This is a genomic window from Streptomyces sp. NBC_01261 (genome assembly GCF_036226385.1).
Lineage (GTDB): Bacteria > Actinomycetota > Actinomycetes > Streptomycetales > Streptomycetaceae > Streptomyces.
In genome coordinates, this window is the sequence record NZ_CP108463.1 from 7,403,827 (window position 1) to 7,861,714 (window position 457,888).

A 457,888-nucleotide genomic window follows, 5' to 3' on the forward strand; every position below is an offset into this window, starting at 1 on the left:
GAGCACAACATGTTGACACTGGTGACAGGCTCGACGGGCCAGGTCGGACGCCGCTTCGTACCGAGGCTGCTGGCGCAGTCCCGGCCGGGGGAGCGGGTACGGGTACTGGTGCGGGACGCGGCCCGGGGCGAGCGATTCGCCGACCTGGGCGCGGAAGTCGTACTCGGCGATCTGCGCGACCCGGACGCCCTCGGCAAGGCGGTCTCCGGCGCCGACGCGGTCGTGAACGTCGCCGCGTCCTTCCGCGGCGTACCGGACGACGAGGCCTGGGCCGTCAACCACGAAGCGGCGGTGGCCCTCGGCCGAGCAGCCCTGACCTCCGGCGTACGCCGCTTCGTCCAGGTGAGCACCGGGATCGTCTACGGCGCCGGTCGCGGCCGACCCCTGACCGAGGAGGACGAGAGCAGGCCGGGCGGCGAGATGTGGGGCGCCTACGGCGAGTCGAAGGTGGCCGCGGAACGGGAGCTGCTGGCCCTCACCGACATGGACGTCCGTGTGGCCCGGCTCCCCTTCGTCTACGGCGAGGGCGACCCCCACCTGGTCAACTCCCTCCAGTGGGCGGCACATTGGGCCTCGAACCAACGCCTCCACATGGGCCACCACGCCGACGTCGCCCAGGGCCTCCTCCGCATCCTGCACGCCCCGGGAATCGCCGGCCGCGTCTACAACATCGCCGACGACGCCCCAGTCACCGCGGTCGACCTGCACCTGCTCAACGGCGTCGAGATCCCCGCCGAACTCGCCCGGCACACCGACCCGGACCCCTGGTTCGGCATCATGTCCACGGAACGCATCCGCCGCGAACTGGGCTACCGCCCGATGTTCCCGACGGCATGGTCGGCACGGGACGCGGGCGTGCTCTGACCCCGCCCCCACACCTGCTCAGTCCACCCCCCGAATCCGCCGGACCAACAACGCCCCCGCCATCCCGATCACCGCGGACACCAGATACAGCACCCGGTACCCGCCCAGATACGTCACGATCGGCGCGGCGAGGGCGGGGGCCGCGACCTGGGGCAACGCGTTCGCCACGTTGATGACGCCGAGGTCCTTGCCGCGGTCCACGGCCTTCGGGAGTACGTCGGTCATCAGGGCGAAGTCGACCGACGTGAAGACGCCGAAGCCGATGCCCAGGACCGCCGCCGCGACGACCGCGCCCGGCCAGGTCTGCCAGCCCGCGAGGACCGCCGTCGCCACCGCCATCAGGACGCCGGACCAGAGCACGAACGGCTTGCGGCGGCCGACGCGGTCCGACCAGACCCCGCCGACCACCACCGTGGCCAGCAGTGTCAGGCCGTTCACCGCCGTGAGGATCAGGACGCCCTGGTCGGGGTCGTGGTAGTGCAGGCGGTCGCGCAGGTAGTAGAGGAGGTACAGCAGCACCAGCGCGTTGCTCAGGTTGATCAGGAAGCGGGTCAGCCACGCCCAGCCCAGGTCGGGATAGCGGCGCGGGCTCAGCCAGAAGCCCCGCAGGAAACCCTGCCAGGACCACGGCGGGCGGGTCTCCGGCGGCAGTCGGAGGTCCTTGTGGCGCAGTACGTACGGCAGCACGCCCACCGCCGTGAACACCGCGCACGCCACATAGCCCGCCCCGATGCCCCCGGCCGCCGTCGCCAGACCCGTACCGCCGACCACGCCCAGGATCTGCGCGGCGCCCAACCAGCCGCCCACAGAACCCCGTTGGAGCCTCGGCACCCGGTCAGGCACGGCCGCCGTGACCGCCGCGAAGGCCGCGTTCAGGGTGAGTTGGACCAGGCACCAGCCGGCCGCCATCGTCCACACCCCGCCGGCACCCGCGAGCAGCAGCAACGACAGCGCCCCGCCCGCGGCCCCGCCCACGATCCACGGCGTACGGCGGCCCCACCGCGCCGTCGTGCGGTCGGACAGCGCGCCGAACAGCGGATTGGCGACCAGCGACACCAGCGCGCCCGCGCCCGTCACCCACGCCAGCATCGACTCCTTGGACATGCCGGTGCCCGGCGCGAAGTCCTTGGCCTGTGACGCCAGCAGGATCTGCAGCGGGCCGTACCAGCCCACCCAGATCGCCCCGTTGGCCAGCGACAGCGCGGACGTCCAGCCCCGGCCCACGCGCTCGACAGGTTCAGCCAGGGCATCCACGGAAGAACGTCCCGTCGTCGTCATCTCTGAGCCCGGAGCATGCCCTGGAACCAGCCGTACGACGCCTTCGGAGTGCGCGCCTGTGTCGCGTAGTCCACGTGTACGAGGCCGAAGCGGCGCTCGTAGCCCTCCGCCCACTCGAAGTTGTCCAGCAGCGACCACACGAAGTACCCGCGGACGTCCACGCCCGCCTCCAACGCCCCGTGCAGCGCCCGGACATGGCCGTCGAGGTAGGCGATCCGGTCCTGGTCGTCGACGCCGTCGTAGGAGCAGCCGTTCTCGGTGATGACGACGGGTGGGAGGCGGTCGCCGTAGCGGTCGCGGAAGGTGGTGAGGAGTTCCGTGAGGCCCTCGGGGACCACCGGCCAGCCGAAGTCCGTCACCGGGACGTTCTCGATCTCCCGCACGGAGAAGGGGAGTTCGGCGGGGAGTGTCAGGCCGCCGAACTCGATCTCCGCGCCCTGGGGTGCCCCGACCCTGCTCGGGGCGTAGTAGTTGATCCCGTACCAGTCGATCGGTTCGGAGATCACCTTCAGGTCGGACTCGACGTCGCCCGGCATCAACTCGCCCAGTCCGGACGGGTATTCGCCGAGCAGGAGCGGATCGGCGAACAGGCGGTTCAGGAGGAGGTCGTAGAAGTTGGCCGCCTCGATGTCCTCCGGCTCCTGCGAGGCGGGCCAGGTCGGGCCGTGGGAGTTGGCGATCCCGATGTCGGTGGCACCGGCCGCGCGCAGCGCCCGTACCGCCAGGCCGTGGGCCAGGAGCTGGTGGTGGGCCACCGGCAGCGCGTCGAACAGGAGCGTCCTGCCAGGGGCGTGGGCGCCCAGCGCGTGGCCCAACAGGGTGTGTTCCGCAGGCTCGTTGAGGGTGATCCACTTCTTCACGCGGTCGCCGAGGCGGTCGGCGACCACCGACACGTACTCCGCGAAGCGGGACGCCGTGTCCCTGTTCAACCAGTCCTGCGTGACCGGGAGATCCCAGTGGAACAGGGTCGGGACCGGACGGACGCCCGCCTCGCCCAGTTCGTCGACGAGACGGTCGTAGAAGTCGAGGCCGCCGGGGGAGTTCACCCGCGGCCAGGAGATCGAGAAGCGGTACGCGTCCACGCCCAGGTCGGCCAGGAGGGCCACGTCCTCGCGGTGGCGGTGGTAGTGGTCGCAGGCCACCGCCGCCGTCGAGCCGTCCTTGATCCGGCCCGGCTCGGCCTCGAACCGGTCCCAGACGGACGGTTCGCGTTCGTTTGCGGCGCCCTCGATCTGGTGGGCCGAAGTCGACACGCCCCAGAGGAAATCGGCCGGGAACCGAGGTATCGGATTGCCTGCATCAGTCGCCATGCGCCGGATCATGGGTACCGGCGGTAACGGGTGTCAACGGGCGGGCGTGAACAAGCAGTTACGCCCGCCCGGGGACATCGGCTCACGCGCCTTCCTTCAACACCCTTGAGATCAGCTCCCGTTGATCGTCGGTGAGCCGGGGGTCGGCCGTGTGCACCGTTTTTCCGTCCACCGTGATCTCGTAGTGGAAGCCGTCCGGGACCCCCGTCGTGGGAACGCTGTGGCCGGCGGCGACCGCCCGTTCGGCCAGCGCGTGCCACTCATGGGCGTCGGGCCGCGTCGAGGTGTCGACCTCGCCGCGGCGCTGGATGCCGCCGAACCCGCCCGTGCGCCGTACTTGAATACGCATGGTCCCTGTCTAGTACGGATCGGGTGCGGTGACGAGGCGAGGAATCCCTAGGTGGTGGGCACTCCGACCTGCTCCCAGGCCTTCTGTACCGCCTGCAACTCCTCGCCGCCGTCCCCGAACCGTGTCTTCGCGGCGGCCACGGTGAGGGTCGCGAAGTCCGCGAACAGGGCGTCCTTCTTCAGCTCGCCGCCGGTCAGGACGTCGTACCAGATCTGGCCCGCCTTCTCCCAGGCGTGCCCGCCGAGCGCGTCGGCGACCAGGTAGAACGCGTGGTTGGGGATGCCGGAGTTGATGTGCACGCCGCCGTTGTCGCTGCCCGTGTTGACGAAGTCGTCCATCGTCGCGGGCTGCGGGTCCTTGCCGAGGGCGGCGTCGTCGTAGGCCGTGCCCGGGGCCTTCATGGAGCGCAGGGCGACGCCGGAGACGCGCGGGGCGAGGAGGCCCGCGCCGATCAGCCAGTCGGCGTCGGCGGCGGTCTGGCCGAGTGTGTACTGCTTGATGAGCGAGCCGAAGACGTCCGAGATCGACTCGTTCAGGGCGCCGGACTGGCCGAAGTAGGTCAGGTTCGCGGTGTACTGCGTGACGCCGTGGGTGAGTTCGTGGCCGATGACGTCGACCGGGATGGTGAAGTCGAGGAACAGCTCGCCGTCGCCGTCGCCGAACACCATCTGCTCGCCGTTCCAGAACGCGTTGTCGTACTTCACGTCGTAGTGGACGGACGCGTTGAGCGGCAGGCCCTCGCCGTCGATGGAGTGCCGGTTGAAGGCGTTGAGGTACAGCTCGAAGGTGGCGCCGAGCCCGGCGAAGGCGCGGTTGACGGTGGCGTCCTTGCCGGGGTCGGAGCCCTCGGCACGCACCTTCTTCCCCGGCAGGTCCTGCTTGTGCTTCGCGTCGTAGATCGTCCGCCGCGGCTTGTCGGACACGGTCGGCGCGGCGAGGGTCGGGGCACCGATGACCGTGGTCAGCCGGCGGTGGGTGCGCTCGTAGGCGTCGCGCTCCAGGGTCTCGCGGGCGGGACCGGAGAGCGCGGGGTCCTCGTGCTGGGCGAGCTTGTCGAGGACATGCGGTGGCACGATCGTGCAGAAGACGGGCTCGAAGCCCCCGTGAGTCGTCATGTCCGGCACGATTGCACTCCGTTAGAGCCATGTCACTACGCGCGACCTTGATTGGTGAAATGTGCGGATGCTCCACTCAAGAGTGGTCGCTCTGTGTTATCGAGTGACGGCCGAGTGTGGCTGGTCGCGCCCACGCGGCGGAGCCGCATATCGATACGGCCCCGCGCCCCTGGGGGGGTGTGGTCCCGCATGTTGATACGGGGCCGCGTGTCCGCGGCGGCTCGGCTAGCATGCTTCGCATCATGCGTATCGGGCTGCTTCTCCTTAGCTGCCGCGGCGAGGGCCTGTAGTCGAGGCCGACCCCCTCCCCGCGGAGTCTGGCGTTGCGCCGTCGGCCGTCCTTCAGGACACCACGAGGAGCCCCCGCATCATGGCAACCAGCCACAGCCGCGCCAATCGCCAGCAGCCCAGTTCCATGCCGATCCAGAAGTACGGCCGGTACGAGCAGGTCGACATCCCCGACCGCACCTGGCCCTCGCAGCGGATCACCGTCGCCCCCCGCTGGCTCTCCACGGACCTGCGCGACGGCAACCAGGCCCTGATCGACCCCATGTCACCGGCGCGCAAGCGCGCGATGTTCGACCTGCTGGTCACGATGGGCTACAAGGAGATCGAGGTCGGCTTCCCGGCCTCCGGCCAGACCGACTTCGACTTCGTGCGCTCGATCGTCGAGGAAGAGGGCGCGATCCCGGACGACGTCACGATCTCCGTGCTGACGCAGGCCCGCGAGGACCTGATCGAGCGGACCGTGGAGTCCCTGAAGGGCGCCAAGCGCGCGACCCTGCACCTCTACAACGCGACCGCGCCCGTCTTCCGCCGCGTGGTCTTCCGCGGCTCCAAGGACGACATCAAGCAGATCGCCGTCGACGGCACCCGCCTGGTGATGGAGTACGCCGAGAAGCTGCTGGGCCCCGAGACCGTGTTCGGGTACCAGTACTCGCCGGAGATCTTCACGGACACCGAGCTGGACTTCGCGCTGGAGGTCTGCGAGGCGGTCATGGACGTCTGGCAGCCCGGCCCGGACCGCGAGATCATCCTCAACCTGCCTGCCACCGTCGAGCGTTCGACCCCCTCCACCCACGCGGACCGCTTCGAGTGGATGGGCCGTCACCTGTCCCGCCGCGAGCACGTGGTGCTGTCGATCCACCCGCACAACGACCGCGGTACGGCCGTCGCCGCCGCCGAGCTCGCGCTGATGGCCGGCGCCGACCGCGTCGAGGGCTGCCTGTTCGGCCAGGGCGAGCGCACCGGCAACGTCGACCTGGTCACCCTGGGCATGAACCTGTTCTCGCAGGGCGTCGACCCGCAGATCGACTTCTCCGACATCGACGAGATCCGTCGTACGTGGGAGTACTGCAACCAGATGGAGGTCCACCCGCGCCACCCGTACGTGGGCGACCTGGTCTACACGTCCTTCTCCGGCTCCCACCAGGACGCCATCAAGAAGGGCTTCGACGCCATGGAGGCCGACGCCGCCGCCAAGGGCGTCACCGTCGACGACATCGAGTGGGCGGTCCCGTACCTGCCGATCGACCCGAAGGACGTCGGCCGGTCCTACGAGGCCGTCATCCGGGTCAACTCGCAGTCGGGCAAGGGCGGTATCGCGTACGTCCTGAAGAACGACCACAAGCTGGACCTGCCGCGCCGGATGCAGATCGAGTTCTCCAAGCTCATTCAGGCCAAGACGGACGCCGAGGGCGGCGAGGTCACCCCGAAGCAGATCTGGGCGACCTTCGAGGACGAGTACCTGCCGAACCCGGACAACCCCTGGGGCCGTATCCAGGTGAAGACCGGCCAGTCGACCACCGGCACCGACGGCGTGGACACGCTCAAGGTGGAGGCGAGCGTCGACGGCGTCGACACCGTCCTGACGGGCACCGGCAACGGCCCGATCTCCGCGTTCTTCGACGCCCTGCAGTCCGTCGGCATCGACGTACGGCTCCTGGACTACCAGGAGCACACGATGAGCGAGGGAGCCTCCGCGCAGGCCGCCTCGTACATCGAGTGCGCGATCGACGACAAGATCCTGTGGGGAATCGGCATTGACGCGAATACGACACGTGCGTCCCTGAAGGCGGTCGTCTCCGCCGTCAACCGCGCTACCCGCTGAACCATCCTGACCGGCGGTTTACTCGTCGTCGAAGGGCCCCGTACGCCGGTCTCCGGTGGGCGGGGCCCCGTCGTTTCCCGGCCATTCCATGTGCAGGTCACGGAGAGGTCTCGTCCGGGGTACTGACTCCGGCTCGACAATGTGGCTAACATCACGCCAGCGCGGCGATGTTGCCGCGGCGTTACGGAGGTGCGACGTGCTGCCTGAACGGGGACGAGACGGCCGAGTTGTCCATGAGGGCCGAGCGGCGCGCGTGCTGGGCATCCGTACCGCGTGGACCAGCGTCGGAGACGGCGAGTTCTTCTGCCCCGGATGCGGGGGCGACCGCAACTACCAGCGGCTCACCGGGCGCCGCCGCTTCACCCTGCTCGGCATGCCGGTGCTGCCGCGCGGCGACACCGGCCCCGTCGTCGAGTGCGCGGCCTGTCAGGGCCACTACGGCACCGACGTCCTCGACCACCCCACCACCACCCGCTTCTCCGCGATGCTCCGCGACGCCGTGCACACGGTCGCCCTCGCGGTCCTCGCGGCGGGCGGCAGCTGCGCCCGTACGTCCCTGGAGGCCGCCGCGGGCACCGTCCGGGCCGCCGGCTTCCAGGACTGCACGGAGGACCAGCTCGGCGCCCTCGTCGAGGCGCTGGCCGCCGACACCGGCCGGGTCTACGGCGAACCCAGCGGCGCGGGCCTCGCCATAGAGCTGCACGAGGCCCTGGACCCGCTCGCCCCCCACCTCGCCCCCGCCGGCCGCGAGTCGATCCTGCTCCAGGGCGCCCGCATCGCCCTCGCCGACGGCCCCTACACGCCGGCGGAACGCGACGCCCTCGCCACGGTCGGCGCCGCCCTCACCATCGGCTCGGACGACGTGACCCGGCTGCTGGCGGCGGCGCGCACGCCCTCATGACCCCGGCCAGTACTCCCCAGGGAGTAACACGGCCGCGCGGACACCCCTGGCAGTAGTCCCGAACTCGCCCTCCCGCGCGACGATTCGCCCCTCCCGCGCCGGAAGTCTGGAGAGCGCAACCAGACATCCGCGCCGGAGGGGGGCCCGTTCCATGGGGGCCGAACAGAGGAACAGCACACGCCGACGAGCCATCCCCTGGGTGATGCTCGCGCTCTGGATCGGGGTGCTCGCGCTCGCCTCGCCGTTCGCGTCGAAGCTCGGCGACGTCACGCACGACAGAGTGACCGACTATCTGCCCGCGAGCGCCGACTCCACCCAAGTCGCCAGGATCCAGCAGGAGTTGCCGGGCGGCCAGAGCACCGAACTGGTCCTCGTCTACCACCGCGACACCGGACTCACGGCCACCGACAAGGCCACGGCGGCCCAACAGCTCGCGCGGATCGGCACGTTGCACCCGCCGGCCGCCACACCCCACGGCGTCCCCTCCGCCGACGGCACCACGCTCATGTACCCGGTCACCAGCAACTGGCCCGGCACCGACGAGAAGAGGCGCACCGCCCTTGTCGACGACATCCGCCAAGTCGCCCACGGCACCGGCGGGTTGACGGTCGACGTCGGCGGCCCCGGCGCCCTGGCCACCGACTCCGGCAAGGTCTTCGACTCGCTCGGCGGCCCCCTGCTCTACACGACCGTCGCCGTCGTCGCCGTCCTCCTGATCATCATCTACCGCAGCCCGGTCCTCTGGCTGGTCCCGCTCGCGGTCGCCGGAGTGGGCGACTTCCTCTCCATGGGCATCTCCTACGGCCTCAACCACGCCTTCGGGACCACCATTTCGGGCCAGAGCACGGGCGTGATGACCATCCTCGTCTTCGGCGCGGGCACCGACTACGCCCTCCTGCTCATCTCCCGCTACCGCGAGGAACTCCGCCGCGTCGAGCGCCCCTACGACGCGATGCGCGCCGCCCTGCGCGGCTGCGGCCCCGCCGTGCTCGCCTCCTCCGGCACGGTCGCCGCGGGCCTGCTCTGCCTGCTCGCCGCCGACCTCAACTCCAGCCGCGGAATGGGCCCGTTGGGCACGGTCGGGGTTCTGTCCGCGCTGGCCGCGATGCTCACCCTTCTCCCCGCGCTCCTCGTCCTCCTGGGCCGCCGCGTCTTCTGGCCGCTCGTCCCGGCGCACGGCTCCACGCCCAAGGCCCGCCGGTCCCCTTTCACCGCGATGGGCAGATCGGCCGGACGCCGTCCGCTGCTCGTCCTCGTGGCCGGCGCCGCCGTACTGGGCGCACTCGCCCTGGGCACCCTGAACCTCCCCGGCTCCCTCAAGCAGGACGACTCCTTCGTCGACCGCCCCGACTCCGTCACCGCGATGCGCACCCTCGCCGCGGCCTACCCCGAACGCTCCGCGCAGCCCATCGACGTCGTCACCCCGGCCGCCCGCGCCGACGCGACCCTCGCCACGATCCGGGCCACGCACGGTGTCGCGGGCGCCCAGGAGGGCCGTAGCGGAAAGGGGTGGACGGAGATCTCCGTCACCGCCGTGGGCGTGCCGCAGTCGGCGGCCGAGACGCGCACGATCACCGACCTGCGGCACACGCTCAAGGGGTCGTATGTCGGTGGGCCGAGCGCTCAGCAGTTGGACCTCCGGGACACCAACGCGCGGGACCGGATGGTCGTCGTGCCGATCGTGCTCGTGTCCGTGCTGCTGATCCTGATCGTGCTGCTGCGGTCGCTGGTCGCGCCGTTGATGCTGGTGGCCGCCGTGATCGCGGTGTGGGGCGCGGCACTTGGCATCGGCGGGCTGGTGTTCGGGCCGGTGTTCGGCTTCGCCGGGACCGATCCGGGGCTTGGGCTGCTGTCCTTCGTCTTCCTGGTGGCCTTGGGCGTCGACTACGGCATCTTCCTCATGCACCGGATGCGGGAGGAGGCGAGCCGGGGCGCCGAACCGGTCGCCGCCGCCCTGACCGCCCTGCGGACCACGGGCGGGGTCATCGCCTCCGCCGGGCTGGTCCTGGCGGCGACCTTCGCGGTGCTGACGAACATGGGGCTCGTGCAACTCGTCGAGCTGGGCTTCGTGATCGCGGTGGGCGTGCTGCTGGACACCTTCCTCGTGCGGACGTACCTGGTGACCAGCGCGAGTGTGCTGCTGCGGCGGAAGGTGTGGTGGCCGGGGCGGCTGTCGAGGGAGCCCGAGGCCGTACGTCCGGAGCGGCAGCCGGAGCCGGTGTGAGGGGCTCGTACGGGACCGGTGGAGGATGAACCCCGTGCAGGCGACGAGACTGAGTGCCCGGCGGCAGGACGTGTTCCTCGCCGTCGGGCTCGCCGTGCTCGCGTCCGTCGTCGCCGTCAGTTTCGGCAGCGGACGGCGGCCGGACGCGCTCGGCTGGACGCTGCTGCTCGCGCTGCACGTCCCGCTGGCGTGGCGGCGCCGGGCCCCGCTGACGGTGCTGTGCCTGATGATCCCGCTGATCGCGTTCTATCACCAGCAGGAGTACGACCACTCGGCGCCGACCGCCGCCTCCATGGTTCTCCTGTACACGGTGGCCGTCACGGGGAGCACCCGGCGGACGGTGACCATCGGCTGTGCGGTGGTCGCGCTGATGCTGGTGCTGAAGGCGGGCCACGGTATGGCGGGGGTCGCCGTGAGCTTCCAGATCACCGGGTGGATCGTGTCGATGCTCGTCCTCGGCGGCTACCTCCGCGTCCACCGTCAGCTGACGGAGGCGGCCCTGGAACGCGCCGAGCGCGCCGAACGCACCCGCGAGGAGGAGGCCCGCCGCCGCGTCGCCGAGGAACGCCTGCGCATCGCCCGCGACCTGCACGACCTGCTCGCGCACAGCATCACCCTCATCGGCGTCCAGACGTCGGTGGCCGCGCACGTGCTGGCCGAGGACCCCGGCCGCCTGGACCGGGCCGCGGTAGCGAAAGCCCTCGACGACATCGCCGACACCTGCCGCAGCGCACGCGGTGAACTGCGCACCACGCTGGAGGTGCTCCGCGACCGCGGTCCCCTCGACGACGAACACGGTCCACCCGACCAGCGCGGCCCACTGCCCGGCCTCGACGGACTGCCCGACCTCGCCGCAACGGCCCGTGCGGCGGGGGCGAGGGTGGACCTGTCGGTGGGGACCGGGGCGGGCATCCCGGCGGCGGTGGGCGCGGCGGCGTACCGGATAGTCCAGGAGGCACTCACCAATGCCGTACGACATGGCGGGCGCGCGGATCTCACGGTCCGGGTCGGTGTGCACGAGCGCGACGGCGCCCTCCGCGTGGACGTCACGGACGACGGCGCGGGCACCGGTGACGGCACCCCCGGCTTCGGTCTTGTCGGCATGCGGGAACGGGTCCGCAGCGTCGGCGGCACGCTGGACGCCGGGCCGCTGGACGAACGGGCGGGCTTCGCGGTGAGCGCCGTACTGCCGCTGCGGGCGCGGGAAGAGGAGGAGGCACGATGACCGCCACCGCCATCCGGGTGCTCCTCGCCGACGACCAGACCCTCGTACGGGCCGCGTTCGCGATGCTCGTCGAGTCGGCGCGGGACATGGAGGTCGTGGGGCAGGCCGCGACCGGACGCGAGGCGGTCGCGCTCGCCCGTACGACGCGCGCCGACCTCGTCCTGATGGACATCCGCATGCCGGACCTGGACGGCATCGAGGCGACCCGTCTGATCGCGGCCGACGAGGACCTCGCCGGGGTGCGGATCCTCGTCCTGACGACCTACGACACGGACGAGAACGTCGTGGACGCGCTGCGTGCCGGCGCGTCCGGATTCCTGGTCAAGGACACCCGTCCGGCCGAACTCCTCGACGCGATCCGCACGGTGGCGGCCGGAGAGGCGCTGCTGTCGCCGGGCCCCACGTCCCGGCTGATCGCCCGCTTCCTGCGCACCCCCGTCGCGCCCGCCACCGGCGGCCCCGCATGCCTCTCCGCACGCGAACGCGGAGTCCTCGCGCTGGTCGCGCGCGGCCTCAACAACACCGAGGTGGCCGAAGCGTTGGGCCTGAGTCCGCTCACCGCGAAGACGCACGTCAGCCGCATCATGGGCAAGCTGGGGGCGCGCGACCGGGCGCAATTGGTGATCGTGGCGTACGAGTCCGGGATGGTGACGCCGGGGAGGCTGTGACGGACAGACAGGTCGGCGTCGTTCGGCGGGCGCGACCTCCGTGAGGCGACGTCCGTGAGGGGGACCTTCATGGGGGAGACCTCCATGAGAGCGACCTCCATGAGGGAGAGCGATGACCATCCTGAGCCGCACGCTCCTCGTAGCAGCCGTCCTGGTCGCTCCGATCACCTTCGCCGCGAACGCCTCCGCGCGCTCCGGCTGCACGTCCTCCGTGCCCTACGTCTCCGGAAGCGGCGGCTACGACACCTACCGCATCCCGGCGACCGTCGTCACCGGCCGGGGCACCGTCCTCGCCTTCGCCGAGGGACGCCACAACAGCGCGGGCGACACCGGCAACATCGACGTCGTCCTACGGCGCTCCACCGACGGGGGCTGCACGTGGGGTCCGTTGTCGGTGGTGGCGGCGGGGGACGGGGACACCCGGGGCAACCCGGCGCCCGTCGTCGACCCGCGCACCGGCGCGATCGTGCTCGTCACCTCGTACAACAGCGGCGCTGTCACCGAGGGCCAGATCATGCGGGGCGAGGTCACGGCAGAACAGAGCCGCCGGGTGTTCGTACAGCGGAGCTGGGACGACGGACGGACCTTCACGGCTCCTCGGGACATCACGGGGGAGGTGAAGCTGCCGAGTTGGCGGTGGTACGCGACGGGGCCGGGGCACGCGGTCGCGCTTACGCGAGGTGCTCATGCGGGGCGTTTGGTGATCCCGGCGAACCACTCCGCCGCGCCTACCGCCGGGTCGAGTGACACGGGGCAGGAGGCGAAGTACTACGGAGGGCATGCCCTCTACAGCGACGACGGGGGTGAGACGTGGCGGGTGGGGTTCGTGGACGCCACGTACGACGGGGTCGACAACGCGAACGAGTCGTCGGCGGCCGAACTCCCTGACGGCAGGCTGTACTTCAGCTCCCGTGACCAACTGGGGACGAGTGCGGGGAATCGGCTCGACACGTACTCCAGTGACGGGGGTGTGACCCTCGATCGGCCCTACGCGGTCCAGCCCACGTTGGACGACGTGCCTGTGGTGGAGGGGAGCGTTCTTCAACTGCCGGGGGATGGGGCCCCGTTGTTGTTCTCGGCGCCCTCTGTTCCCCATGTGCGGGAGGGGATGGCGATTTGGCGGAGCGGGGATGGTGGGGGGCGTTTTGTGAAGGCGGTTACGTTGTCGGGGGAGTGGGCGGGGTATTCGGATTTGGTGGCTGTGGGTGGGGGCGCTGTTGGGGTGCTTTATGAGACGGGGGTGGGGAGTGCGTACGACACGATCGAGTTCCGGCGGGTGGGGGTGGCTGAGCTGGGTGAGTGGGTGGGTGGGAAACCCCGCTACAGCAACCCCGCCCCCGCCAAAAACTTCCCCACCCGCTCCACCTCACCCGCGGACAACCCCACCTGAGGCTCCGCAGTCGCCGCGCACTCGATCACCCCCCGCAAACACAGCGCGGCCTTGAACGCCCCCAGCGCCGACGAACTGCCCCCCATCCGCGCCGGGTCACCAACACCGACCAGTCCGAACAACGCGCACAGCCGCTCCTGTTCGGCACGGGCCCGATCCCAGTCCCCGGCCCGGCACAGCGCGTCGAGACGGACGTACCCGTGCGGATCGACGTTGGCGAGACCGGGCACCGCCCCGTCCGCGCCCAGCGCCAACGCGGAGTCGACGAACAGTTCGGACCCGGTGAGGACGCTGAACCCGGTGATGTCCGGATGGACACGCGCGCCGGTGACGACCGTACGAAAGCCCCCAAGATCCCCGCTGGAGTCCTTGAGGCCGGCCAGAACCCCCTCGGCGGCGAGTTCGAGGACGAGGTCGGACGGCAGCTTCGTATGGACGGAGGCGGGAAGGTCGTAGGCGACCACGGGGACCGAGGACGCGGCGGCGATCAGGCGATAGTGGCGGGCGATCTCGGCGGGATGGGTGCGCGTGTAGAAGGGCGCGGTCACTACCACCGCGTCCGCCCCCGCGTCCGTCACAGCGGCCACATGGTCCAGAACCCGAGGCGTGGTCATGTCGATCGCCCCTGCCAGCACGGGGAGTTGACCGCCGACATGAGCCACCACCGCCTCAACGACATACCTCCGTTGACGATCCGTCAGATACGCCACCTCCGACGTCGACCCGAGCAGAAACAGCCCGTGCACCCCCGCCCCGACCAGATGATCGACAAGCCTGAGGAGGGAACGGACGTCCACCTCGCGGTCCGGTGTCAGGGGCGTGCAGACGGGCGGTACGACACCGGTGAGCGGGGCGGGGAAGGTCATGAAGGCTCCAGGGGGCGGCTTTGGCGAACGAGGTCGCGGGTCGACAGGTCCTCCTCCACAGGATGGTGGCAGCGGTAGCGATGTCCTGGCGTCGACGCGGGCGAAAAGTCCGGCATGGCGGAGGCGCAGACGTCGTCCGCCTTCCAGCAGCGGGTGCGGAACGGGCAGCCGCTCGGCGGTCGCGTGGCCGACGGCACCGGTCCGATCAGCGGGATCGGGTCGATGGGGTGGAGCAGACCCGGGGTCGCCGAGAACAGGGCCCGGGTGTACGGGTGCCGCGCCCGGTCGGTGACCTGGTCGGCCGGGGTCTCCTCGACGATCCGGCCCAGGTACATGGTGATCACCCGGTCGCTCATCCGCCGCACCGTCTGGATGTCGTGGGACACGAACACCAGCGCCAGACCGAGCCGTTCCTTCAGGTCCAGGAGGAGGTTGAGGATCTGGGCCCGGACCGACACGTCCAGCGCGCTGGTCGGTTCGTCGGCCACCACCAGGTCGGGGTCGAGTGCCAACGCCCGTGCGATGGCCACTCGTTGGCGCTGGCCGCCCGAGAGCTGCCCCGGGAGGCCGTCCGCCAGCGCGCGCGGGAGGCCCACCAGCGACATCAACTCCCTTACCCGGTCCTCCCGTTCGGCCTTCGTCCCGCGTCGGTGCACGTCCAGCGGATCCCGCAGTATCTGCCGGATCGTCAGCCGCCGGTTCAGCGCGGTCGACGGGTCCTGGAAGATCATGCCGATGCCGGTGCCCACCGCGGCCCGGCGTTCGCCGTCCGGCATCGACCACAGGTCCCGGCCCCGGAAGGACACCGTGCCGGACGTCGGCCGCTGTACGCCCACCAACACCTTGGCCAGCGTGGACTTTCCGCAGCCGGACTCACCGACCACCCCGACCGTCTCACCGGGCGCGATCGTGAGATCGGCGCCGGTCAGGGCGTAGACCCGGTCACGGCTGAACAGCCCACCGCTGCGCGCCTTGTGCACGACATGGGCATCCGCCAACTCGACCAGCACACCGCTCACTTGACCACCCTCCAACTCAACACCCGTGCCACTCACCCGCCCACCTCCCGCACCTCTCACCCCGCCCACCCTCATGTCCTTGGGGGCGCGGAGCCGCATCGATACACGGCTCCCCCGCGCGACCGGCCCCACCCACCCGCACCTTTCACCCCGCCCCACCCCAACCCCCCAAGGGGCGCGGGGAACTGCGCGACCAGCCCCCACGAACCCGCACCCCGCACACAACCCGAACCACCCACTCCCAACCCGCCCCCCAACCCACCCGCACCGCTCACTCGGCCCCCCTCAACCGCCACCCCGCTCACGTGACCGCCCCGCTCGTCGTGACCAGGTCGACCGCCGGGTGATGGCACGCCGCCGTATGCGTACGCGGACCGACCAGATCCGGCGCCGTCGTACGGCAGAGCTTGCTCGCCAGCGGGCAGCGGTCCGCGAAGCGGCAGCCGGCCGGGAAGTCGGCGGGAGAGGGGACGACGCCCTTGATCTGGGTCATCCGCTCGGCCGCCGACTCCAGGGACAGCACGCTGCCGAGCAGGCCGCGCGTGTAGTGGTGGGCCGGTGACTCGACCAGGTCGGCGGTCACGCCCGTCTCCACGATCTGGCCGCCGTACATCACCACCACCCGGTCGGTGACGTCGGCGATCAGCGCGAGGTCGTGCGAGACGAGGATCAGCGCGAAGCCCAACTCCGCACGCAGGCGCAGCAGTAGCTCTATGACCTGCGCCTGCACGGTGACGTCGAGAGCGGTCGTCGGTTCGTCGGCGACGATCAGTTTCGGGTCGCGGGACAACGCCATGGCGATCAGGACGCGTTGGCGCTGGCCGCCGGAGAGTTCGTGCGGGTAGCTGCGCAGCGTGCGGTCCGGGTCGAGGCCGACCATCGTCAGCAACTCGCCCGCCCCACGGCGCCCTCCGCGCCGTATCACCTGCTTGAGCTGGGCGCGGATCGTCATCGCCGGGTTCAGGGACGACAACGCGTCCTGGTACACCATCGCCATCTCGTGGCCCAGCAGTCTGCGGCGGACACGCATCGGCTCGCCCACCAACTGCCGCTGGTTGAAACGGACATGGCCGCGTACCCGCGCGCCCTTCGGTTCCAGGCCCATCACCGCGAGCGCGGTGAGCGACTTGCCGCAGCCCGACTCGCCCACCAGGCCCAGGACTTCGCCCGCCTGTACCTCGAAGCTGATGCCGTCGACGATGTCCACGCCGTGGTGCCGGCCCTCGAAGCCGATCGCCAAGTTCTCGACCGCCAGGACCGGTTGGCCGTCGGGGTCGGGCAACGGCCGTGCGCGGGACCGGAGTCGTAGTGCCGCCTCCGTCAGGCCGGGGAGCGGGAGCACCTCGCCGCTGCCGGGCTCGGGCGCGTCCAGCGGGTCCTCGTCGTGCCGTACGTCCACCTCGCGCGGCGCCGGTGCCGCCCACGCGTCGGAGACGCCCTCGGACAGTATGTTCAGCGACAGGACCGTGACCAGCATCAGCAGGCCGGGGAAGACCGTCGCCCACCAACCCCCGGTCAGCACCATGTTCTTGCCGTCCGCGATGACACTGCCCCAGGAAGGGTCCGGGGGCCGTACGCCCGCGCCGATGAACGACAGCGACGCCTCGAAGACGATCGCCTCGGCGACCTGCACCGTGCAGAACACCAGGATCGGAGCGGCGCAGTTGACGGCCACGTGCCGCGCCACGATGTGCGGGGTCCGGGCCCCGATCACGCGCTCAGCCGTCACATAGTCCTCGCCGTACTGGTCAAGTACGTTGGCCCGTACGACCCTTGCGACGGGCGGCGTGAACAGGAACGCGATCGCGCAGATCAGCACGGTGATCCCGCCGCCGAAGACCGCGACCAGTACGGCCGCCAGCGCGATGCCGGGGAACGCCATCACCACGTCCAGGCAGCGCATCAGCGTCTCGTCGACGCCCTTGCGGGAGGTCGCCGCGACGGCCCCGAGCAGCGCGCCGACGACGAGGGCCAGCGCGGTCGCCCCGAGTCCGATCGCGAGGGACCAACGGGCGCCGTACATCAGCCTGCTGAGGATGTCCCGGCCCAGGCTGTCCTGGCCCATCCAGTGGCCGGCGGAGGGGTGTCCGGTGCCGTCGACGGGGAGCTGCTGGTCGAGCGGGTCGTCCGGCGCGAGGAGCGGGGCGAACAGCGCGACGAGGACGACGACCGCCAGGAAGCACACCGCGACCTTCGACAGCAGCGGCAGCCGGTGCCGGCCGCGCAGCCGGATGCCGGGCCGGGACAACGTCTCGGCGAGGCCCTTGCGGGAGAACCGGGAGAACTGAGTGAACATCAGGACGCATCCCTCAGGCGGGGGTTGACCAGCAGATAGAGGATGTCGATGACGAGGTTCACGACGACGAACCCGGTCGCCGTCGTGAGCGCCACGCCCTGGACGACGGCCGGGTCGCCGTTCTGCACGGCGTCGATCATCAACTTGCCCATCCCGGGGAGGGAGAAGATGGTCTCGATGACGACCGCACCGCCGAGCAGGTATCCAACGCGCAGGCCCAGTACGGTCAGTGGGTTCATGAGGGCGTTGCGGAGCACGTTCCGGCCGACCACCACCCGCGGTGGCAGGCCGCTGCCGATCGCCGTCCGGACGTAGTCCTTGTCCAGCTCCTCGACCACCGACGTCCTTACGATGCGCGTGAGTTGGGCCGCCACGGGAAGCGACAACGCCAGCGCCGGGAGGGCCATCGTCCTGAGCCAGCCGGTGAGGGAGTCCGCCGGGTTGATGTAGCCGCCGGTCGGGAACCAGCCCCGGTCCACGGCCAGGTACTGGATCATCAGCAGCGCCAGCCAGAAGCCGGGCGCCGCGACCCCGGTCAGCGACACGATCCGGATGATCTGGTCGGGCAGCCGGTCCCGGTAGATGGCCGCCGTCACCCCGCCGAGCAGCGACAGCACCACCGCGATCACCAGCCCCAGGAAGGTGAGTTGGAGGGTGAGCGGCAGTGCGGTGGTGACCTGCTCGACGACCGGTGCCCGGGTCAGCGCGCTGGTGCCCATGTCGCCGTGCAGGAGGGCGCCCACGAAATGGACGTAGCGCAGGGGCAGGGGATCGAGCAGGCCGTTCCGCTCACGGAAGTCGTGCAGCTGCCGCGGTGTCGGGTTGGCGCCCTGGAAGAACGCGGACGCCGGGTCGACGTCCGAGAAGCGCATCACCAGGAACACGAACAGCACGATGCCGAGCATCAGCGGAACGAGCAGCACGATCCGGCGGGCCAGAATCCGGAGGACGGTGACCATGGTCCAACTCCCGAGCTGCTAGACCCACTTGGCCTGGAGGACATTGATGCCGGGGTAGGGCTGCGCCCTTATGCCCGCCAGCTTCTTGGGATCCCAGGCGGTCATCAGCTCGTTGTGGACGACCGGGTAGAGCACGGCCTGTTCGGCGACGGTGTCGATGTAGTCCTGGATCATCGTCTTCTTCTTCGCCGCGTCCGGTTCCCGCGTGGCCAGGTCCATGTCCCTGAAGAGCTGTTCGGCGACGGAGTTCCCGGCCCAACGGGCGTACCCCATCCAGAGGTTCCGCGGGCCGTAGTTGTAGTGCATGATCAGGTCCGCGTCGAGGCCGAACTGGTTGGGGTTCGAGGCTGCGGCGACCACTTGGTAGTCCTGCTTCTGGTCCATCTTGGTGAAGACGGCCGTGGTCTCCTGCGGGGAGAGCGTCGTCCTCACGCCGATCGCGTCCCAGGACGCCTTGATGGTCGGCAGGCAGTCGACGATCCAACTCACGTTCACCGCAAGGATGTTGACCTTCAGTCCCTTGACCCCGGCCGCCTTCAGCAGCGCCCTCGCCTTGTCGGGGTCGTAGTCGTAGACCGTCTTCGCGCGCCGGTAGGCGGGGTTGCCCGTGTCGAGGAACGACGAGGACGGCTTTCCGTGCCCGCGCAGGGCGACTTGGACCATCTTGCCGGTGTCGACGGCGTAGCGGAGTGCCTGGCGCACCCGTACGTCGTCGAAGGGCTTGTGCCGCGTGTTGAACATCAGGAACAGGTTGTTCATCCCGGCCCCGCCCGCGACCGTCATCCCGCCGCCGCGCAGCCGCTGGATGTTGGCGTAGGGGATGTTGTCGGCGATCTGCGCGCCCGCGCTCGACCCGGAGATCTTGGCGACGCGCGGCGCCGCGTCCACGATCGTCAGCCAGTTCATCGTCTTGAAGGCGGGCGGGCGCGGACCGTTGTAGTCGGCGAACGCGGCGAAGGTCGTGTTCGACTTCGGGTGGTGCGCGGTCTGCCGGTACGGTCCCGAGCCGACCGCCTTGCCCTGGATCGCGTCGTCCCAGGCGCCCGGCTTCGAGAAGACGTGCCTCGGCATGATCTTCGCGAGCGTCAGGCGTGAAACCCCTTCAGGGAAGGGGAATTTGAGGACCAGCTCGACGTTCCGCGCGTCGATCTTCCTGACCTCCTTCAGCCAGCTCGCGAAGAAGCCCTGCGCGAGGGTCGTCGTCTTCGGGTCGAGGATGCGGTCGAAGACGAAGACGACGTCGTCGGCGGTGACCGGCTGGCCGTCGTGGAACTTGGCGCCCGCCCGCAGCGTGAACTTCCACGAGGTGCCGCCGGTGTCCTTCGGCACGGCGGTGGCCAGCGCCGGGTAGGGCGCGCGGGTGATCGGGTCGGTGTCGATCAGCCCCTCGTAGATGTGGTTGTTGCCGGCCATGGCGAACGCGGACGCCGTCTGCGTCGGATCCCAGCTGCCGTCGTTGCCGTAGCCGATCACCGCGGTCAGCGTCCGGTTCTTTCCGGTGCCCCCGCCGCTGGTGTCGTTCGTCGACTGCGGCCCCGACGAACAGGCCGTCAGGGACGAGGAGATCGCCGCCGCCGCGCCCAGCGCGCCGGAGTACTTCAGGAACGCCCGGCGGTGCAGCGCGGGCACGTTCTGGGTCACGTCTTCGCGCATGGTTACTCCAGGAGGTACGACGTCCTACGTCCTGCGGTCAGCGCGACGATAAGAGCGGCCGTGGGGGCGGTCAAGGCATCACACACGAATGGCGTAGCCGTCAGAGGTCGGACCAATGGCTGTTTGAAATGGCACATGAAATGGCGCGAGTTGGCTCCTCCTGAGGGCGGCCTCACCTTCCGCGCCCTCACCCGGCACGAGGACGACGTGGACGCGCCGGGCGGCCCTCCTCGAACTCGACCGCGAGATCCACGAACTCGACCGTGAGGTCCACCATCTCGGAGGTGAGAGACCGCCGGTCGGGGGCGCCGAGCGTCCCGCCATCTCTACGCTGGCCGCATGACCGAGCTCTGGAACCCGACCGCCACCGGTGTCCTACGACTGCCTTCCGGCCGCCTGGTCCGGGGCCGCGGCCTGCGCCGGCCGCTCCCGGCCGACAGCCCGGACCCGACGTACGGCGTGTATCTGCTCGGGAAGCGACCGCCCGAAGTCCCGTGGCAGGCGCGGTGGTTGCGCTGGCCGGACTTTCGATTGCCCGCCGATCGCGTCGAGACGCGCGCGATCCTGACGGAGGCCTGGCAGCGGTCGCTCACCGAGCGCGTCGAGCTCGCCTGCGGCGGTGGCCGGGGCCGCACCGGTACGGCGCTCGCCTGCCTCGCGGTCCTCGACGGGGTGCCGCCGGGGGAGGCGGTCGGCTACGTCCGCGCCCACTACGACCGGCACGCGGTGGAGACGCCGTGGCAGCGGCGGTACGTAGCGGGGTTCGGGCCGGTATCAGGCGCGGCGGGCACGGAAGCGTAGGCCGCCGCTCTCCGGGTGCAGATCGACCGTCGCATCCGTGAAGCCGGCCCGCTCCAGCCGGGCCGGGAGGGTCGCCGGATCGAGGGTGTTCATCGTGTCCCGGAAGTGCAACACCCGGAAACGGAAGCTGGGTTGGCTGTCACTGCCCGCGAACGTGCCGCCGGGGCGCAGTACGCGGAACGCCTCGGCGAAGATGCGGTCCTGGTGGGCGGTCGTGGGCACGTGGTGCAGCATCGTGAAGCAGACGACGGAGTGTAACGACGCGTCGGGCAGCGGCAGTTCGGCACCGTCCGCGTGCAGGACGGCCGCCCGGTCGCCCCACCGGGACTGGAGCAGCCGTGCGGTCTCGGCGTCGATCTCGGCGGCGGTGAGGTGCTCGACCCGCTCGACGAGGACGCGGAGGTTGGCGCCGTAGCCGGGGCCGATCTCCAGTACGTCCGCGCCGAGTTCGACGTGTTCGAGGGCCCAGGGCAGGATGCGGTCCTTCGTCGTCTGCGCCCATTCCTCGGAGCTGCACAGCTTGCGGTGGGCTCGGTTCATCGGCATACGTCGACGCTAGGCGGGGCGGGTGGTTGTCCGCCACGGGCTAGGCTGCCGTGTCATGTCGCGGAACGGACAGCGCGGGTGGCACGGGGGCCGTGGGGACAGTGCGGGCCGCGTGTTCGACACGGCGATCCTCGTCGGCCAGTTCACGATGCCACGCGGGACGGCCTTCGCCACGCACTGGCATCCCGTCCACCAACTCGCCTGCTCCGAACGGGGGTTGCTCCGGATCCGCGGCGAACACGGGACCTGGCTGCTGCCGCCGTCGCTGGCCCTGTGGATCCCGGCGGACGTCCCGCACGCCACGGAGTCGGAGGGCGACGCCGTCATGCGCGGCGCGTACGTCGACCCGGTGAGCTGCCCGCACATCGACTGGCGGAACCCCACCGTCGTCGCGGTCACCCCGCTTCTCCGGGCGCTCGTCGAGCACCTGGACCGTACCGACCTGACACCGGACGCCCGTTCGCGCGCCGAGCTGGTGCTCCTCGACGAGCTGCGTCCGGTGCCGGTGACCAGCGTGTCCGTGCCCCAACCGCGCGATCCCCGGGCGCGGTCGGTGGCCGAGGTGCTCCGGGCCCACCCGGCGGACGGGCGGACCCTGGCGGAGTACGGCGGTCAAGTCGGCTCCAGCGCAAGGACGTTGGCCCGCCTCTTCGTCGCGGAGACGGGCCTCGGGTTCGGCCAGTGGCGGGAACGGCTGCGGATGCAGGCCGCGTTGCCGTTCCTCGCCGAGGGCTTGCCGGTGGAGTCCGTGGCGCGACGGGTGGGGTACGCCTCGGCGAGTTCCTTCACGGCGGCGTTCCACCGGGTGGTCGGGGTGACGCCGAGGCAGTACTTCCCGCGCTAGAAACGGTACTTGCCGCGCCAGCGGTGGTGTTGGCTCCGTACTAGCTGATCGCTTCCGCCACCAACTTGGCCGTGCTCGCCACCAGTTGGTTGTCGTACGGGGCGTCGGGCAGGGTCGGCTTGGTCGTCAGGACCGCTAGAACGACCGGGTCACCGGCCTCCGTCCAGGCGATGCCCACGTCGTTGGCGGTGCCGTAGGCGCCGCTGCCCGTCTTGTCGGCGATCGTCCAGGTCGCGGGGAGCCCGGCGCGGAAACGGGCGGCGCTCGTCGTGTTGTTGAGCAGCCACGCGGTGAGCCGGTCGCGGTCGGGGCGGCGCAGGGCGTCGCCGAGGACGAGTTCGCGGTACAGGCCGGCGATCGCGCGCGGGCTGGTGGTGTCCGTGATCCGGTCCGGCTCGGCCGAGTTCAGTTCGGTCTCCCAGCGGTCGAGCCGGGTGACCGGGTCGCCGAGAGAACGGGCGAAGCGGGTGACGGCGGTGGGGCCGCCGAGTTCGCGCAGGATCAGGTTGCCCGCGCCGTTGTCGCTGAACCGGACGGCCACGTCGGCGAGTTGCTCGACCGTCATGCCGTCGGCCAGATGCGCCCGGGTCTGGTCGGAACCGTCGACCAGATCGGCCTCCGTGTAGTGCACGACCTTGTAGAGCACCTCGCCGTGCCGGTCCAGGTCCCGCAGGACGGCCGCGGCGGCGAGCGTCTTGAACGTCGAGCACATCGGGAAGAGTTCGTCGGCACGGTGTACGACGGTCTTCCTCGTACCGAGGTGATGCGCGAACACGCCTACGCGGGCGGTGTGTTGTTCCTCAAGGGCGCGCAGGCCCGCCGTGACGTCGGTGCTGGTGCTGGTGCTGGTGCTGTCCGCTGCCTGGGCCGAGGAGGCACCGGCGAGGAGGGTAGCGGCGGTGGCGGCACTGGCGGTGAGCAGGGTGCGGCGGGTGGTCGTAGGGGTCGTAGGGGACTGTTCGGAGCCTGAGATCGTGCTCTCCTTTGTTCGGTCTCCGTCGACGAACGGTCGATCTCCGTCAACGATCTCTTCAGTGACCGACGCAGGGCGTCATTCCTTGGTTGCGCCGCCATAGACCATCGGCGGACACCGCGACGGGCCCGCGCTCGGCACAGTGGGCGCATGGCGAACTCACAGGGGATCACTCGGGGCCAGTTCCTGACGGGGGCGCTGGCCCTAGGAGCGGCGGGCGCGCTGCTGCCGTCAGGACAGGCGACGGCGCGACCGCGGACGCGACCGCACGCGACACGTGGCCGCCGCCCAGGGCTACGCCACCACGGCGTCGTCTACACGGTCGGCGAGGGCGAGACCCCCGCCACCGCCTGGAACCCGCGCCGGATGCGCGCCGACCTCCGCGCGATCCGGGACGAGTTGCACGCCGACACGGTCGACGTCACCGGCGACGGCGTCGACCGCCTCACCGCGACGGCCGCCGAGGCCGCCGAACTGGGCCTGCACATCTGGCTCCAGCCCACCCTCGCCGACGTCCCGGAGCGGGACATCCTCGAACACCTCGCGGAGACGGGCCGGTTCGCGGAACGCCTCCGGCGCCAGGGCGCGAGCGTCGACTTCAGTGTGGGCTGCGAGTTCTGGCTGTTCGTGCCCGGGATCGTGCCCGGCGCGACGGTCCTGGACCGCGTCCAGAACATCCTGAACGGCACGTTCGACCCGGCCAAGATGCAACGCAGGCTGAATGCCTTCACCAAGAAGGCGGCGGCGACGGGCCGTTCGGTCTTCCACGGCGACCTGAGCTACGCCGCCGCCCAGGACGACGAGGTCGACTGGACCCTCTTCGACATCGTGGGTATCGACTACTACTCCTACTTCCGCCAACCGGCCGACTATGTCCGGGAGTTGAGCGCCTACCAACGCTGGGGCAAGCCCGTCACCATCACCGAGTTCGGCACCTGCGCGTACAAGGGCGCCGAGAAGACCGCCGGCATGGGCTGGAACGTCGTCGACTACGACAAGGACCCGGAGGAGATCAAGGGCCATCTCGTCCGCAGCGAACACACCCAAGCGGCGTACGTGGTCGACCTGTTGGAGGTCTTCGAGTCGATGAACCTCTACGGCGCGATGGCCTTCGAGTTCGTCACCCCGGACGCCCCCCACCGCGCCCACGACCCCCGCCACGACCTCGACATGGCGAGCTACGCCATCACCAGGACCGTCAAGTCGCGCCCGTACGACCCGAGTTCACCGTGGCACTGGGAGCCGAAGGAGGCGTTCCACGCGCTGGCCCGGCACTACGGTCACAGGGCGAGTGTCATGAGGAGGCGGTGCTCGCCCGGCCCGAAGTAGTCCTTGAGCACTCCCTGCTCGGACGAGAACCCCAGCGAGCGGTACAGCATGATCGCGGCGGCGTTCGTCGGTTCCACGGTCAGGCGGACCTGGCGGACGCTCTCCGTGCGCAGCCGGCGCAGGGCCTCGACCATCAGACGTCGGCCCAGCCCGTGGCCCTGCTGGTGGGGTATGACGGCCAGGCTCATGATCCAACTCACGTAGCCGTCCGAGGTGTTGACGAAGAGGATGTAGCCGAGAAGGCCCTCGCCGTCGTCGAGGACGAGGACGCGGTCGCCGTGGATGTCGCAGAACTGCCGGAGCACGAAGGCGGGGTACGGCTCCTCGGGGAAGGCTTCCCTGTCCACGCGGAGGAGTTCGGGCAGGTCGGCCTCGGTGATGCCCCTCAGGGTCAGGTGCCGGTCGGCGCGGTCGGCGAAGAAAGCCTGGTCAGTGCGGCGCCCCACAGAAGGGAAACGTTCCTCCGGAAAGGGCGTCATACTGCCTCCAGGGGGTAGGAAGTCAATTGCGCGTTGACGGCTCGGGCGACTCGTACGGGTGGTACGGGCGAGACGTGTGCGTCCTGCCTTTCTGGTGTGTTCAGCAGGGTTCCACCCATCTTGGGTGGGGCAATCCGGCAGTTCAAGGCCGAATCAGGTCGCATGAATGCATTCGCCACGATGCGCCCCCCGTGCGCCCCAGCAGTGGCTGTGACTTGACGTAGATTGCCCTACGAAATTGACGATCAGGTGTACGTCGCGCCTGTGATGTTGTTAGTGTGGACTGGTGAAAAACGCGGAAGTCGCCTGGAGCGCGTTCGATTCGATCGCATATGTAGATCACAACTATCGTGACCTACAGGCGGAGGACGCCGAGATCCTTCCCATTCTCCGGGATCATTTCGCGGGCCATTTCCGGAATCAGGGCGTCGGCCCGGTATACGGTATCGACGTGGGCGCCGGCGCCAATCTCTATCCCGCGCTGTCCATGCTTCCGTGGTGCGACGAGATCACCCTCTATGAGCGCTCGCCCTCGAACGTGGCCTATCTGCGGAGCCAGGTCGACTCGTACGCGGAGAACTGGGACCAGTTCTGGGACGCCCTCTGCGGGAACAAGGCCTACGACACCTTCGACGCCGACCCCCGCGAGAGATTCCGCAAGGTCGTCAAGGTCCAGCAGGGCAATATCTTCGATCTTGAGCGGTCCGTCGGCCAGTGGTCGGTGGGGACGATGTTCTTCGTCGCCGAGTCGATGACCTCCTCGTACCAGGAGTTCACCCTGGGTGTGGAGCGTTTCATGCGCGCCCTGGCCCCCGGTGCTCCCTTTGCCGCCGCTTTTATGGAACACTCCACGGGTTATCACACGGGTGAGCAGTTCTTCCCCGCGTGCGACGTGGGGGAGAATGAGGTGCGGGAGAGCCTCGAACCATTCGCGGACGAGCTCAAGGTGCAGCGGCTCAAAACCGAGCCCGCGGTACGGGACGGATATTCGGGAATGATCCTCGCGTACGGCTGGCGCGGAAATTCGGACCCACAGATTCCGGTCTGCTGACAGGGCGGCCGACCGGTGAATCTTCACAACAGAAGAGGGATATTCCTCGGCTGAGGGCAGTGCGGTCTGTGTGAGGGGCATGGAATGGAGATCAAGCCGCGGCAGCACCTGCTGGACATCTGGCAGGCGGTGGCCCGCCACTCCTTCGACGGAGGGGAGTGGGCGTGGGGAAAATGGGGCGGTGAGAGCAGCGTCGCCGACGCCGAGCGACTGCTCTGCCTGCTGTATCCGGCGACGGAGCTGCCGTCGTTCCGGCTGGACGACCCCGACACCACGCTGACCGACGTACAGCAGACGCTGAAGCGGGCCGGCGGGCGGCTGGAGATTCCGGCCAATCTCGTCATGGCCGCGGTCGAGTTCATGCGCACCCACACCGACGACAAGAGGCCCACCTTCGCGGGCGGTTACTACTTCCAGTCCCGGGACAAGGAGCAGGACCTCACCGAGGAGCAGCGCCAACTCGGCGTCACCGACTCGTTCTCGATGTCGATCACCCTCTGTCTCGCGCTGCTCGGCTTCCTCAAGGTCTACGAGTCCAAGACCCGCCGCGGCGACATGCAGGAGACGATCAAAGAGCTGAAGGTCGCGACCAGCAACCGGCTCACCGCCGCCATGGTCAGTCTGCTGCGGTCGTTCACGGTCAACGTCTACGACACCGACTCCTCCCAGGGCCAGACGCTCTGCGAACTCCTCGGCCAGGGGCAGTTGTCGCAGCGTCAGGTACTGGAGCAGTTCCAGCGCCGGTTCCGCCCGCTGCGCGCCGCCATCATCGAGAGCTTCATCCTCGGCCTCGACGTCCAGGAGGCCCTCAAGGACGAGAGCCAGCTGTTCGAGTGCGGCTGGGCCTGGAGCCTGGTGCGGGACGCGCCCGAGGTGGAGACCGAGGAGACCATCGGCGTGCAGCCCGTCGGCGTCGCCAACCCGGTGCCGTACCTCTACTTCACGGTGGTCGCGCTCGACGGCATCCAGGACCTGTTCTCGGACCGCACCCTGACCCTGGGCCTGCTCAACGCCGAACAGCAGAAGCTCGCCGAGGCGTTACGACTGCGCTGGGAGATCACGCAGCAGTACTGGTCGCGCATCGCCCGTTTCGACGGCGACCGCTGGCCCCTGGAGGACATCCCCTGGCGTACGACGGGACAGCGGCTGGAGTCCGAGTACTTCTCGCTCTCGGTCGCCGCGATCCTCGTGCACGACCTGATGCGCCGCCGGGCCACCGACGACGACCTGACCCGCACCGTCCGCGTCATGGAGCGGCTCGCCGAACGCGGCCGTATCACCAGCCGGATGACGCGCGACGACCCGATGATCCAGCTGCACAACCCCGGCGTCACCCTGCCCCTCCAGGGCGGCGGCACCATCGGCCCGCCGATGGACTGGACGATGAGCGACTTCTCCGCCCAACTCCTCAAACGTACCGTCCAGTTGTGCACTCTCTCCCGCAACCTCTCCGCGCACGACCGGCTGCTGAGGCTGGCCGAGGACATCTTCGGCCATGTGTGGCGGCGCCGGATGGGCGAGGGCGAGGGCGTCGGCCTGTGGGACAACGTGCACGCCATCTACCCGGAGACCGCCCTCACCGAGGGGCCGGTGTCCTGGAGCATCACCGAGCGGGTCACCGAGGTGATGGTCCAGGTCCACAACATGTACGCGCAGCCCCCGATCCGCAGCCTCGAACTCACCGAGCTGGCACGGGCGTTGCTCAGCGAGTCCACGCACCTCCTGGGCAACGAACAGATGGCGCCCGCGCCCAACGCCGACGGCAAACGCGGCATGCAACTCCGGGGAATCGAGGTCAAGTTGCGCCGCGCCCGCGCGCTCGTCGACGAACAGCCGGGCACCGCCTACTCGTTGACCCTCGACGTACTGGGCCAGCTCGACGCACTCGCCCGGGCCCGCCAGGCCGCCGCGGTCCAGGGAGTGTGACCCGTGCTGATCTTCGCGGCCTCCGACAAGGGAGGCACGGGCCGTTCCGTCACCAGCGCCAACCTCGCCTACCAGCGCGCGCTGACCGGGGACGACGTCTGCTACCTGGACTTCGACTTCGGCTCGCCCACCGCCTCGGCCGTCTTCGACGTGCCCGACGCCCGGCAGGCCGCCGAGGACCGCGGACTGCACTCGTACCTGATAGGCGAGATCAGCGAACCCGTCCGCATCGACGTCTGGGCGGACACCGAACACCCCGTCCTGCGCAACCAGCCGCCCGGAGCAGGCCGGTTGATCCTCATGCCGGGTGACCTCAGCGGCGGCGAGTTCGCCACCTCCGGCGACAACCTGCGCCGCTGCGTGGACCTTCTCCTGCGCCTCAACGGCGAGTTCGACCTGATCGTCGTCGACCTCAGCGCCGGCCGCAGCTACGCCGTCGACATGGTCCTCGCGGCCACCTCGCAGCGGGCGATGAGCGGCGTCCTGGCCCGCTGGCTGGTCTTCCACCGCTGGACCCGGCAGCACGTGGAGGCCGCGGCCAGCCTGGTCTACGGCAAGCGCGGCATCATCGCCGGCGGTGTCGCCCGCGGCCACGACGAGGACGCGCTGCGCGGCGCCATCCGCTTCGTACGGGCCGCCGTACCCGATCCCGACTCGGCCCTGTGGTCGCAGGCCACGCCCACCCAGTCGGCGTGGATGGAGCAGTGCGACACCGAGCTGAAGCATCTCGCCTCGCACCACGGCATCGGCTACAGCCAGGTGCTGGGCTCGGTGCCGCTGGAGCCGGTGCTGCAGTGGCGGGAGCAACTCATCACCGACGAGGACGTGTTGGACAGCCAGATCGCCACCATGGAGACCTGGCAGGCGCTGAGCGACCTCGCCGCGCGGCTGACCGACGACAAGTACTGGGAGGAGGCATGACGGAGGCCGTCTTCCGGGAGACCACCGCGGACCCGCGCACCCAGTCCGTGCCGCTGGCCCATCTCTCGCTGGAGCTGGGCCACCTCTACATGGAGGACTTCGAGGCGGGCCCCGAGCGGCTGCGCGAGCACTTCGCCGAGGTCCGCATCTGGGTGGACGCGGCCCGCGCCTCCGCCGCCCGTCGCACCGGCGGCAAACGCCCCCGCATCAGCACCTGTTTCCTGATCGACGACTACTTCAGCCGCTTCTCCACCCCGGCCGAACTCGTCCCGCTGGTCCTCGAAGAGGCCGAGAAGGCCGGCCTCGTCATCGACTACCTCGCCCGCGAATCGGGCTGCGCGGTCGCCGACCGCATCGAACTGGCCGAGTCCGTCATGCACCGCCTCGTCGAGTCACCACCTCCCGGCAGCCACGGCTCCCGCCCCCCGGTCAGCCAGACCGGCTGGCTCGCCAACGGCGAGCGCACCACCCCAACGCGCAGCGCCCTGGCGGAGATCGTCACCTGGCAGCCACCGCACGAGACCGCGGCCCGCAACCACTCCGTCTTCATGGACGTCGAGCTGTGGTCCGAGACGGACAGGGGCCGCCTGTGGTCCTGCCCGTTCCTGGCCGCCGTATGGCAGTTGGCCCGCCTGGGTCTGCTACGGCACCTGGGCGAGCCCGTGTTGGTCCCGCAGCCGTGGACCGGCGGGGACTTCCCGCGCGACTGGGACCGGCTGCCGCCGCTGCTCCAACTCAGCGACACCCGGGTCCCGTTCAGCGCGTACCGCACCTGCACGCTGATGGCGAACCGCTTCGTCGCCGTAGAGGACGCCGTACGGCTCATCCTCGACCAGGTGGACGTGGACTCCGTCGCGCTCGAACAGGTCGCCAAGCGGTCCGCGGGTGAAGGCGTCGCGGTACCGGAGGCGGTGGCCCAGCGCGCCACCTACGTGTTCTACGAGGAGCCCCCCAACTCGGTTTCACCCGACGGGACATGACATGACGACACCCGGACGGCGGACGCGCTCGGTCCTCGCCTGCGGCGAGGTGCGCACCGGCCTGCTGCCGTCCTTCCAGGCACTGGACGGCCGCGCCGCCGCCCAACTCCTGCGGCTGCGTGCCGACGAGCACGTCCGCGTCTCCGAGCGACCCAATCTCTACGCCCTCTCACCCGAGGTCCTCACTGGCGTGGACTGCCGACTCCCCACCTCGAACGGCGCGAAGGTCAGGGCCGTGGGTACGGTGGCCGCCCGCGCCGCGCTCACCGAGGGCCGGGTCATCCAGTCCACCGCGTACTTCAGCGCCCCGGCCGCCGGACCCGACGTACGCCGGCCCTGGGGGCATTACCTGGTCCGCCCCGGGGTTGTCGAGCCGTTCGGGAAACTGCCCGAACAGGCCACCGCGGAAGGCGTGTTGCGCGGTGGCGGCCGTGGCGAACTGGACCTGGGGATGATCGCCGAAGGCCTGCTGGCGCAGCTGGTGCGCCACCCCCTCCTCGACCACAAGGCGCCGTTCAAGTCCCGCCGTACACAGCTGCGTTGGGCCGCACGGCAGGCGTCGGAGGGCGAAGGACCATCACTGGACCGCTTCACGCTGGCCGAAGACGGCCTGCGGACGGTCGAGTTGAGAGTTCCTGAGGGCGTCGAGGCGGTCGCGGTCGCGGGGCTCTGCGAGGACCTCGCGTTGCACGACTGGCTTTTGACGACGGTGGTGCACATGCTGGAGAACAGCCGGCTCGGTGCGGCCGACGGGCCCGCGGCGGTCCTGGCGCTGCGTCCGGCCGTGGATCACCTGCTGCATCTGTGGATGCCGCGCGCGCACGTGGACCGCACGCTGGGGCACCTGTGGGACGTGCTGGAGCGGGAACCGGGCTTCAGCCGCCAATGGGAGAACCTTCGCCAGCGTATCCGGGACCAACTGGCCATACAGGCCATTCCGTTGCTGCACCAGGCGCTGAGCACGCGCTGACGGGGCGGCACGAACCGCATATCCGACGGGGGAGAGGCTCACATGAACGGAGTGACGACAACAGGGGCGGGACCAGGGGCCGTTCCACAGCAGGATCAGCCCCAGCGCGGGTCGAGGCTGTTCATCAGGACCGGGTTCGCGGTCTTAGCGGGAGTGGCCGCGTTCTTCGTGACCAACGTCCTCAACGAGAACGACGGCGACCTGTGGCAGTGGACGATGTCCATCGTCCTGGGCTGCGCGACCCTGATCGTGCAACTGCTCGTGGACTTTGGCGAGCGGCTTGAGGCCGTCCAGGAGAGCCAGAAGCGGCGCATCCGGGACATGAAGGACAGCCTGTCCAGCCATCACACCGAGATGCGCGCGGCGGTCGACGAGAGCTTCGCGAAGATCAACGCGGCGACCGAGCTGTACAGCAAGGTCGACGGCTCGGTGCTCCGCTCCGACGAGGTGACCCGCCTGGTGCTGGGCTACACAAAAGTCGGCGAGCAGGGCGCGGACATCGTAAAAGCCTTCGCCGAGGAGGAGTTGGGCCGCCTTGCCCTCCTCATGGAGAACCTCGGCAACGGCACGGCGGACTGCCCCGGCGAGAACCACGAGTGGCTGATCGACCTCACCAAGTGCGTCAAGCGCACGCTCTACGCCACCAGCACGTCGGTCGACCGCGACTTCTGGTCGAGCGAGCCGGCCCGCCGCTATCTCGCGGCCCAGGAATCGGCCATCAAGTCCCGCAGGGTCCAGATCCGACGCGTGTTCCTGGTGGACGAGGAGTCGGAAGTCACCGCCAGCCTCCGCCAACTCTGCGAAAGACACCGCAAGTTCGGGATCGACGCGCGTATCGCGGTCCGCTCCCTCCTCGAACCGACCGCCCAGATGAACTCGCTGAACGACTTCATCGTCTTCGACGGCGAACTCTGCTACGAGACCGAGCCCGACATCCGCGTCATGCCGGCCAAGACGACCCTGAAGATGACCCGCGAGCACGTGGAGGAACGCATCAACCGCTTCAACGTCCTGTGGGAGGCGACGCCTCCGGACCGGGACCGGGACCCGGAGCCTCAGCAGGGCTCCACCTCGGCGGCCACGTCGGGTTGACGGTCGGCTTCACCGGTGCGGCGGGCGGGCGGGCCGTCGGCGAGCGCGATCGTCGTCGTTCCGGAAAACACTTCGACCGTGCTCAAATCGTCCAGTACGGTCGCGAGGTTGTTTTCACTGCTGGGAGCCCCTGAGAGCAGGTTTTTTCATGGCGAGTCGTATCGGTGAGCTGGTGCTCGGGTGTCGTGACCCCGAACTGCTGGCGCGGTTCTGGTGCGCGGTCCTGGACTTCGTCGTGCTCGAACGCGAGGAAGGGCAGTGGGTCGAGATCGGGACGCCGGAAGGGTTCGGCGGGCCGCATCCGACGCTCTTCTTCAGTCGGCGGGACGAGCCCGAGCCGGGGAAGTCCCGGTTGCACATCGACGTCAATCCCACGGATCGGGATCAGGACGCCGAGCTCGAACGGCTGTTGGCGCTCGGTGCGCGGCGGGCCGACGTCGGTCAGACGGGGGAGGAGCAGTGGCATGTGCTGGCCGACCCCGAGGGCAATGAGTTCTGCCTGCTGAAGACTCGTATCAACCCGCTCTGACGCGGCGGAGAGCGGCGCGCCTGCCCCCGCCTCCAGGCCCGAGGCCGTCGTCCGTGAAGTCGATGAACCATGTTCCGGCGCCGGCCCCGGCAATGCCGTCGGTTTTCCCGATCTCGTCAAACCTGATGGAAAGATTCATTTGCGGTTTCCGAATTTCCCGTTCGAATTCGCCGATGTGACTGCCGGGGGCAAAACCCCGAGCCCCAAACCTCAAGCCGCGGGTCGTGAACCGTTGGCCATAGCCAACCCCCCTGTTCTGCACCGCAGTTGAAGTCGACAGACTCCTGCCGAGTGTAGGGGGAGGAGGGGCCCTCGGGAGACGGGAAGCGTGAAAGTCGAAAAGGCGGGGGAGCCAGGTGTGGGCACACTGCTTGGAGGTGGGGGGAAACCTTGATGGAATTCCGGATTCGGGTGCGAGGAGAGCGATGAAGCCGCCTGTCGGATCGGTCGCCGTGGACATCCGTAACGGGAGAGTGGGCATCGTCATGGGGCATGAGGGGCCCTATGTTCAGCTGCGCCCGTACGGCGGCGGGCGGGAGTGGGACGCCGAGCCGGCCGCCGTACGGGACGCGACCCCGGCCGAGCGGCTGAGCGCGGCGACCGCGTATGCGAACGCCCGCAGTCGCGGTGAGGTGCCTTGAAGCGTCGTGGCGCCACAGGGCCGTAGGGGACAATGGGCGGCATGAGTCTGTTCCGCGACGACGGCATCGTGCTGCGCACCCAGAAGCTGGGTGAGGCGGACCGGATCATCACGCTGCTCACCCGGGGGCACGGGCGGGTACGGGCCGTGGCGCGTGGGGTGCGGCGGACCAAGTCGAAGTTCGGTGCCCGGCTGGAACCCTTCTCCCATGTGGACGTGCAGTTCTTCGCGCGGGGCAGTGAACTGATCGGCCGCGGGCTGCCGTTGTGCACCCAGAGTGAGACCATCGCTCCGTACGGTGGCGGGATCGTCGCCGACTATGCGCGGTACACCGCCGGTACGGCCATGCTGGAGACGGCCGAGCGCTTCACCGATCACGAGGGCGAGCCCGCCGTGCAGCAGTATCTGCTGCTCGTGGGCGGGCTGCGGACGCTGGCCGGCGGGGAGCACGCTCCGCATCTCATCCTCGACGCGTTCCTGCTGCGTTCGCTCGCCGTCAACGGATACGCGCCGAGCTTCGGTGACTGCGCGAAGTGCGGGATGCCGGGACCGAACCGGTTCTTCTCCGTGGCGTCGGGCGGGGTCGTCTGCGTGGACTGCCGGGTGGCGGGGAGCGTCGTACCCTCACCGCAGGCCCTGGAACTCCTCGGTGCGCTGCTTACGGGAGACTGGGGGACGGCGGACGCGTGCGAGGCGCGGCATGTGCGGGAGGGCAGCGGGCTGGTGTCCGCCTATCTGCACTGGCACCTTGAGCGCGGGCTCCGTTCACTGCGGTACGTAGAGAAGTCGTAGCAGGTCGTAGAAAGAGGAGACGAGAAGCACATGGCCGTACGCGGGATCCTGGGGCGCCAGCGGCGCGAGTACAAGGCGCCGGAGCCGCACCCGTCGGGGGCCACCGCACCGAAGCTGCCCGGTGAGCTGATCCCGAAGCACGTGGCGATCGTCATGGACGGGAACGGGCGATGGGCGAAGCAGCGGGGGCTGCCGCGCACCGAGGGTCACAAGGTCGGCGCCGAGCGGGTGTTGGACGTGCTGCAGGGTGGCGTCGAGATGGGTGTCGGCGCGATCTCGCTGTACGCCTTCTCCACCGAGAACTGGAAGCGGTCGCCCGACGAGGTGCGCTTCCTCATGAACTTCAACCGCGACTTCATCCGCAAGTCCCGCGACACCCTCGACGAACTCGGCATCCGGGTGCGGTGGGTGGGCCGTATGCCGAAGCTGTGGCGGTCGGTGGCCAAGGAGCTCCAGATCGCGCAGGAGCAGACCAAGGACAACGACGCGCTCACGCTGTACTTCTGCATGAACTACGGCGGGCGGGCCGAAATCGCCGACGCGGCAAGGGCGTTGGCCGAGGACGTGCGGGCGGGGCGGCTCGATCCGGCCAAGGTCGACGAGAAGACCCTCGCCAAGTACATGTACTACCCGGACATGCCCGAGGTCGACCTCTTCCTCCGGCCCAGCGGGGAACAGCGCACCTCCAACTACCTGATCTGGCAGAGCGCTTACGCCGAGATGGTCTTCCAGGATGTGCTCTGGCCGGACTTCGACCGGCGTGACCTGTGGCGCGCCTGCGTCGAGTTCGCCCAGCGGGACCGGCGGTTCGGCGGCGCGGTACCGAACGAGAAGCTGCTCGCGATGGAGCAGGCGATGCGGGGGCGGCCCGAGGAGGGCTGACCACTACGGCTAGCATCCCGCCTCATGGACATGGGGCGGGATGACGTGACGGGGCGCGTGGTCGAGCTGGAGTACCGGCCGGTCGTCGAGGACTTCGCGGCGGCGCTGAGAGCGCGCAGGGGCCTGATCCCTTCGACGCGAAGACAGCTCTGGCTGCTGGGGATCGGGGCCTTCTTCGCCGTGCTGGCGATCGCGAGCGCGCTGGCCAAGGGCAAGTCGGTACCGGTCCCGCTGATCATCGGTGTGTGCGCCGTGGTGGTGGTCCTGGTGTTCCTGCCGCGGATCCAGGCGCGCCAGTTCCAGCGCCTCGCGGAGCGGCGGGGGGTGATCCGGGTGACCGTGACGGATGCCGGGGTGACGGTGGCCACCGACGACTCGTTCACCTCGCTCAACTGGACCGTGCAGCCTCGCTACCGCGAGACGGCGGACGGCTTCTACATGTTCAGCCCCGAGAAGAACGCCCTCAACTTCACGCTGCTGCCCCGGCGCGGCCTGCGGGACCCCGCCGACGTGGACCGGCTGCGGGCGATCCTCGACGCCCATCTGAGCCGGGTCTAGGGCCTCAGCCGGCCGCCGCCGCGCACTCCGCACACGTCCCGAAGATCTCCACCGTGTGCGCCACGTTCACATACCCGTGCTCCGCCGCGATCGCCTCCGCCCACTTCTCCACGGCCGGGCCCTCCACCTCGACCGCCTTGCCGCAAACCCGGCACACCAGGTGGTGGTGATGGTCGCCGGTGGAGCAGCGGCGGTACACGGACTCGCCCTCGTCCGTGCGCAGGACGTCGACCTCGCCGGCGTCGGCGAGGTTCTGGAGGGTGCGGTAGACCGTGGTCAGGCCCACCGAGTCACCCTTGTGCTTGAGCATGTCGTGGAGTTCCTGGGCGCTGCGGAACTCGTCGACCTCGTTGAGCGCCGCCGACACGGCGGCGCGCTGGCGGGTGGAGCGTCCCTTTACGGGCGGGCCGGCCGTCGTCACCGTTGCCTCCTCACGTCTGCACTTTGCCGCGCCATTGTGCCAGCCCGGGCTGTGCCTGGTCAGACGCCGATCTCGTCGGCGGCCTCCCGGGTGGCCGGAATCGCGCACTCCGCCGGGTCCCCGGCAGGTCGCGCGGCGGCCGCGGCCCGCGCCCGGCGCCTCGCCAGCGGGGTCGCCAGGGCCGTGAGCGCGATGAACGCGGCGATCGTCAGGAGCACGATCGTCGCACCGGGCGGGACGTCCTGGTAGTACGAGGTGACGGTGCCGCTGACCGTCACGGTCACGCCGATCACGCCCGCGATCGCCAGCGTCGCCCCGAAACTGCGGGTGAGCTGCTGCGCCGCGGCGACCGGCACCACCATCAGCGCGGACACCAGGATCAGGCCCACGACCCGCATCGCGACGGTGACGGTGACGGCCGCGGTGACCGCCGTCAGCAGGTTCAAGGCGCGGACGGGCAGGCCGGTGACCCGAGCGAACTCCTCGTCGTGGTTCACGGCGAACAGCTGCCGCCGTAGACCCAGGGTGACCACGATCACGAACGCGGCCAGCATGGCGATCGCCGTCACGTCGGACTGCGAGACCGTCGAGAGGGAGCCGAAGAGGTACGAGCTGAGGTTGGCGTTCGAGCCGCCCGGCGCGAGGTTGACGAACATCACGCCGCCCGCCATACCGCCGTAGAAGAGCATCGCGAGGGCGATGTCGCCGCGGGTCTTGCCGTACCAGCGGATCAGTTCCATCAGGACCGAGCCGAGCACGGAGACGGCGGTGGCCATCCACACCGGGGAGGCGTTCAGCAGGAAGCCGAGGCCCACGCCGGTCATCGCGACGTGGCCGATGCCGTCGCCCATGAGGGGCTGGCGGCGCTGGACGAGGTAGATGCCGATCGCGGGGGCGGTGATGCCGACGAGGACGGCGGCGATGAGTGCCCGCTGCATGAAGGCGTAGTCGAGGAGGTCCATCAGCTCAGCAGTCCCGTGCGGATCGGTTCGGCGTCCGCCGAGTGCGGGTGTACGTGGTCGTGGCCGGGCAGCGCGTGCTGGCCCAGGGCGCGCGGCGGCGGGCCGTCGTGCTGGACGCAGCCGTCGCGCAGGACGACCGCGCGGTCGATCAGCGGTTCCAGCGGGCCGAGTTCGTGCAGGACGAGCAACACCGTTGTGCCTTCGGCGACTTGACGGGTCAGGGTGTCCGCCAGCACCTTCTGGCTGGCCAGGTCCACGCCCGCCATCGGCTCGTCCATGATGAGGAGTTCGGGCTCGGCGGCGAGCGCGCGGGCGATCAGCACACGCTGGTGCTGGCCGCCCGAGAGCGCGTCGACCGAGTCCTTGGCCCGGTCTTCCATCCCGACCAGCTCCAGGGCGTGCCGTACGGCCTCGTGGTCCGCCTTGCGCAGCAGGCCGAAGCGGGCGCGGGAGAGACGGCCGGACGCGACGATCTCGGTCACCGTGGCGGGCACCCCGCCCCCGGCCGTCGTGCGCTGCGGTACGTAACCCACGCGCCGCCAGTCCTTGAAGGCGCGGCGCGGGGTGCCGAACAGCTCGATCTCACCCGCGGACAACGGGACTTGGCCGATGATCGTGCGGATCGCGGTCGACTTGCCGGAGCCGTTGGCGCCGAGCAGCGCGACCACCTCACCGCGGCGCACGGTGAGGTCGATGCCACGCAGGACGGGGCGCGAGCCCAGCTCGGCGCGGACTCCGCGCAGCGATATGACGGGCTCGCTCATCAAGTCGCTCATCAACTCGTCCTCCGTGCTGGTCATTTACTTCCCAGGGCCGTCTGCAGGGCCTTGAGGTTGGCCTGCTGGACCGAGAAGTAGTCCTTGCCGCGGGACTTCTTGGTGATGCCCTCGATCGGGTCGAGGACGTCGGTCTTCAGGTTCGCGTCCGCGGCGATGGTCTTCGCGGTCCTGTCGCTGACGAGCGTCTCGTAGAACACCGTGGTGACGCCGTCGGCCTTCGCCATCTTCTCAAGGTCCTTCACGCGCTCGGCACTCGGCTCCGACTCGGGGTCGAGGCCGTTGATGGCCTCCTCGGTGAGGCCGTAGCGCTCGGCGAGGTAGCCGAAGGCGGCGTGTGTGGTGATGAACACCTTGGTCTTGGTGTTCGCGAGGCCGGCCTTGAACTCGGTGTTGAGCGCGTCCAGCTTCTTGACCAGGGCCGCGGTGTTGGTCCTGTAGTCGGCCGCGTTCTTCGGGTCGGCCTTCTCGAAGGCCTTGCCGACGCCCGCGGCGACCTGGGCGTAGCGCACCGGGTCGAGCCAGATGTGGGGGTCGAGGCCGGCCAGCTCGTCGTTCTTCGAGGTGTCGTGCGAGGCCGCGTGGCCGCCGACCTCGTTGCCGTGCTTCTCCTCCGTGGTCAGGGAAGCGGCGTCGATCTTCGTCCTGACCTCGGACTGGCTCACGGCGTCGTCGACGGCGGGCTGGAGGTTCTTGAGGTAGAGCACCGCGTCGGACTCCCCGAGCGTGGCCGTCTGCCGCGCGCTGATCTCCAGGTCGTGCGGTTCCTGGCCGGGCTTCGTCAGGCTGGTGACGTGCACGTGGTCGCCGCCGATCTGCTCGGCGAGGTACTGGAGTGGGTAGAACGCCGCGACGACGTCGAACTTGTCCGTGTTGGCCGCGGCGGCGCTGTCGGAGCAGGCGGAGAGGGTCCCGAGACCGAGGGCGGTGGCCGCGGCGATGGCGATCCCGGATATGTGGCGTCGTCGTACGTTCATGACAGTCATTTTCAACTGACATGGAAACCGTTGTCAACAAGCTCCGGGTGTGGAACCGATTTGATACGGGGGTGGGAGGCGCCGGTAACCTAAGTCATTCGCCCGACCGTCTCCCGACCACCACCCCCCATCGAGGCGCTTCGCGCCGCCCCTCCTTACCGTCCATTCGTCATGAAGAGAGCATCGTGGCCGCCGACAAGATCGACACCATCGTCAGCCTGAGCAAGCGCCGTGGCTTCGTATTCCCCAGTAGTGAGATCTACGGCGGCCAGCGCGCCGCTTGGGACTACGGGCCCCTGGGTGTCGAGCTAAAGGAGAACCTGAAGCGCCAGTGGTGGCGCTACATGGTGACGTCGCGCGAGGACGTGGTCGGTCTCGACTCGTCCGTGATCCTGGCCCCCGATGTCTGGGTCGCCTCCGGCCATGTCGCCACTTTCTCGGACCCGTTGACCGAGTGCACCTCGTGCCACAAGCGGTTCCGCGCGGACCACCTGGAGGAGGCGTACGAGGCCAAGCACGGCCGCGCCCCCGAGAAGGGCCTCGCCGACATCAACTGCCCCAACTGCGGCAACAAGGGCCAGTTCACCGAGCCCAAGGAGTTCTCCGGCCTGCTCTCCACCCACCTGGGCCCGACGCAGGACACCGGCTCCGTCGCCTACCTGCGCCCCGAGACCGCCCAGGGCATCTTCACCAACTTCGCCCAGGTGCAGACCGCTTCGCGGAAGAAGCCGCCGTTCGGCATCGCGCAGATGGGCAAGTCCTTCCGCAACGAGATCACGCCCGGCAACTTCATCTTCCGGACCCGCGAGTTCGAGCAGATGGAGATGGAGTTCTTCGTCAAGCCGGGCGAGGACGAGAAGTGGCAGGAGTACTGGATGGAGCAGCGCTGGAACTGGTACACCGGTCTGGGCCTGCGCGAGGAGAACATGCGGTGGTACGACCACCCCAAGGAGAAGCTCTCCCACTACTCCAAGCGCACCGCTGACATCGAGTACCGCTTCCAGTTCGGCGGCAACGAGTGGGGCGAGCTGGAAGGCGTCGCCAACCGCACCGACTACGACCTGAACGCCCACTCCAAGGCCTCCGGCCAGGACCTCTCCTTCTTCGACCAGGAGGCCCAGGAGCGCTGGACGCCGTACGTCATCGAGCCCGCCGCCGGTGTCGGCCGCGCGATGCTGGCGTTCCTGCTCGACGCGTACGTCGAGGACGAAGCGCCCAACGCCAAGGGCAAGTTGGAGAAGCGCACGGTGCTGCGCCTGGACCACCGGCTCGCCCCGGTGAAGGTCGCGGTGCTTCCGCTGTCCCGCAACCCGGAGCTGTCCCCGAAGGCCAAGGGCCTTGCCGCCGCGCTGCGTCAGAACTGGAACATCGAGTTCGACGACGCGGGTGCGATCGGCCGTCGTTACCGGCGTCAGGACGAGATCGGTACGCCGTACTGCGTGACGGTCGACTTCGACACGCTTGAGGACAACGCGGTGACGGTGCGTGAGCGCGACTCCATGAAGCAGGAGCGCATCTCGCTGGACCAGATCGAGGGCTACCTCGCGGGTCGCCTGATCGGTGCCTAGGGTCTGAGTTCTGAACGGGACTGCGGGCGGGCTGAGTTGATCAGCCCGCCCGCGGTTTTTTGTGCGCTGCTCTCAACGCCCTTGCAGGGACTTCACGTTGTCGCCGAAGGTCCAGTTCTTCGAGCCGTCCCAGTTGATGGACCAGGTCATCAGGCCCTTGAGGGACGTGCCGTAGTGCCTCCACGCCTGGGAGACCAGCGACGGTGACAGGTAGCCGCCGCCCGCGCCCGACTGGGCGGGCAGGCCCGGTACTTGCTTGTCGTACGGCACCTTGATCGTCGTACCCTGCACGACCAGGCCCTTGTTGAGGCAGTCGGTCTGGGCGGTGAAGCCCGCGACCGTGCCCGCCGAGTACGAGTCGCCGGAGCAGCCGTACATGCTGCCGTTGTAGTACTGCATGTTGAGCCACCACAGGCGGCCGTTGTCCGCGTACTTCTTCACGATCGGGAGATACGCGCCCCAGATCGAGCCGTACGTGATGCTGCCGCCGGTGACGTACGCGGTCTCCGGGGCCATCGTCAGGCCGAAGTTGGACGGCATCTGGGCGAGGATGCCGTCGATGATGCGGATCAAGTTGGCCTGGGACGTGGAGAGTTGGCCGATGTTGCCGCTGCCGACCAGGCCCGTCTCGATGTCGATGTCCATGCCGTCGAAGTTGTACTTCTTCAGGATCGGCACGATCGTCGAGACGAACTTGTCGGCCACGGTGGTCGAGCTGAGGTCGATGCCCGCGGCGGCGCCGCCGATCGACATCAGGATCGTCTGGCCGGAGGCCTTCGCCGCGCACATCTCGGCGGGTGTGGCCACCTTCACGCCCGCGTCCATGCCGTCCTCCCACAGGGCCGTTCCGTCGGAACGGATCACCGGGAAGGCCGCGTTGATCACGTTGTAGCCGTGGGTGGCGATCGCGGAGTTGGTGATCGGGGTCCAACCGAAGGGCGGATGAACGCCGTTGGAGGAGCCGTCCCAGTTCTCCCAGTACCCCTGCAGGACCTTGCCGGCGGGGCGGGACTTCACGGCGCAGGTGTCGGCCGCGGACGCCGTGGAGGCGGTGGCGATCGAGAGGGGGACGAGGAGCGTGGCCGTCGTGAGGGCGGCGGTGAGGAGTCGACGGAGCATACGGGCCTCCCGGTGGGGGTGCGGTGAGGTGTCGTGTGTCGTAGGCATGACAGTGCTCGTGGTCCAGACCTTTCGTCAAGAGGTCTGTACCACTCGATCGGGCCGGCGTGCGGTCGGCTGACAAATATGGAATGACAGATATTGAAATCTGTCAGCTGTCATGCCAAGGTGGGACGCATGACGATCCCCACGCGCACTCTCGGAACCACCGGCCCCCAGGTCTCCGCCCTCGGCCTCGGCTGCATGGGCATGTCCGCGTTGTACGGCGACGCCGACCGGGCCGAGTCCGTCGCCACCATCCACGCCGCCCTCGAAGCGGGCGTCACGCTCCTCGACACCGGCGACTTCTACGCCATGGGTCACAACGAGATGCTGATCGGCGAGGCCCTGCGCACCGCCCCGGCCGCCCGGCGCGAACAGGCGCTCACCAGCGTCAAGTTCGGGGCGCTGCGCGGTCCGGACGGCGGCTGGTCCGGCTACGACGGCCGGCCCGCCGCGGTCAAGAACTTCGCCGCGTACTCCCTCCAGCGCCTCGGCGTCGACCACATCGACGTGTACCGGATCGCCCGGGTCGATCCCGACGTACCGATCGAGGAGACGGTCGGCGCGATCGCCGAACTGGTCGAGCAGGGTTACGTCCGGCACATCGGCCTCAGCGAGGTCGGCGCCGACACGATCCGCCGGGCCGCCGCGACCGCCCCGATCGCGGACGTGCAGCTGGAGTACGCGCTGATCACGCGCGGCATCGAGGACCGGATCCTGCCGGTCACCCGGGAGTTGGGGATCTCCGTCACGGCGTACGGCGTGCTGTCGCGCGGACTGATCTCCGGGCACTTCACGTCCGACCGGCAGCTCGGCGCGAGCGACTTCCGGACGCACTCGCCGCGCTTCCAGGGCGAGAACCTCCAGCACAACCTGACCCTGGTCGAGCAGTTGCGGAAGCTCGCCGAGCAGAAGGGCGTCTCCGTCGCCCAACTCGCCATCGCCTGGGTGCTGTCGCGGGGCGAGGACATCGTGCCCCTGGTCGGCGCGCGCACCCGGGAGCGGCTGGCGGAGTCGCTGGGCGCGCTGGACGTCGTACTGGACGCGGCGGACCTGGCGGCGATCGAGGCGGCCGTACCGGCGGACTCGGCGGTGGGCGACCGCTACCCGTCGGCGATGATGGCGCACCTCGACAGCGAGCGCTGATCCGGCCTGCGGGTACGGTCTTCGTCATGGCACCGAGCGAGACCCTGACCGCCGAGCGCATCCTCGAAGCGACCGAGGAGGTGCTGCGCCGCCACGGCCCGGCGAAGGCCACCGTGGTGGACGTGGCCCGCGCGCTCGGCGTCAGCCATGGCACCGTCTACCGGCACTTCCGGACGAAGGCCGCGCTGCGCGAGGCGGTCACCAAGCGCTGGCTGGACCGGACTTCGCGGATGCTGTCCCGTTTCGTGACGGAGGACCGCGACCCGGAGACCCGGCTGCGGCACTGGCTGGCGGGACTGTTCGACGCCAAGCGGAAGAAGGCCGGCGGCGATCCCGAGCTGTTCGCCACGTACTCGGTCCTCGCCGAGGAGGCGGGCGAGGCGGTCAGCGAGCACATCGCCGAACTCACCGGTCAGCTGACGGAGATCGTGCGGGCGGGCGTCGACAGCGGCGCCTTCACGGTGACCGACCCGGCCGTCGCCGCCCGCGTCGTCTTCCAGGCCACCGGCCGCTTTCATGACCCCTCGTACGCGCGGGAGTGGCTGAAGCCGGGCGTGGAGGGGGAGTTCGGGGCGATGGTGGAGTTGTTGGTGCGCGGGTTGCGGTGAACTGGCAGTGGATTCCGGTCAGTTCACCTTGACGGTGACGGTGACGGTGACGGTCGGGGAGCAGGCCGTGCCGGTGGGGCGAGAGGGTCAGTGCCCCGCCGCGCACCCCCAGAACTCCCGCATCAGCGCTGTCGGTGTGGGGCCGGTCATCGCCACCTGGGTCAGCAGGACCGTCACCGTGCCCGTGGGCGGGACCACGTGGGCCGTGGTGCCGGTGCCGCCGACCCAGCCGTAGCGGCCGGGGACGTTCCACGGGTCGACCGGAGCGACGTCGACCTGGCCGCCGTAGCCCCAGCCCTGGCCCTCCAGGAAGAGGGTGGCGGCCTCGCGCTGGGCCGCGGTGAGGTGGTTGGTGGTCATGCGGCTCACGGAGGTGGGGGAGAGGACCGGGGTGCCGTCCGGTGCGGCGCCGGCGTTCGCGAGCATGCGGCCGAAGGCCAGCAGGTCGTCGGCCGTCGAGACCAGGCCGCCGGCGCCGGACGGGAAGGCCGGGGGCCGGCTGAAGCCGCCGTCCGGGGTGTCGGCCCGCTCCAGGGCGCCCGGCTCGCCCGGGGTGTAGGCGGTGGTGAAGCGGGTCCGCTTCGACTCCGGCACCGCGAACGCCGTGTCCGGCATGCCCAGCGGCCCGAAGAACCGCTCCGCCAGGAAGTCGGGGAAGGACGAGCCCGAGGCGCGGGCGACCAGGACGCCCTGGATGTCCGAGCAGGTGTTGTAGAGCCACGCGGCGCCCGGCTGGCGCACCATCGGGATCCGGGACAGGGCGGCGAGCCACTCGTCGGGCCCTGGCTGGAGGTAGGGCGCGCGACCGTCCTGCTGGAACGCGAGCAGCTCCTGGACGGCCGCCAGGAAGAAGTCGTCCGGGAAGCCCCAGCCGGCCCGGAAGCTCAGCAGGTCCTCGACCGTGACCGGGCGCTCCGCCGGGACCACGTCGTCGACCGGCGAGGACGGCGTGCGGACCACCGTCGGCTTCGCCAGCTCCGGCAGCCACTCCGCCACCGGGGCGTCCAGCGCGAGCCGCCCGTCCTCCACCAGCGCCAGCACCGCCGCCGCCGTGACCGGCTTGCTGACCGACGCGATCCGGAAGATCGAGTCGCGGGCCATCGGGGCGGTGCCCTCGACGTCGACGGAGCCGACGGCGACCACCTCGACGTCGTCGCCGCGGGCCACCAGGCCCACCGCCCCCGGCACGGTGCCGTCGTCGACGCGTCGGCGCAGGGTGTCGTGGAGAGAGCTCATCGGTCGGCCTTCCGGTCCGGGGAGTCGTATCGGATACGACTCTCCTCGCCTCGCGAACTCATCGCTCCCCGGTCTCCGCTCCCCGGTCAGTCGGTGGTCGGATCCACCGTCGCCTGGTGCTCCTCGGCCAGATGCTCCTCCGCCTTCAGCCAGGGCAGGAACTGCGCGTTCTTCTTCCAGCCGCAGGTGTCGCACACGATCGTGCGCTGCGCGCCCTTGCGCTGCACGCGGACGACATGTTCCCGCCCGTGCTGGTCCCAGCGGCTCACTTTGCTCGTGTTGATCTGCAACATGCGCCTCGCCTCCGTTCAGGAGTCTCCGGCAAGGAGTGTGCAGCAAGACCAACATCAACAGGGCTCAATTCACGCCGAGTTGTCCAAGCTGTGAACATGACATCCCGGGTGCCGTCCGGAATGTCGTCCGGAATGTCAGCCGATCGTGCGCGGCAGCCGCAGGCTGAGCAGGCCGGTCAGGACGACCCCGGCCAGCTGCACCACCAGGGTTGTCGCCAGGGCGTCCCGCATGCCCATCCCCGGGACCAGGGAGAGGAAGAGGGTGCCGAGCGTGGCCACGCCCAGTGCCAGCGCGGACTGCTGGGTGGTGACCATGACGCCGGCGCCCACACCGGCACGGGCGGCCGGGACCTCGGACAGGATGATCCGGTAGATGATGGGGAGTTGGAGCGCCTGACCGGCACCGGCGACGGCCGCGCCGGGGAGCAGCTCGACGAACCCGAGATGCGGCCACGAACGCAACACGGCCAGCACGATCAGCCCGAGGCCCACCGCCTGGATGACCGCACCCGCCGTCACGACGCGCGTGCCGTACCGGGTCACCAGCCGCGGCCCGGCGAGCGAGGCGAGGAAGAAGGTCACCGCCAGCGGGACGAGCGCCAGGCCCGCCGCGACCGGGCCGAGACCCGCGCCGCTCTGCAACGCCACCGCGATCACGAACATGAACCCGCTGAAGCCGATCGCGAACGGCAGGATCATCACCAGCCCGCGCCGCAGCGAGGTCAGCGCCAGCAGACTCGGCGGCACCAGCGGCGTACGGCCCTGCCGGTCCGCCCTGCGCTCCACCGCGTAGAACGCCGACGCGAGCCCCGGGAACGCGGCCAGCGACAGCCACGTCCACAGCGGCCAGCCCGCCGCCCGGCCCTCGGTCAGCGGCACCAGCAGCGCCAGCAGGGACGCGCCGAGCAGGAAGGTGCCGGGCACGTCCACCGGCTCCGGGTGCTGGGAACGCGTCTCCGGTACGACCTTGGCGGCCAGGAACAGGCCGATGACGACGACCGGCACGTTCACCAGGAACACCGCGCGCCAGCCGGTACCGGCGATGTCCGCGGCGACCAGGATCCCGCCGAGGATCTGGCCGGCGACCATGGCGAGGCCGGCGGTCGCGCCGTACAGGCCCATCGCCTTGGCGCGGCGCGGGCCCTGGGTCGCGGACTGGATGGTGGCGAGGACCTGCGGGAGCATCGCCGCGGACGCCGCGCCCTGCGCGATCCGCGCGGCGACCAGCGTCCACGCGGTGGGTGCGAGCCCGCACGCGAGCGAGGTGACACCGAACGCGGCCATCCCGCCCAGGAACAGCCGCCGGCGCCCGAACAGGTCACCGAGCCGGCCGCCGAGGACGAGCAGCACGGCGTACGAGACTCCGTAGCCGGCGACGACGAGTTCGAGCACGGCCTCGCTCGCCGAGAGGTCCCTGCCGATGGTCGGCAGGGCCACGTTCACGATGAAGAAGTCGATGAGGGGCAGCGCCGCGGCCAGCAGCACCGTGAACAGTCCGAGGGCGCTGAGCACGGGTGCCGCCGCCGGGGATCGGACGGTGCGGGAAGCGATGGTTTCGGTCACGCTGACGAGCGTGCGCCTCTCGCGAGACTGGTACCAGAGTGTCCTTATCCTGGTAGCAGGACTACCTGGAAACAGGCTCCGCAGAGCGGCAGACTGGAGCGATGACGACGATGGCACAGGAGACGGTGACCGAGGCAGCGGTGACAGAGGAAGCGGTGACCGAGGCGGCGGTGACGGAGGCGACGGTCGAGGCCGCAGGTGCTCCGCAGACCGCGTCGACGGTCCGGCGGCATGAACTCGCCGCGTTCCTGCGTCACCGCCGGGAGCACATCGCCCCCGAGCAGGTCGGCCTGCCGCGCGGCACCCGGCGCCGTACGCCCGGCCTGCGCCGGGAGGAGATCGCGCAGCTCGCCGCGGTCGGGGTCACCTGGTACACGTGGCTCGAACAGGCCCGGGACATTCAGGTGTCCGTACAGGTCCTCGACGCCCTCGCCCGCACCCTGTTCCTGGACAGCAGCGAACGCGCCCACCTCTTCCAGCTGGCCGGTGCGATCGACCCCCGGCCGGCCACGAGCTGCGCGGTCGTCACGCCCGCCCTGCAGACGATGCTGGACCAACTGGACCCGATCCCGGCCTGTCTGCAGAACAGCCGGTACGACATCCTCGCCTACAACCGCACCTACGGGATGCTGCTCTGCGACCTGGACGCGGTGCCGCCCGAGGACCGCAACTGCATGATCCTCTCCTACACGCACGAGGAGTGGCAGTCGTCGATCGTGCACCTGGAGAAGTCCCAGCGCCTCATGGCCGCCCGCTTCCGCGGCTCGATGGCCGACCACCTCGCCGACCCCACCTGGAAGACCCTCCTCAAGCGCCTCCGCACGTCCCCCGAGTTCTGCGAGGTCTGGGACCGCCACGAGGTCATGGGCGCCAGCCCGCGCCGCAAGGAGTTCCGCAACACCCACGTGGGCCGCATCACGGTCGACCACACAGACCTGTGGCTGGGCCCGGCGAGGGGTCCGAGGATGGTGACCTATGCTCCCGCGGACGAGGAGTCGCGAGCACGCCTGGAGAAGCTGCACGAACTGGCGCAGGCAAGGTAAGTCACCCCAGGGGCGCACGGCTGTATCTGATGTGCGGCTACCGCCGCGCGGGCGCGACCAGTCACAGCGGACCCGCACCCGCACAACTAGGCGTTGATCCCAGCGGCTTCGCGTACTTCGACAGACTGCAACCGCTCAGCCGTACGGTCAGCAGTCCGACGTGCCCAAACCCCACTGGTCACCGCACCGAGCACCAGCACAGCCAACCCGCACGCCACCAAAATCCACCACCCGGGCCGAGCCGCAGACACAAACGTCTCCTTGTACGACGACGCCACCACCCCGGAAGCCAACACCGCCCCGACCACCGCGACCCCGAGCGTCTGCCCCAACTGCCGACTCGTGGACGCCACGGCCGCCGCGACCCCCGCTTGAGCGCGAGGCATCCCGGACACCGCCGTATTCGTGATCGGCGCGTTCACGAACCCGAACCCGATCCCGAACAACGCGTACCCGATGAACCGCGAGACCCCGGACGTCTCCGCCTCGAACCCGGCGAACAGCACCGCGCTCGCCGTCATCGCCGTCCCCGCGATCAGCAGGGATATTCGCGGCCCGTGACTACCGACCAGCCGCCCGGAGATCGGCGCGCAGAGGAACGTGGGCACAGCCATCGGCAGCATCCACAGACCGGCGTGCAGCGCGTCGAGACCGACCACGTTCTGCAGATACAGCGTGGAGAGGAACAGGAAGCCGCCCAGCGCCGAGAACGCGCTGATCGCGATCACCGTCGCCCCACTGAACGGCGCCGAACGGAAGAAGCGCAGGTCGATGAGGGGTTCGTCGCGCCGCGGCTCGTACCAGAGGAGCCCGGCGAGGGCGGCCAGCGCGAGGATCGCGAAGGGCAGGATCGAGGTGAACCCGGAGCTCGGCGCCTCGATGATCGCGTACGTCAGGGAGCCGAACAGGGCGATCACCATGAGCTGACCGACCGGGTCGGCACGGCGGGCCTTGGGCGCGCGGGACTCGGGGATGAACTTCAGGGTGAGCAGCAGCGCGGCCAGCCCCACCGGCAGGTTGATCCAGAAGATCGAGCGCCAGCCGACCGAGTCCACGAGCAGCCCGCCGATCAGTGGACCGGCGGCCATCGATATGCCGACGACCGCGCCCCACACACCGATCGCCCGGGCCCGCTCGCGCGGCTCGGTGAAGGTGTTGGTGATGATCGACATGGCGACCGGGTTGAGCATCGAGCCGCCGACCGCCTGGATCATGCGGAACCAGATCAGCGCGTCCAGATCCGGCGCGAGGGAGCAGAGCAGTGAGCCGAGGCTGAAGACCACCAGGCCGGCGATGAAGACCCGTTTGCGGCCGATCCGGTCGGCCGTGGAGCCCGCCAGCATCAGCAGGGAGGCCAGGACCAGGGTGTACGCGTCGATCGTCCACTGCAGACCGGAGGTCGAGGCGTGGAGATCGGTCTGCATCGCGGGCAGCGCGACGTTCAGGATGGTCACGTCCAGGCTCACGATCAGCAGACTCATGCAGCAGATCGCGAGCACCAGCTGTCGGCGGCGGTGGCTGAGCTCGGGCATGCGCACCATCGTACGCCAAACTCGATAGTGCGGCTAACTAATTACCGATACATGATCCTGGGCAGGGCGAGGGCGCCGGGTGGGGTCGGGCACCCGGCGACGTACGGGACAATGGGGCAATGTCCACGCCCGTCTCCGTGCCTGTCTCCCCGCCCGTGTCCCCGGCTGTGACCCCCTTGCGGGTCGGCCCGTACACCGTCTCGCCGCCCGTCGTCCTGGCCCCCATGGCCGGGATCACCAACGCGCCCTTCCGTACCCTGTGCAGGTCCTTCGCCGAAGGCGAAGCATTCGCCGGAGGCGAGTCAAAGGATGCGGCCAGTGGCGGCAAGGGCCTGTTCGTCAGCGAGATGATCACGACCCGGGCGCTGGTCGAGCGCAACGACAAGACCATGCAGCTGATCCGTTTCGACGAGACCGAGAAGCCTCGCTCGATCCAGCTGTACGGCGTCGACCCCGCGACCGTCGGCAAGGCCGTCCGCATGATCGCGGAGGAGGGGCTCGCCGACCACATCGACCTCAACTTCGGCTGCCCGGTGCCGAAGGTCACCCGCAAGGGCGGCGGCTCCGCGCTGCCCTACAAGCGGAACCTGCTGCGGGCGATCCTGAAGGAGGCCGTCAGCGGGGCCGGTGACCTGCCCGTCACGATGAAGATGCGCAAGGGCATCGACGACGACCACATCACCTTCCTCGACGCCGGCCGCATCGCCGTCGAGGAGGGTGTCACGTCCATCGCGCTGCACGGCCGCACGGCCGCCCAGCACTACGGCGGTACGGCGGACTGGGACGCGATCGCGCGCCTGAAGGAGCATGTGCCGGAGATCCCCGTGCTCGGCAACGGCGACATCTGGTCGGCGCAGGACGCGCTGCGGATGGTGCGGGAGACCGGGTGCGACGGGGTCGTGGTCGGGCGCGGATGTCTCGGGCGCCCGTGGCTGTTCGCCGATCTCGTGGCCGCGTTCGAGGGACGTGAACAGGACGTCCTGGAGCCGTCGTTGCGCGAGGTCGCGGACGTCATGGTGCGGCACGCGACGCTGCTCGGTGAGTGGATCGGGGACGAGGCGCGGGGAGTCATCGACTTCCGTAAGCACGTCGCCTGGTACCTGAAGGGCTTCGCGGTCGGGAGCGAGATGCGCAAGCGGCTCGCGATCACGTCGTCGTTGGAGGAACTCCGGTCCGGGCTCGACGAGTTGGACCTCGACCAGCCCTGGCCGGTGGGCGCCGACGGGCCCCGCGGCCGTACGTCCGGCAACAACCGGGTGGTGTTGCCGGACGGTTGGCTGAAGGACCCGTACGACTGCGCGGGGATCGGCGAGGACGCGGAACTGGACACGTCCGGGGGCTGAACTCCGTTGGGCGGGGGCTCGGTTCTGCTGCTGCCGCTCAGTTCGTCTTCGGGTGGGGCGTCGAGCCGTACGCCGTGAGGAACTTGTCGCGGAAGGAGCTCATCTTCCACACCGGGGCGTCGTGTGCGGGGCGCAGGCCGTCGGACCAGTTCCAACTGTCGATCTTCTGAAGGACCTTGGGGTCCTTGGCGACGATCGAGATCGGGACGTCACGGCTGGCGTGGTTGCCGCTGACGCGGGCGATCGGCTGGTGGTCGCCGAGGAAGACGAGCACGGTGTTGTCGTTGCCGTAGCGCTCCAGCCACTGGGTGAGGGAGTTCACCGAGTACTGGATCGACTTGCCGTACTCCTGGCGGGACTTGGTGGTGTCGGCGATCACGCTGGACGCCTTGTTGCCGGCCTTCTCGATCGAGTCGAAGATCGAACCGTTGCCCAGCTGGTCCCAGGGGACGAGCTTCGGGATCGGTGCCCAGGGCTGGTGGCTGGAGGTCAGGATCAGCAGGGACATCAGCGACTTGCCGTCGGTGCGGGGCTTGCTGTGCACCTGCTTCTGGAACTGCTCCAGCGCGTACTGGTCGGGCATCGTCGACCAGCTGAACTTCGGTCCCTGGTAGCCGAGTTGGAAGGCGTTGTAGACCTTGTCGAGGCCGTAGAAGCTCTGCTCGGGCCAGCCCTTCTGGATGCCCGGCATCACGCCGACGGTGTCGTAGTCGCCGGTCTTCTTGAAGGCGTCGGTCAGGCTCAGGTGGTCGCTGGCCATCACCGTGCGGTAGCGCTGCTGGTTGCTGACCCACAGGCCCGACATGGTGGTGGAGTGACCGAGCCAGCTGCTGCCGCCGTAGGTCGCCGAGGTCAGCCAGCCGCTCTTCGCGGCGAAGCCCGCCTTCGAGAGGGCCTGGGTGTCGGCGGCGAGCGTCGAGTCGACGCCGGGCGCCATGATCGGGTCCTCGATCGCGCTACGGCCGTAGCTCTCGATGAAGGTGAAGATCATGTCCTTGCCGCGGAGGTCCGGGACGAGCTGGCTGCCGGGGGTGTTGCCGAAGGCGTCGACCTTGGCGACCTTCTTGAACTCGGCCTCGTCGCGCAGGGTTTCCTGCACCGCGCGCACCTGGTACTTGATGACGCCGGCGGTGTGGTCGGCGGCGAGCGGGATGCCGTGGAACTCCAGCGCGAACGCGGTGAGGGTGATCCACACCGTGCCGGCGATCAGGGTGCCCTTGGTCGCGATGGCCTTGTAGGTCACCAGGACGTTGCTGAGCCGGACCATCGCCAGTGCGACGAGGACGATCAGCACGACGATGAGGGCGATGACGCCGACCGTGATGACCTGCGTGGCCGTGCCACCGAAGGTGTCCTTCAGATACCCGCGGGCATCCCCGAACAGGCTCCAGTCCAGGATGATGTTGAAGTGCCGGCCCAGGTATTCGTTGAACCCCATGTCGAACATGTTCAACACGGCGATGGTCCCGACGAGAGCGCCGAATCCCGCGGCCACGATGACTCGGGCCCGCCGCGGCAGGCTCAGCAGAATCACCGCCGCCATGATCGCCTCGGCCGGGATCCGCGCGAACTCCATCAGCCTCAACTGGCCCAGCGTGTTGGGCATTTCGAGGCAGATGTAGACCAGCACGGCAGCGAGGAACGTGACGACCCAGGAGAGCGTGAGCGCGGCTACGGGGTGCCTCTCGCGCCAGGCCTGCATACGACGCCGGATGCCGAGCCGGCTGCTCCGGGTGCGGATGCCGGGGCGGGGGGTGGCTGCGGGGGGCTCGGGGGTGGTGCCGGGGGCTGTGGCGGATTCGGTTGAGGTGTCCGTGTCCGCGTCGGTGGCTGAGGCGTCGGGTTCGACTCCGGTGTCCGAGGCGGTCGCGGTGGTGTCCTCGGCGACCTCGGAGTCGGGTGCTTCGGTGCCTGCGACCGCGGTGGCGGCCTCGGTTGCCGGGGGCTTCACGGTGCTGGACGCGGTGTCGGGCGTCGCGGCGGAAACGGTTTCGAGCACGGCTTCCGCCGTGGCCTCGGACGGTGCTTCTACGGCCCGTTCGGGCGCGGGGGCCTCGGCGTGCTCGGTTCCGACGGCGGGAGAGGCGCCGGCTTCGGTCTTGGCGGCGGCAGGGGTTCCGGGCTCGGTTTCGGTGACGGCGGGGGAACCGGTCTTGGCTTTGGCGGTTGTAGAGGTGCCGGTTTCGGTCCTGGGGCTTGTGGGTGAACCGGGCTCGGTTTCGGTGGCGGCGGGGGAACCGGCCTCGGTTTTGGAGGTTGTAGAGGTGCCGGTTTCGGTCCTGGGGCTTGTGGGTGAACCGGGCTCGGTCTCGGTGACGGCGGGGGAACCGGCCTCGGTTTTGGCGGCTGCGGAAGTGCCCGCTTCGGCCTTGGCACTCGTGGGCGAACCAGCCTTGGCCTTGGCGCCTGTGGGGGAGCCGACCTTGGTCGCGGCGCCGGCAGAGGGCCTGGCCTTGCTCTTGACGCTCGCGAGGCGCTCGGCCTTCGTCTCGGCGACTGCGGAGGTTCTGGCCTTGGTCTTGCCGTCGGCGTCCGCCGAAGAGTCGGCCTCGGCGTCCGCGACCATGGAAAGGTCGACCTCGGTGTCGGCAGCTGCGGAGGTTCCGGTCTTGGCTTCGCTACCGGTGCTCGCCGAAGGGGTGGCCTGCGTTTCCGTGCTCCCGTGAAGCCCGGTTTCTGTCTTCGCGCTTGTGGAAGTGCCGGCGTCGGCCTTGCTGTTGGTGCTCGCCGAAGGATTCGCCTGCGTTTCCGCGCCCTCGCGAAGCCCGGCTTCTCTCTCCGCGTTTGTGGAAACGACGGCGTCGGCCTTGCTACCAGTGCCCGCCGAAGCGTTGCCCCGCGTTTTCGCGCCCCCGCGAAGCCCGGCCGCTGTCTCCGCGCCTGCAGAAATGCCGGCCTCGGCCTCGCTGACCGCGGAACTGTCCGCGTCGGCCTCACCCTCGCCGACCGTGGAACTCCCCGCGCCCGCACCGGACTTGGGCCCAGTGCCGGCGGCGCTGTCGGAGGGCCCGGGTGCGGTCTCCGGCGTTGATATCGCGGCCCCCGGCGTCGGTTCGTCGTTCGTGTCCGGCGGCGGTACCTCGCCATCGGCTGCCCCGGCCGTATTCGGTGTCTGGCGTGTGCTCGTGTGCTGAGGCAACCCGAAGGTCCTTCCGTGCGAGGCCCGTGATCGGAGTGGAGGGGCGGTCCGACTGGGGAGGCAGGACCGCCGCTCTTCCGTACGAGTTGCCTCGGGCCCCTGTTCACGGAACTGGGCAAACACCCGGCAAACGGCTTATCACCGTTGTGTCACGCGCCCCCGACCGCCGTGAGCAGCGCCAATGGAGCAGCCGCCGAACGGGACTCCCGTACGCACGCGTGCGGGTACGGAACCGGCTCCGGGTGGGTGTCGCGGCCGTAGCCCGCGAGGACCTCCGGGAGGCGGTGACCGGTCGCCGTCGCCGCGTCGACCAGCGCGTGCGCGACCGTGCGGGCCTCGTCGTGCAGGCCGTAGCGGGCCAGGCCCAGCGTGATCAGCGCGTTGTCGTGCGGCCAGACCGAACCCCGGTGGTACGAGAGAGGGTGGTACGCCGCCTGGCCCGACGCCAGGGTGCGGACTCCCCAGCCCGAGAAGAAGTCCGGGGCCAGCAGCCTGCGGCCGACCAGCTCGCCGTACTCCTTGTCCAGCAGGCCGGACCAGAGCAGATGGCCCGCGTCCGACGCCAGCGCGTCCACCTGGCGGCCCTCGCCGTCCAGCGCCAGCGCCGGGAAGGAGTGCTCCCGCATCCAGAAGTCCCGCTGGAAACGGTCCCGGAGATCGGACGCCGCCTGTTCCAGGAGGGCCGCGTAGGTCTCGTCCTCCCATACCGTGCGGGCGAGTTGAGCCGTGCGGCGCAGCGCGTCGTACGCGTAACCCTGCGCTCCCGCCGCCATCACCGGACCGCTCGCCCGCGTGCCGTCGGCGCCGCAGATCGCGCCGGGGGAGTCCTTCCAGTTCTGGTTGGCCAGGCCGCCCTGGTCGGCGCGGTAGACCAGGTAGCCGCGCGAGGTCAGGCCGCCGTGGTCGAGCATCCAGCCGATCGCGGCACGGGCGTTGGGTTCCAGGCGCCGGGCGAGCGTCGTGTCGCCGGTCTGCTCCACGTACGCGCCCAGCAGCACCAGGAACAGCGGGGTCGCGTCCACCGAGCCGTAGTAACGCCCGTACGGCACCTGCCCGAAGTGCGCCAACTCGCCGTGCCGCACCTCGTGCACGATCTTGCCGGGCTGCGACACCGACTCCGCGCCCACGGCCGTCGCCTGCGTCGCGGCGAGGGCGGGGAGGGTGGCTGCGGCCAGTTGGGGGCGGTACGGGAGCGCGAACAGGGACGTGAGGAGCGCGTCCCTGCCCAGCAGGGTCAGGAACCACGGGGCTCCCGCCGCCGGTACGCGCAACTCCTCGCCGTCCGGGCCCGTCGCCGGGACCTGGAGCGAGGCCAGGTCCGACAGGCCCCGGGCGCAGGCCGCGGCCAACTCCGGCCAGCCGGTGGGGAAGGAGACGCCCTGGACGTACTCGCCCTCCAGCGCGATGAGTTGGTCGTTCAGGGCGGACGGTGAGCGCGGTACCCGCAGGGCGCGCTTGTCGCCGTGCGGGCGGGCCATCACGCGGAGCGCCAACTCGGCGGTGCCGTGCGGTTCGAGGTCCAGGGTCCACACCATGCGGCGGGCGCCGGTGCCGGTCTCCTCGACGCCGTCCGGAGCGGGCTCGGCCGTGACCGTCGTACAGGAACGCCATTCGCCGCGCTGATAGGCGAACTCGACTCCGTCCTCCAGGACTTGGCGGGAGCGGGTGGCGCCGGTCTTCGCGTAGGTGCGGTAGTCGGAGCGGAGTTCGAACTGGTCCGTGAAGTCGGCGTCGGCGGTGACCGCGAGCCGGACCGTCGTCGGGACCGGACGGTTGCTGGTCACCTTCAGCGACTCGACGAACGCGCCGTCGCCCACGGCCTGTTCACGGAAGAGCGTGTGTGCGGGCGGCTCCTGGCGGCCGCCGCGCGGGACGAGGACACAGCGTGCCATGTCCCCGTCGGCCACCGGTGTCAACGCCTCCGGCACCGCGCCGTCGACCGTCAACTGCCAGCGGCTCAGGTGCCGGGCGTCCCGGACGAATAACCCGTCCGGGGAACTGCCGCCCCGTACGCCGCTGATGTCCCCGCCGTCGCCCACGGCCGCGAACGTCCCGCCGTGCACGAGCAGATGATGCCGGTCCGTCATCCCCGGTCCCCTCCCTTGACTCTCTTGGCGACCTTGACTTCTGTGTCACTGACGTCCGTGTCAGTCACGTGTGTCACTCATGTCGAACGTGCCGAGTCCCGCGGCGGACACGCCGTGCCCAGGGGGCTCGTGAAGCAGATCGAGGGTCAGCGCGGCGGTCCAGCTGAAGCCGGTCGCGCCGCACGCCCCGCCGTCGTACGGGTCGACGTACTCGGCGAAGTCGGTGGCGGCGGCGGTCTCCAGGACCGCCGTGCGGAGCGCGTCCGCGCGCGCCCGCTCGCCGTGCAGCCGCAGGCCGCGCTCCAGCAGCCAGCTCGTGTTGAACCAGGCCGGGCCGCGCCAGTACCGGTGCGGATCGAACGCCTCGCCCAACAGGTCGTAGCTGGGCGGGAGTTGAGTGGTCTCGCCGAGCCCGAAGTGCGGGCCGGACGCCGTACGGACGAGGGCGGTGGTGATGTCCCGGGGCAGGTCGGGGAGGAGGAGGGGGATCAGGCCGGAGACGCTCCGCTCGGGGATCAGTCCCTCGCCCCGTACGTCGCGGCAGAAGAACATGCCCTCCGCCGGGTCCCACAGCCGCTCGATCAGCACCCCTGTCAGCCGCTCCGCGCGCGCGTGCCGGGCCGTACCCGTCGCGCCCAACTCCCGGGCGATACGGGCCAGTGCGTGCTCGGAGGCGATCAGCAGCGCGTTGAAGGACGGGTCCTCGACCGCGAACTCGCTTGCCCCGGCCCCGTATCCCCCGCCCGGCCCATCCCTGTAATCACCGTCCCGGTAGTCCGTCGCGAGGCGCACGTACCGGCCGTAGTCCAGATCCGTGGGCCGGTCCTCGGCGGCCCCGTGGTCGAGGTCGGCGCGGCGGAAGGAGCGGGCCGGGGTCGGCGTGACGCGGCCCAACGGGGCGTCCCAGCAAGGGCTGTTGTCCATACCCTGTTCCCAGGGGTGCACGACGGACGCGAGGCCGCCCCCACCCAGGTCCCGCCGGTGCAGCAGATAGCGGTGCCAGGCGGCCAGCCGGGGGTAGACACCGGCGAGGAAGCCACGCGCGCGGGAGAGGCCCGGATCGGCGCAGTGGACCAGCCACGCGGCCAGCGCGTGGACCGGTGGCTGCACGATGCCCGAGGTCTGTACGGTGCGCGGGGCGCCCGCGGTGCGCCCCGCGGTCGAGGAGCGCCAGAAGTCGGGGCTCGGGAAGTACGCGTCGAGGGGTACGGAGGGGTTGAAGACGATGTGCGGGATACGTCCGTCGCCCCACTGGGCGGCGAGCAGCGTCTCCAGCTCCGTCTGCGCCCGCAGCGGTGAGAGGTGCCGTAGGCCGATGGCGATGAACGCGGAGTCCCAGGACCACTGGTGCGGATACAGGCCGCGGGAGGGGACGGTTGAGACACCCGTCCAGTTCCCTTCCAGTACGGCAGCCGCCCTGAGGTGCAGCGAACCTGACAAGGGTGGCGGATCGTATACGAAGGTGCGTTCCACGGGGAGGGCTGTGAGCTGGGCAGTGCGATCCACTCGGGACTCCACGAAACACGTCGTGCCGACCGGTTCGGTCATGGCTACCGTAGGGTTACGTCTATTTAACACGCAAAACTCAATATGTAATGCAGGGTTGAGAAACACAAGGGGGTGCGCATGACTGGACGAGGTCAAGCGAGCGCCGGCGATCTGCTCGAACTGGTACGCACCGGGCGTGCCACGACCCGCGGCGCCCTCCAACAGGTGACCGGGCTCTCCCGCGCGACCGTCGGCCAGCGCCTGGACCGGCTCTTCCGTGCGGGCTGGTTGCGCGAGGGCGCGGGCGGTCCGGTGGACTCCCCGCTGGGCGGCAGGCCGTCGATCACGCTGGAGTTCGACGACGCTCACGCCGTAGTCCTCGCGGCGGACCTGGACACCCGCCACGCGCGCGCGTGCGTCCTCTCGCTCACCGGCGAGCTCCTCGCCGAGCACGGCGGCACGCTCGTCATCGAGGACGGCCCGGACGCCGTACTCGGCGAACTCGGCCGCTGGTTCGCCGAGTTGCTGGAGAAGGCCGGGCATCGGGCGTCCGAGGTCTGCGGGATCGGGCTCGCGGTCCCCGGGCCCGTCGACAGCGAGACCGGCCGGGTCGTCCAGCCGCCGATCATGCCCGGCTGGGACGGCTACGACATAAGAGGCCGTCTGGCCCGCGCCTTCACCGAACACACCGGCGCCCCCCGGGTCCCGGTCCTGGTCGACAACGACGCCAACCTCATGGCCTACGGCGAACAGCGCACCGGACACCCCGACTGCTCGGCCTTCGTCCTGGTCAAGGTGTCCACCGGTATCGGCGCGGGAGTTGTCGTCGGCGGCTCCATCTTCCGGGGGATCGACGGCGGTGCCGGCGACATCGGCCACATCCGCGTCCCGGCGGGCGCGCAGGCGCTGTGCCGTTGCGGGTCCTACGGCTGTCTCGCCGCCGTCGCCAGCGGTGGCGCCGTGGCGCGACGGCTGGCCGAGACCGGGGTGCCGGCGGCGTCCGGCTCGGATGTGCGGGACCTGCTCGCGTCCGGGCATCCGGGAGCCGCCGCCTTCGCCCGCGAGGCGGGACGGCAGGTCGGGGACGTCCTGGCGACCGTGGTGACGCTGCTCAACCCCGGGGTTCTGATGATCGCGGGAGACCTGGCCGGCACCTCCTTCCTCACGGGCGTACGGGAGCTGCTGTACCAGCGGGCGCTGCCGCGCTCCACCGCTCATCTGCACGTGCTGACCTCGCGGCTCGGTGAGCGGGCCGGGCTGGTGGGGGCGGGGGCGCTGGTCGTGGAGCACCTGTACGCGCCGGAGCGGGTCGAGGAACGGCTGCTCGCGCTGGGCATGTGACGCCCGGGTTTCCGTCCCGGGACGTGTCCGGATGGTGAAATCCGGTCGGGTGTGGAAGCGTGATTCTCGCCACCTTTGATAGGGGTGGCGCTCAGGTGAGCGGATCTTGCGCGGCTGCACTTCTCCAAGGGGTGGCACTCCGTGCCACCCCTTGATCGTTCATCGATCGAAAACAGCCGAGCCGTGAACCGCTCATGTGAGCGTAAATGCGCGCCGATGGGCCTTGTCGCGTTCAAGAAGTGAAAACATCCGGCGGTGTTCGCTTGCCGAGCTTTGACTTTCGATCCGCTGGCGGACTACCGGTTACAGACGCATGACATGCAAGTGGACGTACCCAGACGCCTTCGATCTGGGTATGTTCCTGCCCGTCAGGGCAGCCACCCGCGTCCCGAGGAGTCGAGACCCGTGTCGGAAAACAAAGAACCCCACGTAGTGAAGTTCGTCTACGACTTCACCGAGGGAAACAAGGACCTCAAGGACCTCCTCGGCGGCAAGGGTGCCAACCTCGCCGAGATGACCAACCTGGGCCTTCCCGTCCCGCCGGGTTTCACCATCACGACCGAGGCGTGCAAGACCTACCTCGACAGCGGAGACGAACCGGCGGCACTGCGTGACGAGGTGAGTGCACACCTCGAAGCGCTGGAGTCGACGATGGGCAAGAAGCTCGGGCAGGCCGACGACCCCCTCCTCGTATCGGTCCGTTCCGGGGCGAAGTTCTCGATGCCCGGCATGATGGACACGGTCCTGAACATCGGCCTCTCCGACAAGTCCGTGCAGGGCCTGGCGAAGCAGGCCGGCGACGAGCGCTTCGCGTGGGACTCGTACCGCCGTCTGATCCAGATGTTCGGCAAGACCGTCCTCGGTGTCGACGGCGACCTCTTCGAGGAGGCCCTCGACAAGGCCAAGGACGCCAAGAAGGTCGTCGTGGACACCGAGTTGGACGCGGCCGACCTGAAGAAGCTGGTCACCCGGTTCAAGCGGATCGTCAGGACCGAGGCCGGCCGCGACTTCCCTCAGGACCCGCGCGAGCAGATGGACCTCGCCATCCACGCGGTCTTCGACTCCTGGAACACCGACCGCGCCAAGCTCTACCGCCGCCAGGAACGCATCCCGCACGACCTCGGCACGGCGGTCAACATCTGCTCGATGGTCTTCGGCAACCTCGGCCCCGACTCGGGCACCGGCGTCGCCTTCACCCGGGACCCGGCCAGTGGCCACCAGGGCGTCTACGGCGACTACTTGCAGAACGCGCAGGGCGAGGACGTCGTCGCCGGCATCCGAAACACCGTGCCCCTCGCGGAACTTGAGCAGATCGACAAGGCGTCGTACGACCAGCTCATGCAGATCATGAAGACGCTGGAGAACCACTACAAGGATCTCTGCGACATCGAGTTCACCATCGAGCGCGGGCAGTTGTGGATGCTCCAGACGCGGGTGGGGAAGCGGACGGCGGGTGCGGCGTTCCGCATCGCGACCCAACTCGTCGACCAGGGGCTGATCGACGAGGCGGAGGCCCTCCAGCGGGTCACCGGCGCGCAGTTGGCGCAGCTGATGTTCCCGCGCTTCGACGACGAGGCGAAGGTCCAGCAGGTCGGGCGGGGCATCGCGGCCTCGCCGGGCGCGGCGGTCGGCAAGGCGGTCTTCGACTCGTACACGGCGGTGAAGTGGTCGCGTTCGGGCGAGAAGGTGATCCTGGTCCGCCGCGAGACGAACCCGGACGACCTCGACGGCATGATCGCGGCGGAGGGCATCCTCACCAGCAGGGGTGGCAAGACGTCCCACGCGGCCGTCGTGGCGCGGGGCATGGGCAAGACGTGCGTGTGCGGTGCGGAGGAACTGGAGGTCGACACCAAGCGGCGCCGGATGACGGTGCCGGGCGGTCACGTGGTCGAGGAGGGCGACGTGATCTCCATCGACGGCTCCAGCGGCAAGGTGTACCTGGGCGAGGTCCCGGTCGTCCCGTCCCCGGTCGTGGAGTACTTCGAGGGCCGGATGCACGCGGGTGCCGACGACGCCGACGAGCTGGTCGAGGCGGTCCACCGCATCATCGGATACGCGGACCGGGTACGCCGGTTGAGGGTGCGCGCCAACGCCGACAACGCCGAGGACGCGCTGCGCGCCCGCCGCTTCGGGGCACAGGGCATCGGCCTCTGCCGTACGGAGCACATGTTCCTCGGCGACCGCCGCGGGTTGGTGGAACGCCTGATCCTGGCCGACACGGACACCGAACGCGAGGAGTCCCTCAAGGCTCTTCTCCCGCTCCAGAAGGCCGACTTCGTGGAGCTGTTCAAGGCGATGGACGGACTCCCGGTCACCGTCCGCCTGTTGGACCCGCCGCTGCACGAATTCCTGCCGGACATAACGGAGTTGTCGGTCCGAGTAGCGCTCGCGGAGTCCCGTCAGGAGTCCCACGAGAACGACCTCCGCCTCCTCCAGGCGGTCCACCGCCTGCACGAGCAGAACCCGATGCTGGGCCTGCGGGGTGTCCGGTTGGGCTTGGTGATTCCGGGCTTGTTCACGATGCAGGTAAGGGCGATCGCCGAGGCCGCCGCCGAACGCAAGGCGGCGAAGGGCGACCCGCGCGCGGAGATCATGATCCCGCTCGTCGGCACGGTCCAGGAGTTGGAGATCGTCCGCGAGGAGGCCGACCAGGTCGTCGCGGAGGTGGAGGCGGCAACGGGTACATCGCTGAAGCTGTCCATCGGCACGATGATCGAACTCCCGCGTGCCGCCCTGACGGCGGGCCAGATCGCGGAGGCGGCGGAGTTCTTCTCGTTCGGCACGAACGACCTCACGCAGACGGTGTGGGGCTTCAGCCGGGACGACGTGGAGGCCTCCTTCTTCACGGCCTACCTGGAGAAGGGCATCTTCGGCGTCAGCCCCTTCGAGACGATCGACAGGGATGGCGTCGGCTCCCTGGTGAAGCTGGCGGCGAAGGCTGGCCGCGAAACCCGCCCGGACCTCAAGCTCGGCGTCTGCGGCGAACACGGCGGCGACCCCGAGTCGGTCCACTTCTTCCACGAGGTCGGCCTGGACTACGTCTCCTGCTCCCCGTTCCGGATCCCGGTGGCCCGGCTTGAGGCGGGGCGGGCGGCTTCGGTGGCGCAGGGGAGCGATCACCGGTAGGCCGTACGGCGTTCAGTTGTACGGCCTTCAAGAACCCCGGGGCTGCTGTCGGTCATCCTGACCCTCACCGACGCGGCGGTGGTTCCGGATCACGAGGGGAGGGGCGGCCACCCTGTGCGGGGGTGCCGCCCCTCCCCGCTGCCGTTCTGGTGTCACTCGCAGGCGACGCCGTCCCCGTCCCGGTCGAGGTGGGAGTCGTAGCCGGGGTCGCCCCTGTGGAGGGGGGTGACCCCGGCGGCGCGGGCGGCGGTGCAGTTCGTGTAATACGCGCTGCCGCCACCGGAGTCGGAGTCGTCGGAACCCGAGCCGGAACCTGAACCCGAGCCGGTGCCTGCGGCTGCTTCTGCGGTGACCGTCTTGGTGACCTTGACCGTCTTGGTCGTGGTGACCGTAGGCGCGGGGGCCGGGCTCGCCGTCTCGGTCGTCGTCGCCGTGACGGTCATCGTCGGCCGGGGCCTGGCCGCCGCCGGCTTCGCGTCGGCCGTCGTGTCGGTCCTCTTGTCCTGGCCGGAGCCGCCCGCGCCGATGCCGATGAGGAAGGCCAGGGCGAGGGCGGGGAGTACGTACCGCTTGCGGGCCCAGCGGGGGGCCGGTCGGACGGGCTGGAACGGCGGCTGGGGCTGGGGCATGGGTGGTGTGGCGTACGGGTGAGTCATCTCGTCCCCCTGTGTCTGGTGAGACATGGACCGTATTGCCCCGGTGCGAGCGGTGCAGGAGGAGTGACCATCTCGTGATGGACATGTCGCTCGCTGTGAGCGGAGCGGTGGCGGGCCGGCTCTCGTACGCTGAGATCCCAACCGTCGCCGACGCTTGTCCACGCCCACCGAGGGAGCCCGATGATGTCCGGCTGGAACGAGAAGGCCGTCCCCGACCAGCACGGCCGGGTCGCCGTCGTCACCGGGGCCAACAGTGGGCTCGGCTACGTCACCGCGCGCGAGCTGGCCCGCAAGGGTGCCCGGGTGGTGCTCGCCTGCCGTAGTGAGGTGCGGGGGAGTGCGGCCGCCGACCGGATCGTCGCCGAAGTGCCGGGCGCCGAGGCGCAGTTCGGGCGGCTGGATCTCGGGGACCTGGCGTCCGTACGGGAGTTCGCGGACACCTTCCCCTACGAGCGGCTCGATCTGCTCGTCAACAACGCCGGCGTCATGGCGATGCCGTACGGCACGACGGTGGACGGCTTCGAGACGCAGTTCGGGGTCAACCACCTGGGGCACTTCGCGCTCACCGGGCTGTTGCTGCCGGCTCTGCTCGACGCGCCCGACGCCCGGATCGTCACGCTCTCCAGCTTTATGCACGTGCTCGCCAACATCGACATCGACGACCTCAACAGCGAGCTCCGGTACAGACGTTGGACCGCGTACTCCCGTTCCAAGACCGCCAACCTGCTCTTCACGCACGAGCTGGCGCGGCGGCTCGCGGCGGCCGGTTCGAGGGTGATCGCGACCGCCGCCCACCCCGGGTACGCCGCCACCAACCTCCAGACCGCCGGGCCGCAGGCGGAGGGGCGCAGAGGTGCCGAGCGGCTCATGGAGATCGGCAACCGGGTCTTCGCCCAGTCGGCGGAGGCCGGCGCGCTGCCCTCCCTCTACGCGGCCACCGCCCCCGACGTGCGGCCTGATGCGTTCTTCGGCCCCCGTATCGCCATGTGGCGCGGGGCGCCGGCACCGTCCTGGCGGGCACCCTGGACCCTCAACGACGCGATGGGGCAACGTCTTTGGGCCGCTTCGGAGGAGCTGACGGGGGTTGTCTACGACCAACTCAAGGCGTGAGTAGCCGAGTTACCGGAATCCGTCGCCCGGCCCTCACGCCGTCGCGCCGCTGTCCACCACCAGGTCCGTGCCCACCACCGACGCCGCGTCGTCCGAGGCCAGGTAGAGGACGGCGGCTCAGGTGGGCCGGTCCCGCCGCAGTGACGCCACCAGCAGTTCGGTGAACTGTGTCGCCGACCAGGACGGCCGCCGCCCCGTCGCCGTCTGCACCTGCGCCTCGCGCTGCCGGAACACCGGGTGGTCTACGGGGACGTAGGTCACGCCCTCGGTCACGGAGCTCTGCTCTGTGTCGCCGAGGTCACCGACCAGGGCGAGGCCCCCTCCCGCGCGTACGAACTCGTACTGCGGAGCGAGGCCGTCGGAGACCAGCGCGGGACGGACCGTGATCCCCTCCAACTGCGCCCCGATGTCGAAGAGTTCACGCTGACTGGTGCCGGGCGAGGCCAGCGCCAACGGGTACGCGCACAGGTCGGCGAGGCCGATGCGGTCGCGCCCGGCGAGCGGGTGACCGAGGGGGACGATCGCCACCACCGGGACCACGACCGCGCACTCGACGCGGACGTCGTGCTGCGGGCCCATCGTGTAGGTGACGGCGACGTCGGCGAGGCCCTCGACCACGCGCCGGGTCGCCTCCTGGCGGGCGACCACGTCCACACGGAAGGCCACGTCGGGATGGGCGCGCCGGAAGTCGGCGATCGCCCGCGGGACCAGCCGCCGTGCGAACCCCTCCGAACACGCGACGGCGACACTGCGCGCCTCCGCTCCCCGCCCGGTCCTCAACTCCTCGACGAGCGTGGTCGATTCGGTCTCGGTGCTGCGCGCGTGGGCGAGCAGTCGGGAGCCGGCCTCGGTCAGGGTCATCCCGCGCGGATGCCGGGCGAACAGCGGTACCCCGATGCCGGACTCCAGCTTGGCGACCTGCCTGCTGATCGCCGAGGGCGCGACGTTCAGCGCGTGCGCCGCCTCGGTCACCGATCCGGTGCGGGCGACCTCCAGGAAGTAGGCGAGGTTCACCGGCAGGAGTTGCATGGGTCCCCTGTGATCAGACATTCGGCCAGACATTGCGTTGCCGAAAGGAGAACGCATCACGTCACAAACGGCAATGGTCGCAAGCCCGGATCCGCCCTACTCTGCTGGGACGACGAGAGCGCACCACCCGCCCGACCGCCGCCCTCCCTGGAGAGATCATCCCGTGATCCCTGAGAAACTGGCCCGCAAAGCCGAGGAGTTCGTCGACTCGGGCGCCTTCTTCACCGAGCTGGCCACCATGGTCGCGTACGCCACGGAGAGTTCCCGACCGGAGGGTCGCCTTGCCATCGAGGCATACCTCGACGAGTTCCTGACCCCCGCCCTGACCGCCCTCGGCTGCGAGGTCGCGCGCCACGACAACCCCGATCCGGCGGCCGGCCCCTTCCTGATCGGCACCCGCGTCGAGTCCCCCGACCTCCCGACCGTGCTCGTCTACGGCCACGCGGACGTCGTCGAGGGCCAGGCGGGCCGGTGGAGCGAGGGCCGCGACCCGTGGACGCTCACCGCCGAGGGCGAGCGCTGGTACGGGCGCGGCGCCGCCGACAACAAGGGCCAGCACCTGGTCAATCTGGCCGCCCTGCGGCTACTCCTCGCCGATCAGGGCTCGTTGGGCTTCAACCTGACCTTCCTGCTGGAGTCCGGCGAGGAGATCGGCTCACCCGGACTCGCCGAATTCGCGGCGGAACACCGGGAGTTGCTGCGCGCCGACGTGCTCGTCGCCTCGGACGGGCCACGCCTGGACGCCACGACCCCGACGCTGTTCCTCGGCGCGCGCGGCGGCCTCGGGCTTCAACTCACCGCCGATCTAAGGCCGGACGCCTACCACTCCGGCAACTGGGGCGGCCTGCTGCGCAACCCCGCGACCACCATCGCCGGCGCCGTCGCGACCCTGGTCGACGGCCACGGCCGCATCCGGGTACCGGAGTTGCTGCCGCCCGCGATCCCGCCGGAGGTCCGTGAGGCACTCGCCGGTGTCACCGTCGCCGACTCGCCCGGTGACCCGGTACCGGACGAGGGCTGGGGCGAGCCCCAACTGACCGCCGCCGAGCGGCTCTACGCCTGGAACACCCTCGAAGTCCTCGCCCTCGGTTCGGCCGACGCCGACCGGCCGGTCAACGCGATCCCGGGCAGCGCCCGCGCGGTCCTCCAACTCCGGTACGTCGTGGGCACCGACGCCGATCAGGCAGCCGAGGCCGTCGCCCGGCACCTGACCGAGCACGGGTACCCGATGGTCGACGTCCGTGTGCTCGGCAGCTTCGCCGCGAGCCGGACCCCGCTCGACGACCCGTGGGTGCGCTGGACCCGGACCACGCTGGAGGAGATCACGGGCGGCCCGATCGCCGTACTGCCCAACATCGGCGGGTCCCTGCCCAACGCCGTCTTCACCGACGTCCTCGGCCTGCCCACCCTCTGGCTGCCCCACTCCTACCCCGGCTGCCTCCAACACGCCCCCGACGAACACCTGTTGGCGCCCATCGCCCGCGAGGGCCTGGTCCTGGCGACCGGCCTGTTCCACACGCTGGGCCGTCCACCGGCGGACCGACCGCTCCCCGTACAGCCCCGATAGTCCCCAAATCTCGGCACCCGCGCCCCGTCCGGCACCCCCTCCCCAACACCCGCCGGAAGGACCCCCGATGACCGCTCCGTCCCCCCCCAGCCCGTCCAGCCCACCCACCCCGACGACACCCGGGCGCCGAGTCGACCACTGGGGCGGACCGCTGACCGCACGGCGCACGCAGCGCATCCGGTGCGGAACGGTGGCGTACGTCCGGTGTGTCAGCCCGCCCGCACCTCGTACGTCGCCACCCGCACCGACGCGTCGTCCAGACACTCCCCGGAGATCAGGTCGAACCGCTGCTTGAGCAGCGGCGACGCGACGAACGGGCGGCCCTGGTGCGTGCCGGTCAGGCCGCGGGAGAGGACCGCCGCGCCGCTGAACGGGTCGCGGTTGTCGATGCCGTAGAGGGTGCCGGAGCGGTCGCGGAACAGGGCGACCTGGCGGCCGTCGGGCAGCAGGGCCGCCACTCCGCGGCCGGGGGTGAGCCGGTTGAGGTCGCAGACCGTGAACCAGTCCTCGGTGAGCCGGAGTTGGACCTTCAGGTCGGTCGTCTCGGGAGCCAGGGTCATCGCTGGGCGCTTCCTTCCAGGACGTCTGCGGGCTGCTGGGGTCGCATGCCGATGGTGAGCAACGGCAGGTCGGGCTTGATCTGGTCGCGCTCGGGGACGAAGCCGACGACCGGGTCCGGGGTGTCGGGCGCGTTCACGAAGGACACGAACCGGGCCAGTTTCTCGGGGTCGTTGATGGTCGTGGCCCACTCGTCGCGGTACCCGGCGACATACGCGGCCATCAGCGACTCCAACTCCCCGCAGATACCGAGCGAGTCCGCCACGACCACATCCCGTACGTGGTCGAGGCCGCCCGGAATCCGCTCCAGCCACACGCTCGTGCGCTCCAGCCGGTCGGCCGTACGGATGTAGAACATGAGGAACCGGTCGATCAGGCGCACCAGTTCGGCTTCGGAGAGGTCCTTGGCGAGTAGGTCCGCGTGACGCGGAGTCGCGCCGCCGTTGCCGCCGACGTAGAGGTTCCAGCCGGTGGCGGTGGCGATGATCCCGAAGTCCTTCGACTGGGCCTCGGCGCACTCGCGGGCGCAGCCGGAGACCGCCGACTTGAGCTTGTGCGGGGAGCGCAGACCCCGGTAGCGCAGCTCCAGGTCGATCGCCATCCGGACCGAGTCCTGGACGCCGTAGCGGCACCAGGTCTGCCCCACACAGGACTTGACGGTGCGCAGTGCCTTTCCGTACGCATGCCCGGACTCGAAACCGGCGTCCACCAACCGCGCCCAGATCAGCGGGAGTTGTTCCACCCGTGCGCCGAAGAGGTCGATGCGCTGGCCGCCGGTGATCTTCGTGTAGAGGCCGAAGTCGCGGGCCACCTCGCCGATCACGATGAGTTTCTCGGGGGTGATCTCGCCGCCGGGGATACGCGGCACGACCGAATAGGAGCCGTTCTTCTGCAAGTTGGCGAGAAAGTGGTCGTTGCTGTCCTGGAGGGCCGCCTGCTCGCCGTCCAGGACATAGCCGCTCGCGCCGATCGTCGGGGCGAGGGACGCGACGACCGAGGCGACCGTCGGCTTGCAGATCTCGCAGCCGTCGCCACCCCGGGCGCCGTCACGGCCGTAGCGATCCAGCAGATCCTGGTAGGAGTTGATGCGCAACGCGAGGGCGATCTCGTACAACTCCGCGCGCGTCTGCGCGAAGCAGCCGCACAGGCCCTTGTCGACCTCGACGCCGTTCGCCTCCAGCTCGGCGGTGACCAGCTGGCCGAGCACCTTGACGCAACTCCCGCAGCCGGTACCGGCCTTGGTGCACTTCTTCACCTCCGGCACGCTCGCGCAGGAGTGGTCCGTCACCGCGCCGCGGATCGCGCCCTTGCTGACGTTGTGGCAGGAGCAGATGACGGCCGCGTCGGGCAGCGCGGACGGCCCGAGCTGGACGGCGTCCCCGGAACCGGCCGGCAGCACCAACTGCTCGGGGGAGACGGGCGGTACGGACCCGGTGAACGCGCGCAGCGTGCCGTACGCGTCCGCGTCGCCGACCAGGATGCCGCCCAGCAGCTCGCCGCCCCGCCCGATCACCAGCTTCTTGTACGTCCCCGCCCGCGCGTCGGAGTAGACGACGTCGAGGCAGTCCGCGGTCGCGCCGTGCGCGTCGCCGAAGGACGCCACGTCCACACCGAGCAGCTTCAACTTGGTCGACAAGTCGGCGCCGGTGAAGGCGGATTCGTCCCGCGCGATGGTCGCGGCGGCCGTCTCCGCCTGCTCGTAACCGGGCGCCACCAGCCCGTACACCCGGCCGTCCGCCGCCAGCGCGCACTCGCCGATCGCGAACACCTGCGGGTCGGTGACCGTACGGCACTGCTCGTCGACCGCGATGCCACCGCGCTCACCGACGGACAGGCCGGTGTCGCGGGCGAGTTGGTCGCGGGGGCGGACACCGGCGCTGAACACCACGATGTCCGTGGCGAGTTGGGAACCGTCGGACAGCTTCATGCCGGTGACGGCACCGTCCGCGCCGGTCACGATCTCCTGGGTGCCCACGCCCGTGTGGACGGTCAGCCCCATGTCCTCGATGGTCCGCAGCAGGGCCGCCCCGCCGCCCTCGTCGATCTGCACCGGCATCAGGCGCGGCGCGAACTCCACGATGTCCGTGGTCAGTCCGAGCCCCTTGAGCGCCCCGGCGGCCTCCAGCCCGAGCAGTCCACCACCGACCACGGCACCTGTCGTCGCCCGCGTCCTGGCGTACGCCTCGATCGCGAGCAGGTCGTCGATCGTGCGGTAGACGAAACAGCCCTCGGCGTCCTTGCCGGGGACCGGTGGCACGAACGGGTACGAGCCGGTGGCGAGGACGAGCGTGTCGTACTCAACTGACAGTCCAGAGCGGGCGGTTACCGTCCTCGTCGTCCGGTCGATCGTCTCCGCCGGGTCGCCGACGTGCAGCTCGATCCCGTGGTCCGCGATGAACTCCGGGTCCGTGAGCGAGAGTTCCTCGGGCGTGCGGCCCGAGAAGCACGAGGTGAGCCGGACGCGGTCGTAGGCCGGACGCGGTTCCTCGCACAGGACGACCACACGGTGCGTGGCGGTCAGGCCGCGCTCGGCGAGCGCTTCGAGGAAGCGCTGACCGACCATGCCGTGGCCGACGAGCACGATGGTGGGCACGGTGGGCACCACACGCGGATTCGAGGTCATGCCCAGGAGCCTGCGACGCCGGTGTTACCCGACCGCATCCCACCTGTTTCCCGCGGGGAACGCTGCCCTCAGCGGGAGCGCGCGGGGGGTGTGAGGGTTCGGGGCGCGCGCCGGGGGCGGAGTGTGGGGTTCGGTTAACCGAACCCCCGGGTCCCGTGCAGGCACCATCGTGTACAGCGGGCGGCGGCGGAAAGCTGGAGACATCGGTTCACAGCAGTTCACACGGGCTGCGCCGACTCATGTACGCCGACTCATGTGCAGGGGGACGCACCATGACCACCGCCCCGGACCCGACCTCCGTCCACGCCTGGAACCTCGTCCGCGCACCGTTCACCGCCACCACCTGGCGCCGCACCGCCTACGCACTCCTCGCCCTCCCGCTCGGCCTGGCCTGCATCCCGCTCGCCCTCCTCGGCGCACCCGCGGCCCGCTGGCAACGGGGGCTCGTCCACCGCTTCCTGGACACGGGGATTCCGGGCACCGCACGCGCCGGCGGCCTGCCCCACGCCCTCCTCGCCACCCCCCTCAACCTCGTCACGGCGTTCATCACGCTCTACGGCTGGGTGATCGTCCCCATGAACCTCGGCTGGCCGCTCCGCGCCGGCGACGACTACTCCGGCGCCTGGGGCGGGCCCACCTTCGCCGGAGCCTGGGCCTTCCACGCGGTGCTCGGCGGCATCGGCTTCCTGCTGCTGATGCCGTGGGTGGTGCGCGGCCTGACCGCCGTGCAGGTCCGTGTCGCCAGGTCGTTCCTCTCCTAGGTTGATCCCCATGCCGAGCCTCCGCTCCCGCCTCTGGTCCCGCCTCCGCACCCGCGCCGGCGCCACCTTCGGCCGCCGCGCCCTGGCCGCCGTCCTCTACGGCGTGATCGCCCTCCCGCTCGCCCTCGTCGGCTTCTTCCTCACGCTCGTCGGGCTGGCGTTCGGCGGGGCGCTGTCGGTGACCACGCTCGGCCTGTGGCTGCTGGCGGCGACCGTGCGCGGCGCGCTGGCGCTGGGCGCGCTGCAACGGGGCCTCGCCCGACGGCTGCTCGGCCTGGAGATCGAGCAGCCCAGTGCGGGGGATGGGGGCAAGGGGGTGCTCGGCTGGCGTCGCGGCATCCTGCTCGACCGGACCGGCTGGCGGGCCGTCGGCTGCGCCCTGTTGACACCGTTCACAGCGGTTTTCGCGTACGCAGCCGTCGTCATCGGATACATCTACGGCGTCCTGTTCACACTGCACCCGCTGCTCAAGCGCTGGAACTACAACACGGTTCACAGCACCGACGGCTCCACGCACCCCGTGTCCACGGACCACCACGTGTCACTGGAGCTCTTCGGTTACCAGCTCGACTCCTGGCCACGTTGGTTGATTCCGTTCACAGCCGGATTGCTGTTGCTGGCCGTCGCACCCCTCGTCCTCCGTTACGGCCTCGGCCCGCACCGCGCCCTGTTGACCGTGCTGCTCGGCCCCGACGCCGCGACCCGCCGCATCCGCACCCTGGAGGAGACCCGCGCCCGAGCCGTCGACGACGCCGCCGCCACCCTCCGCCGTATCGAACGCGACCTGCACGACGGAACCCAGGCCCGCCTGGTGGCCCTGGCCATGCACCTCACCCTGATCCGTGAACTGGTCACCGCCGGCGCCGAACCCGACCGCGTCCTCACCGTCGTCGACACCGCCCGGGGCAACGCCACCCAGGCCATCACCGACCTGCGCCACCTGGTCAAGGGCATCCACCCGCCCGTACTCGACGAGGGTCTGCACGCCGCCCTCACCACCCTCGCCGCCGACAGCGCCCTCCCCGTCACCCTCACCACCGACATCGGCACCCGCCCCACCCCGGCCGTCGAGACCATCGCGTACTTCTGCGCCGCCGAACTCCTCGCCAACGCCACGAAACACGCCCACGCCACGTCCGCCGCCGTAGACGTCACCACCCGCGACGGACTCCTCCGACTGCGCGTCACCGACGACGGCCAGGGCGGCGCGATGATCGGCGCGGGCTCCGGCCTGACCGGCCTCCTCGCCCGGGTCCGCACGGTCGACGGCACACTGACCTGCGACAGCCCGCCCGGAGGCCCTACGGTGGTCACGGTCGAACTGCCCCACACGTGACCCCGTACATGACCCCCCACCTGAGCGGACCCGATCGGAGCGGTATGCGCGTCGTCATCGCCGAGGACTCGGTCCTGCTGCGCGACGGCCTGGTCCAGTTGCTCCGGCTACGGGACGTGGAAGTCGCCGCGGCGGTGGGCGACGCCGAAGCGCTCCTCGCCGCGGTGGCGGCACACGCCCCGGACGTGGCCGTCGTGGACATCCGCCTCCCACCCACGCAAACGGACGAGGGCGTACGAGCGGCCGTACAACTGCGCGACCGGCACCCCACGACCGGCGTCCTGCTGTTCTCGCAGTACGTCGAGACGACCCACGCGGCCCAACTCCTCGGAAATCCGGCCGGGTTCGGGTACCTCCTCAAAGAACGGGTCGTGGACATCGGGGAGTTCGTCGGCGCGCTGGAACGTGTCGCGGCCGGCGGCACCGCGCTCGACCCCGAGGTGGTCGCCCAACTCTTCGGCGCCGCCCGCCGATCCACCGCCCTCGACACCCTCACCCCCCGCGAACGCGAGGTCCTCGCGCTGATGGCGGAGGGCCGCACGAACCACGCGATCGCCACCACGTTCACGGTCTCGGAACGAGCCGTGGAGAAGCACGTGGCGAACATCTTCGCGAAGCTCGACCTGCCCCCCTCGGACACGGGAAACCGGCGGGTGCTGGCGGTGCTTCGATACCTGGAGAACGGCCGCTGAAGCTCATGCCCGACTCCTGCTGACGGTGGTCTTCGCACTGGTGGCAAACCTGGCGTACCAGCAGTGGCCGGCCTGAGAACGTCCCCGACTACCCGTGCCCCAAAGAGGCGTGAGGAACTGCGCGACCAGCCACGACGAACCCGCGGGCGACGCACGACCCTTCCCCCGAAGCTCCTACCGACTCCCGCTCAGGTGCGCGAAGACGACGACGTTCCCCTGATACCCCGTCGCCCGCGAATACCCGCCCCCACATGTGATCACCCTCAACTCGGGCCGCCGCGCGGCCCCGTACACCTTCCGATCCGGAAAGCGGCTCGCCCGGTACACCTCGACCGCGTCCACCGTGAACAGCGCGACGCTCCCGTCCAAGCGGTCCAGCTCGATCGTGTTGCCCTTCTTCAGGGCGCCGAGGTCGTAGAAGACGGCGGGCCCGTCGGCGTTGTCGACATGGCCCGCGACGACCGCCGTGCCGGTGTCACCGGGGGTGGTCCCGGCCTCGTACCAGCCGGCGAGGTTCTTCTTCGCGGCCGGGGGCACGTCCAGGCTGCCGGTGCCGGTCAGCTTGAGGCCCATCAGCGGGGCGTTCACATGGATGGCCGGGATCCGGATGCGATCGGGTGGCGACGGCGGCAGCGCGCGGGCCGCGGTACGCCCGGCGGCCGGATCGGGCCGGGCCTCGGCGGCGGACGGCTGCGGCGGGGCGTTCGTATCGGAACCGCTGCTCAACAGCCACGCGCCCGCGCACAGGGAGACCACGGTGACGACCCCTATCGCGGTGTTGGCCCCTGTCGCGGTATTGCCGTATCTACGACGGCGCATGCGGAATCAACCCCTCTCCAGCAACTGGCCCCGCGCCCCCCTCCGGGCCACGAGGGGCGTCGGACCCGGAGGGGGAGGGGACGTGCGGTACCGGCGGACGGACAGCGGAGGGTGTCCGTCAGAACCTGTCGCCTCTCGCCCGGCGGTGCAGGAGCCAGGTACCGCCCGCGGCGGCGACGGCGAGAGCCGCCACGCCGGCCGCGGTCTGCACGGGGTCGGGGCCCAAGGCGCCGCCGACCCCCGTCTTCACACTGCCGCGCGGCTGCACCTGCTGCCGCATCGAAGCCAGCGTCACCATCAGATCGCCGCTGACCTCGCGGCCGTCCGTGCACTTCGCGACGATCTCGTACGTCCCCGGCTGCGCACTCGGCGGCACCTTGAACTGCCCGATCGCATCGCCCTCGTGCGTGCTCGGCGCCAGCGTGAACGTGCCGGCGCCCACCGCGCCGGCATCACCGGCGGCCGTACCGTCGTCGCCGCACGCCGCCGTGTTCACGGTGACGTCGCCGCCCGGCACGGCGTTCGACGGGAACACCTCCAGGCTGCCGGTCTCGCCGCCGTACGCCGGCGCGGTCGCGAGACCCGCGGCGGCTACGGCGAGCGCGGTGCCGGTCAGCAGACGGGCGGTACGTCGCATCGGTGCTCCTCCGAGCTGTGGTTGGCTGCCCTTCCGAGGTAAGTGGCACCGGGCCGAGCCCGCTTCCTGAGCGAGCGTCAGAATTGCGGTGAACGGGTGTCAGAAAGGGCCTCCGGCGCGCCTTCTCGGCGCTGTTTCAGCAGGTCATAGGGGTACGACGGGCTACGGCGAAACCCGTCCCGGAGAAGAACCCGAAGAGCGCAAGCCGCGCGTGTGAACGGGTGATGACCTCACTTGACCTCAAGAATGGTTGAGGTACGAGGCTGCCCTTATGGACACCACCACCGCTCCCCTGGCCGTCACCGTCGTGATCGGCAGCAACCGCCACGGCCGTTTCGGCCCGGTCGTCGCCGACTGGCTCCTCACCCACGTCCGCGACCACCCCGAGCTCACCCTCCAGGTCGTCGACGTGGCCGAGACCGGCCACCTGCCCACAAGCCTCGCCCCGACCCCGGAGGCCACCGCCGCACTCGCCGACATCACCCCGAAGCTGGCCGGCGCGGACGCCTTCGTCGTTCTCACCCCCGAGTACAACCACTCCTACCCGGCCGGCCTCAAGAACCTGATCGACTGGCACTTCACCGAGTGGCGCGCCAAACCCGTCGCCCTCGTCTCCTACGGCGGCCTCGCGGGCGGCCTGCGCGCGGTGGAACACCTGCGCCAGGTCTTCGCCGAACTCCACGCCGTGACGGTCCGCGACACCGTCTCCTTCCACAACGCGGGCGCGTCCTTCGACGACCGCGGCCACCTCAAGGACCCCGCGGCACCGGACGCGGCCGCGAAGGCGATGCTGGACCAACTGGTCTGGTGGGGAAGGGCGTTGAAGGAGGCGCGCCAGGTGCGGCCGTTGATCTGACGAAAGAGGATCTGACGAAAGAGGATCTGACGAAAGAGGATCTGACGAAAAAAGGGGGGCGGCCGACGCAGGTCGGCCGCCCCTCTCACACCGTCACCGATGGCCCGGTGCGTTGCCCGGGCTGGTGCGCCGGGCGGACGTGTCAGAAACCGAAGATGCCCTCGAACGTGCCGCGGTCCCACTCGTGGTCGGTCTTGCTGTTCGACGCGTAGACGGGGCCGACGTGGTCGATGACACCGGCGAACATGGTGCTGTCGGTGTGCCCGGAGCCCTGGGAACCGGTGCCCTGGACGACCGCGCCGTCGTCGTGGGGGAACGGGCCGTTGTCGTGGGCGAGGGCGGCACCCGCGCCACCGAGCAGGATGCCGACGGCGAGGACGGACGTGGTCAGGGCGGAACGCATACGCATGACTACTCCCAAAGATCTCTGGATGACGCGCCGGAAACCGGTCACGTCGGGCCGATCAACGCCTAAACGATCACTGGAAAGGCCATGCCTGCTCCATGACGCCACGTGGATCACCCCCTGATTCACTCGAACGGGAACCCGAACCGCGCCATAAGAACCGCACCGCCGGAGCATGCATCCCGGCATGAGTGTGGACAGGGCGTACTTCACCGTCGGGGCCACCGTGTCCACGTACGACATCGACGCGGACGCGGCCGACCCGGCACGGGACTGGCAACTCGGCGCGGCCTGGGGTGGGTTGCCGTCCGGCTGGGAGGAGGGCATCGACGCGGCGGTCGACCTGGGCCAGGCCCACCTGTACGTCTTCCGGGGCACGGAGTACGTCCGCATCCCGTTCGCCACCCAGACCGTGGACGACGGCTACCCCCTCACCACCCGCGACAACTGGACGGGCCTCTCCTTCGACACCGTCGACGCGGTCATGAACTGGTCCGACGGAAAGCTCTACTTCTTCTCCGGCCCGCAGTACGTCCGCTACGACATCGCCGCCGACCGCCAGGACCCGGGTTACCCCAAGCCGATCGCCGACGGCTGGACGGGCGTCACCGCCGACTGGATCGGCGAGGGCATCGACGGCGCGCTCAACCCCGGCAACGGACGCGCGTACCTCTTCAAGGGCACCGAGTACGTGGCCGTCGACTGGCACACCAAGACCCAGGAGGACGGCTACCCGCTCACCATCACCGACCAGTGGCCCGGCCTCACCGGCCCGTACGACGCGATCTGGTCGAACGCGGCCACGGCCCCGCCGACCGGGGGCGGCGGCTCGTCCAAGGCGGCCCGATTCCGGCTCTCCTACGGCGAGTTCGCCACCGCGAGCGAGGCGGCGACCGGTGTGCCCGCGCTGGTCACGCTCGGCCAGGCGGCGCTGGAGTCCGGCTGGGGCACGGCCGCGCCCGGCAACAACTTCTTCGGCATCAAGGCGAAGGCGACCGACCCGCCGGAGACCCGCCAACTCCTCAGGACCCAGGAGGTGTTGGACCGTCCCGACGTGCAGTTCCCCGAGGTCGTCTCGGTGACGCGGCGCCCGGACGGCACGTACCTGTATGTCGTCCGCGACTGGTTCCGCGTCTACGCGACCCCCGAGGAGTCCTTCACGGCCCACGGCAACTACCTGCGGAACAACACCCGTTACGCGCCCGCGTTCGAGCACGCCGACGACCCGTACGCCTTCGCGCGGGCGGTCGCGGACGCGGGCTACGCGACCGCGACGAACTACTACGACTCCCTCGCGTCGGTGATGCGGAACATCGAGGCCGCTGCCTGAGATCACCGGTGATTCACTTATCCGGGTGAACGCGAACATGTCGCCGGATACGAGGCATATGACCCGGGCAGGACGGGGGCATGGGATACCAACTGGGGGATCTGGGGCGGACGTTCCGCGACCAGATGTACAACGTGCTCACCGGCGGCGACGGCAGCGTCCCGCCGGCCAAGTCCAGCTTCATCACCTGGTGCATGCCCGGACTGCCGTACCAGGAAGCGGACTTCGCGTTCGCCGCGCAGGGCATCGGCACCGGTGCCACCGCGGCGGAGGACAAGCTCCTGCTCCAGCAGGCGTACAACTTCTCCTCGCTCATCGACTTCATCCCGGACGTGTCCTCGGCGTACTCGTCGGGCCGCCAGGACGGGGTGTGGCGCAACGCGAGCGGTGCCCGGCTGAGCGAGATCTACGGCCAGATCCTCAAGTTCTCCAAGGTCGTCGACGATCAGCTCACCGACGACCAGAAGGCCGGACTGGACCGGTTCCGCGGCTTGTTGAGGGTCACGCGCACGGTGAAGGACATCGTCACCGAGCAGGAGAAGCAGGTCACCGAGGACAGCCCCATGCTCAAGGCCTACAAGGCGTGCATGCAGGCGTACGTCACCGCCGCGCTGTCGTACAACAACAAGCGCATCGCCGCACAGGCCGCCGTGGGGGAGTCCGGCAAGCAGGCGGTCGCCGACTGGGCGGCCAACGCGCAGCTGTACTCGATGCAGGCCGCCGCCGCGATGGACGACTGGACGTCGAGCGGCTACCGCAACGAGGTCGAGGAGATCAACGCCTACATCGACCAGACCACCGAGAAGTCGATGCTGCTGTGGAAGCGCAACCTTGAGCGCTTCTACGAGGAGGCGAACACCAACGCGCTGGGCCCGGGCCAGTCCTTCTATTACACGAGCGTCGTCCCCGGTGACTTCGCGACCTCGAACGGCTGGACCGCGTACTCGATGTACCACCAGATGGTGGACTCGCACAGCCACTACGAGACGACGTCCTGGTCGGCGGGCGGCGGTCTCAACTTCGGCCTGTGGAGCACGAGCGCGGGCGTCACCACCAACTCCCAGGACTACAGCGAGAACTTCCAGGTCGACGACTTCTCGATGTCCTTCGAGATGGCGCAGGTACAGGTCGTACGGCCGTGGTTCTACCCGGAGTTCCTGGAGAACCGCGGCTGGGACCTGCGCCAGGGGGAGGGCTGGAACTACGACCGGATGCCGTCCGACGGCGGCAACCCGCCCCAGGGCCGCTTCATCGGCTATCCGCTCCAGGCCCTGTTCATCAGGAACCTCACCATCCACTCCGCCTCGCTGGCACAGGCGTTGCAGACCCACCAGAGCTCCGTGTCGGTCAACGCGAGTGTCGGCTGGGGCCCGTTCAGCCTGAAGGGCAGCTACAGCCACTCCGAGTCGGACCAGCACTTCCACTCCGAGAACGACGGCGCCACCATCACGGTCCCCGGCATGCAGATCATCGGCTTCGTCAACCACCTGCTGGACAAGACGCCGAACCTGCTCGACGGCCTCGACCCCGACCAACTCGTCTAGGACGGCGGCCAGTCATGAGCGACACCGAGACGGTGTGGGCCGCGTCCCCCGTGGACGCGGCGGCCATGTTCGGCCTGGGCGCGTACGTCCGCGGCCTGCTCACCGACCCCGACCACCTGGTCGCCGTACCGGTGACGCCGGTGGTCTACCAGGACAGCACGTTCCGCTTCGGCGGCGCCCTGGACGCGCCCCGGTCCACGGTCTGGTCCGAGTTCTGCGAACTGGTCAACAGGATCCCCACCCAGCCCACTTGGGCACCCCCGTCGACCGTCCACCTGTGGGGAATCTACGGCGAGGTACTCGGCGCCGACCTGGCCCGCTCCACCCTCACCCCCGAGGAACACCAGCGCTACGACACGGCAGTCGCCTACCTCTACGACACCGGCGCCGACGGAGTCCTCGTCCCCTCACCGGCCCTGCGCGACTACCGCACGGCCCGCCAGGCCTGGCTCCAGGCCGACACGGACTACCACCAGGCGGAACAGACGGCGACGATGTCGACCGACCCGGCAGCGCGCGACCACTGGACGCACGTGGACGAGCCCCGGCTCCGCCAGGCCAGGGACGACGCCATGGACGCCTGGCAGACCGCAGGCCACAGGGCCGAGGTGGAGGACGCCCTGCGCGAGACCTCCGAACTCGCTTCGAAGGCCCCCTCCAGCATCTGGAAACGACACCGCGACACCTTCAACCCGAACCTCCCCGACCAGTACACGACCGCCCCCAACGGCACGCGTTTCGCGCCGACTTACTACTCGCCGGACGGCGCCCTGGACGACCCCTGGTCGAGGGTCGTGCTCTCGGAGGACATGCTCCGCACCCTGGCCGCGCAGGCCCCCGCGGAACTGAAATCAGCCTTCGGCGACCGAGCCACCGACGACACGGTCTTCTCCCTGGCCTTCGAATACCGGGTCGTGTCGGTCGTCCGCCCCTGGCTGGACCCGCCGATGGAACTCCTCGGCTCCCGGGCCTGGCGCCTCTCGTCAGGCGTCGCCCCGCTGAGTGACGGCGCCACCCCACCCCACGGCCGCTGCCCGTCGTACGTCGAATCGGTCGCCCTGGCCCGCAACATCGAGCTGATCCGCCAGGCCGTCGGCTACACGGAGACCCCGGGCGAGACCACTCTCCACGGCACCTGGACCCTCGACCTCGACAACGGCATCGCGGGCGGCGACATGAACACCGCCGACCTCTGGTGGGAGTGGATGACGGAGACGACCGCCCAGTTGGTCCCCAGCTCCCACGCCGGAATCGTCAACCTCGGCCAGGTCGACTACGACGCCTTCGACGGCCACCGCCTCTCGACCCTCACCTACGGCAGCACCCCCCTCACCGGCAACCCGAACGCGAGCAACCAACTGGTCACCGGGGACGTGTTCGCCGTACGCACGACGGAGGGCCGCTTCGCCAAGGTGCAGGTGGTCCAGTACGGCTACGACCTCCAACTCCGCTGGACCGCCTACCAGCAGGCGACTTCGGCGACGCAGAGCACTGTCACCGGCCCCGACGACGTGTTCCTCGCCGGCTTCGTGTGCAGACAGTTGCCGAAGAGCCCGGACCCCGACCCGGCACTGTCATGGTGAGCACCGTCATGGCGACCCCCGAACTCGCCCTCCACGGCCTGGTGTTGCTGGGCACGGACACCGTCTACGCCGTTCACATGCCCACGTTCACCACGCCCCACGACTTCCAGGCCGTCCTGCGGGTCGATCTGGACACGGACACCTACCGCACGGCCCGCAAGCGCTACGGCACGTCGGCACTGTTCACGCTCAGCCCACGCACCCTCCTCCTCAAGGACCTTGAGCCGGGCGCGTCCTTCCCCGCCGACCTCTACTTCGGCCGCTTCGGGAGGGACGGCGAGTTGTTGGGGGAGGTGGGAGTGGGTATCGAGGAGCGGCTGTACGTCGGCCACCCGACCGATCCCACCATGGAACCGGCACCCCTCCGCTACGTCCTCTTCGGCCGCGAACAGCTCTACCTGGCCCACGTGTTCACCCGCCCCCCGGACTTCGACCAGGTACTGACGGCTCAACTCGCCGGGGAATGGCCGACGTCGGCGGGGGAGCGGTCGGCGAGCACGGTGACGATCCCGGGCCGCCCGGACGACCTGCCGGGCCGCCTGCACCCGGGCGAGCAAGTCGCCACAGAGGGCACGGAGTTGCAGGTACTGGCTGAGGTGTACCTGGAGACGGCCGACCTGGCGGGCGAGGCCTAACGCGCCAGCCGCAGCGACAGCCCGTCGAGGACGACATCGAGGCCGTAGGCGAACTTGCCGTCCCGCAGGGCCACCGGATCGGTCGTCGTGACGGCCGACTCGGCGTAGGTGCCGGCGAGATGGGCATGACCGGCCGCCGCCTGTTGCGCGGCCGGCATCAGACGGGCGATGAACTCGGCCTCGCTCTCGCCGGACCGCGCGACCGTGGTGAGCCAGGCGGCCTCGGTCGTGCTCATCCCGATCGTGTACGACAGCACGGCGTCGATCGCGCCGCTCGGCTCGGGGAAGCCGACGGTGGTGAACAGCGCGGCGAGCCGTTCGGTGAAGGACATGAGGTTGGGGCCGAGGTAGGCGAGCCCGGCCTGCCCGAGCACCGAGGACAGCCAGCGGTGCCGTAGCGCGGTCGTACGGAACGACGCCGCGGCCTCGGTGACGGCGGCGCGCCAGTCGGAGGCGTCGGCGGCCGGGACGTGGATCTCGGCGGCGACCTCGTCGACGGCCAGTTCCATCAGCTCGTCCTTGGTCGCGACATGCCGGTAGAGGGAGGTCGCGCCGGCGTTGAGGCGGGCGCCGAGCTTGCGCATGCTCAGCGCCTCGATGCCGTCGGCGTCCAGCATCGCGATCGCCTCGCGGACGATCGCGTCCCGGCTGAGCGCGGGCAGGTCGGCCGGGCGCCGCTCACGGGCCCACACGGAGGGGATGGGGCTCGGCTTGGTCCTGGGGGGCATGGGCGCTCCTTCGTGCGTACGTCGTTCGCATCAAGCGTACAGAGTTCAAGGATTGCGCACGCTGTTCCGCTGTGCGTACAGTGTGCGCACCGAAGGAACGGTGTACGCAGGCCGATGAGGGAAGAAGAGGAAGCAGCCATGGACAGTCACCCGGAAACGCTCACGGAGACCCGAAACCCCCGGCGCTGGTGGATTCTCGTCGTGCTGTGCCTCAGCTCGTTGGTGCTGGTGGTCGACAGCATGGCGCTGACCGTGGCGGTCCCGTCGATGACCGAGAGCATCGGGGCGAGCGCCCAGGACACCCAGTGGATCCTCGACTCCTACATCCTGGTCTTCGCCGGCCTGCTGCTGACCTCCGGCAGCCTCGGTGACCGCTTCGGCCGCCGGAAGGTGATGCTGATCGGGCTGGTGCTGTTCGGGGCGGCGTCACTGGCGGCGACGTTCTGCACGAACCCCGGTGAGGTGATCGCCGTACGGGTGGCGATGGGGGTGGGCGGCGCGCTGATCATGCCGTCGACGCTCTCGATCCTCATCACGGTCTTCGACGCGGAGGAACGCGGCAAGGCGATGGCGGCCTGGGGTTCGGTGTCGATGCTCGCGCTGGTCGGCAGCCCGGTGCTCGGCGGCGTACTGATCGACCACTTCTCGTGGCACTCCATCTTCTTCCTCAACGTGCCGGTCGTAGCACTCGCGTTGGTGGCCGGGGTGACGCTGATGCCGGAGTCCAAGGGACCCTGGCAGAAGCCGGATCCGCTGGGTGCGGTGCTGTCGGCGGTCGGGATGACGGCGCTGATCTGGTGGATCATCGAGATCCCGCAGCACGGCGCGTTCGAGGGCCGGGGCCTGGTCACCCTCGCGGTGGCGGTGGTGGGGCTGGCCGGATTCGTGGTCTGGGAGAACGTCACGCCGACCCCGATGGTCCCGCTCGTCCTCTTCAAGCACCGTAATTTCAGCGGCGGTTCGCTGTCCCTGACCCTGGTCCAGATAGGCAACGGCGGCCTGCTGCTGGTCCTCACCCAGTACCTGCAGTTCGTGCTCGGCTACTCCCCGGTCAAGGCGGGCCTGGCCTTCGTCCCGCTGGCGGTCACCGCGCTGGTCGGCAACGCGGCGGGCGTCAAGTTCACGGCGCGGTACGGCCACCGGTACCTGATCCTGGCGGGCATGCTGGTGATGGCGTCGTCCTTCGTTCTCCTTACGACGGTCACGGCCGACACCGGCTTCACCGTCCCGGCGGTCGCCCTCGGCCTCCTCGGCCTGGGCGCGGGCCTCGCGATGCCGGCGGCGGTGGGCGCGCTCATGGGCACGATCCCCGAGGGCAAGGCGGGCGTCGGCTCGGCCCTCAACGACACCATCCAGCAAGCCGGTACGGCCCTCGGCATCGCGATCCTCGGCTCCCTCCTGTCGAGCGGCTTCGCCGACGAGATGCCCTCCGGTACGTCCGATGAGGCTCGCCACTCGATCGGCGGGGCGCTGGCCGCGGCGCACGGGAACGCGGGGTTGGTCCGGGCGGCCCGGGAGGCGTTCACGCACGCCATGTCAACGACCTTCACGGTCAGCGCGGTTGGGGTCGTGGCGGCGGGGGTGCTGGCGGCGGTGGTGATGCGGGATTCAGTGAGTGAGGATCAGGAAGTGCTGGAAGAGCGGGAGTTGGCTGCCTGAGTCGGGAACGGGGATGCAAGGCCGCTGCCTCTGAGGGCGGCGGCCTTGTCGTGTCGCCCGCCGTGTGGACTCCCGGGAGAGGTCAGGACCCGTCGGGGCAGGACCAGTTCGAGATTCTCATGGTGCGCGGATCGAAGTCGACCTCGATCGATTCCGGTGGGCTGTCGCTCGTCACGCGTACGCGGACGGTGTCGGCCCCGGCGCTGCGGGCGTCGCCGACGGTGAAGACGGTGGTGGCTTCCACCTGCCCACACGTGGCCGCCAGGTCGTCGGATCCGTTGCCTTCGAGAACGACTTCCCGCTTCAGCGCCGGCTCCGTGAAGTGTGCGGTCATCAGCTTCCACAGCTTCGACTTCGACGTCGTATCCCGTGCGGCAAAGGCATCCGGCAGAGCCGAATAGTAAGTCCGCAGTTTCTCCTGGGCCGCCGATGTTCTGGAGTCCTCCTCGCGGTGGGAGGGATTTTCCACCGATCGGTCCGTGCCCACGGAATTCCAGAGGGCGCCCGCACCGATCGCCGTCACGACAATCGCCGCGACGGCGGCGGAACGGGTACGGCGTTGACGGCGTCGGACGCTTCGGCGTCGCAACTCCGGCGCGGACACCGGCCGGTCGACCCGAACGCTCTCCAACTGGGCGATGCTCTCGGTGAACCAGCCAGGACGCTCGTACTCATCCGACATGGTCCACCTCCTGGTCCGGCAGGGAGGAGAGATGGCGGGCGAGCGAAAGGCGCCCACGGACCAGCCACACCCTGATGCTCCCGGCCGGCCAGCCCGTCTCGGCGCTTATCTGCTCGACGCTGAGATCGCACAAGTGGTGGAGCACAACGACACTTCTGTGCTTCTGCGGAAGCGTGCGAAGCGCCTCTACGAGAGCGACACGTTCGGGGGACGGGCCTTCGACGGGGCGCTGTTCGTGATGACGCTGCATGAGCTGCACACCGCGCCGCACACGCCGGAAGCGGGATACGGCGAGCCGCCAGGCCGTGGTGCGGATCCACGCCTCCTGGGAACCGTCGCTCGTGAATATCCCCCGTCGACCCCAGGCCCTTATGAACGCCTCCTGCACGACATCCTGGGCCTCCGGCAGATCGCCGGTCATCGCGTAGAGCTGCCGAACGAGCCTGGGGTAGGCCAGTGCGTAGAACTCATCGAACTCCTCTTCCGCCGCGCCTCTCGCCACTCGTCCGCCATTCATTTCCGTCCACAGAACGGCCAGGGGTCCTCTATGGGGGAAGTACGAACGGGCACCGACCCTCCGCTACAGCAACTCTCCGTGATCTGAGTCACTGCATCCGGGTGTCGCGTCCGGGCCCCCGCGCTGCGTAGTCCACCTGTCCAAGTCGCACCGACAGCAGAGGAATTCTCATGCGCCATGCAGCACCCCGTAAGCGGAGCAGGATGGGGACGACGTTCAGGACCGCCGCGGTCAGCGCTTTGGCGCTCGGCAGTCTGACGGTGGCGGCGGGGTCGCAGGTCCACGCGGCCACGGCGACCTCGCACTCCACGACGGACGACTCCGCGCGCACGCAGAAGCAGAAGGCGGAAGCGGTCGCCGACGCGGCCAAGGGGCAGGTTTCCCGGCCGGTGACGGACCCCGAAGCGGTGCGCATTCTCAAGATGAAGACGATCGCGATGGCTCACGCGCCGAAGGGCTGATCGGCCTCGTGTTGTTCTGAGGAAATGTGACACTTTGGGGGGTGGGTGTCACATTTTTTCGGTGGGGTGGTCGGGGTTAGTGGGGCAAATCCGCTGCGGGGAGGGAGGATTGGAAGGCCCTCCAGGTGGTGGGGTGGAGCTGGAGGGAGGGGCCGTTGGGATTCTTGGAGTCCCGTACGGCGATGGTGGCGGCGATGTTGGTGGCTATCTCGACGCACTCGGCCGTCTGGTCGCTGTAGCTGGACTTCCGGTACTCGAATGCGCGCACGACTCACAGTTCCTTGCGTAGCTTGTGGAGGAACGTGACCGACTCCCGCTCGCTGAGGGAGCGTTCGGCGATCATCTCGAACAACTCATCGTATGCGGCTGCGGATTCCCCGCCCTCCACCCAGCGCTGAGCGAACGGGGCCTCTGCGTAGACGACGTCCATGGCTCCGGGGGCGGCGAACGAGAGGATGTTGAACGAGCCGTTCAGGCCTGGTTGCGTGCCGCCGCTGAAGGGATAGATCCGAAGCGTGACGCTGGGGAGAGCGGCCATCTCCGCAAGGCTTTCGAGCTGGCCACCCGCTGTCGCCGTACCGCCGGGGAAGTTGCGCAGCGTCGCTTCGTAGATCACCGCTTGCAGGAAGAGGGGCGGAGTGTCGGACAGGCGCTTTTGGCGGGCGAGCCGCGCGGCGATGAAGTCCTCGTCCGGCTCAGGGCCTTTGGCTACCTCGGCCTCGGGGCCCACTCTCAACGCCCGCACGTAGTGAGGTGTTTGGAGGAGCCCGGGGATGAACGCCGGTTGCCACACCTTGATTGACGTCGCCGCGCTCTCCAGGGTGATGTACTCCTGCATCACTCCGTGGATGGAGTAGTCGTTCCACCAGCCTTTGGCCTTACGGCGTTCCCGGTCGACTCTTGCCAGTTCCAGAAGCGCGCCTACGGCGCCGGGATCGTGAACGCCGTACAACTCGCACAGCGCCCGGAGGTCGGGGTCGCGCATCGGAACCCAACCACCCTCCATCTTCGCGACCTTGGTCGTGGACGCGGTGAGCGCCTTGCCCGCCTGGGTCTGGTTGAGGCCGGCCGCCGTGCGCAACCTGGTGAGTTCACCGCCGAGTCGGCGCCCCAGGACGGTCGATGTGCTGTGGCCCTGCGTCGGCGATGTCACGTAGGTCCCCCTTGAGGCGTGTGCGTGTGATCAGTCTGGCGCGGTGTAACGAGGCATCGCAAACACCCTTCGGGGGAATTCCTCCGAGAGTCACTTGCGTGAAATGCTGAGCCACCTCTACCGTCGGTCACGAACCGATCGCAGAGCGGCGCCGGTTGATTCGCGGCGCGGCTCGCCCCTGCCCGGAGGTGAGCGACATGGTCGCCCCCGAAGTCCCCCTCCACCACGACCGCCTCGACTACACCCCGCTCCCCAAGAGCGTCACCCTCGCCCGCCGCCGAGCCCACCGGCTCCTCACCGAGTGGGGTCACCCCGAACTCGCCGCGGACACCGCCCTGTTGGTCTCGGAGCTGGGCGGCAACGCCGTACTGCACGGCTGCCTCCGCGACCGACTCTTCCGCGTCGAACTCACCCTCACCGAACACGCCGTACGCATCGCGGTGTCCGACCCGAGGGGCGAGTTACGGCCGAGCCTCCGCGAGCCCACCGAGGACGACATGTTCGGGCGTGGCCTGCTGATCGTCGGTCGGATCGCGGACCGTTGGGGCGTGCGCGAGCTCACCGTGGGCAAGGCGGTGTGGTGCGAGTTGGACGTCGTACGACACCACTCACAAGGCCCGCTCCATGCAGACCAGTTGATCCCGCTCGTCCCATGACGCGGTGACGGCGAAGCCGAACCGTTCGTAGAGGGCGATGGCCCCGGTCCGCCACTTCCATACCGACAACCGCACGACGCCCGCGCCGCTTTCCGCCGCATGCGCAATCGCCGTACCGAGCAGGTCGGACGCGATGCCCCGGCCCCGGAACGCCGGGTCCGTCCAGAGCCTCTTGATCTCCGACCGCCCGTCGGCGGGGGCGGTCACCACCAGACAACCCACCGCGACGCTCCCGCTCACGGCCACCAGCACGACATCGTCGACGAACGCGGTCCGAGGGTCCGAGATCTCCGCCCGGTACCGGTCCGGCAGCGCGTCCACATCGGCAACGGGCTCCCCTTTCTCGGCCTCCGTCCGCAGGTGGTACGCCGCCAGCAACGCGCCCAGCCCGTCCTCGACGGAAAGAGTCCGGCCCGGTCGACGGACGATGGAAACCTCGCGCTGATCAGCCATGACGTCAAGTATCCAGGGATTCCAGGAACGGCAAGGACGCAACCTGGACCCGCCGGGGATCAGACCCCGAAGTCCTCCAGCGCTTCCCGCACGGCCCGATGCCCCACCTCCGCCAACACCGGATTCCGCCCACCCCGGTAGTACTGCTCCGCCACCGACCCGAAGCACAAGGCCCACCCCCGCCCCCGAGCCCACACCTCGTCCTCGAACTCGCCCGCCTCGCGGAAGACCTCACGTGTCCCGGCGGAGAACAAGGTCCACGCGGGCAGCGCGTCCGCCGCCGGGTCGCCGACCCCGAGGCAGCCGAAGTCGATGACCGCGGTGAGTCGGCCGGCCCCGGTCAGCAGGTTGCCGGGGAGGAGGTCGCCGTGGAGCCAGGCGGGGGCGGCCTCCCACTGGGGAAGGGCGAGGGCGTGCTCCCAGGCCGCCGTCGCGAGGGTCGCGTCGTGGGCGCCGTCCGCGCCCAGTTCCTCGATCGCCTTACGGACGTCCGCGTCCTGCGCACCGACCGGCCCGCCCCGGAAGGAAACGGGCCCGTCCACCGCGTCCACCCGGCGCAGCGCGGCGACGAAACGCCCCAACTCAAATGCCGTGTCGGTGAGTTGGCTCGGCGGCGAGTCGTACGCGTTGTCCCCGTCCAGCCAGCCGTACACCCCCCACCGCAGCCCGTACCCCCGCCCCGGCTCACCCATCGCCAACGGCACTGGCACGGACAGCGGCAACTCCGGTGCCAGCCGCGGCAACCAGCGCTGTTCCGTCTCGATCTGCCGTGCCCCGCCCGGCAGTCGGGGCAGCCGTACGACCATGTCCTCGCCCAGCCGGAACATCGCGTTGTCGGTCCCGGCCGAGGCGACCCGCGTGACGGTCAACTCCGCCCATTCCGGGAACTGTTCGGCGACCAGCCGGCCAACCAGGTCCGCGTCGATGTCGAGTTCGTCGGCGTGCATCTTGGCGTTGGACGACATGGGGCTCCGGGTCTGTGAGGCGGCACCGGAGCCTAGCCAGCGCCGCCCCGCCATCGCCACGGCACTACTCCGCCGAACGGCCGACTCCGGGCCTCAACTCACCCCACACTCACCGCACTCCACGCCGCCGCCACCGCGCCGTACTCCGAACTCCCCACTCCATAGAGGTCCTTGGCCGCGCTGAGCGTCGCCGTCCGCGCCCCCGCGTAGTTCGTCGAGGACGTCATGTAGACCGTCAACGCCCGGTACCAGATCGCCCCGAGCTTGTCCCGGCCGATCCCGCTCACCGAAGAGCTGTTGCACGTGGGCGAGTTGTAGCTGACGCCGTTGATGGTCTTCGATCCGCTGCCCTCCGCGAGGAGATACGCGAAGTGGTTGGCGACCCCCGACGAGTAGTGCACGTCGAGATTCCCCACCGACGAACTCCAGCAGTCCGCCGAATTCCCGTCCTTGGACGGCTGGTCCATGAACCGCAGCGCCGCCTTGCCGAAGCCCGACCGCACGATCTTCTCGCCGATCAAGTAGTCCCCGAGATCGGAGGAGTTGTTCGCATACCACTCCACCAGCGTGCCCATGATGTCCGAGGTCCCTTCATTCAGACCGCCGGACTCGCCCGAGTACGTCAGCGCGGCCGTCTTGGACGTCACACCGTGCGTCATCTCGTGCCCGGCGACATCCAGCGCCACCAGCGGACCGAGCTGCGTTCCGTCACCGTCGCCGTACGTCATGCAGAAGCAACTGTCGTCCCAGAAGGCGTTGTTGTAGCTGTTGCCGTAGTGGACGCGGTTGTACGAGCCCTTGCCGTCGCCCGCGATGCCGTTCCGGCCGTGGACGTTCTTGTAGTAGTCCCAGGTCTCGTTCGTGCCGTACTGCGCGTCCACCGCCGCCGACGAACGGTCCGAACTCACCCCCGTGCCCCAGTGGTTGTCGGCGTCCGTGAACAGCGTGGACGGGGCGCGGCTGATGCAGATGCCGAAGATGCACAGGTCGGTCTTGTTCGCCGCGTCACCGGTGTACGTCCCGCCGCGCGTCGCGTCCTTGAGCTGATACGTCGATCCCGACAGCGTCGTCTCCAACGGCACCGTCCCGCTGTACAGCGACTTCCCGTCACCCGTCGCCGTCTCCACACTGTCCCAGGCGTCGATCTGGGCGCCGGTGCGGGCGTCGGTCAGCACCGTGCGCGCGACCGGGTTGCCGAGCGAGTCCTTGGCGACCACGTTCGTCCGCCAGGCGAGCCTCGGGGCCCCGTGCAGGGCGTCAACCATCAGCTGGGGCTTGGCGGTCACCCCCTTCAGCACCTCACCGAGATTCGCCGCCCGCAGCGCGTTCACCGCCAGGTCCGCCGCCTTCGGAGCGGCCACCTTCGGCGTCACGGACGACAGGGATATGGAGTTCCGGGTCGCGCGGTCGGCGCTCCGGTAGCTGCCGTTGGGGGCGAGATGGACCACGAAGTCGCCGCCGAGTACGGGGAGTTGGTGGTAGGTACGGTCGTAGCGGACATGCTGGGTGCCGTCCGCGTCGACGATCACGTCACGGACCGACGTGTCCTCCGCGGCCGTCAGCCCCAAGCCCGTCGCATGGGCCACCAACGCCGACGCGGCGTTCGCGATCGCGGTGGTCCGGGACGGCCGGTCGGCCGCGTGGGCGGTGGGGGCGAGGGTGGCGGCCAACAGGGCCGCGGCGCCGGCCGCGACTCCGGCCGTGGCGAGACGGGAACCTCGAATGTGCCGTGTCCGACTCATGGCTCTCCTCAAGAACGCAAGTGGGGGGCGTGGGGGCTGCGTTGATGTTGAATGAGATTTAAAGGGCCATGGCATGTCATGTCCATAGCGCATCCACAGACTTCCGGGCTCAAGGAGACCGAGTGACACCGCTCCCCTTCTTCGTCTACGGGACCCTCCGTCCCGGTGAGCCCAACCACGACCGGTTCCTGCGCGGCCGTACGGACTCCGAAGAACGGGCACGACTCCACGGCGCCGCCCTCTACGACGGCCCCGGCTACCCGTACGCCGTCGAGGAACCCGCCGCACCCGGCGCGGTGATCGTCGGCGAACTCGTCACCGCACGCCCCGAGGCCTACCCCCAACTCCTCAGGGAACTGGACCGACTTGAGGACTACGCTCCCGGCGACCCGCACAACCTCTACGAGCGCGTCGAACGCCGGGTGACCCGCGCCACCGACGGCACCGCCGTACGCGCCTGGGTGTACCTCGCCGCCCCCGCCATCACCGCCCGCCTCCGCACCCACGGCAAGCTGATCGAGGGCGGCGACTGGATCAACCGCCGCTGAGGGGGCCGCAGTTGGCGCGGGCTTCAGTCGCCGGAGGCCAGCGCCCGCGTGATGCCCGTCTCCTTCGGCCCGAGGAAGTGCGGATCGGGGTGGAACATCAGGTCCAGCGCCGCCTTGCCCGCCGCGAACACCTCGCGGGTGCCGCCGTAGTACCAGGTCACGTCGTGCGTGTCGTCGACACCCACGCCGTAGGAGTCGACCCCCGCCGCGTCGCACAGCGCGACCGCCCGCCGGATGTGGAAGTTCTGGCTGATGAGTACGGCCTTGTCGACGCCGAAGATCTTCTTGGCGCGGACGCAGGAGTCCCAGGTGTCGAAACCGGCGTAATCGGTCACCACGCGCGCGCGGGGCACCCCGTGCTTCGCCAGGTAGACGCGCATCGCGTCCGGCTCGTCGTAGTCCTCGCGGCTGTTGTCGCCGGTCACCAGGACGACCTTCACCCGGCCCTCCCGGTACAGCGTCGCCGCCGCGTCCAGCCGGTGCGCGAGATACGGAGACGGCTCGCCGTCCCACAGCCCGGCGCCGAACACCACGGCGACATCGGTGCGCGGCGCGTCCTGGAGGGTCCGCAGCCGGTCGGCCGTGGACACCCACAACCAGGTCGCCGGAAGCAGCGCGACGACACACCCGGCGGCCACCACCTGCACGAACTGCCGCCATCCCGCGCGCGTGCGGGGCAGCCGCGGCCGAGGCCGGCGAAGTCTCGGGCGACGCACTGCACGCATCGAACGCATCAAGGGGCCCCTCCCGTACGGGTTCGACAGTCCAGACGCGCCGTGACCCGCCCCGGTTCGCCGTCCGCAGTGTGACCGGCTTCACTGTGAATCCGTAAGGCGCAGGTCACGTCACCTCACACACCCCCCGAACCCCACCGTGAACCCCCGGAAAAGCCCCGTCATCCCCGGGCAACGGGGCGGCAACCTCCTACCGCCACCATCACTCCATGACGGCGTCGAACCACCCTCAGGACGAGTCCACGACCCTCGACAGTACGGCGCATCTCATGAACCGGATCAGCAGCCAACTCGCCGACCAGCTCAGCCTCGTCTCCCTGAACGGCACCAGACGCCCCGTCCCGCCCGCCCTCGTCCTGGTGGCCCACGGCAGCCGCGACCCGCGCGCCCTGAACACCGTACGAGCCCTCATGGACCGCGTCCGCGAGCTCCGCCCGGGCCTTCCCGTCCACGTGGGCCACATCGAACTCAACGAGCCCCGCCTCCCGGACACCCTCGCCCAACTGCCCACCGCGGAAGCCATCTTGGTCCCCCTCCTCCTGTCCCGCGGCTACCACGTGAAGCAGGACATCCCCGAGCTGGCCGCGAAGGCACAGGCACGCACGCGCGTGGCACCCCCTCTGGGCCCACACCCCCTCCTGGTGGAGACCCTCTACGACCGCCTGGTGCAGGCGGGTTGGCGCACAAGGATGGACGACAGGACCCGCAGGGCGAGCGCCGTGGTCCTGGCAGCGGCAGGCTCCCGAGACCCGGAGTCGAAGCTGGACACCAACCGCACGGCCCACCTCCTGGCCGACCGTCTCGGCGTCCCCGTGATCCCGGCCTACGCCTCAGCGGCGACCCCCACGATCCCCGAGGCGATCCACACCCTCACCGCCCGAGGCCACCACAGGGTGGCAGTGGCATCCTGCTTCACGGCCCCGGGCCGCTTCGCGACACAGTGCGCGGAACGGGCCCCCTGGATCGCGTCGGCCCCCCTGGGAGCCCACCCCGCGATGGCCCGCCTGGTCCTCCACCGCTACGACCAGACCCTGGCAGCCAGCGGCGGGGCCATCTCCCCAAGGGGCGCGGGGCTGTATCGATGTGCGGCTCCGCCGCGTGGGCGCGACCAGTCCAACGCACCCGTACCCGCACCCGCCCCCGAACCGCACCCGGCAAACGCATAGGCGCCCCGCAACTCCCGAATTGTCACTACCGCCGCTTACTGTCGAACCATGGAAGGCACCGCAGGCACCGCAGGTACACGCACAGCAGCACCCCACCCCTACGACCCGACGTCAGTCGCCCGCTGGGCGACCGAGCCCGACAAACGCCCCGGCCGCACCGCCTTCCAACGCGACCGCGCCCGAATCCTCCACTCCGCCGCCCTCCGCCGCCTCGCGGGCAAAACCCAGGTGGTCACCCCGGGAACCCGCAGCCAGGCCTGGGACGCCAGCCCCCGCACCCGCCTGACCCACTCCCTGGAGTGCGCCCAGGTAGGCCGAGAGCTGGGCGCGGCCCTGGGTTGCGACCCGGACCTGGTGGAGGCGGCCTGCCTCTCCCACGACCTGGGGCATCCCCCCTTCGGCCACAACGGCGAACAGGCACTCAACGAGTTCGCCGACGACTGCGGCGGCTTCGAGGGCAACGCGCAGTCCCTCAGACTCCTCACCCGCATCGAACCGAAGCGCTTCGTAAGAAGTGACACGACGGGCGAGATGGTGAGCGTCGGCCTCAACCTCACCCGTGCCGCCCTCGACGCGGCCACCAAGTACCCCTGGCCGCGCGGAGGGCACCCCACCGACCCCAAGTCCCCGAAGTTCGGCGTCTACGAGGACGACAGACCCGTCTTCGACTGGGTCCGCGAGGGCGCCCCCGGCACCCGCACGTGCTTCGAGGCCCAGGTGATGGACTGGTCGGACGACGTGGCGTACTCCGTGCACGACGTCGAGGACGGCCTGCACGCGGGCCACATCGACCCCAACTGCCTGCACGCGGAGCCCGAACGGCAGGCGGTCTTCGCGGTCGCCATAGGCCGCTACGTGCCCGCGGACACCGACCCCGCCGAACTCGCCGAAGCCCTCGACCGGCTCCAGGACCAGGACTGGTGGCCGCACGGCTACGACGGTTCGGCCGCGGCTCAGGCCCGCCTCAAGGACGCCACCAGCCAGCTCATCGGCCGCTTCTGCCTGGCCGCCGAGTCCGCCACGCGCGCGGCGTACGGCACCGGCCGCCTCACCCGCTACGAGGCCGAACTCGTCGTACCGCACGAGGCGCGGCTGGAATGCGCGGTCCTCAAGGCGGTCGCCGACCGGTACGTGATGCAGCGCGCGGAGCAGGAGCGCATCCGCGCCGACGAGCGCATCGTGGTCGCCGAACTCGCCGACGTGCTCACGACGCGCGCGCCCGACGGTCTGGAACCGCAGTTCCGCGCCCAGTTCGACGAGGCGCCCGACGACCGCGCCCGCAAGCGGGTGATCGTCGATCAGATCGCGTCACTCACCGACGCGTCGGCGCGGTCTCTTCACGCGCATCTCACATCGCTGGGGCACAGTGACGCGAAACAAGCCCGAATGTGACCCTCCGTGGCCTGATCGGTCCACACCCCCTTCCCGCATCACACTGCGTGCGGGACGCTCGCATATGGCGGCACCCTTACGAGGAGGCATCAAGTGGTCGACGCGGATCAGACGTTCGTCATCATCGGAGGAGGCCTGGCCGGCGCCAAGGCGGCCGAGACGCTCCGAGCGGAGGGCTTCACCGGCCGCGTGATACTGATCTGCGACGAACGCGACCACCCGTACGAGCGCCCGCCGCTGTCCAAGGGCTACCTCCTCGGTAAGGAGGAGCGCGACAGCGTCTTCGTGCACGAACCCGCCTGGTACGCGCAGAACGACATCGAGCTGCACCTGGGCCAGACCGTCGACGCCGTCGACCGTACGGCGAAGACGGTGCGCTTCGGGGACGACGGCACCCTGGTCCGCTACGACAAGTTGCTCATCGCGACCGGCTCCGAGCCCCGCCGCCTGGACATCCCGGGCACGGACCTCGCGGGCGTCCACCACCTGCGCCGCCTCTCGCACGCCGAGCGCCTGAAGAACGTGCTGGCGTCCCTGGGCCGGGACAACGGCCATCTGGTGATCGCCGGCGGCGGCTGGATCGGCCTGGAGGTCGCGGCGGCGGCCCGGGAGTACGGCGCCGAGGTCACCGTCGTGGAACCGTCCCAGACGCCGCTGCACGGCGTCCTCGGCCCCGAACTGGGCCAGCTCTTCGCCGACCTGCACGCCGAGCACGGCGTGCGCTTCCACTTCGGCGCCCGGCTCACCGAGATCGTCGGCCAGGACGGCATGGTGCTCGCCGCCCGCACCGACGACGGCGAGGAGCACCCCGCGCACGACGTCCTCGCGGCGATCGGCGCGGCCCCGCGCACCGGGCTCGCCGAGGCGGCGGGACTGGAGCTGGCCGACCGCGCGCACGGCGGCGGCATAGCCGTCGACGAACGGCTGCGCACCTCCGACCCCGACATCTACGCGGCCGGCGACGTGGCCGCCTTCCACCACGCCCTCTTCGGCACCCGCCTGCGGGTGGAGCACTGGGCGAACGCCCTCAACGGCGGCCCGGCGGCGGCCCGCGCGATGCTCGGCAAGGACGTCACCTACGACCGCGTGCCCTATTTCTTCTCCGACCAGTACGACTTGGGTATGGAGTACTCCGGCTGGGCGCCCCCGGGCTCCTACGACGAAGTGGTGATCCGGGGAGACGCGGGCAAGCGGGAGTTCATCGCGTTCTGGCTCAAGGAGGGCCGTGTGCTGGCCGGGATGAACGTGAATGTGTGGGACGTCACAGAGCCCATCCAGCAGCTCATCCGCTCCCGGGCGCAGGTGGACACCGAGGCCCTTGCGGACCCACACGTTCCACTGGACAGCCTGGGCGTCTGAACGCTCTCGTCGTCACTGGTGTCAGTCCGGCCCCGTAGAATTCACGCGTGGCAGGACGGATCAACGACGAGGACGTGAAGGCGGTTCGGGACGCGGTCCCGATCGACGCCGTGGTGTCCGAGTACCTCCAGCTGCGGAACGCGGGCGGCGGCAACCTCAAGGGTCTCTGCCCGTTCCACGACGAGAAGTCGCCGTCCTTCCAGGTCAGCCCCAGCAAGGGTCTCTTCCACTGCTTCGGCTGCCAGGAGGGCGGCGACACCATCACGTTCGTGATGAAGGTCGACCACCTCACGTTCTCCGAGTCGGTCGAGCGTCTGGCCGCCCAGGCCGGCATCACGCTGCGGTACGAGGAGGGCGGGTACAACCCCGCCAACCAGCGCGGCGAGCGCATCCGCCTGGTCGAGGCCCACAAGGTCGCCGCCGACTACTACGTGGAGCAGCTCGCCGTCAGCCCCGAGGCGGACACCGGCCGCAAGTTCCTCGCCGAGCGCGGCTTCGACCAGTCCGCCGCCGAGCACTTCTCCGTCGGCTACAGCCCGCAGGGCTGGGACCACCTCACCCGCTTCCTCCGCGGCAAGGGCTTCACCGACAAGGAGATCCTCCTCTCCGGCCTCGCCCAGGAGGGCCGCCGCGGCCCCATCGACCGCTTCCGCGGCCGCCTGATGTGGCCCATCCGCGACATCGGCGGCGAGGTCGTCGGCTTCGGCGCCCGCAAGCTCTACGAGTCGGACAACGGCCCGAAGTACCTCAACACGCCCGACACCGCTATCTACAAGAAGTCACAGGTCCTCTACGGCATCGACCTCGCCAAGAAGGACATCGCCAAGTCGTCCCGCGCGGTCGTCGTCGAGGGCTACACCGACGTCATGGCCTGCCACCTCGCCGGAGTCACCACCGCCATCGCCACCTGCGGCACGGCCTTCGGCGGCGACCACATCAAGATCCTCCGCAGGCTGCTGATGGACAACGGCAGCGCGCGCGTGATCTTCACCTTCGACGGCGACGCGGCCGGCCAGAAGGCGGCCCTGCGCGCCTTCGAGGACGACCAGAAGTTCGCCGCCGAGACGTACATCGCGATCGCCCCGGACAACATGGACCCCTGCGAGCTGCGCCTCGCCAAGGGCGACGAGGCGGTCGCCGACCTGGTCCAACCCCGCACCCCGCTCTTCGAGTTCGCGCTCCGCCAGATCGTCGTCCGCTACGACCTCGACACCCCCGCCGGCCGCGCCTCCGCCCTGGACGAGGCCGCCCCGATCGTCGCCCGCATCAAGAACAGCGGCGCCCAGCACGAGGTCGCCGTCCAGCTCGCCGGCATGCTCGGCATCCTGGACACCCAGTTCGTGGTCAAGCGGGTCGCCCAGCTGGCCCGTTGGGCCCGAGACCGCGGCGGCAAGGGCCCGGCACCGGCGAGGGGCGGCGCCGAGCAGCACTACGACACCACCCCCCGCACCCCCACCGGCGGCCCCGCCCTCACCCTGCGCAACCCGGTCTTCGCCACCGAGCGCGAACTCCTCAAACTCGCCCTCCAGCGCCCCGACCTGGTCTCCCCGGCCTTCGACGCGTACGGCGTGGACGAGTTCACCGCGCCGCCCTACGCGGCCGTACGCGAGGCGATCATCGAGGCGGGCGGCGCCGAGTACGGCCTCCAGGACGCGCAGGACTACCTCGTCCGCGTCCGCGAGGCGGCACCGGACGACGCGGTCCGCGCGATGGTCACCGAGCTGGCCGTCGAGGCGATCATGCGCCGCACGGTCGACGAGAACTACGCGGGCGAGCAGCTCGTCACCGTCCGCCGAAGAGCCGTCGTACGCCGCATCGGCGACGTCCAGGGCTCGCTCACCCGCCTCGGCAGCCACGGCGACTCGGCGGAACTGGCCGCCGTACAGAACGAGTTGTGGGTGCTTCAGCAGTACGACCAGGCACTCCAGGTGCACGGCGCCACAGCGCTCTGAGCACGTAGTCACGGCACGGACTCAAAAAGTCACCGCACGCCCCTCGTGGCGGCGATGTGTCGTACTCCACACTGGGTTCCGGTGCCTGAGTCCTCGGAGCGCGGCCGATCCGTCCCCAGCGGGTCCTTCACCCCCGCGGTTCCGCTCATCGAGTACGGGACGGACAGCGGCGAGGCCGCCGACTCCGCCCCTGAAGTACCGCTGCCGTACCCCCTGGCAGCGATCATCCTGGAGGTCGCCCCCGTGCAGACCCAGACCCTCGACCAGACCGAGACCAGCACGACGGACGGCGCGGAACCGGAAGCGGAGACCGATGTCCTCGCGACCGTCCCTCCGCAGAGCCGTGCCGCGCACCATCCCGAGACCGCGGACCCGGAGAGCCCGCCCGAGCTCGAAGAACCGACGGCCGAAGCGGTGGAGACCGCGGAGGCCCCCGAGCCCGCCGTACGGCCCCGCAGCAGGGTCACCGCCGACAACGGCGCACCCTCCTCGGACCTGTTCCGCCAGTACCTGCGCGAGATCGGCCGCATCCCGCTGCTCACCGCGGCCGAGGAGGTCGACCTCGCCCGCCGGGTCGAGGCCGGCCTGTTCGCCGAGGAGAAGCTCGGCGGCGCCACCGACCTGGACAGCCAACTCGCCCTCGACCTGGACAAGTTGGTCGTCATGGGCCGGATGGCCAAGCGCCGTCTGATCGAGGCGAACCTGAGGCTGGTCGTCTCCGTGGCCAAGCGGTACGTCGGGCGCGGGCTGACCATGCTCGACCTCGTCCAGGAGGGAAACCTCGGGCTGATCAGGGCAGTCGAGAAGTTCGACTACGCCCGCGGCTACAAGTTCTCGACGTACGCGACCTGGTGGATCCGCCAGGCCATGTCCCGCGCCCTCGCCGACCAGGCCCGCACGATTCGTGTCCCGGTGCATGTCGTCGAGCTGATCAATCGGGTCGTCCGCGTCCAGCGCCGGATGCTCCAGGAGCGCGGCTACGAACCGACTCCGGAAGAGGTGGCCGACCACCTCGACCTCGCGCCGGAGCGCGTCAGCGAGGTGCTCCGACTGGCTCAGGAGCCGGTGTCGTTGCACGCGCCGGTGGGGGAGGAGGACGACGTCGCCCTCGGCGATCTGATCGAGGACGGCGACGCGACGAGTCCCGTGGAGTCGGCGGCGTTCCTGTTGCTGAGGCAGCACCTTGAAGCTGTGCTGTCGACGCTGGGGGAGCGGGAGCGGAAGGTCGTACAGCTGCGGTACGGCTTGGCGGACGGCCGCCCACGCACGCTGGAGGAGATTGGCCGCATCTTTGGCGTGACGCGGGAGCGGATACGGCAGATCGAGTCCAAGACGCTGAACAAGCTGCGGGATCACGCTTTTGCGGATCAGCTGAGGGGTTATCTGGATTGATCCCGGCTGCGGCCCGGTGGGGGCGGGCCGCGCAGTTCCCCGCGCCCCTCAAACGCACGGTGTGTTTCAGGGGCGCGGGGAACTGCGCGACCAGCCACGACGGACGGTCAGCCGAACAACGAACCGCTAGTCCACCTCCGCCACCGCCTGGGCGAACTGCGCCTTGTACAGGCGCGCATACGCCCCGTCCGCCGCCAACAGATCCGCATGCGCGCCCTGTTCGACGATCGAGCCGTTCTCCATGACCAGGATCGTGTCCGCGTCCCGGATCGTGGAGAGCCGGTGCGCGATCACGAACGACGTACGCCCGTGGGCGAGTTTGGCCATCGCCTTCTGGATCAACACCTCCGTGCGGGTGTCGACTGAAGACGTCGCCTCGTCGAGGACCAGGATCGTCGGGTCGGACAGGAACGCCCGCGCGATGGTGATGAGCTGCTTCTCACCGGCGCTGACCCCCGTGCCCTCGTCGTCGATCACCGTGTCGTAGCCGTCGGGCAGCGTACGGACGAACCGGTCGGCGTGCGCCGCCCGCGCCGCCTCCTCGATCTCGCCCCGGGTGACCTCGCGAGAGGCCCCGTACGCGATGTTGTCCGCGATGGAGCCGCCGAACAGCCAGGTGTCCTGGAGCACCATGCCGATCCCGGACCGGAGTTCGTCCCGGGACATCCGCGCGATGTCGACGCCGTCGAGGGTGATACGCCCGCCGGAGACCTCGTAGAACCGCATGAGGAGGTTGACGAGGGTGGTCTTGCCGGCGCCGGTCGGGCCGACGATCGCGACCGTGTGGCCCGGTTCCACCGTCAGCGAGAGGTCCTCGATGAGCGGCTTGTCGGGGTCGTAGCGGAAGGAGACGTGCTCCAGGGCGACCAGGCCGCGGAGTTCCTCCGGGCGTTCGCTCGGCATCGGGTCGGGCTTCTGCTCCTCGGCGTCGAGGAGTTCGAAGATCCGCTCGGCGGAGGCGACGCCGGACTGGACCAGGTTCGCCATCGACGCGACCTGTGTCAGCGGCATCGAGAACTGGCGCGAGTACTGCACGAAGGCCTGTACGTCACCGATGGACAGGGAGCCCGAGGCGACGCGCAGGCCGCCGACCACGGCCACCAGCACGTAGTTGAGGTTCGACACGAACATCATCAGCGGCTGCATGACACCGCTGTTGAACTGCGCCTTGAAGCCCGCCTCGTACAGCGCGTCGTTCTGCTCGGCGAACAGCTGCGCCGACTCGTCCTGGCGGCCGAACACCTTCACCAGGGTGTGCCCGGTGTACATCTCCTCGACGTGCGCGTTGAGCTTGCCCGTCGAGCGCCACTGCTGCACGAAGTGCGGCTGCGAGCGCTTGCCGATACGGGTGGCGACGAGGAACGACAGCGGCACGGTCACCAGCGCGACCAGGGCGAGCAGCCAGGACACCCAGAACATCATCGCGAGGACGCCGATGATCGTGAGCAGCGAGTTGATCAGCTGGCCCATCGACTGCTGGAGGGTCTGGCCGATGTTGTCGATGTCGTTGGTCGCGCGGGAGAGGACCTCACCGCGCTGGCGCTTGTCGAAGTACGACAGGGGGAGGCGCGACATCTTCGTCTGCACGCTCTCGCGCAGCCGGAACATGGTCCGGTTGACCGCCCGGTTGACCATCCGGGTCGCCACCGCCATCAGCAGCCCGGCCACCATGAACGTGCCCAGCGCGAGCAGCAGCACATGCCCCACCGAGGTGAAGTCGATGCCCTTGCCCGGGGTGAAGTCCGTGCTCTTGAGCATGTCCGCGACCGAACCCTGGCCCCGGTCGCGCATCGCCTGGAGGGCCTGCGCCTTGGTCGTCCCGGCCGGCATCTGCCGCCCGATGATGCCCGCGAAGACCAGGTCGGTGGCGCTGCCGAGGATCTTCGGCCCCACCACGTTCAGCCCGACACTGATCACCACACACACCAGCAGCAGGCCGATGGTCAGCCGCTCCGGCCTGAACTGGCCGATCAGCCGTTTGCCGGACTCCTTGAAGTCCATCGAACGGGCGTCGGGGCCCGTCCCGGCCATCATCCGCCCCATGGGCCCGGCCATCAGGCAGCCTCCGCTTCCGTCAACTGGGAGAGCACGATCTCCCGATACGTCTCGTTGTCCGCCATCAACTCGTGATGGCGCCCCACCCCCACGACCCGCCCCTCGTCGAGTACGACGATCCGGTCGGCGTCCCTGATGGTCGCCACCCGCTGCGCCACGATCACCACGGTCGCCTCGGCGGTCTCCTGCGAGAGCGCCGCCCGCAGCGCCGCGTCGGTCGCGTAGTCGAGGGCGGAGAAGGAGTCGTCGAAGAGGTAGATCTCCGGCCGCTGCACCAGCGTGCGCGCGATCGCGAGCCGCTGCCGCTGACCGCCGGAGACGTTCGTGCCGCCCTGCGCGATGGGGGAGTCCAGCCCGTTCTCCAGCCCCTCGACGAAGCCCTTGGCCTGCGCCACCTCCAGCGCGTGCCACAACTCCTCGTCGGTCGCGTCGGGATTGCCGTAGCGAAGGTTGGTCGCGACCGTGCCCGCGAAGAGGTATGGCTTCTGCGGGACCAGGCCGACCGTCTTGGCGAGCAGCACCGGGTCGATGGTCGAGACGTCGACCCCGTCGACGAGGACCTCGCCGTCGGTCGCGTCAACCAGCCGCGGGACCAGACTCAGAAGGGTGGACTTTCCGCTGCCGGTCGAGCCGATCACGGCCGTCGTCTCGCCCGGGCGGGCCACCAGGTCGATGGACCTCAGCACGGGTTCCTCGGCGCCCGGGTAACAGAAGCCGACCCCGCGGACCTCCAGATGCCCGTGCCGCCGCAGCTCGAAGACGGGGGCCACCGGCGGCACGACACTGCTCTCCGTGTCGAGGACCTCCTCGATGCGCTCGGCACAGACCTCCGCGCGCGGCACCATCATGAACATGAAGGTGGCCATCATCACGGACATCACGATCTGCATCAGATAGGCGAGGAACGCGGTCAGATCGCCGATCTGCATGCCGCCGCTCGCGATGCGATGCGCGCCGAACCACACGACGGCGATGGACGACAGGTTCACCGTGGTCATGACCACCGGGAACATCAGCGCGAGCAGGTTGCCGGTCTTCAACTGCATCTCGGTGAGATCGCTGTTGGCCTTGCGGAACCGGTCCTTCTCGTACTCGTCCCGGACGAAGGCGCGGATCACGCGGTTGCCGGTGATCTGCTCGCGCAGCACCCGGTTCACCGCGTCGAGGCGCACCTGCATCGACCGGAACAGCGGCCGCAGCCGGCGCACGATCAGCGTCACGCAGATCGTCAGCGTCGGCACCACCGCGATCAGCACCCCGGACAGCGGCACGTCCAGACCGAGCGCCAGGATGATCCCGCCGACGCACATGATCGGCGCCGACACGAGCAGGGTGAACGTCATCAGGGTCAGCATCTGGACCTGCTGGACGTCATTGGTCGTCCGGGTGATCAGCGAGGGCGCGCCGAACTGGCCGACCTCGCGGGCCGAGAACGACTGCACCTTGTCGAAGATGGCACCCCGGATGTCCCGGCCGACGGCCGCGGCGGTGCGCGCGCCGTAGTAGACGGCACCCGTGTTGCACACGACCTGGACCAGCGAGATCCCGATCATCAGGGCGCCGAACGACAGGATGTATCCGGTGTCCCCCTTCACCACACCGTTGTCGATGATGTGCGCGTTCAGGGTGGGCAGGTAGAGGGTGGCGCAGGTCTGCAGGAACTGCAGCAGCACCAGCAGGGCGATGGGTTTCCTGTAGGGCCTGAGATAGGTCCGCAGAAGTCGTATGAGCACGCTGGGTCTCTCGGAGTCGGCGGGTGGAGGGCGGGCGGTGTGCCCCTCGCACCCATCGTCGGACACTCCACCCGCGTTACCTCAACCGATTAAGCCAACAGCAGTGCCCTACGGCCGCTTATGCACCCGTAAGTGCCTTATTCGCGTCGACGGCTGTCCCTACCTACGAGCGGAACGCGCCCGGATGGGTCTGTTCCCGTACGGACACGTACTGCTGCCGCACGGCCTGTCCTACGGCCAACTCGTCGCCGGGTTCGAAGACCTGGGCGACCGGTCCCTGCCAGGGCGGCGGGTTGCGCGGGTCGAGGGTGCCCTGGGAGACCCCGAGCGCCCAGGCGGCCTGCCGGGCGGCGCCGATCGCGGCGTAGTCGGCGGGCTGCGGTACGACGATCTGCGTCCCGAAGAGCGCGGGCGCCGCGGCCTGCACGGCGGGCAGCTCGGCGGCCGACCCGAGCAGGAAGAGCCGCCGTACGGCCACACCGCGTCCGCGCAGCACGTCGAGCGCGTCGGCGAGCCCGCACAGCATGCCCTCGAAGGCGGCCCGCGCCAGATGCTCCGCCTTCATCGACTCCCGCCGCAGCCCGGCCAACGTCCCGGCGGTGTGCGGCAGATTGGGCGTCCGCTCACCCTCCAGATACGGCAGGAACACGAGGCCGTGCGCACCGGGCGTCGACTTCATCGCCAGCTCGGACAGACTCTCCAGATCGGGCAGCCCGAGCAGCTCGGCGGCTCCGCGCAGGGTCCGTACGGCGTTGAGTGTGGTGACGACCGGCAGCTGCATCCCGGTCGCGTCGGCCAGCGAGGTGATCATCCCGCTCTGGTCCACGAGCGCCTCGTGGTGCACGGCCATCACGGACCCGGAGGCGCCGAGCGACACGACCGCGTCCCCGAACCCGATCCCGAGCCCGAAGGCGGCAGCCATGGTCTCGCCGGTACCGGCGGAGATCAGCAGGCCCTCCGGGGTCGTACCGGCCGCGTCGGAGGGACCGATGACCTCGGGGAGCATGGCCTGGTGGCCGAGGGCGAGTTCGACGAGATCGGGCCGGTAACCACCGCTGGCGGCGGACCAGTAGCCGGTCCCGGAAGCGCCGCCCCGGTCGGTCGTCCTCCGTACCGGCCGTCCGAGCAACTGCCACACGAGCCAGTCATGGGCCTGCAGCAGCGCGGTCGTTCGGCGGGCGTTGTCGGGCTCGGTCCGGTTCAGCCAGCGGAGCTTGGTGACGGGCTGCGCGGCCTGCGGTACGGAACCCACCGCCTGCGCCCACGCCTCGCGCCCGCCGAGCGCGTCGATCAGATCGGCCGCCGCGACCTGCGCCCGCTTGTCACCGCCGACCATCGCGGGCCGCACGGTGTTGCCCTGCGAGTCCAACGGCACGAGCGCGTTCTGCTGCGCGGACACACCGATGGCCTGCACGCCTTCGAGCAGCCCCCCGCCGGCCGCCTCGCCCAGCGACAGCAGCCAGGCCTGTGGATCGACATCGGAGGGCCGCCCGCCGCCCTCGGTCTCGGTTTCGACCGGATGCGGCGCATATCCCTGCCTGAGCACGGACCCCGTGTCCGTGTCGCAGACGACGATACGAGTGAAATCGGGCGAACTGTCCAACCCGGCGACTATCCCCATGGCGGAAATTCTGCCGCATCGCTCCGCCGGGTTTGGCCGTGAAGCCGTAGGGGTGCGTCCTGCGGGGCGGGTGCGGGTCCGTTGTGGCTGGTCGCGCCACACGGCGGAGCCGCAAATGGACCCGGCCCCGCGCCCCTCAGGGCGTGCACTCGCCCTCCTGGAGACATACGCCGTTACGTATTGCTCGTCCCCCAGTCGTCCCCGGCCGTGCCGTTGGCGTTGCGGTCGCGGAGTGAGCGGACCCGGTCCGCGACGGAGTCGGGGACGCGGTCACCGACCTTCTCGCTGACCGCGTGGTAGGCCTTGCCCGCGTACTGGCGGCCCTGCTGCGCCGCCGTCTCGGCGGTGTTGCGGACGGCCGGGTTCTGCGCGACCTGACGCGCCGACTTCTTCAGCTGCTCGTAGCGCTCGCGTCCGGCCCGCGTGCCGAGCACGTAACCCAGAGCCAGTCCGGCGACGAACGTGAGCTTGTAGCGCATGACGGCCATCCTTCCCTTGCGTAGGTTCCCTTGCGTGGGCTCCGGGGGTCCGGCACGGCGTCGGTGCCGGGGAACCGATTGGCGGAGCACCCCCCTGCTTGCGCTAATGTATGTGTCGCAGCGAGCACACGCCCCCTGGCGAATACCCAGGGAAGTACGTTCGATGCGAGCGAGGCATTCCCCTGTAGCTCAATTGGCAGAGCAGCCGGCTGTTAACCGGCAGGTTACTGGTTCGAGTCCAGTCGGGGGAGCTTCGGTCTTCCGTAGCTCAATTGGCAGAGCAGCCGGCTGTTAACCGGCAGGTTACTGGTTCGAGTCCAGTCGGGAGAGCACAGTGAGGAAGCAGTGAAAAGGACCCCGTTGGGGTCCTTTTTCATGTCCCCCGGAACCGCTCGTGACGTGCCGCAGTCCTCATGGTCGTGCGAAGTCGACCATCCGAAGCAGGAGATCGTATGAGCGGCTATGCTGCGGCAGACGGCGCGTACAAATGTGCGCGACGCGCCGTAATGGGGCGGTAGCTCAGCCGGTTAGAGCAGCGGACTCATAATCCGTCGGCCGTGGGTTCGAGTCCCACCCGCCCCACCTGTGCAGGCTTCTGACCTGCTGAAACGTTCATTTTGTCCTGTTGGATCGTCAACTTTGCCTGAACGGACTGAATCCGCTGCTCGCGAGTTCGGCCTCGTTGCCGGTGTCGGTAGTGCGAATGCTCCTGACCTGCACGAATGTTCCGGTTCGCAGCGGTTGAACTTGCGGTACATGGCTCCTGTGGCTGGTTGGGCATTGGATTCTGGACGCTGGCTGGACGCGGGGAAACCGGAAGCATTCGCTCCGGTGCCGAGTCATCCACTCTGCCCGGCGGGTAGCGGAGTGGGCGTGGTGTGGTGGCAACTGGGCTCGCCTGGATCCTGCCGTTGCCGACGTGGCCCGGTCGGCGTGGGGGAGAAACGGCCCGTACTGAAAACGGCCCCAGATCGCACCACCGAGTCGTCCCCCCCCCGTGTCTCACGGTTTCGGCGGGGCATGTAAGCCAAGGGGTGCCGACGTACCCCGTTCGGCTGCTCGGACTACGGACTGCCGGTAGCTGACCTTGTTCCGGCGCCCGTTCACCGCCTACGGGAGGCGTCTTCCAGGTACGACTTTGCCTGGCGAGGGACTGTCTCAGGTGGTGACGAAAAGGGTGGCCCACGGGGTGTTGCGGGCGGCCTGGCTGAAGGTGCCGTTCTGAAGGAGGGCGCCACGATGTGGTCCTCCCCGCGGCCGTGTCCTGCCATAAGCTTGATCTTTAACCTGTGCGGCGTGGTCGTGAGGTGGTTGACGTCTTCGTTCGTTGTTTCGCCGCCGGCGTTTTGTGGGGTGTGTGGACGTCGTGGCGTGGGGTGGGCCGGGTGTTCTTTCGTCCTGGGGGTCGTCCGGGGCCGGGTCGGGAGGGTTTCGGCGCTTGGGCCTGGCAGGCGGTCTTCGGGCGGATGTGCCGGAAGTCGCGGCGGACTCGGGCGGGGGTGAGCCTGTCCGGCGGAGTTGGTCTCTCCCAGGGCCGACGCCGGTCGGCCGCCAGCGGCCGGGCGAGCCGCAGTTGGGTGTAGGCGGCGAGGATCAGCCAGGTCCATCGGTCGGCTGCCTCGGGGGTGCGGATCTTCGGTGAGGTCCAGCCGAGGGTCTGTTTGAAGAGACGGACGGTGTGCTCGATGTCGAAGCGTCGCAGGTATGCCTGCCAGAGCCGGTCGGCGTCTGCCGCGGTGGCGTCGGTGCCTGACCACCACAGCCGGACCGGCTTCGGTGTTGCTCCGCTGGGCAGGTGGTCGATGTCCAGGCGGATCACCGTCCCTTCGACGATGGGGAGGGTGCCGTAGGCCGCCGCAGGCGTCGAGATCGTCGTCCATGTCGTGGAAGAACCAGGTCTCGCCGGGCAGCCGGCTGGCATCAACGGCTTCGATCCATGCGGGGAGCGTGGGGCCCAGCCGGTGAGCCAGGATCTCACCGAAGCCGCGAACATGTACGACGGTGGCCTGTCCGCGGCGGGCGACCAGCCTCACCAGCCCTGTGTTCTGCTGCTGATTCTCTTTGCTGCTTCACTCTCCAGGCCTTGGCCGAAGGGTGTTCCAGGCGGCGCTGTTGTGGAAGTAGGTGTCGTAGAGTTCCTGGACCTCCAGCAGGCTTTCCGGTGGGACCTTGCCGTGGGCGATGCGTTCCAGGTGGCGGAAGTATTCGAAACGTTCCACGCCGGGGGTGATGACGATGAGGATGTCGGCGTTGAGGCCGGGGGCGGCGGCGAATGCGTGGGCTCTCCCGGGTGGTACAACGATCAGGTCGCCGGTCTGTGCGGTGACGATCTGGTCGCCGGACAGCAGTTGGGCCGTGCCGTCGAGCATGTAGAACAGTTCGGCGGCGTTGGCATGGTGGTGGGGTTTGGCACCGTCGGCTCCGTCGGTGAGGGTGATTCGCTGGGTGGACAGGGCGCCGCCTGTGGAACTGCTGTCGGCCAGCAGGTGCATCGTGATGGGGGCCTGGCCGATGACCTCGGCTTCGCCGCCGCGTACGACAACGGATTCGGCGAAGTCCGCGACGATGAGTGACATGGTGCTGCTCCGTGGGGTTGAGATTGGGGTGGTTGAGGCGGCGAACAGCAGGGTCGTGTTGATCACGACGACGGCTGGGGTGGCGAAGTGGGATGCCGAACGCCACGGTCTTCGTCTCGCCGTTGGGTAGCTTGATCGGGCGTCGCCCAGCGGGAACGCCGTGGGCGACGGCTGCGGGAACGGGCTGCACCAGGAGCCGAACGCCGACGGAGAAGACCAGCAGGTCCAGGACGATGGCCAGTCCATCGGCGAAGAGGTGAACGTCAGCCTGCTCGTTGCCGGCAGCGCCAGGTCCTAGATCAACGGCTTCAGCGCGACGAGAACCTGGGCGCTGGCAAGCACTAGGTCAGAGTGATGATCTTTGGCCACCACGGTCACGACCTGACAGCCGGCCGCAGGTCGGTGGGTCAGGAGGCCTGCGTGTAGGTCTGATGGATCACTCCGGTGGAGAAGGTCTGGGCCGATGCCAGTCGCAGTTCGACGGTGTCGAGGTCGTCGAACCACCGGGCGCCCTTGCCGAGCACGATCGGGTGGACCAACAGTTGCAATTGGTCGAGCAGTCCGGCCGTGAGCAGTGATCGCACGAGGGTGAGGCTGCCGGTCACGGCGATGTCCTTGCCCTCGGAGTTCTTGAGCGCCTGGAGCCCGCCGAGCACGTCGCCGCTGATGATCTCGGTGTTGTTCCAGGTGGCCTCGGTCAGGGTGTTGGTGACGACGTACTTCTTCTGGTTGTTCATGAAGCCGGCGAACTCATCCTCGCTGGAGGGCCAGTACGCCGCGAACTGCTGGTACTGGACGCGGCCGAGCAGCATTGCGTCGGACTCGGCCATGGCCGCGCCGACGGCGTTGCCCATCTCCTCGTTGAAGTAGGGGAAGTGCCAGGTGTCGGGCGCCTCGGCCACGCCGTCAAGGGACACGAACAGGCTCGCGATGATCTTGCGCATGAGGTCCTCCAGGTGTTCGGAACGCATTTAGTTCGATGCCCAGATAGTAAGGCGTCGAACTATCACTCGTCAAATAGTATGATGGCGGCATGCGTGAGAACGATGAGGTCGACAGAGTGATCGAGCAGTGGCGGCGGGAGCGGTCTGACCTGGACTTGTGGCCGGTCGAGGTCCTGGCGCGGGTGACGAGGTTCGCCGCGATCATGAACCGTTCCTTTGACGAGGTTTTCGCCCGCCACGACCTGCGAAACGGAGAGTTCGACGTACTGGCCGCGATCCGCCGGTCCGGGCCGCCCTACGTGGTGACCCCGTCGGCGCTGTCCGAGCAGCTGATGCTGTCCCGGGCAGGGATGACCAACCGCCTCGACCGGCTTGACCGGGCCGGCCTGATCCACCGGCGGTTGGACCCCGAGGACCGCCGCAGCTTCCTGGTGACACTCACCGACAAGGGCATGGCGACCGTCGATGCGGCCATGAGTGACCATGCCGCCAACGAGGCCGCGCTGCTGTCCGGGCTGTCCCAACGGCAGCAGCACCAACTGGACGACGCGATGTACACCCTGCTGCAGGCGGTCAGGAAGCGCGACATCTGAACGGGCTGAGCGGCGGCACGGCGCCGTTGCTCAGCCGGTTCCCCGGGGCAACGGCGTCAAAGGACAGCCCGTCACCTCCGGATGCCGCTTAACTGGCTCTGACAAAAGCGGGTTGATCATGTGACTGTCGGCTTGATCGCTGGTTGGTGTGGTCATGGGGAAGCGTCAGCAGCGGCCGTGGATCGTGTCGGACGAACTGTGGTCGCTCATCGAGCCGTTGCTGCCCGAGCCGCCGCCGAAGCAGGTGGAAGGGCGACCGCGGGTGCCCGACCGCCAGGCCCTGTGCGGCGTCCTGGCCGACCTGTTGTTCCGGAACTTCCTGGCGGACTGGCCCGCCGCTACGGGGAAAGCGGCGGGCCGGCACTCTGTCGCAGGGGTTCCGTGGGAGGCCTACCGCGCTACGCCGCCCGTCATCCACGTTCCGGCCGGGTAGCGGTACCGGTCAGCGGGGTTGAGCGAGCTGGGCGGCGAGGAGGTGGGAGTCGAGCAGGGCGGTGTCGGTCGTGCGGGCGGCCTTCGCGTAGCCGGTGAGCATGCGTTTGGTCAGGACGAGCGCCTGGGGGGAGCGCCGGGCGAGGGGCCTGGTCCAGGCGGTGATGGTGTCGTCCAGCTGGTCGAGGGGCGCGAACTTGTGGAGGAGCCCGAGGCGGTGGGCGGTAGGGGCGTCGAACTCGTCGCAGGTGAGCATGAGTTCGCGGATGCGGGCGGCACCGGCCTCCGTGATCAGGCGGCCCATGGCGCCGCCCCAGGCGGGTGCGAGTCCGAGGCCGATCTCCGGCATACGGAAGCGGCAGGTGTCCGCCCCCGCGCGCAGATCGCAGTAGGCGGCCAGCGCGAGGCCGGCTCCGACGACCTTGCCGTGGAGCCGGGCGATCGTGACGGCATGGGTGTTCTCCAGTGCCTGGCACAGGCGTTGGGCCTTGTCCGCGAGGCGCCGCAGCGTGGCCCCGGTCGGATCGGTGACCAGGGCTTCCTGGTACTCCCGGCGGTCCGCTCCCAGGCAGAAGTCCTCGCCCAGGGAGGAGAGCACCAGGATGCGGACGTCGGGCTGTTCGTGGAGGCCGTCGAGGACGGCGAGCAGCGCGTCCAGGACGGCCGAGCTCAGGACGTCGTCGTCCTGGGCGGACGGATTGAGCCGCACGTGGAGGACGGACCCGGTCCGGGTGAGGCCCACGGCCGCGGCGGGAGGCGCGGGCTCCGCGGGGTCCACGGGCTCCCGGACGGGGACCGGTGCGGCGCTGGGCGATATTGGCGGGTTCATGTCAGTGAAACGTCCAGATTCAGGAGTCGCCTGAACGCCACCCGGGGTGCCAGCGCGGGGCGGCGGACCAGGGTGAGTCTCGGCAGACGGGTGATCATGCGGCGGAGCAGGGTCTGCGCCTCCAGCCGGGCCAGCGGTGCGCCCAGGCAGTAGTGGATGCCTCCACTGAAGGCCAGGTGGGTCGCCTTGCGCCGGGGGGAGAAGGAGTCGGGGTCGGTGAACCGGGCGGGGTCGCGCTGGGCGGCGCCCACCATGAGGTGGGCCATTTCACCGGCCTTGACCTCGGCGCCCTCCAGGAGGCAGTCCTCGGAGGCGATCCGGCTGATGACGTGGGTGGGAGGGTCGTAGCGAAGGGTCTCCTCCACGAACGCGGGGACCAGGTCCGGGTGTTCGGCGAGCAGGCTCCAGCGGTCGGGGTCCTCGACCAGGTGGAGCGTCATGGTCGACAGCAGGGTCGCGGTCGTCTCCAGCGCGGCCAGCAGGACGAACAGGGCGAGGAAGTAGACGGCTTCGTCGGCCTTGTCCTGGTCCGGTTCGAGCTCGTCCCAGGTGCGTATCCACCGGGAGACGGGATCCTCGCCGGGATGTCGGCGCCGGTCGCGCACCAACTCCAGGAAGTAGGCCCGCAGTTCCACCATGGCGGCGTCGGAACGGGCCAGCTGGCTGGCGTTCGGGAGAAGCTCCTGGGTGAAGACCTGGTCGTGGGTCAGTTCCCGCAGCCGGGGCCAGTCCGCGCTGGGCAGCCCCAGCCAGTCGCCGATGGTGGCGACCGGGAGTTCCTCGCCCACCAGTGCCGCGAAGTCGGCCTCCCCCGCGTGCAGGCGCTCTTGCAGGGTGTCGAGGAGCCCGTCGACGACGTGGCTCACCCGGCGGCCGATCTGTTCGATCGTGGTGCGGTCGAAGCTGCCGGCCGACCGGCGCACCCGGGTGTGCTCCGGAGGGTTGAGCGCGGGCATGGTCCGGCTGATCTCACGTGAGGAGGGGGCGCTCCAGCGGGTGCGCGCGCCTTGCTGCGCCCGCCAGTTGGTGTCCGGTTCGAGCCAGAGGCCGTTGCGCAGTACCTGGTCGCAGGTGCCGTAGCCGGTCACGAGGTGACCGCCCCAGGGCGCGGGGCTGACCGAGCCGCGCGCCCTGAGTTCTGCGTAGATGGGGAAGGGATCGGCCTGTCCGTCAGCCGTCCGGAGACGGGAGAACAGGGAGATGGTGGCCCGACGGTCCGATGTCGGAGTCGTGACGCTTCCCACGATGGTGGCTCCTCTCTGCCAGCCGCCATCCGTACCCGTGGGATGTTTGAATCATCCAATAACACAGTGCTTTCGTAGGGTTACCTACGTCACTCGCCATTCACCCAGGCGCGGAAGCGGCTGAACATCCCGCCCTTGGGGCGCGGAGCGGCATGGGACGGCCGGCTGAACGCGTTCGGCTGCGGTACGGCGGCGGGCGACTGGGCGAGCTGAGCGGGAGACGGCCGCCCCGCCGGCCGGGCCCCGGCCGCGGACGGCACGGCGCGGGGGGTGTACCGGATGGGCACGGTCACCAACTGGCGGCTCCACGGCGCCGGTACCCAGGAGAGTTCCTTGAAGGGGACGCGCATCTCGACGTCGGGCAGCCGGTTGAGCAGCGACTCGACGGCCGTGGCCGCGATCATGAACGCCGGGTCCTTGGCCGGGCACGCGTGCGGGCCGGCGCCGAAGGCCAGATGGGCCTTGGAGCTGAGCTGTTCGCGGTGTGCGGTCAGCTTCGGGTCGGTGTTGGCGGTCGCGAAGGATATCAGCACCGGGTCGCCCGTCCGGAGCGTCCGGTCGCCCAACTCGACGTCCTGCGTGGGGTAGTGGGCCGCGTAGTTGGCGATCGGCGCGTAGTTCCACAACGTCTTCACCACCGCGTCCTCGATCGGCAGGCCGCTCGGCCAGTCATCGCTGAGGTACAGCGCGGCGCTGGTGCCGATCGAGGCCGTCAGGGGCGCGGTGCCGCCGGACAGCAGGGTCACCAGCTGGTGCAGCACCTCCTCGTCGGTCAGCCGGGAGGAGTGCACCATCAGCTGGGTGGTGAGGTCCTCGCCGGGCTGCCGCCGCTTGAGCGCGATCAGTTCGGCGAGCGCGCCGCCCAGGGTCTCGTCGGCACCCGGGGTGCCCTGGAAGATCCCGGTGATCCCGGCGATCACGCGGTCGCCGAGTTCGGGCGGACAGCCGAACAGCTCACCGAAGACCAGCAGGGGCAGCGGCTGGGCGTAGGCGGACATCAACTCCGCCTGGCCGAGGGCCTCGGAGCCGAACTGGCTGATCAGGTAGTCGGCCGACTGCTGCGTCAGCCGGACGATCCGGCCCTGGTCGACGGTCGCGAGACTGTCCGTGACCGCCTGCCGCAGCCGGGCGTGCGCCGCGCCGTCGCTGAACAGCGCGTTCGGCCGGTACCCCATCATGGGCAGGGCCGGGCTGTCCGCGGGGACCTCCCCCGCGTTCAGGGCGTTCCAGCGGCGCGAGTCCCGCACGAACAGGGTCGGGTTCTGCAGGATGTACAGACTGGCGTCGTAACTGGTCACCAGCTCGACCTCGACGTCCGGCGCGATGTCGACCGGGGCGCTGGGCCCCAGGGACCGCAGCCGGCCGTACATGCTCTCGGGGTCGGAGCCGAAGTCGGACCCGTACAGCGGGACGTTGCCGTGCGCGGGGCAACCGGCCGGTGCCCCGGACGGGTCGAAGGACTGTTGCATGCTGGCTCCTAGCCGAGTGAGGACAAGAGGTGCTTCACGAGCGTGATGAGTGCCTGCATCGAGGAGTCCTGGTCACGGACGTCGCAGTGGATGACCGGGGTCTCCTCGGAGAGGTTGAGCGCCTCGCACACTTCCGACAGCGGGAACTCGTGCTTCCCCTCGAACGTGTTGACGCCGATGACGTAGGGCAGGCCGAACGCCTCGACCAGGTCGAGGACGGGGAACGTCTCCTCCAGCCGCTCGGGGTCCGCCAGGACCAGCGCCCCCAGCGCTCCCCGGGACAGCCCCTCCCACATCTGCTTGAAGCGTTCCTGCCCGGGCGTGCCGAAGATGTAGAGGACCAGGTCCTCGCCGAGGGTGAGACGCCCGAAGTCCATCGCCACGGTCGTGGTCGTCTTGTCCGGGGTCTCGGAGAGGTCGTCGAGACCCTCGCTGGCTTCGGTGATCTCCTCCTCGGTCTGCAGCGGTTCTATCTCGGAGACACTTCCGATGTACGTGGTCTTCCCGACCGCGAAGTGGCCCACGACCAGGATCTTCACGGAGCGGGAGACGTCGGGATCCAGATACACGGGACTACGCTCCGGTTCGAATTCGCATCAGGCCGTCGAGCACGGCGGTCAGCAGGACGGGGTCGTGGCGTTCGGCGTGGGGCACCGGATTGCGCACATGGATCAGGCCGTCCTCGGCCATCTGCGCCAACAGGATGCGGACGATGCCCAGGGGCAGCCGGGTGTGGGCGGCGACCTCGGCGACCGAGAGGAAGCCGTCCGCGATCAGGTCCATGACCGTGCGGGCCTCGGGGGCCAGCGTGCGCGCCGCCGCCACGGCACCGTCCTGGGCCGTGATGATCGTGGTGTGCTCGTACTCGCTCTCCCGTGGCAGCGCGCGACCCTGCGCGATGACGAAGAGGGGGACTAATGGGGCCGTCAGTTCCAGCTCGCCGTCCAGTTCGTCACTCATCGCCCGTCCTTCCTCCCCGGGCGGCCGACCCGGCGGTCAGCGCCGGCATCGTGTCGCCCAGCCGTACGGTGAACTCCTCTATGTCACAGCCGTGTTCGGCGGCCGCGGCGAGGAACGCGCCCTCGCCGGCCGCGATCAGGAACACCCAGCCGTGCTCGAACTCGATGACCGTCTGCATCCACTCGTCGTCCTGCTGCCCGCCCGCGAACGGCGCGGTCGCCCGGCTGTACGCGTGGATGCCCGTCATGGCCGCCGAGATCGTGTCCGCGAGGTTCCTGCCGATCCCCGCGCTCGCCCCGCGCGGCAGACCGTCCGCGCCGAGCAGCAGGGCGTGCAGGGCGCCCGGAACCGACGCCACCGCCTTGTCCAGTTCGGAGAGAAGGAAGACGCCCCCGCCCCCTCCGTCCCGCAGGGCCCCGGAGGTGTCCCCGGGCTGGGGCACGTCACCGGCGGTCACCCGCGGCGGGGCCGTGAGGTTGTTGCCCAGCCGGGAGACCAGCCGGTTCATCCGGAACGAGAGCTGCTCCATGTCGACGTCGGGCTCCGCGGCGGCGGCCAGGTAGGCACCCTGCCCGGCCCCGATCAGGAAGACCCAGCCGTGCTGGAACTCGATGACCGTCTGGATCCACTGCCGGTCCCGGGCCAGTCCGGCGAAGTGGGCGGTGGCCCGGCTGAGCGACTGCATACCCGCCATGGCGGCGGAGATGGTCCGTACGTCCTGGCCGGTCAGATCGTCGGTGGAGCCGCGTGGTATGCCGTCCGCGGACAACACCACGGCATGCCGTGCTCTCGGCACGTTGTCCACGATGTCCTGGACCATCCAGGACAGGTCTCCTGTACTCATGCGTTTTCGGACCCTCCGGGCGTCGGGGTGTCGAAGGAGGCCGTGTCACGCGCGGACTGCGTACCGCGCTGCAGGGCGGCCAGGCTGCCGGAGCCACGCCGGGCGCTTCGGCGGGGCGACTGCTCCCCACCGGTGCCGACACCGTTGGGCGACATACGGGCACCGCGCTTGGGCAGGCCGCCGGCCGTACGCGCCGACCTGCCGCTCTCCATGGGCCGGATGCTGCTCACGGGCGCCTCGGTGGCCGGCGGCAGGGCTTCCTCCATGGTCCACAGCTCCTCGGGCAGGAGTACGACGGCCCGCACGCCGCCGTAGCGGGAGACACCGGTGACATCCACCGTGAAGCCGTGCTGACGGGCGATCAGGCCGATGACGGGGAAGCCGAACTTCGGCTGGGTGCCCAGCTGGGACAGCCGGGGGAGGCCCTCTCCGGACAGCTGGGCGCTCGCCCGCTGCCGGTCCTCGTCGCCCATGCCGACACCGGCGTCGTCGATGACGATGCACAGGTTCTTCTGGGCCTGCCGGAACGTGACCTCGATCGGTGCGTCCGCCTGGGAGAAACTGGCGGCGTTGTCGAGGAGTTCGGCGACGGCCAGGGCGACCGGCGCGACCGCGGAGGCCTTCAGCGCGATGCCGCTGGGCTGCATGATCTCGACCCGCTGGAAGTTGCGGATCTGGCTCTGGGCACTGCGTACGACGTCGTAGACGCTGGCCGGCTGGTTGCGGCGGCCCAGCGGCGCACCGCACATGACGGCGATGCCCTGTGCCTTGCGGGCCATCTGGGCGTTCGCGTGGGTGATGTCCATCAGGTCGGAGAGGACCGCGTGGCCGCCGTACTCGCGCTGGACCCCGTCCAGGAGCGTGGTCTGCTCGGCCGCGAGGCTCTGCAGGAACCGGGCGGCGCCCTTGAGGACCGCCTTGGTGTTCTCCTCGGCGGCCTGCCCGGCCTCGCGGATGACATCGTCCTGCTCGTCCCGCATCTTCACCAAGGAGGCCTGAACGCGGTCGAGTTCACCCTGGGCATACCGTAGCCGCGCTTCGAGCGCGGCCTCGGATTCCTTCTTCCTCCTCCCCAGGGCTTTGCTGCGGAGCACGAGTGCGACGACTGCGGCTATGGCTATCACCGCTATCGCGACCAGGCACCAAAGAAGCACGTCTTGAGTCATGGAAACCTTTCCCGGCGCGTGGCATGCAGGCGTCGTCGAGTACGCCTTGCAGGGATCCGCAACCCGTCCAGGGGACTGCATGACTGATCTACGCGAGGAGATGAGCGCGTTCGGGCTCGGGGTCCGAACAAAAGTGGATCAAGGTCGCAGACGGCGGAATGCTATCACCGTCAACCGTGGTCCCAGATGTCACTCCATCGGGTTAACACGTAGTCAACATGCGAGCTCCGTAAGGGGTGTTGACCGTGTCGACATGCCGATGTCTCCGGCACCGCGTGGAGAGGTCCCCTTACGTGCCGAGCAGGGTCCACGGACGCGGCTGGGCCGACGCCGGCCGCGGCTTGCGCGCCGCCCGGTGACGTACCGCCGTTTCCATCACCGCCCCCGGATCGTGGACCGTTCGCGTGGGCTCGCAGGGGGACGACATGCTGGTGCGGCTCTGGAACACGGCCGGCATCTCGTGCTCGCCAAGCCGGGCGGCCAAGTCCGAGAAATACTGGACGAGTTCGGCCGCCGTGACGTCGGCCGCCAGGACCGCCCTGGTCGCCTCGTTCTTCCCGGCCCGCCGGGATGCCGGGCCGCGCGGACGCGTCCGGCTGCCGATGAGCGTGATCTGCGAGCTGATGGGCGTACCGAAGGAGGGCCGGCACAGGTTCCGCGCCCCCGCGTCGGCCCTCACCCTCACGCTGGAGATCGCCCCGCCCCCGGAGGCTCCTCGTAACCGGTCACCAGGAGAGTGCCGTCCCCGCTCGGCAGCGGCCGGAACCGTCCGACCGGCATCTCCTGGCCACTGTCCACGTGCCAGGAACGGTTGTGCGTCCGGGACGTGGCGGGTGGTCAGGCCTGGGCGAGCAGCGGGTCGTACGGGGTCGAGCGCTGTCGGCCGGACATGAAGGACAGGAAGTCCTTGACGAACGCGCTACGGGTGTACGCGCCGCCGGTGCCGCCACTGGTGCCGGCACCCGTGGTGTCGCGACGGAACGCGGTCCGGAACAGGGCCCGGTACTCGTCCGCGTCGATGTGCTGGTTGCCGTCCTTGTCGGTGACGTCGAAGAGGACCTCGGCCACGCGGATCAGCGCGGGTCCGGCCAGGGACGGGGCGGCCGCGGCGTACTCCTGGGCGCTGACGCGGCCGTCGCCGTCGGTGTCGAGGGCGCTCTGGAGTTCCCGCCACCAGTCGGCGTAGGCGGTGTAGAGCCTGGTCTCCTCGGGCTCGTCGAGGTCGAGGCGGGTGGACAGTTCGCGGGCCATGGCGGCGAGGTCCGGCCAGTCCAGGTAACCGTCGCCGGTCTGGTCCAGCACCTCCCGGAAGAACTCCTCGGCGTCGCGCCGCATCCCTCCGCGTGCGGCGGGCTCCGGTCCCGCCCCCGGTTCCGGTTCGGGTTCCGTGGCGAAGGGCGTGACGAGCCGGAGGAAGGCTCCGGCTCGCTTCATCTTCTGGTGCAGGGCGCGGACCGTCCGTGCGCGGGGGTCGTCGCTGTCGGGGGTGAGCGCCAGCAGGTCGGCGACGTTCTCGGCCCGGATCCAGCCGTCGGGCAGGAAACGGGCCAGGCCCACGGTCAGGTACGCGCTCTGCATCAGGGTCTGGGCGCCGAGCAGTTCGGGCAGCCCCGCCCGGCGTCGGAACGGCTCGGGCAGCGAGGCCACGGTGATGGCCCCGACGACCGGACCGCCGACCGCGCGGCCGAGCGCCCACAGCGTGGGCAGACCGTTCAGCAGCGGCGGAGCGGGAAGGTGGTCGAAGAGCTTGTAGAGGATGATGCGCATCGCCTCCGTGTTCTCCAGCTCCTCCTCCACCACGCGGTCGTAGTACCGCCAGAACTCGTGCAGCGTGGGCGGCAGTTGACCGGCTTCGTTCCCCAGGGCGACGAGGAACGCCTGGAACTCGGCGTACAGCCTCTCCATGGCCCGCTGTTCCAGGGGCTGTCCGCTCAGCCGGAACATGGTGACGGTGCTCTCGAACAGCGTCGCCACCACCCAGGCGCGCGCCGCCGGGTCCATCGCGTCGTACGGCCGGTCGCGGGCGTCGGTCCCGTTCAGCCGCGCGTGCAGCCGGTTGAGCCGCGCCGCCTCCCGCTGCCGTACGTCGTCGTCGGCGCCGAACATGCGCCGCAGGCTCAGGAAGGTGTTCTGCAGCCTGCGCCAAGGGTGGGCGACGAACGTGGAGTTGTCGATCAGGGCGGCGCCGATCTGCGGATGCGCGGCCTCAAGTACGGTCGCCCGCACCACGGCCAGGGCCCAGCGCGGATCGTTGAAGAACTCGTCGAACTGCGAGCCGGGGCCGAACATGGGCGTCAAGTCGCCAGCCGGGTGCGGCTGTTGGGGGATGCCGGAACCTGCGTCGGTCACGATCGAAGTTCTCCGTTCGGAATGGGCGGGAGGCCGTTCGGGAGGGGCGGGACGCCGCCGAAACGGCGTTCGCGTTGCCGGTAGGCGTGCAGGCACTCCAGGAAGTGCGGTGCGCGGAAGTCGGGCCACAGCACCGGCGGGAAGACCCACTCGGCGTACGCGACCTGCCACAGCATGAAGTTGGAGATGCGCTGTTCCCCCGAGGTACGGATGACCAGGTCCACATCGGGGGTGTCGGGGAAGGGCAGATGGGCGGCGAAGGTCTGCTCGGTCACGCCGTCGGCCGGCACGCCGTCGCGGATCAGCGACCGCGCGGCCTCGACGATGTCCCGGCGCCCGCCGTGATCGAAGGCGACGGTCAGCGTCAGGCCGCGGTTGTCGCCGGTCAGCGTCATCAGGTCGGCGAAGTCCCGGGCCAGCGCCGGGGGAATACGGGGATCGGAGACACCGAGGAAGCGGCAGCGGATGCCCCGCGCGTGCAGCAGCGGGGCGTGCTTGCGCACCACCCGCCGCACCAGCCGCATGAGGAAATCGACCTCGGCACTCGGGCGCCCCCAGTTCTCGGTGGAGAACGCGTACATGCTCAGCCACTCGACGCCGGCCGCCCGCGCCGCCTCGATGACATCGATGGCGGTCGTCTCCGCGGCCCGGTGACCCGACGTACGAGGCAACGACCGCTGAGCCGCCCACCGCCCGTTCCCGTCCATCACACACGCCACATGCCGAGGCACCGCCCGCGGCCCCTCACCGCCCGCCCGCCGAGCGCCGGAACCCCCGACAACCTCCCGAACCGTCACGCCCGCCCCCCGACAGCGCGGCTCACCGAGCTGATCCGACCACCCCGACCAGTGATCACCCCAACCAGCGTGTCAGCGACCGGCGTTGTGCCAGGTGGGAGTTCCGGGACTTCACTCTTGGTACTGCCGTCCGAATCGGTCCCCCGGTAGGCGACTACGGCAATCGGCGTAACTCCCCGCCAACCCCGAGACCGACGGTTCCACGGCGGTCGCGAGGGGCAACTCCCCTCCATCGGTGCCCAATTGGCTCGGCTGTCCGGGGGGATTGCTGGTGGGTGGGAAGACATGGACGTATCCCAATGGGGCGGTTGTCCGGGTGGCTGATTCCAAGGCGCCACGACCTCCGCAACCCGAGGGGAAGACGGCTCCGGCAGTCACGGGCGCAGGCGCGGGCGCGAGTACGGGCGCCGGCGGGAGCGGTGGTGGACGTCGGCGGAAGCGGAAGGCCGCGCGGCGGGCTCAGGTCGTGCAATCCGTGCAATCCGTTCAATCCGCGGAATCCGCGGAATCCGCACAGCGTCAAGCGCGGGAGTCGCGTGCGGCCGACGCCGCGCGGGAAGCGGCCCGCAACGGGGTGACCCGTGGAGCCGGGCGGCGAATCGCCGATCCGTCTTTCGTCCAGGCTCCCGCCCCGGACTCCGCGCCCCGGCCCAAGGTCCGGCAGACAGCCCTCCGGCCGCCCGACCCGGGGCCGCTTCCCGAGCGGGAACGCGAGCGCTACGGCGACGAGTACGCGGACCCCATGAAGCTGCTGCTGGCGAAGGTCTCCAGCGGGCAGCACATAGCCGCCGCGGGTGAGCGGTCCGGGCGTGGGGACCGGGACCCGGTGGAGGAGGAGTGGCGGGCCCATGACCGCCGTGGCCCGTACGGGCAGGAACGGCGTCGGCGGAACTGAGCCCTAGGTCGGCACCGCGACCGCTTGAACAGCCGCCCCACCACCCCCGTACCCCCTGCCATGACCCACCACCAGACACGGCAGGCATCACCCCGCCCAGGACATACCTCCCGCCTGCGCCGAGGTGCCGCGCTCGCCCTGCTCCCGCTGGCCGTGGCCTGCGGCGGAGGCGAAAGCGACGACGCCGCGGATCGAAAGCGCGCGTCGGCCGCGCGGACCGCCGTAACCGCCGCCCCCGAAGCCGGAGTAGTAGCCCCCGCCAAGGTCGAGGTGATCGCCGGCCTGACCGGCTGCACCGCCGAGATCCGGGTCGAGGCGGAGGAACTGCGCGAGGGGCTCTGCCGTACCGAGCAAGGCGAGTACCGGATCACCACCTTCCCCGAGGAACGGTTCAAGGTGACCTGGCTCGACAGTGCCGCCATTTACGGCGGCAAGTACCTCGTCGGCACCCGCTGGGTCGTCAGTGCGGTGCCCGAGTTGCTGGAGGGGTTCCGATCCCGGCTCGGAGGGACCGTCCAGGAGCTCCGGAGCATCGGACCCACGACGGCGCCCTGAGTCAGTCCTCCGTCCTGAGGTGGGCCAGTACCTCCTCCAGCGGCAGGTCGTAGGCGTCCTTGTCGTCCGCCCACCGGCCCAGTACCGCCGCCGCGCCCTCCGCCATGTCGGCCGGCAGCCCCGCCGTACGGAGCGTCGCCGCGATCTCCTCCAACTCCGGTGCCCAGCGCCAGGCTCGGGCCGCGACGCTGGGGAGCTGGTCGGTCTCGGCGAGGATGTTGGACGTCAACGAGCCTGCCTCGCGGGCGAGTTCGGCGGCCACACCGTGGTGGGCGGCGAGGGCGTGCGACACGGCGGCCAGGACGCGGGCCGACTTCTGGTACGAGGCGTACGCCATCTTCAGCGCCGACGCGGCACCGAGCGGGGCGTTCAGCGGGCGGGCCACGACCTGCGTGTCCTCGAACGCCCTTGCCAGCTGGGCGACTTGCTCCTCGTCGCCGCTCAGGTACAGGCGCGGCGCGCTGCCCGGACCGGGCGGGCCGCCGACGATCGCGCCGTCCAGCATCAGTACCCCACGCTCCGCGCACGCCGCCGCGATGCGCCGCGTACGGTCCGGGCTGATCGCGTTGGCCTCGACGTACACGCCCCGGAACGGGTGCGCGAGGACCTCTCGCGCCACGTCCTCCGCCGCGTGCGGCGGGCAGACCGACAGGACGAAGTCGCTTGCGGCCAGGGCGGATTCGAGGGAGTCGGCGGGCTCCAGGCCTGCCTCGCGGGCGCGTTGGAGGCTGGCGGGGCTTCGGCCCGTCGGGACGTACAGGACCCGGGTGCCCGTACGGGTCGCCTCGCCGCCCACTTTCGCGCCCATGGCGCCGGGGTGCAGCAGCGTGAAGGTGGTCGTCATGGGTCTCACCGTACGGACTTGATGTTGTTGGGAGTCGCGAGGGCGAGTGTGGGGCATAGGAGAGGGGCATAGGAGATATGAGCCTCGGGAGGGCGCCATGAACCGACAGATCCGCGTTCGCGTCAGTCGCCGGCCCATCACGCCCCGCGATGACACCATCGACCGCAGGACGCCGTCGGGGCGGATCCTGCCGTACTGACACCCCGTCGCCTGCCCTGCTGCCACCCCTCCGGCGCCGCTCTCACAGCGGCGACTGCCAACGGACCGTCGTGCCGCCACTGTCGCCGTCACCGGTCCTCCCGTCGTCGTACACCCTCAGCCGTACGGCGTCCCTGCCGTCCGGCAGCGATGTCGTCACGTCGATCGTGATCTCCACGCGGGACACGTCGGCGCGGCCGGACGCGGTGGTGAGGGCGCGGCGGAGAGCGGCGACGAGGTGGGTCGCCACCGGGTCGGGGACGACGGTGTCCACCGGGCCCTGGAAGTGGGTGGAGGGCTGGAAGCCCAGGACGGCGGAGGCGGCAGCCGTCTCCCGAAGTACCTTGCCCCGCAGGCTCGTTGGGGCTTCGGCCGGAGGTTGTTGCAGGGCGAAGATCGCCGTGCGGACCTCCTGGATCGTCGACTGGAGTTCGTCCACCGCGCGCCCGAGGAGTTCGTGGGCCTGGTCGGTCCCCTCCGTTCTGCGCTGCGTGGACTCCAGCAACATGCCGGTGGCGAACAGGCGTTGGACGACCAGGTCGTGCAGGTCGCGGGCGATCCGGTCCCGGTCCTCGTAGACCGCGAGACGTTCACGGCTGTGCTGCGCGTCGGCCAGGACCAGCGCGAGCGCGGCCTGGGACGCGAACTGCGTTGCCAGCAGGCGTTCTACGGCCGTGTAGGGCCGGTCGCCCGGGTGGCGGGGGAGGGCCAGGGTGCCGATGAGGCGGCCGTCCGCCTGGAGCGGGAGCATCATGCTGGGGCCGAACCGGTGCCGTACATGCGTCGTCATGCGCGGGTCGGTCGCCGAGTCGTCGATGAACACCGGTTCGCCGCCCAGGAGTTGGACCAGGACGGGGCTGCCGGGCTCGATGGTCGTACCGACGATGTCGCCCGGATCCTCGGGGGCGGACGCGGTGACGATCTCCATGCCGCCCGCCGCCGTGCGCTGGAGGATCACGCCCGCGGCGGCGTCGGCGAGGGCCCGCGCGCCCTCCGCGACCGTCTTCAGCGCGTCGGCCGCGGTCTCGCCGGTGAGCAGCGCGGTGGTGACGGCCGCCGCGCCCTCGATCCAGCGTTCGCGCTGCCGGGCCGTCTCGTACAGACGGGCGTTGCCGATCGCGATGCCGGCCTGGGCGGCGAGGACGTGCAGGAGCTGCTCGTCCTCGGCGGTGAAGGGGACGCAGTGGTGCTTCCCGGCCAGGTGGAGGTGGCCGAACACCTCGTCGTGGACGTGGATCGGCACACTGAGCACCCCGGCGGGCGGCGGCGCGGCCCCGCCCGTACGGATCTCGGTGAGGCCGTCCTGCCCGGGGTCCGTGGTCCCGAGCGCCGCGTACCGCGCACCGGTCAGCTCGGCGGCGCCGTCCACGATGTGCTGGAGCGTGGTGCGCAGTTCGAGCTCGGAACCGACGCTCAGGACGGCTTCGAGGAGGCGCGAGAGGTCGGGGGCGCCGTCGTCCGCCTCGGCCGGGCCGGGGCTCAGGCGGTGGCCAGCGGGTCCAGGACCAGCGGCTCGATCTTGCCCTCCAGCATGTAACCCAGGCCCTGTACGGCACACACGTCCGGCCGCTCGGCGATGTGCACCGGCATCCCGGTCGCCGCGCGCAGCATCTGGTCGAAGCCGGGGAGCAGCGCGCTGCCGCCGACCATCATGATCCCGCGGTCCGCGAGGTCGGCCACCAGGTCGGGCGGGCAGTTGCGCAGCACCCGGCCGATCCCGTCGAGCACGGCGGTCAGCGGGGTCTCGATCGCGTCCCGTACGGCCGCGGTGTCGACCCGTACGGAACGGGCCAGGCCGCTCGCCACGTCCCGCCCGTGGATCTCGGTGGTGGTCGGGCCGTGCGGGGTGAGACCGTTGCCGGACAGGGCCAGCTGCAACGGCCGTACGGACTGGCTCGGCAGCATCAACTCGTGTTCGTGGCGCAGGTGTTGGACGATCGCGTGGTCCACGGCCTCGCCGCCCACCGGGATGCGCTCGGCGGTGACGATCGAGCCGAGGGAGAGCACGGCGACCTGGGTCGCGGCGGCCCCGCACACCATGATCATGGTCGCCTCGGGCCGCTCGACGGGCAGCCCGCAGCCCACGGCGGCGGCGATCAGCGTGTCGACGAGTTCCACCCGGCGCGCCCCGAGCCCGACCAGCGTCTCGATCGCGGCGCGCTGCGCCAGCGGATCGGCGTCGTGCGGGGTGCAGGCGGCGGCCCGCAGCCGGGGCTTGCGGCGCAGCGCGCGGCGGACCTTGTCGCCGATCAGGTGCCGCAGCATGCGTTGCGCCATCTCGATGTCGACGACGGTCCCGCCGGACACCGGCCGGACCACCCGGATGTAGTCGGGCGTACGGCCCGTCATCTTCTCCGCGAACTCTCCTACGGCGATCAGCGCGCCGGTCCGCGTGTTCACGGCGGCGACGGACGGCTGGTCGACGACGAGCCCGGCGCCCTTGACGTAGACACGGGTACGGGCGGCACCCAGGTCGACGGCGAAATGGCAGCGTCGCAACTGCTCCAGACTGACGGTCATGGCAGGTTCTCCCGAGAGCGCGGACCGGGGCTTCGCCGGGCGGCGGGCCTCTTTCGCATCGTGCGGGGGCGGTGCGGCGGGCGCGCCTTGTGGTGGGCCGGGCGGGGTGCGGCTAAATGGGGGTAATTGTCCGTAATGCCCGAGTTAAAGATTAAGTAAGGGGCAGTGGGAGGTGTACTGGTGACGCCGCGTCGGCGGCGCCCGGTGGTTCAGGCGGACCCCGTCCTGATCACCCCCAGCTCCGCCAAGTCCTGTGGCCGGATGCGGAGTTGGTCGGCCGTGGGCTCAGTCTCCTCCGGGGGCCGCTTCAGGATCGCGGCGGCGGCCTCCGGGGCGATCACCGAGAAGTAGCTGTCCGGCGTGGCCCAGGTGTTGCCCGGCGCGGCCAGCGCCAGCGCACCGCCGGAGCCGCCCTCGCCGATCAGCAGCGTGGTGAGCGGCGTCCGGGCGGAGGCCACCGCACCGAACAGGTCGGCGATCGCCGCGCCCGCGCCCTGCCGCTCCGCCTCGGCGTCGTTCGCCGCACCCGGGGTGTCCACCAGCGTCAGCACCGGGATCCCGAGCCGTCCCGCGAGCCGGATCAGCCGGGCGGCGGTCCGATAACCGGCCGGCCGGGTCGCCGTCCCGCCCTGCGCGGCATACGCGATCGCCCGCCCCTCCCGCTCCCCGAACCCACACAGCATCCCCGCGTCGGTCCCTCCGCACCGATCACCACTGACCGTCACCCGATGGCTGAAGTAGGCATCCAAGTAGCGCTCAGCACGCGGCCGTTGGCCCGCCCGGGCACGCTGAACGGCCTCCCAGCCGGTGACCGGGAGATCGGCCGGGGCGAGCCGCCCCGACTGGGCGGGGTGCGCGGACGCCGGTGAGGCTGCCGTGGTGTGCGCAGCCGAACGGGCCTCGCCCGCAGCCTCGGGTGGGTCGGCTGTGGTGTGCCGAGTGGACGGGGCGTCCTGCGCGGTCTCTTGTGCGGCCTCGGGTGGGTCGGCTGTGGTGTGCCGGGCCGGCGGGGCGTCCCGTGTGGTCTCTTGTGCGGCCTCGGGCAGGTCGGCCGCGCTGTGGTGAGTCGGCCCGGCGTCCTGCGTGGCCCTGTCTGCGGGCGGCGGCGGATCTGCCGCCGTGCCCCGAGCCGACAGGCCGCCCCGCGTGGCCTCCCGTGTCGCCGCCGACCGGTCGGGCATGTCGAGGGCGGGTGGCGCACCCTCCCGCTCCGTGGTCGGCGGATCGGTCGCCCCGAGTGCCGTAGGCACCGGCGCCTGCCCCGGCCACGGCGTGGTCAGCAGCCGCAGCCACCTTCCCAGGGTTTCCTTCAGCCGATTCGGTTCTACGATCGCGTCGGCCGCGCCCGCTGCGACCTGGGCCTCCGCCGTGTACGCCGTGGGGTCTGCGTCCGGTGGGCGGACACGGGAGCCCGCGAAGCCGACCTGGGCGCCGGGCAGGGCCAGGATCACATCCGCGCCCGCGCCGAGCGTGGCCCAGCCGCCGCCCGTGGTGGGGTCGCGCAGCACCGCGATCTGGGGGAGACCGGCCTCCCTCGTGAGCGCCGACTGGCGTGCCACGCGCTGGAGTTGGGTGAGGGCGACCATGCCCTCCTGCATCCGGCTGCCACCCGTGGCGATCAACGGCACCACCGGCAACCGGTGTTCACGGGCGTACGTGTACGCCGCCTCCAGACGGTCCCCGGTGCGTTCGCCGAGCGAGCCGCCCAGGAAGCCGAACTCGAACGCGATCAGCACCGCCCGCGTGCCCTCCACCGTCGCCGTGCCGCACACCACCGACTCCGACTCGCCCGTGCGGTCGGCGGCGCGGGCGCGCGAGGCGTCGTAGCCCTGCCAGGCGAGGGGGCCGTCGGGCTTGGACTCCCTTGCCGGGTAAGGGAGTTCGGCGAAGGTGGTGTCGTCCGTGACGAGGGTCAGGGTCTCGCGCGCGGACAGGCGGTCACTCACGGGTCGCTCAGTCATGGGTCGTGGTCAGGGACCGCTTGAGGATCTTCCCCATGTCGTTGCGGGGGAGTGCGGTGATGTGGTGGACGACGCGCGGGCGCTTGTGCGGGGCGAGGCGGCTCGCCACGTGGTCGGCCAACTCGGCGAGCTGTGGCGGGGACTGGGGGTCGCTCGGCACGATCCAGGCCACGACCCGTTCGCCCAGGTCGGGGTCCGGCTCGCCGGTGACGGCGGCCTCGCGGACCCCGGGGTGTTCCAGGAGCGCGTTCTCGATCTCGCCCGCGCCGATCTTGTAACCCCCGCTCTTGATCAGGTCGGTGGCCTTGCGGCCGACGATCCTGACATGGCCGTCGGGGTCGCGCACGGCCATGTCGCCGGTGCGGAACCAGCCGTCGGCGGTGAAGGCGGCGGCCGTGGCGTCGGGCCGGTTGAGGTACTCGGTGAAGAGGTTCGGGCCGCGCACCTGGATCTCGCCCACGCTCTCACCGTCGTACGCGGGAAGAGGCGTGCCGTCCTCCTCGACCAGTCGCAGTTCCACGCCGGGCAGCGGGACCCCCACCGTCCCCGCGCGCGGCTCGCCGTCCGCCCGCACGCCGGGCCGGGGGTCCGGGGGTGTCCACCGGACCGAGCACAGCATCAGGGTCTCCGTCATGCCGTAGCGCTCGATGACGCGGCGGCCGGTCGCCGACGTGATGCGTTCGTGGTCGTGGACCGGGAGCGCGGCCGAACCGGAGACCAACAGGCGTGCGCGGCCGAGGGACTTGACCAGTTCGGGGTCGTCGGGGAGGGTCTCGGCGATGCGGTGGTACATCGTCGGGACGCCGAACACCATGGTCGCGCCGTCGTTCAACTCCCGTGCCACGCCCTCCGTGCTGAACCTGCCGAGGTGTCGCACCGAGCCGCCGCGCCGCAGCGGACCCAGGATGCCCAGCACCAGCCCGTGCACATGGAACAGCGGCAGTCCGTGCACGAGGACGTCGTCGCCGGTCCACTGCCAGGCGTCGGCGAGCGCGTCCAGTGTCGTGGCGATCGCCCGGCGCGGGATGACCGCGCCCTTGGGCGGGCCGGTGGTGCCGGAGGTGTAGACGACGAAGGCCGGGTCTTCGTCGTCGGGGGAGACGTCCGGACCGTCCACCCCGACGCCCCGCACGTCGACGTCGACGCGCTCCAAGTGCCGTAGCGGAGAAGGAAGTTCGTCGCCCGGTGCGGCCAGGATCAGGGTCGGGGTGCTGTCGGCGAGGATGTGGCCGAGTTCCTTCTCGCCCGACTTCGGGTTGAGGGGGACGGCCGCGACTCCCGCCCGCAGTACGGCGGTCACGGCGACGGCCGTCTCCAGCGAGGGGGTGGCCCAGACGGCGACCCGGCCGGTACCCGCGCACCGGGCCGCGAGGGCGTCCGCCGCCGCGCCCAGCTCCGCGTAGGTCAGGGACCGGTCACCGAACCGGAGAGCGGGTTGCTCGCCCGGGTTCGTCAGGGCCGGGAAGAGGGTGGACACGCGGCGCGCTCCTTGGTCGTCGGGGCAACGGTCCCCAACTGCCGGGGACACCCCCGTTCCTACACCACGTCCGCCACCACACAGCTGACGTTGTCCGGACCCCCGGCCTCGTTCGCCGCGTCGACCAGGGCGCGTACCGCCTCCTCCGGTTCCGGGTATGCGGTGAGGAGTTCGCGGATCCGGTGCTCCGGGACGACCGCGGTCAGGCCGTCCGAGCACAGGAGGTAGCGGTCGCCTCGGCGGGTGTCGTGGAGTTTCAGATCGGGGGTGCCGGTCGTCAACGCCTTCAGCAGCATGGCGCGTTGAGGGTGGGAGCCGGCCTCCTCCGGTGTCAGCCGGCCCTCGTCGATCAGCGACTGGACGACCGAGTGGTCGTGCGTGATCCGGAACAGCCCGCCGTCGCGCAGCAGATACGCGCGCGAGTCCCCGATGTGCACGAGCGCCAGTTGCGAGCCGGTCCACAGCAGCGCGGTCAGGGTCGTGCCGTTCTCGCCGGGATCGGCCACGTCACGGACCGCGTCGGTGGCACCCCGTACCGCCTCCTCCAGCAGGTTGAGCACATTGCCCGCAGGCACCTCCTCGGTGTCCAGGAAACGCAGCGCCTCCACCGCCGCGCCGCTCGCGGGCGCGCCCGCCGGGCCGAACCCGTCGGCGACCGCGAGCAGCCGGGTGCCCGCGTAGGCGGTGTCCTGGTTGGAGGGGCGGACCCGGCCGCGGTCCGAGTGGGCGGCGTAACGCAGTTCCAGCATGGTGGTGTCCTTTCCCGGTACGGCCGTCGAGGCCGCGAGATGGTCGACGAGGAACCCGGCGAGATCCCGCCGCACCGCCGTCTCCGCCTCGACCCGCGCCCAGAAGGCACGGATCTCGCGGGCGGCGGCGGCCGGTTCGAGGGCACACACCTCGCGGATCCCGGCCAGCGGCATGCCCAGCCGCCGCAACCACGCGACCAGCCGGGCCCGCTCCAGCTGTGCCACCGCGTAGTACCGGTACCCGCTGTCGGGATCCACCCGCGCCGGCCGCAGCAGCGCCAGCTCGTCGTACAGCCGCAGCGCCTTCGGCGACAGCCTGCACGCCCGCGCGAAGGCCCCGATCGTCAGCATGTCTCCCGTACCGCCCATGTGCGCCTCGACCTCTTCTCGGTTCCGTCACCGATGCTGGGGCTTCACCGAAGGGGAAGGTCAATCCGGTTGCCGCGGTTGCGGGGCAGCCGGTTAACCTGCGGACCTGTCCGCAGTCCGTACGACGATGGAGGCCTCGTGCCCCGAATCGCGCTCGCCACCTACGACCCCGCACCCGCGCCCAGCAAGGACCGTGACCTCCCGGTGCTGGTGGATGCCTTGCGGGCGGCCGGGGCCGAGGCCGTCGCCGCGCCGTGGGACGACGCCGGGACCGACTGGGGCGCGTACGACCTCGTGCTCATCCGCTCCACCTGGGACTACAGCTGGCGCCCCGCCGAGTTCATGGCCTGGGCCGAGCGGACCGCGAAGGCGACACGGCTCGCGAACCCGGTGCGGGTCGTGCGCTGGAACACCGACAAGCGCTACCTCGGCGACCTCGCGGCGGCCGGCGTGCCCGTCGTGCCGACCCGCTATCTCGCCCCCGGCGACCCGGCCGACCTCCCCGACGACCACGAGTACGTCGTCAAGCCGACCTCCGGCGCGGGCGCCCGCTTCGCCGCCCGCTACACGCCCGACGAGCACGAGACGGCCGTACGACAGCTGGAGCGCATGCATGCCGAGGGGCTCACCGCGATGGTGCAGCCGTACCTCACGAACGTGGACGTCAGCGGGGAGCGGGCGCTGCTGTTCTTCGGGGGGCGGTTCGTGCACGCCTCGCGGAAGGGGGCCGTGCTGGCGCGCGGGACGGCGTACGACGACGACAAGGTGTCCCACCCGGACCTGGAGCCGTGGACCGCGACCGAGGCCGAACTCTCCGTCGCCGAGCGGGCGTTGGCCGCCGTACCGGACGCACCGGAGCTGCTGTACGCGCGCGTGGACCTCGTCGACGGGCCCGACGGGCAGCCGTGTGTGATGGAGCTGGAACTCGTCGAGCCGAACCTCTTTCTCGATCTGCATCCGGAGTCCTCGTTGACCGCGGTGGTCGAGGCGATTCTGGGGGTGGCCGTCAGGCGCTGACCGTCAGGCGCTGATCGTCAGTCGTCGACCGCCGTTCGCTGGAGCAGGCCCCAGGTGAACTCGGCCGCGCACTGGTGGCGGACGCCCCGCGCGTCCGGGGCGGTGAAGGCGAGGCCCCAGCGGGTGGGGGCCGTGCCCTCCAGGGGGCGGGCGGGGGCGAAGGCGCGGGCCGCCTCGTCGACCGTGCAGGACCAGGGGGTCAGGTCGTCGAGGGTGTGGAGGGGTGGGGGCGTGGCGCCCGGGGCGCGGACCAGCCATTCGTTCCATACGGCGCCGTTCGGGGCGGTGAGCACCTCGAAGCGGAGGTCGGGCCAGAGCGGGACCGGCCACTGCCAGGCCTCGCAGTCCAGGTCGCCGATCCTGCGCTTGACGGTCGACTCGGGGGTGCCGAGGATCGAGCGGTACCGGGACGCGGCGGCCCGGCCGCGCGGGGAGTGCAGCATGGCCTGCCACCGCTTGTTGGCCTCGCGCATGTCGGCGATCGAGACGCCCAGCTCGTGACGGGCGTTCTCGACCAGGTCCGGGTTGTGGTCCGCCATGCGGCGCAGCAGGACGAGTTGGAAGTCGAGGGGGCTGAAGGGGCGGGCGGGACGGTTCGCGTCGGGCATGCGATCCATCGTCGCGCACGGCACTGACATCGGGCCGGACACCGGGGTGCGGTATCGCCTCCGGCAGATCCGTGAACTGTGGGGGACGAGATCGACCACCCGGACCGCTGGTTCGAGCTCGAACTCGTGCCGCGCGCCCAGCGGTTGTGTGGTGAACCGGGCGATCCCGGGGCCGGTCGGTAGTCACATGGTCACGCGACCATTGCCCGTGCAACCCTGTATGGCTAGCCTGTGTTCGTCATGCCGATCGTCAGTTGAAATTTCGAACACACGACGCTCGGTGCGGCATCCCATGCAGCCACTCGCAGACACCTGGAAGGGGGCCGGTTGTGGGACGACTCGTACCTGCCGTGACCCGGGCTCTCGATATTCTTGAGCTCTTCCTCGACGGGGACGGGACGCTCTCCGCCCCCGACATCGTGCGCAAGCTGCAACTGCCGCGCACGACCGTGCACGAACTGGTCACCACCCTCGCCGCGCGGTCGTACATCGTGCCCGTGCCCGGACAACCGGGACGCTACCGGCTCGGGGTCCGTCCGTACCAGCTCGGGAGCCGATACGCCGAGCAGCTCGACCTCGCCGCCGAGGGGCAGCAGGTCGCCCGGTCCGTCGCCGAGACCTGCGACGAGACCGTGCACGTCGCGATCCTCGAAGGCACCGACGTCATCTACATCGCCAAGGTCGACTCCACGCACGCGGTGCGCATGGTGTCGGCGGCGGGGCGCCGGCTGCCCGCGCACTGCACGTCCGTGGGCAAGATGCTGCTGGCCTCGCTGCCTGAGCCGGAGCTGACCGCGCGCATTCCGGCCGATGTGTCGTTGGTCGCGATGACGCCGAACAGCATTGTCGAGCCGGGGGCGCTGCGGGAGGCTCTCGCCGAGATCCGGTCGCGAGGGGTCGCCGTCGAGAGTCGTGAGTCGAATCCGGATGTGTCGTGCGTGGCGGCGCCGGTGCGGGACCGCACGGGGCAGGTTGTCGCCGCTCTCTCCATCTCCGTTCCCATGATTCGGTGGAGCGACGAGCGGCGGGTGGAGTTGGAACAGCTGGCCGCGAAGGGCGCCGTTGAACTGTCGGAGCGGCTCGGGCACAGGAGTGTGGGATGACGTACGAGGTGGCGGTACGGGCCGAGGCGACGTTGGGCGAGGGGCCGACGTGGGACGCCGCGGCGGGGCGGTTGATCTGGATCGACGTTCTCGGGTCACGGGTGCATACGTACGACCCGTCGTCGGGGCACCGGACGGTGCGGGTGACCGAGCAGCATGTGGGGGCCGCGAAGCCCCGTGTCGGTGGGGGGCTCGTCCTGAATCTGCGGGACGGGGTCGGGCTCGTCGATCCCGACGGGGAGTTCCGGTGGCTGCATCGGGAGCCGGTTGCCGGGCGGCGGGCCAATGACGCGGCCGTGGCGCCTGACGGGGCGTTGTGGGCGGGGACGATGCGGTACGACGAGGCGCCTTGCGGGGGCACGTTGTCGCGGGTTGCCGGGGACGGGTCCGTGCAGCTGATTCTTGATGACGTGGCGGTGAGCAACGGGACGGGGTGGAGTCCTGACGGGCGGTTGATGTACTACGTCGACTCGCCCACTCGTCGGATCGACGTGTTCGAGTACGCGGACGGGCGGGTGTCGAAGCGGCGGCGGTTCGCGGAGGTCGAGGTCGGCGCGGGGTTTCCCGATGGGCTCACCGTCGACGCGGACGGGTGTGTGTGGGTGGCGTTGTGGGGTGGGGGTGCGGTGCGGAGGTACACGCCGGACGGGGAGTTGGAGCGGGTTGTCTCGTTGCCGGCCTCGCTGGTCACGGCGTGCGCGTTCGGGGGTGCGGATCTGACTGACCTGTACGTTACGACCGCTCGGGTGGGGCTTGAGTCGCCGGAGCCTGTCGCTGGGTCGCTGTTGGTTGTGCCGGGGGCCGGTAAGGGAGTGGCGCAGCCTGCGTTTGCCGGGTGACGAGGGTTCGATTTTGGCTGCGGGGCGGTGGGGGCCGGTCGCGCCCGCGCGGCGGAGCCGCACATTGATACAGCCCCGCGCCCCTAAAGGAAAACAACCCTCAAGCCCCTGTGTTGTCCAAGTCGGCCAGCGTTTTGCTTACCGCCGGTGTTGCCGTCGGGCGGGACCGCACCAGGGCCCTTGCCAGTTCGACCAGGCCGCCCGTGTCGGAGACCTCCGTGGCGTAGAGGCGGTACGTGCTCGGGGTGTTGAAGGGTTGTTCCCGGGCGGCGGCTCGGCGGGCCGCGTCGGCGACCATGGCCGCTTCGGCGGTCACGCGGGCCTCGTGGGGGGAGTGGCCCGCGTGGAGGGCGGCGTGGCGGGTGCGTTCGCGGAGGTGGTCGTCGAAGTAGGGGGTGAGGGCCAACAGGCCGTCGTGGATGGAGACTTCGCGCCAGTGGAGGCGCATGCGGGGGAGTTGGCGCAGGGCGCTGGGCGGTTTCGGGGCGATGGACGCGAAGCGGACCTCCGACCACAACGGGCCCAGCCCGCGCAGGTCGTTGAGGTCGCGCCAGTGGGCTCGGGCCATGGGCAGGAGTCGCGGCAGGGCGAAGCCGGCGGAGCAGGTCAGGGCGGCCAGTGAGGCCATCGGCGGGGCGACGCCGGTGGAGAGGAAGTCGAGGTCGTGCCCGGTCCAACGGGCCACCAGCGCCGTGTACTTGACGAGCTGGAAGCCCACCACGTCCAGCAGGGTGCCGAGGAGGATCAGCTGCAGGCCGGTCCTGAGCAGGCCGGTCACCTCGCGGGCCCAGGTGACGCACACGGTGCACAGCGCCAGGGTGGCCGCGCTGTGCCCGAGCAGGTAGAGCACGATCATCTCGCGCATGTACGGCGTCCCGGCGTAGTACGTGTCGAGGTCGGTGAGCCGCTCGGCGCTCGGGTCGGCCAGCGTGAACAGCACGACGATGGCCACGATCAGCGCGCCGTAGGCGGCCATGCTGCGCAGGACCATGCGGCGGATCCGGGCGGGGGAACCGCCCCGCCAGTGGATCAGCAGGACGAGCAGGGAGCAGCTGTACGCGGAGAGCATGCCGTAGGTCAGCGGGGCGCCGAAGTTGGGGATGCCGGTGAGGCGGTTGACCGTGCCCAGGGTCAGCGGTGCCGAGCAGACCAGGGCCAGCGAGCCGAGGACGATCGCGGCGCAGGTGGACACGGTCAGCGGGTCGCGCGGGATCCGCCAGGGGCGGCGCAGCAGCACGGTGCAGGACAGCCCGAAGACACCGGCGGCGAGATACACCATGAGGCTCATGCCCGGGTGCTCCCTTCCGTCGTGCCGGTGCGGACCCGGGCGACGAGCGGGGACCGGGTCAGCGCGTCCGCGATGGACACGAGGAGGGCGGTGCCGGGGGCCCGGTCGGGGAGCCCGCCCGGTTCGTCGGCGGGCGCGGGGCGCGGGGCGCCGTCGCGTTCCTCCGCGTCACCTTGCCGCTCCTCGGCCACGGCCGCCGTCACGACCGCCGCCCACGCCGTCGCCTCGGCCTGCTCAGGGTCGCCGGTGGTCCGTGCCGCGGCCTCCAACGTCCTTTCGTACAGGGCCCGGTCGAAGAACGCGTCCAGGTGGCCGAGCGCGTTGTGGATGCTCGTCTGCCGCCACACCAGCCGGGTCGCGGGGGAGGACCAGCGCGGCCGGGGCAGCCGTAGCGCGCGGCGGGTGAGGAGTTCGGCCAGCTCGTGCTCCAGCGGTTCGAGACAGGCGTACGTCCGCCGGGCCTGCCGCCACTGGGTCAGCCGGGGGCCGGTCAGCGGGATCAGGACGCCCACGACGGTCAGCACCGCGCCCAGTCCGGCGGCGACCGGCGAGACGGTCGTACCGAGCCGCGTCCAGTCCTGGCCGCACCAACGGGCGATCACCGCCGCGAACTTGGTGAGGCTGTACCCGGCGCCGCACAGCGAGCCGACGCCCAGCGTGATCAGGCCCGCGCGGAGCCAGCCGTGCACCTGCCGCGCCCAGCGCAGCGCCGACACCGCGGTGACGCTGACGGCGGCGAGGTGCCCGGCCAGGTAGAGCACGATCATCTCGGCGATGAACGGGGTGGTCGCGTAGTAGGTGTCCAGGTCCGTGCGGCGCTCCACGGGGGTACGGCCCAGCGCGAACGTCACGGCGATGCCGATCAGGATGAAGGTGTACGCCACGATCCAGCGGCGGGCGGTGCGGTGGACGTGCGGTCCGCCCCGCCAGTAGACGATCAGGACCTGCGAGGAGGCGCCGTACGCGGTGACCGACGCGTAGGTCAGCGGGGCGGCGAGGTTCGGGATGCCGCTGAGGTGGTTGATCGCGCCGACGGTGGGCGGCGCCCCGAGGAAGAAACAGGCCCCGGCCAGGCCGAGGAACACACAGATGACCCGGAGATAGGGGTCGTGCCAGTGGCGTATCAGGTCCGGCGCCTTCACCAGCACGCCCAGCCACAGCAGGCCGCAGCTGAGATAGTCGATCAGACTGCTCATTTTCTGGTCCCGCGGTAGTTGAGGGCGGCGCCGATCCGCCCGGCGACACCCTGCGTGCCGTCGTCGGCCGCGGCGGGGTCGTGCGTGGGGTTCGCCGTGGCCGCCGCCTGGAGCCAGGGCCGCAGCCGGCCGCTCATCAACATGCCGAACCTGTCCGCCTCTTGTTCGTCGGCGAGGCTGAAGTCGGTACGGGCGGCGACGGGCCGGGGGCTGCCGTCGGCGGTCGGTTCCGGCGCGGGGGCGGCGGTCCGCTGGTGCATGTGCCACACCTCGTGGCAGAAGATCACGATCTGGTGCCAGGCGGCGGCCCGCTTGTCGATGACGATGACGTCGTAGGTGTCGCCCTCCAGCCACAGCCCGCTGGCGGTGTGCGGCGGGAACACCTCGCGGCGGACGACGATCTCACGCCCCCGCCAGCGCGTGACGGAGTCGACCAGCGCGTCGAACAGGGCCTCGGGATCGGCCGGGACCGGGACGCGCATGGGATCGATGAGGGCACCGGCGAACCGGCGCATCTCCTTCTTCGTGCGCACCGCTGCAATATGCCAGGACATACGCCGACTCAGCCACCTCACCGTCGCCGCGGCAGCAGGAAGCGGGGCGCCTCCGCGGGATGGACAGGGGGAGTACGGCGCACCGGGTCCATCGAACTTGCCGCCGGCGGCCCGGAGTTGGCCTGAGCCGCGGAATTGGCCTGAACGACACCCACCGGCTCCGCCGCGCCGGCCCCCGTTCCCTCGCCCCGCGCCGCCACCCGCACCGCGTCGATCGCGTCGCGGTGGCGCAGGGCGCGGGAGACGGGCCCGATCTCCTGGAGGAGGTCGGCGGTGTCGGGATGTCCGGTGCCGTCGTCGCGGCGGCCGGAGTCGATGGCGTCCAGGATCGCCACCGCCGCCGCGAGGGCCTTCGCACGGCGCGGGGTGCAGCCGAGGCGGAGGGCGGCGCGGTGGGCGCGGGTACGGAGGTCCTCGTCGAGGTGGCGGGCGAGGGGCAGGAGGACGTCACGGATGTACGTCTCCCGCCGGATCAGGCGCAGTTCGGGCGCCGCGCACAGCAGGAAGGGGACGCCGGTGCCGTCGACGGAGCGCATCAGGACGTACAGCGGCCGGAGCCGGTGGTGGGCGAGGCGTACGCGCAGGCGGCCGTGCAGGAACTGGCCGGTGTGCGGCAGGATGAAACCGACGGCGATCAGCACGGCGGCGAGGCAGGCGGCGCACGGAGCGACGTCCGTGCTGAGCGCGTCGAGGTCGTGCCCGGTCCAACGGGCCGTCACCGCCGTGAGTTTGGCGACATCGAAGACCAGGCTCAGCGTGTAACCCGCGCCCAGGAACGTCAGCCCCCAGCGCAGCCAGCCGTGCAGCGCGTCCGCGCGGACCCAGTTCCAGATGAGCCGCATGGTGATCAGCGCGGCCACGGTGTGCGCGAGCAGGTAGAGCAGGATCTCCTCGCGCATGAAGGGCGTGTTCGCGTAGTACGTGTCCAGGTCCCGCACCCGCTCCACCGGCACGTCGGCGAGGGCGAACAGCACCCACAGCGCCACGATCACGCCCGAGTAGACGGAGATGACCCACCGTCTGGCGCGCCGGGTCGTGTCCGAACGCTCGGACAGCCCGAAGCGCCAGGCGACGATGAGCAACAACCCCGCTCCGCTGAACGCGGTGAGCAGCGAATACGCCCACGGCGCCGCGAAGTTGGGCACACCGGTGACCCGGTTGACCCAGCCGATGACCGACGGCGTCACGGACACGAAGAGCGCGCAGGCGAACAGCAGCAGCCCGCCGACCGCCCGCAGCAGCGGGTCCCGCCACATCCGGACGATGGCCGGCAGCTTCAGCGCGAGAGCGGCTCCGAGGACCACCGTGGGGACCCACACGAAGGACGTGTACAGCTCACCGAGGAAGGTCGTCACCACGTCGTACGCTCCCCCTTCCCGCCGTCCGCTGCACAAGCCGGTCCGAGGTTACGCGCCCACAACTGCCAACGTCATGTCCTTCGGTGGCCGTTGTGGGACCGGGAACGACCGCTGTGTCCGGAAATCGCCCCCGAGAATGCACAGTGCAGAGTGGCCGACCCATTGACGCGGAGGCGGTGAGATTTTACGGTCCTGTTCGAGGATACGGCCGATATACGATATTTCGAACAGGGCGGCTTTTGGTCTTCAGGGGCGCGGGGCTGTATCGATATGCGCTTCCGCCGCGTGGGCGCGACCAGCCACAGCGCACCCGCAGTCGCCAACGAAACACGTACCACTCCCCCCGAAAGGCGCACATGAGTACCGCCCGCTTCACTCTCGACCCCGCCTTCACCGTCGGCGAAGTCAACCCCCGCCTCTTCGGCTCGTTCGTGGAACACCTCGGCCGCTGCGTGTACACCGGCATCTTCGAACCGGACCACCCCACCGCAGACGACCAGGGCATCCGCCAGGACGTCCTGGACCTGGTCCGCGAACTCGGCGTCACCACCATCCGCTACCCCGGCGGCAACTTCGTCTCCGGCTACAAGTGGGAGGACTCGGTGGGCCCCGCGGAGACCCGCCCCCGCCGCCTCGACCTGGCCTGGCGCTCGACGGAGTCCAACCGCTTCGGCCTGTCCGAATACATCGCGTTCCTGAAGAAGCTCGGCCCCCAGGCGGAGCCCATGATGGCGATCAACCTCGGCACGCGCGGAGTCGCCGAGGCCCTGGAACTCCAGGAGTACGCCAACCACCCCGCCGGCACGACCCTCGCCGAGCAGCGCATCGCCCACGGCGACAAGGACCCCTTCGGCATCAGGGTCTGGTGTCTCGGCAACGAGATGGACGGCCCCTGGCAGACGGGCCACAAGACCGCCGAGGAGTACGGCAGGATCGCCGCCGAGACGGCCCGCGCGATGCGCCAGATCGACGCCGGTGTCGAACTCGTCGCCTGCGGCTCCTCCTCCCAGGCCATGCCGACCTTCGCCGAGTGGGAGTCGACGGTCCTCCAGGAGACCTACGACCTGGTCGACTACATCTCGCTGCACGCCTACTACCAGCCGACCGACGGCGACCTCGACTCCTTCGTCGCCTCGGCCGTCGACATGGAGTCGTTCATCGAGAACGTGGTCGCGACCGCCGACCACGTGGGCGCCCGCCTCAAGTCGAAGAAGAAGATCAACCTCTCCTTCGACGAGTGGAACGTCTGGTACACGTCGGACTGGGAGGAGCAGACGAAGGACGCGGACCCGGCCGAGTGGCCGGAGGCCCCGCGCCTCCTGGAGGACAACTACAGCGTCATGGACGCGGTGGTCTTCGGCTCGCTCATGATCGCCCTGCTCCGGCACGCCGACCGCGTCACCGTCGCCTGCCTCGCCCAGCTCGTCAACGTCATCGCGCCGATCATGACCGAACCGGGCGGCCCGGCCTGGCGGCAGACGACGTTCTTCCCCTTCGCGCAGGCCTCGCGGTACGGCCGCGGCCAGGTCCTCGACGTCCGCGTCGACTCCCCGAAGCACGAGACGCGCAAGTACGGCGAGGCCGACCTGCTGCACGCCACCGCCGTGCGCGGCGCGGACGGCTCGGTCACGGTGTTCGCCGTCAACCGCGGCCGCACCGAGTCGCTCCCGCTCGAAGTCGGCCTGAACGGCCTCGACTTGACGTCGGTCGTCGAGCACAGCGCCCTCGCGGACGCCGACCCGGACGCCCGCAACACCCTGGCCGACCCGGAGCGGGTGGCCCCGCACGCGGTCGAGGGCACCACCCTCCAGGACGGCACCCTGACCGCCGTGCTGGAGCCGCTGTCCTGGAACATGATCAGGCTGGCCTAGATCCCGAAAGGGGCCGAAGGGACTAGCGGCCGGGCGAGGCCACCGGCGAGACCGGTACTCCTCCGGCCGCACTCCCCAACAGCGTCAGCCGTACGTCCTTCGGGCCCGCCGGTGTGGTGCCGTCGGACAGGACGGCCAGGGCGAGTGTGTTGGTGCCCCGGGTGAGGAGGATCCCGTTCGGCAGGGCGAAGGTGTGCTGCGGGCCCACGTCGTTGATGTACTGGCCCATGTTCCAGCCGTTGAGGAAGATCTGGACGCGGTAGGCGCGCGCCGGGTCGTCGTCGAGGACCAGGCCGATCGAGGCGTCGATGCCGCTGTCCACGGCGAGCTTGAAGCTGGTCCGGTACCAGGCCACGCCCTGCCGCTTGTCGGCGCGGGGGAATGTCACCGCCTCCCAGCCGGCGTCCGCGTACCCCGGCAGGTGCCAGCCCTCCCGCTCGCCGTACAGCCCGCCGTTGTTCTGCGGCCCGCGCACGGGATCGGGTGAGGCCTCGCCCTGGAGTCGCCAACTCACCTTCGGCGAGGCGCCCTTGAAGGTCGCCGCCGTCAGACCCCGGGCCACCTTGTGGGTGTCGAGGGCCTTGCCGTCCTGGTCGTGCTGCATCCGCCGCACCAGCACGGACAGGACATGCGAACCGGCCGCGCGCACCTTCTCCGGGACCGGCAGAGTCGCCTTCGCCGCCCAACTGCCCTGCCGCACACTGCTGTTCGTCGGCACCGGCATCCGGTGGGTGCCGAGCGGTTCGCCGTCGAGCCAGGCCATCAACAGGCCCTGGGTGCCGGTGCTGTAGGCGAGGGTCACCGACTCCAGGTCGTCGGCCGTGGTCGTCGTGAAGCGGCCCCGGTACCAGACGTCCCCGTAGTGGAAGCCGTAGTCGTCCGCGAAGAGCAGCGGCTGCCCGGAGGGGATGGCCGTCGTGCTGAACGTCGAAGTCCTGTCCGCCGCCGTCCACTTGGAGTCGTCGAAGGCGACGGCCGCCTCCTGGTTCCCCACCTTCCGCCGCCAGCCGTCGAGCACGGGCAGCGACACCGCCGGCACCCCGGGCAGCAGCACGTCCGCGCGCAGGCTGCCCGTGTTGGTGACGGTCGCGGGCACGGCCCGCCCGTTCCAGGTGACGTCCGTGATGCCGCGGGGGCCCCACACCTCCAGGCCGGTCTCGCCGATGGTGTCACCGACGAGCTGGGCGGTCGTACCGCTGATCGTGGCCTCGCGCAGCAGCGCCGGGCCGTAGACGAAGGCGGTGCCCGCTCCGGTCTCGTACGGCCACAGGCGTACGGAGGTGGCCTCGTCGGCGAAGAGCAGCAGGAGGGGGTTGGCGACACCGCCGGCCTGGACGAGGACCCGGGTCAGGCCGCCGATGCCGAGCGGGACGGTGACGTGCAGGAGACCGCGGTCCCACACCCAGGCGGCCTCCGCGTCGAGCCGGGTCACCATCGGCTCCACCGGGCACTCGACCACGGCGTGCGCCATCTCGCCGTGCCTCCCGGCGAACACGGCGATGTCCTGCCGGCCGACGGTGAGGAACATCATCGGCGTGACCGTCGAATACCTCAACCTGCGCCCGCCCAGGTCGAGTTGGGTGACGATGAGGCGGGCGTCCTGGGCCGGGACGGTGACCTCGATGTCGTCGGTCGTGGTCGGCAGCGTCGAAGTGACCGCCTTCGTACCGTCGTTGCGCAGGACGTAGACGTGCGCGCCGGTGTCGGCGTTGGTGAGGTGGTAGACCTTCAGGCCGTCCGCCTTGACGTCCGCCGCGCGGTCCAGCTTGGCGAAGTCGGGCACGGTCCGCAGCAGATGGCCGAGTTGGTGCATCGGCACGAGCTTCGCGGTCGCGTTGCGGCCCTCGTCGAAGGCGGCGCCGTAGTCGTACGACGTGTAGACGACCGGCGCGGGCAGCCAGCCCCACGAGGTGCCGCCGAACGTCATGTAGACGTTGTGCAGGGTGAGCCCGTTGGCGAGGTTGGTGAGATAGAAGCGCCGTTCGTACGCCGCGTCACGCGTCCGGCGCGACTCCGCGTACCCCTTGCCGTCGAACCAGGACCCGCCCCACGGATCGAACCAGCCACCACCGAACTCCGGCACGAAACCAGGGGTCTTGGGGCTGGCGGTGGCCCCGCCCTTGGCCCCACCGATCCCGTAGTGCCCCCAGTCCGGAGGGAGTTGGGACGGCGAGGGATACCCGTCGAAGCCGTACAGCCAACCGCCCTTGTCCGCGCCGGTGTCGAACGACCCCGGGGTCCAATAGCCGTTGCGTCCCTTGTCGTTGTGGAACAGGGGGACGTCGATGCCGTCGGCGCGCACCTTCTTGTACAGGTGGGACATGTAGGCGGTGCCGGACGGCTGGGTGGTCTGGGCGTCGTACTCGTTCTCGATCTGGTAGAGCAGGACCGTGCCCGTGCCCTGGGTGAACAGGTGCTTGGAGACGATGGAGTCGACCTGGGTCAGCCACTCGTCGACGTGCGAGAGATAGGTCGGGTCGGCGGTGCGGGCCGTGCCCTTCGTGGCGGTGAGCCAGCCGGGGAAGCCGCCCGCGTCGATCTCCGCGTTGATGTACGGGCCGGGGCGCAGGATGACGTAGAGCCCGGTCTCGGCGGCCATGCGCAGGAACAGGTCGAGGTCCCGGATGCCCGTGAAGTCGTAGCTGCCCTGGGCGGGGGAGTGGTAGTTCCAGGAGACGTAGATGCTGACCGCGTTGTAGCCGAAGGCGCGCATCTTCTGCAGGACGTCGCGCCACAGGGACGGGCTCGGCAGCCGGAAGGGGTGCATCTCGCCCGACCACAGGACCAGGCGCTTCCCGTCGACGATCAGGGAGTAGCGGTCGTACCCGATCGTGTGGGGCTGTCCGTCCGCGGCCGGTGGCGCGGGGGGCGGGCCGGTCGGCACGACATGCGCGGCGTACGCGTCCCCGCTGCCGCCGCTGCCACCCCCCAGCGCGAATCCGAGCGCGGCCGTTCCCGCGAGGGTGCTGAAGGTACGCCTGCTCAGCTCCACTGGAAGCTCCTCCCGGGTCCGGTCCGTCGGCGGCACGTGCGAAGCCATTTTCCGTGGTCGTCCCAGGAGGCCGTCGTGCGGGGCCATTCTCTACGCCAGAACGGACCACAATGGACGCATGAGGATCTCGGCACGGGCGGATTACGCGGTACGGGCGGTACTGGAGCTCGCCGTACGGGGTGACGACGGCCCTGTACCGGACGGTCCGGTGAAGGCCGAGACCATCGCCACCGCGCAGGACATCCCGCACAAATTCCTGGAGGGAATTCTCGGCGACCTCCGGCGCGCCGGGATCGTCGACAGCCGTCGCGGCGGTGGCGGCGGCTACCGGCTGGCCCGCGCGGCCGGCGCGATCACCGTGGCGGACGTCATACGCGCGGTGGACGGCCCGATCGTGTCCGTCCGCGGCGAACGCCCCACCGGCCTCGCCTACACCGGCACCGCCGAACCCCTCCTCCCCCTCTGGATCGCCCTGCGCGCCAACGTCCGCAAGATCCTTGAGGGCGTCACCGTCGCGGACATCGCGGCGGACGCATTGCCGGAGCCGGTACGCGCGCTGGCGGCGGAACCGGCGGCCTGGGAGAACCCCTGACCTCGTCGCCGCGGCGCGCTGAGGACAATGACCGTGATGACGACGATGATGACAACGCGACGCGCGTACACGGCCGTTGCCGCTGCCTGCGTGATCCTCGCGGGCTGCTCCTCCCCGGCGGCGGTCAGCGATGCCGCCCCCGGCGACCCGCTCACCCGGATCTTCGAGGAGGGCCGGCGTCCGGCCGTGGCGGATCTGGCCGGGACCTCGTTGGAGGGGGACGCGATCCGGCTGTCGGACTACCGGGGGAAAGTCGTCGTGATCAACGCCTGGGCGTCCTGGTGCGGGCCCTGCCGGGCGGAGGCGCCCGAGCTGAAGCTGATCCGGGAGACCTGGGGTGACCGGGGGCTGCGGGTGCTGGGGCTCGACAACGACGGCAGTCGGTCCGCCGGGCTCGCGTTCCAGCAGGACCACCACCTGGGCTATCCGTCGCTGCACGATCCTTCGGGCAAGCAGGCCCTACGGCTGCCGCGCGGCCTGGTGAACACGCAGGTGATGCCGTACACGATCGTCGTCGACCCGGCGGGCAGGGTGGCGGCGACCCGGATGGGCGCGGTGACGCGCGACCAGCTCGCGAAGATCGTCGAGCCGTTGCTGCCGACGTAGCACTCCGGTGTACGTCGTGCTGTACGGGATGCGGGCTGTCGCCCTGGCGCACTCGGTCCGTGCCCATCGCCGGGAGAGGGCGCTGGAGACGCGGACCGAGTCCGAGTCCGCCGAAGGGCGGCAGCCGCGCGGGGTGTGATCGGCGATCCCCGATCAGTGGTTCCTGGTCATCCGCCTCCTGGTCAACTCGTGCTCACGCCCACGGTCAGGGTCGCCGTGTAGCCGTCGGACACGTCGGAGCCGAGCGCGGTCAGCGTGAGCAGACCGGACGCGGCGCCTCCGTCGTCGTAGATCGTGTCGTCGCCGAGGGACGTCTCGGCGGTGGTGTTGTCCGCGTACGGGGAGGTGGCCTGCACTTCCTCGTTGAGGTCGGCGTCGAAGAAGAGCTGGCCGGTGTGGACGAGCGTCCCGCCGGTGTACGTGCCGTCGGCGAGCGTCACGTCCGTGTGCACCCGCATGTGGACGTGGACGGCGCGCGAGACGTAGTGCCCCGGCCAGATGGAGACGATGCTCGCCCCGCCGTCGGAGTCGGTGAGGACGCCGCCGCGCAGGAACGTGCCGTCGTCGTCCTCCGTGTGGCCGTTCTTGCCGACGAACCCGGAGTACTCGCCGAGCGCGTCGCAGTGCCAGAGCTCCACGAGGGCGTCGGCGAGCGGCGCGCAGTCGTTGTCCTGGTCGACGACGGTGAACGTGTACTGGACCTCGACGCCCTCCTTCTCCTCCCTGATGTCCTCGCGGATCAGGGCGCCGTCGAGCGAGTACGGCCCCTCGGTGACCTCGGCGGTGAGGGTGCAGACGCCGCTCGTGGCCGACGCGGACGCGTCGCTCGTCACGGTGGTGGCCGAGGGGGTGTCGGCCGAGGCGAAGCCGGCGGCCGCGAGGCCGCCGGCCAGGGCCACGGTGCCGCCGCCGATCAGGATCCGGCGACGCTGGAGGCCCTTGTCCCGCCGATGCCGGGCGGGTTCTTGGTCGTACCGCTGGTCGTTCTCCGCGTTTCCCGTCATGGCAAGGAAGTTAGGGCCGTACCTGAAGGATTCCTTGATGTGCCGCTGTGAAGGACCTGGGGACGGAACGGTCAACGGCCGCTTATTTCAACAGAGTTCACACACTGTGGAGAGAATGTGAAAGACGCGTTTGTGAATGGCCTGAGTTCGCGCTGACCGCTCCCTGTGCGGCTCCCTACGATGCGAGCGCGCCGTCGGTCTTCACAGGAACTTCATTGTTTCTTCAAAGACTTGGGGCGCAGCCACCCCCCCAACCCCAAGGAGAAACCATGCCTGGTGGGCTCCTCCTGAGCGGCGCCGTCGCCGCTCTCCTCACCACCGCGCTGCCCACGCAGCACTCGTCCTCGCCCGTGTTCGACAACCCGCCCCCGGACAAGATCGTCATCAACGTCGCCACCGTGAACGGCTCGGGCTGCCCGCAGGGCACGACGGCGGTCGCCGTCTCCGAGGACAACACCGCCTTCACGGTGACCTACAGCGCGTACCTCGCCCAGGTCGGCGGCAACTCCGACCCCACGGCGTTCCGCAAGAACTGCCAGCTCAACCTGGTCGTCCACGTCCCGCAGGGCTTCACGTACGCCATCGCGAGCGCCGACTACCGGGGCTTCGCCTCGCTCCAGCGCGGCGCGAGCGGTGCGCAGAAGGCCTCGTACTACTTCCAGGGCTCGTCGAACACCGCGAGCAAGAACCACCCGTTCAACGGTCCCTACGACGACAACTGGCAGGCGAACGACACCACGGACGTGGCCCAACTGGTCTGGGCGCCCTGCGGAGTTCAGCGCAACTTCAACATCAACACGGAGCTGCGGGTCAGCGCCGGTTCCTCGTCGGCCAGCGCGGTCAGCTTCATGACGATGGACTCGACGGACGGCGACATCAGCACGGTGTACCACATGGCGTGGGAGCACTGCCCGGGCTCCTGACGTGCGGTGCTGTGAGATGACATGAGGAAGGGGTGGCCCGTGTCGCACCGCGGGCCACCCCTTCTCCGTGGGGGGAGTTCAGCGTCGCGTCAGCTCTGGCTGACGCCCAGCGTCAGGGTGCCCGTGTAGCCGGACGAGGTCGAACTGCCCAGCGCCGTAAGGGTCATGAGCCCGGACGCGGCACCTCCGTCGTCGTAGATCGAGTCCTGCGCGAGGGTGGTGCGGGTGACCGTGTTGGTCGAGTACGGGGAGATCTTGGCGACGGCCGTGGTGATGGTCTCGTCGATGAAGAGCTGACCCGTGTGGAGTTCGCTGCCGCCGGTGAACGAGCCGTCCGAGGTGAGCGTGACGCCGGTGTGCACCTTCACATGGATGTGCACGCAGCGCCCGCGGTACCAACCGGGGTAGATCGTCGTGATGTTGGCGAGTCCGGCGGAGTTGCTGAGGACGCCGCCGCGCAGGAAGGTGCCGTCGTCCGGCTCGCTGTGGCCGTTGTTGCCGACGTAGCCAGAGTACTCGCCGAGCGCGTCGCAGTGCCAGATCTCCACGAGCGCGTTGGGGATGACGGCGCAGGTGCTGTCGTTCACGACCGTGAGGGCGAGCTTGAGCGGGATGCCGGCCTTGCCTTCGGTGACGTCGGCGCGGACCAGGGCGCCGTCGAGGTAGTAGGGGCCTTCGGTCATCTCCTTGGTGAGAGTGCAGACTGCCGCCGCCGCAGCGGGAGTTGCGTCCGCCGCGGTGGTGGTCGTGGGGGAGTGAGGAGCGGCGGCGCCCACGGCCAGTACGGCGGCCGTGGTGCCGGTGGCGATCAGGACGGTACGGCGTCCGACCGGGGTGGGGGTGGCTCCGTTGTTTTCTGTCATGGACACGGCACCGTAGGAGTGGAAGCTGTAGCCCGGCTGTGCGAACGGCAAAGTGACGGCCCGTCAAGTTTATTGCGAGACAGGTGTGTTGGGGCGAGTGCGGTCGGAGGCCCGGCGTCGGGTGCCGGCGAGGTGGGCGGCATGACGCACATGGCCGCGGAACAGGGCGAGTTGGCTCGGCCCGTCAGTACTCGGTAATTCGGACAGTGGTTTCCGGCCGGTGGGGGAAGATCACCCGATGGAGCCCTTCGACCCCCAGCGCGCGGAACCCGGCCGCTACCCGCGACTTGAGGCCGCCCTGGCCACGGTCAACCGTGACTTCGCGGCAACCCTGCCCGACCAGCCGCCACTCAGGCTGATGGTCTGGGAGGAGCAGGTCTACGTCGCCGTGTCCGACGGCTCCTGGCACCACAACGGTCTCCAGGAACCGGACGACGACGCCCCCGACGCCCTCGCCCTCGTCGCGGACGCGGCGCAGGAGACGGTGACCGAGCGGCTCTGGCAGGCGTGGCCGGTGTGTCCGTTCCACAAGATCGGCACGCATCTTCGCCCCGAGGGGACGGCGGTCGACTGGGAGGGGTGGAACGACGGCGACAGCGGGCGTCTGGTGTGGTGGTGCCGGGGCGGCACGGCCGGCGGCTGTCATGACCTCGCACCGGTGGGGGAACTCGGTGTTGCGCTGCCCGGAAAGGAGCGGCGGGCAAGTCGGAGTCGGGAGCGGGGTGGAGGGCGGGGGCGGGCTGGAGAAATGTGACACTCGGGTGGGTGAGTGTCACATTTCTGGGGGGAGGGTGGTGGTCAGGGAGCCAGCCGGCGTTCCGCCGAGACGGAGTACGCGTGGCGGCGGAAGGCCAGCATCTTGTCGTCGGAGGCTTCCACGCCCGGGGCGAGACGCGTCGGGTCGAAGACCTGCTGCTGCCAGTGGTCCTCGCGCGGTGAGCGGGCCGTCACGTGCAGGTGGCCGGCCGGGATCAGCGGGCGCTGTTCCGGCCACGCCTGCGAGGGGTCGTGGGTGGGGTCGTTCGGCTCGGCGAGCTGGTACACCACGGTGAAGGTGACGGGCCCGGTTTCGAGGCGGGAGTCGAGGTCGCCGATGAGAAAGTCGGGGGCGAGCGTCTCGGCGTACGCGGGATCGATCTCGACCTCGCCCAGTTGGGGCACGAGACGGTAGCGGAAGGGGCGGCGCAGGCCCGACTCGTCGACCAGGACGAAGGCGTGCAGGCCGTCGTAACGGGTGGTGGCGAAACTGGCGGGCGCCTGCTGCCCGGCGAACGATTTCAACGCGCCCCGGCTTTCCGGGTGTTGGGCGAGTACGGTGGCGAACTTCCCGGCCGCGGCGAGCTTCCCCTTGGCCCGGTCGGCGAACCCACCCTCCGTACCGGCCATGCCCAGCGCCTCGACGAGGTCGATGAACCCCTCGGGATTGTGACTGGGGAAGACGCGGAAGTTCGCGGCGACGAGGTCCATGACGGCCTTGGCGTCATCGCTACTGCCGTCGCCGTCAAGGAACTTGACCGCCATCCCGCGTACGCCCCGTGCCCGGTCGTCGGCGGCGAAGTCGCCGGACCCGTTCGAGAACCGGATGACCGCGTCCGACTCGGCGGTGAGACAGGCGGCCGTCGTCCACTTCGCGATCTGCCCGGTGGGCACGAACCGCGCGTCGTACACGGCCCCGCGCGCGTGCAGGCGGCGATCGTGCGGGCGTGGACGCGCGGCGGCCTCGATCCGATCGACGGCCTGGGCGGCGGTCATTCCGTCCTCGGTGACCGAGGAGTCGTGGGGTTCCTGCGGTGACTGTGCCATGGCCGCATCATCGCACTCGCGGGTGTCTGGTCCGCGGCGGAGTTCCCGGCGGCGGGCGACCTTCGACTTCGGTGTCCAGGCCCGGCTTCAGGTTCGGCTCAGGTTGGTGCGGGAGGTTGGCCCGTATGCACGGACACCGCCCCCGCACCCCCGAAGCCGACCGCAGCCGCCGCTGGTTCATGAACACGGCACTGCTCACCGGCGGAGTCGCCGCTGTCGCGACCATGACCGGCTGCTCGTCGAACTCCTCCGACACGGCCACCGCGTCCTCGTCCTCCGGCGCCCCGAACGGCGCCCCCTCGGGCGGCCCCGGGGGAGGGGGCAACGGGATGGGCCCCGGGCAGAGCGAGGTCAAGTACGCTGACTTCAAGGGCGTGACCACCGACGGCACGCTCACCGACGGGCTCTACTCGATCCACTCCACGGACGTCTCGACCGACGGCATCGTCAAGGCCGCGCAGGCCTTCCTCGACGGGCTCAGCGCCAAGGAACGCAAGTCCTGCACCTTCGACGTCGACGACGACGAGTGGCTGGCCTGGAGCAACGTCGACGGGTACCAGCGCAAGGGCGTGCGGATGGGCGACATCACCGCCACGAAGCGCAACCTCGGTTACGCGCTGCTCGGCGCCGCCCTGTCCGCCGACGGGCTCACCCGGACCCGCAACATCATGAAGCTCAACGCCTTCCTCGGCGACTACAGCGGCGGCAACCGGGACACCCTCACCGAGGGCGCGTACTTCTTCACCTTCATGGGCACGCCGTCCACCACCAAGCCGTGGGGTTTCCAGTACGAGGGCCACCATGTGGCCATCAACTTCTTCGTGCTCGGCGACCAGGTCGTCATGACACCGACCTTCATGGGGTCCGAGCCGACCTCCGCCACCTACAAGGGCGAGAAGATCACCCTCTTCAAGCCCGAGACCAAGGCCGGTCTCACCCTGCTGCGCTCCCTCACCACCGCTCAGCGCGCCAAGGTCATCTCCGGCACCAAGAAGTCCGGCGACGACATGAAGGCCGGCGCCGGCCAGGACAACGCCGAGCTCGCCTACCAGGGCCTCGTCGCCAAGGGCTTCACCAGTGCCCAGAAGCAGAACCTGCTCGACCTCGTGCGCGTCTACGTCGGCAACATGAACGACGGCCACGCCGAGGTGAAGATGACGGAGGTCGAGGCCCACCTCGACGCGACCCACTTCTACTGGATGGGCGAGACCAAGGACTCCTCCGCCTTCTACTACCGCGTGCACAGCCCGGTCGTCCTCATCGAGTACGACGCCCAGTCGCCGCTCGCCTACGGCACGAAGAGCGGCGGCGGTATGGGGGGTCCCAACGGCACCCCCACCCAGCAGCACATCCACACCGTCATCCGCACCCCCAACGGCGGTGACTACGGCGTTGACCTGCTCAAGCTGCACCTGGACAACGACCACTGACGACCGAGTCAACGGCCAGTGACATATGCCCAGTTGGCCCTTATGGGCTAAGAAGCCGCTTTCGATTCCTCATCATCATGATCTGGCTGATATGAAACCCCTTGGCCGAAAAAGCAAGATCAGGGGTGGATGTGGGGAAACGATTCGACTCCGGAGCGCGCACCGCAGTACGGACCGGGGTGGTGATCGTCGGGGCAGGCCCGGCGGGGCTCGTCCTGGGGAACCTGCTGCTGGACCGGGGCATCGACTGCGTGATCCTGGAACGGCGCGGACGCGAGGCGGTGGAAGGGCGGGCCAGAGCGGGATTCCTGGCCGCCCACTCCGTCCGCGTCCTCACCCAACACGGCCTGGCGGAAGGGGTGTTGGCCAGGGGTCACACCCACCGGACCTGTCTCTTCCGCAGCGGGCAGGGTGAATTCACCCTCGACTACGGCAAGTTGGGGCGCGGCGAGGTCCACACGGTCTACCCCCAGCAGGAGTTGGTACGAGACCTGCTCGCCGAGTACCTCCGACGCGGCGGCGGGATCCGCTTCGACACGGAGGTCGAGGAGATCTCCGAGGGCGGCCGGGTACGGACGTCCGACGGCACGGACTTCGTCGGGAGTTACGTCGCCGGGTGCGACGGGCACCGGGGAGTCGCCCGCGCGACCATGACCGCCCACGGGACGCGTACCGCCCGCTGGGACCACGGCGTGAGCTGGCTCGCGGTCCTCGTCGAGGCCCCGCCGAGCATGGAAGCCGTCGGATACGCCCTGCACGAACGGGGATTCGCCGGGCACATGGCCCGCACGGCGACCGTCACCCGCTACTACCTCCAGTGCCCGCGCGGAACCGATCCGGCCGATTGGAGCGAGGACCGGATCTGGGCCGAGCTGGAAACCCGGTTCCGTACGGACGAGTTCGGCGTGCTCAAGGACGGTCCGGTCCTTGAGAAGGCGGTCGTCGACCTGCGCTCCGACGTCCTCGACACCCCCGGCGAGGGCCGACTCTGGCTGGCGGGCGACGCCGCCGGCCTCATCAGCCCCTCGGCCGCGAAGGGCGCCAATCTCGCCGTACTCCAGGCCGAACGCCTCGCCCAGGCGCTGACGTCGGCGCTGAAGCACGCCGACGAGAGCGACCTCGCCCGCTACACCGCCGACTGCCTGCCGCGCATCTGGCGGGCCCACGAGTTCTCGCACTGGATGAGCGGCCTGCTGCACGGCCCGTCCGCCGAGGACACCGTCGACGCCCACGCCCGCTACGGCCGCGCGCTCCAGTACGCCCGCCTGGACAGCCTGCGGACGTCCCGCACGCACCAGGACTTCTTCGCCGAGAACTACACGGGCATCTGACCCCGTCTCCCGCTCGCTCGTCTCCCGCCTCCCGTCCCCACGATTCACCGGGAACCCCTTCATGAACCTCCCCGTCGTACAGGCACGCCTCGCCGCAGCCGACGTAGCACGCATCGAGCGCGCGGCGGCCTACGTCGAAACCCACGACACGGACAAGGTCCTGGCCGAACTCCTCCCGGCCCTCACGTCGGCCGAACGGGCGGACGTCTCACGCCACTTGGTCTTCGACCACACCGCCGTCCTGGTCTTCCCGGACTCCCTCGACGGCCTCTGCGAGGAACTCCGCCGACTCGGCTTCGAACCGGGCCCGGTCACCCCGAGCGTCGTGGTCCGCGACCGCCTGACCCGCCGCTACGGCCCGGAGCTCGCCGAGATCCCGGTGGGCATCGTGCACGTGGCGGTCGGGGGACGCAGCGTGGAGATCTTCGCGCTCCCGGTAGCCCCGGAGTCCGCACTGGAGGCGGTGGCGGCCGACGAACGCGAGGCGGAACACGAGTCCCACCACGCCTTCGCGGTCACGGCCCCCGGCCCGGTGGTCCCCGCGGGCCTACGGCTCCTCCTCCAGGAGCGGGGTGGGGCGGTCCCCGACGGCGGCGGCTACAACGGCCACGAGAACGTCACCGTCCTCTACCACCGCACCACCACCCACCGCCGTTTCGAACTCCGCCTCCCCGGCCGCCACTTGCCGCTCCCCGACCCGACAACAACCCTGCTCACCGTGATGACCGGAGCCTGGGCCACCCAGGCGGTGGCAACGATGGCCGAGTTGAACATCGCGGACCACTTGACGGACCACCCCGGCATGTCGGCGGAGCGACTGGCAACCCTCACAGCGACGCACCCGGACGCGCTACGCCGCCTGCTCCGCTACTTGACGACGCTGGGCCTCCTGACGGCATCGGACGACACCTACCACCTCACGGCGGCGGGCCAACCCCTGCGCACGGCGACGGAGTTCTCCCTGAAGCCCCTGGCCCAGCTCTACGCGGGCCCGTTCTACGACTCCTTCGCGGGCCTGACCCACTCCGTACGCACCGGCGAGGAAGCCTTCGCCCACCGCAACGGCCGGCACCACTTCGCCTACTTCGCCGAACACCCCGAACTGGGCAGCCTGTTCCACCGTTCGATGGCGGCCAGCGCGGAGATGTTCACCCCGGTTCCCACGCTGATCGACTTCTCGAAGGCCCGGCGAGTGGTGGACGTGGGCGGCGGAAACGGCGCGCTGCTGGGCCGGTTGCTCCGAGCCCACCCCCACCTGGAGGGCGTCCTCTACGAACGTCCCGGCGCCCTGGAAGCCGCCCGCGCCCAACTCACCGAACGCTGCTCCTTCGTCGCCGGCGACTTCACCCGCTCCGTACCGGAGGGAGGAGACGTCTACCTCCTCTCCCGAGTCCTCCACGACTGGGACGACGAACGCTGCCTCACGATCCTCGGCAAGTGCGCGGAGGCGATGCGCCCGGGCACCCAACTCCTGGTCGTGGAACGCCTGTTGCCCACCCCGACGGCAGTGGCCTGGGACGTCCACATGCTCTGCAACGTGGGCGGCCAAGAACGCGACGAGCACCATTACCGACGCCTACTGGAGAAGGCAGGCTTCGAAGTACAGGGTTGCCGGCCGCTACCGCTGGGGGCCTCACTACTGAACGCGGTAAGGGCCAACTCCCTCTAGGGGCACGACCAGCCCCCACGCACCCGCACCCGGCGACGACCCCTCAGCCCGCCTGTCCCATCCCCGCGGCATTGGGCCAACTCTGAGCCTGAGCCTGGGCATTGGGCCACCCGGTCGCAGGCGCCGGCGCGAGGTTCTGCATCCCGTTGGGACTGGTAGCCCCCCGAACCTGCGCCGCCGTAAGCCCATTGCGCGCGGGCACACCGGTAGGCGTGGGCCCCTGCGGGGGCATGGGCGCCGGTGCGGGCGCCGGGACGCCGTAGGGCTGCTGCTGAGGCATCTGCTGAGACATCTGCATCGGCATCTGCTGAACCTGCGCGGCGGCCACCATCGGCTCGAACTGCGGCTGGGGCTGAGGCTGTTGGGGCTGCGGCACAGGCTGCGGCTGAGGCACCTGCATGGGTACCGGCTGAGGCTGCATCGGCATCTGAGCCGCCGCGGGCACCGGCATGGGCACCTGCATGGGCACCGGCATCGGTATGCCGACCCCCGACGTCCCGGTGCCGAGGGCCTGCGCCGCGAGGTTCTGCATCCCCGCCCCGTTCGTCGCCCCGACCAGGCGGTCCACGGCCGCCGTACCCGAGCTGTAGTTGGTCCCTGTACCCAGCTCGGGTACGGCGGCTCCCCTCCTGGTCCCGTAGAGCACCTGTTCCATGCCGGACACCAGGCGACGCACGTCCGTCTGGGGGCGCACCACGAGCCGCAGGAAGCGGCTTGACGAACCGATCTTGTTGCCGCACTCACGGACGAGGATGCGGTGCTCGGTCAGCATCCGGTCCCGCACCACCGTGCCTTCGGCGCCGACGGGGAGGCGTACGAAGAGGAAGTTGCCCTGCGACGGGTAGACCGTCAGGCCGGGCAGCGCGGAGAGATGGCTCGCCATGTCGAGCCGGTCGCGGCGCACCTGCTGGAGGCTCTGCGCGTACTCCGCGCCGTGCTCCTTCAGGATGAACACCACATGCTCGGCAAAGGCGTTGAGGTTCCACTTGGGGAGCATCGAGCGTATGCGGCCGGCCAGGGCGGGGTTCGCGACGAGGTAGCCGAACCGTATGCCGTGCAGGCCGAAGTTCTTGCCGAGGCTGCGCAGGACGACCACGTTGGGACGCAGCATCGCCTCTTGTACGACGCTCGGTTCGACCTCGGCGTCCGCGAACTCCAGGAACGACTCGTCGATGATGATGAGGTCCAGGTCGGCCATCGCGTCCATGAACTGGACGAGCGCCTGCTTGTGGATGAAGCCGCCGTCGGGGTTGTTCGGGTTGCAGATGACCGCGACCTTGGTGTTGCGCTTGCGGATGAACTCCGCGTACTGCGTGAGGTCGAGGGCGAAGCCGCTGGACTCCTGGAGCGGGAACATGTCGACCCGCTTGCCGGTCTCCATGGGCTGGTCGGTCCAGCGGCCGAACGTGGGGACGGGGATGGCGAGGGACTCGCGCACCATCAAGTGGTCGATCCAGGTGATCAGTTCGGTCGAACCGTTGCCCATCGCGACGCAGCTCGGCGGGAGTTGGAGCAGGTTGCAGAGCTCGGCCGTGATGGTGTCGGCGCTGCTCGGGTAGTACGTGATGATCTCGCGCAACCGGGCCGCCATCTCGTCGAACATGGCGGGGGTGGGGAAGTACGGGTTGCACGGAATACAGAAGTCCACCGGCCCGGTGCCGTCGCTCTCACGCGCCAACGCCGCCATCGACGGGCTGTGTGCCGCCGTACTGCGGAACAGCGAGGTGACGTTGGAGTCGACCAATGGAACCTCCGTATGAAGGCGGGCCCGGTGGGGACGACCGGGCCCGTCGTCTTGGGTGGCCCGCGCGGGGGAGCACGGGCCACCCATGGATACGGAGACGCGAGTGGCGCTGTTCAACGGATGTGAAAATGGTGTGTGTTCGGGAACCCCGGGTCCGAACCAGGCGTCAGCTGTGGGACTTCAGGCGCCGAACGAGTGGATCGTCGTCGTGCGGTACGTCTGGCCGGGGCGCAGGACCGTCGTCGGCCACGACGGCTCGTTCGGGGAGTCCGGGAAGTGCTGGGTCTCCAGGCACAGACCGTCGCCTTGACGGTAGGTGCGGCCGGAGGTGCCGACGAGGGTGCCGTCGAGGAAGTTGCCCGAGTAGAACTGCAGGCCCGGCTGGTCCGTGGCGATCTTCAGCGTGCGGCCCGAGCGCGGGTCGTGCAGGGTGGCGATGTGCTCCGGCTTGGCGGTGACGCCCTTGTCGAGTACCCAGTTGTGGTCGAAGCCCTTGGCCTGCACCTGCTGCGGGTGGCCCGCGCGGATGTCCCGGCCGACCGGCTTGCCCTTGCGGAAGTCGAAGGGGGTACCGGAGACCTTCGCCAGTTCGCCGGTGGGGATCAGGCCCGTGTCGGTGGGCGTGTAGCGGCCGGCGGCGATCGTGAGCTCGTGGTTCTCGATCGTGCCGCTGCCCTCGCCGGCGAGGTTGTAGTACGTGTGGTTGGTGAGGTTGACGACCGTCGGCTTGTCGGTGGTGGCCTCGTAGTCGATACGCCAGTCGCCGTGCTTGGTGAGGGTGAAGGTCACCTTCGTCCTGAGGGTGCCGGGGTAGCCCATCTCGCCGTCCACGCTGGTGTAGTGGAGGTGGAGGCCGACGTCGGAGCCCTTGGTGAAGGGCTCGATGTCCCAGACCTTCGTGTTGAAGCCCTTGGCACCGCCGTGCAGGCTGTTCACGCCGTCGTTGACGGAGAGCTGGTACGCCTTGCCGTCGAGGGTGAACTGGCCCTTGGCGATGCGGTTTCCGTACCGGCCGATGGTCGCGCCGAAGAACGTGGTGCCGGCGACGTACGCGGCGAGGTTGTCGTAGCCGAGCGACACGTTGGCGTACTTGCCGTGCCGGTCCGGGAGTTCGAGCGACTGGACGATGCCGCCGTAGGAGAGGACCTTCAGGCGGGTGCCGCCGTTGGCCAGCGACCAGCGGTAGACCTTCGTCCCGTCGGCGAGGGTGCCGAAGAGTTCCTTCACGGGCTTGTTGCCGCCTCCCGGGCTCGCTGCCTGCGCCGTACCCGTACCCAGTGCGCTCGCGGTGATACCGGCTGCCGCGGCGCCTGCAATGACCGTGCGTCTGTTCAGTTCCATTGAGCGGCTCCTGCACATGGAAGGGGCCCCGCCGTGCTGTGCGAATGACAGACGTGCGGGGCCCGGGCTGGACTTACGAACCGGACTTGCGTTTGTTCCACACATCGAAGCCGACCGCGGCCAGCAGGGCGAGGCCCTTGATGACCTGTTGCCAGTCGGTGCCGACACTGAGGAGGTTCATGCCGTTGTTCAGCACGCCGAGGACCAGACCGCCGATGATGGCACCGAGAACGGTGCCGACACCGCCGCTCATGGACGCGCCCCCGATGAACGAGGAGGCGATGGCCTCCAGTTCGAAGCCGTCACCGGCCTTCGGCGAGGCCGCGTTGAGGCGGGAGGTGACCACCAGACCCGCCAGGGCCGCGAGCACGCCCATGTTCAGGAACACCTGGAAGCTGACGCGCTTGTCCTTGACGCCGGACAGCTTCGCGGCCGGCAGATTGCCGCCGATCGCGTAGATGTGGCGGCCGAAGACGGTGTTGCGCATCACGTAGCCGTAACCGACCACCAGGACACCGAGGATGATCAGGATGACCGGCGCGCCGTTGTAGCTGGCGAGCAGCATGGTCAGCCAGACGATCGCGGCGACGATCGCCACCAGCTTGAGCAGGAACAGCTTCACCGGCGGCACGTCGAGCGAGAACTCCAGCTGCCGGCGCCGGTCGCGGACCTCCTGCCACACCACAGCGGCGACCATCGCGAGGCCCAACAGCAGGGTGAGGTTGTGGTAGTTGGTGTTCGGGCCGACCGCGGGCAGGAAGCCGTTGCCGATCTTCTGCAGGCCGTTGGGGAAGGGGCCCAGCGTCTGGCCCTGGAGCAGGATCTCGGTGAGGCCGCGGAAGAGCAGCATGCCGGCGAGGGTGACGATGAACGACGGTATGCCCGCGTAGGCGATCAACAGCCCCTGTACGGAGCCCGCGACGGCGCCCATCAGCAGGCACAGCACCAACGCGACCGGCCACGGCACCTGGTGATTGACCATCAGGACCGCCGCGAAGGCGCCCACGAACGCCGTCAGCGAACCGACCGACAGGTCGATGTGTCCGGCGATGATGACCATCATCATGCCGATCGCGAGGATCAGGATGTAGCTGTTCTGCAGCACCAGGTTGGAGACGTTGCGCGGCAGCAGCAGGTCCCCGCCGGTCCACACCTCGAAGAGGATCACGATCAGACCGAGGGCGATCAGCATGCCGTACTGGCGCATGTTGCGCCGCAGGCCGTCCAGCATCAGCTGCAACAGGCCGCCGCCCGCGGCCGATCCGCTCCCGCCCGGCGGCGCGGGCGCCGGGCTCTTGGCGGTCACGTCCGTGCTCATCGCGTTACCTCTTTGTCCTTCGTCATCTGGCGCATCAGCACTTCCTGCGTGGCCTCGGCCCGGGGCACCTCACCGGTCAGCCGGCCCGCCGCCATCGTGTAGATGCGGTCGCACATGCCGAGCAGTTCCGGCAGTTCGGAGGAGATGAAGACCACCGCCTTGCCCTCTGCGGCGAGTTGGTCGATGACCGTGTAGATCTCGTACTTGGCGCCCACGTCGATACCGCGGGTGGGCTCGTCCAGGATCAGCACCTCGGGACCCGCGAAGATCCACTTGCTGAGGACGACCTTCTGCTGGTTGCCGCCGGACAGCTTGCCCACCGGCTCGAAGACCGTCGGCGCCTTGATGTTCATCGACTTGCGGTACCGCTCGGCGACCTGCCGCTCCTCCTGCTCGTCGACGACTCCGCGCCGGGAGACCTTGTTCAGGGCGGCCAGCGAGATGTTCCGGTTGATCGTGTCGATGAGGTTGAGGCCGTAGTGCTTGCGGTCCTCGGTGACGTACGCGATGCCGTGTCCGACCGCCTCCGCGACGGACTTGGTACGGATCTCCACGCCGTCCTTGAGGACGGTGCCGCCGGCGTACCGGCCGTAGGAGCGGCCGAAGACGCTCATCGCGAGTTCGGTGCGGCCGGCGCCCATGAGTCCGGCGATGCCGACGATCTCGCCCCTGCGCACATTTATTGACACATCGTCAACTACCTTGCGCTGCTGGTCGATCGGGTGGAACACGGTCCAGCCGCGGATCTCCAGGGCCGGTGCCGCCTCGGGCTCGCCCTCGTGCGGGGTGCGTTCGGGGAAGCGGTGGTCGAGGTCGCGGCCGACCATGCCGGAGATGATCCGCTCCTCGGTGGTCTCCGGCGCCTTCACGTCGAGGGTCTCGATGGAGCGGCCGTCGCGCAGGATCGTCACCGAGTCGGCGACCTTGCGGATCTCGTTCAGCTTGTGCGAAATGATGATGCAGGTGATGCCCTGCTTCTTCAACTCCAGGATGAGGTCGAGGAGTTTGCCGCTGTCCTCGTCGTTCAGGGCCGCCGTCGGCTCATCCAGGATGAGCAGTTTCACCTTCTTCGACAGCGCCTTCGCGATCTCCACCAGCTGCTGCTTGCCCACGCCGATGTCGGCGACGCGGGTCTCCGGGTGGTCGCTCAGACCCACCCGGCGCAGCAGTTCGGTGCCGTGCCGCAGCGTCTCGTTCCAGTTGATGAGCCCGCGCGAGGCGTGCTCGTTGCCGAGGAAGATGTTCTCCGCGATGGAGAGGAACGGCACCAGCGCCAGCTCCTGGTGGATGATCACGATGCCGCGCTGCTCGCTCGCCCGGATATCGCGGAAGCGGCACTCCTCCCCTTCGAAGAGGATGTCGCCCTCGTAACTGCCGTGCGGATGGACGCCGGAGAGCACCTTCATCAAGGTGGACTTCCCGGCGCCGTTCTCACCGCAGATGGCGTGGACCTCGCCCTGACGGACCGTCAACGTGACGTCCGACAGCGCCTTGACACCGGGAAAGGTCTTGACGATCGAGCGCATTTCCAGGACGGGTCCCGCCATGGTCGTGCCTACCAATCAAGTGTGGGGTCGGGTAACTGGCAGCGGACTTACTTGAGTTGCGCGTCCGTGTAGTACCCGCCCTTGACCAGCACGTCCTCGTAGTTCGTCTTGTCGACGCTCACCGGCTGCAGCAGGTAGGCGGGGACGACCTTGGTGCCGTTGTCGTAGGTCTTGGTGTCGTTGGTCTGCGGCGTCTTGCCGTTGAGCACGTCGTCGATCATGGTGTCCGCGACCTTGGCGAGCTGCCGGGTGTCCTTGTAGACGGTCTGCGTCTGGTCACCGGCGATGATCGACTTCACCGAGGCCAGCTCGGCGTCCTGGCCGGTGATGACCGGCAGGGGCTTGGCCGAGGTGCCGTAGCCGTCCGACTTCAGTGCGGACAGGATGCCGATGGAGATGCCGTCGTAGGGCGAGAGCACCGCGTCGACCCGGCCGGTCTTGTACGAGCCGGTGAGGATGTCCTCCATGCGGTTCTGCGCGGTGGTGCCGTCCCAGCGCAGGGTGGTGACCTTGTTGAGCGCGGTCTGCCCGGACTTGACGACCAGTTCCTTCTTGTCGATGTACGGCTGGAGCACCTTCATCGCGCCGTCGAAGAAGTACTTGGTGTTGTTGTCGTCGTTCGAGCCGGCGAACAGCTCGATGTTGAAGGGGCCCTTCTTGCCGGTGGTCAGCCCCAACTTCTCGGCGATGTACGTGCCTTGGAGGGTGCCGACCTTCTCGTTGTCGAACGAGGCGTAGTAGTCGACGTTCTTGGTGCCGAGGATGAGGCGGTCGTAGGCGATGACCGGGATCTTCGCGGCCGCGGCTTCCTGGAGCACGTTGTTCAGGGACTTGTTGTCGATCGCCGCGATGATCAGGCCCTTGACGCCCTGGGTGATCATGTTCTCGATCTGCGAGACCTGGGTGTCCGGGTCGTCCTCGCCGTAGACCAGCTTGGTCTTGTAGCCCTTGGTCTTCAGGTCCTTGACCATGTTGTTGCCGTCGGAGATCCAGCGCGCGGAGGACTTCGTCGGCATCGCGATGCCGATCGTGCCGCCCTTGGCACTGCTCTCCTTCTCCTTGCTGCCGCCCGAGCCGCTCTGTCCGCACGCGGACAGGGTCAGCGCGAGGGTGGCGGCGCCGGCTATGAGGGGGAGGGCGCTTCTGTGGATGCGCATGTGAACTGGCCTCATTCTTCTCGTCGTTGAGAGGTGCAGCGAGCTTGGGGGGTGGTTCGGGATGCGGGGTGGTGCCGGTTGTGTTGTGTGGTGCGGGCCCGGTGGGGGCTGGTCGCGCGGTTCCTCGCGCCCCTTCGTAAGCGGGCCTGTGTTGAAGAGGTGCGGGGCCGTTGTGGCTGGTCGCGCGGTTCCCCGCGTCCCTCTGACGCCGGCCCGGGTCTTTGGGTGCGCGGCCAGCCACAGGCGGCCCGCGGCCCCGTCGGTCAGTCAGTGGCACTCTCGACGGGGAAACGGTTGAGGGAACCCGGCAACCTGGAGCCCAGCGGAGCCATGTCCCCGTCCGCGCCGTGCCGCGCGAGCAGGTCCAGGGCCAGCCGGCCCCGGCGGACCCGCTCACGTGCCGTGTCGAGGGTGACGTCGCGCAGATGGGTGCCCCACGGGTAGATGCCGGGGGCCTTGGAGAGGCCGAACTTCAGGTACAGGGGGGCGCCTCGGCGGATCAGTTCCGCGACCTCGTACATCCGGATGTAGCCACCGAGGTCGTCCGGCGCCTCGATGTACATGTCCATGGGGGCGGCCGACACCCGCCGGATCTCCGTCAGGTGCTCCAGCGTCAGATCGCTGGGCACGTTGAGCGAGTCCGCGCCCAGACGTTCGTACACCGCGTACGCCGCCGGGTTGACCGGACCGATCAGCGCCGACACCTTCAGCGTCGTGTCGGCCGGGATGATCCCCGCCACCCGCGCCCGGTGCAACGTCCACAGCACGCCCTCGTCCGCGACGAGCAGGCACTTGACGCCCAACTCCGTCGCGCGCACGGCGTCTTCGACGCACCCGGCGACCGCGTCGTGGCCCCGGGCCCGCAGACCCCCGCCACGCGAGTCGGAACGGACCGAGCCGCCGATGTCCCACGTCCCGCGCGGCCCGGTGAACAGGCAGAGCTCGATGTCGCGTTCGGCGGTCGCCTCGACCATCTCGGTGATCTCGGCGTCGGTCAGCATCCACACTCCGCTGCCCTGGCTGATCCGGTGGATCGGCACGTCCAGGCGCGAGGACTCCTTGAGGATGACCGCCAGCGCCTCGGGCCCCTCGCACGAGGGGATCTCGGTGCGCCAGCGACCGCCGTCCGGGAAGGTGTGGGTGGAGGCGTCGGCGGGGTCGAGGGCGGGCGCGCCCAGGCCGAGCGCGGAGAGGGCCTGCTCCCCGGGCCTGCGGGCTGCCGTGGCGGTGTCGGTCACTTGCTGTCCTTCGCGTTCGGTATTTCGGACGAGGTTCGCGGCTCGGGGTAGAAAAAGACTCTGGTGGTACGCCGGCACGGGGTGGTCAGGTCACCCCGTGCCGGCGTACGGCTGGGGTTTCCTACGGCCGCAGCAGCACCTTGCCGACCTTGGGATCGCCGGACCCCACCAGCTCGATGGCCTGCGGGAACTCGGCCAGCGGCAGCTCGTGGGTGACCAGGGGAAGCGGATCGAGCAACCCCGCCCCGAACACCCGCACCGTGTGCGCCCAGGCGTCCGGCGGTGCCCCGAAGACGGTGTGCACCTCCAGCTGCCGTACGACGAGATCGGTGGGGTCGAGACCCTCGGCGCCCGGCGCCGGGATACCGGTGAGGACCAGGCGTCCGCCGCGCCGGAGCAGGGAGGCAGCGGTGCGCGCGGCGGACGCGGACCCGGCGGTCTCGATCACGACGTCGAAATCGTCGGGCAACTCCTGGTCCCTGGTGAGGAATCGGCTCGCGCCGAAGTCCTTCGACAGCTTCGCGCGGTCGGGCCGGGTGCCCACCACGAGCAGCTCGGCGGGCGAGCCCGCCTTCAGGAACTGCACCGCGAACATCCCGAGCGTGCCGGTACCGACCACCGCGACCCGCTCACCCGGCCGCGCGTTCGCCTTGAGCGCGGCGGCCGCGATGCAGGCAGCGGGCTCAAGCAGTGCCGCGGCCGTCAAGTCGGCCTCGTCCGGGAGGACATGGAGGAGTCGGGCGGGGAGCGTGAGGGTGGCGGCCATCGCGCCCGGCTGGGTGAAGCCGGTCTCCTCGTAGCCCGCCGTGCACAACGTTGTCTCGCCCGCGTGACACCGGTCGCAGACCTGGCAGTTGCGGAAGCCCTCGCCAACCACCTTGCGTCCCACGAGAGTTGCGGGCACACCCGCGCCGACCGCCTCCACGGTGCCGGACCACTCGTGGCCCGGGGTGAGGGGGTAACGGACGTATCCCTCGGGCCTGTTGCCCTGGTACACCTCGCGGTCGCTGCCGCAGATGCCGACCGCGTGGACGCGCACCAGCGCCTCGCCCGCGTCCGGCTGCCGCGGCTCGTGCGAGGCCAGCCGGTGCTCGCCCGGGGCCTCGACGACGACCGCGGTGCTCACTTCGAGCCCTTCGGCTTGCGCTGCTCCCAGCCGTCCGCCCACAGGTCGAACCGGGCCTGCTGCTGCGGGAATTCGGCCGCCGCGTCGACGTCCAGCTCGACACCGAGACCGGGCGCGTCCGAGAGGTGGAAGTAGCCGTCGATCACCTGCGGGGCGCCCTTCACGACCTTCTTGATGTCCGCGTCCGCGAAGTCGTTGAAGTGCTCCAGGATCTTGAAGTTCGGCGAGGAGAAGCCGACTTGGAGCGAGGCGGCGGTCAGGACCGGTCCGCCGACGTTGTGCGGGGCGACGAGGACGTAGTGCGCCTCGGCGGTCGCGGCCAGCTTCCGGGTCTCCCAGATGCCGCCGAGGTGGCCGACGTCGGGCTGGATGATGTCGACGGCCTGGCTCTCGAACAGCTCGCGGAACTCGATCCGGTCGTGGATGCGCTCACCCGTCGCGATGGGGATGTCCACCTTCGCGGCGACCTTCTCCAGCGCCTTCAGGTTCTCCGGCGGAACCGGTTCCTCCAGCCACGCGGGCTTGAACGGCGCGAGTTCGTGCGCCAGCCGTACGGCGGTCGACGGCGAGAACCGGCCGTGCATCTCCAGCATCAGCTCGGCGTCCGGACCGATCGCGTCCCGCACGGCCTCGATCAGGGAGACCGCGTACAGGGTCTGCTCGTGGTCGAGTTCGAAGTGCCCGGTGCCGAAGGGGTCGATCTTCAGCGCCTTGTACCCGCGCTCCATGACCCCCTGGGCGGCCTTGTGATAGGCCTCCGGGGTCCGCTCGGTGGTGTACCAGCCGTTGGCGTACGCCTTCACCTTGTCGGTGACCTTGCCGCCGAGCAGCTGCCACACCGGCACGCCGAGGGCCTTGCCCTTGATGTCCCAGCACGCCATCTCGATCACGGCGATGCCGGACATGACGATTTCACCCGCGCGCCCGTAGTCGCCGTACTTCATCCGGCGTACGAGGTCTTCCACCGCGAACGGGTCGGAACCGAGAATGTGGTTTGCCTGGGCCTCGCGCAGGTAACCGATCAGCGCGTCGGTGTGGCCCAGCATCCGGGTCTCGCCGACGCCGGTGACGCCCTCGTCGGTGTGCACTTGGACGTACGTCAGATTGCGCCATGGCGTCCCGACCACGTGCGTACTGATTCCCGTGATGCGCACGGCAGATGCCCCCTGTGCTTTTCAGTGCTGTTCGAAATATCGGCTCACGTTCGAAATGCTGGGCAGACAGTAAGGACGGCGGGGCGGGGGTGTCAATGGGTCGAACGCGTAACGGTTTCGGCAAGAGACGCGATCGGCGTACCGCTGGGCGGTGTCGGTTCGTGTCGATTCTTGTCGTTTCCCGCCGCGTCCCTACACAACTTTCACAGCCGTGACTATGAACGTCGCCCGTGAGGAACTTAGTCTTCCCGCGTCATGGACTACTGCCACCCCTGCGGCCGGCACCTGAACGGCGCCCTCGCGTGCCCGGGGTGCGGCGCATCAGCCGAAGTACCCGCCGACTCGACTCAGGCCCACGCACGCGGAGTTGAAGCCCACCCGCAAACGGACGGCACCCCGCACGAGGGCCCGGGCGCGCCCGACCCCGGCCACGAGGAAGACGCCGAGGACGCCGAACACCAGGGCCGCGCCGCACGGCGGAGGAATCGCGGGCGCGGGCGGGACGACGGCGCCGGGCACGTGATCGCGGACGGTGACGGGGACACCGGGAGTCCGGATGACGAGGACGCCGGACACCAGGGGCGTGCCGCGCGGCGGGGGAATCGCGGGCGCGGCCGGGATGACGGCGGGCTTGGCGCGGTCGGGGACGACGACGGTGACGCCGGGAGCGCGGACCCGGCGAGCGCGAGCCGTCGCGATCGCAAGGCCGCGGCACACCGGAGGCGCCGGCGCCGGGTGCTTCTCATAACGGCCGGTTTCGTACTGGCGGCGGGCGGCCTGAGCCTGGCGGAGCTGGGCACCGACGCGCCGTTCTCCAACCAGAGGTCCGCGGCGCCGGGCGCCTCGGCGGAGGGCGGGGCGGACGCGGAGGCCGGCAGGACCGCCGAGCCCCTGGACGTCACGAAGACCGTCGGAACCGGCGCGGGTACGGCGTCCCCGGACGCCTCGGCATCACCGTCGGCGTCGCCGTCGAAGTCCGGGAAGGAAACGAAGGACCCCGGGGAGTCGCGCACCCCGACGGCAGGCAGCGGCGGCGGCACCACGTCCCCGGCGTCGACGTCCTCGACGGACCCGACCACCACCCCGTCCTCGGACCCGTCGTCCTCGGACCCGAGCCCGACACCGTCGCCCTCGGAGACCTGCAAGCGGGTCCTGTGGTGGTGTTCCTGAGCCGTCCGGCTCAGACCTCCAGCATCCGCCGGAGCAACCCACGCAACGCCAGCCGCTCCTCGTCCGACAGTCCGGCCAGCGGCTCGCGCGCGAACCGCAGCGATTCCCGCAGGCTACGGGCCACCCGGCGCCCCTCGTCCGTGGCCGCCGCCAGCTTCACGCGCCGGTCGGCGGGGTCGGGGCGGCGCTCCACCAGGCCGCGCGTCTCCAGCCGGTCCACGATGCCCGTGACGTTCGACGGCTCACACTTCAGCTTCCGCGCCAGCTTGCGCATCGGCAGCGGCTCCAGGGACAGCAGGCTGAGCAGCCTGGCCTGCGCCCCGGTCAGCGTGTGGTCGCCCGCCGCCTCCTCGTAGTCCGCGTAGAACCGCGCCACGACATCACCGATCAGCTCGACGACCTCCATGGTCACGGGGTCGGAGCGGCGCGTCTTTTCGGGTGTGGCCATGGGCTCAGAGTACCCCGTTACTTGACATCATGAAATATTCAGGCGCATGGTTGTTTCAGGTACTGAAGTATTTGGCAGTGTGCGAACCACCCCGCACGACCCCCTGCACTACGAAAGGCGCTTGTGATGATCAACCGCGAATGGCACCTGCTCAGCCGTCCGGTCGGCTGGCCGAAGCCCGAGGACTTCGCCCTGGTGGAGACCGAGACCCGGGCCCCGGCCGAGGGCCAGGTGCTGGTGCGGAACAAGTACCTGTCGGTCGACCCGTACATGCGCGGCCGCATGAGCGCCGCCAAGTCGTACACGGCCCCCTTCGAGCTCGGCAAGGTCATGCAGGGCGGCGCGGTCGGCGAGATCGTCGAGTCGAACGCCGAGGGCTTCGCGGCCGGCGACCACGTGCTGCACTTCGGCGGCTGGCGCGAGTACGCGACCATCGACGCCAAGGGCGCCGTCAAGGTCGACCCCGACCTCGCCCCGCTCTCCACCTACCTCGGCGTCCTCGGCATGACCGGCCTCACCGCCTACGCCGGCCTGCTGCGCACCGCGTCCTTCAAGGAGGGCGACTCGGTCTTCGTCTCCGGCGCCGCGGGTGCCGTGGGCAGCCAGGTCGGCCAGATCGCCAAGCTCAAGGGTGCCTCCCGGGTCATCGGCTCCGCCGGTTCCGACGAGAAGGTCAAGCTCCTCGTCGAGGAGTACGGCTTCGACGCGGCCTTCAACTACAAGAACGGCCCGGTCGGCAAGCAGCTCCGCGAGGCCGCCCCGGACGGCGTCGACGTCTACTTCGACAACGTCGGCGGCGACCACCTGGAAGCCGCGATCGGCTCACTGAACGAGCGCGGCCGTATCGCGATCTGCGGCATGATCTCGGTCTACAACAACACCGAGCCCACCCCCGGCCCGAAGAACCTCGGCCGCCTCATCCAGACCCGCGGCCGCATCGAGGGCTTCCTCGTCGGCGACCACTACGACCTGCAGCCGCAGTTCGTCCGGGAGGTCGGCGCGTGGGTGGCCTCCGGCGAACTGAAGTACCGCGAGACGGTCGTCCAGGGCATCGAGAACAACCTGGAGGCGTTCCTCGGCCAGCTGCGCGGCGAGAACACCGGCAAGATGATCGTCAAGCTGTAGTTCTTCCGACAGCAGCAGTTGCTACGACGAGGCCGCACCCCTTGATGCGGGGTGCGGCCTCGACGGTTGTCACTGAGCCAGCGCCGCGCCGTGCACGGCCCGCACCAGCCCCACGTTCTCCGCCGCCGCCCCGCCCGGGAAGGCGAAGCGGCGCCTGGTGTAGCCGTAGGCCAGGCCGCTGCGGGGGTCGGCGAAGGCCTGGGAGCCGGCCGCGCCGCTGTGGCCGATCGTGCCGGCGCCCAGGAACGGGTACACGGCGTCCGCGGTCGCCTGGAAACCCAGGCCGTACGCCCGGTGCGTGCCGGTCACCACGTCGTACCCGACGGAGTGCAACTGCCCGAACTCCGCCGCCGTGTCCGCCTTCAACAGGGCGGCCCGGTCGTCGACTTCGCTGATCGCCGCCGCGTACAGCCCGGCGAGACCGCGCGCCGACGCCACCCCGCCGACCGACGCGGGACCCTTCGCCCGGATCACCCGTTCGTTCGGCAGCGACTCCAGGACGGTCGGCCGCGCCGCGTGTTCGTTGAACGCGATCGCGGCGAGACTGTGCGGCCCGGCCGGCTCCGCCGCACGCGCGGCCTCCTGCTCCGGGGTCGGCAACTGGGGCTGGACGGTGCGGAATCGGGGCTCGTGCACCGCCGGCAGCCCGAGGAAGAAGTCCAGCCCGTACGGCGCCCGCACTCTCTCCTCGTGCACGTCCCGGAGCGAACGGCCCGTGGCCCGCCGTACGATCTCGCCGGTCAACGCGCCGATCACCAGGGCGTGATAGCCGAAGACCGTGCCCGGACGCCAGAACGGCCGCTGGTCGGCGAGACGTTCGGCCACCGCCCGGTCGTCGGCCAGCTCTTCGAGCGTGAAGCCCGTGTCCGTGCCGACCAGACCCGCCCGGTGCGAGAGCAACTCGCGCAGCGTCAGCGCGCCTTTCCCCTCGGACGCGAACTCCGGCCAGTAGTACGTCACTTTGCGGTCCAGCTCCAGCGTGCCGTCCTGCACGAGCAGCGCCACCACGAGATGCGCGGCGCCCTTCGTGGACGAGAACACGCCATAGAGCGAGTCGCCGTCGGTACCAGGTGGCCCCGCCCACAGGTCGACGACCCGCCGACCGTGTACGTATGCGCACAACTGGCCCTCATAATCGGCACGTTCGCCCGCCACCACCGCGGCGAACTCCTCCCGTACCGTCTCGAAGCCGTCGGCTACGGTGCCGTGGATCTCCTGGGTCATCTGCTCTCCTCGACTGATCCGCTGCTCGCGTGTGCCCCTGCGCGTGTGCCGTCGTTCGTGTGTGCCATGGTGAACAACGCCCGCCCGACCTGCGGGAGTTCCCCCTTGGGATGATCCCGGAAGAGGGGCTCCGTGCCGAACAGGACGGCATGTCGGCCACTGACGACCGAGGGCCGCCCCGCCGCGTCCGCGGGACCGCCGGACCCGTCGGCCCGCGTCCGCCAGTGCCCGGCGAGGAGCGGATTCCCGGTCGCGTACGACTGCTCCACGCGCACTCCGGAGCCGAGTCCGGTGAACCACACCGGCGCGTAGACGAAGCCGTAGGGCGGGGCGCCCGCTGTGACCTGGCCCGAATTCACCACCCGTACGACGCCGTTGGCCTCCTGGGTGCCCTCCACGGGCGCGGCCGTCAGCAGGCCGGTCGCGGAGGCGAACGCGGCGCCGGTGACGCCCCGGCCGACGAGTCCGTGCCCGGCGGAGAGGAAGGCGCCCAGGGCGGTGCGGGCGGTCGGGGTCAGGTCGCCGTACTCCAACTCCGCGGACACGAACAGCACATCCGCCCTCGACCAGTCGAAACCGGCGTTCAGGACGTCCGTCGACACGGGTGTCACGTCGAAGTCCATCTCCCGCAGCGCGAACAACTCACCTGGGGTGACGGCGGCGGCGACGCGGACGGGATGAAGTGCCGTGACACCGGGGAGGGTTGTGGCCTCGAATACCACGCCGTACGTCTGGGCCGCCGTGGTCGCCCCCGCCCGCGCCGAGGGCGTGTCCGGCACGATCGCGCTGCCGTCCGCCGCCCGGCGTACCGGAATCCCCTGACGGAGAAGGGAGTTGAGGGCCGCGAACTCGGCCGGGTCGGTGAGGCGCAGGCGGAGGTCGCCGTGCGGGGCGACATGGGCGACGGGGGAGGGGGCGGAGACGGTGGTGAGGGGCGTGGTGGGGAGACCGGGGGCGGGTTCGACCGTGGCGCCCCACAGCCGGCCCAGGCTCCAGGCCGAGATGTCGTACATCGCCGTCACCTTGTCGCTGATGTCCCTGCCGTCGGCCAACAGGGCGTTCGCCAGGCCCCGTTTGGGCTGGTGCATGTCGACGACGTACGGGCCGTTCGCCGCGCGTAGCACGCGGACGTCGTTGGCGACGAGATGCGCGACGAGGCGGGCGCCCGCGGTGTCGGCCGCAATGGTGTAGGCGCGGGGGAATTCGGTCGTGTAGACGTCCTCGGGGCCGATGCCCGGGACCCCCGGGACGGTCCGCGCCGACACGGGTACCTGCTCGGCGCCCGCCGTGCCCCGCCGGAACATCTCGATCTGGTCGGCGATGAGCGAACTGCGGTGCGATCGGGCGAAGTTGAGGGTGGCGCGCATCGCCGCGCCCGCGACGGCCACGTTGATCGCGGCGCGCCGGCGCAGCTCGGCGGTGGGGAGGGTGTCGTAGGCCGTGTTGTCGACCTGGAGGGGGATCTCGACCGTGTGCGCGGCCACCGCGCCCTGGAAGGCCGCGTACTGCGGGGTGAAGACCGGGGGCCAGTCGTCCCAGCCCTCCGCCTGGTCCCGGAAGGGGATCTGGGCGGGCTCGACCCCGTCCTTGGCCGGTGTGTGGCCGAGGCCGTCGACCGCGGCTTCCATGTCCAGGGCGTTGGCGTAGGTGTTCTTGAGGAAGAGGTCGTACTCGTAGTTCTCGCCGTGCGGGGGAGTGGTCGGCTCGATGAGGGTGCCGTTGACGTAACCGTGCAGGTCGAGCAGGACGGCGGGCTGCTTGTCGATCGTGAGCGCGCGGATCGCGCGGGTCTCGGGCTGGGACGCGGTGATCAGGTCCCGGTTCAGATCGAAGCCGTTGGCGTTCGCGCGGGTGCCCGCGATACGGCCGTCGGGGTTCGCGGTGATGTCGAAGTAGAGGCGGCTGTGCGCCAACAGGTCTTTCGTCTGGGTGTCGTTGGCCGTGGCGAGCCGCTGGATGAGGTCGAGGGAGGCGTCGGTGCCCTCGCGTTCGTCGCCGTGGATGTTGTTGTCGAAGAGGACCGGGATCTTGTAACCGGCCTTGATCTCCGGGGACTTGGCCGCGGAGGCGGGCGCGTTCTCGATGAGCTCGCGCATCCGTTCCTGAGCGGTGGCCTGGTCGGCGGTCTCCGGGGCGGTGACCGTGACGAGGTAGAGCCGGTGCCCGCCGGCGGAGACGCCCGCGACCTCGACACTCACCCGGTCGCCCAGCCGCTGAAGGGAGTTCAGACGTGGCGCGAGGGCGTCGTACGGGCTCAGGCCGAGCTTGAGGGACGTGTCGGCGGGGTTCGTCGGATCGGGGGAGAGGACCTGGCGGCGGGGATAGCCGAGGCGGGGGTCGGTGCGCGGGACGGTGGCGGTGAGGGCGCGGCGGGCGGCGGTGGCGGGCGCGAGGCCCGCGTACCGGTCGGGGCCGGAGCCCTCACGGATGGCGGGGTCGGGCGCGGAACCCCGGCGGGGGACGGGCCGGGGGGTGGCGTCCGCGGTGCGGGGCTGGAGCAGGAGCGAACCGGCGGCGGTGGTCAGGGCGACGGCGGTGAGCAGAACAGGTCTCGGGGGGACGGCTCTGGCAATGGTGCGCACGCGTACCTCCTCTTTGGTTCCAGAGATCGGTACGGCGAGCCGCACCTGTTCGACTCAACGGTGAACAGGAAGTTGTCGGTGTCGTCGATGCCCCGTATGGCGCATTCATGGGGCCGGGGAGGGGGCATGCTGAGCACAGGTCACCGGTACCGGGCAGCGGGCGCGGCCGGCGAGGAGGTCCCAGGTCCCATGGCAACGATTCCTTCGATCCCCAGCAGGGACGAGGTGCTGCGGATGGCACGCAGCACCACCGACATCACCGGCCAACTCCTGGACACGGCCGGGAACATCACCAGGATCGCGATCAACACCCTTGATCCACGCGACGGTTCGGGCGCGGAGGCGCTACGGGTGCTGCGCGAGACCACCGCCGAACTGGCCGAGGCGAGCGCGTCGCCGCAGGCCCAGGAGGCGTTCTACCGCATCGTCGACACCCTGACCCGGCTCGGCACGACCGGCGCGCCGCTGGCCGTGCACCCGGTGAGCGCACCGGCGCAGGCGCTGCTGACGGTGCTCGGCGACAGCCTGCTGCCCGTCCTGGACGCGGTGGAACCGGCTGTCGAGGAGTTCGCCACGGCGCTCGGCGACCTGGTCGAGGCGGCGTCCCCGCTGCTGCCCGCGGCGGCGGGCGTGGCCGCGGGCGTCCTGCTGGCCCTCACCCCGCTGATCCGGGCGCTGGCCGACACCCTGGCCGACGCGTCCCCCGAACTCCGGCGCGTGGCCGAGGCGTTGACGGCGGCGCTGGCTCCGCTGCTGCCCTTCCAGGTCGCCCTCGCGCAACGGGCGGCGACCGCGGGCGTGAACGTGGTCCGGGCCGCCCTGCCCCCACTCGCCGACCTCACGGAGGCCGCGGCGGCGACCACGAAGGTGGCCGGCCCGGTCCTGGTCGCCGCCGAGGAACTCCTGGTCTCCGCCCTGGAACGCGTCCAGCCGGCCCTCCTCGCGGCGACCTCCCGCGCGGGCCGGGTGGCCCGGGCGACGGCGGTACGGGTGACGGCGGCGGTGTCGCCGGCGGCGGACCGGGGGGTTGTGGTGGCGGTATCGACCACATAGCACTGACGCTGAGTAAAGTTCACCCTATGCATGATCTTGGCGCGGGATTCGGTTATCTCCTGAAGGGCCAGCGCTGGATGGCGCGGCACGGGAGGCACTACGGTTTCGGGCTGATCCCCGGCCTGATCACGCTGGTCCTGTACGTGGCGGCGCTGGTCGCGCTGGCGCTCTGGGGCCAGGACTTCGTCGGCTGGTCGACGCCCTTCGCGGACGACTGGTCGAGCCCGTGGCAGGGCCTGTTCCGCGGGTTCCTCACGGCGGTGCTGTTCGTACTGGCCCTGCTGCTCTCGGTGTTGACGTTCACGGCCGCCACGCTCCTCATAGGCCAGCCCTTCTACGAGACCCTCTCCGAGAAGGTCGACCGGGACGTCTCCCCGGACGGCACGGCCCCCGAATCGGGCCTCCCCCTCTGGCGCGAACTGTGGATCTCCGCCCGCGACAGCCTCCGCATCCTGGTCCGCGCGGTGCTGTGGGGCGTCCTGCTCTTCGCCCTGGGCTTCGTCCCGTTCATCGGCCAGACGGTCATCCCGGTGATCGGCTTCTTCGTCACCGGCTTCTTCCTCACGGAGGAGCTGACGGCGGTCGCCCTCCAACGCCGAGGCATCGACCTCCGCGCCCGCCTCGCCCTCCTCCGCTCCCGCAAGACCCTCATCTGGGGCTTCGGCACCCCCCTCGGCCTCTCCTTCCTGGTCCCGTTCGTCGCGGTGTTCCTGATGCCGGGGGCGGTGGCGGGGGCGACGATGATGGCGCGGGAGCTGTTGGGGGAGGAGACCGGGGAGGGGGACCAGGAGGGGGACGCGGAAGTCGGGCCGGCGTCAGTCGGCGAGTGATGCCTCCAGGGCCACCGTCACCATCGCCTTCACCTGCGCGATGATGTCCACCCGGTTCCGCACGAACTCCGGATCGGTGATCGTCCCGGTCGCCGGGTCCGTGTTGCCCGCCCCGAACTGCAGTACCGGCGTGTGGATATGCCCACCCGGCAGCGAATCGCGCAGCCCGAGCCGGTCCCGCAGCAGCGTGGCGCGGTAGGCGATCTCGTTGGAGAGGTAGTTGCCGCCGCCCCCGGCACGGGCCGTGGACCCATCGGTGGGCCCGTCCGGCCGTACGACAGGAGCGGTCGCGCCCGCCGGGATCTCCGTCACCTCGGTGTGGTCGTAGACGGGGAACCGCCCGGTGTCGGCGGCCACGATCGCCTTGTACGGCAGGGTCGTTGACGTCCACTGGGGCTGCGCGGCCGGGTCGGCGACGGGCACGGTCCCGGTCTTCGACACGTTGTCGTTGTCCGGATACCCGCCCCGCCAGGCCCCGTTGGTCCGCTCGACGTCGAAACGGCCCACCCGCCCCTGGCTCACGGTCGTGAACAGATCCACCTTCGGCAGATACGGCCGCAACGCCCGCTCCACGGTCCCCTCCGCGAAGTCCGCCCACCGCACGGGGAACATGGCCGTCTCGATCCGCGCCGGCCCGTCCGCGGTCCGGATCACCGTGCCGTCGAGCGCGAGCGCGGTGGCCCCGGACGGATTGGAGATCCGGATGTCCGCGTCGAGCGTGAACGGGTCGAACCCCGTCACGAGAATCCGCTTGACCCCCTTCTCGTGCGGATACCGAATACTGCTCTGCCCGCGCGAGGACATCTCCAACTCGGAGAGCAGCGACGCCCGTTGTCTCTCACTGATCCCGAACCGGGGCTCCCACCCCCGCACTTCCCGGGTCATCCCCAACCGGGCCCAGTACAACGGCCGGTCATCGTCCCGACTCAGATCCCCACCGGTATCCCCCCGCCCCTGAGCCCGCGCCACGGCCCGCCGCCACAACGCGGTCCCCTCGTTTACGACGATGCGCCGCGCCTGCGCGTAACTCCGCGCCCCTTCGAGCGCGCGGGTGAACTCCGGTGCCACGGTGTCGAATCCGGAGTGTTCGAGGATCTCCTGGGGGACCGCCTTGTCGAGCCGCTGCTCCTCGACGGTCGGGGACAGGGTGGTGTCGGCCGCCGCCCCGGTACTGGGAGCGGAGAAACCGGCCAGCAGGGCCAGTCCGAGGATGCTGGTCCGAACTCGTATGACGTTCAAGGTGGTTGAGGCCTTCCGTTCGCAGTGGGGTGCGGTGCCGGACGGCCGCAGTATCGCGTGACGGGAGTGGTCTACGCCACGGGTCCGAGGGATGATCCGAAGTCGTGGCCCCCGCACCCGCGACAGCCTGATCCCCCGCGGGCGATACTGCCGCCCATGACGGCAGCGAAGGCAGTGAAGCCAGTGGACACGGCCAAGGCGGCGAATCTCGGTGTCCTCTTCGCCATCGAGGTCGGTGTCCTCGTGGCCGTCGGCTACTGGGGATTCACGCGGGACATCGCCACGCCGCTGACCTGGCTGCTCGGGATCGGCGGGCCCGTCGTGCTTGCCGTGGTGTGGGGTCTGTGCGGGTCGCCGAAGGCCAGGTACAAGGTGCGGGGGGCCGGGCGGGTCGGGTTCGAGGTGGTGTGGTTCGGGGCCGGGGTCGTCGCGCTGGTCCTCGCCGGGGTCTACGACTGGGCCCTCGTCCTCGCTCTCGTGTGCGTGGTGAGCAAGACGCTGGCCGTCATCTGGCGTCAGTAGCGGGCGGGTTCACGACCCGGCCCTCGACTCACCCCTCGCCCAGCAGCGCCAGGAAGTCCCGGAACGCCCCCGGCATGTCCACCGACTCCGGGTCCAGCAGCCACTGGTACTGCAACCCGTCCATCACCGCGACCAGCAGCGGAGCCGCCCGCTCGGGCGTCAGGCCGTTCGGCAGGTGGTCGCCGTACTCGGCGCGCAGGACCCCCGCCATGCTCCCCCGGACGCGGACGTACCGCTCGGTGAAGTAGTCCCGGGCCGGATGCCCCTCCGTGACGCTCTCGCCGAGGAGCGCCGAGAAGGTCTGGATGATGCCGGGCCGCATCGCGTTGTACTCGACCAGGGACGCCAGCAGGTCGACGCGCCAGCGGCTGTCGGGTACGGCGTCCCACTGGTCCCGTTCCTCCAGGACGGCGACGAGCAGCGCGTCCTTCGTGGGGAAGTAGTGCAGCAGGCCCTGCTGGGTCAGGCCGACCCGCTCCGCCACCGCCGCCAGGCTCGTGCCCCGGTAGCCGCGCTCGGCGATGACCTCCAGGGCCGCCCGCACGATCTCGGCGCGTCGTTCCTCGCGCCGGGTCCTGGAGTTCGTGGCGTTCATGGCGTCACCGTACGACACCCCGCGACCGTTCACATAACAGCAAGGTTACGAAACCTACCGCTCTACAGGTAGCCGATGCACGATGGAGGCACCACACGAACTCAACGAGGAGGCACCGGGATGGCGGGACCCCGTGAAGCGGTCGTCGAGGCGGCGCTCGGCAAGCTCGATCTGGATGCCAAGGCTCGGCTGCTCGCCGGGCAGGACATGTGGTCGCTGCCCGCGCTCCCGGAGATCGGTCTGAAGTCGCTCGTCATGTCCGACGGCCCGATCGGCGTCCGCGGTGTGCGCTGGACCGCCGACGATCCTTCCGTCGCGCTGCCGTCCCCCACCGCCCTCGCCGCCAGCTGGGACCCCGAACTCGCGCACCGGGCGGGCGTGTTGCTCGCCCAGGAGGCCCGGCGCAAGGGCGTCCATGTCCTCCTCGCCCCGACCGTCAACCTCCACCGTTCCCCGCTCGGCGGACGGCACTTCGAGGCCTACAGCGAGGACCCGTACCTCACCGGACGGATCGGCGTCGGGTACGTCGAGGGCGTCCAGTCCGGCGGCGTCGGCACCACCGTCAAGCACTTCGTCGCCAACGACGCCGAGACCGACCGCTTCACCGTCGACAACCTGATCTCCCGACGCACCCTGCGCGAGCTGTACCTGGCCCCCTTCGAGCTCATCGTCGAGAACGCCCACCCCTGGGGCGTCATGACCGCCTACAACACGGTCAACGGCACCACGATGACCGAGCACCGGTACCTCGTGAACGAGATCCTGCGCGGCGAATGGGGCTTCGACGGCTTCAACGTCTCCGACTGGACCGCCGCCCGTTCCACCGTCGGCGCCATCGAGGGCGGCCTCGACGTCGCCATGCCCGGCCCGAAGACCGTCTACGGCGAGGCCCTCGCCCGGGCCGTGCGCGACGGCGAGGTCGAGGAGGCCACCGTCGACACCGCCGTACGGAACGTGCTGCGGCTCGCCGCCCGTGTCGGCATCCTGGACGGCGCCGAGCCCGTCGTCGCCGAGGCCCAACTCCCTTCCCCCGTCGACGGCGAGGCCCTCGCCCGCGAGATCGCCCGCCGCTCCTTCGTCCTCGTCCGGAACGAGAACGACGCCCTCCCGCTGAAGCCGAACGGCACCGTCGCCCTCCTCGGCGCCGCCGCCCGCGACGCCCGCGTCCTCGGCGGCGGCTCCGCCATCGTCTTCCCGCATCACGTCGTCTCCCCGCTCGACGGCCTCACCGCCGCCCTCCCCGAAGGCACCCTCACCTACGCCGTCGGCGCCGACCCGAACACCGAACTCGCCGACGCCGACAAGGGGTTCGAGCTGCGCGCCGTCTGCCGGGACGCGGCGGGCCAGGTCATCGGCAGCGCCTCCGCGCCCAGCGGGCAGGTCCGGTGGATGGGCGCCGACCTCCCCGACGGCGTCACCCACGACACCCTCCACACCGTCGAACTCACCGGCACCTTCACCCCGCGCGACACCGGCCGACACACCTTCGGCATCAAGGGCCTGGGCGCCTTCACCCTCGCCGTCGACGGCACGACGTACTACGACGACGTCCAACGCCCGCTCAAGGACGACCCGTTCAGTTCCTTCTTCGGCGCCCCCGAACCCCGCGCCCGCGTCGACCTCACCGCCGGCACCCCGGTGGAGGTCTCCCTGACCTACGTCGTGAGCTTCTCCGAGAACCGCGACCTCAAGGTCATCGGCTTCACACTCGTCCACCAGGAACCGCGGCGCGACCCCGACGAACTCATCGCCGAGGCAGCCGAGTCGGCCCGCCTCGCCGACACCGCCGTCGTCGTGGTCGCCACCACCGAACGCGTCGAGTCGGAGGGCTACGACCGGACGGACCTCCGACTCCCCGGCCGCCAGGACGACTTGGTGCACGCCGTCGCCGCCGCCAACCCGAACACCGTGGTGATCGTCAACTCCGGCTCCCCGGTCGAACTGCCCTGGCGCGACGAGGTCGCCGCCGTCCTGCTCGGCTGGTTCCCCGGCCAGGAGGCCGGCGCCGCCCTCGCCGACGTCCTCACCGGCACCCATGAACCCGGCGGTCGGCTCCCCACCACCTGGGGCTCCCTCACCGACGCCCCGGTCACCCGGGTCGTCCCGGAGAACGGCGAACTCCCTTACTCCGAAGGCGTCTTCATCGGCTACCGCGCCTGGGAGAAGGAGGGCCGCACCCCGTCGTACCCCTTCGGGCACGGCCTCGGTTACACCGACTGGAGCTATGAGTCGATCGAGGAGGAGACCGAGGCGGAGAGCGAGGGCGGCGGTACGTCCGTCACCGTTCGCGTCACCAACTCCGGTGCCCGGCACGGCCGTGAGGTCGTCCAGGTCTATCTCGCCCCCGCCGACACCGACCCTGTCACCGCTCCGGAGCGTCCGGCCCGCTGGCTGGCCGGTTTCGCGGGGGTCGAGGCCGGCCCGGGCGAGAGCGCCGAGGTGATCGTCGAACTTCCGCGACGGGCTTTCGAGATCTGGGATGAGACGGCGAACTCGTGGGCAGTTGTAAAGGGTTCGTACGAGATCCACGCGGGGCGCTCGATCGCGGACCGCAGGGTCGTCACGACGATTAACGTCTGAGCCGGGACAAGCTCCCCACAGACAGCCCCGGCCCGGGACCTGACCCCTGGGCCGGGGCTCATCACATCCCGGCCGGTCCGGTCAGCGGACCGAGAAGCCGTACACCGTCTCCGAACGGTAGGTCCGGCCAGGGCGCAGTTCCGTGCTCGGGAACTCCGGGCGGTTCGGGGAGTCCGGGAAGTGCTGGGTCTCCAGGGCGATCCCGGCACCCGGGGCGAACGGGTCGGTCAGGTGCTCACCGGTGTAGAGCTGGATGCCGGGCTCGGTGGTCGCCACCGTCAGCACCCGCCCCGAAGCCGGGTCGTACAGCTCGGCGATCTCGACGGCGGTCGGGGTCACCCCCTTGTCCAGCACGAAGTTGTGGTCGTAGCCGGAGCCCACCTTCCGCGCCTCCCGGAAGTCGAAGCGCGTGCCCGCCACCTCGTCGAGCGCGCCGGTCGGGATCAGATCGCCGTCGACCGGCGTGAACCGCGAGGCGGCGAGCCGGAGTTCATGACCGCCCGCGCCGCCCGCGCCGCTCAGGTCGAAGTAGCTGTGGTTGGTGAGGTTCACGACGGTCGGCGCGTCCGTCGTCGCCTCGTAGCCGAAGCGCAGCGCACCCGACTCGTCCAGCGTGTAGGTCGCCGAGACGACGAGCCGCCCCGGGAAGCCCTCCTCGCCGTGCGCGCTGACCCGGCTGAGCCGCAGCCCGTGCTCGATGGGCTCGACGTCCCACACCCGCTTGTCGAAGCCGCGCTCGCCGCCGTGCAGGGAGTTGGGCGCGTTGTTCTGCGCCAGCGAGTAGGTGACGCCCTCCAGCGGGAAACGGCCGCCCGCGATCCGGTTCGCGTACCGCCCCACCAACGCCCCGAGATACGGCTCGGGATGGGCGAGATAGCCGTCCAGATCAGCGAACCCGAGCACCACGTCCGCCGCGTGCCCGTCCCGGTCCGGCACCTCGACCGACTGTACGATCCCGCCGTACGACAGCACCCGCACCCGCACGCCCGCCCGCTCCAACGTCCAGCGGTGCACGGGCGTGCCGTCGGGAAGGGTGCCGAAAAGTTCGCTCATGAGGGAAACCCTAGGTCACGGGTGTGCGCGCGATGACGCGACGGTAGGCGATCTCGGCGAGCCGCGCCTGACCGTCCGTGCTCGGGTGGAACCAGTCCCAGTGGCTCAACTGGTCCGTGCCGAACCGGAAGTCGTAGACCGCGCCCCCGTCGAACCGGCACCGCTCGTCCGTCGCGCACACCTGCTCAAGCACCTTGTTGTACGCCTCCACCCGGTCCAGCACCGTGTCGCGCCGCTCCGTCGCCGCCGAGTCCAGGGCGTCCGCGTCGGCCAGCATCGAGGGGCAGATGCCCAGCTTCCAGATCTCCTTGCCCAGCGGGTTCGTCCGCCCCTGCGACCAGAGCCGCTTGAGATTCGGCACGCTCGCGACGTAGACCTGCGTCTTCGGCAGGGCCCGGCGCAGCGTCTTCAGCGAGGTCTCGAACTCGGCGCGGAAGTCCGCGACGGAGGTCATCGCCGAGGTCGAGGCCCGGCAGGCGTCATTGGCCCCCGCCATCACGGTGACCAACTGAGGCCTGCGCGCGACCGCCTGACCGATCTGCGCGGGCAGGTCGGCCATCCGCGCCCCGGTCTCCGCGTAGTTCCAACTGCGCTCCGCCGCGCCCGTCTTCCCCAGCAGCCGTACGGCGAGACTGTCGACCTCGGCCGAGCTGCCCGTCGCCCAGGACACCTCCGGGCAGTCCGACAGGACCGAACAGGCGTCGAAACCACGGGTGATGGAGTCACCGACCGCCGCGACCGACGACGGGCTGCTGTCCCACACCGGGGCGGGGGAGGGCTTCGCCTTGGCCGCCGTACCGCTCTTGCTGTGCGCGCCGGCGGAGCCGCCTCCGCCGGAGTCGCAGCCGGCGGCTCCCAGGACGGCCGCCGCCACGACGGCGAGCGCGGCGCGTGAACGGTGACGTCGGATTCGCATGCCCTGGCCCAGCCCCTTGGTGTCGTGTCACATCTCAACCCATAACAACGCGCGAGGGTTCCCGAACGTGTGCGATGCAACGGCGCACCCCCGTACAAGCGTCCCCATGGGTGAATGGCGGCGTTTCCTGGTACCGGGAGGGGCGGTACGTCACACTCCGCGTGCCGCCGCACGGTAGCCTCGCCCTCAACGTGGCTGCCCTGCCGCCGCCGTTCGCCAGTCTGCAAGATGCCCCGCTCTGTCCGGAGGTCCCGGTGACGACACGTGGAGTTCTGTACGTGCACTCCGCGCCGCGCGCGCTGTGCCCGCACGTCGAGTGGGCCGTCGCCGGGGTGCTCGGCACACGCGTCAGCCTCGACTGGATCCGACAGCCCGCCGCCCCCGGAACCTGGCGCTCCGAGTTCTCCTGGAAGGCCGAGGCGGGCACGGCCTCCAAACTCGCCTCAGCCCTGCGCGGTTGGCACCTCCTCCGCTTCGAGGTCACCGCCGAGCCCAACCCCACAGCCGAGGGCGAGCGCTACAGCTGCACCCCCGACCTGGGCATCTTCCACGCGGTAACCGGCATCCACGGCGACATCCTCATCCCGGAGGACCGCCTACGCGCGGCGCTGACGAGATCTCAGCAGGGCGAAACAGACCTGGAAGCGGAGATCGCCAAACTCCTGGGCAAGCCGTGGGACGACGAGTTGGAGCCTTTCAGGTATGCGGGCGAGGGAGCCCCGGTCCGCTGGCTGCACCAGGTGGTCTAGAACACCGGTCAGGGGCGCTTTTTTGGGGGCGCGGGGAACTGCGCGCCCAGCCCCCACCGACCGTAAGCCGACAAACGGCGTGTGGCCCGCCCCCAAAACCCAGGGGGCGGGCCACACGCCGTTCAGCAAAGACCTCAGACCGTCCGGAACGCCAACACCACGTTGTGGCCACCAAACCCGAACGAGTCGTTCAGGGCAGCGATACGCCCCTCAACAGGAAGCTTCCGAGCCTCCCCGCGAACGACATCCGCGTTGGCCTCGGCCTCAGGGTCGAGGTTCTCCACATTGATGGTCGGCGGCGCGATCCGGTTGTACAGCGCGAGCACGGTGGCGACCGACTCGACGCCCCCCGCACCACCCAGCAGATGCCCGGTCATCGACTTCGTGGCCGAGACGGCCATGTGGTCCGCGTCGTCACCGAACACCTTGCGCAACGCCTTGAGTTCGGCCACGTCACCCGCCGGCGTGGACGTCGCGTGCGCGTTCACGTGCACGATCTCCGCCGCGTCGAGATCGGTGTTGTCCATCAGGTTCCGCAGGGCCTGCGAGATGCCACGCCCCTCCGGCTCCGGCTGCACGATGTCGTGGCCGTCGGCGGAGATACCCTGCCCGACCGCCTCGGCGTACACCCGGGCACCGCGCTTCGCGGCGTGCTCGGCGGACTCCAGGACGAGGACGCCCGCGCCCTCGCCGAGGACGAAGCCGTCGCGGCCGGTGTCGTAGGGACGCGAGGCGCCCTGCGGGTCGTCGTTGTTCTTGGACATCGCCATCATGTTGCCGAACGCGGCGATGGGGAGGGGGTGGATGGCCGCCTCCGTGCCGCCGGCGACGACGACGTCGGCGCGGCCGGTGCGGATCATCTCGATGGCGTAGCCGATGGCCTCGGCGCCGGAGGCGCACGCGGAGACCGGCGTGTGCACGCCCGCACGGGCGCCCACGAGCAGACCCACGTTGGCGGACGGGCCGTTCGGCATCAGCATGGGGACGGTGTGCGGGGAGACGCGGCGGACGCCCTTCTCCTTCAGCACGTCGTACTGGTCGAGCAGGGTCGTCACACCGCCGATGCCGGAGGCGATGACGGTGCCCAGACGGTCGGGGTCGACCGCCGGGTCCGCACCGGCCTTGTCGGTGAAACCGGCGTCCGCCCAGGCCTCCTTGGCCGCGATCAGCGCGAACTGCGCCGAGCGGTCCAGACGGCGGGCCTGCGGACGCGGGATGACCTCGGAGGGGTCCACAGCGGCCGGCGCGGCGATACGGACGGCCTGCTCGGCGGCCCACTCCTGCTCCAGGGGCTTCACGCCGGACTTGCCGGCGATCATGCCCTCCCAGGTCGAGGCTGCGTCGCCACCCAGCGGTGTGGTTGCGCCGATACCGGTGACGACCACGGTGCGATTGGTCGGGCTCACGGGAATTCTTTCTCCAACGGTACGAGGATTAAGCGGCGCCACCGCCGGGTGGCGGGGCCATGCAGCCGGGCCTATGAGGTGGCTCAGGCCTGGTGCTTGAGGATGTAGTCGGTCGCGTCGCCGACCGTCTTGAGGTTCTTGACGTCCTCGTCGGGGATCTTGACGTCGAAGCGCTCTTCGGCGGCGACGACGACCTCGACCATGGACAGCGAGTCGACGTCCAGGTCGTCGGTGAAGGACTTGTCCAGCTGGACGTCCTCAACCGGGATGCCGGCGATCTCGTTCACGATGTCGGCGAGACCGGCGACGATCTCTTCCTGAGTGGCGGCCATGTCAGGCGCTCCTTCTTTGTGATCCAGAGGGTGTGGCGTTGCCCGCCGCGGCAGCGGCAGGTGAGTACAGCCGTACCGGATCCGATGATGATCCGGCACGGAGTGCCTAGGGGAGGGTAACGACCGTCGCGGCGTACACGAGACCCGCCCCGAAGCCGATGACGAGCGCGGTGTCGCCGCTCTTGGCCTCGCCGGTCGCCAGAAGCCGCTCCATAGCGAGCGGAATCGAGGCGGCCGAGGTGTTGCCGGTGGTGCGTACGTCACGCGCGACCGTGACGTGCTCCGGCAGTTTCAGCGTCTTCACCATCGAGTCGATGATCCGCTCGTTGGCCTGGTGGGGAATGAAGACATCCAGCTCGTCCGGGGTGATCCCGGCCGCGTCCAGCGCCTGCTGGGCGACCTTCGCCATCTCGAACACGGCCCAGCGGAACACCGCCTGGCCCTCCTGCGTGATCGCAGGGAACTTGCCCGTGCTGTCGTACTCGGTCCACGGCACGGTCTGCTTGATGGTGTCGGACTTGTCGCCCTCCGAGCCCCACACGGTCGGACCGATCATCGGCTCCTTGGCGGGGCCGACCACGACGGCGCCGGCGCCGTCACCGAACAGGAAGGCCGTCGCGCGGTCCTCCAGGTCGGTCAGGTCGGACAGCCGCTCCACGCCGATGACGAGAACGTACTCGGCGCTGCCCTCGACGACCATGCCCTTGGCGAGCGTGAGGCCGTAGCCGAAGCCCGCGCAGCCCGCCGAGATGTCGAACGCGGCGGCCTTGTTCGTGCCCAGCTTGTCGGCGATCTCCGTCGCCACGGCCGGGGTCTGCTTGAAGTGCGAGACCGTGGACACGATCACGCCGCCGATCTGCTCGGCGGTGATCCCCGCGTCCGCGATCGCCTTGCCGGACGCCTCGATGGACATCGCGGCGACGGTCTCCTCGTCGTTCGCCCAGTGCCGGGTCTCGATGCCCGAACGGGAGCGGATCCACTCGTCGGACGAGTCGATGGTCTCCAGGATCACCTCGTTCGGGACGACACGGACCGGACGGTAACCGCCCACACCGAGGATGCGCGCGTACGGTGCGCCCTTGCTCGGCTTGATCTTCGACATGTTCGTACGGCTCCTTCTTCAGGCGTTGGCGTGCTCGGAGATGAGCTCGCGGGCCGCGTCGAGGTCGTCCGGGGTCTTCAGGGCCAGCGTCTTCACGCCGGGCAGGGCGCGCTTGGCGAGGCCGGTCAGGGTGCCGCCGGGGGACAGCTCCAGGAGCGCGGTGACGCCGAGCTCCTGGAAGGTCTCCATGCACAGGTCCCAGCGGACCGGGTTGGCTACCTGGCCGACCAGCCGCTCCAGCACCTCGGCACCGGTGGCGACGGCCTTGCCGTCCTTGTTCGAGACGTACGTGATCGTCGGGTCGCCGGGCGTCAGTTCCCGCGCGGCCTTGGCGAGCGTGTCGACCGCCGGGCCCATGTGCCGCGTGTGGAACGCGCCGGCCACCTTCAGCGCCACGACCCGACGCACGCCCTCGGGCTTGTCGGCCTCCAGGGCGGCGAGCTGCTCCAGCGTGCCGGCGGCCACGATCTGGCCCGCGCCGTTCACGTTCGCCGGGGTCAGGCCCAGCTTCTCCAGGTGCGCGACCGTGGTGTCCGGGTCGCCGCCGAGCAGCGCGGACATCCCGGTCGGGGTGATCGCGGCGGCCTCGGCCATCGCCAGACCGCGCTTGCGTACGAGGGTCAGGGCGGCGGTGTCGTCCAGGACGCCCGCGAGGACGGCGGCGGTGATCTCGCCGACGCTGTGACCGGCGACAGCGCCCGGCGACACGTCACCGAGGGCGGCCGCGGAGACCAGTCCGGCGGCGACGAGCAGCGGCTGGGCGACGGCGGTGTCACGGATCTCGTCCGCGTCGGCGTCGGTGCCGTAGTGCACGAGGTCGAGGCCGGCGGCGGCCGAGAGGGCACGCAGACGGTCCTCGACACCGGGGAGGTCGAGCCAGGGGGTCAGGAAGCCGGGCGTCTGGGCGCCCTGGCCGGGAGCGACGAGTACGAGCACTCTCACACTCTCTCTTGGGGACGGGCACGGCCGCCCGTGGGGACAGGGACGAAGAACAGGAAGGGGTTTTGTGGAGCCCCGACAAAAGGCTAGTTCTGGGGATCTCCATCGGCCAGACGTCCCAGGATCAGCGCGATCCGCAGCGTGAACGCCGACCGTACATCCGACGGCGACCAGCCGGTGACGTCAGTCACACGTCGAAGCCGGTAGCGCACGGTGTTGGGATGCACGAACAGCATCCGCGCGGCACCTTCGAGGCTGCTCGCCTGCTCCAGATAGACACTGAGCGTCTCCAGGAGCGCGGACCCGGCCTCCTCCAGCGGTCTGTAGATCTCCTCCACCAACTGGTCCCGGGCGCCGGGGTCACCGGCCATCGCGCGCTCCGGAAGCAGGTCGTCCGCCAGTACCGGGCGCGGGGCGTCCTGCCAGGCGGAGCACGCCTTGAGCCCGGCGGCGGCGGCCTGCGCGGACCGGGTGGCGGCCAGCAGATCGGGCACGATGGGCCCGGCCACGACGGGTCCGGCCGCATAGGGCCCGATCAGCGACTTGGCCACGGCGAGCGGATTGTCGCTCCCGCCGGCGATGACGACGAGCCGGTCCCCGAGCACCCCGGTGAGCACCTGGAGCTTGGCGTGCCGCGCGGCCCGCCGGATCGCCTCCACGGTCAGCTCACTGTCCCCGTCGGGCGCGGTGCCGAGGACGACGCACACATGCTCGGGCGAGTTCCACCCGAGCGCGGCGGCCCTGCTCACCGCCCCCTCGTCGGCTTCCCCGCTCAGCACGGCGTTCACGACGAGAGACTCCAGCCGGGCGTCCCACGCGCCGCGCGCCTCGGCGGCCTGCGCGTACACCTGGGCGGTCGCGAAGGCGATCTCCCGGGCGTACACGAGAAGCGCCTCACGCAGCACGGACTCGTCGCCGGGGGCGGCGACCTCGTCGATGGCGGACTCCATGACCTCGATGGTGGTGCGCACCATCTCGACGGTCTGCCGGAGGGTGATGGCCCGGGTCAGCTCACGGGGAGCGGTCCCGAACACATCGGTGGAGATGGCCTGCGGCGCGTCCGGGTGCCGGAACCACTCGGTGAACGCGGCGATACCGGCCTGCGCGACCAGCCCGATCCAGGAACGGTTCTCCGGTGGCATCGCCCGGTACCACGGCAGCGTCTCGTCCATGCGCGCGATGGCCTGCGCGGCGAGACTCCCGGAGGACTGCTCCAGCCGCTTCAGAGTCGCCGGGTGCGAGTGGGCACGGGGCACGGGGCCTGCGGGTCTGCTGGTTTCGGGTTCGGGCACGGAACAAGACTGCCTTATCCGGGCGGCGGTATGCGGTGCCGGGTCTCGACCGAGGGCTACCGTGGTCCCCGTGATGGACGTACGGCGTTCCGCCGAGCGCTACCCAGGGGGAGACCCGCAGGCCGGGATCCAGTCCTGGCACGCCTTTTCCTTCGGGCCGCACTACGACCCGGACAACCTCCGGTTCGGCGCGGTCATCGCCTGCAACGAGGAACGGCTCGCGCCCGGCGCCGGTTTCGGCGAACACCCGCACAGCCACACCGAGATCATCACCTGGGTCGTGGAAGGGGAGCTGAGCCACCGAGACTCCACGGGGCACCTGACGCGGGTCCGCCCCGGCGACGTCCAGCGCCTCGGCTCGGCGGCCGGCGTCCGGCACGTCGAGCGCAACGACAGCGACTCGCCCCTGACCTTCGTGCAGATGTGGCTCGCCCCGCTGGAGCCGGGTGGCGAACCGTCGTACGAGATCGTCCACGGCATCGCCGACTCCACGCCGTACGCGGTGCCGGAGGCCGGCGCGATGCTGCACGTACGCCGTCTCACGCCCGGTGAGCGCACGGCCGTACCGGACGCGGTGCATGTGTACGTCCATGTGGTGCGCGGTGAAGTGAGCCTGGGCGGGGAGAAGTTGGGGCCGGGGGACGCGGCGCGGATCACGGACGCGCGGGATCTGGTGGTGGAGGCGGCCATCGGGGCCGAGTTGTTGATGTGGGAGATGCTCTAGAGCTCCGCGAGAACCGCGTCCGTGAACGGCGGCCACGCCTCGACCGCCCACGGCCCGAACGCCCGGTCCGTCAACGCCACGCACCCCACGCCCGCCGCCGGGTCGATCCACAGGAACGTACCGGCCTGCCCGAAGTGACCGAACGTGCGGGGCGAGGACGAACTCCCGGTCCAGTGCGGGGACTTGGAGTCGCGGATCTCGAAGCCGAGGCCCCAGTCGTTGGGGTTCTGGTGGCCGTAGCCCGGGAGGACGCCCTTGGTGCCGGGGTACTGGACCGTCATCGCCTCGGCGACCGTGCGGGGGTCGAGGAGGCGGGGGGCCTGGACCTCGGCGGCGAACCGCAGGAGATCCGCGACCGTCGAAACGCCGTCCTTGGCCGGGGAGCCGGCGCCTTCCAGCGTGGTGGCCGTCATGCCCAGGGGGTCGAGGACCGCCTGGTGCAGGTACTCCGCGAACGGGATCTCCGTCGCCTTCGCGAGGTGGTCGCCGAGCTGCTCGAAGCCCGCGTTCGAGTAGAGGCGGCGCTGTCCGGGCGGGGCCGTCACGCGGTGTTCGTCGAAGGCCAACCCCGAGGTGTGGGCGAGGAGATGGCGGACCGTGGAGCCGGGCGGGCCCGCCGGTTCGTCCAGCTCGATCGCGCCCTCCTCGTACGCGACGAGGGCCGCGTACGCCGCGAGCGGCTTGGTGACCGAGGCCAGCGGGAAACGGTGGTCGACCGGGCCGTGGGTCCCGAGAACGGTCCCGTCGGCTCGTACGACGGCTGCCGCGGCGGTCGGTACCGGCCAGTTCTCGATCAGCGCGAGGCTCTGCAAGGACATGCCGTCGAGCCTAAGCCGTTCAGAGCATGAGCCCCATCATGGGGTCGGGCTTGCGGGTGAAGCCGAGGGAGGCGTAGAGCGGCTCGGCGTCGGGGGAGGCGGTGAGGAGGACCTGGCCGGCGCCGCGCTCGCGGAACCACTGGAGCAGCTCCTCCATGCACGCGCGGGCGTACCCCCGGCGCCGCGCGTCCGGATCGGTGGCCACGCTGAAGACGAACCCGGCCTTCCCGTGCGGGTTCTCCGCCTTCCCGATCCGGTAGTCCACCGTGCCGACGACCAGGGCCGCCAGCGACCCCGGCCGCTCGGGATGGTCGACGACGAACGCCCCGAAGTCCTCGTCCGACGCGAGCCGCTCCCGCAGCGTCGGCAGGGACTCCGCGTGCCAGTCCGTGCCCGGGTCCGAACCCGGCATCGAGTCGATCATCACCTGGCGCAGTCGCAGCAGTTCGGCGGTGTCGTCGGGGGTGGCCCGTCGTACGAGACTCATGTCCCGCACGCTATCCACCGCACCCCTGGCCCGTCCTGCCGATTTCTTACCGGTTCCGCTTGCTTCGAGTGCACTCCAAGGCCATAGCGTGGTGGTCATGACGGTGATGGAGACCACGGGTACCAGTACCGACAGCTGCGCGGGCCCGCCGCACGTCGAGCGGCGTCCGGACGGCGAGGACAGCTACACGATCAGCGAGGTCGTCGCCTTCACCGGCCTGACGGCACACACCCTGCGCTGGTACGAGCGCATCGGCCTGATGCCGCACATCGACCGCTCGCACACCGGCCAGCGCCGCTACAGCAACCGCGACCTCGACTGGCTCGACCTCGTCGGCAAGCTCCGCCTGACCGGGATGCCGGTCGCCGACATGGTCCGCTACGCCGAGCTGATGCGCGAGGGCGACCACACCTACGGCGACCGCTTCGAACTCCTGGAGGCGACCCGCCGGGACGTCATCGCCAGGATCGCCGAACTGCAGGACACCCTGGCCGTCCTCGACCGGAAGATCAACTTCTACGCCACGGCCGGCCGCGCCTACGAAAAGGAGAAGGCAGGATGACCGACACCCCGATCCCGACCGCACGACTCGGCGCGGCCGGCCCCGAGGTCGGCGTCCAGGGCCTCGGCTGCATGGGCATGAGCTTCGCCTACGGCCCCTCGGACGCGAAGCAGTCACAGGCCGCCCTGGACCGCGCCTTCGACCTGGGCGTGACCCTGTACGACACGGCGGACGCGTACGGCGTCGGCGAGAACGAGCGGTTCCTGTCACCGTTCTTCAAGGCGCACCGCGACCAGCTCGTCATCGCCACCAAGTTCGCCCTGTCGTTCGCGCCCGGCGAGCCCACCCGCCGCGTCATCCGCAACGACCGCCCGTACATCCGTCAGGCGGTCGAGGCGAGCCTGCAGCGCCTCGGCATCGACGTCATCGACCTCTACTACATGCACCGCCGCGACCCGGCCGTCCCCATCGAGGACACGGTCGGCGCGATGGCGGAGCTGGTGGCCGAGGGCAAGGTGAAACACCTCGGTCTGAGCGAGATCACGGGCGCGGAACTGCGGGCCGCCCACGCGGTCCACCCGATCGCCGCCGTCCAGTCGGAGTGGTCGCTCTTCAGCCGCGACGTCGAGATCAGCCTGGTGGGCGCCGCCGCCGACCTGGGCGTGGCGGTCGTACCGTACTCACCCCTCGGCCGCGGCTTCCTCACCGGTTCCTTCTCGAACGCCGACCAGGACCTGACAGAGGGCGACTTCCGCCGCACGCAACCCCGCTTCACCGGCGAGAACGCCGCGGCCAACGGCGCGCTCCTGGACCCGGTACGGGCGGTGGCCGAGGCGCATGGAGCCTCCCTGGGCCAGATCGCCCTGGCCTGGGTCCAACAGCGCTCCCAGGTCCACGGGCTCCCGGTGATCCCCATCCCGGGCACGACCAAGCCGGGCCGGGTGGAGGAGAACACGGCGGCGACCAGGATCATCCTCACGGAGGAGGAGCTGTCCCTCCTGGAGCCGATCGCGGGGAAGGTGGCGGGAGACCGCTACGCGGACATGTCGTTCGCATCGACGAGCAGGGAGAACTAGACAGCGCCCCAGGGGTCGCGCCCTATAGGGGCTACAACTCCGCCAACAACTCGGCCTTCTTCACGGCGAACTCCTCATCGGTCACCAACCCCGCCTGATGAAGGTCCCCCAGGTGCCGAATCCGCTCGGCGATATCCCCAGGATCACGCCGAGCGACCGGCACCACGACCGCGGACCGCCCGGACCGCACCGCCGCAAGCACCGCCCCGGCGAACGGCAGAGACTCGTGCACAGGCCCGTACCCGAGCCCGAACACCACAGCCGCCGGATCCTGATCGACGGGCAGAAGCGACTCGGCCCCGCGCAACAGCCGTAGATGCCCCTCGAAGACCTCGGGAGACCGCCACTCGACCCCGCTCAGGTCGGCGATCGCGAAGCTCTGGTCGCCGGCCTTCCACTTCGCGGACGACGCCCCCGTCCAGAACCACCGGAACGCCACGGTCTTCCCGTCGAAGGACGCCTTCCCGTCGTACGCCTTGAACCGCAACGGCACCTCGGGCGCGGCCACGAGAAACCGCTCCGCGGGCCCGTCGTCCGGTTTCAGCTGCGCACGCAACTCGTCGGCGTAGTACTCGGCGAGCGTCTCGCGGTCGGCGGGCAGCACCAGCCGATAGGGATCGCAGCTCTCCTTCAGCTGACCCGCGGCCGCGTCCATCAGCGGATCGGCACCCGGCCGGGGCTCGGCGCGGAGCACGACCGTGCCGCGCCGACCGGGGGCGAGCGTCACCGCCTGGATCGCCTCGTAGGGGATCCGGCGTTCACCGAGCGCCTGGAATAGCTTGGGTGTTCGAATGCCGCGTTCGTAGCGGATGACCACGGAGTCGGACTCGAACTCCCAGGCAGCATGAAATCCGGCCAGTACGTCACCCATGCGGCTCATCGTAGGCGGCACATGCTCCTCCGTCCCATCCCCGCGCAGACCGCACTTCCTGCTGTTTCTACGCGCGTCCGGCGGCCGAGCCGCCGGACAAACCCTCTCGGCAGGTGTCACCTTCGTGCGCGCACGTCACCGAGTGGTACGCGCCAACTCCGATGTCGGCGAAGTTGGTGAGGCTGTCGGTGCCCGTGGCGAAGTAACCGGTGTGGCCCTCCGCGTCCTTCGCGGACAGCACGCGCGCGCCGAAGGCGTTCGACACCGGGTCCTCGCCGTGCCCGAGGCCGCCGAGCTCCATGTACGGCACGTCCTGGATCCAGTCGTCGGCGTCCCGCATCGCCCACACCCGCGCGAGCGTGTGCAGGTGGGAGGCCTTCGAGGTCCGCATACCGGGGCTGCCCGCCACCGCGATGTCGGTCACCCGGGCCGGCAGCCCGTGCGCGGCGACCCCGCACACCACCGAGCCGTAGCTGTGGCAGAACAGGGCGACCTGCGAGGTCCCGGGCAGCGCCCGCACCAGTGCGTTCAGTCGTACGGCGCCTGCCTCGGCGCGTCCCGCGGTGGCCGAGTCGATGCCGAGGCCGCCGGGGGAGGTGTAGTCGGCCCAGGCGATGACCGCCGTACGCGTGCCGGTCGTGTCCGTCGCGGACTTCGCCGTGTTCTCGGCCGCGTACAGGTTCTGCGCCATGCCGACCGGTGCCGAGTAGTCCTTGCTCGTCTTCTGGAACGTGAGCAGGTCGGTGTCGACGCCGGGGACGATGACCGAGACGCGCTGCGCGGTGTCCAGGTCGCCGAAGACCTCGGCGATCCGACCCGAACCCTCGGGGTCGAAGGCGAGGATGTGGCGGCCCTTCGTCGTCAGGGCCTCGAAGCGGTGCATGAGGCGTCCCGCCTCCTGCTGGCCCAGCGGCGTGAGGCGGTTGTCGTGCATCCGCTTCTTCTCGACCTCGCGCTGCTGTTCGAGGGCGATCCGGTTGGCGCGGTAGCGCAGCGTGACCGGGGCGCCGTTCATGTTGCCGAGCGCGAGCGGGTAGCGGTGCGCGAGGCGCGTCCGCTGCTGCGCGGTGAGCGAGGCGAAGAAGCGGGCCAGCCGGGTCGGGGACGCGTCCGGGGCGGGCAGCTCGCGCCCGTCGATCCGGCCGTGCTCCCACGCGGAGAGCGAGGTCTGGAGCGCCGTTTTCCCTGGGTGGCTGCGGACCGCGGTCCAACCGGTGGTCGCCAGCATCACGAACACCACGGCCAGCGCGGCCAGTGCGCGCCAGGCGTTCAGCGTGGGGGAGGAGTCGAAGGAAGTCACTGGGAGGACACACTAGGAGAACGAGAGGGTCTCGCGTTAACCGAGTGACGGGGATCACGTTTCAGCGGTACGTGACGAGAAACTCAGTACGACTCACCTTGTGCGGCTCGTGCGCCAGTTCCCGGCGAGCGCCGGTCCCACCCCGTCCAGATAGTCGGCCGTCAGCTCCCGCATCGCCTCGATGCTGAGGTCGTCGCCCGCGATCCACATCCGCTCCACCACCCGCATCACCCCGCCGAACACGGCCACCACGAGGCGCGGCCGGGGGTCCGTGTCCACGCCGAGCCCCTCGCGCTCGGCGACGATCAGCGCCAGCTCCTCCTCCAGCTCCTGCGAGCGCCGGAGATGCGCGGCGAGCAGCGCGGGCGTCGACTCGATCACGCGGTAGGTGCGCAGGTGCAGGTCCAGCGGTACGACCTGCTGGATCGCCTCGTTGATGGTGTCCCAGCTCTCCAGCACGGCCCGGCGCAGCGCCTCCAGCGGGGCCTCGTGCGGCGGGCGGGCGCGGACGGCCTCGACGAAGTGCGTCTCCGTGAGCCGGGGCACGAAGAACGCGGCCTCCTCCTTGCTCGCGAAGTAGCGGAAGAAGGTGCGCTGCGAGACGTCGACGGCCTCGGCGATCTCGTCGACCGTGGTCCGCTCGTAGCCCTTGGTCGTGAACAGTTCCAGGGCGGCGTGCAGCAGCGCGTCCCGCGTGCGGGCCTTCTTGCGCTCGCGCAACGTCTCCATGCCGTTCTCCTCGCCATTGTTGACAGTCGCCGACATCTGAACCTGTTTGTCAACTGTCAGCGGCTGACATTAGCCTCGAACGCATGACTAGTCAGACCACCATCAGTGCGACGGGGCCGGGGGACAAGGCACCGGCCGCCCCGTCCGCGCCGACGCCGTCCACGGGGCTGCGCGGACACCCGTGGTTCACCCTCATAACCGTCGCCGTCGGCGTCATGATGGTGGCCCTCGACGGCACCATCGTCGCCATCGCCAACCCGGCGATCCAGAAGGACCTCGGCGCCAGTTTCGCCGACGTCCAGTGGATCACGAACGGCTACTTCCTCGCCCTCGCGGTCTCCCTCATCACCGCGGGCAAGCTCGGTGACCGCTTCGGCCACCGGCAGACCTTCCTGATCGGCGTGAGCGGCTTCGCCCTCGCGTCCGGCGCGATCGGCCTCTCGCACAGCATCGCGTTCGTCGTCACGTTCCGCGTGCTCCAGGGTCTGTTCGGCGCGCTGTTGATGCCGGCCGCGCTCGGTCTGCTGCGTGCCACCTTCCCGGCCGAGAAGCTCAACATGGCGATCGGCCTGTGGGGCATGGTCATCGGCGCCTCCACCGCGGGCGGCCCGATCCTCGGCGGCGTGCTCGTCGAGCACGTCAACTGGCAGTCGGTGTTCTTCATCAACGTGCCGGTCGGTGCCATCGCGCTGGTCCTCGGTCTGCTGATCCTCCGCGACCACCGCGCGGCCCTAGGGCGGAGCCCGGAAAATGGGTACAGTGCGCCGCGCTCCTTCGACATCCTCGGCATCGTGCTGCTCTCCGGTGCGATGTTCTGCCTCGTCTGGGCCCTCATCAAGGCGCCGACCTGGGGCTGGGGTTCCGGCACGACCTGGGCGTTCCTCGCGGTGTCGGTGCTTGGTTTCGCCCTGTTCGCCTACTGGGAGCAGCGCGTCGCGGAACCCCTCATCCCGCTGGGCCTGTTCCGCTCGGTCCCGCTGTCCGCGGGCGTGGTCCTGATGGTCCTGATGGCGATCGCCTTCATGGGCGGCCTGTTCTTCGTGACGTTCTACCTCCAGAACGTGCACGGCATGAGCCCGATCGACGCCGGTCTCCACCTCCTCCCGCTCACCGGGATGATGATCGTCGGCTCCCCGCTCGCCGGCGCGGCGATCACCAAGCTCGGCCCGCGCATCCCGCTGGCGGGCGGCATGGCGGCCACCGCGATCGCCATGTTCGGGATGTCCACCCTCACCTCGGACACCGGCAGCGCGGTCATGTCGATCTGGTTCGCCCTGCTGGGCCTCGGCCTCGCCCCGGTGATGGTCGGCGCGACCGAGGTCATCGTGGGCAACGCGCCGATGGAGCTCTCCGGCGTCGCCGGCGGTCTCCAGCAGGCCGCGATGCAGATCGGCGGCAGCCTCGGTACGGCCGTCCTCGGCGCGGTGATGGCCTCCCGCGTCGACAACGACCTCGCCGGCAACTGGGCCGACGCGGGCCTGCCCAAGCTCACCCGGCCCCAACTCGACGCGGCCGCCGAGGCGGTCCAGGTCGGCGTGGCCCCGATCGCCCCGAACACCCCGGAGCCGATCGCCGCGAAGATCACGCAGGTAGCCCACGACACCTTCATCTCCGGCATGAGCCTGGCCTGCCTCGTCGCGGCCGGCGTAGCGGTGGTAGCGGTGTTCGTCGCGCTCCTGACCAAGCGCGGCGAGAACGCGGAGGCGGGCGCGGGGGCGGCGCACATCTAACCCTGATTCAGGCCGAGTTCGCCTATCAGGGTGACTCGGCTAAAGATTCCTGGCGTCCGGTACGCGCCGCAGGTCACAGTAAGTCAAGTCCTCCGCAGGGCAGGGGGGACGGGTTGGTCTGCGGCGCGCTGCCGGAGGGGGGCAGCGCGCAAGCAGGCTTTTTTTGCGTGTACGCGGGTATCCGATCGTGGTAACCGAAAGTGGCTGCACCAGCTGATCCGGCCGAACAGGCCCGGACGCCCAGGGAGTTGACGATGACGGGCTTCGGCAACGGAACGCGCAGGAACCCCCGCTCGCGTGGCCGCATGGGGTCAGGGAGCGGGCCGGACCGCGCGACGCTCGGCATCATCGGCCTGGTCTGCGCGATAGCGGGCTTCTTCACCCTGGGAATCATCCTCGGCCCGATCGCGGTGATCTGCGGCTGGCTCTCCATGGGCCGCCGCTGGACGGGCTCCCGCCGAGCGATGGCGCTGGTGGCCCTGGTCCTGGGCGCGATCGACACGCTGGCGGCGGTCATGTGGACATTCTTCTGAGCGGGGTCGAGTGGACCTGCTCCTGAGCGAAGAACGAGGAGATGTCCCTCTGGGCCGAGGCCGGGAGACCGTCGCTCCGGGCCGCGGCCGAGGGGACCTTCTCCTGGGCCACGGCTGAGCGGGCGTCGCTCTGGGGTGAGGTCGCGGGGCCGAGGTTGAGCGGACGTCGCTCTGTGCCGAGGTTCAGCGGATCTTCCTCTGAGTCGCGGCCGATTGGACGTCGCCCTGAGCTGAGGCGAGGCGGAGCTTCTGCTGAGCCGAGGTCGAGTGGGCGTTGCTCGGAGCCGAGCCCAAGTGGACCTTCTCTTGAGCTGCGGCTGAGCGGACCTTCTTTCGACCGGCAGCGAGGTGGAGCTTCTTCTGAGCCGGACTGAGCGGGCATGGCCTTGGGCCGAGGGGGAAGGGACCTACCGCTGGGTCAAGGCCGAGTGGCCGTTGTTCTGAGCCGAGCCCAAGTGGACCTTCTCCTGAGCCGCGACTGAGCCGATGCCGCTCTGAGCCGAAACTGAGCGGACCTTCTTCTGGGTCAAGGCTGAGTGGCCGTTCCTCCGAGCCGAGGGCGAGCAGAACCTTCCCTGAGCCGCAGCCGAGCACCCGTTCCCCTGAGCCGCGCCTGAACGGACGTCCTCCTGAACCGCGGCCAACGGGACAACCCATCCCCGACCGGTAGCGAAACCCCCGCCACCGACACCCCGGACAAGGCCACCACCTCCGCCCCGGAGGTGACTATCGCCCTGCTCCGAAGGGGACCGCTTCCAGCGACCCGGAGAGGGAGTTACCGCCCTGCTCCGAAGGGGACCGTCTTGGACGACCCGGGGAGGTGACTATCGCCCTGCTCCGAAGGGGACCGCTTCCAGCGACCCGGAGAGGGAGTTACCGCCCTGCTCCGAAGGGGACCGTCTCCGATGCCCCGGGGAGGTGACTCCCGCCCTGCCCCGAAGGGAACCGCTTCCGATGCCCCGGAGAGGGAGCTACCGCCCCGCCCCGAGGGGGACCGTCTCGGACGACCCGGGGAGGTGACTACCACTCTGCCCCGAAGGGGACCGCTTCCGATGCCCCGGGGAGGTGACTCCCGCCCTGCCCCGAAGGGAACCGTCTCCGATGCCCCGGAGAGGGAGCTACCGCCCCGCCCCGAGGGGGACCGTCTCCGACGACCCGGAGAGATGACTACCACTCTGCCCCGAAGGGAACCGCTTCCGACGACCCGGGGAGGTGACTCCCGCCCTGCCCCGAAGGGAACCGCTTCTGATGCCCCGGAGAGGGAGCTACCGCCCCGCCCCGAAGGGAACCGTCTCCGACGACCCGGAGGAGTCCACCCCCGACGCCCCGGACAGGCCCGTCACCTCTGCCCCGGATACGACCGCAGCCTCCGCCCCTGAGACGGCCACCACCTCCACCCCTGAGACGGCCACCACCTCTGCCCCGGAGCCGGTCACCGCACCCACCCCGGAGCCGGCCACCACCCCCACCTCCAAGACCCTCGCCCCAGAGACATCCACCCGCACCCCCGCCAACGCCGCCACCTCCGCCCGCAACCCCCGTACCTCCGCCGCCAACGCCTCGATCGCCAGCGTCTGTCGTCTCTCCTCCACGTCGTCCTTCTCGAAGCGGGCGATGAACCACGTGGCGATGTTCGCGGTGACGACGCCGAGCAGGGCGATGCCGGAGAGCATCAGGCCGACGGCGATCATGCGGCCCAGGCCGGTGGTGGGGGCGTGGTCGCCGTAGCCCACGGTCGTCATCGTGGTGAAGGACCACCACACGGCGTCACCCAGCGTCCGGATGTTCCCGTTGGGGGAGTCCCGTTCGACGGAGAGGACCGCCAGCGAACCGAACATCAGGAGGCCGATGACCGCGCCGGCGACATACGTCGTGAGCTGGATCTGTGAGGCCATCCGGGCCCGGCGGCCGACCAGTATCAGCGTCGACACCATGCGCAGCAGCCGTAGCGGCTGCAGTATCGGCAGCACGACCGCGCACAGGTCCATCCAGTGCGTGCGGACGAACCGCCGGCGGTCCCGGGACATCGCGAGCCGCATCAGATAGTCGGCGGCGAAGGCCCCCCACACCACCCACTCGACCACCGTGCACGCCGTCGTCAGCCGATGCCCGGCGGTCGAGTCCACGATCGGTACGGCGTAGGCCACCGCGAAACCCACCGCAAGGCCTAACAGGGGCCGCTGAGTCCGTTGCTCCCAACGGGCTTGCGCCGATGGTTCCTTCATGCCCGCATGTTAGGGCGATGCGCGGCCCCTGACAGGCGCCCCGAAGGGGCCGCCCATCAGGGGCGCGGGGAACTGCGCGACCAGCCCCCACGCACCCGCGGGCAAGAAACTACGCATCCCCTCCGGCAACACCCGGGTCGGCCGAGGAGACATCCAGCAACTGGTACCGATCGATCGCCTGCTTCAGCACCGACCGGTCGACCTTCCCCTCCCGGGCCAGCTCCGTCAGCACGGCCACCACGATCGACTGCGCGTCGATGTGGAAGAACCGCCGAGCCGCCCCGCGCGTGTCCGCGAACCCGAACCCGTCCGCCCCCAGGGACTGGTACGTCCCCGGCACCCACCGCGAGATCTGGTCGGGAACCGACCGCATCCAGTCGGAAACGGCCACGAACGGCCCCTCCGCCCCGCTCAACTTCCGCGTGACGTAAGGAACCCGCTGCTCCTCCTCGGGATGCAGCAGGTTGTGCCGCTCGACCTCGACCGCCTCGCGCCGCAGTTCGTTCCACGAGGTCGCGGACCAGACATCGGCCCGAACGTTCCACTCCTCGGCGAGGATCCGCTGCGCCTCAAGCGCCCACGGCACGGCGACCCCGGACGCCATGATCTGCGCCGGAACCGTCCCCGAAGCCCCCTGGCTGATGCGGTGGACGCCCTTGAGGATGCCCTCCACGTCGACGTCCGCGGGCTCCGCCGGGTGCTGGATCGGCTCGTTGTAGACGGTGAGGTAGTAGAAGACGTCCTCGCCGTGCGGGTGTTCCGCGTCCGAGCCGTACATCCGCCGCAGCCCGTCCTGCACGATGTACGCGATCTCGTACGAGTACGCCGGGTCGTAGGCGACACACCCCGGGTTGGTCGACGCCAGCAACTGCGAGTGCCCGTCCGCGTGTTGCAGACCCTCACCGGTCAGAGTCGTACGCCCCGCGGTCGCGCCCAGCACGAAACCGCGGGCCAACTGGTCGGCCATCTGCCAGAACTGGTCACCGGTGCGCTGGAAACCGAACATCGAGTAGAAGACGTAGACCGGGATGAGCGGCTCGCCGTGCGTCGCGTACGCCGAACCCGCCGCGATCAGCGAGGCCGTACAGCCCGCCTCGGAGATGCCGTCGTGCAGCATCTGGCCGGTCGGCGACTCCTTGTAGGCGAGCAGGAGTTCACGGTCCACCGACTCGTACTGCTGGCCCAGCGGGTTGTAGATCTTCGCGCTCGGGAAGAACGAGTCCATGCCGAACGTGCGGTACTCGTCCGGCGCGATCAGCACGAACCGCCGGCCGATCTCCTTGTCCCGCATGAGGTCCTTGAGCAGCCGTACGAACGCCATGGTGGTGGCGATCGACTGCTGGCCGGAACCCTTCTTCACACTCGCGTACGTCTTGTCCTCGGGCAGCGCCAGAGGCTTCGAGCGGACGACACGCGTCGGGACGTAGCCGCCCAGCGCGTTGCGCCGGTCGTGCATGTACTGGATCTCCTCCGAGTTCCGGCCCGGGTGGAAGTACGGCGGCGCGCCGGACTCCAGCTCCTGGTCGGTGATCGGCAGGTGCAGCCGGTCGCGGAAGCCCTTGAGGTCGGCGACCGTCAGCTTCTTCATCTGGTGCGTGGCGTTGCGGCCCTCGAAGTTGGGGCCCAGCGTCCAGCCCTTGACCGTCTGGGCCAGGACGACGGTCGGCTGGCCCCGGTGCTCCTTGGCCGCCGCGAAGGCCGCGTACACCTTCTGGTGGTCGTGCCCGCCGCGCCCCAGGTGCAGGACCTGGTCGTCGGTCATGTTCTCGACCATCGCGCGCAGCCGGTGGTCGTGCCCGAAGAAGTGCTCGCGGATGTACGCGCCGGTCTCCGTGGCGTACGTCTGGAACTGGCCGTCCGGCGTGGTGTTGAGCTGGTTGACCAGCACACCGTCGCGGTCCTGGGCGAGCAGCGGGTCCCAGGTGCGGTCCCAGACCAGCTTGATGACGTTCCAGCCGGCGCCCCGGAACTGCGACTCCAGCTCCTGGATGATCTTGCCGTTGCCGCGCACCGGGCCGTCGAGCCGCTGGAGGTTGCAGTTGACGACGAAGGTCAGGTTGTCGAGGCCCTCGCGCGCCGCGATCGACAGCTGGCCGAGCGACTCCGGCTCGTCCATCTCGCCGTCGCCGAGGAACGCCCACACGTGCGACCGCGACGTGTCCGCGATCCCGCGCGCCTCCATGTAGCGGTTCATCCGCGCCTGGAAGATCGCACCGAGCGGCCCCAGGCCCATCGACACGGTCGGGAACTCCCAGAAGTCCGGCATCGACCGCGGGTGCGGGTACGAGGACAGTCCGTACGGCGCCTTCGACTTCTCCTGGCGGAACGCGTCGAGCTGCTGCTCGCTGAGCCGGTCCAGGAGGAACGCGCGGGCGTAGATGCCCGGCGAGGCGTGCCCCTGGAAGAAGATCTGGTCGCCGCCGTCGCCCTGGTCCTTGCCCCGGAAGAAGTGGTTGAAGCCCACGTCGTAGAGCGAGGCGGAGGACGCGAACGTGGCGATGTGGCCGCCGACGCCGATGCCCGGCCGCTGCGCCCGGGACACCATCACCGCGGCGTTCCAGCGGGTCGCGTTCAGGATCTTGCGCTCGATCTCCTCGTTGCCGGGGAAGAACGGCTCGTCCTTGGTGGCGATGGTGTTGACGTAGTCCGTGCTGCGCATCTCGGGCACGGCCACGCGCTTCTCGCGGGCCCGCTCGATCAGCCGGAGCATCAGATAGCGGGCCCGCTCGCGGCCACGCTGGTCCACGGCGGCGTCGAGCGAGTCGAGCCACTCCTGGGTCTCTTCGGGATCGAAGTCAGGAACCTGACTCGGAAGGCCGCCAATGATGATCGGATTGCGATCGGATCCGGAAGCCACGCTGTTCCTTACCTGTCAGAGGGAGCTGTGTGAGGGGGCTGTCTGAGGCCGATGGAGGGCTGATGGGGGCTTAATGAGGCTTATCGGCGCTGGATTTCCATGGTTCTGCACCGTTCCCCATGGTCTACCGCAGGAGGGCAATCGTCATCTCTACCGTGAGGTAACCGTGACTCGTTTAGCAAAGTCATTCGAGTCGCGTACCCTCGGAGGGTTCTCAAACGTGCAAACCGGGCAGAACGCTGTGGTGTACGTCACCGGTGGCCGCGATAGCGTGCCTGGAGTTGCGGCGACACGGCCAGGATCGTCACCGTTTCGGCGTTCCGAATCGCCGGGTACTTGCGCGATCCGGCCCGTCCGTGTGGACTACGGCCAATGCTTCGCGCACGCGCGTGGCTGGACATTCATCAAGACATGATCAGGAGGCAACCCGTGAGCGCGACCGCGGACCACGCGGAGGAGCGGACGAACCCTGCCGTAAGGCTGGGGTTCCAGCCCGAGCAGGTGGTCCAGGAGATCGGCTACGACGACGACGTAGACCAGGAACTCCGCGAGGCCATTGAAGAAGTCATCGGCAGCGACCTGGTGGACGAGGACTACGACGACGTCGCCGATGCCGTGGTGCTGTGGTTCCGCGACGAGGACGGCGACCTGACCGACGTGCTGGTGGACGCCATCTCGTACGTCGAGGAGGGCGGCTCGATCCTGCTGCTGACGCCGAAGACCGGCCGTGACGGCTACGTCGAGCCCAGCGACATCTCGGAAGCCGCCACGACCGCGGGCCTTTCCGCGGCCAAGAGCGTCAGCGTGGGCAAGGACTGGAGTGGCAGCCGGCTGGTGACGCCCAAGGCAGCCAAGTCCAAGAGGTAGTCCCCGGAGGTACCTCGATCGTTGAATCCCGGACGGGCTGGCCACGCCAGCCCGTCCGTCCGCATGCGGTGATCGCTGCGTAGGGTGGTCGCAGGGTGGACTCACCCGAACAGCCCCACCGAAGGGATGCAGGACGAGATGGCGATCCAGGTCGGCGACAAGGCCCCCGATTTCGAGCTCAAGGACAACCACGGCGCGACCGTGAAGCTGTCCGACTTCCGCGGCGAGAAGAACGTGGTGCTGCTCTTCTACCCCTTCGCCTTCACCGGCGTCTGCACCGGCGAGCTGTGCTCCCTGCGCGACAACCTGCCGCAGTTCACCGACCGCGACACCCAGGTCCTCGCGGTCTCGAACGACTCCATCCACACCCTGCGCGTCTTCGCCGAGCAGGAGGGCCTGGAGTACCCGCTGCTCTCCGACTTCTGGCCGCACGGCAACACTTCGCGCGCCTACGGCGTCTTCGACGAGGACAAGGGCTGCGCCGTGCGCGGGACCTTCGTCATCGACAAGGAGGGCGTCGTGCGCTGGACGGTCGTCAACGGCCTGCCGGACGCACGCGACCTCAACGAGTACGTGAAGGCGCTCGACAGCCTGTGATTGTTAGGTTCCAGAGCCTGCGAGGGTCGGGAACCCGTCACTAGGATCGAGACGTTGATCCGATACCGACGCACTACGGGGCATCCCCGCCCCTGGACACCAATGGAGGACTCGTGGGAGTCAGCCTCAGCAAGGGCGGCAACGTATCACTGACCAAGGAGGCCCCGGGCCTGACCGCGGTCATCGTCGGTCTGGGGTGGGACGTCCGCACCACCACCGGCACCGACTTCGACCTCGACGCCAGCGCACTGCTGCTGAACAGCGCGGGCAAGGTCGCCAGTGACGCGAACTTCGTCTTCTTCAACAACCTCAAGAGCCCCGACGGCTCCGTCGAGCACACCGGTGACAACACCACCGGTGAGGGCGAGGGCGACGACGAGGCGATCAAGGTGAACCTGGCGGCGGTCCCGGCCGACGTCGACAAGATCACCTTCCCGGTCTCGATCTACGACGCCGAGAACCGCCAGCAGTCCTTCGGCCAGGTCCGCAACGCGTTCATCCGCGTGGTGAACCAGGCGGGCGGCGCCGAGATCGCCCGCTACGACCTCTCCGAGGACGCCTCGACCGAGACCGCGATGGTCTTCGGCGAGCTCTACCGCAACGGCGCGGAGTGGAAGTTCCGCGCCATCGGCCAGGGCTACGCCTCGGGCCTGCGCGGCATCGCCCAGGACTTCGGCGTCAACGTCTGACGTCCGGGCGTCCGACGTCCGGGCGTCAGACGCACGGACGCTCGGCGTACGGAGGCTTCACCGCCCGGGCGCCGCACGGTTCGCGTGCGGCGCCCGGGGGTCTCCCCTCCGGGGGAGCGCAGGACAACCAAAGAAGCATCACCTCGGGGAGGACCAGCACTATGGGCGTCACGCTCGCCAAGGGGGGCAATGTCTCCCTGTCCAAGGCCGCACCGAACCTCACGAACGTCCTGATCGGCCTCGGCTGGGACGCGCGCTCCACCACCGGAGCCGACTTCGACCTCGACGCCAGCGCACTGCTGTGCAACGGCGGCAGGGTGCTGGGCGACGAGTGGTTCATCTTCTACAACCAGCTCACCAGCCCGGACGGTTCGGTGGAGCACACCGGCGACAACCTCACCGGTGAGGGCGAGGGCGACGACGAGTCGATCCTGGTCGACCTCGCCAAGGTGCCGGCCAACGTCGACAAGATCGTCTTCCCGGTCTCCATCCACGACGCCGATGTCCGCGGCCAGACCTTCGGCCAGGTCAGCAACGCCTTCATCCGCGTCGTCAACCAGGCCGACGGCCAGGAGCTGGCCCGCTACGACCTCTCCGAGGACGCCTCCACCGAGACGGCCATGATCTTCGGCGAGCTCTACCGCTACCAGGGGGAGTGGAAGTTCAGGGCGGTCGGACAGGGGTATGCGTCGGGGCTGAGGGGCATCGCCATGGACTTCGGGGTCAACGTCTCGTAAAGGCGTTATCCACACCGGCTGTCCCGGACGGCGGAGTCTCCCTCTAGACTCAGTGCTCGACGTCAAATTTTAAGTAAAGCCGAGTGCGGCGCGGGGGGAGGCCCTCCCCCAGACTCCGTCTGGGGGAACCCCCAACACACGATTGGGTAGCCAGTGCTTCTGAAAACCTTCGGCTGGTCGTTCGCGGTCACCGCGCTCGGCCTTGTCGCAGCGGCGTTCTACGGGGGGTGGGAAGCCTTCGGCATCGTGGCGATCCTGGCCGTCCTGGAGATCTCGCTGTCCTTCGACAACGCGGTGGTCAACGCCGGCATCCTGAAGAAGATGTCCGCCTTCTGGCAGAAGATCTTCCTCACGGTCGGTGTCCTGATCGCCGTCTTCGGCATGCGGCTGGTGTTCCCCGTCGTCATCGTCGCGGTCACCGCCAAGATCGGCCCGATCGACGCGGTCGACCTCGCGCTCAACAACAAGGACCACTACCAGCAGCTGGTCACCGACGCCCACCCGGCGATCGCGGCCTTCGGCGGCATGTTCCTGCTGATGATCTTCCTCGACTTCATCTTCGAGGACCGGGACATCCAGTGGCTGCGCTGGATCGAGCGTCCGCTCGCCAAGCTCGGCAAGGTCGACATGCTGTCGGTCTGCATCGCGCTGATCGTCCTCCTCATCACCTCGTTCACCTTCGCGGCCCACGCCCACCAGCACGGCGGCGCCCACGCGGACAAGGCCCAGACGGTCCTGATCGCCGGTATCTCCGGCCTCATCACGTACATGATCGTCGGCGGACTCTCCGGCTACTTCGAGGACAAGCTCGAAGAGGAGGAGGAGCGGGAGCACGAGGAGGAGGAAGAGGCCGCGCGCACCGGCAAGCAGCGCTCGGCGGTGGTCCTGGCCGGCCAGGCCGCGTTCTTCATGTTCCTGTACCTCGAAGTCCTGGACGCGTCCTTCTCCTTCGACGGCGTGATCGGCGCGTTCGCCATCACCAACGACATCGTCCTCATGGCCCTCGGCCTCGGCATCGGCGCGATGTACGTCCGCTCGCTGACGGTGTACCTGGTCCGCCAGGGCACCCTGGACGACTACGTCTACCTGGAGCACGGCGCGCACTACGCGATCGGCGCCCTGGCCGTGATCCTCATGGTCACCATCCAGTACCAGATCAACGAGGTCATCACCGGCCTGGTCGGCGTCGTCCTGATCGGCTGGTCGTTCTGGTCATCGGTCCGCAGGAACAAGGCCCTCGCGGAAGCCGAGGGAAAAGCAGGCTCGGACGAGAAGACTGAGGTCCCGTCCGGGGTGTGACAAGCTCCCTGGTGAGGGAACGCTTCTGTTCGGGGCGGCCGTCGAGGACATGTCCTCTGTCCGGCCGCCCCGACGGCTTTGTCATACGCAGTGTGGATGCGAACGTGGGGGCGGGAATGGGCTTCTTCGACGGAATCTGGCGGCGCGAGGCCGACTTCGACTCGGGCAGCGCGGCCAGCAACGCGATCGAACTGACCAAACGGCACCACCAGGTCTCGCTCACCAAACAGGGCGCGGCCACCGGCAACCTCCGCGTCAACCTCACCTGGCGGATGCGGACCTCCGACATAGGTGGCCTCCAGCGCGACAGCCTGCTGCGCCACCCCTTCAAGGCGCTGAAGCCCCCCGAGGTCATGGGCCACAGCCAGAGCATGGTCAACGTCGACCTCGACCTGGGCTGCCTCTACGAACTGATGGACGGAACCAAGGGCGTCGTCCAGCCCCTCGGCGGCCTCCTCGGAGACGTCAACTCACCGCCGTACGTCAAACTCAGCGGCGACGACCGCTTCGGCTCCGCGTCCGGCGAGACGATGTACGTCAACCTCGACCACCGCGACCAGATCAAGCGCCTCCTGGTCTTCGTCTACATCTACGACCAGACCCCGGCCTTCGACCGCACCCACGCGATCGTCACCCTCTACCCCAGCAACGGCCCCCGCATCGAGATAGGCCTCGACGAACGCCACCCGCAAGCCCGCTCCTGCGCGGTCGTCATGATCGAGAACGTCAAGGGCGAGCTGGTGGTCCGCCGCGAGGTGAAGTTCGTCTACGGCTTCCAGGCGGAGCTGGACCGGTTGTATGGGTGGGGACTGCAGTGGGGGCGGGGTTACAAGACGAAGGTCGAGCGCTGAAGCGCCCCGAAGGGGCAGCTTCCCCAGGGGCGCGGGGAACTGCGCGCCCAGCCCCCACCGGCCCGCGCCCAAAAAACAACGCACCCACCCTCAGATGAACTGCGGCCCCTGCGGCGGCAGGCGAAAGTCAGGATCCGGCGCAGTAGCAACAGGTACCGGCTGCGGATACCCATACGTCCCCGCCGGAGCCGTCTGCGGATACCCATACGCAGGCTGAGTCACCGGCTCCTGCGGATACCCGTACCCAGACTGCACCGGAACGGCCGGAGGCAACGGCTGCGAAACCTCGGGAACCGCGGCAGCGCCCCCCTCCGACTCGTCCACCGTGATCCCGAAGTCCATCGCCAGCCCACGCAACCCGTTGGCGTACCCCTCGCCGAGCGCCCGGAACTTCCACCCGTCACCCCGCCGGTACAGCTCCCCGCAGATCAGCGCGGTCTCCTCGCCCGTCTCCGGCTTGATGTCGAAATACAGCAGCGGCTCACCCTCGGCGACAGCCGCGTCGTACAGCAGGATGCGCAGCCCCTGTACGCGGTCGAAGGTGACCTCGTCCGCCGAAGCGACCACGAGAATCCGGCCGACTTCGGGCTCGACACCGGCGAGATCTGTCTGGATCGTGTCGGTAGGCCCCTCCGCGACACGCTTCTTGCCGAGCCACCAGACCTTCCCGGAGGGGTGCCGGGGCTGGTTGTAGAAGACGAAGTCCTCGTCGGAACGCACCTGACCGGCGGGGCCGAGGAGCAGCGCGGAGGCATCCACGTCAGGGACCCCCTGCCCGGGAGTCCAGCGCAGCACGGCACGTACCGTGGTGGCTTCCAGCGGGACGTTCGACCCCTTCAGCATCGCGTGCGTCATGCGGTCATCCTGCCCTCTCGGTCCTGGTCACGACAACGTGGGGGTTCGGACACCGACACGGCCGAGTTACCTGAAGTTCATGCCCGGTGGGAACCCCTGACATGGGTTTGTACGTACTATTACCGGCCACCTATCGAAAACAATCACGAACCACATCGGCACCACGGGGGAGCTTTATGCGTCATTTCGGGCACATTGCCCCTGAGGTACGGCAGCACCTCTTCTTCCAGGAGCCGTGCGAGTTCGACGCGGACTCCCCGGCCCGGCTGCTCGCCGCGGCCCTGGGCGCCACGCTCTACAGCCCGGCCACCCGCCCCCACCTCGCCGACGACATCGTCAAGCTGGCGGGGCGCGGTGTCGTGTCGATGGTGCTGTGCCTGGAGGACTCGATCGGCGACGAGGACGTACCGGCCGCCGAGGAGAACCTGGTCCAGCAGTTCACCGACCTGGCCGCCCGCCCGGACACCGAGCTTCCGCTGCTGTTCGTCCGGGTCCGCGTGCCCGAGCAGATCCCCGATCTCGTCCGCCGCATGGGCCCGGCCGTAGAACTGCTCTCCGGCTTCGTGATGCCGAAGTTCACCGAGGAGAGCGGGACGCCCTTCCTGGAGGCGCTGGCCGCCGCGGAGGCGGCGAGCGGGCACCGGCTGTTCGGCATGCCGGTCCTGGAGTCGCCGGAGCTGCTGTACCGCGAGTCGCGCGTCGAGACCCTGGAGGGCATCTCCCGCGCGGTCGACAAGTACCGCGACCGCGTTCTCGCCCTGCGCCTCGGCGTGACGGACTTCTGCTCGTCCTACGGCCTGCGCCGCGCCTCCGACATGACGGCCTACGACGTCCAGATCGTCGCCAACGTGATCGGTGACGTGGTGAACATGCTGGGCCGCGCCGACGGCACCGGCTTCACGGTGACCGGCCCGGTGTGGGAGTACTTCCGGGTCCAGGAGCGCATGTTCAAGCCGCAGCTGCGCCGCAGCCCCTTCCTGGAGGGCCAGGCGGAGGAGCTGCGCGAGGCGCTGATCGAGCACGCCATGGACGGCCTGCTGCGCGAGATCGCCCTCGACCAGGCCAACGGGCTGCTGGGCAAGACCTGCATCCACCCCACCCACGTGCTGCCCGTGCACGCGCTGTCCGTGGTCAGCCACGAGGAGTTCTGCGACGCGCAGGACATCCTGCGGCCGGAGCGGGGCGGCGGGGGCGTGCTGCGCTCGGCGTACACGAACAAGATGAACGAGGTGAAGCCGCACCGCGCCTGGGCCGAGCGGACGATGCTGCGCGCCGAGATCTTCGGGGTCGCACGCGAGGACGTCGGCTTCGTGGAGCTGCTCGCCGCCGGAATCCCCGGCTGAATCGCAAGGGACGTATGAACAAGGCAGTGAACGACGGTGTCCGGTCGGACGGCAACGGGGTCTGGTCGGGCAGTTGGGTCGCGGAGCGGCTCGGGGTCGAACTGCTCGGCGACCCCGAGCTGACCGACCTCCTGGGCCTGGCCCTCCGCCGCAACCCCAAGCGGGCCCACCTGCTGGTGTCGAACGTGCTCGGCAAGCACGTCCCGCAGTCCCCGTCGATCGTGTACGGCTACGGGTTCACCCTGGGCCGTCGGGTACGCGAACTCCTCGGCGCGGAGGAATGCGCCCGGGCGGTGGTCCTCGGTTACGCGGAGACGGCGACGGGGCTCGGCCACGCGGTGGCGGACGGCATCGCCCTCGCGCCCTACCTCCACTCGACCCGTCGCCCGGTCGCCGGCGTCGCCACGGCGGGCGGCTTCGAGGAGTCCCACTCCCACGCGACGTCCCACCTCCTCCTCCCCGAGAACCCCGAACTCCTCTCGGGCGAGGGCCCGTTGATCCTGGTCGACGACGAGTTCTCGACGGGCAACACGGTCCTGAACACCATCCGCGACCTGCACGAGCGCTATCCGAGGAACCGGTACGTGGTGGTCGCCCTGGTCGACATGCGCTCGGCTGCGGACGCGGGTCGTCTGGACGCGTTCGCGGCGGAGATAGGCGCGAGGGTGGACCTGGTGGCGGCGGCGTCGGGCACGGTTCGCCTGCCGGCGGGGGTACTGGAAAAGGGCCAGGAGTTGGTGGCGAGGTACGAGTCAGGAGGCGCCGGTCCGGGTGGTCGGTCGTCTACTGCGCCGTCTGGGCTGGTCGCGCAGTTCCCCGCGCCCCTGAAGGACAAGGGCGATGCCGTTGACCCGAGCCGTGAAGCCACCCCGAATACCGAAACGGGCCCGGGTACCGAAACCGCCCCGAGCCTCGAAGCCACCCCGACCCCCAACTCCCCAGGGGCGCGGGGAACTGCGCGACCGGCCCCCACCGGCCCGCACCCGACCGACAACCGAATCACCCGAGTCGAACTCCGCTGGCCCCGAAACCTTCCCGATGGCGGAAGACACGGCTTCACCCCGCATCACCGAATACGCCTCGAACGCGCCCTCCCCGCAATGGCCGCCCGCCTGGCCGACGCACTCCCGGAAGACGCTCACCGCGTGCACATCCTCGGCTTCGAAGAGCTGATGTACGCCCCGTTGAGACTGGCCCGCGAGCTGGAGCAGGTCGTCGACGCCGGAGTCACCTACTCCACGACCACCCGCTCACCCGTCCTCGCGGTGGACGACCCGGGCTACGCGATACGAACCCGCCTGACCTTCCCGGCCCACGACACCCCCGCGGACGGCCCGGGCGACCGCTACGCCTACAACATCGCCGGCGCCGGTTTCGACGCGGTCGTAGCCGTGCTCGACGACACCGCCGACACCCCCGAACTCCACGCCCCGGACGGCCTGTTGGCGAGGCTCGCCGAACACACCCCGCACGTCGTCCTCGTGGTGCTTCCCTCGTACGTCCCCGAAAGGCCCCCCATGCTCCCCGACCCCCTCCGCGGCCCCGCCTTCTCCTCGTACGCGCCCGAAGAGGTCGGCTGGCTGCTCCAGGACCTCTCGGACGTGACCCTGGAGGCGCCGACCGAGGAGCGCGAGGAGGCCATCCAGAGCGGCGGCGCGCACTACGCGGAGTCGCTGCCGGTGGAGTACCAGCCGAGCGAGCAGTACCAACAGCTCTTCCACACCGCCCTGGACGAGGCCGCCGGACGACTCGCGCTGGCCGTGGGCGCGGTCACCGAACTCGTCCTCGCCGAACGCTCCCCGCACCCCGTGCTCGTCTCCCTCGCCCGCGCCGGCACCCCCGTAGGCGTCCTGATGCGCCGCTGGGCCCAGCACCGCCACGGTCTCGACCTCCCGCACTACGCCGTGTCGATCGTGCGCGGCCGGGGCATCGACGCCAACGCGCTCCGCTGGCTCGCCGCCCACCACGACCCCGCCGACGTCGTGTTCGTCGACGGCTGGACCGGCAAGGGTGCCATCACCCGCGAACTTGCCGACGCGGTCAGGGAGTTCGAGGAGTCCGACGGCATCACCGGCTTCGACCCGGAGATCGCGGTACTCGCCGACCCGGGTTCGTGCGTGAAGACGTACGGCACCCGCGAGGACTTCCTCATTCCCTCCGCCTGCCTCAACTCGACCGTGTCGGGCCTGATTTCGCGTACGGTGCTCCGCTCGGACCTGGTCGGCCCGCACGACTTCCACGGCGCCAAGTTCTACCGCGAACTCGCCGGAGCCGACGTCTCGGTGGACTTCCTGGACGCCGTGGCCGCCCGCTTCCCGGAGGTCTCGGACGCGGTGACGGTCCTCGCGAAGGAACTGCTCGCCGCTGACCGCACCCCGACCTGGGAGGGCTGGGCGGCAGTTGAGCGGATCAGTGAGGAGTACGGCATCCACGACGTGAACCTCGTCAAGCCCGGCGTCGGCGAGACCACCCGGGTGCTGCTGCGCCGGGTGCCCTGGAAGATCCTCGCGCGGGCCGGTGCGGGCGCCGACCTCGACCACGTCAGACTGCTCGCCGAGCAGAGAGGCGTGCCCGTCGAGGAGGTGGCCGAACTGCCGTACACCTGCGTGGGGTTGATCCACCCCAAGTACACGCGCGGTGCGACCGGCGCCGACGGCAAGGCGGTGGCGGTCTGATGCCGGTACTCGTCGCGAGCGACCTCGACCGTACGCTCATCTACTCCGCGGCGGCCCTCGCCCTGACGATGCCGGACGCGCGGGCGCCCCGGCTGCTCTGCGTCGAGGTGCACGAGAGCAAACCGCTGTCCTTCATGACGGAGACCGCGGCCGGACTCCTCACCGAACTCGGCGAACTCGGTGACGCGGCCGTCTTCGTACCGACCACCACCCGCACCCGCAAGCAGTACCAGCGCATCAACCTGCCCGGCCCGGAACCGAAGTTCGCGATCTGCGCCAACGGCGGCCACCTCCTCGTCGACGGCGTCACCGACGAGGACTGGCACGCCCAGGTGCAGTCGAAGCTGGCCGCCGAGTGCGCCCCGCTGGAGGAGGTCCGGCAGTACCTCGCCGACACCGCCGACCCGGCCTGGGTCCGCAAACACCGCGTCGCCGAGGACCTCTTCGCCTACCTCGTGGTCGAGCGCGAACTCCTCCCCGAGGAATGGGTGAAGGAGCTCACGGTCTGGGCGGAGACCCGAGGCTGGACGGTGTCGTTGCAGGGCCGCAAGATCTACGCGGTCCCGAAGCCCCTCACCAAGAGCGCGGCCATGCGGGAGCTGGCCCACCGCACCGGCGCCACCCTCACCCTCGCAGCCGGCGACTCCCTGCTGGACGCCGACCTGCTGCTAGCAGCGGACAAGGCTTGGCGCCCAGGCCACGGGGAGCTGGCAGACGAGGCGTGGACGGCCCCCAACGTCACGGCCCTACCCGAGCGGGGAGCACTGGCGGGGGAGCGCATCCTCCGGGAGTTCCTGAGAGCGGCCCACCCGACGACCCCCTAGGGGCGACCCGCCCCCACGCACCCGCACCCGACAACGCACCGCACAGACGTTGCCTAGCCGCAGCACCCGCCACCACAACAACCGCCGCCCCCGCCGCCCCCTCCGGCCGCGGGTGCGGCGGACGTACCGCCCACGGCCACGGCAGACAGCAGCTTCACGGTGTCGCCGTGCCCCGCGGGGCAATCGGCCGGCGCGGACGACTCCGCCATAGGCCGACTCAGTTCGAACGTAGATCCGCACGTGCGGCAGCGGTACTCGTAACGAGGCATGGCCTCAGGCTAACGCCCACCTCACGTGAGTACGGCACCTTGTTTTTTCATGAAGGTTTCGGCTGTGTCCTGTTCTGTCGTTTTCTTATATGGAGAACTTGCGAAGACCACTGGTAATTTGATGGCGCCGCGTGATCTGTGAGGCCGGGGGGAACCGGGATTTGCAGTCGTGTTCATGGCAACCATTTCAGACCCTCGTACGTCAATGCGTCTGCCTGTGCGAGCAATAGGAGTGCGGAGGGGAGTCGCGTCGTGACCGACGAGGGGGAGGGGGAGGAGCGCCAGGCACCGGACGAGACCATGCAGTTGAAGCTCCCCGCCGGGTTCCGGCCGGACGAGACCATGCAGCTGCGGTTGTCCGATCTGGAGATACCGGAGGCGTCCGAGATACCCGAGGGGGAGACGAAACCGGTACGGCACCGGGGCCGCAAGGCCCACCGGCCGTCCCTGCGCACCCGTCTCTCCCGTCTCGCCACAGCCCTCGGTCCCCGCTTCGCCCCGGTCGTCGCCCGCCTGATTCCGGTGGTGACCTTCCTCACTCCGTACGTCCGCAAGATGCGCCCGATGTACCCGCGCCCGGGCCGTACGGACTGGCGCCGCTGGATACCCTCCTGGCGACAGTCGGTCGGGGGTGTGCTGGCCGCCGTAGGACTCAGCGGACTGTTCCTGGTCGTCGCCTACGCGACCACCGACATCCCCTCGAACCTCAACACGTACGCCACCCAGCAGGACAACGTGTACTTCTGGTCCGACGGGACGCCCATGGCGCGGACCGGCTGGGTGCAGCGGCAGGCGATGCCGCTGAAGGACATCCCGACCGACGTCCGCTGGGCGGTGCTCGCCGCGGAGAACGAGAGCTTCTACAGCGACCCCGGCATCTCCATGAAGGGCATCGCCCGCGCCCTCTACCGCACGGTCGGTGAGGGGGACACCGAGGGCGGCTCGACGATCACCCAGCAGTACGTGAAGAACGTCTATCTGACCCAGAACCAGACGGTGAGCCGCAAGTTCACCGAGGCGATGATCTCCCTCAAGCTCGACAACAAGATGAGCAAGGACAAGATCCTTGAGGGCTATCTCAACACCAGCTGGTTCGGCCGCGGCACCTACGGCCTGCAGCGCGCCTCGCAGGCGTACTACGGCAAGGACGTCAGCCAGCTCAACGCCAGCCAGGGAGCCTTCCTCGCCGCGATGCTGAAGGGCGCGGGCCTCTACGACCCGACGATCAGCAAGGCCAACCACGCCCGGGCGGTGGCCCGTTGGTCCTGGATCCTCGACCGCATGGTGAAGATCGGCAAGCTGTCGCCGGCCGAGCGCGCCACGTACAAGACCTTCCCCGAGCCGATCAAGCAGTCGAAGACCTACGACACGGGAAAGCAGAGCGACTACCTGGTCGAACTGGCCACGCAGTACGCGAAGAAGACCGCGCACATCTCGGACAAGGACTTCGACCTCGGCGGCTACCAGATCTACACGACCTTCGACCGCAAGCGGGAGACCGAGCTGACGGACGCCGTGAACAAGGCCCGCAAGGACGCGCAGAAGAAGAACGCCGACACGGCGAAGACCGCGCACTACGGCGCCTCCTCGGTGGCCTCCGACGGCCGGATACTCGCCGTCTACGGCGGCCCCGACCACCGTACGCAGGGCTACAACGACTCCAACGCCACGACTGTGCCCGCCGGTTCGGCCTTCGAGCCGTTCGTCTACGCGGCGGCCCTGGAGCACGGGGTCACCAAGACCCGTGGCAGACCGCCGACCCCGGTCACCCCGGACACGCTGTACGACGGGGACGACGCCGTGCCGGTGACCACACCGGAGGGGCCGTACTGGGACCGCAGCGGCAAGAAGGTCGCTGCGCACAACGACGGCAACAAGTCCTACGGGCAGATCAGTCTGCGCGAGGCCCTCGCCCAGTCCGTGAACACCCCGTTCATGCAGCTCGGCATGGACACCGGCCTGACGACCGTACGGAAGACCGCCGAGGACGCCGGCCTGCTCTCCTCCAGTTTCGGGGCACAGGTGCCCGCGTTGTCGCTGGGGAACGCGACGCCCAGCGCCTTGCGGATGGCGAGCGCGTACGGCACGTTCGACGCCGGGGGCGTCCACACCGAGCCGTACTCGGTCCGCCGTATCACCCGTAACGGTGCCGCGGTCGCCCTGGCGCGGCCGCAGCCGGTCCGGGCGATGAGCAGGACGACCGCGAGCGAGGTGACGGACGCGCTCACGGCCTCCTTCGGGGAGGCGCATCCCGCCGAGGCCCAGGCCGGAGTCGGTGCGGCGGGCAAGACCGGCACCACGCAGGACGACACCGCGGCCTGGTACGTCGGGACGGCCAAGTCCGTGTCGACCGCCGTCGTCGTCTACCGCATCGACCTGAGCAAGAGCCTCGAACCGCTGCCGCTGAAGGGAGTTTCCGGCACACCAGTCACCGACGTCCCCTACGGCATCTGGTCGAGAGCCATGACCCCGCTCGGCTGACCACCGCAGCGAAACCGCCACCTCCTCGCAGAATGAGCCGCCCATGAAGCCTCGGACGAAGGCACCGTCCGGCCGCCGCCGCAGAGCCCCTGAACCGCGCCGTCGTACTCCGAAGCCGGGGTTCCTCACGCTGGCCGTGTTCCTTGTCGTCGCCTCACTGGTGACCGGGTATCTGGTGTTGAACCGGGACAACACGGCGCCCACCGCGTCGGCCGGCAAGAACGCCACGCCCAAGTCGACGAAGGAACCCGCCTGGGACGGCAAGACGAAGGTGCTGGGGGACGGCTCGACCTCGTACACGGGGCCGCAGAAGGACCAGTTGAAGGCCGTGCCGCTCAAGCCCGGTGAGAAACCACCCCAGTTCGTGGTCTTCTCCTGGGACGGCGCGCTGCAGGGGGACGACAAACTCTTCTCGCATTACCGGGAGATGGCGAAGGAGTACAACGCCCACATGACCTTCTTCCTCACGGGCATCTATCTGCTGCCCAAGAGCAAGAGGGACCTCTACCACCCGCCGATGCACGCGGTGGGCTCGGCGGCGATCGACTTCCCCACCGACCAGCACATCCGCGACACCCTGGAACAACTCCGCCTGGCCTACGAGCAGGGCAACGACATCGGCACCCACTTCAACGGCCACTTCTGCGAGGCCAAGGGCGGCGGTGACTGGAGCGTCGCGCAGTGGAAGAGCGAGATCGACCAGTTCTTCTCCTTCGTCGAGAACTGGAAGACCAACACCGGCTACACCGACATCCCGGCCCTGCCCTTCGACTTCAAGAAGGAGGTCGTCGGCGGACGCGCCCCCTGCCTGGAGGGCCAGCCCAACCTCCTGAAGGCGCTGAAGGGTTACGGCTGGCGCTACGACGCCAGCTCCCCGGGCGACTTCCAGATATGGCCCACCAAGAAGGACGGCCTCTGGGACTTCCCGCTCGAACTGCTCCCCTACGGGAACAACATCCAGGCCCTGTCGATGGACTTCAACTTCCTCTACAACCAGTCGGGCGGCGCCACCCAGGGCGACCCCGCGAAGTTCGCCGACTGGGAGAAGAAGACGGTCGACTCGTACATGGCCGGCTTCAACCGCGTCTACTACGGCAGCCGGGCGCCCCTGTTCATCGGAAACCACTTCGAGAACTGGAACGGCAGCATCTACATGAAGGCCATCGACCAGATCATCCCGAAGATCTGCACGAAGAAGGGCGTCAAGTGCGTCTCGTTCAGGGAACTTTCGGACTGGATGGATGTGCAGTCGCCCCAGACTTTGCAGCAGTTGCGCAGCTTGGACCCCGCTCAGTCGCCCGACTGGTCCACGGTGGTCAAGTGACCTCTCGGGACTGGTGAAGTGACCAAGTGCAACCCCCTTCACAGGAGCCACACATGGCGTGCGAAGATGCCCTCGCCCGGTAGGCGTACCGGCGTAGAGGGGAACACCATTGAAATCCAGAAAACTGAGCCGTAAGCGGAGCCGCACGGCCATAATCTCGGCGGCCGCCGCCTCGGTCGTCGCCGGCGTCGCCCTCGTGCCCAACTGGAGCGCGGGCGCTGCCGTCGTCGACGACCCGACCGTGAACGCCGCGACCAAGGCGACCTTCCAGAAGCTGGCCGACGCGGTCTTCACCGACCGCACCCAGGCGCTCGTCCACGGGGCCACGACGAAGCAGAGCACCTCGCGCTTCTCCGGCGACGTCCGCCTCTCCAGCACCCAGTCGCGCGACGAGAAGTCGGCGCTGAGTCAGCTGCGCGGCCGCCAGAGCAGCATCGCGAAGCTCGGCGAGACGTACAGCACGGGCACCACCAAGGTCACGCTGGACGCGACCCGGGTGACCGGCCGTACCGCGAAGGCCGACGTCACCGAGACGACGACGCTGACGTACGCGAAGGCCAAGGGGAGCGAGCCGAAGACCACCGGCTTCCAGGCCCACCACGAGCTGACCTTCAGGGCCGACCAGCAGGGCACCTGGCAGCTGTCGAAGATCGAGGACACCGACACCGGCGGCCTCGCCGTCAACACGCTGTCCAAGCCCGCGGTCAAGGCGTCGCCCGCCCCGGCCGACGACGGCAACACCACGCCGGACGCGCCGCGCGCGGCCACCACCCGCAACCCGGTGGCGGTCCCGAAGACGAGCACGACGTACGACTACAAGGCGATGGCGGCGTACGCCGAGAAGTACTGGAACGTCTACAACACCGCCTACCCGGACTTCAACGGCCACGCGGACGGCGGCGACTGCACCAACTTCGTCAGCCAGTCCCTGAAGGCCGGCGGCTGGAAGCACGTCCCGGGCTATGTGTACGACTACACGAAGTGGTTCGGCACCGCGGACATCCAGTCGGACTCCTTCGTCGGCGTCAACGAGTGGTCCTGGTTCGCGCAGAACTCCAAGCGCACCACCCCGCTCGCGAACGTCTACCAGCTGGAGGTCGGCGACGTCCTCCAGATGGACTTCGACCGCGACGGCGCCAAGGACCACACGATGATCGTGACGGCCAAGAGCAACGGCGTCCCGTACGTCACGTACCACTCGAACAACACCCTGCGCAGGTCGGTGGCGAGCCTCATCGCGTCGTACCCGAACGCGTACTACTACGCGTACCGCACCTGAGGTTCGTAGTCCTGCACGGCTTCATCGGCCCCCCGTCGCCTCGGTAGCGACGGGGGGCCGATGCGCGTCTACGGCGTGCCGCGGGCGATCCGGTCGAGCCACTCGCGCAGGAGGCTCAGCTCGCCGTCGGTGAGGACGTCGGTCCGCTGGAGTACCGCGCGCAGGGCGACGGCGGCGGGGACCGGGCCGGGGGAGTCGCTCACCGGGGCCCCGGTGGTGATCGCGGAGATCACGGACTCCCTTGCCAGCGTGGACAGTTCGAGGTCGCGGCGGTCCTCGGGCAGGCCGATGAGGCTGATCGCCGTACCGCTGCCGGCCGCGTGCACGAGCTGGGCGGCGCGTTCCTCGCTGACCCGGAGGCGGCCCGCCTCGGCGATGCGGTGGATGTGCCCGGCGAGGATCTCGGCGCCCGCGACGGCGGCCTTCGGCGGGGTCGCGTCGGGCCGGGGCTCGGCGTACATGAGCAGGTACAGCGCCGGGTTCGCGAGTCCGAAGCCGATGTGCAGGTCCCAGCCGGCGCGCAGGTCGGCGACCGGGTCGGCGGTGGGCGCGAGGTCGGTCTTGCTGTCGAGGTAGGCCGCGAAGCCTTCCGTGGCGACCGCGTCGAGCAGCCCCTGTTTGTCGCCGAACAGCCGGTAGATGGTCGGCGCCTGGACCCCGGCCGCGGTGCCGACGGCCCGCGTCGACACGGCCTCCCGACCACCCTCGGTGAGGAGCCGGGCGGTGGCGGCGAGGATGCGGTCGCGGGGGGCGCGGTGGTCGTCGTCGGCAGGCATGAGCGGAACGCTAACAGAATATCGTTAGCGCCTGTTCGGTAGCGGTGCTACTGTCATTGGCGTTAGCGGTTGATGTGCGTTGTTCCTGCGTTGTTCTTCCTGGAGGTAGTCGTCGTGATCGTCGTCACCGGAGCCAATGGGCAACTGGGCAGCGGAGTGGTGGACCGGCTGCTCGCCCGGGTCCCCGCCGAGCGGATCGCCGTGAGCGTCCGCGACCCGGAGCGGGCCAAGGGACTGTCGGAACGGGGCGTCCGGGTCCGCCGGGGCGACTTCGGCGACCCCGCGAGCCTGGCCGACGCCTTCGAGGGCGCCGAGCAGATCCTCCTCGTGTCCGCCGCGAGCACGGGCGACACGGCTCTACGGCAGCACCGTACGGCGATAGCGGCGGCCCGCGAGTCCGGTGCCCGCCGCATCCTCTACACCAGCCACATGGGCGCGAACCCGGCCTCGCCCTTCGCCCCGATGCCGGACCACGCGGAGACGGAGGCCGCGCTGCGGGCATCGGGCGTGCCGTACACGTCGCTGCGCAACGGCTTCTATGCCGCTACGACCGTGATGCTGCTCGGCGCGGCCCTCAAGACCGGCGAGTTGTCCGCGCCGGAGGACGGACCGGTGTCCTGGACGGCGCACGCGGACCTGGCGGAGGCGGCGGCGCTGGCGTTGGTGGAGGAGGACCGGTTCGACGGGGTGACCCCGCCGCTCACCGGTGCGGAGGCGCTCGACCTCGCGGAGGTGGCGGCTCTGGCCTCGTCGATCACGGGCCGCACGATCAAGCGGGTGACGGTGACGGATGAGGAGTATCGGGCGGGGCTGGTCTCGCATGGCGTGCCGACGGAGCAGGCGGATCTGCTTGTGGGGTTGTTCCAGGCAAGCAGGGAGGGGGAGTTCGCGGAGGTGAGTCCGGTGCTGGGGGAGGTTGTTGGGAGGGCGCCGACGTCATTGCGGGAGGTGCTTGAAGCTGCGCTGGCTCGGTAGTTTCGAATGTGCGGGCCGGTGGGGGCTGGTCGCGCCGTTCCGCGCGCCCCTCTGGGCGCTTCAGTGCCCCGGGGTTCCACGTTCCTCGCGGATCTGGGTGACCACCCGGGTCACGGACTGGCGTACCGCTTCCGTTTCTGTCAGGAAGTGCCAGTAGTCGGGGTGGCGGCCCTCCAGCGTGGCGATCGCGCGGTCGAGGCGGGCTACGGCGTCGTCGAGCGGGCGGGCGTGGCGGGGCTCGGGAGTGGTGCGGCCGGACATCGCCAGGCGCTGGGCGTCGCGGATCGCGAAGCGGGTGCGGTCGATCTCCTGCTGGGGGTCCTTCTGCACGGCGTTCAGCCGGCGCAGCCGGTCACCGGCGGCCGACACGGCCTCGTCGGTGGTGTTCAGCAGCGCCCGTACGGTCGACAGCAGGGACGTGGCGTCCGGCCAGCGCTGCGCGTCCCGGGCGGCCTGCGCCTCCTTCAGCTTCAGCTCGGCCTGCCGTACGTTCTCGCCGGCCTGCTGCGGCACCTGCTGGAGGTCCTGCCAGCAGGCGGCGGAGAAGCGCCGCCGCAGCTCGCTGAGCACCGGGTCGACCTGACCGGCGCGGGTGGTGAGCGCCTGGGCGCGGGTGCGCAGGGAGACCAGCCGATGGTCGATCTCGGCGGCCCGCGCGGGCAGTTGCTCCGCCTCGGCCCGGATGGCCTCGGCCTCCCGGGCGGCCTGGGTGGCCCGCTCCAGCGTCTGCGGTACGCCGTGCTGCCCGGCGCCCTGGTTCAGCTTCGTCAGCTCCGGTGCGAGCGCGGCGAGCCGGGCGGCGAGAGCGTCGGCGCGCAGCCCGGATGCCCGTACGGCGTCCAGGGCGTTGCTGGCGGCGAGCAGTGCCTGCCGGGCGCGCTCGACGGCGGGCGCCAGCCGGGCGAGCTGGGTCTCGGCCTTGCCGAGCAGCGGCCCGAGGCCGCTCTCGAACCGGTCCAGTTCCTGCTTGACCTGCCCCAACTGGTCCTTGGCAGCCGTCAGTTCGGTGCGGGCACGGTTCGCGGCGGCGGCTTCCAGGTCGTCGCGGTCGAGGTCGTGCGCGTCGACGGCGTTGATGTACCGGCCGCTGGCCTCGTCGATACGGCGGCCCAGTGCCTCGAAGTCGGTGACCGCGCGGCGGGCGGCCGGCGAGTCGTCGACCGCGGTGATGGTGTCTATCGAGATCCGCAGATCCCGCTGGGCGGTGTCCAGCTCGTAGAACGCCGCTGCCGCGGCGTCCTTCGCCGCCTGTGCCTCGGCCCGCTGGCTCTCCGCCCGCCCGCCGAACCAGCGCCGGGTGCCGCCACCGGCGAAGGCGGCGGGGAGGGTGAGCGCGAGGGCCGCGAGCAGGGGGAGGCTGACCAGGGTGAGGGTGTCGAGGGCGGCGCGAGAGATACCGGCGGGGGGTTCGAGGTGCGGGGCACGGGCGGCGGTGGGACCGCGCCGGGGCCCTGTGAGCGGCGAATACGGCTGTGCTGGTGTCGCCGTCACATCCCTCTCCCGTGTTGTCCGTCCTGACCGTTGTCATTCTCCCACCGGTAGAGGACGAACACACGGGCCGGTCAGTTCGCGTTCCGCACCGTGACTTTCCCGTCGCCGGTGTGGGCGGTCACCACATGAGAACTCGACGAGTCCCGGGGCACCGACACATCCACCGATCCGTCCCCGGTCTTGGTGCTCACGCGGTACTTGGCGGCGCCCGCGGGCAACGCGATCGTCACGGACCCGTCGCCGCTGCTGGACTCCACCAGGTCGGGTACGGCGCCGAGTTCGAGGTGCACCGATCCGTCACCGGTGGTCGTCCGCACCTGCCGGGACGACACCTCGGCGTGCACGGAACCGTCCCCGCTGTGCAGGGTCAGCGGCCCGGTGGAGTCGGTGACATGGACGGACCCGTCGTGCGTACGGATGTTCAGCGCGTCGGCGAACCCGCGGGCCCGCACACTCCCGTCCCCGTCCTCCACCTTCACGGCGACCCCGCCCGGCACCTCGATCCGGTGCTTGACCGAGCAGTCGGCGATCACCCCGGAACACTTCGTCCGCAGCACCAGCCGGTCACCCTTCATCGCCCAGGTCACCTTGGGATCCGACCCGATCGCCACGCTCCCCTGCCACCACCGGGTGACCTCGATCTTCCCGCCCGGATTCGAGTCCGCGGCGACGATTTCCAGCGCGGAGTCGTCGGAGTCGATGGTGAGCGTACGACCGGCCAGGGCGAAGGTGCGGTGATCGGGGTGCTTGTCGTCCCCGGCGGACGCGGTCCCGCAGGCGGTGGCGGTGAGGAGGAGCACGGCGAGGGTGCTGGTGGCGGTGAGGGCGCGGGTGGTGCGGGTGCGGCTACGAGTGTGGCTGTCGGCGCCGGTGCGGGTCACGGTGATTTCCCCCTGGGACGGACGAGGAGTCCCGGTGACTCCTGCGGCTCCCCCCGACCGTAGGGAGCGGCGCTCCGCGGGGGCATCCGGCGCACTCCCGGACTCGGGGTGGGGTAAACCCCCGAGAGTGCCCTGACCTCCCCCGGACCTTCTTCCCCGGCGATACGGGTTTGCAGGACAGGCCCCCCGGCAATGTAGGCTGTCGACTCGTCCTGGGCGCGTAGCTCAGGGGTAGAGCGTCGCCCTTACAAGGCGAATGTCGGCGGTTCGAAACCGTCCGCGCCCACCAGGATGAGCAGCAGGTCAGAGGCCTTCCGGAGAGATCTCCGGGAGGCCTCTTCCCGTGGCCGGGGTCTGCGGGGAATCCCCATCCCATCCCCATCCCCAGCCACATCGCCGTCGAGGAGGCGCCGCACGGCCGGTCGCAACCCGTCGCCCTGTCCCGGACTGACGAGGATCGCGGGAATCCCGAGGGCCTGGGCACCGGCGACATCGGCCACCGCATTGTCACCGACCATCCAGACCCGCCCGGGAGACCCGGCCCGGTCCAACGCCACCTCGAAGATCAGACGGTGCGGCTTCTCCCACCCGACGAGCGGCGTCGCCGATCTCGTTCCAGGTGGTGCCGTGTTCGCGCTCGGCGACCACCGGCTCCCGTACGACGTCGTCCATACGACGCTGAAGGTGCGGGGCGGTTCGGAGCAGGTCGCCCGGTGCGGGGTCCGGCTCGACCGGTACGGCATCCGGTACGGAGTCGGTCAATTGACGGAGCGTCAGGGCCAGGGCCACGCGGGACTCGTCGCGCGGCGACAGCCGGTGCGGCTCGGCTGAGGCCGGTACGGAGGACGCGTCGTCGGCATCGGTCATGCCGTCGGGCCAGCCCGACATTTCCTTGCCGGGGTGGGGAGTTGAGGTGGTGGCGGGTGACCGCGTCGGCCATTTCGGTTCGGTGGTGTCGCGGTTTCCGGGGATCCTGGGCAGGATGGGTTCATGAGCAGACCTCGCACCGGACCCGGCGCTGCCGCAAGCGGCTCCGTGTTGTCCCTCTGGTCCAAGGACTCGGTGTTGTCGATCGGCTCGGTGGGGTCGGTGCTCTCCATCGGGTCCGTCGGGTCGAGCCTCTCCGTGGGGTCGATCGGGAGCGCGTTGTCGGTCGGGTCGATCGGCTCGGCCCTCTCGTTGGTCTCGGCCGGGTCGTGGCTGAGTACGGGGTCGGTGCTGTCCGCGCAGTCGCGGTGGTCGGTGCTGTCGTGGCGGTCCACGCGCGGCTTCCGGGCCGTCGGTGCCGTTGGGGCTGTGGGTGCCGTGGGGGCCGTGACGGTCCTGGTGGTGGCCCAACGGGTGCTGCGGAAGCCGTAGTTGAGGCGGGACCACCCGCACCTGTGATCGCCTCCCCCGCTCCGACGATCCAGCGCTTACGTCAACTCGCCAAGGCTTACGCCAACTCGTGTCGCCCCGGCCGCCCCGGCCGCCCCAATCGTCCTGGTCCCCTCAGTCGCCCTCGCCGTCCGCCGGAGGCGTCTCGTGGGCGCGCTTCAGCCGCATCCGGCCCTCCACGCGCTCCGTCGCCGCGACCTCCGTCCAGAAACGGTGGCCGCTGACGAAGACCGCGAGTTCGTGCTCGCGCTGCCGGAGCTTCTCCACCTCGGCCTGTTCGTCGGGCGTCCAGCCCGGGGACGCGGGGCGCTCCACCTTGCGCCAGCCGCCCACATCGCTGAACCCGTCCAGGGGCTCGACCGACCAGGGCAGCCGCTTCAGCAGGGCCGACAGCTCGTTCCGGACCTGATGCAGCTCCTCCTGACCGGCGAGGAGGTCACTCGGGAAGTCATAGGTCGTAGCCACGCGCTAATGCTACGCCTGTTCGATTTTGGGTCGCGAGTTCCTTGGGGGACTTCACACGATCGGGTTGGGGAAGTCGTTGTTACGGTCGCTGGATGGAGGCCTGGGACGAGGACGGCGTGCGCTCGCGGATGCGGGAGCTGGCGGCGCGGGACCCGGACCGGGCGCGCTTCGGGGCGAATACGCACCGGTACGAGCTGTCGCCTGCGCTGTCGGAGGCGGAGGTCGGGGCGTTCGAGGCGGCCCATGGCATCGATCTGCCGGCGGAGTACCGGTCCTTCGTCATGGAGGTGGGTGACGGACCTGCCGGTCCCGGCCACGGGTTGATGCCGTTGGCCGTCCCTCGTCGCCTGGAGACCGGCGAGGAGCGGGCCGTGGACGACGAGTGGGCCGTGGACGACGAGTGGGAAGAGGACCGGCTGCCGGGCAGGCTCGCCGGACCGTTCCCCCTCGCCGAACCCCTTCCCGGCCGCATCGGCCCCTCGGCCTGTGAGCTGACCCCGGGCACGCTCATGCTGGCCGAGGAGGGCTGCGGCATCTACGTCAGGCTGATCCTGAACGGCCCGCGAAGGGGAGAGGTCTGGCGGCTCGACCCGGACTGGGGTGGCTTCGTCCCGGTGAGCCCGGATTTCCGCACCTGGTACGACGCATGGCTGCGGCGCCCCTGAACGCCCCGCTTGATGGACCGGAGTTGAAGAGGTCGACGAAGCGGGATGTCAGTGGGTCCGCCTAGGGTGCTCGGCATGGACGTGGAACTCGTGAGGCTTCAGCCCTGGGGTGCGGGTGACTTCTGGTTGTTGGAGCGGAACAACAGCCTTGAGATGACCGCGCACTTGGGGGGTCCCGAGAGCGAGGCGCGGCTTGAGGCTCGGCATCGGCGGTATCTCGTGCTGGGGCGGGGGTGCATGTACCGGGTCGAGTTGGCGGGGAGTGGGGAGACCGTCGGCTCGATCGGGTTCTGGGAGCGGGAGTGGCGGGGGGAGTCGGTGTGGGAGACCGGGTGGGGTGTCCTGCCCGAGTTCCAGGGGCGTGGGCTCGCTGCCCGGGCGGCCCGAGCCGTTGTCGATGTGGCGCGGGCCGATGGGCGGCACCGGTATCTGCACGCCTTTCCGAGCGTCGGTCATCCGGCGTCCAACTCGGTGTGCCGGAAAGCCGGGTTCACGCTGGTCGGTGAGGTGGAGTTCGAGTACCCGAAGGGGCACTGGATCACCTCCAACGACTGGCGGGTCGACCTCCAAGGGTGACCCGCCGGTCGGATGGTCACCTGTTTGTCGAAGGGTGACCTGTTTGTCAGTTGGGGCTCGGTGTCTCCAACTCCCTTACCAGCCTTGCCGTTACCGGTACCGCGATTCCCTGTCGCCGTGCCGCCCGGAGCAACGTCCCGCCGATCGCGTCCAGTTCGAGCGGGCGGCCGGCCTCCGCGTCACGTTGCATCGACGACTTGGTCTGCGGAGGGAACGTGTCGTAGCGGGCCAGTGCGCCCGCCGCGTCCGAGGGGCCGCCGTACGAACGGCTCACCGCCGCGGTCTCCTCCAGCAGGGCCGTCAACTCCTCGCGGTGGCGGGTGCGTACGTCGCCCAGGGGGAGGTCGTAGCGGGTGGTGAGCAGGGCGAGGGGGGCCAGGAAGGTCATCTTGGCCCAGAGTGCGGCCGTCTCGTCGGGCAGGACTTGGGTGGCGGGGCCGGCCGCGTTCAGTGCCGCCGCCAGTGTGTCGAGGCGTTCGCGGGGGACCGGGTCGCCTGTCAGGTCGATCTCCGCGAACGGGCTGCCGTGTTCAATCACCCCTGGGGCGGTGCGGGTTGACTCGACCCTGATGATCGCGGGGGCGACCTGGGTGGGGGTGTAACGGGCGCGTAGGTGTGCCGGGTGTTCTACGCCGTTCAGGAACGGGACGAGGAGGCCGTCTCCCAGGGTCTTCGCCGGGACTCGGGTGAGGGCCGCGTCCAGGGTCGTGGCCTTGACCGTGATCAGGCAGGCGTCCACCGGTTCGCGGAGTTCCGTGTCCGCCTCCACCGGGGCGGTGAAGTCGCCGTAGCGGGCGCTGCGGATCTGGATTCCGTTCGTGCGGAGGGTGTCGGCCGTTTCCGCTCCGGCCAGGCAGATCACGCGGTGGCCGGCGCGGGACAGGAGCGCCGCGAGCAGGCCGCCTACGCCGCCGGGGCCCAGTACCGCCACGGTGAGTTCGTTGTTCGCCATGTTGTTGTGTCCTCTCGTCGGTCGGCCCCGTGCGTGGTGACGGTGGCCGCCTCGGAAGGATCATCGCAGGTGTGTTCGGGAGAGGGGCGGCGGTATCGCCGCGGACGCGGGAGACTGGGGGTATGTGCCGCAGTATCAAGACGCTTCGACCGCCTGTCCTGCCTGACGAGGCCACGGAGGAGGAGGTTCGGGCCGCCGCGTTGCAGTTCGTGCGCAAGGTCTCCGGGTTCCGGGCGCCGGCCGCGCACAACCGCGAGGTCTTCGACCACGCGGTTGATGTGATCGCCTCGGCTACGGCTGAATTGCTGGCCGGGCTTGAGGTGAGGGGGGCGTCGAGGGGAGCGTAGTGGTCGAAGCGGGGGTCGGTGGGGGCTGGTCGCGCCCACGCGGCGAAGCCGCACATTGACACAGCCCTGCGCCCCTAAAGACGAACGTGCGCCTCCGGTCCGTGGCGAAGGTGCCGGCCGGTGGGGGCTGGTCGCGCAGTTCCTCGCGCCCCTGAAATGCGGACGCGCGCCCCTGGTCAGTAGCGAAGCCGCGCTCCTGAAAGGCGGACGCGCGGTCCTGATCCAAAGCGGACGCGTGCCCCTAAGAAACGAAACCGTGCCTCCGGTCCGTAGCGAAGCCGCGCCCCCTAAGGGGCGCTCACCTCCGCCGTCACCCCCGGCTGTCGCCGCATCACGAACGCCGCGCCCGCCCCCGCCCCGAACAACGCCAGCAACGAGACCCCCGTCGCCAGCCACGTCGCCCCCAGCCACTGCGCCCCGTAGTACCCGAGAGCCACGCTGTAGGCCGCCCAGGACAGGCCCGCGAGGGCTGACCAGGGGAGGAAGTCTCGGGCTCGGCGGTGGGCGGCGCCTGCGCCGAGGGAGACCACCGAGCGGCCGGCGGGGGCGAAGCGGGCCAGGATGACCAGGGCGCCGCCGCCCCGGGCCAGGGCGAGGCCGAGACGTTCCTGCGCGGTGGTGAGGCGGCGGGAGCGGGAGATCGCGCGGTCCAGGCGGGCGCCGCCGCGCCAGGCCAGCCGGTACGCGACCAGGTCGCCCAGCAGGGACGCGGTCGCGGCGCACGCGATCAGCGCCAGGATGCTGGGGACCTCGTGCGGGACGGGAACGGCGTCCGCCGCCGCGCCGGTGCCCGCTGCCGCCGCCGTCGCGGCCGCGATGACCAGGACACCGCTCGGCAGAACCGGCAGGAACACATCAAGGAGTACGGACAGGGCGACCATGGCGTAGATCCATGGGCTGCCGGTCAGCGACCCCACACTCTCGAACAACGCGTCTCCCCGTGAACTCCCCCGTGGGCCGCGGCAAAGGCGGCCAGTGACAGCCATACAGCGTACGCCTGAGTGGGTACAGGAGATTCACGGGGGGCGCGTGTGATCCGCACAGCGTGTTCACCCGGCTGCCCTGCCCCGAGGGGCGGGGCGGGCTCGCATCCCGTAGCAACGTAAAGGGGATCTAAACGCACCTGAACGTGAGGAACGGTACACATCATGGTGGCAGGCATATGCGTGGGCGCCGTCGTCGCGGCCCTTCTGGCGAGCGGCGGAGGCGGCACCGGGGTCGGCTCCGGCGCCCCTGACGGGTACTGGATGCGGACGGACGCTCGGTTCGCTCCGGTCGGCGCCCTCGTGCCCTCGGCGGCGGTGACGTACGACAGCAAGCTGGTTCCGGCCGCCGCCTGGATCGAGGTCGGTCAGCACACGGCTGTCAGTGGTGCCACGACCGTGCGGCTCAAGGTCGACGGGATGGTGCCGGGGCACGCGTACGGCGTCCATGTGCACCAGAAGCCGTGCGGCGCCGACCCGGCCGCCGCGGGCGGGCACTTCCAGCACAAGCCGTCCACGGACCCGGCCGCCACCAACGCCGACAACGAGGTCTGGCTCGACTTCACGGCCGACGAGCACGGCGCCGCCGAGGCGAGCGCCGGGCACGCCTGGGGCTTCCGGCAGGGCGAGGCGTCCTCCGTCGTCATCCACGACATGCCCGGCAGCCGCACCCGCGCCGCCTGCTTCACGGTGCCGTTCGGCTGGGCTCCCTGACGTGACTGGCCGGTGCCCCTGGGAGGGGGCACCGGCCAGTGGCTCAGCAGGTCAGGCGGCTACCGGTGTCTGGTCCGCCGGCGTCCGCTCGCCGGCCGCCGTAGCGGACCGCTTCGCGAACAGCCGGTCCACGCCCAGCGCGCCGGACCCGGTGAACACCAGCAGCAGGAACGCCCAGCAGAACATCGCCGAGGCCTCGCCGCCGTTCTGGATCGGCCACAGGGCCGCCTGCTGGTGGACGTCGAAGTACGCGTACGCCATCGAGCCCGAGGTGATCAGCGCGGCCACGCGGGTGCCGAGGCCGAGCAGGACGAACGTGCCGCCGACGAGCTGGATCACGGCCGCGTACCAGCCCGGCCAGGTGCCCGCGGCGAGAGTGCCGCCGTCGGTGCCGGCCGCGCCGCCGAGGATGCCGAAGAGCGAGGCCGCTCCGTGGCAGGCGAAGAGCAGGCCGACGACGATCCGGAACAGGCCGACGGCGTACGGCTGGGCCCTGTCGAGGCGGCCGTTGATGTGAGGGGTCACGTGGGGGGTGCTCCTTCGGTCGGGCCGGTCCGGGTCGCGGACCGGTCTGGGGACGAGCCGAGTGAGCGATCAACGTTAGGTGAACCTAATCAATGCTTGCAAGTTCAACATTTGGCCACTGTTCGGCTTCCGTTTGCGGCTCCGGTTCGGTCGTCGCCACACGTAGAACCGCTCTCGCCACCGCGTCGGCGTCCGAAAGCGTGACCGAATCCACCCCTGGACGAGCACCCGCCGCGGTCACCCAGTGCACGCCCTCGGTCGGCACCCCGAACGCGAACCGCCGTGCGTGGACGCCTCCTTGACGGTCGATCAGACGGTACGGACGTGGTGTTACGTCGAGTCCGCCCGTTTCGTAACCGTCCACCGTGTGCGGCCGGCACCGGCCCGTCCTCAACAGCCGGCCGAGCAGTTCGTCGCCGGTACGGCGCAGATCCGGTTCGGGGAGCCGCGCCTCTATGAGGGTTGTCACACGCACCGCCGAGCCCGGCACCTCCGGGGAGCGCGCCACCCAGGCGCCGTCCGCCTCCCGCACCTCAAGCCGCGGCCCGAGCACCTCCACCACACCCGCCGCCACCAGCGCGGCCAACTCCTCGATACGGCGCCGGGGCGGGCCGATCGACAGGAACGCGTTGAGCGGCGTGTACCAACGGTCCAGGTGGTCGCGGCGGGAGGCGCCCGCGAGACCGCCGTGGTCGACGACCAGCCGGAGTTCGTTGCGCAGATCGCGCAGCACGTCCAGGGCCGCCTTGAGCGGACCGTCCACATTGCCGAGCGCCGCGTGCTCGGCGTCCTCGCGCAGATACGCCGACAGCCAGTCCCGCCAGGCCGCCGGGTCCGCCAGATCGCGTTGCGTATACGGCCGCGCCAGCCGGTCCCAGCACCAGCGGTCGGCGGCCACGACCCCGAACTCGTCCAGTATCAGGGCCTCTTGGGGGTCCCGGTGCGGGACGGCGAGGAAGCGCTCGGCGAACTCCGTCGACTCCGGGCGCCGGGAGGGCCGTAGCAGCGCGGTGTAGTAGGTCGTCTCGACCTCCTTCGCCACCAACGGCCATATCTCCGTGAGGAATTCGGGCGGCTCGGCGGAGTCGGCGCGTTTGCGGAAGGCGGATATCGCCTCGGGGGTGAGGAGGAGGGGGGTGTGGCGGCCGTAGGGGCCCTTCGCGTTGTCGCCGCGGGCCTGGTACGGGATGCCTCGGCGTGAACCGGCGTACAGGCGGGGCTCGTTGCCGGAGGGGAGGTAGCGCAGGCCGCCGTTCTCCGTGCGGACGAAACGGCCGCCCCTGCCCGTCGTCAACAGGGCCGTGTGGTCGAAGAAGTTGAGGCCCAGGCCGCGCAACAGGACTGGTTCGCCGGGGCGTACGACGGTCAGGTCGACGTCGGCCGGGTTGGCGGGCGGGATGTGGCGCAGGCCGTGGCGGTCGGCGTAGGAGGTGAGGCGGTGGTCGTAGATGTCCGGGGCTGTCGGGAGGTGGCCCTGGGCCAGGACCACGGCCGAAAGGGCGGACAGGGCACGGCCGTTGTCGAGCGTGAGGCGCTGGTGGCCGTCGGGTGTGTCGTCGAGGCGTACCGCGCGTGCGCTGTGGGTCGCGACGCGGACGGACTCGGGGGCCTCGCGGACCGTGCGGGCGAACACCCACTCCAGGTAGCGGCCGTAGTGGGCGCGGGTGGGGTAGTCGTCCGGGCCCAGTTCGGCGGGCGCCCACTCGTGCAGGCTCGGGCCGGGGCGGACCGGGCCCGCGCAGTCGACGCTGGCGTCGGTGAAGAGGGTCACCTGGGAGGCCACGGTGTTCATCAGCAGCTCGGGGGACTGCGCGGAGCGCCAGACGCGGCCGGGGCCCGGGGGCGCCGGGTCGACGACGTGGACGGTGAGCCGGGTGCCGGGCGGGAGGAGTTCCGGTGCCGAGGCGCAGAGGCGTTCCAGGACGCTGGTGCCGCGCGGACCGGCGCCGACCACGGCGACCGAGACGGAGGCCGGGACGCGGGCCGGTTCGCCGTCGGACGCGTTCACTGCAGACAAAGGGGTGACTCCCGGGCGTGTGGGGGCGCAATGGAGCAGACCGCCCACTGGGAAAGCGGACGGCCCGCCTCATCATGCCCCGGGCGAGGTCACGGGAGTGTCAGCGGGGACTCCTGCACGGTCTTCAGCGTCCCGTCCGCCCGCGCCTGCTCCAGCCGCAGTCGGGCCGAACGGCCTTGCAGCGTAAGGGTCATGAGCTGGTTGCCGAACCAAGGTCCGCCCGTCTTGCGCCACTTGACCGACGGGTGCGGGCAACGGCCGTGCCGGGCCAGGCGGTGGCCCAGACCGCGCGCGACCGCGCTCCAGCCGAAGCGGAAGCCGACGCGTATGTAGGCGGGGATGGAGTTGTGGACGGGGGAGCAGGTGAGCTGGAGGACGCGGGAGTCCACGGGCCCGGCCGGTCCCGAACCACCCGGCCTCGTCCGCCACTTGGGCTCCGCCACGTACGCGTGGTGTACGTCCCCCGACAGCACGAGCACCGATGCCGGTGCCCCGTCTCCCGAGCCCACCTCGGCGATCAGGTCCGCCAGCTTCTCGAAGGACTCCGGGAACGCCGCCCAGTGTTCCAGGTCGGCCGCGCGGCGCAGCTTCTCACCGAACCCGGCCCAGCGGGCGCCTCGTTCGCCCCGGCACAGGGCCGCGTCCCAGGACTCGGCGTCGTGGACGAGGTGCGGCAGCAGCCAGGGGAGTGAGGTGCCGATGAGGAGGTGGTCGTAGGAACCGGGGTCCTTCAGTGCCTCGGTGCGCAGCCAGTCGGCCTCGCCGGGGTCGAGCATCGCGCGGTGCTGCTCGTCGAGGACGCGGGCCGCCCTGCTGTCCACCATCAGCAGGCGGACCCGGCCGAAGTCGCGCCGGTAGCTCCAGCGGACGGTGGCCGGGTCGGCGTCGGCGCGGCAGGCGAAGGCGCGGAGTTCGTCGGTGCCGTCGGGGGTGTCGCGGACCGCCAAGTAGAGGGGATCGGCGGCGAGTTCGGCGGGGGAGAGGTTTCCGAGGTGCTGGTGGACCCAGTACGACATCAGCCCGCTCAGCAGTCGCTCGCGCCACCACGGGGTGGCCCGCATGTCCGCCAGCCAGGCGGCGCTGGTGTTCCAGTCGTCGATGACGTCGTGGTCGTCGAAGATCATGCAACTCGGCACCGTGGACAGCAGCCAGCGGATCTCCGGGTCCAGCCAGGACTCGTAGTAGAGGCGCGTGTACTCCTCGTAGTCCGCGACCTCGCTGCCCGGCGGCTCGCGCAGGTCCCGGCGGGCGGAGAGCCAGCGGCGGGTCGCGTCGGAGACCTCGTCGGCGTAGACCTGGTCGCCCAACAGGACGAGTACGTCCGGCCGTTCGGACTCCGGGTCGCGTGCGATGCGCGAGGCCAGGGTGTCCAGGGCGTCCGGGCCCACCGGGTCGTGGGAGTCGGCGGCCGGCGCGGCCCAGCGGCAGGAGCCGAACGCGACGCGGACCGTGCCGTCGGCGTCCGGGGTGTGGATCACGGACGGCGGGAAGGGCGAGTCCGGCAGCGGCCATACGCGCGCGCCGTCCAGGAACACGTCGTACGGCGTGGAGGTCCCGGGCGTGAGGCCCTCCACCGGCACCAACGCGTAGTGGTGGCCCGCCACTTGGAAGGTCCGGGCGGTGCCCCGGGCGCCGTCCGCGCAGCGCACCTCGGCGGTGCACGGACGGCTCGCCTCGACCCACACGGTCGCGGACGAGCCGTCGGCGTAGCGAAGCAGTGGTCCAAGACTCAGTCCGGCCACGGTTGATCACCTTCCTCCGTCGCCCCGTACGGTACGGAACGACGGAGGTCGGCGCCTAGATCTCCCGGTGGATCTCCCGTGGGATCTCCGTGGGATCAGCAGCCGCTGAGGACCGAGGTGAGCTTGGCCTTCTCGGCGGTGTCGACCGAGAGGTCGTAGTAGTACTTCACCTGGACCCAGGCGCGCACGTAGGTGCAGGCGTACGAGGTGAGCGAGGGCATCCACTCGGCCGGGTCCTTGTCGCCCTTGGACTGGTTGACGTTGTCGGTGACCGCGAGGAGCTGCGGGCGGGTGACGTCGTTGGCGAAGGACTCGCGCTGGGCGGTGGTCCAGTTGCGGGCACCGGAGTCCCAGGCCTCGGCCAGCGGGACGAGGTGGTCGATGTCGACGTCGGAGGCGGCGGTCCAGGTGGCGCCGTCGTAGGGGGAGTACCAGCTGCCGCTGGTGGCGACGCAGGCGGCGGTGGTGACGACGTTCGTACCGTCGCGCTTGAGGATCCACTCACGGGTGTTGCAGGTACCGCTGATGGTGTCCCAGGTCGGGAACAGGTCACGCTCGTAGCCGGTCCTGACCTCGGTCGCCACGGTGAGGGAGGCGAGGTAGGTGCGGGCGGTGGCGGCGCTGACCGGGGTGGGGAGGGCGGCGGAGGCGGTCGGGCCGTTGAAGAGTCCGGCGAAGGCTATGAGTCCGGTGAGTGTCGCGAGTATGCTGAGCCGTCGTCGACGCGCGTAGAACTTCGGCATGCGAACTCCCTTGTGGTGTGGGGGTGTTGGAGTGCGAGCGGGGCAATGCTCGCGGTGCCGTGTTGCGGGGAGGTGTGCGTCCGGTAAGAAGCTAGTGACGTGCTCATGACACAACAAGGGGCGCGACGAGACTTTCCTCACGGGTGGGCAGGGCCGGTCCTCGCGTACAGTGGATGGCGCAGAAGGGGAGTAGCTCTTCGCCGGACCGTCGACATACTGCTCAGCTCGTCTGAGCCGGCGCCCGGAGGCAGGTTCATCCCGCAGGTGGGATGGGTCGGCCAGCGAGACCTTCGGTAAAGCAGTGCACTAGTCGTTTTTCGTGTGCGCTGCCGTGCCGAGGTGTCCGCGGACAGCACACACACTCTCGGTGGGGCAGCCCCGACCGATTGAGGAATTTTGATCAGCATCAGTGTGACGGCGCTCGTTTTCGGCGTCGTCTTTCTCGCCGAACTCCCCGACAAGACCGCGCTCGCCGGGCTCGTCCTCGGCACCCGTTACCGCGCCTCGTACGTCTTCGCCGGTGTGGCCGCCGCGTTCCTTCTGCATGTCGTGCTCGCGGTGGCGGCGGGCAGCGTACTGACGCTGCTGCCGCAGCAGTTGGTGGCCGCGGTGACCGGTGTGCTCTTCCTGGGCGGGGCCGCGGTGCTCCTCTTCAAGAAGGGTGATGACGACGAGGAGGTGCGGAAGCCGAAGGACCAGTCCTTCTGGCGGGTCTCCGGCGCCGGTTTCATGCTCATCCTGGTCGCCGAGTTCGGTGACCTGACCCAGATCATGACGGCCAACCTCGCGGCCCGTTACGACGATCCGTTCTCCGTCGGGCTCGGTGCGGTGCTGGCGCTGTGGGCGGTGGCCGGGCTGGGCATCGTGGGCGGGAAGGCGCTGATGAAGCGGGTGCCGTTGAAGCTGATCACGCAGATCGCGGCGGTGCTGATGCTGGCGCTGGGGGCGTGGAGTCTGTGGGAGGCCGTCGCCGGGTAAGGGGGGGGGCTGATGGGGGCTTTGGTTCGGCGGGGTGAGCTGAACGGTGGGTGAACTGTTCCGGGGGGTGGTGGCGCGATGCCCGTTCGGTTTTGTACCGTAGGGAAACAAAGTGGTTCCCGTCCGTTCTCCCTGACCGGCGGGCGGGGCCACCTTGTCCCTCCGGGGGTTGACCCGCGTTTCCCTCTCCCGTTCCTTGGAGCCTGCCGATGACGGCCACCACCGTGCTCACCGCCCGCGCCCTCCTGCTGGACATGGACGGCACCCTCGTCGACTCGCACGCCGTCGTCGAGCGGATCTGGCGGAACTGGTCCGACCGGCACGGGCTGAACGCGGACGAGGTCATGAAGGTCGTGCACGGGCGGCAGGGGTACGCGTCGATGGCGCTGCTGCTGCCCGGCCGACCCATGGAGCAGAACCACGCGGAGAACGCCCGCATGCTGGCCGAGGAGACCGCCGACGTCGAGGGTGTCGTGCCGATTCTGGGTGCGCCGGAGTTCCTGGCGTCGCTGCGGGGGGTGCCGCACGCGCTCGTCACGTCGGCGGACGTCGCGCTGTCCACGGTGCGGATGGGGGCGGCGGGGTTGGAGTTGCCGGAGGTTCGGATCACCGCGGAATCCGTCGGTGCGAGCAAGCCTGATCCCGAGGGCTTCCTGAAGGGTGCGGCGGAACTGGGTGTCGCGCCCGCGGACTGTGTTGTCTTCGAGGATTCCGGGGCGGGGATTGCGGCGGGGCGGGCGGCCGGGATGCGGGTGGTGGGGGTTGGGCCGCAGGCCGGGTTCCATCGGGCGGATGTGGTGGTGCGGGATTTGCGTGAGGTGCGGGTTGAGGATTTGGGGGGTGGGGGGATTCGGCTGCACGTGGGGTAGGGGTGCGGGTGGCGGGTGGCGCGTCGGTTGTGCCTGATGGGGTTGTTTTACGGGTGCCGCGCCGTGGGGGCTGGTCGCGCAGTTCCCCGCGCCCCTTTGGGGCGATGCCCCTCGGGGGGTTGCCCTGCGGGCCCGTGCATAGCCCCGGCGCTCCCCGCAAACACCGGTGCGTTTCAGTTCCGCCCAACCAAAAACCCGTGCGCCTCTCGGTCCCCCGGCCGCAAACCCGTGCGCCTCTCAATCCCTCAGCCACAACCCCTGTGCCTCTCAGCCCCCAGCCACAACGCCTGTGCCGCTCGGTCCGCCAGCCGCAAACCCGTGTGCCTCTCGGTCCCTCAGCCGCAAACCCCTGTGTCTCTCAGCCCCCCAGCCGCAACGGCTGCGCCTCTCAGCCCCCAGTGACAACCCCTGGGCTCTCAGCCCCCCCCAACCCCCCAGCCAGCGCAGCGTCACGGCTCGGTTGTTTCTGATTCCAGGCTTGCTCGCGTAGCCGTCCCGTACACCCCCAGGGTGTCGGACGTGATGCCTCGGGCCAGCTGGTAGGTGCGTATGGACGTCTGGACCTGTTTGTCGAAGATGCCGTTGTCGGGGCCGGTGTAGAGCCTCAACTGGGTCAGGCGGAGCTGGAGTTCGGTTACCTCGGGGCCTTCGTCGCCGCGTTGGAGGACCGGGTTGGGGGTGCTGCTGCTCTGGCGGTTCGTGGCGGCGGCCGTGGAAGCGGTGGCTGTGGGGGGTGGGGTCTTGCCGGCGTTCGCGGAGCTGGACGCCGTGGCCGACGGGGTCGACGACGCCGTCGGTGACGGGGGCTCGCTGAGGGACGGGGTCGGGGACGCCGACGTGGGCTGTGCGGATGTGGAGCCGGTCGCGGACGGTGTTGCCGGCGCCCCGCTCTTCGATGGCGTCGGGACGCTTGCCCGCACGTCCTGGGGGGCCGCCTCGTCCCGGGACGGTGTCTCGTACGAGAACATGCCGCTCGCGAAACCCGCCACCGCGGCCACCGCCACGACGGCTCCCGTGACGGCGAGGAGGATCGTGCGGCGGTTGCGGCGGCGCGGGGGGTCCTCGTCGGCCGTGGGGTGTTCCGGGGTGCCCGCGCCGCTGCCGCCGTCCGCGAACAGGCTCAGGTCGGTCGGGGTCGGGAGGACCGACGTCTCCTCCTGAGGAGCCGGTGCGGCCGGTGAGGGGGTCACCGCTCGCAGCAGCATCGTCTCCTCCACCGCCGGCAGCCGCTGGGTCTCACCCTCGGGTGCCACCGGTGCGGGCGGCTGCTCCTGCGGGGTGCCGTCCAGTTCCACATACGGCCTGATCCGCAGCGGGTCGAAGTCCTCCGCCGCTGCCGCCTCCGCCGTGCGCGCGTCGCGCAGCGCGTCGGACGCCCGTTGGGTGCAGGCGCAGGACGGGGAGCCGTCGGCTGCCCGGGGTGCCCCGCACTGCGGGCATATGTGGCCCTTCGCCTCGTTCACGTGTTCGTCCCTCCCCGTCGAACTCCAGAGGTTATGCGGATCTCCTTCACGTCGTCTCCTCCGACCCCCGGAATGACAGCTTCCAAACGGACTCAACAGGCCGTAAACGGCCATACCGATCACCATGGATGTGTAACGAGAGCCGCAGGAGGTCTTCATGGCCGACGATGCGCACGGTATGACGGGGAATGTGCAGGACGCGCAGCCACCGGAGAGGCCCCCGCAGCGGGGCAGTTCCGCTCAGGAACACGTGTCGGGCAACGTCCTCGTCTCGATCGGGGCGCTGCTCCTGGGGCTGCTGCTCGCCGCCCTCGACCAGACCATCGTGTCGACCGCGCTGCCGACCATCGTCAGCGATCTCGGCGGGCTGGAGCACCTGTCGTGGGTGGTCACCGCGTATCTGCTCGCGTCGACCGCCGCGACCCCGCTCTGGGGCAAGCTCGGCGACCAGTACGGCCGGAAAAGGCTGTTCCAGATCGCGATCGTGATCTTCCTCATCGGGTCCGCGCTCTGCGGCGCGGCGCAGAACATGCCCCAGCTGATCGGCTTCCGGGCATTGCAAGGACTCGGCGGCGGCGGGCTGATCGTGCTGTCGATGGCGATCGTCGGCGACGTCGTCTCCCCGCGTGAACGCGGGCGCTACCAGGGCCTGTTCGGCGCCGTCTTCGGCGCGACGAGCGTCCTCGGGCCGCTGCTCGGCGGGCTGTTCACCGAGCATCTGAGCTGGCGCTGGGTGTTCTACATCAACCTCCCCGTCGGTGTCGTCGCCCTCGCCGTCATCGCGACCGCCCTGCACATCCCGCGCAAGTCGACCCGGCACGTCATCGACTACCTCGGCACCTTCCTCATCGCCGCGGTCGCGACCTGCCTGGTCCTCGTCGCCTCGCTCGGCGGTACGACGTGGGGCTGGGGCTCGCCGCAGATCATCGGGCTCGCGGTGCTGGGTGTGGTGCTGATCGGGGCGTTCGTCGCCGTGGAGCGCCGGGCCGCCGAACCCGTCCTCCCGCTCAAACTCTTCCGCGTCCGCACCTTCACGCTCGCCGCCGTCATCAGCTTCATCGTCGGCTTCGCGATGTTCGGCGCGATGACCTATCTGCCGACCTTCCTCCAGGTCGTGCAGGGCATCACCCCGACCATGTCCGGCGTCCACATGCTGCCGATGGTGTTCGGCATGCTGATCTCGTCCACCGGCTCCGGCCAGGTCGTCAGCCGCACCGGCCGCTGGAAGGTGTTCCCCATCGCGGGCACCGGCATCACCGCCCTCGGCCTGCTCCTGCTCCACCGCCTCGACGAGGGCAGCTCCACCGCCGAGATGAGCGCGTACTTCTTCGTCTTCGGGCTCGGACTCGGCCTGGTCATGCAGGTGTTGGTGCTGATCGTGCAGAACGCCGTCTCGTACGAGGATCTCGGCGTCGCCACTTCCGGCGCGACCTTCTTCCGGTCCATCGGCGCCTCGTTCGGCGTCGCCATCTTCGGCACGGTCTTCGCGAGCCGCCTGGGCGACAAGCTCACGGATGCTCTCCGGGGCACCTCGCTGCCGCCGGGCGTCACCCCGGACGGCCTGGAGTCCGACCCGCGCGGAATCTCCCAACTCCCGCCCGCCGTACGCCCCGAGGCCCTGCACGCCTACGCCTCCTCCATCACCGACGTCTTCCTCTACGCCGCACCCGTCGCCCTCGTCGGCTTCGTCCTGGCGTGGTTCCTCAAGGAGGACAAGCTGCGCGGCTCGGTCACGGCGCCGGACGTCACCGAGACCCTCGCCAGCAACCCCGTCCAGCGGTCCTCCTACGACGAGGTCTGCCGCGCGCTGTCCGTGCTCGGCACGCGGGAAGGACGCCGCGAGATCTACCAGACGATCACCGCGAAGGCGGGCTACGACCTTCAGCCCGCGGCGAGTTGGCTGCTCCTGCGCGTCAAGCGGGACGGCTGGGCGGAACCGGGTGTGCTCGCCGAGCGCAGCTCCGTGCCGCTGGCCGTCATCCTCGCCGCCGTCCGCCAGATCGAGGGCCGCGGCCTGGCCGTACGCGAGGGCCTCGACCTCCAACTGACCGACCAGGGACGGGAAGTGGCCGAGAGGCTGTCTCAGGCCCGCGAGGAGTCCCTCGCGGAGACCCTGGGGGACTGGTGGGGACCGGACCGGCCCACCGATCTGATCCAGCTGGTGAAGGAACTCAACGGCGAGCTGTGCGGGTCGGACAGCGAGCAGCCGCACAACGGGACGGCTGCGAAGCTCAGTTGAGGCTCCTGCGGAACCAGTGCTCCGCGTACGGGTCGTCGTTGTGCCGCGCGGTCTCCTCGTAGCCGAGCCGCGCGTACAGGGCACGGGCCTCCACCAGGTCGTTCCGGGTGTCGAGGACCATCACCTTGGCGCCCAGCCCGCGGGCGGCGTCCTCGGCGGCCGTCACGAGCCTCGGGGCGCCGCCCCGGCCGCGCATCCCCTCGTGGACGAAGACCCTCGTCAGCTCGGCGGTCGTCGCGTCGAGGAGTCGTACACCCGCGCTTCCCACCGGCTCGCCCCCGACCCGGGCGACCAGCAACAGGCCGCCGGGGAGCGCGAGTTCGGCGCCGGAGCGGGCGGCGATCTCGCGTTCCAGCTCGGCGGGATCGGTGCGGTGGTTCTCGTGCAGCAGGTACCAGCGGTCGCTCACCTCGGTGTAGTACGCCCGCCAGAGCGCGGCGGCGACGGGGGAGTCGTAGGGTTCCGGGGCGATCGTCCAGGTCATGCCGCCATTGTCAGGAGCCGGTGGGGGCGCGGCGCAACCGGATATGGGTCACCTCGGGGGAGTCCAGGACCTGGGTCTTCTTCCACTCGATGTGCGCGTCGCCCACGTTGTCGAACAGTCGGCGCCCACCGCACGCGAGGACCGGCACGACGTGCAGGAGCAGTTCGTCCAGCCACCCGGCGCGGATGAACTGCTGGACCAGATCGGCGCCGCCCGCGAGGGAGACGTCCTTGCCGCCGGCCGCCTCACGGGCCAGCTCCAGGGCGCGGCCGGGGCCTTCGGTGACGAAGTGGTAGGTCGTGCCGCCCTTCTTCACCACCGACTCGCGCGGCTGGTGCGTGACGACGAACACCGGTGCGTGGAACGGCGGTTCGTCACCCCACGGGATCTCCCCGGTGACGAACATCCCGTGCCCCATGACCACCGGCCCCAGCCGCTCGATCCACTCGGCGAGCAACTCGTCGTCCGGGCCGCCCGCCCCGCCCTCCCATCCCTGCATCCTGCGGAAGCTCCGCAGCCCGAACACCCACGCGTGCAGCCGCTCCCCGCCGATGCCCAGCGGATGCTCCGGCCCCGACTCCCGCCCCGCGATGTACCCGTCCAGCGACACGGCCAGCCGTGCGACGACCTCACCCATGACTACCTCCTCGATCGGTTCTCACCCGTGCGTCGAACGGGGCGGGGCGGGATCGACACACCGGCACCACGAATTCCGCCGAGGTGTGGTCGTCGTTTGAAGAGGGCCTTTGCGGCAACCCGGTAGAGGAACCGACCGACTACGAGAGCCGGTTGACCAAGAACCCGGAAGGCACTCATGTCCACAGGCGTGATCATCGTTTTGATCGTGATCGTGGTCGGCGTGGTCGCTGCCGCGGCCGCCCTGGCGCTGCGTGCCCGAGGCGCGACCGGCGGCTCGGGCCTGAAGCGCCGCTTCGGGCCGGAGTACGACCGGACCGTGGCCCGGCACGACGGCGACGCGAAGGCCGCCGAGCAGGAGCTCGGCGCCCGCGTCCAGGAGCACGGTTCGCTGCACGAGCAGCCGTTGGAGCCCGCGGCCCTTGAGCGGTACCAGGCCCGTTGGGCGGCCGCCCAGGAGCGTTTCGTCGACTCGCCCCGCGAGGCCATGTCCGACGTGGACCAGCTGCTCGGCGAGGTAGCCGGAGCCCGGGGCTTCCCCGACGTCCAGGAGTACGACAAGCAGTTCGACGCGCTGTCCGTGCACCACGCGGACCACGTCCACGGCTACCGGCGCGTGCACCGCGTCGTCACCGCGCGGACGAACGGCACACCGGAGAGCCAGGCCGGTACCGAGGAGATGCGTGAGGCCATGCTCGAAGCCCGCGCCCTCTTCGACGACCTGGTGAGCGACGACAGCCGTAACGGGCACGGGCGAGGCGGCCGCCACTCGATCGGCGCATCCAACAAGCAGGCAGTGAAGGGGAGTTGAGCTATATGTCCGACGCGATACGGCCGACCGGCGACAACACGGACGAGAGCAGGAACACGAACGCGGAGCGCGCCGACCGCAAGGAAGCCGACAGGACCATGGACAAGACCGCCGAGCAGCGGGATGCGGAGAAGGCGTCGCGTGAGTCCGGTACCGCGACCGGGTCCGGCACCAAGCCGTTCGGCGGCAGGACCGGCGACGGCAAGTCCACCGACGGCCGGACCGGCGACACCAGGACCACCGACGACAAGTCGGCACCGCGAGGCTCCGAGAAGGTGACGCCGCTCGGCTCGTCCGAGAGGACGCCGACCGCGTCGACCCCGACGACGACATCGACGACCTCGTCACGCGAAGCCGACCGGGCGATCCCGAGCCCGCGCACCGGCGACACGACCGGCACCGACCGCTCCGACCGCACCGACCGCTCCGAGCCGTCGGCCCGCCCCGTGCACGCCCCCGAGCCCGCTCCGGCCGTCAGCACCGGTGCCGCCTCCGGCAACGGACGGCGGGTCCCGCAGGACGCCGAGAACGGCAGCCTGCTGGCGCACGACGAGAGCGACAAGTTCAGCCTGCGGCTCCAGCACGCGGTCACCGGGTTCGTCGACGAGCCCCGGTCCGCCGTCGAGGAGGCCGACCACGTGCTGGAAGAGGTCGCCGCCCGCTTCACGGAGGCCGTCACCAAGCGCCGCGCCACCCTGCACGGCTCCTGGGAGTCCAAGGGCGCCGACGGCTCGGACGACACCGAGCAACTCCGCCTGGCCCTGCGGGACTACCGCGAACTGACGGAGCGGCTGCTCCACATGTGATCGCCGCACAGGTGGCCGGTCGGCTCCACCCGTTCCGTCAACTTCCGTCAGCCGCCCGGCGCTCCCGCCACTCCCGCGCGACCTCTTCGACGTCGTACGGTTTCATTCCCAGCGGGGGGCCGGGCGGCGGCTTGAACATCATGTCGCGGATCTTCACGTTGACTTCGGTGATGATCTGCCGTGCGATCCGCTCCGAAGGGGCCGAGTACGCCGCAACAAGGGCGTCCTCGGCCTCTTTGCGCAGGGCCAGCGTCGGCGGCAGGACGGAGATGCCCTCGCGGGCCATCTTCTGCTTGATCCACCACAGTTCGTCGTACGTCGTGTCGGCGCCGGACGGCAACGGCTTGCCCGCGCCCGGTAGTTGGGCGAACTCTCCGGCTAGCTCGGCTTCCCGGATCTGTCTGTCGACCCAGGACTCGAAGGACACACCCGGTGGCTTTCGCTCGGTCATGACTTCAATTGTGCCGGACGCGGCGGCGCCGGGCGATTTATCATGCGCCCGCTGCTGTAAGGACACTTCATAGGGGAGCGCACGTGCTCGAACTCACCATGGCCTCGGTCTCCGGGACGGACGAGGGTGCCACGGCCGGCATGCTGATGGCCGACGCGCCCAGTGACCCGGGCGCGGTGCTGCGGGTGGGCCGCGACGAGACGGTGTGCCGCCTGGTGACACCGGACGACTGGCTGTTCATCTCGCGGGTCCATCTGGAGTTCCTGTGCGGACCCGAGGGCATCTGGCAGGTGAGCTGGCTGAGAGGCTCCCAGCCCGACCCGTCCTCCGAAGTACGCCTGATCGTCGGCGAGTACGCCCAGACCGTCGGCTACGGCGGCAGTGTGCCGTTGCCGCGCGGCGGGAGCGGCGAGATCGTCATCCAGGACCGCACCGGGCCGCGCAGCGTCAACGTCGGCTTCTATCACGAGGGTTGAGACCCCGGGAGGGCCGAGAGGGCCGCGAGGGCTAGGCCAGCACCCGCGCGAGCGCGAAGCCGTCGTACCCCTTCCTGCCCACCGTCTGGATCGCCGTACCCGACAGGCGCGCGTGCGAGCCGATCAACTCGATCGCGGTGCGCGTGCCTTGGACGTCGGGTGCGCTGTCGTCCGCGTCGGCCACCCGGCCGCCGCGGACCACGTTGTCGATGATGATCAGGCTGCCGGGGCGGGTGAGCTTGAGGGCCCACTCCACGTAGTGCGGGTTGTTGGCCTTGTCGGCGTCGACGAAGACCAGGTCGAAGGGGGCTGGGTTCTCGGCGGTCTCGGCGGTCTCGGCGGCGAGTGCGGCCAGGGACTCCAGGGCCGGGCCCACCCGTACCTCGACGATCTTGTCGAGGCCCGCGCGGGCGAGGTTGCGGGTGGCGACCTCCGCGTGCTTCGGGCTGTACTCCAGGGAGATCAGCCGGCCGTCGGCGGGGAGCGCGCGGGCCAGCCAGATCGTGCTGTAGCCGCCGAGCGTGCCGATCTCCAGGATGCGCGAGGCGCCCTGGATCTGGGCCAGGAGGTGCAGCAGCTTGCCCTCCGAGGCGCTCACGGCGATCTCCGGGAGTCCGGCGGCCTCACTGTCGCGCAGGGTCGCCTCCAACACCTCGTCGTCCGGGGCGAGTTGGCTGATGAAGTAGTCGTCCACGTCGTTCCACACCTGCGACTCGCTCATGTGCTCGTGCCTTTCGTGTGTCCGGTGAGTTGTGCTTACCCCGATGAGCAGCATCGTCAATTGCCCGGTGGCGCGCGCGTCGGCGGCGGTGGAAACGCCGGTGGCGGTGGGATCTCCGGCCGCCGCGTCCGCCGGGACCGCAGTACGGCCAGCAGGACGCCGGTCGTCGTGAGCACGGCGAGGCCCCCGCCGATCGTCAGCAGCCACGCCGGGACGCCCGCGACCCTGCTCAGCCGGTCCTCGTAGATCACCTGCTGGAACGTGGTGTCCGTCGCCGTGCGGCGCAGCAGGTGGTCGCCGGTGATGCGGGACGGGTCGGGGAACTCCTGGTTCACGGCGGTCAGGAACGGGGTGCCCTTGGCGAGGGCGGCCAGCGGGCCGGAGGTGGTGGTGACGCGGCCGGCGTAGGCGACCCGCGGTTGTTCGCCGCCGATCCTGCCGCTGAGTTTCATGCGGTGCGCGGCGAAGATGTACAGGCCGAGCGACTGCGGGGTGCCGGCCAGACGGGACAGGCGCATCGGGTAGACGGGGGACTCGGCGGCGAAGGTGAGGTGCAGGGGGTCGAGGGCGCCGTTCAGGGCCGTGCCGGCGGTCGCGGGGGCCAGGCGGATCGCGACGTACTCCCAGCGCTGGTCGACGTACGGCTGGAGGGCCTGGTCAAGGCGGGGCGGCAGAACGAACCCGTTCGTGTGCAACCAGTCGCCGAGTGCGTTCGGGTCGGTGGCCGTCAGCCGGGCCACGTCGAAGGGGCCGAGCCGCTCACGGCCGACCACACCCACTCCGGGGGCCGTCACGGCGCCGGGCGGGGGGCCGCCGCCGGGGCCGCCGGAGACGAGCGGCCAGTCGCCGTCCTGGGGCCAGAAGTGCGAGCGGGTGCGGTGCGCGGGAGCGGTGAGCGTGTTCAGCGCGTCGAAGAGCGCGGGGTCGGCGAGGGTGGTCGTCGCCCGGTGCGGCACCGGCATGATCCAGGCGGCCCGGCGCGCGTCCCCGGAGACGGTGAGCCGCATCACGATCTGCTCCTGGCGCCCGTCCCAGCGCACCACCGACGCCTCGCGTCCCACCTCCACCTGTTGCGAACCGCCCGGCACCAGCGCGCCGCAGCCGCATGCCCAGGCCGGGGACACCAGCGAGCCGAGCTGCAGGGCGAACAGCGCCAGGACGACGGCCGTCACGCGCGCGCGTGCCCGCCGCCGCCCCTGCCGCCGCAAGGACCTCAGCAGTGACCCCCGCGGCGAAACGATCAGTAAACCGATCATGTCCACAAGTTATCGGGCCGTCGGGCCGGTCGGAAGCGCGTGGATATTTGCCGTGTCCAGGCAACCGGGGGCCGACTATCGTCATCCGGACAAAAGGAGGGCGGACGTCAGGTGAAGGGGGGGGTTGCCTGCGTCTCTCCCGCAGGGGGTGCGAACCTCATAGGGTTCCCAGAGGGAACAACCACGCGCGTGATCGCGTGGGACGAGCGGGGCGGAGGCCTACGAGGCGTGGCGAACGTGGAGCACAGCGGGCGACCGGCGGGAGCCGCGGGAGCATTCGGGTCGAGTGCCGCCCAGACGGCCAGGGCACGGCTGCGCGTGGCGCGCCTGGGTCTGTGGCTGGTCGCCGCGGTCCTCGCCGTACGGCAGGTGGCCGTGGTCCTCAGCACCCCGCAGGGGGACCGGCTGACGGACCTGGAGACCTGGGTCGGACCGGACGGTGTCCTTCATGTGAAGGGCTCGCTGTACGACTCGACGCAGTTCACCGGCACCCCCTTCGGCGGGCTCGTCCTCAAACCGCTCACCCGGGCCGCGGAACAGGCCCTCGGCTGGGGCTGGACCTTCGGCACGCTGCTGCTGGTCGTCGCGCTCGGCCTGGTCGTCTCCCGCGCCCTGCCCAAGCCCGTCACCCGCCGTGCCTCGCTGCTGGCCGCGCCCGTCGCGATCAGCCTGCTCATGCTGTCGCTGCCGGTGCGCAACACGCTCTGGCTCGGCCAGACCAGCATCATCCCGGTCCTGCTCGTGCTGCTCGGCTGCTTCACCGTGCGCGGCGAGCGGGCCGGCGGGGTGCTGATCGGCCTCGCCGCCGCGCTCCAGCCGACCGTGCTGCTGTTCGCGCCGCTGCTGTGGTTCACCGGCCGCCGCCGGGCCGCCGTCACCTCCGTGCTGACGTTCGCCGCGAGCGTGGCGATCGCGTGGGCCGCGATGCCGCACGACTCGTACACCTACTGGGTGCACCACATGGCCGGCGCGGGCCTGGGCGGCGCGGCGGACGGCCTCGGCAACCAGTCGCTGCACGGCGCGCTGCTGCGGCTCGGCCTCACCGGCCCGCTGGAGATCGGCGTCTTCCTGGCGCTCGGCGCGGCCGTCACGTACCTCGGCCTGCGCCGGGCCGTGCGGTACGCGCGCGACGGGCAGTTGCTGCTCGCGGTCGCGGTCACCGGCTGCGCGGCGATCGCCGTGTCGCCGACGACCTGGCAGCACCAGCTGCTGTGGGTGCTGCTCGCCGTGGTCGGCCGGGTCGGCAAGCGGGCCTCGGACCGGTACGTGTGGCCGGTGGCCGTGATCCTCGTGGTCACGCTGCCCGCGAAGATGATGCTGCCGAACATGGCGGCCGTCTATCCGCTGCGTGACAACGTCGTCCTGCTGATGGCGCTCGCCGCCGCGACCGTGGTGCCGTTCCTGTCCCGCACCTCCGAGTACTACCGCCGCCCGATCCCCACGGAGTACGCCGAGCCGGTCCCCACGCGCTGGAAGCACGTCCCGCTGATCCCGCAGTTGCGCCGCGTCCTGACCCGCCCGAACCTCCTCCTCGAACTCCTCCTGATCCGCGTCACCTACGCCGCCTACCAGCAGGTCCGCCTCGCGGCGACCGGCGGCACCAACTCGGGTGGCCGGGCCACGGCGGAACACCACGGCCGCGAGATCCTCTCGATCGAGCGCTTCCTGCACATCGACATCGAGCACGCGATCAACCACTGGGTAGTGAAGGTCGAGTTCCTCAAGGACTTCTTCAACTTCTACTACGAGTCGTTCCACTTCGTGGTGCCGCTGACGGTGATGGCTGTCCTGTACTGGCGTCGGCCGGTCGACTACCGGTGGGCTCGTTCGGCGCTGGGCTTCGCCACGTTGTTGGCCCTGGTCGGCTTTTGGCTTTATCCGCTGGCTCCGCCGCGCCTGCTTCCCGGCCTCGGCGTCATCGACACGGTCCACGGCGTCCAGGACTTCTCCAAGCCGGACTACGGCACGCTCACCGCTCTCACCAACCAGTACGCGGCGATGCCGTCGCTGCACTTCGGCTGGTCGCTGTGGTGCGGTGTCGTGATCTTCGCTCTTGCCCCCAAGTGGTGGATGAAGGCGCTGGGTCTGCTGCATCCCTTCTTCACCGTCTCGGCGATCGTCGCGACCGGCAATCACTGGGTGCTGGACGCGGCGGGCGGTGCGGCGGTCGTCGCCGCGGGCTTCGGTCTGGCGTACGTCTTCCAGGGGCCGCGGGCTCGGTCGCCGCGGCCGAAACCCCTTGAGGTCAACGCCGAGCCGGTGAGTGCTGGTGATGTGCAGCGCCTTTGAGGGGCGCGGGGAAGCAGTAGTGGCCGTGGGGCCCACTCGCTTCTTGGCCAGTGTCGGGCTTCCGCGGCCCGAGTAAAGGGCGCCCAGGTGGGGAGCCCGTCGGGTGGGCTGCGTCGTGGGCCGGGGTGAGGGGGCGCGCTCGCGCCTCGCCGGCACGCCGCCTCGGCTCAGCGGCCAACCCCTGGTGGGTGGTTGCTGGAAGCTGGGGGTAAATCTAACCACCGTCATGAGCTGTTGGTGGTTAGAAATGACCCCGGCTTGGAGAGGTGGGCGGTGCCAGGCATTCGAACCACACCGCCTTTCCCCCTCCGGAAGCCCGTGTCACCCCCCACTTGTCCGTCACCGCGTCCAGGATCACCAGCCCGCGCCCGCTCTCCGACTCGGCGTCGAAGTCGGTGTGCAGGTCCGGGAGTTGGGATGAGCTGTCGCTCACCTCGACCCGTACGCCCGCCGTCCGGCGCAGCAACAGCAGTCCGCAGCGCCGGTCCGGAACGTGCCGTACGACATTGGCGACCAGCTCCGTCACGGCGAGTTCGACGGCGTCGGACAGCTCCGGCATGCCCCATTCCAGGAGGAACGAGCGGACGATACGGCGGATGTGCCGGGCCGAGTGTTCACCCACGGTGAGCTGCATGACGTACTGCTGGCGGTGGGGAACGGCCAGCATGGCGGGGGGAATTGGTTCGTTCACGGCACGAGACTGGCGCCCTGTCGCTACCCTCGGCAATGGCATGAATACAACCCGTTTACGGGTGGGCAGGTCGTGGACTGAACTTGGGAGACAGGGGGCTTCGCGTGCACATCGCCACGCTTGATCCAGGGGCGTCGCCGCTGGACTACTACGGCTACGAACTCCGCCGTTATCGAGAAGCGGCCGGTCTCACGCAACGCCAGCTCGGTGTCATCGTCAACTACACCGGGTCACTGATCGGCCAGATCGAGACCGCGAAGAAGCTCCCCACGCTGGAGTTCAGCAGACAGATCGACGCCGCCCTCAACACGGGTGGGCTCCTAACCCGGTTGCTCGATCTGGTGCTGCGCAGTCAACTCCCCGCCTGGTTCCAGCAGGTGGCTGAACTGCAAGCACGGGCCGTCGAGATCTGTTCCTTCGAGGCGCAGATGATCCACGGTCTCCTCCAGACCGAGGAGTACGCCCGCGCCGTGCTCGGCACGCTGGACAAGAGCAACCTGGATGACCGGACCGCCGTACGAATGGCTCGTCAGCGCATCTTCGAGAAGAATGAGCCGCCGGTCTTCTGGGCGATCCTGAGCGAGGCCGCGCTGTATCTGGAGATCGGCGGCCGGAAGACCATGAGGAACCAACTGGCCCGCCTGTTGACCTATGAGGACGATCCTCGGATCAACATCCAGATCCTGCCGCACTCGGCCGGAGCGCACGCGGGGCTCCAAGGCTCGTACGACCTCTATCGCTTCCCGAGCGACCCGACCATCGTCTACACCGAGAGCTATGGAAGCGGGCATCCCACCGCCAACCCAGACACGGTCAAGGACTGTTCGCTCCGTTACGATCATCTCCAGGCCGCCGCCCTCTCCCTCAGGGATTCGGCGGAGCTGATCCGGCGCGTGATGGAGGAACGTTATGGGGAACAACGCGATGCCGACGGGGACTCAGTGGCGGAAGTCCAGCTACAGCGGTGATCAGGGCGGCAACTGTATAGAGATCGCCGAAACCACCTGCACCACCGCCCCGAACACCACCACCCTCGCCGTCCGCGACTCCAAGACCCCGGCGGGGCCGATCCTCACCCTCGGCCCCGCCGCGTTCACGACCTTCGTCAACTGGTCCGCTACGACGGCTGGTTGACCTCGAAGTAGTAGTCGTGGTCGAGGTCGGCGAGCAGGCCGATCCGGGTCGGGGTCCAGCCGAACCGTTCCCGGGTGACCGTGCTCGTGCCCACCAGGTCGGACGTGTAGAAGTGGCCCAGCCAGCCGAAGTGGGCCCCGGCCTCCTCCACCGGCACGCTCTTCACCGGTAGGTCCAGCCGCCTGCCGATGACCTCGGCGATCTCCCGTACGGGGACACCCTCGTCGTCGACCGCGTGCAGAACCGTGCCCGCGGGGGCGTTCTCCAGGGCCAGCCGGAACAGCCCCGCCGCGTCGTCGCGGTGGACGGCGGCCCAGGCGTTCGTGCCCTCGCCGGGGTACGCGGATACGCCCTTGGAGCGGGCGATCTCGATGACACCGGGGACGAAGGCGTGATCCCCCTCGCCGTGCACCTGTGGCAGCCGGATGACCGAGGAACGGACACCTCGTGCCGCCGCCGTCAGGGCCGTCACCTCGGCCGGGAGGCGGAGGAGGTCGGGGCGGGCGGCGGGGTCGGGTACGTCGTCCTCGGTCCGGCCGTGGCTCATCACGGAGCTGATGACGAGGGGGCGGTCGGAGCCCGCGAGGGTCTCGGTGAGGGTCCGCACCGCGCTGAGGTCGATCGCCACGCAGGCGGCGTAGTTCGAGAAGTCGTGGATGAAACCCGTGTGGATCACGCCGTCTGATGCGGATGCGCCCGCGTGGAGGGCGTCCAGGTCCTCCAGCGAACCCCGGTGCACCTCCGCCCCGGTCGCCGCGAGCCGTTCGGCCGACGCGTCGGAACGCGCCAGGCCCAGTACCTGGTGGCCGTTGTCGAGCAGTTCGCGGACGACCGCGCTGCCTACGAATCCGGTCGCTCCGGTGACGAAAACACGCATGACGAAATCACCCTGATCAAAGTCGGGTCGGAGAATTCGGTGTGCCTTCAGCCTGCGCCCGGCGCACCCCGCCCGTCCAAGACCGACTCCGGAACACGTGATTCATTTCCGGTATCAGCGCAGCTCGTGCAGTCGTAGAGTCAATGTATGAGTGACCTGGACCTGCGCCTCGTCCGCTACTTCACCGTCGTCGCCGAGGAACTGCACTTCGGCCGGGCGGCTGCCGCGCTCCATCTGGCGCAGCCATCGCTGAGCCGTCATGTCCGGCGCCTGGAAGGGGAGTTGGGTGTCCAGCTCTTCGACCGGACCACGCAGGGCACCCAACTCACCGAAGCGGGGCGGGCGTTCCTGCCCCGGGCCCAGGCGCTGTTGCGGTCGGCGGAGGAGGCGGCGGCCGTGGTGCGGGAGGTCGGGCAGCCCAGCCGGGTCGTCGTCGGGTTCATGACCGGGCTCATCATCACCCCGGCGGTGCGTGCGCTGCGTGCCGGGCACCCGGAGGCCGACGTGCACAGCCGTTTTCTCGGCTGGGGCGAGCTGCCGTCCGCCCTGCTGGAGCACCGGGTCGACGTGGTGGTGGGCCGACTCCCGTTCGCCACCGAGGGGTTGAGCGTCAGTGTCCTCTGCGAGGAGCCCCGCGTGCTGCTGATGCCGGTCGGTCACCGGCTGGCCGGCAAGGAGCGCGTCAGCATCGACGACATCGCCGACGAGCCCGTACCCCGGTTCCCCGACGAGGAGTTCAACGCGTTCTGGCGCGTCGACCCCCGTCCGGACGGCCGCCCCGCGCCGGACGGGCCGTTCGTCCGGGAGCTGGAGGACAAACTCGAAGCCATCGCGGCGGGCGAGGCGGTGGCGATCGTTCCGGCGGGCGCCGTCAGAAAGGGCCTGCGGCTCGATCTGACGACGGTCCCGATCGACGGCGTGGCCCCGGTCCCGGTCGTGCTGGCCGTTCGCGCGGGCGAGGAGGGCCGCCCACTCCTCGCGGCCTTCCGCGCCTGCGCCGAGGAGCACCTGCACCCCGCCAACTGGCTCGCTACAGACGCTGGATGATCGTCCCCGTCGCCAGCGCCCCGCCCGCGCACATCGTGATCAGCGCGAACTCCTTGTCGGAACGCTCCAGTTCGTGGAGAGCCGTGGTGATCAGGCGGGCGCCCGTCGCTCCCACCGGATGGCCGAGGGCGATCGCACCGCCGTTCACGTTGACCTTCTCCAGGTCCTGGCCGAAGACCTGCGCCCAGCTCAACACCACCGACGCGAACGCCTCGTTGATCTCGACGATGTCGATGTCCTTGAGCGTCATGCCGGCCTTGCCGAGCACGGCCCGCGTCGCGTCGATCGGCCCGTCGAGGTGGTAGTGCGGGTCCGATCCAACCAGCGCCTGAGCCACTATCCGCGCCCGGGGCCGCAGCTTCAGCGCCCGCGCCATCCGTTTCGACGCCCACATGATCGCCGAGGCGCCGTCGCTGATCTGCGAGGAGTTGCCCGCCGTGTGCACGGCGGTCGGCATGACCGGCTTCAGCCGTGCCAGCGCCTCCATCGACGTGTCGCGCAGGCCCTCGTCGCGGTCGACGAGTCGCCACATGCCGTGGCCCGCGCGCTGTTCGTCCTCCGTCGTCGGTACCTGGACGGCGAACGTCTCCTTCTTGAAGCGTTCCTCGGACCAGGCGATGGCCGCCCGCTCCTGCGAGATGAGGCCGAGCGAGTCGACGTTCTCGCGGGTCAACTGCCGGTTGCGGGCGATCCGTTCGGCGGCCTCGAACTGGTTGGGCAGATCCACGTTCCACTCGTCCGGGAACGGCTTCCCGGGTCCGTGCTTCGACCCCGATCCCAGCGGCACCCGTGACATCGCCTCGACACCACAGCTGATCCCGACGTCGATGACGCCCGCCGCGATCATGTTGGCCGTCATGTGCGAGGCCTGCTGCGAGGAGCCGCACTGACAGTCGACGGTCGTCGCCGCTGTCTCGTACGGCAGCCCCATGGCCAGCCAGGCGTTGCGCGCGGGGTTCATGGACTGTTCGCCGGCGTGGGTCACCGTGCCGCCGACGACCTGCTCGACGCAGTCGGCGTGAATGCCGGTGCGGCCGAGGAGTTCACGGTAGGTCTCGCCCAGGAGATAGGCGGGGTGCAGGTTGGCGAGCGCTCCGCCGCGCCTGCCGATGGGGGTGCGTACGGCTTCCACGATGACGGGTTCCGCGACCATGGGACACGTCCTCTCCTCGTACACCGCGCGGCGCGGGCGTCCCGGCCACCCGCCACGCAAACTAGTACGCGTTCTAGTTCTGTGTGCAGTCTGCTGACAGGCCGTCCACAACCGCAAGGGTCGTGCAGGGAATTCGCCCTGCCGTGCCTCTTGCGACTTGTAGAACCCGTTATTACCTTCACGGGCGTCCTACGTTCCTGATGGACCGTCAGAATCCATCGGAAGCCATCGGTACTCAGCCGGAGTCACTCATGCCCTGTCCAGCTCTCCCCGACGGGTTCGACTTCACCGACCCGGACCTGCTCCACCACCGCGTCCCGCTGCCGGAGTTCGCCGAACTGCGCGCGTCCGAGCCGGTGCGCTGGATACCGCAGCCCCTCAACATCGCCGGGTTCCAGGACGAGGGCTACTGGGCCGTGACCCGGCACGCCGACGTCCGGTACGTCTCCACCCACCCGGAGATCTTCTCCTCGACCGTCAACACGGCGATCATCCGCTTCGGCGAGCACATGACGCGCGACGCGCTCGACGTCCAGCAGTTGATCCTGCTCAACATGGACCCGCCCGAGCACACCCGCGTCCGCCAGATCGTCCAACGCGGCTTCACCCCGAGGGCGATCCGCGCACTGGAGGAACGCCTGCGCGACCGGGCCCACTCGATCGTGGCGGGCGCCCGCGCCCACTCCGGCCCCTTCGACTTCGTCACCGAGGTCGCCTGCGAACTGCCCCTCCAGGCCATCGCCGAACTCATCGGCATCCCGCAGGAGGACCGCGTCAAGATCTTCGAGTGGTCCAACAAGATGATCGCGTACGACGATCCCGAGTACGCCATCACGGAAGAGGTCGGCGCCGAGTCCGCCGCCGAACTCATCGCCTACGCCATGGGAATGGCCGCCGAGCGCAAGCAGTGCCCGGCCCACGACATCGTCAGCACCCTGGTCGCCGCCGAGGACGAGGGCAACCTGAACTCCGACGAGTTCGGCTTCTTCGTGCTGATGCTCTCGGTCGCCGGGAACGAGACGACCCGCAACGCCATCACCCACGGCATGCACGCGTTCCTCACCCACCCCGAGCAGTGGGAGCTGTACAAGCGGGAGCGCCCGTCGACCGCCGCCGAGGAGATCGTCCGCTGGGCCACCCCGGTCAACGCGTTCCAGCGGACGGCGACCCAGGACACCGAGCTGGGCGGCAAGTCGATCAAGAAGGGCGACCGCGTCGGCATCTTCTACGCCTCCGCCAACCACGACCCCGAAGTCTTCGAGAACCCCGACGAGTTCGACGTCATGCGCGACCCGAACCCGCACCTGGGCTTCGGTGGCGGGGGCCCGCACTACTGCCTCGGCAAGTCCCTCGCGGTTCTGGAGATCGACCTGATCTTCAACGCGATCGCGGACGCGATGCCCGACCTGACGCTGACGGGCGACCCGCGCCGGCTGCGCTCGGCATGGATCAACGGGGTCAAAGAGCTTCAGGTGACCGCCGGTTGAGAAACTCGGGCCGGCGGCATCCCGGCGCCGCCGGCCCGTCCTCGATCACCGCCGTGCTTACTTCCGTACGGCGAACTTCATCAGCTCCCGCTCGTCACCCTGCTTGATCTTCCCGGTCTCGTTGATGACCTGGAGCTTCCAACTCCCGCCCTCCCGGACCGCCTTGGCGACCGCGCAGCTGTTGTGGTCGCTGAGCAGGTTGGGCCAGATCTCGGCGACCTGCTGGGTGCTGCCGCCCGTGGCGTCGTAGACCTTGAAGGCGATGTTGCGTGCCTTCTGGAAGGAACTGCCCTTCTTGTAGGCGGCGGCGACGAAGACGATCGACGTGATGTTGGTGGGTATCCGCGCGAGGTCGACGGTCACCGTCTCGTCGTCGCCCTCGCCCTTGCCGGTCTGGTTGTCGCCGCTGTGCACCAACGAGCCGTTGCCCAGCGGGTCCACGGAGTCGAGCCCCGCGAGCCGCACCGGGTCCTGACCCTGCATCGCGATGGCGATGAGGTCGAGGTCCGTACCGGCCTTCTGGCGCAGCTTCCCGATGAAGCCGCCGCTGCTGCCGACGGTCGGGTCCCAGGACGCCCCGATCTCCAGATGGGTCACTCCGTCCAGATCCGCCGGACCGTCTTCCTTCGTGAGCGTGATCATGCGTGATCGATCCTCTTGATCGTGGGACTTAGACGCACGAATTCTGCCTTCTTGACCGGCCTTTGGGCTACTCCCGGCCAGATGCGGTCAGGGCGAACACTCCGGCGGCCAGGGCCGCGAGCAGGAGTGGGTAGCGCAGGCCGTGGTGCAGAGTGAGCCAGGCGCCCAGGAACGCGCCCGCGACCATGCCGACGACCGCCAGGCCGCGGCGGAGCGAACCGGGGCCCCAGCCGTTGCCCGCGACCGAGTCGGCGACCAGGGCGGTCAGGGTCGACGTCAGGACCGTGGTGGTCGAGATGTCGGCGACCTTGAGCGTGCGGACCGCCGCGTTGCGCAGCCCCATCGCGAAGGCGGTGAGGGCGATGAGGGGGTAGGTGGTGGCATGGTCCCCCGGTGCGGCGAAGGCGATGACGGCCGCCACACCCACCAGCACCGCCTCCGCGCCGAGACTCACCCGGGCCCAGGTGCGCCGCGACCCGGTGTCCATCCGTACCGAGATCCGGCCCCCGGCCACCACGCCCACGAGAAAGGCGCCGAGAGAGGTGAGGTTGTGGAGCACCGAGAACCCGGGTGCCCCGGCGGCGGCGAAGCCCAGCACCACCACATTGCCGGTCATGTTCGCGACGAAGACATGCCCGAGGCCCAGATAGCTGACGGCGTCGATGAGCCCGCTGACCACGGTCAGCCCGAGCAGCACGGCCACCAGCCGCACTCCGCGCGCTTCACGGTCGGAGGACTTGGGCGGTGTGTTGTCGGCCATGAACGCAATGTAGCGGCGGCCCCCGGTGTGCCGGGGACCGCCGCTGTGTGGTGCGTGTGTGGAGCCGGTGATCAGTACCAGCCGTTGGACTGCCAGAAGCTCCAGGCGGCCGTGGGGCTGCCGTAGCGGGAGTTCATGTAGTCCAGGCCCCACTTGATCTGGGTGGCGGCGTTGGTCTTCCAGTCGGAGCCGGCCGAGGCCATCTTCGAGCCCGGGAGGGCCTGGACCAGGCCGTACGCGCCGGAGGAGGAGTTCGTGGCGGTGACGTTCCAGCCGCTCTCGTGCTCGACGATCTTGCTGAACGCGTTGTACTGCGCGGCGCTCGGGATCATCTTGTGCGCGACCGACTGAGCGGAGGAGGCGGAGGTCGTCGCGGCCTGGGCGGGAGCCGAGGTGAGCACGAGACCGGTGGTGGCGGCGGCCAGAGCGGCGGCGGTCAGGGCCTTCTTCGGGGAGGCGATGCGAGCGACGATGCGGGAGACGGACACGGAGAACCTGTTTCTTCGGGGACAGAGGCGTCGTACGCCTGCCGGTGTCACGCGGTGCGCGGCGGGGGCAATGCGTCGGCGCCGAGGCCCGTGAGGACCCGTCGGCGCCGTGCGACTGCTCCAGAGAAGCACTCTCGATCCGTGTCCGCAAAGACCCCTTTTACTAGTTGTGGTCGCATGTGGGTGAAAGATGAACTGTGTGACCTGGCTCTCAAACCCCAGGTCGGAGGGGGTTTGAGACGCGTACATGACACCCTTAAACACTACTAATCCACGTAGTTCGTGACATGGGTCATGTGGGCCGCTTCACCACCCCTGTCACGGCCGGTGCGCGCCGCTTCACACAGGGGTTAGATTTCTGGCCATGCCAGCCACGGGGAAGCTGATCGGCTCCGGCCGTACCGCGGACGTGTACGAGATCGACGAGGCGTGGGTGCTGCGCCGCAATCGCGAGGACTGGGGGGACGCGGCGGCCGAGGGCGCGGTGATGGAACACGTGCGGGCCTACGGCTATCCCGTGCCCCGGGTGCGGACGGAGAGCTCGGGCGCCGCACGCACCTCGCGTACCGATCTCGTGATGGAGCGGCTGACCGGGCCCACCATGCTGGAGGCCCTCGTCGCGGGCGCGATCGACGTGGCGGAGGCCGGGACCGTGCTCGCTTCTCTGCTACGGCAGTTGCACGCCGTCCCCGGTCGGCGGCCCGGAACCCGGGTGCTGCACCTCGACCTGCACCCGGAGAACGTGATCCTCACCCCGGACGGGCCCCGCGTCATCGACTGGGGTACGGCGGAGGACGGTGACCCCGGGCTGGACTGGGGGCTCTCCGCGATGATCCTGGCCCAGGTCGCCGTGGACGATGACCGGCCGGTCGCCGAACCGGCGCGCGCGGTGCTCGTCTCGCTGCTCGCCGATCCCTCCGGGCTCACGGGGGAAGGGGTCTCGGAGGCGCGGCGGAGGCGGGCGGTCAATCCGACGATGACTGCGCGTGAGGTCGAACTGCTTGGTGTCGCCGAGGAGTTGGTGCGGTCGGTCGCGCTTCTGCCGTAGCGACGGAGGCGGCCAGGAGGGCGAGTTTGTCCGCCGCGTCGGTGCCGGGGTCCGGGTGGTAGACGACGAGGGTCTGGCCCGGGGCGCCGTCGATGCTCAGGCGTTCGCGGTTGAGTTGGAGGCCGCCGACCTGAGGGTGGGCGAGGTGCTTGGGGGCGGCTTCGCAGGCCAGGACGTCGTGGCGGGCCCAGAGACGGCTGAACAGGGGGCTGGCGAGGGAGAGTTCGCCGACCAGCTCGATGAAACGGGGGTCGTCGGTGTCGGTGCCGACGGACTCGCGGAAACCGGCGACCATGCCTCCGGCGGCGCCCTCCCAGTACGGGTACAGGGCCTGCTCGGCGGGGTCGAGGAACAGGGACCGCAGCCGATTGGCTCCTGCGGTGAAGCGCGGGGAGAGCGCGGTCGCGAGGGCGTTGGCGGCCAGGACGTCGAAGTAGCGGCCCTCCACGAGTGCGGGGAAGGCGAGCGTGGCGATGAGTTTGGTGATGCCCGGGGGGACGGTTTCCTTGCGGGGGCGGGGCCCGGTGCGGTGTCGGCGGGGCTTGGCGGCGCCGAGGCGCAGGAGGTGGGCCGTCGCGTCGTCGTCGAGCCGCAGCACCCGGGCTATGGACTCCAGGACCTGCACGGAGGGGTTGCGGTCGCGGCCCTGTTCCAGGCGCAGGTAGTAGTCGGCGCTGATGCCGGCGAGCATCGCGACCTCTTCGCGGCGCAGGCCGGGCACACGGCGTACCCCGAAGGCGGGGATGCCCGCCTGTTCGGGGCTGACGAGTTCGCGGCGGGCGCGGACGTACTCGCCCAGCGGGTTCGGTTCGTCGGCCATCTCCCCACTGTAAAGCGGCAGGCGGGACGCGTGCCTGGTCCTGTCACCCCCAGGGTCGGCGGGGCACTGGTTGGGGCGCGGGGCGGGCGGCAGCGTCATCGGTGCGTGCCGATCGGCGCGCCGGCCGCCACGGCTCGGGAACCCCCGTCACCTCACCAAGGAGCACAGTCATGTCTACCTATCTGCTGGTACACGGCGCCTGGCACAGCGGGCACGCCTGGGACCGGGTGGTCCCGCTGCTGACGGCGGCCGGCCACCGGGTGCTCGCCCCGTCCCTCACCGGGTACGGGGACAAGGCCCACCTGCTCGGCCCCGAGGTCGGCCTCGACACCCACGTCGACGACGTCGTCGGGCTGATCACCGAGGAAGGCCTCACCGACGTGGTCCTCGTGGGGCACAGCTACGCCGGGCTGGTCGTCTCCGGCGTGGCCAACACGCTCCCGGACCGGATCGCCCAGCTCGTCTACCTCGACGCGATGGTCCCGGTGGACGGCGAGCGCGCGACCGACCTCCTGCCCGTGACCCAGGTCCTGATCGATATGGCCGCGCGGTCCGACACCCCCTGGCGGATTCCGCCGCTGCCCGAACTCCCGCCGCCCGGTGGCCTGTTCGGGGTCACCGATCCGGCGGACGTGGCCTGGCTGCGCACGATGGTCTCGGACCAGCCGGCGCTGTGCCTCCAGCAACCGGTCCGGCTGGACAACCCCGCCGCGAACGCGATCCCCCGCACCCACATCCACTGCGTGGGCAGCGAACCGGAGGGCTTCGAGCGGCGACCCGTCCCCGCGACCCAGCCCAACGGCACCCCGGCCCAGGTGTGGGAACTGGAGACCGGCCACGACTGCATGATCACCAAGCCGGCCGAACTCGTCGAACTGCTCATCAAGTTGGGCTGAGCCGGACGAGGGGGTGCTGCGCCAACCGGGAGTTGATCAGCCCTCGATCACCACGCGTCGAAATGGGGCCGCAAGTGGCCATAAGGTACGGCCATTTTGGTGGTGTTGCGACTATTCCGGTCAGGCGTGGACCGCGTTCCGGGACACGCGCGTGGAGTCGGTCGTGTGCGGACACACTGGGCCTCGTGCCGGACACGACTCACCCGAACCCCGGGAACCTCGGGAATCTGCCGCCCGAGACCCATAGTTTCGTCGGGCGGCGCGACGAACTCGCCCTGCTACAGGCGCTGTTGGACCCGGGCTCCGGGCAGGCGGGCCGGCTGGTGAGTGTGGTCGGGGTCGGTGGGGTCGGCAAGACGCGGCTCGCCCTGCGGGCGGCGGCGGGGGTGCGGGATACCTTTCCCGACGGTGTCTGGCTGACCGAGCTGTCCCCCTTGCACACCCCGGGGCTTGTCGACCTCGCCGTCATGGAGACCCTCCGGCTCGCCGACCAGTCGACCCGCCCGGTGATCGACGTCATCGCCGAATGGGCGCACGGCAAACGGCTGTTGCTCGTCCTCGACTCCTGCGAGCACCTCCTCGCCGACTGCGCCAAGGTCGCCGCCGCGCTGCTGGCCCGCGCGCCCGAGCTGCGCATCCTCGTCACCAGCCGGGAACGCCTCGCCCTGCCCGGCGAGGAGGTCCTCCACCTCGAACCACTCCCCGTGGACGGCGGCATCGGTGACGGTACCGGCGAGAGCGCCGCCGCCGGTGACGCCGTCGCCCTGTTCGCCGAGCGTGCCGCCGACGCCGGGCGGCCGTTGAGCGAGGACGACGTGGCCGGCCGTGCCGTCGCCGCCGCCGTCTGCCGTCGACTCGACGGCATCCCCCTCGCCCTCGAACTCGCCGCCGCCCGCCTCGCGGACCTCACCCTCGACCAACTCCACGACCGGCTCGGCGAACGCCTGCCCTCGCCCTCCGATCTGCCGTCGACCCTGGACCTGTTGACCTCCGCCCCCGGCGAACGCCCGCCCCGCCACCAGACATTGCGCACCGCCATCGGCTGGAGCCACGAACTCTGCGCCCCGCTCGAACGCCTGCTGTGGGCGCGGCTCTCCGTCTTCACCGGCGGGTTCTGCGCGGAGACCGCCCAACAGGTGTGCGCGGGCGGACCGTTGGCCCCGGAGCGGATTCCCGGGCTGCTCGCCCGGCTCGTCGCGCAGTCCATCGTGCTACCCGACCCCGTCATCTCGGCCCGCTACCGGATGCTCGACACCGTCCGCGAGTACGGCACCGACTGGCTGTACGCGCTGGGTGAGGAACGTGCCGTACGGCGCCGCCATCGCGAGCACTACGCACGCCTGGCCCATCAGGGTTGCGCCGAGTGGAACACCGGACGGCAGGTCGCCTGGTGCGAGCGGCTGCTGAGCGAACACGCCGACTTCCGGGCAGCGGTCGAGAGCGCGCTCGCCGAACCGGACCGTACGGCGGCCGTGGAGATGGCGGGCCATGTCGGATTCCTGTGGCGGCACTGCGGCTACCTCCGCGAGGCCCAGGCCTGCCTCGACCAGGCCCTCGCCGCCGACCCCCCGCCCGGCCACGGCCGCACCCTCGCCCTGTGGTCGCGCGGCGCCGTCGCCATCCTCCAGGGCGACCAGGAGGCGGCGGCCAACTGGGCGGTCCGCTGCGCCGACGCGGCCCGCGAACAGGGCTCCCCGGTCGCCATGGTCGCCGCCGTGTACGTGCGGGGCGGCCAACTGGCCCTCACCAGCCGCCTCGCCGAGGCGATCGACGTGCTCGCCGCCGCACCCCAACTCCTCATCCAGGACGACGCGTTCGGAGCCGCCCAGCTCCAGGTCCGGCTCGCGCTGTCCCTCGCGCTCGTCCTGCGCGGCGAGTACGGGCGGGGCCGCGAGGTCGCCGACGAGGTGCGCACGGCCAGCCGGAAGCAGGGCGAGTACTGGTGCGGGGCCTACGCCGACTACCTGATCGCCCAGGCGGACCTGGGGCGCGGTGACATACCGGCCGCGGTGCGCGGCGCCCGCACCTCGATCGCCGGCCACGCCCTGCTGCACAACACGGCCGGCGCGGCCATGTCCCTCGACCTCCTGGCCGCCGCCGTCGTCGCGACCGGCGACGCCCACCGCGCCGCCCGCCTCCTCGGGATCGGCACCCGCCTCTGGGAACTGACCGGCCGCGCCCAGATGGACTCCCCGGACCTCATCGCCACCCGCCGCACCTGCGAACTCCGCGTCCGCGAACGCCTCGGCAACGCCGCCTACGGGACGGGATACCGGCAGGGTCTGGCGATGTCGTACGACGAGGGAATCGCGTACGCGAGCAGTCGTTCAGGTGGTCAGTGACGCGGGGTGGGGCCGCCGAACGGCAGAAACAGGGTCCGGGTCGCGATCAGCCAACTCCCGTCCACCTCGCGGAAAATGTCCTCGTAGTGCCCGACCTGGACCGGGGGACCGGCGGGGACCATGCCGCCGTGATGGCCGTCGACGCGGTACGTCGTGAAGTACGCGGTCGAGATCGCCGTGCCGGGGGAGGTGAGGGTGACCAGGACGTTCGACATCAGGCGGCGCGACAGCCGGCCGGCGGGACGGGAGCCGAAGTACTTCCGCAACGCCTCCCGCCCCGCCACGAGCCGCTCGCCGTCCGGCCACTCCCAGCTGCCGTCCTCGGTGAACAGCTCGGCGACGGACGAGGGTTCACCGAGATCGAGGCGGCGGACGAAGTCCAGGATCACGCGCTCACAGGCACGTTCGGCGAGCAGGCGTTGCAAAGGGTCAAGGTCCATGCGGTCGTTGGTATCAGCCGCACCCCTGGCCCCACGACCGATTTATCCCCGCGACGGAATGGCGTCCGTGACCGGACTACACCGCCACGTACGTCACCGGTTCGCTCCCCGTCCGCTCCTCCGCCTGGCCCAGTTTGACCAGTCGGCGGAGGTGCGCCTCGGCCTCCGAGACCGCGATGTTCCGTGACTGGTAAGGGATTTGGGACCAGGGCCGGTTCCACTCCATCCGCTCGGCGACCTGCCAGGGCGTGAGCGGTTCGGAGAGGAGGGAGAGGAGGTCGGCCAGCCGGTCCTCGTGGTGGGCGAGCAACTCCCTTACGCGACCGGCCGCGTCGGTGAACGTGTGTTGGTGGGCCGGGAGCACCTCCGCCGGGGCCAGCCGGCCGATCCGCTCCAGCGAGTCGAGGTAGTCGCCGAGCGGATCGGGGAGCGTGTCGTCGTCCGGGTCCTCGTACAGGCCGATGTGCGGGGTGATCTCCGGGAGCAGGTGATCGCCCGAGAACAGGCGTCCGTGGCCCGGGAGTTGGGCCGGGTGGTCCTCCTCCAGGTGCAGGCAGACGTGGCCGGGGGTGTGGCCCGGGGTCCAGATCGCGCGCAGTCGCCGCCCGGCCAGGTCGAGGAGTTCGCCGGGGACGATCTCCCGGTCGGGGAGGGCGGGGGCGAGTCCCGGCACGCTGCGCGGGCGGGCCGCGCGCAGGGGTGCGAGGTGCTCCTCGGGGGCGCCGGCCGCCGTGAGCTTCGCGGTCATGTACGCCAGCCAGCGGCCCGGTTGGGTCGAACGGGCCCGCCGTACGATCGCCGTGTCCGCCGCGTGCATCGCGAGCCACGCCCCGGACGCCTCGCGCACCTGCCCGGACAGGCCGTGGTGGTCGGGGTGGTGGTGGGTGATGACCACGCCGTGGACCTCGCCGACCGACGTCCCGCAGGCCGCCAGGCCCGCGACCAGGGTGTCCCACGAGGCCGGGTCGTCCCAGCCCGTGTCGACCAGGACGGGTCCGCGGTCGGTGTCGACGACGTAGACGAGGGTGGTCCCCAACGGGTTGTCGGGGATGGGGACTTCGATGGAGCGAACGCCGCCGCCGTGGTCGTGGACCTGCCCCATGGACGTCATGGACTCCCCAATCGCCGCCTTCCGGCCACTATACGTGGACTCCATCGACCGGAACTGGTATTCAGTCTTCGTATCTGATGGATCGTCAGACAGCGGTACCGGGGAGGCGTTCGGCCATGACAGAGCTCGTGGAACACCGACAGCTGTTCATCGGCGGGGAGTTGACCGATCCCCTGGGCAAGGACGTCATCGAGGTGATCTCCCCGCACAGCGAGGAGGTCATCGGCCGCGTGCCGCACGCGTCGAGGGAGGACGTGGACCGCGCGGTCGCCGTGGCACGCGAGGCCTTCGACGAAGGACCCTGGCCCCGCACGACCCTCGACGAGCGGATCGCGGTCGTCACCCGCATCAAGGACGCGATCGCCGCCCGGTACGAGGAGATCGGCCGCGTCATCTCCTCCGAGAACGGGTCGCCGTACTCCTGGAGCATCCTCGGGCAGGCCCTCGGCGCGATGATGGTCTGGGACGCGGCGATCACCGTCGCGAAGGGCTTCACCTACGAGGAGCAGCGCGACGGAGTCCTCGGCAAGATCCTCGTCCGCCGGGAGCCGGTCGGTGTCGTCGCGGCCGTGGTCCCGTGGAACGTCCCGCAGTTCGTGGCGGCCGCCAAACTCGCACCGGCGCTGCTCACCGGCTGCACGGCGATCCTCAAGCCGTCGCCCGAATCGCCCCTGGACGCCTACCTGTTGGGCGAGATAGCGAAGGAGGCGGGGCTGCCGGACGGCGTCCTGTCCATCCTCCCGGCCGACCGCGAGGTCAGCGAGTACCTCGTCGGACATCCCGGCATCGACAAGGTCTCCTTCACCGGTTCGGTCCCGGCCGGCAAGCGCGTGATGGAGGTCGCGGCCCGCCATCTCACGCGCGTGACACTGGAGTTGGGCGGCAAGTCGGCGGCGATCGTCCTGCCCGACGCGGACCTCACGACCGCCGTCCCCGGCATCGTCTCGTCCGCCTGGATGAACAACGGCCAGGCGTGCGTCGCCCAGACCCGCATCCTCGTACCCCGCTCGCGCTACGACGAGTTCGCGGACGCGTTCGCGGCGGCGGCCAGCGCGCTGGTGGTCGGCGACCCGCTCGACCCGGCCACCCAGGTGGGCCCGTTGGTCACCAAGCGCCAGCAACAACGAAACCTCGACTACATTCGCATCGGCCAGGAGGAGGGCGCCAAAATCCTTACGGGCGGCGGCCGCCCACCGGGCCTGGACCACGGCTGGTACGTGGAGCCGACCCTCTTCGGCGACGTCGACAACTCCATGCGCATCGCCCGCGAGGAGATCTTCGGCCCGGTGATCTGCCTCCTCCCGTACGGCGACGAGACGGAGGCCGTGAAGATCGCGAACGACTCCGACTACGGCCTGAGCGGCAGCGTCTGGACCGGCGACGTCGCCCACGGCATCGACATCGCCCGCCAGGTCCGCACCGGCACCTACAACGTGAACACCTTCAGCCTCGACATGCTCGGCCCCTTCGGCGGCTACAAGAACAGCGGCCTGGGACGGGAGTTCGGCCCCGAGGGCTTCTCCGAGTTCCTCGAACACAAGATGATCCACCTCCCGGCCGGCTGGGAGGGGTGATCGGGCGATGGGCGACCGCTGGCAGGTAGAGGTCGACCGCTCCATCTGCATCGGCTCGGCCCAGTGCACCCACCAGGCCCCCGACCGCTTCCGCCTCGACTCGGCCATGCAGTCCCATCCGGCCGAACCGGAGACCGACGCCAACGAGAGGATTCTCGCGGCGGCGGAGGGGTGCCCGGTGGAGGCCATCATGATCACGTTGCTGGGGAGCGGGGAGCCGGTGTTTCCGCCGGAGGAGTAACTCGCCCCGGTTCAGCGGCCGGTGGCCCCGGGAGGGCGAACTCCAGGGGTCATCGAGGCCAGCCGCTTCCTGACCGCGTCCGCCTCCGGCATGCCGTGTTCCGTGTACAGGGTGAGCGCGTGCTCGTAGTGGTGGACGGCGGGCGCGGGGTCGTCGAGGGCGTGGTGGGCTTCGGCCAACCCCGCGTGGGCGCGGGCCTGTTGGCCCGGGTTCTCGATGTCCTCGGCGATGGTGAGGGCGTCGGTGTGGTGGGTGAGGGCGTCGGTGGGGCGGGCGGCGGCCCGGGCGGCTTCGCCCAGGCCGTTGAGGGCTCTGGCCTCGCCGTCGCGGTCGCCGTTGCGGGAGTAGAGGGCGAGTGCCTGGCGGTGGCATTCGGCCGCCTGTGTGGGGTGGTCGCGGCGGGAGTGGACGATGCCCAGGCCGTGCAGGGCGCCCGCCTCGCCGTAGCCGTCGCCCACCTCTCTGAGCAGGGTCAGGGCCTGCTCCTGGTGGCGAGCCGCCTCGTCGAGGCGGTCCAGGCGCGTCTCGACCGTCCCCAGGTCCATGAGCGCGTGGGCCTCCAAGTAGCGGTTGCCCGCACGGCGTAGCAGGGTCAGGGACTGGTGGAGGTGGTCGGCGGCATCGTCGTAGCGGCCCAACTGGCCCTCGACATGGGCGAGGTTCTTCAGCGCGATCGACTCGCCCGAGGTGTCGTCGATGCTGCGGTACAGGTGCAGGGCCTGGTCGAGGTACTCGACGGCCGGCAGGAAGCGGGCCACGCGTTCGTCCACCAGGCCGAGGTTGACGAGGGCGCGGGCCTGGCCGGTGGGGTCGTCGGCCCGGCGGAACAGGGTCAGCGCCTCCTGGAGGTGGCGGCGGGCCGGTTCGTGCCGGGCCAGTTGGTAGTACGCGGTGCCGATGCCCAGCAGGGCGCGCGCCTCGGCCGCCGGGTCTCCGAGCAGGCGGGCGGCGTCGCGGGCGTGGCCGTGGATCGTGAGGCCGTCGGTGTGGTGGCCGCTGATGAGGTGGCGGTACAGGGTGAGGGAGAGCCGGATGGCGTGGGTGGGCCGGCCGTGGGCGGCGGTGTACGCGGACATCGCGGTGAGGCAGATGCGCTCGGCCTCCAGCCAGGCTCGTGCGGCGTCCGGATCCGACAAGTCCGGTACGGGAGTAGAGGTCTCGGGAGCGGCGGGGCGTAAGTGGGCCTCGGCCGGGTGGAGTTGGTCCATGGCGGCGGCCGCGGTGGCGAGATAGTGATCGAACAGCCGATCCAGCGCCGCCTCGCGTGCCTCCGGCACGTCCTCGGCCATGGCGAGCCGGGCGGCGTAGGCACGCAGCAGGTCGTGCATGCCGTACCGGGCGGTGTCCGCGCGCTGGGCGGGTCGGATGCGGGTGGGGGTGTCGAGGGGATGGGGGGCGGCCTGGGTGGGTGTGCCGGTGGGTGTGGGGCTTGTGTTCGTGCGCTGGATCAGGTGGGTGGGGGTGTGGCGGGTGTCCGGTGTGGGGGTGCCGGTGGGTGCGGGGGTGGTGTCTGCGTGTTGGACGGCGGGTCGGATGCGGGTGGGGGTGTGGAGGGGACCGGGGGCGGCCTGCGTGGGTGTGGGGCTTGTGTCGGCGCGCTGGACCGGATGGGTGTGGGCGGGGGAGCTGAAGGCGTCGCGGGTGTCCGGCGTGTACGTGCCGGTCGGTGTCGCGGTGGTGTCCGCGCGTTGGACCAGGTGGGCGCGGGCGAGGACCTCCAGGGCGCGGCGGGTGGCCGGCAGGGTGCTGCCGGTCAGGGCCGCGGTGGCGTGTGTGTCGAGGTCGGGGCCGGGGTGCAGGCCGAGCAGGCGGAACGTGTGCGCCGCCTCCGCGGGCAACTGGCGCAACGACCAGGAGAACACCGTGACGACGGCGGCCCGGGGGTCGCCCTCCGCGTCGAGGAGGTACAACCGCCGCTGCTGGTCGGCGAGTTCGGCGACGAGGTCGGTCAGCGGGGTGCCGGGGCGGGCGGCGGCGAGTTCCGCGGCGACCCGCAGCGCCAGGGGCAGCCGGGCGCACTGCGCGGCGAGGGCGTCCACGGCGGCGGGCTCGGCCTCGGCGCGTGGGCCGATCAGCCGGCGCAGCAGGGTGCGGGCCGCGTCGGCGGGCAGCAGGTCGAGGTCGAGACGCTGGGCGCCCTCCCGCGCGACCAGCCCGGCCAGGCTGTCCCGGCTGGTCACCAGCACCGCGCAGGAACCGGTGCCGGGCAGCAGCGGACGGACCTGCTCCACGGTCGCCGCGTTGTCCAGCACGATCAGCATCCGCCGGTCCGCGACCTCGGTGCGGTAGCGCGCCGCCCGGTCGTCCGGCTCCGGCGGGATGTCCTGTTCGGACACCCCGAGCGCGGTCAGGAACCGGACCAGCGCGTCGGGGGCGGTCATCGGACGGTCGGGGTCGTAGCCGCGCAGGTTCACATACAACTGCCCGTCCGGGAACCGGTCCCGGACCCGGTGCGCCCAGTGCACCGCCAGAGCCGTCTTGCCCACGCCCGCCGTCCCGGACACCGCCGACACCACGACGGCGGTGGGCCGCCGCGTGCTCGCCCCCAAGACCTTCTCCAGCCGCGCCAGTTCATCCTCCCGCCCGGTGAACCCCGCCGCATCGAGAGGGAGTTGAGCGGGTACGGCCCTCCTGGCGCGCCCGGTGCCGGTCCCGGACGGCGGTCGCGGGGCGGCCTTCTCGCGCAGGACCGCCTGGTGTGCCCGCTGGGCCTCCGCCCCCGGGGTCGTGCCGAGTTCGTCGGCCAGCCGCTCGCGCAGGGCGCCGTAGCAGGCGAGTGCCTCCGGAGCGCGCCCGGCGGCGTCCAGCGCCCGGATCAGCGCCACCGCGAGCGGTTCGATCAGCGGGTGCTCGGCGACGAGGACGGACAGCGCGTCGACCACCACCAGGTGCCCCCCGACCCGGAGTTCGGCCTCCGCCCAGGCGAGAACGGCATCGACGTACTGATGCACCCAGTTCTCCCGGGTCCGCGCCGCCCACTCGCCGGACACCCCGGCCAAGGGCGTCCCCTGCCACAGCCCCATCGCCTCCCGCAGCGTCGACACCCGTGCCGCGTCCGAGCCTTTGGTCCGGCGGGCCCGCGTGACCAGGTTCCGGAAGCGGTGCACGTCGACCAGGTCGGGCGCGAGGTCGAGCCGGTACCCGGCCGGGCCGCGCACCAACTCCGGCGCGGGGGAGGGGACTTCGGCATCCCCAAGGCCACCGCCGGAGAGCGCGGAGAGCCGCGGGCCCGTCTCCGCCAGGACCCGGCGGATACGCGCGACATGGGCGTACAACGTGGCGCGTACCTGCGCCGGCGGGGCCTCGCCCCAGACCCGGTCGATCAGGGTCTCGGCCGGCACCCAGCGGCCCGCGTCCACCAGCAGGGCCGCCAGGACCGTGCGCCGCTTGGCGGGGCCCAGGTCGACCGGGCTGCCCGCCACCCATAACTCCACGGGGCCCAGCAGTTGAAATCCACTCGCGTCCGTCACCACAGCCCCACCCCACGTGCTTCACAGGTTGTCCACCGCGCACCCAACCACCTGCCCACCTGCGGGACAAGGTTTGCGCAAGGTCCACGGCCACCTCCCTCCGCCACCTTGGTCACGGCAACTCGCCGCCGCCACGGACGACTTCGAGTCCGTGGGCGGCACCACGGCGCGGCGGACACCGCTCACGGTGTTCCTTGTGCTGACCGCGGTCGGCTGCTCCCACGGGGGTGAGCAGCCGACCGCGGGCCCGAGGCACCCGACGTCCGTCCGCTGTCGGGCGCCACCGTGTCCCGGCGCGGCGAGGAGACCAACCCCTGGAGCCTGCTCACCGTCCGGAAAGCGACCCAGGACGGCTACGGCATCGTCGGCGAGTGCCTCTACCGGCGGTCCCCCCGGTCCCCGCGGGCGAACCCCACCAGGCCTCCTGGCGACGGGCGTTGACCGGCACCCCGGCCCACCGGGAACCGTGTCCTCGACGCCGTGGAGAAGGACCCCGACCACCTTGCCGCCGTGCGCCGTTGGTCCGCGTGCATGACCAGGGCGGGGCACCCGGCGAAGGACCTCCAGACACCCGGCAGGCCGTCAACTCCCGTCTGCGGCAAGGCACTGGCCTGCACCACCGCATGAGCCACAGGGGCTAAGCGGGCCGGAGCGTGGCGAACAGCGCTCGGACCCGGGTGCCGTCGGCCTGTGCCCAGGCGCCGGTGACCTGGCCGATCGTGTCCTCGGGAGGCGTGGAGCCGGGGGTCAGCACCCGGTGCAGCCGCAGGGTCGGGCCGTCCGGCACGGCGAACTCGGTGGCCTCGGCGGTGTCGGTCGGGGCGCCCAGGGCGGGGACGCGTGCCGCACCGGTCCAGGAGCGGGCGACCTCACGGTCCAGGGTGTGGGAGACGCGCTGCGCCTGCGCCTCCACCCGGCCCTCGATGAACGCCGTCAGCCCGGCGGTCAGCACCGGGTCGTGACAGCCGTCGTAGGCCCAGCGCGGACCGAGCACGCCGTGCTCCATCGTGCCGACGAGCGCGTGTTCGGCGCCGGGGAGCGGAGCGGCCCGGTAGGTGAGCGGGACGAGGTAGGCGCCCGAGCCGTCGGTGACGATCATGAACTCGATGCCGACCTCGCCCTCGGGGTCGTCGAGCCGGAACCCGCCGGACTTCACCAACTCCGGTTCGGCCGGGCCGCGATACCAGGTGCGGGTGGGCAGCCAGCGGGTGAGGAGTTCGAGCTTGGTGGGCTTGACGTAGGTCTGGTGGATGACGGCCATGGGGGAATTATCGGTCCCCGGCCGCGTCCGGCTCGGTCAGATCGATCAACCGGCAGACCGTCTCGATGTCGATCTTCACCTGGGCGATGGACGCGCGACCAGAGAGCCAGGTGATCAACGCCGAGTGCCAGGTGTGCTCGATGACCCGGACCGCCGACAGCTGCTCGGGCGTGGGGTGTTCGAGGCCCATCGCGTCCAGGATGATCACCGTGGTCTGGCGGGAGACCTGGTCGACCTCGGGGGAGACGCTGCGGTCCGCGAAGGTCAGCGCGCGGACCATCGCGTCGGCGAGGTGCGGCTCGCGCTGGAGCGCGCGGAAGGCCCGCATCAGGGTCTCCGCGACCCGCTCGGCCGCCGTGTCACCGCCCGGCGGCTTCTTGCGGAGCGTGCCGTGCATGTGTTCCAACTGGTCCTGCATCGTGGCGACCAGGAGATGCACCTTGGACGGGAAGTACCGGTACAGCGTGCCGAGCGCGACCTGCGAGGACTCCGCGACCTCCCGCATCTGCACCGCGTCGAAACCGCCCCTGCTCGCCAGCTGGGCGCTCGCGTGCAGGATGCGGCGCCGACGGGCCTCCTGCCGCTCGGTGAGGGGCGGCGAGGTCCGCGCAGTGGCTTCGGGCTTGGCTTGCGCTGGCATGGCTCCCGATCCGTGACTGTCGGTGAGGGCGGGTGATCGCACCGATCATGGCAGGGCGTCGGCCGTGGTGTGAATCACCTGATCCACTTCTCACAGCGCCCGTACCGGCCGGTAGATTCAGAACCTCCTGGACGATCAAGTCTGAAACTTGTTCTAGATTAGCGTCCCGGCGTAATCTCGCGGGACAGTGCAGGCAGAAGGGGGCTCAGAGTGACCGCTGAGGCCAGTCAGGCGGGTCCCCAGGAGGACCTGGCAGCCGACGGCGAGCGACCGCTCCGTATCGCACTCCTCACCTATAAGGGGAACCCGTTCTGCGGGGGCCAGGGCGTCTACGTCCGCCACCTCTCCCGCGAACTGGCCCGCCTCGGGCACCGCGTCGAGGTCATCGGCTCGCAGCCGTACCCCGTGCTCGACGAGGGCTACGACGGCATCTCCCTGACCGAGCTGCCCTCGCTCGACCTCTACCGCTCCCCGGACCCCTTCCGCACCCCGAAGCGCGACGAGTTCCGGGACTGGATCGACGCCTTCGAAGTCGCGACGATGTGGACCGGCGGCTTCCCCGAGCCCATCACGTTCTCGCTCCGCGCCCGCCGTCATCTCCGGGCCCGGCGCGGCGAGTTCGACATCGTGCACGACAACCAGACGCTGGGGTACGGGTTGTTGGGGGATGTCGGTGCCCCGCTCGTCACCACGATCCACCACCCCATCACCGTGGACCGGCAGTTGGAGCTGGACGCGGCCGTGAACTGGCGCGAGCGCATGTCCAAGCGCCGCTGGTACTCCTTCACGCGGATGCAGAAGCGGGTCGCCCGCCGCCTGCCCTCCGTGCTCACCGTCTCCGGCACCTCGCGCCAGGAGATCATCGACCACCTCGGCGTCCGCGACGACCGCATCCACGTCGTCCACATCGGCGCCGACACCGACCTGTTCTCGCCGAACCCCGCCGTACCGCAGGTGCCGGGCCGGATCGTCACCACGTCCAGCGCGGACGTCCCCCTCAAGGGCCTCGTCCACCTCGTCGAGGCCCTGGCGAAGGTCCGCACCGAACACCCCGACGCCCACCTGGTCGTCGTGGGCAAACGCCCCACCGAGGGCCCGGTCGCCCAGGCCGTCGAGCGCTACGGCCTCGAAGGCGCCGTCGACTTCGTCAAGGGCATCTCCGACGCCGAACTCGTCGATCTGGTCCGCTCGGCGGAGGTCGCCTGCGTGCCCTCGCTGTACGAGGGCTTCTCGCTCCCGGCGGCGGAGGCGATGGCCACGGGTACGCCCCTCGTCGCCACCACGGGCGGAGCCATCCCGGAGGTCGCCGGACGCGACGGCGAGACCTGCCTGGCGGTACCGCCGGCGGACCCGGGCGCACTCGCGACCGCCCTGAGCCGCCTCCTGACCGACCCGGCACTCCGGGCCCGCCTCGGCGCGGCCGGCCGCGAGCGCGTCCTGGCCCGCTTCACCTGGGCGAAGGCGGCGGAGGGCACGGCGGCCAGGTACCGCGAGGCGATCGCCGCCGCCCCGACGGGCAGCGCGGCCCCGGCATCGTTGTCGCCCTCGGCGACTCCGTCTCCCTCCCCTTCTCCGACCAGTGTTACCGGCGTCTCTCCCGAAAGCAGGGCCACGTGCTGACCGTCGACTTCTCCCGGTTCCCGCTCGCCCCTGGCGACCGTGTCCTGGACCTCGGGTGCGGTGCCGGGCGGCACGCGTTCGAGTGTTATCGGCGAGGGGCACAGGTCGTCGCCCTCGACCAGAACGCCGAGGAGATCCGCGAGGTCGCCAAGTGGTTCGCGGCGATGAAGGAGGCCGGCGAGGCCCCCACCGGAGCCACCGCGACCGCGATGGAGGGCGACGCGCTCCAACTCCCCTTCCCGGACGAGTCGTTCGACGTCGTGATCATCTCCGAGGTCATGGAGCACATCCCGGACGACAAGGGAGTGCTCGCCGAGATGGTCCGGGTGCTGAAGCCCGGTGGCCGCATCGCCATCACCGTCCCGCGCCACGGCCCCGAGAAGATCTGCTGGGCCCTGTCCGACGCCTACCACGAGGTCGAGGGCGGCCACATCCGCATCTACAAGGCGGACGAACTCCTCGCCAAGATCCGCGAGGCGGGCCTCAAGCCGTACGGCACCCACCACGCGCACGGACTGCACTCGCCGTACTGGTGGCTGAAGTGCGCGTTCGGCGTGGACAACGACAAGGCGCTGCCGGTGCAGGCGTACCACAAGCTCCTGGTCTGGGACATCATGAAGAAACCCCTCGCGACCCGGGTCGCCGAACAGGCGCTGAACCCGCTGATCGGCAAGAGCTTCGTGGCCTACGCGACCAAGCCGCACCTCCCCGTGGCGGAAGCCAAGTGACCACTCCCCGGACAGAACACCTCGTCCTGCCCGGGGTCCTCACCGCGGAGCAGGCCGCCGCGACCGTCGCCGGCATCCTCGCCGTGCAGCGGGAGGACGGGGCGATCCCGTGGTTCCGGGGCCATCACCTCGACCCGTGGGACCACACCGAGGCCGCGATGGCGCTGGACGCGGCGGGCGAGCACGAGGCCGCCGAGCGGGCGTACAACTGGCTCGCCCGGCACCAGAACGAGGACGGGTCCTGGTTCGCGGCCTACGCGGACGGCGACGCGGGCGAGGTGACCGACCGGGGGCGCGAGACCAACTTCGTCGCCTACATCGCCGTAGGCGTCTGGCACCACTACCTCGCCACCGGTGACGACACGTTCCTGGACCGGCTGTGGCCGAACGTCTTCGCCGCGGTCGAGTTCGTGCTGCGGCTTCAGCAGCCGGGCGGGCAGATCGGGTGGAAGCGGGAGGACGACGGTACGGACACGGCCGATGCGCTGCTCACCGGTTCGTCCTCGATCCACCAGGCGCTGCGGTGCGCCCTCGCGATCGCCGAGGAGCGGGAAGAGCCGCAGCCGGACTGGGAGTTGGCGGTCGGGGCGCTGCGGCACGCCATCCGGCGGCATCCGGAACGGTTCCTGGACAAGGGCCGTTACTCGATGGACTGGTACTACCCGGTGCTGGGCGGTGCGTTGACCGGTGTGGAGGCCAAGTCCCGGGTGGAGGAGGGCTGGAGCCGGTTCGTCGTGCCGGGGCTGGGGGTGCGGTGTGTTGTTCCCAACCCGTGGGTGACGGGGGGTGAGTCCGCCGAACTCGCCCTCGCGCTCTGGGTGTTGGGTGAGTCCGACCGGGCGTTGGAGATTCTCCAGTCCATTCGGCACCTGCGTGATTCCGAAAGCGGGCTGTACTGGACCGGGTACGTCTTCGACGACGGCGCGGTGTGGCCTCGTGAGCTGACCACGTGGACCGCGGGGTCGTTGCTGCTCGCGGTGGCGGCGCTGGGGGGCCATGACGCGACCTGTGCGGTGTTCGGTGCGGAGCACCTGCCGTTGGGGCTGGATCCGGATTGTTGTTAGGCGCGGGCCCGGTGGTGGCTGGTCGCGCAGTTCCCCGCGCCCCTAAAAACCCCGGTGCTTTTAGGGGCGCGGGGAACTGCGCGACCAGCCACGACGCTCCCGCAGGCGACGACCGGCAATGCTCAGCGGGAAACCTTGTTGGCGATCGCGTGGCCGATGAAGAGGTACACCACCGCTGCCAGACCGTAGCCGCAGATGACGCGCGCCCAGGCCTCGTCGAAGGTGAACAGGTCGCGGGACCAGCCGGCGAGCCAGTTGGCCGAGCGGTGGACGAACTGCACGAGGTCGTTCGCGCGGTTGGCGTCCAACAGGTACATCAGAATCCAGAGGGCCAGGATGAGGGCCATGATGTCGGCGATGATCACGATGACATTGCCGACCGAATTCGAACCGCGTCGGTAGTAGGGGGACATGCCAAGCGGATTGCCGCTTCCGGCGGGATGAAACCCGTACGGTCCCGCCCGGGTGGCGCGCGCGGCCCAGCCGGGTGAGGCTGCCGGGGTAAGGACACCCACTCGGGGAGAACACCCCGGAGGACCTCGTGCCCGTACCGATACGGCGCCTCTTCGTGGCGCTCACTCTGTGCTGCGCCCTGCTCGCCGGAGCCACGGCCTGCGGCAGCGCCACCGATGACGCCACGCAGGACACCGCGGCCGTCGTGGCCGCCGCTGCCGCCGCGACCCCGAGCCCCAGTACCTCCGCCCAACGGCAGAAGTTCGCCAAGACCCGCTTCGTCGCGAACGCGGGCCTCGCCGCCGGTGCCACCTACCAGTGGATCGTGAAGCCCTGGAAGGCGGGCAAGTTCAAGAAGGGCGCGAGCGGACGCAGGTTCGCGCTCATCAAGGCGGGCCTCGCGGGCGCGTTCGCGTACAACCGGCTCAAGGCGGCCACCAAGAACGCCAAGGGCGACCCCACGCTCGCCAAGGCGGTAGCCCCCCTCAGCGCCGGCATCGACTCCCTGAAGGACCTGCCGTCCAAGCTCCGCAAGGGCGACTCCACGGACGCCACGGCGGGTTCCTTCGACGACATCATCAACAAGGTCAAGGACGCCGGGAAGAGCGCCGGCGCCGAGGTGACCGACAAGGTGCCATCGGCAGGCCAACTGGCGGGCGGCTGACGGTGAGTTGAGCGGCTCCTAGGAGTTCAGCTCCGCCAGCACCCGCAGCGTGTGCGGGTCGGGCGCAAGGGCCAGCAGGTCCGTCACCGGGCCCTTGCGCCACAACTCCAGCCGCTCCGCGATCCGTTCACGCGGGCCGACCAACGAGATCTCGTCGGCGAAGGCGTCCGGCACCGCGAGCACGGCCTCCTCCCGGCGGCCCGCGAGGAACAACTCCTGTATCCGCCGGGCCTCTTCCTCGTACCCCATGCGCGCCATCAGATCGGCGTGGAAGTTACGGGCCGCGTGCCCCATCCCGCCGATGTAGAAGCCGAGCATCATCTTCACGGGGAGGAGGCCCTCGGCCACGTCGTCGCAGACCTGCACCCGCGCCATGGGCGCCACGAGGAAGCCTTCTCGGAAGGTCGTCGTCCCGTAGACCTCCGGCCGGCTCGGCGACCAGTACAGCGGCAGCCATCCGTCCGCGATCGCCGCCGTCTGCGCCACGTTCTTCGGCCCCTCCGCGCCGAGCAGCACCGGCAGGTCCGAACGGAGCGGGTGGGTAATGGACTTGAGCGGCTTGCCGAGCCCCGTGCCGTCCGCGCCCCGGTACGGATGCGCGTGGAACCGCCCGTCCATCTCGACCGGCGCCTCCCGCCGCAGCACCTGCCGTACGACCTCGACGTACTCCCGGGTCGCGGTGAGCGGCGACTTGGGGAACGGCCGCCCGTACCACCCCTCCACCACCTGCGGCCCCGACAGCCCGAGCCCGAGCAGCACGCGCCCGCCGGAGAGATGGTCGAGCGTGAGCGCGTGCATCGCGGTGGTGGTCGGGGACCGGGCCGCCATCTGCGCAACGGCCGTGCCCAGCTTGATCGTCGAGGTCTGCGCCGCGATCCAGGTGAGGGGAGTGAAGGCGTCGGACCCCCACGACTCGGCCGTCCACACGGAGTCGTACCCGAGCCGCTCGGCCTCCTGGGCCAGCGGCACATGGTCGGCGGAGGGCCCGCGCCCCCAGTACCCGAGTGCGAGACCGAGCCGCATATCGCCTCCACAGCAACGGAACTGACGGTACGTCAGCCAACCGATCGACGGCTGCGACTGTACGACAACGGCCCCCCACCCGGAAGGGCGAGGGGCCGCGGTCGAAGCGGGAGGAGAACTCAGCCGCGCTGGATCCCCGACGTGTCCTGCAGGACGCCACGACGGCCGTCCTGGGTCTGCGCGACGAGCGCCGGACCACGCTGCTCCACGGCCAAGTACCAGGTACCCGGCGCCAGTTCGGCGATCGGCGACGGCGAACCGTCCTCCGCGAACAGCGGCCGGGCCACCGGCACCGCGAACCAGAACGGCGAGAAGTCCCCGGCCGGAGCCGGCGCGGGCTGCCCGAACGGCTGCGCGGCCTGCGCCTGTTGGGGCGGAGTGCCGTACGAGGGCTGCTGCGGCGCACCGGCGCCCGGGTAGCCGTAACCACCGGGCGGCTGGGCGCCGTAGGGCTGCGGGGCGGCCGGCTTGGGGGCCGGGACGAGGGCGGCCTGGAGGGGCGGGAGCAGGGGGGTGGCGATGGCGCCGCCGGCCAGGACGAGGGCCGCGATGAAACCGAGGATGAGGCCGGCACCGGCGCTGACGTTGTCGCCGACGTCCACCAGCGTCCAGAACAGGGCCCACGCGGTGAGCACCGTGAACGCCACGCCGACTGTCCCGAGGTCCAGGCCCGCGACCTTGCGCGGCTGCGGCAGACAACGGTTGACGACGACGAGAGCGGCACCGATGACGCCGCCCATGTACGTGCCGAGGCCGTTGCCGAGGCTCGTCCACGCGGTGATGTCCAGGTCGATCCCGTTGGCCGTGTAGAACTTGAGGAAGGACGCGATGAAGAGCAATACCGCTGCTCCGATCACCACGCCGTCGCCTCGTGTGAGGGAGCGGATATTCACTTCAGGTCCTTCGTAGGTCGTCTCGTCGTCGGTTGACCCTATCGTCCACCCCGTCAGGGTGTCCGCCCGGATCAGCCCACTGATCGCTACCCGCGCAGGAAACTCACGATTCCCTCAGAGATTCCCTGCGCCGCCTTCTGTCGCCAGGCGCTGTTCGTCAGCAGTGCAGCATCATTGCTATCGCGCATGTTGCCGCACTCGATGAACACCTTGGGAACCGTTGACAGATTGAGACCGCCCAGGTCCTTACGCGTGACGAGACCGGTGCCGTCGCCGATGTAATTGGAGAACTGTTCGCCCGTCGCGCGACGGTAATCGCCCGCGATGCCCTTCCCGAGGATGGCCGAGGGGCCGACGATGGCGCGGGTGTCGGCGCCGCCCGCGTGGACCGACGCCGGCAGGATCACATGGAAGCCCCGGTCGCCGACCGGTGCGCCATCGGCGTGGATGGAGATCGCGGCGTCCGCGTGCGCGTCGTTCCCGATCCTGGCCCGCTGGTCGACGCACGGCCCCCAGGACGGGGAGTCGCCGTCGTGCGTCAACTTCACCGTGACGCCCTGCTGTTCGAGGATCGCCTTCAGCCGGTGGGACACGTCCATCGTGAACTGGGCTTCCGCGTAACCCGCGTTGGTCGACGTCCCGGTGGTGTCGCACTCCTTCCAGTTCGTGCCGATGTCCACCTTGCGGTTGATCTCGGCGCTGTGCTGGAAGTTGGTGACGTTGTGCCCCGGGTCGACGACGACGACCTTGCCCTTGAGGGGACTCGGCCCCGGCGGCTTGTCGTCGTTGGACGCGGTGCCCGACGGGGACACGGGCGCACTGGACGAGGGGGTGGAGGCGGAGGCCGTGTTGCCCGAGCTGTCGCCCGGGCCGCCGACGGCCTCGTACACGAACCACCCGATCAACGCCCCCGGGACCAGCGCGGCCAGCGCCACGGTCAGGGGCCCTCGACGGGGACGGCGGGGCTGCGGAGGATCGAAGTCCGGACCTACGTACGACACGGGAGCCACCCTAGCCGCCTCACAGGGTGGGTTTGCCGAAGCGGCAACAAGAGTCGTGGGGTGGCGGCGCCGGGGCGGAGGATCAAGGGACCAGCACCGTCACGGAGGTCACATGACCATGGTCAAGGAAGCCGTCCACCGGCTCGTCCCCGCCCCCGCCGGCCGCATCCACCTCGTGGAACAGGGCACCGGCCCCCTGGTCCTGCTGGTGCACGGCTTCCCGGAGTCCTGGTACTCGTGGCGCCACCAGCTCCCGGCACTGGCCGCGGCGGGCTTCCGCGCGGTCGCCGTCGACGTACGCGGCTACGGCCGCTCCTCGCGCCCCGAGGACGTGTCGGCGTACCGGATGCTCGACCTGGTCGAGGACACCGTGGCGGTCGTGCACGCGCTCGGCGAGCGGTCGGCGGTGATCGTCGGCCACGACTGGGGCGCGGGCATCGCGGCCCACTCCGCCCTCCTCAGGCCGGACGTCTTCCGAGCCGTAGGACTGCTGAGCGTCCCGTACACGCCCCGCGGCGGCCCGCGCCCCAGCGAGATCTTCGCCGGGATGGGCGGGGAGGAGGAGTTCTACGTCTCCTACTTCCAGCAGCCGGGCCGCGCCGAGGCCGAGATCGAACCGGACGTACGCGGCTGGCTCGCAGGTTTCTACGCCGCGTTCTCCGCCGACACGATGCCCCGACCGGGCGCCCCCGACCCGCACTTCGTGAGCAGGGACGGCGGTGGCACCCTGCGCGACCGCTTCCCGGCGTCGACACCCGCGTGGCTGGGCACGGACGAACTCGACGTCTACGCGGGGGAGTTCGAGCGCACGGGTCTGACCACCGCCCTGAACCGCTACCGCGCCATGGACCGCGACTGGGAGGACCTGGTGGCCTACGACGGCGCCCCGATCACCCAGCCGTCCCTGTTCCTGGGCGGTTCCCTGGACGCCTCCACCACCTGGCTGTCCGACGCGATCGCCGCGTACCCGGTGACCCTGCCCGGCCTGCGCGGTTCGCACATCCTGGAGGGCTGCGGCCACTGGATCCAGCAGGAACGCCCGGCCGAGGTCAACCAGCACCTGCTCAACTGGCTCGCCGGGCTGCCCAGTTGACCTCAGATACCGGTACCGGTACGCCGTAGGACCCGCAGGGAGTCCGTCGCCGACACCTCCGTGAACGCGCCGGACTCCAGCGCCCGGAGATACACCCGGTACGGCGCCTGTCCGGTGAACTCGTCCTCGGGTTCCGGAAACACGTCATGGATGGCCAGCAGCCCGCCCTCGGCGACATGGGGCGCCCACCCCTCGTAGTCCCCGTTCGCATGCTCGTCGGTGTGCCCACCGTCGATGAAGACGAGACCGAGGGGCGTGCCCCAGATCCGCGAGACCTGCGGTGACCGCCCGACGAGCGCGACCACGTGCTCCTCCAGCCCGGCCTTGTGCAGAGTGCGCCGGAACGTGGGCAGCGTGTCCATCAGCCCGGTCTCCGGGTCGACGGTCTCCGGGTCGTGATAGTCCCAGCCCGGCTGCTGCTCCTCGCTACCCCGGTGATGGTCCAGGGTGAGCGCGGTGACTCCGGCCTCGCGGGCGGCATCGGCGAGGAGGAGCGTGGAACGCCCGCAGTACGTCCCGACTTCGAGGAGGGGGAGGCCCAGGCCGCCGGCTTCCACGGCGGCGGCGTACAGGGCGAGCCCTTCACCGGCCGGCATGAACCCCTTGGCCGCCTCGAACGCGGCAAGGATCTCGGGCTTGGGTGTCGAGGGCACAGGGGTCCTTTCGGCGGGGCGTACGCATATGCTGCCGCACCCCCCGCCGAGCGATTCGACAGGGGGTGCGGTGCGGCTTTCGCCTTGAGGGGCGCGGGGCTGTGTCGATCCGCGGCTCCGCCGCGCGGGCGCGACCAGCCCCCACGCGCCCGCAGACAACGAACTACCGACTACGCGCTGACGGTCTCGCCGGGCAAGGACAGATCCAGGTCCACGGCAGCCTCGTCCCCGCCGTGCGTCGCGGAGGAGGCCAACGGACCGTGCCCCGAAGCCCGCGCCGCCAACACATACGCCCCCTGCGAAGGCACAGCGAGCACATAACTCCCGTCCTCCTCGGAGAGCGTCGCCCCCGCCTGCCGACCACGACGGTCGATCAGCGTGACCTTGGCCCGGGCGACCGGAACCCCGTCGGCGCTCAACACCCGCCCCCGGAACCCCCGCAGAACCTCCTCGGCCCGCTCAAGATTCGCCTGCTCCTCGCTGCTGAAGTTCAACTGCGGCGCACGATTCGGCTTGGGAAGGAACAGCGCCATCAACAGCCCGACAGCGACCGCACCCGTGGCGATCAGGAACGAGACGTGGAACCCGTGCATGGTCGGGACGGCAACCCCGCCCACGTGGTTCGCGGTGTTCGCCAGCACCATCCCGATCACCGCACTGGAGACGGACGTACCGATCGACCGCATGAGGGTGTTGAGCCCGTTCGCCGCACCGGTCTCGGACGCCGGCACCGCCCCCACGATCAACGCGGGAAGCGACGAGTACGCCAGCCCGATCCCCGCGCCGAGCACGACGGCGATGACCAGGGACTGCCAGGCCGCACTCATCAGGCCGAGTCCCGCGCCGTAGCCGATACCGATGATCAGCATGCCGAGGATCAGGGTGACCTTGGGACCGTACTTCGCCGAGAGACGGGCGTAGACGGGGGCCGTGAACATCATCGTCAGGCCGAGCGGTGCCACCAGCAGACCGGCGGTGACCATCGACTGGCCGAGACCGTAGCCCGTGGACTTCGGCAGCTGGAGGAGCTGGGGCAGGACGAGGGAGACGACGTAGAAGGAGACGCCGACCATGATCGAGGCGAGGTTGGTGAAGAGGACCGCCGGGCGGGCCGTGGTGCGCAGGTCGACCAGCGGGGCCTTCAGACGCAGCTCCATCACGCCCCACAGGAGCAGGACGGCGGCCGCCGCGGCGAACAGGCCGAGCGTGGTGCCCGAGGTCCAGCCCCAGTCGCTGCCCTTCGTGATGGGCAGGAGGAAGAGCACAAGGCCCGCGGAGAGACCGATCGCGCCGAGCACGTCGAAGGTGCCCTCCGCGCGCATCGGGGACTCCGGTACGACGAGGAGGGTCAGGCCGATCGCGAGGACACCGAGGCCGGCGGCGCCGTAGAAGAGGGCGTGCCAGTCGGCGTGCTGGGCGACGAGCGCCGCGGCGGGCAGCGCGAGGCCGCCGCCGACGCCGATCGAGGAACTCATCAGGGCCATCGCCGAGCCGAGCTTCTCGCGGGGCAGCATGTCGCGCATCAGGCCGATGCCGAGGGGTATCGCGCCCATGGCGAAGCCCTGGAGCGCGCGGCCCGCGATCATCGTGAGCAGGTCGCTGGTGAGGGCGCTGACCAGCGCTCCCACGACCATGATGGCCAGGCTGAGGATCAGCATCCGGCGCTTGCCGTAGAGGTCGCCGAGGCGGCCCATGATCGGCGTGGCGACGGCTCCGGACAGGAGGGTCGAGGTCAGGACCCAGGTGGCGTTGCTGGGCTCGGTGCTCAGCAGCTGCGGCAGGTCCTTGATGACCGGGACGAGCAGGGTCTGCATCACCGCGACAACGATGCCCGCGAAGGCGAGCACCGGCACGACGGCGCCGGACGGCCTCCGTGCGGGCTGGTCGGTCGACGTGTGCGTCATGAAGTGAGGCCTCCAGGCCTGGGGAGTGGGGTGGAACGTGGGTGGAACCGGTTGATCCGTGCGAGATAAGTGCACGGTAAACCTCGTATGCACGGGCAACTATTCCGATGCTTCGGCGTACTAACGAATCCTTGACCGTCCCATGAAGATCTGACCTGCCGTCAGCTCTGGCCATTTACTGAAACGTGTTCTAATCTCGCCCGCCATGAAGGCCTATGTCGCAGGCGTCGGGATGACGAGGTTCGAGAAGCCCGAGACCCGGGAGTGGCAGTACTGGGACATGGTCCGCGAGGCCGGGAACGCCGCCCTCGCCGACGCCGGGATCTCCTACGCCGACGTAGAACAGGTTCCCGTCGGCTACTGTTTCCAGCCCTCGACCGCCGGCCAGCGCGCCGCCTATGAGCTAGGTCTCACCGGCATCCCCGTCTACAACGTCAACAACAACTGCGCCACCGGCTCGACCGCGCTGATGCTGGCCCGGCAGCTCGTGGAGGGCGGGGCCGCCGACTGCGTCCTCGCGCTGGGCTTCGAGAAGATGAAGCGGGGCGCGTTGGGCGGCGGAGCGGACAGTGGGGACTTCTCGACCTCCCCCGTCGCCCGGCACTACGGCGTCATGGCCGCCCGGCACGGCTTCGAGATGACCCCGCCCACCGCCCAGATCTTCGGCGACGCGGCCCGCGAACACATGGAGAAGTACGGCACCACCGAGGCCCAGCTGGCCGCCGTCGCCGCCAAGAACCACCGGCACTCCGAGCACAACCCGTACGCCCAGTTCCAGGACGTGTACGACGTCGACGACATCCTCGCGGCACGGGTCGTCCACCGTCCGCTCACGAAGCTCCAGTGCTCACCGACTTCGGACGGAGCCGCGGCGGCGGTCGTGGTCTCCGAACGCTTCGCGGAGCAGCGGGAGTTGGTGAGGGGGTCGGGACCGGGTGCGGGCGCGGGCTCACTGGTCGAGATCGTCGCCCAGGCGATGACCACCGACACCGAGGACTCCTTCGCGTCCGGCTCGTGCATCGACGTCGTCGGACAGCCCATGTCCCGGGCCGCCGCCCGTCAGGTCTACGAACGGTCCGGACTCGGCATCGAGGACGTGGACGTCGTGGAACTCCACGACTGCTTCTCGATCAACGAGCTGCTGACGTACGAGGCGCTCGGCATGTGCGAGCCGGGGGAGTCGGGGAAGCTCGTCGAGTCCGGGGGGACGACCTACGGCGGGCGATGGGTGGTGAACCCGTCCGGCGGGCTGATCTCCAAGGGACATCCGCTGGGGGCCACCGGGATCGCCCAAGTCGCCGAGCTGGTATGGCAGTTGAGGGGAACGGCGGGGGAGCGACAGGTGCCGGGCGCCGAAGTGGGGCTCGCGCACAACATCGGATTGGGCGGGGCGGCCGTGGTGACCTTGCTGCGGGCCGTGTAGGTCCTGTGGTCTAGGTCCTGCGGCCCTCCCACCTCCGGGCGAAATGCCGATGCAAGGGGCGCGGGCGGGTTGAGAGTATGACCACCATGCCCCGAGCCGCTGACGTCTCCCGAATGTCCCGCCTGTTCCCCCGCGGCGCGGCACCGCCCGCCTGGCTGGTCGTGGCGCTCGCGTGTGCCGGACAGTTCCTCGTCGTGCTCGACGTGTCCGTCGTCAACGTGGCGCTGCCGTCGATGCGGACAGACCTGGGGATGAGCGCGTCCGGGCTGCAATGGGTGGTCAACGCGTACGCCATCGCCTTCGCCGGGTTCATGCTCCTCGGCGGCCGGGCCGGTGACCTCTACGGCCGCAAGCGGATGTTCCTGGTCGGGCTCGCGCTGTTCACCCTGGCCTCGCTGTGCGGCGGACTGGCCCAGGACGGCTGGCAGCTGCTGCTCGCCCGGGCCGTGCAGGGACTGGGGGCCGCGGTGCTGGCGCCCTCGACGCTGACCATCGTCACCTCGGCGGTGGCGGAGGGCGCGGCCCGCGCCCGGGCCATCGCCACCTGGACGGCCGTCGGCGCCGGTGGCGGGGCCGCGGGCGGACTCGTCGGCGGGGTCCTCGTGGACACCCTGTCCTGGCGGTGGGTGCTCCTCATCAACGTGCCCGTCGGCGCGGTGGTGCTGCTCAGCTCGCTGCGCCGGCTCCCGGAGAGCCGCGCCGGAGACCGGCGGCGACTCGACCTGCCCGGCGCCGTCCTGGTCACGGCGGGACTCGGCGTGCTGGCCTACGGCATCTCGCAGACCGAGGCCGAGGGCTGGACGGCCGCCGCCACCCTGGTGCCGCTGGCCGCCGGGCTCGCGCTCATCGCGCTCTTCCTCGTCGTCGAAGCGCGTACGGCGGCTCCGCTGATGCCGCTCGGACTGTTCCGGGCACGGGCGGTGTCGTCGGCGAACGCGGCGATGTTCCTGTCCGGCTCCGCGATGTTCTGCATGTGGTTCTTCATGACCCTGTACGCACAGAACGTGCTCGGGTACACCCCGCTGGAGGCGGGGCTCGCGCTGGTGCCGAGTTCACTGGCGGTCCTGCTCGGTTCCAAGTCGGCGCCCCGCTTCATGCCGGTGCTCGGCGCGCGCAACGTGGCCGTCATCGGGACGCTGCTCGCGGCGGTGGGCTTCGGCTGGCAGTCCCTGATGACCGCGCGGGGCGACTACCTGACCGAGATCATGTTCCCCGGAATCCTGATGATGCTCGGCGCCGGCCTGACGGCCACCCCGCTCGCCGCGCTCGCCACGTCCGGGGCCGCGCCGGGGGAGGCCGGGCTGGTCTCCGGGCTGATCAACACCTCGCGCACGATGGGCGGTTCGCTGGGGCTCGCTGTCATGTCGACGATCGCCGCGGCGCGTACGGCACGGGTGGCGGGCGCCGGTGGGGGGACGCCGGAGGCGCTGACGGAGGGGTACGCGCTGGCGTTCCGTACGGGGACGGGGGTGCTGCTCGGCGGGGTCGTGCTGATGGTGGTGTGGCTGCCGTGGGGGAAGGGGGCGGGGCCTGCTGTGGCACGGGTGAGCGCGAGCGCGAGTGCGGACGGGGAGGTCGTGGTGGACGCGGAGGGTGCGGGCCCGGCGGGGGGCTCGGACCCGGCGGTGGCCTCGGACGGTGCGGCTTCCACGAGTTTCGAGAAGTGAGGCGACGGTTTCGAGAAGTGAGGCGACGGTTTTTGAGAAGTGAGGCAACGGTCCGGGCGGCTCATGGACTCCTTTAGACATCTAGGAGGTGCCCATGGGGGATCGCAAGCAGGCTCGGGAGGCTCGGGACGACGGGTTCCAGAGCTTTGTCATCGGCCGCTGGCCGCGGCTGATGCGGAGCAGGTGAACTGAACTGGCCCTGAAGCAGGGCGTGTTGGTCCTGAGAGTGTCGTGACGCGCGACGGTGGATGTCGGCGGCCCGGAAAACGGTTCGCCGACTTCGCGGGGGCCCTGACACAGTGGCCCACCATGACGGACGTCGAGCTTGTCACCGCCGCGGAGTTGCGGCTCATGCAGGGGCTGGCGCAGCGTGTCACCGCCGTCCGTCCGGAGCTGGTGAACGCCGAAGCGATGTTCGGCGAGCTGGCCTGGAACTGGGGCAAGGGGCAGGCCGCCGACGACACGGGCCGACCGCGCCGGCTGTGGTTCTCCGGCGATGAACTGGTGGCGTGGGGCTGGGCCCGACTTCCGCACCGGGTGCGGCGGAACGACGGCTCGGTGAAGGACAACACCGAGGCCTGCCTCACGTATCAGGTCCACCCCGATCACGCCGGGCTCATCGACGAGGTGATCGACTGGTACGACGGCACGGCGGCGGGCATCGAGCGGACGGTGATGCCCAGCGCCTCCGACGAGGCCGCCCTGAAGCGATGGGTGGCACACGGCTACGAGACCGACTCGGCCGCACTCGGCGACACCGGTTCCTGGACCCAGCTCAACGAGCGGCACCTGACCGACCTGGAACAGCCGGTACTCCCGGAGGGGTTCAGCTTCCGCACCGCCGACGAGGCCGGCCCCGAAGCCGCGGTCCAGGCCCACCTCGACGCCTGGGCTCCCTCGGCCTACACGGCCGACAGCTACGCGAACGTCCGCCGGACACCGGGCTACCGCGGCGACCTGCACATCCTGGTGGAGGCACCGGACGGCACGATGGCCTCCTCGACCATCATGTGGCTCGACGAGGCGAACAGCACCGCCGAGTTCGAACCGGTCGGAACGCATCCGGAATACCGGCGACAAGGCCTGGCAAGAGCGATGCTCCTGCACGGGATGCACCGGGCACGAGCCTCCGGCGCCACCCACATGACGGTCGCCTGCCTGGGCGCACCGGGACATCCCCGAGCACGCGGCCTGTACTACGGCCTCGGTTTCCGGGAACTGTCCCGGGACGCACCGCTTGTGAAGGCTGGGGGCGTGGGGTGAGTTCTTGAAAAGTGTGGCCGGCGTGGCCGGGGCTGCCGTCCTGGTGGGTCTGGGGCGGGGTGCCGGCATGGTTTCACCGGGTCCCTGGGGTGGTGCCCTTTCCGTGTCGACTCCCGGCCTGTACGCGGGAGTTGGCTGGGTTCGTGCGAGTGTCCTGGATGCTTGCTGACCTGGGTTTTCGGTCTGTCCGCTTCTACGATCGGCGTATCGGAGAGGGGGTTCGGATGGACCGGACGGATCGGGACCGGCATGGGCGGGACATACGCACGGTCGACGACGTACTCCGGCTCCTGGACGGGTTGTTCGCGCTGGAGGCCGACCGTTGGAGTTCGCGAGGTGCCTCCTGGTGGGACGGGTTCTATGCCGACCGTGACAGGCCGGTGCCGTTCTTTGTGGCCAAGCCGGACGAGAACCTGGTCGGATATTTCGACCGGGGGCTGATAGGCGGCGGCCGTGCTCTGGACCTGGGGTGTGGTCCGGGGCGCAACGCACTTCAACTGGCCGCGCGGGGCTTCGAGGTGGACGGGGTGGATCTGTCGCCTACGGCTGTCGCTTGGGCGGAGGATCGGGCAAGGGAGGCGGGAGTGGGGGGAGGGGAGGGGAGGGGGAGGGCCCCCAGGTTCGGTTCCACTGCGGGGACGTGTTCGCCCTCCCCCGTACCGAACTCCCCGGCCCCTACGACCTCGTCTACGACTCCGGGTGTTTCCACCATCTGCCCCCGCACCGGCGCATCAGCTACCTCGCCCTGCTGGACCAGGTCCTCGCACCCGGCGGGCACTTCGCGCTCACGTGCTTCGCTGCGGGCGGGATGGGGTCCGAGCTGCCCGATGCCGAGTTCTATCGCGGCTCCGGGCTTCAGGGTGGGTTGGCCTACACGGCTGATGAACTGCGGTGGATATTCGGGGAGTTGGAGGTGGTCGAGGTGCGTCGGATGCGCGACGAAACGGACGCTTCGCCGTGCTTCGGGGAGGACTTCCTCTGGACGGCGTTGTTCCGCCGGGGGGCCGGAGCGTAGGGCGGCGGCGAGCCGGGGCGGCCGGGGGCTACAGCCAGCCCTGTTGGCGGGCCTCTCGCATGGCCTCCATGCGGTTGCGGGTGGCCGTTTTGCCGATCGCTGACGAGAGGTAGTTGCGGACGGTCGACTCGGAGAGGTGGAGCTTCGTGGCGATGTCGGAGACCGTCGCGCCGTCCACCGAGGCCTTGAGGACGTCGCACTCGCGGGCGGTGAGGGGATTGGGGCCCGCGCTCAACGCGGCGGCGGCCAGGGCCGGGTCGATGACCGTCTCGCCGGTCAGGACGCGGCGGATCGCGGCGGCGAGGTCCTCGACCGGGCCGTCCTTCACCAGGAAGCCGGCCGCGCCCGCCTCCATCGCCCGGCGCAGATAACCGGGGCGGCCGAAGGTCGTGAGGATCAACACCCGGCAGTCCGGGGCCTGTTCGCGGAGTTCGGCGGCGGCTTCCAGACCGCTCATGCCGGGGAGTTCGATGTCGAGGAGGGCGACGTCGGGGCGGTGGGTCAGGGCGGCGTCCACGATCGTGTCACCCCTCCCGACCTGGGCGACGACCTCCAGGTCCGCCTCCATGCCGAGCAGTAGGGCGAGCGCGCCCCGCATCATGCCCTGGTCCTCGGCGAGCAGCACTCTGACGGACTTGGCGGGCCGGTGGTTCCGGGGCATCTCATCCACGGGGCAAGAGTAAGGCCCAGGTCGACCCGGGGCGGTTGTCAAAAACTCTTCATTGTTCGCGTCCGCGAGTCTTGACGGTCTCCGGCTGCGGGCAAACAATCGCCTCGGCATTCTGCAATCGCCCCGGGAATTTCCCGATCCGAGCCGCTTTTCGGAAAACTTTCGACAGTTCGACATTTCGATCGCGAATTGGTTCGGCATTTCGATCGAACAATGTTCGGTATATCGACCATGCCGATCGGGCGCCGACGCTCCACCCGCACCCGCACCCGCACCCGCGTCAACCACCCGCACCGCCCTACCAGGAACAGCAACAGAATGAGGTGCACCGTGTTCTTGAGATTCCTCCGCACCCGGCCGCGCCGGCTGAGAAACGCCACCCTCGCCGCACTGTCCGCGCTCGTGACCGTCCTCGCGCTGGCCGTCGGCGTGCCGCAGGCCTCGGCCGCCACCTCGCTGCCGTGCGACATCTACGCCACCGCCGGGACGCCCTGCGTCGCCGCGCACAGTCTCGTCAGGGCGCTGTACTCCTCGTACAACGGCTCGCTGTACCAGGTGCGGCGGGCCTCCGACAGCGCCACCGCGAACATCGGGCTGCTGGCGGCCGGGGGGTATGCCGACGCGGCGGCGCAGGACTCGTTCTGTGCCGGTACGACGTGCGTCATCACCAAGATCTACGACCAGTCCGCGCGCCACAACGACCTCACGATCGAGGGCGCGGGCGGGGCCGGCGTCGCCGATGTCGGGGCGCCCGCGGACGCGCTGCCGGTGACCGCCGGCGGGCATCAGGTCTACGGCCTGGAGATCTCGGCCGGCATGGGCTACCGCGACAACTCCACCTCGGGTGTGGCCACCAACGGTGCCGCCGAGGGGATGTACATGGTGACCTCGGGCACCCACGTCAACGGCAGTTGCTGCTTCGACTACGGCAACGCGGAGACCAACAACCAGGACACCGGCAACGGTCACATGGACGCGATCAACTTCGGTACCGAGTGCTGGTTCTCGCCCTGCTACGGCGGAGGCCCCTGGGTGCAGGCCGACCTGGAGAACGGGCTGTTCCAGTCGGACTCCGGGTACAGCAAGAACACGGCGAACACCGGTACCGGGGCGATACCGTTCGTCACCGCTTTGCTGAAAAACAACGGTCAGGACCATTTCGCGCTGAAATCCGGGAATGCGCAGTCGGGGAGTCTCACGACCTCCTATTCCGGGGGTGAACCCACCACGAGCGGTTACTCGCCCATGCATCAGGAAGGCGCGATCGTCCTGGGCACCGGCGGGGACAACAGCAACGGCTCCATCGGTTCGTTCTTCGAGGGCGTCATGACCGCCGGCATCCCGACCGACGCCGCCGACAACTCCGTACAGGCGAACATCGTGTCCGTCGGCTACGGCGCCTCGACCGGCACCACCGGGACACTGGCGGCCGGTTCGGAGATCTCGCTGCGCGCGACCACCTCGTGCTGCACCGGCGACTACATCCGGCACCAGAACAACGCGGCGGTCCTCTCGGCCATCACGTCCAGCAGCGCGACGCTCGACAAGGGCGACGCCACGTGGATCGTCCGCAAGGGTCTTGCCGACAGCTCCTGCTACTCGTTCGAGTCACGGAACTATCCCGGTGACTTCCTGCGCCACTACAACTACCAGCTCTACCGCCAACCCATGGTCGGGACAACGCAGTTCAGACAGGACGCCACGTTCTGCGCCTCGACCGGCAAGAGCGGCACGGGCACCTCGTTCGCGTCGTACAACTACCCGACCAGATATCTCCGGCACTACAACTACAACGTCTACATCGCGAGTGACGGCGGCTCCAACGCCTTCGACAGCGCCACCTCGTGGACGGACGACGTGAGTTGGGTGGTCACGGCTCCCTGGGCGCCGTAGCTCCCGCCGTAGTCACCACGGAGGACGTCAACTCCGCCGACTCCACGGGGAGTTCGGCGGTGACCGTGAAGCCGCCGCGTGGTGACGGGCCGGCCCGCAGGGAGCCGCCCGCCACCGCGAGGCGTTCGGTGAGGCCCTTCAGACCGGTTCCGCCGATGCCCTCGGCGGGACCGGTCGCCGTCGTCCCGCCGTCTCCGGGGCCGTCGTCCGCGATCGTCAGGCGGACGCGGTCCATGACCCCGTCGAACGTGATCTCGCAGCGGGTCGCGCCGCTGTGCCGTACGACGTTGGTGACCGCCTCGCGGACCACCCAGCCCAGCAGGGCCTCGTTCTGCGGGGTCAGCAGCGGGCCCGACTGACGGACGACCGGGGCGATGTCGGCGGCGGACAGGGCGGAGCGGGCGCGGTCCAGTTCGGTGGCGAGGCTGCCCTCGCGGTAGCCGGTGACGGCCTCGCGGATCTCGGTGAGCGCCTGCCGGCCCACCGCCTCGATGTCGGTGATCTGGCCGAGCGCCGCCTCCATGTCACGGGGTGCGAGGCGCCGGGCCGCCTCCGACTTCACCACGATCACCGAGAGGGTGTGCCCGAGCAGGTCGTGCAGGTCGCGGGAGAACCGCATCCGTTCCTTCTCGACCGCGCGACGCGCCAACTCCTCGCGGGCGGCGCGCAGTTCGCGTACGGCTTCGGAGAGGGAGAGGATCGCCGCGGTCACCATCGTCGACAGGAACGTGCCGTAGGCGACGTTGATCGCGTCCCAGCCCGACCGGTAGACGGAGACCGCGGCGGCGAGTGCGGTCAGGGCGAGGCCGACCTGGCCGAGGCGCGGGCCCCGGACGACGGCGCCCGTGGCGAGGCCGAGCAGCGGGAAGAAGTAGAGCCAGCTGCCGCCGTAGCCGAGGGCGAGGCCGCAGGTGATCAGGCCCATCACGATCAGCGCGACGACGGTCGAGACCGCCTGGCGCTTCTCCTTCACGAAGGAGCGGAACACGACATAGATGTAGAGGGAGTTGAAGGCGAACAGGCCCAGGCCGCCGATCCAGGGGTTCGAGGTCTTGCCCTGGAGGAGGTTGGAGAAGGAGCCCATGCCCATCAGGAGCCATGGCAGCAGGGTGAAGCCGGTCGGCGGCGGGCCCGGGTTCTCGGGCCACTCGCCCTTGCGGCGGGCCTCCTTCTGCGCGGCCTTGAACTCCGCCATGTCGGCCTTCCAGCGGGCCCGCTCCGCCCGCCAGTGGCGTACCTGGCAGGTGATCCCTTGCATCCAGGACATCTCTCTCGCTCCCCCGGTCACACGGTCCGCCCGGTCCGGCGGTACGCCAGCACAGCGTACGAACCGAACGCGAGCAGCCAAGCGGTCAACACCACGATCGCGCCGAGTGCCGGGGCGTGCCCGTCGGCGACGGAGGTGCCGAGCTCGGCGAAGCGGTTGGTCGGCGTGAAGTGGGAGATGGCGCGCAGCCAGCCGGGAAAGAGGCTGATCGGGAACCACAGGCCGCCGAGCACCGCGAGCCCCATGGTGCAGGCCATGTTCGCGACGCCGGTGGTCTGGGAGGTGAGCCCGTAGCCGTTGCCGAGGCCGAGCAGGGTGAACGGGATGGAGCCCAGCCACAGCAGCAGCGCGATCGCCGCCCACTGCCAGACGTCCAGCCGTACGCCGTTGACCAGGCCGCCCGCCGTGAGCACCGCGACGATCGAGGGCAGCACGGTCACCGAACCGGTCAGCGCCCGGCCGAGGACGACCTGGCGCGGGGTCATCGGGGTCACCCGCAGCTGCCGCAGCCAGCCGATCGCCCGGTCCTCGGCGACCCCGCCGCCGGTGTTGAGGGCGGAGCCGACCGCGCCGTAGGCGGCCATGCCGACCATCGCCGTGGCCTTGTAGCCGCTGTCGTCGCCGTCGAGGTTCGTGAACAGCAGGTACATCATCACGGGCATCGCGACACCGCCGATCACGAAGCCGACGTCGCGCAGGGTCCGGCGTACTTCGAGGCGCAGGTAGTCGATCATCGGACGGTCTCCGTCTCGGGGAAGGTGCGGGTGGGTGAGGGGAAGGTGGCCTTCGGGGCCGCGGGGTTCATGGCACCGGCTCCGGTGCGCGGGACGTCGGCCTCGGGGGACGTCAGCGCGAGGAACGCGTCGTCCAGGGACGCGGGGCTGACCTCCAGGCCGCGGATCGCGTCCAGGTCCGCCAGTGCGCGCACGGTCGCGTCCGAGTCGTCGGTGCGGAGCAGGGCGCGGTCGCCGCGTACTTCGACGGTCCGTACGCCGGGCAGCAGACGCAGCCCCCCGGTGGCGCGGCCCGCCAGGTCGAAGGAGACGAGGCTGCCGCCGGCCGCCCGCTTGAGCTGCTCGCCGGTGCCGTCCGCGACGATCCGGCCGCGGTCGATGACGACGATCCGGTCGGCGTGCGCGTCCGCCTCCTCCAGGTAGTGCGTGGAGAACAGGACGGTGTGCCCGCGCCGGGCGTACGCCCGCATCGACTGCCAGAACGCGTGCCGGGCCTCCACGTCCAGCGCCGCGGTGGGCTCGTCCAGCACGATCAGCGACGGGTTCCCGGCCAGCGCCACGGCGAACCGCACGCGCTGTGTCTGCCCGCCCGACAGCCGGTCCACCCGCCGCCCGGCCAGGTCGCCGATACCGGCCAGCTCCAGGGCCCGCGCGACGGGCAGCGGCGCCGGATAGCACCGGGCGACGAAGGCGACCAGCTCGCCGACGGTGACCCGGGGCACCGCCCGCGACTCCTGGAGCATCGCTCCGACCAGGCCGTTTCGTACGGCCGACTCCGGTGCGGCGCCGAAGAGTTCGACCGTGCCGGCGTCGGGCGCGTTCAGCCCGAGCAGCAGCGAGATCGTCGTCGACTTGCCCGCGCCGTTGCGGCCGAGCAGCGCGATCGTCTCGCCGCGCCCGATCTCCAGGTCCACACCGTCCACGGCGCGCACCGCGCCGAAGGTCTTGACCGCCCCCGCGAAGGACACGGCACGCTCTGTCCCACCTGTCTGTGTCATGGCTACGACGCTACGGATCCGGGCCCCCCGCCCGGCAGATGCGCATGTACGGACTCGGGCAGGACAAATGTCACGGGTGCCGACGCGGGCGCCGGTGCCGACACCGACCTGACGCACCGTCAGGAGCCTTCACAAGTTCGGGGCGCTCGGCTATACAGAAGGGCGCCGGACTGGAACGCGTTCTAGGTCGGCCCGTGACGACCTCGGTGCGGCCGACGGTGCGGACGGCCGCACCGGGGTCTCTCGCCACCATGACGCACGCCGCCGCCACCGACGTTCGCCGCCACCGAACAGGAGACCCATGCCGATCGACGCCGCCAGGGCACTCGCCGCCGAACCCCGCTCGGGAGAGATCTCCTGGAACACCAAGGACGTCCAGCTCTACCACCTCGGCCTCGGCGCGGGCATCCCCGCGACCGACCCCGACGAGCTGCGTTACACCCTGGAGTCCCGGCTGCACGTCCTGCCGAGTTTCGCCACCGTCGCGGGCAACGGCTCGCCCGGCGTCATCAGCGGCCTGTCGATCCCGGGCGTCGAGGTGGAACTCGCCCGCGTCCTGCACGGCGGCCAGACCCTGCGCCTGCACCGCCCGATCCCGGCCCAGGGCACCGCGACCAGCACCGGCAGGATCGCCGCCGTCTACGACAAGGGCAAGGCGGCCGTCCTCGTCATGCGCACCGAAGTCGCCGACGCGGAGGGCCCGTTGTGGACCAACGACGCGCAGATCTTCCTACGGGGAGAGGGCGGCTGGGGCGGCGACCGCGGCCCCTCCACCCGCCTGGAGGCCCCAACGGGCCATCCCGACAAGGTGGTCGAGCGGCACATCCGCGAGGACCAGGCCCTCCTCTACCGCCTCTCCGGCGACTGGAACCCGCTGCACGCCGACCCCGAGTTCGCCAAGCTCGCCGGATTCGACCGCCCCATCCTGCACGGCCTGTGCACCTACGGCATGACGCTGAAGGCGGTCGTCGACACGCTGCTCGGCGGCGACGTGACCCGGGTGCGCGCCTACGACACACGCTTCGCCGGCGTGGTGTTCCCCGGCGAGACGCTGCGCGTCCGCATGTGGCGGCGGGGCGACGCCGAGGTACGGGTCGCGGTGAGCGCCGTGGAGCGGGACGACGCACCCGTCCTCGCGGACACGATCGTCGAACACTCCTGACCCCGAATGACCGCCGAACACTCTTGAGCCAAGCCCGAGTCGAGGGGAGCCGCATCATGCTCGCAGCCGTACTGCACGAGATAGGCCAGGACAAACTGGAGGTCCTCGACGACATCGAGGCGACGGGCTTCGGGCCCGGCCGGGTCAGGATCCGGGTGCGCGCCACGGGGCTGTGCCACTCGGACCTGTCCGCGATGGCCGGCGTACTGCCCCAGCCCGCCCCCTTCGTACCCGGACACGAGGGCGCCGGCGAGATCCTCGAAGTCGGCGAGGGCGTAAGCCACTTGAAGCCCGGAGACCGGGTCGTCGTCTGCTGGCTGCCCGCCTGTGGCGTGTGTCCCGCCTGCAAGCGCGGCCAGACCCAGCTGTGTCTGGCCGGGTTCATGAACGCGGGCACCCCCAACTTCAAGCGCCCCAGCGGCGATGTCTTCGGCTTCGCGGGCACCGGCACCTTCGCCGAGGAGGTCGTCGTCGACGCGGGCTGCGCGGTACCGATCCCCGACGACGTGCCCTTCGACATCGCCGCCCTCATCGGCTGCGGGGTCACCACCGGCCTCGGCGCCGCCCTCAACACCGCCGACGTGGAGGCCGGTTCGTCGGTCGCCGTGATCGGCTGCGGAGGCGTCGGCATCTCCGCGATCCAGGGCGCCCGGCTCAAGGGCGCCGCCGAGATCGTCGCCGTCGACCCGGTCGCCTCCCGCCGCGAGGCCGCCCTCAAGTTCGGTGCCACCAGGGCGATCTCACCGGACGAGCTGCCCGACGCCAAGCAACAGGTCACCGGGGGCGAGGGGTTCGACTACGTCTTCGAGGTCGTCGGCCGCTCCGCCACCGCCCGCACCGCCTACGAGAACACCCGGCGCGGCGGCACCCTCGTCGTCGTCGGCGCGGGCGCCCTGGACGACTATCTCCAACTCAGCATGTTCGAGCTGTTCTTCGACGAGAAGCGCATCCTGCCCTCGATGTACGGCGGGGGAGACGTGCTGCGTTCCTACGAGCGCACGATCGCCCTGTGGCGGGCGGGCCGCGTCGACCTGGAGAGCCTGATCACCCACCGGGTGCCGCTGGCCGACATCAACGAGGCCCTCGACCAGATGCGCCAGGGGACGGCCCTGCGCACGTGCATCGAGATCTGAGGGATCCGAGGGCGCCTCTTCTACTGAAAGGACCTTGATGTCACTGCCACTTGAGGGCCTCTCCGCGATCGTCACCGGCGCCGGACGCGGGCTCGGCCGGGCCGAGGCGCTGGAGCTCGGCCGGCTCGGCGCGGCCGTCGTCGTCAACGACTACGGACAGCCGGGCCGGGACGGGTCGGGGGAGGCGTCCGCCGGTCCCGCCGAAGAGGTCGCCGCCGAGATCCGCGCGGCGGGCGGACGCGCCACCGCCCACACCGGGGACGTGGCCGACTTCCAACAGGCCGCCGAACTGGTCGAGTTGGCGATCGCCGAGTTCGGCAGGCTCGACATCCTCGTCAACAACGCGGGCATCCTGCGCGACCGCATGGTCTTCTCCATGACGGAGGGCGAGTGGGACGCGGTGATCCGGGTCCACCTCAAGGGCCACTTCAACACGACCCACTTCGCGGCCCGGCACTGGCGCGAGCGCTCCAAGGCGGCCGGCGCACCGGTGTACGGCCGGATCGTGAACACCTCCTCCGAGGCATACCTAGCGGGCTCGGCGGGACAGCCCAACTACGCGGCGGCGAAAGGCGGAATCGTCGGCCTGACCACCTCCACGGCCCTAGCCCTCGCCAAGTACGGCGTCACCGCGAACGCCATCTGCCCCCGCGCCCGCACCCGGATGACCGAGGACGTCTTCGCCGGGTTCGGGGAGCGCGGCGAGGGTCTCGACCCCCTCGCCCCCGAGCATGTCGCCCCGCTCGTCGGCTACTTGGCCTCACCCGCCGCCGAACGGATCAACGGCCAGCTCCTCGTCGTCCACGGCGGCATGGTCGCGATCGTCGAACGCCCGCACGTCCAGGCCAAGTTCGACAGCAAGCAGGACATCTTCAGCTACGACGAGCTGGACGCCGTACTCACTCCGCACTACGCGGAGCGACCGCCGGGGGAGACCTTCGCGGCGGCCGAGGTGCTGGGACTCAAGCGGGAGCCGGGCACGGCATAGGGAACGCGGCGGCCCCGCCCGTCCGGAGACGAGCGGGGCCGTGTCGTGCGAGCTGGTGCAAGGCGCCTGACGTGTCGTCAGACAGTCGCGTACTTCGACTGCGTGGACTGCTCGGACGGCTTGCGGTGACGGCCGTGGGCGGCCGCGTCGCCGTCCTGCGCCGAGACCGGGCCCCGGTGCTTGCCGTGACCGGAGGCGTCGTGTGTGTCGGCAGACATGGTCTGCGCGGTGTTCGAGTCGTTCATCGGAAAGTTCACCCCGTTGCAACATGATCCTTCATACAGCCCGGCGATCTTATCCAGCCGTTCCCGGGGTGAAGCGAGGCGGACCGCCGTCCGGAACGAGTTCGTTACCGAGCCGCACCACTTTGTTACCCGACGGCCACCCGGCCGTTGAGCGGCGCTTCCCGCAAGGGCACCGGACGCGGCGCGACCGGCACCGGAGGATCCGGTCGTGACGGTGCCGACGGCGACGGCGCGGCCTCCCCAGGCGCGCCCCCCGTCCCGTCCCGAACCGGATCCTCCGGGCGTGTCTCCCCCGTACCCCCCAGGCCCCCCGCAGCCGCAGCGGACCCCGCAGCCGCAGCGGACCCCGCGTCCCCTGCTTCCCCCAGGCCCCCCGTTCCCCCCGCCCCCCTGGGCACCGCGAACCGCGCCACACCGCACGGCACTTCCCGTGTGGCGTACGGCAGTCGCAGCACCCCGTCCTCGGTCCACAGCCCGGCGCCCGCCAACCAGCCCTCGGGCGCCGGGAGTTGGAGCAACTGCCGCTCGGCGGGCCGCCATACGGCGAACCAGGTGCCGGTCGGCCCGTCGACACGCAGCGCGACCCCGCAGTTCTCCGGCATCAGCACCTGCCCCGGCTGGATCGCGAACGGCGTCACCGTGCAGTCCGGCAGCCGCAGGCACTCCGGGAACCGCACCGGCAGCGTGGAACCGACGACCCCCCAGCCCAGCCGGTCCCCCCGGCCCGGCGACGGCGCGTCCGAGCGGATCAGGAGCAGCCCGCTGTCCGGGTCGGCCGCGAGCAGCCGGTCGTCGCTGTCCGCGGCGATCTGCAGCAGCGGCGACACCTCCCCGTCCCGCTCCAGGTCGACCACGATCGCCTTGGTCCGCCCGCCGACCTCCCGGTCCAGGGCCAGCATCCGCCCGGCCCGGTCCAGCCAGACCCCGCCCGAACACCGCCCCGGGACCATCGCGAGATGCTCCGGCCCGAACGCCCCGCCCGCCACCAGCCACACGGCGGTCGAACGCCGGCCCACGGCGAGGGCGTACGCCTTCTCGCCCCCCGGCGCGGGCGGCAGCAGCCGCAGCCGGGTGTCCGGGTCCGGGCACTCGACCGCGCCGAGCGGCAGCTCACCGGTGCCCGGGCCGGTCGGGTAGAGCAGCGAGAACGCGTGCCGCCCGTCGACCAGCCGCCGGATGAGCACCCGCCCGTCGCCCATCGGCTGGACCTCGGTGCCGGGCTCCTCCGGCTGGTTGCCGGGCAGCGGCACGGCGTACGGCTCGGGGCCGTCCAGCGTCCACCGCTCCGGGAACAGGCAGTCGCCGGCCGGCGCGAGGCGGGCGGCGTACGCCCCGTCCGCGGTGATCGCACACGTGGTGCCACCGTTCCGCGGGACCCCGCACTCGTCCCCGCATTCGTCGCCGTCCTCGTCCGCCGCCGTGGGCTCGATCGCACAGGCCGTCATGGTTCGGTCACCTCCGGCCACGAAACTAGTTTTCGCACGTACGGACGTGGGACCGATGAGCAGCCGCTTCACCAATAAGGGTGGCCAAGTAACGATTCGCCTGAGGAAACGGGGGCCGGTGTGCTGAACGGGGCCGCACACCTCCGTACGGCCGGTTCAGCGGTTCAGCCGATCGGTCCAGCCAGGTAGCCTTTCCCCGTGCCCCGTCAGTCCGTACCCCGCCTGTCCGAAGTCATCGCCGCGCTGGAGAACCTGTGGCCCGCCGAGCGGGCCGAGTCCTGGGACGCGGTCGGCACCGTCGTGGGCGACCCGGAGCAGGACGTCACCCGCGTGCTGTTCGCCGTCGACCCGGTCCAGGAGATCGTCGACGAGGCCGTGAAGCTGGGCGCCGACCTGCTGGTCACCCACCATCCCCTCTACCTGCGCGGTACGACCACGGTCGCGGCCTCCACCTTCAAGGGCCGTGCGGTGCACACCCTGATCAAGCACGACATCGCGCTGCACGTCGCCCACACCAACGCCGACCGCGCCGACCCGGGAGTCTCCGACGCCCTCGCGGGCGCGCTGGACCTCAGGGTCGTAGGACCGCTCGTACCGGACCCGACCGACCCGGAGGGCCGCAGGGGCCTGGGCCGGATCTGCGAGCTGGACCACCCCCTGACCGTCCGCGACCTCGCGGCCCGCGCCGCCGAGCGCCTGCCCGCCACCGCGCAGGGCATCCGCGTCGCGGGCGACCCCGACGCCCTGGTCCACCGGATCGCGGTCAGCGGCGGCTCCGGCGACAGCCTCTTCGACGACGTACGAGCGGCAGGCGTGGACGCCTTCCTGACAGCGGACCTCCGCCACCACCCGGTATCCGAAGCGCGCGCCCAGAACCCTCTCGCGCTGCTCGACGCGGCGCACTGGGCCACCGAGTGGCCCTGGTGCGAGCTGGCCGCCGCCCAGCTCGACGAGATCTCCGACCGCGAGGGATGGGACCTCAGGGTCCACGTCTCCAAGACGGTCACCGACCCCTGGACCGCCCACGCGGCGTCCACCACCACACCTGACAAACCTGGAGCCCCCAACTGAACGCCGCGCCCGCCGACCAGATCCGACTTCTCGACGTCCAGGCCCTCGACGTACGCCTGTCGCAGCTCGCGCACAAGCGCAACTCCCTGCCCGAGCACGCCGAGATCGACTCGCTGACCAAGGACCTCACCCAGCTGCGCGACCTGCTCGTGGCCGTGCAGACCGAGGAGAGCGACTGCGCCCGCGAGCAGACCAAGGCCGAGCAGGACGTGGACCAGGTGCGCCAGCGCGCCACCCGCGACCAGCAGCGCCTCGACTCGGGCGCCGTCACCTCGCCCAAGGACCTGGAGAACCTCCAGCGCGAGATCGTCTCCCTCGCCAAGCGCCAGGGCGACCTGGAGGACATCGTCCTCGAAGTCATGGAACGCCGTGAGTCCGCGCAGGAGCGCACCACCGAACTGACCGAGCGGGTCGGTTCCGTGCAGGGCCGGATCGACGACGCGACCGCCCGCCGCGAGGCCGCGTACGAGACCCTCGACGCCGACGAGGCCACGGCCGAGAAGGAGCGCGAGGTCGTCTCGGCGACCATCCCCGCGGACCTCCTCAAGCTCTACGACAAGCTCCGCCAGCAGCAGGGCGGCATCGGCGCGGCCAAGCTGTACCAGCGCACCTGCCAGGGCTGCCGCCAGGAGCTCGCCATCACCGACTTCAACGAGGTCCGCGCCGCGGCCCCCGACACGGTCGTCCGCTGCGAGAACTGCCGCCGCATCCTGGTGCGCACGTCCGAGTCCGGCCTGTAAGGAGCGTTCGCCGTGCGGGAGTTCATCGTCGAGGCGGACGGCGGTTCCCGGGGAAACCCGGGCCCCGCGGGCTACGGTTCGGTGGTCATCGACGCGACGACGGGGGAGACCCTGGCGGAGGCGGCCGAGTACATCGGCATCGCCACGAACAACGTCGCCGAGTACCGGGGCCTGGTGGCCGGCCTCCGCACGGCCCACGCCCTGGACCCCGCCGCCCACATCCACGTCCGCATGGACTCCAAGCTGGTCGTGGAACAGATGTCGGGCCGCTGGAAGATCAAACACCCCGACATGAAGCCGCTGGCGGCGGAGGCGGGCGGGGTGTATCCGGCGACGCAGGTGACGTACGAGTGGATCCCCCGGGCCCAGAACAAACACGCGGACCGCTTGGCCAACGAGGCGATGGACGCGGGAAAGCGGGGCGAGCAGTGGTCGCCCTCAGACTCAACGGCGGACCTTCGCAGCACAGGCTCGGCCGAGGCTTTTGAGGGCCGCGGCAGCGACCAGCTTTCCGACGCAGGTCCGGGCGAGACCCCTAAGGGCCACGGCCACGCCCAGCTTTCCGGCGCAGGCTCAGCCGAGGCTTTTCAGGGGCGCGGGACACATGCGGGGCTTTCTAGTGCAGGCTCGGCTGAGGCTTCTCAGGGGCGCGGCAGTGACCAGCTTTCCGACGCAGGTCCGGGCGAGACCCCTAAGGGCCACGGCCACGCCCAGCTTTCCGGCGCAGGCTCAGCCGAGGCTTTTCAGGGGCGCGGGACGCATGCGGGGCTTTCCGGTGCGGGCTCAGCCGAGGCTTTTGAGGGCCGCGGCAGCGACCAGCTTTCCGACGCAGGTCCGGGCGAGACCCCTAAGGGCCACGGCCACGCCCAGCTTTCCAGCGCGGGCTCAGCCGAGGCTTTTCAGGGGCGCGGGACGCATGCGGGGCTTTCCAGTGCAGGCTCGGCTGAGGCTTTTGAGGGGCGCGGCAGCGACCAGCTTTCCAGTGCAGGCCCAGCTGATGCCCTTAAGGGGCGCGGGGAACTGCGCGACCAGCCCCCACCGGCCGGCACTGTGACGACAACCGACAAAACCACCGCCGACACCCGCGCAGCCCGCAACGTAGCGACCCCCAGTGCCGGTTGGGCCCCCGCAGACATGGGCGCCCCCGCAACCTTCGTCCTCCTACGCCACGGCGAAACCCCCCTCACCCCCCAGAAGCGTTTCTCAGGCAGCGGCGGCACCAACCCCGCCCTCTCGAACGTCGGCCGCGACCAAGCGGAACGAGCCGCAACCGCGTTGGCATCCCGAGGCACGATCCAGCACATCATCGCCTCCCCCCTCACCCGCACCAGAGAAACCGCCGCAGCCGTAGCAGCCCGCCTCGGCCTCGACGTGACGATCGAAGACGGCCTGCGCGAAACGGACTTCGGCGCCTGGGAAGGCCTCACCTTCGGCGAGGTACGCGACCGCTACCCCGAAGACCTCACCACCTGGTTGGCCGACCCCACGGCCCAACCCACCGGCGGCGGCGAGAGTTTCGCGGACACGGCAACCCGAATCGCCGCCACCCGGGACAAGCTGACCGCGACCTACGCGGGCCGCACGGTCCTCCTCGTCACCCACGTCACCCCGATCAAGACGTTCGTCCAACTCGCCCTGGGCGCCCCACCGGAGTCCCTGTTCCGCATGGAACTCTCGGCCGCCTCGATCTCCGCCGTGGCGTACTACGCCGACGGCAACGCGAGCGTACGACTCTTCAACGACACGTCCCACCTACGCTGAGCGCAGGGCCGCCGCCTCCCGGGCCAACGCCTCGACCCGCCCCCAGTCCCGCGCGGCCACCGCATCCGCCGGAATCATCCAACTCCCGCCCACACAGCCGACGTTGGGCAACGCCAGATACTCCGGCGCGGAGTCGACCCCTATCCCCCCGGTAGGACAGAACCGCGCCTGCGGCAACGGCCCCGCGAGCGCCTTGAGATACGCCGTACCGCCAGAGGCCTGAGCCGGGAAGAACTTCATCTCCCGCACCCCGCGCTCCAAGAGCGCGACCACCTCGGACGTGGTCGACACCCCCGGCAGGAACGGCACCCCGGACCCCTGCATGGCCTCCAGCAGCAGTTCGGTCCACCCGGGACTCACCAGGAACCGTGCCCCCGCCCCCACACACTCCTTCACCTGCCCCGGAGTCAACACGGTCCCCGCCCCGACCACGGCCCCCGACACCTCACCCGCGACAGCCCGCAACGCCTCCAGCGCGCCCGGCGTCCGCAAGGTCACCTCGATCGCGGGCAGCCCCCCGGCGACGAGCGCCCGCGCGAGCGGCACCGCGTCGGCGACGTCCTCGATGACGACGACGGGCAGCACAGGAGCAAGATCGAGCAGGCCAGAGGAAGGCAACGGCGAGGAAGGCATGCCCTCATCCTGCCGAGCCGATGCAGTACACGCAAAGCCCATTGCGCACACTGCAACGCGCGCGTTCAAAAACCCTCGGTGAAGCCCGAGAACCCTCAGTGGATCTCGTCCACCAACACATCCAACGCCCAAGCCCGCCCCGCCTGCGAGGGCGCCTCCGCCTCCACCACGTACCCCAACCCCCGCAACGCCTCCACCAACTCACCCGGCGTCCCCGGCGCCCCCGCCGAGGTCAGCAGACTCCGCACGATCCGCCCCTTCGTCGCCTTGTTGAAGTGGCTGACGACCTTCCGCGTCGGCGCATGCAGCACCCGCACGGTCGCCGTCCGCCCCGCGACCTCCCCCTTCGGCTTCCACGCCCCCGCATACGCCGAGGACCGCAGGTCAAGGACGAGCCCGCCCCCGGCGACCTCCGGCAGCACCGCCGCCATCGGCCCCCGCCAGTGCGTGCCCAGCGCGCCGAGCCCGGGCAGCCGTACCCCCATCGAGCAGCGATACGACGGAATCCGGTCCGTCACCCGCACCGCGCCCCACAACCCGGAGAACACCAGCAGCGAGCGCGCGGCCCGCCTCTTCGCGGCGGGTTCGAGCGAGGCCAGGTCGAGGGCGTCGTAGAGAACCCCCGTGTAGATCTCCCCGGCGGGCCGCGCACCAGCCGTCCGCAGGTCGACGTTCTTCGCGATCTCGCCGCGCAGTCCCTCAGTCAGCCCGAGGACCTCGCGTGCCTTCTCCTCGTCGGCCGCGCACAGGTCGACGAGTTCGTCGAGCACGGCGGCGCGGGCGTCGGCGAGTCCCGGCAGCGACAGCGACTCCGGCTTGAGGGGGGCGCCACGGCCGGAGGAGGCCTTGCCTTCGGAAGGAGGCAGCAGGACGAGCACGGCGGGTTTCTCCTTAGGGATTTCTGGAGGGAACTTCTGGCTTACCTGGGGGGCTAGGGCCTGTCCGGCGGATCATGCCGCAGACGCGGGGTGTGGCACGCTCTCCCCCGCTGCCTTAGAGGCGTGGGGGACCCCCAGCGGCGTTGTCGTCGGTCGCCGACGTCCCCCGGCCTTCGGCCGGGAGGTGCCCCCATCGCGTCGCCTCCTCCTCCGCCTTGCAGCCGCACGCACCACACCCCGTTCACCGGCGCTGATCAGGCACCGCCGATTTCCTGCGACCTGATCCGCCGGACAGGCCCTGGCGCCAGCGTAAAGGGTGCGGGCCTGCGGATTGTGCCTACGCTCGTGACATGCCCAGCCGCCGTATCCGGGTGACCGGCACCCCCGAAGCCCCGCTCCGCACCGCCCTCACCGCACTCCGCACCGAACTCGGCGTACCCGAGAACTTCCCGCCGGAGGTGCTGGCGGAGGCGGAACGCGCCGCGAAGGCACCGGCCCCGCCTGCCGAGGACGCGACCGACATCCCCTTCTTCACCATCGACCCGCCCACGTCCATGGACCTGGACCAGGCGATGCACCTGTCCCGCAGGGCCGCCGGCGGCTACCGCGTCCGGTACGCCATCGCCGACGTCGCCGCCTTCGTGGTCCCCGGCGGCGCGCTGGACGCGGAGGCCCACCGCCGCGTGACCACGCTCTATTTCCCCGACGAGAAGACCCCGCTGCATCCGCCCCTGCTGAGCGAGGGCGCCGCGAGCCTGCTGCCGGACGTGACCCGGCCGGCGGTGCTGTGGACGATCGACCTCGACGCGGACGGCCGTACGTCCGCCGTCGACGTCCGCCGCGCCCTCGTCCGCAGCCGGGCCAAGCTCGACTACGCCACCGCGCAGCGGCAGATCGACGCGGGCACCGCCGAGGAGCCGCTCGCGCTCCTGAAGGACATCGGCGAGGCGCGCGAACGCCTGGAGGTCGAGCGCGGCGGCATCTCCCTCAACGTGCCCGAGCAGGAGATCGTCGAGCGGGACCACACCTACGAACTCGCCTACCGCGCCCCGCTCCCGGCCGACGGCTGGAACGCCCAGATCTCTCTCCTCACCGGCATGGCTGCCGCCGACCTCATGCTCACGCACGGCACCGGCGTCCTGCGCACCCTGCCCACCGCCCCGGACGGCGCGGTCGGCCGGCTGCACCGCACCGCGCACGCCCTGCACATCGACTGGCCGCACCACCTGCCGTACGCGCGGCTCATCCGCTCCCTCGACCCCCACCTCCCGCACCACGCGGCCTTCCTCCAGGAGTGCACGACCCTGCTGCGCGGCGCGGGTTACACGGTCTTCCGCGACGGCAACCTTCCCGCCGTCACCACCCACGCGGCGGTGGCCTCCCCCTACACCCACTGCACGGCCCCGCTACGACGGCTCGTCGACCGCTACGCCTCCGAACTCTGCCTCGCCCCCGGCAACCCACCCGCCTGGGTCCTGGCCGGACTCGACGCCCTCCCCAAACAGATGGCCGACGGCACCCGCCTGGCCGGCACCGTCGAGCGCGAGTGCGTCGACATCGTCGAGGCGGCGCTCCTGAAGGACCGCGTCGGCGACCTCTTCGACGGCTATGTGGTGGACGTGGACGAACGCCAACCCACCGTGGGAAAGGTGCAGTTGGACACCCCGGCCGTCGTCGCCCGCCTCGAAGGCGGCACGACTCCGCTGCCGCTGGGGGAGCGCCTGCGTGTCCGCCTCACCCAGGCGGACCCGGGGACGTCGAAGGTACGGTTCGCGCCCGCCTGACCACTTGCAGATGAGCCTGAATGGTCGCTACGACGCGGTCGGCGTCGTCGGCGTGGAAGTGGACGGTGTCGACCTCCCGCCGTCGGCCGAGGAGGGTGAAGTGGGTGACGGGCTCGGCAAGTTGGAGGGTGACGGAGGTGCGGAAGGCGACGGGGAGGTCGAGTTCACCGTCGGCCCGGCGCCGGGCCGTCCGCAACTCGCCCTGGGCGGAGGCGATATGACCCAGCGGGACGATCACGTCGGCGCGGGCGGCCCGCCGGAGCCGTAGCGCGTATGTGTCCGTGTCCAGCAGGTGCGGGCGGGCGACGGAGGCCGTGTGCAGGGCGGCGACGGACGCGACCGCCAAGAGGCCCAGGACCGGCACCACTTGGTGGAGCACCGGGCAGTCCCGCAGCAGCACCGACATGGTGAGGGTCTCCAGGACACACGCGAGCGCCGACCCGGCCACCAGGGCCCGTCGCGCCCGCGCATACCCGAACACCCGCCCGCCGCCTGCCCAGTTGGTCCTCATGGGGTCAGTGCAGATGCTGACGTCGCGTGAGTGTCAAGCGCCAAGCGGCGCGCCGAACCACAGTCGCAGTGCCTCCGTCGGATCGTCCTCGGCGCTGTCCGTGTCGGCCGCCCATGCGGTGATTCCGTCCGGGCGGACCAACAGCCCGGCGAGTTCCGGGTGTTGGGGGCAGGCGGTGGTGAGGACGTCCACCAGACCCTCGTACCCGGCCGCGCGGGCACGGAGTTCGGGGTCGTCGGCGAGGTCGAGGAGGAGGGCGCGGCCGGTGTGGAGGTGGTCGCCGAGGCGGGTGCCGTCGGCGAGTTCGAGGTCGGGGGCGCTGCGGCCGGTCAGCGGGTGGTCGCCGGGGAGGTCGTAGCGCTGCCAGGCGCCGGAGATCCGCTTGACGAAGTACGTCGTGCCGTCGGCCGTCCCCGCGAGGTCGCCGACGATCCCGCGCAGGGCACGGGCGTGGGCGTCGGGGCGCATGATCGCGATCTGGGCGCGCGTCCAGTCCAGCACCCAGGCGCCGATCGGATGCCGTTCCGCCGTGTAGGTGTCCAGCAGGTCGGCCGGGGCCCGGCCGCTCACCACCAGGGCGAGTTTCCAGCCGAGGTTCATCGCGTCCCCGACGCCGAGGTTGAGCCCCTGTCCGCCGAACGGCGAGTGCACATGCGCCGCGTCGCCCGCGAGCAGCACCCGGCCCGCGCGATAGGTGTCCGCCTGGCGGCAGTTGTCGGTGAAGCGGGTTGCCGTCTGCAGGGCGTGCACGGTGACGTCGACGCCGGTCACGCGGCGCACGCTGGCCTGCAACTCCTCGGTGGTGACCGGGGATCGACGGTCGGCGGGCGGCCCGTCGAACTCGATGGAGACCATCCGTCCCGGCATCGGGCCGTAGGTGTACATCCCGGTGCCGGTGACGTTCCAGCCCTTGTTCAGGCCCTCGGTGCCGGTCATGTCGGCGATCGCCTGGTAGCCGGTGATCTCCGGTGCGGTGCCCGGGAATTGGACCCCGGCGAGCTTGCGGACGAGGCTGCGGCCACCGTCGCAGCCGACCAGCCAGCCCGCGCGGACGGCCTGCGGCGCCGATCCGTCCGTAGCGGCGAGGTGGACGGTGACCCCCTCGTCGTCCGCGTCGTAGCCGGTCAACTCGACCTGTCGGCGCACCTCGACGCCGAGTTCGTCGGCGCGCCGGCCGAGCAGCCGCTCCAGCGGGGCCTGCGGGACGAACCGTCCGACCTCGCCGGGCGGGCCGACCTCCGCGAAGGCGGGGTCCGACGTGTCGAGCAGATCGGCCCGCAGGGTGATCCCGGCGAAGTGCCCGGCGGACTTCGGCGGCGGGGCGGCCCCGTCTTCACGGCTCTGCGTCCGCAGGAACTCCTTCATGCCGTTCGCCGTCTCGACCTGCACCTCGGTGAGCGCGGGCAGCAGCCCCCGCCGGTACAGGCCGACGGCGGTGAGGGTGTTGATCCCGCCCGCCTTGACGGTCTCGTCCACCTCGGCCAGCCGCTCCGCGACCAGTACGCGGGCCCCGCCGAGCCGCAGCTCACAGGCGAGCAGCAGCCCGATGGGCCCGGCTCCGGCGACGACGACGTCGTAGTTCGTGTCCGTGTCCGTGTTCGTGTTCGTGTCCGTGTTCATGCCTTGAGTGTAGTCACTAAAAAATTATGTTGGCTACACTGTTCTCGTGAGCGAGAGCAGATACGAGAGCGTGAACGAGATCAAGGGCGCGGCGGAGCTGCCGCTGAGGGAGCGCAAGAAGCGGGCGACGCGGCAGCGGATCTCGAACGTCGCCTCGGCGCTGTTCCGGGAGCGCGGCTTCGACCAGGTGTCGGTGGCGGAGGTCGCGCGCGCCGCCGAGGTGTCGACGATGACCGTCTTCAACTATTTCCCGCGCAAGGAGGACCTGTTCCTCGACCGCATCCCGGAGGCGGTCGAGATGTTCGGCGGAGCCGTACGCCACCGCGCCCCCGGCGAGACCCCGCTCGCCGCGCTCCGCCGTCTCGCCCTCGAACTCCTCGACCGGCGCCACCCGTTGGCCGGCCCCGACAGCGGATTCCCGGACTTCTGGGAGGTCGTGGCCGACTCGCCCGCCCTGCGCGCCCGGGGCCGCGAGGCCCTGGAGGAGATCGAGAACGCCCTGACCGCCGCCCTCACCGAGACCGCCCCGGACACCCCCGACCCCGCCCTGACCGCGGCCCTGACCGTCGCCGCCTACCGCACGGTCTACGTCACCACCGCGCGCCGCGTCTTCTCGGGAGAGGGCGCGGAAGGACTCGTGGCGGATCATCGGGCACGGCTGTGCGCGGCCTTCGACGTGTTGGAACGGGCGCTCACCCCGGCATGACATACGGCCCCGGCGCGTTGCACCCTGTGGGGAAGAGGGGGTGCGGCCGGTGAGCGCACGTGAGCAGGCCCTGTGGACGAGGGCGAGACTGGGCCACTGCGGCCCGCCGCTCGACCTCCTGACGGCCCGCTTCGACCGGCATGTCTACGCCCCGCACGCGCACGAGGAGTTCACGATCGGCGTCTGCGTCGACGGCTCGGAACTCATCGACTACCGCGGCGGCCACATCCGCACGCACCCGGGCTCCATCGTCGTACTCGCCCCCGGCGAAATGCATACGGGCGGCCCCGGCACCACCACCGACGGCTACGCCTACCGAGCCCTCTACGCCGACCCGGGACTGCTGACGGACGGCATCCTCGGCGCCGCCCTCCCGCACTTCCGCGAGCCGCTCCTCGACGACGCCGAACTCGCCGTGGCACTGCGCGTGGCGCACACCCGACTCAGCCTCTGCCCCGACCCGTTGGAGGCGGAGTCCCGCCTCCCGTGGCTCCTCACGGCGCTCGCCCGCCGCCACTCCACCTCGCGCCCGGTGTCGGACGAGATCCCGGGCGCGGCCTGGGTGGCCCACGCGGTGCGGGACCGCCTGGCGGACGAACTGCTGACCCCGCCGTCGCTCTCGTCCCTGGCCGCGGACTTCGGCCTGTCCCGCTACCAACTGCTCCGTGCCTTCCGTACGACGATGGGGATACCGCCGTACGCGTGGCTGGCCCAGTACCGGGTGACTCGGGCGCGCGGTCTGCTGGACGCGGGCGGGCGGCCCGCCGAGGTGGCGGCGCAGGTGGGCTTCGCGGACCAGGCGCATCTGACGCGCTGGTTCCGGCGGGTGCTGGGGGTGACGCCGGCGGCGTACCGCAACAGCGTTCAAGACTCCCTGTGAGGGGTCGGCGCAGACTCGCCGTATGACTGCACGCGGCTGGTTCCTGTTCTCCCTGATGGGAGTGGTGTGGGGCATCCCCTACCTGATGATCAAGGTGGCGGTGGACGCCCCGCTGTCCCCGTCCATGGTCGTCTTCACGCGCTGCGCCCTGGGCGCCGTACTCCTCCTGCCCTTCGCCCTGCGCCAGGGCGGCCTGACCCGCACGGTCCGGACGCACTGGCGCCCGATGCTGGCCTTCGCGTGCATCGAGATCATCGGCCCGTGGTTCACGCTGACGGACGCGGAACGGCACCTGTCCAGCTCTACGGCGGGCCTGCTCATCGCGGGTGTACCGATCGTGGGCGTGCTGATGGCGCGCTTCTTCGGCGAGACGGAGCGACTGGGCGCCCGGCGGGTGGCCGGCCTGGCACTGGGCCTGGCCGGCGTCACCGTCCTCACGGTCCCGCACCTGACGGGCGGCGACGCGCGCTCGCTGGCGGAGGTGTTGCTGACGGTGCTGGGCTATGCGACGGCACCGCTGATAGCGGCCCGCCACTTGAAGGACGTCCCGACACTCCAACTGACCGCCCCGTGCCTGGCGTTGGCGGCGATCGTCTACGCCCCCGCGGCGGCGCTCACCTGGCCGTCGTCGGTCCCTTCCCCGCACGTCCTGGCCTCTCTCGCCGGCCTGGGAGTGATCTGCACGGCGGTGGCGTTCGTGGCCTTCCTGGAGCTGATCAAGGAGGTCGGCCCGACCCGTTCGACGGTGATCACGTACGTCAACCCGGCGGTGGCGGTGGCGGCGGGCGCGCTGTTCCTGGGGGAGAACCTGACGGTGGGCATCGCGGTGGCGTTCACGTTGATCCTGGCGGGGTCGGTGCTGGCGACGGCGGGGTCGGGGGGATCTGGCGGATCGGGGGGATCGTCGGGGTCCGGTGAACCGGTGAGGTCGGCGGTTCCGAGGGAGGCGATGGGGTCGGCGGTACCTGGAGGGTCGGCGGGATTGGGTGAGCCGGTGGGGCCGTAGGGATCGGTGGGGCTGGTCGAACCGGTGGGGCCGGAAGGTTCGGCGGGATCGGGCGAACTCCTCGGGCCGTAGGGATCGGTGGGGCTGGTCGAACCGGTGGGGCCGGAAGGTTCGGCGGGATCGGGCGAACTCCTCGGGCCGTAGGGATCGGCGAGGCTGGTCGACCGGCGGGGCCGGAAGCATCGGGTGACGGTCGAGGGGCCGGTGGCCGCCCGGTAGCATGGTCGGCACGGCAGACGAGCCGGGCGGACGGTCGCGTGGAGTGCCCCCAGGGGGACTTCCCGAGGAACGTCCGGGCTCCACAGGGCAGGGTGATGGCTAACGGCCACCCGGGGTGACCCGCGGGACAGTGCCACAGAAAACAGACCGCCCGGCGCTTCGGTGCCGGGTAAGGGTGAAACGGTGGTGTAAGAGACCACCAGCGCCTGAGGTGACTCAGGCGGCTAGGTAAACCCCACCCGGAGCAAGGTCAAAAGGAGCGCCGCCGTAAAAAGCGCGCTCTGCGCGGACGTTCGAGGGCTGCCCGCCCGAGTCCGCGGGTAGACCGCACGAGGCCGGTGGCAACACCGGTCCTAGATGGATGGCCGTCGCCGGGGGGATCGTGAGGTCCTCCCGGACACAGAACCCGGCGTACGGCCCGGCTCGTCTGCCGCTCTCTGTTTCCAACCGCCGGCCGCCGCACACCCCTCAAGGCGTACGGCGGCCGACGGTCTCGGATTCGGCTTCACCTCAGCAGGTAGGTACGTCCAGCCAGGCCGCGCCCTTGATGTAGATGTTGGTCAGCCAGGAGCCGTCCGTCAGCTTGGACCAGGCGTCGTTGGTGTAGCCCTCGGCCGTGACCTCCTGGGCGTGTGCCTGGCAGACGACGTTGACCGTGGTGGGCTGGGCGAAGTAGTCGACCACGCCGGCGTTGACGTTCGGCTGGCTGTGGGTGCGGACGCCGGTGCCCCAGGTCTGGAACGGCTTGCTGCCTCCGGAGGGCGGCGGGGTGCTGCTGCCGCCGCAGTCCGGGATGCCGGGCAGCGAGGCCGGGCCCTTGATGTAGATGTTGGTCAGCCACGAACCGTCGGCCAGCTTGGACCAGATGTCGTTGGTGTAGCCCTCGGCGGTGACGGTCTCGGCGTGCTCCTGGCACTGGACGGACACCTGGGTCGGACCGGCGAAGGTGTCCACCACGGCACCGCGCACACTCGGCGTGGAGCGGGTGCGCACCCCCGTGCCCCAGGTCTCGAAGACCGTGCCGCCGTTCGCGGGCGGCGGGGTGGGCGTGCCCGAGCCGTTGACCCGGATCGCGCCCGCGTAGTCGCCGCCGGTGCGTACGGGGGCGACCCGGATGTGGGTGCCCGACTCGTACGCCTCGACCATCTGCCCGTTGCCCAGGTACATGGCGACGTGGTGGACGTGCCCGCTGCCCCAGAACATCAGGTCGCCCGGCAGCAGCGGGGCGGAGCCCTGCGAAGCGGAGAAGCGGGCCGAGGCCTGCGAGCTGTGGAACTGGTCGTCCGCCGTGCCGTTGAGCAGGTCCCGGCCGGTGGCCTGGTAGTAGGCGAAGCGCGTCAGGCCGGAGCAGTCGAAGCCCTTGCGCTCGTTGTCGTGGAGGCTGTCGGGGTCCGAGCCGTCGTAGTAGCCGTAGCTGGCGCCCGGCGTGGCCGCGTGCCCGCCGCCCCAGCTGTACCAGACGCCGATCTGCGAACAGGCGGCGTTCACCGCGGCCTGCGCGATGGCCGAGGCGCCCGGTGCCAGGACACCGCAGGTGGCGTCCTGCGCGGCGGCGTGGGCCGGGGCGGAGACGAACGCGGACAGGGCGAGGACCGAGGCCCCCAGGAGCGCGCCGCTGGTCCGGCGGCGCGTGCTGCTGGTGTTCAAGGAAGACTTCCTTCGTCGAGATGACGTCACCGGACGGGCCGGGGACGGCGGTTGGGGACGGCGCTGTGGACGTGCGTGCCGCTCCCCACCCCCGTGGGGGAGCGGCACGTGGGTGGGCCTAGTGGCCGAGCGCGTCGCGCATCTTGGCCAGGCCGCGCATCCGGTTGCGCTGGACCGTGCCGCGGTGGGCGCCGAGGCGTTCGCCCGCGGTGTCGTGGCTGAGGCCCTCCAGGTCGACGAGGATCACCGCCGCGGCCTCCTTCTCGGAGAGCACGCCCAGCAGCGCCAGCGTGGTCTGGGACGCCTCGTACGAGGCCAGCCCGCCGTCCCAGCCCGACTCGGGCAGCCGGTCGGTGGACTGTTCGCGCCGGGAGGGGTGCTGCCACGCGTCGCGCAGCAGGTTCAGGGCGACGGTGCAGGTGTAGGCGTACGGGTGCTGCTGCCGCGTCAGGTTCTGGGCGCGGGCGCGTCGGGAGAGCCGTAGGTAGGTCTCCTGGAGCAGGTCGTCGGCGTCGTGCGGGTTGCCGGTCAGGGCCAGCAGCCGGCGGCGCAGGCGTGGCATGTCGGCGGCGAAGGACGCGTCGAAGTCCTTCGGGCTCATCCGGTCGCCGTCCTCGCGCTGCGGTGGCGGGACGGCGCAGGTTCCGGTCTCCATGCTGTTTCCCCCTCGGTCGTGAACTCGGTCGTGAACTCGGCCGTACGGTGCTGTCGTCGGGTGTCCCGGTCGGTGGCTGGTCAGGCCGTCGGGCCGGGGGTGGCGGCTTGGGGTGCTGGAGGCTGGGGTCATTTCTAACCGGTCAAAGTCCGCTACGGCGGTTAGATTTGCCCCCGGCTTCCAGCACCCCAAGCCGTCGGGCCGGGTGGCGCGGCGGGGCCGTAGCGGGCGGCCGGTGCCCGGCGCAGCAGCGCCCAGTACCGGTCGCCGTACGACCAGTGCCACCATTCGGTCGGGTAGTTGACGAAGCCGGTCGCGTCGAGGGCCCAGCTCATGAGGGCCCGGTTGGCACGCGCCTCGGCGCTGATGTCGGGCGCCCCGGTGCGGCAGGCGCCCTCGCTCTCCTCGGGGGTCGCGTTGACCTCCGTGCCCAGCGGCAGTTCCCGGCCGTCCAGGTCGCACAGCGTCAGATCGACGGCCCCGCCGCTGACGTGCGGTGCGACCTCCGGCGGGGAGATGTACGCGCTCGCCAGTTCGCGGATCCGCTCCGGCGACGCGTCCGGATGGGCCCGGCGCATGGTCTCCGCGTACTCCTCGAAGTACCGGCGCTGCAGGGCGGGCGGCCGGTACCCCTCCACCACCAGGAAGCGGACCCCGGTCGGCAGCAGCCGCTGGGCGCGCACCAGCCGCCGTAGCGCACCGGCCCTGAGGTGGGCGTAGCTTCCGTCGTCGTCGGCCTGCCGGTGGTCGATCCGCAGGTCGTCCGTGCCGCGCAGGTCGACCAGCGGTTCGCCGCAGTCGTCCTCCGCGACGGCGGCGACCCGGGCGTCCGAGAGTGTGATGATCTCTGTCACGTGCATCAGCATCGCGGACCCCGCTGCAACTGCTCTGCAAGTTGCCTGTAGGCGACCCACCAGCACTTCTGCGGGCGGGCGCAGGGCTACGGCGGCGTCCCTCGGGAACCGGTGGGGACTACCCGGCGCCCGCCGCCGGCTCCTGTGCCTCGCGGCAGCCCAACTCCCGGAAGACACCGAGTGCTTCGGCCCTGGCAGCCCGCGCCGCCGCCGCGTCGCCGGCTGCCTCCCGTACCTCGGCCAGGTCCCGGAGCGTGCGGGCCCGCCACAGGGGGAGCCGCAGCGCCTCCCAGGTTGACAGCGCCCGCTCCAGCGGCTCCCGCGCGCCGTCCGGATCGCCGGCCGCCAAGTGCCACTCGCCCAGCGTGCGCAGGACGAGCGCCTCGCCGAAGCGGTCCTGGCGCTCGCGGGCCACGGTCAGGCACCGGCCGAGCCGCGCCCGTGCCTCGTCGAGGCGGCCGAGCCTCAACTCCGTCTTGGCCAGCGACTGTTCGGTGTACATCACCCCGAAGGTGTCCCGCAGAGCCGCGAAGATCCGCAGCGCCTCGTGCAGTTGCCGCTCGGCGTCCGCGAGCGCGCCCTCGGCCCGGTCGCACAGGGCCAGCGACCGCAGGGTCAGCGCCTCGCCGTGCCGGTCGTCCGCCGCGCGGTACAGGTCCAGGGCCCGCGCGAGAGCCTCCCGGGCCCGCACGCCGCGCCCCTGCTCCCGGTGCACGTAGCCGATGCCGTACAGCACCCGGGCTCGGGCGCCCCGCCCGGCGGACTCCCCGTACCGCTCCAGCGCCGCGTCCAACAGCTCCGACGCCTCGGCGTACCCGGCCTGTTCACGGCGGGCCGTCCCCATCCCGGCGAGCGCGAGCGCCGCACCCTCGGGCACGTCACCGCGCGCCTCGAACAGGCGCAGGGCCTTGCCGAAGTAGGTGTACGAATCCTCGAACTCGTCCTGTTCATAACGTAGTTGGCCAAGACCCGCGAGCAGCCATGCCTCGCCCTCGTCGTCCCCGCCGCGGTGTACGGCGGCCATGGCCGCGGCGTGCGAACGGGACCAGGAGTCGAACTGGTTGTACAGGGCGGCCGAACTCGCGATCAGCGCACCGGCCAGATCGCGGGCGGCGCGAACCATGCCGTGGTCGGCGCAGTACTCCACCGCCGCGAGCAGACAGGCCTGTTCGGCGGCGAACCAGGACGTGGGCCGCTCCAGCAGCTCCTCCTCGGTCTCCGCGTCGAGGGGCCGTACGGCGGCCGGTTCGGGGAAGCGCCGGGCGGCTCCGCCCGGGCCGAGGGCCGCCGCCTTCTCGGCGAGATCCAGCCAGGAGGCCACCAGCCGCAGCACGGCCGCCGTACGCTCCTCGGCGCTCTCCTCGGACAAGCAGCGCTCGCGGGCGTGTTCGCGGGCCAGGTCGTGGATGCGGTACCGGCTGCGGCCCGTCTCGTCGACGCCGATCACGTCGATGAAGTGGCAGTCCACCAGCCGCTCCACCGCCTCCTCGGCCTCCTCCGTGCCGATGTCCAGCAGCGGGGCGGCGATCCAGGCCGCGAAGTCCGGCAGGTCGAGCAGGGCCAGCCGGCGCAGCGCCCGGCGCTCGGGCAACTCCAGGTCGGCGTAACCGAGTTCGAGGCTGGTGCGCAACTCCAGGTCCCCGGCGCGCAGTTCGCTCAGCCGGCGGCGTTCGTCGCGCAGCCGGTCGGCGAGCCGGCCGGGCGCCCAGTGCGGGCGGGCCGCCAGCCGGGCGCCCGCGATACGCACCGCCAGCGGCAGCCGTCCGCACAGCGAGACGATCTCCGCGGCCCGCTCCGGCTCGGCGCTCGTGCGGTCCGGTCCGGCGACGCGGCGCAGCAGTTCGAGCGCCTCCGCCTGACCGGGCACGGCCAGGTCCAGATGGGCGGAGCCCTCCAGCGCCACCAGCCGGCGCCGGCTGGTGACGAGGACGGCGCAGCCCGGGCCGGGGGGCAGCAGAGGCCGTACGTGCGCCTCGCCCGCCGCGTTGTCCAGGATCAGCAGGACGCGCCGGTGTCCGATGCGGGTGCGGTACAGCCCCGTCAGCTCCTCGACCGAGGTCGGCAGGGTCTCGGGGTCGGCGCCCATGGCGCGCAGCAGCCGGGCGAGGGCGTCGGCGGGTTGCAGCGGCGCGGTGTCGGCCGCCCGCAGGTCCACGAACAGGCGGCCGTCCGGGAAGAGTTCGGCCGTACGGTGGCCGACGTGCACGGCGAGCGCGGTCTTGCCCGTGCCGGACCGGCCGGAGATCACCCCGATCGGCGGAGCGGTACGGCCCGCCTCGTCGACCCCGCCCACCAGCGCGGCGGCCCAGGCGATCTGCTCGGAGCGGCCCACGAAGTCGGCGATGTCCGGCGGGAGATGGGACGGCGTGGGCCAGGCCCGGGGGTCGGGCGTGCCGCGGCTGCCGTCCGGCGTCGACTTCGGTGGCCGCGCGGGTTCCCGCCTGATCCTGTCCGGGCGGGCGGTGTCCGCCACCTGTGTGTCGTTGGTCAGTGCCGCCTGGTGCAGCGCCTGCAACTCCGGGCCGGGATCGATGCCCAGCTCCTCGCGCAGGACCGCGCGGCCCTCCCGGTAGGTGCGCAGGGCGTCGGAGACGCGGCCGGTGCGGACCAGCGCGGTCATCAGCTGGCCGCGCGGCCGTTCCCGCAGCGGGTGGGCGGCGACGTGCGCGAGCAGCGGGGCGATCGTCCGGTCCGCGCGGCCCAGATCGAGATGCAGTCCGAAGGACTCCTCCTGGGCGACGAGCCGCAGTTCGGCCAGCCGGGACGCCTCGATCCGGGCGAAGTTCTGGCCCAGTCCTTCCAGCGCTTCCTGGCCGCGCCACAGCGCCAGCGCCTCGGGCAGCAGATCGGCGGCCTCCTCCAGACGGCCCGCCGCGGCGGCGGCCCGGCCCGAGGCGAGCAGGACCTCGAACCGGCGGGCGTCGATCTGGGACGGTTCGAGGTCGGCGACATAGCCCGGTGGCCGCGTCCGGACCACGGTGTCCCGCGTGACCTGGGCCAGTGCCCGGCGTACGGCGGAGACATGGGTGGCCACCAGGGCGCCCGCGGTGGCCGGCGACCGCTCGTCCCAGACACAGTCCACGAGCCGCTCGGTGGAGAGCACCTCGCCGAGGTGGACGACCAGTGCCGACAGGACCGCGAGGGGTCTGACACCGCCGAGCGGGGCCCGTCGACCGTCGGCCCACACCTCCACCGGACCGAGCAGCCGCACTTCGAACATCGTTCCCCGATCGCCGCACCATGCGCCCCATGGAGCACGGCAAAGATATCGGCGAACATGCCCTCCACATAGCGAAGGCACAGCGGAGGCCGGACCGCCGTGACCGGATTCGATCGATTCGGCGGACCGGTGGCCCCCACCTGCGAGGTCAGGACAGGTGACATCTGTCGTGCGCGCCTCTGTCGGCGCTCGGCGCTCGGCGTTCCCCTCCTCTCCCTCGCCGGTTGGCTGGTTCTCGACGGTCGGCGAGGCCTGTCGCGTGCAGGGAGGACGGTTCGCGCACCGCCCTCGTATGAGCGCCGGAGAAAGAAAAAACCCCTGTGATCCAGGGGCATACGGACGGGGCCCCTGGGGCGTCAACGGCTCGAAAGCACCACGTCCGTTCGACCGGATCCCCGGGAGGCGCCCCATGCACCGCTGGACCTTGGCCCTGCTGACCGCCGGTCTGCTGGCGACGACGGCCACCGGATGCGCGGGCAGCACGACCACCCCCGCGGCGGCCGGGAGCAGCACGCCCCGGGCCGCGGGCAGCACGGCGGAGACGCTACGGCTCGCGGAGCAGCTCCTCATCAAGAAGTGCATGGAGAAGGAGGGACACAAGTACTGGGTCGAGCCGCCCAGCGGTGACGACGTCTCGGTCCGGTTCCCCTACGTCGTGGACGACCCGGCGTGGGCCAGGGCCCACGGCTACGGCACCGACCTGCGGCGGCAGCGGGAGGCCGAGGTCCGGAGCGACCCCAACCAGCGGTACTTCCACTCCGTACCGGCCAACACCAGGGCCGTCCTGGTGAGCGACCTCAACGGGCCCCGGCCACAAGGGCTTTCGGCCCGGCTCCCGAACGGCATACGGGTCTCCCACAGCGACCAGGGCTGCCAGGCCACCGCCCAACGGCAGCTGTACGGCGATCTCCAGGCCTGGTTCCGGGCCACCCGGGTCACCGACAGCCTGGCCGGCATACGCGTCGGCCTCGTGACGGACGACAAGCGGTACCAGGCGGCCGTCGAAACCTGGGCGCGCTGCATGCGCGAGCGGACCTACACCTACGCGGACCCCGCCCGGGCCCGGGCCGCGGCCACCCTGCCGCAGACCCCGTGGCCGCACGCCAAGGAGGTACGGCTGGCCTCGGCCGAGGCGGCCTGCGCCGTCTCCAGCGGCCTGTCGTCCGTGGCCAAGTCCCTGGACTCCGAGTACCGGGACCGACTCCGGCGGAGCCACCCCCAGGAGACGGCCGATCTGGCCCGCCTCAAGCGCGAGGCGCTGCCCCGCGCCCGCGAGATCGTCGCTCACGGCGCCTGACCCCGGCCCGCCCCCGCTCCTCCACCCCACACAGACCACCCCACACAGACCACCACGGCCGCCGAGCCGTGGGCGCATCACCCCACGTGGACCTGACCCCACTGTGGGCCCATCACCCCACTCGCATCACAACGAAACGAGGCAAACCATGTCCGTCAAGCGTCTCCTCACCGTCGCGGCCTCGGCCGCCGCCGTCGCCGCGCTCTTCTCCCCGGTCTCCAGCGCCAGCGCGCTGGACGCGGGTGCCCAGTCGACCGCGACCGCGCGGCTCGCCTCCGGGGACGGCTACCTCCACGTCTACACCCAGCCCTACGGCGGCGGACGCGAGTGCAAGTGGTCCGGCAACTCCGACAACTGGGGCAGCTGCCGCAACCTGACCTCCGACATCTGGAACAACGGCTACGCGGGCGGCCTGGACGCCGTGGACCTGTACACCGCCCCCAACGCCGGCGGCGCGCACGCCTGCATCAGCCAGGGCGACAGCTGGCCCGACACCACGACCGGCCAGTACACCTTCACCTACGGCGCGGGCCTGTCGCAGTTCGGCAAGAGCGTCAACAACAACATCTCGTCGCACCGCTGGGTGGACTACTGCAGCCAGGGCTGACGATCCGACGGACTCGCCCCGGTACGCCCGCGCAGAGGAGTACCGGGGCGAGTCGTGCGTTCGTGCCTCCCCGCCGAATCAATCGCGGTCGTCCGGATCCGGGGTCCGGAGCGCGCCCCCACGCGCCCCGGACCGTGGACCCCCGTTCCCCCGTCGTCGTTCAGCTCTTCGGTGCCCCCGTGGAACACAGGGGGATTGGCGCCGGATGTGCTGCGGTCGGATGCCCCCGGCATATCGACCGCAGCACGCGCCTCGGGTTCGTCCGAAGGCATGATCAGTGCGCCCGTTCCCCCATAGGACGCGCCCCCGTGCCCGTAGGCTCCGGCACAGACAGCTTCCCCGGTCATCGGGCCGGTCCGGAGGGGTCGGGTGTTGCCAGCGGGTATTTGGCAACACCGTTCGGGCGGTGCGTTGTTGGGGGGATGGTCATCGAGTACGACGGGTTCGGCGCCGAGTTACGCAGGCGCCGCATCGCGGCAGGCATGTCGTTGAGCGAGCTGGCCGGCAAGGTGTACTGCAGCCGCAGCTTCCTGAGCCGCGTGGAGAACGGGCGCCGCAGGGCGTCCCTGGAACTGGCCCAGCTGTGCGACGAGGTGCTGGGTGCCAAGGGCGCGCTGGTCGGGCTGGCGCCACTGCCCGGCTCCGACGCCGTACCGAAGGCGGTCCGGGGCGGGGCGGGTGAGAAGGCGTCCGGGGCGGTCAAGTCGCCCGAGAAGGAGGGGCGTTCGGCCGTCGGCCCGGACCGTGCCGAGTTCCGGCGGCTGCTGCGGCGCGGTGACCTCAGCCATACCGCGGGCGAGATGCGAGAGGCAGAACGGCACTACACCGCCGCCTACCGCAGCGCCGAGGGCGATCCCCGCGCGCAGGCCGAGGCCGTGATCAGGATGGCGCGCCGCTGGTCCGATCCCGGACAGGTCGACCGCGAACTGCTCCAGTCGATCCGGGGCTGCCTGGCCGCACTGGACGGCGACGGCAGCGCGGAGGCCGCGGGGCTGCGGCTACGGCTCGAAGCGCATCTCGCGAAGAAGATGGCCCTCGCCGTCAGCCAGGACACCGCGGCGGGACTGGCGGGACCCGCCGAGGGCGCGCGGCTCGCCGAGGAGACCCTGCGCCGATTACCCGGCGACGGCGACGGCGACGACGAGGTGCGCTGCGAGGTCCTCACCGAGTGCCGCTGGGCACGCTACGACTTCATGCCGGCCCCCGAGTCGCTGACCCTCTCCGAGCGACTGCGCGAGGCCGCGGCCCGGCACGACTCGACGTACTTCCGCGGTGAGGCCCTCATGGCCGTCGCCATCGACCAGCTCCGCAACGGCAGGATCTTCAGCGCCCTCGCCACCGCGAACCAGTACCGCAAGCACGCCGCCGAGACCCAGAGCGCCCTCGCCCTGTGGCAGCGGTACACCCTCGACGCCCTGCTCGACCTGTGGCACGGCCGGTTCGACGCAGCCGCCGAGTGGATCTTCGTGGAGTCGCTGAAGTTCATCGAACTGCTCCGCGCCGACTACGCCGTCCCCGCCGACAACCTCACCCAGACCCGCCTCGGCCAGGCCTACTGGCTGCTGAGACAGCAGGGCCGGCTGACCGAACTGTTCACCTCCGACCTGGCCGGCGACGTCGAGCGGCACGCCTACTTCCCGGTCTGGCGGGCCGGGCTCGCCCTCGCCCTGTGCGAGACCGGGCAGCACGCCGAGGGCGCGGACCTGTTCCTCGGCTGCGTCGCCGACGTCGACCGCTTCCCGCCGTCGGGCTGGGCCGTCCCCGCGCTGGTCCTGCTGGCGGAGGTCTGCGCGGCGCTGGACCTGGAGGGCGGATTCGAGGCCGAGTTGGCGCCGGTGCTGCCCGTGCTCCGCGCCCGCCTGGCCCCGCACGACGGCCAGCAGATCGCCCTGGGCGGCTGGCCCACCGTCCTCGTCGGCCCGACCGCCCGCGCCTGCGGCGTCCTCGCCCTTGCCGCGGGTGAACCGGAAACGGCCCTCGAACACTTCCGCCAGGCCGCGGTCCCGGCCCGCTCCTCCCAGCCCGAACTCGCCCGCCTCCGCCTGGCCCAGGCCCGCGCCGTACGCCGCGTGGGCGGCCCAGGTAGCGAGCCGAACGCGGTACGGCTTCTGCGGGAGGCGTCCCGGGGGGCGGAGACGTACGGGATGACGTGGCTGGGGGCGCAGTGCGAGGGGTTGTTGGGGGAGTCGGGGCGGGGGTGAGTGGGGGGCGTTCCGTACCCGGCGCTCGACCAACGGCCCTTGGCTGCCGATGGAGTTGATGTGCGTGGACGGTGTTCATGCTGTGAACTAGGTCACAGTGGGCCCCGTTCCGGGTCTCCCGCCCCTCCGCCCAAGCCCCGTCCCCGGCACCCCTCGAACCACCCTCTCCCCCTCGCCTCACCCTGGGTAGTCAGCCAAAACGTCTTTGTGGCCGAGGGGTTGGAGGTGAGGGGGCCCGGATTGTCTACGCGCATAGTGTACTGATCGGCCTAAACCTGTACGCCCGGCGTGTTTGTGGGGTCCCTTGACCCGGGTGGGATGGCTCGGTTTCATACCTAACCAACTGCGCGGGGGGCTCGGGCGCCCGTCGGGAAATCCGCAGGGTGTCCTTGGCGTTCCTGGCGTGCCGCGCCGTCAACTCCCCAGTGTGTGCAGGCGTTTTGACGTGTCTGTCGGCCCGTCTCGATATGTCGCGCGCCACCCCGGAAAGGAATAAAGCCGGTGTCGCAGTTCTTCACCGCAGCTCCCTCTCTCTGCCGCTGTGCCGTCGGGTGCCGGTGGGCGAGGTGAGCCGGCATCGGGGTACGTCGGCGCCGGAGGAAGCGGGCGCGAGGGCCGGGCGGGGGCGCAGTATCCGTGCCTCGCTCATCACGCTCGCGGTGGTGCCGGCGGCGGCGATGGTCCTGCTGTGGGTCAGCGGTTCGTACGCGCTCTTCGACCAGTGGCACAACGCCAACAAGGAGGGCCGGCCGGCGAAGACCACGTACGCCCTGGTGCCGGCGGTCGGCGAGTTCCAGAAGGAACGGCAGCTGACCGTCAGCCTGTTGGCCTCGCACGGCAGCTCCACCGCCCTGGCGGCGCAGCGGCGCCGGACGGACGCCGTACTCGCCGGGTTCCGCAAGGTGGATGCCGCGTCCGCCGGTGACGGATCGGCGCAGTACCAGGCCCAGTTGGGCACCGTACGGAAGCGGCTCACCGGACTCACCGACGAACGGGCCGCCGTCGACGGCGGGAAGAGCACCCGGCAGCAGGCCTACACCGCCTACTCCGACGCGGTGTCCTCGGTGCTGAACCTCTTCGGGATGCTCAGCACCGACAGCGGCGACGCGGCCACCGCCGCCGACGCCGGTCACGCCCTGGCGTTCCTGCGCGGGGCGGAGGCGCTCTCGCAGGAGGAGGCGATCCTCGACGGGGTCGCCGCGTCACGGAAGTCGAGCGTCCAGGAGCGGTCGGCGCTGGCCGCCGCCCAGGCCGTCCGGGTCTCCGTGCTGTCCAACGAGGTGGAGCCCTACCTGCCCGCGGGACTGGGCGCCGAGCTGGGCAAGACCATGGGCGGTCAGGACTGGACCGCCATGACGGCCTTCGAGAAGACCGTCGCCGCGGCGCCCGCCGGGCACGACGGCACCATCTCCGTGCCCGCCGTCCCGGCCGCCCGCGCCGCCGCCCCGGGGCGGGTGTCCGGCGCGGTGCAGGCCGTGGAGGGACAGTTCCTGGGCAAGGTCACCCAGGACTCCGCGGACCGGACCCACCAGGTGCTCGTCAAGGCGCTGCTCGGCAGCGCCCTCGCGTTCGTGGCCGTCCTCGCCGTGGCCGTCCTGTCCTTGCGCATCACCCGGTCCCTCATCGGCCGGATGTCCGGACTGCGCGCGGCGACACTCGAACTGGCCGAGGAACGACTGCCCGAACTCATCACCCGGCTGCGCACCCAGGGCAAACGCGCCGAACTCGACGACCTGCCCGAACTCGACTACGGCACCGACGAGTTGGGCAAGGTCGCGGAGGCCTTCAACAGCGCCCAGCGCACCGCCGTGAGCGTCGCGCTGGAGCAGGCCGCGCTGCGCGAGGGAGCGCGGCTCGTGTTCCACAACATGTCGCGCCGCATCCAACTCCTCGTCCACCGGCAGCTCACGGTGATCGACTCCATGGAACGCAAGGAGCAGGACCCTCAACTCCTCTCCGATCTCTACCGCGTCGACCACCTGGCCACCCGGATGCGGCGCAACGCGGAGAGCCTGACCGTGCTGTCCGGCGCGTCCCCCCGGCGCCGCTGGAAGCAGGCGGTGCCGCTCGCGGAGCTGCTGCGCAGCGCGGTGTCCGAGATCGAGGGGTACACCCGGGTCGTCGTCGAACCCCTCCCGCCCATCGCGGTGTTGGGCCCCGCGGTCGGCGACACGATCCACCTCATGGCCGAACTCATCGAGAACGGCGTGACGTTCTCGCCCCCGCACACCGAAGTACGGGTCCGGGCACTGCCGGTGGCACAGGGCTACGCCGTCGAGGTGGAGGACCGGGGGCTCGGTCTGACGGCGGACGAGTACGCGGCGGCCAACGAACTCCTGCACCACCCCAAGGACTTCAGCTTCACCACCCTCGGCGAGGACCCCCGCCTCGGCCTCTTCACCGTCGGCCACCTCGCCCAACGCCACGGCGTCACAGCCAGCCTCCAGGCCTCGTCCTACGGCGGCTCGCTCGCCGTCGTCGTCCTCCCGCACGCCCTCACGGAGTCGGCGGCGGACGCGGTGCCGCCGACGCTGGACGCGCGGGCGGAGCGGCATCTGGCTTCGGTCGCGGGGGCGGTGCCGGAGTCGGGGACCGGTTCTGGGACGGGCTCGGGGGCGGGCTCCGGGCCGGGATCGTCGACCGGTTCGACGACGGGTTCGGGCAGTGGCTCGGGCCTGGGCATCGGCCTGGGCATCGGAATGGGCATGGGCATGGGTTCGGCCGGCGGGACGGCCACCGGGCCGGTCACCGGTTCGGGACGTGGCGGGACGACGGCCGGCGGTATGCCGATGCGCACCCGTACCCGAACCGCACCCCAGCCCCAACCCCGACCTCCGGCCCAACCCCAGCCGCAACCTCAGGCCCAGGCCCAGGCCCAGGCCCACGCCCCATCGCAACCCCAGCCTCCTTCCGGTCCGGCGGCACCGGTGGCCGACGGCTCCGCCGCCGTATCGCCGCGCGGGGCCGTACCTTTCCCGCGTTCCCGTACCTCCGGTGCCTCCGCCACCTCCAGCCGGCTTCCCCGGCGCGTGCGGCAGTCGCATCTCGCGCCGCAGCTGCGGGGGCGGCCGGACGACGCGGACGGGGAACACGGGGCCGGGCGGGAGGCCGAACGGCGGCCCGAGCAGGCCCGGTCGATGCTGGCCGCGTTGCGGGACGGGACCCGTAGGGCCCGCGAGCAGGAGGAGGTACCCACGCCCGCCTGGCCCTCGTCGCTGCGCGGAGACGCCCCCTGGCCGAAGTCACCGCGAGCGGAAACCCCCGCGCCCACCTGGAACACGGATCCGCCCGAGCGGCGTCAGTTGCCCACCCGTCCCCGTCCGACAAGGAACACCCCATGACTGCGCCCAACACCACGCACGGCGGACTGGCCTGGCTGCTGGACAACCTGATCGAGCGGATCCCCGAGACCCTGCACGCCATCGTCCTGTCCGAGGACGGGCTCCTCGTCGGCTCCTCCGAACGGCTCGCGCAGGACGACGCCGAGCAACTCGCCGCGATTTCCTCGGGAGTTCACTCGCTCGCGCTGGGCACCAGCCGGCACTTCGGCGGCGGGCGCGTGCAGCAGACCGTCATCGAGATGGACGACCTCTTCCTCTTCGTCACCACCGCCGGCGGCGGCGCCCGCCTCGCCGTGCTCGCCACCTCACAGGTGGACGTCGGCACCGTCGGCTACGAAATGACCATGGTCGTACGGCAGGTGGGGCAGTTCCTCAGCGCGCCCCCGCGGTTCCCGGAGTACAGCGGCGCGCCCTTCGCGGGTGAGCATGAATGAGACATTGGTCCGAGGAAGACCCGTGGGAGGACGAAGACCCCGCGCTGCTCGTCCGCCCGTACACGGTCACCGGCGGCCGTACCCCGACCTTCCACTCCGGTATCGAACTGATCACCCTGATCAGCACCGTCCGGCCGCCGACCCGCGACCAGCGCCTCCAGCCCGAACAGAACCGGCTGCTCGCCCTGTGCCGTACGCCCACCGCGCTGGTGGAGGTCGCCGCCCGGCTCGATCAACCCGTCGCGGTCATACGGGTGTTGCTCGATGACCTCCTGGACAACGAACTCGTCTCCGTCTCCCCGCCCGCCGCGGCCGGTACCCCCGACGCCCGTTTCCTCCAGGCAGTGATCGATGGCATACGCAGAATCTGACCGCCGCGCCACCACCGTCGCGCCCAACGCCGCCACCGCCAAGATCCTGGTCGCGGGCGGCTTCGGCGTCGGCAAGACCACCCTGGTCGGCGCGATCAGCGAGACCACGCCCCTGCGCACCGAGGAACTCATCACCGAGGCCAGCGTCGGCGTCGACAACCTCGCCGGGGTGGAGCAGAAGACCACGACGACGGTCGCCATGGACTTCGGCCGGATCACGCTCAGTTCGGCCCTCGTGGTCTATCTCTTCGGGGCGCCCGGGCAGGACCGGTTCTGGTTCATGTGGGACGACCTGTCCCGCGGCGCGCTCGGCGCGGTCGTCCTCGCCGACACCCGGCGACTGGAGAGCTGCTTCCCGTCCGTCGACTTCTTCGAGCACCGCGGCATCCCCTTCGCCGTGGGCGTCAACTGCTTCAACGGCGTCTGCGAGGAGGACCCCGAGGAGGTCCGCGCCGCCCTCGACCTGGCCCCCGACATCCCCCTCGTCCTGTGCGACGCCCGCGACAAGGAGTCGGTGAAGACGGTGCTGCTCGCGCTCCTCGAACACGTCATGCGGGGGCTGGCGGCGGAGGCGTCGGGCGACCGCCAGCCGGTGTAGCCGTCCGATCAGTCCGTCGTACGGTCATGCAGTCCGTCGTACGGTCATGAAGGCTTCGTCGCCGATACGGCCGTCGCGGTCAGCGTGCCGTCGCACTCCGCGAACTGCCCGTCGTCCAGGGCGACTTGATGCGCCCCGGCACCCGGCAGGCCGATCACCATCGTCGGGTAGACCACGGGCGCCGAACCGGACTTGCAGTAACCGTCGCCCTCACCCTGCACCTGCACGAAGGTCAGCTTCAGCCAGGCCTGAGCGCCCGGAGCGAGCTTCACGGGGGAGGCGGATCCGACGGGGGTGACCTGGAGCGGGACGTTGAGCTCCGGGGAACCGTTCGCGGCACCGGCGACGGTGGGGTGCCCCTGGAGGACGCAGGTCTTGGTGCCGGTGTTGGTGAACTGGACGATCGCGGCGCCGGTTCCGGTACCGACGGGGCGGTCGGCGGCTTGGTAGGCGGTGGCCTTCAGGGCGGTTGCCGCGCAGGGCTTCGCCGCGGTTTCGGTGGACCCGGACGAGCCCGTGGAGCCAGATGTTCCAGTGGCCCCGGAGGGGGTGGGGGAGGCAGGGGAGGCGGGGGAGGAGGCGGTCGCGGCCGGTGCGTCCGGCGATCCGTCGGACCCGCTCTCCGAGTCGCCCGGCCGGCAGGCCGTCATGACCATCGCCGCCGACAGCGCGGCCAGCGCCATCGTGGCCCTGCGGATGCTGCTCTTCTGCATGACGTCCCCCGAGTTCCGTTCGTGCGACCGGCCGTGCCGGTATTTCGACGGGGGAGACAGTTCAGGCCGTACGCGCGGTTTCTCCTGTGTGTCCGCTGTGTCCGTACGGTGACGGGTTCAGGGCCGGATCAGGACGGACGAGCCGGTTCATGACGTCCTGGGTCGTGAGTCGACCTCGACGAACCGCTCCAGCGGCGCGAGCCGTTCCGCGCGGCGGGACTCGGCCAACTCCGTTCGCTGCCACCGCTGTTGGGCCCGTTCGGCCGACCGCTGGGTGGTGAACTGGACGAAGAAGGGCAGTGCCGCCGAGCGCCACGCCGCCGAACGAAGTGAGGGACACCCGGACCTGACCGGACACGGCGGCCATCGTGCCATGTCCGGTGCCTCCAACGCCCGCTCCCCACCAGCTAGTTGGACGGTCGGCCGCCCGACTTCCCCGCGGCGTCGACTCCCGCTCCCTCCTCGAAGCTGGCGAAATAGGCCGCCGCCATGTCCTCGTCCCCGTGTCCCTGCGCCGCCGCCCGGGCGAACCGCTCCGCCCCCGCGGCCGCCACGTCCAGCCGGACGCCGTTCGCCGCGCCCGCCCGCACGATCAGCCGGGCGTCCTTCTCCGCCGTGGTGACCGCGAAACTCGCCGGGGTCAGCCGGTCGTTGAGGATGGCGGCCGACTTGGCGTGCAGGTAGCCCATGTCGAGGGGGCCGCCGGCGATGAGGTCGAGGAAGCTCTGGGGGTTCACGTCCAGGGCCTTGGACAGGGCCAGCGCCTCGCCCGCCGCGTTCGTCACGGCCAGGACCCAGCTGTTGGCGACCAGCTTCAGCCGGGTCGCGGTCGCCGCCGCGCCGTCCTCGCCGACCCACATCGTGCGGACGCCGACCGCGTCGAACACTGGGGTGACCGTCGCGCGCCCGCTCTCCGGACCCGCCGCCAGGACCGTCAGCTGACCGGCCTCGGCGGGCTGGCGGGTGCCGAGGACGGGGGCGTCGTAGAAGACGAGGTCGTGCCGGATCGCGAACTCGGCCAGTTCGCCCACCGATTCGAGGCTCGACGTCGTCGACTGGACCCACGCGGCGCCAGGACGCAGGGCGGGCGCGGCCTCGCGCATCACATCGAGGACGGTGTCCCCGTCGTAGAGCATCGTGAGGATGACGTCCGCGTCCCGCACGGCATCGGCCACCGTGTCGCGAACGTGCGCGCCGTCGGCGGACAGCGGGTCGGCCTTGGCGCGGGTCCGGTTCCAGGCATGCACGGTGTGACCGGCACGGGCGAGGTTACGGGCCATCGCGGCGCCCATGATGCCGGTGCCCAGGACGCCTACGGTGAGCTTTTCGGTGGTCATGACTCGGCTTTCGTCCTCGACGGTGTTGTCGAGGACCAGCGTGCCAGGGCGGCGACGGAAGTCCCGTCAGCCGGTGACCGTGAACCAGGTGGATCGCGACTTCTGCCACTCCTCGTGGGAGAGGTCCTTCGCCTCGGTGCCGTCGCCGTACAGGTCGGCCGCGCCGTCGTCGGTGATCAGTTGGGCGCGGACGCCCGGGGTCGTCAGGTCAGGGACGTCCACGACCGCCTCCCAGGCGCCGGGGTCGGTCGTCGGCAGGTCGCGCAGCTTGACCGGCTGGTCGGACGCGTTGCCGGTCCAGGAGTAGAGGGCATACGGGTCGGAGTTGTCGTCGGCGGCCCAGGAACCGGCGACGATCAGGTACTGGTTCGCGGCGTTCTTGCGGATGTCGCGTACCGAGAGGCCGCCGAGGTTCAGCTCGATCGGGGTGCCGAAGGTCGCGGCGGTGCCGTTGGCGACCACCTTGTCGATGTTGGTGACCGGCATGAGCAGCGCCTTGCCGCCCTCCACCGCCGGGGCGAGCGGCGCGCGGAAACCGAGGTATGCCGTGGTCGTGGAGCCCGGCGCGAACTCCAGGCCCTCCACGTTGAACCCGTTGATCTCCTTGGGTACTTGACCGTCCGCGGTGCCCGCCGCGAAGCCGTACCGGTTGCCGTTCGCCTTGTCCCACGCCACCAGGTTGTCGCGCAGCTTGCCGTACGAACTGCCGTAGGAGAGCGTCGTGTTGGCGCCGCTGCCGGTCACCTTCGTGGTGAAGACCGTGTTGCGGGCCGCCTTGTACTCGCCGTCCTTGTTGTTGCCGAGCGAACCGGTCCAGTAGATCGTGTCGCCGACGCGGGCCGCGCCCTCGATGTCGATCTCCTTGGAGACGTCGATGTCGTCGCTGAAGTCCCAGGTCTTGACCGGCGCGCCGGAGGCCGAACGGTCGTACAGGCGAAGGACGTTGGACTCGTCGTCCGCTACGACGACGTAGCCGCCGCCCACGTCGACCGCGGCGGAGGCGTCGCTGGAGCCGGTGAGGTAGCGGGTGTCGGCGGGTTGCTGGACGGATGCGGAGGCCGCGTAGTGCAGGGTCTTCGTGGCTGTCTTGCCGCCGAGGCCCGTCACCTTCACCGTCAGGTCCGTGTAGCCCTGCGCGGCTGCCGCGACGGCGAGTTGGCGGGTCGCGCCGGTGCCGGACACGGTCACCGCGCTCGTCGGCGCCACGGACGTCTTGCTGCTCTTGCTCGCGGCCACCGTCAACGCGCCGACGTCCGCGCCGCTCTGAGCGATCGTCACCTGGATCGTCGGATCGCCGACCGCGCCCACCGCGCCCGAAAGGTACGTGGCCGAGAGGGAGATGGTCGGGGTGCCGTAACTCGCCGCGTGCGCCTGGCTGTTGCCGAGGCTCAGGGCGGCGAGGGCGAGGCAGGTGCCCGCCACGGCGACCGTCCTGCGCCCGCTGGAGATGGCTCCATTGGAAACTCCGCTGGAGGAAACGTAGTCCTGCACGGGGACCCCTTCGTCGGCTCGGTGTCGACGAGAAGGTTCAGCGGACCTCACCAACTCCGCGGGGTGTGGGCGGGTCCTTGGGGTGAACAACTGCCGACGGGCCGAGAGAACGTTCCATGACCCGGGCCAGGTGGCGGGTGAAGACCTGCCGCGTATCGGGGGTGAGCGTGCGCAGCGCCACCAGCGCGGTGATCACGACGTCGCACAACTCGCCCTGTACGTCGTCCCACGTGTGGGTGACGCCCTTGCGCGGGTTCTGGCCGGTCGCCCCGATCACCGCCTCGGCGACCTCACCGACCTCCTCGGACAGCTTCAGCATCCGCAGGAGCAGGCCCTCACGACCGTCGAGGGGCTGACTCGCCTCCAGCCAGGTCCACAGGTCGTCGATACCGGCCCAGAGGTCGGCGGCCCGGTCGTTCTGATCACTCATACGCCCAGCCTGCCATCACCGCCCGACCGGTCCGGCCTACTCGTCGAACAACGTCTCCTGCCCGAACTCCGCCGCCTCCCGCACCCGCCTGTTCCGCAGCCCCACCACCACGGCCGTCGCCGCCCCCGTCACCGCGAGCGCCGCCGGAACCATCCAGCCCCGGTTCACCGCGTGCCCGAGCGCGTGGTCCAGGGAGAGCCGGCCCGGGCCCGTGACCGCGAGGCCGGCCGCGGTCAGGGCGAGGGAGGCCGCGTACTCGTAGCCGCCGGCCGCCGCGAAGAAGCCGTTGGGCGCGTGGACGGCCGCCGCTCCCACCATCGCGCCGGCCGCCGCCGAGCCCGCCGCCGGGGTCGCCAGACCCAGCGCGAGCAGCGCGCCGCCGCCCGCCTCCGACAGCCCCGCCAGTACGGCACTCTGCTTCCCCGGCGCGTACCCCATCGCCTCCATGGCCGCGCCGGTGCCCTCGATCCCGCCCCCGCCGAACCAGCCGAACAGCTTCTGCGCGCCGTGCGCGGCCAGCACGCCGCCGGTACCCAGCCGGAGCAGCAGCAGGCCCAGATCTTGTCGGTCGTAACAGGTCACGGTGACTCCCTGAACAGGCGACGGGGACGGTCCCTCCACCGTCGCACCCCGGGCGTGGGGCGGGCGGGTTCGCGCGGCCGTTCGGGTGGCGGCCCCCGGGGAACGGTGTGAGTCTGACCGGCATGACGATTCAGCCAGCCAAACTCAGCGATCCGGCCGTCCGGGCGTTCGTCAGCGCCGTCAACGCCCATGACCGCGACGCCTTCCTGGAACTGCTCGCGCCGGGCGCGACGATGGCGGACGACGGTTCCGACCGCGATCTCGCCGAGTGGATCGACCGGGAGATCTTCTCCTCCCACGGCCACATGGAGGTCGACCGCGAGTCCGACGGCGGCCGTGCCCTCGTCGCCCGCTACTCCAACGACGCGTGGGGCGAGATGCGCACCCGGTGGAGTTTCACGGTCGGCGAGGACGGCAGGATCGCTCGCTTCGAGACCGGGCAGGCCTGACCGCCGTAGAAAACCGCCGCAGAAAGCCGCCGGGAAGAGCCGAAAACACCTTGCCCTGAAGTGCGCTCCAACTCCTAGTGTCCCCAGGCATGGAGACGAAGTCGAACATCAGGACCCTCGGCCGCAGCGGTATCGACGTGAGCGCCCTCGGCTTCGGCTGCTGGGCGATCGGCGGTGAGTGGCAGGACGCGAGCGGGCAGCCGCTCGGCTGGGGCAAGGTCGACGACGAGGAGTCCGTACGGGCGGTTCGGCGCGCCCTCGATCTGGGTGTCACGTTCTTCGACACCGCCGACACCTACGGCGCGGGGCACAGCGAACGCGTCCTGGGCCGCGCGCTGGGCAAGCGCCGGGACGACGTGGTCCTCGCCACCAAGTGGGGCAACGTCTTCGACGAGGAGACCCGCACCCTCACCGGTGCCGACGACTCCCCGGAGTACGCCCGCCGCGCGCTCACCGCATCCCTGGTGCGGCTCGGCACCGATTACGTCGACCTGTACCAACTGCACCTGTCCGACGCCGACTTGGAGCGCGCCGCCGAACTCCGCGACCAGTGCGAGGAGTTCGTGCGCGAGGGGCTGATCCGCGCCTACGCCTGGAGCACCGACGACCCCGCCCGCGCCGCCGTGTTCGCCGAGGGGGAGCACTGCGCGGCCGTGCAGCACGCGGCGAACGTGTTGCAGGACGCGCCCGAAATGTTCGCCCTGTGCGAGGAGTTGGGCCTGGCCAGCATCAACCGCAGCCCGCTCGCCATGGGCCTGCTCACCGGGAAGCAGGCGCCGGGACGGGAGTTGGAGGCGGGGGACATCCGCAACACGCCCCCGTCCTGGTTGCAGGGCTTCAAGCGGGGTGCGGGCGCCGACGAGGACTACGTTGCCCGCGTCGAAGCCCTGCGCGAGATCCTCACCTCCGACGGCCGCACCCCGGCCCAGGGCGCCCTCGCCTGGCTGTGGGCCCGCAGCCCGCGCACCGTACCGATCCCGGGCTTCCGCTCGGTCACGCAGGCGGAGCAGAACGCCGGGGCGATCGCGAAGGGGCCGCTCACCGCCGGGCAGTTGGCGGAGGTCGACCGGGTGCTCGGGAGGTGAGCGGCCCGACGGGACCGCGACGCTGTGGGCGAGTCCGGCGCGGCCGGGGCACCCCATCTGAAAAAATGTGACACTTCCGGGTGCGAGTGTCACATTTCCTCAGGTAGGGTCCCGGCCGGCTGACGGGCGGGACAGCCCGGCTCAGTAGCCCTGGTTGCCGTACTGCGCGTACTGCTGCTGGCCGCCGCCGTGGCCCTGTTCGGTGAGGGCGATCTGGCCGGCCTTGATGGTTGCCAGACGCGGCGCGCGGCGGGCGATCGACGAGTCGTGGGTGACCATGACGAAGGTCAGCCCGTACTCGTGCCAGAGGCCTTCGAGCAGGCCCATGATGTCGTCGCGGGTGCCCTCGTCGAGGTTGCCGGTGGGTTCGTCGGCGAGGAGCACCTTCGGCTTCTTCACCAGCGCGCGGGCGATCGCGACGCGCTGCTGCTGGCCGCCGGAGAGTTCGGACGGGGCGTGCTTCAGACGGTCGCCGAGACCGACCGACGAGAGAGCCTCGGCCGCCCGCTCGCGGCGCTCGGCCGGCTTGACGCCGAGCGGCACCAGGGCCGTCTCGACGTTCTCCTGCGCGGTGAGCGTCGGGATGAGGTTGAAGGACTGGAAGATGATGCCGATCTTCTCGGCCCGCAGCCGGGTCAGCTTGGCCTCGCTGATGGTGGCGAGGTTGACGCCGTCCAGCTCGACACTGCCCTCGGAGGGGCGGTCCAGGCCGCCGATCATCTGCAGCAGCGTCGACTTGCCGCCGCCGGTGGGGCCCTGGATGACGAGCTGGTCGCCGTCCTCGATCGTGAGGTCGACGCCGCGCAGCGCCTCGACCGTCTCCTTGCCCCGCGAGTAGCGCTTGGTGACGCCGGTGAGCTTGTACATGGGATCTCCGTCGGATACGTCTGTGAAGAAGAAGAGGGTCGGGACGCCGCCGCCCGGGGGGAACGGTGGCGGCGCCCCGGTTCAGGGGGTGCGGCCGTGCTACGACACGCTGCGCAGCGCGTCCGCCGGACGCATCCGCGACGCACGCCAGCCGCCCATCGCGCCGGCGATCAGGCCGCCGGTGACGGCGAGGCCCACCGCGAGGGCGATCGTGGTCAGCGAGACCGGCGCGTTCAGGGCGATCTCCAGGGTGTTGGAGGTGGCCTGCCGGCCGGGACCGCCCTGGCCGCCACCGCCGGGGCCGCCACCCATGCCGCCACCGCCGGTGGAGGAGGAGCCGAGCTGCGCGGTCAGCTTGGGGCTGATCGCGGTGACCGTGTAGGCCGCCAGGAGGCCCAGCGCGATACCGAGACCGCCGCCGATCAGACCGTTGACCATGGATTCGCCGACGACCTGCCGGGTCACCTTGCGGCTCGGCCAGCCGAGCGCCTTCAGCGTGCCGAACTCACGCACCCGGCGGGAGACCGCCGACGAGGTGAGCAGCGCGGCGACGAGGAACGCGGCGATCAGGACCGCGATCGACAGCCACTTGCCCACGCTGGTCGCGAGGTTGGAGGCGGTGGACAGCGAACCGGAGACCGTGGACGCGAGGTCGGCGGAGGTGGTGACCGTCGTACCCGAGATGTTCTTCTGGATGGTCGTCTTGACGGCCGAGATCTGCTTCGAGTCGGTCGCCTTGACGTAGATCGTGGTGACCTTGTTCTTCGAGTCGCCCAGCGTCTGCGCCTGCTTCAGCGGCACGTACACGTCGATCGTGGACTCGCTGCTGTTGGGCGTCGCGATGCCGATGACCGTGAACTTGGTGCTGGAGATCTTGAAGGTCGAACCGACCTTGTACTTCTTCGTCTTGGCGTACGACTTGCTGACGACCGCAACCTTCGCGTCGGTCTGCGCGGTCGTGAACGTCTTGCCGGTGGTGATCTTCGACGTGGACAGCGGGCCCAGCGTCTGGTTGGTGACGTCGATGCCCGCGACCGAGTACGAGTTCACGTTGAAGTTCGCGCCGCCGCCCTGCACCTGGGGTGCGCCGGTGCTGCTGGTTCCGCCACCGCCGCCGGGGCCGCCCTGCTGCGAGGAACCCGAGGAGCCGGACGTGGTGGAGGACTTGGCCTTGCCCTGGGTGAAGGAGCCGTCGACCTTGGTGACGTTCAGCGTGAGCGCGCCGACCGCGCTGGACACGCCCTTCTGCGAGCCCACCTTGGTGACCAGGGAGGACGCGAGGGCCTGACCACCCTGCGTGTTCACCCGGTCCGAGCTCTGCGAGCTGCCGCTGGAGGAGGTGGCGCCGAACTTGAAGCTGGGACCCTGCGAGCTGCCGGCCTTGGGGGCCGATTGCGCCTTGGTCACGGTCATGTCGGTTCCGAGACCGTAAAGAGACTTGAGGACCTTGTCCTGAGCCTGATTCATGCCGGCCGACACCGAGTTGACGGTGATGACCAGCGCGATACCGAGCGCCAGACCCATGGCGATGACCAGGGCCGCTTTCTTGCGCCGGATCAGCTCGCGCTTGAGATAGATGCCAAACATCCCGTTCCCCAAAGGTTCTTGGCGCCCGCTGTGGGCGCGGCCACAAGCTATGGAGGAACCTTTGAGTCGACCTGAGTAAAGGATGTGTCTGGCCTGAGAAAAAGAGGCCCGAAATCAGAATTGCGTCAGACAGCTCATTCCTAAGCTGCCGAGGGCCTCCTGCCAGGAAACCCCTGTTCAATGGCCTGCTGACATGGACTGTCGATCACCCTTTCGACGCCTCCCGACAGCCCGCGCGATCGACCCCGCCGTGCACGCCCGCGCCCGCATTTTGTACGGTCCCGGGATGCGCGATTCCTTTCGGCTCACCCGGCGTGCCGCTCTCGGCCTGACCGCCGCCGCTCTTCCCCTGGCGGCGGCCGCACCCGCGTCCGCGGCGACCGCGATAGGCGGTGAGCGGCTGGCCCGCGACGGGATCCAGGTCGGCGACGCCTCCACTCTGCCCAAGAAGCTCACCGCCCGCTCCTGGCTGATCGCCGACCACAAGACCGGCGAGGTGCTCGCCTCGTACCGCGCGCACCAGCGCCTCGCGCCCGCCTCCACGCTGAAGATGCTGTTCGCCGACACCGTGCTGGGGAAGTTCGAGCGGACCCGCACCTACCGGGTCACCGACGCCGACCTCGCCGACGTCCCCTCGGGCTCCAGCCTCGTCGGCGTGAAGCCCGGAATCCTGTACAGCGTCCACCAGTTGTGGCAGGGCGTCTTCCTGCGCTCCGGCAACGACGCCGTGCACGTGCTGGCCCACATGAACGGCGGGATCGCGGCGACGGTCGCCGAGATGCAGGCCAAGGCGAAGGACCTCCAGGCCCTGGACACCCACGTGGTGAGCCCGGACGGCTTCGACCACCCCGGGCAGGTCTCGTCGGCGTACGACCTCACGCTCTTCGCCCGGCACGGGCTGCACGACGACGACTTCAGCTCCTACTGCTCGACCCGGGTCGCGAACTTCCCGGCCGGCGGCAAGAAGACCTTCCAGATCCAGAACACCGACCGCCTCCTCACCGGCGCCTACGGCCTGGGCACGTACCCGGGCATCATCGGCGTGAAGAACGGCTACACCAGCCACGCCGGCAACACCTTCACCGGCGCCGCCACCCGCGCCGGCCGCACTCTCCTGGTGACCGTGATGCACCCCGCGAACGGCGGCAACGAGGTCTACAAGGAGACCGCCGCGCTCCTCGACTGGGGCTTCGGCAAAGGGAGTTCGGCCCGCGCCGTGGGCACGCTGGTCGAGCCGCTGAGCGAGGGCGGCGCGACCGCGAGCCCGACACCAGGGGGGAAGGGCGCCAAGGGGGCGCCGGGCGCCACCGGAGCCGCCGCGTCCTCGTCGGACGGTGCGTCGCCCTGGCCCCTGCTGGGCGGCGCGGCGGGTGCGGTCGCGGTGCTCACGGGCGGCGCGTTCGCGCTGCGCAGGCGACGGGCGGCCGTAGCGGCGGCCAAGTCCCAGGAGATCGACGGGAGTTGATGTGACGCGACAGCCGCTCCACGGTCCGGTGCGTAACCCGCGGTCCCACGCGGACTCCACCCCCACCCGGGCCGTGGAACGACTGTCGCCTCTCCCCCCTCGGATTGGTCTGCGGAACCAGGGGCTCCGACAGTGCGGAAGCCCCGTGCTCCAAGTGTGAAGCTTTGGTGGAGAGAGTTGAGCATAAGTCAGCAACCGGGCGCAATGGTGCGGACGGTCAAATTCCGTTTGTGCGAATCGACTTAGCCGCGCCCCACGTACGGCATCGCGGTCGCCAACACCGTCGCGAACTGCACGTTCGCCCCCAACGGCAGCTCCGCCATGTGCCGCACGGTCCGCGCCACATCCGCGACATCCATCACCGGTTCCGGGGTTACCGCCCCGTTGGCCTGCAACGCCCCGGTCTCCATCCGTGCCGTCATGTCGGTCGCCGCGTTCCCGATGTCGATCTGCCCCACCGCGATCGAGTACGGCCGTCCGTCCAGCGACAGCGACTTGGTGAGGCCCGTCAACGCGTGCTTGGTCGCCGTGTAGGCCACGGAATGCGGCCGGGGTGTATGGGCGGAAATGGACCCGTTGTTGATGATCCGCCCGCCCTGCGGCACCTGCTCCTTCATCCGCCGGTACGCCGCCTGCGCACACAGGAACGCCCCGTTGAGGTTGGTGTCCACCACATGCCGCCACGCGTCGTACGGCAGGTCCTCCACCGCCACCCCACCGGGCCCGAACGTCCCCGCGTTGTTGAACAGCAGATCCACCCGCCCGAACCGCTCCACGGTGGCGTCGAACAGCCCGTCCACGTCCTCCGGCCGCGCCACATCCGTCGCTACGGCGATGGAGGCGCCCTCGGGCACCAGCGCGGCCGTCTCCTCCAGCGGTCCGGTGCGGCGGCCGGCCAGCGCCACCGACCAGCCCGCGCGCAGCAGTTCCACGGCGACCGCGCGCCCGACACCGGAGCCCGCGCCGGTCACCACGGCGATCCTCGACGATTCCTCAGCGTTCATGGCCGCAGCCTACGAGTCACCCCTCCTGCGGGTACCGCACCCCGATCCGCTCCCGCACCGCGTCCAGCGTCCGCATCACCGCGAGGGTGCCCTCCAGCGGCACCAACGGCGACTCGGTCTCACCGGCCCGCACCGCCCGCATCACCTCGGACGCCTCGTGCCGCAGCGTGTTGCGCGGCCCGTCCGCCGGGTCGAGCACGAACTCCTCGGGATCCCGCCCGTCCCGGTGCAGCACGAACCGCTCCGGGTGGAAGAAACCGTCCGGGATGTCGATCCGCCCCAGCGACCCGGTCACCGACGCCGAGGTCCCCGTACCGCCGACGATCGAGCAGTGCAGCGCGGCCAGCGCGCCGCTGTCCCAGGAGAACAGGGCCGCCGTCTGCAGATCGGCACCTTCCGGCGAGAGCACGGCCGACGCCTTGATGTCCGCGGGCTCACCGAGCAGCAGATGCGCGAACGACACCGGGTACACCCCGAGGTCCAGCAGCGCGCCCCCGCCCTGCGCCGGATCGCGCAGCCGGTGCGCGGGCGGGAAGGGCCCCGCGAGCCCGAAGTCGGCCTGAATGGTGCGGACTTCACCGATGGCCCCGTCGTCGACGAGCGACTTCAGCCGCCGTACGAGCGGATTGCAGTACATCCACATGGCCTCCATCAGGAAACCGCCGCGCTCGCCCGCCAGCGCGACCAGTTCGACGGCCTCGCGGGAGTTGAGCGTGAAGGCCTTCTCGACGAGCACGTTCCGCCCGGCCTCCAGACAGAGACCGGCCGCCGCGCGATGCGCCGAGTGCGGGGTGGCGACGTAGACGACATCGATGTCCGCGTCGTTCGCCAGCGCGTCCCAGTCGCCGTAGGCCCGCTCGATCCCGAACCGTTCCGCGAAGGCCTTCGCCGAGGCCTCCGTCCGTGAGGCCACCGCGACCAGCTCGGCGTCCGGCAGATCGACGAGCTCCGCCGCGAACGCGGCCGCGATCCCACCCGTCGCCAGGACTCCCCAGCGCACCCTCTGTTCCGTCATCGCGGCCCCACCCTCGTTCACCAGACCCTCGGCACCCTGTACGAGCTGAGAGCATAGGTGGCGAATCACTCGAAGAGGGAGGGGCACATGTCCGAGCAGGGGGCGCAGGCGCCGGCCGTGCCGCAGTCCGCCGTACCGTCGACACCGTCGTCGCTCAAGGCGACCCGCCGCGCGGGCCTCCTCGTCATCCTCGTCCTCGGCGGCCTCACCGCGACCCCGCCGCTGTCGATGGACATGTACCTCCCCGCGCTCCCGGCGGTCACCCGCTCCCTGCACGCCCCCGCCGCGACCGTCCAACTCACGCTCACCGCCTGCCTGGCGGGCATGGCGCTGGGCCAGTTGGTGGTGGGCCCGATGAGCGACAAGTGGGGCCGCAGACGCCCCCTGCTGACCGGCCTCGCGGTCTACGTCGTCGCGACCGCCCTGTGCGCGATCGCGCCGAACGTCGAGTCCCTGGTCGCCTTCCGCCTGCTCCAGGGCCTGGCGGGCGCGGCCGGAATAGTGATCGCGAGGGCGGTCGTACGCGACCTGTACGACGGGGTCGCCATGGCCCGCTTCTTCTCCACCCTGATGCTGGTCTCCGGGGTCGCCCCGATCGTCGCGCCGCTGGTGGGCGGCCAGATCCTGCGCGTCACGGACTGGCGGGGCGTCTTCGTGATCCTGACCTTCGTCGGCACGGCCCTCGCCGTCCTCGTGTGGACCCGCCTCCCCGAGACCCTGGCCCCGGCGGACCGCCACGCGGGCGGCACGGCGGAGGCCCTGCGCGGCATGCGCGCCCTCCTGGCCGACCTCCCCTTCACGGGCTACATGCTCACGGGCGGCTTCTCCTTCGCCGCGCTGTTCGCGTACATCTCGGCCTCGCCCTTCGTCGTCCAGGAGATCTACGGCGCCTCCCCGCAGACCTTCAGCCTCCTCTTCGGCATCAACTCGGTCGGCCTGGTGGCGGTGGGCCAGATCAACGGCAAGCTGCTGGTGGGCAGGGTCTCGATGGACAAGGTCCTGGGGGCGGGCCTGGCGGTGGTGCTGCTGGCGGCGACGGCGCTGCTGCTGATGGCGACGGGTGCGTTCGGCGGGGTGGGCCTGGTCCCCGTGGCGGCCGGGCTCTTCGTCCTGATGTCGGCGATGGGCGTGACCCTCCCGAACGCCCAGACCCTGGCGTTGATGCGCACCCGCCACTCCGCGGGTTCGGCCTCCGCGCTGCTGGGCACGTCGTCCTTCTTGATAGGCGCGGTGGCGTCGCCGTTGGTCGGCATCGCGGGCGAGCACACGGCGGTCCCGATGGCGGTTGTCCAACTGGTGGCCGCACTGGTGGCGGTGGCCTGCTTCGTGGGAATGTGCCGTCCTTGGAACACACGTACGACCGTGGAGGGAGTGGGGAGCTGAGCGCCCCGAGACTGCGCAACGACACCCCGGAACGGGCCGGCCTCGACCCCGAGGAACTCCGCCACCTGGTCCGGCAGGTCCACGACCTCACCACCGGCGACCGCCCCTGGGCGGCGGGCACCGTCGTGGTCGCCGGCCGCGGCCCGGTGATCGCCGTGGAGGAGGCGGCGGGCTGTGCCGTGCGCTACTCCGCCTACGACCCGGAGACGGACACGGGCATCGAACTGCCCCCTGCCTCCCGCGTCCCGATGACGGTGGACACCCCCTTCGACCTGGCCTCCCTCACCAAACTGTTCACGTCGGTGGCGGCGATGCAGCAGATCGAGCGGGGCACGCTGGGCATCGACGCCAGGGTGGGCGCGTACCTGCCCGACTTCCGCGCGGCAGCCCGCCACGGCATCACCGTCCGCCAACTCCTCACCCACACCTCGGGCCTGCGCCCCGAACTCCCGCTCTACGACTGTGCCGACGACGCCGAACGCCTGTCGACGCTCCGAACAGAGGCGCCGGTGGGGGAGCCAGGGGAGTACGTCTACTCGGACCTGAACCTGCTCCTCCTCCAGTTCGTCCTGGAACGCATCACCGGCCGCACGCTGGACGTCCTCGTCCACGAGGGCATCACCCGCCCGCTGGGCATGACGTCCACGGACTTCGGCCCCTGCCCCGGCGCGGCGGCGACGGAGGACCAACGCCGCCCCTGGGCCAAGGCGGACCGGGGCATGCTGCGGGGCGTCGTCCACGACGAGAACGCGTGGGCACTCGGTGGCGTGGCCGGCCACGCGGGCCTCTTCTCGACGGGCCGCGACCTGGCGATCTTCTGCCGCACCTTGCTGGCGGGTGGTTCCTACGGCCCCGCCCGCATCCTGGGATCCGACTTCGTGGAGCTGCTGCTGACCCCGCCGGGTCTGGGCTTCGCGGTCGATCAGGCTTGGTTCATGGGGGAGTTGGCGGGGCGGGGGGCCGTGGGGCACACCGGGTTCACGGGGACGTCGGTGGTGTTGGATCCGGCTACGGACACGTTCCTGGTCCTGCTGGCCAACACGGTGCATCCGCGGAGGCGGGGGGCGGACAGCGGGCCGCGGGCGGCTGCGGGGACGCGGGTGGCTCGGGCGGTGCGGGGCTGAGGGATGCGGGCGGTGACGGGCTGGGGGGGGGTGGCTCGGGCGGTGAGCGGCTGAGGGTGGTTCGGGGCTCGGGTGGCTTGGCCGGGCGGGTTTTTTGAGCCGAGCTCTTCCATGCCCCGCCATGGGCGGTGGGTGGGCATAGGCCTCGGGGGGCTGGGGGCGGAGCCCCCAGGGACCTCGGCTGCGACCCCGGGCCACTTAGAATCAGCGGGTGAACGACCCCGTGGCCCCGGCCGAAACCCTGCGTACCGCTCTAGCCCGCCTGCTCGACGGGCTTCCGCCCAGGCAGGCTGCCGGGGCGGTGGAGCGCCTGATCGGCAACTACCGCGGAGACACCCCGACCGACGCTCCGATCCTGCGGGACCGTGCGGACGTAGCGGCTTACGCGGCCTATCGGATGCCGGCGACTTTCGAAGCCGTACGTTCCGCACTGGACGCCTTCGCGGACGCCGTACCGGAATGGGCCCCGCAGGGACACGTGGATGTCGGTGGCGGGACCGGTTCCGCCACCTGGGCCGTCGCCGCGACCTGGGCCGGAGATCGCCCGGTGACCGTCCTCGACTGGGCCGAGCCCGCGCTCGCCCTGGGGAAGGAGATCGCCGCCGCCAACCCGGCGCTGCGCGACACCGGTTGGCGCCGCGCACGCATCGGCTCCGCGCTCACCCTCGACCCCACCGACCTCGTCACCGTCTCCTACGTCCTCAACGAACTCACCGCCCCCGACCGAACCGCCCTCGTGGACGCCGCAGCCGCCGCGGCCCAGGCCGTGGTGATCGTCGAAGCCGGTACCCCGGCCGGTTACGCCCGCGTCATCGAGGCCCGGAACAGACTGGTCGCCGCCGGTTTCCACATCGCCGCCCCCTGCCCGCACAGCGCCGCCTGCCCGATCGCCCCCGGCGAGGACTGGTGCCACTTCTCGGCGCGGGTCAGCCGTTCCTCCCTGCACCGGAAGGTCAAGGGCGGCTCCCTGCCGTACGAGGACGAGAAGTTCAGCTACGTGGCCGCCGCCCGCTTCCCCGTGGAACCCGCCCCCGCCCGCGTCGTACGCCGCCCGCAGATCCGCAAGGGCCAGGTACTCCTCGACCTCTGCGAGACGGACGAACAGCTACGCCGGACGACGGTCACCAAACGCCACGGCGACCTGTACAAGGCGGCACGGGACGTGAGCTGGGGAGACCCCTGGCCGGAAAAAGCATGACACTTGCGCCGAAAGCGCCACACGTGTGTCTCGTCCCACCCACCCCGGATACGAGGTCCCGCCTCTCAAGGCGCAGGATGGTGGGACCATAGGGGAAGTTCTCCGCACAACGGCAGGGCAAACACAGCAAGGCGACAACAGCAGGGCGAGGAGATAGATGAGCGCGACGTTCGGTGGCCGGACCGGTCGGCAGGGCAAACTCTCCTCGTGGCTGCGCGGACGCCGCCCGCAGGAGGCCCCCGACGACGGCAGCGGACGCGAGGCGCTGCTGCTGGCCGCCGCCGAGGCGGGGCTGCCGCTGGCCCCCGCCGCGCACCCCGCCCCGGGCTATCGATGTTCGTGCGACCGCGTGGGCTGCCCCACCCCGGCCCGCCACCCCGTGTCGTTCGCCTGGCAGACGCAGTCCACCACCGACCGCTCCCAGATCGAGCGCTGGGCCCGCCACCAGCCGCAGGCCAACTTCATCACCGCGACCGGCATGGTCAACGACGTCCTGGACGTACCCCTCGAAGCGGGCCACGAGGCGCTGGAGCGGCTGCTCGCCGCCGGTGTCGAGGTCGGCCCGGTCGCCGCGAGCGACGACGGACGGCTGCTCTTCTTCACCCTCACCCGCGGCACCCCCGAGGACGAGGACGAGTGGTGGCCCTGCGAACTGGACTGCCACCCCGAGACGATGGACGAACACCCCGGCCTGCGCTGGCACTGCCGAGGCTCCTACGTCCTGGTCCCCCCGGCCCGACTCCCCGGCGAGAACCAGTCCGTTCACTGGGTACGCGGCCCCGAGCACCCCCTGCCCGACCCGCTGACCCTCCTCGAAACCCTCACGGACGCCTGCGCCCGCCACGCGGGAGCCGAGCCGGACCACGAGAACTCGGCCTGGCCACTGGGCCGTTGACCTTCCGAGGTCAGCCGCCCTGCGCCGACGTAAGGCCCTCGATCCGCCCCAGCACCGACACCTTCCCGCCCCGCCTCGGATCCAACGCCACCTGGTTGGACACGAGTTGGAGCGTGAGGGACTGCTCCCCCTCACCCGTCGTCAGCGCCTGCACGTCCTTGTTCTGCGTCGGCACCGACGTGCCCTCCGCCGCGGTCTCCTTCTGGAAGTACCGCGTGCTGAAGAACACGAACGCCCCGCCGTCCGCCGTGCGCAGCGCCAGCGGCGCGTAGTCGCCGCTCGTCAGCGGCTGGTCGAGGAACTGGACGGCCAGCCCGGGCTTGGTGGCCTTCTCCCGGGACGCACGCCACGCGCTGGTGTGCGTGCCGTCCGCGAAGTCCGCCCCACCGCTCTTCAGATATGTCGCGTAGCTCTGGCTCAACTCGCCGGGCGCGACGGTCAGTTCGGCCGAGTTCGCCGGTACGGCCTCGGCCCAGCCGTCCTTGTCGGTCCTGAACTTCGGTACGGCGGTGGGCGAGAGCAGCGTCAGATACGCCACCTGCCACGGCTCGGACAGGTCGTTGCGCGTGAAGGCCAGCAACCAACGGGCCCCGCCACCCTTGTTGGCGGCGGTGTCGGCCACGAACCAGCGGGGCCAGCCGGCCTTCTTCGGGATGGTGAACTTCGCGTCCGTCAGCTCCAGCGGCGAGTAGTTCGCGTTCCCGGCGGGCGAGTTGGTGTGCCCCGCCTTCAGCCGCGCCGCGTCGATGTCACCGAGCGCGCCGGTGACATGAGCGGCGTCCAGGGAACTGTCGTACGCCTTGTCGGCGGCGTTGTACGCGGTCGTGAACTGCTGGAGCGCCGTGGCGGCCTCGGCCCGGGTGGTGGCGGGGAGGACCTCCCGCTCGCCGTGGACCACCACGCAACCGCTCGCCGTCAGCGACAAAGCGGTCACCGAGGCCGCTATCAGTACGCGCCGGTCAAGCCTGCGGAGCCTTCGAGGGCTGCGATCCCTGCTCATCAGGTGTCTTCACCTTCCCCTTCCCGGAGGCGAACCCTACCGGGGCGAAGAACAGGGCGAGCGTGGGGACCAGGTACAGCAGCCACACCGTGATCTGCAGGACCGTCGGGTCCGGCTGGAAGTTGAAGACGCCCTTCAGGAGGGTGCCGTACCAGCTGTCCGGCGGGATCGTGTCGCTGATGTCGAAGGCCAGCTTCGTCAGCCCCGGCAGCCAGTCGGCCTCCTGCAAGTCGTGGAAGCCGTACGCCAGTACACCCGCCGCGACGACGACCAGCATCGCGCCGGTCCAGGTGAAGAACTTCGCGAGGTTGATCTTCAGCGCGCCCCGGTAGAACAGCCAGCCCAGCAACACCGCCGTGGCCAGGCCCAGTCCTACGCCGATCAGCGGGCGCGGGGTGCCGTCGCTCGCCGCGTGCACCGACGCCCACACGAACAGCGCGGTCTCCAGGCCCTCACGGCCGACGGCGAGGAACGCGGTGGCGACCAGCGCACCCGTGCCCATCGCGAGCGCGGCGTCCAGCTTGCCGTGGAGTTCGGTCTTCAGGTGCCGGGCGGTGCGCCGCATCCAGAACACCATCCACGTCACAAGACCGACCGCGACGACCGACAGCGAACCGCCGAGCGCCTCCTGCGCCTGGAACGTCATCTCCTGCGAGCCGAATTCGAGCGCGCAGCCGAAGCCCATCGCGATGAGCACCGCGACGACGATGCCGATCCAGATCGGCTTCAGCGCGTCCCGCCGGTCCGTCTTGACGAGATAGGCGATCAGGATGCAGACGACGAGACTGGCTTCCAGGCCCTCGCGCAGACCGATCAGATAGTTCGAGAACACGGTCTACGACTCCTTCGCGTCCTTGGAGAACAGCGTGCTGCCCCACCAGTCGTCCTTGTCACGGACGCCCGGCGGGACGGCGAAGACCGCCGAACCCACGTGCTGGATGTACTCGTTGAGCGCGTCGGACGCCGACAGCTTCCGCTGGAGCGGGATGAATCCCTTGCGTACGTCACGCTGGTAGGCCAGGAAGAACAGGCCCGCGTCGAGACGGCCGAGGCCGTCGGTTCCGTCGGTGAAGGAGTAGCCCCGGCGCAGGATGGTGACCCCGCTGTTGGAGTCGGGGTGCGCGAGCCGGACGTGCGCGTCGGGCTTCATCGCCTTCAGGAACGGCGGGTCGTGCTCCTTCGCCCTGCCGACCGCCGCGCCCTCGCCCTTGTCCCGCCCGAATACGTCCTCCTGCTCCTGGAGCGAGGTCCGGTCCCAGGTCTCGATGTTCATCCGGATGCGCCGGGCGACGAGATACGAACCCCCGGTCATCCAGGCCGAGTTCGCGCTGTTGTCGCCCTCGCCCACCCATACGAACTTCTTCAGCCGGTCCGTCTCCGTACCCGCGATGTTGCGGGTGCCGTCCTTGAACCCCATGAGATTGCGCGGGGTTTGGGCACCGGGGGTCGTGGACGACGTCTTCCCGAAGCCCAGTTGGGACCAGCGGATCGCGACCTTGCCGAAGCCGATCCGGGCCAGGTTGCGGATCGCGTGCACGGCGACCTGCGGATCGTCCGCACAGGCCTGGACACAAAGGTCCCCGCCCGTACGGGACTTGTCGAAGTTCTCGCCGGGGAACCGCGGCAGATCGACGAGGGCGTCGGGACGGCTACCGCTGAGACCGAAGTGGTCGAAGAACCCCGGCCCGAAGCCGATGGTGAGGGTCAGCCGCGAGGGTTTCAGCCCCAGCGCCTCGCCGGTGTCGTCCGGCGGCGCCTCGGCGAGCCCGCCGTAGGCCCCGTCGCCGACCGCGTGCCCACCGGTCATCCGGCGGGCGGCGGCCGTCCAGTCCTTCAGCATCCGCACGAACTCGGCGCGGTCGTCGGCCTTCACGTCGAACGCGGCGAAGTGCAGCCGGTCCTGCACGGGTGTGGCGATACCGGCCTGGTTGGCGCCGTGGAAGGTGACCGCGGCACCGGTGTCGGCACCGGCCGGATCGACGTCCTCGCCGACATGGGTCATCGCGACCGCGCCACCGGCCGCGACGGCACCGAGCGCGAGCCCGGCACCGCCCCAGCCGATGAGCGAACGACGGGACGGCGAACCGCCCTCCTGGACTTCGCTCTTCTGAACGTCCGTCATCTCAGGCCTACTTCACGACGGCGGCGGCGAGCTTCGACAGCGGCTCCGCGAGCGCGTTGACCGCGTCCGACAGCTCCTTGCGCTGGTCCTTGGTGACCTTGTCGTACGACACGAAGCCGTCGGAGGTCGAGGTCGAGCGGTACTTGTCGAGCAGCGTGTCGATCGCGGCGAACTGCTTGTCCAACTCGGTGGTCAGCGCCGCGTCGTTCTTCTGGGCGACCGGCTTCAGCAGCTCGTACGCCTTCTGGGCGCCGTCGACGTTGGCCTTGAAGTCGCTCAGGTCGGTGTGCGAGTAGCGGTCCTCCTCGCCGGTGATCTTGCCGGTGGCGACCTCGTCGAGGAGTTCCTTGGCACCGTTGGCCATGGAGGTCGGGGTGATCTCGGCCTTGCCGACGCGCTTCTGCCAGTCCTTCAGATCGGTGACCAACTCGGCGGCGAGGACCTTCTGTTCGGCGCCGATCTTCTTGTCCTGCCACAGCGACTTCTCCAGCGCGTGCCAGCCGGTCCACTTCTGGCCCTTCTCCAGGCCGTCGGCGCGGGTGTCGGTCTTGGGGTCGATGTCCCCGAACGACTCCGCGATCGGCTCGGTGGCCTCCCAGCCGACGCGGGAGGGGGCGTAGGCGTTCTTGGCGGCGGTGAGGTCGCCCGCCTTGATGGCGTTGGCGAACGTCTCCACCTTCGGGATCGTCGCGTCGGCCTGCTCCTGCGCGTACTCGCGGTAGGCGGCGACGGCCGCGTCCAGCTTCGGGTCACGCTTGGCGACGCTGCCCCCGGTGACGGTCAGCTTCTGCCGTACACCGTGCCCCTTCATCCCCGGCCGGCAGGCGATCTCGTACGATCCCGACTTCACCTCGGCGGTCAGCGTGTACTTGGTCCCCGGCCCGATGTTCTCCTTCTCGGAGACGATCCGGTCGTCCGGGAAGAGGATCTCGACCTCGGTCGCCTTCGAGCCGGTGTTCTCGATCTTCAGCGTGACCTGACCGGCCGGGATCGACTTGCTGGAGGTCGTGCACTTGGAGTCGGCCGCGGTCACCTGGATCGCGTCGCCGTCCTTGGCGTCGCTCTTCGCGGTGCACGCCGTGACGGCGGTCAGTGCGGCCGCGGCGGCGACGGCGGTGGCGACGGGAAGTCGGACGGCACGCATGCAGGCTCCAAGCGAGAGTGTGTGACGAGGTGGTGTGACGAGGTGATGCGGTGAGGCAGTGTGGTGAGGCTGCCCTAACTTACCTGAGGCTTACCTGAGTCATACCCGTCCCGTCCGGTATTCACTGCCCACAGAAAAATCACAGACACGGCTTGATCTCGGCGGCGGAAAACGAACGGCAAGGGACGGTCAAGAGGGGGTCAAGCGGGCCGGTGCGGGGTCACGACGACCGCCCCCGTACGCGGATGCGGAAACACTTCAACTGCCTGGTCGTAGACGTCCGACAACAACTCCTCGGTGAATACGACCCCCGGCGGACCGTCGGCGGCGACACGACCGGCGCGCAGAATCGCGACCCGGTGCGCGTAGGCGGCGGCCAGCGCGAGATCGTGCAGCACCACGACCACCGCGTCCCCCGCGTGCGCCCTTTCCCGGCACAGCCGCAGGACCAGTTCCTGATGCCGGAGATCGAGCGCGGCGGTCGGTTCGTCGAGCAGCAGCAGCGGCGCCCGCTGGGCCAGCACCCGGGCGAGCGCGACCCGGGCCCGCTCCCCACCGCTGAGCGCCGAGAACGGCCGCGGCGCGAAGGCCGTCACCTCCGCCCGCGCCATCGCCTCCGCCACGGCGATCTCGTCCTCGGCCGGGCTGGTGGCATGCGGCGCCCGCCCCATCCGTACGACGTCCTCGACCGTGAACGGAAAGGAGAGCGTGGCCGATTGGGGAAGCACGGCACGCCGCAGGGCGAGCTCGGGAGCGGACCAGTCGGCGGCGGGCCGACCGTAGATCCGTACGACTCCGCCGACGGCCGGAAGATCCGCCGCGAGGGCGCCCAACAGGGTTGATTTCCCCGCCCCGTTGGGCCCGACGAGCGCGAGCACCTCACCGGCACGGACAGGCACGGACACACCGTGAAGGACGGCCCGCCCGCCGAGCCGGACATGGAGGCCGTCAGCCTCGGCGAGGACGTCTCCCGGTTCGGCGGGAGCGGGGGGCGCGGGGCGGCTACGGAGAAGTCTCATACGCGGGCTCCACGGACGACAGGGACAAGGACTGTTCGGCACCACCGGGATGGTTCGCGGGGGCTGGGCGCCGTTGCGGCGGAGAGGAGTTGGCGGGGGGAGAGGAATCGGCAGGGGGGAGAGGGGGTGGAGGTGGAGCGGGGTGGCGGAGAGGAATCGGTGGGGGAGAGAGGGGGTGGAGGTGGAACGGGGTGGCGGAGAAGAGTTGGCGGGAGGAGAGAGGGGGGGCGGAGAGGAATCGGCAGGGGGGAGAGGGCGGAGGTGGAACGGGGTTGCGGAGAGGAATCGGTGGGGGGAGAGAGGGGGGAGGTGGAACGGGGTGGCGGAGAAGAGTTGGCGGGAGGGGAGAAGGGCGCGGAGAGGAATCGGCAGGGGGGAGAGGGGGTGGAGGTGGAACGCGGTGGCGGAGAAGAGTTAGCGGGAGGGGGGAGAGGGCGGAGGTGGAGCGGGGTTGCGGAGAGGAATCGGCGGGCGGTGAAGAAGGGGCGCCGGCGGGGGCGGGGCGGGGCGGAGGCGGAGCGGGGCGTCGGTGGTGCAGGGCGGCGGAAAAGGGGCGCGGGGAACTGCGCGACCAGCCACCGACGGCCCGCACCCCCCAACGCGCATCCAGTGGCAGTCTCGACCGGGAAACAACGGACACTCCCCGGCAACCCGGAGCAGCGACCGGCAAGGTGTCCCCGGGAACCTGGTTCACGCCCAACCCCCCTGCCCGCGCCGCGTCCTACGCAGCAGCCAGAAGAAGAACGGGCTACCGAGCAACGCCGTCAGAACGCCGAGCGGCAGTTCCGCCGGTGCCGCGACCGTACGGGCCGCGAGGTCCGCGGCCAGGAGAACCAGCGCACCGAGCAGCGCGCTCCCCGGGATCAGGAAACGGTGGCCGGGACCCGCCGCCATGCGGAGCAGATGGGGAACGACGAGCCCCACGAAACTGATGATCCCGGAGACGCTGACCGCCGCCGCCGTGAGGAGGGCGATGACCAGCACCAGGACGATCCGCAGCCGTTCGACGTCAACTCCCAGGTGCCGGGCGGGGCGTTCACCGAGGGCGAGGAGATCCAGGCGGCCGGCGTGCAACGGCGCGAGGGTCAGGCCGACCACCGCGCACGGGAGGATCGCGAGGACCTTCGGCCAGGTCGCCTGGGAGAGCGAGCCGAGCTGCCAGAAGGTGATCTGGTTGACGGCGGCCGTGTCCGCGAAGAACAGGAACAGCCCGATCAGCGCCCCCGCGAACGCGTTCAGCGCGATCCCGGTGAGGATCAGCGTCACGACCTCCGTACGACCGCCGGAGCGCGACATCGCGTAGACCAGCAGAACCGTGGCGAGCCCGGAGACGAACGCCACCGCCGACACCGTCCACGTCCCGAGGAAGTCGAGCCCGAACGCGATCACCGCGACCGCGCCCACCGCCGCACCCGAGGACACCCCGATGACCCCCGGCTCCGCGAGCGGATTCCCGAACACGCCCTGCATCAACGCCCCGGCGCAGCCGAGGGACGCACCCACCAGCAGCGCGAGCACGATCCGCGGGAAGCGCACGTTCCACAGCACCGACTCCGGTACGCGGCCCAACGCCCCGCCGCCGAGCCCGAGTCGGTGCTGCACCGACGCCAACACATCCCCGGTCGGGATCGGATACGCGCCCAGCCCCGCGGCCACCGGCACCAGGACGAGAAGGGCGATCACCAGCCCGACGGTGAGCAGCCAGCCCTTACCGCGCCGTCTTCGCGGGGGAGTTGGGGTGATGGTCGCCTCAACCCCCTTGTCCAGTACGGTCATTCCGCCCCGCCTCCGTACAACTGGTCCACCAGCGACTTGAGTACCTGGTCGGTGCGCGGCCCGTAGTTGAGGAGCACGCCGTCCTCGATCGACACGACCCGCCGGTTCATTCCGGCCGGGGTCTGTGCGACACCGGGGATCTTCACCAGCCCGTCGATGCCGCCGACCGACTCAAGTCCCTTGGTCATGACGAGAATCGCGTCGGGCGCGGCCTGCGCGAGTGCCTCGGTGGTGATCGCGGTGAAGTCCTTCTTCAGGCCCGATCCCGCACCCGCGTCGACCGCCCCGGCCGCCTCCAGCAGCGAGGTCGCGCCCGACCCCTTCCCTCCGATGAGATACACGGACGCGGACCCGCGCAGATACAGGAACGCGACCCGCGGCTTCTCCTCGTGCCGCGGAATCGCCTTGCGTACGGCGGCAATTCGGTCCTCGGAGCGTTTGGTCAGCTCCTTGCCCGCGGCCGGTACGCCGAGCGCGTCGGCCACCGCCTGGATGCGCGGACCGACGTCGGCGAGCCCCTTCGCCGGGTCGACGACGAGGACCGGGATGCCGGCCGCGCGGATCTGACCCATGGCCTCCGACGGTCCGGTGGTCGTCTCGGCGAGGACGAGATCGGGCCTGAGGGACAGCACGCTCTCCGCCGAGACGTCGTGGTTGCGGGTCACGAGGGGGAGTTTCGCGGCCTGTTGGAAGGTCGCGGTGATGTCGCGGGCCACGACCCGGTCGCCGAGCCCGAGCGTGAACACGATCTCGCTGAGGCTGCCGGAGAGCGGGACGATGCGCCGCGCGTTCTCGACGGTGACCTTCTTGCCGTCGGCGGAGCCTACGGTGACCGGGAGTCGGGGGTCCGGGGTGTCGGTCAGCGGCTCCACGGGGTTGGCCGGGGCGGTGGCCTTCGCGGACGCGCTGGTCGCGGACGTGGCTGCGCCCCCGCATCCGGTGAGCGTGAGCGCGAGCACGGACAACAGTGCTCCCGCCAGTCGTGTGCGCAAGCGTGGCACGGTCCCGTCCGTCTCTCTCGGTATCTCTCGACATCTCTCGGGCACTGTCGTTTCAGGTGAGGAGAGCTTAGGTTAGCCTTACCTTCATTCGCTACCGGCAGTCGTCATCCGGAGGACCCACCCATGCCCGCGCGCCCAAATGCCCTGGTCACCGTGGTGTGCACGGCCGTCCTGACCGTCCTCGGCGCCCTGCTCCCCGCGGCCCTCGCCCACGCCGAGAGCCGTACCGTGCAGGGCGGCCGGCTCGACTGGGGCATCAAGTCCTCGTTCCAGAGCTATGTCACCGGCCCCATCGCGAACGGGAGTTACTCCCTCACGGGCGGCGCGGCGACCGTGGGCAGCAGCCAGTTCCGCTTCCCCTCGGCGACGGGTTCCTACGACGGCTCGACGGGCGCGTTCCGCTCGTCCTTCGCGGGCGGGGTGCACTTCGTCGGCCACAGGAAGACCGACGGAAGCTACGAACTCGACCTCACCCTGAGCCGCCCCACGGTCCGTGTCTCGGGCTCGACCGGCACGCTCTACCTGGACATCACCAGCAAGGCGAAGGGCGCCGGGACGGTCACGACGTCCTCTCAAGTGCCCTTCGCCTCGCTCTCGTTGGGCGGCATCGACATGAAGGGCGGCGGCAACGCGGTCGTCCTCGACAACCTGCCCGCCACGCTCACCGCACAGGGCGCGAAGTCCTTCGCCGGGTACTACGCGGCCGGTACGGCACTGGACCCGGTGAGCCTCTCGGCGGACGTGAGGGCGGCGGCCACCAAAACGGCCACGCCCTCCCCGACACCCACCAAGTCCGCCGCGAAGAAGGAGACTTCGAGTGGTGCGATCGTGGGCGGCGCCGTCGACTGGGGCGTGCGCCGCACCTTCCGGGAGTACGTCACCGGAGATATCGCCAAGGGCAAGTGGGCGCTTTCGGCGGGAGCCGAGGACGGCGGCGCGCTCTTCCGCTTCCCGAGCGGTGAAGGGACGTACAGGAACGGGGAGTTGACGGCCTCGTTCAAGGGCGCGGTGCGCTTCGCCGGTGCCGAGGGCCTCGATCTGAAGCTCAGCGGTGTCCGGGCGGCGGTCGAGGACGGCAAGGGCACGCTCTACGCCGACGTCACCGGCACTGCCGTCACCGGCGCCGACTTCACCGGCAAGAAGGTCCCGCTGGTCACCTTCGCGGCCAAGGGCCTCAAGGCGACCAAGGGCCTGGCGAAGGTCACCGAGGCGCCCGCGAAACTCACCGCGCAGGGCGTGAAGGCCTTCGGCGGGATGTACCCGGCGGGCACCGGCATGGACCCGGTGTCCCTGGCCGTCGCCCTCACCGACGACGCGAAACTGCCCGCACTGCCCGACCTCGGCACCACGCCCACGGCGGGCGAGACCCCGGAGGAACAGGCGGCCCACCCCTCGGTGTCCGCCGAGCCGGTCGCCGACAACTCCGGTGGCGGCGACGGCACTTCGGCCGCGCTGCCGATCGGTCTTGCGGGCGGCGCCCTCTTGGTGGTGGCCGCGGTGTCCGTGTTCCTGGTCCGCAGGCGCCGTACCAGTCCGGCCACCGGGACCGCCGCCGGCCCGGAAGCCGACTGACTCCCTCACCCGGTCCGTGTGTTGGCGGACCATCCACTCACCTCAAGGAGAACCACGGCCATGCCCGTCAGACGCCCTCGACTTTCCTTCGCCCTCGCCGCGGCCGTCGCGACCGCCGCCGCTCTCGGCGCCACGGCGCTCGCCACGACCACCGCGTCGGCGGCCGAAGTCCCGCTCAGCGGCTACGAGTTGACCTGGGGCATCAAGCAGTCCTACCGCACCTACGTGAGCACCTACGCGCAGGGTTCCTTCACCGCCACCGACGGCGCCTCGCAGGCCGCGAACAACGGCGCCTTCACCTTCACGGGCGGCACGGGCACCTACGACACCACCAGCCACGCCGTGCACCTCACCTTCAAGGGCACCGTCACCGCCAAGTCGACGCTGCACGGCTTCGTGCGGGAGATGTCCGACTTCCAGTACGACAGCGCGGCGGGCACCCTCACCGCCGATCTCGTCGCGGACGGCGGCACCAAGCAGCAGGACGTGACGCTCGCGACGGTCGCCGCACCGACCAGCCAGAACCTGACGGACCTGGGCACCACCCTCACCACGGCGGCGGGCACGTTCCTCGGCAGCGACTCGTACGCGAACGCGGCCGGCGACCCGCTGTCGGCGGTCGAGCCGGTGTCGACGACGTCCCCGACCCCGAGCGCGCCCGTATCGCCGACGCCGTCCCAGCCGACGTCCCCGCCCGCGACGACCACCCCGCCGGCCACGACCACCCCGTCCGTCACGCCCTCCGACAGCGCGAGCCCCTCGGACACCGCCTCCCAACCGGCCGCCGACAAGGGCGAGATAGCGGACGGCAAGCTCAACTGGGGCGTCAAGGAGTCCTTCCGCTCCTACGTCGTCGGCAGCGTCGCCAACGGCAAGATCACGACGTCGACCGGCGCGTCCCAGGCGGCGGGCAACGGAGTCTTCACCTTCACCGGCGCGTCCGGCAGCTACGACACCGACGCGGACACCCTCTCCGCCGCCTTCGAGGGCGCGGTGAACTTCAAGGGCCATGAGGACAACGGCACTTACGGCCTCGACCTCACCTTCACCGACCTGAAGGCCACCCTCGACAAGGGCGCCGGCAAACTGACCGCGGACGTGACGAGCCTGGGCGAGAAGTCCGACGACGTGGTCCTGGCCGACCTGAAGGCCGGCTCGACCGACCTCACCGCGAAGAACGACGTCATCACCCTCGACGACGTCACCGCCACCCTCACCGCAGCCGGCGCGAAGGCCTTCGGCGGCTTCTACCAGACCGGCGCCGAACTCGACCCGCTCGACCTGACGTTGGCCCTGACGGCGGACGCCACCCTCCCCTCGGACGGCTCGTCGTCGACGACCGGCACCGGCACGGGCTCCTCCGGCGGCACCGACAACTCCGGTACGACGGGCTCGACTTCGGGCGGCGGTGTCACCGGCTCCACGACGGGCAGCGTGAACGGCTCGCTGGCCTCGACCGGTTCCGACATCCCGGTGGCGGCCCTGGGCACGGCTGCGGCGGTGACCGTGGCGGCGGGCGCGGGCGTGGTGCTCGCGATGCGCAGGCGGCGTACGGAGGCGTAAGACTGTGCCCCATGAAGACCAGGGGCCCAGAGAACCACTGCCGGCGGGCGGACTGGTGCTGACCGTGACAGGCCGGCCCGGTCCGCCCCCGCTGCGTTTCGAGACGGCGGCCGGCGGCCGGCTGTTGCTCCGGCAGGGCGGACGGCCCCTGCTGCTGGGCCGGGAGGAAGAGGGCGGCTGTTCGCGCGAGGGCCTCTTCGTGCACCGGCTCGACGGCTTCCGCTCAGCGTTGCCGAGGATCCGGTCGGACCTGATGAGGAACCCCGGTAACTGGGTTCACCAGTACGCGAGTTGGCTGGAGGAGGCGAAGGAGGGCCCGCTGCACGACGCACGCTGGCGCCTCCGCGAGCGGCGCAAGTTCCCGGCCTACGTGTGGTGGGGCGACTTCATGCGCGACTGGCCCGCCTGCCACCTCGACTGGTGCGCGGGCGGCTGGGAAGGCGTCGTACCGCTACGACCGCTCTCACCCACGGACGCGCCACGCGTGAAGGCCTACCGCAAGCACGCACGGGAGGACACGCTCGCCCCCGTCCTCCTGTGGCGGGTCACACCGTTCGACGGCTGGGCGCTCCTCGACGGTCACGACCGTGCCGTGGCGGCGCTGGCGGAGGGCCTGACCCCGCCGTGCGTGGTCCTGTACCGAGTACCGGACGACGAGGACTGGCGCCGCACCGCCGCCGAACTGACCGGGGCACACGACGAGCGCGTACGACAGTTCGCGGAGCACCCGGAGACTCCTGAGCGCCAACGGGCCCTCCTGGAAACGGCGTACGAGGACACCATGTCCTCGCTGCCCTACGACGAGGCCCCCACCCTCACCTGGCCCCTCCCCGGCGGAGCCCCGGCCTGGGATGACCTCGCCGCCCGCGCGGTGTTTGAATGCCCCCGTGACTGACTACGACGTACTGCGTGTCTTCTGCGGACCCAGCGGCGGATACGGCAACGAACTCGGCGTCGTCCGCGAGGGTTCCGTCATGCCGGACCCGGACGAGCGGCAGGTGTTCGCCGGGAAACTCGGCTTCAGCGAGACGGTGTTCGTCGACGACCCCGAGCGCGGAGTCATCGACATCTACACCCCGACCACCCGCCTGCCCTTCGCCGGCCACCCCTGCGTCGGCACGGCCTGGCTCCTGGACATACCCGAGCTGGTCACCCCCGCAGGCGTCGTGGGCACCCGTCTCGACGGCGAGTTCAGCTGGATCGAGGCCCTCCCGGAGTGGGCCCCGCCCCGTACCCTCCGCCAGTACGCCACCGCCCGCGAGGTCGACGCCCTCCCCGTCCCCCCACCCGGCGAGTGGATCTACGCCTGGGCCTGGGAGGACGAGGCAGCGGGCCGCGTCCGCGCCCGCGCGTTCCCCGGCCGGGACGACGGCATCCACGAGGACGAGGCGACGGGCGCGGCGGCGTTGCTGCTGACCGACCGGTTGGGCAGAGCTCTCAACATCACACAGGGCGCGGGGTCCCAGATCCTTACGGCGCCGCAGCCGGGGGGATGGGTGGAGGTCGGGGGCCGGGTGTTCCTGGAGCGCTGAGACTCAGCCGAGGTGGGCGACGAAGGCGCGCCAGGCGTGGCGGCCGAACGGGATGACAGGGCCGGTGGGGGTCTTGCTGTCGCGGACGGGGGCGAAGTCGGCGGTATCGGGGGCGAGTTCGAGGCATTCGCCCTGGCCGCCGCTGTAGGTGCTCTTACGCCATATCGCTGTCCCGGGACGAGAGGCTTCGTGGCGTTCGTGGGTCATGGACTGTACTCCTTGGCAGTGCGACGGATGAGTGCGAGTGATTCCGTCGGCGGCAGCGCAGCGGTGCGCGCATCGTCGAAGAGCGCCCGATAGTGGGCGACTTCAAGCTCTCGCTCCATCCAGATGTTGCCCGTGGGAGTCTCCGTCAGTACGAGATCCTGTGCCGTCACCTGCGGAAAGCCCATCAACAGGTACGGCCCGAACATACCTGAGTGCGCCCCGCGGGAGAACGGCAGGACCTGGACGGTGATATTGGGGCGCACCGCCATTTCGGCGACGTGTTCCAGCTGGGCGCGCATGACGTCGGGTCCCCCGACTTGCTGGCGGAGCACTCCCTCTGCGAGTACCGCCCAGAATTCCAACGTGGGCTCGTCGAGGAGCCGTTGTTGCCGAGAGAGTCGTACCTGAACGAACTGGTCGATCTCCTCGGACGACTGCCATGCGCGCGAGGCGACTGTCACCGCTCGTCCGTACTGAGCGGTTTGCAGAAGGCCCGGGATCAGTTGCGCCTGGAAGGTGCGGACGCTTTCGCAGATGGACTCCATCTCGATGTAGTCCCGATATGTGTCGGCCAGCACCGAGCCGTACTGATGCCACCAACCCTCACGGCGGCGGCGGTTGGCGGTCCGGGTGAGGCGGGTCAACCGCTCCAGGGTCTCCGAGTCGTCGATTCCGTAAGCGTGCAGCAGCGCGACCACGTCAGGTGTACGCACCAGAACGCGACCGTTCTCCATGCGGCTGATCTTGCCCTTGGTGCAGTCGAGCGCATCGGCCGCCTCGGTGGTGGACAGGCCTGCGGCTTCCCGGTGACGCCGTAGCTCGTCACCCAACTGCCGTCCGAGAACTGTTGATGGCCGGTCGGTTGTGCCGCGAGTTGTCATGAATCCCCTTCTAGCAGAGCCGAGTTGGCCTCCATGATGCACTCACCCGAAAGAGTGAGAAAAGGCTCCGATGTAACTCGCAACGTTGCGAGTGAGTTCAAGTGCGGGCAGTCTACTGATGTCCGCGACTCCAACCGGAGCCGCACTGCGGGGAGTTCGCCACAGTCGCCGAGTCCCGAGGAGGCCACCGCATGGCCGCACCGAACGAAGTCACCTTCCGGCTGCCCCGCTGCCCTCGCAGCGTGCCCAGAGCGCGGGCCGCGCTGCTCGCGGTGCTCGGTGACTGGGGTGTCGATCAAGAGGTCCTGGGCAACGCCGAGTTGGTCCTCTCGGAACTCGTGACCAACGCGCTGCGCGTACCCGTGCCGAGCGATCGCCAGGTAGGCGTACGGATCGCACGCACGGTGGACGAGGGGCTGCTGCGGCTGGAGGTCAGCGACGCCGGAGCGGGGACGCCCGAGTTACGGGAGCCCGGAGACGAGGAGACAGGTGGGCGCGGGCTGCTCCTGGTCGAGGCACTCGCCCTTCGCTGGGGTGTGGAGAAACGCGCGGGCGGGGTCGGCAAAACGGTGTTCGCGGAGCTGAAGGCACCGGACATCGTGGCCGAGCCCGTCGAGACGGAACTCGCGGCGGTCATGGTCCACCCCGGCCAGTACGTGCGGGTATGGGGCGCTTGGCGCGCAGTCCTCGACGTCCACACCGAGCAGCACGAATCGCACGAATCCACGGTGGTACTGACGCTGGACGAGGGCCCTGCACTGCGCGTACACGCGACCGAGCCGCTGACCGTACGGCGGAGGGGGGACGGATAGTGTGGCCGCGCAACCGCTTCGCGTACACGCGGTGAGTGAGGAGCAGCAGTGATCACCCGGATCGAGATCGACGGCTTCAAGACGTTCGACCAGTTCTCACTCGACGTTCCGCCGTTCCTGGTCCTGCTGGGAGCGAACGGCTCCGGCAAGTCCAACCTGCTGGAAGCGGTCGCTCTGCTCGGTCACGTCGTACGGGACTCCAGCAGTCAGACACTGGTCCGCTATGCCCGGCGTGGTGGTCCCCGGGAGTTGTTCCGGCGGCGCCCGGACGGGAGCCTGGTGGAGGAGATCCACATCGGCGCGAATGTTCTGCTGGAGACCCCGGAGTTCGGGCTGGTTCACGTAGGGGTCCACGCGTACATCGGCTATCGCGAGGCGCCGCAACCGTTGGACGTAGAGGTGTCGATCGGGGGAGTGGGCAGTTCCGGTCTGCCGCTGCCGGATCAGGTGGCCGCTGCCATCGACGAATCGGCTCCCTACGTAGAACGGGAAGGGCCGGGAGAGTCCCCTCGCCTTGATGCCGCGGTGTACCGCGCTCTGAAGCGGGCAACTGGCGGCTGGCGCCTGCTGGACCCCGTGCCCGATGCCATGCGCCAACCCGCCGACGCGTACGACAACGAGGCGTTGACCGAAGACGGTCGCAACCTCGGTGCCGTACTCGGCCGGTTGTGGAGGACGCCGGAGCGGAGGTCCGCCTTCCTGGCGGACGTGGCGGCTGTGCTGCCCGATGTACGGGAGATCGACGTCGTACAGGACAAGGACCAGGCCCAGTGGGACATCTGGATCCAGCACAAGCACGAGCCGAGAATGACGCCGCGAGTCGTGTCCGGCGGAACGCTGCGGGTGCTTGCTCTGCTCGGCGCCGCACATGATCCGGCTCATCCCGGTGTGCTGATGGTCGAAGAACCCGAGAACGGCCTGCATCCGAATCGCGTCCCCCGTCTGCTGGAGCGGTTGAAGGGACGCGTCACGGATCTGGCCACGTACGAGGAGCCCGCCGAAGGCGATCGTGACGCGCTCCGTCAGATCATCGTCACCTCGCACTCTCCGGTCGTGCTGGCCTCGCTGCTGGACGAGGCTTCACAGGACGTGGTGTTCATGGACACGGTCACACGGCTGGAGAAGGGGAAGTCGCCGGCCCGATTGACGCGGGCTCGGAGGGTCGGCGTGACCGGCGAGCGTGGTACGTACGTCTCGCCCATGGAAGTGAGCCAGTACCTGAACCCGGTGGGATACGCCCATGGGGCTTAGGTACTTGAGCATCGCGCTGCTGACCGAGGGGCTCAGTGACCAGTGGTTCCTGCTGCCGCTCATCGACCGTCAAGTGGCGGCACTGGAGCCGGAGTCCGCTCCCGGATTCGATTTCGGAGGCACCGCTCCCGGCAGTCGCTTCACTGTCGCGCCGCGCGACCATGTGGTCGAGGAAGTCGCCTCGCTTCTGGAACACATGGACATCGTGCTGATCCATCATGATCACAACGAGCAGAGCAAGGTCGAGTCCGTCCGAGCGAGGCTCGGCGGTGCGGCGGACCGGCTCGTCGGGATCGTCCCGGTGCGGGAGATGGAAGCGTGGATGCTGGCCGACGCCGCCGCGCTGCCCACGGCGACGGCGGAGGCGTCGGTACGGAACTTGGTCCGGGCACCTCGCGACGTCGAGAAGGTTCCGGATCCGAAGAAGGCCCTGGCCGAGGCGTTCGGCCCACGGCACCGGCCGGAGTACGACTTCGATCGGCTGGGTCAGCGTGTGTCCCTGGCTGCACTCCAGCAGGTTCCCGCCTATGCCCGCTGGGTCGGTGAGTTGCGTACGGCGATGGAGCGACTGCGCTTCCTGTGACGGTGGCCCCACAGGCGCCGCCCGACGTCACGCGCTCAGCGGAAACTCCTCACCCAACGCCCGAAACACCCCGGTGTTCAACGCGAACGCCCGCTTGCACTCGGCCACGACCCGCTGCTTCTCCAGATCGTCGGCCTGGACCCCGTCCAGCAACTCCCGATACCCCCGCTTGAACGCGGCCGGGTTCCCGATCCCCTCGAACACGTAGAACCGCACCCCGTCCCCCTTCCGGGAGAACCCCCACGTCCGCTCCGCCTTGTCCCGGATGATCTGGCCGCCGGAGAGGTCCCCGAGGTAGCGCGTGTAGTGATGGGCGATGTACCCGGCCGGCCACGACTCCGCGCACTCCCGCACCCGTTCGGCATAGGCCCGCGTCGCGGGAAGCGCGGTCAGCTCCGCCCGCCAGTCCGCACCCCGCAAGTGCTCAAGGTCCCGCTCCAGCGCGGGCAGTCGGAACAACTCGGCCTGGATGAACGCCCCGGCCACCGGATCCGCCGCGAGGCGCTCCGCCCCGGTCTCCAACGCCTCGTAGACGAACCACAGTTGCTCGGTGTACCGGGCGTACGCGTCCACGCCCAGCCGGCCGCCGAGCAGATCGCTCATGAAGGTGGAGGTCTCGGCCTCCACGTGCTGTTCGTGGGACGCGGTGCGGATGACTGTCGAGAAGGAGTCCATGAGCCCTATCCTCTAAGGTAAGGCTTACCTAAGTCAACAGGTTGCCGACGTCCTGTCGGTAAAAGCGTACAAGAGAAAGACCCACCCTCGGCGGAGAGTGGGTCTTGAGGCGCTACGGCAGGGTGAGCACCTCCGCCCCCGTCTCCGTCACCACCAACGTGTGCTCGAACTGCGCCGTCCGCTTCCGGTCCTTCGTGACGACCGTCCACCCGTCGTCCCACATGTCGTACTCGTACGTCCCCAGCGTCAGCATCGGCTCGATCGTGAACGTCATCCCGGGCTGGATGACGGTCGTCGCGTGCGGGCTGTCGTAGTGCGGGACGATCAGGCCGGAGTGGAAGGACGAGTTGATGCCGTGGCCGGTGAAGTCCCGGACCACGCCGTAGCCGAAGCGCTTGGCGTACGACTCGATGACCCGGCCGATGATGTTGATCTGGCGGCCGGGACGGACCGCCTTGATCGCGCGGTCCAGGGACTCGCGGGTGCGCTCGACCAGCAGCCGGGACTCCTCGTCGACGTCACCGACCAGGTAGGTCGCGTTGTTGTCGCCGTGCACGCCGCCGATGTACGCCGTCACGTCGAGGTTGATGATGTCGCCGTCGCGCAGCACCGTGGAGTCCGGAATGCCGTGGCAGATGACCTCGTTGAGCGAGGTGCACAGGGACTTGGGGAAGCCGCGGTAGCCGAGCGTCGACGGGTAGGCGCCGTGGTCGCACATGTACTCGTGCGCCACGCGGTCGAGTTCGTCCGTGGTCACCCCCGGCGAGATGATCTTCGCGGCCTCCGCCATCGCCCGCGCGGCGATCCGCCCGGCGGTCCGCATCGCCTCGATCGTCTCGAGGGTCTGCACCTCCGGCCCGGTGTACGGGGTCGGCGCGGGCTTGCCGACGTACTCGGGGCGACGGATGTTTCCGGGCACGGGACGGGTGGGGGAGAGGTCCCCTGGTACGAGCAGCGACTGGCCAGACATGCCAGCGAGTCTAACCAGCGGACATGGGGGAACATGGCGGTAGGGAAAGGAGCCGTTGATGGCCCTGTTCAAGAAGCGCACGGTCGGGAAGCCCGGCGAGTGGTACTACTGCCTCGAACACAAGAAGGTCGAGGAGGGGCCGGAGTGCCCCGCCAAGGACCGGTTCGGGCCGTACACCACCCGCGCCGAGGCCGAACACGCGATGGAGACGGCCCGCGAGCGCAACCTGGAGTGGGAGAACGACCCCAAGTGGCACGACGCGACCAAGGGCGCGGACGACGACTGACCGGCTCGCGCCGCGACGGGCACCGGGCGACCTGACCGGCTCGCGCTACGACAGGCGCCGGCGGTGACCTGATCAGGCCGCGCCACGACGGGCTCCGGCGCCGACCGCTCAGGCGTCGGCCGGGGCCGTGGGGGTCGTAGGAGTCGTCGCCGGCGCCCGCTGCGCCTTCAGCCGTAGCGCGTGTTCGTCCGTCCGCGCGTCGTACGACATCAGCTTCGGCAGTCCTACGGCCAGCAGCCCCACCGCGCCCACGCACATCAGCCCGCCCGCCCACACCGAGGTCCGCACCCCGGACAGGGCGGCCATGCCACCGGACCTGACCTGGCCCAGCTGCGGGCCCACCGAGTAGGACAGCAGCTCGATCCCGGCGAGCCGGCCGCGCAGCTCGTCCGGGATCGTCTGGTTCCAGATGACCCCGCGGAAGATGCCACTCACCATGTCGCAGCCGCCCGCGACGGTGAGGAACAGCAGCACCAGCCACACGTTGCCGACCGCGCCCGCGCAGGCGATCGCCGCGCCCCACAACGCCGCCGCCAGCACCACCATCCGCCCGTGCCGCTGGATCCGCGAGGTCCAGCCGCTGGTCACACTCACCAGCAGGGCACCGGCCGGGACGGTCGAGTACATCAGCCCCAACGCCCACGGGGCGTGCAGATCATCGGCGAGGAACGGCAGCACCGCCAGCGGCATCGCGAAGAACATCGCCGCGAGGTCGATGGCGTACGTACCCAGGAGTTCCTTACGGCTCCACGCGTACCGGGCGCCCTCGGCGATCGACTTCAACGACGGCTTCCGCGCCTCGTGGGCGCCGGGGGAGGCGGCGATACGGAAGATCAGGACGACGGACACCGCGAACGTCAGGGTGTCCGCCGCGAACGCGTAGGGCAGCCCCGCGAACGCCACGACCACACCCGCCAGCGCCGGGCCCGTGACCCCGCCGACCGTCCAGCGCAGGGAGTTGAGCGCGGACGCGGCCGTCATGTGCTCGTGGGCCACGATCCGCGGCCACAGCGAGTCCAGCGCGGGCCGCTGGATCGCACCGAGCACGGAGGTCAGGGCCGCGAAAACATACAGCGGCCACAGGGCGGGGTGCGGCAACAGCGAGTTGAACAGCAGCGCCCCGCAGAGCACCCCCTGTCCGACCTCGGTCCAGACGATCAACTTCCGCTTGTCCCACGCGTCCGCGAGCGCACCGCCGTACAGCCCGAACACGATCAACGGCACCAACTCCACGGCACCGACCGCACCCACCGCCGCCGCGGATCCCGTGAGCTCCTTGATCTGCACCGGAAGCGCGACGAACGTCAGAAAAGTGCCGAAGTTCGAAACCAGCCCCGCGATCCAGAGCCTGCGGAAGTCGACGGAGGCATGCCAGGGGGTCAGATCGGGGAGGAGGGCGCGGAGGCCTGTGGGGGCTTCGGCGAGGGGATCGGCGCTTTCGGTCACGAGGGGCAATGGTCGGGGTGGGGGGTGGGGGTGGCAAGCGGATTTTTCGCGGGGCGGGTCGTGGGGGACCGGATTTCGTCGGCGTCGGTCGTGGGGGCGGGTGGGCAACCGGCAGACGACTGGCGGGCGGGCGGCCAGCGGGGGACGGCGGGCGGTTGGTGGCCGGGCGGTGTGAGGAAATCGGTGGCGACGACCTGCCTCGGTCACTTGGCGGCGGCGGCCTGGCACCGATTTCCTCGTCCACTTCCCAACTGACCGAGACGGGTGGGCGGCGGCGGCCCGGCACAGCCTTTCTCGTCCACTTCTTCAACTGCGTGGGACGGATGGGGGAGTGGCGGGTGGGTGGTCGGCGGCGACAGGGAGTTGGCGGTCGCGACCTGCCTCGGTCGCTCGGGGGCGGCGGTGTGGCGCCGCTCTTCTCGTCGACTCTTCAACTGACCTGGGCGGGTGGGCGGGCGGGCAGTTGACGCCGGTGGAGACGCGCCGCACTCACTTGCAGGCGGCGGTTTGGTGCCGCTTTCCTCGTCCACCTGTCAACGCCCGAGACGGGTGGGTGACTGGTGGCGGTGGGGATCCGTGACGGTCGCTTGTCGGCGGCGGTTCGGTGCCGCTCTTTTCGTGCACCTCTCAGCCGACCTGGACGGGTGGGTGGGTGGGAGACCTGTTACCAGGGCGCAGGCGGCGGTGCCGTCAACTGGTCCGTCAGGCGGGACAAACGGTCACGGAAGCGCCCCCGCCCCCGTGTCGCCGGGAGGATGTTCTCGCCGGCCGCCGCGCTCACCAGGTGCTGGACGGTGTCGAGGTCCAGGTCCGTGTGCTCGGGTACGGGGAGTGACTCGTGGGCCAGGGACACCAGTTCGCGGTTCTGGGAGCCCAGGGAGAGGACGGTCGCGCCGGCCCGGCGGGCGTCGTGGACCCGTTCCAGGAGCGGGGCACCCGGCCCCTCCGGCGACACGACCAGCAGCGTCTCGCCACGCCGGGCCGCCTCGATCCGGCCGAGTCCGACGGCCAGGTGCGCCGGATCGGAGGGACGCGCGTCGTGTCGTACGAGAGTCGGCGCCAGCTCCGGCGTACCCGACCACGCGGCCTCGTCGACCAGGTGCGCCGCGAGATGCCACGGCTCGTACGCGGGCGTACCCACCAGCAGCAACCCACCCCCGTGCGACACCACCGACCCGCGCAACACCCCCGCGAACCGTCGCGTGGCCCCCAACCACTCGGTCCCGGCGAGCACTTCACGCAACAGCGCGACCCGTACGGCATCCATGTCCGCATCCTGCCCCAACCAGCCACTCGTGACGTGGAGTTCACCACGAATTCGCCCAACTTGGGGATGGTGCGGGCTCATCGGTCCCCCAAGGAGTCACCTCATGACAGAAACCGCAGAGACCGCAGAGACCGCGGATGTATCCGTCCCCTTCGTCGCAGGCCAAGGCGGCTACGCGAGCTACCGGATCCCGGCCGTCGTGGTGACCGCCGCCGGCACCCTCCTCGCGTTCTGCGAGGGCCGCGTCGACTCCGCGAGCGACCACGGCCACATCGAGATCGTCCTCCGGCGTTCCACGGACGGCGGCCGAACCTGGGGCCCGCTCACCGCCGCCGCCACCAACGGCCCCCACCTCGCGGGCAACCCCGCCCCCGTCGTCCTCGACACCGGCCGCGTCCTGCTCGTCTACGTCCGCGCGACCGCCACCGCCACCGAGGACGCCATCCTGCGCGGCCAGGTGAAGCCGGCCGACGGGCGCAGGATCTGGGTGCGGTACAGCGACGACGACGGTGTCACCTGGTCGAGTTCGACGGAGATCACCGACCAGGTGAAGAGGCCCGAGTGGCGCTGGTACGCCACCACGCCCGGCCACGCCATCCAGTTGAGCACCGGCCGTGTGGTCGTCGCCGCCAACCACACGATCCCGCCGACCGGCACGGACGTAGGCAATGAGGCGAAGTACAACAGCGGTCACTGCCTGCTCAGCGACGACAAGGGCGAGACCTGGTCCCTCGGTTACGTCGACGAGAACCCGGACGGCTACGTCAACTGCAACGAGACCACCGCCGCCGAACTCCCGGACGGACGCGTCTACTTCAACACCCGCAACGACTCCCCGTCCCCCGGCAACCGCGCCGACGCCCACTCGGCGGACGGCGGCACGACGCTCACGAAACCCTTCCGCCCGCAGGCCGGCCTCATCGCCCCCGTCTGCGAGGCCAGCGTCCTCCAACTCCGCGACCCCGACCTGCTGTTGTACTCCGGGCCCGGCGACCCGGCCGCCCGCGCCCTGCTGACCCTGCGCGCCTCCACCGACGCCGGCACCACCTGGCGCCCCGTGCACACGGTCGACGGACTGCCCGCCGCCTACTCCGACCTCGTACGCGTCGACGACGACACGGTCGGACTCCTCTACGAGACCGGCGACTTCGGGCCGTACGAGACGATCACCTTCCGGCGGGTGCCCGTGACGGACCTCACCTGACCCGGTACGGGTGCGGAGGCGGACGTAAAGTCGGCCCATGACCTCTACCGACAGTGCTGCACAGACCCCCGCGACGGCCTCCGGGACCGCCCCCGCGAAGGCCCCCGCCAAGGACCCGTGGGACCTCCCCGACGTCTCCGGACTGGTCGTCGGCGTGCTCGGCGGGACCGGGCCGCAGGGCAAGGGCCTCGCCTACCGGCTTGCCAAGGCCGGCCAGAAGGTGATCATCGGCTCCCGCGCCGCCGACCGCGCGCAGGCCGCCGCCGACGAACTCGGCCACGGGGTCGAGGGCGCCGACAACGCGGAGACCGCGCGCCGCAGCGACGTCGTGATCGTCGCCGTGCCCTGGGACGGCCACGGCAAGACCCTGGAGTCGCTGCGCGAGGAACTGGCCGGCAAGCTCGTCGTCGACTGCGTCAACCCGCTCGGCTTCGACAAGAAGGGCGCCTACGCGCTGAAGCCGGAGGAGGGCAGCGCCGCCGAACAGGCCGCCGCCCTGCTGCCCGACTCACGGGTCGCCGCCGCCTTCCACCACCTGTCGGCCGTGCTGCTCATGGACACGGAGATCGCCGAGATCGACACCGATGTGATGGTGCTGGGCGAGGAGCGCGCCGACGTCGAGATCGTGCAGGCGCTGGCCGGCCGTATCCCCGGCATGCGCGGTGTCTTCGCCGGCCGACTGCGCAACGCCCACCAGGTGGAGTCCCTGGTCGCGAACCTGATCTCCGTCAACCGCCGCTACAAGGCACACGCGGGCCTGCGCGTCACGGACGTCTGAGCGCGTGGGGGACACTGGTGGCAACCGACCACCGGTGTCCCCTTTGTTCTGCCGACAGGAGCCGAACCCATGCCCCGCCTCGCCCTCTACGCCCTCGTCGTCTGCCTGCTCGCCGTGGCCGCGGCGGTCGTCTCCTTCGTACAGGGCAGCCTGCTCGGGATCGTGTGGGTGCTGATCGCGGGCCTCTCGTCCAACATGTGCTGGTACTACCTGAAGCGCGGTCGCTCGGTCACCCGTTGATCGAGCAGAACTCGTTGGTGCCCTGCCAGAAGCGGTACAGGTTCTGCCCGCAGTAGGTCTCGAAGTCGCTGATGCCCAGCCCGCGCAGGATCGCGTCGATCACATCGAAGAAGTACGTGTTGATCGACGGCACCCACAGCAGCGCGAACACGAACAGCAGGCCGAACGGCGCGAACGGCTCCACCTGCCGCTTGATGTTGTACGACAGCCACGGCTCGATCACGCCGTAGCCGTCCAGGCCCGGCACCGGCAGGAAGTTCAGCAGCGCGGCCGTGACCTGGAGCAGCGCGAGGAACGCCAGCGCGAACCGGAAGTCCCGCGGTACCCCGTCCAGCGAGTGCAGCCAGAACGGCGCGGTGCAGACCGCCGCGAACAGCACGTTCGTCAGCGGGCCCGCCGCCGAGATCAGGCTGTGCTTCCACCGGCCCTGGATCCGGTTGCGCTCGATGAACACCGCGCCACCGGGCAGACCGATGCCGCCCATGATGACGAAGATCACCGGGAGCACGATGCTGAGCAGCGCGTGCGTGTACTTCAGCGGGTTGAGGGTGAGATAGCCCTTCGAGCCGACCGAGATGTCGCCGCTGTGCAGGGCGGTGCGCGCGTGCGCGTACTCGTGCAGGCACAGCGAGACGATCCAGGCCGCCGTCACGAACAGGAACACGGCGACGCCCGGCTGCTCGGCGAACCCGGTCCAGGTGGCCCAGCCGGTCACCGCCGTGACAGCCAGGATCCCGATGAAGACGGGACTGATCCGCCGGTCACTGGGGCGGGTGGTGGTGGCGGTCATGGGGGCGGGCTCCCTGCTGGGTCGGTGGACGCGAAGCCCGACGGTACCGGGCACGGGGGGAAAACGTCTCGCGAGCGGCCCTCGGTTCCGGGGAAGGTGGGGACATGGGACTCTGGCACGCGTTCTACGACTCCGTCACCCCTCGGGGGCTTCTTGGGGAGGCGTCGTAGCGCGTCCGGCGCCGCGCCGCCGCAACCCCGTGACCGCTTTCCACGCCACCGGAGACAATGGACCCCGTGCGCTATCGCATTCTCGGCACCACCCAGGCACTACGACCCGACGGCACGCCCGTCCCGGTCGGCGGGGCGCGGCTGCGCGCCCTGCTCACCGTGCTCGCCCTGCGGCCCGGTCGGACCGTGCCCGCGAGCCTCCTGGTGGACGAGGTGTGGGGCGTGGACCCGCCGGCCGACGCCCCGGGTGCGCTCCAGGCGCTGGTGGGCAGGCTGCGCCGGGCGCTCGGCGCCGACGCGATCACCTCGGCGGAGAGCGGCTACCGGCTCGCCGCCGCCCCCGACGACATCGACCTGCACCGTTTCGAGCGGCTGACGGGGGAGGGGCTGCGGGCGCTGGCCGACGGCAACCCCGCGAAGGCGGCCGAGGTCCTGGACGACGCGCTCGCCCTGTGGAGCGGCCCGGCCCTGGCCGACCTCCCCGACCGCACGGCGGAGGCGGCCCGCTGGGAGACCCGCCACCTGGACGCCCGCCGCGCCCGCCTCACCGCGTCGGTGTCCCTCGGCACCGCGGACACCGCCCTCCCCGAACTGACCGCCCTCTGCGACACCCACCCCCTCGACGAACCTCTCCAGTCCCTGCGCCTGCGAGCCCTCCGCGCGACGGGCCGCACGGCCGAGGCACTGGCCGCGTACGAGGACGTACGACAGCTCCTGGCGGACCGGCTGGGCTCCGATCCGGGGCCCGAACTGCGGTCGCTGCACGGGGAGTTGCTCAGCCTCGCCCCCGAGCCCGCGCCCAGTACGTCCACCCCCGCCCCCGCGGTCGCCCCTTCCCCCCGGGCCACCCCGCCCCCCGGCAACCTCCGCGCCCGCCTCACCTCCTTCGTCGGCCGGGAGGCCGACATCGACGTCATCCGGGGTGATCTCGCCTCGGCCCGGTTGGTGACGCTGCTCGGGCCCGGTGGGGCCGGGAAGACGCGGCTGTCGCAGGAGGCCGCCGAAGGGGTGCGGGACGCGGCCCGGGACGGGGTCTGGCTGGCCGAACTCGCCCCCGTGGACGACCCCGACGCCGTACCGACGGCCGTGCTCACCGCCGTCGGCGCGCGCGAGACCGTGATGTACGGCGCCGGCGCCGAGGCCATCCGGGCCGCCGGCGGCGAGCGGCACGACAACCCCGTCGACCGGCTCGCCGAACACTGCGGCAGCCGCCGGATGCTGATCGTCCTCGACAACTGCGAGCACGTCGTGGACGCCGCCGCCCGCCTGGTGGAGACCCTGCTGGAGCGCTGCCCCGGCCTCACCGTGCTCGCCACCAGCCGTGAACCCCTGGGCGTACCGGGCGAGTTGCTGCGCCCGGTGGAGCCACTGCCCGACCCCGTCGCGCTACGGCTGCTCGCCGACCGGGGTGCCGCCGCCCGGCCGGGGTTCAGCGTCGAGGGCGACCCCGAGGCCTGCGCCGAGATCTGCCGGCGGCTCGACGGGCTGCCCCTCGCCATCGAGCTGGCGGCAGCCAGGCTGAGGATGTTGACGCCGCGTCAGATCGCCGACCGGCTCGACGACCGCTTCCGGCTGCTCACTTCGGGCAGCCGTACGCTGCTGCCCCGCCAGCAGACCCTGCGGGCCGTCGTCGACTGGTCCTGGGACCTGCTCGACGCGGACGAACGGGACGTGCTGAGCACCCTGTCCGTCTTCGCCGGCGGCTGCGACCTCGCCGCCGCCGAGGCCGTGTGCGGGCCGGTCGCGTTCGAGACGCTCGGCTCCCTCGTCGACAAGTCCCTTGTGGTGGCGGCCCCTTCGGGCGAGGGGGAGATGCGCTACCGGCTCCTGGAGACCGTCGCCGAGTACGCGGGCGAACGGCTCGACGAGGCCGGCCGCCGCCCCCGCGCCGAGCGCGCCCACCTGACGTACTACCGCGAACTCGCCCGCACCACCGACCCGTTGCTGCGCGGCCCCGGCCAACTCGCCGCCGTAGGACGGCTGGAGCTCGAATACGAGAACCTCCGCACCGCCCTGCGGCACGCCCTCACCGAGCGCGACGAGCAGGAGGCCATCTGCCTCGTCCTGTCGCTGGTCTGGTACTGGCAGATGCGCGACGTCCGCATCGAGGCCCGCAACTGGTGCGTCGAGGTCATGGCGTTGGGCCCCGACCCCTTCACCGCCCCCGTCCAACGCGCCGAACCCGTCTGGCAGCGCTGCACCGACGTCCCGCCCCCGCTCACCGGCGAACTCCTCACCGAGGCCAGACGCGGTGTCCACCTCGCCCATCTGGGCTGGATGGACACGGAGTTGGAGGCCTGGGAGGCACCGGTGGCGAAGGAGAAACTCCGCCTGATCACCGAGGTCTACGAACCCGGCCAGCCGCAGACCTGCCGTACCCCCGGCATGCTCTGGTTCTACGCCGTGCTGATGACCGGCAACGTGGAGCGGCTGCCGGGCATCCTCGAAGCCGGCGTCCGCACCTGCCGTGTCACCCCCGGCATGCAGTGGGAGCTGGCCACCACCCTCCAGATGCGCGCCAACATGCTCGCCAACCGCAGCGACTGGGCGGGCGACGCGGTCCGGGACGCCAACGAGTCGCTGGAGATCTTCCGCCGCCTCGGGGACGCCTGGGGCACCGCCGAGGCGCTCTCCGCACGGGCCGAGGCCCGGGAGCGCATCGGCGAGTTCGGGCTCGCCGCCGCCGACTACGAGGCCGCGATCGAACACGCGGAACGGCTCGGCGCCCATGGTCAGACGGCCGTGCTCGGCGCCCGGCTCGGCAGCGTGCTCGTCGAGGGCGGTGAGGCCGAGCGGGGCGAACGCATCCTGCGCGAGGTGGTCGAGAAGCAGCCGTACGGCAGTGGCAACGAGGCGATGCCCGCCGCCCGGATGTTCCTCGCGGGCTACCTCGCCATGACCGGCCGGCCCGCCGAGGCGCGTGAGCAACTGCGCCTGCTGCGCGAGCAGTTCACCATCTCCCACTTCGTCGTCTTCGACGCGTACATCCTCGGCCTGGAGGCCTGGGTGGCCACGGTCGACGGCGACTACGACGAGGCCCTGGAGAAGATCCGGCGGGCCCTGCACCGGGCGGGCGACCCGCTGTCCGACGCCATCGCCCCGCACATGACCCCGCTGTACCTGGGAGTGGCCGCGATCGCCCTCGCCGAGACCGACGGCGGCGGCCGGGCCCGTGACGCCGTCCGCTGCCTCGTCACGGCGCGGACGCTGCTGCCGTCCGGGCATGTCGCGACGTCGATGGAGCGCGAGGTCTACCTCCAGGCCGAGCGGCGCGCCCGTGCCGCGCTCGGCGACGAGGCCTACGAGACCTGCGAGGCCGGGTACGCCGAAGGCGGCGGCCTCTCCGTGGAGGAGGCCGCCGCCCTGGTGTGACGCCGACGCGTACCGGTGGGACGCGACTGTGGTGCGTACCGGTCCGGCGCGGTCAGGTCTTGGTGCGGAACTTGTGGATGGCGATCGGGGCCATCACCGCGGTGAGCCCCACCGACCAGGCCAGCGTCAGCAGCACACCGTGGGCGACCGGGCCGCCCACCATCAGCCCGCGGGCCGCGTCGGCCAGGGAGGACAGCGGGTTGTAGTCGGTGAAGTTCTGCAGCCAGCCCGGCATCGACCCGGTCGGCGCGAAGATCGACGAGCCGAACTGCAGCGGCATCAGCACCAGGAAGCCCATGGCCTGCACGGACTGCGCGCTCTTCATGGTCACGCCGAGGGTGATGAACACCCACATCAGGGCCGAGCCGAACACCGCGGACAGCCCGATCGCGGCGAACATGCCGCCCCAGCGGTGGATGTCGAAGCCGACGAGGACACCGACGACCATCAGGACGGCGCACGCGACCAGCATGCGCATGATCTCGACCACGATCTTGGCGATCAGCACCGAGCCGCGCCCGATGGGCAGCGACCGGAACCGGTCCATGACCCCGGTGTGGAAGTCGGTGTTGAAGCCGGTGCCCACCCCCTGGGCCATGTTCATGCCCATCATGGCGAGCAGGCCGGGCACGACGTACTGCACGTACGCGTGCTGCCCGCCGCCGAGCGACTGCCCGATCGAGCCGCCGAAGACGTACACGAACAGCAGCGTGAAGATGACCGGGAACAGGATGGCGTCGAACATCGACTCCGGGTCCTGCCGGATCCACAGCAGGTTGCGGCGGATCAGCGCGCCGGTGTGGCGCAGATGGTTGCGCAGCGGGATACGGGGGTCCGCCGCCGATACGCCGGCGGGGTTCACGGTGACGGCGCTCATACGGCGACCTCCTCGCGGTCGTGGGTGGGCACGGAGTCCTGCGGGGCGCTGGCGCGGTGTCCGGTGAGGGACAGGAACACCTCGTCCAGGCTGGGGAGTTCGGTGGTGATGGCGGCGATGGTGATGCCCCGGGCGCTCACCGCGCCGACCACGGCGGTCAGTTGCTCGTCGCTGAGGATCGGCACCAGGACGGTTCCGCTCTCCACGTCCACGGTGACGGTGGCGAGTCCGGTGATACCCAGCTCGTCCAACGCCCGTGCCAGCGGCCGCAGTTGCATCGGATCGGCAGGCCGGATGCGCAACGCGCGCCCCCCGACCCTCGCCTTCAGCTCGTCGATGGCGCCACCCGCCACGACCTTGCCGTGGTCGACGACGGTCAGCTCGGAGGCGAGTGCCTCGGCCTCCTCCATGTACTGGGTGGTGAGCAGCACGGTCACACCGCCGCCGACCATGGACTTCACCTCGGTCCACACCTCCATGCGGGTGCGGGGGTCGAGCCCGGTGGTCGGCTCGTCCAGGAAGAGCACCTGCGGATGCCCGATCATCGAGGCGGCCAGGTCGAGCCGCCGCCGCATACCGCCGGAGTAGGTGCTCGCCGGCCGCTTGGCCGCGTCCGTCAGCGAGAACCGCTCCAGCAGTTCGTCGGCGCGGGCGCGGGAGTCCTTGCGGGACAGGTCGAGCAGCCGCCCGATCATGTACAGGTTCTCCCAGCCCGGGAGCTTCTCGTCCACGGAGGCGTACTGGCCGGTGAGGCCTATCACCCGGCGCAGTTGGCGGGGCTGGCGCAGGACGTCGTAGCCGGCGACGGTGGCTTCGCCGGAGGTCGGGGCGAGCAGCGTGGACAGGATCCGTACGAGGGTGGTCTTACCGGCACCGTTCGGCCCGAGCACACCCATCACGGTGCCCTCCCGGACGTCCAGGTCGACGCCGTCCAGCGCCTTGGTCTCGCCGTAGTGCTTGACCAGCCCCCGCACGGACACGGCCGTGCCGCTGGAGTTCTTGTCGATTCGCGTCATGCGGATGACAGTGCCAGGGCCGACCGACAGAACGCCTACATCCCGCCGACAGCCGCCGACAGCCGCCTACACGTGACCGACGGCGTCTGTACGTGCGCTTCCCGGCCGACCGGGACGGGCGGCAGGCGGCAAGGAGGCAGCCCGCCGACGGGGGAAGTTCGGCGGGCTGCCATGGTGCCGCAGTGGCTCTGTGACTTGCTGACGTCAGTGAACCGAGTGCTCCTCAAGAGGGAACGTTCCGCCCACGACATCCTCCGCGAACGCCCTCGCCGCGTCCCCCATGACCCCTCGGAGATCCGCGTACTGCTTCACGAACTTCGGCATCTTCCCGCCGGTCAGCCCCAGCATGTCGGTCCACACCAGGACTTGGGCGTCGGTCTCGGCCCCGGCCCCGATCCCGACCGTGGGAATGTGCAGCACCCGAGTCGCCTCGGCCGCCAACTCCGCCGGAACCAGCTCAAGGACCACCGCGAACGCCCCCGCGTCCTGCACGGACTTCGCGTCCCGCAGCAGCTGCTGAGCCGCCTCCTCGCCCCGCCCCTGCACCCGGTACCCCATCGAGTTCACGGACTGCGGGGTCAGACCGATGTGCGCCATGACCGGAATCCCGGACTCGACCAGCAACCGGATCTGCTCGTGCGACCGCTCGCCGCCCTCCAGCTTCACGGCGCCGACCCCGGCCTCCTTCACCAGCCGGGTCGCCGAGCGCAGCGCCTGCACCGGACCCTCCTGGTAGGACCCGAAGGGCAGGTCGGCCACGATCAGGGCGCGGCTCGTGCCCCGTACGACGGCCGCGGACAGCATGGCCATCTCGTCGAGGGTGACCGGCACGGTCGACTCGTACCCGAGGTGGCAGTTGCCCGCCGAGTCCCCGACGAGCATGACCGGGATGCCGGCCTCGTCGAAGACGGACGCGGTCATCGCGTCGTAGGCGGTGAGCATGGGCCACTTCTCGCCGCGTTCCTTGGCGAGGGCGATGTCCCGGACGGTGATACGGCGTGTGCCCTTGCCTCCGTACAGCGCCTTGCTGCCGTCGGAGGAGCTGTTCTTCCCAGCCTGGGCAGCCGAAAGCTGCGTCATTGCAACGGCTCCTTCAGTCATCTTGAGGCACCCTCACGGCGTCCCCAGATCCCCGCCATGGTGGCACCTCGTGCCACAGAGGGCCAGAGGGACCCCAGTCACCCGCGTCACGTACGAAGGCATGCGTAAGGAGGCATACGTAAGGCCTGAGTAAAATATTTACGATACGGCACGGTCCCGTATCGTAATTGGCTCGGCGCTCCCTACTCTGGACGGCATGACCACTCCACCCGTCCCCGGCACCCGGATACCCGAAGCGGTGCACCGTCGCCGCTGGGCCATCCTCGGCGTGCTGATGCTGAGCCTGCTCATCGTGGTGCTCGACAACTCGATCCTCAACGTCGCCATCAAGACCATCTCCACCCCGGCCCCGACCGGCCTGGGCGCCACCCAGAGCGAGCTGGAGTGGGCGATCAACGCCTACACCCTCGTCTTCGCCGGACTGCTGTTCACCGCGGGCCTGCTGGGCGACCGGATCGGCCGCAAGAAGGTCCTGCTCGGCGGACTCGTCGTGTTCGGCATCGGCTCCGCGCTCGCCGCCGAGTCCGGATCGCCGGACCAACTCATCGGCTACCGCGCCCTGATGGCCCTCGGCGCCGCGTTCGTGATGCCCGCCACTCTCGCCGTCCTCATGAACGTCTTCGAGCGCGACGAGCAGCCCAAGGCCATCGGCATCTGGGCCGGCGGTGTCGGCCTCGCCATCGCGATCGGCCCGATCACCGGCGGTGTGCTCCTCGACCACTTCTGGTGGGGCTCGGTCTTCCTGATCAACGTGCCCATCGTGCTGGTCGCCCTGGCCCTGATGATCTGGCTGGTCCCCGACTCCCGCGACCCGAAGCCCGGCCGCCTCGACCCGGTCGGCGTCGTCCTGTCCGTCGTAGGCCTCGTCCTGCTGGTCTACGGCATCATCGAGGGCGGCGAACTGGCCGACTTCACGGCGCCCAAGGTGCTGGCGACGATCATCGCCGGTGTCGTCGTGCTCGCCGGGTTCGTCTGGTTCGAGAAGCGCAGCGACCACCCGTCGATCGACGTCACGTACTTCGAGAACAAGGTGTTCTCGGCCGCGATCGCCGCCATCGCGCTGGTCTTCTTCGCGCTGATGGGCGTGACCTTCTTCTCGGTCTTCTACACCCAGAGCGTGCGCGGCTACTCGCCGCTGCAGACCGGCCTGCTGATGCTGCCGCTGGCCGCCGCGCAGATGATCTTCGCGCCGCGGGCCCGGCTGGTCGTCAACCGGTTCGGCAACAGGATCACGACCGGCGTCGGCCTGCTGGTGCTCGCCGGGATGCTCGCCGCCTTCGCGACCCTCAAGGCGGACACGCCGATCTGGATCCTGGAGGTCATCTTCTTCTTCATGGGCGCCGGCATGGCCCACGTCATGACCCCGACCAGCGTCGTCATCATGCAGGCGCTGCCGCGCGAGAAGGCGGGCTCCGCGTCCGCGCTGAGCAACACCTTCCGCCAGGTCGGCGGCGCCCTCGGCATCGCCGTCCTCGGCTCGGTGCTGTCCACGGCGTACCGCAACGGCATCGAGGGCAAGCTCGGCTCGGTACCGGCCGCCCTCCGGGACACCGCCGGCGAGTCCATCGAGGCCACCCTCGGTGTCGCCGCGAAGCTCGGCCCCCAGGGCAGGGCCCTGGTCACCCCGGCCAACGACGCCTTCCTGCACGCCATGCACGTCACCGCCCTGTGCGGCACGGGCGTCGCGCTCATCGGCGCCGTAGTGGCGTTCCTCTTCCTGCCCGGCAGGCCTCCGGTCCCTCAGGAGGGCAAGGAGGAGCCGGAGTTGGTCGTCGTAGGGGAATAGCGACGACAATCACCTGAGACGGGAACGGGGGGAACAGCGGAAGGGACGGAGTGAAGTGAGCCTTGCCGACAACGGCACCGCCACCGGCAACGACCATGGCACCGACAACGGGACCCGGCCGTGCGCGCCCACCAGGGGGCGCCCGCGCAGCGAGACCGTCGAACGGGCCATCACGGAGGGCGTGATGAAGCTCCTGGAGGACGGCGTGCCGCTGGCCGAACTCTCCATCGAGCGCATCGCCCGTACCGCCGGAGTCGGCAAGGCCACCATCTACCGCCGCTGGCCGGGCAAGGAGGAGTTGTTCGTCGACGTCGTCCGCGAGGCGGAGCCGCAGGACCCCGAACTGCCCGGCACCTCCCTGCGCGACGACCTCGTCGCCATGATGGAACAGCTGCGCCAGCGCGGTCTGATGACCCGGTCCTCGGCGCTCCTGCACAACGTGTACGCGCAGATGAAGAGCACCCCGAAGGTGTGGGCGGCCTACCACGCGACGGTCGTGGAACCCCGCCGCCGCAAGCAGGTCGACCTCCTGCGCCGGGCCCAGGAGAACGGCGAACTCCGCACCGACCTCGACCCCGAGCTGATGAACGACATGCTGGTCGGCCCGATGCTCCTGCGGACCGTCATGCGCTTCGACGCGGACCTCCCCGAGGGCCTGTCGGAACTCCTCGTCGACACGGTGCTGGTGGCCCTACGACCCGTCAATTCGTAGTCGATGTGTGCGGCGCGCGAATGTGCGCGTTCCGTCACAGAAGGCGCTACGGCCGCGCGTGTTCGGAACTCCGGACACCCACTTGTTCGTCCTCGTGCCCGTACGGCCGTCATGGGACGGCGGATCGGAACCGATCATCCCCTAGGGTCGTAGGCGCGGGGACGATGGTGTGCACGGCAGGTAGTGAGGCGACGGTATGGCACAGCAGGCGTATGTGGCGGAGACGGACGACGGCGGCTCGGGGGACGAGCCGCGCGGATCCCGGCTCCGGCGCCTGTGGAACAGACTGACCGACGGCTGGCGCGGCGATCCGCGGATCTGGCGCCGGGGCATGGTCCTCGCCGCGCTCGCGATCCTCCTGGCCCTCGTCATGCTGCTGCACTCGCGCATCCCGAACCGGATCGGCAACCTCGGCAGCCTCACGGAGACGTTCCTGCCGTGGTTCGGGCTCGCGATCCCGGTCCTCCTGATCCTCGGCCTGGTCCGGAAGTCGGCGACCGCGCTCATCGCCGTCGTCCTCCCGACGGTCGTGTGGCTGAACCTCTTCGGCGGGCTCCTGCTCAGCGACAAGACCGGCACCGGCGGCGACCTGACGGTGGCCACGCACAACGTCAACGCGGAGAACCCCGACCCGGCCGGCACGGCCCGCGACGTCGCCGCGTCCGGCGCGGACATCGTCGCCCTGGAGGAACTGACCGCGTCGGCGGTCCCGACGTACGAGAAGGCCCTCGCGTCGACGTACAGGTACCACTCGGTCGAGGGCACGGTCGGGTTGTGGAGCAAGTACCCGATGACCGGCGTCAAGGCCGTGGACATAAAGCTGGGCTGGACGCGCGCGATGCGCGCCACCGTCGCGACCCCCGAGGGACAGATCGCGGTCTACGTCGCCCACCTCCCCTCGGTGCGGGTGAAGATCGAGGCCGGCTTCACGGCCCGGCAGCGCGACACGAGCGCCGACGCGCTGGGTGAGGCCATCGCCGCCGAGCCGCTCAAGCGGAAGATCCTCCTCGGCGACCTGAACGGCACGATGAACGACCGCTCGCTGAACGCCGTCACCTCCCAGATGCGCTCCACACAGGGCGCGGCGGGCAGCGGCTTCGGGTTCAGCTGGCCGGCGTCGTTCCCGATGGCCCGGATCGACCAGATCATGGTCCAGGGCGTCGAACCGGTGTCCTCGTGGACCCTCCCGAAGACGGGCAGCGACCATCTCCCGATCGCGGCCCGTGTGAACCTCGACACGAGCTCGTAACCGCGTGGAATAGCGGGCCTGGGAGTCTTTGTTCCGTAACTGAACTTAAGCTCGGTAGTACGGAACTCCGCTCTCCCCAGAAAGGCACAGGCTCTTCCATGCCCCTGGCCCTGCTCGCGCTGGCCGTCGGCGCTTTTGGTATCGGCACCACCGAATTCGTGATCATGGGCCTGCTGCCCGAGGTCGCGGACGACCTGCACGTCTCCATCCCCACGGCGGGCCACCTGGTCTCGGCGTACGCGCTGGGCGTCGTCATCGGCGCCCCGCTCCTCGCCGCGGTCACGGCCCGCCTGTCCCGCCGCACGGTCCTGATCGGCCTGATGGCACTGTTCGTGGCGGGCAACGTCCTCTCGGCCTTCGCCGCGAACTACGACTACCTCCTGGCGGCCCGCTTCCTGAGCGGCCTGCCGCACGGCGCCTTCTTCGGCGTCGGAGCGGTCGTCGCCACGACGATGGTCGCGCCCGAACGCAAGGCCCGCTCCGTCTCCCTGATGTTCCTGGGCCTCACGGTCGCCAACGTCGTGGGCGTCCCGGCGGCAACGCTGATGGGCCAGCACCTGGGCTGGCGGGCCACGTTCCTCGGCGTCGGCGTGATCGGCGTGGGAGCGATAGCGTCCCTGGCGTTCCTGATCCCGCACGACCACGCACAGGCGCCCGCGGTGGGCCTGCGCCGCGAGATGGCGGCACTGAAGTCCCTCCCGGTCTGGCTGGCGCTGGGCACCACAGTGGCCGGCTTCGGCGCCCTGTTCTCGGCCTACAGCTACATCACCCCGATGCTCACGGACGCGGCCGGCTTCGCGGAGGGCAGCGTGACGCTGCTGCTGGCGCTGTTCGGCGTGGGCGCGACGGCGGGCAACCTGGTGGGCGGCCGCCTGGCGGACCACTCCCTGCGGGGCACGCTGTTCGGCGGCCTGACGTCCCTGGCCGTCGTCCTGGCCCTGTTCCCCGTCCTGATGACGACGGAGTGGACGGCGGGACTGGCGGTGATCCTGCTGGGCATGGCGGCGTTCGTGACGGGCTCCCCGCTCCAGCTGATGGTGATGGAAAAGGCGGCGGCAGGCCCGTCGTTGGCCTCCTCCGCGAACCAGGCAGCCTTCAACTTGGCCAACGCGGGCGGCGCTTGGATCGGCGGCCTGGCATTGGCGGCAGGCTTCGGAGCTACGTCCCCTGCGCTGGCCGGAGCGGTACTGGCCGTACTGGGGTTGGGAGTTGCCGCTACGGCGGCGACGGTGGACCGGCGCCGCGCGGTACCGGGGCGCGAGCGTGTGGTCGCGGCCCACGTCCCCGAACAGGCACCGGCGTTGCACCACTGACCTCCGCCCACCCTCCCACCCGTCTCGATCGGTGTTGGGAGGGGCACCGGCCGCTCGGCGGGCGTCGGTTGAGGATGACGCCGTACGAAGGCACCTCGTGGGCCCGGAGCCGCCTAGTCGAACCGCTCCAGATCCCGCAGCCAGGCAGTCGCCGACCCATCCGAAGGCGCCCGCCAGTCCCCCCGAGGCGACAACGACCCGCCCGCCGAGACCTTCGGCCCATTGGGCATCGCCGACCGCTTGAACTGGGCGAACCCGAAGAAGCGGCGGCAGAACACCTCCAGCCAGGACCGGATCTCCGGCAGGTCGTACGCGACCCGCTTGGCCTCGGGGAACCCGGGCGGCCAAGCCCCCGCCCCCACCTCGTGCCACGCGTGCCACGCCAGGAACGCGATCTTCGACGGGCGGAACCCGTACCGCAGCACATGGAACAGCGTGAAGTCGTGCAGCGCGTACGGCCCGATCTTCGACTCCGTGGACTGCATCTCCTCGCCCGGTACCAGTTCGGGGCTGATCTCCGTGTCGAGGATCGCGGTGAGGATCTTGCCGGTCTCCTCGTCGAACTGGTCGCTGCTGACGACCCAGCGGATCAGGTGCTGGATGAGGGTCTTCGGGACGCCGGAGTTGACGTTGTAGTGGCTCATCTGGTCGCCGACGCCGTACGTGGACCAGCCGAGCGCCAGTTCCGAGAGGTCACCGGTGCCGAGCACGATGCCGTTGTGCTGGTTGGCGAGGCGGAACAGGTAGTCCGTGCGCAGGCCCGCCTGGACGTTCTCGAAGGTGACGTCGTACACCGGCTCGCCGGAGGCGAAGGGGTGGTCCATCTCCTTCAGCATCAGCCGTGCCGTCGGCGTGATGTCCAGCTCGGCCGCCGTGACGCCGATCGCCCGCATCAACGCGTGCGCGTTGTCCTTCGTGTGGTCGCTGGTCGCGAAACCGGGCAGCGTCCACGCCAGGATGTCGCTGCGCGGACGCCCCGCGCGGTCCATCGCCCGCGCGGCGACGATCAGCGCGTGCGTCGAGTCGAGGCCGCCGGACACCCCGATGACCACCTTCGGGCCGCCGATCGCCGCGAGCCGCTGCTGAAGGCCCTCGACCTGGATGTTGTACGCCTCGTAGCAGTCCTGGGCGAGCCGCTCCGCGTCGGCCGGCACGAACGGGAAGCGTTCCAGACGCCGGCGCAGTCCCAAGTCCGTGAGCGGCGGGGCGAGTTCGAAGGAGACCGTGCGGAAGTCGGCCGTCCTCGCCCGGTGCGTACGGCGGTTGTCGTCGAAGGTGCCCATCCGCTGCCGCTCCTGCCGCAGCAGGTCGAGGTCGATGTCGGCCACCGCGTACTCGTCGCCCAGCGGGAAGCGTTCCGTCTCGGCCAGCAGTGCGCCGTTCTCGTAGACCATCGCCTGGCCGTCCCAGGACAGGTCGGTGGTCGACTCGCCGAGGCCGGCCGCCGCGTAGACGTACGCGGCGAGGCAGCGCGCGGACGCCGAGCGGCAGAGCAGTTTGCGGTCCTCCGCGCGGCCGACCGTGATCGGGCTGCCGGAGAGGTTGACGAGGACCGTCGCGCCCGCCAGCGCGGCCTCGGCACTCGGCGGCACCGGCACCCACATGTCCTCGCAGATCTCCGCGTGCAGCACGAGGGACGGTACGTCCTGCGCCGCGAACAGCAGATCCACCCCGAACGGCACGCTCTCGCCGCCCACTTGGATCGAACCGCCGCGCTCGTCCGCGCCGTCGGCGATCTGGCGGCGCTCGTAGAACTCGCGGTAGTTCGGGGGATACGACTTCGGTACGACACCCAGGACCCGGCCCCGGTGCACCAGCACCGCGCAGTTGTAGATCCGGTTGCGGTGGCGCAGCGGGGCGCCGACGACCAGCACCGGCAGCAGGTCCGCCGACCCCGTCACCACCTCCCGCAGCGCCTCCTCGACCTGGTCGAGGAGGACGTCCTGGAGGAGCAGGTCCTCGATGGAGTAGCCGCACAGGCCCATCTCCGCGAAGACGGCGACGGCGACACCCTCCTCGTCGCACCGGCGGGCGTGGCGCAGGACGGCCTCGGCGTTGGCGTGCGGGTCCGCGATCACGGTGTGGCCCGTGCAGGCGGCGACGCGGGCGAAGCCGTGCTGATAGATCGACCAGAAGTTCAGTGGAGGCACGGGGTCCACTGTAATCGCCTGTAATCGTCAGGGCGACGCAATGGGGTGGCGCGAGGTGTGGTGCACCCCACGCCACCCCACCGCAGGTGACTACGTGTTGCCGCTACGAGGTCAGTGGTGACCCTGCGAGCGGCTGAACGACGAGACGTAGCCGTCCGCGGGCGTGCCCACGCCGGTGACGTCGTCGTAGCCCTTCACCGCGGACAGCGAGCTGTCCTTGCCGAGGCTGCGGACCGAGGTCAGCAGGCCTTCGGAGGCGTCGAACGCGTTCGCGAAGTCCACGCGCGCCACCGCCAGGCCGGAGCCCGTCGGGTTGTCGGTCACGTCGTGGTAGGCCTTCGTGCCGTACTTGGAGTAGATCGACGGGTTGGCGAAACCGATCGCCTTGCCGCCGCGCGCCTCCTGGGCCAGGGCCTGGACCGCCGCGATCACCGGGGAGGCGAGCGAGGTGCCGCCGATCCGGTACTCGCTGTACTGCTCCGAACCGTCGGGGAAGGTCTGCGTCTGGCCGACCTTGAATCCGGTGTTCGGGTCGGCGATCGCCGAGATGTCCGGGACGACGCGGTTGCCGGTGGCGCTGTTGGCCTTGGCGAGCGCGTTCGGGACGACACCCTTCTGGTAGAAGGGCTCGGCCACGGTCTTGCTGGTGCCGCCGCCCGCGCCCGAGGTGAAGGCGCCGGGGAAGCTGGTCCAGCTCTTGCCGTCCGTGGACAGCGCGGCCTTCTCGGTGCCCCAGCCGGTCTCCCACAGGTACTTGTCGCCCTTGCCGACGGCGAGGGAAGTACCGCCGACCGCCGTGACCCACGCCGAGTTGGCCGGGGTGTCGACCTGCTTCACACCGGTGTTGGCGACCTCGTCGCCGTTGTCACCGGAGGAGAAGTAGAAGCCGATGCCCTCGACCGCGCCCAGCTGGAACACCTGGTCGTAGGCGGCCGCGAGGTCCGGGGTCTGGTTGGCCTCGATGTCGCCCCACGAGTTGGAGACGATGTCGGCCAGGTGGTTGTCGACGACCTTGCTGAGCGAGTCGAGCAGGTCGTCGTCCATGCAGGAGGCGGAGCCCACATACGTGACGTCGGCGGCCGGAGCCACCGCGTGCACGGCCTCGACGTCGAGGGTCTCCTCGCCGTACCAGCCCGAGGCGTCGCACTCGTCGGCGCCGGTGTTCGTGTACTGCGAGGGCAGGACCTGGTGCAGCTGGCTGGTCTTCCAGGACGCGTCGCCGTGGTTCTTCGCGTACTTGGCCGCGTCGAAGGCGATCGTCGGGGAGGCGTACGCGTCGGTGATCGCGACCCGCACCCCCTTGCCCGTGTACTTGCCCGCGCCGTAGGCGGCACGCAGCTGCTTGCCGGTGTAGCCCTCGACGGCGTACGGGATCTTCTTGCCGTACGCGCTGGGCAGCGTGGTGGCGGTCTTGGAGCCGTAGTACGAGGAGAACGGCCCCGAGTTCTTGAACACCGCGGTCGGACCCGGCAGCGCGTCGTCGTGGTTCGCCGTGTGCGGCGCGTTGTCCAGACCGGTGACGGTCAGGACGGCACCGTTGAGGCTGTCCGGCGCGGAGGCCGTCTTCGACGGGGCGCGGTAGGTCTTCGAGCCCTTCGAGTAGTTGTGCAGCGAGGTGCTGAACGCCTTCTCGACCGCGGCCACGTCACCGGAGACCGTGACGTAGTGCTGCGTGGTGCCGGTGACCTTCAGCCCGGCGGACTTCAGCCAGGACTTGACGGCGGTCACCTGGGCCGTCGTGGCGCCGAAGCGCTGCTGCACCTGAGCGGCGCTCAGGTACTTGCCGTACAGGGCCGAACTCGGGTCCGAGACGGACTTGGCGTACGCCGCGAGGCCGGAGGCGTTCCGGCCGGCGAGGTAGACCCGGGCGGAGACCTTGGAGCTGTCGGAGGTAGCTCCCTTGTCCGCCTTGGCCGTCGCCCACGCGGGCTTGGTGCCCGCGAGCGAGTCCCGGCCCGGGCTGTCCGCGGCGTGCGCCGCGGGTATGCCGAGCGCCAGCGCCCCGGCGATCATGGGCAGTGTCGCTGCCATGCTCACGCCGGCGCGCCTGGTGGCGCGATTGGATCTCATAAAACCCCCTGCTATGCGGTTCGACGCATGGAGTGGTTGGTCGTCGTCGATCCGTACGGAACCCGCGGCGGGAAGGCCCGTGGATGGATCACACGTGGGGGCCACTCTTTCGATGAACCGTTCATGCCAGGGGAACGCAAAAGTCAAGAGAAGCCCAAGGAACCGTCACTCGGGGCGAATTGGGGGCTTTTTTCCTTACGGGCGTGTAACGAACGACCGGTGATGCTTTACGAACGCGCTTTTGCGCCACGTTCCTTGAGCATGTCGGCCATCAACTGGATCTCCGACTGCTGCGCGTCGACCATCCCCTGCGCCAGCCGCTTCTCCACCCCCACCCGGCACTTCTCCACACACCCCTCGGCCATGTGGATACCGCCCTTGTGATGGTCCGTCATGAGCTGCAGGAAGAGCACCTCGGCGGGCTTGCCGCTCAGCGTGTTCAGCTTCTTCAGCTCGGTGTTGGTCGCCATCCCCGGCATCAGCGCGCCGTCCTTGCCGGACGCCATGTCGCCCATGCCCATCCAGGTCATCGGCGGGTCGGCCGACACCTTCGGAAGGTTCCACAGGTCCAACCAGCCCAGCAGCATGCCCCGTTGGTTGGCCTGCGTCTGCGCGATGTCGTATGCGAGGCGCCGTACTTCCACGTTCTTCGTCCGGTCCCGCACGATGTACGACATCTCGACGGCCTGCTGGTGATGGACCGCCATGTCCCGCGCGAAGCCCGCGTCCGCCGAACCGGCCGTAGGAGTGGGGGAGTTGGTCGACGATCCGCCGTCCTCGGCGACCGCGTACGTGATCGCGCCGGCCGCGACGAGCGCCGTCGCCGCGGCCCCCGCGATCAGAGCCGCGGACCTCACTGCGACAGCCCGCCCGTGCACGCGGCGCCCGGCTCCGGCGTCTGGCTGCCCTGCACGAACTTCTCGAAGAACGTGTTCACGGCCGGGTCGCTCGCGCTCTTCACGGTCCGCTGGTGCCCCCACGCCGACAGCGTGATCGGGTCCTTCTGGCTGTCGTACGGGCTCATCAGCGAGTACGGAGTCGACTTCACCTTGGTCGCGAGCGCCTTGACGTCGGCCGCCGAGGCCTTCTTGTTGTACGTCACCCACACCGCGCCGTGCTCCAGCGCGTGCACCGCGTTCTCGTCCTTGACGGCCTTGGTGTAGACGTCGCCGTTGCAGTTCAGCCAGACCGGGTTGTGGTTGCCGCCGACCGGCGGGTGCATCGGGTAGTTCACCGTGCCCGTGACGTGGGTGCGGCCCAGCTTGCCCTTCCACGTGTTCACGCCGTCCGCGCCCGCGACGAAGTGCCCCGAAGCGGAGTTCTTCGAGTCGCTCGCGGAACTGTCCTTCTTGCCGGACTGCGCGTGCACGACCGCGACCCCGCCGACGACGAGACCGGCGACGACCACCGCGCTCGCCGCGATCTTCACGATCCGGCCGCGTCGCTCGCGGGACTGCTCGGCGCGCCGCATCTCCTCGATGCGGGCCTTGCGCGCCGCGGTACCGGTGTTCTTGGCGGAACCCATGAGGTATGTGTCCTTTTTGGGGGAAGGGACGGGGAAGGTGAGGGAAGGTCGGGCCTTGCTGATCGTAGTGGGCGGAAACACGTTCTCGTAGGGCACCCACAGCAAAGTCGGGGGAACACCAGGGTCACCCCCGGACCAGGCATTACGAATGTCAGTCCGAGCAGGCAAGATGGTCGGAAGAGGGGCAACAGCGCAGGACACCCGCCGTACGCGAGCCGTTCAGCCCGAGGTCGGCCTGCCGATCAAGGTCGGCAACGCGCACGAAATGGTGTTGTGGTGGGATGCTCAGGTGCCCGACCGCCTCCTGCGGTACGAGGACAGGCGGCCTGACCAGCAAGGATGGGGAAGCGGAAGATGGACAAGCAGCAGGAGTTCGTGCTCCGGACGTTGGAGGAGCGCGACATCCGGTTCGTACGGCTGTGGTTCACGGACGTGCTGGGCTTCCTCAAGTCCGTCGCCGTGGCCCCCGCCGAGCTGGAACAGGCCTTCGACGAGGGCATCGGCTTCGACGGCTCCGCGATCGAGGGCTTCGCCCGGGTCTACGAGTCCGACATGATCGCCAAGCCGGACCCCTCCACCTTCCAGGTCCTGCCGTGGCGCGCGGAGGCACCCGGCACGGCTCGCATGTTCTGCGACATCCTCATGCCGGACGGCTCCCCGTCCTTCGCGGACCCGCGCTATGTCCTGAAGCGCGCCCTCGCCAAGACCTCCGACCTGGGCTTCACCTTCTACACCCACCCGGAGATCGAGTTCTTCCTCCTGAAGGACCGCCCCCTGGACGGCTCCCGCCCGACCCCCGCCGACAACTCCGGCTACTTCGACCACACCCCGCAGAACGTGGGCATGGACTTCCGCCGCCAGGCGATCACCATGCTGGAGTCGATGGGCATCTCGGTCGAGTTCTCGCACCACGAGGGCGCCCCGGGCCAGCAGGAGATCGACCTGCGTTACGCGGACGCGCTCTCCACCGCCGACAACATCATGACGTTCCGCCTGGTCATGAAGCAGGTGGCGCTGGAGCAGGGCGTGCAGGCGACGTTCATGCCGAAGCCGTTCTCGGAACACCCGGGCAGCGGAATGCACACGCACCTCTCCCTCTTCGAGGGAGACCGGAACGCGTTCTACGAGTCCGGCTCCGAGTACCAGCTCTCCAAGGTCGGCCGCTCCTTCATCGCGGGCCTGCTGAAGCACGCGGGCGAGATCTCCGCCATCACCAACCAGTGGGTCAACTCCTACAAGCGCATCTGGGGCGGCTCCGAGCGCACGGCCGGTGCCGGCGGCGAGGCCCCCTCGTACATCTGCTGGGGCCACAACAACCGCAGCGCCCTGGTCCGGGTCCCCATGTACAAGCCCGGCAAGACCGGCTCCGCGCGCGTGGAGGTCCGCTCCCTGGACTCGGGCGCGAACCCGTACCTGGCCTACGCCCTCCTCCTGGCCTCCGGCCTCAAGGGCATCGAAGAGGGCTACGAACTCCCCCCGGGCGCCGAGGACGACGTCTGGGCCCTCTCCGACGCGGAACGCCGCGCGATGGGCATCGAGCCGCTCCCGCAGAACCTGGGCGAGGCCCTGACCCTGATGGAGCGCAGCGACCTCGTCGCCGAGACCCTGGGCGAGCACGTCTTCGACTTCTTCCTGCGCAACAAGAAGGCGGAGTGGGAGGAGTACCGCTCCGAGGTGACCGCGTTCGAGCTGCGGAAGAACCTGCCGGTCCTCTGAGCGGAGGTTCGTCCACGCGGGCTCACCTGCCGGTCGGCAGCTTCGCCGTGATCGATCGGGCGGCCCCGGTCATCTTGTCGTTCGACACGGTGACCGGGGCCGACGGCGTGTTCGTGGCGGTCGCGTGGGTCAGGACCCAGTTCCGGGATCCCGCGTTCCACCCGACGAAGGCGAGCTGTTGCTTCGTCTGGGTCTGGTACGCGGTTTCTCGGAACGCCTGCCGGCCCAGGGTGTTCACCGTGTCGACCTGTACGTCGCGCATCCCCGCCGAGGACGGGTTCGCGGCCAGGTTGTGCGCGGCGGAGGTGTAGTCGCAGACGTCCGGGGCGGCACCCTTGTTGGGGCTGACCCGGGCCGCCGCACGCCCACCGACTGCGTCCGGTGGTCGGTCGACGAGTTGCCGGCCATGTCGTGCGAAGAGTTCTCCGAGTTCTGCAGGCACTTCCGGCTCGCCGCCGAGGCGACCCGCGGGGACGCGAGCAGCGCCATCGGCGCCAGCGCCGGCGTCGCCGGCCTCATCCACTTCTTCCCTGTCTACTTCCGTGCGACCACGGAATCCCCACTACGGCGCGTGTCGGCGTCGACCGTCACCCTTGTCTCCTCTGAGTCGTGCGCCGGCAGCGTGCGCCGGGCGTCTGACACCGAGATTCGACGCCGGGGAGTTGTTCGGACAGCCGTCCCCCAGGGGCCAATCAATTGCCTGACCCGCGGCTTACTTCAGGAACGCCGGAGACACCGCCGCGCTGCTGATCCGCCGCGAGCTTCCCGTGCCGTCGGCCGGGACCTCGTAGAGATCCGCTCCGTAGTCGCCGGGCATGGCGTAGACGATCGTGTGGGCGTCGCGCCAGACGGCCTGGTCGTCGACGCTCCTCGGCTCCGCCAGCGAAGTCTCGTGCATCGTGCGGAGGTTGAGGACGTACAGGTGCCAGGGGGCGTCCTTCGGGAGGCCCTTCACGCGTTTCTTGTACGCGATGCGTGTGCCGTCGGGGGAGAGGGACGGGCATTCGACGTTGGCGTGGAGCGTGGTGACCGTGCGCGTGCGCAGGTCGCCCCTGACCAAGTAGGTGCTGCCCGTTGTCGCCAGCGTCGCGTAGAACGTGCGGTCGTCCGACGCGAAGGTCACACCCCAGAAGTTGACGTCGGCCGCGTGGTAGATGTGCCCGTCCTTGAGGATGCGGAACGACTCCAGGGACGGGATCAGCTGCCCCGTCCTCGTGTCCACGATCGCCGCCCGCGTCGAGAAGTTCGTGCCCGCGTACGAGTCGCCGCCCACGAACGCCGTCCACGCGGCGAAGTGGCCGGTGGGGGAGACGCGGGCGCGGGAAGGGATGCCGGGGACGTCGTAACGGGCCGTCTCCTTGAGGTGGGCGTCGAGGATCAGCGCGCGGTACGTGTCCGTGACCGTGCCGTGTACCGCCTGGAGGCAGACCCCGGTGCCCGAACTGGCGTAGAAACGCAGGCACTTGACGCCTGCGGCGGTGCGGGGGCCGGAGGGATCGGACGCCGGGACCGTGGTGAGTTCGTCGCGGTGCGGGCCCCAGGCCATGTTGCGGAACACCATGGTGCCGGGGGCTGTGAGCGTGATCCTGCCCGCGGTGATCTTCGGGCCGCCGGGCTGGGTCTCGGTCCGCCGCTCGGCGCGGGCCGACGCGTGCAGGATCGAGGCCACCGCCACTACGGCGAGTGCGGCCACGGCGGCGACGAGGACCAGGATGCGGTTGCGCAGGGTCATGAGGCGGGCTCCAGAACTGATCGGCCGGGGCGGAGCGTCAGGGCGAACACCGCGCAGACCGCCAGCGCCGCCGCCGACGCCATGAGCGCCGTACGGTCGCCCCACAGCGTCCACGCCGCACCGAAGCCCAGCGAGCACACGAACCGCGCCGCCGCCTGGCCCGTCTGCACCAACGCGAGCCCCGACGACCGCAGTTCCTCCGGCACGCTGTCCGAGGCCGCGGCCATCAGCACGCCGTCGGTCGCCGCGTAGAAGGCGCCGTGCAGGAGGAGGACGGCGTAGGGGAGGGCCGTGCCGTGCCAGGAGGTCAGCAATATGGCGTACGCCGTGAGGAGGGCGCCGTGGCCGCCGAGGAACACCCGCCAGCGGCCGACACGGTCCGCGAGCCGGCCCAGGGGTACGGCCAGGAGCAGGAACGCCGCCGCCGTGCCGAGCGGCAGCAGCGCGAACCAGCGGTCGGGGACACCGAGTCGCCGTTGCAGCAGCAGGTACACGAAGGAGTCGCTGACCGTCGCGAGGCCGAGGAGGAGCGCGCAGACGGTGATACGGCGGAGGTCGCGACGGGCGAGGAGAGCGAACGCTGCGCGGAGGGTCGGGCGTACGGCCTCCTCACCTACGTCCTTTGCCCCTACGGCCCTCTCCCCTACGGCCCTTGCCCCTACGACCCTCTCCCGTGCGGCTTTCTCCTTGCGGGGCGCGGCAGTTGACGACGACCCCGGCACGAACAGCACCAGCACCAGGACGCCGACCACCGCCACGCAGAAGCTCACCGTGAACACCGCGTCGTAGCCGTCCACCGTCGCCCGGAGGATCAGGAACGCCACCAGCGGGCCGAGCAGCGCGCCCGCCGTGTCCATCGCGCGGTGTACCCCGAAGGCACGACCCCGGTTCTCCGGGGTGGAGGAGAGGGAGATCAACGCGTCGCGCGGTGCCGTACGCAGGCCCTTGCCCGTGCGGTCGGCGGCGAGGACCAGGCCGATGGGGGTGAGGGTGTGGGCCAGCAGGAGGAGCGGTTTGCAGGCCGCCGAGACGGCGTAACCGATGCCCGCCACCCACTTGTGCCGGCCGCCGCCCCGGTCGGCGAGGTGGCCGCCGACCAGCCGGACGAGTGCCGAGAAGCCGTTGTAGATGCCGTCCAGGAGTCCGAAGCCCAGCGGGGACAGGCCGAGGCCCGTCACCAGGTACAGCGGGAGGACCGCGGTCACCATCTCGGACGACACGTCGGTGATCAGGCTGACCGCGCCGAGTGCGAAGACGGTGGGGGTCACGGCGGCGGACACCCGCGCCGTACTACGGGTCGTACCCGTAGTACTCCCGGCACTTGGGTCGGCGTTGGCGCGGCTGTCCGCCACGTACATCTCAGGACGCCCAGATGCCGGTGATGTCGGCGGCCGAGGCCGCGTTGCCCGCGTGGGTGGTCAGGCCCTGGGAGTCCTCCAGGGTCCGCAGCAGGTTGTAGTGGTTGTACGTGGTCGAGGACGTCGAACCCGCCTTCACCGGCTGGCCGTAGAAGACCGTGGGGATGCGGTTGCCGCTGAGCAGGTTGTCCTCGTCGAAGGTGACGACGAGCAGGCTGTTGTGGGTCTTGGCCCAAGTGGCGTACGCGCCGAGGTTGTTCTTCACCCAGGTGTCACCGGTCGCCACCGAGCAGTCGTGCATGTCGCTGCACAGGTTGGGGGTGACGAAGGAGATGTCGGGCAGGGTCGTGTAGTCCGTCGGGAACTGCGTGAACGTCTTCGCCGTGGACGTCGCGACGTTGGAGAAGCCGAACCAAGGGTTGTGCTTGCGCGCGTAGTTGCCGCTGCTGCACGTCGTCGAACCCTGGCTCGGCAGCGTCTCGTTGTAGCTCGCCCAGGTGCCGCCCGCGGCGGTCACCTCGGAGGCGAGGTTCGCGGCCGAGGAGAAGCCCGCCGTGTAGCAACTGTCGCTGGTGATCCCCTGGGTGGAGCCGGAGAACAGCGCGAAGTAGTTCGGCTGGCTCGGGTGGGTGATCCCGTACGACTGGGTGAGGGCGGCGCCGCCGGTCGCGAGCGAGTTGATGTAGGGGGCACTGGAGGAGCCGACGACCTGGCTGTAGGCGTGGTTCTCCATCACCACCACGACGACGTGGTCCGGGGTCGGCACCCCGGTCGCGGCGTGCGCGGTCGAGATGCCTCCGAACCCGGTCCAGACCCCGACGGCGGCTGCCGAGAAAGCGAGCGCGGACGCCACGGCGGCGCGGCTGCGGCGGTACACGGAACTGGCGGGGCCAACGGGACTGGCGGGGCCGCCGGAACTGCCGGGACGACCGGACACTTCTTCACTGCCGGACACATCTACCTCCGGGTGGGGGGAGGACGGGGGTGACGGTGCGAAACGAGCATGCACACGCCAAGATGCCCGTGCCCCACCGCTCCCAACCCGGCGGATGAAGAAGTGGTGAACTACTCCTGCAGCGCCGCCAGTTGGGCCAGCACCTGGTGCAGCGGCTCGGCGGCCCGCTTCCGGTACTCCTGGATCGCCCAGCCGTTCCCGTCCGGGTCCTTGAAGTACATGAACGTCGCCCCGTCCTGCGGCGCGAACTGCACCGGCTCGCTCACCTCAAGTCCGCGCGCGGTCAGCTCGTCGTAGGCCGCCTTCGCGTCCTGCACGCACAGCTGCATGCCGTGGTAGGTCCCGGGCTGCGGGGATCCGGTCGGGATCCGCAACCCGTCGACCAGCGCGATCGAACAGCCCGAGCCCGGCGGCGTCAGCTGCACGATCCGTACGCCCTCCATCACCTCGCCGTCGAGATCCACGTGGAAGCCGACCTTGTCCCGGTAGAACTCCTTGGCCCGGTCCACGTCCGAGACGGGCAGCACGATCACTTCGAGGGTCATGTCCATGGCTTGACTCCTTTGTCAGGCGCGTCACTCGAACCGCCACCGCGTCTGGCTGAACGGCTCCCCCTTACCGAAGCCGAAAACCGTGCGCTGCGCCACAGCGAAGACGTACGCGTACCCGGAACCGTGATGAAACGCCCCGTCCCGCACGTCGAAGCGCCGCAAGCCGCCGTACTTGGCCTCCCACGCGGCGGCCAGTTCCCGCAGCCGGCCCTCGTCCACGACCCGCGCCTTGCGCTCCTCGGGCCCGGTGCGGAAGTGCAGCGCGCCGTCCGCCCACACCGCGGGCAGGGGCGTCACATGTGGCCGCCCGTCCGGCCGTACCGTCGAGATCCAGGAGTCCCTGAGTCGTGGATCATCGGCTTCTCCCTGTGTCCGTCCGTGTCGGTCCGTCCCTGGTGGTACGGGGCAGACCCCGTACCCCTCCGGAACTCATCGCCGCACGCCCCGGCGCCACCGCCCGCACCTGCGGTTAGGCTCGGGACGTTACGACCTAGATCCGTACGACCTTGATCCGAACGACCCAGATCCGAGGGAGGCCGAGGATGACGGCGCCGGGGCGCAGAAGCAGCACCTTCACGCGACTGCTGCGGCACGGCTTCACCGATCCCTCGGCTGCCGAGCGGCTCCTGGAGAGCGCGGAGCTGGCGCCGATAAGGAACGACCCGGTCCTGCTGGAGGCGCTGGGCGCCACCGCCGACCCCGACCTGGCCCTGCAGGGTCTGGTACGGCTGCTGGAGGCGCAGCCCGAGGACACCCCCCGCCGCGAACTGCTGGACACCCTGATCGCGGCGAAGCCCTTGCGCGACCGGCTGCTCGGCGTCCTCGGTGCCTCCGCCGCCCTGGGGGATCACCTCGCCCGGCACCCGCGCGACTGGCACGCCCTCGTCATGTACGAGCCCCGCGACCTCCACCCCGGGGTGGAGGAGTTCGAGCGCGGGCTGGCCGAGGCCACCGACCCGGTCGCCCTGCGTGTCGCCTACCGCCGCTGCCTGCTGTCCATCGCCGCCCGTGACGTGTGCGGCACCACCGACCTCGCGCAGACCGCCGCCGAACTCGCCGACCTCGCCACCGCCACCCTGCGCGCCGCCCTCGCCATCGCGAGCGCCGCCGCGCCCGACGACGCCGCGCTGTGCCGTCTCGCGGTGATCGCGATGGGCAAGTGCGGTGGCCACGAGCTGAATTACATCTCCGACGTCGACGTCATCTTCGTCGGCGAGGCCGTCGAGGGCGCCGACGAGGGCAAGGCGGTCCGCGCGGCCACCAAGCTCGCCGCGCACATGATGCGGATCTGCTCCGAGACCACCGTCGAGGGATCCATCTGGCCCGTCGACGCGAATCTGCGCCCCGAGGGCCGCAACGGTCCGCTGGTCCGCACCCTCGCCAGCCACCTCGCCTACTACCAACGCTGGGCCAAGACATGGGAGTTCCAGGCCCTGCTCAAGGCCCGCCCGGTGGCCGGCGACCTCGCGCTCGGCGCGGAGTACGTCGACGCGCTCGAACCCCTCGTGTGGAAGGCGGCCGAGCGCGAGAACTTCGTCACCGACGTGCAGAAGATGCGCCGCCGGGTCGTCGAGAACATCCCCGCCGCCGAGATCGACCGCGAACTGAAGCTCGCCCCCGGCGGCCTCCGGGACGTCGAATTCGCCGTCCAGCTCCTGCAGTTGGTGCACGGCCGCGCCGACACCTCGCTGCGCAGCGGCACCACGCTCGTCGCCCTTGAGGCCCTCGCCGCCGGCGGCTACGTCGGCCGCGAGGACGCCGCCCGCCTCGACGACGCCTACCGCTTCCTGCGCACGATGGAACACCGCATCCAGCTCTACCGGTTGCGGCGCACCCACCTCGTCCCCGTCGAGGAGGCCGACCAGCGCCGTCTCGGCCGCTCGATGGGCCTGCGCACCGACCCCGTCGCCGAGTTGAACCGCGAGTGGAAGCGGCACGCCACCGTCGTACGACGTCTGCACGAGAAGCTCTTCTACCGCCCGCTGCTCGACGCGGTCGCCCAACTCGCCCCCGGCGAGACCAGGTTGAGCCCGCAGGCGGCCCGCGAGCGGCTGGTCGCCCTCGGCTACAGTGACCCGGCGGCGGCCCTTCGCCACATCGAGGCCCTCGCCTCCGGCGTCACCCGCAAGGCAGCCATCCAACGCACCCTGCTGCCCGTCTTGTTGGGCTGGTTCGCGGACTCCGCCGACCCGGACGCGGGCCTCCTCAACTTCCGCAAGGTGTCCGACGCGCTCGGCAAGACCCCTTGGTACCTACGGCTGTTGAGGGACGAGGGCGCCGCCGCCGAGAACCTCGCCCGCGTCCTCTCGGCCGGCCGCCTCGCCCCCGACCTCCTCATGCGCGCCCCCGAAGCGGTCGCCCTCCTCGGCGACGGCGACGGCGGCAGCGGCCTCGAACCCCGCGAACGCGCCCACCTGGACCAGGAGATACTGGCCGCGGTCGGCCGCGCCGACGACGCCGTCCAGGCCGTCACCTTCGCCCGGGGTGTCCGCCGCCGCGAACTCTTCCGTACGGCCGCCTTCGACATCGTCGGCTCCTACGGCACCGAGACCCAGTCCGCCGAGGCCGACCAGGGCGCCCTCGTCGACCGGGTCGGCGGCGCCGTCTCCGACCTCACCGCCGCGACCCTCGCCGGCACCCTGCGCGCGGTGGTCCGCGCGGGCTGGGGCGACACCCTCCCCACCCGCTTCGCCGTCATCGGCATGGGCCGCTTCGGCGGCCACGAACTGGGCTACGGCTCCGACGCGGACGTCCTGTTCGTGCACGAGCCCCGCGAGGGCGTGCCCGAGCGCGAGGCCTCCGAGGCGGCCAACAAGGTCGTCTCCGAGATGCGGCGCCTGCTTCAGGTCGCCAGTTCGGATCCGCCGCTGCTGATCGACGCGGACCTGCGTCCCGAGGGCAAGTCGGGGCCGCTCGTACGGTCGTTGAACTCCTACGAGGCGTACTACCGCCGGTGGTCGCTGGTCTGGGAGTCGCAGGCGTTGTTGCGGGCCGAACCTGTCGCCGGGGACGGGGAGTTGGGGCGGCGGTTCATCGAGCTGATCGATCCGCTGCGGTATCCGGCGGAGGGGCTGGGTGATGACGCCGTACGCGAGATTCGGCGGCTCAAGGCCCGGATGGAGTCCGAGAGGTTGCCCCGCGGGGCCGACCCCACTCTGCATACCAAGTTGGGGCGCGGGGGGCTGTCCGACGTCGAGTGGACCGTGCAGCTCATGCAGTTGCGGCACGGGTGGGCCGAGCCGGGGTTGCGTACCACGCGTACTCGGGCGGGGCTTGCCGCGGCTTGCGCTGCCGAGCTGATTTCCGTCGAGGACGCTTCGATACTGGACGAGGCTTGGGTGTTGGCCACCCGGGTTCGTAACGCGGTGATGTTGGTGCGGGGGCGGGCGGGAGACACGTTTCCGTCCGACCCGCGTGAACTCGCTGCCGTGGGGCGGTACTTGGGGTATGGGCCGGGGCATGTGGGGGACATGCTGGATGACTATCGGCGTACCACTCGTCGGGCGCGGGGTGTGGTGGACGTGTTGTTCTACGGGGCCTAGGCGGGTTGTTTTTGGCTGACCGCCGGTGGGGGCTGGTCGCGCAGTTCCCCGCGCCCGCGCCTTTTAGGGGCGCGGGGAACTGCGCGACCAGCCACGACGGCGCGGCACTGGAACGAACGCACGTTCCGGCCCCGCGGCGGAGCCGCATACCTACGCAGCCCGCGCAGCGCACGCAGCGTTCACGCCTTCGTGGGCAGCCACGTCCCGCTGGCCCCCCGTACCGCCACCGTCCTCGGCAGGGCGTACGGGAACGCGCCGTACCAGACGCGGGAGACCGTGAAGCCGAAGGTCAGGCAGAGCATGCCGCCCACCGCGTCGAGCCAGAAGTGGTTGGCCGTGGAGACGATGACCATGAGGGTCACCGCCGGGTAGAGCAGGCCGAGGATGCGGACCCACGGGAGTTTCGCCAGGGTGAAGATCGTCAGGCCGCACCACAGGGACCAGCCGATGTGCATGGACGGCATCGCGGCGTACTGGTTCGACACGTGTTTCAGGTCGCCCGACGCCATCGAACCCCAGGTCTGGTGGACCATGACCGTGTCGACGAAGTGGCCGCCGTTCATGAGCCGGGGCGGGGCCAGCGGGAAGAAGTAGTAGCCGACCAGGGCCACGGCCGTCGTCGCGAAGAGGACGAGGCGCGTCGCCGCGTACCGGCCCGGATGGCTGCGGAACAGCCACACCAGGACACCCAGCGTCACCACGAAGTGCAGTGTGGCGTAGTAGTAGTTCATCCCGACGATCAGCCAAGTCACCGAGTTCACGGCATGGTTGACCGACTGCTCGACGGCGATGCCGAGATGGTGCTCCACACGCCAGATCCAGTCGGCGTTCCGCAGCGCCTCGGTCTTCTGCTCCGGGACCGCGTTGCGGATCTGTGAGTACGTCCAGTAACTCACCGCGATCAGCAGGATCTCGAACCAGAGCCGGGGCCGGCGCGGAGTCCGCAACCGGCGCAGAAAACCCTGCCCCGCGGCGTCCGCGACGGGGCTCGGAACGGCTTCTTCACGGCCTTCCAATGTCGTCACGGTGGTCTCACCCATAGACACAAAGTCTGCCAGAAAAGGCTTCCGCGACCGATCATCCCTTGGTCGGGTCCGGCGCGCATGTTCTACGACGAGGAGAGGCCTCCGACTACAACCAGCGCACTGGGCGCAGCCGCGTTTCCTCCCCCTTAGGGACGATTCCGGTCCCCAGGGGCCGAAGCAGTGGACCCGCGCACCACCAGTTCCGGCATGAACACGAACTCGCTGTGCGGGGCGGGCGTCCCGCCGATCTCCTCCAGCAGCGTCCGTACCGCCGCCTGTCCCATCGCCGGAACCGGCTTGCGGATCGTCGTCAGCGGTGGATCGGTGAACGCGATCAGGGGGGAGTCGTCGAAACCGACCACGGAGACGTCCTTGGGTACGTCGAGACCCCGCTGCCGCGCCGCCCGGATCGCACCGAGCGCCATCATGTCGCTCGCGCACACCACCGCCGTACAGTCGCGGTCGATCAGTGCGGCGGCCGCGGCCTGCCCGCCCTCCAGGGTGTACAGCGAGTGCTGCACGAGCCGGGTCTCCACGTCCTCGGCGGTCAGGGCCAGCTGGTCCTGCATCGTGCGGACGAAGCCCTCGATCTTGCGTTGTACGGGTACGAACCGCTTGGGGCCCAGCGCCAGTCCGATGCGGGTGTGGCCGAGCGAGACGAGGTGGGTGACGGCGAGGGTCATCGCCGCGCGGTCGTCGGGGGAGATGAACGGCGCCTGCACCTTCGGCGAGAACCCGTCCACGAGCACGAACGGCACGCCCTGCGCCCGGAGTTGCTCGTAGCGCTGCATGTCGGCGGAGGTGTCCGCGTGCAGCCCGGAGACGAAGATGATGCCCGCGACGCCGCGGTCGACGAGCATCTCGGTCAGCTCGTCCTCCGTGGAACCGCCCGGGGTCTGGGTGGCGAGCACCGGGGTGTAGCCCTGCCGGGTCAGCGCCTGGCCGATGACCTGCGCCAGGGCGGGGAATATCGGGTTCTCCAACTCCGGTGTTATCAGGCCCACCAGGCCCTCGCTGCGCTGCCGCAGCCGTACCGGACGTTCGTAGCCGAGCACGTCGAGCGCGGCGAGGACGGACTGACGGGTGGTGGCGGCGACGCCAGGCTTGCCGTTGAGGACGCGGCTGACGGTCGCTTCGCTCACCCCCGCCTGGGCGGCGATGTCGGCAAGCCGTGTGGTCACGGGAGTGGACTGTACCGGCCGTCGGCGCGCTGCGGGTTGCTGCGTCATCGCGATCCCTCGTGTTCTGGTCGGCTGCTGGTCGACGTACGGCATGCGGCAAGAGCTTGCAGAGTCTTGCACAAGTGTCCCCCTGCCCGCTCAGCCGCACCAGTACTGGGTTTCGCGGGGGTCGAGGAGAGGTCACGGACGGGTAACTCTCGGGCCGTCTTGCAGTTTTTTGCAGCAAGGACTTTCGCCGCGCTTGCATCGCTGTTACGTTCGGCGACGCCCGGCGGACGCAACGGCGCAGTCGGCAAGTCGACAGGGCGGCGGACGGGACCACCGCCCTGCACCTCACGGGCTTTCACCCTCAAGGAGAACTCATGCGGCGTGGCATAGCGGCCACCGCGCTGGTGGCGTCCATCGCCCTCGCGGCGACGGCCTGCGGCGGCAGTGACAGTGACAGCGGCAAGTCGGACGGGCCGGTCACCATCACCTGGTGGGACACCTCGAACGCCACCAATGAGGCACCCACGTACAAGGCCCTGGTCGCCAAGTTCGAGGCGGCCAACAAGAACGTCAAGGTCAAGTACGTCAACGTGCCCTTCGACCAGGCGCAGAACAAGTTCGACACCGCCGCCGGCTCCAAGGGCGCCCCGGACGTGCTGCGTTCGGAGGTCGGCTGGACCCCCGCCTTCGCGAAGAAGGGCTACTTCCTGCCGCTCGACGGCACCGAAGCCCTCGCGGACCAGGCCAAGTTCAAGTCGAACCTGATCACGCAGGCCCAGTACGACGGCAAGACCTACGGCGTGCCGCTGGTCACCGACACCCTCGCGCTCGTCTACAACAAGGCCCTCTTCAAGCAGGCCGGCATCACCCAAGCGCCCACCACCTGGGACGAGTTGAAGACCGACGCGGCGACGATCAAGGCCAAGGCCAAGGTCGACGGCTACTGGGGCTCTACCCAGGCCTACTACGCGCAGACCTTCCTCTACGGCGAGGGCACCGACACCGTCGACGCCTCCGCGAAGAAGATCACCGTGGACTCCGCCGCCGCGAAGAAGGCCTACGGCACCTGGCTGAGCCTCTTCTCCGGCACCGGCCTGCACAAGGCCGACACCACCGCGGACGCCTACGCCCACATCCAGGACGCGTTCGTCAACGGCAAGGTCGCCGCGATCATCCAGGGCCCGTGGGAGATCACCAACTTCTACAAGGGCTCGGCCTTCAAGGACAAGGCCAACCTCGGCATCGCCACGATCCCGGCCGGCTCCACCGGCAAGTCCGGCGCCCCGACCGGCGGTCACAACCTCTCGGTCTACGCCGGCTCGGACTCCGCGCACCAGAAGGCGGCCCTGAAGTTCGTCAACTTCATGACCTCCGCCGCCTCCCAGTCGACGATCGCGCTGAAGAACTCGACGCTGCCGACCCGCGACGACGCCTACACCGCCGCCGTGAAGTCCGACCCGGGGATCGCCGGCTTCCAGAGCGTCCTCGGCGCCGCCCAGCCGCGCCCGGCGCTCGCCGAATACAGCTCCCTGTGGGGCCCGTTGGACACCGAACTGCCCAAGGTCGCCGGTGGCAAGGAGTCCCTCGACAAGGGCCTGGGCAACGCCGAGCTGGCGATCGCCAAGCTGGTCCCGGACTTCAGCAAGTAGCCCCGCATGGCCGTCGGATCCGCCGGATCAGGAACTGGGGGGACGGATCCGACGGCCATCGGCCTGCGCCGCCGTAGCCCGCGAACTCGCCGTAGTCCGCGAACTCGCCGTACCCGCTTGAACTTCCAGAAGGTGTCGAACGAACCATGACAGTCGCCATCGACCGCGCGACCGGCAAGCGCCACGGTGACCGCGCACCCCGACCCGGCCCCGGCAGCCGCCTCAAGTACGCCTACCAGAAGCACTGGTACGCGTACGCGATGATCATCCCCGTGGTCGTCGTGCTCGGCGTCCTCGTGCTCTACCCGCTGGTGTACGGCCTCTACCTGACGCTCACGGACGCCGACAGCCTCAACACCGCGCGCACGATCGGCGTCAACCACATCGACGCCACCTACAAGTTCATCGGGCTCGACAACTACAAGGACATCCTGTTCGGCCCGACGTCGTACGACCGCTTCTGGTCGCACTTCATCTGGACGATCGTCTGGACCGGGCTCTGCGTAGCCCTCCACTACACGGTGGGCCTCTCCCTGGCACTCCTGCTCAACCAGAAGCTGCGCGCCCGCACCCTGTACCGCCTGATCCTGATCCTGCCGTGGGCCGTCCCCACCTTCGTCACCGTCTTCGGCTGGCGCTTCATGCTCGCCGACGGCGGCATCATCAACTCCGCGCTGCACAGCCTGCGTCTGCCCCAACCCGACTGGCTGGAGAGCACGTTCTGGCAGCGGTTCGCCGCGATCATGGTCAACACCTGGTGCGGTGTGCCGTTCATGATGGTCTCGCTGCTCGGCGGCCTCCAGTCCATCGACGCCTCGCTCTACGAGGCCGCCGAGATGGACGGCGCGAGCCCCTGGCAGCGCTTCCGCTACGTCACTCTCCCGGGCCTGAGGTCGGTCAGTTCCACCGTCGTCCTGCTCGGTGTGATCTGGACCTTCAACCAATTCGCCGTGATCTTCCTGCTGTTCGGCAACACCGCGCCCGACGCCCAGATCCTGGTCACCTGGTCGTACTTCCTCGGCTTCGGCCAACAGCCGCGCGAATTCGCCCAGTCGGCGGCCTACGGCATCCTGCTGCTGGCCATCCTGATCGTCTTCACCTCCTTCTACCGCCGCTGGCTGAACCGCAATGACCAACAGCTCGCGATCTGAGGCAGGAGTCCCCATGAGCACCACGACACCCGAACGGACCCGCCGCCGGGGCGAGTTGAGCCGCGCCGGCGCCCTCGGCTCGCACGGCGTCCTCATCGTCGCGAGCCTGATCGCGCTCTTCCCGATCGCCTGGCTGGTCTTCCTCTCCCTCGGACCGGACTCGGACGACTATCTCCACCCGGCCGGCATCTGGAAGAAGATGACGTTCGACAACTACTCGTTCGTCCTCCAACACACCGGATTCTTCGACTGGTTGAAGAGCTCGCTGATCGTCTCGCTCGGCACCACGGTCATCGGCGTGACCATCGCCGCGAGCACCGGCTACGCGGTGTCGCGCATGCGCTTCCCCGGCTACCGGAAGTTCATGTGGGTGCTGCTGGTCACCCAGATGTTCCCGATAGCGGTACTCATCGTGCCGATGTACCAGATTCTGGCCGACCTGCAGCTCATCGACAGCTACCTTGGTCTCATCCTCGTCTACTGCTCGACCGCCGTGCCCTACTGCGCCTGGCTGCTCAAGGGCTACTTCGACACGATCCCGTTCGAGATCGACGAGGCCGGACGCGTCGACGGGCTGAACCCCTTCGGCACGTTCCTGCGACTGATCCTGCCGCTCGCCAAGCCGGGCCTGGCGGTCGCCGCGTTCTACAGCTTCCTCACGGCCTTCGGTGAGGTCGCGTTCGCCTCGACGTTCATGCTGTCCGACACGAAGTACACGTTCGCGGTCGGGTTGCAGACGTTCGTCAGCGAGCACGACGCGCAACGCAACCTGATGGCTGCGACGGCGGTGTTGATCGCGATACCGGTTGCCGCGTTCTTCTATCTCGTGCAGAAGAACCTCGTCACCGGCCTGACGGCGGGTGGAACCAAGGGCTAGTGAAGCGCCCCGAAAGGGGCGCGGGGCTGTATCGATATGCGGCTCCGCCGAGGGGCGCGACCAGCCCCCACGAAGCCGCACCCAGAACCCGAGGCGGCCGTGACGTCCATCCGACCCCGCTGACTTCACGGCCGCCTCGCCCCCAACTCCCCATGACCAGAACCCCGTTACGTACCAAGGACGCCATGACCCAGCAGCACTCGGCCATCGCCCCGACACCGAACCCCGCTCAAGCCAAGCGCAGCGACCGGCGCAGCGACTGGTGGAGAGACGCGGTGATCTACCAGGTCTACCCCCGCAGCTTCGCCGACAGCAACGGTGACGGCATGGGCGACCTGGAGGGCGTCCGCGCCCGGCTTCCGTATCTGCGGGACCTCGGGATCGACGCCGTCTGGCTCAGCCCGTTCTACGCCTCCCCACAGGCGGACGCCGGCTACGACGTCGCCGACTACCGTGCCGTGGACCCGATGTTCGGGAACCTGCTCGACGCCGACGCGCTGATCCGGGACGCCCACGGGCTCGGCCTGCGCATCATCGTCGACCTCGTCCCGAACCACTCCTCGGACCAACACGAGTGGTTCAAGCGGGCGTTGGGGGAAGGCCCCGGTTCACCGCTGAGGGAGCGCTACCACTTCCGCCCCGGCAAGGGCGAGCACGGCGAACTCCCGCCCAACGACTGGGAGTCCATCTTCGGCGGCCCGGCCTGGACCCGGGTCACCGAACCGGACGGCTCGGCGGGGGAGTGGTACCTGCACCTCTTCGCGCCGGAGCAGCCCGACTTCAACTGGGAACACCCGGCGGTGGGCGACGAGTTCCGCTCGATCCTCCGCTTCTGGCTGGACATCGGAGTCGACGGCTTCCGCATCGACGTGGCCCACGGCCTCGTGAAGGCGGAGGGTCTGCCCGACCTCGGCTCGCACGAGCAGCTCAAGCTGCTGGGCAACGATGTCATGCCGTTCTTCGACCAGGACGGCGTGCACGACGTGTACCGCCAGTGGCGCACGGTCCTCGACGAGTACGCGGGAAATAAGTTGGGGCCCGAAGGGCCTTCCTTGGAAGGGCGGGGGCGGGAGACGGGCGGGCGCATCTTCGTGGCGGAGGCGTGGACCCCGACGGTCGAGCGCACGGCCAACTACGTCCGCCCGGACGAACTGCACCAGGCCTTCAACTTCCAGTACCTGTCGACGGATTGGGACGCGGAAGAGCTCCGTACGGTCATCGACCGCACCCTGGAGGCCATGCGCCCGGTCGGCGCCCCCGCCACCTGGGTCCTCTCCAACCACGACGTCACCCGGCACGCCACCCGCTTCGCCAACCCGCCCGGCCTCGGCACCCAGATCCGCCTGGCGGGGGACCGGGAGCTGGGCCTGCGCAGGGCCCGCGCCGCGACCCTGCTGATGCTGGCGCTGCCCGGATCGGCGTACATCTACCAGGGCGAGGAGCTCGGCCTGCCCGACGTCGTCGACCTCCCGGACGAAGTCCGCCAGGACCCCGCGTACTTCAGGGGCGCGGGCCAGGACGGCTTCCGGGACGGGTGCCGGGTGCCGATCCCGTGGACGCGTACCGGATCGTCGTACGGCTTCGGAGACGGCGGGAGTTGGCTGCCGCAGCCGGACGGCTGGGGCGAGTTGAGCATCGAGGCGCAGACCGGGGCGGCCGGTTCGACGCTGGAGCTGTACCGGGCCGCGCTCGCCGCCCGCCGCAGTCAGCCGGACCTCGGCGCGGGCGACTCGGTGGAGTGGCTGCGGGCGCCCGAGGGCGTACTCGCCTTCCGGCGTGGGGAGTTCGTGTGTGTCGCGAACACGAGCGGGGAGTCGGTGACGACGAAGGCGTACGGTCGTCTCCTGCTCGCGAGCGGTGAGGTGACCGATACGGCCGGCGAGGCGAAGCTGCCCGCCGACACGACGGCGTGGTGGACCACCAACTCGTAAGTTCTCGCAGGAACTTCACACGGCCCGCTGCCCTTTTGGGTGGCGGGCCTTTAACATCTGGCCACCGCAAGATTTCCATGGTGTTTCAGCAAGAACCGTCAAGAACCTTCAACGGAGAAGGAACCCCACATGGCCAACAGCAGACCACTTGCAGGAGCTTGCGCCCTCGCCGCCGCGACGGCCTTCCTGGTGCCCGGCACCGCACATGCCTCCCCTCCCGGCACCAAGGACGTCACCGCGGTCCTCTTCGAGTGGAACTTCGCCTCGGTCGCCAAGGAGTGCACCAACACCCTCGGCCCGGCCGGCTACGGCTACGTCCAGGTCTCCCCGCCCGCCGAGCACATACAGGGCTCGCAGTGGTGGACGTCCTACCAGCCGGTGAGTTACAGGATCGCGGGCCGGCTCGGCGACGCCACGGCCTTCCAGAACATGATCAACACGTGTCACGCGGCGGGCGTGAAGGTCGTCGTCGACACGGTCGTCAACCACATGTCGGCGGGCAGCGGCACCGGCACGGGCGGTTCGTCGTACACGAAGTACAACTACCCCGGCCTGTACTCCTCGTACGACATGGACGACTGCACCTCGCTGGTCAGCGACTACACGAACCGCGCCAACGTCCAGAACTGCGAACTGGTCGGCCTGGCCGACCTGGACACGGGCGAGGAGTACGTCAGGTCGACCATCGCCGGCTACATGAACACCCTCCTCGGCTACGGCGCCGACGGCTTCCGCATCGACGCGGCCAAGCACATCCCGGCGACCGACCTCGCGAACATCAAGTCCCGCCTGAGCAACCCCTCCGCGTACTGGAAGCAGGAGGTCATCTACGGCGCCGGCGAGGCCGTCCAGCCCACCGAGTACACCGGCAACGGCGACGTCCAGGAGTTCCGCTACGCCTACGACCTCAAGCGGGTCTTCAACAACGAGAACCTCGCCTACCTGAAGAACTACGGCGAGGGCTGGGGTTACCTGAGCAGCTCGGTGGCGGCAGTCTTCGTCGACAACCACGACACGGAGCGCAACGGCAGCACGTTGAACTACAAGGACGGCGCCAACTACACCCTGGCCAACGTCTTCATGCTCGCCCACCCCTACGGCGCCCCGGACATCAACTCCGGCTACGAGTGGACGGACACGGACGCCGGCCCGCCCAACGGCGGCTCGGTGACGGCCTGTTGGCAGGACGGCTGGAAGTGCCAGCACGCCTGGCCGGAGATCAAGTCCATGGTCGCCTTCCGCAACGCCACGAGCGGCCAGTCCCTCACCAACTGGTGGGACGACGGCAACGACGCGATCGCCTTCGGCCGCGGCAGCAAGGGCTACGTCGCCATCAACCACGAGACGTCCTCGCTGACCCAGACCTACCAGACGTCTCTCGCCGCGGGCACGTACTGCAACGTCCAGAACAACACGTCGGTGACCGTGAACTCCAGCGGGCAGTTCACGGCCACCCTGGGCTCGAACACGGCACTGGCGATCTACGCCGGCAAGTCGAGCTGCTGATCCCCGAAGGCGGACGGCGGCGGCGCGAGGGGGCACGCCGCCGCCGTCCGTGTCACGGGGGGTCAGGAAGTGATGGTGATGTGCTTCGCCAGCGCGGTGACCGAGAGGTCGCCGTGGTCGACCCACTGGGGGAGGGCCAGGGTCTTGTGCTGGGTGGAGGCGGGCGGGGTGATCTCCAGGTAGGCGGCGTGCACCGCGCCCGACGTGCCGGTGTTGGCGTGGGTCCAGGCGACGACGGCCTCGGCGCTCTCGCCGTCCTTGAGGGTGAGGGTCTTCTTCCCGGGGTCGTGCGCGTACCAGGTGTTGCCCCAGGTGGTGTGGGTCGTCAGCTTCTTGTGGGCGGAGTTCTCCAGGCCCAGGCCGGGGTAACCGCGCAGCGCACAGGTCTTGCCGCTGAGGTTGCGCAGCCGTATGACGACACCCTCGTGGTTCATGCCACCGGCGAGCTGCTGACCGTAGGTCGCCTTGAGCGCGGCGGCCGAGCAGGTCGGCGTCGTCTTCGCGGTCGCCGTACCACTGGAGGTCGCGGCGTTCGCGGTACCCGCCCAGCCCGCGAGCCCCAGACCGACGACGGCGCCCAGGCCGATCATCGTGCGCCCGAGCTTGCGGTCGGCGCGCCGGTGCTTGGCGGTGCCGGCCTGGTCGGTGGTGTTCTGGACTTCGTTCACGGTCATGTTCCCCACTCCTGCTCCGCGGTGCGGGGCGTGGTCCGCGCCCCGCACCGTCCTTCTGTGCCGTACACAAGGTTCGATGCGCGGTACGGCGGTTTTGTTCGCTGGAAATCGGAGAAAGTCGCAGGGAATCGCGGAAGGATCTATTTCCAGGTGTCACTCGCCGTGTAGCCGGACGCGGTGCCCGTCGTGTACGAGCGGTTCGTGCCGGACTCCCAGGTCACGTTCCCGGAGCTGTCCTTCTTGATGTACTTGTACGTGAAGGCCGTGCTCCTGGGGACGATGACGAGCTTGCTCCACGTCGGGTAGGACGCCGACGACAGCGGGATCGCGTCGCTCGTGTTCCAGGAGCCGAGCGAGGCGATGGAGCCGGTGACGTAGACGTTGGTGCCGAGGTCGGTGGTCGCGTACTCGTTGAAGGTGACGTCGGTGGCGTCGGCGTCGGCCACGTTCCAGGAGTTGTTGAGCGAGACCGCCGAACTGGCCGTCGTGGCCGACCTGTTGGCGTTCGACTCCCAGGTGACGTTTCCGGACGCGTCCTTCTTGACGTACTTGAAGGCGAAGGACGTGTTGGTCGGCACGCTCACCGCCCCGGACCAGACCGGGTACCCGGACGACGACAGCGCGACCGCCTTCGAGGTGTCCCAGCCGCCCAGCGCGTCGATGGAGCCGACGACGTAGACGCTCGTACCGGACGTGGTGGCCGCGTACTCGTTGAAGGTGGCGGTCACCGTGGAACCGGACGAACCGCCGCCGGTGTCGTCGCAGCCGACCGTGCAGGTGTAGGAGGAGTTGTAGAACGCGACCGCGCTTTTCGCCGGGATGGTGAGGGACGCGCTGCCGCCCGAGACCGTCACGGTCGAGGCACCGCCGTCCACCACGTTCTTGTACGTGCCGTCGGCCATCCCCGTCGTGAAGCTGTAAGTCGCCGCCGAGGAACCGTTGTTGAGCGCGAAGAAGCCCGCTCCGCCACGACCGAAGCCGATCACGCTCGACGACTTGGTCTGCCAGTCGGAGACGGCCGCCGTGTCCACCGCGTTGTGCCAGGCCACCATTCCGACGACCCCGGTGTCACGGTCCAGGCAGTACCAACTGCCGCTGGAGCAGTCGGTGTTCGTCACGAACCCGGAGGAGTTCGGCGGAGCCTGGTCGCTCTGTGTCCACTCCCAGCTGGCGTACACCGTCGGGGTGGACCACTTGTAGGCGAGCTGGAAGAGGTTGGCGAGCTTGTAGGTGTCGCCGTCCTTGTAGCTCATGTGGAGGCCGTTGCGTTCGGTGTCGTGGTTCGTCACGAAGGACACCGAGTTGGCGGCCGGGAGGATGCCGCTGCTCCCCAGGGAGGACAGGTCGCTCACGTTCCCCTGGAACGCCGACTTCAGCTTGCTCGCGTAGGTGAAGTCGAGGACGTCACCGGAGGCGTAGTAGTCGCTGGGCTGCGGGGTCGAGCCCGGGTAGATCTCCTGGAAGACGTACGGTGCCGAGCCCGCCGTCGTGTTGGTCAGCTTGCCCTCGATCGCGGCCATGTCGGTCTCGGGGATGTGCTTGGCCGCGTCGACCCGGAACCCGTCGACGCCCAGGGCGAGTTGCTTGTTCAGGAAGTTCGCGATGCCCGCGCGGACCGAGTCCGAACCGGTCTTCAGGTCGGGCAGGCCCAGGAGTTCGCAGTTCTGGACCTGGGTGAGGTTCGAGTAGTCCTGGATGGTCAGGTCGGAGGTGGGGCAGTCCGCGGAGGTGTGGTAGTCGCCGGGGTCCCAGTCGGGGGTGTCGTACTTGCTGGTGATCGTGGTGCCGTTGTAGCCGGTGCCGGTCTGTGCGGCGGTGTGGTTGACCACCGCGTCCGTGTAGACCTTGACGCCCGCCGTGTGGCACGCGGACACCATGCTCGCGAACTGCGTCGCCGTACCGAAGCGGCTGTTCAGGTTGTACGAGTAGGGCTGGTAGACGTCCCACCAGTAGTAGTTGGTCTGCTTCAGCGACTCGGCGGGCGGCGCCACCTGGACCGCGCCGTAACCGGCCGGGCCCAGTACGTTCGCGCACTCCGAGGCGATGGAGTCCCAGTTCCATTCCCAGAGGTTGGCGATGACATCGCCCTTGGCGGAGGTGTCCGCGTGGGCGGTGGCGGCGGGCAGGGCGATCACGCCCGCCAGGGCGAGGGCGCCGGCGGCGACGGTGCTCGCCATGCGCCGTGCTGGTCCGTATCTGCTCATCTGCGGCTCCGGAAGAGAGGATTCGGCGTTCAACAACTGGTGAGCGTGGGCCAGTTGAGAAGGGCACGTCAAGGTTGCGGTTGAAAGTTCTTTCTGTGACTTTCAGGCCTCTTGCTGCAACCCTTGCGTCGGCGATACGGTCTCGCCGGGGTCGGACCCGAACTGAGCCGTAATCGCAAGGAGTTCACGCCTGTGATACCGAGATGGCCGGCGCCTAGGCGCTCCGCTGGAAGTGCAGGGACGCGTCGTCCGTCGTCCGCGGCGCGGTCGTGGCCGGCCGCGCCCCGCGGCGGAGCCGCTGATCGACACTGCCCCGCGTCCCTGTGGGGCGCCGCCGAACCGCAGCGGCCTTCGCCGAACCCGCTCACGGCACGCCGCACCCCGTCCCCGAGATGGATCGCGGCCCTCGCCGCGACCATCCTCGCGGCAGTGTTCCTCCAACCCCTCGCCGCCCACGCCGCGACCCCGCCCGCACCCCCGTCGGACGCCGAGCTGGCCGCGACGCCCGCCCGGCACGACGACACCCGCGAGCAGTTCTACTTCGTGATGCCGGACCGGTTCGCCAACGGCGACACCTCCAACGACCAGGGCGGGCTGACCGGTTCACGCCTCAGTACCGGCTACGACCCCACCGACAAGGGCTTCTACCAGGGCGGCGACCTCAAGGGCCTGGCGAAGAAGCTCGACTACATCAAGGGCCTCGGCACCACCGCCATCTGGATGGCCCCGATCTTCAAGAACCAGCCCGTGCAAGGCACCGGCGCCGACGCCTCCGCCGGCTACCACGGTTACTGGATAACGGACTTCACCCAGGTCGACCCGCACTTCGGCACCAACAAGGACCTGGCGACCCTCATCTCCAAGGCGCACGCCAAGGGTATGAAGGTCTTCTTCGACGTCATCACCAACCACACCGCCGACGTCGTCGACTACGAGGGCAAGTCCTACGACTACCTCTCCAAGGGCGCCTTCCCGTACCTGACCAAGGACGGGCAGCCCTTCGACGACGCCGACTACGCGGACGGCAGGAAGAGCTTCCCCGCCGTCACCACCGCGTCCTTCCCGAAGACCCCGACCGTCCCCGCCGACAAGACGAACGCGAAGGTCCCGTCCTGGCTCAACGACCCGACGATGTACCACAATCGGGGCGACTCGACGTACGTCGGCGAGAACGCCACCTACGGCGACTTCTCCGGCCTCGACGACCTGTGGACCGAACGTCCCGAGGTCGTCAGCGGCATGGAGAAGATCTACGAGAAGTGGGTCCGCGACTTCGACGTCGACGGCTTCCGCATCGACACCGTGAAACACGTCGACATGGACTTCTGGACCCAGTGGGCCACCGCGCTCGACAACTACGCGGCGCAGCACGGCCGTAGGAACTTCTTCATGTTCGGCGAGGTCTACTCCGCCGACACGTCCGTCACTTCGCCGTACGTCACCCAGGGCCGCCTGGACGCCACGCTCGACTTCCCCTTCCAGGACGCGGCCCGTGCCTACGCCTCGCAGGGCGGCAGCGCCCGGAAGCTCGCGAGTGTCTTCGGCGACGACTACAAGTACACGACCGACAAGGCGAACGCGTACGAGCAGGTCACCTTCCTCGGCAACCACGACATGGGCCGCATCGGCTACTTCCTCGACCAGGACAACCCGAAGGCCACCGACGCCCAACTCCTCGCCAAGGACCGGCTCGCCAACGAGCTGATGTTCCTCAGCCGCGGCAACCCCGTCGTCTACTACGGCGACGAACAGGGCTTCACCGGCTCCGGCGGCGACAAGGACGCCCGCCAGACGATGTTCGCGTCGAAGGTCGCCGACTATCTCGACGACGACGAGATCGGCACCGATCGGACTGCCGCCGGCGACGCCTACGACCCAACTGCCCCGCTGTACAAGGAGATTGCCGCTCTCTCCAAGCTGCGCAAGGACAACCCCGCCCTCACCGACGGCGTCCAGACCGAGCGCTACGCGGCCGACGGCGCCGGGGTCTACGCCTTCACGCGGACCAGCGGCAGCGCCGAGTACGTCGTCGCCCTCAACAACGCCGACACCGCGAGGACGGTGACCTTCGCGACCGGTTCGCCGGACATGAAGTACCGGGGGATCTACGGCACTTCGGCCACCGCGACGAGCGGCGCCGACAACAAGGTCACTGTCACCGTCCCGGCCGGCGCCGCGATCGTCCTCAAGGCGGCCGGCGCCCTCGCCAAGCCCGTCACCAAGCCCACGATCACCCTCAAGGCGCCGGACGCGGGCGCCACCGGCACCGTCGAGCTGAGCGCCGACGTCACCGGCGGCCAGCTCGACCGGGTCGTCTTCGCCGCCCAGACCGGCAACGGCACGTGGCAGACCCTGGGCTCCGCCGACCACGCCCCGTACAAGGTCACGCAGACCATCGGGAAGGACGTACCGGCCGGAACCGCCCTCCGATACAAGGCAGTTGTGGTGGACTCGACCGGACGCACGGCCAGTGCGACGGCCGTCTCCGCCACCGGCACCCCACCCGCCGAGGAGATCCCCACCGCCTCCTCGCGCGACTACGCGATCGTCCACTACAAGCGCACCGACGGCGACTACGCCAACTGGGGCCTCTACGCCTGGGGCGACCTCGCCGACGGCGAGGCGACGACCTGGCCGGCCAGTCATCCCTTCGTCGGGCGCGATGCCTACGGCGCCTTCGCCTACGTCAAGTTGAAGCCCGGCGCCACGAACGTCAGCTTCCTGGTGATCGACAAGGACGGCGACAAGGACGTCACCGCCGACCGTTCGATCGACGTCTCGCAGACCGGCGAGGTGTGGATCGAGCAGGGCAAGGAGGCCGTAGGGACCCAGCGGCCCGACTACCCGGCGCAGGACACCACCAAGGCCGTCATCCACTACCACCGCGCCGACGGCGACTACTCCGGCTGGGGTCTGCACGTCTGGACGGGTGCCGCGAGCCCCACGGACTGGTCGAGCCCGCTCCAGCCGGTGAAGACCGACACGTATGGCGCTGTCTTCGAGGTCCCGCTCAACTCCGGTGCCACCAGCCTCAGTTACATCATCCACAAGGGCGACGAGAAGGACCTGTCCGCGGATCAGTCGCTCGACCTCAAGATCAACGGCAACGAGGTCTGGCTCCTGAACGGCCAGGAGAAGTACCTCCTGCCGCAGCCCGCCGGGAGCGCGGCGGCCCTCGACCTGACCACCTCCAAGGCGGTCTGGATCGACCGGAACACGGTCGCCTGGAACGGCTCCGACGCCGCCGCCTCCACTCAGCTCGTGTACTCCCACGACGGTTCGATCGCGGTCAAGGACGGCACGCTGACGAGCGACGACGAGCGCTGGCTGCGGCTGTCGAAGACCACGCTCACCGACGCCCAGAAGGCCAAGTTCCCCTACCTGAAGGACTATTCGGCCTGGTCCGTCGACCCGCGTGACCGGGGGCGGGTACGAGAGGCCTTGAACGGTCAGCTCGTCGCCTCCCAACGAGCCGTCAACGGCGCCGTGTCGGCTGCCACCGGCGTGCAGATCGCCGGCGTGCTCGACGACCTGTACGGCGCCGCGACCAAGGCCGACCTGGGCCCGACCGTCCACAACGGCCGCCCCACGCTGGCCGTTTGGGCGCCGACCGCGCAGAGCGTGTCCCTCGACCTCGACGGCTCGCCGAAGAAGATGAACCGGAACACCACCACCGGCGTCTGGTCCGTCACCGGTCCCGCCTCCTGGAAGAAGAAGCCGTACCGGTACGTCGTGAAGGTGTGGGCGCCGACCGTCCAGAAGCTGGTCACCAACGAGGTCACCGACCCCTACTCGGTCGCCCTCACCACCGACTCCAAGCGCAGCCTCGTCGTCGACCTCGACGCCAAGTCCCTTGCCCCGAGCGGCTGGTCGAGCCTGAAGAAGCCCAAGGCAGTGCCGCTGAAGGACGCCGAGATCCAGGAACTGCACATCCGCGACTACTCGGTCGACGACAGGACGGTCCCCGCGAAGGACCGAGGGACCTACCTCGCCTTCACGGACAAGAACAGCGACGGCTCCAAGCATCTGCGCGAACTGGCCGAGTCCGGGACGTCGTACGTGCATCTGCTGCCCGCCTTCGACATCGCCACCATCCCCGAGAAGAAGTCCGAGCAGACGGCTACCGACTGCGATCTCGCCTCCTATGCCGCCGACTCGGAGCAGCAGCAGGAGTGCGTGGCGGCCGTCGCCGCGAAGGACGCCTACAACTGGGGTTACGACCCCTACCACTTCACGGTCCCGGAGGGTTCGTACGCGACCGACCCGGACGGCACCGGCCGCACCGTCGAGTTCCGGAAGATGGTCAAGTCGCTGAACGAGGACGGCCTGCGGGTCGTCATGGACGTGGTCTACAACCACACGGCGGCCAGCGGACAGGCGGACTACTCGGTCCTGGACAAGATCGTGCCCGGCTACTACCAGCGGCTCCTCGCCGACGGCAGCGTGGCCACCTCCACCTGCTGCGCCAACACGGCGACCGAGAACGCGATGATGGGCAAGCTCGTCGTCGACTCCGTCGTCACCTGGGCCAAGGAGTACAAGGTCGACGGCTTCCGCTTCGACCTCATGGGCCACCAGCCGAAGGCCAACATCCTCGCCGTACGCAAGGCACTTGACGCGCTGACCCTCGCGAAGGACGGCGTCGACGGCAAGAAGATCATCATGTACGGCGAGGGCTGGAACTTCGGCGAGGTCGCCGACGACGCACGCTTTGTGCAGGCCACGCAGAAGAACATGGCCGGCACCGGCATCGCGACCTTCTCCGACCGGGCCCGGGACGCCGTACGCGGCGGCAGTCCCTTCGACGACGACCCGGGTGTGCAGGGCTTCGCCTCCGGGCTCTACACCGATCCCAACTCTTCCACGGCGAACGGCACTTCGGCCGAGCAGAAGGCCCGCCTCCTGCACTACCAGGACCTCATCAAGGTCGGCCTGAGCGGCAACCTCGCCAAGTACCGGTTCACCGACACCGACGGGAAGGACGTCACCGGCGCCGAGATCGACTACAACGGCGCTCCCGCGGGCTACGCGGACGCGCCCGGCGACGCCCTCGCCTATGTCGACGCGCACGACAACGAGTCGCTGTTCGACGCGCTGACCTACAAGTTGCCCGCCACGACGAGCGCTTCCGACCGGGCCCGGATGCAGGTCCTCGCGATGGCCACCGCCACGCTCTCGCAGGGGCCGTCCCTGTCCCAGGCCGGGACCGACCTGCTGCGCTCCAAGTCCCTGGACCGCAACTCGTTCGACAGCGGTGACTGGTTCAACGCGATCCACTGGAACTGCGCGACCGGCAACGGCTTCGGGCGGGGCCTGCCGCCGGCCGCCGACAACGCGTCCAAGTGGCCGTACGCGAAAGGCCTGTTGACGTCGGTCAAGGTGGGCTGCGGGCAGATCGACGGGGCCTCGGCCGCGTACCAGGATCTGCTGAGGATCCGTACGACGGAACCCGCCTTCTCGCTCGGCTCGGCCGGACAGGTGCAGTCGGAGATGTCCTTCCCGCTGTCCGGGAAGGACGAGACGCCCGGGGTGATCACCATGGAACTCGGTGATCTGGTGGTCGTGTTCAACGCGACGCCGGCCGAACAGGACCAGCGGGTCGAGGCGTTGGCCGGTACCGGTTACCGCCTGCACCCGGTGCAGGCGGCGGGCGCGGACGCCACCGTGAAGTCGGCCTCGTACACGAAGGTTTCGGGCACCTTCGCCGTTCCGGGACGCACTGTGGCGGTATTCACCCGGACACCCTGAAAGCGCATTACCGTAGTGGGGCAGGCTGTGGACACCGGCCTGCCCCACCGGTGTGTCAAAGGGCCAGGTCTGAGAAAAATGGACGTCAACGGCAAACTGACGCATGCGACCGTACTGGTCGTGGACGACGAGCCGGCGAACCGGTTCGCGATCGAAAGTGTGCTGAGCCGCGCCGGGCACCGGGTCCTCGCGGTCGGCAGCGGCGCCGAGGCGCTCGACGAACTCGATGTACGGCTGCGCAAGGGGAACCTGCCCGACGTGGCGCTGATCGACGTGCACCTGCCGGACATGAGCGGGTTCGAACTGTGTCGGCTGCTCAAGGAGCGGCCGCGCATGGCGGGTCTGCCGGTCGTGCACGTGTCGGCCCTCGCCGCGCCCCCGAGCGACCGCTGCCAGGCGCTCGACGCGGGCGACGAGGCCTTTCTGACGGTGCCCGCGGAGCCCGAGGAGATCGAGGCGGCGGTCCGGTCCGCGGTCCGCGCCGCCCGGCTGCGCGCCGACGACCAGGCGCTCGTACGACGGCTGACGCTGCTGTCGGAGATGATCGTCACCATCCAGGCGGCGCGCTCCCTCCAGGAACTCGTCGACGTCACCGCCGACGGCACCGCACGGCTCACCGGCACCCCCGCCGCCGTGTTCGTCCTCGACCGGGACGACCAGCTGTACCGCGGCCTGCCCCGGGACCGCACCGCGGTCGCGCTGCCGGGCGAGGACGCCGACCGGACCGTGGCCCGCCTGCTGCGGCGGCTCTCGCAGGGGCAGTCCGGGGTGCAGATCACCACGGTGCCCGCGCCGCTGTGGCCCACCGGGTTCTTCCGGCCCGGCGTGGAACACGACGCCCGCCTCGCGCTGGTCCTCACCCAGGAGGGCCGGGCCCCGGTCTGTCTCGCCGCCCCCACCCGCGGGCTGCGCCGGGTGGGCCCCGAGGCCGGCGCACTGCTCGCGCAACTCGCGCAGGCCACCGCGCTCGCCGCCGAACCGCTCCTCATGTACCAGGTCGAGCGGCATGTCGCCCTCACCCTCCAGCGCAGCTTCCTGCCCGCGCCGGACCGGCTGCCCGAACTCCCGGGCGTCGACACGGTCGTACGGTACGTGCCCGCCTCCCAGGACACCGAGATCGGCGGTGACTTCTACGCCGTCCTGAAGGTCGCCCAGGGAGTGCTGTTCGCCGTCGGCGACGTCGTCGGGCACTCGCTGGAGGCGGCCACCGTCATGGTGGAGATGCGGCACGCCCTGCGCGCCTACTGCGTCGACGAGAGCGACCCGAGCGTCCTCGCCGAGCGGCTGGACCGGATGCTCCAGCACTACCACCAGGAGACCACGGTCACCGTCTGCCTGGCCCTCGTCGACCCGGACACCGGGCGCACCCTCATCGCCAACGCGGGCCACATCCCGCCGCTGATCATCCGGGACAACGGCAGCGCGGACTACGCCAAGGCGGCCGGCCCGCTGCTCGGCGTGGGCCTGCCCCATCCGCCGCCCACGGAGCTGTTCCTCGAACCCACCGACCGGCTCCTCATGATCACCGACGGCCTCATCGAGACCCGGGGCACGGACATCTCCGTGTCGATGGAACACCTCCGCGCTGCCGCCTCCGGCGCGCTGCCGGGTCTGGACGCCCTGTGCGACACGCTGCTTGACTGCTTCGGTGTCGACCGGGACGACGACATCGCGATGCTGGCGCTCCGGCTAGGGTGAGCGCGTTGTTGGCCTAGAACAGGGGAATCCCATGCCGCAGATCACCGTCGACCACTCCCACACGATCTCCTTCGACCAGGACGGTTTCTCCCGCGCGCTGCACGAGGCGGTCGTCGAGATCGCGGCCGCGAAGCCGGAGGCGTGCAAGACCCAGTTCCGCCCGAGCGAGTACACGGCCTTCGGGTACGAGGGTCTCGACGAGCTGGGACACACCGTCGTCCACGTCACCCTCGGCCTGCTCGCCGGACGCACCGAGGAGACCAAGGCGAAGCTGACCGAGAAGGTCCTGGAACTCCTCCGCGAGTACGTCGACGAGGACGGCTCGGTCCTGCACGCCTCCGCCGAGGTGCGCGAACTGGACGCGTCCTACCGGAAGTTCGAGCGCTAGAGCTCGTCGTACGGCAGCTAGGACGCCAGCGCGATCAGCCGGACGACGAGGTCGGTGAACGGCCCGTCGCCCGGCTCGTTCCGGAGGGACTCACGCAGCAGCGCGGCCAGTTCGTCGTCGTAGGCCGCGCTCACCGCCGCCAACGCCCCGAAGTCGTGCACGAGTTGGCGTTCCAGATCGGCGCGCGGGATGCGCCGGCCGTCCAGCCAGATCAGGGCCGTCGACTCGACCAGCGAGATCCAGGAGCGAACCATCAACTCCAGCCGGGCGGGCGGCTGTTCGACCTTCATGTGGGACAGGATCTGGAGATACGCGGCGTGCCGCACCCCGTCGACCAACGCGTTGGTGGTGGACGAGCCCACCGCCGGACCGCCGCGCATCAGCGCCGCGAACCCCGGCCCGTGGTCGTCCACGAAGTCGAAGAACCGGCCCATCACCCGCAGTAGCCGTCCCCCCAGCGAGCCCTCCTCGGCAACCACGAACCGCCCGGCGAGATCGTCCGACGCACGCTGCAACGCGGCCTCGTACAGGCTGAGTTTGCCGGGAAAGTAGTGGTAGACCAGCGGCCGGGAAATGCCCGCGGCCGCGGCTATCTCGTCGATGGAGACCTCGTCGGGCGAGCGATGGCTGAACAGGTCGAGAGCGACGCCGATCAACTGCTGTCGCCGTTCCTCGACTCCCATCCTGCGGCGGACCCCGGTACTCATGCGAACACCTTACCGATCGGAACCGGACCTCAACGGCCCGGTCCACCCAAGGTCGTTCACATGTCCAGCACGATTCGCTCACCACGGGCCCGCGATACACAGATCAGCATCGAGTCATCACGCTCCGCGTCCGTCAGCAGCTCGTCCCGGTGCTCCACCTCCCCTTCCACGACCCGCTGCCGGCAGGTTCCGCAGAACCCCTGTTCGCAGGAGTAGAGCGTGTCGGGCAGCTCCGCCCGTACGGCGGCCAGCACCGTGGAGTCGGCGGACACGGTCAACGTCCGCCCGCTGCGCCGGAGTTCGACCTCGAAGGCCGCGTCGCCGCGGTTGCCGTCCGGTGCGGTGCGGGGCGCGAAGCGTTCGAGGCGTACGTCCGGGAAGCGCTCCGCCACGGCCGCCATGAGCCCCTCGGGGCCGCAGCAGTAGACGAGGGCCTCGTCGGGTACGCCGGCCAACTCCCCGTCCAGATCGGGCAGTCCGGCCACGACGGTCACCCGGTCCGCACCGAGTTCCGCGATCTCGCCGAGGAACGGCATCGACTCCCGCGTCCGACCGGCGTACAGCAGACGCCAGTCGGCACCCTCGGGCAGCGCCCGCAGCATCGGCAGCACCGGGGTGATCCCGATCCCGCCGACGACGAAGACGTACGCGGGCGCGTCGACGAGCGGGAAGCGATTGCGCGGCCCCCGCACCTCCAACTCCGCGCCCACCCGCACCTGTTCGTGCACCTCGCGCGAGCCGCCCCGCCCGTCCTCGACCAGTCGCGTCGCGACCGTGTACGACGAGGTGTCCGTCGGGTCCCCGCACAGCGAGTACTGCCGCACCAGCCCCGAGGGCAGCACCAGATCGATGTGCGCGCCGGGCTCCCACCGCGGCAGGTCCCGTCCTTGCAGCCGCAGTTGTACGACGCCCTCGGCCACCGTCTCCCGCGCCGCGACCGTCAGCCTCAGTGCCCGTGAGCGCGGCCGGCCGGAGATCGGCGGGTCCAGCGCGGGCAGCGGCCACAGGGGCGAGGCCCGGACCCGGCGCCGTAGCGCGTTGCGGGTCAGGAGCGCGGCGCCGGCCAGGACGGCGACGGTGAGCGGCTTCGGCACTACTCCGCCCTCTTCTCGGCGGCCACCGCGGCGGGCGAGGACGCGAGGTAGGCGACGGCCTGCTCGGTGCTGCCTTCCTGCGAGGGGTGGTAGGCGCGGCTCAGGTAGCGGGGTATGGACCTGAGCATGTCCCCGGTGGCGGGCAGGGTGCCGCGCTTCCCGGCGACGTGGAAGTCCCTGAAGCTCACGCGGGCGTCGACGAGGGTCGGGTCGTTCGCCATGAAGAAGCGGGACCCGCGCTGCCACAGGAACATCAGGGCGGCGAACGCGGTCGCCCAGGTGCGGGCGCGCCGCCGGTAGCTGCCGTCGACGTGCATGAAGAGGTCGAAGGCGACGGAGCGGTGCTCGACCTCCTCGGCGCCGTGCCAGCGCAGCAGGTCCAGCATGGTCGGATCGGCGCCGCGCCGGTCCAACTCCTCGGCGTTCAGCACCCAGTTGCCGAGGAACGCGGTGTAGTGCTCGATCGCCGCGATGATCGCGACCCGCTCCAGCAGCCACCACTTCCTGGCCTTGCCCGGGGGCAGGGTGCGGTCGCCGAGCAGCTTCTCGAAGAACCAGTCGACCTGCGCGGTGTACGGCGTCGGGTCGAGCCCCAGTTCCTTCAGGTGCGGGAGGACCTCGTCGTGCGCCTGGGAGTGCATCGCCTCCTGGCCGATGAACCCGATCACGTCCGCGCGCAGCCGGTCGTCCCGGATCAGGGGCAGCACCTGCTGGTAGACGTGCACGAACCACCGCTCACCGGCGGGCAGCAGCAGGTGCAGCACGTTGATCGTGTGCGTGGTGAACGGATCGCCGGGCACCCAGTGCAGCGGGGTGCCCTCCCAGGAGAAGGACACCTTTCGGGCCTTGAGCGGCGTGTTAGACATGACGTCAATGTACTGACGGGTAAGTCCCTGAGGGAACCCTTGCGCGGAGACTTGTTGACGCGAATGTCAGCTAGGGGGTGATCGAGCGCCGGGCAAGGTCAGCGCCCTAGAGGGGCGCGGGGAACTGCGCGACCAGCCACAACGGCCCCGCACCCGACGACGCACCCACCCCGCGGAGCGCTAACGCAGGCCGCTGATCGTCGTGCCGTCGCCCAGAGTCCCCTTCAACTCGGCCTGAACCCCCTGCTTGGTCTTGACCGTCAGCAAGCCACCCCGGGCCGAGCCAGTCACCCCGCCCGTCGCCGTGACGGACTCCGTGCCCTTGCTACCCGCCGCCAACAGGAACCAGTGCCCCGCCGCCGACTTCCACAGCACCCCGGCCAGCACATGCGGATCACGCACCCCGCACGCCGGCACGCCAGAGGCCTTCGCGGCGACCGCGCCGTAGATCCCGCCCGGCGTGCGGAACTGGGCCAGCACCCGCTCGCCCCCGCCCTGCCAGGTCTCGGCCCGGGTGCACACCCAGTCCGCCGCGCCGCTCGCGTCGGGCAGCGGCTGCTGGGCGAACTGCCAGGCGTTCACCGTGCGTACGCCGAGCGAGCGCATCGCGCCGAGGGAGCAGGCGAAGGGCGCCCAGGCGTGCTGGGCCGCCGCGCCGGACACCTCGTGGACCGAGCCGGGGCGGCCGACGGTGAGGTGGGCCGGGACCAGTTCGCCGAGGTCGCTCATCAGGCGGGTGCCGGTGTCGTCGGTCAGCTGGAGCACGTTCCAGGACGTGCACGCGCCGGTCGCCTGCGCGGGGCTGGCCAGTGGCGAGGTGATCCCGTCGGTGATGGTCATGGGCAGCGCACCGGCGTTCGGCTTCTGCAGGTCGCGCTCGGCCGCCTTCTTCACCCAAGGGGCCGTCAGATAGCGGACGTTGCCGTCGGCGCGGTCCAGGACCACCGCGTTCGCCTCGGACCCGGTCGCGCCGTCGACCCGCGCGAAGTCCAGTGCCGCCCCCTTCGTGCCGTCCTTGGGTTCGGCGTAACGGGCGATGCGCAGACCGTCGTAGAGGATCACCACGCGCGCGTTGTCGACCGTGCCGGCGTAGAGGAGTTGGGGCGGTCCGGCGGGGCCGCCGGAGGGGGTGCCGGGGGTGGCCGAGACCTGGACGGACTCGCCGGGGCGGGCCCAGACGGCGAGGGCGCGGCGGAGCAGGGCGGTGTCCTCGGTGAGGTCGCCGCGGGCGGGCCAGACGGAGAAGTCCTCGCGTGCGGAGGACTCCCACGCGGTGGGCGCGATCCTGATCAACCTGCCCGGGTTCAGGGCGGCTTGGGACGCCGGGTTCTGCGCGTACGCGGGTGCGGCGGCGCCGTCCGGGCCCCAGCCGCCGCCGGGCATCGCGAGCAGCGCGCCGCAGACCGCGACGGCCGCCGCGGCGGCGAGCGCGGCCTTGCCGTGCTGGCGGCGGCGCATCAGGTCGGTGGGCCGCGCGTGCAGCGAACAGGGGTCGAACTCCGGGGAGTCGAGGAGTTCGTACCGCGCGGGCGTCTCGTCGGCCTCGCTCAGCGCCTCGTCCACCTCGTCCGCGTCCACGCCGGCCGACGCGAGCACCCTGCGTACGTCGCCGTCGGGCAGCTTCTCCAGGCCGCGCAGCACGTACACCGCGCGGGCCGGGCCGGACAGCGCCGACAGCCGCTGGTCCAGGGCGAGTTCGTCGGCGCCGCCCGAGCGCGGGAAGAGCCGCAGACCCCGCACCTGGGGGAGCAGCGGCGGGAGTTGGGACCGCTTGGGCCATGCGCGGAACGACAGTGGGAGGCCCGCCTCCAGTGCCGTACGGACGACTTGGAGGCGCACGAAGGCGTAGCCCGGGTCGACGTCGCGGCCGGTCGACTGGGCCGGGATCACGGACGCGGACGCGCGGCCCCTGGGCAGGGCGCGTTGGGTGAGGGCGTGCGCGGTCAGGACGCGCCGGTTGCGGCCGAGGCTCGGGGGGAGCACCAGATAGGCGAGCCGGACGAGCCGTGGATAGTGCTCGACGAGCGCGGCCTCGGCCTGTTCGACATCGACGACCGGGTCGGTGGGTGAAGCTGCGGGGCGCTTGGCGACATCCTGTGACTGCACGTTCAGCAAAACGAGCGAATGGTGAGTTGGTCACCGGCGCCCGGGGGACTCGACGCTCCGGTCAGCCCTCGGGGTCGACCAGCGCCCGCGCGTAGTTCGCCATCGACCGCTGGTAGCGCGGCAGATGGGGCGCGAGGGCGCCCAGCACGAGGGACAGCCCCTCGCGGTCGCGGCCCAGGCTGGACAGGCACAGGGCGAGGCACGCGCGGACCGCGTCGTCCAACTCGTCCGAGGGAGCGTCGAGTTCGGGAGTGAGCAGCTTGACGCCCTCCTCCGCCTGCCCGATGTTCCGCAGCGAACTGGAGAGTTGGATCTTCGCCCGGCGCCCCTTGTAGCCGTCCAGCCCGCACGCGAGCGCCTCCCGGTACAGCGGAGCGGCCCGGTCCGAGTGCCCCGTAGAGTCCCAGGCACAGGCCTGTTCGAACGGCCCCAGCGCACTGCCGTCCGGCAGTTCGGCGACGAGCGCGTCGATCACGCCCCGGAACTCGGCCGCCCTCTCCTCCGGATAGTCGTCGAAGGTCGCCCAGGCGGCGGTCACACGGTCTTCCCAGCCCTGATCCATGGGCGTCACCCTCGCACACGCGGCCGGCCGATGACCACGGATTTGAGCGCTGGGCGCTTCGGGGCCGTATCGGATGAGACGGCCCCTCGCCGGGGTGCGTCGCGGCATGCTTTTGTTGACCGGACGACCGGAGGAACGACAGATGAGGTTGACCCGACCGATGCTCGCGATGGCCGGCGCCGCGGCGGCGCTGGCGCTGGTGGGGTGCGGTGCCGACACCAAGGCCGCGACCGTGCCGACGGAGGCCACCGGCAGCCTGGAGAGCCTGGCCGCCAAGGTGAAGTGCACGCCCGACATCCAGACCGACGCCGACGAACTCCGCCAGGCCATCTGCAAGATGAGCTACGGCAAGTTCGTCCTCGCGACCTTCGCCACCGACCGCGGCCAGCGCGAGTGGATCAACGACGCGAAGGACTACGGCGGTTTCTACCTCGTCGGCCGCAAGTGGGTCGCCGTGGGCACCGACACGATCGTCAAGAAGCTGCGGACCACGCTCGGCGGCAACGAGGAGATCGGCACCGACCACTCGAAGCACACCAGCTGAACTTCCGTACGGACACACGAAAGCGGGCGGTGGGAGAAACCCACCGCCCGCTTTCGTGCTACCGGGTCCTACCGGCTGCTAGTCAGACTCACTGGCACTTCTTGCCGGAGTTGACGCAGTTGGCGATCTTCGCCGCCAGGTTGTTCTTGGTGACGCTGATGAAGTCGTCGTGGTCGGTCGACGGCTTGTGCAGCTGCTCCGGGAATCCGTCCACCGCGTAGGCGTTCTTCACGGTGCCGTCCGCCTGGATGGTGGGGGGCGTGATCTTGTAGACCAGGCGCATCGTCAGCTGCGGGATGGCCTTGAAGCCGTTCCCGCAGACACCGCTCGCCGGGTCCGCGAAGGCCACGTGCGTACGGTGGTTGGCGCTGTCGATGTTCACGCCGTCCCAGCAGCTCTGGAACGCGAAGGTGCGGACCACGTTGCTGCCCTGCGGGCAGATCGGGTACTGCTCCGTCAGCTGGACCTTGTTCTCGAAGCCGGTGCAGCTCCAGTGCGCGTTGGCGTTGGCCAGACCGTTGGTGAGGGTCTTGGCGTCACCGGTGATGATGCGCAGGAACTGCGGCATCGCGACGACCTTGCTGGCCGGCGAACCGACGTACTTGATCTGCGCCGACTGCGCGGTCAGGATCTTGCCGACGTTGCCTTCCTGGCCACCGCCGAGCGCGTTCTGGTCGAACTCCTTCGTGCCGTCCTGCACACGAACGACCGGCCAGTAGTACGACGAGAGGTCACTCTGGTTCTGGCAGCTGGAGGGGGCGGCCAGCAGCGAGTCGTTCGTGGAGAACGCGTTGACCTTCTGGTTGCCGACGTAGTCGTGCTCGTGGTGCGCGCCGTTGGTCACGCCGGGCGCCACGATGACGTTGTCGGTGTTGTGGTTCTTGTTCGCGTTGACACCGCACTTGGTGGTGAACGAGCCGGTCGAAGCCTGGCCGCTGTTCTGCGGCTTCGCCTGCACGTTGTTCGCCACCTTCGTGATGTCCACGAAGTCGGCCGCCGTCGGGCCGTTGCCGCCCTGGCCGCCGTTGTTGGCGGGCGGTGCCGCGGAGGCACTGGCGCTCGGCGCGGCGGTGTTCTGCCCGCCGCCGTTGTTCTGCCCGCCGTTGTTGTTCTTGCCCCCGCCGTTGTTCTTGCCGCCGCCTTGACCTGCCGTGGTGGTGTTGGTGGCGTTCTGCGTCGTACAGGCGGCGAGCTGCTTCAGCGCGGTGGCATTGACGGTGCCGCCCACTCGCTGGATGTCGATGCGAATGCGGTCGATCGTCGCGGCCCGCTTCTCCTTGAGGGGGCCGACGATCGCGTTCTGCACGAAGCTCGCGTCATTCGCCTGGGCCTGACGCGTCGACGCGAGTCGGGCGTAGGCCTCGGTGATCTGCTTGTCGAGGTTCGCCAGTTCGACGGCGACACCCTGACGAGCCTTCTGCGGCACGTTCGTCAGCTGCTGGCCGACGTCCGGGCAGGCGATCGTGGCGACCTGCGCCGAGGCGGCCGCGGCCTTGGTCTCGTTCTGGCCCGACGAGTTGGACTCGTGCGCCGAAGCGTTCATCTGCGCCCAGAGCAGCCCGCCCCCACCGAGCACTAGGGCAGCCGATGCGGCAATGGCCTTGGTGGCCAGCGGCGTACGGCGTTTACGATCATTGCGTCCCATGGAACTCCTCTGACTTCCTTGCGGGGCAGCGAGGCGCCCGACAGGAGTGAAGCGGCGCCCTTTGATACGCAGGGGGTCCCAGGAGTGTTCAGCCGTCTCAGAAACTGATGAGAGATTCTTGGGTAAGTCCCCTCCCAACTGGCCTTTAAACACCGGCAGTTGTGATCGACTCACAGCTTGTGCTCAGCGTCCCTGGTCCAAATAGGCCAATACCGCCAGCACGCGGCGATTGTCGTCGTCGGAGACTTCCAGCCCCAGTTTGGCGAAAATATTGGACGTGTGCTTCCCGATCGCCCGTTCCGTGACGACGAGTTGTCCCGCGATCGCCGCGTTCGACCGCCCCTGCGCCATGAGTTCCAGCACCTCGACCTCCCGGGGCGTCAACCGCCCCAGCGGCCGGTCGTCGGCCGCCCGCCGCGCCAGCAACTGCTGGATGACCTGCGGATCCATCACCGTCCCACCCCCCGCCACCCTTCTCACGGCATCCACGAACTGCTCGGCGTCGAACACCCGGTCCTTCAGCAGATAGCCCACCCCGCCGGTCCCGTCGGCGAGCAACTCCCGCGCGTACAACTGCTCCACGTGCTGCGACAGCACCAGCACCGGCAGCCCCGGCCGCTCCCGTCGCGCCCGCAAGGCGCACTGCAGCCCCTCGTCGGTGTGCGTGGGCGGCAGCCGTACGTCGACCACGGCGACGTCGGGCGCCGACTCGGCCAGCGCCTCGGTGAGTTCGGGCCCGCTCTCCACCGCCGCGACGATCTCGAAGTCGTAGGCCTCCAACAGCCTGACCAGCCCGTCCCGCAGCAGGAACAGGTCTTCGGCTAGGACAACACGCACGGAATCTCCATGGTCACCATGGTGGGACCGCCCGCGGGACTGCTGACGGCCAGGACGCCGTCGAATGTACCGAGCCGCCGCTCGACCCCGGAGAGCCCCGACCCCGCCCCGACCACCGCCCCACCGCCGCCGTTGTCGGTGACGGAGATCCGCAACGCCCCCTCCGCATACCGCATGTCGACCCAGATCCGATCGGCACCGGAATGCTTCACGGCGTTGGTGAGCACCTCGCTGACGGCGAAGTACGCGGCCGACTCGACCGGCGCGTCGGCCCGCCCGCCCCCGAGCTCCGCACCCACCTCGGTCGGCACCGGCATCCGCAGCGCCAACGCCCTTACGGCGTCCCCGAGTCCGCGCTCGGCCAGCACCGGAGGATGAATACCGCGCACGAGATCACGCAGCTCGTCGAGAGCCTCGACGGAGGACTGCCGAGCCCGGGCGAGCAACTCCCTGGCCTTGGCGGGGTTCTTCTCCAGCAGCGCCTCGATGGTCCCGAGATCCATCCCCATGGCGACCAGCCGGGCCTGCGCCCCATCATGCAGATCACGCTCGATCCGCCGCAGCTCAGCGGCGGAACCGTCCACCGCGTCCCGCCGCGTCTCGGTCAACACCCTTACCCGCTCGGCGAGTTGACCCTGACTCGGGGAGAGAAGAGAACGCGTCAGCAGGAAATGGACGCGGAGGAGCGCAGGAGTGAGAAAGAAGGAGGCGACGAGAATCCCGACGCCCAGCAGCCCCGCGAGCAGCGCACTGCCCTGCCCACCCACCGGCACGAACCCGTACCACCACCCCACATACGTCCCGTCCGTGAACACCCGCCACAACCCGAACGCCAACGCGAAGCCCTCCAACGGATAGAACACCAACGCCGCGGGCACCAGCGCGATGACGAACCCGGCGACCATGTCGACGGGCAGCCACCGCAGATCCCGCCAGGTGGCGGGGTCACGGAGGAGGTGGAGGGTGCGCGTCCAGGGCCGCGCGCCGGCGGGGACGGACCGGTACGCCGCCGGAATACGCACCTCGCACCACCGCACGCCGAGCACCCGCCGCAGATTCGCCTGCGCCCGCACACCGGCCAGCACCCAGGGGGTGGTGATCAGCCCGACACCGGCCGGGATGAGCGCGAGGGAGACGAGGGTGAGGACGAAGAGGGTGAGTGAACCGCCGAGAGAGATGAGGGCGAGGGCAAGCGCACGCAACCCGGCCGTGAGAACGGTACGGGCCCGCCTGCCCTCGCTGTTCGTGTCCATACGGCCAGTCTCACGGAACAGGCCGACGGGGTCACGGGCCCCGGCCCCCGTGATGGGGGTGTCGCCAGCAACACCGGCTGGCTCAGGTCTTTTGGGGCGCGGGGAACTGCGCGACCAGCCCCAACGCGCCCGCAGACAACACATCACCCCTCGACCGGAACCCCAAGCACCTTCGCCTCCACAGCAGGGTCCAGCCCCACCCCCGGCCGATCCACCCGCTGCGGCGCGGAACCCCCGATCCCCTGCAACCAGCTCCACGTATCGGCCACCGTCTCGTCGACAGAACGACAGCTCAGCCCCGTACCCAGTGCCCGAGACACATCCGCACTGTGCAACGCGTCGTACCCCTCGCTCCCGGCCGGAATCCACACCGGCAACTGAGTCCACGGCTCGATCCCAGCCGAGAGCACAACCTCCGGCGAGGTCCACCGCAGCTCAGCCCCTCCACCGGTGACCCGCACGCACGCGTCCAGGAGTGACCCCATCGTCGCGTGCCCCTGCGGGGAGATCAGGTTGTACGCCCCGCTCAACTCCCGCTCCACCGCCCCGAGCAACCACTCCGCCAGATCCCGCACATCCACATACTGAAGCGCCAGATCCCGAGGCCCGGGCGCAAGCACCGGCCCACCTCGCGCAACCCGCCCCAGCCACCACGGCAACCGCCCGATGTTCTCGTACGGTCCGAGGATGAGCCCGGCCCGAGCGAACACCGACCGCTCCGCCCCGAACGCCCCCAGCGCGGCAAGCTCCCCGCCCCGCTTGTCACGCGCGTAGTCGGTCTTGTCGGCGGAGGCCAGGGCCTCCTCGACAAGCGGCGCGTCCTCCCCGTACCCCGCGGGCGGAGCCCACGCGTACACGGAGCAGCTCGACACATACACGTACCGGCCCACCCGGTCGGCGAGCAGCCGCGCCGCGTCGTCGACAGCCCGCGGCGCCGCCGACCAGGTGTCGACCACGGCATCCCACTCGCCGGAGGCCAACGCGGCGAGCCCACCGGGCGCGGTGCGGTCACCTTGCAACGCCCTTACCCCGGAAGGGCCCGGGGGTCCGGGGGGTGTCCCCCGGAAAAGCACAGCGTGCCGGCCCCGGTTGAGGACGGTCACCTCCCAGCCCCGACCGAGGGCGGCCTCCACGACGGCCCGCCCCGCGAACTCCGTACCGCCCAGCACCAGAAGTCTCATACCGACGACTCTGCCCGCGAGGCGCACGGAACGGAACGTGAATCTGCCGTCAGCAGATGATCAACGCGCGGTCGGCGGCGTGTACTTGTACCCGACCCGCCGCACCGTCTGGATCGCCTTCCGGTGCTCGACCCCCAGCTTGCGGCGCAGCCGAGCGATGTGGACGTCGACGGTACGGCCGTCGCCCACATGCCCGTATCCCCACACCGTGGTGACCAACTGGTCGCGGGTGTGCACCCGGTTGGGGTGCGCGACGAGATGGGCGAGGAGCTCGAACTCCAGGTACGTCAGGTCGAGTTCCGCCCCGTTCAGCTGGGCGGTGCGCTGCACAGTGTCGATGCGGACGAGCGGTTCGGCCTCGGCGGGGAGGGCCGGGGCCGGGGCGGTCCGGGTGAGGTGCGGGCTGTCGGCCGGGATGAGGACGAGGTACCCGATCATCGGCGGCTGCCCCGGCAGTGTGGGCAGCGTGTGCGGCGGCGCGGGCAGCCAGGTGGCGCCCGGCGGCAGGAACTCCGCCACGTCGATCACCTCGTCCCGGTCCACGGCGCGCAGATGGTGCCGCGGGGCGTTCGGAGCGGGGGCGTCGAGCGTGGTGGAGGGAAGAGCGGGGAGAGAACGGATGATCGCCATGAGAAGTCAGCTCTTTCGCGCGAGAGGTTCGTCGAGGGACGTACGTCGAGTCGCGCAGGCCGGAGGCCGAGGGTGTTTCGGCTTTAGAGGGCCGGCGCGTTCATCGCGCGACAACACACCCGGTCGAAGTCATGGTGCTGACGGGAAGGCCAGAAGGGCTCCAGGTCATGGCGACCCGTCGCTCCGCACTTCTGGTAGTTGCCCATGCGCCCATTGAAGCAGACACCCGCCCGTGACAGGACCCTCCTCTCACAGCTTGGACGCTTCCTCGACCGGAAAACTCGGCGGACGGCAACGCGAAGAGGCGCCCACCACGACGGTGGACGCCCCTTCGGGGAAGCGGGGTGGGGGATCAGACCTGGCCGGCCTTCTCCAGGGCGGCGCAGCAGGTGTCGACGATGAGCCGCGTCACCAGGTACGGGTCGACGTTGGCGTTCGGGCGGCGGTCCTCGATGTAGCCCTTGCCGTCCTTCTCGACCTGCCACGGGATACGGACCGAGGCACCGCGGTTGGAGACGCCGTAGGAGTACTCGTTCCACGGGGCGGTCTCGTGCAGGCCCGTCAGGCGGTCGTCGATGCCGGCGCCGTAGTGCTTGACGTGGTCGAGGGGCTTGGAGCCCTCGCCGAGGGACTCGCACGCGGTGATGATCGCGTCGTAGCCCTCGCGCATCGCCTTGGTGGAGAAGTTGGTGTGCGCGCCCGCGCCGTTCCAGTCGCCCTTGACCGGCTTGGGGTCGAGGGTCGCGGAGATGCCGAAGTCCTCGGCGGTGCGGTAGAGCAGCCAGCGGGCGATCCACAGGTGGTCGGAGACCTCCAGCGGGGAGACCGGGCCGACCTGGAACTCCCACTGGCCGGGCATGACCTCGGCGTTGATGCCGGAGATCGCGAGACCGGCCTTCAGGCAGTTCTCCAGGTGGGCCTCGACGATCTCGCGGCCGAAGATCTCGTCGGCGCCGACACCGCAGTAGTAGCCGCCCTGGGGGGCCGGGAAGCCGCCCTCGGGGAAGCCGAGCGGACGGGCGCCGTCGAAGAAGGTGTACTCCTGCTCGATGCCGAAGATGGGCTCCTGCGAGCCGTACTTCTCGACGACCTCGGCGAGCGCGGCACGCGTGTTGGACTCGTGCGGCGTCATGTCGATCTCAAGGACCTCGCACATGACGAGGATGTCGTCGCCGCCGCGGATCGGGTCCGGGAAGCTGGCGACCGGCTTGAGCACGCGGTCCGAGGAGTGCCCCTCGGCCTGGTTCGTGGACGACCCGTCGAAGCCCCAGATCGGCAGCTCCGCGCCCTTCGCTGTGCTTTCGGAGTCCGCCAGAATCTTCGTCTTGGAACGGAGCTTGGCCGTCGGCTGGGTGCCGTCGATCCAGATGTACTCAGCCTTGAAGGTCACGGGCCACATCCTTCGGGGTGGGTCGTTCGTCGCACTCGCGGGTGCTGCGGCGCAGCGGCACTGGAGCGCCGCGATTCATGCCGGGCAGCCTGTCAACATGCGATTTCCCGATCATTGCCCAAGTGTGAACCCCGTGTTACCTGGTGGTGTTGTGTCGCGATTCACCCCACCCGCTCCCGGGCGGCCGTTCGCAGTCGCGGACGGGGACTGCCCTACGGCTCGTATGCGATGGGGTTAGCCCTCGGCGGCGGCCTCGCGGACCCCGTCCAGGAAGCCTCGGACCGCCGCCAACTCCCGTTCGTCGTACCCCTGGAGCAGTGCTACGGCGCTCCCGATGAGCGGACCGAAGAAGGCCTGCCCGAGTGCGACCGCCCGCTGGTCCACCTCGACGACGACCGTGCGCCGGTCCCCCTCGCTCCGCACCCGCCGCACCTGCCCGGCCCGTTCCAGCCGGTCGATCAGGGCGGTGGTCCCCGCCGAGTTGAGCCCGAGCGCGCCGCCGAGCCGCCCGGCCGTCATCTCCTCGCCGGCCCGGTCCGCGTCCATGAGGGCGATCAGGGCGCGCACGTCCGTGGGGTGCATACCGTTCTGGTTCGCGAACCGGGCGCTGTGCAGGCCGAGTTCGACCGCGACGGCCCGCAGGAGACGCACGATCTCCGTCTCCGGTCCGGGGTCCGCCTTCTGGTTCCGCACGGCCGCCTCCGGCTGTCATCTCGCCCACCGAGTATCTCGCTCAGCGAGATACTCGGTGGGGTGGCCGACCGTGGGAACACGGAGACGGAGTACGTACGACCCCGACCGCTTCGAGTCCGCCTACGACAGGGTCATGGCGAAGTGGCCCGAGGACCGGGAGGCGGTGACCGTCCCGACGCCGTTCGGGGAGACGTACGTCCCTGTGTGCGGGCCCGCTGACGGGCGCCCGCTCGTGCTGCTGCCGGGCGGCGGGGAGCGACCTCGGCGTCCTGGTACGCCCAGGCCGCCCGACTCGCCCGCACCCACCGCCTCTACGCCATGGACCTGATCGGCGCCCCGGGCCGCAGCGTTCCGGTGGTCGGCCGGCGGCCGCGCACGGTGGCCGATCCGACGGCCTGGCTGGACGCGGTGCTCGACGGGCTGGGGGAGCCGGCCGTGGACCTCGGCGGCCATTCGTACGGCGGCCGGATCGCGCTGCACTGCGCACTGCGCGCGCCCGCCCGGGTACGCCGTCTGTTCCTCCTCGACCCGACCCGGTGCTTCGCCGGGTTCGAGACGGCGTACCTGCTGCACGCACTGCCGATGCTGCTACGGCCCACCCCGCGCCGCGTCCGCGCGTTCCTGGAGTGGGAGGCCGGGGGAGTGCCGCTGGACCCCGACCGGCTCCGCCTTCAGGAGGCGGGCGCGGGGTTCCCGTCCGCGAGACCGGTGACCGGACCCCGCCCGGCGCCCGAGGCGCTGCGCGGGCTGAACGCGTCGGTCCTGCTGCTTCTGGCCGGAAGCAGCAGGACCCATGACACGCACCTGGTGGCGGCCCGAACGGGCGGTCTGCTGCCGCGCGTCGAGACGGACATCCTCCCGGACGTCTCACATCACGCGCTGCCGCATGCCGCGCCGGAGCGACTGGGCCGTCACCTCACCGGTTTTCTGGGATCTTGAGCGTCACCCCACCTTCTGGATCAGAGCGCGGCGGATGAGGAACTTGCCGGGCTCACGGACCTGTTCGAACGCGGCGTTGTTCAGCAGGACGCAGCTGCCGGAGACCGAAGTCACCTTCACCGTCGTGGACTTGTTGTTGTCCAGGTTGGTGACCTTCAGCGTCGTACCCGCAGGGAACTTGTTGCTGGACGCGGCCGGCGCACCGGCCTCGCCGGAGAGCGTGACGGTCGAGCCGTTGCACACCTGGCTGCCCGCGGCGGCGGCGCCACCGTTGTTGCCCGCCGCCGGCGGAGTCGCGGCCGGAGTGGTCTTGGAACCCGCGGGTGCCGACTGCGCCGGCTGCGCGACCTGGGAGTCCTGAGCCGACTCCCCAACCGCACAACCGGACGCCTTCTGCTGCACCTTGATCTGCGCGATGACCGCCTCGCGGTTGGCGATCCGCGCGCTCGACTGGGCGTCGGGCGTGGCGCGTTGGCCGTCGATGAACTTCTGGTTGTTGCCGAGCGCGGTGGCGAGCCCCTGGCAGACCGTCGAGTTCGCGGCCGACAGCGTCTTGGCGTTCTGCGCTGCCGGCTGTGACGCGTTCGAGGTGGTGGCCAGGGCGAAGGCCCCGCCGCCCGCGACCGCCGCGGCGGTGACCAGCAGCGCCAGCTTCTTCTTCGTACTGGCAGTTCTCCTGCGCGACATGCGCGTCTCCTGTGGGGTAGGGGAGCGTACGCCGCTATGTACGGGATACCGAACGATGTAACTCAGCGGACACAGGAGTCCCACAAGTGACGTGTGTCACAAGGGGGTTGGGTGTCCGACGGGGGACGGTTCAGCGCGACAGCGCGTCCCGTACGGCCTCGTCGCTGCGGGCCACCACCGCCGTACCGTCCTCCGCCGTGATGATCGGCCGCTGGATCAGCTTCGGGTGCGCGGCCAGCGCCGCCACCCACCGCTCCCGCGAACTCGCGTCCCGGGCCCACGACTTGAGCCCCACCTCCTTCGCCACGGCCTCCTGTGTGCGCGTGATGTCCCACGGTTCGAGCCCGAGCCGCTCCAGTACGTCCCTGATCTCGCCCTCGCTCGGCACGTCCTCCAGATAGCGCCGGACGGTGTACTCGGCCCCTTCGGCGTCGAGCAGACTCACGGCACTACGGCACTTGGAACAGGCCGGGTTGATCCAGATCTCCATGGCGTTCACGTTAGGCGAGAGGAGCCCGGTCCGGCCCGGTCGGCGGCTTGGTGGCGCGGACCAGGGCGGAGTGCATGCCGTCGGCGACGGGATGGGTGGGCGTGATCGAGACGTCCCTGAACCCGGCCGCTTCGAGGCCTTCCCGGTACTCCGCGAAGGACAGGGCCCCGGCGATGCAGCCGACGTAGTCGCCGCGTTCGGCGCGCTGCCCGGGGGTGAGGCTGTCGTCGGCGACGACGTCCGAGACGCCCAGGCGCCCGCCGGGCCTCAGGACGCGGAAGGTCTCGGCGAAGACGGCCGGCTTGTCGACGGACAGGTTGATCACGCAGTTGGAGATCACTACGTCGACGGTGTCCGCTGGGAGGGGGATCGCCTCGATGGCGCCCTTGAGGAACTCGACGTTGGTCGCACCCGCCTTCTCGGCGTTGGCGAGGGCGAGTCGGAGCATCTCGTCGGTCATGTCGAGCCCGTACGCCCGGCCGGTGGGCCCCACGCGGCGCGCGGAGAGCAGGACGTCGATGCCGCCGCCCGAGCCGAGGTCGAGAACGCGGTCACCCTCCCGGAGTTCGGCGACGGCGGTGGGGTTGCCACAGCCCAGGGAGGCGGCCACGGCCTCGGCGGGCAGGGTGCCGCGTTCGTCGGCGGAGTAGAGGGCGGAACCGAAGGTGTCGTCGGTGATGGTGTCGTCGGTCCCGGCCGGCCGCGGCCCGCAACAGCCGGTGCCGCCCCCGGTGACCTGTACGGCTGCGGCGGCGTAGCGGCGGCGGACGGCTTCGCGCAGGTCGGTGGAGTGCTCACTCATGTCTGGCTCCTGGAAGGGCTTGTATTGATGTTCTTCGATACAACGTTGCGCCTTGGATTGAAGAATGTCAATATAGAAAGATGTCGAAACAAGAGCTTGTGGTGATCGGCCAGGACCCGGCCGGTTCCTGCTGCGGAGGAGTGGCGTCCGCACCCCTGGACGACGAGCGCGCGACGGAACTGGCCAAGGTCTTCAAGGCACTTGGGGACCCGGTCCGCCTGCGGCTGCTGTCGATGATCGCCTCGCGAGGCCAGGGCGGCGAGGTGTGCGTGTGCGAGCTGACCCCCGCCTTCGACCTGGCCCAGCCGACGATCTCCCACCACCTCAAGCTGCTGCGCCAGGCCGGACTCATCGACTGCGAGCGCCGCGGCACGTGGGTGTACTACTGGGCGCTGCCCGACGCCCTGGACCGCCTCGCCGACTTCCTGGTCACCCCGAAACCCGCCGCGACGCCGGCGTGAGGGCGTCCCCCCGCAGTGGTGTTGCTCGCGCGGGTGTCTCCCTCGGCCGTCGCGCCGCCGCGGAGGCGCTCGGGACCGGTCTGCTGGTCGCCGTCGTGGTCGGCTCCGGCATCCAGGCCACCGAGCTGACCCACGACATCGGCCTACGGCTGCTCGCCGACTCCCTCGCCACCGTCCTCGGTCTGGCCGCGCTGATCACCCTGCTCGGGCCGGTCTCCGGCGCGCACCTCAACCCGGCCGTCACCCTGGCTGCCTGGTGCGCGGGCCGCCGTACCGGCACCGGACCGTCCCTGCGGGATGTCGCCGCGTACGTGCCCGCGCAGGTGGCCGGGGCGATCGGCGGCGCGGTCGTGGCCGACGCGATGTTCGCGAAGCCGCTGCTGAGGTTCTCCACGCACGACCGTTTCGCCGGACACCTGTGGCTGGGCGAGGTCGTCGCCACGGCCGGGCTGATCCTCCTCGTCCTCGGACTGGAACGCACCGGCCGCACGCATCTCGCCCCGGCTGCCGTCGCCTCCTACATCGGAGCGGCCTACTGGTTCACGTCCTCCACCTCGTTCGCGAACCCCGCGGTGACCGTCGGCCGCGCCTTCTCCGACACCTTCGCCGGGATCGCCCCCACGTCCGTCCTCCCGTTCATCGCGGCCCAACTGGCGGGCGCGGCCCTCGGATTGACCGTCACGCTGCTGCTGTACGGCCGTGCCGCATCGGTCGGTGACACGGTTCCGGTTCCGATCCCGGTTTCGCAGGGTGAGCCGGAGTCCGCCACTTCCTGACCCGCCCCGCCCCGCCGCGCGTCGCCCCGACCTGACCGCCCTCCGCCGACAAGGACTCCCCTGTGCCTTCGACCGCCCCGCGCCCGTCCGTCCCGTCCGTCCCGTCCGTCCTGTTCGTCTGTGTCCACAACGCCGGCCGTTCGCAGATGGCCGCCGCCTTCCTCGCCCACCTCGCGGGCGGCCGGGTCGAGGTCCGTTCCGCCGGATCGGCCCCCGCCGACGAGGTGAACCCCGCGGTCGTCGAGGCGATGGCCGAGGTCGGCATCGACATCGCGGCCGAGACCCCGAAGATCCTCACCGCCGAGGCCGTACAGGCATCCGACGTGGTGATCACCATGGGGTGCGGTGACGCCTGCCCGGTCTTCCCCGGCCGGACCTATCTCGACTGGCGGCTCGACGACCCCGCCGGGCAGGGCGTCGAGGCGATCCGGCCGATCCGGGACGCGATCGAGGAGTACGTACGGGGGCTGATCTCGGACGTACTGACCGGCTGACGACCGGATCGCACCCCGGGGGCGGAGCGCTCTGTTCGAATTTGACGCCGTCTCACGGATACCTCCCGGAGCTTGCGTGACACGGTGACAACATCCTTTCCCACCTGGGGATTTGGTGGGCCGTCGGGGTTCGTCCGTTGTCAGTGGCGGGCAGTAAACTAGAAGCAGTGTTCGAGGGTGTCGCCGGGGGGTCCGGACGGCGCCCTGACCGCGACAGGAGGATGTCCGTGCCCGCTGCCGCACTGAAGCCGAAGCCGTTGCCGACCCAGTCCACCGCGAAGCGTTCCGTCCAACTCGACCTGCCCTACGTGCCCGTGGAGAAGCGCCCGCTGCCGCCCGGGCGCCCGCGGGACTGGTACGTCACGCACAACCGCCGCCTCAAGGCGATGCGGCTGGCCATCGCCCTGCTCGACTCGGGCGTGTACGTCCCGAACCAGGCCCGCAACGAGACGATCCGCAGCACCGCGGAACTCATCGGCGTCCACGCGCCGTCCGACACGACGTGTCACATGGTCCGAGCGCTGATGCGGTACTCGCGCTGAGCGGGTGGCGCCGGGTGCCCTGTGTTTTTTGGGTACCCGGCGTCGGCGCTCGCTTCACCAGGGGCTGCCGCCCCCGGACCCCCGCATCGGCCCGAGCGGCCTCGTCCTCAAAACGCCGGACGGGCTGGATCGTGCCGGCCTGCGCACAAAGGTTCGCCCCAAGCCGACTGGACATGAGCCTCTGCGCCGCCAACTCCCGCCCCACCAAAGCCAACCCCCTACCCCAACAACCCCCGCTCCACCGGCGTCCGAAACCGAGGCGTCACCCGGGTAACCCCCACCCACCCCCGCAACCGCTCCGCCGCCGCCCCGATCGCAGCCTCCCCTTCCCGGCCGACCCCCTCCCCGTCGAGGATCCGCCACACGATCTCCCCGTCCGGCCGCTGGGCCCAACCCCCCACCACCCGGCCGTCCCACCACACCGTCGGACCCACATTGCCGCTCCCGTCGAACAGCGTGGGGCGCAGCTCCGGTGCCAGGTACCAGTCCCGCTGTTGCCACCCCATCGCCGTCGGATCGAGCCCGGGCAGCAGGGCCGCCCACGGCTCCGCGGGGCCGGCCGGTGGAGCGAGGTCGCCCGCGGTGACGTAGCCCGGGCCCTCGTCCAGGGACACCGGTTCCGCGCCGATCGTCGTCAGGGCCCGGCGGACCTCCGTCACCCGCCAGCCCGTCCACCACTTCAGGTCGGCCTCGGTGGCGGGGCCGCAGGCCGTGAGCCAGCGGTCGAGGAGGGCGGCCTGGGCCTCGGCGACGTCCAGCTCGGGGTGTTCCGGCGCCACCGCCCAGCGGAACTGGTTCGATGTCCAACCGCCGAGCGGCCGGCCCCGTACGACCTTTCCCTCCACGCCCAGCACCCTCAGCAGCCGGGTCGAGACGGTGTGGACGCCCTCGTAGTTCTTCCCGGCCGCGTACACGAACTGTTCCCTCAACCTCGGTTCGTCCTGGGCGAGTTCGGCCGCCGTCGCCTGGCCACGCCCGGCCAGCGCGGTCAGCAGCGCGGCCTCGACCTCCTTCAGCCAGGCCGCGTCCGGTGCCCCCGCCTTCGCCATGTCCTTGATCAGGGAGGCCCGTTCACGCGCGGCGACGGCAAGTCCCGTCGAGGCGTGGACTACGGCGGTCAGGTCGGCGGGGAACACGAACACCGTGTGGCGCATGCCGTGCATACGGAGCAGGGTGCGGTCCTCGTACAGGGCGCGGGTGGTCTCCGGGACGGTGCGGGACGGGTCGGCGAGGCGGGCGCCCACCGCCAGGTACACCGTCGCGGGGTCCGTGCCGTGCAGGGCGACGAGGGAGTCGGCGACGGCCTCGGGGGTCGCGGCGTGGGTGGACGCGGCGAGGCGGTGGCGGAGGGCGAGGCGGGCTCGGCGCTCGGGGGTGGCGATGTGACGGGGGGTGCGAGTCATGTCGGCCTCGGTTCGAAGACGTCCACTTCTCAACCGACAGTAAACGGGTGGGTGGGTGGGCGACTGATCCGGGGGGCTGGGGGCGGGAGCCCCCAGGGGACGTTCACCCGATCGACGCCCCCGGAATGCACCCCCACACCCACCCGGATTCACTGCCTAGCATGACCACACCGGCCGACCGAGCAGACCGGGGTCGCGCTGCGCGCAAACGCGTCGCCCGTTCCGCCCACGCCGGGTGGATCCCCGCTGTGGACCGCCCGGACCCGGTCGCCGTGCTCGAACGACAGGGCCGGGACAGACTCCCCGAACTCCTCCCGATCCGGTACGGCCGCATGGCCGCCTCCCCCTTCGCCTTCCTGCGCGGCTCCGCCGCCGTGATGGCGACGGACCTGGCGTCCCAGCCGCACACCGGCCTCACCGTCCAGCTCTGCGGCGACGCGCACCTCCTCAACTTCGGCCTGTACGCCTCCCCGGAACGCGCCCTGCTCTTCGACCTCAACGACTTCGACGAGACGTTCCCGGGCCCCTTCGAGTGGGACGTCAAGCGTCTCGCCGCGAGCGTGGCCGTCGCCGCCCGCGAGAACGGCCACAGCGACACGAAGGCCCACCGCGCCGCGCTGGAGGCGACAGCCGCGTACCGTACGGCTCTTCGCGGTCTGGCGCGCAAGGGCGAACTCGCCGTCTGGTACGAGCGGATCGACGCCGACAGCCTGCTGCCGCTGGTGCGCGCAGGCCGCCACCGCCGCCGGGTGGAGTCCAGCCTCACCCGGGCCCGCCGCCGCACCAGCCTGCACGCCGTGGGCAAACTGACCGAGACCGTCGACGGCCGCCGCCGTATCGTCCACGACCCACCCCTCCTGGAACCGGCCGGCGCCGCCGACATGGCCTCCCTGCGCAAGATCTTCAGCGACTACCGCTCCACGCTCTCCGAGGAACGCCGCCTGCTCCTGGACCGGTACCGCTTCGTCGACGCCGCCCGCAAGGTCGTCGGTGTCGGCAGCGTGGGCACCCGCTGCTTCATCGTGCTGCTCGCCGGCCGCGACCAGGACGACCCGCTGTTCCTGCAGATCAAGGAGGCGCGGAAGTCCGTACTGGAGGAGCACCTGCCGAACGGCCCGTACGTCCACCCCGGCCACCGGGTCGTAGCGGGCCAGCGCCTCCTCCAGGCGGCCAGCGACATCTTCCTCGGCTGGATGACCGGACCGCAGGGCCGTGCCTTCTACTGGCGCCAGCTCCGCGACATGAAGGGCTCCGCCGATGTCGTCGGCATGGGCCCGCAGGCCCTCACGGCCTACGCCCGCCTCTGCGGCAACGCCCTCGCCCGGGCCCACGCCCGCTCCGGCGACCGCGTCGCCATCGCCGCCTACCTGGGCAGCACCGACACCTTCGAACGAGCCGTGGCGGACTTCGCCCTGTCCTACGCCAGCCAGACGACCGCCGACCACGCGGCCCTCGGCGCGGCCGTCGCGGCGGGTGTGATCACGGCGGCACCGGGTATCTGACCGCCCGTGGAAAGCCCGTAGAAGGCCCGTAGAAGGCCCGTAGAAAAAAGAGATGCACACCGAGTGACCGACTCCCTACGCTGGAGACGCATTGCGGAGCAGGTCACCACCGTTTCGCGCAGGGCAGGCGTCACCCTGCGGAGTCGGCGCTAGTCTCTGTCGCACCCAACCCACCGACGGTCGGCCGCCCACCCCAGCGCCCTGTCGGGAACAGGTTCACACCGCTCGGACACACACCCACGCCCACGGAGGCCCGTCATGGGCACCATCGTCATATCCGGCACCGCCGTTCTGGTCCTCTTCGGCTTCGGCAACCACATCTGGTGGCTGGCCGCGGTCGTCGTCCTCTTCCTGTACGTCCAGTACGGGCGGGACTCCTCCTCCTCGACGTCCTCGTCGGCGTCGTCGACCGGCGGTTCCTCCTCGGGAAGCAGCCCGTCGAGCTACCGCGCGTACCGCGACCGCCGTGACAAGCAGGCCAGGTGGGAGCGCCGTTACCAGCGCGAGCGCCCCCTGGAGTCGCGCCGGCAGGCCCGCCAGAAGAGCAAGTAGGAGACCGGGGCGCCCGTCACAACCCGGGGGCGCCCCACACCGGGAACCACCGGCTCAGGTCCTGCTCGATCCGCAGGTCGTTGCCGAGCATCGACTTGACCTGGAGTTCCAACGCGCTGTCGCGCCGCTGACCGTCACCGGCCAGCGGCGCGAACGGGAAGAACGTCCCGCGCTTGTACAGATAGACCAGCGCCAGCCGTCGGCCCCCGTCGGCCCCTCCGTCCTCGAACCCGGCGAGCGAGCACAGGAGTTGGGGCCCGAAGCCGTTGACCTCCATCGCGCTGTTCACCGCGTGCAGGTCGTTCACCAGCGCCGACAACTGATCGGGCGTCCGGCGCGAGACCAGCCAGGAGTAGCCGTAGGCATCCTGGGTCAACTCCACGGGCGGACCGGTGCGTTCGGCGTCCGCGTCGAGCAGCGCCTGCACCTCCCGGTGCGTCTGCTCGAACGCCCCGCCCTCCACCGTCGCGAAGCACACCGCACCGCGCCCGGTCGCCCGGAACCCGGCCGCCGCCTCCAGCGTCACCGCCGCCGAGGGCAGCGCGAACAGCTGGTCCAGATTGGGAGCGACCGGTTTCGTACGGCCGAGCAGAATGTCCAGCAACCCCATCCTCAGTCCGCCTTCCCGATACCGGGCACCGCCGCCTCACCCAACTCGGCGGAGATCCGCCCCAGTTGGTCGAGCCGCTGCTCCAGGCTCGGGTGGGTCGAGAAGAACCGCGAGATACCGGGCTCGGCGCCGTTCGCCGGGCTGAAGTAGAAGGCGTTGAAGGCCTGCGCGGTCCGCAGGTCCTTGGTCGGGATGCGGGCGATGTCGCCGTCGACCTTGGTGAGCGCGGACGCCAGCGCCGAGGGCTTGCCGGTGAGCAGGGCCGCCGCGCGGTCCGCCGCCAGCTCGCGGTACCGGGACAGCGCCCTGATCAGCAGGAAGCTGATCGCGTACACGGCCGCCGAGATCCCCATGATCCCCGCGAAGACCGCGAGGGTGTTCTGGTCCTTGCGCCCCCGGAAGATCTGCGAGTAGAACGCGAACCGGACCATGAGCCCGGCGAGCACTCCGAGGAACGAGGCCACCGTGATCACGGCGACGTCCTTGTGCGCCACGTGCGACAGCTCGTGCGCGAGCACACCCTCCAACTCGGCCGGCTCCAGCCGCCGTAGCAGACCGGTGGTCACGCAGACGACGGCGTGGTCGGCGTTCCGCCCGGTGGCGAAGGCGTTCGGCATGTCGATGTCGGAGACGGCGACGACGGGCTTGGGCATGTCGGCGACAGCGCACAGCCGGTCGATCACACCGTGCAGCTCGGGATACTCCTCCCGCTCCACGATCCGCCCGTGCATCGCGTACAGCGCGATCCGGTCGGAGAACCAGTACTGCGCGACGAGCAGCCCGCCCGCCAGCACCACGACCAGCACCCAGGACTTCAGCAACACGATCAGCGCGGCCACGAACGCCACGTACAACAGCCCGAGCAGGAACAGCGTCAGACCCATACGTATGGTCAACCGCCGGTCGCTCCGGAAGCGGCTCTGCATCTGCCATCACCCCGCAGTCAGGCACTCGTCCCACCGCCCAGTGTGCACCCGCCCCTTCCCATGAAGTGGTCCCGATCGGCCCTAGGCGGGGCAAAGGCTCCTCGGAGCCCAACGGCAGCACCTGCCGCGCCCCCGCTACGGCGCCCCGAAGTCGAGGTACCCCAACAACACGATCACCGCGGCCACACTCCCCAGCACGATCACCGTCGATATCCACGAAGAGCGCCGAGGCCCCACCCCCTCGGGCTCACCCCGGAACGGCGTCGGCTCCGGCGGATTCTCCTTCCACCGAGCGGCCAGCATCCGAGCCCGCGCTGAAGGCTCCTTGTACTCGGCTCCGTCCGCCCACTTGAGGTCGAACTCCCGCTCCTCGTCGTCTTGTTGCTGCCCCATCCCCGTTACCCCTCCCGAATCCCGCATTCCGAGAACAGTCCGTGCACGACGGTGCCCCCGCCTCTCCGAAGAGAGACGGGGGCACCCGACGATCGGTTCGATCGGTTGGATCACACGTCGAAGTAGAGCTCGAACTCGTGCGGGTGCGGACGCAGCTGCAGCGGCGCGATCTCGTTCGTGCGCTTGAAGTCGATCCACGTCTCGATCAGGTCGGACGTGAAGACGTCGCCCGCGAGGAGGAACTCGTGGTCGGCCTCAAGGCGGTCCAGGACGGCCGGGAGGGAGGTCGGGACCTGGGCGACGCCCGCGTGCTCCTCGGGGGCCAGCTCGTAGAGGTCTTTGTCGATCGGCTCGGCCGGCTCGATCTTGTTCTTGATGCCGTCCAGGCCCGCCAGGAGAAGCGCGGAGAAGGCGAGGTACGGGTTGCCGGAGGAGTCGGGCGCGCGGAACTCGACGCGCTTGGCCTTCGGGTTGGAGCCCGTGATCGGGATGCGCATCGCGGCGGAGCGGTTGCGCTGCGAGTACACCAGGTTGACCGGCGCCTCGAAGCCCGGCACCAGGCGGTGGTACGAGTTCACCGTCGGGTTGGTGAACGCGAGCAGCGAGGGGGCGTGCTTGAGGATGCCGCCGATGTAGTAGCGGGCGGTGTCGGACAGACCCGCGTAGCCGGCCTCGTCGTAGAAGAGCGGGGTGCCGCCCGCCCACAGCGAGGAGTGGATGTGCATGCCCGAGCCGTTGTCGCCGAAGATCGGCTTCGGCATGAAGGTCGCGGTCTTGCCGTTGCGCCAGGCGACGTTCTTCACGATGTACTTGAAGAGCTGGAGGTCGTCGGCCGCGGCGAGCAGCGTGTTGAACTTGTAGTTGATCTCGGCCTGGCCGGCGGTGCCCACCTCGTGGTGCTGGCGCTCGACCTGGAGGCCGGACGCGGCCAGCTCCAGGGAGATCTCCGCACGCAGGTCGGCGAAGTGGTCGACCGGCGGGGTCGGGAAGTAACCGCCCTTGTAGCGCACCTTGTAACCACGGTTGTCCTCGACCGCACCGGTGTTCCAGGCGCCGGCCTCGGAGTCGATGTGGTAGAAGCTCTCGTTCGCCTTGGTCTCGAAGCGCACGCTGTCGAAGACGTAGAACTCGGCCTCGGGACCGAAGTACGCGGTGTCGGCGATACCGGTGGAGGCGAGGTACGCCTCGGCCTTCTTCGCCACGTTGCGCGGGTCACGGGAGTACTGCTCGCCCGTGATCGGGTCGTGGATGAAGAAGTTGATGTTGACCGTCTTGTCGCGGCGGAAGGGGTCCACGCGCGCGGTCGACAGGTCGGCGCGGAGCGCCATGTCGGACTCGTGGATGGCCTGGAAGCCGCGGATCGAGGAGCCGTCGAAGGCGAGTTCCTCGTCCGGGTCGAAGGCCGTCGCCGGCAGTGTGAAGTGCTGCATCACACCCGGCAGATCGCAGAATCGGACGTCGACGAACTTGACGTCCTCGTCCGCGATGAACTTCTTGGCCTCGTCGGCGTTCTGGAACATCCAGCTCCTCCTACTCCCGACCGTCCGTGCCGGGGTGGTAGTTCGTTCGTGCGGCCAGTGCGGTGGCACACGCTGGACCCGACCTTAGGGACGGGGGATTTCTCCAGCGTGACCCATTTGTTTCGCCCAAGTTAACCGGTCTTGAGCCGCCTGGCCCCTCCTGTCCGCATGGCAGAACGCGGGCAGTACCGTGGACGGGTGGACAACAGGGATGCAATCGGCTCATGGCTCTCCGGGCCCCGCGAGGCCGCGGAACGAGCAGGTGTCGACTTCGGCTACCGCGGTGAGCAGCTGGGTCTGCCCGAGGAGGGCCCCGGCTCGATCGCCCGCCCCGGCCGCCGCCTCGGCGCCCTCGCCGTCGACTGGGCCCTGTGCCTGTTGATCGCATACGGCCTGCTCACCCACGGCTACAAGCCGGGCGCGACCGGCAACTGCGCCCTCCTGGTCTTCTTCGTCCTGAGCGCCCTCACGGTAGGCACGATCGGTTTCACCCCGGGCAAGCGCCTCTTCGGCCTCCGCGTGTACGCCCTCGACTCCGGCCGCCCCAATCCCCTCCGCACCCTGCTCCGCACCGCCCTCCTGTGCATCGCGATCCCGGCGCTGATCTGGGACCGGGACGGGCGGGGGCTGCACGACCGGTTGGCGCGCACGGTGGAGGTCCGGGTCTGAGAGGCCGTAGAGGTAGAGGTCGTAGAGGTAGAGGTAGAGGTCGTAGAGAAGTCCTACGACGAAGGGGGCGCCCGGAGCGATCCGGGCGCCCCCTTTGCCGCGCCGGGTGGGTGACGGTCGGCCGGTCGCGGCCCGGGGTGCGGTCGTCGGGGTGCGCGGCCGGTGACACTGTCGCCGTTCCCGACGGAGGTGGTGGGCAGGATGCCGGAAGGCGACAAGTCGACGATCGTGGCCCGGGCGCCGGGGGTCGCGGAGATCGCGGCCCGGCACACGGACGAGGCGGAGACCGCGCGGCGGCTCTCGCCACAGGTGGTCCGGGCGGTGCTGGACGCCGGTTTCGCGCGGCACTTCGTACCGGTGGCCCATGGCGGCGAGGCCGGTGGTTTCTCCGAACTGACCGCCGCGGTCGGCCTGGTGGGCGAGGGCTGCACCTCAGCCGCCTGGGCCGCCTCGCTGGCCGCGTATGCCGGGCGGTACGCGGCGTTCCTCCCCGCGGAGGGCCAGGCGGAGATCTGGGCGGACGGCCCGGACGCCCTGCTGGCCGGCGCGCTGATGCCGTCCGGCAAGGCGGAGCCCGTGGCCGGCGGCTGGCGGCTGAGCGGTGAGTGGAAGTACATCAGCGGGGTGCACTTCGCCGACTGGGCGCTGGCCTGTGCGGTGGTACCCGCCGAGGGCCCGGTGGACCCCGAAGCGCGGCCCGAGGTGCGGTTCTTCGCCGTGCCGCGGGCGGACTTCTCGATCGAGGACAGCTGGTTCACCGTGGGGATGCGCGGGACCGGCAGCGACACCCTGGTCCTCTCCGACGCATTCGTGCCCGAACACCGCACCCTGGCCCGCTCGTTGGTCCACGCGGGCCAGGCCCCCGACTCGGACGCCCGCTGCCACATCGTCCCGATGCACGCCGTGAACGCCCTGCCGTTCGCCGCCCCGCTGATCGGCGCGGCCCGGGGCGCGTTGCGGGCCTGGATCGCGCGGACCGGTTCGCGCGTCGACCGTCGCGGGCAGTCCGTGGGCGAGAAGCCCTCGACCCAGGTCGCGCTGGCCCGCTCGGCCGCCGAGGTCGACGCCGCCGAACTCCTGATCCTGCGTACGGCGGCGGTCGCGGACGGCACGCAGGACTGCCCACCGGGCGGTGAGGCCGCGGTCCGGGGCGCCCGGGACCTCGCGCTCGCGGTGGAACTCCTGGTCTCGGCGGTCGACCGCGTCTTCCGCGCCGGCGGCACGTCCGGCCAGTCCTCGTCCGACCCGGTCCAGCGCTTCTGGCGCGACGTGAACTGCGCCGCGTCGCACGTCGCCCTGTCCTTCGAGACGACCGGCGCGGCTTACGGGGCGTGGGCGTTGTCGGGGGACGAGCGGGGGGTGGGCGCGGTGCGCTGATCCGACTCCGGCGCGACTCCGGCGCGACTCCGGCGCGGCCCTGGTTCGGCCCTGGTTCGGCTCTGGTTCGGGCTTGGCTCCGGCCTTGGGCTGGCTCCGGCGTCGGCAGGGCGCTGGCCTGGGCGTGGCTCTGATCCCGGGCTGGCTCTGCCCACGGGCTGGTTCCGGCGTTGGCCCAGTTCCGGCGTCGGGCTGGCTCTGCCCTCGGGTCGGCTCCCGCGTCGGGTTGGCTCCGCCCTCGGGTCGGCTCCGGCGTCGGCAGGGCGCTGGCCTGGGCGTGGCTCTGATCCCGGGCTGGTTCCGGCGTGGGCAGGGCGCTGGCCTGGGCGTGGCTCTGATCCCGGGCTGGCTCTGCCCCCGGGCTGGCTCCGGCGTTGGCCCGGTTCCGGCGTCGGGCTGGCTCTGCCCTCGGGTCGGCTCCCGCGTCGGGTTGGCTCCGCCCTCGGGTCGGCTCCGGCGTCGGCAGGGCGCTGGCCTGGGCGTGGCTCCGATCCCGGGCCGCCGCTGCCCCCGGGCTGGCTCGGTTCCCGGCAGAGCGCTGGCTCCGGCTCCGGCCCCGATCCTGGCCCTGATCCCGGCCCCGGCCCTGATCCCGGCCCCGGCCCTGATCCCGGCCCCGACCGCCGGTGCCCCGATCCGATCCCCGCCCCGCCCCGCCCCGGTTGCCGGTCCACGACCCTGACCGCATAGTCGATCTGGACCCGGTTGGCGGTCCCGATCACTGTCGGTGAGCCGCTTCCGAGGCTGGCCCGAGGCTGCTGAACCCGCGGTGGTCTCCGTGAGGCCCGACAGGTGGTGCACCGTCATGCCGGAGCGTCAGGAAGTACTCGGAGAAGCACGCGTGGGTGTGGCGCCGGAGGAGTTCCGGGCCGCGATGGCTCGTTTTCCCTCGGGTGTCGTGGTCGTCACCACCTGTTGTGAGGACGGGACCCCTCGCGGCTTCACCGCCAGTTCGTTCTGCTCGGTCTCGCTGGAGCCGCCGATGGTTCTGGTCTGTCTGGCGAACTCCGCCGACTCGGCGGCGTCGTTCGGGCACTGCGACCGGTTCGCGGTGAGCGTGCTCGCCCCGGACCACCGCCCGCTCGCGGTGCGTTTCGCGACCAAGGGCAGTGACAAGTTCGCCTCCGGCGGGCTGCGCACCAGCCCCGACGGCCTGCCCACGGTCGACCGCGCCCTCTCCGAACTGGACTGCACCGCCCACGCACGTCACCCGGCCGGGGACCATACGGTCCTGATCGGCCGGGTGACGGGAGTGCGACTGGGGGAGGGGTCCCCGATGGTGTACTACGACCGGGGGTTCAGGACCTTGGCCTGACGGGGCCGCGCGGGGCTCAGCCGAGGGCCAGCTTCGCGAACCAGGTGGTGTTCGCGCTGATGACCTTCGTGGCGGTGCCGATCGCTGCGCTGCCGCCCGTGTACACGTCGACGCTGCCGTCGCTGTTGAGGGCCCAGATGTCGGGTATGTCGTCGCCGGTGACGTCGGGGGTGCCGTAGAAGTGGAGCGTCGGTTTCGCGGTCTCGGTCCAGCCGGTGGCGTATGTCGTGTCGACGCCGGTGAGGGAACCCGCCGCGGTCGAGAGCGACGCGAAGGTCGAGCCGCCGCCGCTGTCCGCGATGCCGTAGCGGACGTACAGGTTCCCGGACGAGCCCGAGCGCCGGAGCAGGTCGGGTTCGCCGTCGGCGTTGTGGTCGCCGATGCTCACGAGGTCGCGTACGGCCCACGCCGTGGCGGAGATCTGCGTGGCGGCGGAGAAGGTGGCCCCTGTGTATCCGCTGAACGCCCACAGGGCGCCGCCGCTGGTGGTGGCGAACAGGTCGGGGCGGCTGTCCAGGTTGTAGTCGCCGAGGATCACCTGGGTGAAGCCGGCGGGGTCGGGGGATCCGGAGGGCAGCCGGACCGACATGCGCCCCGAGACGTCTACGCTGCCGTAACCGTCGCCCCGGGCCAGGGTCTGTAGGAGTCGGATGAGTGTGCGGAGCGAGGCCGGCCGTCGGCTTTCGTGGCGGGGGCGTCAAATTCGCCCGGAGTCCTTCGCAGCCGCTCACCTCCAGGTGACGTCAGATGTGTCGGCGGTTATGTGAATGCGACCTTTTGATGGTTGCGCGACTCCTGCCGGAGATATTCCAGATCGGCTGATTTAACCTTATTTAATTGATTGGATGGCATTTTATGGCCGCGAAGATATTGGCCAGGGTTGTTGAACGGTCGCGGGGTTTGTTGGAACCCGGTGAGCGTGTGGAGCGGGTTCTGCTCGCTCAGGGCGGGATCAATCCCTGGGCGCAGGGCGGGTTTCCTCTGGTGGGGCTGATCGGAGTCCGGGCCGTGGCCATCGCCGCAGGGGCGTCGAGTGTGGTCGGGGCGCTCGGGGGTGTACTCGGCGCACTGGCCGGGGCCGTGATCGCCGCTGCGCTGACGACGCGGCGGGTGCTGATTGCGACCGACCGGGGTGTCGTGGTGCTGGAGTATGGGCGGTTCGGCGGAGCGAAGCCGACCAAGGTCGTCGCACGGCTGCCGCAGGGCACGGCGATCGGCAGCCTGTCCGGTACCTGGGCGCAGACCGAGTTGGCCGGGGAGCGGTTGTGGGTGCACAAGAAGTGGCACGGGGACGCGGCTGTGCCTGTGGGGCGGCTCGGTTAGAGGATGGCCCGCCGACAAGCAGGCGGGATCGAGTGGGCCGGGCGTCCGTCTGAGGGTGCCCGGCCCACTGCGTGTGTATGGGACGTGCTGTGGACTGCCAAGCCGGAGAGGATGGCTAGCGGTGTACGTGGGCTCAGCGGGCCTTGCCGCCGCCGCCCTTGGGGAGCTTCATGCCCTTCGGCATCGGGCCCTTGGGGAGTGGCATGTTGCTCATCAGGTCGCCCATCGCGCGCAGGCGGTCGTTCGTCGCCGTGACCTGCGGGCCGGTCAGGACGCGCGGGAGCTTCAGCATCGTCGTGCGGACCTTCTTCAGCGGGATCTGGCCCTCGCCCGTGCCGACCATCACGTCGTGCACCGGGACGTCCGCGACGATGCGGTTCATCTTCTTCTTCTCGGCGGCCAGGAGGGACTTCACCCGGTTCGGGTTGCCCTCGGCGACCAGGACGATGCCGGCCTTGCCGACCGCGCGGTGCACCACGTCCTGGCTGCGGTTCATCGCCACCGCCGGAGTCGTCGTCCAGCCCCGGCCGATGTTGTCCAGTACCGCCGCGGCAGCGCCCGGCTGGCCCTCCATCTGCCCGAAGGCCGCCCGCTCGGCGCGTCGTCCGAAGACGATCGCCGCCGCGAGGAAGGCGAGCAGCAGGCCGAGAATGCCCAGATAGATGGGGTGACCGAGCAAGAAGCCGATCGCGAGGAAGACACCGAAGGTGGCAATTCCGACAGCCGCGAGTACAAGACCGATCGTCTTGTCGGCCTTGCGCGTCATCTTGTACGTCAGAGCGATCTGCTTGAGTCGCCCGGGGTTCGCAGCGTTTTCCGCTGTCGTGTCCTTCCTCGCCATGCGGGGAAGTCTACGTGCCCGCGGGAGCGCCGACGACGGCGGTGCCCGCAGGGTGGAGATTCGGAGTGTGGGGCTTCGGAGCGTGGGGCTTCAGGAGTGCGCGGTGAGGGACTGCTCCAGGACGAGCTGTGCCTCGACCCGGTCCTTGGCGCGGCGGCGGTCCTCCAGGACGGAGGTCCACGCGTTGCGGCGGGCGGTGCGCTGGCCGCTGCTCAGCAGCAGCGACTCGACCGCGCGCAGGGCGTCGGTGACGGACGGGATGGCGGTGGCACGGACGGGCGCGGCCTGCATCGTGGAGGTCCCCCCTCGGAACGGCTCTGGGTATGGGTCTACGTGCTGTAAACCCAGTGTCACTGTTCGGTGTTACCAGGGCGTGACCGACCGGTCAAACGCCAATGAAGCCTTGATGCGTGGGGCCCAAACGCTGACGCGGCCCTGATGGACGTCCTCAACTGGGAGGACGGTCAGGACCGCGTCCCAGCGCGGTGCTACCCATGAGTAGCCACTTGTGCGCGAATTCACACAGCCGTAGCCGGACCGGGGCCGGGCGGGGTCACACCGCCTGCGAGGCCACGTACGCGCCGCGCTTCTCGATCGCCATCTGGTACAGCCGCCCGGCGCGGTACGACGAGCGCACCAGCGGGCCGGACATGACGCCGGAGAAGCCGATCTGGTCGGCCTCCTCCTTCAGCTCGACGAACTCGTGCGGCTTCACCCAGCGCTCCACGGGGTGGTGCCGTACGGAAGGCCGCAGGTACTGCGTGATGGTGACCAACTCGCAGCCTGCCTCGTGCAGTTGACGCAGCGCCTCGCTGACCTCCTCGCGGGTCTCGCCCATGCCGAGGATCAGGTTCGACTTCGTGACCAGGCCGTAGTCGCGGGCCTCGGTGATGACCTTGAGCGAGCGGTCGTAGCGGAAGCCGGGGCGGATGCGCTTGAAGATGCGGGGGACCGTCTCGACGTTGTGCGCGAAGACCTCGGGGCGCGAGGAGAAGACCTCGGCGAGCTGCTCGGGGACCGCGTTGAAGTCGGGGGCGAGGAGTTCGACCTTGGTGCGGCCGGCCTCGCGGGACTCCGTCTGCTGGTGGATCTGGCGGACCGTCTCGGCGTACAGCCAGGCGCCGCCGTCCTCCAGGTCGTCGCGGGCGACGCCGGTGATTGTGGCGTAGTTAAGGTCCATGGTGACGACGGACTCGCCGACCCGGCGCGGTTCGTCGCGGTCCAGGGCCTCGGGCTTGCCCGTGTCGATCTGGCAGAAGTCGCAGCGCCGCGTGCACTGGTCGCCGCCGATGAGGAAGGTCGCCTCGCGGTCCTCCCAGCATTCGTAGATGTTGGGGCAGCCGGCTTCCTGGCAGACCGTGTGCAGACCCTCGCTCTTCACGAGCGCCTGCATCTTCGTGTACTCGGGACCCATTTTCGCCCGGGTCTTGATCCACTCGGGCTTGCGCTCGATGGGGGTCTGGGCGTTCCGGACCTCCAGGCGCAGCATCTTGCGTCCGTCGGGTGCGACTGCGGACACATCGGCTCCCTGTAGCTTCGATTCTTCGGCGTACACCAGGGTACGCCCGTGATTTCCGACCCCCGCCTTGAGGCCAACCTCAGAGCGCAAAGTCACATTCCCGGGTCAGGCGGTCGCCTTCTCGATCTCCCGGGGCTTCAGGTCCGCGTGCTCCAGTACGTCCTTCAGGTGCCGCTCGACCACCGGCAGCACCTCACCGATCGTCACGTCCCGGCCCAGCTCGGCGGCGAGCGAGGCGACCCCCGCGTCGCGGATCCCGCACGGGATGATCCGGTCGAACCAGCGGTTGTCCGGGTTCACGTTCAGGGCGAAGCCGTGCATCGTGACGCCCTTGGCGACGCGGATGCCGATCGCGGCGATCTTGCGGTCCTCGCGGCGCTGGCCGGCGTTCGACGGGGCGTACTCCGGGCCGTTCATCCGCGGGTCGAACTCCTCGTCCTGGAGGCGGGGGTCGAAGTCGAGGGACAGCCCGCCGATCGACGGACGTTGATCGACCGGGTCACCCAGGACCCACACGCCACTACGCCCCTCGACCCGGCTGGTCTCCACGCCGAACTCCGCGCACACCCGGATCAGCGCCTCCTCCAGGCGTCGTACGTGCGCGACGACGTCCACCGGGCGGGGCAGCTGCTGGATCGGGTAGCCGACCAGCTGGCCGGGGCCGTGCCAGGTGATCTTGCCGCCGCGGTCGACGTCGATGACCGGGGTGCCGTCCAGCGGGCGCTCGTTGTCCTGCGTCCGGCGGCCCGCCGTGTAGACCGGCGGGTGCTCCAGGAGCAGCACGGTGTCGGGGACCTCGTCCGCGAAGCGGGCCGCGTGCACCCGGCGCTGCTCGTCCCACGCCTCCTGGTACTCGACGGCCTCCGCGCCGAAGCCCATCCGGACGAACCGCAACTCACCCACGGCAAGCGCCTCCTCAGCAGCACCTATGAGTCGTAAGGCACGAAACATGCCTACGCCACTGTACGACCGACCGCTGACAGCCCGCCGGGCGGTCGGGACCGTCAGCCCTACGACCAATCCTCACACGATCGGATGAATGCACGTCGGAATGTGCGACGGGATGCTTACGCTCCGCTACATTCGCGCCGTTCACGAGGCCAAAAGGGCTGCTCACAGGCAATCCGGGCAGGCAGTGGCCGCATCGGCCTCTGTTGAGGCCCGAAAGGCAGGAGACCGCACCGCAGATGACGGAACGACCCGCGCAGCGCACTCCCAACCGTCAGCTCGCCGCGCTCATCGCAGAAGCGGGGTTCTCCAACGCAGGTCTCGCCCGTCGCGTGGACCAGCTCGGTCTGGAGCACGGACTCGATCTCAGATACGACAAGACATCCGTCACCCGGTGGCTGCGCGGACAGCAGCCCAGAGGCACCACGCCCGCCCTCATCGCCGAGGTCTTCACCCGCCGGCTCGGGCGCCGGCTGACCGCCCAGGACCTCGGGCTCGACGCCTGTGCGCCGGTGTACGCCGGGCTCGAATTCGCCGCGACCCCCGAGGAGGCCGTCGACATCGTCAGCGGGCTGTGGCGCAAGGACTCCGGCAGCCACGCCGAGCTCCGCAAGATCGCCTTCACCCCGGCCGGGCTCGTGGTGCCCAGCCGGGACTGGCTCATCGGCCGCGCCGACGACCGCGTGGGCCGCGCCGAACCCGCCAACCGCGTGCCCCCGCAGGGCCGCCCCGCCGTACCCCGCCAGCGCGGCCAGGGCGAGCGCGGCCCCGGCCAGAAGGTCACCGGCGGCGACATCTCCGCCCTCCGCTCGGTCGGCGAACTCTTCCGCACCCTCGACAACGCCTACGGCGGCGGCCACGCCCGGCAGGCCCTCGTGCGCTACCTGGAGCACGAGACCGAGCCGATGCTCCGCGGCACCTACGGCGAGCAGACCGGCCGGCGCCTGTTCGCGGCGGCGGCCGACCTCACCCGGCTCGCGGGCTGGACGTCGTACGACATCGCCGCGCACGGGCTCGCGCAGCGGTACTTCGTGCAGGCGCTGCGGCTCTCGCAGGCCGCCGGGGACCGGGCCTACGGCTCGTACGTGCTCATGACCATGAGCCGGCAGGCCGTCTACCTCGGGCACGGGCGCGAGGCCGTACAACTCGCGCGGGTCGCCCAGCAGGGGGTCGGGACCAGCGCGCCGCCCGTCGTGCAGTCGTTGCTGCACTCCGTGGAGGCGCGGGCGCACGGGGTGCTGGGGGAGGTGCGGGCGTGCACGTCCGCGCTCGTGCGGGCCGAGCGCGCCCTTGAGACGGCGCGGGCGGGGGACGAAGTGCCGTACTGGGCGCGGTTCTTCGACGAGGCGCAGCTCGCCGACGAGTTCGGGCACGCGCATCGGGATCTTCAGCAGTTCCGGGCGGCTGCCCAACACGCAGAACGTTCCCTGCAGTTGCGGGCGCCTGCCTTTGCCCGAAGTCGGTTGTTCTGCCGGGTCGTTCTCGCCTCCGCCCGGCTCGGGCTCGGGGAGCTTGATCAGGCCTGTGCGTTGGGGGCGGAGGCGGCGGGGCAGGCCGTGGAGATGCGGTCGGTCCGCGCGGTCGAGTACGTGCGGGACTTCGAGCGGCGGCTTGAGCCGTACAAGGACGCGGCGCCGGTGCGGGGGTATCGCGACAAGGTCGCCGCGTTCGGGTGAGGCACGGGTGGCTGTGAGTGGGGACTGCGCGGCGCCGTCGTGGCCGGCCGCGCAGTTCCCCGCGCCCCTGAGGGAATTCAGGCGGCCTGGGTTGTTGGCAGAGGGTCGGCCATGTGCATCGAACCTGCCGCGCCCAGGTCCGTCAGGATCGCGGACGATGCCCGGTGGCCGGAGTGCAGGGCCCCCTGGACCGTGCTCGTGTCCCGGTGGTCGCCGCAGACGTACAGGCCGGCCAACAGGCGTACGGGGCGCCGTGGATCGTGCGGTGGGCGCATGACGGGGACCGCCGTGGGGGTGTGGTGGACGGCGAGGGTTTCCCAGCGGGTGGTCGAGGTGCCGTAGAGGCGGGACAGATGCATGCGTACGGCGGTCTCGACGTCCGGTGGGGGAGGGCCGAGGACCGTTGAGGAGACGAGGGCGCGGCCGGCCGGTGCGCGGCTCGGGTCGACCTCGCTGACGATCGCGGTGTGGGCGACCGGGCCGCCGCGGTCGGAGTCCAGGAGGAGGGCGGGTCCGGTCGTGGGCGGGTCGTCGGTCGTGTGGTGGACCACCGTCACCGGGTGGAAGTCCGGTACGCGCAGGCCGGGCAGGAGTTCTGCCGCCGCGCGCGCGTCCGTCGCGACCAGGACCGCCCGGCAGCGGATCTCGCCGTGCTCGGCGGTGGTCACCGATGTCGTCGATACGGCCGTCACGCGCACGCCGGTGTGCACGGTGCCCGGCGGCAGCGCGGCGGCGAGCACCTCGGGCAGCATCTCCGCGCCCCCCTCCGGCAGACACAGCCGCCCGCCCGCGAAGGCCCGCAGCGCGAGGTCCGCGCACCGGCTGGAGGTCGTCAACTCCGGGTCGCACAGCAGCGCGGCGAGCAGCGGGCGCAGGAACCCGCCGATGGTCCGCGCGGGCACCCCGCGCGCCGCGAGCGCCTGCCCGGCGGCCAACTCGGGCCGGGACAGCAGGCGTTCGACGGGCGTGCCCGCGAGGCGCGTCAGTGCGGTGCCGAGCCGTGCCTGGTCGACGGGGCCGCCGAGGGGGGCGGTGGAGCGGGGCCTGGGCACGGTCGAGGAACCCGGGATGACCGCGGACCGGTCCTTGAACGCGGGGCCACCCCAGGAGGAGTCCGCCCGGTTCCGGGGCGTCAGCGCGCTCCAGGAGGGACCTGTTCGGCCCTTGGACGCGAGACCGCCCCAGGTCGAGCCTGCTCGGTCCCTGAGCGCCGGACCACCCCAGGAAGAACCCGCCCGGCCCCTGAGCGCGCCCCGGGTCGCGGCCTGGTCCGGTCCGGCCCCGTCCCCGTAGGCACCTTCCGTGCGGTCCCCAAGTGTCGCCCTGCCCCCTGGTGCCGCCGCGGCCCATGAGACGCCCCCACGCCCTCGCGTCATCGGCCCGCCCCACAGTGGACCCTTCCGTACCGTCCCCGACCTGGGGGCGCTCGCCAGGGCGCGTACGGCGTGGAATGCGCCCCGTGCGCTCCCTCCGGGCGCCGGGGTGCCCGCGTGGTGGTGGCGGCCGTCGCTGTGGAGGAGGACCCCCGGTGCGAAGGGGCGCAGCACCAGGGCGTCGAGGCCCGGGGTGAGGCGTAGTTCGGGGTACGAGGTGGACAGGAACTGTCCGATCCGGTCGAGCCGGAACCCGTCGACCTTCTCGGTCGACATACGGCCCCCCACGTAAGGGGCGGCCTCCAGGACTGCGGTCGTTACTCCTGCGCTGATCAGCCGATGCGCCGCGGCGAGTCCGGCGACCCCGGCTCCCACGACGACGACGTCCGCCTGGTACGCGGGCTCAAGCACGTGCCCCTCCTAGAGGTTGCGCGGCCGGTGGAGTCGTCATGCCCCCAACAGCCTCCAGGGATACCCGAGTTCGGGTCGAGGTTAGGGCCGTGATCGGTCAAGGGCAGTCGCGCATACGCAGGGCACGGTCGCACGGCGGTCGCATACGGTCGCCGAGCGTCATCATCGGGCATCATCGGACGCCCCGAGGTCTCAGGCGTTCACAGCGCCGCCCGGATCGCCCCCTCGATCTCCGGGAACGCGAACGTGAACCCCGACTCCAACAGCCGCTTCGGCAGCACCCGTTGACTCCCCAGCACATCCCCCGACATCTCGCCGAGGACCAGCTTCAGCGCGGGCGCCGGCACCGTGAAGAGGGACGGGCGGCGCAGCACGCGCCCCATGGCCGCGGAGATCTCACGGTTCGTCAGCGGGTTCGGCGCGGTGAGGTTGAAGGGGCCGGACAGCCCGTCCGTGTCGATGAGGTGCCGGATCGCCGCCACCTCGTCGTGCAGCGCGACGAACGACCAGTACTGCCGCCCGTTCCCGAACCGCCCGCCCAGGCCCGCCTTGTAGAGAGGGAACAGCTTGGCCCACGCCCCGCCCTCACGCGCCACGACCAGCCCGGTCCGCGCGAACACCGTCCGCACGCCCGCCTCCCGCACGGGTGCGGTGGCCTCCTCCCACTCCACGCACAGCGACGGCAAAAAGCCGTCCCCAGGAGGCGCCGATTCATCCACGGCACGGTCGCCGGTCTCTCCGTAGAAGCCGATCGCGCTGCCGTTCACCCACACCCGCGGCGGCTGGTCCAGCGCGGCGACGGCCTCCGCGAGGGCCGCCGTGCCGAGGACGCGGCTGTCGCGGACGGTCTTCTTGTAGTCGTCCGTCCAGCGGTGGTCGCCGACCCCCGCACCGGCCAGGTTGACCACGGCGTCGCACCCGTCGAGTCCGGCCGCGTCCACGTACTGTCCCTCGGGGTCCCAGCACACCTCGTCCGCGCTCCGGGCGCGGTGCCGTACCAGGCGCACCACCTCGTGCCCGTCGGCGGTCAGGGACCGGACCAGTGCGCTGCCGATGAGACCGGAGGCGCCGGTCACCGCGATTCGCGAGCGTTCCATGGCGCCCATCCTGCCCCGTTGATCCATAAAACCCCCATGAGGACCACGCCGACCCCGCCGTACCCTGGCCCACATGTCCGAGCCGAACATACGCACAGCCCTGCCCGACGACGACGAGGAACTCGGCGCACTGGACCGCGTCACCTGGTCCCACCTGCACGCGGTCATGCCCCGCCCGCAGCCGCCGTACACCCCCTTCTTCGACGCCCGGCACGCGCCCGACGACCATCTGGTCGCCGAGCTGGACCGCCGGATCGTCGGGTACATCCGGCTGGCCTTTCCCACCGAGCTGGCCTGCAACGCGCACGTCCGGCAGATACAGGGGCTCGCCGTCGCCGACGAGGCGCGCGGGCACGGGGTCGGCCGGGCGCTGATCCGGGCCGCCGTCGAGGAGGCGCGGCGCAGGGGCGCACGCCGGCTCACGTTGCGCGTGCTCGGACACAACACCCCGGCCCGGAAGCTCTACGAGGCCGAGGGTTTCGCCGTCGAGGGCGTACTGCCCGAGGAGTTCCTGCTCGACGGGAAGTACGTCGACGACGTCCTCATGGGCCGCGCCCTCTGACGTAGGGCGTGATCTACGACGTGACCAGGTCGCCCGTGTCCACCTGGGCGGTGGCGGTCGCCGCCCGTTGTGCGTCCCCGGAGACCTCGTCGGCCGTCAGCACGTACCCCGTCTCGTTGTCCGAGGTGGAGCGGGCGAAGACCACGCCGTAGACCTTGCCGCCGGTCGTCAGGAGGGGGCCGCCGGAGTTGCCGGGGCGGACCGTGGAGCGGATCGAGTAGATCTCGCGGGTGACCGTCCCGTTGCTGTAGATGTTCTGGCCGGTCGCGTTCACCCGGTTGGCGACGGTCGCGGCCTGGAGGTTCAGGTCGCCGTCCTGGGGATAGCCGGCGACGACGGCGGAGTCGCCGCGCGCGGCGCTGGTGTCGAAGCGCAGCACGGGCGCGGACAGCCCCGGCACGTACAGGACGGCGACGTCCTTCTGCGGGTCGAAGAGGACCACCCGTGCCTCGTACGACCGCCCGACCCCGCCGATGCGGACGGTCGGGTCGTCGATGCCGGCCACCACGTGCGCGTTGGTCATCACGTGCTGCGCCGCGTACACGAAGCCGCTGCCCTCGCGGCCCTGGGTGCCCGAGGAGCCCTCGATCTTGACCGTGCTCAGCTTGGCGGCGTTCGTCGCGGCGGTGGTGACGCTGTCGCCGGTGGGCTTGGCGACCTCGGCCGTCGACTCGTTCTCGAACGGGTTGAAGACCTGGGGGAAGCCCGCCTCGGTGAGCGCGGAGGTGGCCCGCGAGAACCAGGTCGGGGTCGTGTCCGGCATCAGCTTCTGCACGCTGCCCAGCAGCTTCGAGTCCTGGATCGCCGTCGTGACCGTCGCGGACGAGGACGCGCCCAGCACGCTCGCGGCCACCCACGCGACGATCATCACCGCCACCGAGTTCGCCGCGGCCCCGCCGATCCCGTCGGCCACCCGCAGCGGCCCCTGGTCCAGTTCCTTGCGCAGCTTCAGCGCGAGCCGCCCCGCCAGTTCGTGCCCGACCACCGCCGGGGTCAGCACGGTGAGCACGGCGGTCACCGTCGCCGTCGTCGTCCCCGGAGTCACCAGGTCCATCACCCACGGCAGCACCCACACGCCGATGACCGCACCGCCCACGAACCCGGCGAGCGACACACATCCGGCGACGAGGCCGCGCCGGTAGCCGGACGCCGCGTAGGCGAGGATCACCAGCAACAACAGCAGGTCGAGCAGGTCCACGGAGCCGCCTTTCTCTCGGAACCCTTAGTACGCGAGGAACGGGCCCACTGATCAGTCACGCGCGCGTGGCCCCAGGGAACCGATCACGCGTGCGTGTACCCCCAGAAACGTGCCGGACCAGGACGATGGTTCCACCGGGTGGCACAGCACACATCGCGGGCTGAGTGTTTCCGGCCGAGAGTGTGATCATGCGTGTCCTGAGAAGAACGCCGGGTGCACGAAGACGACGGCCCCGGGTACGAATACCCCGCGCGGCGGTCGTTCTGCTGGCCTGCCTGCCCGGTCTCGCCGCCGTCCTGGTGCTGGCCCTGTGTGCGAACGGCATCGGCCACAAGGCGACGACAGCCGTACGCCGGCCGGTCGCGGCCCGCCCGGCAGCCCTCCGGCACGCCGCGCCCAAGCCGCGCATCGTGCCGCGCTCGGCCTGGCTGGACGCCCTCTCCCGGCACGCGCAGCCGCCGCCGCGCTACGACGACAAGGTCGTCGCCGTCTTCGTCCACCACACGGACTCGCCGAACGGGTACGACTGCGCGGACGCGCCCCGCATCATCCGCTACCTGTACGCCGGCCAGACCGGGGTCCGGGACTGGGACGACATCGGGTACAACTTCCTCGTCGACCACTGCGGGACGATCTACGAGGGGCGGGCGGGGGGTGTCGGCCGGGCCGTCACCGGGGCGCACACCCAGGGGTTCAACCACCGTACGGCGGGGATCGCGGCGATCGGGACGTTCACGGCGGGGATGGCGGTGCCGAAGGTGATGACCGATGCGATCGCGGCGCTGGCCGCGTGGAAGTTGGGGCTCGCGGATGTGGACCCGCGGGCGAAGGCGCGGCTCGTGTCCAGCAACAGCCTCAGCCGGTATGCCAGTGGTGCGACGGCGGTGCTGCCCGCGTTGGCGGGGCACAAGGACGGCTATATGACGAGCTGTCCCGGTGCTGCGCTCCTGGCCCGTCTCCCGGAGGTTCGGGAGGTGGCGGCGCGATTGCAAGGGCGTTGAAGGGCGAGTGTCGGGTGCGGGCCGGTGGGGGCTGGTCGCGCAGTTCCCCGCGCCCCTGAGGGTCCGGGCTGCGCCCCTGGACCCCGCTCGGTCGGGTCCCGGGCGCGCCCACGCGGCGGAGCTGCAAATCGGGACAGCCCCGGGCCTCTGAGGGTCGGGGCTGTGCCTCTGGGCCCTGCTTGGTCGGGTGCCGGGTGCGCCCACGCGGCGGAGCTGCAAATCGGGACAGCCCTGCGCCCCTGAGGGTCGGGGCTGTGCCCTTGGACCTCGCTTGGTCGGGTCTCGGGTGCGCCCACGCGGCGGAGCTGCAAATTGGGACAGCCCCGCGCCTCTGAGGGTCGGGGCTGTGCCCTTGGACCTCGCTTGGTCGGGTCTCGGGTGCGCCCACGCGGCGGAGCTGCAAATTGGGACAGCCCCGCGCCTCTGAGGGTCGGGGCTGCGCCCCTGGACCCCGCTCGGTCGGGTCCCGGGTGCGCCCACGTGGCGGAGCTGCAAATCGGGACAGCCCCGGGCCCCTTGAAGGCGGCTGCGCCGCCGTCCAAGGCTCAGGGGGCGCTTCTATCTGCGGGCCAGGTAGACGCTCAACGCCCGTTGTAGGACCTTGCCTTGGGTTCCTACCGGGCGTTCCCATTCGCCGAGGTACTCCACTGCTCGGCCGCCCGCGCCAGTTTTGAAGAGGAGGCGGCCGACGAGGCGGTCGTCGGCTGTCAGGGACGGGGTGATGGAGCGGAGGTCGTAGGTGTCCGCGCCGGAGTCCAGGGCCTCGCAGAGCATGCGCCACAACAGGAGGCTGCTGGGGCGGAGTTCGCGGCCGCGGCGGCCGGAGGCGGGGTAGGAGTGCCAGACGCGGGGGCCGGTGCTGATCATCAGGGCGGAGGACAGGACCTCGTCGTCGTACTCGGCGAGGTAGATCCGCAGGCGGTCGGACTCCTCGGCGTTCAACGCCTGCCACATGCGCCGGAAGTAGTCGAGGGGGCGGGGCTTGAAGCCGTCACGCTCAGCTGTAGCCCGGTACAGGCGGTGGAACGCGGGCAGGTCTTCGGCCGAGCCCCAGAAGACTCCGACGCCGCCGGCCTCGGCGGTTTGCAAGGACTGCAACCAGTGGGGGGAGAGGGCGGCGCGCAGTTCGTTCACCGACCGGCCGGTCAGGGGGATTTGGCAGCCGTAGCGCGGCTGGCCGAGGCCGAATCCGCTGCCGTCCTCCTCCTTGCACCGCCGCCATCCGAGGTGCCGGAGCCGTTCCGCCGCGTCCAGCGCGTAACCGTCGATGCCGTCCGTGGGCAGGTCGCGCAGATGCCGTACGGAGGGGTCGGCGACGCCCGCCGCGACGGTGGCCGCGTCCCAGTGGCGTACGACGAGCGGCGGGCCGATGCGGACGGAGAACGCGCCCTCCTTCTCCAGGTGTGCGATCAGGGGGTCCAGGTACCGTTCCGGACGCTGGCTGTGCCAGTCGATCGCCGGGCCGTCGGGGAGGTAGGCGAGACAGCGTCCGGTGCCGGGGAACGCCCGGTACAGCACGAGCGCTACGGCGACCAGCGCGTCCCCCTCGAACCAACCGACGCTCTCCGCCGTCCAGTCGGGCTTCACGTCGGCCCACTCGGGGATCTGGAGATGGCTCGCGTCCGGGTGCAGCCGGAGATGGGCGAGGTGTTCCTCGCGGGTGATCCCCTTCACGTACGGGCTGGTCATGGGCACGACGCTCCTGTTCGGCGGCGGCCACCGTAAGCCGGGGTTCACCGGGCGGGTCAAGACTTCACTGCTGTGAACTCCGCCCACACCTGTTTGCCGCGTCGGCCCTGCCTGGGCGTGACGCCCCACTGGCTCGCCATGGCTGCGATCAGGAAGATGCCCCGTCCGCTCTCCGTATCCCAGTCGGGTTCGGTGTACCAGACGGGCAGTTCGGGCGAACGATCGGCGACGGCCACCCGAACCCCGCCTTCCGGGAGGGTGCGGAGGCGTAGTTCGCACGCCGGGGACTTCACGTGCCGGTGGACGTTGGCGAGCATCTCCGTCACGCAGAGCGTCGCGCCGTCGGCGAGTTCGGGGTACCCCCAGGCGGTGAGCTGCTCCCGGACGGTGTACATGCCCTCACGGTGGGTGATGTGTGGCGAGCCTGAACAGGACTTCCGGAAGCGCACGAGGGAGTGTGCGGGCAAGGGGGTTGGCTGTGCAGGACGGTGTCGAGGGGTCTTCGAGCATGAAGATGTTCGGGGCGCATGTGGGGTACTCGGCGTCGCAGGTGGCCATGGTGGAGCGGGGCGAGCGGATGCCGAGCCTGCAATTCATCGCGCGGGCAGGGGAGTTCCTGCATGCAGAGGTGGCGATCGATGCGGCGGCGGAGCATCTGGAGCGGCGCAGGTGTCCGTCGTGGTTCGACGACTATGTGGAGAGGGAGGCGGAGGCGGTCAGTCTGTGGTCGTACGACACCCACGTCATCAAGGGGCTTGTGCAGACGGAGGATTACGCGCGGGTCGTGTTGAGCGTGCGAGTGCCGGTGTTGGACGACGAGACGATCGAGCACCGTGTGCAGGCCCGATTGGCACGGCAGTCGCTGCTCACCCGGGTGCCGCCCGTGTCTCTGGCTCTGGTCATCGAGGAGTGGGTGTTGAGGCGGCCGATCGGTGGACGGTCGGTTCTCAAAGGGCAGTTGGAGCGGTTGCTGGAACTCGGCGAGAAGCGGAACATCTCGATTCAGGTGATGCCGACGGACGTTGAGGCCCACGCTGGGTTCGACGGTGGGTGGACGCTGCTGGAGACTCCCAAGCGGGAGTGGGTCGCGTGCGTTGAAGGTCAAGCCGGGGGCCTGGTGATCGAAGATCGCGAAGAAGTCAGCGCGATGTTCCAGCGGTTTGGCACCGCAGATCTGACCTGGCTCAAGTCCAGCTACAGCGGGGATGCCGGTGGGCAGTGCCTCGAAGTCGCCCTGGAACCAGCCCGACCCATGGTCCACGTTCGTGACTCGAAGGCCAAGTCCGGTTCCACGCTGGCGTTTTCGTTGGGCGAGTGGGCGGCGTTCGTCGGCTTCGCCAGCGGGAAGTGACTCACGACCGGCCCCAGGAGGGTGGGCCACAGAAATGTGACACTCCGCCCCGAAGTGTCACATTTCTGTGGAGAGGGTCCCCTCGGCAGGGTCCGGCAACGGAGCGGCCCTCAGCGGTGCGCCAACACCAATCTGAGGGCCTAACGGGACCGCCGTTCGACTCCTCCAGTGGGTGCTGTCCCTCCCCGAGGGATCGACGGAGGCCGTGCAGTCCATCGGCGAGAAGATGCCGGAAGGCCGCCTTGCCGTCCGCAAGGCCCGGCGGCAACTGGAGGAAGAGATTGCCACCGCGTTCGGGGCCGACCAGGCCGTCGGCGCATACCCCTTGGGCGAGAACACCGAGGACGACACCCCCAACCAGCCGGCGCCGCCAGGTGAGTTGGAGACGGGCGCCGCGAACTTCCTTGCCCGGCTCGGCGACCGCACCCCCACCCCGTGCGTTCCCCGACCGCCCTCGTCCAGTACCGGCTTGAGACCCTGGCGGAGTGCGGGGAGTGCCGTGACCCGTTGCCACGGGGTGTTCGTACGGGCATCTGCCGCCGCTGCGCGCCTGACCACGGCCGCCGTAGGCTCACAGGTTTCTCGCAGGCAACTCACCGGGTCCACCGAAACAACCTCTCTATCGTCATGCACACGCACTGACTGGAGGTGGGGAAAATGAACAGCAGTCACACCAACACCACGGAGAAGTCGGCCGGTTGGGCCAAGTCCGCCCGCGGCCCCTGGGCGGTGGTCTGCGCGGTCGCGACCGTGATCCTCGGCCCGGCCGCCGTCACGGCGTCCGCACTCGACCAGGCCAACGCGGCCCCGATGCACCACGCGGTACGGGCCGACCAGACGCAGGCCTACATCTCGACGGACTCGACCCGTCGCCGGAGTGCCGCCTAGTGCTGTGACCGTGTGGGTTCAGCGGGTTGGGCCGAGGCCTCGCCTTCATGAGACCTGGCGTCGGGAGAGAGCCAACCCGCGCCGGGGCGAGTTCTCGGAGATGAACCAGCCCCCCAACGCTGTCGGCGACCCGAACGAAGGCGCCGAACCCGTCAGCGGGCGGCGACCAGTTCCTGGGTGCTGGTGACCGTGCCGTCCGTGTGCTGGGTGAGGCGGAGGACCAGGACGTGTCGGCGGTCGGCCGGCGCGGTCACATAAAGGGGGCGGCCCTTGTTCAGGCCGGGGGCCCTGAACTGCATCCGGGAGTTGAAGGCTCCGGCCGCGCTGTTGCAGCCCTTGGCCAGGGTGGGGCCGAAGGGGTCGTGGTCGTGGCGGGTGGCGTCGACGTCGTAGTCGACGAACTTGTCGTCGGGCTTGGCGACCGTCCCGACGTTCATCGTGACCCACGCGTGGACCTTCACGTCCGAGCAGACGGTGACCGTGCTGACGGCCTGCGGATCCGGGTCGTTGAGTTCCTTGCCCTCGGCCTGCTCTCCGACCAGCAGCATGGCGCCGACCGCCCCGCCGATCAGTACGACGATGAGGGCGGCACCGAGCAGAACCATCGAACGCGGGCGAACGATCGGGAACATGACCCCTCCGGGGGTGACTGTGGGCGGCACTTGTCCGTCAACTCGCCCAAGGTGAAAGGGCGTTGTTGTCTCATAGGAGACCCACGGTCAGGAGGAAGTTCCGAGCGGGACCACATCAAGACGCCCTTGTGACACAGGAGTCGATGTGCCGTCACAGATGCGGGCGGGGCCCGGACAGTCCCTAGCCGCGGCCCATGCCCAGGTACTTCTCGCCCACCGGATCGATGTCCACGCCCAGGCCGTTCAGGAGGCCGGCGAGCATTGTGTAGTACCCGACCGTAGTGATCAGTTCGACCACCTGACGGTCGGTCAGATGCTTGCGGAGTGTGCCCAACGTGGCGTCCGCCAGCGTGTGTTGGCTCAGCAGCTCCTCCGTCGCCGTCAGCAGCGCCGACTCGACCTCGTCGAACTCGCCCTCCTCGCGCCGGAGTTCGACGACCGCCGCCAACTGGTCGACGGTGACCCCCGCGTGGAGCGCGATCGGGCGGTGCTGGACGATCCCGTAGGCGCAGTCCGTGTGTGCCGCCACCGACACCACCACCAGCTCGCGCAACCGCACCGGTATCGACGACCCGAGCACGCCCATGCCCAACTCGATGGCCGGACCTGTCAGATCAGGGGCGTGGGAGAGCATGCGGAACGCGTTCAGCGGGGTGGGAAGCGCGTCCACGGCTTCGGCGGAACGCTCCGGGAACGGTATTCGAGCCACGGTGACCTCACTGGGATCTGGTCGGACGACGGACGGGGCACCATCGCCGTACCCCACTCACTCGTGCTCACTCCTCCTGGAACCTCTCCCGCAGCTTCGGGAACCGTTCCGCCAGCACGGCCTCGTTCTCCAGGTCGAGCCGTGCGCCCAGCGGCTCCGCGGGCGCCGGCGGAATCCCCAGGTCGGGGGCGACGGCTCCGGTGAGCTGTTCGTACGCCTCGTCCGCCGCGTACCCCAGTTCCTCACCGTCGCCGTCGATCTCCTCGTCGAAGTCGTCGATGAGGTCGGCCAGCGAGTCGGGGTCGTGCACGGCACCCTCGTACACCTCACGGCCCTGGCCGATCAGCCAGCACCGGAAGTAGTCGAACGCGTCGTCGCTCGCCCCGCCCAGCAGCACCCACGCGGCACCCCACAGATCCCAGGTGTACGCGCGGTTGTAACGGGCCTCGAAATGCCGGGCGAAGTCCAGGACCAGCTCCGGGTCCAGCAGCAGAAGCCGGTCGACGAGCAGGTCGGCCTGCTCCTCGGGGTCGCCCTCGGCGGCCTCGCGGGTGGCGTCCACCAACTCCCAGAACTCCGTCTCGTCCATCACGGGTCAAGCATCGGGCCTGGAGGGGTGGCGCGCACGTGGAGTGCAGCGGATTGTCACCTGGGGCGGGGCAGATCGTTATGGGCGGTGGTACAGAGCGGTGAGCCGTAGCGCGTCGCTCGTGAAACGTGCCCGCAGACTCTCCGGGGCCAGTACCTCCACGTCCGGGCCGAGTCCCGCGAGCTGGCTGTGGGCGACCTCCTCGGACTCCACCGGCAGGGTCACCGTCACCCACCCGTCGTCGGGGTCCGGGCCGCCCGCAACGTCCAGCGCCTCCCGCGCGGCGACCGGATCGACGGCGTACGGCAGCCTCCGCGCGCCGTCCGCCGACAGGCGCACCACCACCTCCGCGCGCAGGATCGACCTCGCGAACTGCTCGGCCCGTTCCTCCCAGAACGCCGGAAGATCGAAATCCGGGTCCCGTACGAAGCGTTCGGCGCCCGGCTCCACCGCTGTGAACCGGTCGATGCGGTACACCCGGTAGGAATCGGGGTCGGCGGCGACCCGCGCGCACAGGTACCAGACACCCGCCTTGAGGACGAGTCCGTACGGCTCCAGTTCTCGTTCCACGTCGGAGTCCGCGCGCCGGTACCGTGCGACCGTCCTCCGGTCGTCCCACACCGCGTCCGCTACGGCGGGGAGCAGTTCGGGTGTCTTGGGCTCGGTGAACCAGCCAGGGGCGTCGAGGTGGAATCGCTGGGCTGCCGCGTGCGAGGCGTCCGACAGGGAGGGCATCAGCGCCGCGGACACCTTCAGCCGGGCTGCGGAGGCCGCGTCCTCCAACCCCATTTCGCGCAACGCCCCCGGGAGCCCGCTCAGGAACAGCGCCTCCGCCTCGCTGCGGCCCAGCCCGGTGAGCCGGGTCCGGTACCCGCCGACGAGCCGGTACCCGCCGGCCCGCCCTCGGTCCGCGTACACCGGGACGCCCGCCTCCGACAGTGCCTGCGCGTCCCGGGTGACGGTCCGCTCGGAGACTTCCAGCTCGCGGGCCAGTTCGGCGGCGGTCATCGAGTGCCTGGACTGAAGCAGCAGCACCATTTTGATGAGACGGGCAGCACGCATGCCTTCATGATGAGGTATCTCGCCCCCGCCGCCCCTACCCGTCCCATCCCTGGGGGCTGCGCCCCCAGACCCCCCTCCGGCCTGGACGGCCTCGTCCTCAAACGCCGGACGGGCTGAAAGGGCAAACGCCGGAGGGGCTGAATTTCAGCCTCTCCGGCGTTTGAGGAGCGGGGTCCGGGGCGGAGCCCCGGAAGGATGGGACGGGTAGGGGCGGCGGGGGCGAGAAACAGCCCCTACAGGCCGTACCGCTCCCGCGCCTCCTTGACCGCCGTAGCCTTCACTTCCCCACGCCGCGCCAACTGCGCCAACGCGGCCACGACGATCGACTCCGCGTCCACCCCGAAGTACCGACGCGCCGCATCCCGCGTGTCCGACAGACCGAACCCGTCCGCACCCAGCGAGGACCAGTCCTGCTCGACCCACTGCGCGATCTGGTCGGGGACCTGGCGCATGTAGTCGGAGACCGCGAGGACAGGACCCTCGGCGCCCTGCAGCGCCTGCCGCACGTACGGAATTCGCTCCTCGCCCCGCAGCGACGCCGCGTCCGCGTCCAGCGCGTCCCGCCGCAGCTCGGTCCAGGACGTGGCCGACCACACGTCGGCCGCCACACCCCACTCCTCCGCGAGCAACCGCTGCGCCTTCAGCGTCCAGTGGATCGCCGTACCGGAGCCGAGGAGCTGGATCCGCGCCGCGTTGGCAGCCGGCGAAAGTCCCGCCGATTCCGCCGTGTTGAAGCGGTACAGGCCCTTGACGATGCCCTCGTCGATGCCGAGGCCGGCCGGCTTGGCGGGCTGGGGGATCGGCTCGTTGTAGACGGTGAGGTAGTAGAAGACGTTCGAGTCCTCGCCCGGGGCCGCCTCGCCGTACATCCGCCGGATGCCGTCACGCACGATCGCCGCGACCTCGTACGCGAACGCCGGGTCGTACGACAGCGCGGCAGGGTTCGTCGCCGCGATCACCGGCGAGTGACCGTCCGCGTGCTGCAGACCCTCACCCGTCAGCGTCGTACGACCGGCCGTCGCCCCGACCAGGAACCCGCGGCCGAGCTGGTCGCCGAGCTGCCACATCTGGTCGGCCGTACGCTGCCAGCCGAACATCGAGTAGAAGATGTAGAAGGGGATCATCGCTTCGCCGTGCGTCGCGTACGACGTCGACGCGGCGATGAAGTCCGCCATCGAACCGGCCTCGGTGATCCCCTCGTTGAGGATCTGGCCGTTCTTGGCTTCCTTGTAGTACATGAGCTGGTCGCGGTCGACCGGCTCGTACGTCTGGCCCTTGGGGGAGTAGATCCCGAGGGACGGGAACAGCGACTCCATACCGAACGTGCGCGCCTCGTCCGGCACGATCGGCACCCAGCGCTTGCCGGTCTCCTTGTCGCGGACCAGGTCCTTGACGAGCCGTACGAACGCCATCGTCGTCGCCACGTTCTGGCTGCCCGAGCCCTTGTCGAAGGACGCGAACGTCTTGTCGGCGGCGGCGGGCAGCGGAGCGAGCGCGTGCGTGCGGCGCGAGGGGGCCGGGCCGCCGAGGGCCGCGCGGCGCTCCTGGAGGTAACGGACCTCGGGGGAGTCGGCGCCGGGGTGGCCGTAAGGAACGACTCCGTCGATGAAGTCGCTGTCCTTGATGGGGAGTTCGAGCAGGTCACGCATCTGCTTGAACTCGTCCGTCGACAGCTTCTTCATCTGGTGGTTGGCGTTCTTCGACGCGAAGCCCGCGCCGAGCGTGTGCCCCTTGACCGTCTGCGCCAGGATGACCGTCGGGCCACCCTTGTGCTCTACGGCCGCCTTGTACGCGGCGTACACCTTGCTCGCCTCGTGACCACCGCGGGAGAGGTGGAAACACTCCAGGATCTTGTCGTCACTCAGCAGCTTCGCCAGCTCGACGAGCGCCGGGTCCTTGCCGAAGAAGTCCTCGCGGATGTAGGCGGCGCCACGCGTCTGGTACGTCTGCACCTGGGCGTCCGGTACCTCGCGCAGGCGTCGTACGAGCGCGCCCGTGGTGTCGAGCCGGAACAGTTCGTCCCAGGCGTTGCCCCACAGGGACTTGATGACGTTCCAGCCGGCGCCGCGGAACTGGGCCTCCAGCTCCTGCACGATCTTGAAGTTCGCGCGGACCGGGCCGTCGAGGCGCTGGAGGTTGCAGTTGATGACGAAGGTCAGGTTGTCCAGACCCTCGCGGGAAGCCAGGGCGAGGGCCGCCGTCGACTCGGGCTCGTCCATCTCGCCGTCGCCGAGGAAGGCCCAGACGTGCGACTCGGAGACGTCCTTGATGCCGCGCGCGGTGAGGTAGCGGTTGAAGCGCGCCTGGTAGATCGCCGACAGCGGGCCGAGGCCCATCGACACCGTCGGGAACTCCCAGAGCCAGGGCAGGCGGCGCGGGTGCGGGTACGACGGGAGACCGTTGCCGCCCGCCTCCTGGCGGAAGTTGTCGAGGTGCGCCTCGGTGAGGCGGCCGTCGAGGAAGGCGCGGGCGTAGATGCCGGGGGAGGCGTGGCCCTGGATGTAGAGCTGGTCGCCCGAGCCGGGCGCCTCCTGGGATTCCTTGCCCTTGAAGAAGTGGTTGAAGCCGGTCTCGTACAGCCAGGCCGCAGACGCGAAGGTCGCGATGTGGCCGCCGACGCCGTATTTCGCGCCCCGGGTCACCATCGCCGCCGCGTTCCAGCGGTTCCACGCGGTGATCCGGCGCTCCAGCGCCTCGTCGCCGGGCGCGGACGGCTCGGCGGCGGTCGGGATGGTGTTGACGTAGTCCGTCTCAAGCAGCTTGGGCAGCGCGAGGCCGTTGCCCTCCGCGCGCTCCAGCGTGCGGCGCATCAGGTACGCGGCACGGTGCGGGCCCGCAGCCTTGGTGACGGCGTCCAGGGAGGCCTGCCATTCGGCGGTCTCCTCGGGGTCGCGGTCCGGGAGCTGGTCGAGCTCGCTCGGCTGGATGGCGTAGGGGTCGGTCATAACGCCGCCTTCCTCGGTCGAAGGGGGGTTCCCTCATCGGCAAGGGGATTTCGGGGGGGTGCCCTTGGTCTTTGGCAGGACAGGGCGGCGGGCTCTTGTAGGAGCCCGTCGGTGACTGTAACTCCCTGATCGATGATCGATCAAAGGTTCCCGGGCAAAATATCTTGATTACGAGAAAGTCGGCACGGCGTGCCTTTTGCCGGGGCACCGGGTGCCGTGATTTTCGCCGGTTTCCGAGGAGTTTTCGCAGGTGAGCATGGCTGCGCTCGGCTGCGTCACGGGCGCGGGGCGCAGCCCAGAACGTGCGCCTTCACCAGCTCCGCGATCCGCGGATCCCGGCGCCGGAACGCGGCCACCAGCTCCTCGTGCTCCTCCGCGTACGACTGCTGGACCGTCCCCAGCCAGCGGATCGACAGCGCCGTGAACACCTCGATGCCGAGGCCCTCCCAGGTGTGCAGCAGCACGGAGTTGCCCGCGGCGCGGACCAGTTCGCGGTGGAAGCCGACGGTGTGCCGGACCTGGCCGGTGCCGTCCGCGTCGCGGTCGGCCTCGTAGAGCGCGGCGACATGCGGTTCGAGCGCCGAGCAGTCCTCGGCCAGCTTCCCGGCCGCCAGCTCGGCCGCGATCGCCTCAAGACCTGCCCGCACCGGGTAGCTCTCCTCCAGGTCGGCCGCGGTCAGGTTCCGGACGCGTACGCCCTTGTTCGGCGCGGACTCGATCAGCCGCAGCGACTCCAGCTCGCGCAGCGCCTCCCGCACCGGCGTCTGGCTGACCTCCAGCTCGGTCGCGATCCGCCGCTCCACGATCCGCTCGCCCGGCTTCCAACGGCCGCTCACGATCCCCTCCACGATGTGCTCGCGGATCTGTTCGCGCAGCGAGTGGACGACGGGCGCGGTCATGAGAGCTCCTTAAGGGCGTTTGACGTTTAGACAATAAGGCCGTACGCCCGCTCGGGAGGGGCGCACGGGGGCGCTTTCATGCAGGTGAGACGAGACTTACACGCTGGTGGGACGGTAGGCGCGGGTGCCCTGCGGGGTGTCGGGGCGCGATGAACCGGGGAGTTCGAAGCGGGGCCCGGGGTCCCGGGCCGGTAGCGGTGGGGTCACCGGCTGTCGACCGGCGCTCACTCCGGCGCGCGGTCGGATCGGCACCGCGCGGCTACGGATCATGGTCGGCACCCCGGCTCCGGCGGCGCCCGCGTCTTCGTGAGACCGGACGGCACCCGGGAGTTCGGCCGAGTCGGCCGGGGTCGGCCGTGCGCCGCGCCCGGCGGCCACACCGGCGCCGGCACCCGACGGGATCGTACGCCGCGATGCCGAGCGCCATACGACGTGCCGCGCGCCCGGGATGCCGAGCGGCATACGACGCGTTGCGCGCCGGGACACTGAGCGGCATACGACGCGTTGCGCGCCGGGACACTGAGCGGCATACGACGTGCCGCGCGCCCGGGATGCCGAGCGGCGAACGACCTGCCGCGCGCCCGGGAAACGCGCGGTGCCCCCGCCCGGAAATTTCCGGAACGGGGGCACCGTACAAAACAACAGGCCAGGTGGCCGGCGAGTCGGTTACAGGCCGAGCTCGACCTCGAACTCGCCTGCCTCCAGGATCGCCTTGACCGCCGTCAGGTAACGGGCCGCGTCCGCGCCGTCCACCAGGCGGTGGTCGTAGGAGAGGGTCAGGTACGTCATGTCGCGGACGCCGATGACCGTGCCCTCCTCGGTCTCGATGACCGCCGGGCGCTTGACCGTGGCACCGATGCCGAGGATCGCGACCTGGTTCGGGGGCACGATGATCGTGTCGAAGAGCGCGCCGCGCGAACCGGTGTTGGAGATGGTGAAGGTCGCGCCGGACAGCTCGTCCGGGGTGATCTTGTTCGCCCGGACCTTGCCCGCGAGCTCGGCGGTGGCCTTGGCGATACCGGCGATGTTCAGGTCGCCCGCGTGCTTGATGACCGGGGTCATCAGGCCCTTCTCGGAGTCCACCGCGATACCGACGCTCTCGGTGTCGAAGTAGGTGATCGTGCCCTCTTCGACGTTGATCCGGGCGTTGATGGCCGGGTGGGCCTTCAGCGCCTGGGCCGCCGCCTTCACGAAGAACGGCATCGGGGAGAGCTTGACGCCCTCGCGGGCGGCGAAGGAGTCCTTCGCCTGGGCGCGGAGCTTCATCAGGCGCGTGATGTCGACCTCGACGACCGAGGACAGCTGCGCCTGCTCGTGCAGCGCCTTGACCATGTTGTCGCCGATGACCTTGCGGATGCGAGGCATCTTGACGGTCTGGCCGCGGAGCGGAGAGGCCTCCAGGACGGGGGCCTTCTTGGCAGAGGCGGTGGCGGCCGGAGCGGCGGCAGCTGCCGGAGCCGGGGCCGCCGCGGCGGCCTTCGCCGCCTCGGCGGCGGCGATGACGTCCTGCTTGCGGATACGGCCGCCGACGCCGGTGCCCTTGACGGAGCCCAGGTCCACGCCGTTCTCGGAGGCGAGCTTGCGCACCAGCGGGGTGACGTACGCGCCGTCGTCCGTCGCCTGCGCGGCGGCGGGCGCCGGAGCGGCCGGGGCCACCGGAGCCGGAGCCGCGACCGGCGCGGGGGCCGGGGCGGCGGGGGCGACCGGAGCCGGAGCGGCGGCGACCGGGGCGGGCGCCGGAGCAGGGGCGGGCGGTGCGACCGGAGCCGCGGGGGCCACCGGCGCGGGGGCCGGAGCCGGAGCGGCAGCCGCCGGAGCGGGCGCCGGGGCGGCGGGGGCCGGGGCAGCCGCCGGAGCGGCCCCCGGGGCACCGACGACGGCGAGCTTGGCGCCGACCTCGGCGGTC

At 70.3% G+C, this 457,888-nt stretch carries 409 protein-coding genes, 4 tRNA genes, 1 other RNA gene and 7 pseudogenes (1 of these 421 cut by a window edge); 192 read left to right on the forward strand and 229 right to left on the reverse strand.

The genetic code is table 11. The features are described 5' to 3' along the window. Positions 1-9: 9 nt before the first annotated feature. Positions 10-864, forward strand: a complete 855-nt coding sequence (locus OG226_RS32945) for an NAD-dependent epimerase/dehydratase family protein (protein WP_328683434.1) — start codon at positions 10-12, stop codon at positions 862-864. Positions 865-882: 18 nt separating this feature from the next. Here the strand turns inward: OG226_RS32945 and OG226_RS32950 are convergent, their stop codons facing one another. The 4 genes from OG226_RS32950 to OG226_RS32965 all read right to left on the reverse strand — a co-directional run bounded on the left by OG226_RS32950 (position 883) and on the right by OG226_RS32965 (position 4,916). Then, positions 883-2,142 (reverse strand): MFS transporter, encoded by a 1,260-nt coding sequence (locus tag OG226_RS32950; protein ID WP_329350926.1) that lies wholly within the window; start codon positions 2,140-2,142, stop codon positions 883-885. Continuing rightward, positions 2,139-3,464 (reverse strand): GH1 family beta-glucosidase, encoded by a 1,326-nt coding sequence (locus OG226_RS32955; protein ID WP_443044822.1) that lies wholly within the window; start codon positions 3,462-3,464, stop codon positions 2,139-2,141. The genes OG226_RS32950 and OG226_RS32955 overlap by 4 nt, the downstream gene beginning before the upstream one ends. Before the next feature lie 70 nt (positions 3,465-3,534). Then, positions 3,535-3,801, reverse strand: a complete 267-nt coding sequence (locus OG226_RS32960; protein ID WP_328683437.1) for a protealysin inhibitor emfourin — start codon at positions 3,799-3,801, stop codon at positions 3,535-3,537. A gap of 47 nt (positions 3,802-3,848) precedes the next feature. After that, positions 3,849-4,916 carry a M4 family metallopeptidase gene (locus tag OG226_RS32965; protein WP_328683438.1) on the reverse strand — a complete coding sequence of 356 codons (1,068 nt, stop codon included), beginning with the start codon at positions 4,914-4,916 and terminating at the stop codon, positions 3,849-3,851. A 370-nt stretch (positions 4,917-5,286) separates the two neighbouring features. Between OG226_RS32965 and leuA the strand changes: the two genes are divergently transcribed. The 6 genes from leuA (at position 5,287) to OG226_RS32995 (ending at position 13,434) form a co-directional block, all read left to right on the forward strand. Beyond that, positions 5,287-7,026 (forward strand): 2-isopropylmalate synthase, encoded by a 1,740-nt coding sequence (gene leuA / locus OG226_RS32970; RefSeq protein WP_328683439.1) that lies wholly within the window; start codon positions 5,287-5,289, stop codon positions 7,024-7,026. Positions 7,027-7,222: 196 nt separating this feature from the next. Next, positions 7,223-7,927, forward strand: coding sequence for a TerB family tellurite resistance protein (locus OG226_RS32975; RefSeq protein WP_328683440.1), 705 nt, complete (start codon positions 7,223-7,225; stop codon positions 7,925-7,927). A 151-nt stretch (positions 7,928-8,078) separates the two neighbouring features. Continuing rightward, complete coding sequence (locus OG226_RS32980; RefSeq protein ID WP_329350927.1) at positions 8,079-10,151, forward strand: MMPL family transporter; 2,073 nt, start codon at positions 8,079-8,081, stop codon at positions 10,149-10,151. Positions 10,152-10,176: 25 nt separating this feature from the next. Further along, positions 10,177-11,376 (forward strand): sensor histidine kinase, encoded by a 1,200-nt coding sequence (locus tag OG226_RS32985; protein ID WP_443044823.1) that lies wholly within the window; start codon positions 10,177-10,179, stop codon positions 11,374-11,376. Then, positions 11,373-12,044: a response regulator transcription factor gene (locus OG226_RS32990; RefSeq protein WP_329350928.1), complete on the forward strand. Its 672-nt coding sequence runs from the start codon at positions 11,373-11,375 to the stop codon at positions 12,042-12,044. The genes OG226_RS32985 and OG226_RS32990 overlap by 4 nt, the downstream gene beginning before the upstream one ends. A 112-nt stretch (positions 12,045-12,156) precedes the next feature. Continuing rightward, positions 12,157-13,434, forward strand: coding sequence for a sialidase family protein (locus tag OG226_RS32995; protein ID WP_329350929.1), 1,278 nt, complete (start codon positions 12,157-12,159; stop codon positions 13,432-13,434). Here the strand turns inward: OG226_RS32995 and OG226_RS33000 are convergent. The 5 genes from OG226_RS33000 to OG226_RS33020 form a co-directional block, all read right to left on the reverse strand. Then, positions 13,365-14,300, reverse strand: a complete 936-nt coding sequence (locus OG226_RS33000) for a dihydrodipicolinate synthase family protein (protein ID WP_329350930.1) — start codon at positions 14,298-14,300, stop codon at positions 13,365-13,367. The two genes, OG226_RS32995 and OG226_RS33000, sit on opposite strands and share 70 nt — an antisense overlap. After that, a complete protein-coding gene (locus OG226_RS33005) occupies positions 14,297-15,394 on the reverse strand; it encodes an oligopeptide/dipeptide ABC transporter ATP-binding protein (RefSeq protein WP_443067016.1) in 1,098 nt (365 codons plus the stop codon). The genes OG226_RS33000 and OG226_RS33005 overlap by 4 nt, the downstream gene beginning before the upstream one ends. A gap of 226 nt (positions 15,395-15,620) precedes the next feature. Next, positions 15,621-17,615, reverse strand: a complete 1,995-nt coding sequence (locus OG226_RS33010; RefSeq protein WP_329350932.1) for a dipeptide/oligopeptide/nickel ABC transporter permease/ATP-binding protein — start codon at positions 17,613-17,615, stop codon at positions 15,621-15,623. After that, positions 17,615-18,574 (reverse strand): ABC transporter permease, encoded by a 960-nt coding sequence (locus tag OG226_RS33015; protein WP_329350933.1) that lies wholly within the window; start codon positions 18,572-18,574, stop codon positions 17,615-17,617. The genes OG226_RS33010 and OG226_RS33015 overlap by 1 nt, the downstream gene beginning before the upstream one ends. 18 nt (positions 18,575-18,592) lie before the next feature. Next, positions 18,593-20,227, reverse strand: coding sequence for an ABC transporter substrate-binding protein (locus tag OG226_RS33020; RefSeq protein ID WP_329350934.1), 1,635 nt, complete (start codon positions 20,225-20,227; stop codon positions 18,593-18,595). Positions 20,228-20,566: 339 nt separating this feature from the next. Here OG226_RS33020 and OG226_RS33025 point away from each other — a divergent pair, with 339 nt between their 5' ends. Next, positions 20,567-21,028: a phosphatase domain-containing protein gene (locus OG226_RS33025; RefSeq protein ID WP_328683450.1), complete on the forward strand. Its 462-nt coding sequence runs from the start codon at positions 20,567-20,569 to the stop codon at positions 21,026-21,028. On the opposite strand, the gene OG226_RS33030 is transcribed toward OG226_RS33025, so the two are convergent. Next, positions 21,002-21,574: a class I SAM-dependent methyltransferase gene (locus OG226_RS33030; RefSeq protein WP_329350935.1), complete on the reverse strand. Its 573-nt coding sequence runs from the start codon at positions 21,572-21,574 to the stop codon at positions 21,002-21,004. The genes OG226_RS33025 and OG226_RS33030 overlap by 27 nt on opposite strands. 55 nt (positions 21,575-21,629) lie before the next feature. On the opposite strand from OG226_RS33030, the gene OG226_RS33035 reads away from it, so the two are divergent. Further along, on the forward strand, positions 21,630-22,418 hold the full coding sequence (locus OG226_RS33035; protein ID WP_329350936.1) for an AraC family transcriptional regulator: 789 nt from the start codon (positions 21,630-21,632) through the stop codon (positions 22,416-22,418). 40 nt (positions 22,419-22,458) lie between these two features. On the opposite strand, the gene bla is transcribed toward OG226_RS33035, so the two are convergent. Continuing rightward, positions 22,459-23,391 (reverse strand): class A beta-lactamase, encoded by a 933-nt coding sequence (gene bla / locus OG226_RS33040; protein ID WP_443067017.1) that lies wholly within the window; start codon positions 23,389-23,391, stop codon positions 22,459-22,461. Between the two features lie 150 nt (positions 23,392-23,541). On the opposite strand from bla, the gene OG226_RS33045 reads away from it, so the two are divergent. After that, complete coding sequence (locus OG226_RS33045; RefSeq protein WP_329350937.1) at positions 23,542-24,720, forward strand: abortive phage infection protein; 1,179 nt, start codon at positions 23,542-23,544, stop codon at positions 24,718-24,720. Here OG226_RS33045 and OG226_RS33050 read toward each other — a convergent pair. Next, positions 24,672-25,166, reverse strand: a complete 495-nt coding sequence (locus OG226_RS33050; RefSeq protein WP_329350938.1) for a GNAT family N-acetyltransferase — start codon at positions 25,164-25,166, stop codon at positions 24,672-24,674. The genes OG226_RS33045 and OG226_RS33050 overlap by 49 nt on opposite strands. A gap of 319 nt (positions 25,167-25,485) precedes the next feature. On the opposite strand from OG226_RS33050, the gene OG226_RS33055 reads away from it, so the two are divergent. From OG226_RS33055 to OG226_RS33105, 11 genes are all read left to right on the forward strand, one after another. Beyond that, complete coding sequence (locus OG226_RS33055) at positions 25,486-26,250, forward strand: SCO2525 family SAM-dependent methyltransferase (RefSeq protein ID WP_329350939.1); 765 nt, start codon at positions 25,486-25,488, stop codon at positions 26,248-26,250. Between the two features lie 84 nt (positions 26,251-26,334). Then, positions 26,335-28,176 carry an SCO2524 family protein gene (locus OG226_RS33060; protein ID WP_329350940.1) on the forward strand — a complete coding sequence of 614 codons (1,842 nt, stop codon included), beginning with the start codon at positions 26,335-26,337 and terminating at the stop codon, positions 28,174-28,176. Positions 28,177-28,179: 3 nt separating this feature from the next. Then, on the forward strand, positions 28,180-29,097 hold the full coding sequence (locus tag OG226_RS33065; protein WP_329350941.1) for an SCO2523 family variant P-loop protein: 918 nt from the start codon (positions 28,180-28,182) through the stop codon (positions 29,095-29,097). Continuing rightward, the gene (locus OG226_RS33070; protein WP_329350942.1) at positions 29,094-30,077 is read left to right on the forward strand and encodes an SCO2522 family protein; all 984 of its coding nucleotides are present in this window, start codon (positions 29,094-29,096) and stop codon (positions 30,075-30,077) included. Before OG226_RS33065 ends, OG226_RS33070 begins: the two co-directional genes overlap by 4 nt. A 1-nt stretch (position 30,078) precedes the next feature. Further along, complete coding sequence (locus tag OG226_RS33075) at positions 30,079-31,047, forward strand: SCO2521 family protein (RefSeq protein WP_329350943.1); 969 nt, start codon at positions 30,079-30,081, stop codon at positions 31,045-31,047. Positions 31,048-31,215: 168 nt separating this feature from the next. Next, complete coding sequence (locus OG226_RS33080; protein ID WP_329350944.1) at positions 31,216-32,139, forward strand: hypothetical protein; 924 nt, start codon at positions 31,216-31,218, stop codon at positions 32,137-32,139. 148 nt (positions 32,140-32,287) lie between these two features. Then, entirely contained in the window at positions 32,288-32,668 is a 381-nt protein-coding gene (locus OG226_RS33085; RefSeq protein ID WP_329350945.1) for a VOC family protein, read from the forward strand. Between the two features lie 425 nt (positions 32,669-33,093). After that, a complete protein-coding gene (locus tag OG226_RS33090; RefSeq protein ID WP_328683463.1) occupies positions 33,094-33,309 on the forward strand; it encodes a hypothetical protein in 216 nt (71 codons plus the stop codon). 41 nt (positions 33,310-33,350) lie between these two features. Beyond that, positions 33,351-34,100 carry a DNA repair protein RecO gene (recO, locus tag OG226_RS33095; protein WP_328683464.1) on the forward strand — a complete coding sequence of 250 codons (750 nt, stop codon included), beginning with the start codon at positions 33,351-33,353 and terminating at the stop codon, positions 34,098-34,100. A gap of 30 nt (positions 34,101-34,130) precedes the next feature. Further along, entirely contained in the window at positions 34,131-34,982 is an 852-nt protein-coding gene (locus tag OG226_RS33100; RefSeq protein ID WP_328683465.1) for an isoprenyl transferase, read from the forward strand. A gap of 24 nt (positions 34,983-35,006) precedes the next feature. Then, positions 35,007-35,540, forward strand: coding sequence for a YcxB family protein (locus tag OG226_RS33105; RefSeq protein ID WP_329350946.1), 534 nt, complete (start codon positions 35,007-35,009; stop codon positions 35,538-35,540). A 4-nt stretch (positions 35,541-35,544) separates the two neighbouring features. On the opposite strand, the gene OG226_RS33110 is transcribed toward OG226_RS33105, so the two are convergent. From OG226_RS33110 to OG226_RS33125, 4 genes are read right to left on the reverse strand one after another with little or no spacing between them, the layout of a single operon-like run. Continuing rightward, positions 35,545-35,961 (reverse strand): Fur family transcriptional regulator, encoded by a 417-nt coding sequence (locus OG226_RS33110; protein ID WP_328683467.1) that lies wholly within the window; start codon positions 35,959-35,961, stop codon positions 35,545-35,547. Positions 35,962-36,020: 59 nt separating this feature from the next. Beyond that, positions 36,021-36,923 carry a metal ABC transporter permease gene (locus tag OG226_RS33115; protein ID WP_329350947.1) on the reverse strand — a complete coding sequence of 301 codons (903 nt, stop codon included), beginning with the start codon at positions 36,921-36,923 and terminating at the stop codon, positions 36,021-36,023. After that, entirely contained in the window at positions 36,923-37,723 is an 801-nt protein-coding gene (locus OG226_RS33120) for a metal ABC transporter ATP-binding protein (protein ID WP_405859327.1), read from the reverse strand. The genes OG226_RS33115 and OG226_RS33120 overlap by 1 nt, the downstream gene beginning before the upstream one ends. After that, on the reverse strand, positions 37,720-38,676 hold the full coding sequence (locus OG226_RS33125) for a metal ABC transporter substrate-binding protein (protein WP_329350948.1): 957 nt from the start codon (positions 38,674-38,676) through the stop codon (positions 37,720-37,722). The genes OG226_RS33120 and OG226_RS33125 overlap by 4 nt, the downstream gene beginning before the upstream one ends. Before the next feature lie 185 nt (positions 38,677-38,861). Here OG226_RS33125 and OG226_RS33130 point away from each other — a divergent pair, with 185 nt between their 5' ends. After that, complete coding sequence (locus OG226_RS33130) at positions 38,862-40,244, forward strand: glycine--tRNA ligase (RefSeq protein WP_328683470.1); 1,383 nt, start codon at positions 38,862-38,864, stop codon at positions 40,242-40,244. Between the two features lie 72 nt (positions 40,245-40,316). Here OG226_RS33130 and OG226_RS33135 read toward each other — a convergent pair whose 3' ends face one another. Further along, entirely contained in the window at positions 40,317-41,363 is a 1,047-nt protein-coding gene (locus OG226_RS33135) for a chitinase (RefSeq protein WP_329350949.1), read from the reverse strand. A 177-nt stretch (positions 41,364-41,540) separates the two neighbouring features. Between OG226_RS33135 and OG226_RS33140 the strand changes: the two genes are divergently transcribed. Both OG226_RS33140 and OG226_RS33145 read left to right on the forward strand, forming a co-directional pair. Then, positions 41,541-42,551, forward strand: coding sequence for an aldo/keto reductase (locus OG226_RS33140; RefSeq protein ID WP_329350950.1), 1,011 nt, complete (start codon positions 41,541-41,543; stop codon positions 42,549-42,551). Positions 42,552-42,577: 26 nt separating this feature from the next. Further along, positions 42,578-43,159 (forward strand): TetR family transcriptional regulator, encoded by a 582-nt coding sequence (locus OG226_RS33145; RefSeq protein ID WP_328683473.1) that lies wholly within the window; start codon positions 42,578-42,580, stop codon positions 43,157-43,159. Between the two features lie 87 nt (positions 43,160-43,246). Here OG226_RS33145 and OG226_RS33150 read toward each other — a convergent pair whose 3' ends face one another. From OG226_RS33150 to OG226_RS33160, 3 genes are all read right to left on the reverse strand, one after another. Continuing rightward, a complete protein-coding gene (locus OG226_RS33150) occupies positions 43,247-44,395 on the reverse strand; it encodes a serine hydrolase domain-containing protein (RefSeq protein WP_329350951.1) in 1,149 nt (382 codons plus the stop codon). An 86-nt stretch (positions 44,396-44,481) separates the two neighbouring features. Then, on the reverse strand, positions 44,482-44,688 hold the full coding sequence (locus OG226_RS33155) for a hypothetical protein (RefSeq protein ID WP_328683475.1): 207 nt from the start codon (positions 44,686-44,688) through the stop codon (positions 44,482-44,484). 135 nt (positions 44,689-44,823) lie between these two features. Beyond that, positions 44,824-46,251 carry an MFS transporter gene (locus OG226_RS33160; protein WP_329350952.1) on the reverse strand — a complete coding sequence of 476 codons (1,428 nt, stop codon included), beginning with the start codon at positions 46,249-46,251 and terminating at the stop codon, positions 44,824-44,826. 101 nt (positions 46,252-46,352) lie between these two features. Here OG226_RS33160 and OG226_RS33165 point away from each other — a divergent pair, with 101 nt between their 5' ends. After that, the gene (locus tag OG226_RS33165) at positions 46,353-47,294 is read left to right on the forward strand and encodes a helix-turn-helix transcriptional regulator (protein ID WP_329350953.1); all 942 of its coding nucleotides are present in this window, start codon (positions 46,353-46,355) and stop codon (positions 47,292-47,294) included. Between the two features lie 86 nt (positions 47,295-47,380). Here the strand turns inward: OG226_RS33165 and OG226_RS33170 are convergent, their stop codons facing one another. After that, a complete protein-coding gene (locus OG226_RS33170) occupies positions 47,381-48,826 on the reverse strand; it encodes an MFS transporter (RefSeq protein ID WP_329350954.1) in 1,446 nt (481 codons plus the stop codon). Between the two features lie 119 nt (positions 48,827-48,945). On the opposite strand from OG226_RS33170, the gene dusB reads away from it, so the two are divergent. Further along, positions 48,946-50,169, forward strand: a complete 1,224-nt coding sequence (dusB, locus tag OG226_RS33175) for a tRNA dihydrouridine synthase DusB (RefSeq protein ID WP_328683479.1) — start codon at positions 48,946-48,948, stop codon at positions 50,167-50,169. Between the two features lie 37 nt (positions 50,170-50,206). Here dusB and OG226_RS33180 read toward each other — a convergent pair whose 3' ends face one another. From OG226_RS33180 to OG226_RS33190, 3 genes are all read right to left on the reverse strand, one after another. Next, positions 50,207-51,871, reverse strand: coding sequence for a sulfatase-like hydrolase/transferase (locus tag OG226_RS33180; RefSeq protein ID WP_329353582.1), 1,665 nt, complete (start codon positions 51,869-51,871; stop codon positions 50,207-50,209). Positions 51,872-53,457: 1,586 nt separating this feature from the next. After that, entirely contained in the window at positions 53,458-55,395 is a 1,938-nt protein-coding gene (locus OG226_RS33185; RefSeq protein ID WP_327404240.1) for an amylo-alpha-1,6-glucosidase, read from the reverse strand. Positions 55,396-55,455: 60 nt separating this feature from the next. Further along, a complete protein-coding gene (locus OG226_RS33190) occupies positions 55,456-56,901 on the reverse strand; it encodes an MGH1-like glycoside hydrolase domain-containing protein (RefSeq protein WP_328683480.1) in 1,446 nt (481 codons plus the stop codon). Positions 56,902-57,021: 120 nt separating this feature from the next. On the opposite strand from OG226_RS33190, the gene OG226_RS33195 reads away from it, so the two are divergent. Together OG226_RS33195 and ppdK are read left to right on the forward strand one after the other, a co-directional pair. Next, the gene (locus tag OG226_RS33195; RefSeq protein ID WP_328683481.1) at positions 57,022-58,224 is read left to right on the forward strand and encodes an ROK family protein; all 1,203 of its coding nucleotides are present in this window, start codon (positions 57,022-57,024) and stop codon (positions 58,222-58,224) included. A gap of 405 nt (positions 58,225-58,629) precedes the next feature. After that, positions 58,630-61,350 (forward strand): pyruvate, phosphate dikinase, encoded by a 2,721-nt coding sequence (ppdK, locus tag OG226_RS33200; protein ID WP_443044824.1) that lies wholly within the window; start codon positions 58,630-58,632, stop codon positions 61,348-61,350. A 152-nt stretch (positions 61,351-61,502) separates the two neighbouring features. On the opposite strand, the gene OG226_RS33205 is transcribed toward ppdK, so the two are convergent. Next, on the reverse strand, positions 61,503-62,006 hold the full coding sequence (locus OG226_RS33205) for an excalibur calcium-binding domain-containing protein (protein WP_329353584.1): 504 nt from the start codon (positions 62,004-62,006) through the stop codon (positions 61,503-61,505). A gap of 183 nt (positions 62,007-62,189) precedes the next feature. On the opposite strand from OG226_RS33205, the gene OG226_RS33210 reads away from it, so the two are divergent. Beyond that, entirely contained in the window at positions 62,190-63,116 is a 927-nt protein-coding gene (locus OG226_RS33210) for an oxidoreductase (RefSeq protein WP_329350955.1), read from the forward strand. 117 nt (positions 63,117-63,233) lie between these two features. Here the strand turns inward: OG226_RS33210 and OG226_RS33215 are convergent, their stop codons facing one another. After that, positions 63,234-64,145 carry a LysR family transcriptional regulator gene (locus OG226_RS33215; RefSeq protein ID WP_329350956.1) on the reverse strand — a complete coding sequence of 304 codons (912 nt, stop codon included), beginning with the start codon at positions 64,143-64,145 and terminating at the stop codon, positions 63,234-63,236. Between the two features lie 163 nt (positions 64,146-64,308). On the opposite strand from OG226_RS33215, the gene OG226_RS33220 reads away from it, so the two are divergent. Continuing rightward, positions 64,309-65,712 carry a M20 family metallopeptidase gene (locus OG226_RS33220; RefSeq protein ID WP_329350957.1) on the forward strand — a complete coding sequence of 468 codons (1,404 nt, stop codon included), beginning with the start codon at positions 64,309-64,311 and terminating at the stop codon, positions 65,710-65,712. 209 nt (positions 65,713-65,921) lie between these two features. Here the strand turns inward: OG226_RS33220 and nirD are convergent, their stop codons facing one another. Then, complete coding sequence (gene nirD / locus OG226_RS33225) at positions 65,922-66,272, reverse strand: nitrite reductase small subunit NirD (RefSeq protein ID WP_328683486.1); 351 nt, start codon at positions 66,270-66,272, stop codon at positions 65,922-65,924. After that, a complete protein-coding gene (gene nirB / locus OG226_RS33230; RefSeq protein WP_328683487.1) occupies positions 66,269-68,893 on the reverse strand; it encodes a nitrite reductase large subunit NirB in 2,625 nt (874 codons plus the stop codon). Before nirB ends, nirD begins: the two co-directional genes overlap by 4 nt. A gap of 272 nt (positions 68,894-69,165) precedes the next feature. Here nirB and OG226_RS33235 point away from each other — a divergent pair, with 272 nt between their 5' ends. The 3 genes from OG226_RS33235 to OG226_RS33245 are packed head-to-tail and all read left to right on the forward strand — an operon-like array spanning position 69,166 to position 71,682. Beyond that, positions 69,166-69,654: a hypothetical protein gene (locus OG226_RS33235; RefSeq protein WP_329350958.1), complete on the forward strand. Its 489-nt coding sequence runs from the start codon at positions 69,166-69,168 to the stop codon at positions 69,652-69,654. Between the two features lie 10 nt (positions 69,655-69,664). Beyond that, positions 69,665-70,990: a sensor histidine kinase gene (locus tag OG226_RS33240; protein WP_328683489.1), complete on the forward strand. Its 1,326-nt coding sequence runs from the start codon at positions 69,665-69,667 to the stop codon at positions 70,988-70,990. A 44-nt stretch (positions 70,991-71,034) separates the two neighbouring features. Continuing rightward, a complete protein-coding gene (locus tag OG226_RS33245; protein WP_328683490.1) occupies positions 71,035-71,682 on the forward strand; it encodes a response regulator transcription factor in 648 nt (215 codons plus the stop codon). 174 nt (positions 71,683-71,856) lie between these two features. On the opposite strand, the gene OG226_RS33250 is transcribed toward OG226_RS33245, so the two are convergent. Beyond that, the gene (locus OG226_RS33250) at positions 71,857-72,501 is read right to left on the reverse strand and encodes a class F sortase (RefSeq protein ID WP_328683491.1); all 645 of its coding nucleotides are present in this window, start codon (positions 72,499-72,501) and stop codon (positions 71,857-71,859) included. 118 nt (positions 72,502-72,619) lie between these two features. Next, on the reverse strand, positions 72,620-73,138 hold the full coding sequence (locus OG226_RS33255; RefSeq protein ID WP_328683492.1) for a hypothetical protein: 519 nt from the start codon (positions 73,136-73,138) through the stop codon (positions 72,620-72,622). Positions 73,139-73,409: 271 nt separating this feature from the next. Between OG226_RS33255 and OG226_RS33260 the strand changes: the two genes are divergently transcribed. Then, positions 73,410-73,994 (forward strand): NADPH-dependent FMN reductase, encoded by a 585-nt coding sequence (locus OG226_RS33260; RefSeq protein ID WP_328683493.1) that lies wholly within the window; start codon positions 73,410-73,412, stop codon positions 73,992-73,994. Positions 73,995-74,136: 142 nt separating this feature from the next. Here OG226_RS33260 and OG226_RS33265 read toward each other — a convergent pair whose 3' ends face one another. Next, positions 74,137-74,403, reverse strand: coding sequence for a hypothetical protein (locus tag OG226_RS33265; protein ID WP_328683494.1), 267 nt, complete (start codon positions 74,401-74,403; stop codon positions 74,137-74,139). A gap of 184 nt (positions 74,404-74,587) precedes the next feature. On the opposite strand from OG226_RS33265, the gene OG226_RS33270 reads away from it, so the two are divergent. The 4 genes from OG226_RS33270 (at position 74,588) to OG226_RS33285 (ending at position 79,492) form a co-directional block, all read left to right on the forward strand. Continuing rightward, on the forward strand, positions 74,588-75,730 hold the full coding sequence (locus tag OG226_RS33270; protein ID WP_329350959.1) for a hemopexin repeat-containing protein: 1,143 nt from the start codon (positions 74,588-74,590) through the stop codon (positions 75,728-75,730). Positions 75,731-75,810: 80 nt separating this feature from the next. Beyond that, a complete protein-coding gene (locus tag OG226_RS33275) occupies positions 75,811-77,274 on the forward strand; it encodes a hypothetical protein (RefSeq protein ID WP_329350960.1) in 1,464 nt (487 codons plus the stop codon). 14 nt (positions 77,275-77,288) lie between these two features. After that, positions 77,289-78,857, forward strand: coding sequence for a hypothetical protein (locus OG226_RS33280; RefSeq protein WP_328683497.1), 1,569 nt, complete (start codon positions 77,289-77,291; stop codon positions 78,855-78,857). An 8-nt stretch (positions 78,858-78,865) separates the two neighbouring features. Beyond that, on the forward strand, positions 78,866-79,492 hold the full coding sequence (locus tag OG226_RS33285; RefSeq protein ID WP_329350961.1) for a hypothetical protein: 627 nt from the start codon (positions 78,866-78,868) through the stop codon (positions 79,490-79,492). Here OG226_RS33285 and OG226_RS33290 read toward each other — a convergent pair. Next, positions 79,489-80,220 (reverse strand): TetR/AcrR family transcriptional regulator, encoded by a 732-nt coding sequence (locus OG226_RS33290; protein WP_329350962.1) that lies wholly within the window; start codon positions 80,218-80,220, stop codon positions 79,489-79,491. The genes OG226_RS33285 and OG226_RS33290 overlap by 4 nt on opposite strands. Positions 80,221-80,358: 138 nt before the next feature. Between OG226_RS33290 and OG226_RS33295 the strand changes: the two genes are divergently transcribed. Beyond that, the gene (locus tag OG226_RS33295; RefSeq protein WP_329350963.1) at positions 80,359-81,879 is read left to right on the forward strand and encodes an MFS transporter; all 1,521 of its coding nucleotides are present in this window, start codon (positions 80,359-80,361) and stop codon (positions 81,877-81,879) included. Between the two features lie 82 nt (positions 81,880-81,961). On the opposite strand, the gene OG226_RS33300 is transcribed toward OG226_RS33295, so the two are convergent. Together OG226_RS33300 and OG226_RS33305 are read right to left on the reverse strand one after the other, a co-directional pair. Beyond that, on the reverse strand, positions 81,962-82,561 hold the full coding sequence (locus OG226_RS33300; RefSeq protein WP_329350964.1) for a hypothetical protein: 600 nt from the start codon (positions 82,559-82,561) through the stop codon (positions 81,962-81,964). Beyond that, the gene (locus OG226_RS33305) at positions 82,551-83,078 is read right to left on the reverse strand and encodes a SigE family RNA polymerase sigma factor (RefSeq protein ID WP_328683502.1); all 528 of its coding nucleotides are present in this window, start codon (positions 83,076-83,078) and stop codon (positions 82,551-82,553) included. The genes OG226_RS33300 and OG226_RS33305 overlap by 11 nt, the downstream gene beginning before the upstream one ends. A 203-nt stretch (positions 83,079-83,281) precedes the next feature. On the opposite strand from OG226_RS33305, the gene OG226_RS33310 reads away from it, so the two are divergent. Beyond that, the gene (locus tag OG226_RS33310) at positions 83,282-83,539 is read left to right on the forward strand and encodes a hypothetical protein (protein ID WP_329350965.1); all 258 of its coding nucleotides are present in this window, start codon (positions 83,282-83,284) and stop codon (positions 83,537-83,539) included. Between the two features lie 76 nt (positions 83,540-83,615). Here OG226_RS33310 and OG226_RS33315 read toward each other — a convergent pair whose 3' ends face one another. Both OG226_RS33315 and OG226_RS33320 read right to left on the reverse strand, forming a co-directional pair. Next, a complete protein-coding gene (locus tag OG226_RS33315) occupies positions 83,616-83,807 on the reverse strand; it encodes a DUF397 domain-containing protein (RefSeq protein WP_329350966.1) in 192 nt (63 codons plus the stop codon). Positions 83,808-83,810: 3 nt separating this feature from the next. Then, the gene (locus OG226_RS33320; RefSeq protein WP_328683505.1) at positions 83,811-84,692 is read right to left on the reverse strand and encodes a helix-turn-helix domain-containing protein; all 882 of its coding nucleotides are present in this window, start codon (positions 84,690-84,692) and stop codon (positions 83,811-83,813) included. A gap of 197 nt (positions 84,693-84,889) precedes the next feature. Between OG226_RS33320 and OG226_RS33325 the strand changes: the two genes are divergently transcribed. Then, positions 84,890-85,348: an ATP-binding protein gene (locus OG226_RS33325; protein WP_328683506.1), complete on the forward strand. Its 459-nt coding sequence runs from the start codon at positions 84,890-84,892 to the stop codon at positions 85,346-85,348. Here the strand turns inward: OG226_RS33325 and OG226_RS33330 are convergent. From OG226_RS33330 to OG226_RS33340, 3 genes are all read right to left on the reverse strand, one after another. After that, positions 85,301-85,801 (reverse strand): GNAT family N-acetyltransferase, encoded by a 501-nt coding sequence (locus tag OG226_RS33330; protein ID WP_329350967.1) that lies wholly within the window; start codon positions 85,799-85,801, stop codon positions 85,301-85,303. The two genes, OG226_RS33325 and OG226_RS33330, sit on opposite strands and share 48 nt — an antisense overlap. A 59-nt stretch (positions 85,802-85,860) precedes the next feature. Next, positions 85,861-86,766: an aminoglycoside phosphotransferase family protein gene (locus OG226_RS33335; protein WP_329350968.1), complete on the reverse strand. Its 906-nt coding sequence runs from the start codon at positions 86,764-86,766 to the stop codon at positions 85,861-85,863. Positions 86,767-86,864: 98 nt separating this feature from the next. Further along, a complete protein-coding gene (locus tag OG226_RS33340) occupies positions 86,865-88,508 on the reverse strand; it encodes a M4 family metallopeptidase (RefSeq protein ID WP_329350969.1) in 1,644 nt (547 codons plus the stop codon). 122 nt (positions 88,509-88,630) lie between these two features. Here OG226_RS33340 and OG226_RS33345 point away from each other — a divergent pair, with 122 nt between their 5' ends. Continuing rightward, positions 88,631-89,056, forward strand: a complete 426-nt coding sequence (locus tag OG226_RS33345) for a gamma-glutamylcyclotransferase family protein (RefSeq protein WP_328683510.1) — start codon at positions 88,631-88,633, stop codon at positions 89,054-89,056. Between the two features lie 23 nt (positions 89,057-89,079). Here OG226_RS33345 and OG226_RS33350 read toward each other — a convergent pair whose 3' ends face one another. Continuing rightward, on the reverse strand, positions 89,080-89,781 hold the full coding sequence (locus OG226_RS33350; protein ID WP_443044825.1) for a SanA/YdcF family protein: 702 nt from the start codon (positions 89,779-89,781) through the stop codon (positions 89,080-89,082). Positions 89,782-89,999: 218 nt separating this feature from the next. On the opposite strand from OG226_RS33350, the gene OG226_RS33355 reads away from it, so the two are divergent. From OG226_RS33355 to OG226_RS33375, 5 genes are all read left to right on the forward strand, one after another. Beyond that, the gene (locus tag OG226_RS33355; RefSeq protein ID WP_329350970.1) at positions 90,000-90,956 is read left to right on the forward strand and encodes a sirohydrochlorin chelatase; all 957 of its coding nucleotides are present in this window, start codon (positions 90,000-90,002) and stop codon (positions 90,954-90,956) included. 48 nt (positions 90,957-91,004) lie between these two features. Next, a complete protein-coding gene (locus OG226_RS33360) occupies positions 91,005-92,348 on the forward strand; it encodes a deoxyguanosinetriphosphate triphosphohydrolase (RefSeq protein WP_329350971.1) in 1,344 nt (447 codons plus the stop codon). Between the two features lie 93 nt (positions 92,349-92,441). Further along, the gene (locus OG226_RS33365) at positions 92,442-93,707 is read left to right on the forward strand and encodes an NAD(P)/FAD-dependent oxidoreductase (protein WP_328683514.1); all 1,266 of its coding nucleotides are present in this window, start codon (positions 92,442-92,444) and stop codon (positions 93,705-93,707) included. 47 nt (positions 93,708-93,754) lie between these two features. After that, on the forward strand, positions 93,755-95,659 hold the full coding sequence (gene dnaG, locus OG226_RS33370) for a DNA primase (RefSeq protein ID WP_328683515.1): 1,905 nt from the start codon (positions 93,755-93,757) through the stop codon (positions 95,657-95,659). 81 nt (positions 95,660-95,740) lie between these two features. Continuing rightward, positions 95,741-97,051: an RNA polymerase sigma factor gene (locus tag OG226_RS33375; RefSeq protein WP_328683516.1), complete on the forward strand. Its 1,311-nt coding sequence runs from the start codon at positions 95,741-95,743 to the stop codon at positions 97,049-97,051. Between the two features lie 126 nt (positions 97,052-97,177). On the opposite strand, the gene OG226_RS33380 is transcribed toward OG226_RS33375, so the two are convergent. The 4 genes from OG226_RS33380 to OG226_RS33395 form a co-directional block, all read right to left on the reverse strand. After that, positions 97,178-99,106 (reverse strand): ABC transporter ATP-binding protein, encoded by a 1,929-nt coding sequence (locus tag OG226_RS33380; RefSeq protein WP_329350972.1) that lies wholly within the window; start codon positions 99,104-99,106, stop codon positions 97,178-97,180. Beyond that, the gene (locus OG226_RS33385; RefSeq protein WP_329350973.1) at positions 99,106-100,839 is read right to left on the reverse strand and encodes an ABC transporter ATP-binding protein; all 1,734 of its coding nucleotides are present in this window, start codon (positions 100,837-100,839) and stop codon (positions 99,106-99,108) included. The genes OG226_RS33380 and OG226_RS33385 overlap by 1 nt, the downstream gene beginning before the upstream one ends. A 163-nt stretch (positions 100,840-101,002) precedes the next feature. Then, positions 101,003-102,460, reverse strand: a complete 1,458-nt coding sequence (locus tag OG226_RS33390; RefSeq protein WP_328683519.1) for a xylulokinase — start codon at positions 102,458-102,460, stop codon at positions 101,003-101,005. A gap of 173 nt (positions 102,461-102,633) precedes the next feature. Continuing rightward, positions 102,634-102,939 (reverse strand): YtxH domain-containing protein, encoded by a 306-nt coding sequence (locus OG226_RS33395; RefSeq protein ID WP_328683520.1) that lies wholly within the window; start codon positions 102,937-102,939, stop codon positions 102,634-102,636. Between the two features lie 178 nt (positions 102,940-103,117). On the opposite strand from OG226_RS33395, the gene OG226_RS33400 reads away from it, so the two are divergent. From OG226_RS33400 to OG226_RS33410, 3 genes are all read left to right on the forward strand, one after another. Further along, positions 103,118-103,190: transfer RNA gene (locus tag OG226_RS33400), tRNA-Asn, on the forward strand. Between the two features lie 6 nt (positions 103,191-103,196). Further along, positions 103,197-103,269, forward strand: a tRNA-Asn gene (locus OG226_RS33405). A 178-nt stretch (positions 103,270-103,447) separates the two neighbouring features. Beyond that, positions 103,448-103,521, forward strand: a tRNA-Ile gene (locus OG226_RS33410). A 700-nt stretch (positions 103,522-104,221) separates the two neighbouring features. Here OG226_RS33410 and OG226_RS33415 read toward each other — a convergent pair. The 3 genes and pseudogenes from OG226_RS33415 to OG226_RS33425 form a co-directional block, all read right to left on the reverse strand. Then, a pseudogene (locus OG226_RS33415) lies at positions 104,222-104,806 on the reverse strand (NF041680 family putative transposase); the annotation flags it as partial. A 202-nt stretch (positions 104,807-105,008) separates the two neighbouring features. Next, entirely contained in the window at positions 105,009-105,515 is a 507-nt protein-coding gene (locus OG226_RS33420; RefSeq protein WP_329350974.1) for a cupin domain-containing protein, read from the reverse strand. Positions 105,516-105,922: 407 nt separating this feature from the next. Continuing rightward, entirely contained in the window at positions 105,923-106,459 is a 537-nt protein-coding gene (locus OG226_RS33425; RefSeq protein ID WP_329350975.1) for a dihydrofolate reductase family protein, read from the reverse strand. Between the two features lie 89 nt (positions 106,460-106,548). On the opposite strand from OG226_RS33425, the gene OG226_RS33430 reads away from it, so the two are divergent. Both OG226_RS33430 and OG226_RS33435 read left to right on the forward strand, forming a co-directional pair. Beyond that, on the forward strand, positions 106,549-107,052 hold the full coding sequence (locus OG226_RS33430) for a MarR family winged helix-turn-helix transcriptional regulator (protein ID WP_329350976.1): 504 nt from the start codon (positions 106,549-106,551) through the stop codon (positions 107,050-107,052). 154 nt (positions 107,053-107,206) lie between these two features. Then, a pseudogene (locus OG226_RS33435) lies at positions 107,207-107,347 on the forward strand (transposase); the annotation flags it as partial. Between the two features lie 147 nt (positions 107,348-107,494). Here the strand turns inward: OG226_RS33435 and OG226_RS33440 are convergent. From OG226_RS33440 to uppS, 10 genes are all read right to left on the reverse strand, one after another. Further along, positions 107,495-108,313, reverse strand: coding sequence for an enoyl-CoA hydratase/isomerase family protein (locus OG226_RS33440; protein WP_329350977.1), 819 nt, complete (start codon positions 108,311-108,313; stop codon positions 107,495-107,497). After that, positions 108,310-109,557, reverse strand: coding sequence for a cytochrome P450 (locus OG226_RS33445; protein ID WP_329350978.1), 1,248 nt, complete (start codon positions 109,555-109,557; stop codon positions 108,310-108,312). Before OG226_RS33445 ends, OG226_RS33440 begins: the two co-directional genes overlap by 4 nt. Before the next feature lie 89 nt (positions 109,558-109,646). After that, a complete protein-coding gene (locus OG226_RS33450) occupies positions 109,647-111,026 on the reverse strand; it encodes a cytochrome P450 (RefSeq protein WP_329350979.1) in 1,380 nt (459 codons plus the stop codon). An 8-nt stretch (positions 111,027-111,034) separates the two neighbouring features. Next, a complete protein-coding gene (locus OG226_RS33455) occupies positions 111,035-111,595 on the reverse strand; it encodes a GTP-binding protein (protein WP_328683531.1) in 561 nt (186 codons plus the stop codon). Positions 111,596-111,599: 4 nt separating this feature from the next. After that, entirely contained in the window at positions 111,600-111,986 is a 387-nt protein-coding gene (locus OG226_RS33460) for a DUF742 domain-containing protein (protein ID WP_019055714.1), read from the reverse strand. Then, entirely contained in the window at positions 111,979-112,806 is an 828-nt protein-coding gene (locus OG226_RS33465; protein ID WP_328686505.1) for a roadblock/LC7 domain-containing protein, read from the reverse strand. Before OG226_RS33465 ends, OG226_RS33460 begins: the two co-directional genes overlap by 8 nt. Positions 112,807-112,826: 20 nt before the next feature. Next, positions 112,827-113,996, reverse strand: coding sequence for an ATP-binding protein (locus OG226_RS33470; protein ID WP_328683532.1), 1,170 nt, complete (start codon positions 113,994-113,996; stop codon positions 112,827-112,829). Positions 113,997-114,285: 289 nt separating this feature from the next. Then, positions 114,286-114,681 carry a hypothetical protein gene (locus OG226_RS33475; protein ID WP_329350980.1) on the reverse strand — a complete coding sequence of 132 codons (396 nt, stop codon included), beginning with the start codon at positions 114,679-114,681 and terminating at the stop codon, positions 114,286-114,288. Positions 114,682-114,833: 152 nt separating this feature from the next. Then, complete coding sequence (locus OG226_RS33480; protein WP_329353586.1) at positions 114,834-116,285, reverse strand: oxygenase MpaB family protein; 1,452 nt, start codon at positions 116,283-116,285, stop codon at positions 114,834-114,836. A gap of 56 nt (positions 116,286-116,341) precedes the next feature. Beyond that, a complete protein-coding gene (gene uppS / locus OG226_RS33485) occupies positions 116,342-117,076 on the reverse strand; it encodes a polyprenyl diphosphate synthase (protein WP_443044826.1) in 735 nt (244 codons plus the stop codon). Between the two features lie 541 nt (positions 117,077-117,617). Between uppS and OG226_RS33490 the strand changes: the two genes are divergently transcribed. Further along, positions 117,618-118,037: a hypothetical protein gene (locus OG226_RS33490; RefSeq protein ID WP_328683534.1), complete on the forward strand. Its 420-nt coding sequence runs from the start codon at positions 117,618-117,620 to the stop codon at positions 118,035-118,037. A gap of 60 nt (positions 118,038-118,097) precedes the next feature. Next, a complete protein-coding gene (locus tag OG226_RS33495; protein ID WP_328683535.1) occupies positions 118,098-118,592 on the forward strand; it encodes a hypothetical protein in 495 nt (164 codons plus the stop codon). 1 nt (position 118,593) lies between these two features. Here the strand turns inward: OG226_RS33495 and OG226_RS33500 are convergent, their stop codons facing one another. The 6 genes from OG226_RS33500 to OG226_RS33525 form a co-directional block, all read right to left on the reverse strand. Then, on the reverse strand, positions 118,594-119,436 hold the full coding sequence (locus OG226_RS33500) for an NAD(P)-dependent oxidoreductase (RefSeq protein ID WP_329350981.1): 843 nt from the start codon (positions 119,434-119,436) through the stop codon (positions 118,594-118,596). 241 nt (positions 119,437-119,677) lie between these two features. Beyond that, a complete protein-coding gene (locus OG226_RS33505) occupies positions 119,678-121,117 on the reverse strand; it encodes a GAF domain-containing protein (protein ID WP_443067018.1) in 1,440 nt (479 codons plus the stop codon). After that, positions 121,114-122,154: a rod shape-determining protein gene (locus OG226_RS33510; RefSeq protein WP_328683537.1), complete on the reverse strand. Its 1,041-nt coding sequence runs from the start codon at positions 122,152-122,154 to the stop codon at positions 121,114-121,116. The genes OG226_RS33505 and OG226_RS33510 overlap by 4 nt, the downstream gene beginning before the upstream one ends. Before the next feature lie 209 nt (positions 122,155-122,363). Then, complete coding sequence (locus tag OG226_RS33515) at positions 122,364-124,100, reverse strand: carboxyl transferase domain-containing protein (protein ID WP_443066929.1); 1,737 nt, start codon at positions 124,098-124,100, stop codon at positions 122,364-122,366. 7 nt (positions 124,101-124,107) lie between these two features. Next, positions 124,108-125,592: an acyl-CoA synthetase gene (locus OG226_RS33520; RefSeq protein WP_329350983.1), complete on the reverse strand. Its 1,485-nt coding sequence runs from the start codon at positions 125,590-125,592 to the stop codon at positions 124,108-124,110. A 59-nt stretch (positions 125,593-125,651) separates the two neighbouring features. Further along, positions 125,652-126,692: a MerR family transcriptional regulator gene (locus OG226_RS33525; RefSeq protein ID WP_443066930.1), complete on the reverse strand. Its 1,041-nt coding sequence runs from the start codon at positions 126,690-126,692 to the stop codon at positions 125,652-125,654. A gap of 156 nt (positions 126,693-126,848) precedes the next feature. Here OG226_RS33525 and OG226_RS33530 point away from each other — a divergent pair, with 156 nt between their 5' ends. Further along, a complete protein-coding gene (locus OG226_RS33530; protein WP_329350985.1) occupies positions 126,849-127,727 on the forward strand; it encodes an ATP-grasp domain-containing protein in 879 nt (292 codons plus the stop codon). Between the two features lie 17 nt (positions 127,728-127,744). Here the strand turns inward: OG226_RS33530 and OG226_RS33535 are convergent, their stop codons facing one another. Then, positions 127,745-128,335, reverse strand: a complete 591-nt coding sequence (locus OG226_RS33535) for a hypothetical protein (protein WP_443066931.1) — start codon at positions 128,333-128,335, stop codon at positions 127,745-127,747. Positions 128,336-128,369: 34 nt separating this feature from the next. On the opposite strand from OG226_RS33535, the pseudogene OG226_RS33540 reads away from it, so the two are divergent. From OG226_RS33540 to OG226_RS33550, 3 genes and pseudogenes are all read left to right on the forward strand, one after another. Beyond that, positions 128,370-128,518, forward strand: a pseudogene (locus tag OG226_RS33540) (PucR family transcriptional regulator); the annotation flags it as partial. A gap of 146 nt (positions 128,519-128,664) precedes the next feature. Then, positions 128,665-129,438, forward strand: coding sequence for an IclR family transcriptional regulator (locus OG226_RS33545; RefSeq protein WP_328683543.1), 774 nt, complete (start codon positions 128,665-128,667; stop codon positions 129,436-129,438). Beyond that, a complete protein-coding gene (locus tag OG226_RS33550; protein ID WP_329350987.1) occupies positions 129,435-130,277 on the forward strand; it encodes an SMP-30/gluconolactonase/LRE family protein in 843 nt (280 codons plus the stop codon). Before OG226_RS33545 ends, OG226_RS33550 begins: the two co-directional genes overlap by 4 nt. A gap of 100 nt (positions 130,278-130,377) precedes the next feature. Here OG226_RS33550 and OG226_RS33555 read toward each other — a convergent pair whose 3' ends face one another. From OG226_RS33555 to OG226_RS33570, 4 genes are read right to left on the reverse strand one after another with little or no spacing between them, the layout of a single operon-like run. After that, positions 130,378-131,565, reverse strand: a complete 1,188-nt coding sequence (locus OG226_RS33555) for an MAB_1171c family putative transporter (RefSeq protein WP_328683545.1) — start codon at positions 131,563-131,565, stop codon at positions 130,378-130,380. Further along, positions 131,562-132,761, reverse strand: coding sequence for an MAB_1171c family putative transporter (locus OG226_RS33560; protein ID WP_329350988.1), 1,200 nt, complete (start codon positions 132,759-132,761; stop codon positions 131,562-131,564). Before OG226_RS33560 ends, OG226_RS33555 begins: the two co-directional genes overlap by 4 nt. Then, the gene (locus OG226_RS33565; protein WP_328683547.1) at positions 132,758-133,294 is read right to left on the reverse strand and encodes a toxin; all 537 of its coding nucleotides are present in this window, start codon (positions 133,292-133,294) and stop codon (positions 132,758-132,760) included. The genes OG226_RS33560 and OG226_RS33565 overlap by 4 nt, the downstream gene beginning before the upstream one ends. 38 nt (positions 133,295-133,332) lie before the next feature. Beyond that, entirely contained in the window at positions 133,333-134,673 is a 1,341-nt protein-coding gene (locus OG226_RS33570) for a DUF6545 domain-containing protein (RefSeq protein WP_329350989.1), read from the reverse strand. 356 nt (positions 134,674-135,029) lie between these two features. On the opposite strand from OG226_RS33570, the gene arfA reads away from it, so the two are divergent. Next, the gene (gene arfA / locus OG226_RS33575) at positions 135,030-136,544 is read left to right on the forward strand and encodes an arabinosylfuranosidase ArfA (RefSeq protein ID WP_328683549.1); all 1,515 of its coding nucleotides are present in this window, start codon (positions 135,030-135,032) and stop codon (positions 136,542-136,544) included. Between the two features lie 22 nt (positions 136,545-136,566). On the opposite strand, the gene OG226_RS33580 is transcribed toward arfA, so the two are convergent. Beyond that, on the reverse strand, positions 136,567-139,536 hold the full coding sequence (locus OG226_RS33580; RefSeq protein ID WP_329350990.1) for a glycoside hydrolase family 35 protein: 2,970 nt from the start codon (positions 139,534-139,536) through the stop codon (positions 136,567-136,569). 118 nt (positions 139,537-139,654) lie between these two features. On the opposite strand from OG226_RS33580, the gene OG226_RS33585 reads away from it, so the two are divergent. Together OG226_RS33585 and OG226_RS33590 are read left to right on the forward strand one after the other, a co-directional pair. Then, positions 139,655-140,128, forward strand: a complete 474-nt coding sequence (locus tag OG226_RS33585; protein ID WP_327404321.1) for an RrF2 family transcriptional regulator — start codon at positions 139,655-139,657, stop codon at positions 140,126-140,128. 36 nt (positions 140,129-140,164) lie between these two features. Next, positions 140,165-140,734 carry a TlpA disulfide reductase family protein gene (locus OG226_RS33590; RefSeq protein WP_329350991.1) on the forward strand — a complete coding sequence of 190 codons (570 nt, stop codon included), beginning with the start codon at positions 140,165-140,167 and terminating at the stop codon, positions 140,732-140,734. 182 nt (positions 140,735-140,916) lie between these two features. On the opposite strand, the gene OG226_RS33595 is transcribed toward OG226_RS33590, so the two are convergent. Beyond that, entirely contained in the window at positions 140,917-141,738 is an 822-nt protein-coding gene (locus OG226_RS33595) for an intradiol ring-cleavage dioxygenase (protein ID WP_329350992.1), read from the reverse strand. A 269-nt stretch (positions 141,739-142,007) separates the two neighbouring features. Here OG226_RS33595 and OG226_RS33600 point away from each other — a divergent pair, with 269 nt between their 5' ends. Next, entirely contained in the window at positions 142,008-142,661 is a 654-nt protein-coding gene (locus tag OG226_RS33600) for a DUF4360 domain-containing protein (protein WP_329350993.1), read from the forward strand. A gap of 89 nt (positions 142,662-142,750) precedes the next feature. On the opposite strand, the gene OG226_RS33605 is transcribed toward OG226_RS33600, so the two are convergent. Beyond that, positions 142,751-143,524, reverse strand: a complete 774-nt coding sequence (locus OG226_RS33605; protein ID WP_329350994.1) for an intradiol ring-cleavage dioxygenase — start codon at positions 143,522-143,524, stop codon at positions 142,751-142,753. A 238-nt stretch (positions 143,525-143,762) separates the two neighbouring features. Here OG226_RS33605 and OG226_RS33610 point away from each other — a divergent pair, with 238 nt between their 5' ends. Further along, a complete protein-coding gene (locus OG226_RS33610; protein ID WP_329350995.1) occupies positions 143,763-144,278 on the forward strand; it encodes a hypothetical protein in 516 nt (171 codons plus the stop codon). 44 nt (positions 144,279-144,322) lie between these two features. Here the strand turns inward: OG226_RS33610 and OG226_RS33615 are convergent, their stop codons facing one another. Further along, positions 144,323-145,327: a catalase gene (locus OG226_RS33615; protein WP_329350996.1), complete on the reverse strand. Its 1,005-nt coding sequence runs from the start codon at positions 145,325-145,327 to the stop codon at positions 144,323-144,325. Positions 145,328-145,452: 125 nt separating this feature from the next. Between OG226_RS33615 and OG226_RS33620 the strand changes: the two genes are divergently transcribed. From OG226_RS33620 to OG226_RS33630, 3 genes are all read left to right on the forward strand, one after another. Beyond that, positions 145,453-146,757, forward strand: a complete 1,305-nt coding sequence (locus OG226_RS33620) for a DUF3500 domain-containing protein (RefSeq protein ID WP_329350997.1) — start codon at positions 145,453-145,455, stop codon at positions 146,755-146,757. 131 nt (positions 146,758-146,888) lie between these two features. Next, positions 146,889-148,088 carry a 4-hydroxybenzoate 3-monooxygenase gene (locus OG226_RS33625; RefSeq protein WP_329350998.1) on the forward strand — a complete coding sequence of 400 codons (1,200 nt, stop codon included), beginning with the start codon at positions 146,889-146,891 and terminating at the stop codon, positions 148,086-148,088. Positions 148,089-148,149: 61 nt separating this feature from the next. Continuing rightward, entirely contained in the window at positions 148,150-149,757 is a 1,608-nt protein-coding gene (locus OG226_RS33630) for a methyltransferase (RefSeq protein ID WP_329350999.1), read from the forward strand. 43 nt (positions 149,758-149,800) lie between these two features. Here the strand turns inward: OG226_RS33630 and OG226_RS33635 are convergent, their stop codons facing one another. From OG226_RS33635 to OG226_RS33670, 8 genes are all read right to left on the reverse strand, one after another. Next, complete coding sequence (locus OG226_RS33635; protein ID WP_329353590.1) at positions 149,801-151,444, reverse strand: pyridoxal phosphate-dependent aminotransferase; 1,644 nt, start codon at positions 151,442-151,444, stop codon at positions 149,801-149,803. 237 nt (positions 151,445-151,681) lie between these two features. Beyond that, complete coding sequence (locus OG226_RS33640) at positions 151,682-152,842, reverse strand: aldose epimerase family protein (protein WP_329351000.1); 1,161 nt, start codon at positions 152,840-152,842, stop codon at positions 151,682-151,684. 73 nt (positions 152,843-152,915) lie between these two features. Next, the gene (mmsB, locus tag OG226_RS33645) at positions 152,916-154,160 is read right to left on the reverse strand and encodes a multiple monosaccharide ABC transporter permease (RefSeq protein ID WP_328683561.1); all 1,245 of its coding nucleotides are present in this window, start codon (positions 154,158-154,160) and stop codon (positions 152,916-152,918) included. Then, positions 154,157-155,707, reverse strand: a complete 1,551-nt coding sequence (gene mmsA / locus OG226_RS33650; RefSeq protein ID WP_328683562.1) for a multiple monosaccharide ABC transporter ATP-binding protein — start codon at positions 155,705-155,707, stop codon at positions 154,157-154,159. The genes mmsB and mmsA overlap by 4 nt, the downstream gene beginning before the upstream one ends. A gap of 47 nt (positions 155,708-155,754) precedes the next feature. Continuing rightward, positions 155,755-156,864 carry a multiple monosaccharide ABC transporter substrate-binding protein gene (gene chvE, locus OG226_RS33655; RefSeq protein ID WP_328683563.1) on the reverse strand — a complete coding sequence of 370 codons (1,110 nt, stop codon included), beginning with the start codon at positions 156,862-156,864 and terminating at the stop codon, positions 155,755-155,757. A 263-nt stretch (positions 156,865-157,127) separates the two neighbouring features. Then, positions 157,128-158,102, reverse strand: coding sequence for a hypothetical protein (locus tag OG226_RS33660; protein WP_329351001.1), 975 nt, complete (start codon positions 158,100-158,102; stop codon positions 157,128-157,130). Positions 158,103-158,223: 121 nt separating this feature from the next. Beyond that, on the reverse strand, positions 158,224-159,228 hold the full coding sequence (locus tag OG226_RS33665) for a zinc-dependent alcohol dehydrogenase (protein WP_328683565.1): 1,005 nt from the start codon (positions 159,226-159,228) through the stop codon (positions 158,224-158,226). Then, on the reverse strand, positions 159,225-160,382 hold the full coding sequence (locus OG226_RS33670) for a mandelate racemase/muconate lactonizing enzyme family protein (protein WP_328683566.1): 1,158 nt from the start codon (positions 160,380-160,382) through the stop codon (positions 159,225-159,227). The genes OG226_RS33665 and OG226_RS33670 overlap by 4 nt, the downstream gene beginning before the upstream one ends. Positions 160,383-160,637: 255 nt before the next feature. Between OG226_RS33670 and OG226_RS51670 the strand changes: the two genes are divergently transcribed. Further along, positions 160,638-161,552, forward strand: coding sequence for an SCO2400 family protein (locus OG226_RS51670; RefSeq protein WP_443066932.1), 915 nt, complete (start codon positions 160,638-160,640; stop codon positions 161,550-161,552). Between the two features lie 10 nt (positions 161,553-161,562). Here OG226_RS51670 and OG226_RS33685 read toward each other — a convergent pair whose 3' ends face one another. After that, the gene (locus OG226_RS33685) at positions 161,563-162,000 is read right to left on the reverse strand and encodes a MarR family winged helix-turn-helix transcriptional regulator (RefSeq protein ID WP_329351004.1); all 438 of its coding nucleotides are present in this window, start codon (positions 161,998-162,000) and stop codon (positions 161,563-161,565) included. Positions 162,001-162,126: 126 nt separating this feature from the next. On the opposite strand from OG226_RS33685, the gene OG226_RS33690 reads away from it, so the two are divergent. Further along, positions 162,127-163,125, forward strand: coding sequence for an NADP-dependent oxidoreductase (locus tag OG226_RS33690; protein ID WP_328683569.1), 999 nt, complete (start codon positions 162,127-162,129; stop codon positions 163,123-163,125). Positions 163,126-163,194: 69 nt separating this feature from the next. On the opposite strand, the gene OG226_RS33695 is transcribed toward OG226_RS33690, so the two are convergent. After that, positions 163,195-164,349: a serine hydrolase domain-containing protein gene (locus OG226_RS33695; RefSeq protein ID WP_328683570.1), complete on the reverse strand. Its 1,155-nt coding sequence runs from the start codon at positions 164,347-164,349 to the stop codon at positions 163,195-163,197. Continuing rightward, positions 164,346-166,931, reverse strand: a complete 2,586-nt coding sequence (locus tag OG226_RS33700) for a M14 family zinc carboxypeptidase (RefSeq protein WP_329351005.1) — start codon at positions 166,929-166,931, stop codon at positions 164,346-164,348. The genes OG226_RS33695 and OG226_RS33700 overlap by 4 nt, the downstream gene beginning before the upstream one ends. A gap of 189 nt (positions 166,932-167,120) precedes the next feature. Between OG226_RS33700 and OG226_RS33705 the strand changes: the two genes are divergently transcribed. Both OG226_RS33705 and OG226_RS33710 read left to right on the forward strand, forming a co-directional pair. Continuing rightward, positions 167,121-167,984, forward strand: coding sequence for a hypothetical protein (locus OG226_RS33705; protein WP_329351006.1), 864 nt, complete (start codon positions 167,121-167,123; stop codon positions 167,982-167,984). Between the two features lie 26 nt (positions 167,985-168,010). Further along, on the forward strand, positions 168,011-168,814 hold the full coding sequence (locus OG226_RS33710) for an EI24 domain-containing protein (protein ID WP_329351007.1): 804 nt from the start codon (positions 168,011-168,013) through the stop codon (positions 168,812-168,814). Here OG226_RS33710 and OG226_RS33715 read toward each other — a convergent pair. After that, positions 168,800-170,053 (reverse strand): pyroglutamyl peptidase, encoded by a 1,254-nt coding sequence (locus OG226_RS33715; RefSeq protein WP_329351008.1) that lies wholly within the window; start codon positions 170,051-170,053, stop codon positions 168,800-168,802. The genes OG226_RS33710 and OG226_RS33715 overlap by 15 nt on opposite strands. Before the next feature lie 156 nt (positions 170,054-170,209). On the opposite strand from OG226_RS33715, the gene OG226_RS33720 reads away from it, so the two are divergent. Next, the gene (locus OG226_RS33720) at positions 170,210-170,575 is read left to right on the forward strand and encodes a YrdB family protein (protein ID WP_329351009.1); all 366 of its coding nucleotides are present in this window, start codon (positions 170,210-170,212) and stop codon (positions 170,573-170,575) included. A gap of 28 nt (positions 170,576-170,603) precedes the next feature. On the opposite strand, the gene OG226_RS33725 is transcribed toward OG226_RS33720, so the two are convergent. Continuing rightward, on the reverse strand, positions 170,604-171,188 hold the full coding sequence (locus tag OG226_RS33725) for a TetR/AcrR family transcriptional regulator (protein ID WP_328683576.1): 585 nt from the start codon (positions 171,186-171,188) through the stop codon (positions 170,604-170,606). 102 nt (positions 171,189-171,290) lie between these two features. On the opposite strand from OG226_RS33725, the gene OG226_RS33730 reads away from it, so the two are divergent. Beyond that, positions 171,291-173,750: a glycoside hydrolase family 3 protein gene (locus OG226_RS33730; RefSeq protein WP_329351010.1), complete on the forward strand. Its 2,460-nt coding sequence runs from the start codon at positions 171,291-171,293 to the stop codon at positions 173,748-173,750. Between the two features lie 81 nt (positions 173,751-173,831). On the opposite strand, the gene OG226_RS33735 is transcribed toward OG226_RS33730, so the two are convergent. After that, positions 173,832-174,803: an aldose epimerase family protein gene (locus OG226_RS33735; protein ID WP_329351011.1), complete on the reverse strand. Its 972-nt coding sequence runs from the start codon at positions 174,801-174,803 to the stop codon at positions 173,832-173,834. A 10-nt stretch (positions 174,804-174,813) separates the two neighbouring features. Then, positions 174,814-175,719, reverse strand: a complete 906-nt coding sequence (locus OG226_RS33740; protein ID WP_328683579.1) for an SGNH/GDSL hydrolase family protein — start codon at positions 175,717-175,719, stop codon at positions 174,814-174,816. A gap of 254 nt (positions 175,720-175,973) precedes the next feature. On the opposite strand from OG226_RS33740, the gene OG226_RS33745 reads away from it, so the two are divergent. Then, complete coding sequence (locus OG226_RS33745) at positions 175,974-176,468, forward strand: DUF3145 domain-containing protein (RefSeq protein ID WP_328683580.1); 495 nt, start codon at positions 175,974-175,976, stop codon at positions 176,466-176,468. Positions 176,469-176,602: 134 nt separating this feature from the next. On the opposite strand, the gene OG226_RS33750 is transcribed toward OG226_RS33745, so the two are convergent. The 5 genes from OG226_RS33750 to fasR form a co-directional block, all read right to left on the reverse strand. Further along, on the reverse strand, positions 176,603-177,874 hold the full coding sequence (locus OG226_RS33750; protein WP_328683581.1) for a beta-ketoacyl-[acyl-carrier-protein] synthase family protein: 1,272 nt from the start codon (positions 177,872-177,874) through the stop codon (positions 176,603-176,605). A gap of 83 nt (positions 177,875-177,957) precedes the next feature. Beyond that, positions 177,958-178,206 (reverse strand): acyl carrier protein, encoded by a 249-nt coding sequence (locus tag OG226_RS33755; protein WP_015660680.1) that lies wholly within the window; start codon positions 178,204-178,206, stop codon positions 177,958-177,960. Positions 178,207-178,312: 106 nt separating this feature from the next. Next, positions 178,313-179,308: a ketoacyl-ACP synthase III gene (locus tag OG226_RS33760; protein ID WP_328683582.1), complete on the reverse strand. Its 996-nt coding sequence runs from the start codon at positions 179,306-179,308 to the stop codon at positions 178,313-178,315. Between the two features lie 18 nt (positions 179,309-179,326). Next, positions 179,327-180,244: an ACP S-malonyltransferase gene (locus OG226_RS33765; RefSeq protein ID WP_329351012.1), complete on the reverse strand. Its 918-nt coding sequence runs from the start codon at positions 180,242-180,244 to the stop codon at positions 179,327-179,329. Between the two features lie 89 nt (positions 180,245-180,333). After that, entirely contained in the window at positions 180,334-181,539 is a 1,206-nt protein-coding gene (gene fasR / locus OG226_RS33770; protein ID WP_328683584.1) for a fatty acid biosynthesis transcriptional regulator FasR, read from the reverse strand. 73 nt (positions 181,540-181,612) lie between these two features. On the opposite strand from fasR, the gene OG226_RS33775 reads away from it, so the two are divergent. Next, positions 181,613-182,263, forward strand: a complete 651-nt coding sequence (locus OG226_RS33775) for a pirin family protein (protein ID WP_328686510.1) — start codon at positions 181,613-181,615, stop codon at positions 182,261-182,263. Here OG226_RS33775 and OG226_RS33780 read toward each other — a convergent pair. Both OG226_RS33780 and OG226_RS33785 read right to left on the reverse strand, forming a co-directional pair. Next, positions 182,260-183,081 (reverse strand): serine hydrolase domain-containing protein, encoded by an 822-nt coding sequence (locus OG226_RS33780; RefSeq protein WP_328683585.1) that lies wholly within the window; start codon positions 183,079-183,081, stop codon positions 182,260-182,262. The two genes, OG226_RS33775 and OG226_RS33780, sit on opposite strands and share 4 nt — an antisense overlap. A gap of 19 nt (positions 183,082-183,100) precedes the next feature. After that, positions 183,101-183,568 carry a GNAT family N-acetyltransferase gene (locus tag OG226_RS33785; RefSeq protein ID WP_328683586.1) on the reverse strand — a complete coding sequence of 156 codons (468 nt, stop codon included), beginning with the start codon at positions 183,566-183,568 and terminating at the stop codon, positions 183,101-183,103. Positions 183,569-183,665: 97 nt separating this feature from the next. Here OG226_RS33785 and OG226_RS33790 point away from each other — a divergent pair, with 97 nt between their 5' ends. Beyond that, positions 183,666-184,130, forward strand: coding sequence for a MerR family transcriptional regulator (locus OG226_RS33790; RefSeq protein WP_328683587.1), 465 nt, complete (start codon positions 183,666-183,668; stop codon positions 184,128-184,130). Further along, entirely contained in the window at positions 184,127-185,146 is a 1,020-nt protein-coding gene (locus OG226_RS33795) for an aldo/keto reductase (RefSeq protein ID WP_329351013.1), read from the forward strand. Before OG226_RS33790 ends, OG226_RS33795 begins: the two co-directional genes overlap by 4 nt. 31 nt (positions 185,147-185,177) lie before the next feature. Here OG226_RS33795 and OG226_RS33800 read toward each other — a convergent pair whose 3' ends face one another. The 3 genes from OG226_RS33800 to OG226_RS33810 all read right to left on the reverse strand — a co-directional run bounded on the left by OG226_RS33800 (position 185,178) and on the right by OG226_RS33810 (position 188,046). Further along, entirely contained in the window at positions 185,178-186,026 is an 849-nt protein-coding gene (locus OG226_RS33800) for a DUF4429 domain-containing protein (protein ID WP_329351014.1), read from the reverse strand. A 58-nt stretch (positions 186,027-186,084) separates the two neighbouring features. Continuing rightward, positions 186,085-187,317 (reverse strand): alpha/beta hydrolase, encoded by a 1,233-nt coding sequence (locus OG226_RS33805; protein ID WP_329351015.1) that lies wholly within the window; start codon positions 187,315-187,317, stop codon positions 186,085-186,087. A 93-nt stretch (positions 187,318-187,410) separates the two neighbouring features. Beyond that, a complete protein-coding gene (locus OG226_RS33810; RefSeq protein ID WP_328683591.1) occupies positions 187,411-188,046 on the reverse strand; it encodes a TetR family transcriptional regulator in 636 nt (211 codons plus the stop codon). Between the two features lie 83 nt (positions 188,047-188,129). Here OG226_RS33810 and OG226_RS33815 point away from each other — a divergent pair, with 83 nt between their 5' ends. Beyond that, on the forward strand, positions 188,130-189,776 hold the full coding sequence (locus OG226_RS33815) for an MFS transporter (RefSeq protein WP_328683592.1): 1,647 nt from the start codon (positions 188,130-188,132) through the stop codon (positions 189,774-189,776). A 254-nt stretch (positions 189,777-190,030) separates the two neighbouring features. Next, positions 190,031-190,309: a DUF4190 domain-containing protein gene (locus tag OG226_RS33820; protein ID WP_328686511.1), complete on the forward strand. Its 279-nt coding sequence runs from the start codon at positions 190,031-190,033 to the stop codon at positions 190,307-190,309. A 1,508-nt stretch (positions 190,310-191,817) separates the two neighbouring features. On the opposite strand, the pseudogene OG226_RS33825 reads toward OG226_RS33820, so the two are convergent. Then, positions 191,818-192,534: pseudogene (locus OG226_RS33825) on the reverse strand (potassium channel family protein); the annotation flags it as partial. A 109-nt stretch (positions 192,535-192,643) separates the two neighbouring features. Then, positions 192,644-195,391, reverse strand: a complete 2,748-nt coding sequence (gene aceE, locus OG226_RS33830) for a pyruvate dehydrogenase (acetyl-transferring), homodimeric type (RefSeq protein ID WP_328683593.1) — start codon at positions 195,389-195,391, stop codon at positions 192,644-192,646. Between the two features lie 429 nt (positions 195,392-195,820). On the opposite strand from aceE (OG226_RS33830), the gene OG226_RS33835 reads away from it, so the two are divergent. The 6 genes from OG226_RS33835 (at position 195,821) to OG226_RS33860 (ending at position 200,431) form a co-directional block, all read left to right on the forward strand. After that, positions 195,821-196,258 carry a DUF3052 domain-containing protein gene (locus OG226_RS33835; protein WP_019060358.1) on the forward strand — a complete coding sequence of 146 codons (438 nt, stop codon included), beginning with the start codon at positions 195,821-195,823 and terminating at the stop codon, positions 196,256-196,258. Positions 196,259-196,396: 138 nt separating this feature from the next. After that, positions 196,397-196,855 carry a peroxiredoxin gene (locus tag OG226_RS33840; RefSeq protein ID WP_328683594.1) on the forward strand — a complete coding sequence of 153 codons (459 nt, stop codon included), beginning with the start codon at positions 196,397-196,399 and terminating at the stop codon, positions 196,853-196,855. A gap of 113 nt (positions 196,856-196,968) precedes the next feature. Beyond that, entirely contained in the window at positions 196,969-197,544 is a 576-nt protein-coding gene (locus OG226_RS33845; protein ID WP_019060360.1) for a TerD family protein, read from the forward strand. Between the two features lie 161 nt (positions 197,545-197,705). Then, complete coding sequence (locus tag OG226_RS33850) at positions 197,706-198,281, forward strand: TerD family protein (protein ID WP_328683595.1); 576 nt, start codon at positions 197,706-197,708, stop codon at positions 198,279-198,281. A 153-nt stretch (positions 198,282-198,434) separates the two neighbouring features. Beyond that, positions 198,435-199,580 (forward strand): DUF475 domain-containing protein, encoded by a 1,146-nt coding sequence (locus OG226_RS33855; protein ID WP_328683596.1) that lies wholly within the window; start codon positions 198,435-198,437, stop codon positions 199,578-199,580. A 116-nt stretch (positions 199,581-199,696) separates the two neighbouring features. Further along, entirely contained in the window at positions 199,697-200,431 is a 735-nt protein-coding gene (locus OG226_RS33860) for a TerD family protein (protein ID WP_033286889.1), read from the forward strand. A 90-nt stretch (positions 200,432-200,521) separates the two neighbouring features. Here OG226_RS33860 and OG226_RS33865 read toward each other — a convergent pair whose 3' ends face one another. Beyond that, entirely contained in the window at positions 200,522-201,286 is a 765-nt protein-coding gene (locus OG226_RS33865; protein WP_328683597.1) for a TerD family protein, read from the reverse strand. Between the two features lie 176 nt (positions 201,287-201,462). On the opposite strand from OG226_RS33865, the gene OG226_RS33870 reads away from it, so the two are divergent. From OG226_RS33870 to OG226_RS33880, 3 genes are read left to right on the forward strand one after another with little or no spacing between them, the layout of a single operon-like run. Then, on the forward strand, positions 201,463-202,629 hold the full coding sequence (locus tag OG226_RS33870) for an HpcH/HpaI aldolase/citrate lyase family protein (RefSeq protein ID WP_328683598.1): 1,167 nt from the start codon (positions 201,463-201,465) through the stop codon (positions 202,627-202,629). A gap of 14 nt (positions 202,630-202,643) precedes the next feature. Further along, positions 202,644-205,304 carry a phosphoribosyltransferase gene (locus OG226_RS33875; protein WP_329351016.1) on the forward strand — a complete coding sequence of 887 codons (2,661 nt, stop codon included), beginning with the start codon at positions 202,644-202,646 and terminating at the stop codon, positions 205,302-205,304. Further along, positions 205,304-206,128 (forward strand): HAD family hydrolase, encoded by an 825-nt coding sequence (locus OG226_RS33880; protein WP_329351017.1) that lies wholly within the window; start codon positions 205,304-205,306, stop codon positions 206,126-206,128. Before OG226_RS33875 ends, OG226_RS33880 begins: the two co-directional genes overlap by 1 nt. 53 nt (positions 206,129-206,181) lie before the next feature. On the opposite strand, the gene OG226_RS33885 is transcribed toward OG226_RS33880, so the two are convergent. Then, complete coding sequence (locus OG226_RS33885; protein ID WP_329351018.1) at positions 206,182-206,397, reverse strand: FmdB family zinc ribbon protein; 216 nt, start codon at positions 206,395-206,397, stop codon at positions 206,182-206,184. A 300-nt stretch (positions 206,398-206,697) separates the two neighbouring features. On the opposite strand from OG226_RS33885, the gene OG226_RS33890 reads away from it, so the two are divergent. The 3 genes from OG226_RS33890 (at position 206,698) to OG226_RS33900 (ending at position 211,481) form a co-directional block, all read left to right on the forward strand. After that, positions 206,698-208,878 (forward strand): transglycosylase domain-containing protein, encoded by a 2,181-nt coding sequence (locus tag OG226_RS33890; protein ID WP_329353593.1) that lies wholly within the window; start codon positions 206,698-206,700, stop codon positions 208,876-208,878. Positions 208,879-208,921: 43 nt separating this feature from the next. Next, positions 208,922-210,202, forward strand: a complete 1,281-nt coding sequence (locus OG226_RS33895; RefSeq protein ID WP_328683602.1) for a hypothetical protein — start codon at positions 208,922-208,924, stop codon at positions 210,200-210,202. A 109-nt stretch (positions 210,203-210,311) separates the two neighbouring features. Next, a complete protein-coding gene (locus OG226_RS33900; RefSeq protein WP_328683603.1) occupies positions 210,312-211,481 on the forward strand; it encodes an amidase domain-containing protein in 1,170 nt (389 codons plus the stop codon). Positions 211,482-211,549: 68 nt separating this feature from the next. On the opposite strand, the gene OG226_RS33905 is transcribed toward OG226_RS33900, so the two are convergent. Continuing rightward, entirely contained in the window at positions 211,550-212,257 is a 708-nt protein-coding gene (locus tag OG226_RS33905) for a TetR/AcrR family transcriptional regulator (RefSeq protein WP_329351019.1), read from the reverse strand. 114 nt (positions 212,258-212,371) lie between these two features. Here OG226_RS33905 and OG226_RS33910 point away from each other — a divergent pair, with 114 nt between their 5' ends. Beyond that, entirely contained in the window at positions 212,372-213,232 is an 861-nt protein-coding gene (locus OG226_RS33910; protein ID WP_329351020.1) for an SDR family oxidoreductase, read from the forward strand. A gap of 60 nt (positions 213,233-213,292) precedes the next feature. On the opposite strand, the gene OG226_RS33915 is transcribed toward OG226_RS33910, so the two are convergent. Together OG226_RS33915 and OG226_RS33920 are read right to left on the reverse strand one after the other, a co-directional pair. Further along, complete coding sequence (locus OG226_RS33915; RefSeq protein WP_329351021.1) at positions 213,293-214,723, reverse strand: hypothetical protein; 1,431 nt, start codon at positions 214,721-214,723, stop codon at positions 213,293-213,295. A gap of 71 nt (positions 214,724-214,794) precedes the next feature. Continuing rightward, a complete protein-coding gene (locus tag OG226_RS33920; protein WP_443066933.1) occupies positions 214,795-215,604 on the reverse strand; it encodes a DUF4097 family beta strand repeat-containing protein in 810 nt (269 codons plus the stop codon). A 214-nt stretch (positions 215,605-215,818) separates the two neighbouring features. Between OG226_RS33920 and OG226_RS33925 the strand changes: the two genes are divergently transcribed. After that, a tRNA-Val gene (locus OG226_RS33925) sits at positions 215,819-215,893 on the forward strand. On the opposite strand, the gene OG226_RS51675 is transcribed toward OG226_RS33925, so the two are convergent. Next, positions 215,850-216,161 (reverse strand): HAD hydrolase-like protein, encoded by a 312-nt coding sequence (locus OG226_RS51675; protein ID WP_443067019.1) that lies wholly within the window; start codon positions 216,159-216,161, stop codon positions 215,850-215,852. The genes OG226_RS33925 and OG226_RS51675 overlap by 44 nt on opposite strands. After that, positions 216,112-216,492, reverse strand: a complete 381-nt coding sequence (locus tag OG226_RS33930; protein ID WP_329351022.1) for a hypothetical protein — start codon at positions 216,490-216,492, stop codon at positions 216,112-216,114. Before OG226_RS33930 ends, OG226_RS51675 begins: the two co-directional genes overlap by 50 nt. A gap of 102 nt (positions 216,493-216,594) precedes the next feature. Here OG226_RS33930 and OG226_RS33935 point away from each other — a divergent pair, with 102 nt between their 5' ends. Continuing rightward, positions 216,595-216,963 (forward strand): hypothetical protein, encoded by a 369-nt coding sequence (locus tag OG226_RS33935; protein ID WP_329351023.1) that lies wholly within the window; start codon positions 216,595-216,597, stop codon positions 216,961-216,963. 132 nt (positions 216,964-217,095) lie between these two features. Here OG226_RS33935 and OG226_RS33940 read toward each other — a convergent pair whose 3' ends face one another. Further along, complete coding sequence (locus tag OG226_RS33940) at positions 217,096-217,446, reverse strand: hypothetical protein (protein ID WP_328683609.1); 351 nt, start codon at positions 217,444-217,446, stop codon at positions 217,096-217,098. Between the two features lie 92 nt (positions 217,447-217,538). Here OG226_RS33940 and OG226_RS33945 point away from each other — a divergent pair, with 92 nt between their 5' ends. Next, on the forward strand, positions 217,539-218,111 hold the full coding sequence (locus OG226_RS33945) for an SMI1/KNR4 family protein (RefSeq protein ID WP_328683610.1): 573 nt from the start codon (positions 217,539-217,541) through the stop codon (positions 218,109-218,111). A 75-nt stretch (positions 218,112-218,186) separates the two neighbouring features. Further along, the gene (locus tag OG226_RS33950; protein ID WP_328683611.1) at positions 218,187-218,687 is read left to right on the forward strand and encodes a GNAT family N-acetyltransferase; all 501 of its coding nucleotides are present in this window, start codon (positions 218,187-218,189) and stop codon (positions 218,685-218,687) included. A gap of 46 nt (positions 218,688-218,733) precedes the next feature. Here the strand turns inward: OG226_RS33950 and OG226_RS33955 are convergent, their stop codons facing one another. Continuing rightward, complete coding sequence (locus OG226_RS33955; RefSeq protein WP_329351024.1) at positions 218,734-219,639, reverse strand: ketopantoate reductase family protein; 906 nt, start codon at positions 219,637-219,639, stop codon at positions 218,734-218,736. A 122-nt stretch (positions 219,640-219,761) separates the two neighbouring features. Here OG226_RS33955 and OG226_RS33960 point away from each other — a divergent pair, with 122 nt between their 5' ends. After that, the gene (locus OG226_RS33960; protein WP_328683613.1) at positions 219,762-219,986 is read left to right on the forward strand and encodes a DUF2277 domain-containing protein; all 225 of its coding nucleotides are present in this window, start codon (positions 219,762-219,764) and stop codon (positions 219,984-219,986) included. Positions 219,987-220,273: 287 nt separating this feature from the next. Here OG226_RS33960 and OG226_RS33965 read toward each other — a convergent pair whose 3' ends face one another. Then, a complete protein-coding gene (locus OG226_RS33965; RefSeq protein ID WP_329351025.1) occupies positions 220,274-220,915 on the reverse strand; it encodes a DedA family protein in 642 nt (213 codons plus the stop codon). A gap of 219 nt (positions 220,916-221,134) precedes the next feature. Here OG226_RS33965 and OG226_RS33970 point away from each other — a divergent pair, with 219 nt between their 5' ends. Further along, the gene (locus OG226_RS33970; RefSeq protein ID WP_329351026.1) at positions 221,135-221,683 is read left to right on the forward strand and encodes a superoxide dismutase family protein; all 549 of its coding nucleotides are present in this window, start codon (positions 221,135-221,137) and stop codon (positions 221,681-221,683) included. A 51-nt stretch (positions 221,684-221,734) separates the two neighbouring features. On the opposite strand, the gene OG226_RS33975 is transcribed toward OG226_RS33970, so the two are convergent. The 4 genes from OG226_RS33975 to OG226_RS33990 all read right to left on the reverse strand — a co-directional run bounded on the left by OG226_RS33975 (position 221,735) and on the right by OG226_RS33990 (position 226,710). After that, entirely contained in the window at positions 221,735-222,196 is a 462-nt protein-coding gene (locus OG226_RS33975) for a DoxX family protein (RefSeq protein ID WP_328686514.1), read from the reverse strand. Between the two features lie 97 nt (positions 222,197-222,293). Then, entirely contained in the window at positions 222,294-224,225 is a 1,932-nt protein-coding gene (locus OG226_RS33980; protein ID WP_443066934.1) for an FAD/NAD(P)-binding protein, read from the reverse strand. Between the two features lie 89 nt (positions 224,226-224,314). Continuing rightward, on the reverse strand, positions 224,315-225,967 hold the full coding sequence (locus tag OG226_RS33985) for an alkaline phosphatase D family protein (protein ID WP_328683616.1): 1,653 nt from the start codon (positions 225,965-225,967) through the stop codon (positions 224,315-224,317). A gap of 95 nt (positions 225,968-226,062) precedes the next feature. Continuing rightward, complete coding sequence (locus tag OG226_RS33990) at positions 226,063-226,710, reverse strand: HNH endonuclease family protein (protein WP_329351027.1); 648 nt, start codon at positions 226,708-226,710, stop codon at positions 226,063-226,065. 396 nt (positions 226,711-227,106) lie between these two features. On the opposite strand from OG226_RS33990, the gene OG226_RS33995 reads away from it, so the two are divergent. Then, positions 227,107-227,688 carry a TMEM165/GDT1 family protein gene (locus OG226_RS33995; RefSeq protein WP_328683618.1) on the forward strand — a complete coding sequence of 194 codons (582 nt, stop codon included), beginning with the start codon at positions 227,107-227,109 and terminating at the stop codon, positions 227,686-227,688. A gap of 209 nt (positions 227,689-227,897) precedes the next feature. Beyond that, positions 227,898-228,557 (forward strand): HAD-IA family hydrolase, encoded by a 660-nt coding sequence (locus OG226_RS34000; RefSeq protein ID WP_328683619.1) that lies wholly within the window; start codon positions 227,898-227,900, stop codon positions 228,555-228,557. Between the two features lie 449 nt (positions 228,558-229,006). Here OG226_RS34000 and OG226_RS34005 read toward each other — a convergent pair whose 3' ends face one another. Further along, positions 229,007-230,020: a peptidoglycan-binding domain-containing protein gene (locus OG226_RS34005; RefSeq protein WP_329351028.1), complete on the reverse strand. Its 1,014-nt coding sequence runs from the start codon at positions 230,018-230,020 to the stop codon at positions 229,007-229,009. Positions 230,021-230,177: 157 nt separating this feature from the next. Here OG226_RS34005 and OG226_RS34010 point away from each other — a divergent pair, with 157 nt between their 5' ends. Next, positions 230,178-232,259: an MDR family MFS transporter gene (locus OG226_RS34010; protein WP_328683621.1), complete on the forward strand. Its 2,082-nt coding sequence runs from the start codon at positions 230,178-230,180 to the stop codon at positions 232,257-232,259. On the opposite strand, the gene OG226_RS34015 is transcribed toward OG226_RS34010, so the two are convergent. Together OG226_RS34015 and OG226_RS34020 are read right to left on the reverse strand one after the other, a co-directional pair. Beyond that, positions 232,252-232,743: a GNAT family N-acetyltransferase gene (locus OG226_RS34015; protein WP_329351029.1), complete on the reverse strand. Its 492-nt coding sequence runs from the start codon at positions 232,741-232,743 to the stop codon at positions 232,252-232,254. The genes OG226_RS34010 and OG226_RS34015 overlap by 8 nt on opposite strands. A 10-nt stretch (positions 232,744-232,753) precedes the next feature. Continuing rightward, positions 232,754-233,380 (reverse strand): dihydrofolate reductase family protein, encoded by a 627-nt coding sequence (locus OG226_RS34020; protein WP_328683623.1) that lies wholly within the window; start codon positions 233,378-233,380, stop codon positions 232,754-232,756. Positions 233,381-233,557: 177 nt separating this feature from the next. Here OG226_RS34020 and OG226_RS34025 point away from each other — a divergent pair, with 177 nt between their 5' ends. Next, positions 233,558-234,190, forward strand: coding sequence for a hypothetical protein (locus tag OG226_RS34025; protein WP_328683624.1), 633 nt, complete (start codon positions 233,558-233,560; stop codon positions 234,188-234,190). Positions 234,191-234,195: 5 nt separating this feature from the next. Next, the gene (locus OG226_RS34030; protein ID WP_329351030.1) at positions 234,196-234,996 is read left to right on the forward strand and encodes a hypothetical protein; all 801 of its coding nucleotides are present in this window, start codon (positions 234,196-234,198) and stop codon (positions 234,994-234,996) included. Between the two features lie 37 nt (positions 234,997-235,033). Here OG226_RS34030 and OG226_RS34035 read toward each other — a convergent pair whose 3' ends face one another. Next, a complete protein-coding gene (locus OG226_RS34035; RefSeq protein WP_328683625.1) occupies positions 235,034-235,447 on the reverse strand; it encodes a J-domain-containing protein in 414 nt (137 codons plus the stop codon). A gap of 83 nt (positions 235,448-235,530) precedes the next feature. Here OG226_RS34035 and OG226_RS34040 point away from each other — a divergent pair, with 83 nt between their 5' ends. Beyond that, complete coding sequence (locus tag OG226_RS34040; RefSeq protein WP_327404407.1) at positions 235,531-235,923, forward strand: hypothetical protein; 393 nt, start codon at positions 235,531-235,533, stop codon at positions 235,921-235,923. 31 nt (positions 235,924-235,954) lie between these two features. On the opposite strand, the gene OG226_RS34045 is transcribed toward OG226_RS34040, so the two are convergent. Both OG226_RS34045 and OG226_RS34050 read right to left on the reverse strand, forming a co-directional pair. Next, positions 235,955-236,644, reverse strand: coding sequence for an O-methyltransferase (locus OG226_RS34045; RefSeq protein WP_328683626.1), 690 nt, complete (start codon positions 236,642-236,644; stop codon positions 235,955-235,957). 56 nt (positions 236,645-236,700) lie between these two features. Then, a complete protein-coding gene (locus tag OG226_RS34050; RefSeq protein ID WP_329351031.1) occupies positions 236,701-237,816 on the reverse strand; it encodes a DUF2330 domain-containing protein in 1,116 nt (371 codons plus the stop codon). Between the two features lie 312 nt (positions 237,817-238,128). On the opposite strand from OG226_RS34050, the gene OG226_RS34055 reads away from it, so the two are divergent. Then, the gene (locus tag OG226_RS34055) at positions 238,129-240,189 is read left to right on the forward strand and encodes a bifunctional glycosyltransferase 87/phosphatase PAP2 family protein (protein ID WP_329351032.1); all 2,061 of its coding nucleotides are present in this window, start codon (positions 238,129-238,131) and stop codon (positions 240,187-240,189) included. 241 nt (positions 240,190-240,430) lie between these two features. Here the strand turns inward: OG226_RS34055 and OG226_RS34060 are convergent, their stop codons facing one another. Then, positions 240,431-240,880 (reverse strand): ATP-binding protein, encoded by a 450-nt coding sequence (locus tag OG226_RS34060; protein WP_443066935.1) that lies wholly within the window; start codon positions 240,878-240,880, stop codon positions 240,431-240,433. Between the two features lie 104 nt (positions 240,881-240,984). On the opposite strand from OG226_RS34060, the gene OG226_RS34065 reads away from it, so the two are divergent. Together OG226_RS34065 and OG226_RS34070 are read left to right on the forward strand one after the other, a co-directional pair. Beyond that, entirely contained in the window at positions 240,985-241,848 is an 864-nt protein-coding gene (locus OG226_RS34065; RefSeq protein WP_328683628.1) for a helix-turn-helix domain-containing protein, read from the forward strand. Next, positions 241,805-242,014 (forward strand): DUF397 domain-containing protein, encoded by a 210-nt coding sequence (locus tag OG226_RS34070; RefSeq protein WP_328686517.1) that lies wholly within the window; start codon positions 241,805-241,807, stop codon positions 242,012-242,014. Before OG226_RS34065 ends, OG226_RS34070 begins: the two co-directional genes overlap by 44 nt. Here the strand turns inward: OG226_RS34070 and OG226_RS34075 are convergent. Beyond that, complete coding sequence (locus tag OG226_RS34075; RefSeq protein ID WP_328683629.1) at positions 241,998-242,891, reverse strand: SDR family oxidoreductase; 894 nt, start codon at positions 242,889-242,891, stop codon at positions 241,998-242,000. The two genes, OG226_RS34070 and OG226_RS34075, sit on opposite strands and share 17 nt — an antisense overlap. Positions 242,892-243,038: 147 nt before the next feature. Here OG226_RS34075 and OG226_RS34080 point away from each other — a divergent pair, with 147 nt between their 5' ends. Then, positions 243,039-243,938, forward strand: a complete 900-nt coding sequence (locus tag OG226_RS34080; protein ID WP_328683630.1) for a LysR family transcriptional regulator — start codon at positions 243,039-243,041, stop codon at positions 243,936-243,938. Here the strand turns inward: OG226_RS34080 and OG226_RS34085 are convergent. Then, positions 243,922-245,091, reverse strand: coding sequence for a steroid 3-ketoacyl-CoA thiolase (locus OG226_RS34085; RefSeq protein WP_327404421.1), 1,170 nt, complete (start codon positions 245,089-245,091; stop codon positions 243,922-243,924). The two genes, OG226_RS34080 and OG226_RS34085, sit on opposite strands and share 17 nt — an antisense overlap. A gap of 251 nt (positions 245,092-245,342) precedes the next feature. On the opposite strand from OG226_RS34085, the gene OG226_RS34090 reads away from it, so the two are divergent. Further along, complete coding sequence (locus OG226_RS34090) at positions 245,343-246,578, forward strand: cytochrome P450 (RefSeq protein ID WP_328683631.1); 1,236 nt, start codon at positions 245,343-245,345, stop codon at positions 246,576-246,578. A gap of 57 nt (positions 246,579-246,635) precedes the next feature. On the opposite strand, the gene OG226_RS34095 is transcribed toward OG226_RS34090, so the two are convergent. From OG226_RS34095 to OG226_RS34105, 3 genes are all read right to left on the reverse strand, one after another. After that, positions 246,636-247,220 (reverse strand): TerD family protein, encoded by a 585-nt coding sequence (locus OG226_RS34095; protein ID WP_329351033.1) that lies wholly within the window; start codon positions 247,218-247,220, stop codon positions 246,636-246,638. Between the two features lie 67 nt (positions 247,221-247,287). Further along, positions 247,288-247,980, reverse strand: coding sequence for a YoaK family protein (locus tag OG226_RS34100; RefSeq protein ID WP_329351034.1), 693 nt, complete (start codon positions 247,978-247,980; stop codon positions 247,288-247,290). 71 nt (positions 247,981-248,051) lie between these two features. Continuing rightward, a complete protein-coding gene (locus OG226_RS34105) occupies positions 248,052-248,468 on the reverse strand; it encodes a transglycosylase SLT domain-containing protein (RefSeq protein ID WP_327404425.1) in 417 nt (138 codons plus the stop codon). 364 nt (positions 248,469-248,832) lie between these two features. Here OG226_RS34105 and OG226_RS34110 point away from each other — a divergent pair, with 364 nt between their 5' ends. After that, the gene (locus tag OG226_RS34110; protein ID WP_329351035.1) at positions 248,833-249,516 is read left to right on the forward strand and encodes a phosphotransferase; all 684 of its coding nucleotides are present in this window, start codon (positions 248,833-248,835) and stop codon (positions 249,514-249,516) included. Here the strand turns inward: OG226_RS34110 and OG226_RS34115 are convergent. Next, positions 249,434-250,336 carry a helix-turn-helix domain-containing protein gene (locus OG226_RS34115; RefSeq protein ID WP_329351036.1) on the reverse strand — a complete coding sequence of 301 codons (903 nt, stop codon included), beginning with the start codon at positions 250,334-250,336 and terminating at the stop codon, positions 249,434-249,436. The genes OG226_RS34110 and OG226_RS34115 overlap by 83 nt on opposite strands. A 170-nt stretch (positions 250,337-250,506) precedes the next feature. Here OG226_RS34115 and OG226_RS34120 point away from each other — a divergent pair, with 170 nt between their 5' ends. Both OG226_RS34120 and OG226_RS34125 read left to right on the forward strand, forming a co-directional pair. Beyond that, positions 250,507-251,232: an alpha/beta hydrolase gene (locus tag OG226_RS34120; RefSeq protein ID WP_329351037.1), complete on the forward strand. Its 726-nt coding sequence runs from the start codon at positions 250,507-250,509 to the stop codon at positions 251,230-251,232. Between the two features lie 185 nt (positions 251,233-251,417). Then, positions 251,418-253,574, forward strand: a complete 2,157-nt coding sequence (locus tag OG226_RS34125) for an ATP-binding protein (RefSeq protein WP_329351038.1) — start codon at positions 251,418-251,420, stop codon at positions 253,572-253,574. Here OG226_RS34125 and OG226_RS34130 read toward each other — a convergent pair. Continuing rightward, a complete protein-coding gene (locus OG226_RS34130; RefSeq protein WP_329351039.1) occupies positions 253,568-254,014 on the reverse strand; it encodes a nuclear transport factor 2 family protein in 447 nt (148 codons plus the stop codon). The two genes, OG226_RS34125 and OG226_RS34130, sit on opposite strands and share 7 nt — an antisense overlap. Positions 254,015-254,090: 76 nt before the next feature. Further along, on the reverse strand, positions 254,091-255,116 hold the full coding sequence (locus OG226_RS34135; protein WP_329353602.1) for an MBL fold metallo-hydrolase: 1,026 nt from the start codon (positions 255,114-255,116) through the stop codon (positions 254,091-254,093). A gap of 125 nt (positions 255,117-255,241) precedes the next feature. Between OG226_RS34135 and OG226_RS34140 the strand changes: the two genes are divergently transcribed. Together OG226_RS34140 and OG226_RS34145 are read left to right on the forward strand one after the other, a co-directional pair. Further along, complete coding sequence (locus tag OG226_RS34140) at positions 255,242-256,699, forward strand: aldehyde dehydrogenase (RefSeq protein WP_328683639.1); 1,458 nt, start codon at positions 255,242-255,244, stop codon at positions 256,697-256,699. Between the two features lie 7 nt (positions 256,700-256,706). After that, positions 256,707-256,940 (forward strand): ferredoxin, encoded by a 234-nt coding sequence (locus tag OG226_RS34145; RefSeq protein ID WP_328683640.1) that lies wholly within the window; start codon positions 256,707-256,709, stop codon positions 256,938-256,940. A gap of 11 nt (positions 256,941-256,951) precedes the next feature. Here OG226_RS34145 and OG226_RS34150 read toward each other — a convergent pair whose 3' ends face one another. After that, positions 256,952-260,362 (reverse strand): tetratricopeptide repeat protein, encoded by a 3,411-nt coding sequence (locus OG226_RS34150; RefSeq protein WP_329351040.1) that lies wholly within the window; start codon positions 260,360-260,362, stop codon positions 256,952-256,954. 528 nt (positions 260,363-260,890) lie between these two features. Here OG226_RS34150 and OG226_RS34155 point away from each other — a divergent pair. Next, positions 260,891-261,037, forward strand: coding sequence for a hypothetical protein (locus tag OG226_RS34155; protein ID WP_329351041.1), 147 nt, complete (start codon positions 260,891-260,893; stop codon positions 261,035-261,037). Positions 261,038-261,047: 10 nt separating this feature from the next. On the opposite strand, the gene OG226_RS34160 is transcribed toward OG226_RS34155, so the two are convergent. Together OG226_RS34160 and OG226_RS34165 are read right to left on the reverse strand one after the other, a co-directional pair. Then, positions 261,048-261,671, reverse strand: coding sequence for a maltokinase N-terminal cap-like domain-containing protein (locus OG226_RS34160; protein ID WP_329351042.1), 624 nt, complete (start codon positions 261,669-261,671; stop codon positions 261,048-261,050). Positions 261,672-261,678: 7 nt separating this feature from the next. Next, positions 261,679-262,311 carry a TetR family transcriptional regulator gene (locus OG226_RS34165; protein ID WP_328683644.1) on the reverse strand — a complete coding sequence of 211 codons (633 nt, stop codon included), beginning with the start codon at positions 262,309-262,311 and terminating at the stop codon, positions 261,679-261,681. Positions 262,312-262,521: 210 nt separating this feature from the next. Between OG226_RS34165 and OG226_RS34170 the strand changes: the two genes are divergently transcribed. The 3 genes from OG226_RS34170 to OG226_RS34180 are packed head-to-tail and all read left to right on the forward strand — an operon-like array spanning position 262,522 to position 265,723. Further along, positions 262,522-263,931: a glycosyltransferase family 4 protein gene (locus OG226_RS34170; protein WP_329351043.1), complete on the forward strand. Its 1,410-nt coding sequence runs from the start codon at positions 262,522-262,524 to the stop codon at positions 263,929-263,931. Further along, entirely contained in the window at positions 263,925-264,659 is a 735-nt protein-coding gene (locus tag OG226_RS34175) for a class I SAM-dependent methyltransferase (protein WP_328683646.1), read from the forward strand. Before OG226_RS34170 ends, OG226_RS34175 begins: the two co-directional genes overlap by 7 nt. Beyond that, complete coding sequence (locus OG226_RS34180) at positions 264,656-265,723, forward strand: prenyltransferase/squalene oxidase repeat-containing protein (RefSeq protein ID WP_328683647.1); 1,068 nt, start codon at positions 264,656-264,658, stop codon at positions 265,721-265,723. Before OG226_RS34175 ends, OG226_RS34180 begins: the two co-directional genes overlap by 4 nt. 122 nt (positions 265,724-265,845) lie before the next feature. Here OG226_RS34180 and OG226_RS34185 read toward each other — a convergent pair whose 3' ends face one another. Then, complete coding sequence (locus OG226_RS34185; RefSeq protein WP_328683648.1) at positions 265,846-266,136, reverse strand: hypothetical protein; 291 nt, start codon at positions 266,134-266,136, stop codon at positions 265,846-265,848. 128 nt (positions 266,137-266,264) lie between these two features. Between OG226_RS34185 and OG226_RS34190 the strand changes: the two genes are divergently transcribed. After that, the gene (locus OG226_RS34190) at positions 266,265-266,840 is read left to right on the forward strand and encodes a hypothetical protein (protein ID WP_328683649.1); all 576 of its coding nucleotides are present in this window, start codon (positions 266,265-266,267) and stop codon (positions 266,838-266,840) included. 18 nt (positions 266,841-266,858) lie between these two features. Here the strand turns inward: OG226_RS34190 and OG226_RS34195 are convergent, their stop codons facing one another. The 3 genes from OG226_RS34195 to OG226_RS34205 form a co-directional block, all read right to left on the reverse strand. After that, on the reverse strand, positions 266,859-267,863 hold the full coding sequence (locus OG226_RS34195) for an LLM class F420-dependent oxidoreductase (protein WP_328683650.1): 1,005 nt from the start codon (positions 267,861-267,863) through the stop codon (positions 266,859-266,861). A 119-nt stretch (positions 267,864-267,982) separates the two neighbouring features. Then, positions 267,983-268,756: a hypothetical protein gene (locus tag OG226_RS34200; RefSeq protein ID WP_328683651.1), complete on the reverse strand. Its 774-nt coding sequence runs from the start codon at positions 268,754-268,756 to the stop codon at positions 267,983-267,985. A gap of 86 nt (positions 268,757-268,842) precedes the next feature. Further along, positions 268,843-269,757, reverse strand: coding sequence for an N-acetylmuramoyl-L-alanine amidase (locus tag OG226_RS34205; protein ID WP_329351044.1), 915 nt, complete (start codon positions 269,755-269,757; stop codon positions 268,843-268,845). 112 nt (positions 269,758-269,869) lie between these two features. Here OG226_RS34205 and OG226_RS34210 point away from each other — a divergent pair, with 112 nt between their 5' ends. Beyond that, the gene (locus OG226_RS34210) at positions 269,870-270,850 is read left to right on the forward strand and encodes an alpha/beta fold hydrolase (RefSeq protein ID WP_329351045.1); all 981 of its coding nucleotides are present in this window, start codon (positions 269,870-269,872) and stop codon (positions 270,848-270,850) included. A 2-nt stretch (positions 270,851-270,852) separates the two neighbouring features. Here OG226_RS34210 and OG226_RS34215 read toward each other — a convergent pair whose 3' ends face one another. Both OG226_RS34215 and OG226_RS34220 read right to left on the reverse strand, forming a co-directional pair. Beyond that, on the reverse strand, positions 270,853-271,503 hold the full coding sequence (locus tag OG226_RS34215; RefSeq protein ID WP_328683654.1) for a class I SAM-dependent methyltransferase: 651 nt from the start codon (positions 271,501-271,503) through the stop codon (positions 270,853-270,855). A gap of 170 nt (positions 271,504-271,673) precedes the next feature. Beyond that, on the reverse strand, positions 271,674-273,407 hold the full coding sequence (locus OG226_RS34220; protein WP_328683655.1) for an MFS transporter: 1,734 nt from the start codon (positions 273,405-273,407) through the stop codon (positions 271,674-271,676). Positions 273,408-273,612: 205 nt separating this feature from the next. On the opposite strand from OG226_RS34220, the gene OG226_RS34225 reads away from it, so the two are divergent. The 4 genes and pseudogenes from OG226_RS34225 to OG226_RS34240 all read left to right on the forward strand — a co-directional run bounded on the left by OG226_RS34225 (position 273,613) and on the right by OG226_RS34240 (position 278,775). Continuing rightward, the gene (locus tag OG226_RS34225; RefSeq protein WP_328683656.1) at positions 273,613-274,830 is read left to right on the forward strand and encodes a lipid-transfer protein; all 1,218 of its coding nucleotides are present in this window, start codon (positions 273,613-273,615) and stop codon (positions 274,828-274,830) included. A gap of 113 nt (positions 274,831-274,943) precedes the next feature. Continuing rightward, positions 274,944-276,497, forward strand: a complete 1,554-nt coding sequence (locus tag OG226_RS34230; protein ID WP_329353604.1) for an MFS transporter — start codon at positions 274,944-274,946, stop codon at positions 276,495-276,497. 309 nt (positions 276,498-276,806) lie between these two features. Continuing rightward, positions 276,807-277,760, forward strand: a complete 954-nt coding sequence (locus OG226_RS34235; protein ID WP_329351046.1) for a GNAT family N-acetyltransferase — start codon at positions 276,807-276,809, stop codon at positions 277,758-277,760. Between the two features lie 224 nt (positions 277,761-277,984). After that, positions 277,985-278,775 (forward strand): annotated as a pseudogene (locus OG226_RS34240) (class I SAM-dependent methyltransferase). A 28-nt stretch (positions 278,776-278,803) separates the two neighbouring features. On the opposite strand, the gene OG226_RS34245 reads toward OG226_RS34240, so the two are convergent. Continuing rightward, positions 278,804-279,436 carry a response regulator transcription factor gene (locus tag OG226_RS34245; RefSeq protein ID WP_329353606.1) on the reverse strand — a complete coding sequence of 211 codons (633 nt, stop codon included), beginning with the start codon at positions 279,434-279,436 and terminating at the stop codon, positions 278,804-278,806. A gap of 339 nt (positions 279,437-279,775) precedes the next feature. Between OG226_RS34245 and OG226_RS34250 the strand changes: the two genes are divergently transcribed. After that, complete coding sequence (locus OG226_RS34250; RefSeq protein ID WP_328683659.1) at positions 279,776-281,338, forward strand: alpha-L-arabinofuranosidase B; 1,563 nt, start codon at positions 279,776-279,778, stop codon at positions 281,336-281,338. Here the strand turns inward: OG226_RS34250 and OG226_RS34255 are convergent. From OG226_RS34255 to OG226_RS34265, 3 genes are read right to left on the reverse strand one after another with little or no spacing between them, the layout of a single operon-like run. Further along, a complete protein-coding gene (locus OG226_RS34255) occupies positions 281,316-282,605 on the reverse strand; it encodes a sensor histidine kinase (RefSeq protein ID WP_329351047.1) in 1,290 nt (429 codons plus the stop codon). The two genes, OG226_RS34250 and OG226_RS34255, sit on opposite strands and share 23 nt — an antisense overlap. 17 nt (positions 282,606-282,622) lie before the next feature. Continuing rightward, positions 282,623-283,339 (reverse strand): ABC transporter permease, encoded by a 717-nt coding sequence (locus OG226_RS34260; protein ID WP_328683661.1) that lies wholly within the window; start codon positions 283,337-283,339, stop codon positions 282,623-282,625. Beyond that, entirely contained in the window at positions 283,336-284,337 is a 1,002-nt protein-coding gene (locus OG226_RS34265; RefSeq protein ID WP_328683662.1) for an ABC transporter ATP-binding protein, read from the reverse strand. Before OG226_RS34265 ends, OG226_RS34260 begins: the two co-directional genes overlap by 4 nt. Before the next feature lie 301 nt (positions 284,338-284,638). Here OG226_RS34265 and OG226_RS34270 point away from each other — a divergent pair, with 301 nt between their 5' ends. From OG226_RS34270 to OG226_RS34280, 3 genes are read left to right on the forward strand one after another with little or no spacing between them, the layout of a single operon-like run. After that, the gene (locus tag OG226_RS34270) at positions 284,639-285,499 is read left to right on the forward strand and encodes a MaoC/PaaZ C-terminal domain-containing protein (RefSeq protein WP_329351048.1); all 861 of its coding nucleotides are present in this window, start codon (positions 284,639-284,641) and stop codon (positions 285,497-285,499) included. A 56-nt stretch (positions 285,500-285,555) separates the two neighbouring features. Next, positions 285,556-286,632 (forward strand): Zn-dependent alcohol dehydrogenase, encoded by a 1,077-nt coding sequence (locus OG226_RS34275; protein WP_328683664.1) that lies wholly within the window; start codon positions 285,556-285,558, stop codon positions 286,630-286,632. Positions 286,633-286,669: 37 nt separating this feature from the next. Then, positions 286,670-287,620: a 3-oxoacyl-ACP reductase gene (locus tag OG226_RS34280; protein WP_329351049.1), complete on the forward strand. Its 951-nt coding sequence runs from the start codon at positions 286,670-286,672 to the stop codon at positions 287,618-287,620. Between the two features lie 77 nt (positions 287,621-287,697). Here the strand turns inward: OG226_RS34280 and OG226_RS34285 are convergent, their stop codons facing one another. Then, entirely contained in the window at positions 287,698-287,838 is a 141-nt protein-coding gene (locus OG226_RS34285) for a hypothetical protein (RefSeq protein ID WP_329353759.1), read from the reverse strand. A gap of 152 nt (positions 287,839-287,990) precedes the next feature. Next, the gene (locus OG226_RS34290) at positions 287,991-289,310 is read right to left on the reverse strand and encodes a hypothetical protein (protein WP_329351050.1); all 1,320 of its coding nucleotides are present in this window, start codon (positions 289,308-289,310) and stop codon (positions 287,991-287,993) included. Between the two features lie 198 nt (positions 289,311-289,508). Here OG226_RS34290 and OG226_RS34295 point away from each other — a divergent pair, with 198 nt between their 5' ends. Genes OG226_RS34295 through OG226_RS34305 form a run of 3 tightly spaced genes read left to right on the forward strand, consistent with a single transcriptional unit; the run spans position 289,509 to position 292,882 of the window. Continuing rightward, positions 289,509-290,381: a Nif3-like dinuclear metal center hexameric protein gene (locus tag OG226_RS34295; RefSeq protein ID WP_329351051.1), complete on the forward strand. Its 873-nt coding sequence runs from the start codon at positions 289,509-289,511 to the stop codon at positions 290,379-290,381. Then, the gene (locus OG226_RS34300) at positions 290,378-291,121 is read left to right on the forward strand and encodes a zinc ribbon domain-containing protein (RefSeq protein WP_328686521.1); all 744 of its coding nucleotides are present in this window, start codon (positions 290,378-290,380) and stop codon (positions 291,119-291,121) included. Before OG226_RS34295 ends, OG226_RS34300 begins: the two co-directional genes overlap by 4 nt. 12 nt (positions 291,122-291,133) lie before the next feature. Then, on the forward strand, positions 291,134-292,882 hold the full coding sequence (locus OG226_RS34305; protein ID WP_329351052.1) for a histidine phosphatase family protein: 1,749 nt from the start codon (positions 291,134-291,136) through the stop codon (positions 292,880-292,882). On the opposite strand, the gene eda is transcribed toward OG226_RS34305, so the two are convergent. Next, entirely contained in the window at positions 292,874-293,515 is a 642-nt protein-coding gene (gene eda / locus OG226_RS34310; RefSeq protein ID WP_329351053.1) for a bifunctional 4-hydroxy-2-oxoglutarate aldolase/2-dehydro-3-deoxy-phosphogluconate aldolase, read from the reverse strand. The two genes, OG226_RS34305 and eda, sit on opposite strands and share 9 nt — an antisense overlap. A gap of 95 nt (positions 293,516-293,610) precedes the next feature. Beyond that, entirely contained in the window at positions 293,611-294,393 is a 783-nt protein-coding gene (gene yaaA, locus OG226_RS34315) for a peroxide stress protein YaaA (RefSeq protein WP_329351054.1), read from the reverse strand. 350 nt (positions 294,394-294,743) lie between these two features. Between yaaA and OG226_RS34320 the strand changes: the two genes are divergently transcribed. Then, complete coding sequence (locus OG226_RS34320; RefSeq protein ID WP_329351055.1) at positions 294,744-296,177, forward strand: RNB domain-containing ribonuclease; 1,434 nt, start codon at positions 294,744-294,746, stop codon at positions 296,175-296,177. On the opposite strand, the gene OG226_RS34325 is transcribed toward OG226_RS34320, so the two are convergent. After that, the gene (locus OG226_RS34325; RefSeq protein ID WP_329351056.1) at positions 296,128-296,688 is read right to left on the reverse strand and encodes a hypothetical protein; all 561 of its coding nucleotides are present in this window, start codon (positions 296,686-296,688) and stop codon (positions 296,128-296,130) included. The genes OG226_RS34320 and OG226_RS34325 overlap by 50 nt on opposite strands. A gap of 33 nt (positions 296,689-296,721) precedes the next feature. After that, complete coding sequence (locus OG226_RS34330; protein ID WP_329351057.1) at positions 296,722-298,308, reverse strand: FAD-dependent monooxygenase; 1,587 nt, start codon at positions 298,306-298,308, stop codon at positions 296,722-296,724. A 46-nt stretch (positions 298,309-298,354) separates the two neighbouring features. Between OG226_RS34330 and OG226_RS34335 the strand changes: the two genes are divergently transcribed. From OG226_RS34335 to rnpB, 4 genes are all read left to right on the forward strand, one after another. Next, positions 298,355-299,014, forward strand: a complete 660-nt coding sequence (locus OG226_RS34335) for a TetR/AcrR family transcriptional regulator (RefSeq protein ID WP_329351058.1) — start codon at positions 298,355-298,357, stop codon at positions 299,012-299,014. A gap of 49 nt (positions 299,015-299,063) precedes the next feature. Next, positions 299,064-299,894, forward strand: a complete 831-nt coding sequence (locus OG226_RS34340) for a helix-turn-helix domain-containing protein (protein WP_329351059.1) — start codon at positions 299,064-299,066, stop codon at positions 299,892-299,894. 22 nt (positions 299,895-299,916) lie between these two features. Further along, the gene (locus tag OG226_RS34345) at positions 299,917-300,900 is read left to right on the forward strand and encodes a DMT family transporter (protein WP_329351060.1); all 984 of its coding nucleotides are present in this window, start codon (positions 299,917-299,919) and stop codon (positions 300,898-300,900) included. 237 nt (positions 300,901-301,137) lie between these two features. Beyond that, positions 301,138-301,549, forward strand: an RNA gene (gene rnpB / locus OG226_RS34350) — RNase P RNA component class A. Positions 301,550-301,629: 80 nt separating this feature from the next. Here the strand turns inward: rnpB and OG226_RS34355 are convergent. The 4 genes from OG226_RS34355 to OG226_RS34370 form a co-directional block, all read right to left on the reverse strand. Further along, a complete protein-coding gene (locus tag OG226_RS34355; protein ID WP_327404514.1) occupies positions 301,630-302,766 on the reverse strand; it encodes a C40 family peptidase in 1,137 nt (378 codons plus the stop codon). 118 nt (positions 302,767-302,884) lie between these two features. Continuing rightward, positions 302,885-303,421 (reverse strand): RNA polymerase sigma factor, encoded by a 537-nt coding sequence (locus OG226_RS34360; protein ID WP_329351061.1) that lies wholly within the window; start codon positions 303,419-303,421, stop codon positions 302,885-302,887. A 161-nt stretch (positions 303,422-303,582) separates the two neighbouring features. Then, positions 303,583-304,275 (reverse strand): M15 family metallopeptidase, encoded by a 693-nt coding sequence (locus OG226_RS34365; protein ID WP_328683679.1) that lies wholly within the window; start codon positions 304,273-304,275, stop codon positions 303,583-303,585. A gap of 118 nt (positions 304,276-304,393) precedes the next feature. Further along, on the reverse strand, positions 304,394-307,495 hold the full coding sequence (locus OG226_RS34370) for an AfsR/SARP family transcriptional regulator (RefSeq protein WP_329351062.1): 3,102 nt from the start codon (positions 307,493-307,495) through the stop codon (positions 304,394-304,396). Positions 307,496-307,904: 409 nt separating this feature from the next. Here OG226_RS34370 and OG226_RS34375 point away from each other — a divergent pair, with 409 nt between their 5' ends. The 7 genes from OG226_RS34375 to OG226_RS34405 all read left to right on the forward strand — a co-directional run bounded on the left by OG226_RS34375 (position 307,905) and on the right by OG226_RS34405 (position 316,344). Further along, positions 307,905-308,792: a hypothetical protein gene (locus OG226_RS34375; RefSeq protein ID WP_328683681.1), complete on the forward strand. Its 888-nt coding sequence runs from the start codon at positions 307,905-307,907 to the stop codon at positions 308,790-308,792. Between the two features lie 148 nt (positions 308,793-308,940). Next, complete coding sequence (locus OG226_RS34380; protein WP_328683682.1) at positions 308,941-309,399, forward strand: hypothetical protein; 459 nt, start codon at positions 308,941-308,943, stop codon at positions 309,397-309,399. A gap of 422 nt (positions 309,400-309,821) precedes the next feature. After that, positions 309,822-311,600: a helix-turn-helix transcriptional regulator gene (locus OG226_RS34385; protein ID WP_329351063.1), complete on the forward strand. Its 1,779-nt coding sequence runs from the start codon at positions 309,822-309,824 to the stop codon at positions 311,598-311,600. Between the two features lie 566 nt (positions 311,601-312,166). Then, positions 312,167-314,941, forward strand: coding sequence for a sensor histidine kinase (locus tag OG226_RS34390; protein ID WP_329351064.1), 2,775 nt, complete (start codon positions 312,167-312,169; stop codon positions 314,939-314,941). Next, entirely contained in the window at positions 314,938-315,375 is a 438-nt protein-coding gene (locus tag OG226_RS34395) for a roadblock/LC7 domain-containing protein (protein ID WP_328683685.1), read from the forward strand. The genes OG226_RS34390 and OG226_RS34395 overlap by 4 nt, the downstream gene beginning before the upstream one ends. Next, the gene (locus OG226_RS34400; RefSeq protein WP_318015985.1) at positions 315,372-315,746 is read left to right on the forward strand and encodes a DUF742 domain-containing protein; all 375 of its coding nucleotides are present in this window, start codon (positions 315,372-315,374) and stop codon (positions 315,744-315,746) included. The genes OG226_RS34395 and OG226_RS34400 overlap by 4 nt, the downstream gene beginning before the upstream one ends. Next, positions 315,727-316,344: a GTP-binding protein gene (locus tag OG226_RS34405; RefSeq protein ID WP_328683686.1), complete on the forward strand. Its 618-nt coding sequence runs from the start codon at positions 315,727-315,729 to the stop codon at positions 316,342-316,344. Before OG226_RS34400 ends, OG226_RS34405 begins: the two co-directional genes overlap by 20 nt. A 44-nt stretch (positions 316,345-316,388) precedes the next feature. Here the strand turns inward: OG226_RS34405 and OG226_RS34410 are convergent, their stop codons facing one another. From OG226_RS34410 to OG226_RS34435, 6 genes are all read right to left on the reverse strand, one after another. After that, the gene (locus tag OG226_RS34410) at positions 316,389-317,057 is read right to left on the reverse strand and encodes a DUF4232 domain-containing protein (protein WP_328683687.1); all 669 of its coding nucleotides are present in this window, start codon (positions 317,055-317,057) and stop codon (positions 316,389-316,391) included. Positions 317,058-317,204: 147 nt separating this feature from the next. Then, entirely contained in the window at positions 317,205-317,432 is a 228-nt protein-coding gene (locus OG226_RS34415; protein ID WP_328683688.1) for a hypothetical protein, read from the reverse strand. A 32-nt stretch (positions 317,433-317,464) separates the two neighbouring features. Then, complete coding sequence (locus tag OG226_RS34420; RefSeq protein ID WP_329351065.1) at positions 317,465-318,394, reverse strand: NAD(P)-dependent oxidoreductase; 930 nt, start codon at positions 318,392-318,394, stop codon at positions 317,465-317,467. Positions 318,395-318,460: 66 nt separating this feature from the next. Further along, a complete protein-coding gene (locus OG226_RS34425) occupies positions 318,461-319,816 on the reverse strand; it encodes a hypothetical protein (RefSeq protein WP_329353608.1) in 1,356 nt (451 codons plus the stop codon). Positions 319,817-319,922: 106 nt separating this feature from the next. Beyond that, positions 319,923-320,315 carry a MazG-like family protein gene (locus tag OG226_RS34430; RefSeq protein WP_328683690.1) on the reverse strand — a complete coding sequence of 131 codons (393 nt, stop codon included), beginning with the start codon at positions 320,313-320,315 and terminating at the stop codon, positions 319,923-319,925. 36 nt (positions 320,316-320,351) lie between these two features. After that, entirely contained in the window at positions 320,352-320,897 is a 546-nt protein-coding gene (locus tag OG226_RS34435; protein ID WP_328683691.1) for a DoxX family membrane protein, read from the reverse strand. 122 nt (positions 320,898-321,019) lie between these two features. Here OG226_RS34435 and OG226_RS34440 point away from each other — a divergent pair, with 122 nt between their 5' ends. Beyond that, the gene (locus OG226_RS34440; protein ID WP_327404532.1) at positions 321,020-321,346 is read left to right on the forward strand and encodes a nuclear transport factor 2 family protein; all 327 of its coding nucleotides are present in this window, start codon (positions 321,020-321,022) and stop codon (positions 321,344-321,346) included. A gap of 89 nt (positions 321,347-321,435) precedes the next feature. Further along, a complete protein-coding gene (locus OG226_RS34445; protein ID WP_328683692.1) occupies positions 321,436-322,431 on the forward strand; it encodes an aldo/keto reductase in 996 nt (331 codons plus the stop codon). A 141-nt stretch (positions 322,432-322,572) separates the two neighbouring features. On the opposite strand, the gene OG226_RS34450 is transcribed toward OG226_RS34445, so the two are convergent. Continuing rightward, entirely contained in the window at positions 322,573-323,298 is a 726-nt protein-coding gene (locus OG226_RS34450) for an ABC transporter ATP-binding protein (protein WP_328683693.1), read from the reverse strand. A 99-nt stretch (positions 323,299-323,397) separates the two neighbouring features. After that, a complete protein-coding gene (locus OG226_RS34455; protein ID WP_328683694.1) occupies positions 323,398-324,885 on the reverse strand; it encodes an ABC transporter permease in 1,488 nt (495 codons plus the stop codon). 286 nt (positions 324,886-325,171) lie between these two features. On the opposite strand from OG226_RS34455, the gene OG226_RS34460 reads away from it, so the two are divergent. Continuing rightward, on the forward strand, positions 325,172-326,350 hold the full coding sequence (locus OG226_RS34460) for a D-alanyl-D-alanine carboxypeptidase family protein (protein WP_328683695.1): 1,179 nt from the start codon (positions 325,172-325,174) through the stop codon (positions 326,348-326,350). A 242-nt stretch (positions 326,351-326,592) separates the two neighbouring features. On the opposite strand, the gene OG226_RS34465 is transcribed toward OG226_RS34460, so the two are convergent. Both OG226_RS34465 and OG226_RS34470 read right to left on the reverse strand, forming a co-directional pair. Beyond that, positions 326,593-327,354, reverse strand: coding sequence for an SDR family oxidoreductase (locus OG226_RS34465; RefSeq protein ID WP_329351066.1), 762 nt, complete (start codon positions 327,352-327,354; stop codon positions 326,593-326,595). A gap of 16 nt (positions 327,355-327,370) precedes the next feature. Continuing rightward, positions 327,371-328,369, reverse strand: a complete 999-nt coding sequence (locus OG226_RS34470) for a Gfo/Idh/MocA family protein (protein ID WP_329351067.1) — start codon at positions 328,367-328,369, stop codon at positions 327,371-327,373. 87 nt (positions 328,370-328,456) lie between these two features. On the opposite strand from OG226_RS34470, the gene OG226_RS34475 reads away from it, so the two are divergent. From OG226_RS34475 to OG226_RS34490, 4 genes are all read left to right on the forward strand, one after another. Next, positions 328,457-329,752 (forward strand): multidrug effflux MFS transporter, encoded by a 1,296-nt coding sequence (locus OG226_RS34475; protein ID WP_328683698.1) that lies wholly within the window; start codon positions 328,457-328,459, stop codon positions 329,750-329,752. Further along, entirely contained in the window at positions 329,704-330,876 is a 1,173-nt protein-coding gene (locus tag OG226_RS34480; protein ID WP_328683699.1) for a serine hydrolase domain-containing protein, read from the forward strand. The genes OG226_RS34475 and OG226_RS34480 overlap by 49 nt, the downstream gene beginning before the upstream one ends. A gap of 211 nt (positions 330,877-331,087) precedes the next feature. Next, the gene (locus tag OG226_RS34485) at positions 331,088-332,074 is read left to right on the forward strand and encodes a small ribosomal subunit Rsm22 family protein (protein WP_328683700.1); all 987 of its coding nucleotides are present in this window, start codon (positions 331,088-331,090) and stop codon (positions 332,072-332,074) included. 157 nt (positions 332,075-332,231) lie between these two features. Then, positions 332,232-332,969 (forward strand): bifunctional DNA primase/polymerase, encoded by a 738-nt coding sequence (locus tag OG226_RS34490; protein ID WP_328683701.1) that lies wholly within the window; start codon positions 332,232-332,234, stop codon positions 332,967-332,969. 10 nt (positions 332,970-332,979) lie between these two features. On the opposite strand, the gene OG226_RS34495 is transcribed toward OG226_RS34490, so the two are convergent. The 7 genes from OG226_RS34495 to OG226_RS34525 form a co-directional block, all read right to left on the reverse strand. Then, positions 332,980-333,969, reverse strand: coding sequence for a hypothetical protein (locus tag OG226_RS34495; RefSeq protein WP_328683702.1), 990 nt, complete (start codon positions 333,967-333,969; stop codon positions 332,980-332,982). Then, on the reverse strand, positions 333,929-334,801 hold the full coding sequence (gene efeU / locus OG226_RS34500) for an iron uptake transporter permease EfeU (protein ID WP_329351068.1): 873 nt from the start codon (positions 334,799-334,801) through the stop codon (positions 333,929-333,931). The genes OG226_RS34495 and efeU overlap by 41 nt, the downstream gene beginning before the upstream one ends. Before the next feature lie 3 nt (positions 334,802-334,804). Then, positions 334,805-336,091: an iron uptake transporter deferrochelatase/peroxidase subunit gene (gene efeB / locus OG226_RS34505; RefSeq protein ID WP_329351069.1), complete on the reverse strand. Its 1,287-nt coding sequence runs from the start codon at positions 336,089-336,091 to the stop codon at positions 334,805-334,807. Between the two features lie 7 nt (positions 336,092-336,098). Further along, positions 336,099-337,235 carry an iron uptake system protein EfeO gene (efeO, locus tag OG226_RS34510; RefSeq protein ID WP_329351070.1) on the reverse strand — a complete coding sequence of 379 codons (1,137 nt, stop codon included), beginning with the start codon at positions 337,233-337,235 and terminating at the stop codon, positions 336,099-336,101. 200 nt (positions 337,236-337,435) lie between these two features. Beyond that, the gene (locus OG226_RS34515) at positions 337,436-338,254 is read right to left on the reverse strand and encodes a heme ABC transporter ATP-binding protein (RefSeq protein WP_328683706.1); all 819 of its coding nucleotides are present in this window, start codon (positions 338,252-338,254) and stop codon (positions 337,436-337,438) included. 690 nt (positions 338,255-338,944) lie between these two features. Beyond that, entirely contained in the window at positions 338,945-340,030 is a 1,086-nt protein-coding gene (locus tag OG226_RS34520) for a FecCD family ABC transporter permease (protein WP_328683707.1), read from the reverse strand. Beyond that, positions 340,027-341,022 carry a heme/hemin ABC transporter substrate-binding protein gene (locus OG226_RS34525; RefSeq protein WP_443066936.1) on the reverse strand — a complete coding sequence of 332 codons (996 nt, stop codon included), beginning with the start codon at positions 341,020-341,022 and terminating at the stop codon, positions 340,027-340,029. The genes OG226_RS34520 and OG226_RS34525 overlap by 4 nt, the downstream gene beginning before the upstream one ends. Before the next feature lie 132 nt (positions 341,023-341,154). On the opposite strand from OG226_RS34525, the gene OG226_RS34530 reads away from it, so the two are divergent. Genes OG226_RS34530 through OG226_RS34545 form a run of 4 tightly spaced genes read left to right on the forward strand, consistent with a single transcriptional unit; the run spans position 341,155 to position 345,698 of the window. Next, on the forward strand, positions 341,155-342,603 hold the full coding sequence (locus OG226_RS34530; protein WP_329351072.1) for an HtaA domain-containing protein: 1,449 nt from the start codon (positions 341,155-341,157) through the stop codon (positions 342,601-342,603). Between the two features lie 60 nt (positions 342,604-342,663). Beyond that, the gene (locus OG226_RS34535) at positions 342,664-344,166 is read left to right on the forward strand and encodes an HtaA domain-containing protein (protein ID WP_328683710.1); all 1,503 of its coding nucleotides are present in this window, start codon (positions 342,664-342,666) and stop codon (positions 344,164-344,166) included. Positions 344,167-344,170: 4 nt separating this feature from the next. Then, positions 344,171-345,061 (forward strand): hypothetical protein, encoded by an 891-nt coding sequence (locus OG226_RS34540; RefSeq protein WP_328683711.1) that lies wholly within the window; start codon positions 344,171-344,173, stop codon positions 345,059-345,061. Further along, complete coding sequence (locus tag OG226_RS34545) at positions 345,054-345,698, forward strand: PhzF family phenazine biosynthesis protein (protein ID WP_329351073.1); 645 nt, start codon at positions 345,054-345,056, stop codon at positions 345,696-345,698. The genes OG226_RS34540 and OG226_RS34545 overlap by 8 nt, the downstream gene beginning before the upstream one ends. A 3-nt stretch (positions 345,699-345,701) precedes the next feature. Here OG226_RS34545 and OG226_RS34550 read toward each other — a convergent pair whose 3' ends face one another. Beyond that, positions 345,702-345,905 (reverse strand): DUF397 domain-containing protein, encoded by a 204-nt coding sequence (locus OG226_RS34550; protein WP_329351074.1) that lies wholly within the window; start codon positions 345,903-345,905, stop codon positions 345,702-345,704. Further along, the gene (locus OG226_RS34555; protein ID WP_329351075.1) at positions 345,902-346,786 is read right to left on the reverse strand and encodes a helix-turn-helix domain-containing protein; all 885 of its coding nucleotides are present in this window, start codon (positions 346,784-346,786) and stop codon (positions 345,902-345,904) included. The genes OG226_RS34550 and OG226_RS34555 overlap by 4 nt, the downstream gene beginning before the upstream one ends. A 191-nt stretch (positions 346,787-346,977) precedes the next feature. On the opposite strand from OG226_RS34555, the gene OG226_RS34560 reads away from it, so the two are divergent. Genes OG226_RS34560 through OG226_RS34570 form a run of 3 tightly spaced genes read left to right on the forward strand, consistent with a single transcriptional unit; the run spans position 346,978 to position 349,432 of the window. After that, entirely contained in the window at positions 346,978-347,598 is a 621-nt protein-coding gene (locus tag OG226_RS34560; protein WP_329351076.1) for an ATP-binding protein, read from the forward strand. A 48-nt stretch (positions 347,599-347,646) separates the two neighbouring features. Further along, positions 347,647-348,849: an AAA family ATPase gene (locus OG226_RS34565; RefSeq protein ID WP_329351077.1), complete on the forward strand. Its 1,203-nt coding sequence runs from the start codon at positions 347,647-347,649 to the stop codon at positions 348,847-348,849. A 4-nt stretch (positions 348,850-348,853) separates the two neighbouring features. Beyond that, positions 348,854-349,432: a DUF4276 family protein gene (locus tag OG226_RS34570; RefSeq protein WP_328683717.1), complete on the forward strand. Its 579-nt coding sequence runs from the start codon at positions 348,854-348,856 to the stop codon at positions 349,430-349,432. Between the two features lie 27 nt (positions 349,433-349,459). On the opposite strand, the gene OG226_RS34575 is transcribed toward OG226_RS34570, so the two are convergent. Beyond that, entirely contained in the window at positions 349,460-350,107 is a 648-nt protein-coding gene (locus OG226_RS34575) for a biliverdin-producing heme oxygenase (protein ID WP_329351078.1), read from the reverse strand. Between the two features lie 112 nt (positions 350,108-350,219). Then, entirely contained in the window at positions 350,220-351,077 is an 858-nt protein-coding gene (gene map / locus OG226_RS34580; RefSeq protein ID WP_329351079.1) for a type I methionyl aminopeptidase, read from the reverse strand. 58 nt (positions 351,078-351,135) lie between these two features. Here map and OG226_RS34585 point away from each other — a divergent pair, with 58 nt between their 5' ends. Next, a complete protein-coding gene (locus OG226_RS34585) occupies positions 351,136-351,363 on the forward strand; it encodes a hypothetical protein (protein WP_328683720.1) in 228 nt (75 codons plus the stop codon). Between the two features lie 108 nt (positions 351,364-351,471). Here OG226_RS34585 and OG226_RS34590 read toward each other — a convergent pair whose 3' ends face one another. Beyond that, positions 351,472-352,809 (reverse strand): MFS transporter, encoded by a 1,338-nt coding sequence (locus OG226_RS34590; RefSeq protein WP_328683721.1) that lies wholly within the window; start codon positions 352,807-352,809, stop codon positions 351,472-351,474. 664 nt (positions 352,810-353,473) lie between these two features. Beyond that, positions 353,474-354,076: a hypothetical protein gene (locus OG226_RS34595; protein WP_328683722.1), complete on the reverse strand. Its 603-nt coding sequence runs from the start codon at positions 354,074-354,076 to the stop codon at positions 353,474-353,476. Positions 354,077-354,179: 103 nt separating this feature from the next. On the opposite strand from OG226_RS34595, the gene OG226_RS34600 reads away from it, so the two are divergent. The 3 genes from OG226_RS34600 (at position 354,180) to OG226_RS34610 (ending at position 356,298) form a co-directional block, all read left to right on the forward strand. Then, positions 354,180-355,280: a sialidase family protein gene (locus OG226_RS34600; RefSeq protein ID WP_329351080.1), complete on the forward strand. Its 1,101-nt coding sequence runs from the start codon at positions 354,180-354,182 to the stop codon at positions 355,278-355,280. Positions 355,281-355,317: 37 nt separating this feature from the next. Next, complete coding sequence (gene npdG, locus OG226_RS34605; protein WP_262057904.1) at positions 355,318-356,058, forward strand: NADPH-dependent F420 reductase; 741 nt, start codon at positions 355,318-355,320, stop codon at positions 356,056-356,058. 69 nt (positions 356,059-356,127) lie between these two features. Further along, a complete protein-coding gene (locus tag OG226_RS34610; RefSeq protein WP_327404561.1) occupies positions 356,128-356,298 on the forward strand; it encodes a hypothetical protein in 171 nt (56 codons plus the stop codon). Here OG226_RS34610 and OG226_RS34615 read toward each other — a convergent pair. Beyond that, positions 356,288-357,088, reverse strand: coding sequence for a site-2 protease family protein (locus tag OG226_RS34615; RefSeq protein WP_328683724.1), 801 nt, complete (start codon positions 357,086-357,088; stop codon positions 356,288-356,290). The two genes, OG226_RS34610 and OG226_RS34615, sit on opposite strands and share 11 nt — an antisense overlap. Positions 357,089-357,315: 227 nt before the next feature. Between OG226_RS34615 and OG226_RS34620 the strand changes: the two genes are divergently transcribed. Further along, positions 357,316-360,630, forward strand: a complete 3,315-nt coding sequence (locus OG226_RS34620; RefSeq protein WP_329351081.1) for a BTAD domain-containing putative transcriptional regulator — start codon at positions 357,316-357,318, stop codon at positions 360,628-360,630. Between the two features lie 52 nt (positions 360,631-360,682). Here OG226_RS34620 and OG226_RS34625 read toward each other — a convergent pair whose 3' ends face one another. From OG226_RS34625 to panB, 3 genes are all read right to left on the reverse strand, one after another. Then, complete coding sequence (locus OG226_RS34625) at positions 360,683-361,507, reverse strand: ABC transporter permease (RefSeq protein ID WP_329351082.1); 825 nt, start codon at positions 361,505-361,507, stop codon at positions 360,683-360,685. Further along, entirely contained in the window at positions 361,504-362,523 is a 1,020-nt protein-coding gene (locus tag OG226_RS34630; protein WP_328683727.1) for an ATP-binding cassette domain-containing protein, read from the reverse strand. The genes OG226_RS34625 and OG226_RS34630 overlap by 4 nt, the downstream gene beginning before the upstream one ends. Positions 362,524-362,727: 204 nt before the next feature. After that, positions 362,728-363,603: a 3-methyl-2-oxobutanoate hydroxymethyltransferase gene (gene panB / locus OG226_RS34635; protein WP_328683728.1), complete on the reverse strand. Its 876-nt coding sequence runs from the start codon at positions 363,601-363,603 to the stop codon at positions 362,728-362,730. Positions 363,604-363,820: 217 nt separating this feature from the next. On the opposite strand from panB, the gene OG226_RS34640 reads away from it, so the two are divergent. The 4 genes from OG226_RS34640 (at position 363,821) to OG226_RS34655 (ending at position 368,684) form a co-directional block, all read left to right on the forward strand. Further along, on the forward strand, positions 363,821-365,410 hold the full coding sequence (locus OG226_RS34640; RefSeq protein WP_328683729.1) for an MFS transporter: 1,590 nt from the start codon (positions 363,821-363,823) through the stop codon (positions 365,408-365,410). A gap of 55 nt (positions 365,411-365,465) precedes the next feature. Then, on the forward strand, positions 365,466-366,122 hold the full coding sequence (locus tag OG226_RS34645) for a TetR/AcrR family transcriptional regulator (RefSeq protein WP_328683730.1): 657 nt from the start codon (positions 365,466-365,468) through the stop codon (positions 366,120-366,122). A 331-nt stretch (positions 366,123-366,453) separates the two neighbouring features. Next, positions 366,454-367,371 (forward strand): endonuclease/exonuclease/phosphatase family protein, encoded by a 918-nt coding sequence (locus OG226_RS34650; RefSeq protein ID WP_443044958.1) that lies wholly within the window; start codon positions 366,454-366,456, stop codon positions 367,369-367,371. A gap of 98 nt (positions 367,372-367,469) precedes the next feature. Then, positions 367,470-368,684, forward strand: coding sequence for an MFS transporter (locus OG226_RS34655; protein WP_329351083.1), 1,215 nt, complete (start codon positions 367,470-367,472; stop codon positions 368,682-368,684). Positions 368,685-368,797: 113 nt separating this feature from the next. Here the strand turns inward: OG226_RS34655 and OG226_RS34660 are convergent, their stop codons facing one another. From OG226_RS34660 to OG226_RS34675, 4 genes are all read right to left on the reverse strand, one after another. Beyond that, positions 368,798-370,834: an NAD(+) synthase gene (locus tag OG226_RS34660; RefSeq protein ID WP_328683742.1), complete on the reverse strand. Its 2,037-nt coding sequence runs from the start codon at positions 370,832-370,834 to the stop codon at positions 368,798-368,800. Between the two features lie 111 nt (positions 370,835-370,945). After that, a complete protein-coding gene (locus OG226_RS34665; protein ID WP_328683743.1) occupies positions 370,946-372,865 on the reverse strand; it encodes a S53 family peptidase in 1,920 nt (639 codons plus the stop codon). A 266-nt stretch (positions 372,866-373,131) separates the two neighbouring features. Next, entirely contained in the window at positions 373,132-373,761 is a 630-nt protein-coding gene (locus OG226_RS34670) for a DUF305 domain-containing protein (protein ID WP_329351084.1), read from the reverse strand. Beyond that, complete coding sequence (locus OG226_RS34675; RefSeq protein WP_329351085.1) at positions 373,758-374,429, reverse strand: DUF3105 domain-containing protein; 672 nt, start codon at positions 374,427-374,429, stop codon at positions 373,758-373,760. Before OG226_RS34675 ends, OG226_RS34670 begins: the two co-directional genes overlap by 4 nt. 354 nt (positions 374,430-374,783) lie before the next feature. On the opposite strand from OG226_RS34675, the gene glnA (OG226_RS34680) reads away from it, so the two are divergent. Further along, a complete protein-coding gene (glnA, locus tag OG226_RS34680; RefSeq protein ID WP_327404576.1) occupies positions 374,784-376,145 on the forward strand; it encodes a type I glutamate--ammonia ligase in 1,362 nt (453 codons plus the stop codon). Between the two features lie 22 nt (positions 376,146-376,167). Here the strand turns inward: glnA (OG226_RS34680) and OG226_RS34685 are convergent, their stop codons facing one another. The 6 genes and pseudogenes from OG226_RS34685 to OG226_RS34710 form a co-directional block, all read right to left on the reverse strand. Continuing rightward, on the reverse strand, positions 376,168-376,587 hold the full coding sequence (locus OG226_RS34685; protein ID WP_329351086.1) for a hypothetical protein: 420 nt from the start codon (positions 376,585-376,587) through the stop codon (positions 376,168-376,170). Between the two features lie 270 nt (positions 376,588-376,857). Beyond that, entirely contained in the window at positions 376,858-377,877 is a 1,020-nt protein-coding gene (locus tag OG226_RS34690; protein WP_328683747.1) for a TolB family protein, read from the reverse strand. Continuing rightward, positions 377,874-379,235 carry an MFS transporter gene (locus OG226_RS34695; protein ID WP_328683748.1) on the reverse strand — a complete coding sequence of 454 codons (1,362 nt, stop codon included), beginning with the start codon at positions 379,233-379,235 and terminating at the stop codon, positions 377,874-377,876. Before OG226_RS34695 ends, OG226_RS34690 begins: the two co-directional genes overlap by 4 nt. Before the next feature lies 1 nt (position 379,236). Next, positions 379,237-380,112, reverse strand: coding sequence for an alkaline phosphatase family protein (locus tag OG226_RS34700; protein WP_328683749.1), 876 nt, complete (start codon positions 380,110-380,112; stop codon positions 379,237-379,239). Positions 380,113-380,300: 188 nt separating this feature from the next. Then, a complete protein-coding gene (locus tag OG226_RS34705) occupies positions 380,301-380,741 on the reverse strand; it encodes a VOC family protein (RefSeq protein ID WP_328683750.1) in 441 nt (146 codons plus the stop codon). Between the two features lie 24 nt (positions 380,742-380,765). Next, positions 380,766-381,074: pseudogene (locus tag OG226_RS34710) on the reverse strand (pyridoxamine 5'-phosphate oxidase family protein); the annotation flags it as partial. Positions 381,075-381,283: 209 nt separating this feature from the next. Between OG226_RS34710 and OG226_RS34715 the strand changes: the two are divergent. Beyond that, positions 381,284-384,283: a bifunctional [glutamine synthetase] adenylyltransferase/[glutamine synthetase]-adenylyl-L-tyrosine phosphorylase gene (locus OG226_RS34715; RefSeq protein ID WP_328683751.1), complete on the forward strand. Its 3,000-nt coding sequence runs from the start codon at positions 381,284-381,286 to the stop codon at positions 384,281-384,283. Positions 384,284-384,462: 179 nt separating this feature from the next. Here the strand turns inward: OG226_RS34715 and OG226_RS34720 are convergent, their stop codons facing one another. Both OG226_RS34720 and OG226_RS34725 read right to left on the reverse strand, forming a co-directional pair. Continuing rightward, positions 384,463-385,323 (reverse strand): phosphatase PAP2 family protein, encoded by an 861-nt coding sequence (locus OG226_RS34720; protein WP_328683752.1) that lies wholly within the window; start codon positions 385,321-385,323, stop codon positions 384,463-384,465. Positions 385,324-385,454: 131 nt separating this feature from the next. Continuing rightward, positions 385,455-386,489: a LacI family DNA-binding transcriptional regulator gene (locus OG226_RS34725; protein ID WP_318015932.1), complete on the reverse strand. Its 1,035-nt coding sequence runs from the start codon at positions 386,487-386,489 to the stop codon at positions 385,455-385,457. Between the two features lie 362 nt (positions 386,490-386,851). Between OG226_RS34725 and OG226_RS34730 the strand changes: the two genes are divergently transcribed. The 5 genes from OG226_RS34730 (at position 386,852) to OG226_RS34750 (ending at position 393,591) form a co-directional block, all read left to right on the forward strand. Continuing rightward, a complete protein-coding gene (locus OG226_RS34730) occupies positions 386,852-388,126 on the forward strand; it encodes an extracellular solute-binding protein (RefSeq protein ID WP_329351087.1) in 1,275 nt (424 codons plus the stop codon). Positions 388,127-388,272: 146 nt separating this feature from the next. Beyond that, entirely contained in the window at positions 388,273-389,277 is a 1,005-nt protein-coding gene (locus OG226_RS34735) for a carbohydrate ABC transporter permease (protein ID WP_328683754.1), read from the forward strand. A gap of 13 nt (positions 389,278-389,290) precedes the next feature. Further along, on the forward strand, positions 389,291-390,154 hold the full coding sequence (locus OG226_RS34740; protein WP_328683755.1) for a sugar ABC transporter permease: 864 nt from the start codon (positions 389,291-389,293) through the stop codon (positions 390,152-390,154). A gap of 185 nt (positions 390,155-390,339) precedes the next feature. Next, on the forward strand, positions 390,340-392,085 hold the full coding sequence (locus OG226_RS34745) for a glycoside hydrolase family 13 protein (protein ID WP_328683756.1): 1,746 nt from the start codon (positions 390,340-390,342) through the stop codon (positions 392,083-392,085). A 129-nt stretch (positions 392,086-392,214) separates the two neighbouring features. Continuing rightward, positions 392,215-393,591, forward strand: coding sequence for an alpha-amylase (locus OG226_RS34750; RefSeq protein WP_329351088.1), 1,377 nt, complete (start codon positions 392,215-392,217; stop codon positions 393,589-393,591). A 62-nt stretch (positions 393,592-393,653) separates the two neighbouring features. On the opposite strand, the gene OG226_RS34755 is transcribed toward OG226_RS34750, so the two are convergent. Continuing rightward, positions 393,654-394,265 carry a DUF4232 domain-containing protein gene (locus OG226_RS34755; RefSeq protein ID WP_328683758.1) on the reverse strand — a complete coding sequence of 204 codons (612 nt, stop codon included), beginning with the start codon at positions 394,263-394,265 and terminating at the stop codon, positions 393,654-393,656. 140 nt (positions 394,266-394,405) lie between these two features. Continuing rightward, entirely contained in the window at positions 394,406-396,442 is a 2,037-nt protein-coding gene (locus tag OG226_RS34760) for a carbohydrate-binding module family 20 domain-containing protein (RefSeq protein ID WP_329351089.1), read from the reverse strand. A 423-nt stretch (positions 396,443-396,865) separates the two neighbouring features. Between OG226_RS34760 and pulA the strand changes: the two genes are divergently transcribed. The 3 genes from pulA to OG226_RS34775 all read left to right on the forward strand — a co-directional run bounded on the left by pulA (position 396,866) and on the right by OG226_RS34775 (position 404,303). Continuing rightward, positions 396,866-402,217 (forward strand): pullulanase-type alpha-1,6-glucosidase, encoded by a 5,352-nt coding sequence (pulA, locus tag OG226_RS34765; protein ID WP_443067020.1) that lies wholly within the window; start codon positions 396,866-396,868, stop codon positions 402,215-402,217. A gap of 78 nt (positions 402,218-402,295) precedes the next feature. Beyond that, entirely contained in the window at positions 402,296-403,915 is a 1,620-nt protein-coding gene (locus OG226_RS34770) for a fused response regulator/phosphatase (protein WP_329351091.1), read from the forward strand. Between the two features lie 31 nt (positions 403,916-403,946). Then, a complete protein-coding gene (locus OG226_RS34775) occupies positions 403,947-404,303 on the forward strand; it encodes a 5-carboxymethyl-2-hydroxymuconate Delta-isomerase (protein WP_328683762.1) in 357 nt (118 codons plus the stop codon). Positions 404,304-404,320: 17 nt separating this feature from the next. Here OG226_RS34775 and OG226_RS34780 read toward each other — a convergent pair whose 3' ends face one another. From OG226_RS34780 to OG226_RS34800, 5 genes are all read right to left on the reverse strand, one after another. Further along, positions 404,321-405,010 (reverse strand): TetR/AcrR family transcriptional regulator, encoded by a 690-nt coding sequence (locus OG226_RS34780; protein ID WP_328683763.1) that lies wholly within the window; start codon positions 405,008-405,010, stop codon positions 404,321-404,323. A gap of 56 nt (positions 405,011-405,066) precedes the next feature. Beyond that, the gene (locus OG226_RS34785) at positions 405,067-406,104 is read right to left on the reverse strand and encodes a PDR/VanB family oxidoreductase (protein WP_328683764.1); all 1,038 of its coding nucleotides are present in this window, start codon (positions 406,102-406,104) and stop codon (positions 405,067-405,069) included. After that, a complete protein-coding gene (locus OG226_RS34790; protein WP_328683765.1) occupies positions 406,104-406,970 on the reverse strand; it encodes a metal-dependent hydrolase in 867 nt (288 codons plus the stop codon). Before OG226_RS34790 ends, OG226_RS34785 begins: the two co-directional genes overlap by 1 nt. Positions 406,971-407,150: 180 nt before the next feature. Next, on the reverse strand, positions 407,151-409,076 hold the full coding sequence (locus OG226_RS34795; protein ID WP_328683766.1) for a hypothetical protein: 1,926 nt from the start codon (positions 409,074-409,076) through the stop codon (positions 407,151-407,153). Between the two features lie 61 nt (positions 409,077-409,137). Next, complete coding sequence (locus OG226_RS34800) at positions 409,138-409,638, reverse strand: tetratricopeptide repeat protein (protein WP_328683767.1); 501 nt, start codon at positions 409,636-409,638, stop codon at positions 409,138-409,140. Between the two features lie 142 nt (positions 409,639-409,780). Between OG226_RS34800 and OG226_RS34805 the strand changes: the two genes are divergently transcribed. Next, positions 409,781-410,182: a hypothetical protein gene (locus tag OG226_RS34805; protein WP_328683768.1), complete on the forward strand. Its 402-nt coding sequence runs from the start codon at positions 409,781-409,783 to the stop codon at positions 410,180-410,182. Between the two features lie 88 nt (positions 410,183-410,270). Here the strand turns inward: OG226_RS34805 and OG226_RS34810 are convergent, their stop codons facing one another. From OG226_RS34810 to OG226_RS34840, 7 genes are all read right to left on the reverse strand, one after another. Continuing rightward, positions 410,271-411,827: a DUF1996 domain-containing protein gene (locus OG226_RS34810; RefSeq protein WP_329351092.1), complete on the reverse strand. Its 1,557-nt coding sequence runs from the start codon at positions 411,825-411,827 to the stop codon at positions 410,271-410,273. A gap of 183 nt (positions 411,828-412,010) precedes the next feature. Next, positions 412,011-412,664 (reverse strand): response regulator transcription factor, encoded by a 654-nt coding sequence (locus OG226_RS34815; protein ID WP_329351093.1) that lies wholly within the window; start codon positions 412,662-412,664, stop codon positions 412,011-412,013. Next, positions 412,649-413,917, reverse strand: a complete 1,269-nt coding sequence (locus OG226_RS34820; RefSeq protein ID WP_329351094.1) for a sensor histidine kinase — start codon at positions 413,915-413,917, stop codon at positions 412,649-412,651. The genes OG226_RS34815 and OG226_RS34820 overlap by 16 nt, the downstream gene beginning before the upstream one ends. A gap of 143 nt (positions 413,918-414,060) precedes the next feature. Continuing rightward, positions 414,061-415,098: an NAD-dependent epimerase/dehydratase family protein gene (locus OG226_RS34825; RefSeq protein ID WP_329351095.1), complete on the reverse strand. Its 1,038-nt coding sequence runs from the start codon at positions 415,096-415,098 to the stop codon at positions 414,061-414,063. Positions 415,099-415,158: 60 nt separating this feature from the next. Beyond that, a complete protein-coding gene (locus OG226_RS34830) occupies positions 415,159-415,728 on the reverse strand; it encodes a winged helix-turn-helix domain-containing protein (RefSeq protein WP_328683773.1) in 570 nt (189 codons plus the stop codon). A 352-nt stretch (positions 415,729-416,080) separates the two neighbouring features. Beyond that, positions 416,081-417,118 carry a glutamine synthetase gene (gene glnII / locus OG226_RS34835; protein ID WP_328683774.1) on the reverse strand — a complete coding sequence of 346 codons (1,038 nt, stop codon included), beginning with the start codon at positions 417,116-417,118 and terminating at the stop codon, positions 416,081-416,083. A gap of 234 nt (positions 417,119-417,352) precedes the next feature. Beyond that, positions 417,353-417,811: a MarR family winged helix-turn-helix transcriptional regulator gene (locus OG226_RS34840; RefSeq protein ID WP_329351096.1), complete on the reverse strand. Its 459-nt coding sequence runs from the start codon at positions 417,809-417,811 to the stop codon at positions 417,353-417,355. Positions 417,812-417,944: 133 nt separating this feature from the next. Here OG226_RS34840 and OG226_RS34845 point away from each other — a divergent pair. Beyond that, positions 417,945-418,750 (forward strand): annotated as a pseudogene (locus tag OG226_RS34845) (alpha/beta fold hydrolase). A 3-nt stretch (positions 418,751-418,753) separates the two neighbouring features. Here the strand turns inward: OG226_RS34845 and OG226_RS34850 are convergent. The 3 genes from OG226_RS34850 to arsM form a co-directional block, all read right to left on the reverse strand. Next, positions 418,754-419,437, reverse strand: a complete 684-nt coding sequence (locus OG226_RS34850) for a hypothetical protein (RefSeq protein WP_328683775.1) — start codon at positions 419,435-419,437, stop codon at positions 418,754-418,756. A 130-nt stretch (positions 419,438-419,567) separates the two neighbouring features. After that, positions 419,568-419,927, reverse strand: coding sequence for an arsenate reductase family protein (locus OG226_RS34855; protein ID WP_329351097.1), 360 nt, complete (start codon positions 419,925-419,927; stop codon positions 419,568-419,570). A gap of 10 nt (positions 419,928-419,937) precedes the next feature. After that, positions 419,938-420,729 carry an arsenite methyltransferase gene (gene arsM, locus OG226_RS34860; RefSeq protein ID WP_328683777.1) on the reverse strand — a complete coding sequence of 264 codons (792 nt, stop codon included), beginning with the start codon at positions 420,727-420,729 and terminating at the stop codon, positions 419,938-419,940. An 80-nt stretch (positions 420,730-420,809) separates the two neighbouring features. Between arsM and OG226_RS34865 the strand changes: the two genes are divergently transcribed. From OG226_RS34865 to OG226_RS34880, 4 genes are all read left to right on the forward strand, one after another. Then, the gene (locus OG226_RS34865; RefSeq protein ID WP_328683778.1) at positions 420,810-421,190 is read left to right on the forward strand and encodes an ArsR/SmtB family transcription factor; all 381 of its coding nucleotides are present in this window, start codon (positions 420,810-420,812) and stop codon (positions 421,188-421,190) included. Next, positions 421,187-421,966, forward strand: a complete 780-nt coding sequence (locus OG226_RS34870) for an MIP/aquaporin family protein (protein ID WP_329351098.1) — start codon at positions 421,187-421,189, stop codon at positions 421,964-421,966. The genes OG226_RS34865 and OG226_RS34870 overlap by 4 nt, the downstream gene beginning before the upstream one ends. Positions 421,967-422,028: 62 nt before the next feature. After that, positions 422,029-422,460, forward strand: a complete 432-nt coding sequence (locus OG226_RS34875; protein ID WP_329351099.1) for an arsenate reductase ArsC — start codon at positions 422,029-422,031, stop codon at positions 422,458-422,460. 227 nt (positions 422,461-422,687) lie between these two features. Further along, the gene (locus tag OG226_RS34880; protein WP_033284269.1) at positions 422,688-423,002 is read left to right on the forward strand and encodes a hypothetical protein; all 315 of its coding nucleotides are present in this window, start codon (positions 422,688-422,690) and stop codon (positions 423,000-423,002) included. A 218-nt stretch (positions 423,003-423,220) separates the two neighbouring features. On the opposite strand, the gene OG226_RS34885 is transcribed toward OG226_RS34880, so the two are convergent. Further along, on the reverse strand, positions 423,221-424,405 hold the full coding sequence (locus OG226_RS34885) for a winged helix DNA-binding domain-containing protein (RefSeq protein ID WP_329351100.1): 1,185 nt from the start codon (positions 424,403-424,405) through the stop codon (positions 423,221-423,223). 161 nt (positions 424,406-424,566) lie between these two features. Here OG226_RS34885 and OG226_RS34890 point away from each other — a divergent pair, with 161 nt between their 5' ends. Together OG226_RS34890 and OG226_RS34895 are read left to right on the forward strand one after the other, a co-directional pair. After that, the gene (locus OG226_RS34890; protein ID WP_328683782.1) at positions 424,567-425,907 is read left to right on the forward strand and encodes a DUF2252 domain-containing protein; all 1,341 of its coding nucleotides are present in this window, start codon (positions 424,567-424,569) and stop codon (positions 425,905-425,907) included. Positions 425,908-426,165: 258 nt separating this feature from the next. Next, positions 426,166-426,459, forward strand: coding sequence for a hypothetical protein (locus OG226_RS34895; RefSeq protein ID WP_329351101.1), 294 nt, complete (start codon positions 426,166-426,168; stop codon positions 426,457-426,459). Positions 426,460-426,475: 16 nt separating this feature from the next. Here the strand turns inward: OG226_RS34895 and pspAB are convergent, their stop codons facing one another. From pspAB to glnA (OG226_RS34915), 4 genes are all read right to left on the reverse strand, one after another. Beyond that, the gene (pspAB, locus tag OG226_RS34900) at positions 426,476-427,069 is read right to left on the reverse strand and encodes a PspA-associated protein PspAB (RefSeq protein WP_328683784.1); all 594 of its coding nucleotides are present in this window, start codon (positions 427,067-427,069) and stop codon (positions 426,476-426,478) included. Between the two features lie 2 nt (positions 427,070-427,071). Beyond that, entirely contained in the window at positions 427,072-427,995 is a 924-nt protein-coding gene (gene htpX / locus OG226_RS34905; RefSeq protein ID WP_327404621.1) for a zinc metalloprotease HtpX, read from the reverse strand. A 135-nt stretch (positions 427,996-428,130) separates the two neighbouring features. Beyond that, the gene (locus OG226_RS34910; RefSeq protein ID WP_328683785.1) at positions 428,131-428,388 is read right to left on the reverse strand and encodes an SCO2583/SCO2584 N-terminal domain-containing protein; all 258 of its coding nucleotides are present in this window, start codon (positions 428,386-428,388) and stop codon (positions 428,131-428,133) included. Between the two features lie 110 nt (positions 428,389-428,498). Then, positions 428,499-429,908 carry a type I glutamate--ammonia ligase gene (gene glnA / locus OG226_RS34915; RefSeq protein WP_328683786.1) on the reverse strand — a complete coding sequence of 470 codons (1,410 nt, stop codon included), beginning with the start codon at positions 429,906-429,908 and terminating at the stop codon, positions 428,499-428,501. Positions 429,909-430,106: 198 nt separating this feature from the next. On the opposite strand from glnA (OG226_RS34915), the gene OG226_RS34920 reads away from it, so the two are divergent. The 3 genes from OG226_RS34920 (at position 430,107) to OG226_RS34930 (ending at position 433,269) form a co-directional block, all read left to right on the forward strand. Further along, positions 430,107-430,577, forward strand: coding sequence for an RDD family protein (locus OG226_RS34920; protein WP_329351102.1), 471 nt, complete (start codon positions 430,107-430,109; stop codon positions 430,575-430,577). 201 nt (positions 430,578-430,778) lie between these two features. Next, positions 430,779-431,954: an acyl-CoA dehydrogenase family protein gene (locus OG226_RS34925; RefSeq protein WP_328683788.1), complete on the forward strand. Its 1,176-nt coding sequence runs from the start codon at positions 430,779-430,781 to the stop codon at positions 431,952-431,954. A gap of 805 nt (positions 431,955-432,759) precedes the next feature. Then, a complete protein-coding gene (locus tag OG226_RS34930; RefSeq protein ID WP_328683790.1) occupies positions 432,760-433,269 on the forward strand; it encodes a flavin reductase family protein in 510 nt (169 codons plus the stop codon). Positions 433,270-433,285: 16 nt separating this feature from the next. On the opposite strand, the gene OG226_RS34935 is transcribed toward OG226_RS34930, so the two are convergent. Beyond that, positions 433,286-433,858, reverse strand: coding sequence for an FG-GAP repeat domain-containing protein (locus OG226_RS34935; protein ID WP_329351103.1), 573 nt, complete (start codon positions 433,856-433,858; stop codon positions 433,286-433,288). A 332-nt stretch (positions 433,859-434,190) separates the two neighbouring features. Here OG226_RS34935 and OG226_RS34940 point away from each other — a divergent pair, with 332 nt between their 5' ends. After that, positions 434,191-434,592, forward strand: coding sequence for a hypothetical protein (locus tag OG226_RS34940; protein WP_329351104.1), 402 nt, complete (start codon positions 434,191-434,193; stop codon positions 434,590-434,592). 133 nt (positions 434,593-434,725) lie between these two features. On the opposite strand, the gene OG226_RS34945 is transcribed toward OG226_RS34940, so the two are convergent. The 4 genes from OG226_RS34945 to lipB all read right to left on the reverse strand — a co-directional run bounded on the left by OG226_RS34945 (position 434,726) and on the right by lipB (position 437,855). Beyond that, entirely contained in the window at positions 434,726-435,433 is a 708-nt protein-coding gene (locus OG226_RS34945; protein WP_043682242.1) for a DUF4191 domain-containing protein, read from the reverse strand. Between the two features lie 90 nt (positions 435,434-435,523). Continuing rightward, on the reverse strand, positions 435,524-435,724 hold the full coding sequence (locus OG226_RS34950) for an SCO2195 family GlnR-regulated protein (RefSeq protein WP_328683793.1): 201 nt from the start codon (positions 435,722-435,724) through the stop codon (positions 435,524-435,526). A gap of 262 nt (positions 435,725-435,986) precedes the next feature. Beyond that, positions 435,987-436,952, reverse strand: coding sequence for a lipoyl synthase (lipA, locus tag OG226_RS34955; protein WP_327404627.1), 966 nt, complete (start codon positions 436,950-436,952; stop codon positions 435,987-435,989). Positions 436,953-437,057: 105 nt separating this feature from the next. Beyond that, positions 437,058-437,855, reverse strand: coding sequence for a lipoyl(octanoyl) transferase LipB (gene lipB, locus OG226_RS34960; RefSeq protein ID WP_328683794.1), 798 nt, complete (start codon positions 437,853-437,855; stop codon positions 437,058-437,060). 284 nt (positions 437,856-438,139) lie between these two features. Between lipB and OG226_RS34965 the strand changes: the two genes are divergently transcribed. Then, positions 438,140-439,576: a regulator gene (locus tag OG226_RS34965; protein WP_328683795.1), complete on the forward strand. Its 1,437-nt coding sequence runs from the start codon at positions 438,140-438,142 to the stop codon at positions 439,574-439,576. Positions 439,577-439,653: 77 nt separating this feature from the next. On the opposite strand, the gene OG226_RS34970 is transcribed toward OG226_RS34965, so the two are convergent. Both OG226_RS34970 and OG226_RS34975 read right to left on the reverse strand, forming a co-directional pair. Continuing rightward, positions 439,654-441,360, reverse strand: coding sequence for an FAD-dependent oxidoreductase (locus tag OG226_RS34970; RefSeq protein ID WP_329351105.1), 1,707 nt, complete (start codon positions 441,358-441,360; stop codon positions 439,654-439,656). Positions 441,361-441,560: 200 nt separating this feature from the next. Beyond that, complete coding sequence (locus OG226_RS34975) at positions 441,561-442,457, reverse strand: TIGR01777 family oxidoreductase (protein WP_329351106.1); 897 nt, start codon at positions 442,455-442,457, stop codon at positions 441,561-441,563. Positions 442,458-442,530: 73 nt separating this feature from the next. Between OG226_RS34975 and OG226_RS34980 the strand changes: the two genes are divergently transcribed. Beyond that, entirely contained in the window at positions 442,531-443,019 is a 489-nt protein-coding gene (locus OG226_RS34980) for a GNAT family N-acetyltransferase (protein WP_329351107.1), read from the forward strand. 13 nt (positions 443,020-443,032) lie between these two features. On the opposite strand, the gene OG226_RS34985 is transcribed toward OG226_RS34980, so the two are convergent. Beyond that, positions 443,033-444,217, reverse strand: coding sequence for a MarP family serine protease (locus tag OG226_RS34985; protein ID WP_328683799.1), 1,185 nt, complete (start codon positions 444,215-444,217; stop codon positions 443,033-443,035). A gap of 188 nt (positions 444,218-444,405) precedes the next feature. Here OG226_RS34985 and OG226_RS34990 point away from each other — a divergent pair, with 188 nt between their 5' ends. After that, entirely contained in the window at positions 444,406-445,218 is an 813-nt protein-coding gene (locus OG226_RS34990) for a peptidoglycan recognition protein family protein (protein WP_329351108.1), read from the forward strand. Positions 445,219-445,776: 558 nt separating this feature from the next. Here OG226_RS34990 and OG226_RS34995 read toward each other — a convergent pair. Next, positions 445,777-446,907 carry a lipid II:glycine glycyltransferase FemX gene (locus tag OG226_RS34995; RefSeq protein WP_329351109.1) on the reverse strand — a complete coding sequence of 377 codons (1,131 nt, stop codon included), beginning with the start codon at positions 446,905-446,907 and terminating at the stop codon, positions 445,777-445,779. A 56-nt stretch (positions 446,908-446,963) separates the two neighbouring features. Beyond that, positions 446,964-447,302, reverse strand: a complete 339-nt coding sequence (locus tag OG226_RS35000) for an ATP-binding protein (protein WP_329351110.1) — start codon at positions 447,300-447,302, stop codon at positions 446,964-446,966. Positions 447,303-447,415: 113 nt separating this feature from the next. Here OG226_RS35000 and OG226_RS35005 point away from each other — a divergent pair, with 113 nt between their 5' ends. Both OG226_RS35005 and OG226_RS35010 read left to right on the forward strand, forming a co-directional pair. Further along, entirely contained in the window at positions 447,416-448,258 is an 843-nt protein-coding gene (locus tag OG226_RS35005) for a DUF397 domain-containing protein (RefSeq protein WP_328683802.1), read from the forward strand. Positions 448,259-448,915: 657 nt separating this feature from the next. Next, complete coding sequence (locus tag OG226_RS35010; RefSeq protein WP_328683803.1) at positions 448,916-449,146, forward strand: hypothetical protein; 231 nt, start codon at positions 448,916-448,918, stop codon at positions 449,144-449,146. A 152-nt stretch (positions 449,147-449,298) separates the two neighbouring features. Here OG226_RS35010 and OG226_RS35015 read toward each other — a convergent pair whose 3' ends face one another. The 7 genes from OG226_RS35015 to sucB all read right to left on the reverse strand — a co-directional run. Beyond that, entirely contained in the window at positions 449,299-449,778 is a 480-nt protein-coding gene (locus OG226_RS35015) for a hypothetical protein (protein WP_328683804.1), read from the reverse strand. Positions 449,779-449,959: 181 nt separating this feature from the next. Next, positions 449,960-450,487 (reverse strand): carboxymuconolactone decarboxylase family protein, encoded by a 528-nt coding sequence (locus tag OG226_RS35020; RefSeq protein WP_328683805.1) that lies wholly within the window; start codon positions 450,485-450,487, stop codon positions 449,960-449,962. A gap of 67 nt (positions 450,488-450,554) precedes the next feature. Next, entirely contained in the window at positions 450,555-451,076 is a 522-nt protein-coding gene (locus OG226_RS35025) for a DUF4240 domain-containing protein (protein WP_019065398.1), read from the reverse strand. Between the two features lie 78 nt (positions 451,077-451,154). After that, positions 451,155-452,138 carry a helix-turn-helix transcriptional regulator gene (locus tag OG226_RS35030; protein ID WP_328683806.1) on the reverse strand — a complete coding sequence of 328 codons (984 nt, stop codon included), beginning with the start codon at positions 452,136-452,138 and terminating at the stop codon, positions 451,155-451,157. Positions 452,139-452,371: 233 nt separating this feature from the next. Next, positions 452,372-455,083 carry a pyruvate dehydrogenase (acetyl-transferring), homodimeric type gene (aceE, locus tag OG226_RS35035; protein ID WP_328683807.1) on the reverse strand — a complete coding sequence of 904 codons (2,712 nt, stop codon included), beginning with the start codon at positions 455,081-455,083 and terminating at the stop codon, positions 452,372-452,374. Between the two features lie 275 nt (positions 455,084-455,358). Continuing rightward, positions 455,359-455,982, reverse strand: a complete 624-nt coding sequence (locus tag OG226_RS35040) for a GntR family transcriptional regulator (protein WP_327404646.1) — start codon at positions 455,980-455,982, stop codon at positions 455,359-455,361. Positions 455,983-456,648: 666 nt separating this feature from the next. Beyond that, a protein-coding gene (gene sucB / locus OG226_RS35045) for a 2-oxoglutarate dehydrogenase, E2 component, dihydrolipoamide succinyltransferase (RefSeq protein WP_328683808.1) crosses the window boundary here: on the reverse strand, positions 456,649-457,888 show its 3' portion. The gene runs 587 nt beyond the window's last position; only the last 1,240 of its 1,827 coding nucleotides appear in the window; the start codon falls outside the window, past its right edge; its stop codon occupies positions 456,649-456,651.

What these genes read in the sequence shown, in the direction of transcription:
- aceE (WP_328683807.1), bottom strand. Translation starts at nt 455,083, where the DNA reads ATGACCGACCCCTACGCCATCCAGCCGAGCGAGCTCGACCAGCTCCCG.
- OG226_RS34515 (WP_328683706.1), bottom strand. Translation starts at nt 338,254, where the DNA reads ATGAGACTTCTCCGTAGCCGCCCCGCGCCCCCCGCTCCCGCCGAACCG.
- OG226_RS33045 (WP_329350937.1), top strand. Translation starts at nt 23,542, where the DNA reads ATGGCGAACTCACAGGGGATCACTCGGGGCCAGTTCCTGACGGGGGCG.
- OG226_RS34925 (WP_328683788.1), top strand. Translation starts at nt 430,779, where the DNA reads ATGCCGGAAGGCGACAAGTCGACGATCGTGGCCCGGGCGCCGGGGGTC.
- OG226_RS34910 (WP_328683785.1), bottom strand. Translation starts at nt 428,388, where the DNA reads ATGGGGCAGCAACAAGACGACGAGGAGCGGGAGTTCGACCTCAAGTGG.
- OG226_RS33000 (WP_329350930.1), bottom strand. Translation starts at nt 14,300, where the DNA reads ATGACCTTCCCCGCCCCGCTCACCGGTGTCGTACCGCCCGTCTGCACG.
- OG226_RS33560 (WP_329350988.1), bottom strand. Translation starts at nt 132,761, where the DNA reads ATGAGCAGTCTGATCGACTATCTCAGCTGCGGCCTGCTGTGGCTGGGC.
- OG226_RS33840 (WP_328683594.1), top strand. Translation starts at nt 196,397, where the DNA reads ATGGCGATCCAGGTCGGCGACAAGGCCCCCGATTTCGAGCTCAAGGAC.
- OG226_RS33420 (WP_329350974.1), bottom strand. Translation starts at nt 105,515, where the DNA reads ATGTCACTCATCGTCGCGGACTTCGCCGAATCCGTTGTCGTACGCGGC.
- OG226_RS34715 (WP_328683751.1), top strand. Translation starts at nt 381,284, where the DNA reads ATGACGGCGCCGGGGCGCAGAAGCAGCACCTTCACGCGACTGCTGCGG.
- OG226_RS33695 (WP_328683570.1), bottom strand. Translation starts at nt 164,349, where the DNA reads ATGACCCAGGAGATCCACGGCACCGTAGCCGACGGCTTCGAGACGGTA.
- OG226_RS33135 (WP_329350949.1), bottom strand. Translation starts at nt 41,363, where the DNA reads ATGCTCCGTCGACTCCTCACCGCCGCCCTCACGACGGCCACGCTCCTC.
- OG226_RS33970 (WP_329351026.1), top strand. Translation starts at nt 221,135, where the DNA reads ATGGTGGCAGGCATATGCGTGGGCGCCGTCGTCGCGGCCCTTCTGGCG.
- OG226_RS33215 (WP_329350956.1), bottom strand. Translation starts at nt 64,145, where the DNA reads ATGCAACTCCTGCCGGTGAACCTCGCCTACTTCCTGGAGGTCGCCCGC.
- OG226_RS33210 (WP_329350955.1), top strand. Translation starts at nt 62,190, where the DNA reads ATGTCCGGCTGGAACGAGAAGGCCGTCCCCGACCAGCACGGCCGGGTC.
- OG226_RS34070 (WP_328686517.1), top strand. Translation starts at nt 241,805, where the DNA reads ATGCCGACGGGGACTCAGTGGCGGAAGTCCAGCTACAGCGGTGATCAG.
- OG226_RS33555 (WP_328683545.1), bottom strand. Translation starts at nt 131,565, where the DNA reads ATGAGCCTCATGGTGTATCTCGCCGCCGGTGTCTTCGGGCTGTCCTGC.
- OG226_RS35030 (WP_328683806.1), bottom strand. Translation starts at nt 452,138, where the DNA reads ATGCGTGCTGCCCGTCTCATCAAAATGGTGCTGCTGCTTCAGTCCAGG.
- OG226_RS32995 (WP_329350929.1), top strand. Translation starts at nt 12,157, where the DNA reads ATGACCATCCTGAGCCGCACGCTCCTCGTAGCAGCCGTCCTGGTCGCT.
- OG226_RS33310 (WP_329350965.1), top strand. Translation starts at nt 83,282, where the DNA reads ATGGGGACGACGTTCAGGACCGCCGCGGTCAGCGCTTTGGCGCTCGGC.
- OG226_RS34775 (WP_328683762.1), top strand. Translation starts at nt 403,947, where the DNA reads ATGCCGCAGATCACCGTCGACCACTCCCACACGATCTCCTTCGACCAG.
- OG226_RS34935 (WP_329351103.1), bottom strand. Translation starts at nt 433,858, where the DNA reads ATGTCGGTCCGGCTGCCCTCCGGATCCCCCGACCCCGCCGGCTTCACC.
- OG226_RS33335 (WP_329350968.1), bottom strand. Translation starts at nt 86,766, where the DNA reads ATGTCGTCCAACGCCAAGATGCACGCCGACGAACTCGACATCGACGCG.
- OG226_RS33450 (WP_329350979.1), bottom strand. Translation starts at nt 111,026, where the DNA reads ATGCAACAGTCCTTCGACCCGTCCGGGGCACCGGCCGGTTGCCCCGCG.
- OG226_RS33860 (WP_033286889.1), top strand. Translation starts at nt 199,697, where the DNA reads ATGGGCTTCTTCGACGGAATCTGGCGGCGCGAGGCCGACTTCGACTCG.
- arfA (WP_328683549.1), top strand. Translation starts at nt 135,030, where the DNA reads ATGAGTACCGCCCGCTTCACTCTCGACCCCGCCTTCACCGTCGGCGAA.
- OG226_RS33780 (WP_328683585.1), bottom strand. Translation starts at nt 183,081, where the DNA reads ATGTCCTTGCAGAGCCTCGCGCTGATCGAGAACTGGCCGGTACCGACC.
- OG226_RS34945 (WP_043682242.1), bottom strand. Translation starts at nt 435,433, where the DNA reads ATGGCGAGGAAGGACACGACAGCGGAAAACGCTGCGAACCCCGGGCGA.
- OG226_RS34445 (WP_328683692.1), top strand. Translation starts at nt 321,436, where the DNA reads ATGGAGACGAAGTCGAACATCAGGACCCTCGGCCGCAGCGGTATCGAC.
- OG226_RS34855 (WP_329351097.1), bottom strand. Translation starts at nt 419,927, where the DNA reads ATGGAGATCTGGATCAACCCGGCCTGTTCCAAGTGCCGTAGTGCCGTG.
- OG226_RS34265 (WP_328683662.1), bottom strand. Translation starts at nt 284,337, where the DNA reads ATGACACAGACAGGTGGGACAGAGCGTGCCGTGTCCTTCGCGGGGGCG.
- OG226_RS34585 (WP_328683720.1), top strand. Translation starts at nt 351,136, where the DNA reads ATGGCCCTGTTCAAGAAGCGCACGGTCGGGAAGCCCGGCGAGTGGTAC.
- pspAB (WP_328683784.1), bottom strand. Translation starts at nt 427,069, where the DNA reads ATGGGGTTGCTGGACATTCTGCTCGGCCGTACGAAACCGGTCGCTCCC.
- OG226_RS34550 (WP_329351074.1), bottom strand. Translation starts at nt 345,905, where the DNA reads ATGACCCACGAACGCCACGAAGCCTCTCGTCCCGGGACAGCGATATGG.
- OG226_RS33030 (WP_329350935.1), bottom strand. Translation starts at nt 21,574, where the DNA reads ATGCCGATGAACCGAGCCCACCGCAAGCTGTGCAGCTCCGAGGAATGG.
- efeB (WP_329351069.1), bottom strand. Translation starts at nt 336,091, where the DNA reads ATGACGGACGTTCAGAAGAGCGAAGTCCAGGAGGGCGGTTCGCCGTCC.
- OG226_RS34980 (WP_329351107.1), top strand. Translation starts at nt 442,531, where the DNA reads ATGTCCGAGCCGAACATACGCACAGCCCTGCCCGACGACGACGAGGAA.
- OG226_RS32980 (WP_329350927.1), top strand. Translation starts at nt 8,079, where the DNA reads ATGGGGGCCGAACAGAGGAACAGCACACGCCGACGAGCCATCCCCTGG.
- OG226_RS33465 (WP_328686505.1), bottom strand. Translation starts at nt 112,806, where the DNA reads ATGGTCCAGGACATCGTGGACAACGTGCCGAGAGCACGGCATGCCGTG.
- OG226_RS34990 (WP_329351108.1), top strand. Translation starts at nt 444,406, where the DNA reads ATGCGTGTCCTGAGAAGAACGCCGGGTGCACGAAGACGACGGCCCCGG.
- OG226_RS33285 (WP_329350961.1), top strand. Translation starts at nt 78,866, where the DNA reads ATGGCGACCCCCGAACTCGCCCTCCACGGCCTGGTGTTGCTGGGCACG.
- OG226_RS33865 (WP_328683597.1), bottom strand. Translation starts at nt 201,286, where the DNA reads ATGACGCACGCGATGCTGAAGGGGTCGAACGTCCCGCTGGAAGCCACC.
- OG226_RS34085 (WP_327404421.1), bottom strand. Translation starts at nt 245,091, where the DNA reads ATGGTCGCGGAACCCGTCATCGTGGAAGCCGTACGCACCCCCATCGGC.
- OG226_RS33075 (WP_329350943.1), top strand. Translation starts at nt 30,079, where the DNA reads ATGACGACACCCGGACGGCGGACGCGCTCGGTCCTCGCCTGCGGCGAG.
- OG226_RS34450 (WP_328683693.1), bottom strand. Translation starts at nt 323,298, where the DNA reads ATGTACAAGCTCACCGGCGTCACCAAGCGCTACTCGCGGGGCAAGGAG.
- OG226_RS33880 (WP_329351017.1), top strand. Translation starts at nt 205,304, where the DNA reads ATGCCGGTACTCGTCGCGAGCGACCTCGACCGTACGCTCATCTACTCC.
- OG226_RS33635 (WP_329353590.1), bottom strand. Translation starts at nt 151,444, where the DNA reads ATGGCGGCGTTGGCGCGTGAGAGCGACGGCACCGGGCCGGTGGACTTC.
- OG226_RS34865 (WP_328683778.1), top strand. Translation starts at nt 420,810, where the DNA reads ATGTCGAAACAAGAGCTTGTGGTGATCGGCCAGGACCCGGCCGGTTCC.
- OG226_RS33890 (WP_329353593.1), top strand. Translation starts at nt 206,698, where the DNA reads ATGCAGTTGAAGCTCCCCGCCGGGTTCCGGCCGGACGAGACCATGCAG.
- OG226_RS34560 (WP_329351076.1), top strand. Translation starts at nt 346,978, where the DNA reads ATGGCCGCACCGAACGAAGTCACCTTCCGGCTGCCCCGCTGCCCTCGC.
- OG226_RS34405 (WP_328683686.1), top strand. Translation starts at nt 315,727, where the DNA reads ATGGCATACGCAGAATCTGACCGCCGCGCCACCACCGTCGCGCCCAAC.
- OG226_RS34495 (WP_328683702.1), bottom strand. Translation starts at nt 333,969, where the DNA reads ATGAGCAGGGATCGCAGCCCTCGAAGGCTCCGCAGGCTTGACCGGCGC.
- OG226_RS34805 (WP_328683768.1), top strand. Translation starts at nt 409,781, where the DNA reads ATGAGGTTGACCCGACCGATGCTCGCGATGGCCGGCGCCGCGGCGGCG.
- OG226_RS33275 (WP_329350960.1), top strand. Translation starts at nt 75,811, where the DNA reads ATGGGATACCAACTGGGGGATCTGGGGCGGACGTTCCGCGACCAGATG.
- OG226_RS34385 (WP_329351063.1), top strand. Translation starts at nt 309,822, where the DNA reads ATGGTCATCGAGTACGACGGGTTCGGCGCCGAGTTACGCAGGCGCCGC.
- OG226_RS33290 (WP_329350962.1), bottom strand. Translation starts at nt 80,220, where the DNA reads ATGCCCCCCAGGACCAAGCCGAGCCCCATCCCCTCCGTGTGGGCCCGT.
- OG226_RS34440 (WP_327404532.1), top strand. Translation starts at nt 321,020, where the DNA reads ATGACGATTCAGCCAGCCAAACTCAGCGATCCGGCCGTCCGGGCGTTC.
- OG226_RS33125 (WP_329350948.1), bottom strand. Translation starts at nt 38,676, where the DNA reads ATGAACGTACGACGACGCCACATATCCGGGATCGCCATCGCCGCGGCC.
- OG226_RS34655 (WP_329351083.1), top strand. Translation starts at nt 367,470, where the DNA reads ATGCCCCTGGCCCTGCTCGCGCTGGCCGTCGGCGCTTTTGGTATCGGC.
- OG226_RS33430 (WP_329350976.1), top strand. Translation starts at nt 106,549, where the DNA reads ATGCGTGAGAACGATGAGGTCGACAGAGTGATCGAGCAGTGGCGGCGG.
- OG226_RS34015 (WP_329351029.1), bottom strand. Translation starts at nt 232,743, where the DNA reads ATGACCTGGACGATCGCCCCGGAACCCTACGACTCCCCCGTCGCCGCC.
- OG226_RS32965 (WP_328683438.1), bottom strand. Translation starts at nt 4,916, where the DNA reads ATGACGACTCACGGGGGCTTCGAGCCCGTCTTCTGCACGATCGTGCCA.
- OG226_RS34010 (WP_328683621.1), top strand. Translation starts at nt 230,178, where the DNA reads ATGGCCGACGATGCGCACGGTATGACGGGGAATGTGCAGGACGCGCAG.
- OG226_RS33185 (WP_327404240.1), bottom strand. Translation starts at nt 55,395, where the DNA reads ATGACGGACCGGCATCATCTGCTCGTGCACGGCGGGACGTTCGCGGCC.
- recO (WP_328683464.1), top strand. Translation starts at nt 33,351, where the DNA reads ATGAGTCTGTTCCGCGACGACGGCATCGTGCTGCGCACCCAGAAGCTG.
- OG226_RS34375 (WP_328683681.1), top strand. Translation starts at nt 307,905, where the DNA reads ATGCACCGCTGGACCTTGGCCCTGCTGACCGCCGGTCTGCTGGCGACG.
- nirB (WP_328683487.1), bottom strand. Translation starts at nt 68,893, where the DNA reads ATGACCTCGAATCCGCGTGTGGTGCCCACCGTGCCCACCATCGTGCTC.
- OG226_RS34160 (WP_329351042.1), bottom strand. Translation starts at nt 261,671, where the DNA reads ATGGCCGTCATCCACCAGACCTACGTCAAGCCCACCAAGCTCGAACTC.
- OG226_RS51670 (WP_443066932.1), top strand. Translation starts at nt 160,638, where the DNA reads ATGGACTACTGCCACCCCTGCGGCCGGCACCTGAACGGCGCCCTCGCG.
- OG226_RS34120 (WP_329351037.1), top strand. Translation starts at nt 250,507, where the DNA reads ATGTCTACCTATCTGCTGGTACACGGCGCCTGGCACAGCGGGCACGCC.
- dusB (WP_328683479.1), top strand. Translation starts at nt 48,946, where the DNA reads ATGTCCACGCCCGTCTCCGTGCCTGTCTCCCCGCCCGTGTCCCCGGCT.
- OG226_RS33330 (WP_329350967.1), bottom strand. Translation starts at nt 85,801, where the DNA reads ATGGCTGATCAGCGCGAGGTTTCCATCGTCCGTCGACCGGGCCGGACT.
- OG226_RS34770 (WP_329351091.1), top strand. Translation starts at nt 402,296, where the DNA reads ATGGACGTCAACGGCAAACTGACGCATGCGACCGTACTGGTCGTGGAC.
- OG226_RS33105 (WP_329350946.1), top strand. Translation starts at nt 35,007, where the DNA reads ATGGACATGGGGCGGGATGACGTGACGGGGCGCGTGGTCGAGCTGGAG.
- panB (WP_328683728.1), bottom strand. Translation starts at nt 363,603, where the DNA reads ATGACGCAGCTTTCGGCTGCCCAGGCTGGGAAGAACAGCTCCTCCGAC.
- OG226_RS34000 (WP_328683619.1), top strand. Translation starts at nt 227,898, where the DNA reads ATGACGGCCACCACCGTGCTCACCGCCCGCGCCCTCCTGCTGGACATG.
- OG226_RS34325 (WP_329351056.1), bottom strand. Translation starts at nt 296,688, where the DNA reads ATGAGGACCAACTGGGCAGGCGGCGGGCGGGTGTTCGGGTATGCGCGG.
- OG226_RS34890 (WP_328683782.1), top strand. Translation starts at nt 424,567, where the DNA reads ATGACCACACCGGCCGACCGAGCAGACCGGGGTCGCGCTGCGCGCAAA.
- OG226_RS34210 (WP_329351045.1), top strand. Translation starts at nt 269,870, where the DNA reads ATGACCATGGTCAAGGAAGCCGTCCACCGGCTCGTCCCCGCCCCCGCC.
- OG226_RS33495 (WP_328683535.1), top strand. Translation starts at nt 118,098, where the DNA reads ATGACCCACCACCAGACACGGCAGGCATCACCCCGCCCAGGACATACC.
- OG226_RS34695 (WP_328683748.1), bottom strand. Translation starts at nt 379,235, where the DNA reads ATGTACGTGGCGGACAGCCGCGCCAACGCCGACCCAAGTGCCGGGAGT.
- OG226_RS34555 (WP_329351075.1), bottom strand. Translation starts at nt 346,786, where the DNA reads ATGACAACTCGCGGCACAACCGACCGGCCATCAACAGTTCTCGGACGG.
- OG226_RS35025 (WP_019065398.1), bottom strand. Translation starts at nt 451,076, where the DNA reads ATGGACGAGACGGAGTTCTGGGAGTTGGTGGACGCCACCCGCGAGGCC.
- OG226_RS33005 (WP_443067016.1), bottom strand. Translation starts at nt 15,394, where the DNA reads ATGAGGGTGGGCGGGGTGAGAGGTGCGGGAGGTGGGCGGGTGAGTGGC.
- OG226_RS33790 (WP_328683587.1), top strand. Translation starts at nt 183,666, where the DNA reads ATGACGGTGATGGAGACCACGGGTACCAGTACCGACAGCTGCGCGGGC.
- OG226_RS33360 (WP_329350971.1), top strand. Translation starts at nt 91,005, where the DNA reads ATGGAAGGCACCGCAGGCACCGCAGGTACACGCACAGCAGCACCCCAC.
- arsM (WP_328683777.1), bottom strand. Translation starts at nt 420,729, where the DNA reads ATGAGTGAGCACTCCACCGACCTGCGCGAAGCCGTCCGCCGCCGCTAC.
- OG226_RS33025 (WP_328683450.1), top strand. Translation starts at nt 20,567, where the DNA reads ATGACCGAGCTCTGGAACCCGACCGCCACCGGTGTCCTACGACTGCCT.
- OG226_RS33070 (WP_329350942.1), top strand. Translation starts at nt 29,094, where the DNA reads ATGACGGAGGCCGTCTTCCGGGAGACCACCGCGGACCCGCGCACCCAG.
- OG226_RS33395 (WP_328683520.1), bottom strand. Translation starts at nt 102,939, where the DNA reads ATGCGCTACAAGCTCACGTTCGTCGCCGGACTGGCTCTGGGTTACGTG.
- OG226_RS34270 (WP_329351048.1), top strand. Translation starts at nt 284,639, where the DNA reads ATGCCGATCGACGCCGCCAGGGCACTCGCCGCCGAACCCCGCTCGGGA.
- OG226_RS34165 (WP_328683644.1), bottom strand. Translation starts at nt 262,311, where the DNA reads ATGCCAGCGCAAGCCAAGCCCGAAGCCACTGCGCGGACCTCGCCGCCC.
- OG226_RS33350 (WP_443044825.1), bottom strand. Translation starts at nt 89,781, where the DNA reads ATGCGTGCAGTGCGTCGCCCGAGACTTCGCCGGCCTCGGCCGCGGCTG.
- npdG (WP_262057904.1), top strand. Translation starts at nt 355,318, where the DNA reads ATGACCTCTACCGACAGTGCTGCACAGACCCCCGCGACGGCCTCCGGG.
- OG226_RS33960 (WP_328683613.1), top strand. Translation starts at nt 219,762, where the DNA reads ATGTGCCGCAGTATCAAGACGCTTCGACCGCCTGTCCTGCCTGACGAG.
- OG226_RS34975 (WP_329351106.1), bottom strand. Translation starts at nt 442,457, where the DNA reads ATGGAACGCTCGCGAATCGCGGTGACCGGCGCCTCCGGTCTCATCGGC.
- OG226_RS33425 (WP_329350975.1), bottom strand. Translation starts at nt 106,459, where the DNA reads ATGCGCAAGATCATCGCGAGCCTGTTCGTGTCCCTTGACGGCGTGGCC.
- OG226_RS34810 (WP_329351092.1), bottom strand. Translation starts at nt 411,827, where the DNA reads ATGGGACGCAATGATCGTAAACGCCGTACGCCGCTGGCCACCAAGGCC.
- OG226_RS33085 (WP_329350945.1), top strand. Translation starts at nt 32,288, where the DNA reads ATGGCGAGTCGTATCGGTGAGCTGGTGCTCGGGTGTCGTGACCCCGAA.
- OG226_RS33950 (WP_328683611.1), top strand. Translation starts at nt 218,187, where the DNA reads ATGGACGTGGAACTCGTGAGGCTTCAGCCCTGGGGTGCGGGTGACTTC.
- OG226_RS33235 (WP_329350958.1), top strand. Translation starts at nt 69,166, where the DNA reads ATGACCACCGCCCCGGACCCGACCTCCGTCCACGCCTGGAACCTCGTC.
- nirD (WP_328683486.1), bottom strand. Translation starts at nt 66,272, where the DNA reads ATGACCCTGGCTCCCGAGACGACCGACCTGAAGGTCCAACTCCGGCTC.
- OG226_RS33905 (WP_329351019.1), bottom strand. Translation starts at nt 212,257, where the DNA reads ATGCCTGCCGACGACGACCACCGCGCCCCCCGCGACCGCATCCTCGCC.
- OG226_RS33590 (WP_329350991.1), top strand. Translation starts at nt 140,165, where the DNA reads ATGACGACGATGATGACAACGCGACGCGCGTACACGGCCGTTGCCGCT.
- OG226_RS34755 (WP_328683758.1), bottom strand. Translation starts at nt 394,265, where the DNA reads ATGACCGTGAACGAAGTCCAGAACACCACCGACCAGGCCGGCACCGCC.
- OG226_RS34260 (WP_328683661.1), bottom strand. Translation starts at nt 283,339, where the DNA reads ATGATCGACTACCTGCGCCTCGAAGTACGCCGGACCCTGCGCGACGTC.
- OG226_RS33295 (WP_329350963.1), top strand. Translation starts at nt 80,359, where the DNA reads ATGGACAGTCACCCGGAAACGCTCACGGAGACCCGAAACCCCCGGCGC.
- OG226_RS33250 (WP_328683491.1), bottom strand. Translation starts at nt 72,501, where the DNA reads ATGCGCCGTCGTAGATACGGCAATACCGCGACAGGGGCCAACACCGCG.
- OG226_RS34080 (WP_328683630.1), top strand. Translation starts at nt 243,039, where the DNA reads ATGAGTGACCTGGACCTGCGCCTCGTCCGCTACTTCACCGTCGTCGCC.
- OG226_RS34690 (WP_328683747.1), bottom strand. Translation starts at nt 377,877, where the DNA reads ATGACCCTGCGCAACCGCATCCTGGTCCTCGTCGCCGCCGTGGCCGCA.
- OG226_RS33100 (WP_328683465.1), top strand. Translation starts at nt 34,131, where the DNA reads ATGGCCGTACGCGGGATCCTGGGGCGCCAGCGGCGCGAGTACAAGGCG.
- OG226_RS33170 (WP_329350954.1), bottom strand. Translation starts at nt 48,826, where the DNA reads ATGCCCGAGCTCAGCCACCGCCGCCGACAGCTGGTGCTCGCGATCTGC.
- OG226_RS33740 (WP_328683579.1), bottom strand. Translation starts at nt 175,719, where the DNA reads ATGCGAATCCGACGTCACCGTTCACGCGCCGCGCTCGCCGTCGTGGCG.
- OG226_RS34465 (WP_329351066.1), bottom strand. Translation starts at nt 327,354, where the DNA reads ATGAACGCTGAGGAATCGTCGAGGATCGCCGTGGTGACCGGCGCGGGC.
- OG226_RS34415 (WP_328683688.1), bottom strand. Translation starts at nt 317,432, where the DNA reads ATGGCACGATGGCCGCCGTGTCCGGTCAGGTCCGGGTGTCCCTCACTT.
- leuA (WP_328683439.1), top strand. Translation starts at nt 5,287, where the DNA reads ATGGCAACCAGCCACAGCCGCGCCAATCGCCAGCAGCCCAGTTCCATG.
- OG226_RS33815 (WP_328683592.1), top strand. Translation starts at nt 188,130, where the DNA reads ATGACTAGTCAGACCACCATCAGTGCGACGGGGCCGGGGGACAAGGCA.
- OG226_RS34620 (WP_329351081.1), top strand. Translation starts at nt 357,316, where the DNA reads ATGGACCCCGTGCGCTATCGCATTCTCGGCACCACCCAGGCACTACGA.
- OG226_RS34400 (WP_318015985.1), top strand. Translation starts at nt 315,372, where the DNA reads ATGAGACATTGGTCCGAGGAAGACCCGTGGGAGGACGAAGACCCCGCG.
- chvE (WP_328683563.1), bottom strand. Translation starts at nt 156,864, where the DNA reads ATGCGCATCCACAGAAGCGCCCTCCCCCTCATAGCCGGCGCCGCCACC.
- OG226_RS35040 (WP_327404646.1), bottom strand. Translation starts at nt 455,982, where the DNA reads ATGACCGCGCCCGTCGTCCACTCGCTGCGCGAACAGATCCGCGAGCAC.
- OG226_RS33260 (WP_328683493.1), top strand. Translation starts at nt 73,410, where the DNA reads ATGGACACCACCACCGCTCCCCTGGCCGTCACCGTCGTGATCGGCAGC.
- OG226_RS34115 (WP_329351036.1), bottom strand. Translation starts at nt 250,336, where the DNA reads ATGGCCGACGAACCGAACCCGCTGGGCGAGTACGTCCGCGCCCGCCGC.
- glnA (WP_327404576.1), top strand. Translation starts at nt 374,784, where the DNA reads ATGGACAAGCAGCAGGAGTTCGTGCTCCGGACGTTGGAGGAGCGCGAC.
- OG226_RS33535 (WP_443066931.1), bottom strand. Translation starts at nt 128,335, where the DNA reads ATGCCCGACGCGAACCGTCCCGCCCGCCCCTTCAGCCCCCTCGACTTC.
- OG226_RS34850 (WP_328683775.1), bottom strand. Translation starts at nt 419,437, where the DNA reads ATGTCGCGCAGGAGAACTGCCAGTACGAAGAAGAAGCTGGCGCTGCTG.
- OG226_RS33460 (WP_019055714.1), bottom strand. Translation starts at nt 111,986, where the DNA reads ATGAGTGACGAACTGGACGGCGAGCTGGAACTGACGGCCCCATTAGTC.
- OG226_RS34235 (WP_329351046.1), top strand. Translation starts at nt 276,807, where the DNA reads ATGACGGACGTCGAGCTTGTCACCGCCGCGGAGTTGCGGCTCATGCAG.
- OG226_RS34930 (WP_328683790.1), top strand. Translation starts at nt 432,760, where the DNA reads ATGCCGGAGCGTCAGGAAGTACTCGGAGAAGCACGCGTGGGTGTGGCG.
- OG226_RS33705 (WP_329351006.1), top strand. Translation starts at nt 167,121, where the DNA reads ATGGCAACGATTCCTTCGATCCCCAGCAGGGACGAGGTGCTGCGGATG.
- OG226_RS34035 (WP_328683625.1), bottom strand. Translation starts at nt 235,447, where the DNA reads ATGACCGAGCGAAAGCCACCGGGTGTGTCCTTCGAGTCCTGGGTCGAC.
- OG226_RS34675 (WP_329351085.1), bottom strand. Translation starts at nt 374,429, where the DNA reads ATGGGTTCCGCCAAGAACACCGGTACCGCGGCGCGCAAGGCCCGCATC.
- OG226_RS34490 (WP_328683701.1), top strand. Translation starts at nt 332,232, where the DNA reads ATGAGCGCGACGTTCGGTGGCCGGACCGGTCGGCAGGGCAAACTCTCC.
- OG226_RS34610 (WP_327404561.1), top strand. Translation starts at nt 356,128, where the DNA reads ATGCCCCGCCTCGCCCTCTACGCCCTCGTCGTCTGCCTGCTCGCCGTG.
- OG226_RS34025 (WP_328683624.1), top strand. Translation starts at nt 233,558, where the DNA reads ATGTCCACAGGCGTGATCATCGTTTTGATCGTGATCGTGGTCGGCGTG.
- OG226_RS34345 (WP_329351060.1), top strand. Translation starts at nt 299,917, where the DNA reads ATGACTGCACGCGGCTGGTTCCTGTTCTCCCTGATGGGAGTGGTGTGG.
- OG226_RS33150 (WP_329350951.1), bottom strand. Translation starts at nt 44,395, where the DNA reads ATGAGCTCTCTCCACGACACCCTGCGCCGACGCGTCGACGACGGCACC.
- mmsA (WP_328683562.1), bottom strand. Translation starts at nt 155,707, where the DNA reads ATGGCGGGACCCGTCCTGGAAATGCGCTCGATCGTCAAGACCTTTCCC.
- OG226_RS33280 (WP_328683497.1), top strand. Translation starts at nt 77,289, where the DNA reads ATGAGCGACACCGAGACGGTGTGGGCCGCGTCCCCCGTGGACGCGGCG.
- OG226_RS32955 (WP_443044822.1), bottom strand. Translation starts at nt 3,464, where the DNA reads ATGATCCGGCGCATGGCGACTGATGCAGGCAATCCGATACCTCGGTTC.
- OG226_RS33305 (WP_328683502.1), bottom strand. Translation starts at nt 83,078, where the DNA reads ATGAATGGCGGACGAGTGGCGAGAGGCGCGGCGGAAGAGGAGTTCGAT.
- OG226_RS35005 (WP_328683802.1), top strand. Translation starts at nt 447,416, where the DNA reads ATGAAGATGTTCGGGGCGCATGTGGGGTACTCGGCGTCGCAGGTGGCC.
- OG226_RS33730 (WP_329351010.1), top strand. Translation starts at nt 171,291, where the DNA reads ATGGCGGGACCCCGTGAAGCGGTCGTCGAGGCGGCGCTCGGCAAGCTC.
- OG226_RS33610 (WP_329350995.1), top strand. Translation starts at nt 143,763, where the DNA reads ATGGAGCCCTTCGACCCCCAGCGCGCGGAACCCGGCCGCTACCCGCGA.
- OG226_RS34285 (WP_329353759.1), bottom strand. Translation starts at nt 287,838, where the DNA reads ATGTCTGCCGACACACACGACGCCTCCGGTCACGGCAAGCACCGGGGC.
- OG226_RS33470 (WP_328683532.1), bottom strand. Translation starts at nt 113,996, where the DNA reads ATGACTCAAGACGTGCTTCTTTGGTGCCTGGTCGCGATAGCGGTGATA.
- OG226_RS34280 (WP_329351049.1), top strand. Translation starts at nt 286,670, where the DNA reads ATGTCACTGCCACTTGAGGGCCTCTCCGCGATCGTCACCGGCGCCGGA.
- OG226_RS34145 (WP_328683640.1), top strand. Translation starts at nt 256,707, where the DNA reads ATGGGCGACCGCTGGCAGGTAGAGGTCGACCGCTCCATCTGCATCGGC.
- OG226_RS34255 (WP_329351047.1), bottom strand. Translation starts at nt 282,605, where the DNA reads ATGTCCTGGATGCAAGGGATCACCTGCCAGGTACGCCACTGGCGGGCG.
- OG226_RS33795 (WP_329351013.1), top strand. Translation starts at nt 184,127, where the DNA reads ATGACCGACACCCCGATCCCGACCGCACGACTCGGCGCGGCCGGCCCC.
- OG226_RS34430 (WP_328683690.1), bottom strand. Translation starts at nt 320,315, where the DNA reads ATGAGTGATCAGAACGACCGGGCCGCCGACCTCTGGGCCGGTATCGAC.
- OG226_RS34370 (WP_329351062.1), bottom strand. Translation starts at nt 307,495, where the DNA reads ATGTTCGAAGTGCGGCTGCTCGGTCCGGTGGAGGTGTGGGCCGACGGT.
- OG226_RS34665 (WP_328683743.1), bottom strand. Translation starts at nt 372,865, where the DNA reads ATGGCAGCGACACTGCCCATGATCGCCGGGGCGCTGGCGCTCGGCATA.
- OG226_RS33820 (WP_328686511.1), top strand. Translation starts at nt 190,031, where the DNA reads ATGACGGGCTTCGGCAACGGAACGCGCAGGAACCCCCGCTCGCGTGGC.
- OG226_RS33060 (WP_329350940.1), top strand. Translation starts at nt 26,335, where the DNA reads ATGGAGATCAAGCCGCGGCAGCACCTGCTGGACATCTGGCAGGCGGTG.
- OG226_RS33775 (WP_328686510.1), top strand. Translation starts at nt 181,613, where the DNA reads ATGGACGTACGGCGTTCCGCCGAGCGCTACCCAGGGGGAGACCCGCAG.
- OG226_RS33500 (WP_329350981.1), bottom strand. Translation starts at nt 119,436, where the DNA reads ATGACGACCACCTTCACGCTGCTGCACCCCGGCGCCATGGGCGCGAAA.
- OG226_RS32950 (WP_329350926.1), bottom strand. Translation starts at nt 2,142, where the DNA reads ATGACGACGACGGGACGTTCTTCCGTGGATGCCCTGGCTGAACCTGTC.
- OG226_RS33265 (WP_328683494.1), bottom strand. Translation starts at nt 74,403, where the DNA reads ATGCGTATGCGTTCCGCCCTGACCACGTCCGTCCTCGCCGTCGGCATC.
- OG226_RS34095 (WP_329351033.1), bottom strand. Translation starts at nt 247,220, where the DNA reads ATGATCACGCTCACGAAGGAAGACGGTCCGGCGGATCTGGACGGAGTG.
- OG226_RS33640 (WP_329351000.1), bottom strand. Translation starts at nt 152,842, where the DNA reads ATGGAACTGAACAGACGCACGGTCATTGCAGGCGCCGCGGCAGCCGGT.
- OG226_RS35000 (WP_329351110.1), bottom strand. Translation starts at nt 447,302, where the DNA reads ATGTACACCGTCCGGGAGCAGCTCACCGCCTGGGGGTACCCCGAACTC.
- OG226_RS32990 (WP_329350928.1), top strand. Translation starts at nt 11,373, where the DNA reads ATGACCGCCACCGCCATCCGGGTGCTCCTCGCCGACGACCAGACCCTC.
- OG226_RS34195 (WP_328683650.1), bottom strand. Translation starts at nt 267,863, where the DNA reads ATGCGGCTCGGTCTCGCACTCGGGTACTGGGGGCGCGGGCCCTCCGCC.
- OG226_RS33480 (WP_329353586.1), bottom strand. Translation starts at nt 116,285, where the DNA reads ATGTTCGGCCCCGGCTCGCAGTTCGACGAGTTCTTCAACGATCCGCGC.
- OG226_RS34380 (WP_328683682.1), top strand. Translation starts at nt 308,941, where the DNA reads ATGTCCGTCAAGCGTCTCCTCACCGTCGCGGCCTCGGCCGCCGCCGTC.
- OG226_RS33020 (WP_329350934.1), bottom strand. Translation starts at nt 20,227, where the DNA reads ATGCGCGAAGACGTGACCCAGAACGTGCCCGCGCTGCACCGCCGGGCG.
- OG226_RS33090 (WP_328683463.1), top strand. Translation starts at nt 33,094, where the DNA reads ATGAAGCCGCCTGTCGGATCGGTCGCCGTGGACATCCGTAACGGGAGA.
- mmsB (WP_328683561.1), bottom strand. Translation starts at nt 154,160, where the DNA reads ATGAGCACGGACGTGACCGCCAAGAGCCCGGCGCCCGCGCCGCCGGGC.
- OG226_RS33710 (WP_329351007.1), top strand. Translation starts at nt 168,011, where the DNA reads ATGCATGATCTTGGCGCGGGATTCGGTTATCTCCTGAAGGGCCAGCGC.
- efeO (WP_329351070.1), bottom strand. Translation starts at nt 337,235, where the DNA reads ATGCGTGCCGTCCGACTTCCCGTCGCCACCGCCGTCGCCGCCGCGGCC.
- OG226_RS34535 (WP_328683710.1), top strand. Translation starts at nt 342,664, where the DNA reads ATGCCCGTCAGACGCCCTCGACTTTCCTTCGCCCTCGCCGCGGCCGTC.
- OG226_RS34230 (WP_329353604.1), top strand. Translation starts at nt 274,944, where the DNA reads ATGTCCCGCCTGTTCCCCCGCGGCGCGGCACCGCCCGCCTGGCTGGTC.
- OG226_RS34950 (WP_328683793.1), bottom strand. Translation starts at nt 435,724, where the DNA reads ATGCAGGCCGCGCCCGTCCGTGCCACCGCCATCCCGTCCGTCACCGAC.
- OG226_RS34410 (WP_328683687.1), bottom strand. Translation starts at nt 317,057, where the DNA reads ATGCAGAAGAGCAGCATCCGCAGGGCCACGATGGCGCTGGCCGCGCTG.
- OG226_RS33755 (WP_015660680.1), bottom strand. Translation starts at nt 178,206, where the DNA reads ATGGCCGCCACTCAGGAAGAGATCGTCGCCGGTCTCGCCGACATCGTG.
- OG226_RS34740 (WP_328683755.1), top strand. Translation starts at nt 389,291, where the DNA reads ATGAGCACCACGACACCCGAACGGACCCGCCGCCGGGGCGAGTTGAGC.
- OG226_RS33145 (WP_328683473.1), top strand. Translation starts at nt 42,578, where the DNA reads ATGGCACCGAGCGAGACCCTGACCGCCGAGCGCATCCTCGAAGCGACC.
- OG226_RS33600 (WP_329350993.1), top strand. Translation starts at nt 142,008, where the DNA reads ATGCCTGGTGGGCTCCTCCTGAGCGGCGCCGTCGCCGCTCTCCTCACC.
- OG226_RS33010 (WP_329350932.1), bottom strand. Translation starts at nt 17,615, where the DNA reads ATGTTCACTCAGTTCTCCCGGTTCTCCCGCAAGGGCCTCGCCGAGACG.
- OG226_RS33735 (WP_329351011.1), bottom strand. Translation starts at nt 174,803, where the DNA reads ATGAGCGAACTTTTCGGCACCCTTCCCGACGGCACGCCCGTGCACCGC.
- OG226_RS34720 (WP_328683752.1), bottom strand. Translation starts at nt 385,323, where the DNA reads ATGGGTGAGACCACCGTGACGACATTGGAAGGCCGTGAAGAAGCCGTT.
- OG226_RS33630 (WP_329350999.1), top strand. Translation starts at nt 148,150, where the DNA reads ATGAACCTCCCCGTCGTACAGGCACGCCTCGCCGCAGCCGACGTAGCA.
- OG226_RS34745 (WP_328683756.1), top strand. Translation starts at nt 390,340, where the DNA reads ATGACCCAGCAGCACTCGGCCATCGCCCCGACACCGAACCCCGCTCAA.
- OG226_RS34140 (WP_328683639.1), top strand. Translation starts at nt 255,242, where the DNA reads ATGACAGAGCTCGTGGAACACCGACAGCTGTTCATCGGCGGGGAGTTG.
- htpX (WP_327404621.1), bottom strand. Translation starts at nt 427,995, where the DNA reads ATGCAGAGCCGCTTCCGGAGCGACCGGCGGTTGACCATACGTATGGGT.
- OG226_RS33850 (WP_328683595.1), top strand. Translation starts at nt 197,706, where the DNA reads ATGGGCGTCACGCTCGCCAAGGGGGGCAATGTCTCCCTGTCCAAGGCC.
- OG226_RS33205 (WP_329353584.1), bottom strand. Translation starts at nt 62,006, where the DNA reads ATGACTCACCCGTACGCCACACCACCCATGCCCCAGCCCCAGCCGCCG.
- OG226_RS33605 (WP_329350994.1), bottom strand. Translation starts at nt 143,524, where the DNA reads ATGACAGAAAACAACGGAGCCACCCCCACCCCGGTCGGACGCCGTACC.
- OG226_RS33355 (WP_329350970.1), top strand. Translation starts at nt 90,000, where the DNA reads ATGACGGCGTCGAACCACCCTCAGGACGAGTCCACGACCCTCGACAGT.
- OG226_RS33935 (WP_329351023.1), top strand. Translation starts at nt 216,595, where the DNA reads ATGAGCAGACCTCGCACCGGACCCGGCGCTGCCGCAAGCGGCTCCGTG.
- OG226_RS33990 (WP_329351027.1), bottom strand. Translation starts at nt 226,710, where the DNA reads ATGCCGAAGTTCTACGCGCGTCGACGACGGCTCAGCATACTCGCGACA.
- OG226_RS34470 (WP_329351067.1), bottom strand. Translation starts at nt 328,369, where the DNA reads ATGACGGAACAGAGGGTGCGCTGGGGAGTCCTGGCGACGGGTGGGATC.
- OG226_RS34460 (WP_328683695.1), top strand. Translation starts at nt 325,172, where the DNA reads ATGCGCGATTCCTTTCGGCTCACCCGGCGTGCCGCTCTCGGCCTGACC.
- OG226_RS34455 (WP_328683694.1), bottom strand. Translation starts at nt 324,885, where the DNA reads ATGTTTGGCATCTATCTCAAGCGCGAGCTGATCCGGCGCAAGAAAGCG.
- OG226_RS33585 (WP_327404321.1), top strand. Translation starts at nt 139,655, where the DNA reads ATGAGGATCTCGGCACGGGCGGATTACGCGGTACGGGCGGTACTGGAG.
- OG226_RS34800 (WP_328683767.1), bottom strand. Translation starts at nt 409,638, where the DNA reads ATGGATCAGGGCTGGGAAGACCGTGTGACCGCCGCCTGGGCGACCTTC.
- OG226_RS33390 (WP_328683519.1), bottom strand. Translation starts at nt 102,460, where the DNA reads ATGGGGATAGTCGCCGGGTTGGACAGTTCGCCCGATTTCACTCGTATC.
- OG226_RS32985 (WP_443044823.1), top strand. Translation starts at nt 10,177, where the DNA reads ATGAACCCCGTGCAGGCGACGAGACTGAGTGCCCGGCGGCAGGACGTG.
- OG226_RS34290 (WP_329351050.1), bottom strand. Translation starts at nt 289,310, where the DNA reads ATGACGGCCTGTGCGATCGAGCCCACGGCGGCGGACGAGGACGGCGAC.
- OG226_RS33340 (WP_329350969.1), bottom strand. Translation starts at nt 88,508, where the DNA reads ATGAGTCGGACACGGCACATTCGAGGTTCCCGTCTCGCCACGGCCGGA.
- OG226_RS34360 (WP_329351061.1), bottom strand. Translation starts at nt 303,421, where the DNA reads ATGGAGACCGGAACCTGCGCCGTCCCGCCACCGCAGCGCGAGGACGGC.
- OG226_RS34575 (WP_329351078.1), bottom strand. Translation starts at nt 350,107, where the DNA reads ATGGACTCCTTCTCGACAGTCATCCGCACCGCGTCCCACGAACAGCAC.
- OG226_RS34030 (WP_329351030.1), top strand. Translation starts at nt 234,196, where the DNA reads ATGTCCGACGCGATACGGCCGACCGGCGACAACACGGACGAGAGCAGG.
- OG226_RS34275 (WP_328683664.1), top strand. Translation starts at nt 285,556, where the DNA reads ATGCTCGCAGCCGTACTGCACGAGATAGGCCAGGACAAACTGGAGGTC.
- OG226_RS34110 (WP_329351035.1), top strand. Translation starts at nt 248,833, where the DNA reads ATGCCAGCCACGGGGAAGCTGATCGGCTCCGGCCGTACCGCGGACGTG.
- OG226_RS34735 (WP_328683754.1), top strand. Translation starts at nt 388,273, where the DNA reads ATGACAGTCGCCATCGACCGCGCGACCGGCAAGCGCCACGGTGACCGC.
- OG226_RS34885 (WP_329351100.1), bottom strand. Translation starts at nt 424,405, where the DNA reads ATGACTCGCACCCCCCGTCACATCGCCACCCCCGAGCGCCGAGCCCGC.
- OG226_RS33015 (WP_329350933.1), bottom strand. Translation starts at nt 18,574, where the DNA reads ATGGTCACCGTCCTCCGGATTCTGGCCCGCCGGATCGTGCTGCTCGTT.
- OG226_RS34020 (WP_328683623.1), bottom strand. Translation starts at nt 233,380, where the DNA reads ATGGGTGAGGTCGTCGCACGGCTGGCCGTGTCGCTGGACGGGTACATC.
- OG226_RS33895 (WP_328683602.1), top strand. Translation starts at nt 208,922, where the DNA reads ATGAAGCCTCGGACGAAGGCACCGTCCGGCCGCCGCCGCAGAGCCCCT.
- OG226_RS34600 (WP_329351080.1), top strand. Translation starts at nt 354,180, where the DNA reads ATGACAGAAACCGCAGAGACCGCAGAGACCGCGGATGTATCCGTCCCC.
- OG226_RS32960 (WP_328683437.1), bottom strand. Translation starts at nt 3,801, where the DNA reads ATGCGTATTCAAGTACGGCGCACGGGCGGGTTCGGCGGCATCCAGCGC.
- OG226_RS34220 (WP_328683655.1), bottom strand. Translation starts at nt 273,407, where the DNA reads ATGACGCACACGTCGACCGACCAGCCCGCACGGAGGCCGTCCGGCGCC.
- OG226_RS33155 (WP_328683475.1), bottom strand. Translation starts at nt 44,688, where the DNA reads ATGTTGCAGATCAACACGAGCAAAGTGAGCCGCTGGGACCAGCACGGG.
- OG226_RS33945 (WP_328683610.1), top strand. Translation starts at nt 217,539, where the DNA reads ATGGAGGCCTGGGACGAGGACGGCGTGCGCTCGCGGATGCGGGAGCTG.
- OG226_RS34730 (WP_329351087.1), top strand. Translation starts at nt 386,852, where the DNA reads ATGCGGCGTGGCATAGCGGCCACCGCGCTGGTGGCGTCCATCGCCCTC.
- OG226_RS34790 (WP_328683765.1), bottom strand. Translation starts at nt 406,970, where the DNA reads ATGTCTAACACGCCGCTCAAGGCCCGAAAGGTGTCCTTCTCCTGGGAG.
- OG226_RS34320 (WP_329351055.1), top strand. Translation starts at nt 294,744, where the DNA reads ATGCCCAGCCGCCGTATCCGGGTGACCGGCACCCCCGAAGCCCCGCTC.
- OG226_RS33800 (WP_329351014.1), bottom strand. Translation starts at nt 186,026, where the DNA reads ATGAGCCGCATGGGTGACGTACTGGCCGGATTTCATGCTGCCTGGGAG.
- OG226_RS33325 (WP_328683506.1), top strand. Translation starts at nt 84,890, where the DNA reads ATGGTCGCCCCCGAAGTCCCCCTCCACCACGACCGCCTCGACTACACC.
- OG226_RS35015 (WP_328683804.1), bottom strand. Translation starts at nt 449,778, where the DNA reads ATGTTCCCGATCGTTCGCCCGCGTTCGATGGTTCTGCTCGGTGCCGCC.
- OG226_RS34595 (WP_328683722.1), bottom strand. Translation starts at nt 354,076, where the DNA reads ATGGATGCCGTACGGGTCGCGCTGTTGCGTGAAGTGCTCGCCGGGACC.
- OG226_RS33245 (WP_328683490.1), top strand. Translation starts at nt 71,035, where the DNA reads ATGCGCGTCGTCATCGCCGAGGACTCGGTCCTGCTGCGCGACGGCCTG.
- OG226_RS34475 (WP_328683698.1), top strand. Translation starts at nt 328,457, where the DNA reads ATGTCCGAGCAGGGGGCGCAGGCGCCGGCCGTGCCGCAGTCCGCCGTA.
- OG226_RS33615 (WP_329350996.1), bottom strand. Translation starts at nt 145,327, where the DNA reads ATGGCACAGTCACCGCAGGAACCCCACGACTCCTCGGTCACCGAGGAC.
- OG226_RS32945 (WP_328683434.1), top strand. Translation starts at nt 10, where the DNA reads ATGTTGACACTGGTGACAGGCTCGACGGGCCAGGTCGGACGCCGCTTC.
- OG226_RS34330 (WP_329351057.1), bottom strand. Translation starts at nt 298,308, where the DNA reads ATGAACACGGACACGAACACGAACACGGACACGGACACGAACTACGAC.
- OG226_RS34185 (WP_328683648.1), bottom strand. Translation starts at nt 266,136, where the DNA reads ATGTCCCCCTACTACCGACGCGGTTCGAATTCGGTCGGCAATGTCATC.
- OG226_RS33380 (WP_329350972.1), bottom strand. Translation starts at nt 99,106, where the DNA reads ATGGCCGGGCCCATGGGGCGGATGATGGCCGGGACGGGCCCCGACGCC.
- OG226_RS34750 (WP_329351088.1), top strand. Translation starts at nt 392,215, where the DNA reads ATGGCCAACAGCAGACCACTTGCAGGAGCTTGCGCCCTCGCCGCCGCG.
- OG226_RS33885 (WP_329351018.1), bottom strand. Translation starts at nt 206,397, where the DNA reads ATGCCTCGTTACGAGTACCGCTGCCGCACGTGCGGATCTACGTTCGAA.
- OG226_RS33690 (WP_328683569.1), top strand. Translation starts at nt 162,127, where the DNA reads ATGATCAACCGCGAATGGCACCTGCTCAGCCGTCCGGTCGGCTGGCCG.
- OG226_RS33620 (WP_329350997.1), top strand. Translation starts at nt 145,453, where the DNA reads ATGCACGGACACCGCCCCCGCACCCCCGAAGCCGACCGCAGCCGCCGC.
- OG226_RS33760 (WP_328683582.1), bottom strand. Translation starts at nt 179,308, where the DNA reads ATGTCGAAGATCAAGCCGAGCAAGGGCGCACCGTACGCGCGCATCCTC.
- OG226_RS34520 (WP_328683707.1), bottom strand. Translation starts at nt 340,030, where the DNA reads ATGACCGTACTGGACAAGGGGGTTGAGGCGACCATCACCCCAACTCCC.
- OG226_RS33240 (WP_328683489.1), top strand. Translation starts at nt 69,665, where the DNA reads ATGCCGAGCCTCCGCTCCCGCCTCTGGTCCCGCCTCCGCACCCGCGCC.
- OG226_RS34760 (WP_329351089.1), bottom strand. Translation starts at nt 396,442, where the DNA reads ATGGCGAGCACCGTCGCCGCCGGCGCCCTCGCCCTGGCGGGCGTGATC.
- OG226_RS34820 (WP_329351094.1), bottom strand. Translation starts at nt 413,917, where the DNA reads ATGGACACGAACAGCGAGGGCAGGCGGGCCCGTACCGTTCTCACGGCC.
- OG226_RS33140 (WP_329350950.1), top strand. Translation starts at nt 41,541, where the DNA reads ATGACGATCCCCACGCGCACTCTCGGAACCACCGGCCCCCAGGTCTCC.
- OG226_RS33270 (WP_329350959.1), top strand. Translation starts at nt 74,588, where the DNA reads ATGAGTGTGGACAGGGCGTACTTCACCGTCGGGGCCACCGTGTCCACG.
- OG226_RS33930 (WP_329351022.1), bottom strand. Translation starts at nt 216,492, where the DNA reads ATGTCGGGCTGGCCCGACGGCATGACCGATGCCGACGACGCGTCCTCC.
- OG226_RS34090 (WP_328683631.1), top strand. Translation starts at nt 245,343, where the DNA reads ATGCCCTGTCCAGCTCTCCCCGACGGGTTCGACTTCACCGACCCGGAC.
- OG226_RS33180 (WP_329353582.1), bottom strand. Translation starts at nt 51,871, where the DNA reads ATGCAGGCCTGGCGCGAGAGGCACCCCGTAGCCGCGCTCACGCTCTCC.
- OG226_RS33115 (WP_329350947.1), bottom strand. Translation starts at nt 36,923, where the DNA reads ATGGACCTCCTCGACTACGCCTTCATGCAGCGGGCACTCATCGCCGCC.
- OG226_RS33165 (WP_329350953.1), top strand. Translation starts at nt 46,353, where the DNA reads ATGACGACGATGGCACAGGAGACGGTGACCGAGGCAGCGGTGACAGAG.
- OG226_RS33550 (WP_329350987.1), top strand. Translation starts at nt 129,435, where the DNA reads ATGACGTACGAGGTGGCGGTACGGGCCGAGGCGACGTTGGGCGAGGGG.
- OG226_RS33685 (WP_329351004.1), bottom strand. Translation starts at nt 162,000, where the DNA reads ATGGCCACACCCGAAAAGACGCGCCGCTCCGACCCCGTGACCATGGAG.
- OG226_RS34530 (WP_329351072.1), top strand. Translation starts at nt 341,155, where the DNA reads ATGCCCGCGCGCCCAAATGCCCTGGTCACCGTGGTGTGCACGGCCGTC.
- OG226_RS33720 (WP_329351009.1), top strand. Translation starts at nt 170,210, where the DNA reads ATGACGGCAGCGAAGGCAGTGAAGCCAGTGGACACGGCCAAGGCGGCG.
- OG226_RS34825 (WP_329351095.1), bottom strand. Translation starts at nt 415,098, where the DNA reads ATGAGACTTCTGGTGCTGGGCGGTACGGAGTTCGCGGGGCGGGCCGTC.
- OG226_RS33525 (WP_443066930.1), bottom strand. Translation starts at nt 126,692, where the DNA reads ATGCTGACGATCGGGGCCTTCGCGCGGGCGTGCAGGCTGTCGCCGAAG.
- glnA (WP_328683786.1), bottom strand. Translation starts at nt 429,908, where the DNA reads ATGTTCCAGAACGCCGACGAGGCCAAGAAGTTCATCGCGGACGAGGAC.
- OG226_RS33300 (WP_329350964.1), bottom strand. Translation starts at nt 82,561, where the DNA reads ATGTCGGATGAGTACGAGCGTCCTGGCTGGTTCACCGAGAGCATCGCC.
- OG226_RS35010 (WP_328683803.1), top strand. Translation starts at nt 448,916, where the DNA reads ATGAACAGCAGTCACACCAACACCACGGAGAAGTCGGCCGGTTGGGCC.
- OG226_RS34650 (WP_443044958.1), top strand. Translation starts at nt 366,454, where the DNA reads ATGGTCCTCGCCGCGCTCGCGATCCTCCTGGCCCTCGTCATGCTGCTG.
- OG226_RS33595 (WP_329350992.1), bottom strand. Translation starts at nt 141,738, where the DNA reads ATGACGGGAAACGCGGAGAACGACCAGCGGTACGACCAAGAACCCGCC.
- OG226_RS34705 (WP_328683750.1), bottom strand. Translation starts at nt 380,741, where the DNA reads ATGGACATGACCCTCGAAGTGATCGTGCTGCCCGTCTCGGACGTGGAC.
- OG226_RS34615 (WP_328683724.1), bottom strand. Translation starts at nt 357,088, where the DNA reads ATGACCGCCACCACCACCCGCCCCAGTGACCGGCGGATCAGTCCCGTC.
- OG226_RS33255 (WP_328683492.1), bottom strand. Translation starts at nt 73,138, where the DNA reads ATGCGACGTACCGCCCGTCTGCTGACCGGCACCGCGCTCGCCGTAGCC.
- OG226_RS34045 (WP_328683626.1), bottom strand. Translation starts at nt 236,644, where the DNA reads ATGAGCGAGTCGCAGGTGTGGAACGACGTGGACGACTACTTCATCAGC.
- OG226_RS33035 (WP_329350936.1), top strand. Translation starts at nt 21,630, where the DNA reads ATGTCGCGGAACGGACAGCGCGGGTGGCACGGGGGCCGTGGGGACAGT.
- OG226_RS33785 (WP_328683586.1), bottom strand. Translation starts at nt 183,568, where the DNA reads ATGAGTCTCGTACGACGGGCCACCCCCGACGACACCGCCGAACTGCTG.
- OG226_RS34100 (WP_329351034.1), bottom strand. Translation starts at nt 247,980, where the DNA reads ATGGCCGACAACACACCGCCCAAGTCCTCCGACCGTGAAGCGCGCGGA.
- OG226_RS34130 (WP_329351039.1), bottom strand. Translation starts at nt 254,014, where the DNA reads ATGGACCTTGACCCTTTGCAACGCCTGCTCGCCGAACGTGCCTGTGAG.
- OG226_RS34395 (WP_328683685.1), top strand. Translation starts at nt 314,938, where the DNA reads ATGACTGCGCCCAACACCACGCACGGCGGACTGGCCTGGCTGCTGGAC.
- OG226_RS34135 (WP_329353602.1), bottom strand. Translation starts at nt 255,116, where the DNA reads ATGGGGCAGGTCCACGACCACGGCGGCGGCGTTCGCTCCATCGAAGTC.
- OG226_RS33875 (WP_329351016.1), top strand. Translation starts at nt 202,644, where the DNA reads ATGAACAAGGCAGTGAACGACGGTGTCCGGTCGGACGGCAACGGGGTC.
- OG226_RS34780 (WP_328683763.1), bottom strand. Translation starts at nt 405,010, where the DNA reads ATGAGTACCGGGGTCCGCCGCAGGATGGGAGTCGAGGAACGGCGACAG.
- OG226_RS33440 (WP_329350977.1), bottom strand. Translation starts at nt 108,313, where the DNA reads ATGAACCCGCCAATATCGCCCAGCGCCGCACCGGTCCCCGTCCGGGAG.
- OG226_RS33120 (WP_405859327.1), bottom strand. Translation starts at nt 37,723, where the DNA reads ATGACCAGCACGGAGGACGAGTTGATGAGCGACTTGATGAGCGAGCCC.
- OG226_RS33195 (WP_328683481.1), top strand. Translation starts at nt 57,022, where the DNA reads ATGACTGGACGAGGTCAAGCGAGCGCCGGCGATCTGCTCGAACTGGTA.
- OG226_RS34640 (WP_328683729.1), top strand. Translation starts at nt 363,821, where the DNA reads ATGACCACTCCACCCGTCCCCGGCACCCGGATACCCGAAGCGGTGCAC.
- OG226_RS34245 (WP_329353606.1), bottom strand. Translation starts at nt 279,436, where the DNA reads ATGCCCCGGAACCACCGGCCCGCCAAGTCCGTCAGAGTGCTGCTCGCC.
- OG226_RS34420 (WP_329351065.1), bottom strand. Translation starts at nt 318,394, where the DNA reads ATGACCACCGAAAAGCTCACCGTAGGCGTCCTGGGCACCGGCATCATG.
- OG226_RS33810 (WP_328683591.1), bottom strand. Translation starts at nt 188,046, where the DNA reads ATGGAGACGTTGCGCGAGCGCAAGAAGGCCCGCACGCGGGACGCGCTG.
- OG226_RS33955 (WP_329351024.1), bottom strand. Translation starts at nt 219,639, where the DNA reads ATGGCGAACAACGAACTCACCGTGGCGGTACTGGGCCCCGGCGGCGTA.
- OG226_RS34075 (WP_328683629.1), bottom strand. Translation starts at nt 242,891, where the DNA reads ATGCGTGTTTTCGTCACCGGAGCGACCGGATTCGTAGGCAGCGCGGTC.
- OG226_RS34625 (WP_329351082.1), bottom strand. Translation starts at nt 361,507, where the DNA reads ATGAGCGCCGTCACCGTGAACCCCGCCGGCGTATCGGCGGCGGACCCC.
- OG226_RS34995 (WP_329351109.1), bottom strand. Translation starts at nt 446,907, where the DNA reads ATGACCAGCCCGTACGTGAAGGGGATCACCCGCGAGGAACACCTCGCC.
- OG226_RS34895 (WP_329351101.1), top strand. Translation starts at nt 426,166, where the DNA reads ATGGGCACCATCGTCATATCCGGCACCGCCGTTCTGGTCCTCTTCGGC.
- OG226_RS34630 (WP_328683727.1), bottom strand. Translation starts at nt 362,523, where the DNA reads ATGACGCGAATCGACAAGAACTCCAGCGGCACGGCCGTGTCCGTGCGG.
- OG226_RS33510 (WP_328683537.1), bottom strand. Translation starts at nt 122,154, where the DNA reads ATGACCGTCAGTCTGGAGCAGTTGCGACGCTGCCATTTCGCCGTCGAC.
- map (WP_329351079.1), bottom strand. Translation starts at nt 351,077, where the DNA reads ATGTCTGGCCAGTCGCTGCTCGTACCAGGGGACCTCTCCCCCACCCGT.
- OG226_RS33870 (WP_328683598.1), top strand. Translation starts at nt 201,463, where the DNA reads ATGCGTCATTTCGGGCACATTGCCCCTGAGGTACGGCAGCACCTCTTC.
- OG226_RS34965 (WP_328683795.1), top strand. Translation starts at nt 438,140, where the DNA reads ATGACGGAACGACCCGCGCAGCGCACTCCCAACCGTCAGCTCGCCGCG.
- OG226_RS34830 (WP_328683773.1), bottom strand. Translation starts at nt 415,728, where the DNA reads ATGGCGATCATCCGTTCTCTCCCCGCTCTTCCCTCCACCACGCTCGAC.
- eda (WP_329351053.1), bottom strand. Translation starts at nt 293,515, where the DNA reads ATGCCTTCCTCGCCGTTGCCTTCCTCTGGCCTGCTCGATCTTGCTCCT.
- OG226_RS34225 (WP_328683656.1), top strand. Translation starts at nt 273,613, where the DNA reads ATGAAGGCCTATGTCGCAGGCGTCGGGATGACGAGGTTCGAGAAGCCC.